At 61.2% G+C, this 461373-nt stretch carries 369 protein-coding genes, 2 tRNA genes and 15 pseudogenes (2 of these 386 running past the window's edge); 181 read left to right on the forward strand and 205 right to left on the reverse strand.

Annotated elements, in window-relative coordinates; genetic code table 11:
* The 7 genes from A0257_08835 to A0257_08865 form a co-directional block, all read right to left on the reverse strand.
* Nucleotides 1-200, reverse strand: the 5' portion of a protein-coding gene (locus tag A0257_08835; GenBank protein AMR27192.1) for a hypothetical protein. 97 nt of this gene lie to the left of the window's left edge; 200 of the gene's 297 nt are visible here — the first part of the coding sequence; its start codon is at nucleotides 198-200; its stop codon lies off the left edge, out of view.
* A gap of 152 nt (nucleotides 201-352) precedes the next feature.
* Nucleotides 353-1810, reverse strand: a complete 1458-nt coding sequence (locus tag A0257_08840) for a methylmalonate-semialdehyde dehydrogenase (acylating) (GenBank protein ID AMR29690.1) — start codon at nucleotides 1808-1810, stop codon at nucleotides 353-355.
* A gap of 220 nt (nucleotides 1811-2030) precedes the next feature.
* Entirely contained in the window at nucleotides 2031-2579 is a 549-nt protein-coding gene (locus A0257_08845; GenBank protein ID AMR27193.1) for a hypothetical protein, read from the reverse strand.
* A gap of 104 nt (nucleotides 2580-2683) precedes the next feature.
* Complete coding sequence (locus tag A0257_08850) at nucleotides 2684-2965, reverse strand: hypothetical protein (GenBank protein ID AMR27194.1); 282 nt, start codon at nucleotides 2963-2965, stop codon at nucleotides 2684-2686.
* Complete coding sequence (locus tag A0257_08855) at nucleotides 2965-3603, reverse strand: acyl-phosphate glycerol 3-phosphate acyltransferase (GenBank protein ID AMR27195.1); 639 nt, start codon at nucleotides 3601-3603, stop codon at nucleotides 2965-2967. The genes A0257_08850 and A0257_08855 overlap by 1 nt, the downstream gene beginning before the upstream one ends.
* 44 nt (nucleotides 3604-3647) lie before the next feature.
* Nucleotides 3648-9272, reverse strand: coding sequence for a hypothetical protein (locus A0257_08860; GenBank protein AMR27196.1), 5625 nt, complete (start codon nucleotides 9270-9272; stop codon nucleotides 3648-3650).
* Between the two features lie 58 nt (nucleotides 9273-9330).
* Entirely contained in the window at nucleotides 9331-10161 is an 831-nt protein-coding gene (locus A0257_08865) for a ribosomal protein L11 methyltransferase (GenBank protein ID AMR27197.1), read from the reverse strand.
* Nucleotides 10162-10350: 189 nt separating this feature from the next.
* Here A0257_08865 and A0257_08870 point away from each other — a divergent pair, with 189 nt between their 5' ends.
* Nucleotides 10351-10950: a hypothetical protein gene (locus A0257_08870; protein ID AMR27198.1), complete on the forward strand. Its 600-nt coding sequence runs from the start codon at nucleotides 10351-10353 to the stop codon at nucleotides 10948-10950.
* A 41-nt stretch (nucleotides 10951-10991) separates the two neighbouring features.
* Nucleotides 10992-11393: a hypothetical protein gene (locus A0257_08875; GenBank protein ID AMR27199.1), complete on the forward strand. Its 402-nt coding sequence runs from the start codon at nucleotides 10992-10994 to the stop codon at nucleotides 11391-11393.
* Nucleotides 11394-11484: 91 nt separating this feature from the next.
* Here A0257_08875 and A0257_08880 read toward each other — a convergent pair whose 3' ends face one another.
* From A0257_08880 to A0257_08900, 5 genes are all read right to left on the reverse strand, one after another.
* Nucleotides 11485-11829 (reverse strand): hypothetical protein, encoded by a 345-nt coding sequence (locus A0257_08880; protein AMR29691.1) that lies wholly within the window; start codon nucleotides 11827-11829, stop codon nucleotides 11485-11487.
* Nucleotides 11830-11962: 133 nt separating this feature from the next.
* Nucleotides 11963-12727, reverse strand: a complete 765-nt coding sequence (locus A0257_08885) for a triose-phosphate isomerase (protein AMR27200.1) — start codon at nucleotides 12725-12727, stop codon at nucleotides 11963-11965.
* A gap of 84 nt (nucleotides 12728-12811) precedes the next feature.
* Nucleotides 12812-13618: a hypothetical protein gene (locus A0257_08890; GenBank protein AMR27201.1), complete on the reverse strand. Its 807-nt coding sequence runs from the start codon at nucleotides 13616-13618 to the stop codon at nucleotides 12812-12814.
* 111 nt (nucleotides 13619-13729) lie between these two features.
* A complete protein-coding gene (locus tag A0257_08895; protein AMR27202.1) occupies nucleotides 13730-14656 on the reverse strand; it encodes a cysteine synthase A in 927 nt (308 codons plus the stop codon).
* An 84-nt stretch (nucleotides 14657-14740) separates the two neighbouring features.
* Entirely contained in the window at nucleotides 14741-15583 is an 843-nt protein-coding gene (locus A0257_08900) for a serine acetyltransferase (GenBank protein AMR27203.1), read from the reverse strand.
* A gap of 244 nt (nucleotides 15584-15827) precedes the next feature.
* Here A0257_08900 and A0257_08905 point away from each other — a divergent pair, with 244 nt between their 5' ends.
* Nucleotides 15828-16127: a cupin gene (locus A0257_08905; protein ID AMR27204.1), complete on the forward strand. Its 300-nt coding sequence runs from the start codon at nucleotides 15828-15830 to the stop codon at nucleotides 16125-16127.
* A gap of 63 nt (nucleotides 16128-16190) precedes the next feature.
* Here the strand turns inward: A0257_08905 and A0257_08910 are convergent, their stop codons facing one another.
* Complete coding sequence (locus A0257_08910; GenBank protein ID AMR27205.1) at nucleotides 16191-17174, reverse strand: alpha/beta hydrolase; 984 nt, start codon at nucleotides 17172-17174, stop codon at nucleotides 16191-16193.
* Nucleotides 17175-17420: 246 nt separating this feature from the next.
* On the opposite strand from A0257_08910, the gene A0257_08915 reads away from it, so the two are divergent.
* Nucleotides 17421-17672, forward strand: a complete 252-nt coding sequence (locus A0257_08915) for a 30S ribosomal protein S20 (protein ID AMR27206.1) — start codon at nucleotides 17421-17423, stop codon at nucleotides 17670-17672.
* Nucleotides 17673-18287: 615 nt separating this feature from the next.
* Here the strand turns inward: A0257_08915 and A0257_08920 are convergent.
* The 3 genes from A0257_08920 to A0257_08930 form a co-directional block, all read right to left on the reverse strand.
* Nucleotides 18288-18620 (reverse strand): hypothetical protein, encoded by a 333-nt coding sequence (locus A0257_08920; protein AMR27207.1) that lies wholly within the window; start codon nucleotides 18618-18620, stop codon nucleotides 18288-18290.
* Nucleotides 18621-18819: 199 nt separating this feature from the next.
* Nucleotides 18820-20265, reverse strand: coding sequence for a pyruvate kinase (locus A0257_08925; protein AMR27208.1), 1446 nt, complete (start codon nucleotides 20263-20265; stop codon nucleotides 18820-18822).
* Nucleotides 20266-20403: 138 nt separating this feature from the next.
* Entirely contained in the window at nucleotides 20404-20832 is a 429-nt protein-coding gene (locus A0257_08930) for a hypothetical protein (protein AMR27209.1), read from the reverse strand.
* A gap of 163 nt (nucleotides 20833-20995) precedes the next feature.
* Here A0257_08930 and A0257_08935 point away from each other — a divergent pair, with 163 nt between their 5' ends.
* From A0257_08935 to A0257_08955, 5 genes are all read left to right on the forward strand, one after another.
* Entirely contained in the window at nucleotides 20996-21232 is a 237-nt protein-coding gene (locus A0257_08935) for an acyl carrier protein (protein AMR27210.1), read from the forward strand.
* 215 nt (nucleotides 21233-21447) lie between these two features.
* Entirely contained in the window at nucleotides 21448-22698 is a 1251-nt protein-coding gene (locus A0257_08940) for a beta-ketoacyl-[acyl-carrier-protein] synthase II (protein AMR27211.1), read from the forward strand.
* Between the two features lie 291 nt (nucleotides 22699-22989).
* Complete coding sequence (locus A0257_08945; GenBank protein ID AMR27212.1) at nucleotides 22990-23724, forward strand: ribonuclease III; 735 nt, start codon at nucleotides 22990-22992, stop codon at nucleotides 23722-23724.
* 153 nt (nucleotides 23725-23877) lie between these two features.
* Nucleotides 23878-24312 (forward strand): hypothetical protein, encoded by a 435-nt coding sequence (locus A0257_08950; protein AMR27213.1) that lies wholly within the window; start codon nucleotides 23878-23880, stop codon nucleotides 24310-24312.
* Between the two features lie 3 nt (nucleotides 24313-24315).
* A complete protein-coding gene (locus A0257_08955; GenBank protein AMR27214.1) occupies nucleotides 24316-26304 on the forward strand; it encodes an NAD+ synthetase in 1989 nt (662 codons plus the stop codon).
* 116 nt (nucleotides 26305-26420) lie between these two features.
* Here A0257_08955 and A0257_08960 read toward each other — a convergent pair whose 3' ends face one another.
* From A0257_08960 to A0257_08980, 5 genes are all read right to left on the reverse strand, one after another.
* Entirely contained in the window at nucleotides 26421-26963 is a 543-nt protein-coding gene (locus tag A0257_08960) for a hypothetical protein (protein ID AMR27215.1), read from the reverse strand.
* A 37-nt stretch (nucleotides 26964-27000) separates the two neighbouring features.
* A complete protein-coding gene (locus tag A0257_08965) occupies nucleotides 27001-27723 on the reverse strand; it encodes a hypothetical protein (protein ID AMR27216.1) in 723 nt (240 codons plus the stop codon).
* A 150-nt stretch (nucleotides 27724-27873) separates the two neighbouring features.
* The gene (locus tag A0257_08970; protein AMR27217.1) at nucleotides 27874-28545 is read right to left on the reverse strand and encodes a hypothetical protein; all 672 of its coding nucleotides are present in this window, start codon (nucleotides 28543-28545) and stop codon (nucleotides 27874-27876) included.
* 98 nt (nucleotides 28546-28643) lie between these two features.
* Complete coding sequence (locus A0257_08975; GenBank protein ID AMR27218.1) at nucleotides 28644-31055, reverse strand: hypothetical protein; 2412 nt, start codon at nucleotides 31053-31055, stop codon at nucleotides 28644-28646.
* 110 nt (nucleotides 31056-31165) lie between these two features.
* A complete protein-coding gene (locus tag A0257_08980) occupies nucleotides 31166-31525 on the reverse strand; it encodes a hypothetical protein (protein AMR27219.1) in 360 nt (119 codons plus the stop codon).
* A 369-nt stretch (nucleotides 31526-31894) separates the two neighbouring features.
* On the opposite strand from A0257_08980, the gene A0257_08985 reads away from it, so the two are divergent.
* The 6 genes and pseudogenes from A0257_08985 to A0257_09010 all read left to right on the forward strand — a co-directional run bounded on the left by A0257_08985 (nucleotide 31895) and on the right by A0257_09010 (nucleotide 35429).
* Nucleotides 31895-32290: a hypothetical protein gene (locus tag A0257_08985; protein ID AMR27220.1), complete on the forward strand. Its 396-nt coding sequence runs from the start codon at nucleotides 31895-31897 to the stop codon at nucleotides 32288-32290.
* Nucleotides 32272-32589, forward strand: coding sequence for a hypothetical protein (locus A0257_08990; GenBank protein AMR27221.1), 318 nt, complete (start codon nucleotides 32272-32274; stop codon nucleotides 32587-32589). Before A0257_08985 ends, A0257_08990 begins: the two co-directional genes overlap by 19 nt.
* The gene (locus tag A0257_08995) at nucleotides 32567-32968 is read left to right on the forward strand and encodes a hypothetical protein (GenBank protein AMR27222.1); all 402 of its coding nucleotides are present in this window, start codon (nucleotides 32567-32569) and stop codon (nucleotides 32966-32968) included. The genes A0257_08990 and A0257_08995 overlap by 23 nt, the downstream gene beginning before the upstream one ends.
* A gap of 552 nt (nucleotides 32969-33520) precedes the next feature.
* Nucleotides 33521-34075, forward strand: coding sequence for an RNA polymerase subunit sigma-70 (locus A0257_09000; GenBank protein AMR29692.1), 555 nt, complete (start codon nucleotides 33521-33523; stop codon nucleotides 34073-34075).
* A complete protein-coding gene (locus A0257_09005; GenBank protein ID AMR27223.1) occupies nucleotides 34068-34418 on the forward strand; it encodes a hypothetical protein in 351 nt (116 codons plus the stop codon). The genes A0257_09000 and A0257_09005 overlap by 8 nt, the downstream gene beginning before the upstream one ends.
* A 78-nt stretch (nucleotides 34419-34496) precedes the next feature.
* Nucleotides 34497-35429 (forward strand): annotated as a pseudogene (locus A0257_09010) (hypothetical protein).
* Nucleotides 35430-35701: 272 nt separating this feature from the next.
* On the opposite strand, the gene A0257_09015 reads toward A0257_09010, so the two are convergent.
* Nucleotides 35702-36634 carry a hypothetical protein gene (locus A0257_09015; GenBank protein ID AMR27224.1) on the reverse strand — a complete coding sequence of 311 codons (933 nt, stop codon included), beginning with the start codon at nucleotides 36632-36634 and terminating at the stop codon, nucleotides 35702-35704.
* A gap of 50 nt (nucleotides 36635-36684) precedes the next feature.
* Nucleotides 36685-36897, reverse strand: coding sequence for a membrane protein insertion efficiency factor YidD (locus A0257_09020; GenBank protein ID AMR27225.1), 213 nt, complete (start codon nucleotides 36895-36897; stop codon nucleotides 36685-36687).
* Nucleotides 36898-37053: 156 nt separating this feature from the next.
* Here A0257_09020 and A0257_09025 point away from each other — a divergent pair, with 156 nt between their 5' ends.
* Nucleotides 37054-37944, forward strand: coding sequence for a hypothetical protein (locus A0257_09025; GenBank protein ID AMR27226.1), 891 nt, complete (start codon nucleotides 37054-37056; stop codon nucleotides 37942-37944).
* Nucleotides 37945-38056: 112 nt separating this feature from the next.
* On the forward strand, nucleotides 38057-40174 hold the full coding sequence (locus tag A0257_09030; protein ID AMR27227.1) for a hypothetical protein: 2118 nt from the start codon (nucleotides 38057-38059) through the stop codon (nucleotides 40172-40174).
* A 2993-nt stretch (nucleotides 40175-43167) separates the two neighbouring features.
* On the opposite strand, the gene A0257_09035 is transcribed toward A0257_09030, so the two are convergent.
* The 4 genes and pseudogenes from A0257_09035 to A0257_09050 all read right to left on the reverse strand — a co-directional run bounded on the left by A0257_09035 (nucleotide 43168) and on the right by A0257_09050 (nucleotide 50928).
* Entirely contained in the window at nucleotides 43168-45120 is a 1953-nt protein-coding gene (locus tag A0257_09035; GenBank protein AMR27228.1) for a hypothetical protein, read from the reverse strand.
* A gap of 248 nt (nucleotides 45121-45368) precedes the next feature.
* Nucleotides 45369-47456: a hypothetical protein gene (locus A0257_09040; protein ID AMR27229.1), complete on the reverse strand. Its 2088-nt coding sequence runs from the start codon at nucleotides 47454-47456 to the stop codon at nucleotides 45369-45371.
* A 40-nt stretch (nucleotides 47457-47496) separates the two neighbouring features.
* Nucleotides 47497-49530, reverse strand: a complete 2034-nt coding sequence (locus A0257_09045; protein AMR27230.1) for a hypothetical protein — start codon at nucleotides 49528-49530, stop codon at nucleotides 47497-47499.
* A 246-nt stretch (nucleotides 49531-49776) separates the two neighbouring features.
* Nucleotides 49777-50928: pseudogene (locus tag A0257_09050) on the reverse strand (MFS transporter).
* Nucleotides 50929-51381: 453 nt separating this feature from the next.
* Between A0257_09050 and A0257_09055 the strand changes: the two are divergent.
* The 5 genes from A0257_09055 to A0257_09075 all read left to right on the forward strand — a co-directional run bounded on the left by A0257_09055 (nucleotide 51382) and on the right by A0257_09075 (nucleotide 59081).
* The gene (locus tag A0257_09055) at nucleotides 51382-52113 is read left to right on the forward strand and encodes a hypothetical protein (protein AMR27231.1); all 732 of its coding nucleotides are present in this window, start codon (nucleotides 51382-51384) and stop codon (nucleotides 52111-52113) included.
* A gap of 161 nt (nucleotides 52114-52274) precedes the next feature.
* Nucleotides 52275-53300, forward strand: coding sequence for a hypothetical protein (locus A0257_09060; protein AMR27232.1), 1026 nt, complete (start codon nucleotides 52275-52277; stop codon nucleotides 53298-53300).
* A complete protein-coding gene (locus A0257_09065; protein AMR27233.1) occupies nucleotides 53300-54298 on the forward strand; it encodes a hypothetical protein in 999 nt (332 codons plus the stop codon). The genes A0257_09060 and A0257_09065 overlap by 1 nt, the downstream gene beginning before the upstream one ends.
* A 1663-nt stretch (nucleotides 54299-55961) precedes the next feature.
* Nucleotides 55962-57821 carry an ABC transporter ATP-binding protein gene (locus A0257_09070; protein ID AMR29693.1) on the forward strand — a complete coding sequence of 620 codons (1860 nt, stop codon included), beginning with the start codon at nucleotides 55962-55964 and terminating at the stop codon, nucleotides 57819-57821.
* 99 nt (nucleotides 57822-57920) lie between these two features.
* The gene (locus A0257_09075) at nucleotides 57921-59081 is read left to right on the forward strand and encodes a 2-polyprenyl-6-methoxyphenol hydroxylase (GenBank protein AMR27234.1); all 1161 of its coding nucleotides are present in this window, start codon (nucleotides 57921-57923) and stop codon (nucleotides 59079-59081) included.
* A 1252-nt stretch (nucleotides 59082-60333) separates the two neighbouring features.
* Here the strand turns inward: A0257_09075 and A0257_09080 are convergent.
* Both A0257_09080 and A0257_09085 read right to left on the reverse strand, forming a co-directional pair.
* Nucleotides 60334-60837, reverse strand: a complete 504-nt coding sequence (locus A0257_09080) for a hypothetical protein (protein AMR27235.1) — start codon at nucleotides 60835-60837, stop codon at nucleotides 60334-60336.
* A 100-nt stretch (nucleotides 60838-60937) separates the two neighbouring features.
* The gene (locus tag A0257_09085; protein AMR27236.1) at nucleotides 60938-61303 is read right to left on the reverse strand and encodes a hypothetical protein; all 366 of its coding nucleotides are present in this window, start codon (nucleotides 61301-61303) and stop codon (nucleotides 60938-60940) included.
* Between the two features lie 388 nt (nucleotides 61304-61691).
* On the opposite strand from A0257_09085, the gene A0257_09090 reads away from it, so the two are divergent.
* Nucleotides 61692-62123, forward strand: a complete 432-nt coding sequence (locus A0257_09090; protein ID AMR27237.1) for a hypothetical protein — start codon at nucleotides 61692-61694, stop codon at nucleotides 62121-62123.
* Here A0257_09090 and A0257_09095 read toward each other — a convergent pair whose 3' ends face one another.
* From A0257_09095 to A0257_09125, 7 genes and pseudogenes are all read right to left on the reverse strand, one after another.
* A complete protein-coding gene (locus tag A0257_09095) occupies nucleotides 62124-62465 on the reverse strand; it encodes a hypothetical protein (GenBank protein AMR27238.1) in 342 nt (113 codons plus the stop codon).
* A gap of 136 nt (nucleotides 62466-62601) precedes the next feature.
* Nucleotides 62602-63672: a 3-deoxy-7-phosphoheptulonate synthase gene (locus tag A0257_09100; GenBank protein ID AMR29694.1), complete on the reverse strand. Its 1071-nt coding sequence runs from the start codon at nucleotides 63670-63672 to the stop codon at nucleotides 62602-62604.
* Nucleotides 63673-63835: 163 nt separating this feature from the next.
* Nucleotides 63836-64684, reverse strand: a complete 849-nt coding sequence (locus A0257_09105; protein AMR27239.1) for a prephenate dehydrogenase — start codon at nucleotides 64682-64684, stop codon at nucleotides 63836-63838.
* A gap of 71 nt (nucleotides 64685-64755) precedes the next feature.
* Nucleotides 64756-65985, reverse strand: coding sequence for an aminotransferase (locus A0257_09110; protein ID AMR27240.1), 1230 nt, complete (start codon nucleotides 65983-65985; stop codon nucleotides 64756-64758).
* Nucleotides 65986-66156: 171 nt separating this feature from the next.
* Nucleotides 66157-66972, reverse strand: a pseudogene (locus A0257_09115) (hypothetical protein).
* A 293-nt stretch (nucleotides 66973-67265) separates the two neighbouring features.
* On the reverse strand, nucleotides 67266-68429 hold the full coding sequence (locus A0257_09120) for a hypothetical protein (GenBank protein AMR29695.1): 1164 nt from the start codon (nucleotides 68427-68429) through the stop codon (nucleotides 67266-67268).
* A gap of 528 nt (nucleotides 68430-68957) precedes the next feature.
* Nucleotides 68958-69374 carry an HxlR family transcriptional regulator gene (locus tag A0257_09125; protein AMR27241.1) on the reverse strand — a complete coding sequence of 139 codons (417 nt, stop codon included), beginning with the start codon at nucleotides 69372-69374 and terminating at the stop codon, nucleotides 68958-68960.
* 169 nt (nucleotides 69375-69543) lie between these two features.
* Between A0257_09125 and A0257_09130 the strand changes: the two genes are divergently transcribed.
* The gene (locus A0257_09130) at nucleotides 69544-69987 is read left to right on the forward strand and encodes a hypothetical protein (GenBank protein ID AMR27242.1); all 444 of its coding nucleotides are present in this window, start codon (nucleotides 69544-69546) and stop codon (nucleotides 69985-69987) included.
* Between the two features lie 313 nt (nucleotides 69988-70300).
* Here the strand turns inward: A0257_09130 and A0257_09135 are convergent, their stop codons facing one another.
* The gene (locus A0257_09135; protein AMR27243.1) at nucleotides 70301-71665 is read right to left on the reverse strand and encodes a dehydrogenase; all 1365 of its coding nucleotides are present in this window, start codon (nucleotides 71663-71665) and stop codon (nucleotides 70301-70303) included.
* A gap of 227 nt (nucleotides 71666-71892) precedes the next feature.
* On the opposite strand from A0257_09135, the gene A0257_09140 reads away from it, so the two are divergent.
* Nucleotides 71893-72966 (forward strand): oxidoreductase, encoded by a 1074-nt coding sequence (locus A0257_09140; GenBank protein ID AMR27244.1) that lies wholly within the window; start codon nucleotides 71893-71895, stop codon nucleotides 72964-72966.
* Between the two features lie 101 nt (nucleotides 72967-73067).
* Complete coding sequence (locus tag A0257_09145) at nucleotides 73068-74525, forward strand: oxidoreductase (GenBank protein ID AMR27245.1); 1458 nt, start codon at nucleotides 73068-73070, stop codon at nucleotides 74523-74525.
* A gap of 61 nt (nucleotides 74526-74586) precedes the next feature.
* On the opposite strand, the gene A0257_09150 is transcribed toward A0257_09145, so the two are convergent.
* Both A0257_09150 and A0257_09155 read right to left on the reverse strand, forming a co-directional pair.
* Nucleotides 74587-75099 (reverse strand): metal-dependent hydrolase, encoded by a 513-nt coding sequence (locus A0257_09150; GenBank protein AMR27246.1) that lies wholly within the window; start codon nucleotides 75097-75099, stop codon nucleotides 74587-74589.
* Between the two features lie 50 nt (nucleotides 75100-75149).
* Complete coding sequence (locus tag A0257_09155; protein ID AMR27247.1) at nucleotides 75150-75713, reverse strand: hypothetical protein; 564 nt, start codon at nucleotides 75711-75713, stop codon at nucleotides 75150-75152.
* A gap of 143 nt (nucleotides 75714-75856) precedes the next feature.
* Here A0257_09155 and A0257_09160 point away from each other — a divergent pair, with 143 nt between their 5' ends.
* Nucleotides 75857-77068: a diaminopimelate decarboxylase gene (locus A0257_09160; protein ID AMR27248.1), complete on the forward strand. Its 1212-nt coding sequence runs from the start codon at nucleotides 75857-75859 to the stop codon at nucleotides 77066-77068.
* A 54-nt stretch (nucleotides 77069-77122) separates the two neighbouring features.
* On the opposite strand, the gene A0257_09165 is transcribed toward A0257_09160, so the two are convergent.
* Complete coding sequence (locus tag A0257_09165) at nucleotides 77123-77539, reverse strand: hypothetical protein (GenBank protein ID AMR27249.1); 417 nt, start codon at nucleotides 77537-77539, stop codon at nucleotides 77123-77125.
* 131 nt (nucleotides 77540-77670) lie between these two features.
* On the opposite strand from A0257_09165, the gene A0257_09170 reads away from it, so the two are divergent.
* The 5 genes from A0257_09170 (at nucleotide 77671) to A0257_09190 (ending at nucleotide 81531) form a co-directional block, all read left to right on the forward strand.
* Nucleotides 77671-78276: a hypothetical protein gene (locus A0257_09170; GenBank protein AMR27250.1), complete on the forward strand. Its 606-nt coding sequence runs from the start codon at nucleotides 77671-77673 to the stop codon at nucleotides 78274-78276.
* 196 nt (nucleotides 78277-78472) lie between these two features.
* On the forward strand, nucleotides 78473-78847 hold the full coding sequence (locus A0257_09175) for a cupin (protein ID AMR27251.1): 375 nt from the start codon (nucleotides 78473-78475) through the stop codon (nucleotides 78845-78847).
* 107 nt (nucleotides 78848-78954) lie between these two features.
* A complete protein-coding gene (locus A0257_09180) occupies nucleotides 78955-79746 on the forward strand; it encodes a hypothetical protein (GenBank protein ID AMR27252.1) in 792 nt (263 codons plus the stop codon).
* A 92-nt stretch (nucleotides 79747-79838) separates the two neighbouring features.
* Nucleotides 79839-80366, forward strand: a complete 528-nt coding sequence (locus A0257_09185; protein ID AMR27253.1) for an NADPH-dependent FMN reductase — start codon at nucleotides 79839-79841, stop codon at nucleotides 80364-80366.
* 34 nt (nucleotides 80367-80400) lie between these two features.
* Entirely contained in the window at nucleotides 80401-81531 is a 1131-nt protein-coding gene (locus A0257_09190) for a hypothetical protein (protein AMR27254.1), read from the forward strand.
* A 15-nt stretch (nucleotides 81532-81546) separates the two neighbouring features.
* Here the strand turns inward: A0257_09190 and A0257_09195 are convergent, their stop codons facing one another.
* From A0257_09195 to A0257_09215, 5 genes are all read right to left on the reverse strand, one after another.
* Complete coding sequence (locus tag A0257_09195) at nucleotides 81547-83175, reverse strand: hypothetical protein (protein AMR27255.1); 1629 nt, start codon at nucleotides 83173-83175, stop codon at nucleotides 81547-81549.
* A gap of 24 nt (nucleotides 83176-83199) precedes the next feature.
* Nucleotides 83200-85527, reverse strand: coding sequence for a hypothetical protein (locus A0257_09200; GenBank protein ID AMR27256.1), 2328 nt, complete (start codon nucleotides 85525-85527; stop codon nucleotides 83200-83202).
* 58 nt (nucleotides 85528-85585) lie between these two features.
* On the reverse strand, nucleotides 85586-86425 hold the full coding sequence (locus A0257_09205; protein AMR27257.1) for a hypothetical protein: 840 nt from the start codon (nucleotides 86423-86425) through the stop codon (nucleotides 85586-85588).
* Nucleotides 86426-86538: 113 nt separating this feature from the next.
* The gene (locus A0257_09210; GenBank protein AMR27258.1) at nucleotides 86539-88932 is read right to left on the reverse strand and encodes a hypothetical protein; all 2394 of its coding nucleotides are present in this window, start codon (nucleotides 88930-88932) and stop codon (nucleotides 86539-86541) included.
* A gap of 128 nt (nucleotides 88933-89060) precedes the next feature.
* Nucleotides 89061-89432 carry a hypothetical protein gene (locus tag A0257_09215; GenBank protein ID AMR27259.1) on the reverse strand — a complete coding sequence of 124 codons (372 nt, stop codon included), beginning with the start codon at nucleotides 89430-89432 and terminating at the stop codon, nucleotides 89061-89063.
* A 105-nt stretch (nucleotides 89433-89537) separates the two neighbouring features.
* On the opposite strand from A0257_09215, the gene A0257_09220 reads away from it, so the two are divergent.
* The 4 genes from A0257_09220 (at nucleotide 89538) to A0257_09235 (ending at nucleotide 93152) form a co-directional block, all read left to right on the forward strand.
* Nucleotides 89538-89921: a hypothetical protein gene (locus tag A0257_09220; GenBank protein ID AMR27260.1), complete on the forward strand. Its 384-nt coding sequence runs from the start codon at nucleotides 89538-89540 to the stop codon at nucleotides 89919-89921.
* 135 nt (nucleotides 89922-90056) lie between these two features.
* Nucleotides 90057-90842: a hypothetical protein gene (locus A0257_09225; protein ID AMR27261.1), complete on the forward strand. Its 786-nt coding sequence runs from the start codon at nucleotides 90057-90059 to the stop codon at nucleotides 90840-90842.
* Nucleotides 90843-90854: 12 nt separating this feature from the next.
* On the forward strand, nucleotides 90855-91931 hold the full coding sequence (locus tag A0257_09230; GenBank protein AMR27262.1) for a hypothetical protein: 1077 nt from the start codon (nucleotides 90855-90857) through the stop codon (nucleotides 91929-91931).
* Nucleotides 91932-92021: 90 nt separating this feature from the next.
* On the forward strand, nucleotides 92022-93152 hold the full coding sequence (locus tag A0257_09235; protein AMR27263.1) for a hypothetical protein: 1131 nt from the start codon (nucleotides 92022-92024) through the stop codon (nucleotides 93150-93152).
* A 157-nt stretch (nucleotides 93153-93309) separates the two neighbouring features.
* On the opposite strand, the gene A0257_09240 is transcribed toward A0257_09235, so the two are convergent.
* The 13 genes and pseudogenes from A0257_09240 to A0257_09300 all read right to left on the reverse strand — a co-directional run bounded on the left by A0257_09240 (nucleotide 93310) and on the right by A0257_09300 (nucleotide 110541).
* Entirely contained in the window at nucleotides 93310-94827 is a 1518-nt protein-coding gene (locus tag A0257_09240) for a cell division protein FtsZ (protein AMR27264.1), read from the reverse strand.
* A gap of 97 nt (nucleotides 94828-94924) precedes the next feature.
* On the reverse strand, nucleotides 94925-96331 hold the full coding sequence (locus A0257_09245) for a cell division protein FtsA (protein AMR27265.1): 1407 nt from the start codon (nucleotides 96329-96331) through the stop codon (nucleotides 94925-94927).
* 85 nt (nucleotides 96332-96416) lie between these two features.
* Complete coding sequence (locus tag A0257_09250) at nucleotides 96417-97175, reverse strand: hypothetical protein (protein AMR27266.1); 759 nt, start codon at nucleotides 97173-97175, stop codon at nucleotides 96417-96419.
* A 130-nt stretch (nucleotides 97176-97305) separates the two neighbouring features.
* Complete coding sequence (locus A0257_09255; protein ID AMR27267.1) at nucleotides 97306-98691, reverse strand: UDP-N-acetylmuramate--L-alanine ligase; 1386 nt, start codon at nucleotides 98689-98691, stop codon at nucleotides 97306-97308.
* Nucleotides 98692-98848: 157 nt separating this feature from the next.
* Nucleotides 98849-99937, reverse strand: coding sequence for a UDP-N-acetylglucosamine--N-acetylmuramyl-(pentapeptide) pyrophosphoryl-undecaprenol N-acetylglucosamine transferase (locus tag A0257_09260; GenBank protein AMR27268.1), 1089 nt, complete (start codon nucleotides 99935-99937; stop codon nucleotides 98849-98851).
* Between the two features lie 108 nt (nucleotides 99938-100045).
* Complete coding sequence (locus tag A0257_09265; GenBank protein ID AMR27269.1) at nucleotides 100046-101245, reverse strand: cell division protein FtsW; 1200 nt, start codon at nucleotides 101243-101245, stop codon at nucleotides 100046-100048.
* A 20-nt stretch (nucleotides 101246-101265) separates the two neighbouring features.
* On the reverse strand, nucleotides 101266-102645 hold the full coding sequence (locus A0257_09270) for a UDP-N-acetylmuramoylalanine--D-glutamate ligase (protein AMR27270.1): 1380 nt from the start codon (nucleotides 102643-102645) through the stop codon (nucleotides 101266-101268).
* A 75-nt stretch (nucleotides 102646-102720) separates the two neighbouring features.
* On the reverse strand, nucleotides 102721-103941 hold the full coding sequence (locus A0257_09275; GenBank protein AMR27271.1) for a phospho-N-acetylmuramoyl-pentapeptide-transferase: 1221 nt from the start codon (nucleotides 103939-103941) through the stop codon (nucleotides 102721-102723).
* A 124-nt stretch (nucleotides 103942-104065) separates the two neighbouring features.
* Nucleotides 104066-105538: a UDP-N-acetylmuramoyl-L-alanyl-D-glutamate--2,6-diaminopimelate ligase gene (locus A0257_09280; GenBank protein ID AMR27272.1), complete on the reverse strand. Its 1473-nt coding sequence runs from the start codon at nucleotides 105536-105538 to the stop codon at nucleotides 104066-104068.
* Between the two features lie 362 nt (nucleotides 105539-105900).
* Nucleotides 105901-108027, reverse strand: a pseudogene (locus A0257_09285) (cell division protein).
* 401 nt (nucleotides 108028-108428) lie between these two features.
* Nucleotides 108429-108734 (reverse strand): annotated as a pseudogene (locus tag A0257_09290) (hypothetical protein).
* 262 nt (nucleotides 108735-108996) lie between these two features.
* Complete coding sequence (locus A0257_09295; protein AMR27273.1) at nucleotides 108997-109938, reverse strand: 16S rRNA (cytosine(1402)-N(4))-methyltransferase; 942 nt, start codon at nucleotides 109936-109938, stop codon at nucleotides 108997-108999.
* A gap of 138 nt (nucleotides 109939-110076) precedes the next feature.
* Nucleotides 110077-110541, reverse strand: coding sequence for a division/cell wall cluster transcriptional repressor MraZ (locus A0257_09300; GenBank protein ID AMR27274.1), 465 nt, complete (start codon nucleotides 110539-110541; stop codon nucleotides 110077-110079).
* Nucleotides 110542-110994: 453 nt separating this feature from the next.
* Here A0257_09300 and A0257_09305 point away from each other — a divergent pair, with 453 nt between their 5' ends.
* The 22 genes from A0257_09305 to A0257_09410 all read left to right on the forward strand — a co-directional run bounded on the left by A0257_09305 (nucleotide 110995) and on the right by A0257_09410 (nucleotide 141861).
* On the forward strand, nucleotides 110995-111585 hold the full coding sequence (locus tag A0257_09305) for a hypothetical protein (protein AMR27275.1): 591 nt from the start codon (nucleotides 110995-110997) through the stop codon (nucleotides 111583-111585).
* Between the two features lie 55 nt (nucleotides 111586-111640).
* A complete protein-coding gene (locus tag A0257_09310) occupies nucleotides 111641-112942 on the forward strand; it encodes a hypothetical protein (GenBank protein ID AMR27276.1) in 1302 nt (433 codons plus the stop codon).
* A 218-nt stretch (nucleotides 112943-113160) separates the two neighbouring features.
* Nucleotides 113161-114162 carry a hypothetical protein gene (locus A0257_09315; GenBank protein AMR27277.1) on the forward strand — a complete coding sequence of 334 codons (1002 nt, stop codon included), beginning with the start codon at nucleotides 113161-113163 and terminating at the stop codon, nucleotides 114160-114162.
* 28 nt (nucleotides 114163-114190) lie between these two features.
* The gene (locus tag A0257_09320) at nucleotides 114191-117628 is read left to right on the forward strand and encodes a hypothetical protein (GenBank protein ID AMR27278.1); all 3438 of its coding nucleotides are present in this window, start codon (nucleotides 114191-114193) and stop codon (nucleotides 117626-117628) included.
* Between the two features lie 23 nt (nucleotides 117629-117651).
* Nucleotides 117652-119133 (forward strand): glycan metabolism protein, encoded by a 1482-nt coding sequence (locus tag A0257_09325; protein AMR27279.1) that lies wholly within the window; start codon nucleotides 117652-117654, stop codon nucleotides 119131-119133.
* Between the two features lie 108 nt (nucleotides 119134-119241).
* Nucleotides 119242-120645 (forward strand): glucosylceramidase, encoded by a 1404-nt coding sequence (locus A0257_09330; GenBank protein AMR27280.1) that lies wholly within the window; start codon nucleotides 119242-119244, stop codon nucleotides 120643-120645.
* A 285-nt stretch (nucleotides 120646-120930) separates the two neighbouring features.
* A complete protein-coding gene (locus A0257_09335) occupies nucleotides 120931-122421 on the forward strand; it encodes a glucosylceramidase (GenBank protein ID AMR27281.1) in 1491 nt (496 codons plus the stop codon).
* A 117-nt stretch (nucleotides 122422-122538) separates the two neighbouring features.
* Nucleotides 122539-123987: a glycosyl hydrolase gene (locus A0257_09340; GenBank protein ID AMR27282.1), complete on the forward strand. Its 1449-nt coding sequence runs from the start codon at nucleotides 122539-122541 to the stop codon at nucleotides 123985-123987.
* 234 nt (nucleotides 123988-124221) lie between these two features.
* Nucleotides 124222-125514: a hypothetical protein gene (locus tag A0257_09345; GenBank protein AMR27283.1), complete on the forward strand. Its 1293-nt coding sequence runs from the start codon at nucleotides 124222-124224 to the stop codon at nucleotides 125512-125514.
* A gap of 75 nt (nucleotides 125515-125589) precedes the next feature.
* Nucleotides 125590-126507 carry a hypothetical protein gene (locus A0257_09350; GenBank protein AMR27284.1) on the forward strand — a complete coding sequence of 306 codons (918 nt, stop codon included), beginning with the start codon at nucleotides 125590-125592 and terminating at the stop codon, nucleotides 126505-126507.
* A 244-nt stretch (nucleotides 126508-126751) separates the two neighbouring features.
* Nucleotides 126752-127999, forward strand: a complete 1248-nt coding sequence (locus A0257_09355; GenBank protein AMR27285.1) for an RND transporter — start codon at nucleotides 126752-126754, stop codon at nucleotides 127997-127999.
* A gap of 114 nt (nucleotides 128000-128113) precedes the next feature.
* Nucleotides 128114-129655: a hypothetical protein gene (locus tag A0257_09360; protein ID AMR27286.1), complete on the forward strand. Its 1542-nt coding sequence runs from the start codon at nucleotides 128114-128116 to the stop codon at nucleotides 129653-129655.
* Between the two features lie 123 nt (nucleotides 129656-129778).
* Nucleotides 129779-130471, forward strand: coding sequence for a macrolide ABC transporter ATP-binding protein (locus tag A0257_09365; GenBank protein AMR27287.1), 693 nt, complete (start codon nucleotides 129779-129781; stop codon nucleotides 130469-130471).
* Nucleotides 130472-130597: 126 nt separating this feature from the next.
* The gene (locus A0257_09370) at nucleotides 130598-131872 is read left to right on the forward strand and encodes a hypothetical protein (protein AMR27288.1); all 1275 of its coding nucleotides are present in this window, start codon (nucleotides 130598-130600) and stop codon (nucleotides 131870-131872) included.
* Nucleotides 131869-133071, forward strand: a complete 1203-nt coding sequence (locus A0257_09375; GenBank protein AMR27289.1) for a hypothetical protein — start codon at nucleotides 131869-131871, stop codon at nucleotides 133069-133071. Before A0257_09370 ends, A0257_09375 begins: the two co-directional genes overlap by 4 nt.
* 207 nt (nucleotides 133072-133278) lie before the next feature.
* Nucleotides 133279-133977, forward strand: a complete 699-nt coding sequence (locus A0257_09380; GenBank protein ID AMR27290.1) for a hypothetical protein — start codon at nucleotides 133279-133281, stop codon at nucleotides 133975-133977.
* 232 nt (nucleotides 133978-134209) lie between these two features.
* The gene (locus tag A0257_09385) at nucleotides 134210-135580 is read left to right on the forward strand and encodes a sigma-54-dependent Fis family transcriptional regulator (GenBank protein AMR29696.1); all 1371 of its coding nucleotides are present in this window, start codon (nucleotides 134210-134212) and stop codon (nucleotides 135578-135580) included.
* 219 nt (nucleotides 135581-135799) lie between these two features.
* Nucleotides 135800-137104 (forward strand): histidine kinase, encoded by a 1305-nt coding sequence (locus A0257_09390; protein ID AMR27291.1) that lies wholly within the window; start codon nucleotides 135800-135802, stop codon nucleotides 137102-137104.
* Between the two features lie 220 nt (nucleotides 137105-137324).
* Nucleotides 137325-137792 carry a hypothetical protein gene (locus A0257_09395; GenBank protein AMR27292.1) on the forward strand — a complete coding sequence of 156 codons (468 nt, stop codon included), beginning with the start codon at nucleotides 137325-137327 and terminating at the stop codon, nucleotides 137790-137792.
* Nucleotides 137793-137870: 78 nt separating this feature from the next.
* On the forward strand, nucleotides 137871-140210 hold the full coding sequence (locus A0257_09400; protein AMR27293.1) for a hypothetical protein: 2340 nt from the start codon (nucleotides 137871-137873) through the stop codon (nucleotides 140208-140210).
* Between the two features lie 214 nt (nucleotides 140211-140424).
* Nucleotides 140425-140742, forward strand: a complete 318-nt coding sequence (locus tag A0257_09405; protein ID AMR29697.1) for a hypothetical protein — start codon at nucleotides 140425-140427, stop codon at nucleotides 140740-140742.
* A gap of 135 nt (nucleotides 140743-140877) precedes the next feature.
* A complete protein-coding gene (locus tag A0257_09410; GenBank protein AMR27294.1) occupies nucleotides 140878-141861 on the forward strand; it encodes a 23S rRNA (adenine(1618)-N(6))-methyltransferase in 984 nt (327 codons plus the stop codon).
* Between the two features lie 60 nt (nucleotides 141862-141921).
* Here the strand turns inward: A0257_09410 and A0257_09415 are convergent, their stop codons facing one another.
* A complete protein-coding gene (locus A0257_09415; protein ID AMR29698.1) occupies nucleotides 141922-142563 on the reverse strand; it encodes a fatty acid desaturase in 642 nt (213 codons plus the stop codon).
* A gap of 245 nt (nucleotides 142564-142808) precedes the next feature.
* On the opposite strand from A0257_09415, the gene A0257_09420 reads away from it, so the two are divergent.
* On the forward strand, nucleotides 142809-144665 hold the full coding sequence (locus A0257_09420) for a beta-glucuronidase (GenBank protein AMR29699.1): 1857 nt from the start codon (nucleotides 142809-142811) through the stop codon (nucleotides 144663-144665).
* 117 nt (nucleotides 144666-144782) lie between these two features.
* Here A0257_09420 and A0257_09425 read toward each other — a convergent pair whose 3' ends face one another.
* The 10 genes from A0257_09425 to A0257_09470 all read right to left on the reverse strand — a co-directional run bounded on the left by A0257_09425 (nucleotide 144783) and on the right by A0257_09470 (nucleotide 155893).
* Nucleotides 144783-145625, reverse strand: coding sequence for a 4-hydroxy-3-methylbut-2-enyl diphosphate reductase (locus A0257_09425; GenBank protein ID AMR29700.1), 843 nt, complete (start codon nucleotides 145623-145625; stop codon nucleotides 144783-144785).
* Nucleotides 145626-145709: 84 nt separating this feature from the next.
* Nucleotides 145710-146177 (reverse strand): hypothetical protein, encoded by a 468-nt coding sequence (locus A0257_09430; protein AMR27295.1) that lies wholly within the window; start codon nucleotides 146175-146177, stop codon nucleotides 145710-145712.
* 168 nt (nucleotides 146178-146345) lie between these two features.
* Nucleotides 146346-147188: a phytoene synthase gene (locus A0257_09435; GenBank protein AMR27296.1), complete on the reverse strand. Its 843-nt coding sequence runs from the start codon at nucleotides 147186-147188 to the stop codon at nucleotides 146346-146348.
* Nucleotides 147189-147337: 149 nt separating this feature from the next.
* Nucleotides 147338-148810: a phytoene dehydrogenase gene (locus A0257_09440; protein AMR29701.1), complete on the reverse strand. Its 1473-nt coding sequence runs from the start codon at nucleotides 148808-148810 to the stop codon at nucleotides 147338-147340.
* A gap of 648 nt (nucleotides 148811-149458) precedes the next feature.
* A complete protein-coding gene (locus tag A0257_09445) occupies nucleotides 149459-150013 on the reverse strand; it encodes an RNA polymerase subunit sigma (GenBank protein AMR27297.1) in 555 nt (184 codons plus the stop codon).
* 165 nt (nucleotides 150014-150178) lie between these two features.
* Entirely contained in the window at nucleotides 150179-151057 is an 879-nt protein-coding gene (locus A0257_09450; protein ID AMR27298.1) for a hypothetical protein, read from the reverse strand.
* 777 nt (nucleotides 151058-151834) lie between these two features.
* Nucleotides 151835-152032, reverse strand: a complete 198-nt coding sequence (locus tag A0257_09455) for a hypothetical protein (GenBank protein ID AMR27299.1) — start codon at nucleotides 152030-152032, stop codon at nucleotides 151835-151837.
* Nucleotides 152033-152135: 103 nt separating this feature from the next.
* Nucleotides 152136-152612 (reverse strand): fatty acid hydroxylase, encoded by a 477-nt coding sequence (locus tag A0257_09460; protein ID AMR27300.1) that lies wholly within the window; start codon nucleotides 152610-152612, stop codon nucleotides 152136-152138.
* A 48-nt stretch (nucleotides 152613-152660) separates the two neighbouring features.
* Nucleotides 152661-153464 (reverse strand): methylglutaconyl-CoA hydratase, encoded by an 804-nt coding sequence (locus A0257_09465; GenBank protein AMR27301.1) that lies wholly within the window; start codon nucleotides 153462-153464, stop codon nucleotides 152661-152663.
* A 122-nt stretch (nucleotides 153465-153586) separates the two neighbouring features.
* On the reverse strand, nucleotides 153587-155893 hold the full coding sequence (locus tag A0257_09470; GenBank protein ID AMR27302.1) for a hypothetical protein: 2307 nt from the start codon (nucleotides 155891-155893) through the stop codon (nucleotides 153587-153589).
* A gap of 153 nt (nucleotides 155894-156046) precedes the next feature.
* Here A0257_09470 and A0257_09475 point away from each other — a divergent pair, with 153 nt between their 5' ends.
* Nucleotides 156047-156649: a hypothetical protein gene (locus A0257_09475; protein ID AMR27303.1), complete on the forward strand. Its 603-nt coding sequence runs from the start codon at nucleotides 156047-156049 to the stop codon at nucleotides 156647-156649.
* Nucleotides 156650-156659: 10 nt separating this feature from the next.
* Here the strand turns inward: A0257_09475 and A0257_09480 are convergent, their stop codons facing one another.
* A complete protein-coding gene (locus tag A0257_09480) occupies nucleotides 156660-157094 on the reverse strand; it encodes a GNAT family acetyltransferase (protein AMR27304.1) in 435 nt (144 codons plus the stop codon).
* Nucleotides 157095-157193: 99 nt separating this feature from the next.
* On the opposite strand from A0257_09480, the gene A0257_09485 reads away from it, so the two are divergent.
* The 4 genes from A0257_09485 (at nucleotide 157194) to A0257_09500 (ending at nucleotide 159185) form a co-directional block, all read left to right on the forward strand.
* Nucleotides 157194-158108 carry a hypothetical protein gene (locus tag A0257_09485; GenBank protein ID AMR27305.1) on the forward strand — a complete coding sequence of 305 codons (915 nt, stop codon included), beginning with the start codon at nucleotides 157194-157196 and terminating at the stop codon, nucleotides 158106-158108.
* Nucleotides 158109-158243: 135 nt separating this feature from the next.
* A complete protein-coding gene (locus A0257_09490; GenBank protein AMR27306.1) occupies nucleotides 158244-158633 on the forward strand; it encodes a hypothetical protein in 390 nt (129 codons plus the stop codon).
* Nucleotides 158618-158866: a hypothetical protein gene (locus A0257_09495; protein AMR27307.1), complete on the forward strand. Its 249-nt coding sequence runs from the start codon at nucleotides 158618-158620 to the stop codon at nucleotides 158864-158866. Before A0257_09490 ends, A0257_09495 begins: the two co-directional genes overlap by 16 nt.
* A 1-nt stretch (nucleotide 158867) precedes the next feature.
* Nucleotides 158868-159185 (forward strand): hypothetical protein, encoded by a 318-nt coding sequence (locus A0257_09500; protein AMR27308.1) that lies wholly within the window; start codon nucleotides 158868-158870, stop codon nucleotides 159183-159185.
* A gap of 227 nt (nucleotides 159186-159412) precedes the next feature.
* Here the strand turns inward: A0257_09500 and A0257_09505 are convergent.
* Nucleotides 159413-160351: pseudogene (locus A0257_09505) on the reverse strand (phosphate starvation-inducible protein PhoH).
* Between the two features lie 206 nt (nucleotides 160352-160557).
* On the opposite strand from A0257_09505, the gene A0257_09510 reads away from it, so the two are divergent.
* From A0257_09510 to A0257_09525, 4 genes are all read left to right on the forward strand, one after another.
* Nucleotides 160558-161376, forward strand: a complete 819-nt coding sequence (locus tag A0257_09510; protein AMR29702.1) for a hypothetical protein — start codon at nucleotides 160558-160560, stop codon at nucleotides 161374-161376.
* 32 nt (nucleotides 161377-161408) lie between these two features.
* Nucleotides 161409-161696: an antibiotic biosynthesis monooxygenase gene (locus A0257_09515; protein AMR27309.1), complete on the forward strand. Its 288-nt coding sequence runs from the start codon at nucleotides 161409-161411 to the stop codon at nucleotides 161694-161696.
* 127 nt (nucleotides 161697-161823) lie between these two features.
* The gene (locus A0257_09520; GenBank protein AMR27310.1) at nucleotides 161824-162360 is read left to right on the forward strand and encodes a co-chaperone Hsc20; all 537 of its coding nucleotides are present in this window, start codon (nucleotides 161824-161826) and stop codon (nucleotides 162358-162360) included.
* A 25-nt stretch (nucleotides 162361-162385) separates the two neighbouring features.
* Nucleotides 162386-162470 (forward strand) — tRNA-Leu (locus tag A0257_09525).
* Nucleotides 162471-162813: 343 nt separating this feature from the next.
* Here the strand turns inward: A0257_09525 and A0257_09530 are convergent.
* From A0257_09530 to A0257_09580, 11 genes and pseudogenes are all read right to left on the reverse strand, one after another.
* Nucleotides 162814-163497 carry an MBL fold metallo-hydrolase gene (locus A0257_09530; GenBank protein ID AMR27311.1) on the reverse strand — a complete coding sequence of 228 codons (684 nt, stop codon included), beginning with the start codon at nucleotides 163495-163497 and terminating at the stop codon, nucleotides 162814-162816.
* 38 nt (nucleotides 163498-163535) lie between these two features.
* Nucleotides 163536-163757 (reverse strand): hypothetical protein, encoded by a 222-nt coding sequence (locus A0257_09535; GenBank protein AMR27312.1) that lies wholly within the window; start codon nucleotides 163755-163757, stop codon nucleotides 163536-163538.
* Nucleotides 163758-163935: 178 nt separating this feature from the next.
* Complete coding sequence (locus A0257_09540) at nucleotides 163936-164409, reverse strand: hypothetical protein (protein AMR27313.1); 474 nt, start codon at nucleotides 164407-164409, stop codon at nucleotides 163936-163938.
* A gap of 368 nt (nucleotides 164410-164777) precedes the next feature.
* Nucleotides 164778-167741: a hypothetical protein gene (locus A0257_09545; GenBank protein ID AMR27314.1), complete on the reverse strand. Its 2964-nt coding sequence runs from the start codon at nucleotides 167739-167741 to the stop codon at nucleotides 164778-164780.
* Between the two features lie 105 nt (nucleotides 167742-167846).
* Nucleotides 167847-168530: a hypothetical protein gene (locus A0257_09550; protein AMR27315.1), complete on the reverse strand. Its 684-nt coding sequence runs from the start codon at nucleotides 168528-168530 to the stop codon at nucleotides 167847-167849.
* A 26-nt stretch (nucleotides 168531-168556) separates the two neighbouring features.
* Nucleotides 168557-169243, reverse strand: a complete 687-nt coding sequence (locus tag A0257_09555) for a hypothetical protein (GenBank protein AMR27316.1) — start codon at nucleotides 169241-169243, stop codon at nucleotides 168557-168559.
* Between the two features lie 178 nt (nucleotides 169244-169421).
* On the reverse strand, nucleotides 169422-170057 hold the full coding sequence (locus tag A0257_09560) for a hypothetical protein (protein AMR27317.1): 636 nt from the start codon (nucleotides 170055-170057) through the stop codon (nucleotides 169422-169424).
* 470 nt (nucleotides 170058-170527) lie between these two features.
* Nucleotides 170528-170947 (reverse strand): hypothetical protein, encoded by a 420-nt coding sequence (locus A0257_09565; protein ID AMR27318.1) that lies wholly within the window; start codon nucleotides 170945-170947, stop codon nucleotides 170528-170530.
* Nucleotides 170948-171210: 263 nt separating this feature from the next.
* Nucleotides 171211-173223 (reverse strand): hypothetical protein, encoded by a 2013-nt coding sequence (locus A0257_09570; GenBank protein ID AMR27319.1) that lies wholly within the window; start codon nucleotides 173221-173223, stop codon nucleotides 171211-171213.
* Nucleotides 173224-173489: 266 nt separating this feature from the next.
* Nucleotides 173490-174824 (reverse strand): amidohydrolase, encoded by a 1335-nt coding sequence (locus A0257_09575; protein ID AMR27320.1) that lies wholly within the window; start codon nucleotides 174822-174824, stop codon nucleotides 173490-173492.
* Nucleotides 174825-174871: 47 nt separating this feature from the next.
* Nucleotides 174872-177969, reverse strand: a pseudogene (locus tag A0257_09580) (amidohydrolase).
* 197 nt (nucleotides 177970-178166) lie between these two features.
* On the opposite strand from A0257_09580, the gene A0257_09585 reads away from it, so the two are divergent.
* Both A0257_09585 and A0257_09590 read left to right on the forward strand, forming a co-directional pair.
* Entirely contained in the window at nucleotides 178167-178376 is a 210-nt protein-coding gene (locus tag A0257_09585) for a hypothetical protein (GenBank protein ID AMR27321.1), read from the forward strand.
* Between the two features lie 72 nt (nucleotides 178377-178448).
* Nucleotides 178449-178889 carry a hypothetical protein gene (locus A0257_09590; protein ID AMR27322.1) on the forward strand — a complete coding sequence of 147 codons (441 nt, stop codon included), beginning with the start codon at nucleotides 178449-178451 and terminating at the stop codon, nucleotides 178887-178889.
* Nucleotides 178890-178984: 95 nt separating this feature from the next.
* On the opposite strand, the gene A0257_09595 is transcribed toward A0257_09590, so the two are convergent.
* Nucleotides 178985-180565: an amino acid permease gene (locus A0257_09595; protein ID AMR27323.1), complete on the reverse strand. Its 1581-nt coding sequence runs from the start codon at nucleotides 180563-180565 to the stop codon at nucleotides 178985-178987.
* A 234-nt stretch (nucleotides 180566-180799) separates the two neighbouring features.
* On the opposite strand from A0257_09595, the gene A0257_09600 reads away from it, so the two are divergent.
* From A0257_09600 to A0257_09625, 6 genes and pseudogenes are all read left to right on the forward strand, one after another.
* Nucleotides 180800-181189, forward strand: a complete 390-nt coding sequence (locus tag A0257_09600; protein ID AMR27324.1) for a hypothetical protein — start codon at nucleotides 180800-180802, stop codon at nucleotides 181187-181189.
* 201 nt (nucleotides 181190-181390) lie between these two features.
* Entirely contained in the window at nucleotides 181391-181822 is a 432-nt protein-coding gene (locus A0257_09605) for a hypothetical protein (GenBank protein AMR27325.1), read from the forward strand.
* A gap of 213 nt (nucleotides 181823-182035) precedes the next feature.
* The gene (locus tag A0257_09610) at nucleotides 182036-183379 is read left to right on the forward strand and encodes a sulfurtransferase (protein AMR29703.1); all 1344 of its coding nucleotides are present in this window, start codon (nucleotides 182036-182038) and stop codon (nucleotides 183377-183379) included.
* Between the two features lie 190 nt (nucleotides 183380-183569).
* Nucleotides 183570-183794: a hypothetical protein gene (locus A0257_09615; GenBank protein ID AMR27326.1), complete on the forward strand. Its 225-nt coding sequence runs from the start codon at nucleotides 183570-183572 to the stop codon at nucleotides 183792-183794.
* Nucleotides 183791-184061, forward strand: a pseudogene (locus A0257_09620) (toxin YoeB). Before A0257_09615 ends, A0257_09620 begins: the two are co-directional and overlap by 4 nt.
* A 476-nt stretch (nucleotides 184062-184537) precedes the next feature.
* Nucleotides 184538-184957: a hypothetical protein gene (locus A0257_09625; protein AMR27327.1), complete on the forward strand. Its 420-nt coding sequence runs from the start codon at nucleotides 184538-184540 to the stop codon at nucleotides 184955-184957.
* A gap of 417 nt (nucleotides 184958-185374) precedes the next feature.
* Here the strand turns inward: A0257_09625 and A0257_09630 are convergent, their stop codons facing one another.
* From A0257_09630 to A0257_09650, 5 genes are all read right to left on the reverse strand, one after another.
* Complete coding sequence (locus tag A0257_09630; GenBank protein ID AMR27328.1) at nucleotides 185375-186349, reverse strand: hypothetical protein; 975 nt, start codon at nucleotides 186347-186349, stop codon at nucleotides 185375-185377.
* Between the two features lie 227 nt (nucleotides 186350-186576).
* Complete coding sequence (locus A0257_09635) at nucleotides 186577-191448, reverse strand: hypothetical protein (GenBank protein ID AMR27329.1); 4872 nt, start codon at nucleotides 191446-191448, stop codon at nucleotides 186577-186579.
* 338 nt (nucleotides 191449-191786) lie between these two features.
* The gene (locus tag A0257_09640; GenBank protein ID AMR27330.1) at nucleotides 191787-192722 is read right to left on the reverse strand and encodes a hypothetical protein; all 936 of its coding nucleotides are present in this window, start codon (nucleotides 192720-192722) and stop codon (nucleotides 191787-191789) included.
* Nucleotides 192723-193635: 913 nt separating this feature from the next.
* Nucleotides 193636-194391 (reverse strand): 2-phosphosulfolactate phosphatase, encoded by a 756-nt coding sequence (locus tag A0257_09645; GenBank protein ID AMR27331.1) that lies wholly within the window; start codon nucleotides 194389-194391, stop codon nucleotides 193636-193638.
* Between the two features lie 110 nt (nucleotides 194392-194501).
* Nucleotides 194502-195614, reverse strand: a complete 1113-nt coding sequence (locus tag A0257_09650) for a glycine cleavage system protein T (GenBank protein ID AMR27332.1) — start codon at nucleotides 195612-195614, stop codon at nucleotides 194502-194504.
* A 102-nt stretch (nucleotides 195615-195716) separates the two neighbouring features.
* Between A0257_09650 and A0257_09655 the strand changes: the two genes are divergently transcribed.
* From A0257_09655 to A0257_09665, 3 genes and pseudogenes are all read left to right on the forward strand, one after another.
* Nucleotides 195717-196088 (forward strand): hypothetical protein, encoded by a 372-nt coding sequence (locus A0257_09655; protein AMR27333.1) that lies wholly within the window; start codon nucleotides 195717-195719, stop codon nucleotides 196086-196088.
* A gap of 17 nt (nucleotides 196089-196105) precedes the next feature.
* Nucleotides 196106-197590, forward strand: a pseudogene (locus tag A0257_09660) (hypothetical protein).
* Nucleotides 197591-197746: 156 nt separating this feature from the next.
* Complete coding sequence (locus A0257_09665; GenBank protein AMR27334.1) at nucleotides 197747-198199, forward strand: two-component response regulator; 453 nt, start codon at nucleotides 197747-197749, stop codon at nucleotides 198197-198199.
* Nucleotides 198200-198337: 138 nt separating this feature from the next.
* On the opposite strand, the gene A0257_09670 is transcribed toward A0257_09665, so the two are convergent.
* Together A0257_09670 and A0257_09675 are read right to left on the reverse strand one after the other, a co-directional pair.
* The gene (locus A0257_09670) at nucleotides 198338-198946 is read right to left on the reverse strand and encodes a ribonuclease HII (GenBank protein ID AMR29704.1); all 609 of its coding nucleotides are present in this window, start codon (nucleotides 198944-198946) and stop codon (nucleotides 198338-198340) included.
* Between the two features lie 53 nt (nucleotides 198947-198999).
* A complete protein-coding gene (locus A0257_09675) occupies nucleotides 199000-200607 on the reverse strand; it encodes a hypothetical protein (protein ID AMR27335.1) in 1608 nt (535 codons plus the stop codon).
* A 250-nt stretch (nucleotides 200608-200857) separates the two neighbouring features.
* Here A0257_09675 and A0257_09680 point away from each other — a divergent pair, with 250 nt between their 5' ends.
* On the forward strand, nucleotides 200858-201745 hold the full coding sequence (locus tag A0257_09680; GenBank protein ID AMR27336.1) for a multidrug ABC transporter ATP-binding protein: 888 nt from the start codon (nucleotides 200858-200860) through the stop codon (nucleotides 201743-201745).
* Between the two features lie 155 nt (nucleotides 201746-201900).
* Nucleotides 201901-205551, forward strand: coding sequence for a hypothetical protein (locus tag A0257_09685; GenBank protein ID AMR27337.1), 3651 nt, complete (start codon nucleotides 201901-201903; stop codon nucleotides 205549-205551).
* Between the two features lie 19 nt (nucleotides 205552-205570).
* Here A0257_09685 and A0257_09690 read toward each other — a convergent pair whose 3' ends face one another.
* The 4 genes from A0257_09690 to A0257_09705 all read right to left on the reverse strand — a co-directional run bounded on the left by A0257_09690 (nucleotide 205571) and on the right by A0257_09705 (nucleotide 209178).
* A complete protein-coding gene (locus A0257_09690) occupies nucleotides 205571-205981 on the reverse strand; it encodes a ubiquinol-cytochrome C reductase (protein AMR27338.1) in 411 nt (136 codons plus the stop codon).
* Between the two features lie 81 nt (nucleotides 205982-206062).
* The gene (locus A0257_09695; GenBank protein AMR27339.1) at nucleotides 206063-207100 is read right to left on the reverse strand and encodes a hypothetical protein; all 1038 of its coding nucleotides are present in this window, start codon (nucleotides 207098-207100) and stop codon (nucleotides 206063-206065) included.
* A 128-nt stretch (nucleotides 207101-207228) separates the two neighbouring features.
* Nucleotides 207229-208452, reverse strand: a complete 1224-nt coding sequence (locus A0257_09700; protein ID AMR27340.1) for a hypothetical protein — start codon at nucleotides 208450-208452, stop codon at nucleotides 207229-207231.
* A 192-nt stretch (nucleotides 208453-208644) separates the two neighbouring features.
* Complete coding sequence (locus A0257_09705; protein ID AMR27341.1) at nucleotides 208645-209178, reverse strand: hypothetical protein; 534 nt, start codon at nucleotides 209176-209178, stop codon at nucleotides 208645-208647.
* A gap of 484 nt (nucleotides 209179-209662) precedes the next feature.
* Between A0257_09705 and A0257_09710 the strand changes: the two genes are divergently transcribed.
* The 10 genes and pseudogenes from A0257_09710 (at nucleotide 209663) to A0257_09755 (ending at nucleotide 222833) form a co-directional block, all read left to right on the forward strand.
* The gene (locus A0257_09710) at nucleotides 209663-210370 is read left to right on the forward strand and encodes a polysaccharide transporter (protein ID AMR29705.1); all 708 of its coding nucleotides are present in this window, start codon (nucleotides 209663-209665) and stop codon (nucleotides 210368-210370) included.
* A gap of 47 nt (nucleotides 210371-210417) precedes the next feature.
* Nucleotides 210418-212808: a hypothetical protein gene (locus A0257_09715; GenBank protein ID AMR27342.1), complete on the forward strand. Its 2391-nt coding sequence runs from the start codon at nucleotides 210418-210420 to the stop codon at nucleotides 212806-212808.
* Between the two features lie 186 nt (nucleotides 212809-212994).
* Nucleotides 212995-214575, forward strand: coding sequence for a hypothetical protein (locus A0257_09720; protein AMR27343.1), 1581 nt, complete (start codon nucleotides 212995-212997; stop codon nucleotides 214573-214575).
* 20 nt (nucleotides 214576-214595) lie between these two features.
* A complete protein-coding gene (locus A0257_09725; GenBank protein ID AMR27344.1) occupies nucleotides 214596-215798 on the forward strand; it encodes a hypothetical protein in 1203 nt (400 codons plus the stop codon).
* Between the two features lie 28 nt (nucleotides 215799-215826).
* Nucleotides 215827-217131, forward strand: a complete 1305-nt coding sequence (locus A0257_09730; GenBank protein AMR27345.1) for a hypothetical protein — start codon at nucleotides 215827-215829, stop codon at nucleotides 217129-217131.
* Between the two features lie 44 nt (nucleotides 217132-217175).
* The gene (locus A0257_09735) at nucleotides 217176-218399 is read left to right on the forward strand and encodes a hypothetical protein (GenBank protein ID AMR27346.1); all 1224 of its coding nucleotides are present in this window, start codon (nucleotides 217176-217178) and stop codon (nucleotides 218397-218399) included.
* Between the two features lie 37 nt (nucleotides 218400-218436).
* Nucleotides 218437-219378, forward strand: a pseudogene (locus A0257_09740) (hypothetical protein).
* A gap of 86 nt (nucleotides 219379-219464) precedes the next feature.
* Complete coding sequence (locus tag A0257_09745) at nucleotides 219465-220763, forward strand: hypothetical protein (GenBank protein ID AMR27347.1); 1299 nt, start codon at nucleotides 219465-219467, stop codon at nucleotides 220761-220763.
* A gap of 39 nt (nucleotides 220764-220802) precedes the next feature.
* Nucleotides 220803-221642: a family 2 glycosyl transferase gene (locus A0257_09750; protein AMR27348.1), complete on the forward strand. Its 840-nt coding sequence runs from the start codon at nucleotides 220803-220805 to the stop codon at nucleotides 221640-221642.
* Nucleotides 221643-222833 carry a hypothetical protein gene (locus A0257_09755; GenBank protein ID AMR27349.1) on the forward strand — a complete coding sequence of 397 codons (1191 nt, stop codon included), beginning with the start codon at nucleotides 221643-221645 and terminating at the stop codon, nucleotides 222831-222833.
* A gap of 1 nt (nucleotide 222834) precedes the next feature.
* On the opposite strand, the gene A0257_09760 is transcribed toward A0257_09755, so the two are convergent.
* From A0257_09760 to A0257_09770, 3 genes are all read right to left on the reverse strand, one after another.
* Nucleotides 222835-224502 (reverse strand): hypothetical protein, encoded by a 1668-nt coding sequence (locus A0257_09760; GenBank protein AMR27350.1) that lies wholly within the window; start codon nucleotides 224500-224502, stop codon nucleotides 222835-222837.
* Nucleotides 224499-225362 (reverse strand): hypothetical protein, encoded by an 864-nt coding sequence (locus A0257_09765; protein ID AMR27351.1) that lies wholly within the window; start codon nucleotides 225360-225362, stop codon nucleotides 224499-224501. The genes A0257_09760 and A0257_09765 overlap by 4 nt, the downstream gene beginning before the upstream one ends.
* Before the next feature lie 214 nt (nucleotides 225363-225576).
* Nucleotides 225577-226551 (reverse strand): hypothetical protein, encoded by a 975-nt coding sequence (locus A0257_09770; protein ID AMR27352.1) that lies wholly within the window; start codon nucleotides 226549-226551, stop codon nucleotides 225577-225579.
* A gap of 455 nt (nucleotides 226552-227006) precedes the next feature.
* On the opposite strand from A0257_09770, the gene A0257_09775 reads away from it, so the two are divergent.
* Entirely contained in the window at nucleotides 227007-230168 is a 3162-nt protein-coding gene (locus A0257_09775; protein ID AMR27353.1) for a hypothetical protein, read from the forward strand.
* Between the two features lie 221 nt (nucleotides 230169-230389).
* Here A0257_09775 and A0257_09780 read toward each other — a convergent pair whose 3' ends face one another.
* The 3 genes from A0257_09780 to A0257_09790 all read right to left on the reverse strand — a co-directional run bounded on the left by A0257_09780 (nucleotide 230390) and on the right by A0257_09790 (nucleotide 233488).
* On the reverse strand, nucleotides 230390-231136 hold the full coding sequence (locus tag A0257_09780; protein ID AMR27354.1) for a glycosyl transferase: 747 nt from the start codon (nucleotides 231134-231136) through the stop codon (nucleotides 230390-230392).
* 35 nt (nucleotides 231137-231171) lie between these two features.
* Nucleotides 231172-232506: a hypothetical protein gene (locus A0257_09785; GenBank protein ID AMR27355.1), complete on the reverse strand. Its 1335-nt coding sequence runs from the start codon at nucleotides 232504-232506 to the stop codon at nucleotides 231172-231174.
* A gap of 565 nt (nucleotides 232507-233071) precedes the next feature.
* On the reverse strand, nucleotides 233072-233488 hold the full coding sequence (locus tag A0257_09790; GenBank protein ID AMR27356.1) for a hypothetical protein: 417 nt from the start codon (nucleotides 233486-233488) through the stop codon (nucleotides 233072-233074).
* A gap of 156 nt (nucleotides 233489-233644) precedes the next feature.
* Here A0257_09790 and A0257_09795 point away from each other — a divergent pair, with 156 nt between their 5' ends.
* Complete coding sequence (locus A0257_09795) at nucleotides 233645-235366, forward strand: DNA polymerase IV (GenBank protein AMR27357.1); 1722 nt, start codon at nucleotides 233645-233647, stop codon at nucleotides 235364-235366.
* Nucleotides 235367-235476: 110 nt separating this feature from the next.
* The gene (locus tag A0257_09800) at nucleotides 235477-236472 is read left to right on the forward strand and encodes a glycosyl transferase (GenBank protein AMR27358.1); all 996 of its coding nucleotides are present in this window, start codon (nucleotides 235477-235479) and stop codon (nucleotides 236470-236472) included.
* A 239-nt stretch (nucleotides 236473-236711) separates the two neighbouring features.
* On the opposite strand, the gene A0257_09805 is transcribed toward A0257_09800, so the two are convergent.
* Nucleotides 236712-238790: a hypothetical protein gene (locus tag A0257_09805; GenBank protein AMR27359.1), complete on the reverse strand. Its 2079-nt coding sequence runs from the start codon at nucleotides 238788-238790 to the stop codon at nucleotides 236712-236714.
* Nucleotides 238791-239024: 234 nt separating this feature from the next.
* On the opposite strand from A0257_09805, the gene A0257_09810 reads away from it, so the two are divergent.
* The 3 genes from A0257_09810 (at nucleotide 239025) to A0257_09820 (ending at nucleotide 244292) form a co-directional block, all read left to right on the forward strand.
* Complete coding sequence (locus A0257_09810; protein AMR27360.1) at nucleotides 239025-241532, forward strand: endopeptidase La; 2508 nt, start codon at nucleotides 239025-239027, stop codon at nucleotides 241530-241532.
* A gap of 123 nt (nucleotides 241533-241655) precedes the next feature.
* On the forward strand, nucleotides 241656-242687 hold the full coding sequence (locus tag A0257_09815; GenBank protein AMR27361.1) for a hypothetical protein: 1032 nt from the start codon (nucleotides 241656-241658) through the stop codon (nucleotides 242685-242687).
* Between the two features lie 171 nt (nucleotides 242688-242858).
* Nucleotides 242859-244292, forward strand: a complete 1434-nt coding sequence (locus tag A0257_09820) for an ATP-dependent protease ATP-binding subunit HslU (protein ID AMR27362.1) — start codon at nucleotides 242859-242861, stop codon at nucleotides 244290-244292.
* A gap of 73 nt (nucleotides 244293-244365) precedes the next feature.
* Here the strand turns inward: A0257_09820 and A0257_09825 are convergent, their stop codons facing one another.
* From A0257_09825 to A0257_09845, 5 genes are all read right to left on the reverse strand, one after another.
* Nucleotides 244366-245721 carry a hypothetical protein gene (locus tag A0257_09825; protein ID AMR27363.1) on the reverse strand — a complete coding sequence of 452 codons (1356 nt, stop codon included), beginning with the start codon at nucleotides 245719-245721 and terminating at the stop codon, nucleotides 244366-244368.
* A 21-nt stretch (nucleotides 245722-245742) separates the two neighbouring features.
* Entirely contained in the window at nucleotides 245743-248733 is a 2991-nt protein-coding gene (locus A0257_09830) for a hypothetical protein (protein ID AMR27364.1), read from the reverse strand.
* 466 nt (nucleotides 248734-249199) lie between these two features.
* Complete coding sequence (locus tag A0257_09835; protein AMR27365.1) at nucleotides 249200-249577, reverse strand: hypothetical protein; 378 nt, start codon at nucleotides 249575-249577, stop codon at nucleotides 249200-249202.
* A gap of 463 nt (nucleotides 249578-250040) precedes the next feature.
* Nucleotides 250041-251474, reverse strand: coding sequence for a hypothetical protein (locus tag A0257_09840; GenBank protein AMR27366.1), 1434 nt, complete (start codon nucleotides 251472-251474; stop codon nucleotides 250041-250043).
* Nucleotides 251475-251494: 20 nt separating this feature from the next.
* On the reverse strand, nucleotides 251495-254542 hold the full coding sequence (locus A0257_09845) for a hypothetical protein (protein ID AMR27367.1): 3048 nt from the start codon (nucleotides 254540-254542) through the stop codon (nucleotides 251495-251497).
* Nucleotides 254543-254940: 398 nt separating this feature from the next.
* On the opposite strand from A0257_09845, the pseudogene A0257_09850 reads away from it, so the two are divergent.
* Both A0257_09850 and A0257_09855 read left to right on the forward strand, forming a co-directional pair.
* Nucleotides 254941-255898 (forward strand): annotated as a pseudogene (locus tag A0257_09850) (hypothetical protein).
* A gap of 704 nt (nucleotides 255899-256602) precedes the next feature.
* Nucleotides 256603-257907, forward strand: a complete 1305-nt coding sequence (locus A0257_09855; protein AMR27368.1) for a hypothetical protein — start codon at nucleotides 256603-256605, stop codon at nucleotides 257905-257907.
* A gap of 239 nt (nucleotides 257908-258146) precedes the next feature.
* Here the strand turns inward: A0257_09855 and A0257_09860 are convergent, their stop codons facing one another.
* On the reverse strand, nucleotides 258147-259796 hold the full coding sequence (locus A0257_09860; GenBank protein AMR27369.1) for a hypothetical protein: 1650 nt from the start codon (nucleotides 259794-259796) through the stop codon (nucleotides 258147-258149).
* Nucleotides 259797-259816: 20 nt separating this feature from the next.
* Nucleotides 259817-262954: a hypothetical protein gene (locus tag A0257_09865; GenBank protein AMR27370.1), complete on the reverse strand. Its 3138-nt coding sequence runs from the start codon at nucleotides 262952-262954 to the stop codon at nucleotides 259817-259819.
* Between the two features lie 1637 nt (nucleotides 262955-264591).
* On the opposite strand from A0257_09865, the gene A0257_09870 reads away from it, so the two are divergent.
* Together A0257_09870 and A0257_09875 are read left to right on the forward strand one after the other, a co-directional pair.
* The gene (locus A0257_09870; GenBank protein ID AMR27371.1) at nucleotides 264592-266820 is read left to right on the forward strand and encodes a hypothetical protein; all 2229 of its coding nucleotides are present in this window, start codon (nucleotides 264592-264594) and stop codon (nucleotides 266818-266820) included.
* Between the two features lie 60 nt (nucleotides 266821-266880).
* On the forward strand, nucleotides 266881-268239 hold the full coding sequence (locus tag A0257_09875) for a hypothetical protein (protein ID AMR27372.1): 1359 nt from the start codon (nucleotides 266881-266883) through the stop codon (nucleotides 268237-268239).
* 78 nt (nucleotides 268240-268317) lie between these two features.
* On the opposite strand, the gene A0257_09880 is transcribed toward A0257_09875, so the two are convergent.
* The 8 genes from A0257_09880 to A0257_09915 all read right to left on the reverse strand — a co-directional run bounded on the left by A0257_09880 (nucleotide 268318) and on the right by A0257_09915 (nucleotide 277046).
* Nucleotides 268318-269286: a peptide chain release factor 2 gene (locus tag A0257_09880; protein ID AMR27373.1), complete on the reverse strand. Its 969-nt coding sequence runs from the start codon at nucleotides 269284-269286 to the stop codon at nucleotides 268318-268320.
* A gap of 271 nt (nucleotides 269287-269557) precedes the next feature.
* On the reverse strand, nucleotides 269558-270625 hold the full coding sequence (locus A0257_09885; protein AMR27374.1) for a branched chain amino acid aminotransferase: 1068 nt from the start codon (nucleotides 270623-270625) through the stop codon (nucleotides 269558-269560).
* 133 nt (nucleotides 270626-270758) lie between these two features.
* Complete coding sequence (locus A0257_09890) at nucleotides 270759-271310, reverse strand: cob(I)yrinic acid a c-diamide adenosyltransferase (protein AMR27375.1); 552 nt, start codon at nucleotides 271308-271310, stop codon at nucleotides 270759-270761.
* Nucleotides 271311-271398: 88 nt separating this feature from the next.
* Nucleotides 271399-272133 carry a macrolide ABC transporter ATP-binding protein gene (locus tag A0257_09895; protein AMR27376.1) on the reverse strand — a complete coding sequence of 245 codons (735 nt, stop codon included), beginning with the start codon at nucleotides 272131-272133 and terminating at the stop codon, nucleotides 271399-271401.
* A 17-nt stretch (nucleotides 272134-272150) separates the two neighbouring features.
* A complete protein-coding gene (locus A0257_09900) occupies nucleotides 272151-274907 on the reverse strand; it encodes a hypothetical protein (protein ID AMR27377.1) in 2757 nt (918 codons plus the stop codon).
* A gap of 195 nt (nucleotides 274908-275102) precedes the next feature.
* Complete coding sequence (locus tag A0257_09905; protein AMR27378.1) at nucleotides 275103-275384, reverse strand: glutamyl-tRNA amidotransferase; 282 nt, start codon at nucleotides 275382-275384, stop codon at nucleotides 275103-275105.
* Nucleotides 275385-275531: 147 nt separating this feature from the next.
* Complete coding sequence (locus A0257_09910; protein AMR27379.1) at nucleotides 275532-276359, reverse strand: hypothetical protein; 828 nt, start codon at nucleotides 276357-276359, stop codon at nucleotides 275532-275534.
* A gap of 87 nt (nucleotides 276360-276446) precedes the next feature.
* Nucleotides 276447-277046, reverse strand: a complete 600-nt coding sequence (locus A0257_09915) for a DNA mismatch repair protein MutT (protein AMR27380.1) — start codon at nucleotides 277044-277046, stop codon at nucleotides 276447-276449.
* A 135-nt stretch (nucleotides 277047-277181) separates the two neighbouring features.
* Between A0257_09915 and A0257_09920 the strand changes: the two genes are divergently transcribed.
* The 7 genes from A0257_09920 to A0257_09950 all read left to right on the forward strand — a co-directional run bounded on the left by A0257_09920 (nucleotide 277182) and on the right by A0257_09950 (nucleotide 283114).
* Nucleotides 277182-277418 carry a hypothetical protein gene (locus tag A0257_09920; protein AMR27381.1) on the forward strand — a complete coding sequence of 79 codons (237 nt, stop codon included), beginning with the start codon at nucleotides 277182-277184 and terminating at the stop codon, nucleotides 277416-277418.
* 10 nt (nucleotides 277419-277428) lie between these two features.
* On the forward strand, nucleotides 277429-278040 hold the full coding sequence (locus A0257_09925; protein ID AMR27382.1) for a hypothetical protein: 612 nt from the start codon (nucleotides 277429-277431) through the stop codon (nucleotides 278038-278040).
* Between the two features lie 106 nt (nucleotides 278041-278146).
* A complete protein-coding gene (locus A0257_09930; GenBank protein AMR27383.1) occupies nucleotides 278147-278650 on the forward strand; it encodes a hypothetical protein in 504 nt (167 codons plus the stop codon).
* 258 nt (nucleotides 278651-278908) lie between these two features.
* On the forward strand, nucleotides 278909-279628 hold the full coding sequence (locus A0257_09935) for a hypothetical protein (GenBank protein AMR27384.1): 720 nt from the start codon (nucleotides 278909-278911) through the stop codon (nucleotides 279626-279628).
* 283 nt (nucleotides 279629-279911) lie between these two features.
* Entirely contained in the window at nucleotides 279912-280928 is a 1017-nt protein-coding gene (locus A0257_09940) for a ferredoxin--NADP(+) reductase (protein AMR27385.1), read from the forward strand.
* A gap of 90 nt (nucleotides 280929-281018) precedes the next feature.
* Complete coding sequence (locus tag A0257_09945) at nucleotides 281019-281339, forward strand: ferredoxin (GenBank protein AMR27386.1); 321 nt, start codon at nucleotides 281019-281021, stop codon at nucleotides 281337-281339.
* Between the two features lie 311 nt (nucleotides 281340-281650).
* Entirely contained in the window at nucleotides 281651-283114 is a 1464-nt protein-coding gene (locus A0257_09950) for a hypothetical protein (protein ID AMR27387.1), read from the forward strand.
* Nucleotides 283115-283271: 157 nt separating this feature from the next.
* On the opposite strand, the gene A0257_09955 is transcribed toward A0257_09950, so the two are convergent.
* From A0257_09955 to A0257_10010, 12 genes are all read right to left on the reverse strand, one after another.
* The gene (locus A0257_09955; protein AMR29706.1) at nucleotides 283272-284771 is read right to left on the reverse strand and encodes a deoxyribonuclease HsdR; all 1500 of its coding nucleotides are present in this window, start codon (nucleotides 284769-284771) and stop codon (nucleotides 283272-283274) included.
* 279 nt (nucleotides 284772-285050) lie between these two features.
* Nucleotides 285051-285485 carry a hypothetical protein gene (locus A0257_09960; GenBank protein ID AMR27388.1) on the reverse strand — a complete coding sequence of 145 codons (435 nt, stop codon included), beginning with the start codon at nucleotides 285483-285485 and terminating at the stop codon, nucleotides 285051-285053.
* 212 nt (nucleotides 285486-285697) lie between these two features.
* On the reverse strand, nucleotides 285698-286468 hold the full coding sequence (locus A0257_09965; GenBank protein ID AMR27389.1) for a hypothetical protein: 771 nt from the start codon (nucleotides 286466-286468) through the stop codon (nucleotides 285698-285700).
* Nucleotides 286469-286568: 100 nt separating this feature from the next.
* Nucleotides 286569-287759: an N-acyl-L-amino acid amidohydrolase gene (locus A0257_09970; protein ID AMR29707.1), complete on the reverse strand. Its 1191-nt coding sequence runs from the start codon at nucleotides 287757-287759 to the stop codon at nucleotides 286569-286571.
* Nucleotides 287760-287945: 186 nt separating this feature from the next.
* Nucleotides 287946-288515, reverse strand: a complete 570-nt coding sequence (locus A0257_09975; GenBank protein AMR27390.1) for a hypothetical protein — start codon at nucleotides 288513-288515, stop codon at nucleotides 287946-287948.
* A complete protein-coding gene (locus A0257_09980; GenBank protein ID AMR27391.1) occupies nucleotides 288496-289161 on the reverse strand; it encodes a 2-deoxyribose-5-phosphate aldolase in 666 nt (221 codons plus the stop codon). Before A0257_09980 ends, A0257_09975 begins: the two co-directional genes overlap by 20 nt.
* 148 nt (nucleotides 289162-289309) lie before the next feature.
* Nucleotides 289310-292735: a preprotein translocase subunit SecA gene (secA, locus tag A0257_09985; protein AMR27392.1), complete on the reverse strand. Its 3426-nt coding sequence runs from the start codon at nucleotides 292733-292735 to the stop codon at nucleotides 289310-289312.
* Nucleotides 292736-292941: 206 nt separating this feature from the next.
* A complete protein-coding gene (locus tag A0257_09990) occupies nucleotides 292942-294120 on the reverse strand; it encodes a UDP-galactopyranose mutase (protein ID AMR27393.1) in 1179 nt (392 codons plus the stop codon).
* A gap of 59 nt (nucleotides 294121-294179) precedes the next feature.
* Complete coding sequence (locus A0257_09995) at nucleotides 294180-295421, reverse strand: glycosyl transferase (GenBank protein AMR27394.1); 1242 nt, start codon at nucleotides 295419-295421, stop codon at nucleotides 294180-294182.
* Between the two features lie 124 nt (nucleotides 295422-295545).
* Complete coding sequence (locus A0257_10000) at nucleotides 295546-296097, reverse strand: acetyltransferase (GenBank protein ID AMR27395.1); 552 nt, start codon at nucleotides 296095-296097, stop codon at nucleotides 295546-295548.
* 92 nt (nucleotides 296098-296189) lie between these two features.
* On the reverse strand, nucleotides 296190-296987 hold the full coding sequence (locus A0257_10005; protein ID AMR27396.1) for a diaminopimelate epimerase: 798 nt from the start codon (nucleotides 296985-296987) through the stop codon (nucleotides 296190-296192).
* 231 nt (nucleotides 296988-297218) lie between these two features.
* The gene (locus tag A0257_10010; protein AMR27397.1) at nucleotides 297219-299069 is read right to left on the reverse strand and encodes a hypothetical protein; all 1851 of its coding nucleotides are present in this window, start codon (nucleotides 299067-299069) and stop codon (nucleotides 297219-297221) included.
* A gap of 208 nt (nucleotides 299070-299277) precedes the next feature.
* Between A0257_10010 and A0257_10015 the strand changes: the two genes are divergently transcribed.
* Together A0257_10015 and A0257_10020 are read left to right on the forward strand one after the other, a co-directional pair.
* Nucleotides 299278-301722, forward strand: a complete 2445-nt coding sequence (locus A0257_10015; GenBank protein ID AMR27398.1) for a beta-galactosidase — start codon at nucleotides 299278-299280, stop codon at nucleotides 301720-301722.
* 548 nt (nucleotides 301723-302270) lie between these two features.
* Nucleotides 302271-303275 carry an NAD(P)-dependent oxidoreductase gene (locus A0257_10020; protein ID AMR27399.1) on the forward strand — a complete coding sequence of 335 codons (1005 nt, stop codon included), beginning with the start codon at nucleotides 302271-302273 and terminating at the stop codon, nucleotides 303273-303275.
* A gap of 87 nt (nucleotides 303276-303362) precedes the next feature.
* Here A0257_10020 and A0257_10025 read toward each other — a convergent pair whose 3' ends face one another.
* Nucleotides 303363-303872 carry a DNA starvation/stationary phase protection protein gene (locus A0257_10025; protein ID AMR27400.1) on the reverse strand — a complete coding sequence of 170 codons (510 nt, stop codon included), beginning with the start codon at nucleotides 303870-303872 and terminating at the stop codon, nucleotides 303363-303365.
* A 188-nt stretch (nucleotides 303873-304060) separates the two neighbouring features.
* On the opposite strand from A0257_10025, the gene A0257_10030 reads away from it, so the two are divergent.
* Both A0257_10030 and A0257_10035 read left to right on the forward strand, forming a co-directional pair.
* On the forward strand, nucleotides 304061-304945 hold the full coding sequence (locus tag A0257_10030) for an oxidoreductase (GenBank protein ID AMR27401.1): 885 nt from the start codon (nucleotides 304061-304063) through the stop codon (nucleotides 304943-304945).
* Between the two features lie 129 nt (nucleotides 304946-305074).
* Nucleotides 305075-306025, forward strand: a complete 951-nt coding sequence (locus tag A0257_10035; protein ID AMR27402.1) for a hypothetical protein — start codon at nucleotides 305075-305077, stop codon at nucleotides 306023-306025.
* Nucleotides 306026-306133: 108 nt separating this feature from the next.
* On the opposite strand, the gene A0257_10040 is transcribed toward A0257_10035, so the two are convergent.
* From A0257_10040 to A0257_10065, 6 genes are all read right to left on the reverse strand, one after another.
* Nucleotides 306134-307594, reverse strand: coding sequence for a hypothetical protein (locus A0257_10040; GenBank protein ID AMR27403.1), 1461 nt, complete (start codon nucleotides 307592-307594; stop codon nucleotides 306134-306136).
* Nucleotides 307595-307647: 53 nt separating this feature from the next.
* Nucleotides 307648-308109, reverse strand: a complete 462-nt coding sequence (locus A0257_10045) for a hypothetical protein (protein ID AMR27404.1) — start codon at nucleotides 308107-308109, stop codon at nucleotides 307648-307650.
* A gap of 20 nt (nucleotides 308110-308129) precedes the next feature.
* A complete protein-coding gene (locus tag A0257_10050) occupies nucleotides 308130-308540 on the reverse strand; it encodes a transcriptional regulator (GenBank protein AMR27405.1) in 411 nt (136 codons plus the stop codon).
* A 17-nt stretch (nucleotides 308541-308557) separates the two neighbouring features.
* Nucleotides 308558-309760: a hypothetical protein gene (locus A0257_10055; protein AMR27406.1), complete on the reverse strand. Its 1203-nt coding sequence runs from the start codon at nucleotides 309758-309760 to the stop codon at nucleotides 308558-308560.
* A gap of 205 nt (nucleotides 309761-309965) precedes the next feature.
* A complete protein-coding gene (locus A0257_10060) occupies nucleotides 309966-310205 on the reverse strand; it encodes a hypothetical protein (protein AMR27407.1) in 240 nt (79 codons plus the stop codon).
* A complete protein-coding gene (locus A0257_10065) occupies nucleotides 310157-311083 on the reverse strand; it encodes a hypothetical protein (GenBank protein AMR27408.1) in 927 nt (308 codons plus the stop codon). The genes A0257_10060 and A0257_10065 overlap by 49 nt, the downstream gene beginning before the upstream one ends.
* A 540-nt stretch (nucleotides 311084-311623) precedes the next feature.
* On the opposite strand from A0257_10065, the gene A0257_10070 reads away from it, so the two are divergent.
* On the forward strand, nucleotides 311624-312685 hold the full coding sequence (locus A0257_10070) for a malate dehydrogenase (protein ID AMR27409.1): 1062 nt from the start codon (nucleotides 311624-311626) through the stop codon (nucleotides 312683-312685).
* A gap of 160 nt (nucleotides 312686-312845) precedes the next feature.
* On the opposite strand, the gene A0257_10075 is transcribed toward A0257_10070, so the two are convergent.
* Nucleotides 312846-313169 carry a hypothetical protein gene (locus A0257_10075; protein ID AMR27410.1) on the reverse strand — a complete coding sequence of 108 codons (324 nt, stop codon included), beginning with the start codon at nucleotides 313167-313169 and terminating at the stop codon, nucleotides 312846-312848.
* Between the two features lie 144 nt (nucleotides 313170-313313).
* Here A0257_10075 and A0257_10080 point away from each other — a divergent pair, with 144 nt between their 5' ends.
* The 5 genes from A0257_10080 (at nucleotide 313314) to A0257_10100 (ending at nucleotide 317339) form a co-directional block, all read left to right on the forward strand.
* Nucleotides 313314-314189 (forward strand): hypothetical protein, encoded by an 876-nt coding sequence (locus A0257_10080; GenBank protein ID AMR27411.1) that lies wholly within the window; start codon nucleotides 313314-313316, stop codon nucleotides 314187-314189.
* A gap of 51 nt (nucleotides 314190-314240) precedes the next feature.
* Nucleotides 314241-314765, forward strand: coding sequence for a hypothetical protein (locus tag A0257_10085; GenBank protein AMR27412.1), 525 nt, complete (start codon nucleotides 314241-314243; stop codon nucleotides 314763-314765).
* A gap of 219 nt (nucleotides 314766-314984) precedes the next feature.
* Nucleotides 314985-316325 carry a hypothetical protein gene (locus A0257_10090; protein ID AMR27413.1) on the forward strand — a complete coding sequence of 447 codons (1341 nt, stop codon included), beginning with the start codon at nucleotides 314985-314987 and terminating at the stop codon, nucleotides 316323-316325.
* A 216-nt stretch (nucleotides 316326-316541) separates the two neighbouring features.
* On the forward strand, nucleotides 316542-316871 hold the full coding sequence (locus tag A0257_10095; GenBank protein AMR27414.1) for a hypothetical protein: 330 nt from the start codon (nucleotides 316542-316544) through the stop codon (nucleotides 316869-316871).
* A 15-nt stretch (nucleotides 316872-316886) separates the two neighbouring features.
* Nucleotides 316887-317339 (forward strand): hypothetical protein, encoded by a 453-nt coding sequence (locus A0257_10100; protein AMR27415.1) that lies wholly within the window; start codon nucleotides 316887-316889, stop codon nucleotides 317337-317339.
* Between the two features lie 43 nt (nucleotides 317340-317382).
* On the opposite strand, the gene A0257_10105 is transcribed toward A0257_10100, so the two are convergent.
* From A0257_10105 to A0257_10115, 3 genes are all read right to left on the reverse strand, one after another.
* Complete coding sequence (locus tag A0257_10105; protein ID AMR29708.1) at nucleotides 317383-319254, reverse strand: peptidase M1; 1872 nt, start codon at nucleotides 319252-319254, stop codon at nucleotides 317383-317385.
* A 526-nt stretch (nucleotides 319255-319780) separates the two neighbouring features.
* Nucleotides 319781-320122: an ethyl tert-butyl ether degradation protein EthD gene (locus A0257_10110; GenBank protein ID AMR29709.1), complete on the reverse strand. Its 342-nt coding sequence runs from the start codon at nucleotides 320120-320122 to the stop codon at nucleotides 319781-319783.
* 81 nt (nucleotides 320123-320203) lie between these two features.
* Nucleotides 320204-320782: a Crp/Fnr family transcriptional regulator gene (locus A0257_10115; GenBank protein ID AMR27416.1), complete on the reverse strand. Its 579-nt coding sequence runs from the start codon at nucleotides 320780-320782 to the stop codon at nucleotides 320204-320206.
* 132 nt (nucleotides 320783-320914) lie between these two features.
* On the opposite strand from A0257_10115, the gene A0257_10120 reads away from it, so the two are divergent.
* Together A0257_10120 and A0257_10125 are read left to right on the forward strand one after the other, a co-directional pair.
* Nucleotides 320915-321328 carry a hypothetical protein gene (locus A0257_10120; GenBank protein ID AMR27417.1) on the forward strand — a complete coding sequence of 138 codons (414 nt, stop codon included), beginning with the start codon at nucleotides 320915-320917 and terminating at the stop codon, nucleotides 321326-321328.
* Nucleotides 321325-322275 (forward strand): hypothetical protein, encoded by a 951-nt coding sequence (locus A0257_10125; protein ID AMR27418.1) that lies wholly within the window; start codon nucleotides 321325-321327, stop codon nucleotides 322273-322275. Before A0257_10120 ends, A0257_10125 begins: the two co-directional genes overlap by 4 nt.
* 1 nt (nucleotide 322276) lies before the next feature.
* Here A0257_10125 and A0257_10130 read toward each other — a convergent pair whose 3' ends face one another.
* The 3 genes from A0257_10130 to A0257_10140 form a co-directional block, all read right to left on the reverse strand.
* Complete coding sequence (locus tag A0257_10130) at nucleotides 322277-322846, reverse strand: hydrolase (GenBank protein AMR27419.1); 570 nt, start codon at nucleotides 322844-322846, stop codon at nucleotides 322277-322279.
* A gap of 97 nt (nucleotides 322847-322943) precedes the next feature.
* Complete coding sequence (locus tag A0257_10135) at nucleotides 322944-324200, reverse strand: MFS transporter (protein ID AMR27420.1); 1257 nt, start codon at nucleotides 324198-324200, stop codon at nucleotides 322944-322946.
* Between the two features lie 7 nt (nucleotides 324201-324207).
* Nucleotides 324208-324648, reverse strand: a complete 441-nt coding sequence (locus A0257_10140) for a hypothetical protein (protein AMR27421.1) — start codon at nucleotides 324646-324648, stop codon at nucleotides 324208-324210.
* A 185-nt stretch (nucleotides 324649-324833) separates the two neighbouring features.
* Here A0257_10140 and A0257_10145 point away from each other — a divergent pair, with 185 nt between their 5' ends.
* Both A0257_10145 and A0257_10150 read left to right on the forward strand, forming a co-directional pair.
* Nucleotides 324834-325793 carry an alcohol dehydrogenase gene (locus A0257_10145; protein AMR27422.1) on the forward strand — a complete coding sequence of 320 codons (960 nt, stop codon included), beginning with the start codon at nucleotides 324834-324836 and terminating at the stop codon, nucleotides 325791-325793.
* A 117-nt stretch (nucleotides 325794-325910) separates the two neighbouring features.
* On the forward strand, nucleotides 325911-326942 hold the full coding sequence (locus A0257_10150; protein ID AMR27423.1) for an NADP-dependent oxidoreductase: 1032 nt from the start codon (nucleotides 325911-325913) through the stop codon (nucleotides 326940-326942).
* A gap of 51 nt (nucleotides 326943-326993) precedes the next feature.
* On the opposite strand, the gene A0257_10155 is transcribed toward A0257_10150, so the two are convergent.
* From A0257_10155 to A0257_10170, 4 genes are all read right to left on the reverse strand, one after another.
* Complete coding sequence (locus A0257_10155; protein ID AMR27424.1) at nucleotides 326994-327527, reverse strand: hypothetical protein; 534 nt, start codon at nucleotides 327525-327527, stop codon at nucleotides 326994-326996.
* A gap of 74 nt (nucleotides 327528-327601) precedes the next feature.
* Nucleotides 327602-328426, reverse strand: coding sequence for a hypothetical protein (locus A0257_10160; protein ID AMR29710.1), 825 nt, complete (start codon nucleotides 328424-328426; stop codon nucleotides 327602-327604).
* A gap of 283 nt (nucleotides 328427-328709) precedes the next feature.
* Complete coding sequence (locus A0257_10165) at nucleotides 328710-330101, reverse strand: hypothetical protein (protein ID AMR27425.1); 1392 nt, start codon at nucleotides 330099-330101, stop codon at nucleotides 328710-328712.
* Nucleotides 330102-330776: a DNA-binding response regulator gene (locus A0257_10170; protein AMR27426.1), complete on the reverse strand. Its 675-nt coding sequence runs from the start codon at nucleotides 330774-330776 to the stop codon at nucleotides 330102-330104.
* A gap of 279 nt (nucleotides 330777-331055) precedes the next feature.
* Here A0257_10170 and A0257_10175 point away from each other — a divergent pair, with 279 nt between their 5' ends.
* A complete protein-coding gene (locus A0257_10175; GenBank protein AMR29711.1) occupies nucleotides 331056-331733 on the forward strand; it encodes a DNA starvation/stationary phase protection protein in 678 nt (225 codons plus the stop codon).
* Between the two features lie 531 nt (nucleotides 331734-332264).
* Here A0257_10175 and A0257_10180 read toward each other — a convergent pair.
* Nucleotides 332265-333248 (reverse strand): annotated as a pseudogene (locus tag A0257_10180) (hypothetical protein).
* A 199-nt stretch (nucleotides 333249-333447) separates the two neighbouring features.
* Between A0257_10180 and A0257_10185 the strand changes: the two are divergent.
* Nucleotides 333448-334350, forward strand: a complete 903-nt coding sequence (locus A0257_10185; GenBank protein ID AMR27427.1) for a hypothetical protein — start codon at nucleotides 333448-333450, stop codon at nucleotides 334348-334350.
* Nucleotides 334351-334409: 59 nt separating this feature from the next.
* On the opposite strand, the gene A0257_10190 is transcribed toward A0257_10185, so the two are convergent.
* Nucleotides 334410-334631, reverse strand: coding sequence for a hypothetical protein (locus tag A0257_10190; protein AMR27428.1), 222 nt, complete (start codon nucleotides 334629-334631; stop codon nucleotides 334410-334412).
* A gap of 263 nt (nucleotides 334632-334894) precedes the next feature.
* On the reverse strand, nucleotides 334895-335806 hold the full coding sequence (locus tag A0257_10195) for a hypothetical protein (protein AMR27429.1): 912 nt from the start codon (nucleotides 335804-335806) through the stop codon (nucleotides 334895-334897).
* 33 nt (nucleotides 335807-335839) lie between these two features.
* Between A0257_10195 and A0257_10200 the strand changes: the two genes are divergently transcribed.
* The 3 genes from A0257_10200 to A0257_10210 all read left to right on the forward strand — a co-directional run bounded on the left by A0257_10200 (nucleotide 335840) and on the right by A0257_10210 (nucleotide 339322).
* Nucleotides 335840-337741 (forward strand): 3-phosphoglycerate dehydrogenase, encoded by a 1902-nt coding sequence (locus tag A0257_10200; protein AMR29712.1) that lies wholly within the window; start codon nucleotides 335840-335842, stop codon nucleotides 337739-337741.
* Between the two features lie 46 nt (nucleotides 337742-337787).
* Nucleotides 337788-338063 (forward strand): hypothetical protein, encoded by a 276-nt coding sequence (locus tag A0257_10205; protein ID AMR27430.1) that lies wholly within the window; start codon nucleotides 337788-337790, stop codon nucleotides 338061-338063.
* 1034 nt (nucleotides 338064-339097) lie between these two features.
* Nucleotides 339098-339322 carry a hypothetical protein gene (locus A0257_10210; protein ID AMR27431.1) on the forward strand — a complete coding sequence of 75 codons (225 nt, stop codon included), beginning with the start codon at nucleotides 339098-339100 and terminating at the stop codon, nucleotides 339320-339322.
* Here A0257_10210 and A0257_10215 read toward each other — a convergent pair whose 3' ends face one another.
* Together A0257_10215 and A0257_10220 are read right to left on the reverse strand one after the other, a co-directional pair.
* Nucleotides 339323-339670, reverse strand: a complete 348-nt coding sequence (locus A0257_10215) for a hypothetical protein (protein AMR27432.1) — start codon at nucleotides 339668-339670, stop codon at nucleotides 339323-339325.
* A 97-nt stretch (nucleotides 339671-339767) separates the two neighbouring features.
* The gene (locus tag A0257_10220) at nucleotides 339768-341195 is read right to left on the reverse strand and encodes a hypothetical protein (GenBank protein AMR27433.1); all 1428 of its coding nucleotides are present in this window, start codon (nucleotides 341193-341195) and stop codon (nucleotides 339768-339770) included.
* Nucleotides 341196-341353: 158 nt separating this feature from the next.
* Between A0257_10220 and A0257_10225 the strand changes: the two genes are divergently transcribed.
* Nucleotides 341354-342319, forward strand: coding sequence for a hypothetical protein (locus tag A0257_10225; protein ID AMR27434.1), 966 nt, complete (start codon nucleotides 341354-341356; stop codon nucleotides 342317-342319).
* A gap of 27 nt (nucleotides 342320-342346) precedes the next feature.
* Here the strand turns inward: A0257_10225 and A0257_10230 are convergent, their stop codons facing one another.
* Entirely contained in the window at nucleotides 342347-343891 is a 1545-nt protein-coding gene (locus A0257_10230; protein ID AMR27435.1) for a hypothetical protein, read from the reverse strand.
* Between the two features lie 167 nt (nucleotides 343892-344058).
* On the opposite strand from A0257_10230, the gene A0257_10235 reads away from it, so the two are divergent.
* The 8 genes from A0257_10235 to A0257_10270 all read left to right on the forward strand — a co-directional run bounded on the left by A0257_10235 (nucleotide 344059) and on the right by A0257_10270 (nucleotide 354434).
* The gene (locus A0257_10235; GenBank protein AMR27436.1) at nucleotides 344059-345225 is read left to right on the forward strand and encodes a 2-isopropylmalate synthase; all 1167 of its coding nucleotides are present in this window, start codon (nucleotides 344059-344061) and stop codon (nucleotides 345223-345225) included.
* Between the two features lie 347 nt (nucleotides 345226-345572).
* On the forward strand, nucleotides 345573-346964 hold the full coding sequence (locus A0257_10240) for an isopropylmalate isomerase (GenBank protein AMR27437.1): 1392 nt from the start codon (nucleotides 345573-345575) through the stop codon (nucleotides 346962-346964).
* Nucleotides 346965-347099: 135 nt separating this feature from the next.
* On the forward strand, nucleotides 347100-347696 hold the full coding sequence (locus A0257_10245; GenBank protein ID AMR27438.1) for a 3-isopropylmalate dehydratase: 597 nt from the start codon (nucleotides 347100-347102) through the stop codon (nucleotides 347694-347696).
* Nucleotides 347684-348805: a 3-isopropylmalate dehydrogenase gene (locus tag A0257_10250; GenBank protein AMR27439.1), complete on the forward strand. Its 1122-nt coding sequence runs from the start codon at nucleotides 347684-347686 to the stop codon at nucleotides 348803-348805. Before A0257_10245 ends, A0257_10250 begins: the two co-directional genes overlap by 13 nt.
* 299 nt (nucleotides 348806-349104) lie before the next feature.
* Nucleotides 349105-350826, forward strand: coding sequence for a dihydroxy-acid dehydratase (locus A0257_10255; protein AMR27440.1), 1722 nt, complete (start codon nucleotides 349105-349107; stop codon nucleotides 350824-350826).
* Nucleotides 350801-352537, forward strand: coding sequence for an acetolactate synthase catalytic subunit (locus A0257_10260; GenBank protein ID AMR29713.1), 1737 nt, complete (start codon nucleotides 350801-350803; stop codon nucleotides 352535-352537). The genes A0257_10255 and A0257_10260 overlap by 26 nt, the downstream gene beginning before the upstream one ends.
* Nucleotides 352538-352632: 95 nt before the next feature.
* Nucleotides 352633-353277: an acetolactate synthase small subunit gene (locus A0257_10265; GenBank protein AMR27441.1), complete on the forward strand. Its 645-nt coding sequence runs from the start codon at nucleotides 352633-352635 to the stop codon at nucleotides 353275-353277.
* A gap of 95 nt (nucleotides 353278-353372) precedes the next feature.
* Entirely contained in the window at nucleotides 353373-354434 is a 1062-nt protein-coding gene (locus A0257_10270) for a ketol-acid reductoisomerase (protein AMR27442.1), read from the forward strand.
* A 771-nt stretch (nucleotides 354435-355205) separates the two neighbouring features.
* Here the strand turns inward: A0257_10270 and A0257_10275 are convergent.
* Together A0257_10275 and A0257_10280 are read right to left on the reverse strand one after the other, a co-directional pair.
* A complete protein-coding gene (locus A0257_10275) occupies nucleotides 355206-357224 on the reverse strand; it encodes a hypothetical protein (GenBank protein ID AMR27443.1) in 2019 nt (672 codons plus the stop codon).
* 219 nt (nucleotides 357225-357443) lie between these two features.
* Nucleotides 357444-359267: a hypothetical protein gene (locus A0257_10280; protein AMR27444.1), complete on the reverse strand. Its 1824-nt coding sequence runs from the start codon at nucleotides 359265-359267 to the stop codon at nucleotides 357444-357446.
* A 213-nt stretch (nucleotides 359268-359480) separates the two neighbouring features.
* Between A0257_10280 and A0257_10285 the strand changes: the two genes are divergently transcribed.
* The 3 genes from A0257_10285 to A0257_10295 all read left to right on the forward strand — a co-directional run bounded on the left by A0257_10285 (nucleotide 359481) and on the right by A0257_10295 (nucleotide 363686).
* Nucleotides 359481-361130 (forward strand): CTP synthetase, encoded by a 1650-nt coding sequence (locus A0257_10285; GenBank protein ID AMR27445.1) that lies wholly within the window; start codon nucleotides 359481-359483, stop codon nucleotides 361128-361130.
* A gap of 180 nt (nucleotides 361131-361310) precedes the next feature.
* Complete coding sequence (locus A0257_10290) at nucleotides 361311-363092, forward strand: hypothetical protein (protein AMR27446.1); 1782 nt, start codon at nucleotides 361311-361313, stop codon at nucleotides 363090-363092.
* A 117-nt stretch (nucleotides 363093-363209) separates the two neighbouring features.
* Complete coding sequence (locus tag A0257_10295; GenBank protein ID AMR27447.1) at nucleotides 363210-363686, forward strand: hypothetical protein; 477 nt, start codon at nucleotides 363210-363212, stop codon at nucleotides 363684-363686.
* On the opposite strand, the gene A0257_10300 is transcribed toward A0257_10295, so the two are convergent.
* Nucleotides 363687-365375 carry an ABC transporter substrate-binding protein gene (locus tag A0257_10300; protein ID AMR27448.1) on the reverse strand — a complete coding sequence of 563 codons (1689 nt, stop codon included), beginning with the start codon at nucleotides 365373-365375 and terminating at the stop codon, nucleotides 363687-363689.
* Between the two features lie 71 nt (nucleotides 365376-365446).
* Here A0257_10300 and A0257_10305 point away from each other — a divergent pair, with 71 nt between their 5' ends.
* From A0257_10305 to A0257_10340, 8 genes are all read left to right on the forward strand, one after another.
* Nucleotides 365447-366127: a hydrolase gene (locus tag A0257_10305; protein ID AMR27449.1), complete on the forward strand. Its 681-nt coding sequence runs from the start codon at nucleotides 365447-365449 to the stop codon at nucleotides 366125-366127.
* Between the two features lie 253 nt (nucleotides 366128-366380).
* Entirely contained in the window at nucleotides 366381-367190 is an 810-nt protein-coding gene (locus tag A0257_10310; GenBank protein AMR27450.1) for a chromosome partitioning protein ParA, read from the forward strand.
* A gap of 648 nt (nucleotides 367191-367838) precedes the next feature.
* Nucleotides 367839-368060: a hypothetical protein gene (locus A0257_10315; GenBank protein AMR27451.1), complete on the forward strand. Its 222-nt coding sequence runs from the start codon at nucleotides 367839-367841 to the stop codon at nucleotides 368058-368060.
* Nucleotides 368061-368203: 143 nt separating this feature from the next.
* Complete coding sequence (locus A0257_10320; GenBank protein ID AMR29714.1) at nucleotides 368204-369121, forward strand: chromosome partitioning protein ParB; 918 nt, start codon at nucleotides 368204-368206, stop codon at nucleotides 369119-369121.
* Between the two features lie 43 nt (nucleotides 369122-369164).
* Nucleotides 369165-369908: a hypothetical protein gene (locus A0257_10325; protein ID AMR27452.1), complete on the forward strand. Its 744-nt coding sequence runs from the start codon at nucleotides 369165-369167 to the stop codon at nucleotides 369906-369908.
* Nucleotides 369909-370316: 408 nt separating this feature from the next.
* On the forward strand, nucleotides 370317-371039 hold the full coding sequence (locus A0257_10330) for a 4-hydroxy-tetrahydrodipicolinate reductase (protein AMR27453.1): 723 nt from the start codon (nucleotides 370317-370319) through the stop codon (nucleotides 371037-371039).
* A 101-nt stretch (nucleotides 371040-371140) separates the two neighbouring features.
* Complete coding sequence (locus tag A0257_10335) at nucleotides 371141-372295, forward strand: S26 family signal peptidase (GenBank protein AMR27454.1); 1155 nt, start codon at nucleotides 371141-371143, stop codon at nucleotides 372293-372295.
* Nucleotides 372296-372408: 113 nt separating this feature from the next.
* Nucleotides 372409-372903 (forward strand): HNH endonuclease, encoded by a 495-nt coding sequence (locus A0257_10340; protein AMR27455.1) that lies wholly within the window; start codon nucleotides 372409-372411, stop codon nucleotides 372901-372903.
* Between the two features lie 271 nt (nucleotides 372904-373174).
* Here A0257_10340 and A0257_10345 read toward each other — a convergent pair.
* Nucleotides 373175-374020 (reverse strand): annotated as a pseudogene (locus A0257_10345) (arylesterase).
* Between the two features lie 214 nt (nucleotides 374021-374234).
* On the opposite strand from A0257_10345, the gene A0257_10350 reads away from it, so the two are divergent.
* The 3 genes from A0257_10350 (at nucleotide 374235) to A0257_10360 (ending at nucleotide 377783) form a co-directional block, all read left to right on the forward strand.
* Nucleotides 374235-375464, forward strand: a complete 1230-nt coding sequence (locus tag A0257_10350; GenBank protein AMR27456.1) for a hypothetical protein — start codon at nucleotides 374235-374237, stop codon at nucleotides 375462-375464.
* A 155-nt stretch (nucleotides 375465-375619) separates the two neighbouring features.
* Nucleotides 375620-376192 (forward strand): hypothetical protein, encoded by a 573-nt coding sequence (locus tag A0257_10355; GenBank protein ID AMR27457.1) that lies wholly within the window; start codon nucleotides 375620-375622, stop codon nucleotides 376190-376192.
* A 133-nt stretch (nucleotides 376193-376325) separates the two neighbouring features.
* The gene (locus A0257_10360) at nucleotides 376326-377783 is read left to right on the forward strand and encodes a hypothetical protein (protein ID AMR27458.1); all 1458 of its coding nucleotides are present in this window, start codon (nucleotides 376326-376328) and stop codon (nucleotides 377781-377783) included.
* Here A0257_10360 and A0257_10365 read toward each other — a convergent pair.
* The 4 genes from A0257_10365 to A0257_10380 all read right to left on the reverse strand — a co-directional run bounded on the left by A0257_10365 (nucleotide 377745) and on the right by A0257_10380 (nucleotide 380405).
* Nucleotides 377745-378842, reverse strand: a complete 1098-nt coding sequence (locus A0257_10365; GenBank protein ID AMR27459.1) for a hypothetical protein — start codon at nucleotides 378840-378842, stop codon at nucleotides 377745-377747. The two genes, A0257_10360 and A0257_10365, sit on opposite strands and share 39 nt — an antisense overlap.
* A gap of 190 nt (nucleotides 378843-379032) precedes the next feature.
* Nucleotides 379033-379755 (reverse strand): hypothetical protein, encoded by a 723-nt coding sequence (locus A0257_10370; protein ID AMR27460.1) that lies wholly within the window; start codon nucleotides 379753-379755, stop codon nucleotides 379033-379035.
* Nucleotides 379756-379821: 66 nt separating this feature from the next.
* Nucleotides 379822-380151 (reverse strand): transcriptional regulator, encoded by a 330-nt coding sequence (locus A0257_10375; protein ID AMR27461.1) that lies wholly within the window; start codon nucleotides 380149-380151, stop codon nucleotides 379822-379824.
* Nucleotides 380145-380405, reverse strand: a complete 261-nt coding sequence (locus tag A0257_10380) for a hypothetical protein (GenBank protein ID AMR27462.1) — start codon at nucleotides 380403-380405, stop codon at nucleotides 380145-380147. Before A0257_10380 ends, A0257_10375 begins: the two co-directional genes overlap by 7 nt.
* Before the next feature lie 804 nt (nucleotides 380406-381209).
* Here A0257_10380 and A0257_10385 point away from each other — a divergent pair.
* Both A0257_10385 and A0257_10390 read left to right on the forward strand, forming a co-directional pair.
* Nucleotides 381210-383102 carry a 30S ribosomal protein S1 gene (locus A0257_10385; GenBank protein AMR27463.1) on the forward strand — a complete coding sequence of 631 codons (1893 nt, stop codon included), beginning with the start codon at nucleotides 381210-381212 and terminating at the stop codon, nucleotides 383100-383102.
* Between the two features lie 109 nt (nucleotides 383103-383211).
* Nucleotides 383212-383285, forward strand: a tRNA-Cys gene (locus A0257_10390).
* A 61-nt stretch (nucleotides 383286-383346) separates the two neighbouring features.
* Here the strand turns inward: A0257_10390 and A0257_10395 are convergent.
* Entirely contained in the window at nucleotides 383347-383673 is a 327-nt protein-coding gene (locus A0257_10395) for a hypothetical protein (GenBank protein AMR27464.1), read from the reverse strand.
* Nucleotides 383674-384091: 418 nt separating this feature from the next.
* On the opposite strand from A0257_10395, the gene A0257_10400 reads away from it, so the two are divergent.
* Together A0257_10400 and A0257_10405 are read left to right on the forward strand one after the other, a co-directional pair.
* Complete coding sequence (locus A0257_10400) at nucleotides 384092-386728, forward strand: cyanophycin synthetase (GenBank protein AMR29715.1); 2637 nt, start codon at nucleotides 384092-384094, stop codon at nucleotides 386726-386728.
* A gap of 172 nt (nucleotides 386729-386900) precedes the next feature.
* Nucleotides 386901-388715: pseudogene (locus A0257_10405) on the forward strand (hypothetical protein).
* 123 nt (nucleotides 388716-388838) lie between these two features.
* Here the strand turns inward: A0257_10405 and A0257_10410 are convergent.
* The 3 genes from A0257_10410 to A0257_10420 form a co-directional block, all read right to left on the reverse strand.
* Nucleotides 388839-389786 carry a hypothetical protein gene (locus A0257_10410; protein AMR27465.1) on the reverse strand — a complete coding sequence of 316 codons (948 nt, stop codon included), beginning with the start codon at nucleotides 389784-389786 and terminating at the stop codon, nucleotides 388839-388841.
* A 497-nt stretch (nucleotides 389787-390283) separates the two neighbouring features.
* Nucleotides 390284-391918 (reverse strand): sugar dehydrogenase, encoded by a 1635-nt coding sequence (locus tag A0257_10415; protein AMR27466.1) that lies wholly within the window; start codon nucleotides 391916-391918, stop codon nucleotides 390284-390286.
* Nucleotides 391919-391984: 66 nt separating this feature from the next.
* Complete coding sequence (locus tag A0257_10420) at nucleotides 391985-392872, reverse strand: gluconolactonase (GenBank protein ID AMR29716.1); 888 nt, start codon at nucleotides 392870-392872, stop codon at nucleotides 391985-391987.
* 519 nt (nucleotides 392873-393391) lie between these two features.
* On the opposite strand from A0257_10420, the gene A0257_10425 reads away from it, so the two are divergent.
* From A0257_10425 to A0257_10440, 4 genes are all read left to right on the forward strand, one after another.
* Nucleotides 393392-393811, forward strand: coding sequence for a hypothetical protein (locus A0257_10425; GenBank protein AMR27467.1), 420 nt, complete (start codon nucleotides 393392-393394; stop codon nucleotides 393809-393811).
* A 140-nt stretch (nucleotides 393812-393951) separates the two neighbouring features.
* Nucleotides 393952-394356, forward strand: coding sequence for a hypothetical protein (locus A0257_10430; GenBank protein ID AMR27468.1), 405 nt, complete (start codon nucleotides 393952-393954; stop codon nucleotides 394354-394356).
* Nucleotides 394357-394416: 60 nt separating this feature from the next.
* On the forward strand, nucleotides 394417-395802 hold the full coding sequence (locus A0257_10435) for a hypothetical protein (GenBank protein AMR27469.1): 1386 nt from the start codon (nucleotides 394417-394419) through the stop codon (nucleotides 395800-395802).
* A 5-nt stretch (nucleotides 395803-395807) separates the two neighbouring features.
* A complete protein-coding gene (locus A0257_10440; GenBank protein AMR27470.1) occupies nucleotides 395808-396083 on the forward strand; it encodes a hypothetical protein in 276 nt (91 codons plus the stop codon).
* Between the two features lie 115 nt (nucleotides 396084-396198).
* Here A0257_10440 and A0257_10445 read toward each other — a convergent pair whose 3' ends face one another.
* On the reverse strand, nucleotides 396199-397875 hold the full coding sequence (locus A0257_10445; GenBank protein AMR27471.1) for a hypothetical protein: 1677 nt from the start codon (nucleotides 397873-397875) through the stop codon (nucleotides 396199-396201).
* Between the two features lie 315 nt (nucleotides 397876-398190).
* Here A0257_10445 and A0257_10450 point away from each other — a divergent pair, with 315 nt between their 5' ends.
* On the forward strand, nucleotides 398191-398823 hold the full coding sequence (locus A0257_10450; GenBank protein ID AMR27472.1) for a flavin oxidoreductase: 633 nt from the start codon (nucleotides 398191-398193) through the stop codon (nucleotides 398821-398823).
* 70 nt (nucleotides 398824-398893) lie between these two features.
* On the opposite strand, the gene A0257_10455 is transcribed toward A0257_10450, so the two are convergent.
* The gene (locus A0257_10455) at nucleotides 398894-399265 is read right to left on the reverse strand and encodes a hypothetical protein (GenBank protein AMR27473.1); all 372 of its coding nucleotides are present in this window, start codon (nucleotides 399263-399265) and stop codon (nucleotides 398894-398896) included.
* Between the two features lie 383 nt (nucleotides 399266-399648).
* Here A0257_10455 and A0257_10460 point away from each other — a divergent pair, with 383 nt between their 5' ends.
* Nucleotides 399649-400788 (forward strand): hypothetical protein, encoded by a 1140-nt coding sequence (locus A0257_10460; GenBank protein AMR27474.1) that lies wholly within the window; start codon nucleotides 399649-399651, stop codon nucleotides 400786-400788.
* A gap of 62 nt (nucleotides 400789-400850) precedes the next feature.
* Nucleotides 400851-402533: a hypothetical protein gene (locus A0257_10465; GenBank protein AMR27475.1), complete on the forward strand. Its 1683-nt coding sequence runs from the start codon at nucleotides 400851-400853 to the stop codon at nucleotides 402531-402533.
* Nucleotides 402534-402558: 25 nt separating this feature from the next.
* Here A0257_10465 and A0257_10470 read toward each other — a convergent pair whose 3' ends face one another.
* The 3 genes from A0257_10470 to A0257_10480 all read right to left on the reverse strand — a co-directional run bounded on the left by A0257_10470 (nucleotide 402559) and on the right by A0257_10480 (nucleotide 407370).
* Nucleotides 402559-404379 carry a hypothetical protein gene (locus tag A0257_10470; GenBank protein ID AMR27476.1) on the reverse strand — a complete coding sequence of 607 codons (1821 nt, stop codon included), beginning with the start codon at nucleotides 404377-404379 and terminating at the stop codon, nucleotides 402559-402561.
* A 164-nt stretch (nucleotides 404380-404543) separates the two neighbouring features.
* The gene (locus A0257_10475) at nucleotides 404544-405818 is read right to left on the reverse strand and encodes a peptidase (protein AMR29717.1); all 1275 of its coding nucleotides are present in this window, start codon (nucleotides 405816-405818) and stop codon (nucleotides 404544-404546) included.
* Between the two features lie 310 nt (nucleotides 405819-406128).
* Nucleotides 406129-407370: a hypothetical protein gene (locus tag A0257_10480; GenBank protein ID AMR27477.1), complete on the reverse strand. Its 1242-nt coding sequence runs from the start codon at nucleotides 407368-407370 to the stop codon at nucleotides 406129-406131.
* Nucleotides 407371-407690: 320 nt separating this feature from the next.
* Between A0257_10480 and A0257_10485 the strand changes: the two genes are divergently transcribed.
* Entirely contained in the window at nucleotides 407691-408755 is a 1065-nt protein-coding gene (locus tag A0257_10485) for a fatty acid desaturase (protein ID AMR27478.1), read from the forward strand.
* A 93-nt stretch (nucleotides 408756-408848) separates the two neighbouring features.
* Here A0257_10485 and A0257_10490 read toward each other — a convergent pair whose 3' ends face one another.
* Nucleotides 408849-410288 (reverse strand): hypothetical protein, encoded by a 1440-nt coding sequence (locus tag A0257_10490; protein ID AMR27479.1) that lies wholly within the window; start codon nucleotides 410286-410288, stop codon nucleotides 408849-408851.
* Nucleotides 410289-410391: 103 nt separating this feature from the next.
* Here A0257_10490 and A0257_10495 point away from each other — a divergent pair, with 103 nt between their 5' ends.
* Nucleotides 410392-411723 (forward strand): hypothetical protein, encoded by a 1332-nt coding sequence (locus A0257_10495; GenBank protein ID AMR27480.1) that lies wholly within the window; start codon nucleotides 410392-410394, stop codon nucleotides 411721-411723.
* Between the two features lie 35 nt (nucleotides 411724-411758).
* Here A0257_10495 and A0257_10500 read toward each other — a convergent pair whose 3' ends face one another.
* From A0257_10500 to A0257_10510, 3 genes are all read right to left on the reverse strand, one after another.
* The gene (locus tag A0257_10500) at nucleotides 411759-413891 is read right to left on the reverse strand and encodes a hypothetical protein (GenBank protein ID AMR27481.1); all 2133 of its coding nucleotides are present in this window, start codon (nucleotides 413889-413891) and stop codon (nucleotides 411759-411761) included.
* A 355-nt stretch (nucleotides 413892-414246) separates the two neighbouring features.
* Nucleotides 414247-415032 (reverse strand): ethanolamine ammonia-lyase, encoded by a 786-nt coding sequence (locus A0257_10505; protein ID AMR27482.1) that lies wholly within the window; start codon nucleotides 415030-415032, stop codon nucleotides 414247-414249.
* A 164-nt stretch (nucleotides 415033-415196) separates the two neighbouring features.
* The gene (locus tag A0257_10510; protein ID AMR27483.1) at nucleotides 415197-416570 is read right to left on the reverse strand and encodes an ethanolamine ammonia-lyase; all 1374 of its coding nucleotides are present in this window, start codon (nucleotides 416568-416570) and stop codon (nucleotides 415197-415199) included.
* A gap of 312 nt (nucleotides 416571-416882) precedes the next feature.
* Here A0257_10510 and A0257_10515 point away from each other — a divergent pair, with 312 nt between their 5' ends.
* The gene (locus tag A0257_10515; GenBank protein ID AMR27484.1) at nucleotides 416883-417362 is read left to right on the forward strand and encodes a hypothetical protein; all 480 of its coding nucleotides are present in this window, start codon (nucleotides 416883-416885) and stop codon (nucleotides 417360-417362) included.
* Nucleotides 417363-417787: 425 nt separating this feature from the next.
* Here the strand turns inward: A0257_10515 and A0257_10520 are convergent, their stop codons facing one another.
* Together A0257_10520 and A0257_10525 are read right to left on the reverse strand one after the other, a co-directional pair.
* Complete coding sequence (locus tag A0257_10520; GenBank protein ID AMR27485.1) at nucleotides 417788-418354, reverse strand: hypothetical protein; 567 nt, start codon at nucleotides 418352-418354, stop codon at nucleotides 417788-417790.
* A gap of 18 nt (nucleotides 418355-418372) precedes the next feature.
* On the reverse strand, nucleotides 418373-418651 hold the full coding sequence (locus A0257_10525; GenBank protein ID AMR27486.1) for a hypothetical protein: 279 nt from the start codon (nucleotides 418649-418651) through the stop codon (nucleotides 418373-418375).
* 195 nt (nucleotides 418652-418846) lie between these two features.
* On the opposite strand from A0257_10525, the gene A0257_10530 reads away from it, so the two are divergent.
* A complete protein-coding gene (locus A0257_10530; GenBank protein ID AMR27487.1) occupies nucleotides 418847-420331 on the forward strand; it encodes a hypothetical protein in 1485 nt (494 codons plus the stop codon).
* A gap of 176 nt (nucleotides 420332-420507) precedes the next feature.
* Here the strand turns inward: A0257_10530 and A0257_10535 are convergent, their stop codons facing one another.
* Nucleotides 420508-422586, reverse strand: a complete 2079-nt coding sequence (locus A0257_10535; GenBank protein AMR27488.1) for a hypothetical protein — start codon at nucleotides 422584-422586, stop codon at nucleotides 420508-420510.
* A gap of 261 nt (nucleotides 422587-422847) precedes the next feature.
* Here A0257_10535 and A0257_10540 point away from each other — a divergent pair, with 261 nt between their 5' ends.
* Entirely contained in the window at nucleotides 422848-423573 is a 726-nt protein-coding gene (locus A0257_10540) for a glycosyl transferase (GenBank protein ID AMR27489.1), read from the forward strand.
* A gap of 284 nt (nucleotides 423574-423857) precedes the next feature.
* Here A0257_10540 and A0257_10545 read toward each other — a convergent pair whose 3' ends face one another.
* The 7 genes from A0257_10545 to A0257_10575 all read right to left on the reverse strand — a co-directional run bounded on the left by A0257_10545 (nucleotide 423858) and on the right by A0257_10575 (nucleotide 428257).
* On the reverse strand, nucleotides 423858-424142 hold the full coding sequence (locus A0257_10545) for a hypothetical protein (GenBank protein ID AMR27490.1): 285 nt from the start codon (nucleotides 424140-424142) through the stop codon (nucleotides 423858-423860).
* Between the two features lie 136 nt (nucleotides 424143-424278).
* Complete coding sequence (locus A0257_10550; GenBank protein AMR27491.1) at nucleotides 424279-425178, reverse strand: hypothetical protein; 900 nt, start codon at nucleotides 425176-425178, stop codon at nucleotides 424279-424281.
* Between the two features lie 1399 nt (nucleotides 425179-426577).
* On the reverse strand, nucleotides 426578-426778 hold the full coding sequence (locus A0257_10555) for a hypothetical protein (GenBank protein ID AMR27492.1): 201 nt from the start codon (nucleotides 426776-426778) through the stop codon (nucleotides 426578-426580).
* Nucleotides 426775-427020, reverse strand: a complete 246-nt coding sequence (locus tag A0257_10560) for a hypothetical protein (GenBank protein ID AMR27493.1) — start codon at nucleotides 427018-427020, stop codon at nucleotides 426775-426777. The genes A0257_10555 and A0257_10560 overlap by 4 nt, the downstream gene beginning before the upstream one ends.
* Nucleotides 427021-427264: 244 nt before the next feature.
* Nucleotides 427265-427558, reverse strand: a complete 294-nt coding sequence (locus A0257_10565; protein AMR27494.1) for a hypothetical protein — start codon at nucleotides 427556-427558, stop codon at nucleotides 427265-427267.
* 145 nt (nucleotides 427559-427703) lie between these two features.
* Complete coding sequence (locus tag A0257_10570) at nucleotides 427704-427922, reverse strand: hypothetical protein (GenBank protein AMR27495.1); 219 nt, start codon at nucleotides 427920-427922, stop codon at nucleotides 427704-427706.
* Nucleotides 427922-428257 carry a hypothetical protein gene (locus A0257_10575; GenBank protein ID AMR27496.1) on the reverse strand — a complete coding sequence of 112 codons (336 nt, stop codon included), beginning with the start codon at nucleotides 428255-428257 and terminating at the stop codon, nucleotides 427922-427924. The genes A0257_10570 and A0257_10575 overlap by 1 nt, the downstream gene beginning before the upstream one ends.
* 146 nt (nucleotides 428258-428403) lie before the next feature.
* Here A0257_10575 and A0257_10580 point away from each other — a divergent pair, with 146 nt between their 5' ends.
* The 3 genes and pseudogenes from A0257_10580 (at nucleotide 428404) to A0257_10590 (ending at nucleotide 429341) form a co-directional block, all read left to right on the forward strand.
* Entirely contained in the window at nucleotides 428404-428628 is a 225-nt protein-coding gene (locus A0257_10580; GenBank protein AMR27497.1) for a hypothetical protein, read from the forward strand.
* A 112-nt stretch (nucleotides 428629-428740) separates the two neighbouring features.
* A pseudogene (locus tag A0257_10585) lies at nucleotides 428741-428935 on the forward strand (hypothetical protein).
* A 55-nt stretch (nucleotides 428936-428990) separates the two neighbouring features.
* A complete protein-coding gene (locus A0257_10590) occupies nucleotides 428991-429341 on the forward strand; it encodes a hypothetical protein (protein AMR27498.1) in 351 nt (116 codons plus the stop codon).
* Nucleotides 429342-429715: 374 nt separating this feature from the next.
* Here A0257_10590 and A0257_10595 read toward each other — a convergent pair whose 3' ends face one another.
* From A0257_10595 to A0257_10615, 5 genes are all read right to left on the reverse strand, one after another.
* Nucleotides 429716-430525: a hypothetical protein gene (locus A0257_10595; protein AMR27499.1), complete on the reverse strand. Its 810-nt coding sequence runs from the start codon at nucleotides 430523-430525 to the stop codon at nucleotides 429716-429718.
* 1345 nt (nucleotides 430526-431870) lie between these two features.
* Nucleotides 431871-432188: a hypothetical protein gene (locus A0257_10600; protein ID AMR27500.1), complete on the reverse strand. Its 318-nt coding sequence runs from the start codon at nucleotides 432186-432188 to the stop codon at nucleotides 431871-431873.
* 92 nt (nucleotides 432189-432280) lie between these two features.
* Nucleotides 432281-434665: a ribonucleoside-diphosphate reductase gene (locus A0257_10605; protein AMR27501.1), complete on the reverse strand. Its 2385-nt coding sequence runs from the start codon at nucleotides 434663-434665 to the stop codon at nucleotides 432281-432283.
* Between the two features lie 229 nt (nucleotides 434666-434894).
* Nucleotides 434895-435113, reverse strand: coding sequence for a hypothetical protein (locus A0257_10610; GenBank protein ID AMR27502.1), 219 nt, complete (start codon nucleotides 435111-435113; stop codon nucleotides 434895-434897).
* A gap of 122 nt (nucleotides 435114-435235) precedes the next feature.
* Nucleotides 435236-436207: a ribonucleoside-diphosphate reductase gene (locus A0257_10615; protein ID AMR27503.1), complete on the reverse strand. Its 972-nt coding sequence runs from the start codon at nucleotides 436205-436207 to the stop codon at nucleotides 435236-435238.
* A gap of 423 nt (nucleotides 436208-436630) precedes the next feature.
* On the opposite strand from A0257_10615, the gene A0257_10620 reads away from it, so the two are divergent.
* Both A0257_10620 and A0257_10625 read left to right on the forward strand, forming a co-directional pair.
* Complete coding sequence (locus A0257_10620) at nucleotides 436631-436936, forward strand: 50S ribosomal protein L21 (protein ID AMR27504.1); 306 nt, start codon at nucleotides 436631-436633, stop codon at nucleotides 436934-436936.
* A gap of 102 nt (nucleotides 436937-437038) precedes the next feature.
* Entirely contained in the window at nucleotides 437039-437314 is a 276-nt protein-coding gene (locus tag A0257_10625; GenBank protein AMR27505.1) for a 50S ribosomal protein L27, read from the forward strand.
* 73 nt (nucleotides 437315-437387) lie between these two features.
* Here the strand turns inward: A0257_10625 and A0257_10630 are convergent, their stop codons facing one another.
* From A0257_10630 to A0257_10645, 4 genes are all read right to left on the reverse strand, one after another.
* The gene (locus A0257_10630) at nucleotides 437388-438059 is read right to left on the reverse strand and encodes a hypothetical protein (protein AMR27506.1); all 672 of its coding nucleotides are present in this window, start codon (nucleotides 438057-438059) and stop codon (nucleotides 437388-437390) included.
* A gap of 69 nt (nucleotides 438060-438128) precedes the next feature.
* Complete coding sequence (locus A0257_10635) at nucleotides 438129-438788, reverse strand: hypothetical protein (protein ID AMR27507.1); 660 nt, start codon at nucleotides 438786-438788, stop codon at nucleotides 438129-438131.
* Nucleotides 438785-439201, reverse strand: a complete 417-nt coding sequence (locus tag A0257_10640; GenBank protein ID AMR27508.1) for a hypothetical protein — start codon at nucleotides 439199-439201, stop codon at nucleotides 438785-438787. Before A0257_10640 ends, A0257_10635 begins: the two co-directional genes overlap by 4 nt.
* A gap of 65 nt (nucleotides 439202-439266) precedes the next feature.
* Nucleotides 439267-440421 (reverse strand): coproporphyrinogen III oxidase, encoded by a 1155-nt coding sequence (locus tag A0257_10645; GenBank protein ID AMR27509.1) that lies wholly within the window; start codon nucleotides 440419-440421, stop codon nucleotides 439267-439269.
* Between the two features lie 309 nt (nucleotides 440422-440730).
* Between A0257_10645 and A0257_10650 the strand changes: the two genes are divergently transcribed.
* Complete coding sequence (locus tag A0257_10650) at nucleotides 440731-442620, forward strand: hypothetical protein (protein ID AMR27510.1); 1890 nt, start codon at nucleotides 440731-440733, stop codon at nucleotides 442618-442620.
* A 393-nt stretch (nucleotides 442621-443013) separates the two neighbouring features.
* On the forward strand, nucleotides 443014-443352 hold the full coding sequence (locus tag A0257_10655) for a hypothetical protein (protein AMR27511.1): 339 nt from the start codon (nucleotides 443014-443016) through the stop codon (nucleotides 443350-443352).
* A gap of 145 nt (nucleotides 443353-443497) precedes the next feature.
* Here the strand turns inward: A0257_10655 and A0257_10660 are convergent, their stop codons facing one another.
* The 3 genes from A0257_10660 to A0257_10670 all read right to left on the reverse strand — a co-directional run bounded on the left by A0257_10660 (nucleotide 443498) and on the right by A0257_10670 (nucleotide 444857).
* The gene (locus tag A0257_10660) at nucleotides 443498-444064 is read right to left on the reverse strand and encodes a hypothetical protein (protein AMR27512.1); all 567 of its coding nucleotides are present in this window, start codon (nucleotides 444062-444064) and stop codon (nucleotides 443498-443500) included.
* A gap of 59 nt (nucleotides 444065-444123) precedes the next feature.
* Nucleotides 444124-444447: a hypothetical protein gene (locus A0257_10665; GenBank protein AMR27513.1), complete on the reverse strand. Its 324-nt coding sequence runs from the start codon at nucleotides 444445-444447 to the stop codon at nucleotides 444124-444126.
* 149 nt (nucleotides 444448-444596) lie between these two features.
* A complete protein-coding gene (locus A0257_10670; protein ID AMR27514.1) occupies nucleotides 444597-444857 on the reverse strand; it encodes a hypothetical protein in 261 nt (86 codons plus the stop codon).
* A gap of 121 nt (nucleotides 444858-444978) precedes the next feature.
* Here A0257_10670 and A0257_10675 point away from each other — a divergent pair, with 121 nt between their 5' ends.
* The gene (locus A0257_10675) at nucleotides 444979-445905 is read left to right on the forward strand and encodes a hypothetical protein (GenBank protein ID AMR27515.1); all 927 of its coding nucleotides are present in this window, start codon (nucleotides 444979-444981) and stop codon (nucleotides 445903-445905) included.
* 9 nt (nucleotides 445906-445914) lie between these two features.
* Here the strand turns inward: A0257_10675 and A0257_10680 are convergent, their stop codons facing one another.
* Nucleotides 445915-446151 (reverse strand): hypothetical protein, encoded by a 237-nt coding sequence (locus tag A0257_10680; protein ID AMR27516.1) that lies wholly within the window; start codon nucleotides 446149-446151, stop codon nucleotides 445915-445917.
* Between the two features lie 101 nt (nucleotides 446152-446252).
* Between A0257_10680 and A0257_10685 the strand changes: the two genes are divergently transcribed.
* The gene (locus tag A0257_10685; GenBank protein ID AMR27517.1) at nucleotides 446253-446663 is read left to right on the forward strand and encodes a hypothetical protein; all 411 of its coding nucleotides are present in this window, start codon (nucleotides 446253-446255) and stop codon (nucleotides 446661-446663) included.
* 68 nt (nucleotides 446664-446731) lie between these two features.
* Nucleotides 446732-446929 carry a hypothetical protein gene (locus A0257_10690; GenBank protein ID AMR27518.1) on the forward strand — a complete coding sequence of 66 codons (198 nt, stop codon included), beginning with the start codon at nucleotides 446732-446734 and terminating at the stop codon, nucleotides 446927-446929.
* Here the strand turns inward: A0257_10690 and A0257_10695 are convergent.
* Nucleotides 446926-447489, reverse strand: coding sequence for a hypothetical protein (locus A0257_10695; GenBank protein AMR27519.1), 564 nt, complete (start codon nucleotides 447487-447489; stop codon nucleotides 446926-446928). The two genes, A0257_10690 and A0257_10695, sit on opposite strands and share 4 nt — an antisense overlap.
* A gap of 377 nt (nucleotides 447490-447866) precedes the next feature.
* On the opposite strand from A0257_10695, the gene A0257_10700 reads away from it, so the two are divergent.
* Together A0257_10700 and A0257_10705 are read left to right on the forward strand one after the other, a co-directional pair.
* Nucleotides 447867-448808 carry a molecular chaperone DnaJ gene (locus A0257_10700; GenBank protein AMR27520.1) on the forward strand — a complete coding sequence of 314 codons (942 nt, stop codon included), beginning with the start codon at nucleotides 447867-447869 and terminating at the stop codon, nucleotides 448806-448808.
* A 102-nt stretch (nucleotides 448809-448910) separates the two neighbouring features.
* Entirely contained in the window at nucleotides 448911-449237 is a 327-nt protein-coding gene (locus A0257_10705) for a hypothetical protein (protein ID AMR27521.1), read from the forward strand.
* Nucleotides 449238-449456: 219 nt separating this feature from the next.
* On the opposite strand, the gene A0257_10710 is transcribed toward A0257_10705, so the two are convergent.
* The 5 genes from A0257_10710 to A0257_10730 form a co-directional block, all read right to left on the reverse strand.
* Nucleotides 449457-450194 (reverse strand): zinc/iron permease, encoded by a 738-nt coding sequence (locus tag A0257_10710; GenBank protein ID AMR27522.1) that lies wholly within the window; start codon nucleotides 450192-450194, stop codon nucleotides 449457-449459.
* An 89-nt stretch (nucleotides 450195-450283) separates the two neighbouring features.
* Nucleotides 450284-450640 (reverse strand): hypothetical protein, encoded by a 357-nt coding sequence (locus A0257_10715; protein AMR27523.1) that lies wholly within the window; start codon nucleotides 450638-450640, stop codon nucleotides 450284-450286.
* A gap of 71 nt (nucleotides 450641-450711) precedes the next feature.
* Entirely contained in the window at nucleotides 450712-451332 is a 621-nt protein-coding gene (locus A0257_10720) for a hypothetical protein (GenBank protein ID AMR27524.1), read from the reverse strand.
* Nucleotides 451333-451578: 246 nt separating this feature from the next.
* Entirely contained in the window at nucleotides 451579-452436 is an 858-nt protein-coding gene (locus tag A0257_10725) for a nicotinate-nucleotide diphosphorylase (carboxylating) (protein ID AMR29718.1), read from the reverse strand.
* 81 nt (nucleotides 452437-452517) lie between these two features.
* On the reverse strand, nucleotides 452518-452922 hold the full coding sequence (locus A0257_10730; protein AMR27525.1) for a hypothetical protein: 405 nt from the start codon (nucleotides 452920-452922) through the stop codon (nucleotides 452518-452520).
* 159 nt (nucleotides 452923-453081) lie between these two features.
* Here A0257_10730 and A0257_10735 point away from each other — a divergent pair, with 159 nt between their 5' ends.
* Together A0257_10735 and A0257_10740 are read left to right on the forward strand one after the other, a co-directional pair.
* Nucleotides 453082-454623: a 2,3-bisphosphoglycerate-independent phosphoglycerate mutase gene (locus A0257_10735; protein AMR27526.1), complete on the forward strand. Its 1542-nt coding sequence runs from the start codon at nucleotides 453082-453084 to the stop codon at nucleotides 454621-454623.
* A 185-nt stretch (nucleotides 454624-454808) separates the two neighbouring features.
* Nucleotides 454809-455375: a hypothetical protein gene (locus A0257_10740; GenBank protein ID AMR27527.1), complete on the forward strand. Its 567-nt coding sequence runs from the start codon at nucleotides 454809-454811 to the stop codon at nucleotides 455373-455375.
* Nucleotides 455376-455476: 101 nt separating this feature from the next.
* On the opposite strand, the gene A0257_10745 is transcribed toward A0257_10740, so the two are convergent.
* From A0257_10745 to A0257_10755, 3 genes are all read right to left on the reverse strand, one after another.
* Nucleotides 455477-455899 (reverse strand): hypothetical protein, encoded by a 423-nt coding sequence (locus A0257_10745; protein AMR27528.1) that lies wholly within the window; start codon nucleotides 455897-455899, stop codon nucleotides 455477-455479.
* Between the two features lie 70 nt (nucleotides 455900-455969).
* Nucleotides 455970-457451, reverse strand: coding sequence for a hypothetical protein (locus tag A0257_10750; GenBank protein AMR27529.1), 1482 nt, complete (start codon nucleotides 457449-457451; stop codon nucleotides 455970-455972).
* Nucleotides 457452-457695: 244 nt separating this feature from the next.
* Entirely contained in the window at nucleotides 457696-458766 is a 1071-nt protein-coding gene (locus tag A0257_10755; GenBank protein AMR27530.1) for a peptide chain release factor 1, read from the reverse strand.
* Between the two features lie 200 nt (nucleotides 458767-458966).
* On the opposite strand from A0257_10755, the gene A0257_10760 reads away from it, so the two are divergent.
* Nucleotides 458967-461373 carry the 5' portion of a bifunctional aspartokinase I/homoserine dehydrogenase I gene (locus tag A0257_10760; GenBank protein AMR29719.1) on the forward strand. Its footprint extends 44 nt past the window's final position, so the window shows 2407 of its 2451 coding nt (coding positions 1-2407); it begins with the start codon at nucleotides 458967-458969; its stop codon lies off the right edge, out of view.

The raw sequence follows: 461373 nt of genomic DNA on the forward strand, positions 1-461373 counted from the left end.
TTTTCTCTGGCAATAGCTTGAATAGCATCGGGGCTTAGCTCAAAATAAACCAGCAGATTACATTGGTAGCGACCCGTGAATTTCCCAGCCTCGCCCAAGCCTTGACCGTGCTCATATAATCGCCGCTCCAAATTATTGGTAACGCCGGTGTACAGCACTGTTTGGGCCGGATTAGTCAGGATGTAGATGTAAAAACTCATAAGCTATTTACAGAAAAACGGCAAGGAAAAGGCGGTCATGTCGAGCTTGCCGAGACATCTCGCGTGGTTCGTTGAACGATTGGGTTAGTTGAGCACGCGAGATGTCTCGGCAAGCTCGACATGACGTTCTTTTTGGCGCGATACCGCGCTGACTAGCTCATCCAGTTCACCCGCGACTCGGGGTTCCACTTGGTAGTCGTCTTTTTCAGCTGCGTCCAGAACTCAATCGAGCTTTTCCCGGTGATATCACACGCGCCGAACTTGGATTCGTTCCAGCCGCCGAACGAGAAGGGCTCGCGGGGCACGGGCACGCCGATGTTCACGCCAATCATGCCGGCGCTGGCGTGGTCCATCACGTAGCGGGCATGGCTGCCGCTCTGCGTGAAAACGGCGGCGGCGTTGCCATAGGGGTTGGCATTTTCAATGACCAGAGCCTCATCGAGGCTCTTGGTGCGCATAATGGCCAGCACCGGGCCGAAGACTTCTTCTTTGGCGATGGCCATGTCGGGCGTCACGAAATCGACCACCGTGGGGCCGACGTAGTAGCCGTCTTCGTGGCCGGGCACTACGGCGCCACGCCCGTCAAGAAGCACTTTGGCCCCGGCGGCTTCGGCCTCGGTGATGTAGCGCTCGATGCGCTCCTTGGCCTCGCGGCTGATGACGGAGCCCAGGTTCTGGCCGGGAATAATCTTCTTAGCTTCTTCCACTAACTTACTTACAATGTGGTCGATGCCGCCTACCCCCACCATCGTGGAGCCGGCCATGCAGCGCTGGCCCGCGCAGCCCGACATGCTGGCCGCCACGTTGGAGGCCGTCATCTCGGGGTGAGCGTCGGGTAACACGATGAGGTGGTTTTTGGCCCCGCCCAGCGCCACGCAGCGCTTGAGGTTACTGGTGGCCCGGATGTAAACCGTCTTAGCGATGGGCGTCGAGCCCACGAACGACACGGCCTGAATATCGGGGTGGTCGCAGATGGCTTCCACAATGGTGCGGTCGCCGTTCACCACGTTGAGCACGCCGTCGGGCAGGCCGGCTTCTTTCAGTAATTCGGCGATTTTTACGGCGCTCAGCGGCACTTTCTCCGAGGGCTTCAGAATCATGCAATTGCCAAGCACCAGCGCGTTCGGGATGGTCCAGTGCGGCACCATGTTGGGGAAATTGAACGGGGCAATGCTGGCCACCACGCCCAGCGGCTTGCGCTCGGCGCGGGCCTCCACGCCCTTGCTCACTTCCAGAAACTCACCCTGCACTAGCTGCGGCAGCGAGCAGGCAAACTCGGTCAGCTCCACGGCCTTTTCGACTTCGGCGCGGGCCTCGTCGAAGGTCTTGCCGTTTTCCTCGCGCACGAGGTCGGCCAGGGCTTTCATGTCGCGCTCCAGCAGCGTTTTATAGCGGTAAAATATCTGCACCCGCTCTTTAATCGGAGTAGCCGACCAGGCCGGAAACGCGGCCTGCGCGGCCCGCACCGCCGCCTCCAAATCGGCCGCGCTACTCAGCGGCATCGCCGAGATAACGGCCCCGCTCAACGGACTGAACACGTCGAGCAGGGCCGCCGCCGGCGTGTCGAGGGGCTGGCCGGCTACGTAGTTGCGGATGGCGGGGTACTTCAACGCTTGCGTCTCCATGAATTACCGGAAGGTTTAGGGGATGCAAGCTACTGGTTTTTCTGGAATTGCAACTTATTCAGACACTTTTTACTGACTGATATCACGCAGCTGCTTCGTTGAAGTGGCTGCCGGGGGTAGCGCGATTTTTGTAAATCGCGTCCCTGCACCCTCAAAGCCAACCTATATGGCGCGGGGACGCGATTTACAAAAATCGCGCTACGGCCTACTGCGTTACATCACTACCCAAGATTTCGCGCAGCAGCGCGGCTTCGTGCTCCAGGCCGGCGAGGCGGGCTTCGAGCAGGCGCTGCGGGCCGGCTCCGCAGGTGAAGAGCAGCGCCTCCTCGGCCTCGCTCGCGAACAAAGCCAGCCAGTTTTCTTCGTGCGCGGGCCGCGCGCCGGAGCCGGTTCCGGCCCGCAAGGCGGGTAGGGCGGCCAGGCGGGCTTCGTAAGGAGCCGCGCGGTCGCGCAGCGCGGCTAGCTCGCGGCGCAGGCGGCGGGCGTGGTGCTGGCAGTAATCGAAGCGCGGCGCGAGGAGCGAGGGCTCGATGGGCGGCACCGGCAGCGGCGGCGCAGGAACGCTCCCCCCTGCCCCATCGGGCACCCGGCCCAGGCGCGCCCAATCGAGCCGGATACTTTGCTGGATAGCCGCTAAAGGCAGGCCGCGCCGGCCGCTTTCTAGGTGCGCCAGCTGGGTGCGGTCTATGCCTAGCCAGGAGGCCAGCCGCTCCTGCGTCAGGCCAAAATAGTCGCGGGTACTTACATCACGCATAGGTTAAAGTGAGTGGGTAGGGATTCTTTATTTGTCACAGTTTCAGTTGTAACAAATCTACTTGTGACAACTGAAATTGTGACAACCGGACGGTCAAAAGGCGGTCACTTAGTGAATTCCTCTTTAATAATTTTGCCGGTTTTAGGGTCAAGCGTGCAGCAAAAGCAGTCCCAGGTAGCTGCTTTCAGTGAATGACCATCACCCACAAAACTGGTATAAAAATCACCTGGCCGCCGCGCTTCTGCTATCCATAGCATACCACCTTCCGCATCATAAGCGTAAAGATTACGAGCGGGGCCGGCAAAAGGAAATTTCATCCAGTCGTAAATAACCAGCAGCTTGCCTTCAAAATACAGCGTTTCAACCACCCGAAATTCCATCGCCATTACCGCTTGCCCCACAGCGGCACGCGGCTTTCGGTGCCGGCGCGCAGGCGGCCAATGTTGGCCCGGTGCGTATAAATGAGCATGGCGGCCAGCAAAAAGCCAAACCAGACTTGCAGCGGGTTGGCGGGCCGGAAGGGGGGTAGGAGTTGCAAAAACGCGAAGGCCACGCCGGCCGTCATGCTGCTCAGAGATACGTAGCGCGTGGTGCCCAGCACCGCCAGAAACACCAGCAGCGCCCCGCCCACCGTGGCCGGCGCGATGGCCAGCATCATGCCCAGGATAGTGGCCACGCCCTTACCCCCCCGAAACTGCGCGAATACCGGAAATATGTGCCCCACCACCGCCAGCACGCCGCAGGCGAGGCGGTAGTAAAACGGGTTTTCGGGGGCGATGAGACCCTGGCTCAGCAGAAGATTAGGCAGAAAATACGCCGCCGCGAAGCCCTTAAAGGCATCAAACAGCAGCACGAAGGTGCCGGCTTTTTTGCCCAGCACCCGGAAGGTGTTGGTGGCGCCCGCGTTGCCGGAGCCGTGCTCCCGGATGTCGGCCAGGTTGAAAAACGCGCGGCCCACCCACAGCGCCGTGGGGATGGAACCAAGCAGATAGGCCGCGAGCAGCGCCGGAAAGATTAGTAGCATAGGCGCAAAAGTAAGCCGCCCCGGAGGTCGTCCGGGGCGGCAGGCTACGAGTCGCCGAAGGGGTCTTCTGCGGCGTTTTTCTTCTTCTTTTTCTTGGACTTCTTGTCCGGCTCCGCGCCGGGCTCGGCGTTGGGGTCGGCGGCGGGCTCGGCCGCTTTAGCTTTCTCCTTCTTCACCTTTTTATCGGGTTCGGGAGCGGCGGCCGGGTCGGCGGGCTGGGCCTTGTCCTTCTTGGGCTTGCTGGTAGAGTCGGGGGACGGGTCGGGGGTAGGCTTGGCGGCGGGCGCTTTGTCCTTACCCTTCCTGGCCGGCTCCACGGGGGGCGACTCCACAGCACCGTCGCCGAAAGGGTCATTGTCCTTTTTCTTTTTCTTGCGGCTGGTTTCCACGGGCGGCTCGCCGAGGCCGGCGTCGGGGGCGGCATCGTCTGCGGCCGTTTCGTCGGGCTTCTTGCGGCGGTTTTTCTTGGCTTCGAGGGCGGCCAGGGCAGCTTCCTCGGCGGCGGCTTTTTCCTGGGCAATCTGCTCCTCGGCGGCGGCCGTGGCCTTGCGGCGGGCCAGGGCCTCCTCGGCCGACTCGCCCAGATACGTCTTGCGGAAGCGCGTGCGGAAAGCTTCTACCTCGTCGAGGTCGCCCACGAACACGCCGTACTCAGTGGCCGTGTTCTGGTCGTATTTGGCTTTGGAGCTGATGGTGTAGTTATACTTCTCATCCAACGACTGCGTAATGAGCACATTCTTGTCGTAGCGGAAGTAGTAGAACGAGCCAGGCGAGGGCTCCAGGTAGAGCTCCACGTAGTCCTGCCCCTCCACGCGCTTGATTTCGAGCAGGCCGTTCATCAGCGCGTTGAGGGGCTGCTTGCCCACGCCGCCTACCCCCAGCTGGCCCACCGAGTACCAGGCCTGCTGCTTAGCGTTCCAGCGCAGGTCAACGCGGTTCAGCACCAGTGTGCGCAGGAACTTGGGCGAGAGCTTTTGGAGCGCGTCGGGGAGCGCGCCCATCTTGTGGTCGGCAAAGTTGCGGGCGGCCTGGTTGCCGCCAATCTGCGCCACGTTGTATAAGTCATCGGGCGAGCCGCCAATGGCATCGCCCGACGACTTAGTGAGCTTGGTCAGGTTGGCGGCCAGCATTTCCACGCTCTTGGCCGGCATAGTGGCATCGAAGGTCAGCAGCGTGCGCACCCGGTAGGCCCCCGAGTCGGGCGCGGCCACGCCCACCCCGGCCCCGGTCAGCGTAAAGTTCTTGTTGGGAGTCGTGAAGGTCATCGGGCCGCGCCAAGTCAGGTGGTCGGTCATCTCGTTGTAGGTCAGGGCCGCGCCCTCATACTGGTCGGGGTCGGCCAGGTCCTGGCGAGCCAGCGAATAAATGCCCGCCTTGGTGTCGTAGTGCAGCATTCCATCCACCTTGAAGAGCGGCAGGTCGTTCGGCGTAGTGGGCCGGCCAAAGTACAGGGGGTAGAGGCCGGGGCGCTCATCACCCCAGAACAGGCCCGCCAGCAGCGGCTCGCCGTCCTCGCCCTTGGCTTCCTTCAGGTTGATGTTGATGTTCTTGGGGTTAACCGTGTCGCGCATGGCCACCCACTCCGAGGCTGCCTTGTTCTTGCTGAAATTCAGCCGCACGTCGCCCTCAAACGCCAGGCCGCGCCGCTGCGAGTTCAGCGTCACCTCGCCCCGGTAGCCGAGGCGCGGGGCCAGGTTGAAGTGGTCGTCGGCCGCCACTTTGGCGGCCCCGGTCAGGCTCACGCTGGGGGTAGAGGTGGGCTCGTTGGCGGGCTTGCGGCTGGCCAGCGCCAGCAGGCCGCGCTTGCGGCCGGCGGTAGCCGCGGGGTGAAAGGCCGCCGAATCGGGCCGAAAGTCGCTGAAGGTGATAGAGGTAGAATCGCCGTTGGCGTACTTAAACGTGTACTTGGCCCGGCCCGTGAATTCGAGCCGCGACTTCAGCACGAGCTTGCCCAGGTAGAGCTGGTGAAATTTCGACACCGAATCCATGAGGATGCGCGCCCGCTCGATTTCCTGGAACCGCCCACCGGGCAGCACCGCTATCCGGCCCGAATCGGGCAGCACCCACGAGTCGGCAATGGCCACGTAGGGCACGCCCCGCGCTTGCAGCTTGTACTTGGCCAGGTCGTAGGTTGCGGCCGTGGCCTTGAATTTGAGCCCCAGCTGCTCGGGCATGGTGGAGGTGAAATACGAGCGCGCCGAGTCGGCCCCGGCGGCCCGTAGCTGCACGCGCTTGCGCTTAAAGTCCCAGCGGCCCTCGCTGAGCGAGCTGCGAAAAGCGCTGTACGGCAAGTCAATATCGGCCTTGCTACCATCTTCGCGCTTGAATTCGGCGAAGCCCTGCTTCAGGTCATAGGTAAAGCCCACGTCGTTGGCAACCAGCGCGGGCTTGCCCGCCTGGGCCGATTTAACACTGAGCAGCGCGTTGCGGCCGGAGTACGAATCGTTCTTAAAGACCAGCTCCTCGGAGCGCACGTAGCTCTGCGGGCCATCGAGGCGGCCCGCGCCGCCCACCAGGGCGGGCGTCACCAGCAGCGAGCCTTTAAACGTGTGGTCGGCGTAGAGTTTAGCCACGGCCCCATCGGGCGGCGTGCGCAGGTGCAGGGAGTCAGTGCGCACGCCCCAGTTGATGAGGTAGCCGGGGGGTAGGCTCACCTTGGGGGAGGTCAGACTGGCCACGATGGACCCCGTTTTGCCCACGCCGGTCAGCGAATCATTGTACATCACGAAGCGGTCACTTTCCAGCTTGGCGGTGAGGTACGTAACGGTGCCATTCGCCTGCAGGCCCTCCGCGTTCAGCTCCACCTTGGCCCCGGCCGAGAGGTGGCCCTTGCCGCCGTAGAGGGGGTAGCCCCCGGCCGGCACAACATGCTTGAAGCCCATCGAACCGTCGGCCTGGGTGGTGAGCGCCGTTTTAATGGGTGGCAGGGCCGGGCTATGAAACGTGCCGATAAAGCGCCCCGTGGAGCGCCCCGTACCCATCGAGTCGAAGCTGAAGGGCGGCACGTCGAAGTAGGTAGTCGAGTCGTAAACGCCGCCCAGCACGTCGGGCTTGTTGAAGTACACGAAGGCCCCCGAAGAGGAGGTGAACGACGGGTATTTGGGCAGCTTCTTGCGGCCCGAGCGGTTGGTGGGCTCGTTCAGATACAGCCGACCGGTTTGAAATTTATTTTTATTGGTGAGCGTAAACTTAGCCGTCATCGCTATCCCATCGCTGACCGTCGAGTTGCGGGCCTTCTTATTGTTGCGCCGCCGGATGGTGAGCGAGTCAATCTGCGGCATATCAATGTAGTAGCCATCGTAGTCGAAGTGAAAATCCCGGCCTTTGAAGCCATAAATCGTCGTCTTAACCCGCCCGCCAAAACTCAGGTCGCGATTATGCAGCAGCCGCACTACCCCGCTGTCGGGCTGCACCACCACCGATGATGAATCGTCGGAAAAGCTGAACTGCTTCACCCCCCGCAGCTGAAGCTGGTTGGAGTTCAAATCGAGGGTAGCGCTGCGGCCCGAGCCAGTCAGCGACTTGATATCGATATGGTCGAAATCTTTTTTATCGCGCGCCGCGCCCACGTAGTGACGGCCCTTACGCAGTAAAATAACTTCGCCGGTCTGCTGGTTGATATCCACGTAGCCCTCACGGGCCAGGCCCTCCATCGCCGAGCGCAGGTTCGCTTCCGAGGTGTGGGTAGCCTCTGCCACGTCGTGCACGTTCAGCACGTCGCCGTGGCCGTGGGCGATGCTGTAGCCCAGCAGCATTTGCAGCGGGTGCAGGCGGTTGATAGTCTTGAGCTGCTGGTAGCGGGTGTTGGAGAAGAAATTCTTACTCTCGAAATCAGCCGAAACCTGGGTGGGGGTCGTGATGATGCTAAAGTCCATCTTGGGCTCGCGCAGGTTCCAGACCAGCATTTGCGCCCGGATATCAACCTGGTGGTAGGAGTCCGAATACGGCGCGCCGCGGTACAGGCCTTTCTCGTAGAGTAGCTTGAGCTGCTCCTTGCCTTTCAGGTATTTCAGCTCCACGCCGGGGTGGGTAATCGAATCGCCGGTGCTGGTGTAGAGCGCCACCGCCGCCCGGCTGGCCGTGATAACTGAGTCGCCGAGCACGAAATTGCGCGAAGCCGAGCGAAAGCGCAGCTTGTTGTCCTGCCGCACCGTAAAGTGGGCCAGTGAGCCATCGAGCGCCGTCGAGAGCACCTGCCCGCCCGCAATCGACACGCCGCCCTGGTAGCTGATGCCGGCGCCCACGTCCTTGAGGCGCGCGTCGTTGGTGAGTGAGATGAAGCGGGGGTAGCTGCTCTCGGTGGCACCCGGCTTGCGGCGCACGCTTTTGTAGCTGAGGGCACCCTTTATCGGGGCTTCGAGCAGCGCCGGGTAGGTCAGCGTCACGGGCTGAGCCGTGAACTCGGGCTTGCTCAAATCGAAGTCGAAGCCCGATAGCTCGGCCGTCACGGGGTTGCCCTTGATAGTCCAGGCCACCTGGCCGCCCGTGGCCACGAGGCGGCTGCTGCCCGGCGCTATCGTGCCGCTCACCTTGCGCAGCACGATGGAGTCGCCGTTGGTGCGCATCACCAAGTCAGCGTCTTTAATTTCGATAACCGGCCCGCTCACGGGCGGGGGGTAGTAGGCATCATAAGCCGCCGCGGCCGAGGGCACAAACGGCTGGCTGGCCTGGTCGAAGTCGTTGGTGCCGGGCGCGGGGGTAGCGACTGGTTTGGCAGCTACGGGTTTGGGCGCGGCTTTAGCCGGAGTTTTAGCCAGGACTTTGGCGGGCGCTTTTTTCTTGACCGGCGTGCCCCAGCCGTCGTTGGCAACTTTTTTCTTGGGGCTGCTCACGGGCGCGCCCCAGCCATCATCGGCAGTGTTCTTGGCGGCCTTGCTGCCGCCGCTCCACATGTCGGCGGTGTCCCAGCCATCGCTGGCGCGCTTTTTCTTGGCTACCGGCTTAGCTGACGCTGACCTTTGGTTAGGTTTGGGCGCGGGCCTGGCAGCGGCCTTAGCAACCGGCTTGGCCGCGGCGGCGGGGGGTAGGGCGGCCGGCTTGGGCGCGGCGGGCGCGTCAAACGTGGCGTTGGGGTCGGGCGCGGCGGCCACTTTGTAGGCAAACGACAGCTGCCCGCCCGTGGCCCGCAGCGCATTGAAGCCCGAGCGGTACACGTAGCCGCCGCCAAACACCCGCGCGGTAGCCATCAAATATTTTTCGACCTCGGTGGCCGGGTCTTTTTCCAGTGACTGCCCCAGCGCGTCGAGATACTGGTCCAGCTGCTTATCGCTGAGGCCGGCTTTGGTTTTGCCATTCACCAGGGCGCTATAAAAAGCCGTGAGGTGCGGAATGGGCCGCAGCTTTTTGTCCAGCATTTTCTGCGACAGCGCGGCGATGGTCGTCTGCTGGCTGGTCGTGAGCTGGTTGCTACCCCAGAGCTGCCGCAGCTGGTCGCCCAGGTTTTTAGCCCCGGCGTTATTGGTGGCCAGCATCATCGTGCGCACGTCGATAATGAACTGCGCCGGGTCGGGCGAGAGATGGCCCGTGTAGCGGGCCACCGCCGTTTGGGCGGCGCGCGCGTCGCCCGCCGCCCGCCCATTAGGTGGGGGAGCAGCAGGTTTTGTAGTTTGAGCCCAAGCAGGCAGCAGCGGTAACGATAAAAAGAAAAATATCCTAGTTAAACACTTCATATAATAGGACTAAAACCAGATTAAACCGGCGTAAAAGCCCCAGGCGAAGCTAAGGCGGCTACAATTTCGTGAAAATTGCTGAAATCCAGCTACGCAGGCTCCGATGGCGCTCATATCGCAGGCCCTGGCGGGTGGCTTCGGCCGTTATTTTGGGCAAATCTTCCTCGTAAAACCCACTAAATAAAATTGGGTTCCCGCTGGGTAGCAGCCGGGCGTAGGCCGCCATGTCTTCGAGCAAAACATTGCGGTTGATATTGGCCAGAATGAGGTCGAAGGGCGCTTCATCGGCCAGGATTTCGGCCCCGCCCAGCCGGCACTCGATGGTGCGGCAGTGGTTTTCGGCGGCGTTGTCGCGGGCGTTTTCCACGGTCCAGGGCTCCACGTCCACGGCCAGCACCTGGCGCGCGCCCAATTTCTCAGCCATAATGGCCAAGATGCCGGTGCCGCAGCCCATGTCCAGCACGCGCTTGCCGTGGTGGTCGAGGTCGAGCTGATTCTCAATCATGAGGGCCGTGGTTTCGTGGTGGCCGGTGCCAAACGACATGCGCGGCATTATTTCGATGTCATATTCCACACCTTCGGGCCGGGGGTGAAACGGCGCCCGCACCGACACGCGGCCGGCAATGATGAGGGGCTGAAAATTCTTTTCCCACTCGCTGTTCCAGTTCTGGCGCGTGATGATGCGGTCCGAAAACGCCAGCTCGCCGAGGCCTTCGTAGCGGCTCATAATTTCGGCCACCGCATCGCGGTCAAATACTTCCTCGGTGGTGTAGGCGCAAAAGCCGGCGTCGTTGTCTTCGAAGGTGTCGAAGCCGACTTCGCCCAGCTCGGCCACCAGAATGTCGGCCAGCTCGGGCGGGGCCTGCACGGTCAGTTCAATAAAATCCATTGTAATGCGGGTGTAATGGGGGGGTAGGGCGGGCGATAAAAAAGCAGAATGCCCGCGAAGTTCGCCGGAAACCGGCCGGCGCGCCGCGCCGGCTCCTCAAGTCCTCTCACGCAGAAACTAGTGCCCGTGCGTTAACCCCTTTATTTGCAAGCGGAAACTTCCCCTCACTGTTCTTCTTTTCTCACAATGATGACATCTCGCCTACCCCTGCTGGCCGCGCTGCTGCTGACTGGTGGCCTCAGCGCCTGTGGCAATAAGGACAAAGCCGCTGAGCAAACCGCGGCCGCCACTGAGCAAATTCCGGCCACCGTGCCCGCCGCCGGCAGCGGCACCCCTACCCCCGAGCCCGCCGCCGGGGTGGCCGCTACCACGCCGCCCGCCACGTTTGACCTGAGCTCGGTGCCGGTTTCGGCGGCCAACATGGGTAGCTTTCCCTACCTCAGCAAGCTGCCTGGCTACCACCTGAACGTGCCTTCCGACAGCGTGGACTATGAGTTCGACCGCCTCTACGTATATGATGGCAAGCAGATGCTGCCGGTGGAAGGGCACGTGCTGCGGCGTGCTTATGTAGCGGTTAATGACCAAAAGGAAACCTCGGAGCTGATGATGGAGCGCAACTACGACAACCTGATAAAGAGCCTGGGCGGGGTCAAGGTCTGGTCGGGCGACATTCCCAGCGAAGCGAAGGACAAAGTCGGCGACGACTACGGCAAGTACCACGGCCTGGATGCCGGCAAGTCGGCGGACACCTATCTCATTCGGCAGAAGGATAAGCAGGTGTGGGTGTAGCTGGCCCCCAACAACTACAGCTACACCCTCAACGTGGTGGAGTGGGCCGCCATGCCCCAGAAGCTAACGGTGACGCCCGCCGCCGAGCTAAAAAAAAACTAGCGGCGGAGGGCCACGTGGCCCTTTACCTGAATTTTGACCCGGATAAAGCCACCCTGCGGCCCGCTGCCCAGCCGGTGCTGGCCGAGGTGCGGACGCTGCTCACCCAGAGCCCCGAGCTGCGCCTGGCCGTGCAGGGCCACACCGACAACACGAGCACGCCCGCCCACAACCAGCAGCTGAGCGAGGCCCGCGCCCAGGCCGTAGTGGCCGCCCTCACCGCGCAGGGCATCGCCGCCAGCCGCCTGAGCGCCAGCGGCTTCGGCCAAACCAAGCCGCTGGCCGACAACGCCACCGAAGCCGGCCGCGCCCAAAACCGCCGCGTAGAGCTGGTGAGGCAGTAGCGCCTACCCCCAAACGCAACAATCGCCGCCGCCCGAAACCTCCACGATTTCGGACGACGGCGATTGCTTTTAAGAAGCAAAGGCAAGAAAACTAATTTTGCTTGCAGCCCGCAAAGGAACGGACCTTGGTGTAGTGAATGGCAAAGTCGGCCCGGCTGCGGTCGGTGGTCACGTAGAGCACGTAGTCGGCGAATTCGCGGTTTTCGGTTGGGCACCACAGGCCGGCCTGGTCGGCGAAGAGTTTGTTGGTTTCGTTGAAAACCAGCACGTCGGCAAAAGCCTGCTCGGGTTCGACGTACACCACGGCGAAGCACGAATTGGCCCGGCGCGGGTCCATTTCGAGGTACACCGAGCCGTAGATTTTACACGGCTCGACCGAGCCCGCCGGGTGCGCCGCCGGCCCTACCCCCCCCGAAACGGGCGAAGTGACGAGCAGCAAAAAAGTGAGTAAAAGCGAGAGCATGGCCGGGGCTGCGAAGAAAAAGTGAGGCAGATTTTTACGGGTTTAACGCATCAAAGGCAAGAATTCTGCCCAAAGTGCAAACCCTTCCCCCGGCAGTGCCAGGGCGCTAGAAGGACTTTACAATCTCGGCAAAATCGCGCGATTTCAGTGATGCGCCCCCGATGAGGCCGCCATCGACGTCGGGTTGAGAGAAGAGTTCGCGGGCGTTCTGCGCGTTGCACGAGCCACCGTATAAAATGGTGGTATCGGCCGCCGTGGCCGCGTCGTAGGCCGCCGCCACCTGCGCCCGAATGAAGGCGTGGACTTCCTGCGCTTGCTGGGTGCTGGCCGTGCGCCCCGTGCCAATGGCCCAAATGGGCTCGTAGGCAATCACTACCCCCCTAAATTCTTCCTTAGTGAGGTGAAAAAGGCCGGCGGCCAATTGCTGGCCCAGGAAGTCGAAAGTTTCGTCGGCCTCGCGGGTTTCGAGGCTTTCGCCCACGCAAAAAATCGGCTTCAGGCCGGCTTTCAGGGCGGTTTTCAGCTTTTCGGCCAGCAGGCCATCGTCTTCGCGGAAGTGCTGGCGGCGCTCGGAGTGGCCCAGAATCACGTAGTCGCAGCCCACCGATTGCAACTGCTTGGCCGAGACCTCGCCGGTGTAGGCCCCGCTTTCTTTTTGGTGAAAATTCTGCGCGCCGAGGGCGGGGTTGCCGCCGTCGCCCAGCAGCTGGCCCACGGCCATCAGCAGGGGGTAGGGCGGGCAAATGACCACTTGCGGACGCTCGGCGGGCAGCTCGGTATTCAGCAGCTGCACGAGTTCGGTGGTCAGGGCCTGCGCTTCGGGCAGGGTGAGGTTCATTTTCCAGTTGCCGGCAACGAAATTCTGGCGCATCAGAGAAAGGCTAAAAAGTAAGAAACAACCGCGAGGGCTCGGGGCAAAAGTACGGCACCGGGGCAGCCCCGCCCTACCCCCCACCTACCGGGCCAACGCCACCCGGCCGGGCGCGCGGCGGCGCTGCCAGCTCGCCAGCGCGGCCCCCACCAGCAGCGCCCCGGCCGCCCCCAGCGCCGTGAGCGCCAGGCTGGGTTCGGCGGCGCGCTGGGCCTGCCAGGTGCCCACCAGGCCCCAGGCAATGGGCAGCGGCAGCAGCGCATCGCGAAAGTGCCAGGCCAGCGCCCCACCCAGCCCAGCCGCCACCACCAGCAAGGCGTAGCAACCCACCAGGCTGGCCTGGGCCGACCACACCAACCCGTGCGCGCCAAAGCCATCGCGCAAACCAAAAATAAAATTGAGCACCGCGGCCAGCATTATCCAGCCCAGGTACAGGCTCAGAAACCACACCGGCCAGCCGGGCGCGGCATCGGCCAGCACCAGCCGCCGCGCCCGGCCGTAGGTCTGGGCCAGCAGCAGCAGGATAAATAGCATCACCGTGAGGCTGGCCCCAATGAGGCCGTAGCTGAATACCAGCGTCCAGGCCGTAGTCATCACCACGGCGCGGGTCAGCAGCGAATTAAGTTGGCGGGGTAGGGCGGCCGCTCGCTGCGCGGGCAGCAGCTGCCACCCGGTGTACATCACCAAGCCCGTAAAAATGACACTCCAGATGCTGAACGCGTAGCCCGCCGGCGTGAGCAGCGTGGGGTGCCGCGCCGACATGGCCCCGTTGCTGATGGCCCCGTCCGGCGGGTTGGCATTGTATAAGTAGTTGACGTACAGGCAGCCAACTACGGCTACTGGCAGCAGCCAGCGCCAAAAGCGGTCGGCGGGGGTTTCGGTCTTTTCCAAAGGAATTAAAAATTAAAAATGATGAATTAAAAATTACTCCTGCGAATGCTAACGGCTCCCGCCCGGCGAATTTCAGAGGTAATTTTTAATTCATCATTTTTAATTTTTAATTCAAACGAACAGGCCCTCAACCGAGAGGTAGCGCTCGCCAGTGTCGTAGCAGAACGTGAGCACTTTGCCACCCTGGGGCACATCGGCCAGCTTTTTGGCCACGGCGGCCAGCGAAGCGCCCGACGAGATGCCGCACAAAATGCCTTCTTCCCTGGCCGCGCGGCGCGTCATTTCGAAGGCCTCATCGCGGGTTACCAGAATGACGCCATCGAGAATATCGGTGTGCAGGTTTTCGGGAATGAAGCCCGCGCCGATGCCCTGAATGGGGTGCGGCCCCGGCGCGCCGCCGCTGATAACGGGCGAGGCTTCCGGCTCCACGGCGAAGGTTTTCATGTGGGGGAAGTGCGGCTTCAGCGCCTCGGTCACGCCCGTGATGTGGCCGCCCGTGCCCACACCCGTGATGTGCATGTCGAAGCCGCCCGCGGGCGCATCGGCCAGAATTTCCTGGGCCGTGGTGTCGATGTGCGCCTGAATGTTGGCGGGGTTCGAGAACTGCATCGGCATCCAGGCGCCGGGCGTGTTGGCTACCATTTCCTGGGCCTTGGCGATGGCCGCCTTCATGCCGCCTTCGCGGGGCGTCAGCTCCAGGTTGGCGCCGTAGGCTGCCATCAGGCGGCGGCGCTCGATGCTCATGCTCTCGGGCATTACCAGCGTGATTTTGTAGCCTTTCACGGCGGCCACCAGCGCCAGCCCTACCCCCGTGTTGCCCGAGGTAGGCTCAATAATAACGCTGTCTTTGGTGAGAATGCCGTCTTTTTCGGCCTGCTCAATCATACTGAGCGCGATGCGGTCCTTGATGGAGCCGCCGGGGTTCTGGCGCTCCAGCTTCATCCACACCTCCACGTCGGGGCGCTCGGCGGCGAAAAGCTTGTTGAGTTTGACCAGCGGCGTGTGGCCGATAACGTCGAGAATGGAATTAGCTTTCATGGGCAGTGGGTGAATGAGTGGATGGGTGAATGGGTGGGTTGGCGCGGGAGAGAGGGTATTTCATTCACCCATTCACTCATTGAATCAAATCGAAAACATCAGCTCGGCGGCGGGGTCGTCCTGGCGGGCCATGTGCAGCTGGGCGCGGTGATAGACCCGCGAGTGCGAGGGCACGCTCTCGGTCAGCCACACGTTGCCGCCGATGATGCTGCGCGTGCCAATGACCGTGCTACCCCCCAGAATAGTGGCGTTGGCGTAAATAACCACGTGGTCCTCAATAGTGGGGTGGCGCTTGAGGCCCTGCAAGGCTTTGGCCACGCTGAGCGCACCCAACGTAACACCTTGATAGAGTTGCACATGCGCACCAATCTCAGCCGTTTCGCCAATGACGATGCCCGTGCCGTGGTCGATGCAGAACGCCGGCCCGATGCGCGCGCCGGGGTGAATGTCGATGCCGGTGCGCTGGTGGGCGTACTCGCTCAGCAGGCGGGGTAGGCGCGGCACGCCACGCTGGTGCAGGGCATGGGCCAGTCGGTGCAGGGCCGTGGCATAAAACCCTGGATACGTGTTCAGTATCTCCGCTATACTTTGCGCAGCGGGGTCGGCGGCCAGGGTGGCGTCGGCGTCGCGCAGCAGCGCGGCGCGCAGGTTGGGCAGGCCGTTGGAGAGGTCGGCAGCGAGAGTGGCGGGAGGGGTAGGGAGGCCAGGCACCTGGGCCAGTAGCTCAGCCAACTCTGATTGCAGGTGGTAGAGCGTGGCGGCCACGGCATCGGTGCCGGCCAGCGGCTTGGTGGCCCGCTCGGGAAAGAGCACGGCCAGCACCTGCTCGGCTAGCGCGCAAAAAGCGGGGCCGGGCAGGGCAGTGGGCACGGCCGCATGTGCCCGTGCCAATTGCTCAGCAAACGTTTCGAGGGCGGCGGCAGACACGGCAGAATCATACTAATAAGCGAAAAACCGGCCCGGCGCTACGCGGCGGCCGAGCGGCTTGGGTTTCTTAACCGGCGGGGTTGGCCGAAGGTTTTGGGCCGGCCGCGGCACAACCGCCGGCCCCGCCCCGCCGTTAGCAAGGGCAGCTGCGAGGCGGAGTGGCACTCCGTTTTCAGCTTTTTGCTACCCCCTTCTCATCTGCCTAAGGCGAAGTGTCACTTCGTTTTACACATTCCTACCCCACATGTCTACTTCCAACACTAACGCCAGCGCCGACGGTGCCAAGCACCTGGCTGCCGGCCACCACGTATCGCTCCGCCTCTGGGAAAACGAGCAGCCCGGCGAGCCTAAGCCCCTCAGCACCAAGCCCTACGAAACGGTCGGTTACGTCCTCAAGGGCCGCGCCGAGCTGCACCTAGAAGGCAAAGTAACCCCCCTGGAAACCGGCGCTTCGTACCTGGTGCCCCAGGGTGCCTCGCACACCTACAAAATTCTGGAGACTTTCTCAGCCATTGAGGCCACCTCGCCCCCACAGAAGGGCTAGTGAAATGGTGAGTGATTTCATCTATAAAAAATCACTCACCATTTCACTAACCCACCATTTCACCTACCCCGGTTCGGGGCGGGTGAAGAAATCGATGGCCCGGCGCTCGGAGTAATATGAGCCTGCCGGGCCATTGTCGTTGAAGCCCACGTGGCCGCCCCCGGTCGGCATTTCGAGGTAGAACCAGGAGCTGGCCGTGGCCGCCTCGCGCGGGTAGCAGCTGGGGGGTAGGAAAGGGTCGTTCAGGGCGTTAACGAGCAGCGTGGGCACCCGGATGCCCGCCAGGTAGCGCCCCGACGCGGACTGGTCGTAGTAGTCATCGGCCGAGGCAAAGCCGTGCATCGGGGCCGTGTAGTGCTCATCAAACTGCGGAAAATCGCGTAGCTGATTCAACTCGGTGAGGTCGAGCTGACCGGGCAGGTGGGCCGCCTTTACCCGGATTTTCTCGCGCAACGAATTCATAAAGCGCCGCAAATAAACCCGGTTTTGCCAGCGGCTGATGTGCATAGAGCTGGCCTTGAGGTCGGTAGGCACCGAAAAAACGGCCGCCCGCCGCACTTGTGCCAGCACCCGCGCCGCCTGTTCGCCCAAGTACTTGAGCGTGACGTTGCCGCCCGCCGAGAAGCCCGTCAAAAAAATCGCCGGGTATTCTTTGGCCTCGATAGCGTGGCGAATTACCTCGGCCAGGTCGTCAGTATCGCCGAGGTGATAGGCGCGCAGCAAGCGGTTGGTTTCGCCGCCGCAGCCGCGGTAGTTCCAGGCCAGCGCATCGAAGCCCGCCTGGTTGAGCGCCCGCACCATGCCGCGCACGTAGGGACGGCTGCTGTCGCCCTCCAGCCCGTGCGAGATAATGCACAGCCGCGCCGCTGGCCGCGAGCCAGCTAAAGACCAGTCGAGGTCCACGAAGTCGCCATCGGGCAGCTCCAGGCGCTCGCGCTGGTAGCGCACTTCCGGCACGCGCCGCAGCACGCTGGCCGCGATGGTTTGCAGGTGGCCATTGGCCAGCAAAGCGGCCGGACGATAGGCAGAGGTAGGGAGCAGCGGCATAAGAGCTTAGCGAACAAGGCGTACTTTCGAGGGGGTAAAGAAATACCGCACCAGGTATAGTATTGCCAGCAATATCTGCAACAAAAACGCCTTACTTCTCCCAAAAACACGGCGTGGTCCCGGTGCTCGGCTCAGAATTTTATCGGCCGGGCTTTGGGAATTATCAGATTTAATTTCTACCTTTGCCCTCCCAAACGCGAAATACACAGCCGCCTGGCTGTCTTGTTATAGAATTTCTTTTTTGTCATGGCAAATCATAAGTCGGCTATTAAGCGCATCCGCAGCAACGAAGCGAAGCGTGTACTAAACCGCTACCAGCACAAGTCTACCCGTACGGCTATCAAGAAGCTGCGCGACACCACCGATAAGACAGCCGCTCAGGCGTTGCTGAAAAAGGTAACGTCGATGCTCGACCGTTTGGCCAAGAAGAACATCATTCACAAAAACAAAGCTGCTAACAACAAAAGCAAGCTGACAAAACTCGTTAACGCGCTTTAGCGCGAGACGAGTTCTAGCGGGGCCGGACTCTGCCGCCCCACCGTTCGGTCCCGCGCTCATCACCAGAAAGCCCCGCCCTCCCCGGCGGGGCTTTCTGCGCTGTAGCCACGCAAGCCCCATTATTGGCACTACCATTGCCCGCTAGCTCTAAAATAACGTATCGCCTCCGCTTTTCCCTACTGCTGTTCCTCCCGGCATTACTACTACCTGGCTCACAGGCCAAGGCTACGATGTGCAGCAAGCTGCCAGTTGCTTGGGCTATGACGCAGTGTACCGCTTTTTGGAACTGTTTGGCGCAGTTAACACCGGACTATACCTGCCGGGCCTAGTCTGTCTAGCGTTTAATATATGTAATTTCCCAATGACATAGCAAGCATTTTCAGCTTTATCGATTGGGGCGAGAGTCGGCGGTGGTATTAACGCCGAGGTAGGTGCGGCTACTGGCCCCGGCCCCTACCCTATCACTTGGAAGCTGAAGCTACTTAAGCCGTAGGCCGCTAGGAGTGCAGAATAAGCACAGAGGATACTACCAGGCTCAAGGGGGCCATTGGCGAAGTCTTACTTAGAAGTACGGAAGATACGTAGGCTGTGGGGCAAGCTACCGGACAGGTGAGTTCAGCGGGCCGAAACACGCTTTACTTCCATCAGGTTGGGCGTTTCGCGCACGATGCGCAGGGCGCTGCCGTGCAGGGCTACGCGCAGCGCCTGCCGTCGCGTTAGGCGGCCACGCACCGGCTGCACGGGCACGTTCACCAGGGATTTGTCAGTGTAGCGGATGAAGCAGCCCGTGGCGTGGGCGATGGCATGGGCAGTTTCGTCAAAGCGCTGAGCAGGCAGGTTGTACACTACCTGCTGGTCGCACTTGCCCAGCTGGATGAGGGCCTTAACCGGCTGCTGTTTGGCTGGGCGCTGGGCGCAAGCAAGGCTGTAAGTGACCAGCGCGCACATAAAAACCAACAGGCAGGAAGCAATTCGAATAGAAGTCATGGATGAAAGTACTAATTCGTTCGGGTTTTGTGCTGGTGCGACTGTTTCACTCTGCTCGCAATGACAACCTTTTTTGCAGCAAAAAGGCCACTCGTTGGAGTAGCCTTTTTGCATGCGAACGACTTTAAATTACTGCTTACAAGCTCCGTAGAAACCGGGCTTATGCCACGCTTACTTTCACCATGTTGGCCCGGCCGCGCTCGGCAATGGGCATGGTACCGGTGTTGATAAATACGTCGCCAGGTTTAAGGTGGCCGGTGGTGAGGAGCACGTTGCGAATATCGGCAATGGTGCTGTCGGTGCTGTTCAGCCGGTCGTAGTAGAAGGAGCGCACGCCCCACACCAGGCTCAGAGCCGTGAGCAAAGGGCGGTTGTCGGTGAAGATGAAGATGTTGGCTTGAGGGCGGTATTTCGCCAGCTGGAAGGCCGTGTAGCCTTCGTGCGTCACGCCCGTGAGGGCCTTGGCTCCCGTGTTTTTGGCCAGGTGGCACGAGGCCGACAGGATGCTATCGACCATAAAGGAAGGCGCGGCTGCGTCAACGGGCCACCACTTGTTGAACATTTTGGGGCTGCGGGTTTCCACGCTCAAAATGGTGCCCACCATCGAGCGGATAACTTCGGCGGGGTAGGCGCCCACGGCGGTTTCGGCCGAGAGCATCACGGCGTCGGCCCCGTCGAGCACGGCGTTGGCCACGTCGCTGGTTTCGGCACGGGTAGGGCGCGGGGCGGTTATCATGCTCTCCATCATCTGGGTAGCCACGATTACGGGCTTGCCGGCGCGGTTGCACTTCTCAATAATCATCTTCTGGGCCATCGGCACCTCCTCCATCTTCACCTCCACGCCGAGGTCGCCGCGGGCCACCATCACGGCGTCGGTAATGGCAATAATTTCGTCGATATTGCGCAGGCCGTCGGGCGTCTCAATTTTGGCCACCACGCGGGTCGTTTTGCCGGCCTCCGCAATCAGGTTTTTGATAAAGCGGATGTCATCGGCTTTGCGGGCAAAGCTCAGGGCAATCCAGTCCACATCGTTGGCCAGGCCAAATTGCAGGTCCTCAATGTCCTTCTCGGTCATGCTCGGGGCCGACACTTCCGAATCGGGCAGGTTGATGCCCTTGCGGGGCTTCACGAGGCCGCCGTACACCACTTCCACGTCCACTTCGTGGTCGCGGTCGGTGGCGAGCACCCGCAGCTCAATCTTGCCGTCGTCAATCAGAATCTGGTCGCCGGGCTTCACGTCGCGGGCCAGACCCAGGTAAATCGTGCAGAGGCGGGTAGCGGTGCTGATTTCTTTTTCGCCGCACACCAGCTTTATTTTATCACCAGCCTTGATTTCAACGCCGCCGCCTTCTACGTCGCCCAGACGGATTTTCGGTCCCTGCAAGTCTTGCAGCAGGCCCACGTTGGTGCGCATGTCCTTGTTGAGGCGGCGCACCGTGTTGATAACGGCCAGATGCTCTTCGTGCGCCCCATGCGAGAAGTTGAGGCGAAACACATCGACGCCCTCCCGGATGAGCATCCCGAGGCGCTCGTAGGTGTTAGACGCGGGCCCCACGGTGGCCACAATCTTGGTCTTGTTGAACGCAGCGGCAGTAGTTGGTTGCATGGATTTTCAAAATCATTCGGCGGAAGCCGCGCGTAAACGGGAGGTCCCTACCCCCCATCTCGGGCGCAACGCCGAAAAGGTATAAAAGTGAAACGAGCTGCCGCGAACGAGGAGCGCTCTTCGCCAGCAGGAGGAAGATTAAAAAATCAGATTGTCTTTGTATTTCAGTTCGTTGGGGTCAAACTCGCTGGCATACTGAATGATGGGTAGGGCCGTGAGGCGGTCGAGCAGCTCGGTGCCCGCCAGCTCGTCGGTGCCGCCCTGCACGTGCAGCAGGTAGTCATATTCGCGAATGTCGGGGGCCAGGTAAGGCTTGGCCAGCACCGAGGGCAGGGCCGCCCGATTGCGCAGCAGGCGCAAGGTAAGCACTTCGGTGGCGCAGAGGTAGTAGCTAAACGCCAGGGCACCCTGCTGCACCAGATTCAGCACAAAGTCAGGCTGGCGCACCAGGCGCAGGCGCAGGTAGCGGTTGAGGCTCCAGGCCAGGGTGTAGTCGCGCGTGCTGGAAACCAGGCCATACAGCGCGAAGTCACAGTCGTACTCAGCCTCCAGGGTTAGGGTTTTCATGTGGCAGCAGCGAACTGCAAAGCTACGGCTTTTGTGAGGGCGCTGGCAGTGCTCGTAGGGGGGTAGGCCAAAATATTGTACGCCCCTTGTGAAGGCAATTCGTGGGGCAGTTGCGAAAAGGTGCGTTACTTTGCAGGCAAGTTTCCCCTTAACCACGACTGCAATGTCTGAAATCGCCGAAAAAGTAAAAGCCATTATTATCGATAAGCTGGGCGTTGAAGCCTCGGAAGTAACTCCGGAAGCCAGCTTCACCAACGACCTGGGTGCCGATTCGCTCGACACCGTGGAGCTGATTATGGAATTCGAAAAGGAATTCAACGTCAGCATCCCCGATGACCAGGCCGAGAACATCCAGACCGTGGGCCAGGCAGTAAGCTACCTCGAAGAGCACGCCAAATAGACCGCAGATTCGACGGATTTAACGGATTTCGTGGATACACCGCTGCGCGGTTGGCTGCGTTTTTTGTGGTTCGTTCGTTTGCTGTTCAAGCTTTCCCCTAGAACCGGCCGGCCCACTGCCGGCCGGTTTTGCGGTTTCAGCCCGTTTCGTCATCACTTACGGGCAGTCGCGTAGTCAGCCGCGAAATCCGTTAAATCCGTTAAATCTGCGATTTTATGTCGTCAATTCGTCGCGTTGTCGTAACTGGTATCGGAGCCATCACTCCCCTGGGTAGCACCGTCCCCGCTTACTGGGAAGGGCTCAAAAACGGCGTGAGTGGGGCCGCGCCCATCACCCGCTTCGACGCTACCAAATTTAAAACCCGCTTTGCCTGCGAGGTTAAAAACTATACCCCCACCGATTACTTCGAACGCAAGCAAGCGCCTAAGATGGACTTGTTTACGCAGTTTGCCGTCATCGCTTCCGACGAGGCCATCGCCGACGCGGGCCTGCTGACGGACCATGTGGACAAGGACCGGGTGGGCGTTATCTGGGGCTCGGGCATTGGCGGGCTGCGGTCGCTGCAGGAAGAATGCTTCCAGTTTGAGCGCGGCGACGGCACGCCCCGCTACTCGCCCTTCTTCATTCCGCGCATGATTGCCGACTCCTCGTCGGGCAATATTTCCATTAAAAACGGCTTCCGCGGCCCCAATTTCGTCACTACGTCGGCCTGCGCTTCATCAAACGACGCGCTGATTGCGGCTTTCAACAACATTCGCCTCGGGCTGGCCGATGCCATCGTGACCGGCGGCTCCGAAGCAGCCATCACTGAGTCGGGGGTAGGCGGCTTCAACGCGCTCAAGGCCATGAGTGAGCGCAACGACGACCCGGCTTCGGCCTCGCGCCCTTACGACAAGGACCGCGACGGCTTCGTGCTGGGCGAAGGCGCGGGCGCGGTGGTGCTCGAAGAATATGAGCACGCCCAGGCGCGCGGTGCCAAAATCTACTGCGAAATCATTGGCGGCGGCATGTCGTCGGACGCGTATCACATCACGGCCCCCGACCCCAGCGGCTCGGGCGTGGTGCTGGTCATGCGCAACGCGCTGCGCGACGCGGGTATTAAACCCGAGGAAGTGGACTACATCAACACCCACGGCACGAGCACGCCGCTCGGCGACGGGGCGGAGATTAAGGCTATCGAAACGGTTTTTGGCGACCATGCGATCAAGCTCAACATCTCTTCGACCAAGAGTATGACTGGCCATTTGCTGGGCGGCGCGGGCGGCATTGAGGCAGTGGCCAGCATTTTGGCTATCAAGTACGGCATTGTGCCGCCGACTATTAACCTGCACACGCCCGACCCGGAAATCAACCAGAACCTGAACTTTACGGCCAACGTGGCGCAGCAGCGCGAGGTAAACGTGGCGCTCAGCAACACGTTTGGCTTTGGCGGGCACAACACATCGGTCCTGTTTCGCAAACTCTAATCGCAGATTAAACTGATTTCGCGGATACGCCGCTGCGCGGCTGACCAAGCGGGAGTGGCTGGTGTTGGCACTTCACTTGTATTTGTACTGGTGCTGGCATTAGCACTGGTTTTTTGCCTGGCGCATTGGGTAAGAGTTATTCACCGCGCCGTGACTTACTTGTTTAACTCACCTATTTTGTTGCTCAATAGATTATTCCTGCGGCATTCCAGTGGCAATTTACTTACTGCCTATCAGCAAGTTAGCCAGCCGCGCAGCGGCGTAGCCGCGAAATCCGTTTAATCTGCGGTCATGCCCCTACCCCTCTTTGGCTTGTTTAGCCGGCTGCTGGGCAGCGACCGGACCTTTCGGCAGGCCGTGGCCACCGTTATTGGCCAGGACCCGCACAACGCCCGGCTCTACCAGCTAGCTTTTACGCACTCGTCGTTGGTGCGGGCCGAGCCCGGCGCGGGCCGGCACCAAAGCAACGAGCGACTGGAGTTTCTGGGCGACGCGGTGCTGGGCACGGTCGTGGCCGAGTATTTATTCAAGAAATATCCCTACGAGCAGGAAGGCTTTTTGACCGAGACGCGCTCGCGCATCGTCAACCGCGAGAGCCTCAATGCTATTGCCCTCAAAATGGGCCTCGACAAGCTGGTGCAGCTCGATTCGACGCAGACGCGCGTGGCCCGCTCGCGCTCCGTGAATGGCAACGCCTTGGAAGCGCTGGTGGGGGCCGTGTACCTGGATTTGGGCTACAAGGCGGCCCGCAAGTTCATCCTCAAAGGATTGATAAAGCCATTCGTGGACGTTAATAAGCTGACTACCACCACTTCCAACTACAAGAGCAAGCTCATCGAATGGGCGCAGCGCCACGGCAAAGACGTGCGCTACGAGCTGAGCGGCGAGCCCCGGCCGGGCGGCGTGATGGAGTTTACGGCCACCGTGCTGCTGAGCAACGAAGTGATTGCTACCGGCATGGGCCTCAATAAAAAGCAGGCCGAGCAGCTGGCCGCCGAGCGGGCGCTGGTCGCGCTGGGCGTGTAAAGAGGCTCTCTTAAATCTATGCCGAAGTGGTTAGCACTAACTTGTTTCTACTTGAGCGTACTGGCCTTTGTTCAGGGCCTTCTGTGGCTGAATAATACTTTTTTTGCTCCGAGATGGCAACGTAACCTGCCTAAGCGAAAACCATTTAGCGAATTGATTAGCCTTGGTTTTTATGTTCCAACTACGTTGTGTCATCACGAGTCTGACGGCCCGGCAACAGTGATTGGCTTGGTTGGGGAACTCCAAGGATATGCCGTTGAGATATCCTCCAACTATCTCAACGGCTGGTTTAAATCTCCATTTTTTATCATCCGGGTCTTTTTCAATACGGATAGCCTTACTACCAATGAGTTGCTTGTCCGTCGTGAAAAAAACCTAGCGCAAAGCGAGCATATCCGGTGGAGCAATGAAATTAAATTATTTACTACCCACATAGAGGAAAAACTAACAATCAGTAGAAACGGGCCTTACAGCCTTAAGCTTATACTTGGTATCGCGGAAGACCTGATAGCAGAAAGCAAAAAACTAGGTTTGCATCCCGTCAGCTATAATGAAGGAGTAAACCAATGGAGAATTAATCAAGACTAACCCATGCGTATCGCCGGAGCCGCCCTCAACCAGATTCCTTTCGACTGGGCTCATAATATTCAGAATATCAGCACGGCTATTGCCCAGGCCAAGGCCGAAGGCGTGGAGCTGCTGTGCCTGCCCGAATTATGCCTGACGGGCTATAACTGCGAGGACCTGTTTCTGAGCGACTGGCTGCCGGCGTCGGCGCTGGCGCATCTGCAAAAAATCCGGCCGCTGACGGCGGGCATTTGCGTGGTAGTAGGTCTGCCGGTGCGGCTGCATCAGCGCACATATAACACGGCCGCCGTGCTGCGCGACGGGCAGATTCTGGGCTTCGCGGCCAAGCAGTTTCTGGCCAATGATGGGGTGCATTACGAAATGCGATTTTTTGTGCCGTGGCCCGCGGGCGAGACGACAACCGTGGATTTTGAGGGCGAAAGCTGGCCGCTGGGCGACCTCACGTTTGAGCATTTGGGCGTGCGGTTTGGGTTCGAAATCTGCGAGGATGCCTGGCGGGCCGATGATGTGCGGCCTGCGTGCCGCCTGCGCGGCAAGGTGGAGTTGATTATCAACCCGTCGGCCAGCCACTTTGCGATGAGCAAAACGGACCTGCGCTATAAGCTGGTGCTCAACGCTTCGCGCAATTTTAGCTGCACGTATCTCTACGCCAATTTGCTGGGCAATGAGGCCGGGCGCATTATTTATGACGGCGAAATTCTGATTGCCCGCAACGGCCACCTGCTAAAGCGCAATCAGCTGCTGAGCTTCAAGGCGGTGGACATGGAATGGGCCGACGTGGACTTTGCTACCCCCCTCGCCGCAGCTGAAGTCATCGTGCCGCTGCCCGAGCCCGACGAGTACCGCGAGCTGAACCAGGCCATGAGCCTGGGCCTGTTTGACTACCTGCGCAAGGCGCGCAGCCGGGGCTTCGTGCTGAGCCTGAGCGGCGGGGCCGACTCGTGCTTCTGCGCCGTGGGCGTGGCCGAAATGGTGCGCCTGGGCGTGGAAGAATTGGGCGTAGAAGAATTTAAGCGCCGCAGTGGGGCTTTTGATGAGGCCAAAAAAGACGTGGTGCAAACCGGCGCGGGCGGCCCAGCCGAGCAAGTAGTAGTTGAGAGCGAAAAGTTGAGAGTTGAGAGTGAAGAGTTAAGAGTTAGAGAGTTAGCGGTAGTAGATAGCGCCGACGAGCAACAACTCTCAACTCTTAACTCTCAACTCTTAACTCCCTTAGTTAACCACCTGCTGACCTGCGCCTACCAGGGCACCGTCAATTCTTCGGATGATACGTTCAACTCGGCTAAGGACCTGGCGGACAGCATTGGGGCGCGTTTTTTCAATTGGACAATTGACGATGAAGTGAGTGGTTACGTGGGCAAGATTGAGGGGGCGCTGGGCCGCGAGCTGACCTGGCGAACCGACGATTTGGCGCTGCAAAATATTCAGGCGCGGGTGCGCGCGCCGGGCATCTGGCTGCTGGCCAACGTGCAGAACTGCCTGCTGCTCACCACAAGTAACCGCTCGGAGGCTAGTGTGGGCTACTGCACGATGGACGGCGACACGGCGGGCAGCATCTCGCCCATCGCGGGCGTCGATAAGGCGTTTGTGAAGCAGTGGCTGCGCTGGGCCGAAACGGAGCTGGGCTACGCGGCGCTGCGCCACGTGAACGCCCTGCAACCCACCGCCGAGCTGCGCCCGCTGGCCGACAAGCAGACCGACGAGCGAGACCTCATGCCCTACCCCCTGCTCAACCGCATCGAGCGCCTGGCCTTCTACGACCGCCTACCCCCCGCCGGCGTGCTGGCCCAGCTCGTGGCCGAAGACCCGCACGCCGACGCCGAGCAGTTGCGCACCTACGTGCGGCGCTTTTATACTCTCTGGAGCCGCAACCAGTGGAAGCGTGAGCGCTACGCGCCCTCGTTTCACCTCGACGACTACAACGTGGACCCGCGCTCCTGGCTGCGCTTTCCCATCCTCAGCGGCGGGTTTGCGGAAGAGCTGGCGGCGCTGTAAGCTCAGCTTGAGCTTACGCAAAAGCCGTTGGTCATTGCGAGCGAAGCGCTCGTAACGACCAACGGCTTTTGCGTAAATCATACGTGTATTTTGCGCCGGGAGGAACCGCCGGGCGGCTACTTTTTGGCCGCTGCGAGCAGGTTTTTGTGTTCGGCCATCATGTTGGCGTGGTCTTCCACCAGCTGCTTGTGTTCCTGCTGAATCTGCTGGTCCTCGGCTTTCATCTGGTCATGGTCCTGCGTCATCTGGGCATCCGACACCTTGCCGCTGCTGTGGTTAGCTTCCAGCTCGGCGTGGCGCTTGATGACGGCGTCGTGGCGCTTTATCACGTCCTGGTGCTGCTGAATAAGAGCGTCGTGACGCTTTTCCAGCGCCTTGAAGGCCGGCGTATTTTCAATGCCGGCCTGCTTGGCCGCCGCCAGCGCCTGGCGGTGGTCCACCTCCATCACCGAGTCGGCGGTTTGCATAATGCGGTGGTCGGCTTCCATCTTCTGGTGGTCGGCCACCAGCTCGGCATGGGTGATAACCGGCGCGGCGGCGGCCGCGTCCGTCGTGGTGGCGGCGGTTTTGTCGGCGGCCGGCTGGCAGCCGGTCAGCGCCAGTCCGAAGCCCAGCAGGGCCACGGCGAGGGTAGTTTTGGGGGCGAAAGAACGGTTCATCAGGAAAGAGGGGGGTAGGGGATGAAAAATCCGGGGCTTATTTCCCGAAATTGAAAGCCAGCCCCAGCGACGTATTAAAGGCCGAAACGGGCTGCTTGGTCTGCAAGCGGCCGGAGTTGTTCGTGCGGTTGGCGTTGTCAATGGTGAAGGCGCTGGCCCCCATAAAGTCGCCGCGCAGCACCAGACCCACGCGCTCAGCCAGGGCGTAGTGCAGGCCCAGGCCCGCCTGGTAGCCAAATACAGTGCTCGTGGAGCTGTACTGCGTCAGCAGCGTCTGGGTATTGTCTTCGAGCTGCACGGTGAGGGTAGGCGTGCTGAGACTGTGCACGATGCCCGCCAGGCCGCGCGCTTCCAGCCGCAGCTTACCGCCGAGCGGAAACATGAACGACGGTCCCACCATCGCCGTGATGCGGCGGAAGCGCTTGCTGCTGCGAATGGTACTCTCGTCCACCCCGAAGCCATCGGTGAAGCCGGCTCCGATTTGGTTTAAATCATTGGTTTTCAATCGGCCATTGTCGCTATACGCCACCTGGCCGGCCAGGCCCACGATGCCGCCGCCGAAGTAGTGCGCGCCGTCGAGGGCCAGGTGCAGGCCCGTTTTGGCGAAGCCCGCCTGATTGTTAAAGTAGTCGGACTTGCCAAAGTCGCCCAGGGCGAACGAGGCCCCGACGTTCAGGCCCACGTAGCCGGGATTAGGAGTAGTCTGCGCGGCGGCGGCCAGGGGCAAGGCGGCGGCCAGCAGGAGGGGTAGGAATTTCATGGAAAATTTTGGTTTTGAAGATTGACTTAGAACCTCTCGTCATGGCGAGCCTGCGAGGCAATCGCACCCGAACGACACCCGCGCTGCTCATTCTGGCATCGTTTGGGTACGATTACTTCGTCCTTGCTCGCCATGACAAATGATTATTAGCTACTTAATGCTCACATTAAAGCCCACGTCCAAATCCGTGGAGCCGGGGGCGTAGGTGCCGTCCTTCACGTTGGGCTGGTGGCGCAGCACCACCCGCAGGTAGCCCGTACTAGCGGCTCCGGTCTTAAAAATGGTTTTCAACCCCAGCGGCAGCGGCGGGGTGTTCGTATCTACGTCGGTCGTGGTCACCGTCAGGTTCAGGGGCGGGCCGGCGGGCAGTGGCGTCGGGATGGGGGCAGGGTACGTATCGGTGCCCGTGGGGGCCGGAATGACGTAGGTACTCGTCGTGGGCAGCGGCTGGTAGAAAAAGTGGTGATAGGTAGTGCGCGAATCGGCGATTTCCTTGCCCACGTCGAACGTCGGCGACTGGCTCTTATCGAGTACTCCCAGCTGGCCGGTGTAATTGGCGTTGGCCATCAGGTTCAGGTTAGCCTTGCTCACGTCGGGCGTCAGCGGCTGGCCCTTGCTGTCGAGCAGCTGTTCCCATTGAGCCGTCACCACGTCAGACGGGTTAGCGGTATTGGTCAGCGTTAGGATGGTTGTTGTGAGGGCCTCGTTGGCAATGGTTGGGGCCACTACTTGCTCATCTTTGCTGCATCCGGCCAGGGCGGCCAGCAGGCCGGCCATTGCCGCCACGCGGACTTTGGGGGTAGATTTCAGGGTTAAAAACATGGGGTTGAAAAGGGGAAAATGGTTGAGTGATAATTAGTGATTGTTAATCGTTTGTCATGGCTTCGCAGGCTCGCCATGACAAACTGCGCTGTTTCAGCCTAAAACGGCACGCGCACGCGGAGCTGAATATTCTGGCCCACGTCGGCGGTGTAGTAGCGGAAGCGGTTGAGGTAGTCGCGGTATTCGCGGTTGAACAAGTTGTTGGCTGTCAGACTGATGTCGAACAACTGGTGGCCGGCGTGGAGCAGGGTGCCGGCCTCGGCTCCCCACAGGTCGTAGGCGGCCGGGGCGGGGGCGTAGTCGCCGCTGGCCGGGGTGCGGCCCTGGTGCGCCACAAATAAGTTATTGAGGCCCACGTAGCTTTGGCGCAGCTGCCCGGCATCACCCAGGCTGAGGCGCACGCCGTTTTGCCAGCGGTTGGGGGGCGCGTAGATGAGGTAGTCGTGGGCGCTCTCGTTGTAGGCCCACAGCAGCGAGGCCGATGAGGTGAGGGTCACGCGCGGCACCGGCCGGTAGCTCACCCGCGCGTCGATGCCCTTGAAAAGCGCGTCGGTCTGCGTGTAGTCGAAGGCCGGGTAGGCCCCGCGCACGGTGCGGATATAGCGCCCCGCCGGGGCCAGATACAGGTAGTTGCGGATGTAGTTGACGTAGCCGCCGACCTCGCCCTCCACCTGCGACCCGCTGTATAAGAGGCTGCCGCTGGCGTTGTAAGCCTGCTCTTTGGTCAGGTTGGGGTCACCGATTTCGTAGGTGGCGGCGCTCTGATGCACGCCGGATGCGTACAACTCATTCACGGTGGGCGGCCGCCAGGCGGTGGCCAGGTTGGCGCTCAGCGTGAGGCCGTGGCCCAGGGCAAGCAGGCCGCCCGCCATGCCCGTCACGGCTTGGTAGATGGTGGTGGGCTGCGTGATGTGGCCGGTGCTCACGTCCGTGAAATAGGCCCGCAGCCAGCGATAATCGTAGCGCAGGCCGCCTTCCAGGGTCAGGCGCTCGCCGCGGTGCTTGCCCAGCACGTAGGCCCCCGCCCCGTAGTTGCGGAAGTTCGGAATCAAGAACTGATATTCCCGAATGTTGGCCTGCGTCACGCCACTCAGGCCCGTCGTGGCCGACCACGGCCCGGTGCTCGGCGTGAGGTAGGCCACGTCCAGGGTGTGCGAGGTCAGGCTCAGGAACAGGTCGGGCACGTCGCCCAGCACCGGGTTGTAGGGCAGCTGGTCGCCGTATTCCGAGCGGGCGTCGGTCTGGCGGGCGAAAGTGGCCTGCACCTGGCCGCCGCCCGGCAGTGCCGCCGTGGCTTTGGCCTTGAAGAGCTGATGTATCACTGCCTGGTAGGGCCGGCTGATAGTGTGGGTAAACTTGTCCGCCGTCAGCGGCCGGTCGCGGTCAATGGCGCTCAGCAAGTCCGTCACCGAGCCCGTTTCGGAGCCCGAGAAAATACCCAGCTTGGTATCGAAGCGACTGAAAAACAACTCGGTGCGAATAATGCCCCGGTGGTAGTTCAGCGCCAGCGAGTAGTTCTGCTCCTGCAGGCCGGTATTCGTGATGTAGTAGTTCGCCGAGCGCGCCGTGCCGGCCCGCCGCAGCGTGCCCTGCACCCGGTAGCTGAGGCCGTGCAGCAGCCCCAGCCCGCGCCCGCCGCCCCCGGCCGAATCAGTCGGAATGGCCCCCTGCACGAAGGCCGAAGCCGCGCCCAACCGGCCGTTGGTCATGCCCACCAGGTTCACTTCGCCGCTTACCCCCGCCGTGTCGGGCAAAGCGGCCGGCTCCACCAGCACCACGCCGCCGATGGCATCGGCCCCGTAGCGGATGCTGGCCGCGCCCTTAATCACGGTGAGACGAGTGGCGGTGAAGGGGTCAATCTCGGGCGCGTGGTCGTTGGCCCACTGCTGGCCCTCCTGCCGCACGCCGTTGTTCAAAATCAATACCCGGTTGCCGTACAGGCCGTGAATCACCGGCTTGGCAATCGTGGGACCGGTCTGAATGCTGTAAACTCCCGTAATCCCCTGCAAAGCGGCCGCCAGGTTCAGGCCCCGCGTTTGCTGCAAGGCTCGCCCGGTCAGCGTGGTCTGGCTCTGGCTGATGAGCGGCCGGGTTTCCTTGGCCCCTTCCACCCGTACCTCGCCCAACTGCCCGGCGGCGGCTTTCAGCTTGATATCGAGGGTAGTAACGCTGCCGCGCACCGTCACGGTCAGCACCTGTTCGGCGTAGCCCACGAAGGTGGCGTGCAGGTGGTACTGCCCCGCGCACAGCTGGTGAAAGTGGTAGTGGCCATCGGCATCGGCGGCTTCGGCGGCGCTGGTTTCGGCCAGGCGCAGCACGGTGCCCGGCAGCGGTTCGCCGGTGCGCTGGTCCGTGACGCGCCCCGCCAGGTTCAGCGCGCAGGGCGCGCCGCCAGCCGAAGCCTGGCTGGTCTGCGCGTGGGCGCTCAGCAGCGCGCCACCCAGCAGCCCAGCCAGCAGCCACAGCCCCCGCCCGGCCGCCCAGCGGCCTTTTGCAAGAGATATTCCCAAGATAGTGAGGAGATTGCGCCGCCCGCAAGCGGCTAGCGTACGGCCGCGGCCGGCCCGCCTGCGGCGGTCCCGGCACCCTACGGCGGCCCAGACTTAAACCAAACGGAAGCCTACCCCAGCGGGGGGCCGCGCAGCGCCGTGCGCCGCAGCTCGGTGGCCGAGCAGGCCAGCGTGAAAGGCACCGCCAGCGGCTGGTAGCTCAGCAGCACGCGGGACTGCGGCACCACCACCGGTGAGGAAGCCGCGAAGGGCACGTTATAAAACGTGTCTTCGTGGCAGTGCGTGTGCTTGGGCGTGAATAGGGCCTTGCCCGCCACGGCGTGGCTGTGGTCCCTACCCACCTCAAAAGCCAGCTCCTCCGTGGTGTGCGCGTGGCCGTGCAGCGCCAGCATCCACGCCTCCGGCAGCAGCGTCCGCGTGAGGCAGAGCAGCAGGAAGAAGGCGAAGTAGGAGCGGAACGGTAAACGCAACACAGTGACGAGGAATGAGCCTAAAAACGCAAGGCCTGGCCAATGGTTGCATCGGCGTTGCAAAGATAGCTGCGCGCCGTCGGTGCGTCTATTGTTCACTTATTTTTTCGCCTCAGATAGAAGTCGCCTACCCCCCCCCCAGCCGGGCTGGTAGTGGAAAAGGGTGTGGTGTTGCCAGCCCACGATTGTCAACCCTTCTTACCGGATATACCCGTGCCGCGCCTGATTACCTACTCTACCGCCTACGCTGGGGCATCCGCATCAAATTCCAGGTTTTTTTGGAGTATTTACTGGCGACAGCCACTAGCGTGGGTGCCTTGGAAAGGTGCATTAAACTCGTACATTCGCGCCCTATTGCTACTTATACCTATGTCTGACGCGCTTCAGGAACTATATGCCAGCCAAGCCGCTTATCGGCTGCCGCTGTACACGGTGCAGCAAACCGCGCATTTGACGGGGCTCCCGCTGCAAACTACGGCCCGTTGGGCAGCCGCCGGAACGGGCCTGCTGGTGCGGCAGCCAGGCAAAGCCGGCTTGTCTTTTCTGAATCTGGTGGAGCTGCACGTTTTGGCTGCCATTCGGCGTTTGCATCGCATTCCGTTGAGCAAAGTCCGCCAGGCGGTGCAGTTCGTGCGCAGAAACGCGGGCACCGACTACCCATTGGCCGAGCAGCAAGTTGAAACTGACGGCGTTGATTTATTCATTCGCGAATTAGACGTGCTCAGCAATGCCTCGCGACATGGCAGGTGGCCATTCGGGAGTTAGTAGCTGCTTATTTACAGCGGATTGAGCGCGACGCGGCGGGCTTTCCCCGGCGGCTTTACCCTCTCTACCGGGCCGATGCGGAAACGGCGGCGGAAGTCAGCCAATCGCCCATGCTGATAGCGGTTGACCCTGCGATTTCGTTTGGGCGGCCGGTGTTGGCTGCTTCCGGCATCGCGGTCGATATTATCGTGTCGCGCTACCGGGCCGGCGATTCCATCCGCGATTTAACAGTTGACTATAACCTGACGGAAGCGGCTGTTGAGGAAGCTTTGCGCTATGAGCTTGGAGTGGCCGCCTGATTTCACGCTTTTCCTGGACCGAGGTGCCTCGGTAAATCTACTGATGACCGCGCTCCGCGAGCTGGGCGTTGATTTTATCCGGCACGACGCTGTTTTTCCGCAAGCCACGCTGGATACGGAGTGGCTGGCTCACGCCGGGCGAGCGGGTTGGCTGGTGCTGACGCTGGACCAGAATAGCAGCTACAACAACCTGGAGAAAGCAGCCCTTCTAAGTAGCGGGGTAGGTAGCTTCGTGCTGGTGGCCAAGAAGTTAAACGGCCAGCGAATAGCTGATTGCATCACGAAAGCACTACCCGCGATGCGCGACTTTGCTCAGGCTACCCCCGGCCCTTCATCGCCAAAATTTACGCTGACAGCCGGGTACTGGCCCAACTTGTAGAGGACAAGCCCTAGCTAAGCGAATATATTTTTGCGTCCATGACTGCCCCGCTTGCCTACCTCGCCGAAGCGTGAACTCTGCGAGTCCTCACTTCTTAGTCTTGACAAAGCTTTTCATCACTGGCAGGCCGCGTAGTGGCCTAAACCTGCCAGTTCCAAAATAAAATAGCTTACTACCCAACACTTTATCACTTAATAACCTAAAGCCGCGCAAGTATTCCGGCCGGCTGGCTCCTAAGTAGTCAGTCAAAAGTAATGGTATCAAAAGAACGTCATTCCGAGCTTGCCGAGGAATCTCGCTCGCATCATTCGGGCCTCGCTCCACGACGCACGCGAGATTCCTCGGCAAGCTCGGAATGACGTTCTTTTTATACCTGTTTACTTCTGCACGAGTACTTAAGCCTGCGTAATGTTAGCCCCCCGAACGGCTGGCGTTGCGCACTCTTTTAACCGGACTTGCCGCTTTGGTTTTATGGCGCTTAGCCTTTCGCTGCTCCCTACCCCCGCCCCGCCATACTGTGCCAGTGGCCGCGCCGCCACGGCCGATGCCGAGCTGGTAGCGCAGCTCCGGCAGGGCAGCGAGGCCGCGTTTCGCACCCTCGTGGCGCGCTACCAGGACCGTATTTACAGCACGGCCTTTTCGCTGCTGCGGTCGGCGGAGGAGGCGGAAGACGTGGCGCAGGAGGTTTTTGTGGAGGTGTATCAAACGGTGGCGCGGTTTCGGGGCGAGGCGGCGTTGAGCACCTGGCTCTACCGGCTGGCCACGTCGCGGGCCTTGCAGCACCGCCGCCGCCTGCAGGCCAAGAAGCGTTTTGCCTATTTCACCAGCTTGCTGGGCTTTGACAACCAGGTGCTGCACGAGCCGCCCGACCACGCGCACCCGCTGGCGCTGCTGGAAGGCCAGCAGCAGCTGGCTTTGCTGCTGCATCACATTGGCCGCCTGCCCGGCCCGCAGCAGGTGGCTTTTACCCTGCGCCACGAGCAGGAGCTAAGCTACGAAGCGATTGCCGCCGTGCTCGATACCACGGTTTCGGCGGTCGAATCCTTGCTGTTTCGGGCGCGGCAGACGCTGCGCCGACACCTTCACTCCCGCTCTAGCCATGTCTAATCCAGCCGTTCGCCCTGGCTCCGAGGAGGAGTGGGACGCGTTGATGCGCCAGCTGCGGGCGCAAGCCAACGTCCAGCCCCGACCGTTTTTTTACGCCCGCGTACATAGCCGGCTCACTTCTGGGCTTACTGCGGCGGGCGGCTGGCTGCCGGCCTGGGCGCGTCGCCCCGCTTACCTGGCTCTGCTGGCCGCCCTGATGCTGGCCGTGAGCGGCGACGGCGCGGCCCTACCCCCGGCCGCCAACCCGGCCCATAGCTACCGGCCCGGCCGGCCGCCCCTACCCCCCTGCTTTGCGGCGGTGCTGGCCAGGCGCGGCTTACCCGGCTTCAATCCCAACTGCTGAACCAACCGCCACGGCGCTCAAAAAACGACAAGCCCGAGGTAAGAAGTACCTTTGAACCCTCTTTCTCTTCTGCTACCCATGACCGGACCACTCGCTTACATTACCTGGACTGCCGACCCCATTATTGTCCACCTGGGGCCGCTGCTGCTGCGCTGGTACGGCGTGCTGTTTGCCTCGGGTTTCGTCATTAGCTCGTTTGTCATTACCGATATGTTCAAAAAAGAGGACGTGCGGCCCTATTGGGTCGATGTTCTCACGTTTTACATGGTGGTGGCCACGGTGCTGGGCGCACGGCTGGGCCACGTTTTTTTCTACGACTGGCCTTCGTACCGCGAGCATCCGTGGGAAATTCTGAAAATCTGGCACGGCGGGCTGGCTTCGCACGGGGCCACGATTGGCATTTTGCTGGCCGTGTTCATTTTTAGCGTGCGCAATAAGTTCGATTACCTCTGGGTGCTCGACCGCATCGTGATTGTGGTGGCGATTGGGGGCGCGTGCATTCGGCTGGGCAATCTGATGAACTCCGAAATCGTGGGCAAGCCTACCAATGTGCCCTGGGCCTTCGTGTTTCCGCGCGATACGGAGCACCTGCAAACGCCCGTGACGCCCCTACCCCCCGGCGCGGTGCTGGTGCAGCGCAGCCACCTGCCCAACGGCGAGGAGCACACCAAAGTGCTGCCCGCCGGCACCGCGCCCGCGATGGGCATGGAAATGGCCGTCCCGCGCCATCCCACCCAGATTTACGAGTCGCTGTTCTGCGTGTTTCTGTTCGTCATTCTCTACGGCTTGTGGAATAAATACAAGGAGCGCACACCGCGCGGGCTGCTCTTCGGGCTGTTTGTGGTGCTGCTCTTCACCTTCCGCCTCTTGGTGGAATATCTAAAAGAAAACCAGGTGTCGCAGGAAACGGGCATCATCGCGCAGTACCACCTCAACATTGGGCAACTGCTCAGTATTCCATTCATCCTCATTGGCTTATGGGTGCTGCTGCGCGCCGGCAAAGACCCCAAGAACCCCTACGGCTACGCCCCGCGCGGCCTGGCCGAGGAGGAAGCCGCCGCCCGCGCGGCTGCGCCTGCTACTAAATCATAATTAAGCAAGCAGCTTACCAATAAGCAGTTAATCGGCAGTAATCGAGGAATGAGAACGTCATTCCGAGCTTGCCGAGGAATCGCGCTCGCCTCGTTCGGATGTCGTTCCACGAGGCGAGCGAGATTCCTCGGCAAACTCGGAATGACGTTCTTTTTATACTTTTTGCCTGCTTATTAATCCCTACCTCCCTGTTACAGCGGCAGCTCGTACACGTCGCCCTGCTCGGTGGTGATGAGCAGGGTTTTGGGGTCTTTAAAGGCGGCGCCTTCGGTCTGGCCGGCGCCTTCGAGGCTGATGTGGCGCGGCGTCGCTTTTAGAATAGCATCCCAGGAATTACCGTCCAGAATGAACAGTTCTTGCCGGGCCAGCAGCACGAGGCGGTGGCCGTCGGGCGAGAGGGTCGCATCGGTCACTTCGCCCGGAATAACGAGCTTGGCGATGAGCTTGGCAGTGTAATTACCGGGCTGGTCGGGCACGGTGTAAACCTTGCAGGTGCTTTGCTGGCCGCGGTCTTTGGTGAACAGATAGATTTGGCCATCGTGCCAGAGGTTGGCCTCACAGTCAAAATTGCGGTTCTTTTTGCTGGGCGGAAACTCAGTCTGGTCGGGGTAGTTGAAGTTGATTTTGCTGACCTGGCTGGGCGCGGCGGGCCGAAAGCGCAGGATGGCCAGGTTCTGGCGGTCGGAATTATTGTTGCCGCAGTCGCCCATGTAGTAGTTGCCGCTGGGGTCGCGGCTCAGGCTTTCCCAGTCGTGGTTGGGCGCGCCCAGCGTAAACTCGCCCACCTGCTGGCCGGTGGCATCCACCCGGAACACGGTGGGCGGGTTGCCATCGTCGCCGAAGGTGAAATACGTGCCCGCCTCGGGCGCGGCGCACAGCCCCGAGCTTTCCCGGATGCCATCGGTGAGGCGGCCCACGCGGCGCAGGCCGCTGGGCAAGTTTCCAGTTTCGTCCACTTGGTGCTTTTTATGGCCTTTTTTGCCCTTTTTGCCGGGGTGGGTCTGGGCCGTGCTTTGCGGCTGGCCGGCGTCGTTGGCAACGTGCTCACCCTCGGCCGACGAGCAGGAAGAAGTAAGAAGCAAAACCCCCAGCAGCGGGCGGATAAAGAGCGGGATATACAGCATACGACCCGCTTGTACGGCAAAGCCCGCCCCAGTGGCTAAGTGCCACCGCCCTACAGCACCGGGTCGTAGCCCGCGCCGCCCCACGGGTGGCAGCGCCCGATGCGCCGCAGCGCCAGCCTACCCCCCCGCCACGCCCCATACTTACCGATGGCCTCGGCTGCGTAGGCCGAGCAGGTGGGCGAGTAGCGGCAGCTCGGCGGCGTGAGCGGCGAAATAAACAGCTGGTAGAAGCGCACCAGCAGCAGCAGCAAGCGGCGAAACATAGCGCAATAAGCAACGGCAAGGGAGCAAAGTTCGGCGGGGCCAACGCCGTGGTTGCTCAGTACATACCCGGCCCGAAAATAAAGCGCAGCTTCTGCCCATAAATATTCACCAAATCGCCATCTTGCCAGTACATTTCGGCTTTTATCTGCTACTTAGTGTTTGTGCTGAGACATTTATACTTTTTCCTTTTATTCTTATTTACCGTTCCCCTACCCCTGCTGGCGCAGGGCAACGGCCCGGCCGGGCACGGCGGCCGCGCGCAGGCGCTGGGCAACGCCTCGGCCCCGCTGGGCGGCGAGGTGTGGGCGGTAGCCAACAACGCGGCCGGCCTGGGCAGCCTCACGCGGCCCACGGCGGGCGCGTATTTTGAGAATCGCTACCTCATTCCAGGCCTCAACGTGGCGGCAGTGGCCCTGGCGCTGCCGCTGGGCGTGGTGGAGCCGGCGGCGGGCGGCCTGCCCGCCCGCGCCAGCCGGGGCGTGGTGGGGGTTGAAGCCCAGCGGTTTGGCGGCATTTTATACAACGAAACGCGGGTGGGCGCGGCCTACGGCTACGGGCTGGGGGTGGTGCGCGTGGGCGGGCGGCTCGACGCGCTGCAGGTGAGCTTGCAGGACCTGGGCAGCCGCCGCGCGCTGGCCGCGTCGCTGGGCGGGCAGGCCGATATTCTGCCTCAGCGCCTCACGCTGGGCGTGTACCTCTACAACATCACGCAGGCTAAACTAGCTGATTACCAAGATGAGCGCGTGCCCACCGTGCTGCGCGCCGGCCTGGCCTACCGCCCCGGCAAGCAGGTGCTGCTGCTGGGCGAAGCCGAAAAAGACGTGGAGCGCGCAGTGGGTTTCAAGGCCGGCATCGAGTACCTCCCTACCCCCGCCGTGGCCGTGCGCCTGGGCTACGCCAGCCTGAGCCAGCAGAGCACGGCCGGCGTGGGCCTGCGCGCCGGCGACTGGCAGCTCGACTACGCGGCCGGCTGGCACAACGAGCTGGGCCTCAGCCAGTATTTCAGCGTGAGCTGGCAGTGGGGGAAGGAGGCCATTAAAAATTAAAATTATGAATTATGAATTAAAAAAGAATGGTCATGCTGAGCTTGTCGAAGCATGACCATTCTTTAACATAAGTTAATTAGCAACGGGTACTTACACTATCCAAAAAGCTTCCATGAACAAACTCCTACCCGGATTTTTAATTTCTATTTTATCATTTTTAATTATTCCCCTCGCGGCGGCGCAGGAGTTTCCGCGGCGCGCGCCCGAGCTGGACCGGATAGCGCAGGAACTGTTTGCCGAAATTCAATCGGACCAGATTCCCTACGAGGACCTGTACGGTACGCTGCTGAATTTTTACCAGTCGCCGCTCAACCTCAACACCGCCGGCCCCGAGGAATTGCGCGCCCTACCCCTGCTCAGCGAGGCGCAGGTGGCAGCGCTGCTGCTGCACCGCCGCCGCACCGGCCCGCTGCTGAGCGTGTATGAGCTGCAGGCCGTGCCGGGCTGGACCGTGCGCACCATCGAGCGGGTCGCGCCCTTCGTCACGGTGGCCGGCACCAACCCCAACGCGGGGCGCGGCCCGCTGGGGCAACGCATTAAAAAGGAGGAGAATAACGCCGTTATGCTGCGCTACGAGCGCGTGTTGCAGCAGCGCAAGGGCTACTCGGCCGTCGATACCTTCCAGGGGCGGCCCACGCTACGCTACCTGGGCTCGCCCGATGCCGTAGCCCTGCGCTACCGCGTGAGCCACGCCCACGATTTCAGCCTGGGTTTCACGGCCGAAAAAGACGCGGGCGAGCCGCTGACCTGGCGGCCGGCGCGGAACCAGTTCGGCCCCGATTTTTTGTCGGCGCACGTCGTGCTCTACGAGCAGGGCCGGCTGAAGACGCTGGCCCTGGGCGACTACCAGCTGCAATTTGGGCAGGGCTTATTACTGTCGTCGGGGCTGGCGCTGGGCAAGGGCGGCGAAACCGTGACCTCGCTGCGCCGGGCGTCGCTGGGCGTGCGGCCCTACGCGGCGCTGCTCGAAAACACGTTTTTTCGGGGCGCGGCGGCTACGTATCAGCTCGCGCCGCGCTGGGAGGCCACGGCCTTCGCTTCGCGCAAAAACATTGACGCCAACGCCCGCCAGACCACCGACTCGCTGGCGCAGTTTGACGAATTCAGCACCAGCCTGCTGCTGACGGGCCTGCACCGCACGGCCACCGAAATTGCCAACCGCCAGCGCCTGGCCGAAACCGTGGGCGGCGGCCACCTCGGCTACCGCGGCCCCGGCGGCAACCTCAGCTTCGGCCTCACGGCGGTGGGCACGCACTACGGCACGGCGTATCAAAAGCGGCCTGAACCTTATAACCGCTATGAATTTCAGGGAAAGAACAACCTGGCCATTGGCGCACACTACAGCTACGGCTGGCGCAACCTGCTGCTCTTTGGCGAGGGCGGGCGCAGCAGCGGCGGCGGCCTGGGCACCGTGAATGGCGTGCTCGCCAGCCTGGGGCCTGATGTGGATGCCTCGCTGCTGGTGCGGCACTACGACGCTGATTTTCACACCTTCTACGGCAATGCGCTGAGCGAAAACACCCGCAACATCAACGAGAGCGGCCTCTATATTGGCTTGAAAGTGAGGCCCCTACCCCACTGGGAAGTGTCGGCGTACTTCGACCAGTTTCGGTTTCCGTGGCTGCGCTACCGGGTGAGCGCGCCCAGCCACGGCCAGGACGCGCTGCTGCGGGTGGCCTTCACGCCCAGCAAAACCGGCCTGCTCTACGTGCAGTACCGCGCCCGCCTCAAGCCCCTCGACCTGCCCAGCAACCTGGGCCGGCCAGTGCCGCTGCCCGGCCAGCAGCTGCGCCACTCGCTGCTGTTCTACGCCGACGTGCAGCCTACCCCCCGCCTGGGCCTGCGCACCCGCCTGCAAGCCAGCTATTTGCGCGCCGACGACAACCTGCCCTGGCGCAGCGGCTTCGTGCTGAGCCAGGACGCCACCGTGCAGCTGGCCCGCCGCGTGAGCCTGGCCGCCCGCTACGCCGTGTTCGACACCGACGACTACGACACGCGGCAGTACATGTTTGAGCAGGATGTGCTATACGCCATCTCCGCGCCCGCGCTCTACGGCCAGGGCACGCGGGCCTACGCGCTGCTGCAAGCCACTTTAAATAAGCACTTTACCATCTGGCTGCGCTACGCCGACACGCGCTACCGCCACCAGACTATTATCAGCTCGGGGCTGGAAGAGATAAAGGGCAACGCCCGCTCGGAGGTGACGGCGCAGGTGCGGTATCGGCTGTGAGGATTATTGTTGGGTTGAGGGCCAGTTGTGAGTATTTCAGGGTCAAATTTAAATTCTACTTACTTCTCTACTGAAAAAATCCCTTTACATAACACGTATTCCCGGACAAACCTTAGAATCGTTTAGCTACCATTAGTTCATAAGGTGAACGGCAAATTTGGTATTTTTCAAGTAATATTTTTTACCAAGTCACCTTCTGTTCTGTATAAACAAGAATTTAGTAGTCTTTTCTCAAGCAGCTTGAACGCTAAATACAAAAATTTATAGTACATTGCTCGTGAAAACACCCTCTTCTCCTTTTCCATATGCGACTATCCTCTACCTACTTACGGCTCGTGTTAGCGGGCCTACTGTTCTCTTACCTATTCTCCTGCTCCCGGCATTCGGCGGACTTACCAGTCCCCACCGCCACCGTACAAGTGCCGGAGCTTACCATTAGCGAGGTTCAGACGTGGTACCAGCAGCACTACGCCGCTACGTTCAGCACGTCACCTGCCACGTTGAGCAACGGCTCTAGCAGCCGTACAGCTGCGGGCGGTTCGACTCCTTTGCGCCATACCCACTTGATATGGCCCCGTGCCCTAACCGTTGGGCATGGTGCTCAGACCCTTGTCCTCGTTCCCTTAGCCGGTGACCAGGCCCAGGCCCTGTTTGCGGGTCACTGGCAAGGAACACGCTACCTGGTTGTCACTAAAAAGGAGGACCAAGCCTTGGACGGCAATCTGCTGGAGTTGTTGTTACGTCGCACGAACACGCCCGTTGACACGCTGGCGCTCTTCACCAGTCTCTACCGCAGTTACCACGCGGGACAGGTAGCCGCGCCAACCCAGGGCGAGGGGTACCTCATTGCGTACACATTAGACTACGTTTATATATCTGGGAAACACTTTCTAAACGGACAGCTGCTAACCGGAAATGTGCGCTTAAAGTTTTTTCCTTCTGGCAGCTCCAGTCATCTTAAGGGGGGCTCTGCTACGTCCCCGCAAGTAATTAACGGCAGTGGTACTTTGCCAACTAGTCCAATTGCAAACTCTTCGAATGGAGGTTGTGGGGCGTATTACAACTCTGGTAATGGAGACGATGAATACATAGACACCATAGATTGCGGCAACTACGTCTATGATGGAAACCCCGACTTCTCTGCGCAGGGCGGGGGAGGATATTCTGGCCCTGGTGACTATGGTGGAACAGGAGACAGTGGTGGTGGCGGCGGTAATAGTACCGATGGCACTACTAGTATGCAAGCCAATGCTGCTTATCTAGTAGATAATCCACTGGCTCTGTTCGGTCCTTGTCCTGGACTGCATGATGGGTGGAAAAAACAAATTACCTTCAAGCCATCGGCCCAAATTATGCAAAAAATATCTGGTTTGAATTTCGGTAATGGAATGAATCTGGGCGGAGTACCTGTGAACTGGGCATATTATGTTCAGAGTATTGGAGATGCAAGCGGAGCTGTGATAAATTTAGATTATCACTCTATATACTTTAACTCATTGCCGGTAATCGATGGGCAGCAAACAACGTTAAACAGCTTTGCTGACTATTTGCGACTAAATTTGGGTAGTCTGACGGGTACACCATTTACACCTTCAACTCATACTGGTGTTGATGAATCTTACCTGTGGACGCATTCCGTGGTAGGAACTGTACTTGAAATAGGCATTCCCGGTGACCCTGGCGCGGTAATTTGCAGTGAATACACCCAGGCAAGCAATCAGGTAAGTTGGGTATTTACTACCATTCATGACCCCTATGTTGGCGACCATCCCGTATCTGGAACGCGTTTTTTCGGTTTACAGGATATAGGTTCAGGGTATATCTTTTACACGCAAGGAGCTGATAGGTTGACAGGAAATGCTGACGCGTTTGTTGCTTGGCTCACAGGACTAGGCAATACTGCAAATGGTATTCAGTATACTTCAGCAGATGCGTTATGGGAGAAGGCAATGAGAAACGCAGGGCTGTTACTCGACCCTAACAACAATCCTTATTCAGTGGGTACGCCTACAGAGAATCGACCGAAATTTGCAGACATACTATCTGCAATACAAAATGGTCGTCCGCTTTCAACTGTTCCATGTAACTGAACTCAGTATGAAAGGAGCAATAAAAATTTCATTCTCCCTCTTTATATCATTAGGTATTGTTGCAGCATTGCTTGCTAGTGCAGCGGAATCGCCTTTCTACCAAAGCTTTATTTATGGTTGGTTTATAATAACCTGCTACGGATGGATTTTATATTCCCCATTTGCATACATAATTTCCATTGTAGCCAACGCTATAAAGTCAAAATCTATGCCGTTACTGTTTGCAGTTGGGGCTTTACTAGCGTCTTTTATATCTGCATGTCTGTTAGCAAGTCCATTTGCTGTTACATTCAGTAAGCATAAAATAATCGATGTTATTTGCTTTGCAGTAGGAGGTGGCATTTACAGTGTTTTGTATAAAGAATGGGTTATGCGTTATCAGGTAGCTAAGGGAAAATAGACTACAATAGAGTATTGATAAAATACTGACTATTTTCCTCATAGTTTTAAAAGCCTGCTTCACCACAGCAGGCTTTTTTGTGCTCTGTATAGAAACAGAGGTAGCGCGAGAGTAGGAACAGAAATTCCCGCTAGGCTTTTTACAATGTCAGAGTTCAGCATTTAAGAGCCCCTTTTGTCTCATGAAATCATCTATTGTGGTCAGTAAGGAACACTGATTGATGAGACAACCAAATGAGATGCTTTCACAGGGCGGAGGACACTCGGCATCCAAAACTGCCTTAAATACCTTAAAACGGACATTTTTTGAGTCATCAGCCATGTTCAAACTCCCCTAACGGGAATTTCTGTTCCTACTCGCGCGCTACCCTTACTACCTGCTGGTGGGCGTGTAGGGTCTGCTGGATGCAGCTGCGACAAAGCAGCAACTCGTTAGCCGCTGAACAGTCCTCCAAAAATTGTAGCTCGTCGGGCGTCATGCAGTTGCGAGATTATCAATCCTACCTACGCATCGGTCTTCACCAGCACCACCTGGGCGTGGTCGGCCTGGTTGACTTTGCGGCGAAAGTTCTGGTACTCCGGGTAGTTGGCGGGGGGTAGGGACGTGCCTCCGGCGGGGCGGCGGGTTTCGAGCTGGCGCACGTATTGCAGCGTGCCGTCGGGCAGAGTGGTGCAGGCGCTGGAATAGGTGCCGTAGGGCGAGGTTAGCTGCGTGGGCTGGGGCAGGTTTTCGGCGCGGAAGCCGGCCGGCAGGTGCAGGCGTACGGTATCCTGGTAGATTTTGGCGGGGGGTAAGGACAACGGCGCGGTGCGCGGCCCCACCTGAGTGGGCAGCGCGGCCAGGCGGCCCAGGATGTTGGGCTCTAGCAGCAGGCGGCGGCCGGCGGCGGTGCCCACGCTCGGCAGCTCCAGGCCCAGCGTTTCGACTACGCCCGGCAGGGGCGCGGGGCCGGTGGTGGGGGCCGCCGCCATGCGCAGGCTGGTGATGTTAAAATGACTCAGGGGCAAGTGGTTGGCCACGTACTTCTTCTGGTCTTCGGGGCCTACCTCGTGCAGCAGCTGGGCATAAATATCCTGCGCCAGGCCCAGGCGGCGGGTGCGCACCGTGGCCTTGGCCGCGCCGGTGGCGTCGAGCCAGAGGTCGGTGCGGCGCTGCTGGCGGTTGGCTTGGGCGCCGTAGCGGGGGGTAGCGACCAGGCGGCCACCTTCAGGCGTGAGCAGCAGCGCGTGGCGGTTGCCGGTGAAGGAGCCCATGTAGCCGAACGCCTCGGTCTGGCTCGTGCATTCCAGCCACACCGTGTCGGCGGGCGCGCTGCCGTGAGCGGCCAGCGGCATGCACAAAATCACGTGGTTGAACTGGCGGCTGGGAAAATCGGCCCGCACGTCGGGCTCGTTGGGGCCGGCTTTCACCAGGGCTACGTAGGCGGGCAGGCCGGCCGCCTTTAGCAGCGCGCGGGTGTAGTTGCTCAGGGCTTTGCAGTCGCCATAGCCGCCGGCCACTACGCTGCTGGCGGGCGCGGTTTGCCAGCCGCCCAGGCCCAGCTGCACCGAGATGTAGCGCGTCGAGCCCTGCAAAAACTCATACACCTTACGGGCCCGCTCGCGGGCATCGGGGGCAGTCACCATTAGCTGGGCCATCTTCGCAGTGAGGGCGGGGGGTAGCACGTCGCGGCCTTCGCCCAGCTGGTAGCTCCACAGGCCCAGGCTTTGCCACGAGGCCATCGACCCCGCGTGGCCCTGCACTTCGAACGTGGCCGGGGCCAGGTGCACGGCCGGCAGCAGCTCATCCAGCGAGGGCGACAGCGGCTCTTCCTCCACGGCGGGCGCGGCGGGCAGCTGCCAGCGGTAGGTAGTCTGGCTGCCCGCCACCACGGGCGCGCTGGCGGTGCCGGCCGGCAACAGCTGCTCCTGGTAGCGCAGGGGCAGGGCGGTGGGCGTAGTTACTTGCAGCGTAGCTCCTTCCAGCGACACATTTTCGGCGCTCTGGGGCTGCCAGTCGGGGTAGAACAGCGTATTATCCGACACCACCTCGTAGTCAAACTCCACGGTGTAGGGCGTGGCGGGCTGGCGCAGGTCGGCATAGCGCACGCGCACGTCGGTCATCAGGTCGCCGCCGCTGCTGCCCAGGCCCTGGTCATGCACCTCAGCCGGCCGCAGCTGGTGCAGCAGCAGCCCCTGGGCATCATATACTGCCCCGTGCAGGTAGCTGATGCGGTTGAGCGCATCGTAGCCAACCACCAGTTGGCCATACTCTTCGCTCCCGGCCTCACTGAGCACCGTCACTACCTGATGCACAGTCTTGACGAGCTGGCTGGCCGACTTCACCACCACTTTCTCGTCATAAGCGCGCACCACGACGTGAGCGTTTTCGCGCAGGGCCGGCGCAATGGCATCAGCCGGATACTTGGGGGTAGGCGCGCCCAGCAGCACCAGCGAGGAGAAAACAGGGAGGAACATAGGGGAATTAATGACTAATGACTACTAATCTGTCGTTTACAACTGTTCTTATTAGTCATCTATCATGGCAAGCGAAGCAATGACAAATAGCCTTCAACTAAGAACCAGGTGAAGTAACCTTTTAAATTAGCCTACGGGGAGCCGTTTGCTTCCGCGTCTTCTGCGCAAACCTCTGCGTCTTCTGCGGGCTAAAAACGCCTGAAGCTGTATGCCAATTTAATTTGTCAATTCAACCAGAAACTCAAAAACTACGAACCCTTTTTAATCACCAGCGCCTCGGCCTGCTTGGCCAGCATCTGGCGGTATAGCTCACGCAGGGCCTGGTATTCGTCGGCGCTATACACGGGCTTGTCGAGGGTGAGGCGGCTCATGAGCTGCACCGTGCCGGGCGTGGGGCTGCTGGCCACGTACACGTAGCGGCCGCCCTGGTTGGGCAGCACCAGCGTGGCGGCCTTGGGCAGCTCGGCCACGTAGCCGGGGGGTAGGGTCAGCGTTAGATTGATAACCTCCTGCTGCATCATGCCCACATCGACGGGATACGTGCGCTCGGGGTGGCGAAACGGATTTTGCCGCTCCCCAAACGGCTCCAAAGGGTTTATATAAAGCTCTTTGGCTACAGCGGCCGTGCTGGCCAGCTGCCGCAATTCGTAGCGCAGCGCCAGCGCCGAGCCCACCTCGCCTTGCCCGCCAAACGCGTAGCTGGGCAGCTCCCAGCCGGGATGCTGGCCCGCCAGCTCGGCCACGAATTTCTTCTCGCCCAGCTGCTGTAATTTTTCGCGGGCTTCCAGCCCGGCGTAGCCCCCGTGCTCTTCGCGCACCTGCCCGCTCAGGTTGCCCTGGGCATCAAGGGCCAGCTTTATTTCCTGGTAATGGTTGTATCGCTGGGCGGGCACCAGGCTCACCCAGCGGCCGTCTCCCTGCTCGGGCACCACGCGGCCCAGTTGGTTGAGGCAGGGCCGGGGCAGCAGGCCGGCGGGCAGCAGCGGCTCGGTGGCATCGAGCAGCAGCTCCTTCTTATCGGCCAGCGTCACCAGCGCCACCACGTAGTTGAACTGCTCCAGCAGCGGATATTCCTCGCTCACGCGGCCGTGGACGCGGGTGCTCAGCAGCACCGGCTGCGTCGCAAGGCCCGCCTCGCGCAGGGCCGCGATGAGCAGCAGGTTCACGTCGGCGGCCGTGCCGCGGTGCAGCTCGTAGCTGCGCTTGAGGGGGGTAGTGGCGTGGTAGCGCGCCGTGCCGTCGCACTTCACGCTCCGGAGCACCAGCTCGCGCACGGCCGCCGCGCGGGCCGCCGGGTCGGGATACTGCGCCACCAGCGGCTGCACCACGGCCGCCAGAAAGCCGCCGTGCTCCAGCGCCTGCCCAAAAAACTCGTCTTCCAGCAGCAGCTTGTTTTTCTTGGTCCAGCTGTCGGTCAGGTCGCGGTATTCCTGGTCGGGCCACTGCTCGCCGGCCAGCTCAAACGTCATGCGCGGCAGGTAGTCGTTGGCCGTCGTCATGTAGGGCTCGGCGCGAAACGCCGGCGCATCGCGCAGCACCCAGCGATGCTGCTCGGTGCTCATGCTAATGCTGTTGTTACCCACGTCCGTACCGGTCAGCGGGCCGCTTTGCACCCGGTCGGTCAGCAGCAGGCTCACCGAGCCTTTGCTTACTTCATTGACACTCAGTGGAGAGTACCCCTGATACAGCACCTTATAATGAAATACCTGCGGAATGCTGGTGCGGTATTCGCTCCAGCGCGTCGGAATTTCGCGCTGGAAAGTCCAGTCCTGGTAGTTACTGAAAAACGTGGACGTAACGACGTAGCTATACTCAATCACCGCGCCTTCCTGCACGCCCGGCAGCGTAAACTTGCGCACGGTGAGGTGGTCGCTGCGCTTCTCTTCGAAAGAATTACCGGCTTCCAGCTTAGTTTTGAGGAGCTTGTCATCGGCCCCGCGCACGTAGGTGAAGCCGCGCAGGTTGTTGAGCTTCTCCGCGCTGCCACCGTTATGGTACAGCGGCACTTCCACGGTGGCGTAGTCGTAGCCGGCTTTCTTAAGAATCTTAATCCGCGTGGTCCGCTCGTAGATGATACTCAGCTCGCCGGCCGTGCTGCCAAAGCGCGCCGTGCCATAGTCGCACAGCACCACGGCCACGGCCCCACTATCACCCACAAAGTTCCGGGCCTCAAAGTCTTTGGCCTCGGGCTGGCCAAAGCGTAGCGGCAGCGGGGCGGGGGTAGGCGGTGCCGCCGTTTGGGCCACCGCGGCCCACGGCCCCACGGCCAGCAGCCAGCCCGCTGCCATCACGGCCGGCCAATAATTTTTCCAGCCAATAAGCGGTTCGTTAAACATAGAAGCTAAATAAGTGCGTTCGTCCTTGAACTGCGCTTAGTCAGTTCTTTTTCAGTACCAGCGCTTCAGCCTGCTTGGCCAGAGCCAGGCGGTAGAATTCGCGCAGCGACGCATACTCTTCAGCCCCATACACGGGCTTGGTGAGCGTGAGGCGGCTGAGGAGCTGCACCGTGCCCGGCGCGGTAGTGCTGGCCGAGTACATGTAGCGGCCGCCCTTGTCGGGCAGCTCTATCACGGCAGGCTTGGGCAGCTCGGCCGCGTAGCCGGGGGGTAGGGTCAGCGTGACCAGAATAACATCCTGGGTCGGCGCGCCAAAATCGACGGGGTAGGTGCGGTCGGGGTGCCGGAAGGGATTCTCGCCGTCACCAAACGAGGCCAACGGGCTCACGTACAGCTCCTGGGCCGCGCCGGGCGTGCTGGCCGGCTGGCGCATCTCATAGTTCAGGGCCAGCGGCCTACCCACCTCGCTCACCTCGCTGAACTTGTAGCTCGGCATTTCCCAACCGGGGTGCTGGCTGGCCAGCTCGGTCACGTATTTCTTCTCGCCCAGCTGCTGCAAGCGCTCGCGGGCCGACGCCCCCGAGTAGCCGCCGTGCTCCTCGTGCACCTGGCCGGTCAGGTTGCCCTGCTCATCTATTTTCAGCTGCACTTGCTGGAAGTGGTTGCGGCTCTGGGTCGGCGTGAGGCTCACCCAGCGGCCTTCGCCTTCCTTGTTGGCCACGAGGCGGCCAATTTGGTTGAGGCAGCGCGTGGGCAGCACGCCGCAGGGCAGCAGCGGCTCGGTGGCATCGAGCAGCAGCTCCTTGCCATCGGCCAGCGGCAGCATGCCAATCACGTAGTTGAATTGCTGAAGCAGCGGAAAATTCTGGTCCACGCGGCCGTGGCTGCGGGTGCTCAGCAGCACGGCCTCGGCGGGCAGCCCGGCCTGGCGCAGCGCCGCGATGAGCAGCAGGTTTATGTCGGCGGCCGTGCCGCGGTGCAGCTCGTAGCTCTTCCTGAGCGAGCCGCTGGCCACAAAGCCGGTCGTGCCGTCATACTTCATCCCTTTTATCACCAGCTCGCGCACGGCGGCGGCGCGGGCGGCCGGGTCAGGATACTGCGCTATCAGCGGTTTCAGGGCCGCATCCAGAAAGCCCAACCGGCCCAGCTGACCGCCAAAGTTTTCTTCGTTTTGCAGCTCCGCGTTGATTTTCGTCCAGGTGCCCAGCACGTTCTGGTAAGCCCCGCCGGGCATCCGCTCGCCGGCCAGCTCAAAGTTGATGCGCGCCACGTAGTCGCGCATGGTGGTCATGTAGGGCTCGTCGCGCAGGGCGGGCACGTTCTGCATGGCCCAGTGGTAGTTAGTGGCCTGCGCCGTAATGGCATCCGAGTGCGAGGCCGTGTGGCTCCCTTGCCCGTTGAGGCCGCCCCCACCGTCGCCCACCTCCACGCGCTCGGTGGCCAGGTACTGGGTAGCGGTTTGCTCCTTGGTTTGCAGCGCCAGCGGCTCGTAGCCCTGCATCAGCATTTTATAGTCGAAATACTCCGGAATGCTGGCCCGAAACTCGCTCCACCGGGTCGGAATTTCGCGCTGAAAGGTCCAGTCCTGAAACTGCGACAGAAAATCCGAAGTCACGGTGTACGAATACTCAATCACGGCGCCCTCGCGCACGTTGGGCAGCGTAAACTTGCGCACCCGCGTATTCTTGGTGCGCTCCTCGGTGAAAGCCTTGCTCGTTTCGAGCTTCACCTTCTCAATCTTACCACCTACTTCGTTGTAGGTGAAGCCTCTCAGGTTCACGATTTTTTCCTCGTCCTGGTCCTTGTGGTAGAGGGGCACCTCCACGGTCGCCACGTCGTAGCCCGATTTTTTGAGAATCTTAATCCGCGTCGTGCGCTCCGATTCCAATTGAAAGCTCAGGCCATTGAGCCGGAAGCGGGTATTGCCGTAGTCGTAGAGCACCACGGCCCCGGCGGCGCTGTCGCCCACGAAGTTTTTAGCCTCAAAATCAGCGGGCTCGGGCTTGCCGAATTTTATTTCGACCGGCTTCACCGGGGCTTGCTGCGCGCGGCCGGCGGCCGGGCATAACAGCAAAAGAAGCGCCGCTGCGGAGCAGGGCGCAAGCGCACGTAGCGTTTGCTTCATAAACCAGAAAAAAGGGAGAATCAGAAAGGCGAGGCTATAAAGCCCACGCCGGCCGGGTAAAAGTACGTGGTGGCAAATACTTTACCAACTTTCCCGCCGCAGTTTCTACACCACTTCTTCGGGGGAAGCCACGGCTTCGGCCTGGGCAGCCAGGGCGGCCTCGGCGACGCTGGCCGAATGGGCGGGGGTAGGGCGCACCACCAGCAGCAAATAGGCGATGGCCAGCAGCACGCTGGCCAGGCTCAGGGCATGCACGTAGGGTAGGCGGCCGGGTTGGTTATCAAAAATCCAGCCCGCCAGCACGGCCCCCAGCCCGATGCCCACTTCCAGGGCAATATACATGGTGGCCACGCCCCTACCCCTCCGCTCCGGGTCGCTCAGGTCAATGGTCCAGGCGTAGAGCGTGGGCGAGTTCAGCCCCGTGCCGAGGCCAAATATTACCGCTCCCAGCAAAAAAACCGGCACCGACGGCGACCACACCAGCACCGCCAGCCCCCCGGCCAGGATGCCCGCCGACCAGCGCAGCACCGGCACCCGCCCGTGGGTGTCGCTGGCCTTGCCCAGCCCCAGCCGCACCGCCAGCGAGGCCACCGTGTAGCAGATGTAAAACAGCCCTTTAGTGGAGCCCGTGAGGCCCAGCAGCCGGCTCTGGTCGGGTATCACGGTGAGCACCGCGCCAAAGGGAAACAGGCACAGCAGCGTCACCAGCGCCGGGCTCAGCACCCGCGGCTCCAGAATTTCATCCAGCTTGAGCTTTAATAAGGAGAAGCTGAACTTGCGCCGCTGGGCGGGGGGTAGGGTTTCGGTGAGCGTGCCCTGCACCAGCACCGAGAGCAGCGCCGCCGCGCTCGACAGGTAAAACATGGTGTTCAGGGAGAACGCCGTGGCCACCCACGAGCCCAGGGCCGGGCCGGCGGCCATGCCCAGGCTGCCCGTCACGCCGAGCAGGCCCATCGCCTCGCCGCGCTTCGCCATCGGCACGATGTCGGCCACGAACGCCGCCGTGGCCGTGGGCTTGAAGCCGGTGCTGAAGCCGTGCAGCAGCCGCAGCAGCAAAAACCCGCTCACCGTGAGCGCCCAGGGGTAGAAAAACCCGCAGATGAAGCACACCAGCGAGCCAAACACCATCACCGGGATGCGCCCCACCGTGTCGGCGAGCTTGCCCGAAAATGGCCGCGAAATAGCCGCCGTGAGCGTAAACAGCGCGATAATGAAGCCCTTGTACTCGCCCCCGCCCAAGTCGGCCAGGTGCTGCGGCAACTCAGGCAGCAGCAGATTAAAGGACAAAAAAAACAAGAACGACGACAGGCACATCAGCCAGAAGCCGCGGGAGTAGGAACCCAGCATAAGTGGGCGCAAAGGTCGGGCAAAAGCTGGAGGATTTACCCGTAGTAGCGTAGTTGCCGCCAGAAGCAGGGTAGCAGGTGTCAGACGGACAGCTCTTTCAGTCGTTCGCCTGACTTTTCGAGCCATGCATACGACTTTTTAAGTCATGCGCGTCACTCTTTGAGTCAATTTTATCCTATTTCATCTAATTCACATCCTAATGCAAATTGTTTGCCTGCCTGTTCAACTCGTTCGCAGACCTGTTCATTTAGTTCGCGTTCTGGTTTGGATTGGTTTCATCCTAGTCCAGGCGTCCGTTGCCGGTCATAGTAGTAGCAAAACAGCTTTTCCGCCAGTCAGGGGGCTTTTTCATGAAAATCAAGCCACTAAATGAAGAACTGGTGTGGTAATTTCCCCGCCGGGTATGCATCTTTGCGAATTGCTTTTCTGCTCCATTTTACTACTTACCCGCCCATGAACCGCAGCCAGAACGCCCGCCTCAAACGCCACCAGAAATACAATCAGGTCCTCCTGGAAGCCACCGCCGAAATCGCCACCGTGCCCGCCTTCGCCGACCTCGTAGCCACCTACCAGCAGGAGTTGGCCCGGCTGCTGCCCGCCTTGGGCAGCCAGCAGCGCCAAACCTCCGCCGGAGCCACCGAAATCAAAGACGACCTAAGTGCCGCCCTCATCCCCGGCGTAGTGCGTTGCGCCAGCGCCCTGCTGCTGCTGTTCAAAAAAGAAGGCGACCTCGAAGCCGCCCGGAGCCTGCACATTCACCGCTCCGATTACAGCCGCCTCAGCGGCCCGGCCCTCGCCGCCGAAGCCGCCGACGTGCTCCGGCTCGCCCGCCAGCGCCTCCCCGACCTCCAGCCCTACGCCATCACCGCCGCGGACCTAACCACGCTGGAAACCGCCGCCGCCGCGTTTGCCGCCGCCCTACCCGCCCCCAAGCTCAGCATCGAGCAGCGCAAAATCAGCGGCCTCACCTTCCGCAACGCCCTCAAAGCCACCGACGACTTCCTCACCGAAGAGCTGCAAGCCGGCACCGAGCTGCTGGCCGACGCCCACCCCCTGCTCTACGCCCGCCTCAAAGAAGCCCGCCGCATCGACGATGCCAGCTATGGCAAGAGCGCGGCCGCCAAGCTGCGGCGCGAGGAAAAGCAAGCGTTGGGTAAGGACGGGGCCGCGCCGACGGGGGGGTAGGCGGTAAGTAGGTTATAATGGAAGCAGCTCCGGCCGCTAGTGCGGCTGGGGCTGCTTTTATGGTCAGAATATATTATGAATTTTGAAGGTACTAGCACTAGCTTTGCGAAGCACCACTTAAAATTGCTTCTCTCTTCCTAAGCACTTTTTAACACTCTTTTATGAAGCGGCAACCCACCACGCAACAAGTAAGCTGGTTTCTAGACTTAGATAGAAATAAGCAGCTAGATTTGAACCCGCCCTACCAACGGAAAAGCGTGTGGACTCCTAAGGATAAGAAGTTTTTTATTGATACCGTCCTAAAAAACTATCCCGCACCACCCGTTTTTATTCATAGGACGATTGACGACAATGGTATTCCCACCTACCACGTTGTTGACGGAAAACAGCGATTGGAAGCAATATTAGCATTTGCTAAAAATAAGCTAGCCTTGGCAAAGGATTTTGGCGATACCAATGTCGATGGTAAAAAGTTTAACGATATTGATATTGTTTATAAAAGAAAATTTTGGGACTATATTCTAGTAGTAGATTTCCTAGAAGAGGTAGACGGTACTAGCATTGACCAAGTGTTTGATAGAGTTAATAGAAATTCTAGAAATCTTCAACAGCAAGAATTAAGGCATGCGCGCTATAATGGCTGGTTTATTAGTGAAGCAGAAAGATTTAGCGAGGATAAGTTTTGGTATGACATAAGAGTGAGTACCAAAGCTAAAGAGAAGCGTATGAAAAGTACGCAACTTATCAGTGAGTTGATGTCTGTTGTAATTGATAAGAAATATGTAGGCTTTAATCAGGATTACTTGGATGAAATTTACGCCACGTATGATGACTTGGAGGAAACGTCACCAGATTTTGATGAAGAGGAGTACAATGATAAACGGGATACTATTGTAGCTAACCTGAAAGCAATGGAGGCTGCGAACGGATGTGTAAGCACCTATTCTAGAACGGCTAATAACCTATACACATTATGGTCTGTTCTAGCGCTGACACCCAATCTGCCTGATGCAGTAGAATTAGCTACAAGATACCAAAATTTTATGGAGAAAGTGCAGCAGTACCAAGAAGGAGACTCTAATGCAGAGAAATCCGTGGAAATATATGCGCAGGAATCCAAAGGCGCAAGCACGGATTATCAGCATCGGCATGAGCGTTTCACAGCCCTTCAAGGCGTGCTGTTATGATGAAAATAATGAAATCTGTTTCCGACTTATACGAGGAGCAATATCCGCTCCTCCAGCAGTTAAGGAAACAGGTAGATTCGATATTTCTTGCTAAGAAGCATGATACTTGGCATTACTTCAGCCGAATCAAAGAGAAAGAAAGCTTTGCTCTTAAATTAGAAACTGGTAGAGTACCTATAGCTAATGCCTTAGAAGATTTCTTTGCATGCACATTGGTAGTTGAAAATTCATCAAAATTCACTGAGGCTAGAACATTAATTGAGCAGTATTTTGACATACAATATCAACGGCCTAAAAAAGATTATTTTACTCACAAGGCACCGGATGCCTTTCCGTTTGACGATATTCGATTGTATGTGAGCTTTAAACAGGTACCATATACGCCCGAAACCCCAGTGGACACTACTGTATTCGAGGTGCAAGTAAAGTCTTTTTTGCAGCACGCTTGGTCTATTGCCACGCACGACTTGATTTACAAGTCGGATGCCATTAGTTGGTCAAGAGAGCGAGTAGCATTTCAAGTAAAAGCTATGCTAGAGCAGGCGGAAGTAGCTATTAGCTCTGCTGAGCATTTAGCTACTATGCCAGAACTGAATAAAACCAATCAGGATTTCGATGACCTGCGTAAGGTTTTGACTTTTATTACTTCAGTTTTTAGTAAGGACGACCTACCCCGCAACACATTGTTACTGGCTAGAAATACCAATGAATTACTTAAAAGTTTGAAACTAACAGTTGAAGATTTGCAGCAGATGTTAGAAGCAGAAAATGCTACTGGTAATGGTACACAGACGCGCAATCTATCTCCATATACTATCCTTATTCAATCTCTTATTAATCAATCATCATCGAAACTGCAAGATTATCTAACGGGTAAAGGATGGGGGAAATTTAAAGTATTCATTCCTCAGGAGGTGGATTTAAAAGGCTGGAAAAGTGTACAGGGCAGAGCAGTAATATTCAAATTGCAGAAGTTCACTAATGACGTTCAGCAATAACACCAGATAGTATTGCAAAAAGGCCCCTACTAGAGCTAGCAGGGGCCTTTTACTTGCTTAAAATCTGTTGTCAAACAGTGATGGGCCACCAGGGTATAGCCTGAATGGAACTGACAGTAAGATGCCGGCAACAAATACGTGCGTTGAGCCACTGATTTGTTGCCGGGTATCGTAAGCACGCCAGTAGAGTTTCACACTCAGCTAAGGTGCCGTTATTAGGAGTAAGCACTAGAAGATGATTCTCCACCGCCACTTGCTCAAGCTGCTCTTGATGAGTTGTGATGATGGTGCCTATAGCTCGTTCCAAATCTCTTGCTCGTGAATTGCGACGAACTACTACGAAAGGTGGAGTAAACGTAACGCCTAAAAACTGCCGTCGAGATTGGCCAGCTACTAGGGTCGCCCAAGGCTTCACATTGTGTACATCTAAGTAAGGATAATCCTGGCCTTCCTTTGGGTCTCGGTGTGGTACTACCCGGCCAACACTAACTTGAAAGAGATTGCCAATTGTTTTGGTTATTTCAGCAGGGGGCGTATTATCAACCCACATGACTGGCTGTTCAAGTAGGTGTCCGCCTGCGGTCAGTGTTAGCCTAAATACATCCACCTTCGTGTTATCGTCGAACTGACCAAGGAGTTCAATAGCTTCTATAGATGCTAAATGCTGGATGTGTCGGCGCCACTTGGCGTAGTTGGACCCCGAACGTAGCACATCGGGCAGAATGGCCCGGATAATACTGGTAGGTTCTGCCTCTGTAAGGCACTTACTTACGAAAAGAGCTGCTTGCGAAGTTTTGCTGGTGGCCCACTTGCACCACCTTGGTGCCGGTTCGCGGTTAAATGGTGGATTGAGAAGATAGAATCCAACTTTAGGCCAGTTTACTTGCAAACTATTCGCTACAACAATATAAGGAAAGGATTTTTCTAGTTTCGGGGCTTGGCAGTTGAAAAATTCTGGTTTAGCTTCGGTTAAGCCGCGCAAGGTAGCCAGTAGCATCAGGCGGGCGCGGGTAGCCCGCACAAACTCAGCGTGGATGTCCATACCGTACAACCGCTCACTCCAGTCGGCAATTGTTTCGATAAGTGTAGGAGCTAGGAGAAAGCGACGGGCAGTAGCAAGCAGTAAATTACCGCCCCCACATGAGGGGTCGAAGACAGTGATAGTAGCTAAAGAATCGGCGGGAATGGAGGCTACCAGCTCATTAGACATATCCTCGCCCGTAAAGAAAGCACCTGCCTCTTGTAGGTCTGATGGCTTTACGAGTTCGCGCAGAGTCTTGGATAGTTCCCCGTTGAGCGCGTGGGTAACCTCAAGGGTGTATCTAGCAATCTGCTGAACAACGGGAAGTTGTACAGCTAGGCTTTCTAAGCGCGCAATATAGGGCTCAATAATCTGCATAATAGCAAGTAATATTTACTGCTAACGGAGTAGAAACATAAAAGGCAGTAACAGGTCAGCTTAGTAGTGCAAAGCTAACGCCTCATAGGCAGGAATACTAGGCAAATTAGCCCAGTGAGTTGTAGCGCTCGTGTTATCACAGTGACGCAAGGCTACCGCTCCAATTTTATTCACCAAACTGCCAAAAAGTCCCCTACCCCCACCCCGGCCCCAAATGTGCCCTGAGCCGGGCCTATGAGTTTCCTATCTGATTTATTTCAAAGCATTTCCGCGAAGAACCCCCGCGGTGGGCACGGCCCCGAAAAGCCCGCCGTGAGCGTGCGCGAGCGGGTGTCGGCGCTGCGCAACCTGCCGGCTTTTTTGCGGCTGATTTGGCAGACTTCGCCGGCTCTCACGATGGGCAACATCGGGCTGCGGCTAATCCGGGCGGCCCTACCCCTGGCCATGCTCTACGTGGGCCGGCTCATCATTGATGATATCGTGCAGCTGACCAAATTGCCGGCCGCTGCCCGCGCCCTACCCCCCGTGTTTGGGCTGGTGGCGCTGGAATTCGGCCTCGTGCTGCTGGCCGACGCGCTGGGCCGCGCCGTGGCCCTGCTCGATTCGCTGCTCGGCGATTTGTTTGCCAATGCTTCGTCGGTGCGCCTCATGCGCCACGCCGCCGAATTGGACTTGGACCAGTTTGAGGACAGTAACTTTTACGACAAGCTGGAGCGCGCCCGCCGCCAGACGCTTTCGCGCTCGGTGCTCATGAGCCAGGTGCTGGCGCAGGGCCAGGATGCCGTGACGCTGGTGCTGCTGGCCGCCGGGCTGGTGGCGTTTCAGCCGTGGCTGCTGGGGCTGCTGCTGCTGGCCGTGGTGCCCGCCTTCCTGGGCGAAAGCCATTTCAACGAGCGCAGCTACTCGCTCTCGCACTCCTGGACGCCCGAGCGCCGCGAGCTGGACTACCTGCGCCAGACCGGGGCCAGCGACGAAACAGCGAAAGAGGTCAAAATCTTCGGCTTATCCGATTTTCTGATTGACCGCTTCGCTACCCTCTCCGATACCTTTTACGCGCAGAATAAGTCGTTATCATTGCGTCGCGCCGGCTGGGGCACCGTGTTTGCGGCGGTGGGCGCGGCGGGCTACTACGGGGCCTACCTCTACATTATTCAGCAGGCCGTGGCGGGGGCCATTTCCATTGGGCAGCTCACGTTTCTGGCCGGCTCGTTTGCCCGGCTGCGGGGCTTGCTCGAAGGCATCCTGAGCCGCTTCAGCCAGGTGGCCGACGGGGCGCTGTACTTGCAGGATTTCTTTGATTTTTTCCAGATTCAGCCGCGTATCGTGCGGCCGGCCCTGGGTCAGGCGGTGCGGCCGTTCCCGCGGCCCATCCGGCAGGGCTTCACATTTGAGGACGTGGGCTTTAAGTACAAGAATGCCGAGAAGTGGGCGCTGCGCCACCTGAGCTTCGAGCTACAAGCCGGCGAAAAGCTGGCGCTGGTGGGCGAAAACGGGGCCGGCAAAACCACGCTCGTCAAGCTGCTGGCCCGCCTCTACGACCCCAGCGAGGGCCGCATTCTGCTCGACGGCCACGACCTGCGCGAGTACGACCCGGCCGAGCTGCGCCAGGAAATCGGGGTTATTTTCCAGGATTTCGTGCGCTTCCAGCTGCCGGCCGGCCAGAACCTGGCCGTGGGCCGCATTGAGGAGCGCCAGAACCAGTCCCGCATCGAGCAGGCCGCCGGCCAGAGCCTGGCCGATACCGTCATTACCAAGCTGCCCCTGGGCTACGACCAAATGATTGGCCGCCGCTTCAACGGCGGCGTGGACCTGAGCGGCGGCGAGTGGCAGAAAATCGCCCTGGGCCGCGCCTACATGCGCGAGGCGCAGCTGCTCATCCTCGACGAGCCCACCGCCGCCCTCGACGCCCGCGCCGAGTACGAAGTCTTCCAGCGCTTCAAGGAGCTGACGCAGGGCAAAACCGCCGTGCTCATCTCCCACCGCTTCAGCACCGTGCGCATGGCCGACCGCATCCTGGTGGTCGAGAACGGCCGCGTGCAGGAAATCGGCTCCCACGAGGAGCTGCTGGCCAAGGACGGGCGCTACGCGGAGCTATTCGCGTTGCAGGCGGCGGGGTATCGGTAGGGGCTTGCATAAATCAAGGCAGACCTTATCTTGTGAATGCTAAACCAACAGTAACCGGCTTGCGGTGAATGAGCAGCTTTTTAAAAAAATAGACAAATTATGTTGTTACAAGACAAAGAAGTAGCCGTTGTTGGTGGCGGTCCTGGTGGCCTGATGCTGGCCCGGTTGCTACAGCTGGCGGGGGTAAGGGTGCGGGTATACGAGCGGGATTTAACTAAAAATGCCCGCCTGATAGGTTCCCCGCTCGATATGCACCGCGATTCTGGCCTGGCAGCTTTGCGGAAGGCAGACTTACTGGAAGTCTTTAAGAAGAAGTATCGTCCCGATGCCGATAAATCGCGCATCGTGAATGACCAGGGCGAGGTGCTTTTCAGCGACCACCACGCGGCGCAAACGGAAGATTTTGACAGCGAAGCTTTTCGCCCTGAAATAGACCGTGCTCCCCTGCGAGATATGTTGTTGGCTTCTTTGCAGCCCGAAACGGTTTGCTGGGACAGCCAGTTTATCGCAATGGAACCGCAAGGCGCGGGCTGGTCAATGCATTTCAAAAATAAGCCGGCCGTTTATGCCGATGTTGTAATTGCCGCCGACGGGGCTAATTCTAAAATTCGGCCCTACCTCACGGATGTAAAAGCCTTTTACACCGGCATTACCATGCTGGAGGGTACGGTGCCTGATGCCAAACACGCCGCTCCCACCATTCATACGTTGATAAATGGTGGGAAAATAATGGCTTTTGGCAAGGAAAAGAATTTGCTGATGGGTATGAAAGGCAACGGTGATTTAACGTATTATGCCAGCTTTAAAACGAGCGAGACGTGGGCGACAACCAGTGGCCTTGATTATGCTGATAAAGCGCAGCTAGTAGCTTGGTTTAAAAATCAGTATTTCGATTGGAATCCTGTCTGGCATGAATTAATTGAAAACACCGCGGGACCTTTTATTCCGCGGCCTATTTATTGTATGCCCCTCCACCAAACCTGGGAAGCGTTGCCTAACCTAACCATGTTGGGTGATGCCGCCCACGTGATGCCGCCCTTTGCTGGGGAAGGGGCAAATATGGCGCTGCTGGATGCGTTGGAATTGAGCGAATGCTTAACGTCGCCTACCTACCCGACACTGCCAGATGCTATTGCCAGCTACGAGCTGGCCATGCGCGCAAGAGCCGCTACGGCAGCTCAGGATTCGCTCGAAAATGGCGAACGGATGCACTCGGAAGATGCCTTGAGTACCATGCTGAATTTCTTTAGTGGGCATTAGCGTATGGCTGACATTGAGAAATAATTATTTCAACCATAATACCTAAATTTGAATGTTGTTTACTGCCATTATCTAACTGCGAACGTTTTCCCAGTTTATTTCAAACTCGCGCTAAGGCAAAATTATGGAACTCATTAGAGAACCAAGGAACATTGACTTCTCCACCAAGTCAGAACCGTGGACGGAGGAAGAGCTTGCAGACTTTCGGCAGCTTAAGTAGTTGTCGGCAAATAATCGACACAAATTTAAGTAAAATGTATTTTGTATTTGGAACCTAAATTATCAAAAATTTCGTCTAGGGCATCATTTAAAGATTGCCAATTAGCGAAATAATGTGGTTTCAACCATTCATATTTAATTTTTCGCCAAAGTGTTTCTATTAAGTTTAAGTGGGGGCTATACTTTGGCAAAAACCAGATATACAGGTCTTTTTCCTGCCATTCTTTCATTTTGCCAGTAATAAAATTAGCATGATGAAAAGGCGCATTATCCATTATAATAACTGTTTTTTGAGTTATTTTAGTGACGAAATCATCAATACAAGTCGCTAAAAGTTCTGCATTCATGGTGCCAAAGGTTTCGTACCCTTCAAATTTGTTGTCCCGAGAAAGAAGACCAAACACATTCCGCCTTTGACTTTTTTGCGCTACAATAGCCGTGTGTTGTCCGACTGGTTGTCAGCCGTAAGGCACGGATGGCGTCAGGCAAAAACCGCTCTCATCACTGAAATAGGCCTGAAGATACTGCTGACTTTCAAGCTTTAAGAGCTCTTTGAGTTCGGTGGCAAGACGCGCATATTCTGCCTCGTCTTGCTTTGGCTTGAGCCATTTACGCAGGCGATGCCAGGTATACTTCAGTTTTTTTTAACTAATTCTTAAGCGCTAATTTGGTCATCGGGAATCCAAATTTTTCACTTAAAAGAGTAGCTAAGTACTCGGCAGTAAATAGTTTATGTTACGTTGATTAGTTTTGCACCATGTCAAGAGTCAACACCCCCTTATTGAGTGAATCCGCTAAATCAGTATTGGAACAAGGCGCAAGAACGGGAAAAACACCCTGTTTTCGAACCAGATGCGAAGTAATTTTGCTAAAAGCGATGGGCCTTACTTCGGAGGAAGTAGGTAAATTTACGGCGATGACTTATGTGAGTGTGAATGCATGGACAAAACGTTATAAAGAGGCAGGTATTGACGGGCTGAAAACAAAGCCTGGACGCGGGCGCAAAGCCCTCTTATAGCGAATTCGCAAACGCTTAAACCGCTTTTTGGGCAGGTTTGGTGTGGTAGCCACAATGGTCAAACCAGTTTTGGGCGTCCTGACTACTAATCCAGTCGATGGCCTCACGTACGGCTTCTTTTAGGGCCTCGTAGGAACGGGCGGCGCAGGTGCGCAGCTTGGTTTTGAGCTTGCTCCAGGCCTGCTCGATGGGGGAAAAATCGGGGGAGTACGGGGGCAGAAAGACCACGTCCACGCCCCGCTTGGCCAGCCACTCGCGCAGGCCCGCGAGGTGGTGCACGGGCAGGTTGTCGAGCACTAGCACATCGCCCCGGCGCAGGGTGGGGGCCAGGCACCGGCCTACGTAGAGGGCGAAACTGTGCTTGTTGAGGGGCTGATGGAGCAATTGCAGGGCTCCAAGCCCGCGCACGGACAGCGTACCAATAAGGGTGTAGGAGCGGCCCCGACGCAGCGGCACGGCCCCCCGGACGCGTTGCCCACCCACCGCCCGGCCGTGGGTGCGGGCGTAATCCAGCCGCAAGCCCGTCTCATCCAGAAAATGGAACCGGGCAACATCGGGGCGGGTGCAGACCTGTTCGACATGGTCCTGACGGGCCTGGCGTACGCGCTCGGTGTCGCGTTCAGCCGCGTGGGGGCTTTTTTTTTCGCCGCAGCTCGTGTTCGTCCAGCACTTGCCAGAGGCAGGTTTGGCCCACGGGGCGGCCCCCGCTGGCCTGCCAGGCCTGGTTTAGCTCGGCCAGCGTAGCATCGGGGTGTTGCGCCACGTAGGCCACGAGCCAGGCTTGGGCGGCGGCATCGAGGTAGCGGGCCCGGCCGCCACTGGCCGGTTTGGGGGCCAGTGAGCCGGTTTGTTGCTGCTGGCGAACCAGGCTTTTGACAAAGGAGCGGCTCACATCGAAGCGCCGGGCAACGGCGGCTTTTTTGGCCCCCGGCTCCTGGCAGGCCGCCGCCACCCGGGTACGTAAATCAAGCGAGTACGGGTTCATAAACGCTAATACGACAAGTAACTGATAGTGGCTTAACTGTTTGCGAATCCGCTATATCTGTTGAGACAGATAAAGAATCTATTTTAGAAGCTATTAAAGCAAACAGACAACGTACCCAAACGGCCAAAGCGGAATGGGAACAGGAAACGAACAAGTCGGTTAGTCTACGCACATTCAAAGCTTTTTTAAAAGTCTTGGCGGACGATATAAACGCATAAGGAAACGGTGCAAAGGGGAACCCTGCCCGGAGATATACGCGCTAAAAAAAGAGCAACTGGCTGAACTAGAGAATCTTTACGAGCAAGGTTTTGTGGACTTATTGTACGGAGATGAAAGTCATGTTTGTAGTACGGGTTATGTTCCTTACGGCTGGCAATTTCCGGGAGAAGTGGTTTCAACAGGTGTTGAGAAGGGCTATAAAATAAATATCTGGGGACTCATCAACCGACGCAATGAAACGCATTGGGTAATGACCGAAAAGAATATTAACGCACAGTTCATATTTACGCAATTAGAAGAGATATCCTTTCAACTTAAAAAGCCAACGTTCATTGTATTGGATAATGCAAGTATGCACAAAGCCCAGCTTATCCAACAGCAACTACCCTTTTGGGAAGAACGAGGCTTGTACCTATTTTACTTACCTACGTATTCACCGCACTTGAATCTGGCGGAAACGCTTTGGCGCAAATTAAAAAAAGAACAGCTTGACCCAGCTGATTATCATACGAAAGATACCCTGTTCTATGCAGTTAATCGTTGCTTAGCACAAGTAGGAAATTTATGGAAGGTAAATTTCTCCAAATTTAACATAATCTAATTAGCGCCGGCTACTTACTTCCCGCAAACTTTGCGGATTTAGCTTTATTTGTTCTTTGAGGTCGTCGACTTGCTCCGGCATTAAATCTTTTAACGGTGCTTTTAACCCGCGACCCGCTTTTATTTTTAACCCGAGAAAACCCTCCTGCTCGTAGCGGTGTAGCCAGTCGTAAATTATTCGTGTCCGTGTTTTGTAAATTAAGGCCAATTCTTTTACCTCAAAACCGGCTGAACTGAGTAAAATACATTGACAGCGTTCTCGGAAATACAATTTCTTGCCGTTTTGTTTGCCTGCTTCGATTGTCTTTTTTTCTTCCTCGGGAAGATTTAATATGTATAGCATAAAGCAAAGGTAAACAACTATTGAAAAAATGACGATTATTTGCCGACAACCACTTAATCCAACGGTTAGGAAAGATTGCCGCGCTCCACTTCGCCCTTGCTTGATGCGCAACATGCTCGCAATGACAACTGGTGCCCTACCCCTTCATCACCCGCTCCTGGCGCATAACCGATTCCAGGTGAACGGCTTCCATGTAGCGCTCCACAAAATCTTCGGTGAGGCCCACTTGCGCACCCTGGCGCTTGCTGCGCTCCAGAATCTCGGTGAGGCGGGCGGTTTGCAGGATGGTGATGTCGTTTTCCTTCTTGTATTGGCCGATTTTTTCGGCCACGGCCATGCGGCGGCCCAGCAGTTGCATCACCTCGGCATCAAGGTTGTTGATTTGCTCGCGCAGGCCGGCCAGGGCGGTCAGGTATTCGGCTTTGTCGGTGGTTTCGTGGCGCCACACTAGGCCCTGAATGAGCTGGCCCAGCGCCTCGGGCGTAATCTGCTGCTTGGCATCGCTCCAGGCATTATCGGGGTCGATGTGGCTCTCAATCATCGTCCCGTCGAAGTCCAAATCCAGCGCCTGCTGCGCCACGCCGAACAGCGTATCGCGCCGGCCGCAGATGTGGCTGGGGTCATTGAGGATGGGCATGTCGGGCAGCCGGCGCTTCATTTCGATGGGCAGGTGCCACATGGGCGCGTTGCGAAAATCGGTGTTGCCGTAGCTCGAAAAGCCGCGGTGAATCATGCCCACCTGCTTCAAACCGGCTTTTTGCAGGCGCTCGATGGCCCCCACCCACAGCTCCAGCTCGGGATGAATGGGGTTTTTGACCAGCACCGGAATGTCCACGCCGCGCAGGGCATTGGCGATTTCCTGCACCGAAAACGGGTTGCCGGTGGTGCGCGCGCCCACCCACACCAGGTCCACGCCAAAGGCCAGGCAGTCTTCGACGTGCTTAGCGGTAGCTACTTCCACGGCCACCGGCAGGCCGGTAAGCTCACTGGCTCGCTTGAGCCAGGGTAGGCCTTTAGCCCCTACCCCCTCGAAGCCGCCGGGTTTGGTGCGGGGCTTCCAAATGCCAGCGCGCAGGGCCTGCACCTTGCCAGTGGCGGCCAGCCGCTGGCAGGTTTCGAGCACCTGGGCTTCGGTCTCGGCCGAGCACGGGCCGGAGATGAGGAAGGGCTTATCCTCGGGTTTGCGGTTGAAGAGGTCGTTGAACATGGGGGTAGGGAAGTAGCGCGAAGTTTCCACTTCATGCACGAGCGCAGCGAGTATCATCGTCTGCGTGCGTGCCAGGGGTTGAAAATGAAGGTATTGAGTAGAATGAGCAGGCGATGATACTCGCTACGCTCGTGCGCAGACTCGCAGAGTCCGCGCTACATTTTTAGGGAATGATTTTTCGGATTTCGTTGGCGTGTTCAAGCTGGGTGGTCAGCCCGGCGTAGTCCTCCTGCACCAGCAGCTCACGCAGCTTATGGAGCTGCACCAGGTGCTCGTCGAGCACGTCGAGCAGGTTGTGGCGGTTTTGGCGGAAAATGGGTATCCAGGTGGCCGGCGCGCTCTTGGCCAGCCGCACGGTGCTGGCAAAGCCGCCGCCCGCCAAGTCAAAAATGCGCTGTTCGCCGCGCCGCTCCTTTTCCAACACCGTGAGCGCCAGCGCAAACGAGGTAAGGTGCGAGATGTGCGACACGTAGGCCGTGTGCAGGTCGTGGTCGGCCGCGCCGAGGTGCATCACGCGCATGGGCAAGGCTTGAAACAGCGCCTCTACGGTAGCCACGGCGTCGGGGTCGCTGGCGGCCGCGTCGCACACAACCAGCGTTTTGCCTTCAAACAAGCCGCGCACGGCCGCGTCGGGGCCCGAGTATTCGGTGCCGGCCATCGGGTGCACGGCCACGAAGCGGCCCCGGCGCGGGTGCCCGGCCACGGCCGCCAGCAGGTTGCCTTTGGTCGAGCCCACGTCGATAACCAACTGCTGGTCAGTTAGCAGGTCCAGCACCTGCGGCAGCACGGCCAGCATCGCATCCATCGGCACGGCCACGATGACGAGGCCGGCCGGGGCCACGGCGCTGGCCAGGTCGGGGTCAATCTCATCGACCAGGCCCAGCTCCAGCGCCCGCTGGGCGTAGGGGGGGTAGGCCTCCACGCCAATGAGGCGGTCGGCCAGGCCGTGCTGCCGCAGGCTGAGCGCTAGCGAGCCGCCGATGAGGCCCAGGCCGATAATGGTGATGGTCATTTGATTAAAAATTAAAAAAGGCCGTCATGCTTCATCTGGCGTCCGCTTGTCGAAGCATCTCTACCGCGTAACTACTTAATGCCATTGCAACGAAGCGGTAGAGATGCTTCGGCAGGCTCAGCATGACCGTTCTTTTTAGCTCCTATCTCCAACACCCTCCCTAGCGCCTCGCGCAGCACGCTCTCCGGCTGGCAGAGGCTGGCGCGCACGTAGCCATTTCCGTTGCTGCCGAAGATGCCGCCGGGCGTCAGAAACACGCGGGCTTCGGCCAGCACGGCGTCGCTCAGGGCGTAGCCGTCGGCATAAGGCGGCGGCACGGCGGCCCAGATGAACAGACCCACCTGGCCGGGCGCGGGCGCGCAACCCAGGGCGCGCAGCAGCGCCACCACCAGCTCGCGCCGGGCGCGGTAGGTGGCGTTTAGCTCCGCAAACCAGTCGGGGCCGAGCGCCAGCGCCGCCACGGCCGCCTGCTGCGTGCCCAGAAACATGCCTGAATCCATGTTGCTCTTGAAACGCAGCACCTCGGTCAGCCAGTCGGCGCGGCCCACCAGCATCCCTACCCGCCAACCGGCCAGGTTATGGCTTTTGCTCAAGGAGTTAAGCTCTAACGCTACCTCTCGCGCCCCCGGAATGCTGAGCAGGCTCGTCGGCGGCGTCTCGTTCAGCACGAAGCCGTAAGGGTTGTCGTGCACCAGCATAATGCCGTGAGCCGTGGCAAATTCGACCAGCTTTTGCAGAAATTCGGGGCTGGCCGGCGTGCCGGTGGGCATGTGCGGGTAGTTAACCAGCATCATTTTCACCCGGCTTAAATCACTCTGAGCCAGCGCGTCCAGGTCGGGCAGCCAGCCAGTGGCGGCGGTCAGGTCATACGCGCGCACCTCGGCCCCGCAGATTTCGGCCACCGCCCGGTAGGTGGGGTAGCCGGGGTTTGGGATTAGCACCGCGTCGCCGGCCTCCAGAAAGGTCATGCCAATGTGCATCAGGCCCTCTTTGGAGCCGGCCAGCGGCAGCACTTCGGTGGCCGGGTCGAGGGCCACGCCGTAGCTTCTCTGGTAAAAACCGGCCATTGCCTGGCGCAGCGCCGGGGTGCCCTGGTAGCTTTGGTAACCGTGCGCGCCGGGCTGCTCAGCGGTAGCCGCCAGGGCCGCCACCACGCTCGGGTGCGGCGGCAAATCGGGGCTGCCGATGCCCAGGCTGATAATATTGGCCCCGGCCGCGTTGAGGGCGGCCAGCTCGCGCAACTTGCGCGAGAAGTAGTATTCGCCGGTGTGGGCCAGGCGGCGGGCAGTGAGGATAGTCATTCTATTACAAACTAAAAACGAATGTCATGCTGAACGAAGTGAAGCATCTCTACAACCTCGTTTTGCCATCATTTACCGATTGGTTTACTGCTGCACGCGAGATGCTTCACTGCGTTCAGCATGACGTTCTTTCAGGTCCATTTCGGCAACCACTTCCTGCCCAAACTCCATGCTGCCGCGCTGGTACGCGCCCAGCACCCGCAGCTCTTCGGTCACGGCGGGCAGCTCGGCCAGCAGGTCCGCCAGCTGGGTAGGCGCGTCAAACTCCACGTCGGCGTGGAAGCCGTAGTGCCAGGGCTGGCTGGGGCGCGGGCACGACTGCAACTTGCTCAGATTCAGGCCGTGGCTAGCCACCAGCGTGAGCACCCGCGCCAGCGTCCCCGGCGCGTGGGAGGTGTAGAAATAAAGGGAAGCCTTGTCGGGGTGGGCCACCGGCCGGGCCTCGGCGGCGCGCGCCAGCACCAGGAAACGGGTGTAATTATGGGGGTCGTCGTTGATGGCCGGGGCCAGGATTTCCAGCCCGAACGCCTCGGCCGCCTGGGTACCGGCCACCACGGCCACGCCGGGCGGGCGGCTTTCGGCCAGGCGCTGGGCGCTGAGGCCGGTATCCTCGGTTTCGACGAGCTGCCAGGTGGAGTGCTGGCTCAAAAAATCGCCGCATTGGCGCAGGGCCATCGGGTGCGAATGCACGGCCCGCACATCGGCCAGCGTGGTGCCGGGCAGCGCCAGCAGGTGCTGGTGAATGGGCAAATACACCTCGCCGGTGATGGTGAGGGCGTTGCGTTCCAAGAGCAGATAATTAGGTAAGATGCTGCCGGCCAGCGAGTTTTCCATTGCCATCAGGGCCGCCCCGGCGCGGCCGTCGGCCACCTGGGCCACCACCTCGCCAAAGGTGGCGCAGAAATTCAGCGTCGGGGCCGCCCCGAAATACTGGCGGGCGGCTACTTCGTGAAAACTGCCTTGAAACCCTTGGATGGCGACTTTCATGTTAATTATGAGTTGTGAATTATGAATTGTTGCGGATGGGTGCGGTGCCATTTTTTTGGGCCGGCACCAGCGCTTCGGCAAAACATAAAAAAAGCGCCACTCGGAGAACGAGTGGCGCGGCTAATTTTTTGGGGCTTAGCTACAGGACGACTCGTTCTACGCGGGCGGCGTAAAATAATAGAAGCCAAAAAAGTAGCGGTTGCTGAGCATGATAGGTGCTGAATCGGGTAGCAAGGTAGATAGAATTTTGGGAAATGCAAGTAGCGCGCACTCGCCAAGACCGCGCCACGGCGCTACCGCACAAAAAAAGGCACGTTGCCGGTAGCCACATTGCCGTGCCCATCGTGGGCATAAATAAATAAGCGGTAGGCCCCCGGCTGGCTGGGCGCGGTGAGGGTGGTTTGGCCGGTTGCCCCGGCCGGCAGAGCCCCCGCCAGGGGGGTAGGGCGGTTTTCGCGGTCGCCGCCCTGCCCGAGGTCGGTGCTTTCGGGCAGCAGCTCCCACTGGTAGGTCAGCGCGTCGTGGTCGGGGTCCGTCACGGCGGCCTGCGCGGGGTAGGGCTGGCCGGGCTTGAGATATATGCCAGCCGTAGCTACCTTACCATCAAGGGTTAAGGAGCTAATGTGGGGGGCGCGGTTTTTCGGGTAGTGGCCACTCCACTCATATTCCAGCACGTCCATCACCTCCGTCTCCTCGCCAGCTTCGGTGAAGAGGCCGTACCAGGTGGGCGTGCGCTCCTGCTTCTGGCCCCACAAAAACACGTAGGAGCCCAGGCAGTGCGCCCGGTCCTGCACCACCGAAGCCTCGTAGCGGCTCTTGTACACGGCGGCTTTCTGGCTGCTGGTTTCCTCCACCGAGGCTTTCCAGGGGGTTTGGGGGCCTTCCCAGTGGCCGGTGGGTCCCCACTCGGTCACGAGGTAGGGGCCGGCCCAGCCGGCTTCGCGGATTTGCTGCGGCAGCGTGGCCAGCCCCGCGTAAGTGTTGACGCTCAGGATATCGACGGCCGGGCAGCGGGCCTTTATGTACGCCACTTCCTTCGGCCCTACCCCCGCCAGCACGGTCGAGGTCGGGTGGTTGGGGTCCGTTTCGTGAATCATCCGGGCGATGTCGTTCACGGCATCCCATACCTTGGGATTAGTATAGTCGAGGTTCAACTCATTGCCAATGCCCCAGAGCAGCACGGCCGGGTCATCTTTGTATTTAAGCACCTCGCCCTTAATCTTTTGCAGCTGCGCGGCCACGGCCGCCGCGTCGTTGTAGTCGAAGCCGTGGCGCTCGCGGGCCACGTCGAGGCCGAGCATCACGGTGAGGTGGTTTTTGTTGGCCTCAGCCAGCACCTTCGGCGCGTCGCCGGTGCCCCAGGTGCGGATGGAATTGCCACCGTAGGCCGCGATGCGCTCGGGGTACTGGCTGCCGCCCGCGCCTTTCACGAAGTAAGGCTGGCCGCCTCGCAGCAACTCATACTTCCCATTGACCTGACGGACAACTACTTTGACAGGCTTGGCGGGCGGGCCGGCGAGAGTAGGCTGAACAACGAAAGCCAGCGCGGCAACGGCCAAGCTGAGGGGTAGGAAAAAGTAGCGCATAGCGGGAAGAAGCTGAGCGGCAAAAGTAGCCGGAATAGTGGCCTTGGTTGAAAGTTTGGTCCAAATGCTGATTGTTGAACTTGTCAGCAATCCCGCCGCGCTAACATTGACAAGGTACTCTAACCTGAAAGACAATAACTTATAGTTGTCAAGCAACCGTTTTTAGAGCCAGAACACAACCTTTCCGTCGCGTCTGTAAAGTTATCTGTACGTTGATTGCTGAAGTTATCCGTACCAAATCAGCCTGTTTTTCGCTCCCATTGTCTGCTACTAGGTAGTCAGCTTAGTTGCACAGTTAAACGGACGTTTGATTGTGCAACTAAGCTGACAGCATCTAAGCGCGTAATTTTATATCTAAATAGTTTTTAGTTGTGTTCATTGGAACAAACCCAGCAGCCATTAGTCAGCATTCCGGGCCTGCACAAGCTGCTGGTATTTCTGGATGGTGGCCTCCTTATCGGCTGCCAGTTCCCGGAGCAAGGTGGCCTCGCCCCCAGCCGGGCTGTACTTGGCTCCCCAAAGGGTGATTTCCAAGAGGAGCGGCAGTAAGTCTACGCCTTTTTCAGTAAGACGGTAGGTGAACTTCGAGCGCTTATCGGCCGCTACTTCTTTGGTGATGATGCCCTGCGCTTCGAGCGTGGCCAGCCGGTTGGCGAGGATGTTGGTCGCCATTTTTTCTGCCGATTGCAGGAATTCGCCATAGGTCGATTTGCGCGCGAACACCATGTCGCGCAGAATCAGGAGCGCCCACTTATCGCCCAGCACATCCAGGGCAAAGCTGATGGGGCAGTCGGAACGAGGCATTAGCTGCTTCATAAAACACGCGCTTAAATTCCACTTGCAAATCAAAAGCAAATGAGCCTACCTTTACACTTGCCAGGTGCAAGTAAATGCCCGTCGGGCTAGTTCCCCTTTTATTACCAAGTAGAAAAGCATCTTCAGTAGCCTTTCAATACTACCATTACTCAACTTACGCATCTCCTGCATGGACTCTTCCTCTGCTAACGGCTTGCAAAGCCTCAGTTTTCACAATCTGGCCTTCACCGTATCGGATATCGAAAAAACTATCCATTGGTACGAAGCCACGCTTGGCTTTAAAGTGCTGAGTAGAACCGCCATTCCGGCCATCGGTGCGCAAGTCGTCTTTCTACAGTTAGCTGATATTCAGCTGGAAGTGTTACAGGCGAGCAACGGCTTTCGCCTCGATGAACTGTTTGCCGATGCGCCGAATCACTTGTTGCCCATCGGCAACAAATCGCTGGTACTACAGGTGAACGACCTGCACCGGGCGACCGTGGAGCTTGAAGAAAAAGGCGTAACCTTCGCCTGGAAAGAAGTGGACCTCTCGGGCGAAGGCCACTTGTCAACGATGATACGGGACAATGACGGCAATTTTATCAACATCTTCCAGAGAGAATCGCCTGAGTAAGCAGCAGCCGTGAGCGCCGGCGTTTTGCGCCTCGCCCAGAAGAATGTGGCAGCGGCCTTCTCTGTGTCAAGCACTACCGCAAGCCCTTGCAAGCGCACCTAGTAGAATGGCTATCAAGAAGGGCTTAAAGCAATTTTACTTCTCCGAGGTTGTAGCAAGGACACGATTGGCAGCCATTCGCTTAATTCATGCACCAAGCTTTTAACCGAGGCTAATAGGGAGGAATTTGGAAGAAAGAAGGAGGAATGTAGAACCGACCCAAGCCTTTTGCATTTCAGGCTAAGTTCCGCCTTTTTTCTTCCAAATTCCGCCTTTAGCTTTTCTCCTCCGTGGGCGGCGTGCCGCGGAAGGCATCCGTTTTCCCTACCCCCACCGTCAGCTTCACCGGGCGGTTCTCCTTGGCCGACTGGTAGATAGCTTCCATGATGCGCTGGTCCTGCAAGCCTTCTTCGCCGGGCGTGTAGGGCGTTTTGTTGTCGCGCACGCACTCGGCCAGGTGGTCCATTTCGAGGGCAAATTGCTGCTTGTCAGGGTTGCTTGGCATTTCGGTTACCTGCTGGCCGCCGGGGGCGTGTACCAATTCTTGCTTCAGCCCTTTGTAGGGAAAAGCGGGGTCCATTTTAATGGTGCCGGTTTCGGCGTGCACGGCGTAGCTTTTGGCATTAAAAGAGCCGTAGCCGCTCATGCACTGCGAGATGGCCCCGCTGGGAAAGCGCAGCGTGAAGGCCACGTTCTCCTCGATTTCCTTAAATCGGTCGTCGCCGGGCGTGCTGTAAATCTGGGCCGAAACCTCCGTGGGCTCCTCCCCTAGCAAGAAGCGCGTGGTGTTGAGGCAATACAAGCCTACATCGGGCAGCGACCCGCCGCCGGCCAGGGCTTTTTTGTGGCGCCACTGCTGGTCGTGGGCCTGGTTCTGGCAGTTCATCATCTGGATAAGCTTGGTCTGGCCATAGGTTTTGGCGCGTACCAGCTGCATGGCGGCGCGGTTAAGCGGCTCGTACTGAATACGGTAGGCAATCATAAGCTTTTTGCCAGCCTTGTCGCAAGCCGCAATCATCTCCTCGCACTCCTTCACGGAATCGGCCATCGGCTTTTCGCAGAGAATATGCTTGCCCGCTTTGGCCCCCCGAATGGTGTATTCGTGGTGCATCGAGTTGGGCAGCACGATGTAAATGACCTGCACCTCGGGGTTGTCCCTGAGCTTGTCGTAGGTTTGGTACGAGTAGCAGCTGCTAGGCTTAATCCCGTACTGCTTAGCCACTTTAGCCATCTTGTCGGCATCGCCGCTCACCAGGGCTACCGGCTTGGCGTGCTTGCACTGGCCAAAGGCGGGCAGGATTTCGGCCAGCGTGAGGTGGCCCAGGCCCACGATGGCGTAGCCCACGCGCTGGTCGGGCGCGTCGGGGTTGAGGAAAGGGCCGGCTTTGGGGTCGGTGGGCGCTTCGAGGGGGGGTAGGGTAATGTCGAGCGGGCCGGTGGGCGGTGAGGTGGTGCCGAAGCCACTGAGGTCGGCGGCCTCGGCGGCGGCCAGCGGCAGGGCCGACGCCAGGCCGGCGGCCAGCAGCCCGCGCCCGGCGTGGTTGATAAACTGGCGGCGCGAGGCGTCGCAGGCCGTATCGGTAGTAGTTTCGAGCGCGATGCGGTCGAGGGTATCGGCAGTGGAAATCTCGTGGAACATGGTAGAAATAGCGCGTGAAAAACCAGGGGAAGCTGGCTTTACGTGCCGGAGGGGGCCTAGCGTTGCCAGCCAGCCGGGTAAGCTCGGCGGTGATAACCTCTCCCGGACTGGCCGGTTTAGCAGGGGTCAATTATTAGCTATCACTGCTTTATTTTTCAACTTAAATACTTGACAAATAATCGGTAGGTGACAATTTATTTCTTCGTCCGACGCTTATTCCCGTTCGCATGTCCGCACTTTTCGAGCCGCTTACCCTGCGTGGCCTCACGCTCAAAAATCGCATTGTTGTGTCGCCCATGTGCCAATACAGCGCCCAGGATGGCTTCGCCAACGACTGGCACCTAGTGCATCTGGGCAGCCGCGCCGTGGGCGGGGCCAGCCTACTCATTCAGGAAGCCACGGCGGTGTCGGCCGAGGGCCGCATCACGCCCGAAGACCTGGGCATCTGGCGCGATGAGCACATTGATTTTCAGCGGCGTATCAACCAGTTTGTCGAAGCCCAGGGCAGCGTGCCGGGCGTGCAGCTGGCCCATGCCGGCCGCAAGGCCAGCACTTATACCAGCTGGCTCGGAAAAGGCCACGGCGCGGTGCCCGAGGCCGAAGGCGGCTGGCCGGTGGTGGCGCCCAGCGCAATTAAATTTTCCGACGCCTACCCCCTGCCGGTGGCCCTGGACGCGGCGGGCATCAAAAAAGTCATTGCTGATTTCCGCGGCGCTACCGAGCGTTCGCTGGCCGCTGGCTTTAAGGTAATTGAGATTCACGCGGCCCACGGTTATTTGCTGCACGAGTTTTTGTCGCCGCTCAGCAACCAGCGCACCGACACCTACGGCGGCTCTTTCGAAAACCGCATTCGGCTGCTGCGGGAAGTGGTGGCGGCCGTGCGCCAGGCCCTACCCCCCGCTTTTCCGCTGTTCGTGCGCATCTCGGCCACCGACTGGGCCGAAGGCGGCTGGACGGCCGACGAGTCGGTGCGGCTCAGCACCTGGCTGCGCGAGGCCGGCGTGGACCTCGTGGACTGCTCCAGCGGCGGCAACGTGGCGACGGCTAAAATCCCGGTCGGCCCCGGCTATCAGGTCGGGTTTGCCGAGCGCATCCGGCGCGAAGCCGGTATTGCCACCGGCGCGGTGGGCCTCATCACTACCCCCGCCGAGGCCGAGGAAGTCGTGGCCAGCGGCCAGGCCGACCTCGTGCTGCTGGCCCGCGAGGAGCTGCGCGACCCGTACTTCCCGCTGCGCGCGGCGCACGCGCTGGGTGCCGACGTGGCCTGGCCCGTGCAGTACGAGCGCGCCAAGCCCCGGTAGCACGTAGCGAGTAGCGGGGGGGTAGGGCGGGAAAAGATGAGTTGAATAAGCTGCGTTTTTGCGTACCTTTTGCCCACCTTTTCCCATCCAATTTTCTTCGCATGAGCCAGCTTCCCGAAAACCCCTCCCGGCGCTCGTTTCTCAAACACGGCACGGCCGCCACGGCCGGCATTCTCATCGTGCCGCGCTTCGTGCTCGGCGGCAAGGGCTACACCGCCCCGAGCGACCAACTGGTGATTGCCGGCGTGGGCGTGGGCGGCAAGGGCGAGAGCGACATCGCCATGTTTGCCAAAACCGGCAAGGCCCGCATCGCCTACCTCTGCGACGTGGACGACCGCCGGGCGGCCCGCACGCGCCAGGCGTTCCCGAAGGCGGCGTATTACAAAGATTGGCGCAAGCTGTTCGACCAGGAGCACAAGCACTTTGATGCGGTGTCGGTCTCGACGCCCGACCACAACCACGCCATCATCACGCTGGCGGCCATGCAGCTGGGCAAAAACGTGTACGTGCAAAAGCCTTTGACCCATGACATTTATGAGGCTCGCATGCTCACCGACGCGGCCCGGCGCTACCCGAAGCTGGTGACGCAGATGGGCAACCAGGGTGCCTCCAACGACGGCGTGCGGCAGCTGCGGGAGTGGTACGACGCGGGCACCATCGGCGACGTGCACACCGTGTATTGCTGGACCGACCGCCCGGTGTGGCCCCAGGGCATTGCCTGGCCCACCACCAAAGCCCCCGTGCCGCCTGAGCTGGACTGGGACCTGTGGCTGGGCACGGCACCCCAGCGCGACTACGTGGATAAGCTGGTGCCCTTCAACTGGCGCGGGTGGTGGGACTACGGCACCGGCGCGCTCGGCGACATGGGCTGCCACCTGCTCGAAGCGCCTTTCCGGGTGCTCGACCTGACCTACGCTAACTCGGTGCAGGCCAGCGTGGGCAGCGTGTATGTGGATGAGTTTAAGCGCGGGTATTTCCCCGACGGCTGCCCGCCGTCGAGCCACGTCACGCTCACGTTTCCCAAAACCGCCAAAACCCAGCACGACATCACGGTGCACTGGATGGACGGCGGCATTCAGCCCGAGCGCCCCGACGAGCTGGGGCCCAACGAGCTGTTTGGCGACGGCGGCAACGGCATCCTGTTCATCGGCGACAAAGGCAAGATGATGGCCAGCACCTACGCGGACAACCCGCGCCTGCTACCCCTCTCCCGCAACCAGGAAGTGCACGTGCCCCAGACCCTGGCCCGCGTGCCCGGCCAGGCCAACGGCCACTACGGCCAGTGGGTAGAAGCCTGCCTGGCTGGCCCCGGCAAAATGCCGGTCAGCTCGCCCTTTGAGCTGGCCGGCCCCCTCACCGAGGCCCTGCTGATGGCCAACCTCGCCGTTCGCGGCTATGATATTCAGCGCCCGCGCGCCACCGGCCCCGGCGGCAGCTTCGACTACCCCGGCCGCGGCGTGAAATTGCTCTGGGACAACCAGCAGATGCGCATCACCAACCTCGACGACGTGAACCGCTTCGTGAAACGCGACTACCGCCAGGGCTGGAAGCTGGGATAGAGAGTAATGGGTAATGGGTAAGTCCTGGACCAATAAGAACGTCATTAGTCATTAGCCCAGCTTACGCGGCCCGCACCACGCGGGCCGTCACCAGCAGCTGGCCCACGTGGCGGGTGGTGTGCTCGGCGGCGTGCATTAGCAGGCCGATTACGGTGCTGGGCAGCTGGGCGCGCCCTACCCCCCGCCACTCGGGCAACGTGGCTTCGGCGGTGTTTTGCAGCTGCATCAGGGCTTTATCTACTTGTTGATGAAAGGCTTGCACCAGCTTGGGCGCGGCGGCGGCGGGCGTGGGCGGCTGGCTCTCGGCGGCCAGGTAATCCAACTGGGTTTTGCTGAGGACCTCGCCGCGGGCATAGGTAAACGTGCGGTCGAGCACGCCCGTGAGGTGGCGCAGGTGGAAGCCCACCGAGGCCAGGCCCAGCGGCCGGGTCGCCAGGCGGTCGGCCGGAAAGCTGGCCATGAGCGCCGCTACTTCTTCGCGGGCTTGCAGCAGGGCGTGGGCCACCGGCTGAAGCAGCGGCGGCACGGCGGGCAGCGGGCCGCGCAGCCACACTTCGGGTAAGTTCTCAGCCATCGTAATAGTAAGCGGCTTGGGAAAGATTCAACGCCCTACCAGGCAGCTACTTATTTATCTCGCGGCGACAGGTCGGTTTCAGGCCGGCGGGGCGAGGTAAAGTAATAGCTGCGCGCCGGCCCGCCGTCGTCGGTCGCGTTGCGGATGGTGAGGCTTAAGTAGTCGCCGCGTACCCATTCCGACGCCCGAAACGGGTGGTTGAAGGCGCGACCATTGCGCTCGCTGTACTCATACAGCCGCAGGCGCACCAGCTGGTGCTGCTGATACAGCTCGGAGAGCAGCAGCTTGCCGCTGATATTATAGTAAAAAACCTTCGTTACGTCGGCCGTGTGGGTTTTGTGCTTGGTTATCTCTTTCTTCACAATCCGATAGTCGGAGGGCTTAGCTGACACCGTGCTTTGATGCCGGGGGGCGAGGCTTTTGGTGCGGCGGCTAATGCCGTGCAGGGCCAGAAACGAGCTGTGCGACCGCGCAATGCGCGAATCAACGAGCGTGCGCACTTGCTCGGCCCGCTGCCACAGCAGGTCATGCTCGGTTTGGTAGTCGGTGGGAGGCGCATCTTGGGCGTGGGTCGCCAAGGGGCTCGCCAGCAACCAACTCAGCAGCAGCAACAAACAATTTTTCATTAAACAGGAAGGGGGAAGAAAGCCCACCAACAGGCGGGCAAATATATGGGTGGCGACTTCGCTGCGGCTACCCCCAAAGCGCCCGTACCTTTGCGGGCGCGGCCCGGCCGCTGCTCTTTTGCTGCTTCGTAATGTCTGCTTCACTCCCTACCCCCGCCCTGCTGGCCGCCGCCGCGCAGTTTGGCACGCCCCTCTACGTGTACCAGGCCGATAGTATTCGGGCCCAGTACCACAAGCTCACGACGGCCTTTAGCGGCCATCCCACGCGGTTTTTTTATGCCTGCAAAGCGCTTACCAACGTGGCCGTGCTGAAAATTATGCTGGCCGAGGGCGCGGGCCTCGACTGCGTGAGCCTCAACGAGGTGCGGCTGGGAATGCACGCCGGCTTTCAGCCCGAGAATATTCTATTTACCCCCAACAGCGTGGCGTTCAGCGAATTGGTGGAAGCCAAGGAGTTGGGCGTGAACCTGAACATCGACAACCTGGCCATTTTGGAGCAGTTCGGGGCCACGTTTGGCGGCTCCTACCCGGTGTGCGTGCGCCTGAACCCGCACATCGAGGCGGGCGGCAACTACAAGATTTCGACCGGCCACATCGACAGCAAGTTTGGCATCAGCATTCACCAGCTGCGGCATTTGGAGCGGGTAGTAAAAGGCACCGGCCTGCACGTGCGCGGCCTGCACATGCACACGGGCTCCGAAATTAAGGACGTGGGCGTGTTCTTGCGGGCGCTGGAAATCCTGTTCGACGCCGCCCGGCGCTTCCCCGATTTGGAGTTTCTGGACCTGGGCTCGGGCTTCAAAGTGCCCTACAAGCCCGGCGACCCCGAAACCGACGTGGCCGGCCTGGGCCAGCAGGTGGCGGCGGCCTTCCGGGAATTTGAAACCGAATATGGCCGGCCGCTCGAAGCCTGGTTTGAGCCCGGCAAGTACCTGGTGAGCGAGGCGGGCTTTCTGCTGGTGGAGGTTTCGACGGTGAAGCACACCACGGCTACCGTGTTTGCGGGCGTCAATTCGGGCTTCAACCACCTCATCCGGCCCATGATGTACGACGCCTACCACTACATCTCGAACCTGTCGCATCCTCGCGGCCCCGAACGGCTCTACACGGTGGTGGGCAACATTTGCGAAACCGACACCTTTGCCTGGGACCGCCTGCTGCCCGAAGTGCGCGAGGGCGACGTGCTGGCCTTCCACAACGCCGGGGCCTACGGCTTCGAGATGAGCAGCTCGTTCAACTCGCGTCTGCGCCCCGCCGAGGTGCTGCTCGACGCCGACGCCGCCCCGCGCCTCATCCGCCGCCGCCAAACGTTCGAGGATTTGTTGGCCGGGCAGGAGGGGTAGGATAAGCTTTAGCTTGTCCGGCGTTGAACGACCAGGCACTGGACAAGCTAAAGCTTATCCTACACTAATCAGCCAGTCGATGGCTTCTTTTTCGTGCTCGAAATTGCGGTAGGTGTGGCCCAGCCCGCGGCTGGTCATCACCAGATTTGACATGGCCAGGCGGGCAAACACGTCGCGCGCCACAATGACGACTCCGTGGCGGTAGCCGGCTTCGCGCACGGTTTGGGGCAGCCACTCGTTCACTATCCAGGTTTCTTCGGCGGGCATAAACGGGCTCATCTGCTGCTGGTTGATGAGCAGGCTGTGCCAGCCGTGGCGCTGCAAAGCCTGGCGCACGTGCGTGAGCAGAGCCCTGAACTGGGCTTCCTCCCGCGCGCCGGGGTAGTACTCCAGGCGCAGGTAGTTTTCGGGTTCTTCCCAAACGCAGCCGGCGCTGTTTTTGAAATAGATAGTGCGGGTGAGGGCGGGCATAGCGCGCGGGTTTGGTTGCCCGGCGCGGGGCCGGCCGCAGGGGCGCGGGCCAGGCCTGGTGCCTGGGCATCGAGCCTTAAACCGCGAAGCGCGCCGAGAGGTTAGCCCGCCCGCCGCTTTACTTTGGCGGCATGAAACCTCGCCGCAAGCCCACTACCCTGCGCCTACCCACCTATTTTCCGGCCGAAAACGTGCTCACCGGCCTCGACGCGCCGCGCCTGCTGGCGCTGGGCCGCGAGCTGGAGAACTACCATTTTATAGGCTGCGACCTGAGCGAAGCCAACCTGGCGGGCCTGCGCTTCGAAGATTGCCGCTTCGAGCGCTGCAACCTGACCACGGCCAAGCTCGGCGGCGCGGCCCTGCAAAACGTGGCCTTTGCCGATTGCAAGCTGCTGGGCGTGGCCTTCGGCGCGTGCCAGGACATGCTGTTCGGGGTGCATTTCGACTATTGCCAGCTGCGCTACGCCTCGTTTGGGGGCAAGAAGCTGGCCGGCACGCGCTTCGCCCACTGCTCTCTGGCCGAAACCGACTTCACCAACGCCGACCTCAGCGGGGCCGCTTTTGCTGACTGCGACCTCACGGGCACCGTCTTCCACGATACCCGGCTGGTAGGCACCGATTTCACCACCGCCACCGGCTTCAGCCTCGACCCCGAGGCTAATGTGTTGACCAGTGCCCGCTTCGCGCTGGCCGGCCTGCCGGGTTTGCTCGACAAGTACGGGCTGGTGGTGGAATGATGATGGATAGTAGGTAATGGGGTAATGGGTAATGGGATAATGATAAAGAACGGTCATGCTGAGCTGGCGTCCGCTTGTCGAAGCATCTCTACCGCTTCGTTGAACGGCGCGGATGAAGCGGTAGAGATGCTTCGACAAGCGGACGCCAGCTCAGCATGACCGTTCTTTGTCATTACCCATCACCTACCCCCCCACCATGACCCCGATACCGCCCGCCACCCACTACCGCTGGGACGACATGCCCAAGGATGAACTGTCCGACACCATTTCGCGCCGCCTCATCACCGGCGACCAGATGATGCTGGCCCACGTGTACCTCAAGAAAGGGGCCATCGTGCCGAAGCATTCGCATCATAATGAGCAGATTACCTACATCCTGGAAGGCGCGTTGCGCTTTCACCTCGGTGACGACGGCAGCCAGGAAGTTGTCGTGCGCGCCGGCGAAGTGCTGACTATTCCCTCGTGGCTGCCCCACACCGCCGAGGCCCTTGAAGACACCCTCGACGTGGACGTGTTCAGCCCGCCCCGCCAGGACTGGCTCGACGGCAGCGACAGCTACCTGCGGAAGTGAATGGGTGAGTGAGTGAATGGGTGAATGACCCGTTTGCCCATTCGCCCACTCACTCACTCACTCACTCACTCACCCACTCACCCATTCACTCATTCACCCATTCACCAATGGACCTCGGAATAACCGGAAAAGTGGCCCTCGTGGCGGCTGCCAGCAAGGGGCTGGGGCGCGCCGTGGCCGAAGAGCTGGCCGCCGAAGGCGCGCACTTGGTGCTGTGCGCCCGCACCGACGCCACCTTGCAGCAAACCTGCGCCACTATCCGCGAAGCCACCGGCGCGCGGGTGCTGGGCGTGGCCGCCGACGTGAGCCAGCCCGCCGACGTGGCCCGGCTGGTGCAGGCCGCGCGGGCCGAGTTTGGGCAAATTGATGTGCTGGTGACGAACGCCGGCGGGCCGCCGGCCGGCACCTTTGCGCAGCACGGTGCCGCCGCCTGGGACGCCGCTACCCGCCTGCTGCTCACCAGTGTAGTGGAGCTGACCCGCGCCGTGCTGCCGGGGATGCAGGCCCGCGGCTGGGGTAGGATTCTGAACATTACGTCCATCGCCGTGAAGCAGCCCATCGCCGGGCTGCTACTTTCCAACAGCCTGCGGGCGGCCGTGACGGGGATGGCCCGCACGCTGGCCACTGAGGTGGCCGCCAGCGGCGTTACGGTCAACTGCATCCTGCCCGGCTACACCCGCACCGACCGCGTGGAGCACCTGGCCCAGGCCGCCGCCACCCGCGAGGGTATCAGCGAGGAGCAGGCTACCGAGCGCTGGACCAGCGAGATACCCATGCGCCGCCTGGGCGAGCCCCGCGAGTTCGCGGCGCTCGCTGCGTTTCTGTGCTCCGAGCGGGCCAGCTACATCACCGGCACCTCCACGGCCGTGGACGGCGGCTGGCTGCGGGGACTTTTTTAGGAGTTGCTGGTTAGTAGTTGAAGAGTTTGTCATTGCTGCGCGTTGCTCGCAATGACAAACTCTTTCGACTTATACTCATAATTATCAATCAATTGATTACCCTCCTCGTTGGCACCAACCGCCCGCAATCCCGCGCCCGCATCGTGGCCGATTTCTACGCTACCCTGCTCACGGAGCTGGGGGCGGCGTATCAGTTTATGGATTTGACGGCGCTGCCGGAAGATTTTCTCAACGTGGCGCTCTACCACAACGCCGGGCGGCACGACGATTTCAACGCCTTTATCGCTCCGCTCAACCAATCGGACAAGCTCGTCATTATCGCGCCGGAGTACAATTGCTCCATTCCCGGCGCGCTCAAGTCGTTTATCGATGCCCTACCCTACCCCGGCGGCATCAGAGGGAAAAAAGCGGCCCTCATCAGCCTGAGCAGCGGCAGCATGGGCGGCGCGCTGGCCCTAAGCCACCTCACCGATATTCTGTTTTATCTGGGCACCAGCGTGTTGCCGCAGCGCGTGCGCCTGCCCGGCATCAGCCAGCATTTATCGGCTGAGGGCAAGCTGAGCAGTCCGCTGTTTGAGCAATTGCTGCGCGAGCAGGCGGAGGCGCTGCTGGCCTGGTAGCAGGGCGCGCTGCCAAGCCAGCTTGTCCCTAGCTTTGCGCTTTATGCCTATTACGAGCCCGGCAACCCGTACCTACCAGCCCGAACTACTGGGTCTGCGCACCGTGGCCGTGGGCCTGGTTATACTACACCATTGGACGCTGACCGCCTTACCCCTTGGCGACTTGGGTCTGATGCTGTTTCTCGTGCTCAGTGGCTACCTTATCTCGGGTTTGCTGTGGAAAAACAATATTTATTGGGGAGCAACCGGCCCCGGCCGCTGGCAGCGGCGAATGGGCGTTTTTTACCTGCGCCGGGCCCTGCGTATCGTGCCGCCCTACTACGTAGCCCTCGGCTTAGCCGCCCTGCTGCCGCTGGCCACGCTGCGGCAGCATCCGCTGTGGTTTCTACTGCCCACCGCCAATATGCTGTGCTACCGGCTGCAAGCCTGGCCTGAGGGCCTGGGTCACTACTGGACGCTGGCGCTGGAAGAGCAGTTTTATTTACTCTGGCCCTTACTGCTCACGCTTTTTCGGTGGCTGCCAACTACTAGCCGGGGCTTATGGGGCGTAGTATGGTTTGCCCTGATTTTTCGGATAATCTGGATATGGACGGCGGGGCCGAGCTTCGTATTAGTGCTGCTGCCTTCTTGTCTCGACTTGTTCGCAGCCGGGGCGTTGCTGCGGCTTCAGGCCCCGCGCCTGCGGGCGGGCGAAGGCTGGTTGCTACCGGGCTGGCTGGTGGCAGTGGGCTGGCTAAGCTTGGTGACCAGTTGGTGGCTAATACGGGTGAGCCCCGTTCCTAAAGCAGTCTGGGAAGTATGCTCGCCCACCGTATGGGCGCTGGTGGGCTACTGCACCCTGCGCTGGTTACTGGCTGGGCCACCCGCCGCCCGGTGGCTGCGCCACCCGCTGATGCAATGGCTGGGCCAGCGCAGCTACGGCCTCTATCTCTATCACTTGCTGCTGCCGATATTCTACCAGCGTCTGGTGTTTCGGCTGCTGCCGGCCAGCCTGCCCGAGGCCGAGCACCTGCGGCAGCTCTGGCTGGGACCCATTCCGACCGTGCTGGTGCTTACTCCCGTGCTGGTCGGGCTGAGCGCGGCTTCCTGGCGCTGGCTCGAAGCGCCGCTTGATAAGTTCCGGCGGCAGTTTGCCTACGCGCCGCCCGCCCCGATAGCCAAGTAAACGCCTACCCCCCTCCTACCGCCGCGTCTTCAGCAGCAGCGCGAAGCCGTAGAGCGTGATGGCCAGCACGCCCAGCGCCGAGAGCATGGCCACCGCGTCGCGAATGTTTTTGCCGGCCCAGTCCATCAAAAAGAACTTGTGCAGCACCGCGAAGGACAGCCCCTCGCGCCGGTCGCCATCAGTGACGAGGGCGGCAAGGCGGCCGGTGGCGGGCTCCACGTACAGAGCCGGGTGGCCGGGGCCGGCGTAGCTGAGCTTCATTACCGGCAGGCGCTTGTTTACGAAGCCATACTCGCCGGCAAACTTGGTCACCAGCTCGGGGCTGCCCAGGCTGGCCAGGGGCGGCGCGGGGCCGCCTACCCCCGCCGCCGCGGCGGGCGCGCCGATGGCGGCCGGGGCTTCGGCTTCCGGCGTGGGCGGGGCGCAGCAGTCGGGCAAGGCGCCGTCTTCGGCCGCGCCGGTGGCGCTGGTGGTGGCCGGGTGGCCATTCAGCGCCAGCATGAACTCCTGGCCCAGCTCGGCGGCGTAGCGCATTTCGCCGGCGGGCAGCAACGCACCATCGCGGGTGCTGCGGTACTGCACAGTCGGCTTACCCTCAGCGCCTTTGCTCACGAGTCGGTAGTAGGGCTGGCCGCCTACCCGCGCCAGCGATACCCGCGTGACGGGCGCGGCACCGGGTAGGGCCGCGGTCAGCGGCCAGGTCAATTCGCTGGCGGCGAAGGCGCTGACCCGCGCCACTTCCTCGCGGCGGTCGGGGGTGAATTTTTGGATGAGATGGTAAGACGCGCTCAGGGCAAACGTGAACGTGACGAAGGCCACCCACAGCCCCAGCGTGCGGTGGCAGCGGCGCAGCCAGCCCACCTGGTCGTGGGCCGAGCGCGGCTGCCGCAATTTCTTCCGCACGAAGCCGTAAATCACCAGTCCACTCAGAGCCGAAAGCCAGATAACAGTCGTGAAAACCAGCATAATGCCCAAGTGCAAAGACCGGGGTAGGGCATCGAGAAAATCCCAGTTGTGCAGCATCCCGAACACCCACAGGAAGCGGGCGCGGGCGTGGTTGTTGAACGTGCCCATCCGGCTCTGCCCGGTTTCCACGAAAATAGCCATGCCATCGGGCCGGGCAAAAGTAATTTTCCAGACCGGCAGCAGGCGGTTAATAAACTTATAATCACCCGTGTAGTGCGTCAGTCGCTCGGCGCGGGCCACGGCCGAAGTCGAGTCGGCCAGCAGGTAGCGGGCCACGTCTTCGGCGTAGGCGCGGTCGCCGCTCGGCAGTTCCTGCCCAGTGGCGGCGCTGAAATAGCGCAGCCGTCCCTGGTAGTCAGTTATTTGATAATAAGGCTGCTGCTGAAACTGCACCACCCGCAGGTTTTGGATAGCCGCCAGGTGATTCTGGCTCAGCACCTGCGCCACGGACACGGCCAGCGCATCGGGCCGCAGCGGGGGGGTAGGTACGGTTTCGTGCGCAATGGCCGGCCGCAACCAGTTGGACATCAGCGGGTGCGACAGCCCGCTGAGCGTCCACAAAATAACGGGCAGCAGCGTAACCAGGCCCAGCGTGCGGTGCCAGCGGTACAGGTGGCGGCCCACGAAGCGCCGCACGGGCGAGGCCGCCGCACGGGGCGGAGTGGAAGTGGTTTGCATAGGTTTGGTTGTTAACTGATTAAGCTACTCGCGCGCCCTGGCGGCAAACGTGTAGCCGACTCCCAGCGTGACGGTGCGGGGCGCGGCGGCCGTGTAGGTAGAACCGTATTGGTTGGCTGTTACCAGCGTGGCGTACAGCGCGTTACTTAGGTTGATAACATTGGCCCACACTTCCAGGCCGCGCCCGGCGTGGGGCAGGCGGTAGCCCAGGCGCAGGTTCAGCAGGTTGTAGCCGGCGTAGGTTTTGGTGTTGGCCGTGTTGGTGAAGTAGGAGCTAATGCGCTGATACTCCAGCCCAATCCGCGCGCCCGGCGCGAAGCGCGGCTTGTAGTACACTTCCGCGTTGGCAATCCAGCTGGGCGCGTTCACCATACGATTGCCCGAGTAGTCGCGGTTCTTACCCTGCACTACCTCGCTGTATTCCAGGTAAGTATGGCGGGCGTTGGTGCCGCTGAGGCGGAAATTCACCTCTGAAACGGGCGCGTAGGTCAGCGTGTATTCAACCCCCTGGTGCCGGGTCGCGCCCACGTTCTGGCTCTGGGTCGAGTTGTCGGGCTGCAACAGGCTCACGATTTCGTTGCGGCCCTCCAGCTGGTACACGCTCAAATCCACGTACACCTTGCGCTCAAACAGCGCCACCCAGCCGCCGGCCTCGTAGTTCTTGAAATTGGCTTCCTTCAGCTCAATTGTCTGGCGTGAGCTGTACAAGCTGCTGGTTTCGGGCGGCTGAAAACCAGTGCTGAAGTTGGCGTACACGCCCCGGTTCGCGCCCAGCGCGTAGGTCAGCCCCAGCTTGGGCGCTACGATGTTGTACACGTTGTTCTGGGCCGCCTTTTTGGTGGTTTGCGCGCCGCTCAGATAGTTCACAAAATTGTACTGAACCCGGTCGTAGCGCAGGCCGCCCACGATGCGCAACGCCTCAGTGGCCTGCACCTCGTACTGGGCATAGGCCGCCGCGTTGTAGAGGTCGGTTTTATAGTTGTCAATGTAGCGGCCGGTGTCGGTGTAGCCGGAATAGAAGTTATTGGCCACGTCCTTCTGAATGGTCAGGTAGCGGGCGTAGTAGGTGCTCGGACTATAGTCAAAATATCCCCCCACGATGAGCCGCGAGTTCAGAAAGCCCAGGTCGGCGCGGTGCTGCACCAACGCCCCGTAGCTATGAAACGATTGATTATTTACCTGTCCGTTAGAGCTTTGATAAGCTCCGTTTACGCGCACGTCGGAAATATAATAGCTAGGCAGCTGCCCGGTGGAGTTGTAGCGGGTGTAGGCCGTGAGGGCCGTTTGCTGGCTCGGGCTCCAGTCGTGCTCCAGGCGCAGGCTGGCACGCACGGCCGTCACCACGCGGTTGGTGAAGCGGTTGTTGCTGGCGTAGCTGCGGCTGTAGAAGTGGGCGCTGTCGAGGGTGCCCGGCGTTTGGGTATTGAGGTAGTTATACGTGCCCATCCCAATAAGCCGCGTTTTAGCACTAAACGAATAGTCGCCCCGCAGCGTCCACGACTCTTTGTCGAAGTCGGTGTAGTCCTGCCAGCCGTTGCGCTGCTGGGCCGCGTAGCCGCCCGCGTACAGCCCGAGCCGGCCCACCGTGCCGCTGGCGCTGGCATCCACGCGCCGGTAGCCGTAGTTGTCGCCCTGCACCGACACCCCGGCCGTGGGCAGGGGGGTAGGGCGCTGCGTCAAAAAGTTGATGGCCCCGCCAATGGCGTTGGAGCCGTAGAGCGACGAGGCCGGCCCTTTCACCACCTCAATGCTGCGCACGCCGGCTTGGTTTATCTCATACAGCGCGTTGTGGTTGAAGATGCCGATGGGCCGGATGGGCAGGCCATCTTCCAGATACAAATACACCGCGTTGGTGCTAATGGGCTGGCGGATAGCCATCATGTGCTGCTCATTGCCCAGGTTCACCATGTACACGCCGGCCACCTTGTTCAGCAGCTGGTAGGGCGCGGTGGCCTTGGAATCGGCAATGAGCTGCGGCGAGACCTGGCTGATGGCCACCGGCTCCTGGGTGCGGCGCTCCTGCTCGCGGCTCGCCGACACCACTACCCCCTGCAAATTGACCGGGGCCGCTTCGAGGCGCACCGTGAGCGGCTGGCCGCCGGCCGGCACCCGCACGTCCTGCGTGTTGTAGCCAATAAAGGAGATGACCACCTCGCGACCTCCGGCCAGGGTGAAGCGGCCGCTGGCATCGGTGGTGGTGCCGGCCTGGGTGCCGGGCGCTACCACCGTCACGCCCGGCAGGGGCTGCTGCGACTGCGCGTCGAGCACGGTGCCGCGCAGCGGAGCCTGCTGCGCGCAGGCCAGGTTCAGGCTGGCAACGGCCAGCCCGGCAGTTATAACTAGTGATTTCATATGGCTTAAATCGTATTTTAGCTTATCAGCCAAGTAGTTACCAAAAATGATAGTGCGCTTATCTCTTCACGTACTGCGCGGGGTGACGGCGGAAATTCCCGCGGCAGTTGGCCGAGCAGAAGTGGTAGGTGATGCCCTGGTAAGCCAGCGTTGGCCCGTCTTTGCTCGGCACGGGCATCTGGCACACGGGGTCGCGGGCCACGTGGGCGGCCAGGGGAGCCGGCGGCCGAATGCCCGACTTGCCCAGCACCACGCCCTGGCCCGGCTGCCACTTATCGTACTGCATGAGGCGCGTGACCGCCACGGCCTCGTCGTGGCCGCGCAGCTCCTCCACCACCCGCAGCGCCCCGTCGATGCCGGCCGATACGCCGGCCGTGGTCAGCAGCCGGCCGTCTTCCACGAAGCGCTTGTTTTTGAGCACGGTTGCCTGCGGGTCGAAGCGCTGGAGCGAATCCACGACGGACCAGTGGCTGGTGATGCTTTTGTGGTGCGTGAGGCCCGCCCGGCTCAGAATGAACGCGCCCGTGCACACCGACATGGTGAGCTGCGTGTGCTGGTCAACTTTTTTAATCCAGGCCACCACGGCCGGGTTGCGGTACACGCCGGCCACCACTTCATCCGGCCCGCCCGGCACCACCAGAATGTCGGGCCGCGGGGCGTTGGCCAGGGTATAGTCGGCGGTCAGATGCACGAGATTTCCCTTGGTAGCCAGGCTTTTAGCGCCCGTCGAAACCAGATACACCCGCACGTCGCGCGCGTTGCTGAACACCTCGGCCGGCCCCGAAAAATCGAGCAGCTCCATGCCGGGGTACACCAGGATGGCCACTTTTACCGGTTTGGTCATCGCCATTTTCATCGCCTGGCTGCGGGCGGGTAGGGACCCGGCCATGATGCTCATTCCTGCTGTCAGCAGCCCTAGCAAGCTGCGCAATGCGTTGTTTCTCATGTTATTAGTTGATTGATAATCAGCTTTATTGGTAATGCTCATCTTCAAAAACTCAAAACGGCAGCCTAAAACCTGGCCGTGAGCGTGGTGCCCAGCAGGCGCGGCAGGCTCTGCATGTAGGTGGGCGACTGGGGGCTGAGCGAGCCGTAGGTGATGTACTTGCGCTCGAACACGTTGCGCACCCAAAAGGCCAGCTCCAGGTGCCGCACGCTCACCCCGGCGCGGGCGTTGAGGAGGCCGTAGGCACCCTGCCCGTCCTGGTTGTAGTAGTCGAAATAGTAATGGCCCAAGTAGCGCCACTCGCCCCGCACGAACAGGGCCGGCTGCCGCGGGCCCTGGCCCAGCTTATAGGTATATTGCGCGGCCAGCATCGAAGTCACCACGGGCGTGTTAATCGGCTGGTTGCCGGCGTAGCTCTGGGTGCGATTCTCCGTGTAATTGTAGAGGGGTAGGGCGGCGTAACGGGCGTGGTTGTAGGCGACGTTCCAGCTCACTTCCAGCCCTTTAACGAGCACGGCCGCCGCTTCCAGCTCCACGCCGAAGTTGTTCATCTGGCCCACGTTCAGGATGACGGAGTTCAGCCCGTTGGTGCTGCTGGCTATCTGCTGGTGGCGCTGCTGCAAGTAGAACGCGGCCAGGTTGAAGCGGGCGCGCTGGTGGGGCAGCGTCGTTTTCAGGCCCAGCTCGTAGTTATCGCTCGTTTCGGGCTGGTAGGGAATCTGCGCCCGCGTGGGGGCGGTCGTGTTCAGGCCCCCGGCCCGGAAGCCGCGGGCGTAGCTGACGTAGGCCAGCACGTTTTCAGTGGCTTGGTAGCTAAGAATCGCCTTCGGCGACCAGGCCCGGTAGGTTGCGCTGAAAGTGGTGTCGGCCGCCGTCAGGATGACCGGCCCGCCGCCTTGCTCGTAGGCAGAGCCATTGACCAACTCGCGCCGCTCGTAGTCATAGCGCAGCCCACCGGTCAAACTCAGCGCCTCGGTCAGCTTATAAGTTGCCTGCCCGAAGCCGGCCAGACCGCGGTTAAGGGCGCTGCCGGTGGTAAGAAAGCCTTGTTCGCTGGAAGTGGGCGGCGTCTGAAGCGAATCGGGCCGGAGGTAGAAGATGCTGCGAATACCGGGCAGGGTGGCCTGCCGGAAGCCGAACGCCCCCACCGTCCAGCTCAGCCGCCGCTCGCTGCTGGGGTCCGAGGTCAGGCGCAGCTCCTGAGTAAAGTTGCGCTGGGGCGTGCTACCCGTGCCGCTAATCAGGTCGCGGGCCGTGAAGTCAAAGTCGTAGCGGTCGGGGTAATCAATGGTGAACCGCTGAAAACCCGTGACCGAAGTCAGCGTCACACCCGGCAGGCGGTAGCTGGCTTTGAGCGACGTGTTGAAGTTGCGTCGGCGCTCGGTGTTGGGGTAGTTGCTATATATCTGCCAGGGCTGAGTTGAAATCTGTTGGCGGGTGGGCACCCAGGGGTAGGAGCCCCGGTCGTCGTTGCGCTCGTTGTAAGCGCTCAGCGCGAAGCTCAGTCGGTCAGTCGCCAGGTAGCGCAGCGTGCCATTGAAAAGCCAGGAATTTTGCTCGTCGAAGTCGCTGTTGGTCACCAGGTTCTGGAAAATACTGCCCCGGTGCCCGTGCTGCCCGCCCAGGCTCAAAAACAGCTTATCCTTCACCAGCGGCGCTTGCATGGCCAGCGAATAGCGCTGCTGGCCGTAGTCGCCCACGCTCACTTCGGCGTAGCCACTCGGCGTATTGGTCGGCTGCTTGGTCACGATATTTACTACCCCACCCAGCGCGTTGCGGCCGTAGAGGGTGCCCTGTGGCCCGCGCAACACCTCGATGCGCGCCACGTTCAGCAGTTGCGTGGGGGCCGAAAAATAGTCGAATTGATACACCCCGTCCACGTAAGTAGCCACGGCCTGCTCGTTGCTGAAGCCCATCACGCCCCGGATATTGAGGAAGTTGCCGCCCGTGCTGTTGGCGTGCTCTATCACGAAGAGGTTCGGGGCCAGGGCCGTCAGGTCCTTAAAATCCCAGACCCGGTACTCGCGCAATTGCTTGGTGCCCAGCGCCGAAATGGCCAGCGGCGTTTTCTCCAGGGTCGTTTCGTCCTTTTGGGCCGTCACTACCACCTCATCCAGGCCCGCCGTGCTCGGCGTAAGCGTCAGGGTCAGCGGCGCGGTCTGGCCGGCCGCCACCTCCACCGGTTGGGTGCGCGTGGCATAGCCCACGCTGCTGACCACCACCGTCTGGCGGCCGGCCGGCACGTTGGCAATGGAAAAGTGGCCGCTCTGGTCGGCCGTCGTCCCGAGTGCGGAGTTAAGCACGGCCACCGTGGCAAAGGGCACGGGCTGGTGGGCGGCGGTCGTGATGGTGCCGCGCAGGGCACCCGCGCCGGTTTGGGCACCGGCAGCAAAGCTGCTGAGCAGCAGCAAGACGCAGGCAGCCACGAGCCGCCCGGTCAGGGAGAAAAAATTACCCACGAAAAAATACTAGCTAGCGGGCCCGGCCCTGGGCCGGCCCTGATAAGACCTTACTGGTACGCCGTTATCCGCCGGCCCGCGCGTTGGCGCGGCCGTAGGCCCGTGGCGTTCCCGGTTTCAGAAGCTAGCTAGCCGCGCGGGGGCTGGTCAATGGCTCCGCCCGGCCCGTGGGGCACGGCCGCCGCAGTGGCCGCCGGGTAGCACGTCGGCACGGCCCAGGCCACAGCCAGCCGCGGCTGCCAGCCGCCGAAGGCAACGGGCAGCATATCGAGCCGCTCCTTGAGCGGGCCGGCCGACTTGCTCTGGCGCTCCTCCTGCTTTTTGAGCTGCTTGGCGAAGTAGCATTTGCCGTCGCAATGCAGCTGGGGCCGGCTTTTATTCACGCAAAACTGCTGCGTAATGGCCGCCCGGTTGAGCATGAAATCCGCCACCAGCAGCTCGCGGCTGAAGGTTTGCAGCAGCACGAGGCCGGCGAGCAAGTAGGCGAAAATGGATTTCAAGGGCAGAAAATAAACTAACCGGCGACAAAAGTAGTGCCCGCCAACGAATATTCACCCCTTTGCCACCCACCCCCTATTATCTTTGGTAGCTATCCTTTCGCTGCCATGATGCGCCCGCTGGCTTTCTTTCTCACCGCGCTGGTTCTGCTCCAATCGCTTGGACGCGAGCTGCTGGTGCTGAATTTTGCCGTCAACCGGGCCGCCATTGCCACAAAATATTGCGTGAACAAGACGCGCCCTCGTCTGCACTGCGCTGGCAAATGCTACCTGACCCGGCAGCTGCACCGCGCCGAAAATGGCCCCGCCAAAGCCCCGGCCGGCCTGCTGGCCAAGGTCAAGTTTGAGGGGGTAGCGCCCGCGCCGTTTCGGCTGGCGCTGCCCGCGTGGGCGGGCTTGGTGGCAGCCCCGCACTTCGCGCCGGCAGTGGCCCACGCCTACGCGGCAGGACCATCAAGAGGCATTTTTCGGCCGCCGGGGGAACGCGGCTGAACTATTCGAACGCGGCGCGTGTGGGGCAAGATGCTCCCCGACGCGCTGGTTATCAAGTAGCTAGCCTTCTGTAAAGCAGGGGGTAGCGCCTGGCAGCAGGCACCCGTTAGCTTTCACTTATTCAGTCTTTTATCGATGAATACTCGTCGTCTTTTCGCGGTTTCCGCGCTGCTTCTTTCCCTTTCGGCCGGCCTGCTCAATGGCTGCAAAAAAGACGGCTCCGATAGCAGCCAGCCCACCGTGGGCACCGTTTCGCTGGCCCTGAACAACGTGGCGGGGAGCAAGGCCGTGGCGCTCGACGGCACTACCTACACCACGGCCAGCGGCGAAACCTTCAGCATCAGCACGTTGGAATATTACATCTCCAACGTGGTTTTCACCAAAGCCGATGGCAGCACCTACGCCGCGCCGGGCGTGTACCACCTGGTGAACGTGGCCAAGCCCAGCACCACCTCGTTTGCGATTGACAACGTGCCGACGGGCGACTATTCGGGCGTGAAGTTCACGGTGGGCGTCGATTCGACCAGGACCAAAGCCGACCCGCTCTCGCTGACCGGCGACCTCAACCCGGCCAATAATATGTACTGGGTGTGGAGCACGGGCCACATTTTTATGAAGCTCGAAGGCAACGTGACTTCGGCCGGCAACAAGGCCCTGGTCTGCCACGTGGGCGGCTATCGCGCGCCATACAGCGCCATCGTCACGGCCGCGCCGTCGTTTAACGGCACTACCCTGCCCGTGCGCGCCGACCACGCCGCCACGGTTAACCTCACGGCCGACGTGCTCAAGCTGTTTGACGGCACCACGCACTTCGCGCTCAGCACGTTCCCAACCACGATGGAGCCCAGCGCCTCGTCGGTGCAGGTAACTCAGAACTACGCGGCCGGCATGTTCACGGTCAAGAGCATCAACGCCAACTAGGGGGGTAGGGCCATGCGGGCGCTCGGGCAATTTTCGGCACGGAGCCGGCTACTGGCGCGGGGCGGGCTGGTGGCCGGCTTGGCGCTGGGCGTGGTGGCGGCCGGGCTGGTATCGGTGGCTACCCCCGCCCCGCCGCCCGGTGCCGGGCAGCCAGCTAATTTTCCGGCGATGGTGTATGAGCTGGCTCGGAACCAGCCCGACCAGGCCACGTTTGAGCTGGGCCGGCGGCTGTTTTACGACCCCCGGCTGTCGCGCAGCGGCACGGTGGCCTGCGCCTCGTGCCACCAGCAAAGCCGGGCCTTCACCGATGGCCGGGCCCTGGCCGTGGGGGTAGGCGGCCGCCTCAGCCCGCGCAACGCCCCGGCCCTGCAAAACCTGCGCTGGCGCCACGGCTTCATGGCCGACGGCGGCGTGCTGGGCCTGGAGCTGCAAGCCCTGGCCCCGCTCACCAGCAAGGCCGAGATGGACACGCCCCTGGCCGACGCCCTGGCCCGCCTCAACGCCGACCCCGCGTACCGGCAGCGTTTCGCGGCTATTTATGGGCCGGGCCAGATTGATACGCCGCAGCTGCTGCGGGCGCTGGCGCAGTTTACGGCAGCGCTTACCTCGGGCCAGTCGCGCTACGATAAGCACGTGCGGCACGAAGCGGGCGGCACCTTCAGCGCGCCGGAGCAGCGCGGCAGTATTCTATTCGTGGCCAAGTGCGGCGGCTGCCACGCCACCGATTTATTCACCGACGAGAGCTTTCGCAACAACGGCCTCGACCGGACTTTTGCGCGCGATTCGGGCCGGGCGCACATCACGGCCCGGCCCACCGACCGGGGCCGCTTCAAGGTGCCGAGCCTGCGCAACGTGGCCCGCACCGCGCCCTACATGCACGATGGCCGCTTTGCTACCCTGCCCGAAGTGCTGGCTCACTATGCCCACGGCGTGCAGCCCTCCCCTACCCTCGACCCGCTGCTGCGCCAGCCCAACGGCCGGCTGGGCATCCCCCTTTCCGATGCGCAACAAGCTGATTTACTGACCTTTCTGAATACACTTACGGACCAGGAATTCTTAACGGACCAGCGCCTGGCCCCGCCCCGCTAGCCCCGCCAGCACCAGGCCTCGGAAACCAAGCTGCCCGGTTTCGTCGTTACCGCCGCAACGCTGCTTATTTTCGCTTTTTCAACCTGCCCAATGGCCTTTCGCACTACTACCCTTTCGTACGTCGGCGTGCTACTGAGCGCCCTGGCGCTGGGCATTGCCAGCTGTAGCAAAGGCGGAGGCGGCAGCAACGAACCGCCCACGCCGGCCGCGCCCACGCCCTACGCGCTCACGGTGCCGGCGGGCTTTCCTACCCCCGTCATTCCGGCCGATAACCCGCTCACCAACGAGGGAATAGCGCTGGGCCGGCGGCTGTTTTACGAAAAGGCGCTGTCGAGCACCGGCACCATGAGCTGTGGCTCGTGTCACCAGCAGAGAAAGGCTTTCACCGATGGCCTGCCGCTGGCCGTGGGCGTCGATGGCGTGGCCAACCCGCGCGGCACCATGTCCTTGGCCAACGTGGGCTGGAGCACCCAGCTCACCTGGGACGGCGCTTTCACCACCCTCGAAACCCAGGCCCTCAAGCCGCTCGAAAACATCATTGAGCTGCATCAGCCGCTCACGGTGGGGGTAGGGAAGTTGCAGGCCAGCAGCGCCTACCCCTCCTTGTTTCTGGCGGCCTTCGGCACCAGCACTATTACCAATGCCCTGGTGCTCAAAGCCCTGGCGCAGTTCGAGCGCACGCTTATCTCGGGCAATACGCGCTACGACACCTACATGGCCACCCGCCTGGGCCTCACGACCGATGAGGTGGCGGGCCTCAAGCTCTATACCACGCACATTGCACCGGGCTCGGTGCGCGGGGCCGAGTGCTTCCACTGCCACACCCAGCCGCTGATGTCGTCGGGCTACGAGGGCAAGTTTTTCAACAACGGCCTCGATATGACGTTCCCTGACCCCGGCCGTGGCGGCCTCACTAAGCTGGCCGTGGACCAAGGCAAGTTCATCGCGCCGACCCTGCGCAACATCGCGCTCACCGCGCCCTACATGCACGACGGCCGCTTCAAAACCCTGGAGGAAGTGCTCGACCACTACTCCGACCACGTGCAGATGAACAGCCCCAATCTCGACCCCAACCTGGCCGCGCCCGCCGGCATCAACGACCCGCCCTTCGGCACCCACATGGACCTCACGGCCACCGAGAAAAAGCAGGTTATCGCTTTTTTGAAAACGTTGACCGACTCGACGTTCATTAGCGATAAGCGGTTCAGCAATCCCAACTAAGTTTGAACCACGGATTCGACGGATTTTTCGGATTAGTCGGATTTTGTGGACGTGAAAAAGGCCGCCTAACGGGCGGCCTTTTTTAATTTCTGGCAGATTGGCTTGCGTTCACAAAATCCGACTAATCCGAAAAATCCGTCGAATCCGTGGTTCAGATTTAGTCAACGTTATCGTGCAAAAACCGATTATCGCCCAGCAGCTCGTTGTCATCGCTCAGGTTGAAGCGCGAGATATTCTGGGCGCTGCTCGGCGTCACGGGTTCCAGCTTCTGGCCGCGGCGCAGGTAGGCGGGCGTGTCGAGGTGGGTCGTGGCTTCGGGCGAAAGGCCCTGGCTTTGGCTGAGCTGCTGCAAGCGGCGGCGGCGCTCCTCGGCCTGGGCCTCCAGCATGGCCGGGCGGGGGCGCGGCGCGGTGGGCTGCGGCCCTACCCCCTGCCCCTGCCCCTGGCCTGATAGCAGCACCGGGTCGCCGGGCGCGGTAATGGGCGCGCCGGCCAGGCCGGTTTGGGCGTTAGGGGTAACGGGGCCGTTGAGCTCGTAGGTGACGCGGGCCGGCTCGGGCGCGGCGGGCGTAGTGAAAGTGGGCACTTTCGGAGCCACCTGGCCCGCCTGAACCGGCTCGGGCACGCCGGCCTGGGGCTCCGGTGTGGGGGTAGCGGCTACCGGCTCGGACGCGGCCTCGGGCCGGCCGCCGGTCGAGATGGTGTGCGCCTCGCGGGCAAAGCCGGTGGCAATAACCGTCACCCGGATGCTCTGGCCCAGGGTGTCGTCGGTGCCGTGGCCAAAAATCATTTCGGCGTCTTCACCGGCCTTGCCCTGGATGTATTCGGTGATTTCCGATAACTCGTCCATCTCCAATTCGGCCTGGTCGCCCGACATGATGCTGAGCAGAATTTTCTGTGCGCCCTGAATGTCGGTGTTGTTGAGCAGCGGCGAGTTCAGGGCTTCCTCAGCGGCGCGCAGGGCGCGGTTCTCGCCCTCCGTCACGGAACTGCCCATCACGGCCGCACCCGAGTCCTTCATCACCGTTTTCACGTCTTCGAAGTCCACGTTCACGTCGGCCGTCACGGTAATGATTTCCGCAATCGACTTGGCAGCCGTGGTCAGCACCGTGTCGGCCTTGGCAAACGCCTGGCCCATCGTGAGGTTGCCGTAGAGCTGGCGCAGCTTATCGTTGAGAATCACCAGCACCGTGTCGCAGTGCTCGCTCAGCTCCTTGATGCCCTGCTCAGCCTGGTCGCGCTTTTTCTTACCCTCGAAAAGGAATGGTGCCGTCACGATGCCCACCGTCAGAATATTCAGCTCCTGCGCGACTTGCGCGATAACCGGGGCCGCGCCCGTGCCCGTGCCGCCGCCCATGCCCGCCGTGATAAACAGCATCTTGGTGCCGTTGCTCAGCAGCTCGCGGATTTGCTCGCGGCTCTCCAGCGCGGCCTGGCGGCCGCGCTCGGGCTTGGCACCCGCGCCGAGGCCCTCGGTCAGGTCCACCCCAATCTGGAGCTTATTGGGCACCGTGGAGCTTTCCAGCGCCTGCCGGTCGGTGTTGCAAATAATAAACTCCACGTCCTTGATGCCCTGCTTGTGCATGTGCTTCACGGCGTTGGAGCCCCCGCCCCCTACCCCAATCACCTTAATGATGGAACGGCTCTGGCTCGGAATGTCGAAGGTAAAATTCATAGGTTCAATGAGTGAGTGAGTGATTGAGTGAATGGGTGAATGAGCAGGCAGCCAAGCCATTCACTCATTCACCCATTCACCCATTCACCCATTGATTTTAATATTGTTTGTCGTCAAAATCGTCAATCAGAATGCTTTTCAGCTTGCGGGTCATGTCACCCAAAAACTTGAGGCCCTTCTGCTCCTTCGGCGGCTTGGGCGCTTCGGGGGGGGTAGGCGCGGCAGACTGCGCGGCGGCCGGCGGCGCGGGCGCGAAGCTGGGCACCACCGGCGCGGCCACTGGGGCAGCAGCCTGGTAGCTATAAGGAGCGGCTTCTTCCTCCCCGTAGCCGGGGCGGGCAACGCGCTCGTCCTGAGCCTGGTAGCCAGCCAGCACGAGACCCACGCCGGTGGCGTGCATCGGCGACTTCACGGCTTCAATCTTGCCCTTGCCCAAGTGTTGGTTGGGGTAGCCGATGCGCGTGTCGAGGCCGGTGAGATATTCGGTCAGCTGCTCCAGGTTCTGGAGCTGCGCGCCGCCGCCGGTCAGCACGATGCCGGCCGAGAGCTGCTCGTGCAGGCCCATGCGGTAGATTTCGGCATACACCAGCTCGACAATCTCCGACATGCGGGCCTCGATGATATACGCCAGGTTCTTGAGCGACACCTCCTTAGGCGGGCGATTGGGCAGGCCCGGAATGCTCACGATTTCGTAATCGCTGGCTTCCTCGGCAATGGCTTTGCCAAATTTCACCTTCAGCTGCTCGGCCTGGTTGGGTGTCACGTTGCAGCCCTGCTTGATGTCCTGGGTAATGATATTGCCCCCGAACGGCAGCACCGCCGCGTGGCGAATAATGCCATCCTTGAACACGGCCAAATCGGTGGTGCCGCCGCCAATGTCAATCAGCGCCACGCCGGCTTCCTTCTCCTCGTCGCTCAGCACCGATACGCTCGACGCCAGCGGCTCCAGAATGAGGTCGGCAATGGCCAGCCCGGCCTTGGTCACGCACTTATTAATGTTATTAATAGCCGCGCTCTGCGCCGTGATAATGTGGAAATTGCCTTCCAGCCGCACGCCGGCCATGCCGATGGGGTCAAGCACGCCGCCCTCAAAATCAACCTTGTAGTCCTGCGGCATCACGTGAATAATCTGCGAGCCGGGCGGCGTCACTAGGCGGTACATGTCGGCCGTGAGGCGGTTCACGTCATCCTGCGTAATCTCGGTGTCGCCGCTGGGCCGCGTGATGGAGCCATTGTGTTGCAGCGACTTGATGTGCTGCCCCGCAATGCCCACGTTCACGACCCCAATGTCGATGCCCGACTGCTCCTCCGCTTGCCGAATGGCCCGCTTAATAGCATCCACGGTTTTGTCAATATTAAGCACGATGCCGCGCTGCACCCCATCGGATACGGCCTTGCCCATGCCCAGAATTTCGAGTTTGCCGTACTCATTTTTACGGCCCACTAAGGCGCAGATTTTCGTGGTGCCAATGTCGAGACCGACGACTATTTTATCTTGTTGCATAGGGAAGCAGTGGGCAGTGAAAGAGCAGTGACTAAATTAGTTAGCAAACTAGCTAAAAAATAGATTTTTGATTAACAGGCGGTTACTACTCGCAGATTATTTGGTTTTGGTATTCCACGTTCACGCGATGGTAGGTGTCCCAGCCTAAAACTGACGGAATTTGACGGTAAAATACCATCAATTTCGCGAATTTTCCTGAAATATCTTCCGGCACCCCAAATTCTATGCGTTGGTCGCCGACCTGTTGCGTGAAGCTGAGCTTGCCGCCCGGCTCCACAAACACTTCGGCCACTTGGGCGCGCCAGAAGGGATGTTCATCGACGTAGCGCAGAAAATCGAGGTAGCCGCGGCTGGTGCTGTCCTGGAAAAAAGTGGGGGGTAGGGTGCCGCCGCCCGCCCGGCTCACCGTCGCCACCCGTGCCGTGTAGAGCGGCGAGAGGGGTAGGCGGTGGCCGTTGGCATCGACGTAGGTATCGAGGCGGTCGTCGGGGTGTACGAGCCGGGCAATGGGACGGTTCTGGTGAATATCGGCGTGCAGGTTGCCGGCCAGGTCGCGGTACACCTGCGCATCGCGCACGAATGGGTGCGCCTTGAGGCGGTTTTCCAGCTCGCGCAGGCGCGGCCCCTCAGGCACGGTGCCGATTATCGGCTCCTTACCGCCATTAGTCAGCAGCGCCGTCACGCCGCGCTCACTGATAAAATAATTATCAAACTCGTTGGCCACGTTCACCACAATACTCTGCACCGGCCGGTGGGCCTGGCGCAGCGCCGCAAACGCGGCCATGCTTCCCAAACCCAGCAGGCAGGCCAGCGCGACGAGCAGATTGCGAACGGTCTTATCCATAAATCGCGGATTAACGCTGATTGAGCTGATTTCGCAGATTCAAGCGGCGCTTATTTTGGGGTAATTAATTGGGAAGTGAACGGCTGTTTTTTGGAAATAAAAAGCCGAATTAGCTGCTATTAAAAGCTCGTTAACTCAGGATATTTTTCAGCTGCGGCACTAGGGTATCGATGTCGCCGGCACCCACGGTGGCCAGGATGTCAAAAGTAGGATTATTTTTCACATTTTCCAACACTTGTGCTTTGGTTTGCAATGATTTAGCTTCGGAAGTGATGGCAGCCAGCAGCATCTCCGCCGTGATGCCGGGTAGGGGCAGTTCGCGGGCCGGATAAATGTCCAGCAAAACCACTTCGTCGGCCAGGCTCAGGCTCTGCGAAAATCCCTCGGCAAAATCGCGGGTGCGGGTAAATAAATGGGGCTGAAAAATGACGCGTATTTTCTTGTTCGGATACAGCGCCTTCAGCGACCGCAGAAAAGCCTCAATCTCGCGCGGGTGGTGCGCGTAGTCATCTACGTACACTTTGTCGGGGCCGGTTACGATAAATTCGAAGCGTCTTTTCACGCCCCGGTAGGCGGCCACGGCGGCCGGTAATTGCGATGTAGTGACACCAAATAGTTGTGCTGCCGCCGCCGCCGCCAGCATATTTTCTACGTTGTGAAAACCCGGTACGGCAAGTTTAAGTCCATTTACTACCCCCTGCGGCCCGTGGTAATCGAAGTGAAATTCGTGGCCTTCGACCATAATATTCCCCGCAAATAAATCGGCACCTTGCGCGGCCGTGAGGCCGTAGCGCAGCACCCGCGTGCCGGGCGGCCCGGCGGCGGCCACCCGCGCATCGGCGGTGTGGTTGAGCAGCAGCGTGCCACCGGGCTTTATCTGGCTCACGAACTGGCAGAAAGAATCAATCAGCGCGCTTTGCTCGCCGTAAATATCGAGGTGGTCGGCATCGGTGCTGGTCACGATGGCCACGTCGGGATGCAGCGTCAAAAAGCTACGGTCGTACTCGTCGGCCTCCACCACCACGGGCGCGTCGGGGCGCTGGGGCAGCAATAAATTCGAGCCCAGATTCACCGCGATTCCGCCCAAAAAAGCGCCCGCGTCGAGGCCCGCGTGGTGCAGCAAATGCGCCACCATGCTGCTGGTCGTGGTTTTGCCGTGGGTGCCGGCCACCGCGATAGTGGGCCGGCCTTCGGTGAGCACGCCCAGCACCTGGCTGCGCTTGCGAATGTCGTAGCCCTGCGCGCGCAGCCACGCCCACTCGACGCTATCGGCCGGAATAGCGGGCGTGAGCACCACCAGCGTTTGGGCTTTACCCTCCCGAATTTCCCGCGGAATATTTTCCACCGCGTCGGCGTAGTGCACGGCAATTCCTTCGGCCTGCAAAGCTTGCGTGAGCGGCGTTTCGGTTTTATCGTAGCCGCTCACCTGATGGCCGTTGGCCTGAAACCAGCGCGCCAGCGCCGACATGCCAATGCCGCCAATGCCGAGAAAAAATATGTAGGGAAATTGCTGCATTATTTGGAATTACTGGCTAAAACGAGCGTCATGCTGAGCGCAACGAAGTGGAGCCGAAGCATCTCGCGTGGGTTGGTAATCTAATCGTTCAACGATGCGAGCGAGATGCTTCGGCTCCACTTCGTTGCGCTCAGCATGACGGTCTGTTTTATTGCTTTTACTTTTCGAGTAGCTTAAATAATTCGTCCACAATCGCCGTCGTCGCATTGGGGTTAGCTAATTCCAGCACGCGCTCGCTGAGCTGCTGCTGGCGCGCGTGGTCATTAAGCAGGCGCAGGGCTTCGTCGTAGAGGCGTTCGGCGGCGTGGGCATCGGTGACAAGGACGGCCGCGCCTTTGCTGACCAGCGACAGGGCATTTTTGGTCTGGTGGTCCTCGGCCACGTTGGGCGAAGGCACCAGCACGCTGGCTTTGCCCGTGAGGCAAAGCTCTGATACAGAGAGCGCCCCGGCCCGACTAATTACTACGTCAGCAGCGGCGTAGGCCAGGTCCATGCGCCGGATAAATTCCATCGCCTGCAGGTGGTCGGCGGCGTAGGGCGCGGCCTGCTGCTGGGCCTCGGGATAGTAGAGCTTGCCGGTTTGCCAGAGCAATTGCACGCCCGCCTCGCGCAGGCGGGGTAGGGCGGCGGCGGCGGCCAGGTTGAGGGTGCGCGCGCCGAGGCTGCCGCCCACCACGAGCAAAGTTTTCTTGCTGGGGTCGAGGTTGAAAAACTGCTGGGCTTCAGCACGGCTACCGTGGGCAATTTCGGTGCGCACGGGGTTGCCGGTTAGCACGATTTTATCGGCCGGAAAGAATTTTTCCATACCATCATAGGCCACGCATATTTTACTCACGCGGCGGCCCAATAACTTATTGACCAAGCCGGCGTACGAATTCTGCTCCTGAATTAAGCTCGGAATACCGCGCGAGGTAGCCGCCAATAATACCGGAGCCGAAGCGTAGCCGCCTACCCCCACCACGGCGTCGGGCCGAAATTCCTGAATTAATTTCCCGGCTTTGCGCACCGACCGGAATACCCGCACCGGGAACATAATATTCTGCGGCGTGAGGCGGCGCTGCAAACCCGTAATATCCAAGCCCACAATAGTATAGCCAGCCTCGGGCACGCGCGTCATCTCCATGCGGCCGTTAGCGCCCACGAATAAAATATCGGCGTCGGGCTGCCGCCGCCGAATTTCATTCGCAATTGCCACCGCCGGGAAAATATGCCCGCCCGTGCCGCCGCCGGAGATGATGAATTTCATGGGTAATTAGTCTTTATGTAATTCGGGCCTCGTTCAACAATGCGGGCGAGATTCCTCGGCAAGCTCGGAATGACGTTCTATAAAAATCAGAACAGGTTTATGAAAGAATCAGGCATACTGCGCGCGCTTGCTGGGGATGCGCATGGTGTCGGCGGGCTCGCCGGTCATGGGACGGGTTTCGCGCTCGCCGCGGCTCACGGCCAGAATAATTCCGACGCTCAAGCCGGTGAAAATCAGAGAGGTGCCGCCCATACTCAGCATGGGCAGGGGTAGGCCCGTGACGGGGCCCAGGCCCACGGCTACCCCCATATTTACCATCGCCTGCAGGACCAGACTGAAACTCAATCCTGCCGAAAGCAGGCCGCCAAACGCACCCTGGCTATTCATCACGGTTTTCAATCCTCGATATAAAAAAGCGAGGTAGAGAAACAGCACGAGCAGCCCGCCAATCATGCCGTATTCTTCAATAATAATGGCGTAGATAAAGTCGGAATACGGGTGCGGCATGATGTTGCGCTCGGTGCTTTTGCCGGGGCCTTTGCCGGTGAGGCCGCCCGTGGCAATGGCAATAAACGAGTGCTCCAGCTGAAACTGCGGTTTTTTGGTGTGGTCGGTGAAGTTGGTAATGCGCGACACGACCGTGCCCAAGCGCTGCCCGGCGGCCAGGCCAGCCCCACCCAGCACCACGCCAATGACTACCATTACCAGCATTTGGCGCATCGGCACACGGCCAATAAACATGAGCAGCAGGCAGGTTAGAAATAGCAGTAGCGCCGTAGAGGCGTTGGAGAGCACAATCAATCCGCAGATAACTCCTACCCAAAGCATTACCGGCAGCAGCGTGTTTTTGAAGTCGTGCAAATGCTGTTGGCGGCGGCTGAGCATGCTGGCCAGGTGCGAGATAAGCGCCAGCTTGGCCAGGTCGGAGGGCTGAAACGTCTGATTAATTACCGGAATAGTGAGCCAGCGCGAGGCCCCATTGGTTTCGCCGCCCATGAGGTAGGTAAAGAGCAGCAGCGGCACCGACAGCAGCAGCGCGTACAGGGACAGCCGCGAGTAGTGGCGGTAGTCAATGCGGTGCGCCAGCCACATCAAACCCAACCCCATGAAAATCAGGCTAGTGTGCTTGAGCACAATCAGCTCGACCGAGCCGGTGCGGCCGTGCAGCTCGTTGCGATACGCCAGCGTGCCGGTGGCCGAATACACGACGGCGATGCTGATGAGCGAAAACAGAATAACGATGGCCCACAAAATGGGGTCGCCCTTGAGGTTGCGTTGCAGCCAGGTGTGGGGGGTAGGGGTTTCCATAAATCGCAGATTTTCGCAGATTAAATTGATTTCGCGGATTCGGAGGGGGGTAGGGCCTGCACGGCGGCCGTGAATTGGCGGCCGCGGTCTTCGTAGTTTTTGAACAGGTCGAAGCTGGCGCAGCAGGGCGAAAGCAGCACTACGTCGCCGGGGGAGGCCAGGGCGGCGGCGCGGCGCACGGCGTCGGCCATGCTTTGGGTTTCTTCGAGGTGCGGCACCTGGGTTTCGAACGCGGCGCGCAGCTTGGCATTGTCCACGCCCAGGCACACGAGGGCTTTCACTTTTTGCGCGGCCAGGGGCTGCAAGGAAGCGTAGTCGTTGCCTTTGTCGGTGCCGCCGGCAATCCAGACGATGGGCCGCTTCATGCCGTCGAGAGCGTACCAGGCAGCCTCCACATTGGTGGCCTTGCTGTCGTTGATGTACTCCACGCCGTTGATTTTGGCCACGAGCTGCAGGCGGTGGTCAGCGTTGTGGAAGCTGGCGAGGGCCTGCTCAATGGTATCTTTTTCCACGCCGGCTACCCGCGCTACCAGAATGGCCGCCAGCACGTTCTGGCGGTTGTGCTCGCCGATAAGCGGCGAGCGGGCGGTGCTGATAAGCTCGGTGGGGCTGTAGTAGCCGGGCAGCAGGTCGAGGCAAATTTCCGCTTGCCCGGTGTAATAGCCGGCGAGCTGAAAATCGGTGCGGTGGTGCAGGCTAAACGGCATCTGGCGCATCGGCCGCAGGGCTGCTTTAAAATAGCGCTGAATATTTTCGTCGTCGGCGTTGTAAATGAACGTGTCGTCGCTGTCCTGATTGCGCACGATGTTGAGCTTGGCGCGGGCATAGGCTTCGAGCGAGTAATCGTAGCGGTCGAGGTGGTCGGGGGTGATGTTGAGCAGCACCGCAATCCAGGGCTGAAAGCGGTCGATATCATCGAGCTGGAAGCTGCTTAATTCCAGCACGTAGTACTCAAATTTATCCTCGACTACCTGCTCGGCCAGCGAGTAGCCCACGTTGCCGGCCAGGCCCACATTCAGGCCAGCTTCCTTCACTAAATGGTAGGTGAGCAGCGTGGTCGTGGTCTTGCCGTTGGTGCCCGTGATGGCAATAAAGCGTGCTTTGGTGTAGCGGCTGGCAAACTCAATCTCCGATATAATCGGAATATTCTGCTCACGCAGGGCCTTGACAACGGCCGCTTTTTCGGGGATGCCGGGGCTTTTTATCACCTCGTCGGCTTGCAGGATGCGGTCGAGCGAGTGCTGGTTTTCCTCGAACTCGATGCCGGCTTTGGTCAGCTTATCCTTGTAGTCGGCCTGAATAGCGTTGCGGTCCGACACGAACACAGCGTGGCCTTTGGCCTGTGCTAATAGCGCGGCTCCTACTCCACTTTCGGCAGCTCCGAGGATGATGATGTTCATGGGTATTCGTTCGAGGTAGCTTTCCCGCAGAGGGCGCAGAGGTTTTCGCGGAGGTTCGCTGAGACGAGAAAGCTATTAACGCAATTTTAAGGTAACCAACGTAATGACGGCCAGCATAATACCTACAATCCAAAAGCGCGAAACGATTTTGGACTCGTGGTAGCCAAGCTTTTGATAATGATGGTGCAAGGGCGACATGCGTAGCAGGCGGCGACCCTCGCCATATTTGCGCCGAGTGTACTTAAACCAGCTTACCTGCACGATAACCGACAGATTTTCAATCAGAAACACGCCGCACAGCACCGGAATCAAGAGTTCTTTGCGGACAATGAGGGCCAGCACCGCGATGATGCCGCCCAGCGCCAGCGAGCCCGTGTCACCCATAAACACCTGGGCAGGGTAGGAATTATACCATAGAAAGCCAATGCACGCCCCCACGAAGGCCGTGCAGAAAATAACCAGCTCGCCTGAATCGGGAATAAACATAACATCCAGGTAGTCAGCCAACAAAGCGTTACCACTCACGAAGGCGAAGATGGCCAGCGTGATGCCGATGATGGCCGAGGTGCCGGCCGCCAGCCCATCAAGGCCGTCGGTGATGTTGGCGCCGTTGCTCACGGCCGTGATGATGATAATTACCAGCGGAATGTAGAGCAGCCCGTAGAAATCTTTGAACACCATCTGGGCATTAGAGAAGAAGTCGCTGTAGTTCAGCTCGTTGTTCTTCAAAAACGGCACCGTGGTAAGGGTCAGGTGCACGTCTTTCCACACTTTGGTGGCGTCGATAGCCGAGTACTGGCCGTTGGGCAGCAGGTATTCGCGCACCGTTACCTCGTTGCTATAATATAAAACCCAGCCTACCGTGAGTCCTAAGCCAATCTGGCCCAGCACTTTAAAGCGCCCGCTCAGGCCCTCTTTATTCTTGCGAAAAACCTTGATGTAGTCATCCAGAAACCCAATTAAGCCCAGCCAGACCGTGCTGAGCAGCATCAGGATAATGTAGATATTGCGCAGCCGGGCAAACAGCAGCACCGGCACCAGAATGGCCAGCAGAATAATGAGGCCGCCCATCGTGGGCGTGCCCTTTTTCTCGTTCTGCCCCTGCAAGCCGAGGTCGCGGATGGTTTCGCCCACTTGCTTTTTTTGCAGCACGCGGATGAGCCGCGCCCCGAAAAACTGGGCGATGAGCAGCGACACGATAACCGAAAGCGCCGCCCGAAAGGTCGTATACTGAAACACGCCTGCGCCGGGCAGGTGGTAGTGTTCGTGCAGGTAGCGAAAGAGGTAGTAAAGCATCTTGTTGAATTATGAGCCGTTTGTCATTGCGAGCCTGCGAAGCAATCGCACTGGAACGAGTCGTTCGGGTATCGTGCGGGTGCGATTGCTTCGTAGGCTCGCAATGACAAACGGCTCATAATTTTTAATTTTTAATTTCAAGCAAAGCCGCGCGCAATTCTTCCCGGTCGTCAAAATGATTTCTTACCCCCTTGATTTCCTGGTAAGTCTCGTGGCCTTTGCCGGCTACCAGCACCAAATCGGTGGGGCGGGCCAGGGCCACGGCGGCCCGGATGGCGGCGCGGCGGTCAGCAATGGTTTGGGTATGGGCGTCGGTGGGGGGTAGGAGGCCGGCCTCCATCTGGGCCAGAATGTCGAGCGGGTCCTCGTCGCGCGGGTTGTCGGAGGTCAGAATTACCTCATCCGAAAGCTGGGCGGCGAGCCGGGCCATGATGGGGCGCTTGGTGGCATCACGGTTGCCGCCGCAGCCCACCACTGTGATGATGCGCTGCTCAGGCCGGCGCGTCTGGTGCAGGGTTTGGAGCACGTTTTCGAGCGCGTCGGGCGTGTGGGCGTAGTCCACGAGGCCGCTGATGGACTGGCCCGGCACGGTCACGGGCTCAAAGCGGCCGGGCGCGGTGGTCAGGCCCGAGAGAATAGTGAGCACTTCGGTCGGGTCCTCGCCGAGCAGCACGGCCGCGCCGTACACGGCCAGCAGATTGTAGGCGTTGAAGACGCCGATGAGGCGAAAATGCACCTCACGGTCGTCTGTTTCGAGCAGCAGGCCGTGCATCTCATTGGCTACCAGCCGGGCGCGAAAGTCGGCCGCCGAGCGTAGCGAGTAGGTGGCGCGGCGGGCGGCCGTGTTTTGCAGCATCACCAGGCCGCGCTTGTCGTCGGCGTTGGTGAGGGCGAAGGCCGTGCGGGGCAGCCCGTCGAAGAATGCTTTTTTGGCCTTCAAATAATTATCAAAGGTGCCGTGGTAGTCGAGGTGGTCGTGGGTGAGGTTGGTAAACACGCCACCCGCGAAGCGCAGGCCGCCTACCCGATGCTGAGCCACGGCGTGGCTGCTCACCTCCATGCAGGCGTGGGTGCAGCCGGCGGCCACCATCTTGGCCAGCAGCGCATTGAGCCGAATGGCATCGGGCGTGGTGTGGGTGCTGGCAATGACGGTTTCGTCAATCTGGTTCTGCACCGTGCTCAGCAGGCCAGCGTGGTAGCCCAGCTCGCGCAGCAGCTTGTGGAGCAGGGTGGCGCAGGTGGTTTTACCGTTGGTGCCGGTGATGCCCACCAGCACCAGCTGGCGCGAGGGGTGGCCATAGAACGCGCTGGCAATGGGGCCGAGCGCGGCGGCGCTGTCGGCCACCTGCACGTAGGTCGTGGCCGGGTTCAATTCGGCGGGCAGCTTTTCGCAAATCACGACCCCTACCCCCTGCTGCACGGCCTGCCCGATGAACTTATGCCCATCGGTGGCAGTGCCGCGCAGGGCGCAGAAAAGCATCCCCGGCCCGGCCTGCCGCGAGTCGAGGGTGAGGCCGGCCACGGGCACGTCGGGATTGCCGTGTTGGGCGAGCACTTCCACGTCGGTGAGGAGGGCGAAAAGGGGTAGGGTACTCATGCGGCTTTCTTGGTTTTGGCAGGTGAAGCGGCCATTTTCGTTTTGGCTTTCGTTCTGCTGTCGGTTCCCGCAGAGGGCGCAGAGGGAGACGCAGAGGTTCGCTGAGTCGTGCGGATTTCGTCCTTGCGGGTGGTTGTTTTTTTAGGCTTGGCTTCGGGTTTGGAAGGGAGGGTAGGCGACGTCGCTTTTTCTTTGGCGGCCGGTTTAAGAGCCGATTTGGCTTTGGCTGAGCTGGGCCTGGTCGTTGCCTTCGCCGCTTTGCTGGGGCGGCTAACCTCGGCCGGAATGAGCAGCGTATTCTCCTCAATCTCGGTGTGCACGGGCGCGGGCAGCGCCAGCGGCGCGGCGGTGGGCGCGGCGGTGGGCGTCAGCACGAGGCCCACGACCAGGCCGCGCCGGGCCGGGTCGCCGGGCGCCACCGACTGCGCCCGCACGCGCCCGCTGCCGCTGGCCTGCACCTGCATGCCCCGGTTTTCGAGCAGGAACAGCGCGTCGCGCAGGGTGAGGCCGCGCACGTCGGGCATGCGGCCGGGATGAGCCACGCTGGCGTCGGGGCGCAGGGCCACGGTGCGGGCCACGAAAGCCGTGTCGGCGGCGCGGGTGGCCCGCACCCATTCTTCGCCGCCGGTGGCGTGCGTCTGGCCGGGCAGGCCGATGCGGTCGCACACCAGCGCGATTTCTTGCTGCAAGCCGGCCCGCACCAGCGGCACCGGCGAGCGCCGGGCGGGCACCCGCGCCAGCATCGGCCGCTGGCTGGCCTGGTCGCGGGCCATGCACCGGTCGGCCAGGTCGCGGAAGACCGGCGCGGCCACGTCGCCGCCGTAGATGCGGCCCTTGCTCGGCGAGTCAATTACCACAATGCAGCTATATTTTGGCTTATCGGCCGGAAAAAAGCCGCAGAAGCTGGTCGAGTATGTCCTGGTGTACTGCCCATTTTTGAACTTCCAGGCCGTGCCCGTCTTGCCCGCGATGCTGTAATCCTTGGGCCGAATGGCTTTGGCGGTGCCTTGCAGCACTACCCCCTCCATCATGGCGTGCAGCTTGCGCAGTGTGGCATCGGAACAGATTTTGGGGTTCAGTACCTGCGTGTCGAAGTGCTCCACCACTTGGTCGGCCTGCTTGATTTCCTTCACAATCATGGGCGCCACCTTCACGCCGCCGTTGGCCACGGCGTTGTAGAAAGCCAGCGTTTGCAGCGGGGCCAGCTTCAATTCGTAGCCAATGGCCATCGTCGAAAGCGAAGTCCGGCTCCAACTGGGGTCCTTGGGGTCTTTCACGTAGGGTAGGGCCTCGCCGCTCATCTGAAAGCCCAGCGGCTTGTCGAGCCCGAAGCGCTTGAGGTAGTCGGTGTACCGGCTGGGGTTGCTGGCAAAGTGCTCCTGCACCAGCCGCGCCACCCCGATGTTGCTCGACTTCTCAAACACCTGCTGCACCGTGATGCGGCCGTTGGCGTGCGAGTCCGTCTTCACGGCCCCGCCAATGAGCATGCGGCCGGGACCAGTATCCACCATGTCGTCAATCTGCAAGCTGGGGTCGGCTTCAAACACGGCCATCATCGAGGCCAGCTTAAAGGTCGAGCCCGGCTCGGTGCGGCCCTGGTCGGCAAAAGCGTAGTTGTAGTCTTCCTTATAAGTGCCGTCGGCAGTCTTGCCGAGGTTGGCTACGGCCTTAATTTCGCCGGTCTGCACCTCCATCAATATCACGCAGCCGTATTTGGCATCGTTGGCGACCAGCGCCTTATAGAGCGCGTCTTCGGCCCCATCCTGCAGGTTGATGTCAAGGGTCGTCTTCACGTCGTAGCCTGGCTGAGGCTTGATTTCGGTGCCGTCGTACACTGGTTTCAGGCCGCCCGGCACGCGCTCAAACAGCGCCTCACCGGCCCTACCCGCCAGTTTTTGCTGGAAGGTGAATTCCAGGCCCGCGCCGTTCTTGTCCTCGTTCACGAAGCCCACCGTGCGCTGGGCCAGCCCGCCGAAAGGCCGGAAACGCTTGTCCACTTTCTCAAAAATGGCCCCGCCCCGGCGCTTGGCCCGGAAGATGGGCCAGCTCGCCAACTCCTTCTTCTCCTGGAAGTTAATCTGCCGCGAGTTCAGCCGGATATAGCGCACGTCGTGGTCGCGGTGCGCCTCCATCAGCTTGCGCCGGTACTCCTGCACGCTGCGGTCCTGGAAGAAATGCGCCAGGTGCCAGGCCAGCGAATCGACGTTGGCGTTGAACGCGGCATCATCGACCACGCCGGGGTCCCAGGCCACCCGGTAAAAGGGCAGCGAGGTGGCCATAATGCTTTCGTTATCGGAATAGATGTTGCCGCGCGTGGCCGCCACCGGCTGGTAGCTGATGCGGCGCTCCTGCTCCAGGGCGCGCCACTTGGCACCCTCCTGGTACTGGATGCGCGAGATTTTCCAGGCCACGGCGCATGAGAACAGCGCCACCCCCAGAAACGCGAGCCGCACCCGCGTAACAATGGATTTCTTAACGCTGCCTTTCATAGGTTGGGTTGCTGATTCCTGCTCTCTGGTTTTGGATGGCCGGCGGGCTTTTTAGCGGAAGCTGTGGCCGGCACTACTTGAGCTTTTTTAGACTTTTTTGTACTAATTTCTTTCGACCTAGGCGATGCTTCCGGTTGGCTATGCCTGGCTTTCAACTTGTCAATCAATGCCTTACTCGCGTCGGTCGGCGGTGCGCCTTCGGGGTCCAGGCCGGGTGGCGGTGCGCCCAGCTCCAGCGATTCATCGTCAGTAGATAAGCCCAGCTGCTGGCGGCGCGCCCGGCCCTGAATGGAATCGGCCCGCACCGAGGCCACCGAGTCGCGGGCGGCGCGGGCGGCCAGAGTGTCGGCGGTGAGCACAGGCATGGTTTCCAGTTCGGCCTCGTCGAGGCGGCCGGCCGGCACGGTGATGCGGAAGGGCGGCGACGAGCTTTCGACCAGCCCGATGGCCGCCACCTTGCGGGCCACCTCGCTCTGCTTGCTGGCCTCCATGTAGTCCGATTTCAGCGTCGTATAATCGGCCCGCAAATCCTCCGTTTCCTGCTTGAGCCGCTGAATGTTGCGGTTCATGCGGTTGCCGTAGTGCGTGTTGCCGATGTAGAGCAGCGTGAGCAGCATCACGAAGAGCAGCTTGGGCAGGAAGCGCACCGGCAAGCCCTCGCGAAACAGCCCGTCGAAGCCCGTGAAGCGGTCGAGCAGCGAAAACAGGCTCCAGCCGGTGGCCGTGCGGCCCTCGTGGGGCTCCCAGGCGGGCGCGGTAAACTCAGGCTCCGGCGCGGCGGGCTTGCGGGCTTTGGGGGGGGTAGGCGCGGGTTGGGGGGCCGGCGGGGGGGTAGGCGCGGCCACGGGCGGCGCGGCGGCTACGGCAACCGGTGCCTCGTTCACGGGCTCGGGCACGCGGGGGGCACGCACGGTATTGGCGCGGGGCGGGCCAGCCGCAACAGGACGTATCGTATTACCGGCCATGAGCTTACGCGGGAATGAGGGTTCGGACGCCAATGCGCAGCTTGGCACTGCGGGCGCGGCTGTTTTCGGCTGTTTCGTCGGCCGAAGCCTCCATCGGCTTGCGCGTGAGCGCCTCAAAAGGCAGGCGCACGCGGCCATACAAATCCTTCTCAGCCTGGCCGAAAAACTTGCCCTGACTCAGAAAATTCTTCACCAGCCGGTCTTCCAGCGAATGGTAGCTCATCACCACCAGGCGGCCGCCGGGGCGCAGCACCTCGGCGGTCTGGGTCAGCATTTCCTGCAAGGCCGTCAATTCATCATTCACCTCAATGCGCAGAGCCTGAAATACTTGCGCCAGGTATTTATTCTCCTTGCCGCGCGCCACCACCGGCTGAATGGCGTGCTTGAGCTCCTGAATAGTGCGCAGCGGGCGCTGGCGGCGGGCCTGCACCACGGTCGCGGCCAGGGTGCGGGCGTTGGTGACCTCGCCGTACATACCAAAAATGCGGTGCAGCGCGGCCTCGTCATAGTCGTTGAGCACGTCGGCGGCGGTGGCTATGCTGCCATCCTGCGGGTCCATGCGCATGTCAAGCGGCCCGTCGAAGCGGGTGCTGAAGCCGCGCTCAGCCGTGTCGAACTGGTGCGACGACACGCCCAAATCAGCCAGCAGGCCATCCACGGGCAGGGCGTCGCGCTGGGCCAACTCGGCCGCGAGGTACCGAAAATTAGCCCGGATAAACGTGAATTGCGGCCGGGCCAGCTCGGCCGCCTGGCGCTCGGCGGCTTCGTCCTGGTCGAAGCTATATAAGTGGCCCTCACTTATTTGCTCCAGCATACGGGCCGAGTGCCCGCCGCCGCCAAACGTGACGTCCACGTACCGGCCACCGGGCACCAGGTCGAGGCCAGCCAGGCATTCGGCCAGCATCACCGGGCGGTGGTATGCGGTATCGTTGGGGCGGGTGCTCATTGGGATGGGAAGCGCAGGGAGGGGTAGCGAATGTGCGGTAAGCTTCAGCTTGCCGGAAGAGTGTAGGGTAAGCTTTAGCTTGTCGAAGAAGAAAAATGTTATTCTATTAAATTTCAGCTGATTACAGCAAGCTAAAGCCTACCCTACATTTTCGGGCGTGTCCGATAAGAACTTCTGGGCCAGCTTGGAAAATGCCTGCTGGTCCTTGATTAAATACTCGTCGTAGCGGGCGGGGTCCCACACTTCGCAGCGGTTGCCGAGGCCCACAATCACCGCCTCTTTTTCGAGGCCGGCGTAGCGGCGCATGGAGCCCGGCAGGCCAAAGCGCCCGATGCTATCGAGCTCCACCTCCGTCATGCCCCGGAAGAAGTTGCGCTGGAACTGCCGGTATTCTTCGTTGAACTCATCCAGGGCCATCACCTTGGCGTGAATCAGCTCCCAGGCCGAGCGCGGGTAGAGCACCAGGCAGGGCTCGAAGCCGCGCACCAGCACCAGCTGGTTGGCGTAGGCATCGGGCAGCGCCGCTTTCACCTTGGCGGGCAGCACCAGCCGACCTTTGGGGTCGAGCTTGCAGTCGTATTCGCCGGAGAGAAGCTGGTGCATGGATGGGACAAGTCGGGCTGGACCGCGGCGCCAGCGAGGAAGACAAAAGTACGAGTGGTTTCAAAAAACTAACCACTTTCTACCACTTTCTACCACGCCCCCAAAATGCCCTGAACACGTCGAAATCGCAGATTTGACATATTATGAAACTATGTTGCATTTAATTAAGCCGCATTCAACATGCCTTTTCGGGCAAAATCGCAACCTGCCTGAACGGGACAAAAATTTTATTTTAAAGCGAAACAATGTTGCAAACAACATCTATCCGGTTACGCTTCGCGCGGAAATGAGGGTAAGGCCGTCAATAGCTAGCTCCCTGCTAACCAGCTGCCCAGCCTAGCTAAGGTCGGGCTAGTGTTGCGTGCGCCGGCCGGGCCGGTCGCTACCGGCAGGGCCCGGCGGACGAGGTCCGTAATTTTTTTGTAATTTCGGCGTAATCTCAACCCCCAGCCTTTGCCCGCCCCGTCCGCTTTTCCAGAACCGGAATACCTTCGCCGCCTCAAGCAGGACGACGAGCGGGCCTTTGACGCGCTTTTTCGGCACTATAGCACGTTAGTGTACCGCTTCGCTTACGGCTACTTGAAGTCGCGCCCGGCGGCTGAGGAAATTGTGCAGGAGTGCTTTATCAAAATCTGGGAAAAGCGCGAGCAGCTGCGCGAAGACGTGCCGCTGAAGGGCTACCTGTTTACGACGGCTCACCACGCGGTGCTTAATGAGCTGCGGCGCGACCAGCACCACTTGCGCCTGCACGGCCAAGTGGCAGCCGCCGGCCCCGCCAGCGTAGCCAACGAGGTCGAGTACCAGGAAATGGAAGCGCTCTACCTGGCCGCCCTCGACCGCCTACCCCCCAAGCAGCGCGAGGTGTTTGTGCTGAGCCGGCAGCAGGGCCTCTCCTACCCCGAAATTGCCGAGCGCCAGGGCGTGTCGGTGAAAACGGTGGAGGCGCACATCGTGCAGGCTCTCAAGACGCTGCGCAAGTATTTTAAGCTGCACGGCGGCGGTATTTTGGGGCTGCTGCTGGCGCTGGCGGTGCATAAGAGCTAGCGGGATGCCCGGCGCGGGGCGAGCCTCCCTACCATCCACTCACCTCCTCCTTTCCATGCTGAAAAAACTGTTGCTCCTGAGCCTGAGCGCCGTGAGCGCGGGCTTCGTGCTGATGGCCCCTACCCCCCCGGCCCGCGCCGAAGTGCGTGGCCGGCCCCAACCGACGCCCCCGGCCGCGCTCAACGAGTTGAAAATCGTCTTCTTCGGCTCGTCGGTGCCGTTTGGGCAGGGCGCCACGGGCAAGTATGGCTACGCCAGCCGCTACGCCACGCTGCTGGCGCGGCGCGCGGCGGCCGGCCAGGGAGCGGCCTGGACAACCAGCAACATCTCGGTGCCGGGCGACAACACGGTGAAGGTGCTGGCGCGCTGGGACCGCGACCTGCTGCCGCAGCAAGGGCGCTACGTGGTGTATGCGCTGGCCCTCGGCAACGAGGGTATTCACGAGCGCGGGCAGCCAATGTTTGACCAGTTTGTGGCCAATATGCAGGTGCTTATTGAGCAGGCGCGGACGCAGGGCATGGTGCCGGTGGTCACGAACAGCTACACCCGCAACGACTACACGGCGCAGGACTACGCCTACATCCGGCGGCTGAATCTGCTGCTGCAAGGCTGGGCTGTGCCCACTGTGAACCTGCTCGGGGCCGTGGACGACGGCGCCGGCCACTGGGCCGCCGGCTACTGGGACGATGCCCTGCACCCCAACAACGAGGGCCACGCCGAGCTGATGCACGCCTGGGTGCCCTCGCTATTTGATGCGCTGCGGGCGGGCAAGCCCCTACCCCAGCGCACGCCCACTGCGGGCGTGCGCCTGGGCCGGGCCGGGGCGCTGCGCTTCGTGCCCGAGGCGCTGGTGCATCCCTTCACGCAGGTGTTCAGCTTCCGTACCACGGGCTGCGGCACCCTGCTGACGCTGCAAGACAGCACCCGCGCGGGCAGCCTGCGCATTGGGCGCGGCGGCCGGCTCACCTACGCTTCGGCCCTGGGCGGCCAGCTCACTACCCCCGCCAGCGTGGCCGACGGGCAGTGGCACCAAGTGATGCTGACGCACTTCTTCGCGCGGGGCGAAACGATTTTGTACCTCGATGGCAACCCGGTAGGCAGCCGGCCCGAGCGCCTGCACACGCGCAGGCTCTCGCTGGGGGGTAGGGCGGCGCCCAGGGGTGGGCAGTTTCGCAGCTGGCTCTTCTACCGCGCCGGCATGAACGCCGACGAGGCCCGCGCGCTGGCCGCCGATTCGCTGCTGCGCTCCAGCCTGGAGCTATACGCGCCGCTCGACGGCCGCCGGGCCGACCGCGACTCGCTGGCCAACCTGGCCCAGAGCACCAACGTGCTGACGCACGCTGCCGGCACCCGGTAGGCCCAGCCCTGGTGGCGCACCGGCTGGGCAGGCAGCCATTTTTGTTATTTTTTAGCACTGTCAACCAGTGAATTAATACGATTTTATCTTTTTTTGGGCAGCTGGCTAAGGGGGGTGGGGTAGGGGATGTGTACTACTGCAAACGACTGAAAACGGTGGAGTGATTACTCAATTACCCGGCCCGACCGGGGTTCGCCGCTCACTTTCGACAGCTCTCTATGATGCCAGACATTACTCAGGAAGTAGTTGCTGCTTACGTGCTTGGCACGGCCACTGCCCCGGAGGCGGCGGCCGTGCGCGCCTGGCTGGCCCAGCCCGCCAACCAACTGCTGGCCCAGCATTGGCTGCAGCTTCACTGGGAAGCGCTGGCCGCCGCCCCGCCCCTACCCCTGGCTAGCGAGCCCGACTACGAAGACTTGCTGCGGCGCACCCGCCTCCAGCTGGTCCCGGCCGCGCCGCGCTACCGGGCCACGCCCACGTGGCGGCGCTGGGCCGCGGCGGCCGCGCTGGCCGGCACTGTGGCTGGCGGCGGCTGGCTCTATTATGGCACCCACCGGCCGGCGGCCCCGCTGGCCGTAGCCACGCCGTATGGCCAGACGCGCACGCTGACGCTACCCGATAGCTCGCAGGTGACCCTCAATGGCCACTCGACGCTGCGCTATGCTGCCGCCTGGCAGCCCGATAAGCCCCGCGAGGTGTGGCTCGATGGGGAGGGGTTCTTTTCGGTGCGGCATATGCCGAACAACCAGCGCTTTCTGGTGCACACTACGGCGGGGCTGCAAGTGGAGGTGCTGGGCACCAAGTTCGTGGTGGCCCGCCGGCGCGGCCAGACGCGGGTGGTGCTGCTCTCGGGCAAGGTGCGGGTGGAGTTTGACGACGACCAGCAGCCTGACGTGATTCTGCGTCCCGGCGAGCTGGTGGAAACCCAAGACGACCAGCCGGCCCTCGTGACGCACACCAGGGTGCATACCGCCCCCTACGCCGCCTGGAAAGATGCCCAGTTGGTGCTCGACGAAACCACGATGGCCGAGCTGGCTACCCGCCTGCATGACACCTACGGCCTCGACGTGACCGTGGCTACCCCCGAGCTGAACCGCCGCCGCATGACGGGCACCGTGCCCGTGAGCGACCTCCCTACCCTGCTGCAGGCCCTCGAAGAAACCTTTCACCTCCAAGTCTCGCGCCAGGGCAATCAACTAACCCTGGCTGAAAAAAAGTAGTTTTTCTTTTCCTTCCCCCCACCTCATTATGCCTACACTTCTTACCCCCCTGGGCAAGCACTACGGCCGCCCGGCCTGCCTGGCCGCCAGCGTACTGCTGCTCCAAACAATGGGTATGCCGGCCTCGGCGCAGCTGCTGGCCGCCAACGTGGCCGTGCAAAGCGCGCCGGCTCCCGTCCGCGCCAGCTCGGTATCGCTCAAAACGCTGCTTACGCAGTGGGAAAGCGAGTATCACGCCACCATTTTCTACGAAAGCGAGCTGGTGGACAACAAGCGCGTGCTGGTGCCCACCGAAACGCCGGCCGCCACGCTGGCCGAGCGCCTGGCCACGGTGCTGCCCGCCGCGCACCTTCAGTTTAAGGAGCTGCGGCCCAACTACTTTGTGGTGACCGGCCAGCCGGTGGCCACCACGGCCGCGGGAGCCGCCATAGCGCCGCAGGACATCCCCGTGACGGGCCGCGTGACCGACTCTAGGGGCGAGCCGCTGCCCGGCGTGACGGTGCTGGTGAAGGGCACCACGAACGGGGCCTCGACCGATGCCGACGGCCGCTTTTCGATAACCGTGCCGGAGGGCAGCACCCTGGTATTCAGCTCGGTGGGTTTTGTGCGCCAGGAGTTTCCGGTGGGCACGACCCGCACGTTTGAGATTCGCCTCAAGGAAGACCAGCAGAGCCTGAATGAAGTGGTGGTGGTGGGCTACGGCACCCAAAAGCGCCAGGAGCTGACCACGGCCGTGACCTCGGTGAGCGCGGCGGCCATTGAGCGCCAGCCGGTGGCGGGCTTCGACCAGGCCTTGCAGGGCCAGGCCCCCGGCGTGCAGGTGACGGCCCCTTCGGGCGCGCCGGGCGCGGGCATCAACGTGCGGGTGCGGGGCAATGCTACCCTCAACCTCAACGCCTCGCCGCTGTATGTGGTGGACGGCGTGCCGATTATCCCGGAATACCAGCAGGAGTTAAGTGTGAACAGCCAGCGCCTGAACCCGCTCAACACCATCAACCCCAACGATATCGAGAGCATCGACGTGCTCAAGGACGGGGCTGCCGCCGCCATCTACGGCGTGCGGGCCGCCAACGGGGTAGTGGTTATCACGACCAAGCACGGCAAGGTGGGCCAGGCCCAGGTGGGCCTGAACGTGTACTACGGCCGCCAGTACCTGCGCAAGAAGCTGGCCGTGCTCGACGCCCAGCAGTTTGCCCAGGAATTCAACGCCATTCAGGCGGGCGCGGGGCTGGCCCCCGGCTTTGCGGACCCCACCAATCCCGGCCCTTACAACACTGATTGGCAAGATGCCGTGTATCGCCCCGGCTACCAGAAGAACTACCAGCTCAGCGTGAGCGGCGGCACCGAGAAGACGCGCTACTATGTGAGCGGCGGCTATTTCGACCAGCAGGGCATCAGCCAGAACTCGGGCTTCAACCGCTACAACTTCAAGCTTAACCTGACCGAGGAGCTGAGCACCCGCTTCCGCATCGGCACCAACCTCAACATGAGCCGCACCTACACCAACGGTAGCGTGCGCTCGGAGGCGGCCCTCGGCAACGGGGGCACGGTGCTGGGCGCGCTCTCCCAGATTCCTACCATTCCCATCCTGAACCCGAACGGCACCTACGGCGTGAACCCGTTCAACCAGTCGGACAACCCGGTGGGCAACCTGCTCGAAAGCAGCAACCTGGCCACCGTGTACCAGGTGGTGGGCAACCTGTTTGGCGAGTTTGACGTGCTGAAAAACCTGAAGGCGCGCAGCTCGGTAGGCATCGACTTCCGCACTCAGAACGAAACGCAGTTCACCAGCACCAACTACCCCGGCACCTCCAACGCCGACCCCTCGACCCGCGGCTCGGCCTCTACGGCCTCGAACCAGCAGACCATCTGGCTGCTCGAAAACACGCTGACCTACAACCCGAACCTGGGCGACCGCCAGCACCTGACGCTGCTGGCCGGCCAGTCGATGCAGGCTTCGGACCGCTACACGTCGGGGGCCTCCACCAAGGGCTTCGCCTCCAACGCGGTGCCCTACCTGGGCGGCGGCTCCACCGTCAATGGCATCCCGTATAGCTACGCTGACCAGTGGAGCCTGCTCAGCTTCTTTGCCCGCGCCACCTACGACTACGACGGGCGCTACCTGGCCCAGGTGAGCCTGCGCGCCGACGGCACCAGCCGCTTCGCCACCCAAAACCGCTTTGGCTACTTCCCGGCCGTGAGCCTGGGTTGGAACGTGGCCAAGGAGTCGTTCTTCCCGCAGAACACGGTGGTGTCGAACCTGAAGCTGCGCGCCAGCTTCGGGGCCAACGGCAACCAGGAGATTTATACCTACCAGCGCTTCCCTACCTACGGCACCGGCTCAAACTACCAGGGTAGTGGCTCGGCCATTCTGGGCGGCATCACGCAGAGCAACATCGGCAACGACGCGCTGAAGTGGGAAACCACCCGCCAGTATAACGCCGGCCTGGACCTGGGCGCGTTCAACAACCGCCTTACCTTCACCTTCGACGTCTATGACAAGCGCACCAGCAACCTGCTGCTGAACGTGCCGATTCCAGTGAGCACGGGCGCGGCCTCGCTGAGCGTGCTGCAAAACGTGGGTAGCGTGGAAAACAAGGGCATCGAGCTTGGCTTGGTTACGACCAACGTGCAGTCGAAAGACAACGGCTTCGGCTGGACGACCAACTTCAACATCAGCGGCAACCGCAACAAGATTCTGGACTTGGGCCAGCAAGTGAGCGACGCTGGCGTGAGTTCCAACCGCACTATTTTGAGCACCGGCTACAGCATTTCGCAAGTGGGTAGCCCGCTGGGAGCCTTCTACGGCTACCGGACGGCCGGCATCATTCAGACCGCCGCGGAGGGCCAAGCAGCGCCCACCCAGAACGGCAACCGTCCCCAACCCGGCGACCTGCGCTTCGTGGACGTGAACGGCGACGGCGTAATTGACGCCAAGGACCAGACCGTTATCGGCAACCCCAACCCCAAGGCGTTTGGTGGGGTAACCAACAACTTCTCCTACAAAGGCCTGGAGTTGAGCGTATTCTTCCAGGGCAGCTTCGGTAACGAAATCTACAACCAGACCCGCCAGCTGCTGGAATCGCAGTCGGACCCGCTGAACCAGACCCCGCGCGTGCTGGACCACTGGGCGCCCGGCAACACCAACACCGACGTGCCGCGCCCGGTGCGCAACGACCCCAACGGCAACAACCGCTTCTCGAACCGCTGGGTTGAGGACGGCTCCTACGTGCGCCTCAAGAACCTGACCCTGGCCTACAACGTGCCCACGGCCTTCTCGAAGCGGGCGGCCGTCAAAACCCTGCGCGTGTACGTGACCGCCCAGAACCTGGTGACCTGGACCAAATACACGGGCTACGACCCGGAGGTGAGCGCCGACCCGTTCTCCACTACCGGCTTTGGCCGCGACTACGGCGTGTACCCGCAGGCGCGCACCTACACCGTGGGCCTGAATGCCAATTTTTAAGCTATTAGCCGGTTAGAATTCTCATGAAAAAGCTCTCTATTTTATTGCCCGTCTGCGCGCTCGGCCTGCTGGCCGGCTGTAATTTTCTCGACAAGGCCCCGCTGACGACCATCGCGCCCGGTAACTTCTTTAAAAGTTCGAGCGACGCGGAGGCCAGCCTCACGGCTACTTACGACGCGCTGCAAGGCACGGGGGCCTACGGCCAGGACCTGAACGTGATGGGCGAAATGCCCTCCGACAACTGCACCAGCACCAATGGGGACGTGAACGCGATGGATAAAATCATCTGGGTATCCACGACCAGCCAGGTGTATAACGTGTATCAGCAGGGCTACCTGGGCATCAACCGGGCCAACGTGGTGCTCAAATATGTGCCCACCGTGACGATGGACACCGTGCGCCGCCGCCAGATTTTGGGCGAGGCGCGCTTCATGCGGGCGCTCAACTACTTCAACCTGGTGCGGGCCTACGGCGGGGTGCCGCTGCGCCTGTTGCCCACTGAAAGCGGCGCGCCCGCCGACGTGAACCTGGCCCGCGCCACCAGCGACCAGATATATGCCCAGGTGGTGGCCGACCTGACCGCCGCTGCCGCCCAGATGCCGCTCAGCAACCCCAACCGCGCCACCCAGAACTCGGCCAACGCCCTGCTGGCGCGCGTGCAGCTCACCCAGCGCAACTGGACCGCCGCCCAGGCCGCGGCCCAGAAGGTAATTGGCGGCGGCGCATCGCTCAGCTCCTCGTTCAACGCGCTCTACCCGGCCGAGAACAAGAGTGCCGAGTCGCTCTTCGAGATTCAGTACGCGGGCAACGCCGACGGCGGCAACATCCTGCCCGACCTGATGCTACCCTCGCCGCTGGCAACGTACTCGTTTCCGAAGTTTAACATTCCGACCACCGAGCTTATCAGCTATGCCGACACCGTGAACGACCTGCGCTGGGCCTTCGCCGGCAACGTGACGGCCGCCAGCGGCGCGCAGGTGGGCCGCAGCCACGTAAGCTACATCGATGGCAAGCCCGGCCGCAATGGCAACAACAACGACGTCGGGCCTTTCGTGTTCAAGTGGCGCAGCCTGGGCAACGGCTTCAACTCGACGGATAACACCTACGTGCTGCGCTACGCGGAAGTATTGCTCAACTATGCCGAAGCCAGCAACGAGCAGAGCGGCCCCAGCGGCGACGCCCTGGCCAAGCTCAACCAGGTGCGCCAGCGCGCCGGCCTGGCGGCCCTCACCGCCGCCTCGCCCCAGGCCCTGACCAAGCAGGCCCTGCGCGATGAAATTGACCGCCAACGCCGCCTCGAAATGGCGTTTGAAGGCGAGCGCTGGTTCGACTTGCTGCGCTACGCCCGCCAGACCATCGCCGACGGCACCGCCCAGCACGCCGTCACGGCCCTGGACATTATTCAGCAGATGCGCAAAACGCGCGACGTGAACTACCTGCTGTTTCCCTTGCCCCAGGCCGAGCTGAATACCAACCCGCTCATCACGCAGAATCCGGGCTTTTAGGGGGTAGGGTGCGGGGCTTGCCCCCGCCCATCGTTGCACGATTCGCGTTTATTTTGTTCAACGACGGGCGGGGACAAGCCCCGCACCCTACCCTACCCTACCCTACCCATGAAAAGCGTCTTGCCCTACCTGCTGGCTACGTGCTCGGCTTTTATGCTGCTGCCGGCCCACGCCCAGCGCGCCGGCCGGGTGAGCGCCTGGGTCACCACCCCCGACCAGACGCAGCTGCTGCGCCCGCAGCCGGGCAGCCTGAAATTTGACCCTACCCCCCCCGCCGGGGCCGTTATCGAGGTGGATGATAGCCAGACCTTCCAGACGATGGAGGGCTTTGGCTACTGCCTCACCGGGGGCAGCGCCGAGCTGCTGGCCGCCATGAGCGCGCCGGCGCGGGCCAGGCTGCTGCGCGAGCTGTTTGGCACCGGCCCCAACGACATTGGCGTGAGCTATTTGCGCATCAGCATCGGGGCTTCGGACCTCGATGCGCAGGTGTTTAGCTACGATGACATGCCGGCGGGCCAGACTGACCCCACGCTGGCGCACTTTAGCTTGGTGCCGGATGAAAAGTACCTGATTCCGGTGCTGAAGGAGATTCTGGCCATTAGCCCGGCCCTCAAAATCCTGGGTTCGCCCTGGAGCCCGCCCGTGTGGATGAAGACCAACGAGGCCAGCAAGGGGGGTAGCCTTAAGCCAGAGTACTACGGCGCGTATGCCCAATATTTTGTAAAATACCTGCAAGGGATGCGCGCAGCCGGCATCGCGCTGGATGCCGTGACGCCACAAAACGAGCCGCTGCACCCCGGCAACAACCCCAGCCTGCTGCTGCCCGCCGAGCAGGAGGCCGAGTTTATTGGCCAAAACCTGGGGCCGGCGCTGCGGGCGGCGGGGCTGAAAACCAAGATTATTTGCTACGACCACAACGCCGACAAGCCCGAATATCCGCTCACGGTGCTGGGCAACGCGGCGGCTAATCCGTACGTGGACGGCTCGGCTTTTCACCTCTACGCCGGGTCCATTGAGGCGCTGAGCAAGGTGCATGATGCTTTTCCGCAGAAAAATATCTACTTCACGGAGGAGTGGGTGGGCTCGCGCAGCAAGTTTGCCGACAACCTCGACTGGCACCAGAAAAACCTGTTTATCGGCGCGCCGCGCAACTGGGCCAAGGTGGTGCTGGAGTGGAACCTGGCCGCCGACCCGCAGCAAAACCCGCACACGCCGGGCGGCTGCGACCAGTGCTTGGGCGCTATTACGCTGGCTCCCGGCGACCAGGTGACGCGCAACGTGGCTTACTACGCGGTGGCCCAGAGCAGCAAATGGGTGCGCCCAGGGTCGGTGCGCATCGGCTCGACCAGCCCGGCCGGGCTGCCCAACGTGGCCTACCGCACGCCCACCGGCGGCCACGTGCTGCTGGTGCTCAACGACCAGAAAACGCCCCAAACCTTCGGCCTGCGCTACCAGGGCCGGGCGGTGGCGGCCACGCTGCCCGCCGGGGCCGTGGGCACCTACGCGTGGTAGTTTTTTGAGCAGTTAGCTACCATTTGAGCTATCAACTCTACTTTGGCAAATTATAAACTGCTGCTTGCAACAGCTTCCAGTACAGGTATTTTCACCGCAGAAGACGCAGAGGGCTTCGCGGAAGAGTCGCAGAAGAACGACCTCTGCGACTCTTCCGCGAAGCCCGCTGCGTCTTCTGCGGTGAAAATACGTTAACCTGCCAAAATAAAGCTAATTAGGACTTACGCAAAACCGTCTGTCCTTGCGTAGGTCATTAGTAGTTAGTCACTCGTCATTATTCCTCCCATGTCCTACCCCCCTCCTTTCAGTTGGCTTTCGCTTGCCTGCCTGCCAATGCTGGCTCTGCTGGCCGGCGGCTGCAAAAGCACCGACTCGCCTACCCCGACGCCCACCCCCCCGCCGGTTATGCCGCCCCCACCGGTGACCCCGCCCGCCGCGGGCTCGCAAGTGGCGGTGTGGCTGACGATGCCCGATAAGTCGGCGCTGTTTTATCGCCAGAAGGTGAACCTGCAATTCGTCGCCAACACCAACTCGGACCCCATCATCGCGGTCGATACGACTCAGACTTTCCAGACGATGGATGGCTTTGGCTACGCCCTCACCGGGGGCAGCGCCCAGGTAATGAGCAGCATGGACGCCGCCAGCCGCGCCGCGCTCATCAAGGAGCTGTTTGCTACTGATAGCACGTCGCTGGGCGTGAGCTATTTGCGGATAAGCATCGGGTCGTCGGACCTCGATAGCCAGGTATTTACCTACGACGACTCAACCCAGCCCGACCCCACGCTGGCTAACTTCAGCCTGGCCCCCGACCAGACCAGCCTGATTCCGGTGCTGAAGGAGATTCTGGCGGTGAACCCGGCCATTAAAATCCTGGGTTCGCCCTGGACGCCGCCTTCGTGGATGAAAACCAACAACAACAGCGTGGGCGGCTCGCTGCTGCCGCAATACTACGCGGCCTACGCCCAATATTTCGTGAAATACATCCAGGGCATGAAGGCGGCCGGCATTACGATTGACGCGGTGACGCTGCAAAACGAGCCGCTCAACCCGAATAATAACCCCAGCCTGATGATGACGGCCCAGGAGCAGGCCAACTTTATTAAGAACAACGTGGGGCCGGCCTTTAAAGCGGCGGGGCTCACGACTAAGATTATCTGCTACGACCACAACCCCGACCGGCCCGACTACCCGCTGGCCGTGCTCGGCGACGCCGGGGCCTACCCCTACGTGGACGGCTCGGCCTTCCACTTCTACGGCGGGCCGATTACGGCGCTGAGCCAGGTACACGACGCTTTTCCGCAGAAGAATATCTACTTCACCGAGTTCTGGACTCAGGCTCCCACCAATGGTCACCAGGTAGATTTTGGGGGCGAGCTGGCCTACCACGTGGGCAACCTGGAGATTGGGGCGGTGCGCAACTGGTCCAAGAACGTGCTGGAGTGGAACCTGGCCAGCGACCAGAACTACGGCCCCCACACGCCCGGCGGCTGCGATGCGTGCCTGGGCGCGGTCACCATCAGCGGCAACACGGTGACCCGCAACCCGGCCTACTACAACGTGGCCCACAGCAGCAAGTTCGTGCGCCCCGGCTCGGTGCGCGTGGCCACCAACCAGCCCGGCAACCTGCTCAACGTGGCCTACAAAACGCCCAACGGCAAGCGCTGCCTGGTGGTGCTGAACAACGGCGGCACGCTGCAAAACTTTAATATTCAGTACAAGGGCAAAGTGGTGAGCACCTCGCTCTACGGCGGCGCGGTGGCTACGTACATTTGGTAAGTTGGTCGTTCTGGCGTGCGCCTCACGAGACCCCTTTGGGGCCGGCTCCAAAGAGGTCTCGTGAGGCGCACGCCAGAACGATACATTTAACCCTTCTAATTTCCCACACTTCTTTTAATGACCAGCAACTCCTTTCTTTTCCTCGCCGCGCTCGGCCTGCCGGGCCTGGCCGCCGCCCAAACTCAACCCTACTCAGCGGCCGGCAAAACGGCCCAGGTATTCACCACTGCCCAGGGCACCGACCAGCGCCTGGCGGCCGGCGCGGCCCTCAGCTTCAAGGAAGTGGGCCAGCCGGTGGAAACGCAAGTGTGCGTATTCGTGGACCCCACCAAGCAGTTTCAGACGCTAGTGGGTATCGGCGGGGCGCTGACCGACGCCGTGGCCGAAACCTATTACAAGCTGCCCAAAGACCAGCAGCAGGAGCTGCTGCGGGCGTACTACAGCCCTACGGACGGCATCGGCTACACCTTGGCGCGCACCAGCATCGGGAGCTGCGACTTTTCGAGCGGCAGCTATAATTACATCAAGGAGGGCGACGTGAGTTTGAAGAGCTTCAGCGTGAAGCACGATGAGAAGTACCGCATCCCGTTTATCAAGGAAGCCACGGCGGCGGCGGGGGGTAAGCTCACTATGTTCGTGAGCCCCTGGACCCCGCCAGCCTTTATGAAAACCAACCACGAGCTGCTGCACGGCGGCCACCTGCTGCCCGAATTCCGGCAGCCCTGGGCCGAGTATTACGTCAAGTTTATCCAAGCCTACGAGAAGCAGGGCATCCCCATTTGGGGCCTCACGGTGCAGAACGAGCCGATGGCCGTACAGAAGTGGGAGTCTTGCGTGTACACCGCTGATGAAGAGCGCGATTTCATCAAGGGCTTCCTGGGGCCGACGCTGGAAAAGAACGGCATGGGTGATAAAAAGCTCATCGCCTGGGACCACAACCGCGACCTGATGTACCAGCGCGCCAGCACCATTCTCGAAGACCCCGAAGCCGCCAAGTACGTGTGGGGCATCGGCTACCACTGGTACGAAACCTGGACCGGCAGCTCGATGCTCTTCGCCAACGAGCGCCGGGTGCAGACCGCCTTTCCGAATATCCATTTGATGTTTACGGAGGGCTGCGTCGAGAATTTCAAGTTTGCCCAGGTGAACGAGTGGCGGCTGGGCGAGCGCTACGGGCTCTCGATGATAAACGATTTCAACGCCGGCACCGTGGGCTGGACCGACTGGAACATCCTGCTCGACCAGACCGGCGGCCCCAACCACGTGGGCAACTTCTGCTTCGCGCCCATCATCGCCGATTTGCCCAATAAGAAGCTCATTTATACCAACGCCTACTACTACATCGGGCACTTCTCGAAGTTCGTGCATCCGGGCGCGAAGCGCGTGGCCGTGACCACCAACCGCGACTGGCTGCAAGCCACCGCCTTCGAGAACCCCGACGGCAAAGTGGCCGTGGTGGTGATGAACAGCGGCGACAAGCCCCAGGAATTCCAGCTCTGGATAAAGGGCCAGGCGGCCGCGACTACCAGCTTGCCGCATTCGATAGCGACGTATGTGATTAATTGATTTTAAGCACTCTAGTGTAAGTAGCGGCGCAGTCGGCGCGACCAGTCCGCCTCACCCCCCTACCCCCCTCTCCGAAAAGGAGAGGGGGAGCCAGACGATTTCCAACGTCCGCGCAAGGCCAGTGCCCCCTCTCCTTTTTCGGAGAGGGGGTCAGGGGGTGAGGCGACCGGCCGCGCCGACTGCGCCGTTACCTATGATAAAGCAATTCTCAAAATCCTCCCTTTTCCTACCCCCGTGAAATTCCTACCCCTCCTTTTCCTCGCTACCACCGCCTTCGCCCAAACCGCCCCTGCCCCCCTGCTGCGCGCCGAAGGCCCCAAAATCGTGGATGCCCAGCACCAGGCGGTGCTGCTGCGCGGCATGAACCTGGGCGGCTGGCTTTTGCAGGAAGGCTACATGATGAAGCCGGGCCATGACGGCACCCAGGGCTCGGTGAAAAAAGGGCTGTACGCGGCCGGGCTGAGCGACGCGGCGGTGGAGAAATTCTACCAGCAGTGGCGCGATAACTTTATTACGAAGGCCGATATTGACTTTATTGCTAAGCAGGGTTTTAACTGTATTCGCCTACCCCTGCACTACGACCTGTTCCTGACGCCGGCGCAGCGGGCGGTGCGCAACGGCGTGATTCGGGGCACCGTGCCCTACGCCGACTACGTGGCCAAGCTGCGCGAGTGGCAGCAAAAGGGCGAGTTGTTTCAGGAGCCGCAAAAGCTGGAAGCCATCCGTTTGATTGATAAAACCCTGGCCTGGTGCGCGGCCAATAAGCTGTACGTGGTGCTGGATTTGCACGCCGCGCCCGGCGCGCAGGGTACCGACCGGAACATCGCCGACATCCTGCAACCCAACGATTTTTGGCAGGAACCCGTGTTTCAGGACGTGGCGAATGGCCTGTGGGCCACGCTGGCGAAGCGGTATAAAGATGATGGGCGCATTGCGATGTATGATTTGCTGAACGAGCCGAATAACGTGCCGGGCGGCAACCCGCCCATCCACGCGGCGCTGGAGCGGCTCATCAACACGGTGCGCGCCCAGGGCGACCAGCATTTGCTGCTGCTGGAAGGCAACGGCTACGGCAATAACTACAACGACCTGCTGCCCGCCAGCTTCACGCATCGCGAAAACCTGGTCTATAACTCCCACCGGTACAGCATCATGCCCAAATACCCGCTCAGCAACGCGCTGGATGCCAGCAACCCCGACGCCAATCAGCTCGGGGCCATCGGCAACTTGCTGCGCTTTCGCGAAGCGCAAAACGTGCCGGTGTGGGTGGGCGAAACCGGCGAAAATTCGCCGCAGTGGATGGGCGAGGCCGCCCACAACCTCAACAGCGTGGGCATCGGCTGGTGCAACTGGACCTACAAGCGCTTCAGCGACCAGCCCATCGCGGCGCTGCTGCGCATCAAGCCGCCCTACCTGGTGGATGTGAAATCGGCGGCCGAGCTGCCGGTTATTCTGGAGGATATCAGGTTCAAGAACTGCGTGCCGAACCCGGAGGTGATTGCCGCGCTGAAGGCGGAGCTGAAGTAGTAGCGGGGGGTAGGGATTTGCCGAAGAATAGCTCGTTCTTTTGTCTACCACAACCTCCACCTCACTTTTTTCGGTATGCGTTTGCTCCTCGTCCCGGCGCTGTTGCTGGTCGCCCCTACCCCCCCGGCCGCGGCCCAGGCGGCTATCAAGCCCACGGTTATTCTCTTCGTGGGCAACAGCTTTTTTCACGGGGCTTTTGAGCCGGTGCTGAGCTACAATACGGTGGCCGTGACCGACGAAAACTTCAAGCCCACCGGGCCGCGCAGCGCCCGCGAGCACGCGGATGGGCCGTGGGGCGGCATTCCGGGCATTTTCAAGAAGCTGACCGACGAGGCGGGATTCGATTACGAAGTGCATCTGGAAGCCATCAGCGGGCAGACCTTGCAGTTTCACTACGACAGCGCGCTGGCCGTTATTAAGCAGCCTAAGTGGAATACGGTGGTGATGCACGATTACAGCACCGGGCCGGTACCCACGCGCCACGGCGGCCAGCCGGCGCGGTTTTTCACCTACGCCACCAAGCTGGAAGCCGCCGTGCACCAAGCCAACCCACAGGCGAAAGTGTACCTCTACGAAACCTGGCCGCGGGCCGACCTCACCTACCCCGCCGGCCAAAACTACTCGGGCCTACCCCTCGACTCGATGGGCACTGACCTGCACCGCGCGTATTACCAGGCCGCGGCGCAGGACCACGGTTTCGCGGGCGTGGCCCCGGCCGGCGATGCCTGGCAGCGCGCCATGCGCCAGGGCTTGGCCGACCCCAACCCCTACGACGCCGCCGAGCCCGGCAAAGTAGACCTCTGGGGCCGCGACCACTACCACCCCAGCATTTACGGCTCTTACCTCAACGCCTGCGTGGTACTGGCCGAAGTGACGGGCTACGACCCGCGCCGGCTGGGCAAAAAAGAGGCGGCCGCCGCCGCGCTCGGCATCGCGCCCGCAGTGGCCGGGCGGCTGCAAAAAATTGCCTGGGAGCAGGTGCGGGCGAAGTAGGGTGCGGGGCTTGCCCCCGCCCGGCGTTGAACGACTAGCGCCGGGTCCGTTCAACGCCGGGCGGGGGCCAGCCCCGCACCCTACTTCGCCTGGTGTCCGCTAGCGGACAGTCCACTCGAAAATGGACACTTTCCGAGCAAGTCGGTTTTCATTAATCAAATACAAGCAATTGATTTAAAGCATTTTGCTGAAATGGCACGGCACTTGGCTTTGGTAGGAGCAACCCCTACCCCCTTGCCCGCTCATGGACAGAGTACTTGCCCCTGCTACCCAGCGCCGCCGCCGGCGGCGCGCCTGGCTCCTCGGCCTGGGGGTAGGGGGCGGGCTGCTGGCGGCCGGGCTGGGGCTGCGCGCCGTGGTGCAGCCGAGTTTGCGGCGGGTAGATATCCTGACGGCGACCGTAGAGACCGGCGACGTGGACGCGACGCTCACTGCTGCCGGCACGCTTATTCCGGCGCGGGAGGTGGTCATTACCAGCCCCATTTCGAGCACGGTGCGGCGGGTGGCGCTGGCGGTGGGCGCGCGGGTACGGCCGGGCCAACTCATTCTGGAATTAGATAAAAACCTGGCCGCCTCAGCGCTGGCGAAGCTCGACGATGAGCAGTTGCGCAACCAGAACAAGAACTCGCAATTGCAATTGACGCTGGACCGCAGCCTTACCGACCTGCAAGCCCAGCAGCAAAGCCAGGACCTGAAGGTGAGCAGCCTGGAATCGGCGCTGCGCGACGAGCAGCATTTGCTGGCCATCGGGGGCGGCACCTCCGAGGCCGTGCGCCAGGCCGAGCTGAACCTGCGCACCGCCCGCCTCGAAGCCCAGCGCCTGCGCCGGCAGCTGGCCAACCAGCGCCAGTCCAGCCAGGCCGACCGCCGCGAGCTGGGCTACACGGTATCCATGCAGCGGCGCAGCATTGCGGAGCAGGCCGCCAAGCTGCGGCAGGCCGACATCAGCAGCCAGCTGCCCGGCGTGCTGACCTGGGTGAACGACAACCTGGGCAGCACTGTGCAGGCCGGCGAGGCCCTGGCGCGGGTGGCCGACCTGAGCCGCTACCGCGTGCGCGCCACCCTTTCCGACAGCTACGCCGACCAGCTGCACCCCGGCGATGCCGTGCTGGTGCGCCTCGGCCCCGGCACCGACCTGCCCGGCACCGTGGCCAGCATCAGCCCTGCCGTGGACAAGGGGGTAGTAACCTTCTACGCTACCCTCGCCAACGACCACCACCCCGGTCTGCGCGCCAACCTGCGCGCCGACGTGTTCGTGGTCACCCGCGCCCACCGCAGCGTGCTGCGCCTCAAGAACGGCCCCTTTTACCAGGGCGGGCAGGAGCAGCCGGTGTTCGTGCTGGCGGGGGGTAGGGCCGTGCGGCGGGTAGTGCGCTTTGGGGATAGTAATACGGATTACGTGCAGGTGCTGAGCGGCTTGCGGGTGGAGGAAGAAGTGATTGTGTCGGATACCAAGGGGTTCGTGGATACACCAGAATTGCGAGTGGAGTGAGTTGGGGTCGCCCTCCGCGGCTTACCTCACGGGACCCCTTTGGGGCCGGCCCCCTCTCCTGCGGAGAGGGGGAGCCAGACGATTCTTTATTCAAAATTCATAAGAATTATACCCGTGTTTTTTACCTGTAAAAAATCGTCGCGCCATCAGCAATCGTCCGGCTCCCCCTCTCCGCAGGAGAGGGGGCCGGGGGGTGAGGTAAGCCGGGCAGGGCGACTCCTACTGCTGCTGTTACTTTCCCTAAAAGCCCCCGCCCAAACCCTCACCCTACCCCTGCTCATCCAGCAAACCCTGACCACGGCCGCCCCCGGCCGCCAGGCCCGCGCCGCCCGCGAGGGCGGCTACTGGGCCTACCGCGCCTACCAGGCCAGCTACCGGCCGCAGCTGGCGCTGCAAGGCGTGGTGCCGAGCTTCAACCGGGCCATCATCCCGGTGGTGCAGCCCGATGGCACGACTTCCTTTCAATCAGTGCGTTATAATAACTCGCTGCTGGCGGTGAACCTGACCCAGAACATCGGCCTCACCGGCGCGCAGGTGGTGGTGGGCTCGCAGGTGCAGCGGTTCGATGATTTTATTCGGACCGAGAAACGCTACAACAACCAGCCCTTTACCCTGGGCCTGACCCAGCCGCTGGGCTATTTCAACGCCCTGAAGTGGGCGCGCCGCATCGAGCCGCTGCTGTATCAGGAAAGCCAGCGCCAGTACCTGGAAGACCGCGAGGCCATCGCGCAGCACGTTACGGAGCTGTATTTCGACGTGCTTTTGCAGCAGGTGACCGCCGCCGTGGCCGGCCAGAATGCCCAGGCCACCGCCGAGCTGCTGCGGGTGGGTAGGGAGAAATACCAGCTCGGCCGCCTCTCCCAAAGCGACTTGCTTCAGCTCGAATTGAACCTCCTAAACGCCCAGCAGGCCCAGGCCCAGGCGCTGCTCGATGCCGAAACCGCCACCGTGGGCCTGCGCACCTACTGCGCCCTCCCTACCCCCGACATCACCGCCGCCGCCGCCGGGGCCGCGCCGCTGGCCGTGCCGCCCCCCGCACCCGCCCTGGCCGTGCAGCCGGCCGAGGCGCTAGCCCAGGCCCGGCAGCACCGGGTGGCGGTGCTGGCCCTGCAACGGCGGCAGCTGCAAGCCGCCCGCGACGTGGCCCAGGCCCGCGGCAGCACCGGTCTGCTGGCTACCCTCACCGCCAACCTCGGCTACGTGAACCAGGCCCCCGCCCTGCTCGACAGCTACCGTGCCCTGCAAAACCAGCAGCAGGTGGCGCTGGCCTTCTCCCTACCCCTCGTGGACTGGGGCAAGCGCCGCGCCACCGTCCGCACCGCCGAGCTAACCCAGGACCAAACCGCCGCCGCCGTGAGCCAGGACCAGCGCAGCTTCGAGCAAACCGTGCTCACCCAGGCGGCCCAGGTGCCCGCCCTGGCCCGCCAAACCCGCCTCGCCGCCCGCGCCGACACCCTGGCCCAGCGCCGCTACGCCATCACCCGCGCCACCTACGAGGCCGGCCGCCTCAGCCTCACCGACCTCACCCTGGCCTCGGCCGCCAAGGACCTGGCCCGGCGCGGCTACATTCTGGCCCTGCGGGCGGGCTGGGTGGGGTATTATCGGCTGCGCGGCTTGACGTTATTTGATTTTGAAACCCAACAGCCGCTGGAGTAGGGTGCGGGGCTTGCCCCCGCCCTGGCGTCCGGCTATTATCAGCCACCGCTCCTAAATTATATACTTTTTTCATCTCCCCAAGAGGCCCTGGCGGCCGGGCGGGGGCAAGCCCCGCACCCTACCATGCTACATCCTACCCCCCCGCCCGTCATCCAGCTCACCGGCATTGAGAAAGTGTACCAGACCAGCACCATTGAAACCGTGGCGCTGAGCAACGTCAATATCAGCATCCAGCGCGGCGAGTTCGTGTCGGTGATGGGGCCGAGCGGCTGCGGCAAGTCCACGCTGCTCAGCCTGATGGGGCTGCTCGACGAGCCCAGCGCCGGCACCATTGCCATTGACGGCCGGCCGGTTACCTCGTTTTCGGATAAGGAGCTGGCGGGGCTGCGCAACCACAAAATCGGCTTCGTTTTCCAGAGCTACCACTTAATCAACGACCTCTCGGTGCGCGACAACGTGGAGCTGCCCCTGCTCTACCGGCCGGGGGTAGGCGGCACCGAGCGCCGCCGCCGCGCCCTCGCCGCCCTCGATAAGGTGGGGCTCAATGCCCGCACTGGCCACTTCCCGGCGCAGCTCAGCGGCGGGCAGCGGCAGCGGGTGGCCATTGCCCGCGCCCTGGCCGGCGAGCCCGAAATTATCCTGGCCGACGAGCCCACCGGCAACCTCGACTCGGTGATGGGCGAAGAAATCCTAGACCTGCTGCTGGGGCTGAACCGCGAGCAGGGCACCACCCTCGTCATGGTTACCCACGACGAGCAGCAGGCCCTGAAAACGCAGCGGTTGATTCGGTTTTTTGATGGCCGGCAAGTGGCGTAATTCTGCCCTCTTGTCATTACGAGCGAAGCGCGGCAATCGCACCCAAACGAAACCAGAACGAGCTAGCAGAACGACCGGCGCGGGTGTCGTTCGGGTGCGATTGCTTCGCTGCGCTCGCAATGACAAATGGCTTTTAAACTTAATAATTCCATGCTTCTCTCCTACCTCAAAATTGCCTGGAAGGTCCTGCTCCGGCGCAAGTTTTTCACGGCCATCAGCCTGTTTGGCATCAGCTTCACGCTGATGATGCTGGTGGTGGTGTACGCCCTGTTTGACCACGCGGTGGGCGCGCGCCGGCCCGAGCTGCATACGGACAGACTGCTATTTATCAACCGTATGATACTGCAAGGGCCGGAGGCACAGGGTTCTTCCAGCCTGGGCTACAATTTCTTGCAGCGCTACGTGCAGACGTTGCGCGGCCCCGAAGCTATTTCCATTAGCCATGCCTACCCAACCAACATTGCGCTGTACGTGGGCCAGCAGGTGGTGAAGGCTGACCGTCGCTACACCGATGCCACTTTCTGGCAGGTGCTGAACTTTGATTTCGTGGCCGGCCGGCCATACAACGCGGCCGAGGTACGCGACGCGGCCCACGTACTGGTGCTCAATGAAACGGTGGCCCGTCGCTGCTTCGGCACCGCGACCGCCGCCGTGGGCCAGAGCCTACAGCTCGAAGGCCGCCCCTACCGGGTGGTGGGCGTGGTGGCCGACGTGTCCACTTCGCGCGAGTTGACCTACGCCGAGTGCTGGCTGCCCACTACCACTACCACGGCCGACCTGCGCGACCCCAACTACCAGGGCGAGTTTCAGGCCATCGTGTTGGCGCGGCGGGCTGCCGATGTGCCGGCCATCCAGGACGAATACCAGCGGGTGCTGCGCCGGGTGCCCGTGCCCGACCCGCAGCAATACAAGGAAATTCACTCCTACGCCCGCACGCTGCTAGCTCACTACATGACTAGCAACAGCAATGAGGCCGACCAGGGCGGCAACGCCGGGGCTTTCTGGCGGCGCTGGCTGGGGCTGGGGCTGCTATTTATCCTGCTACCCGCCCTTAACCTGGTCAATATCAACGTGAGTCGCACCCTAGAACGGTCCTCCGAAATTGGGGTGCGCAAGGCTTTCGGGGCCACGGCCGGGCGGCTGGTGGGGCAGTTTTTGGTTGAGAACGTGCTGCTGACGCTGGTGGGCGGGGTGCTGGGCCTGGGCCTGGCGGCGGGAGTGCTGCACCTACTCAATACCAGCCACTTGATTCCTTACGCCCACTTGGGACTGAACGGGCGCGTGTTTGGAGTGGGGCTGGCGCTGGCGCTGGTGTTCGGGCTGCTATCGGGGGCTTACCCGGCTTACAAGATGTCAAAACTACCAGCCAATCAGGCTCTTAAAGGAGAAATTACCGTATGATACGCCACGTAATTACCCTGATGTGGAACCGCCGCCGGGCCAATGCCCTGCTGGTACTGGAGATTTTTCTGGCCTTCGTGGTGCTGTTTGCGGTGGGCACGCTGGGCACCAGCCTATGGCAGAACTACCGCCAGCCGCTGGGCTTCCGCTACGACAACGTGTGGCAGGTAAATATCACCTCCGGCACCCAGTCCAAGGCCGAGGGCCTAGCCACCCTACAACTGGTGCTGGCCAACCTGCGGGCCACCCCCGGCGTGGAAAGCGTGGCCGTGACGGCCTCTAATACTCCCTTTTCCTTTAATAATAGCCTTACTTCGCTCGACTTCATCAACCCGCACACGGGCACCAAGCTAGCCGTTAATAACGTTAACCAATACCCGGTGGGGCCGGAGCTGCGTGAGCTGCTGGGGCTGCGCGTGGTAGCGGGCCGCTGGTTCGACCCAGCCACCGACGCGCTACTAGGTCCCCACCCGGCTGTGGTGATTGACGAACGGCTGCAACGCGCCCTATTGCCGGGGGGCGAATCGGCGCTGGGCCAATTGCTGACTATGAACGAGCAGCAGATGCGGGTGGTGGGCCTGGTGCAGGCCTACCGCACTGACGGCGAGCTGGCCGAGCCGCTGCCCGCTATATTCGGGCCGATAATGCCCCGCGATACGCTGTTTCTACCCACGACGATGCTAGTGCGGGTGCGGGCCGGCAGCGGTGCGACGCTCGAAAAGCGCCTATCCGACGACATCCGCCGCATCGGGCCGGGCTGGTCAAGCACCATTCGCACGCTGTCCGAAATGCACGAGAGCCAGATGAAGCAATTACTGACGAAGCCCCTACTATTGGGCGTGATGAGTGTGTTTTTGCTGCTCAACGTGGCACTGGGACTGTTTGGAGTACTGTGGCTGGCTATCAGTGCTCGCCGCTCCGAGTTGGGCGTGCGCCGGGCTTTGGGAGCACCGGCCGGGGCCATTGCGCGCCTGATAGTAGGCGAAACGCTGGTTTTGACCACCTTCGGGCTGGCGCTGGGGCTGCTGGTGGCGGTGCAGTTTCCGCTGCTGGGCGCGTTCGACGCGCCGGCCGGCGTGTACCTCACGGCGATGGCGCTGGCCGCCGGCGGCCTCTACCTGCTGGCGGCGGCCTGCGCGCTCTACCCCAGCCGGCTGGCGGCGGGCATTCAGCCGGCCGTGGCCTTGCGGGAGGAATGAGGGGGTAGGGCGGGCGTTGGGGTAAGGTTTGGGCGGGTTGGGATAATCTTTTTCTTGAGGCAACTTGCTGCCCGCACCTTTGCGACAACTGGTAGGTGTAGGATATTAATAACCGCCAATTTTTTTCCTACCCTCGTAACGAACGCCTAACTGCCCCGGTACCCGCCCCAAACCCTCAACTCATTAAACCATTCCCTCATCCACCGCATGAAAAATCTCCTGCTCACCGCCCTGCTCAGCGCCGCCGCGCTGGTGCCCGCTTTCGCCCAAAACACGCAGGTGCGCCCCTTGGCCGCCTTCCACGCCATCAAGGTGGGCAGCGGCATTTCGCTCGAACTCACGGCCGGCCATAGTCAGCGGGTGGAGGTGAGCGCCTCCTCGACCGAGGACCGCGACCGCATCACGACCACCGTGAGCAACGGCACGCTCGTCATCAGCTACGACCGGGCGGGTTTGTCGGGGATGTTCCATTCCAGCCGGCAGCTGCGGGTGGCCGTCACCGCCGACCAGCTCACGGCCCTGGCGGCGGGCAGCGGCTCGTCGGTGGAGAGCAGCGGCAACATCGCCGCGGCCGGGAGCTTTGAGCTGGCCGTCTCGTCGGGCGCGTCGCTGCGGGCCGAGCTGGGCACCGCCGCCCTCACCGTGCGCGAGAGCAGCGGCAGCACCGTGGCCCTGAGCGGCCACGCCGCCAGCCTCGACCTGCAAGTGGGCAGCGGGGCCACTTTCAACGGCAAAAACCTGCAAACCGACCGCTGCCGCGCCCAGGCCAGCAGCGGCAGCTCGGTGCGCGTGGCCGTGAAAGACGACCTCGTGGCCGACGCCAGCAGCGGGGCCAGCGTCAGCTACAGCGGCTCGCCGCAGGTAACCAAGCACGTGAGCAGCGGCGGCAGCGTGAGCGGCCACTAATTATCTGAACCACGGATTCGGGCGGATTTTTCGGATTAGTCGGATTTTGTGGACGAGTGCTTAGGCCGCGCCTGAACTACGCCTGGGCCACTTTTACCTTCTGGGGCCTGGGCGGCTTCGCTCGAAAAGGAGCGCGGCTCATCTACAAAATCCGTCAAATCCGTGGTTCAACCTAAAGCGCCGTCCACAAAATCCGACTAATCCGAAAAATCCGCCCGAATCCGTGGTTCAGATAGTAATCGTTGACGACGACCTCGCCATCCGCACTTCGCTGCGGCTGCTGCTCAAGCAGGCCGGCTACGCCCCCGCGGCCGTGGCCGGCCCCGCCGAAGCGCTGGCCGCCGTGCGGGCGGCGGTGCCCGCTTTGGTGCTGCTGGATATGAATTTTTCGGCCGAGACGAGCGGGGCCGACGGGCTGGCGCTGCTGGCGGAGCTGAAAAAACTGGCTCCCACGCTGCCGATTATTTTGCTCACGGGCTGGGGTAGTATTGGGCTGGCGGTGGCGGGCATGAAGGCGGGCGCGGCCGAGTTCGTCACCAAGCCCTGGCAAAACGAGGCGCTGCTCCAGACCATTGCCACCACTTTGCAGCTGGCCGCGCCGGCTGGCCCTACCCCCCCGCCCGGCCGGCAAGCGCTGGACCGGCAGTTTGATTTCAAAAACATTATTGGCGAAGATGCGCAGCTGCTGGCCGTGCTGCGGCAGGTGGGCCAGGTGGCCGCCACCGATGCCTCGGTCTTAATTGAGGGCGAAAGCGGCACCGGCAAGGAGCTGATTGCCGAGGCCCTGCACCAGAACAGCCACCGGCGCGGCGGCCCCTTCGTGAAGGTGAACCTGGGCGGCATCTCGTCGTCGTTGTTTGAGAGCGAGTTGTTTGGGCACCGGCGCGGGGCTTTCACCGATGCCCGCGCCGACCGGGTGGGCCGCTTCGAACTGGCCAACGGCGGCACTATTTTTCTGGATGAAATCGGGGAGCTGGAGCTGGCCAGCCAAGTCAAGTTGCTGCGCGTGCTGCAAGACCGCACCTACGAGATGCTCGGCGACTCGCGCCCGCGCCGCCTGGACCTGCGCGTGGTGGCCGCCACCAATAAAAACCTGGCCGAGCTGGTAGCGCAGGGCCGCTTCCGGGAGGATTTATTCTACCGCCTCAACCTCATCACCCTGCGCCTACCCCCCCTGCGCGAGCGGGCCACCGATATTCCGGCCCTGGCCCGGCACTTCGGGCGGCAGCTGCAAAATACCTACCAGCGCCCCGGCCTGCGCCTGAGTCCGGCCGCCGCCCACTGGCTGCAAGCGCAGCCGCTGCCCGGCAACATCCGCGAACTGAAAAACCTGGTGGAGCGCGCCGCCCTCACCACCCCCCACGACGAGCTAACGCCCGCCGATTTTCAGGCCCAGCCGCTTCCTTCACCCATTCACCTACTCGCTCATTCACCTCTGCCCGCCCCCGGCTCCATGACGCTGGAGGCGCTGGAGGAGGAGATGATACGCCAGAGCGTGGCGCATTATCAGGGCAATTTGAGTAAGGTGGCGCGGGCGCTGGGGCTGAGCCGGGGGGCGCTTTACCGAAGGCTGGATAAGTTCGGGATTCCTTATAATGAGTAGAATAGGTCGCCCTCCACGGGTCACCTCACCCCCCGGCCCCCTCTCCCGTGGAGAGGGGGAGACACGGAGTCAATTAAAATTTGAGAGTTAAAACTCAACCCCATCTCTTAACTCTTCTCTTTTAACTCAATCGTCAGGCTCCCCCTCTCCACGGGAGAGGGGGCCGGGGGGTGAGGTAACCCGCGGAGGGCGACTGCCCGAACTTTACTACCTCACAAAATGCGCCTGCGCCTAGCGCTTTTCCTCCTACCCCTCTACGCCGTGCTGGTGGCGCTGGCGGCGCAGGTGCGCCTAACCAACCCGACCTTATTCATTACCTGTGAGGCTACTATCCTCATCAGCGCCGTCCTGACGTGGCGGCTCTACCAGGACCTGGCCCGACCGACGCGGCTTATCGAGGCGGGCACGGCGGCGCTGGCGGCGCAGGATTTCAACCTGAAATTCATCCCCGTGGGCCAGCCCGAGCTGGACCGGCTCATTGGGGTTTATAACCAGATGCTCGACGCGCTGCGGCAGGAGCGCATTGGCCAGCACGAGCAGAGCGTGCTGCTGGAACGGCTTATCGGGGCCTCGCCGGCGGGCGTGCTGCTGTTCGATTTCGACGGGAATATCACCAGCGCCAACGCGGCGGCGGCGCGGGCGCTGGGCCAGCCCGCTGCCGCGCTGGCCGGGCAAGCCGTGGCGGCCCTACCCCCACCCTGGGGCGCGGTGCTGGCCGGGCTGCCGGCCGGCGAGCCCGCCACGCTACGCCTGCCTACCGGCCACACCTACCGGGCGGCGGCGGCGCACTTCCTCGACCGGGGCTTTCAGCGGCGCTTCGTGGTGCTGGAAGAGCTGACGCAGGAAATATTAGCCGAGGAAAAGCAGGCTTACGAGCGCCTTATCCGGCTGATGGCCCACGAGGTCAACAACTCCATCGGGGCGGTGAACTCGCTGCTAGGCAGCTTCCGGCACTACGCGCCGCAGCTGGCGGCGGCCGACCAAGCCGACTTCACGCAGGCCCTCGACGTGAGCATCGCCCGCAATACGCAGCTCGCCGACTTCGTGGCCGGCTACGCGCGGCTGGTGCGCCTGCCCGCTCCCGCCCCGCACCCCCTCGACCTGCACCAGCTGCTGCGCGACCTCGGCCACTTGCTGGCCGCTCAGAGCGCCGCCCAGGGCGTGGCCTGGCACTGGGAGCTGGCCCACGCCGGCCCCCTACCCCTCGTGGCCGACTCGCAGCTACTGACCCAGGCCCTGCTCAACGTGGCCAAGAACGCGCTCGAAGCCATCGGGCCGGGCGGCGGCCACGTGTGGGTGCGCACCACGGCCGCGCCCCCTACTCTCACTCTGGAGAACGACGGCGCGCCGCTCACGCCCGAAGTGAACCAGCGGCTGTTCACGCCCTTTTTCAGCACCAAGCGCGACGGGCAGGGCATCGGCCTACTGCTGGTACGCGATATTCTGCGGGCGCACGGCTTCGCCTTCCGGCTCGAAACGGGGGCGAACGGCCGCACGGCTTTTAGCATGCGGCTGGCGGGATAGGGCGGCTGTTGGGAAGGCGTCGGGGAGGCGTTGGGGCGGGCTGCTGGCTTTTTTGCCGGCTGTCCGCTCGTCGTAAGAACAAACGGCGCGCACGACGAGCGGACAGCCGGCGAAAAAGCCGGCAGCCCGCCCCGGCACCGCCCAAGGCCCGAATTCTATACTTCCGAAACTGGTAGTCTGCACCCCTACCCTACCCGGCCAGTCGTATCTTTACCCGGCCATGTCGCGCCGCCCCTACCCTACCCCTCACCGTTTGCTCAGCGCCTTGTTGGCGCTGCTGGTGCTGGCTACGTCGGTGGGCCTCACGGCCGAGCGGCATCGCTGCCGCATCAGCGGGCGCAGCACGGTGGCGCTGTCGCTGCCGGGGCTGGCGCAACCGCAGTCGGATGCGCCCACCAAGCGGGGCCAGGCTTGCGGCAAGCGCCGCGCCGACGGCTGCTGCGACGTGAGCCACTCGCAGCACAAGCTCAATGCCCAGAGCGCGGACGCCGGCCTGGCCAAGTGGCTGCCTGCTGCGTCGCCGGCCCTACCCCCGGCTTTGCTGCCAATCCCTTTGTGGACGGGCAAGCTCGTCGCCGCGCCGCTGGCGGTGGGTGTGGCCGTGGGCACGGCGGCCAACTCGTCGCCGCCCGGTGCGGCGCGGGCGGGGCGCGTGCTACTGGCGCGTCACTGCACGCTTATCGTCTAGCTTTTTCTGACAACTACCGACTTGGCTTGGGGCCAGGCGGGTTTTTTGTGTTTCAGAAACAGCTAACTACCAGACGATATGAACCGTGCGAGCGGCTATAGTCCGCGCCTTTTTTTATTCTTACTGAGCCTGGGCCTGCCGCTGTTGAGCCGCGCCCAAAGTGGCGCGGCCGTGCGCGGCGAGGTGCACGAAACCAGCGGCGTGGCCCCGCTGCCCGGCGCGGTGGTGCGCTGGCTGCTGCCGGCCGGGGCCAGCGGCCCCACCACCGCCACCGACGCGGCCGGCGCGTTCGTGCTGCCGTTTCCGGCGCAGGCCAGCCACCGCGTTATCGTGAGCGCGCTGGGCTACGCCGCCGACACGGTGGCCGTGCCCACCACCACTACTACCCCTTATTTGCGCATCAACCTGCGTGGCGGCGCGGCGCTCGGCGACGTGACCGTGACGGCGCGGGCGCTGGCCTACTCGGCCAAGTCGGTGAGCAGCATGCAGACTATCAGCGCCCACGACCTCACCAAATCGGCCTGCTGCAACCTGGCCGAGAGCTTCGAAACCAACGCCGCCGTGGAGGTGAGCACTTCCGATGCCGTGAGCGGGGCCAAGCAGATTCAGCTGCTGGGCCTCGACGGGGCGTATTCGCTGCTGACCATTGACAACCAGCCGGCCCTGCGCGGGCTGTCGGCTCCCTACCGGCTGGGCTACCTGGCGGGGCCGTGGATTGGCAGCATCGACATCATTAAAGGCATGGGTTCGGTGGTGAATGGCTACGAGGGCATCTCGGGCCAGGTCAATATTCAGCTCAAAGAGCCCGACCTCACCGACCAGCTTTTGCTGAATGCCTACGTGAATGACCTGGGCAAATTTGACCTGAACGCGGTGGCTTCGCAGCGCTTCAATAAGAAGTGGAGCAACGTGCTGCTGCTGCACAACGATTACCTGGGCAACCGCGTGGACCGCAACGGCGACGGTTTTCTGGACCTGCCGCTGACCAACCAGCTCAACGCCTACGACAAGGTGAAGTATAAGTCGGGCACCGGCCTGGTGGCCGAGCTGGGGGTAGGGGCCATTCGGGAAACGCGGCAGGGCGGGCAGGTGGGCTTTCGGGAGGGCGGGGCCGACGCCTACCGCGCGGCCTACGGCACCAGCCAGACCACCCACCGCTACACGGCCCAGGCGCGCACCTCATATACCTGGCCGGGCCGGCCGTTTCAGAGCCTGGGCCTGCTGGTGAACGGCACGAGTCATGATTTTACCTCAACGTATTCATACCGGCAGGACACCGGGCCGCGCCAGTACGACGGCCACCAGAACACCGGCCAGGCTACCCTGCTGTTTCAGAGCGTGCTAGGCGACACGCGCCACACCTACCGCACGGGCCTGAGCTTTTTGTACGATGACTACCGCGAGCACCTCGGCGACGGCCGCTCGTACCTCACCGACACGCCCGCCATCGTGGATGCGCGCGAAAACCGCCGCCGCACCGAGCGCGTGCCCGGTGCCTTTGCCGAATACACCTACAACAACGCCCACAACCTGACCGCCGCGCTGGGCCTGCGCACCGACTACCACAACCTCTACGGCTGGCAGGTGACGCCGCGCTTCAACCTGAAATATGACGTGGCGCCGGCCACCGCGCTGCGCGTGTCGGCGGGCAAGGGCTTCCGGGTGCCCAACCCGATTGCCGACAACGCGGCCATGCTGGCCAGCGCCCGCGAGTTCTACATCGGCCCCAACCTGCGCCCCGAAACGGCCTGGAACCTAGGCGGTTCGCTCACGCACTACGTCCAGGTGCTGGGCCGGCCGGCCACGCTGGTGCTTGACTATTACGACACGGTATTCAAGAACCAGCTGGTGGCTGACATGTACACCAGCCCGCAGTTTATCATTCTCGAAAACCTGGAGCCCGGCGCGCGCTCCTTTGCCCGCAGCGCGCAGGCCGAGGTGCAGGCCGAGCCGCTCAAGGGCCTGCAGGTGAAGGCCGCCTACAAGTGGCTCGACGTGCGCAGCACCTACGCCGGCCAGCTCCTGCCCAAGCCCCTGACGCCCCAAAACCGCGCCTTCCTGAACCTGGGCTACGCCTCGGCCTTCGATAAGTGGCGCGCCGACCTCACGGTGCAGTGGTACGGCACCCGCCCGCTGGCCCACCTGCCCGCCGATGGCACGGGCGGCGGCCATATGCACGGCACCGGCACCGCCGGCCTGGCCTATGCCCCGCGCTATGCCGTGGTCAACACCCAGATTACCCGCGCCTTCAAGCGCCTGGAGGTGTATGCGGGCGTCGAAAACCTCACCAATTTCCGCCAGCCTGACCCCATCCAAAATGCCGCTACCCCCTTCAGCAGCGGCTTCGACGCGGCAATGGTGTGGGGACCGGTGTACGGCCGCCTGACCTACGCCGGCCTGCGCTACCGCATCGAGTAGCGCGAACTTTCCAGTTCGTGCGCGAGCGCCAGCGAGCATCCCGCGCAAGTAGGCGTTCGCGCTAAGTGGCGCGGGATGCTCGCTGGCGCTCGCGCACGAACTGGAAAGTTCGCGCTACTTCTCTCGCAACTTATTTCTTCTTTATTTTCTTTTTGATTTCATGAAAGCTCTCGCATTTTCCCTGCTCACGCTGCTGGGCACCGGCACCGCCGCCCTGGCCCAAACCGCCCCCGTGGCCGCCACAACCGCTAAAAAAGGCACCGAGATGGTGCAGTTCAAGACCTCAGCCGTGTGCGATATGTGCAAGGCGCGCCTCGAAAAAAGCCTGGCCTACGAAAAAGGCGTGCAGGCCGCCAACCTCGACGTGCCCAGCAAAGTACTGACCGTCACCTACAACCCGGCCAAAACCACGCCCGACGCCCTGCGCGCCGCCGTGCAGAAAACCGGCTACGACGCCGACCAGCTCACCGCCGACGCCCGCGCCTACGACCGCCTGCCCGACTGCTGCAAGAAAACAACCGCTACCCACTAAATCACGGATTACGCGGATTTTAAACGGATTTCACGGATTTTGTGGACGATTAATACTCGCAGAGCCTACGTAAATCGTCCACAAAATCCGTGAAATCCGTTTAAAATCCGTGTAATCCGTGGTCTTTTTTGAATGATGAAAAACCCGCCTACCCCCCTGCCCGCCGGCAAAGACCAGCTGCACCCGCGCAGCCGCCACCGCGACCGCTACGATTTTGCTCAGCTTGTGCGCAGCAGCCCCACGCTGGCCGCCTTTGTGCGGGATAATGAGTTTGGGGAAGCCTCCATCGACTTTGCCGCCCCGGCCGCCGTGAAGGCGCTGAACCAAGCGCTGCTGCGGCACTTTTATGGCGTGGCGCACTGGGATATTCCGGCCGACTACCTGTGCCCGCCCATTCCGGGCCGGGCCGATTACGTGCATTATCTAGCTGATTTACTGGCTACTAGCAACCTCGGGATTATTCCGGGGGGTAGGGCGGTGCGGCTGCTCGATATTGGCGTGGGTGCCAACTGCATTTACCCCATCATCGGGCACCGTGAATACGGCTGGCGCTTCGTGGGGACCGATACCGACGCCGTGGCCCTGCGCGCCGCCAAAAATATCGTGGCCGCCAATCCCGAGCTGGCCGGTACCATCGACTGCCGCTTGCAACCCGACCCGGCGCACGTGCTGAAAGGCATTATCAACCCCGGCGAGGTGTTCGACGCCACCATCTGCAACCCGCCCTTCCACGCCTCAGCGGCCGAGGCGGCGGCCAGCACCCAGCGCAAAGTGGCTAACCTGGGCCACGCCCGGCGCGCTGCCCCCGTGCGCAACTTTGGGGGCCAGGCCAATGAGCTATGGTCGCCCGGCGGCGAGGAAGAATTCGTGCGCCGGCTCGTGGCCGAAAGCCGGCAGTTCGCCCGCAGCTGCTACTGGTTTACTACCCTCATCTCCAAAAAAACGACGCTGCTCAGCATACAGTACTTCCTCAAGCAAGCCGAAGCGGTGGAGGTGCGCACCATTGAAATGGCGCAAGGCCAGAAGAAAAGTCGCTTCGTAGCCTGGACTTTTCTAACCGAAGAGGAGCAGGCGACCTGGCGCGCCACGCGCTGGGAATCAGTTAAGAGTTTAAAGTGAAGAGTTAAAATACAGTCTGAACTGATTTTAGCTCTTCACTTTTAACTCTTAACTCTCAACTCACTTAGTCCGCCACAGGCGCCACCAGGGTAGGTAGGGCTGGTCGTGGTGCTCGTAGTGGTAGCCGAAAAAGTAGCAGCTCGCGAAGGCCCAGACGTGGTGCCGCAGCTGGCTGCGCGACTTGTGCTTGTTGTCTGCTTCGTGTTCGCCGCGGTGCGGCAGGTAGGTGCCGAAAAAGAATAATTGCAGCGTGGCCAGGATGGCCGGCACCATCCAGAAGGCGATGACATTGGCCTGCGGAAACCAGATTTTCAGCACGTTATACGTGGCGGCCATCGCCAGCACCTGCCACCAGGTCACGTAGTTCCAGGCGAAGCGTAGCAGCCAGGGCAGGAAGCCGGGGTGGTCAGTGGGGTGAAAATCGGGGTCGGCCTCGGTGCCCACGTGGCGGTGGTGGTCGTGGTGCTTGGGCAGCTGGTTTGGAAACCAGTTGTAGGCAAACAGCAGCGCGCACACCGTACCGATGGCATTATTCAGGCGCTTATTGGGGCTCACCACGCCGTGCATGGCATCGTGCGCCGTGATGTAAATACCAGTGTATAAGTGCGTTTGCACCAGCGCCAGCAGGTAGGGCGCGGGCGAGTGCCAATCGGGCCGGTAGCCGGCCAGCAGAAACGCCAGCAGCCCGGCCCAGCTCAGCATAATGAGCGCCGCCGACACTACCCCCTTGCCGGCCAGTGGCGCGGGCGCCACGCGGGCGGGCAGCGGGGCAATAAGTTGGGCGGACTGGCTGAGCATGGGCAACGGGGCACCCCAGGTGGGGACTAGGCAAATAACACTTCACAAACTAATTTGTCGGCTGAAAGATGCAGAAGTTTGCTCGAAATCTTGCCGCTTCCCGCCTGGCTACTACGTTTGCCCCGCGCTTGTCCTTTTCCCACCTGCCCATGTCCCTACCCCCCCCGGCCCGCTTGCTCTCGGTGCTGCTCTTTGCTTTTGGCCTGCTGGCTGGCCCCGCCCGTGCCCAGTCGGGGCTGATTCAAAACGCCGCCGCGCGCCGCGTGCTCAGCCTCAACGGCAGCTGGAACTACATCATCGACCCCTACGAAAACGGCTTCTACAACTACCGGCGAGAGCCCTTCGACGAGTCAAAATCAGGCAAGGGTGGCTATTATGACAACCAGAAAGCCAGCAGCGCGCAGGAGTCGGAATTGATTGAGTATAACTTCGATAAGTCGGCCACGCTGCAAGTGCCGGCCGATTGGAACTCGCAGGATGACAAGCTTTTGTATTACGAAGGCACCATTTGGTACAAGAAGAATTTTACGCTGAAACCCCAGCCGGGCAAGCGGTATTTTCTGTATTTTGGGGCCGTGAACTACGAGGCGCACGTGTACCTCAACGGCAAAAAGCTGGGCATGCACCGCGGCGGCTTCACGCCCATTCAGTATGAAATTACCGACCGACTGAGCGCCAGCGGCGATAATTTCGTGGTGGTGAAGGCCGACAACACCCGCCACGCCGACGCCGTGCCCACCCTCAACACCGATTGGTGGAACTACGGCGGCCTCACCCGCGACGTGTACGTGGCCGAAACGCCCGGCACCTTCATCAAAGACTACGAGGTGCAACTGGCCAAAGACGCGCCAACCACGCTGGCCGGCTACGTGCAGCTGAGCGGGGGGGGTAGGGCCGGCCAAACCGTGACGCTGAGCATCGCGGAAGCCGGCATCCGGCAGACGCTGACGACCGATACCGCCGGCCGCGCCACCTTCCGGTTTTCGGCCAAGAAGCTGCAACTGTGGTCGCCGCAAAGCCCTAAGCGCTACGCTGTAAGCCTGAGCAGCGGCGGCGACGTAGTGCAGGATAAAATTGGTTTCCGCACTATTCAGACGCGGGGCCAGGACATTTTGCTGAACGGCAAATCGACGTTTTTGCGCGGCATTTCCATTCATGATGAAAACCCGCTGATACCGGGCCGGGCGCGCAGCGAGGGCGACCTGCGCATGTTGCTCACCTGGGCTAAAGAGCTGGGCTGCAATTACGTGCGCCTGGCTCACTACCCCCACAACGAGCTGATGCTGCGCCTGGCCGACGAGATGGGCCTGCTCGTGTGGGCCGAGGTGCCGGTGTACTGGACCATTGCCTGGGAAAACCCCGCCACCTATCAAAACGCCGAAACCCAGCTCACGGACCTCATCAGCATCGGAAAAAACCGCGCCAGCATCATCATCTGGTCGGTGGGCAACGAGACGCCGCTGAGCGAGCCGCGCCTGAAATTCATGACCAGCCTGGTCAAAAAAGCGCGCTCCCTGGACGATACCCGCCTGCTGGCCGCCGCCCTGGAACTGCATCAGGAGGGCACCGTGCTGCGCGTGGACGACCCGCTGGGCGAATACCTCGACCTAACGAGCTTCAACGAGTACGCCGGCTGGTACATGGGTTCGCTCGATGATATTACGAAGTTTCGCTTTGATATCAAATACCATAAGCCCGTCATCATCAGCGAGATGGGGGGTAGCGCGCTGGGCGGCTACCACGGCGACGCCCACACCCGCTGGACCGAGGAATACCAGGCCGCCCTCTACCAAAACCAGTTCCAGATGCTGAGCGGCATTTCGGGCCTGCGCGGCATGACGCCCTGGATACTGGCCGACTTCCGCGCCACCCGCCGCCAGCACCCGGTGTACCAGAACGGCTTCAACCGCAAGGGCTTGATTTCCAACACCGGCCAGAAGAAAAAAGCCTTTTTCGTGTTGCAGGAATACTACCGCCAGCAGGCCGCCAAATACGAAAGCAAGTAAGTAGCCACTTAACCTTTTATCGGGAGCCGTTCGCTTCTGCGTCTTTTGCGCAAACTTCCGCGTCCTCCGCGGGCTAAAAACGCCTGGGCTGGGTTAAGGTACCACCGTCCTACCCCCTCAAAACCGCTCCAACGCGTCGCGTACCTGCTCCATCAGCCACATGGGCGTGCTGGTGGCCCCGCAGATGCCCACCGACTGGCCGGGCGCAAACCACGAGGGGCACAGCTGCTCGGTATTGGACACGAAATGCGTGCGCTCATTGGTGTCCTTGCACACTTGGTAGAGCACCTTGCCATTGGAGCTTTTGGTGCCCGACACGAACACCACCTGGTCGAACTGCGCCGCGAAGCGCCGCAGGGCCTCGTCGCGGTTGCTCACCTGCCGGCAGATAGTATCGTTGGCGTTGATATTATAGCCGCGCGCAATCAGCTCATTCTTAATACGATAGAAGGAATCCGTGCTCTTGGTCGTCTGGCTGTAAAGCGTGATGTTTGCGGGCAGCTCGTGGCGCAGCAGCTCATCGAGGCTTTCAAATACCACGGCTTCGCCGCCCGTCTGGCCCAGCAGGCCGAGCACTTCGGCGTGGCCGTGCTTGCCGTAGATGTAGATTTTTTCGCGGCGGTCGAAGCTGGTTTTAATGCGGTTCTGGAGCTTGAGCACCACCGGGCAGCTGGCATCGATGAGGGTCAGGTTGTTTTCCATCGCCCGCTGGTAGGTGCTGGGCGGCTCGCCGTGCGCCCGAATAAGCACCGCCTCGTCGCGCAGACCGTGAAATTGCTCGTGGTCGATGATGCGTAAGCCCTTGTGTTCCAGGCGCTGCACTTCCTCATCGTTATGCACGATATCGCCCAGGCAGTACAAATACCCCTGCTCTTCGAGCAAGTCTTCGGCCATCTGAATGGCGTAGATTACGCCAAAGCAGAAGCCGGAGTTAGGGTCAATACGAACGCTGAGGCGCAAACCAGACTGCATATCGCGAATCTAACCCGGAACCAAGCGAAAGGTTGTGCTTTCCGGTCCAAATTCTGCACTCTGCTTATCTGCCTACCCTTTCACGTGAGCCAAACGCTGGGCCTCGTCGTCGCTCACGTGCCCCCGGCCCACCAAAAAGCCGCGCACCGTTTCAAAGGCCTCGGCATCCATGCCCGATTCGGGGTGCTGCAAGGCGGCATTCAGCAAGAAAGCTTTGTCCTCATCTACGTGCTTACTCAGACCCAGGAAAGGGGGTAGGTTGCTCTCGACGGAGAAGCGCAGGAAGCGGATTTCGGCGTTGTCGCCGTCGAGGCCCACGGCCTGGTCGAAGGTGCGAGCCGCCTGCTGCACGTAGGTAAGCTTGTTGAGCATCGACGCATCGCGGGCCTTAATAGCCTCAGAAGCAGCCTTATAACCCAGCACCAGGGCATCCTGACCGGCATAGTCTTGCAGCAGGCTGTAGAATTTTTCGCCGGCCTGCTTGTCGGCGGCGGCTTGCTCGTAGTGGCGGCGCAGGGCGGCCGGCTGGTAGGGCGACATAGTGGAAATGCGAAGTGGAGGGCGGCCCGCCGCCCCAGAAGCCGCAGGCAGCGCGCTCAGCAGGGCAAAAACAAGCAGTCTTTTCATAGGCACAAAGCTAGGGGCAGCGTCGGTTGCCGCGCTGCCCACCCCAACGCCGGGCTGGCCCGCTTGGTGCCCTACCCCCCCCTATACCGCCCGTAGCCGGTAACGCAGCCACGAGCCAGCCAGCAGCAGCAGCTTGGTGTTGTCGGGCAGGCGCACGCGCTCGGCCAGCACCTGCCGGGCCGGTGCCTGCCGCAGCTTGTGAAACAGCTTGAGGTAATAGATATAAGCCAGATACACGCCCAGCCGCGCCGCCCGCGGCAGCTGCCGGATGCCCTCGTAGGCGGCCTCAAAATCGGCCCGAATGTCGGCTTCCACCGCCTGCTTGGCCGCGTCGTCAAACTGCTCGTAGCGCAGGCCGGGAAAATAAACCCTACCCCGCTCCTCGTAGTCGGAGCGAATATCGCGCAGGAAATTTACCTTTTGGAAAGCCGCGCCCAGCCGCCGGGCCGGCGCTTTCAGGCGCTCAAACTCCGCCGGCTGGCCCTGGCAAAACACGCGCAAGCACATCAGCCCTACCACTTCGGCCGAGCCATAGATGTACTGCTCGTACAGCTCCTGGCGGTAATTTTTATCCTCCAAATCCATTTCCATGCTCCGCAAAAAAGCATCAATAAATTCGTGGTCAATTTGATACGTATTCACTGCCCATTGGAAGGCGTGCAGCACCGGGTTCAGACTAAAGCCCGCCGCGATGGCCGCGTAAGTATCGCGCTCAAACTCGGCCAGCAGCGCCGCTTTGTCTTGGCTGTGAAAGGTATCCACGATTTCATCGGCCCAGCGCACGAAGCCATACACCGCATAAATGGCCCGGTGCAACGCCTTATCCAGCGTGCGGATGCCCAGCGAAAACGACGTGCTGTAGCGCCGCGTGATGAGCTGCGCGCACGCCAGGCTGGTGTCGGTAAAAAGGGCTATTTGGTCCATTTAGTCAGTAGAATCGGCTGTCATTGCGAGCGCAACGCAGTGGAGCGCGGCAATCTTTCCTTCACGCGAGGGTTACTAATCCAATGATACGGACGGCAAGGAAAGATTGCCGCGCTCCACTGCGTTGCGCTCGCAAGGACAACTGGCACTTACTTTTTAATTTCCTTCAAAACTTCGCCCGCCACTACCTGGCCCGAGATGAGCGAGGGCGGCACGCCTGGCCCCGGCACGGTAAGCTGACCCGTAAAATACAAATTATCAACCTTTTTACTCTTTAACGCAGGTTTGAGAATGGCGGTCTGTTTAAGGGTATTCGCCAGGCCGTAGGCGTTGCCTTTGAAAGAGTGATAGTCGACCACGAAATCGCGGTGGGCATAGCTGCGCTTATAAATAACGTGCTCCCGAATGGAATGGCCGCAATGCTTTTCAAGCCGGTTCATTAATAGGTTGTAATACTTTTCGCGAGTGGCCTCGGGGTCGTCGAGGTCGGGGGCGACGGGCACGAGCAAAAACAGGTTTTCCTGGCCTTCGGGGGCCACTGTGGGGTCAGTTTTGCTGGGAACCGAGGCGTAGAATAGCGGCCGGCTGGGCCACTGCGGCGCTTCGTAAATCTCGTGCGCGTGCTGGCTGAAATCCTCGTCAAAAAACAGGTTGTGGTGCCGTAGCCGGTCCAGCTTGCGGTTCACACCCAGGTAGAACAGCAGCGACGACGGGGCCATCGTGCGCGAGTCCCAATAGGCGGGCGAATAGTGCCGATACTCCGGTGCAAGCACTTGCTGCTCAATGTGATGGTAGTCGGCTCCGGCCACTACGGCATCAGCAGGCCAGAAGCCGGTGGCGGTGCGCACGCCGGTGGCGTGGCCGTTCTCGACCACGATTTCGCGCACTTCCTGGTCATATTCTATCCCTACTCCCTGCTCCTGGGCCAGGGCGACCATGCCGCGCACTATCTGGTGCATGCCACCCTTGGGATACCAGGTGCCGAGGGCCAGGTCGGCGTAGTTCATGAGCGAGTAGAGGGCAGGCGTGTTCTCCGGGGTAGCGCCCAGAAACAACACCGGAAACTCGATGAGCTTCAGCAGCTTGGGATGGCTGAAAAACTTACGGGCGTGCTTGGCCATGCTTTGCAGCAGGTCGAGGCGCACGGCTCCGCTGATGATTTCCCAATCGATAAACTCGGTAACTGAGCGGCTGGGCAAATGCACGAATTTGTTGATGCCAACCTCGTACTTGTACTTGGCCTGCGCCAGAAAGGCATCGAGCCGCCCCGCGCTGCCGGGCTCCAGGCCTTCGAACAGCTGCCGCAGCTCGGCCATGCTGGCTGGAATATCCACCGCGTCATCGCCCTCGAAGATGACCTGGTAGGAAGGGTCGAGGCGCACCAATTCGTAGTAATCGGCCACTTTTTTGCCGAATTTTTCGAAGTATTGCTCAAACACCCCCGGCATCCAGTACCAACTCGGGCCCATGTCGAAGGTAAAGCCCTGGGCCTCAAACACCCGCGCCCGGCCGCCGGGGCCGCTGTTCTTTTCCAGCAACGTTACGTGCCAGCCGGCCTGGGCCAGCGTGGTAGCGGCCGAGAGGCCAGCGAAGCCGGCACCAATAACAACGGCGGTAGGAATGCGGGGAGGAGAAGCCAACGGACGAAGCAAACTGAATAACGGGCCGCAAGCTACAATCCGACGCCGCACTTTGTTTTGGCTGCCGGCCCGCGCCGGGCGTCATTTTCGCCAGGCCAGGGGGTAGGGAAACAGATTTTCTAAACTCCTTTTTTATTCGTGCAATTTATTGATAATCAGTTTTTTATTTACAAAAATTAAAATTGATTGAAGTCCCACAAAGGGAAAAGTAAGGTTGCCGCAGCTCGGGGCAAGGCCGCACCTTTGGCGTAGTCGTGGGGGGTAGGCCATTAGGCCGCTCCCTACGCTACCACCCGCCCTTTTCTGAGTTATGAACCGACGAATATTCTTGTGGCGCGCGACGCTGGGCACGGGCCTGGCCTCGCCCCTACCCCCGCCGCGCTGGCCCGCTGGACAGAACCGCTGGCCTACGCCCGCTGGTCGCCGTCGCGGCGAGGGCGTTAGCGAGTTGATGCGTGACTACTTGCTGGCCCAGGGCATCCGGCCGGTGCACGGCGCGAACGACGATGCTCGCTGCGCTCGCACACGAACTGGAAAGTTGGCGCTACCTCCTACGACGTAATACGAAAAACGCCCGCCGCTTCCAATTATGGAAACGACGGGCGTTTAAGTTGTTACGAGGTGAAAAGCCTATTCCTCAACCACTTCTAATTCAGTGCTGACGCGCTCCGGCCCGGCAGGCGCGTACACTTTCAGGGCGGCCTTGAGGTCTTTGCGGGCGATGTGAATGCGATTTTTCACGGTGCCAATCGGGATTTGCAGCTTCTCGGCGATTTCGAGGTATTTGTAGCCGATATAGTACATCATGAAGGGCGTGCGGTAGTCGGTGCCCAGGCTGGCAATAGCCTCGTTGATGTCGCGCACCACGAAATCGGTGGTCGCGCCGTTGTGCGTGATGTAGTTCTCGTCGGTGTTGAAATACTGAAAATACTCCGTCGAATCGATGTTGGAACTACGTTTGGTTATCTTGTTATAGTTGTTGATGAAGGTGTTGCGCATGATGGTGTACAACCACGCCTTCAAGTTGGTACCCGCTTTAAACTTGTCCTTGTTGAGCAGCGCCTTCAGCAGCGTTTCCTGCACCAGGTCCTTCGCGTCATCCGCGTCGCGGGTGAGGTTCATGGCTACCGGGCGGAGCGCGGAAGATATTTTCTGCACTTGGGAGGTGAATTCCAGAGAAGTCATATTGTAGAAGGGTTCGTAGCAGAATCTTAAACAAAGATAATCCACAAGTGGGAAATTATAGTACCCGGCCGGCTATTTTTTCAACTATTTCGAGTACCTACATTAGTTGGCCAGACGGGCGCTCCTACTTACGCAAATGCTTTTTTTAGAGACGCATTTTCTACCTTATTTCTCTGCTACTTCTTCCCCAACATGCTGATTCACAAACGGAATCAAATCACGAAATTCGTGCAGGCACGCCAGTGGCAGGCAGCCTTCGGGCAGCCCGGCGGTTTGCACGGCCAGCGTTCCAAACAGCATAATGCTGGCCTCGGGGCACTGAGCGCGCAGCTCGGCGGCGTAGCTCTTCACTTGGCTGCGGGCCGGGGCAGTGGTGAGCACCGTGGCCAGCGCGGCGGGCCGAAACGTGCGCGCGGCGGCCACCACATCCACCAGCGGCAGGTTGGGCCCCAGGTACAGCACCTGGCAGCCGCGCGCCCGCAGGGCGTAGTTCATAAACAGCAGCGCCAGCTCGTGCCACTCGCCCTCGGGCAGGAACAGCAGCCAGCGCGGCGCATCGGCCTGGGCCAGCGGAATGAGGGGTAGGGCGTCGGCCGAGGCCATTAGCTCCTGGCGCAGCAGCTGGGCCACGAGGCGCTCCTGCGCCACGCTGAGCGAGCCCGCCTTCCACGACACGCTCAGGCGCTGGAGCAGGGGGTAGCCCAGGCGCAGGAGCGTTTCCTCGGTGCCCAGCTCGCCAATGGCCTCGTCGAAGTGCCGATGCAGGGCGGGCTCGTCGAGGTCGAGGGCCGCCGTGAGCAGCGCGTTGAGGCGCGGGCCGTCGGTGGGCTGCACCTCGTTGCACAGGGCCAGGGCGGCGGCCTGGCACTCTGCTTCGCTCAGGCGCACCACCTGCGAGATGCGCTGGCCGCGGCCGCACAGCGTGGCCACGTTGAGCAGGCGCCGCAGGTCCGCTTCCCCGTAGGTGCGGATGTTGGTGGCAGTTCTACTGGGTTTCAGCAAGTTGTAGCGCTGCTCCCAGATGCGAATGGTATGGGCCTTCACACCGGAGAGCTGTTCTAAATCGCTGATAGAATAATGCGCCACAAGTTTATTTTTTGGAAGAATAGCTGAAATTCCCGCCCCGGCCAGGGGCCAGCGGCGGGAAGCATATACTGGAATAAGTTATAACCTGCTCAGTATCAGCGCTGCGTTCGCTGGTGAGTTAATTCAAAAACCCTTCAAATAGTTTGCCAGGCGCTTCTGGTTCTTAATTCTTGATTCCTGGTTCGTAGTTCCTGGTTGTCTTTCAAATCAGGAACTAGGGCGTGAGGACAATAACGCCGGTTAATATATCTTTGTTGTTAATTTCTGATTTATGCGCCGTCACGAAGTTTCCGATGCCACTTGGGCCTTGGTCGCCCCTCACCTTTCCGGCAAAGCCACCGATTGTGGCGTGACGGCTACAGATAATCGCTTGTTTTTCAACGCTGTACTCTGGATTGCGCGTACCGGCTGTCCGTGGGCCGACTTGCCTGAACGCTTTGGCAAGACCAATTCCGTTTGCAAACGCTTTCGCCGATTAGCCCAAAAAGGGGTCTGGCTCCGCTTATTTGAGGCCGTCAAAACGCCGGATTTGGACTGGGTCATGCTCGATTCGACAGTCGTGCGGGCCCACCAGCATTCGGCTGGCCAAAAAAAAGCGACCCCGTTACCGAGTGCCTGGGCCGCAGCCGGGGCGGCATCGGCACCAAAATCCACGGCTGCGTCGACGCCTTAGGCAACGCCGTGCGCCTGATAGCCACTGAAGGCCAGGCCGGTGATAGCCCGCAGGCCCTGCCACTACTGGCGGACTTGGCACCGGGTAAAGTACTGGCTGACACGGCTTATGATAGCGATGAAACCCGCGCTTATTGCGCCCAACAGGGCATCGAGGCGGTCATTCCGAACCGTCCCAACCGACTGGAGCCAGCCTCGATAGACGAAGAAACCTACCGCGACCGCAACAAAATAGAGCGGTTTTTCGGTCGCCTCAAGCAATACCGACGACTGGCAACGCGCTATGAAAAAACCGTTGTTTCGTTTCTGGCTTTTTGGCATATGGCAGCAGCCATAGATTGGCTTCGATAATTGTCCTCACGCTCTAGGAACCTTTGCGGACGGCTTGCTGGCGGGCCAGCCGCAGGTATTTGGGCGACACCCAGAGCAGGCCAAATTCCTGCGAGTGGTCGCGGCCCTGGGTTTTGTGGTGCATTTTGTGGGCCATGTTGAGGGCGCGCAGATACACGCTATCGGTCTTTTTCCAGAATGGCAGGCGACCGTGAATGAGGCCGTCGTGCACGAAAAAATACACCGTGCCGTAGGCGGCAATCCCTACCCCCACCCAGAACCACCACCGCTGCCCATCGTCGCCGGTGACGAACAACACTGCCGAAATAGCCCCATAAATCACAAAGAACCAGTCGTTTCGCTCAAACGGGCGAGGGCTGGGCCGCACGTGGTGCGAGCGGTGCAGCACCCACAGCGGCCCATGCTGCACAAATTTGTGCATGAACCACGCCCAAAATTCCATGAAGGCGAAGGTGGCGAGGGTGACAGAAATGGCGGTAATAGGATTCATAGCAAGAAAACAACTGTCATTGCACTCGCAATGACAGTATTTGAAGGATTACCAATCCAGCTTTTCTTTGTTCAAAAACGCGGCAATGCCGCGGCGGCAGTCGTCGGAGGCGCGGGCGGCGGCGTTGCGCTCGGCGGCATAGCGCAGGCCGTCTTCGAGGGCCAGCTCGGGCAGGCGCGCCAGGATTTCTTTGGTGATTTCGATGCTGTGGCCCGAGTTTTCGCGGGCCAGGCGTAGGGCGTAGTCGCGCACGGTGTCGGCCAGTTGGTCGGGCTCAGCAATAAACGTAATGAGCCCATAGTCAAGAGCTTGCTGAGCCGTGATGGTGTCGCCGCTCAGCAGCAGCTGCTTGGTGCGGGCCTCGCCGATGCGGCGCACCAGGAACACGCTGACCACGGCGGGCAGGAAGCCAATCTTGACTTCAGTGTAGCCAAATTTGGCCTCGGGCACGGCAAAGGTGATGTCGCAGAGCGTGGCCAGGCCGCAGCCGCCGGCCAGCGCGTGGCCCTGCACCTGCCCAATTACCAGCTTTTTAAGCGTATAAATCTGGTGAAAGAGCTGCATGAGGTGCGTGCTGTCGGCCAGGTTTTCCTGGTACGTATTGTCTTGCAGCTCTTGCAGATACTTGAGGTCGGCCCCGGCGCAGAACACCTCGCCGGCAGCGCGCAGGATGATAACTTTTACCTTATCGTCGGTTTCAGCCTGCTCGAAGGACTGCTTCAATTCCGTTACTACATTGGCACTAAGCGCGTTGCGCTTAGCGGGGCGATTGAGCGTGATATAGGCGAGGCGGTCCTGCACTTCGTATTGCAGAAAGCGCAGCGTATCGAGTTCGGGCGAGAGGTCAGTCATAATAGATAAGCTACGCTAAAAACGGCGGCGGGGGTTGAACGGCACAAGTTAGCGGAATATTCTATAGACTCGCTGAAGAGGGATGGGAGGTTGCTTTGACGAGAATTTATCATTCTTAATTTTTAATTCCCGTCGGGCAACTCATAAGTAAACGCGCCTTGCTCGTTCACGTCCCAGGTACGGAAGCCGGCGGCGCGCAGGGCCGAATCCTGGCGGGCCACGTACCAGCGCTTGCAAGACGAGTCGAACACGACCCGCGCCTGACGGCCGAAATGCGCGGCCAGCGCGTCGGGGTAGAGGTGCGGGTTGCGGCGCAGGATTATTACATCGGCCGGCAGCGGGGGGGTAGGGGCGGCGGCCAGCCGGCGCAGGCTGCCGCTCACGAAAGCCACGCGCAGGCCGCGCCACTGGGCCAGCACCAGCGGCGCGGGCGGGTAGCGGTGGGTGCGCTCGGCGCTATCGGGGGCGGCCACGAGGCGGGCGGGCACGGTGGCTCCAAGCCAGCCCACGCGGTAGCGCGGCTGGCGGACGCGCCGCAGTATCAGGCTGGGTTTGAGGCGATAGGTGCGCTCGGTTTCGGAGAGGGGTAGGGAATCGGCGGTGACGAACTCGGGCGCGGCCCCTTGCCAGAAACCCACCACCGAGCGGCGCGGAATGCTGTACACCACAAACTCGCGGCGCGGGTCCCCGGCCCGCGCCTCGGCCACCCGGCTGCCGCCGTAGAGAGCCAGCAGCGCCACGCACCAGCCTGCCCAGGCCAGCCGCCGCGACGCCAGAAACACGCACCCCGCGCCGATAATCAGGAAAACCAGCAGCGTCTGGCCCTGGCTCAAATGCACGCCGCCCACCACCGCACCCGGCAGCGTGCGGCCAATCAGAAAAATATATTCATTGAAGAGCCAAATCAGCTTCTCAAACACCCAGCCGATACCGCGCGGCAGCCAATCGAGCACCGCCCCGGCCGCGGGGGGTAGGACCAGCGTCGGCAGCGCCACCAGCCCTTTGGCCAGCAGCAGCCCTACCCCCACGTACACGGCCAGGCTTGAAATGGGCACCGCGATGAGATTGGACAGCAGGAAGTTGAGCGGAAATTGATGAAAATAATACAGCCCCAGCGGAAACGTGGCCACCTGCGCGGCCAGCGAGAGGGCCGTGAGCTGCCAGGCGGTGTCGGCGAAGCTGGCCAGGGCGCGGTAGCCGCGCTGCACCAGCGGCGGCTGCCAGCCGCGCAGGCGGTCGAGCACGGCATTGCGCGGGTCGAGCCAGCGGCTGATGCGCGGCTGCAAATACACGATGCTCAGCACGGCCAGGAAGGAGAGCTGAAAGCCCACGTCGCAGAGCAGGTAGGGATTCCAAAGTAACAAGCAAAAAGCCGCCGCACTCAGGGTGTTGATGAGGCTGCTTTGCCGCTCCCAGGCTTGGCCGATTATTACGAAGGTGAACATGACCGTGGCCCGCAGCACCGAGGCCGAGAGGCCCGTCAGGAAGGCGTAGCTCCAGATGAGGGCCAGCCCCAGCGCAGCCGTGAGCAAGCGCCGCCGCCCTACCCCCCGGCCCAGCGGCAGCCGCGCCAACAGCCACCGCAGGGCCGCAAACAGCAGTCCCACCTGCAACCCGCTCACGGCCATAATATGCGTGGTGCCGGTGTTGGCGTAAGCCTGCTTGGTTTCCTGGTCAATATCGTCTCGGAAGCCCAGCACCAGCGCCGTGCCCAGCGCGTACTCGCGCAGGCTGGGCACGTAGCGGCGCAGCACGCCGTCGAGCACCGCCGCTGCCCGCTGGCTGATAGCCATTGGCAAGCTCAAAGGGGAGTAGCCCAGCACTTTATATTGGTCCTGGTGTACGAACTGCGAGTGGTAAACCTGGTGCGTCTGCAAGTAGCGCCGGTAGTCGAATTCGCCCAGGTTGGCGGGGCCTTTGCTGAGTTCGGGGCGGCCCTGCACCAGCCACACTTCCCCGTAGCGCGGAGCCGGCACCGAGTCAGCAGTTTCGTGGCGGGGTAGGCTGATACGGATGCCGCCGCTGGCGGCGCGCCAGCGCCCGGCCACCCGCACGGCCTGCACCCGCAAAGTCGTGGCGAAGGTGCTGGCTCGCACCACGGGGGCCTCGTCCACGGTGGCGCGGTAAAACTCAATACGCGCGGCCAGCGGGCCGATGTGGTCGGGTCGGCGGCTTTCGGTGGCGGCCTGGCCGCGGGCAAAGCCTACCCCCGCTACCGCCACCAAGCCCAGAATGCCCAGCGCGTCGGTGGCCGCCGGGTTGCTTTCGCGCCGGCTGATAAACCAGCCCACCACGTAAGCCAGCACCAGCCCGGCCGCCCAGGGCGCGGCGCTCCCCGCCCACTCCTGGCCCAGATAGAGGTAGCCCACCACGCCCGCGATGAAGGCCAGCGCCACGCGCAGCAGGGGGGCGGAGGACCAGGCGAGCATAATTTAAATAGCCGAATTTTTCTGCATATTACAACCCGTTCCGGTTGCTTCCCTAACTTCTTTTCATCTTTGTGAGGCAGTTCCGGCACCACTTCTTCCAGCTATATATTCTGGTAATAAAGTCCGATTTTTACTTTTTAGCCTCGTCCAACTATGGCTTATACCGATTTCACCCCGGCCGAACTAACCCAGCGGTTTGACCTCGACTTTCGGGCGGCCCGGCTGTTTCCCGACTGCCCGCCGCAGGTCCCCTCTTCCTGGCTTCTCGAAACCTTGCAGCGGGCGCAGCGCATCGGTTACGTGAGTGAAAAGGCCCGCTCCGAGCGCCTGGTTTCGCCGGTGCTTACGGAGCTAAATGAGTTGAATGAGCAGCATTTCACCTTCCACTCTGGCGTAAACCTCGACGTAGATGCCGCCGCCGGCCTGCGCGGTGAGTGCGATTTCGTGCTGTCGCTCAGCCCCATCCGCGACTTCATCGTGGCCCCCATTTTCTGCATCACCGAGGCCAAAAAGCAGGACCTCGAAGCGGGCACCATCCAGTGCGCCGCCCAACTGGTCGGTGCCCAGCGCCTCAACGAGCTGGCCCACCGCCCGGTGCCCGTGCTCTACGGCTGCTCCACCACCGGCGTAGATTGGCGCTTTCTGACGCTGGTCGGGCAAGTCCTCACGCTGGATAACGACGTGTACAGCATCCGCGACTTGCCGCAACTGCTGGGGACGATGCAGCATATTGTGCAGCAGGCCACGGCGGCATAAAACTCCGCCCCTACCCCCGCACCATCCGGTAATGCTGAATATCGCACTCCTCAAACATCTCCCCCACTTTGTGAAAGCCCGTGCGCTCGTAGAGCGGGATGGCGCGCAATTGCGCGTGCAGGTACACCTGGGCCGCGTCGGGGGCTTGGGTTTGTACGTCGGCCAGCACTTGGTGAACCAGGGCTTCACCCACGCCTTGGTTGCGGAAGGCGGGTAGCACGGCGAAGCGCTCCAGCTTCACGCCGTTTTCGGTGGGCCGCCAGCGGGCGGCCCCGGCGGGCTGGCCATCTACCTGGGCCAGGTAGTGGCGGGTGGTAGCGGCGCGGTCGTGGGCATCGTACTCGGCCTCGGCGGGCACGTTTTGCTCGCCCACGAATACTTTTTCGCGGATGGTAAAGGCGGCGTCGAGGTCGCGCAGGTCGGTGATTTGGTGAACGGTCAGCATGGTGGGCGGGGGTAGGCGGCGGTATCGAAGCGCGAATATCCGACTTAACGCCGCGCACTGGCGCGGGAAGTTAATTCGGGTGGTGCTAGCTTTAACGGCATGGCCCCTACCCCGCCCGTGGCGCTGCACGCGCCGCAGTCGTATTTTCCGCAGTATTTTGAGCCCGCGCCCGCGCTGTTGCACCGACTGGGCGCGCAGCCCGAGCAATTTTTTATCCTGCGCGTGGAGGAGATGTACCGGCACGTGCGCGGGCCGGTGCCGGCCGTGCGCTCGGCGGCGCACACGGCCCTGTTTATTACCTCGGGTGAGGCGCGCATGGCCGTGGGCTACGACCACTACGCGGCCCGCGCCGACGAGCTGCTGCTGGTGCCGGCCGGGCAAGTACACTCCTTCGGGCCAGATGACGTGAACACGGGCTACCTCTGCCACTTTCACCCCGACCTGCTGCGGCGGGCCAGCGTGGCCGAGCCGGAATTCCTGACCAGCTGGGGCCACCCGCATATAGGCTTCGCACCCGACGCGGCCGCATTCGTCCGGGCGCTGCTGGCCCGGATGCTGGCCGTGTACGAGGCCCATCAGCTGGCGGCGCTGCCGCTGCTGCTACCCCACCTGGCCGCCCTGCTGGCCGAGGCCGACCATGCCTACCAGCCCGCGCCCGGCCCCGCGCCCTCAGCGGCGGCCACGCTCAGCCTGGCGTTTAAGCGGCTGCTGAGCCAGCGCATTCGGGCCGAGCATCGGGTGGCAATCTATGCCGAGTGGCTGCACGTAACCCCTAATCACCTTAATAAAGCAGTAAAAGCCGTTTCCGGCCAGTCGCCTACCCACTGGATTGACGAGGCCCTGGTGCTCGAAGCCAAAGCCTTGCTCTTCCAAACCACGCTGCCCGTGGCTGAGGTGGCGGCCCTAGTGGGCGTAGCCGATGCCTCGTATTTCAGCCGCCTAATCAAAAAAATAACCGGCCAGCGCCCCGGCGAGCTGCGGCGGGCGGCCTCCCTGCCTGCTGAAACGAAATGATTGAAACGTCCGGTTATCGGCCGGCATCATCCTAGCCGGCGGGGGGTAGGGCGGCGGACCTTTGCTTCCGCAAATTCAACCCGCCTTTTCGTGTATCGTTTCGTTCTCACCCTACACTCCTGGAACCGCTGGGCGGTGCTGCTGGCCCTGCTGGCGGCCCTCACGCTGGCCTACCGGGGCTGGCTGGGCCGCCGCCCCTACCGGCCCGCCGACCGCCGCCTGGGCGCGGTGCTCACCGGCCTGTTGCACCTGCAACTGCTGCTGGGCCTCACGCTGTACTTCGGCCTCAGTCCCTGGGTGAGGCTGGCCGCCGCCGACCGCCGCGCCGCCTGGCACGACCCTACCTTACGCTTCTGGTCCGTCACCCACATCAGCCTGATGCTCACGGCTATTATAGTAGCCCAAATCGGGCAGAGCATCGCCAAGCGTGCCGCCACCGACGCCGCCCGGCACCGCTGGTCAGCCCTAAGCTATACGCTGGCGCTCACCCTCATTTTACTCGGCATCCCGTGGTTTCGCCTGTAAGTAGCCGGCCGCGCTGCTTCCTGGTTTGCTACCGGCTACGGCTGGCCGAGCTGCGCGGCGGGCGGGTAGCGCGCCGCTTTTGCGCGGTGGCGGGCCGCTGCTTTGCCACCGATGAGCTGAACATCATCCTGGCCGATATTTACGCCGAAGTCGGCCCGGCCCCGAATTTGCTGGGCATTGAGATTCTGCACGTGCGCCGTTTATCCTTCGCAACTCCTCATTTAGCTGATTAATATGTTCGATTTTTTGTTAAGTTCCCTGGCCCGGTTGCGGGCAATCAGTATTCTGGAAGGCGTGTCGCTGCTGCTATTATTGGGCGTAGCCATGCCGCTCAAATACCTGGCGCACGAGCCGGCGGCAGTGCGTATTGTCGGGCTTATCCACGGGGTACTGTTTATTTCCTACGTGCTGCTGCTGCTCCAAAACACCATCGAGCGGCGCTGGTCGGCGGGCAAGTTCGGGCTGGGTTTGGTGCTATCGGTGCTACCCTTCGGGGCGTTTTATGCTGAGCGACGGCTGTTTCAGCCCGACTCGGCACCGGTAACGGAGTAGGGTGCGGGGCTTGCCCCCGCCCGGCGTTGAACGATTCGTAATGGGTCCGTTCGACGCCGGGCGGGGACAAGCCCCGCACCCTACAACGCCTGCTCGTGATTCACGGGTAGCTCCTCCATTTCCTCCGCTTCGGGGGTGCGGCGGCGGTCGTGGCCGTTGGAGTGGTCGTTGCCCTCGCGGCGGCGCTGCTTGAAGTCGGCCTCGCGGCGCTGCTCGGCCACGTCGAATTTGTCGTAGGCTTGCACGATGTCTTTGACCAGGCGGTGGCGCACGATGTCTTCGGCGGTCATCTCCACATAGCCGATGCCGGGAATATCGCGCAGAATATCAAGGGCTTGCATCAGGCCCGATTTCTGGCGGGTAGGCAGGTCAATCTGGCTGCGGTCGCCGTTTACCATCACCTTCGCTGACGGCCCCATGCGGGTCAGGAACATCTTAATCTGCGAGGGCGTGGTGTTCTGCGCCTCGTCCAAGAGCACGAAGGCGTTGTTCAGCGTGCGGCCGCGCATGTAGGCGAGCGGGGCAATTTCGATAATCTTGTTTTCCTGGTAAAATTTCAGCTTTTCGGCCGGAATCATATCTTCCAGGGCATCGTAAATCGGGCGCAGGTAGGGGTCCACCTTTTCCTTCATGTCGCCGGGCAGAAAGCCCAGGCTTTCGCCGGCCTCCACCACGGGGCGCGAGATGATAATTTTCTTAACTTCCTTATTCTTAAGCGCCCGCACGGCCAGGGCCACCGAAATATAGGTTTTGCCGGTGCCGGCGGGGCCCAGCGTGAAGGTGAGGTCGTGCTTCATCACGGCGTCCACCAGCTTTTGCTGGTTGGGCGTTTTGGCCTTGATGACGCCGCCTTTGGCCCCAAACAGGATAACGTCGGGCGAGGCGGCCAGCACGCGGCCCTCGGCCTCCTCGGAGGTGGCGGAGAGGTACTGGTTCACGTCGCGGTCCGTGATGGCGCCGTATTGGTGATAATGCTCCAGCAGGGAGCTGAGGATGTCGTTGACCCGCGCGATGACTTCGGTGGGGCCTTGAATCTTGATTTCGTTGCCCCGGGACACAATTTTACTGCCCGGAAAAGCAGCCGAAATACGACGAATATTTTGATTATCGGCCCCCAGGAAGTCAACCAGGGACACATTTTCGAGGGTGATGACTTTTTCGACCAAACTGGAAAAGCGGAGGAAAGGGAGAGAAAAAAGAACCGTAAGCGTAACTACCGGCAGCACTGCGCGGCTGGTTGGCACTACTTATGCAACAAGCCAATGGGCAAAAAACTCCCGGCCGACTACCAAAAACCGGGCTACTTTTGCACCCGCGCCGGCCGGCTGGCCGGCTACTCAACAATACTACGAAGAACCTGGCAACTGCGGGCATGGGCGTACTGACACTGCTTACGGATTTTGGCTACCGCGACCACTACGTGGCCGCGCTCAAGGCCCGTTTGCTGCATTTGGCCCCTACCCTGCCGGTGCTGGACATTACCCACGGCGTGGAGCCTTATAACATCGCGCACGCCGTGCACGTGCTGCGGGCCGTGTTTCGGGATTTTCCCAAGGGCACTACCCACCTCATTGCGGTGAGCGACTACGGAGCCAGCGCCGTCGGCGCGGTGGCCACGCCTGCCTGGCACGCCGCCGAGCACGAGGGCCACTACTTCGTGGCCGCCGACAACGGCCTGCTACCCCTGCTCTGCGACGGCGTGCCCGCCCAACTGGTGCGGCTGGATGCGCTGGCCCCGGCCCTACCCCCCCTGCCGGCCGCCGGCCACTCGCTCAACCCCACGCGCGATGTGCTGGCACCCGCCGCCGTGCGCCTGGCCCTGGGCCAGCCCCTGAGCAGCCTGGGGCCGGCCGCCACCGACCCCTACGTGCTCACCAACCGCCAGGTGCGCCTGCAAGACAACCGCATCACGGGCCACGTGGTGCACGTGGACCACTTCGGCAACCTGATTACCAACATCTCGCGCGAGGCGGTGGAGGTGGTGGGCCGGGGCCGGCCGGCGGCCGTGCATTTTGGCCGCGAGGTGGTGCGCGAGCTGCGCCCGCACTTCGCCGCCGCCCCGCCCGGCGAAATCGTGTGCACCTTCAACCCCCAGGGCTGCCTGTGCGTGGCCATCAATCAGGGCCACGCCAGTGAGCTGCTGGGTCTGTATTTCGACTCGCAGGTCGATGTGCGCTTCACGGGCGAATGAGCCGATTTCGCGCCCCCTACCCCTCTCTGCCTATGCTGCTTCGCATCGTTCGCCTACCCCTGCTGCCCGAGCAGGTGCCCGATTTTTTGATGCTCTTTCGCCAGTCCGAAGCCCGCATCCGGCAGCAGCCGGGCTGCCAGCACCTGGAGCTGTGGCAGGATGCCGACCAGCCGCATATTTACTGCACTTATAGCCACTGGGCCGATGCCGAGGCCCTGAACGCCTACCGCCGCTCGGCGCTTTTTGGCGAGGTGTGGCCCGCCACCAAGCGGCTGCTGGCGGCCCCGGCGCAGGCCTTCTCGGTGGTTCGGGCGGGGTAGAGAATGTGGGGTAAGCTTCCGCTTGCCGAAAAAGCGTAGGGTAGGCTTTAGCCTGCCGTTTGGCGGTGGAAAGTGTCGGGGCGACGTTTTTTTACGTTACGACAAGCTGAAGCTTATCACACCCCTTATGAACTACTTCACTTTTTACGGCCTGCCCGAAGGCTTTTTGCTCGATGAGGCCACCCTCAAAACCAAATACTACCAACTCAGCCGCGAGCTGCACCCTGACTTCCACGCCCAGGAAACTCCCGCCGCCCAGGCCGAAGCCCTGCATCTAAGCACTTTAAATACCGACGCCTACCGCACCCTCGCCGACCCCGACCGGCGCATGGCTTACCTACTCGGCCAGCACGGTTTATTGGAAGAAGGCAGTGCGCAAAATCAGCTTCCCGCCGATTTCCTGATGGAAGTAATGGACTTGAATGAGCAGCTTATGGAGCTGGAAATGGAGCCCGACCCCACCGCCACGGCCACGCTGGAAACCGAAGTAACGGCCCTGGCCGACACCCTCGACGCAGGCATTCAGCCGGTGCTGGCCGGGTACGCCGCCCTACCCCCCGACCACCGCCCGGCGGCCCTGGCCCAGGTGAAGACCTATTACTTAAAGAAGCGCTACCTCTTGCGGCTTCGCCAGCAATTGGCTACCTTTGCGGCCCGCCCGTGACTACCGGCCGAGCGGAATCGTTCTTGCCCGGATGGCGGAACCGGTAGACGCGATGGTCTCAAACACCATTACCGCAAGGTGTGCCGGTTCGACTCCGGCTCCGGGTACCAGGAAGCGTTAAGTGCTCCTCCTAAAGCAAGCCTCAAAAACTGTAAATCTGTTCGCAGATGCAGTTTTTGAGGCTTTTTTGCGTTTGGCCCGGTCGGGGTTTGCCCAGACTTATGGAAGCGGTTACGCCAGCTTTTCTTTTACTAGTCCTCCTGAGGAGAATGATGCTACACTCGTCACGAAGTAGGTGTGGCGTTGGTTAAAAGTTTGGGCCAAAAGTCGCATTTGGGAGAGTAGCCGCAGTTGCTTAGCCTTCAGCCGCCTCCCATGCAACCCCTTGTCCTAAGGCAAACCCAGGCCGGGGCACCAGCCGGCGCGCCGAGCGCCGCGCCGGCCCCGGTTCAGCTACGCAAATTTCGCCCGTAGCTGCTGGTTGGCCTGCCCGTGCAGCGGCCTACCGTGCCCAAATACGGCCGTGTCGAACGACAAGGCGGCGGCTTTCTGAATGCTTTGCTGACCCAGCGCCCGGTCTTCGTAGAGGGTGCTGTAGGCCAGGCCCAGGACGTGCGCGCACAGGTCGGCGGCAATCAACACGCCCTCGCTTGGGAGCAGCAGCGCCACGTGGCCAGCGCTGTGGCCGGGCGTATGCACGACCTGGATGCCACCCAGCAGCGGAATCACGTCGCCGTCGCTCAGCTTTTCTTCCACGGCCACGGGCGGCACGGCGTTGCCCGCGCTTTTGATAAACATCTGGTAGATAAACCGATTCGTGATGCCTGGCGTGAGGGTCATGGGCCGGCCGCTCACGCCTTTTTCCAGCAGCTGGGCATCGGCGCGGTGGGCATATACGCGGGCGTTGGTCTGCCGCTTGATGTCGGCGGCGTTGCCGGTATGGTCGGTGTGCAGGTGGGTGAGAATGATGCGCTTAATGTTGGCCGGGTCCTTCCCTTCCTTGCGTAGGGCGGCGAAGATTTTAGGGGTGCTGCCCGGCAGGCCGGTATCGACCAGCGTCAGGCCATCGTCTTCGATAACGAAGGCATTGACGGCCCCCAGGCTGATTTGGTACAGCCGGTTAGTGATTTTCTCCATGTTGAGGATGGGGTAGAAAAGTATACTGAGCAATGGGACTAGCCTGGCGGCGCTGCTGGCGGGGCCGGCCGGGGGAGCCGACTTTGGCGGCGCTGGGCCCGATGCACCACCGCCACCACCACCACCAGCGAAAAGAACGGCAGGCCACAGCCGACCAGGAACCAACGCCAAAAGGAGCGCCCGTGGCTATAGGCATAGTACCCGGTCAGGGTGGGCAGGAACAGCAGCGGGGCCGTTAGCACCAGCAGGGCCTCTAGCACGCGGGAAAGTCGGCTGCGGCATGGCCAGCAGCCCGCGCCACTAGCCTGTTTTTTGCGTCGGAATCGGCTACGCCTGGCAGCCGGCAGGCATGTGGTTGACTAAGCACCCCGCAAAAGTGGGGGGTTGCCCGCACCGGCGACGATAACAATTGTTAAAAACCACCGCTGGGCCGGCCGCTTATTTGCGGTTGCGGATGCGGCTGAGCGAGACGCCCGTGATACCCAGGTAGGAGGCAATGTAGTGCTGCGGCACCCGCTGGAGCAGGTGCGGGCGGTTGTTCACCAGGTTCTGGTAGCGCTCCTGTGGGGTGTCGCGGATGTAGGCCAGCAGGTGATGCACGTAGCCGATGAGCCGGCGGGTGGTGAGCTGCTGAAACCACTCCCGAAAGTCGGGCCGCTCGGCCATCAGGCGGTCAAACTCGGCCTTCGATAATACGTCGAGCGTGCACGCTTCGACAGTTTCCAGAGTAAATTCGCTGGGCTCCCCAGTCAGGAAGCTTTCCAGCGAAGCCACGGCTTCGCCCTCCACGAAAAACTGCGCGGTCAGGTCTTTGCCCCGGTGATTGAGCCAGATGCGTACGCAGCCCTGGCGCACGACGTAGAGGTGCGTGGCCACCTGGCCTTCCGCTAGCAGCACGGTCCGGGCCTTCACTTCGAGAGTGGGTAATCCTACGTCAGCAAGTAGATTCATGAAACTGGCCAGAAAAAACGCAGCAAAGAAGCGCGGCTAGCCAGCTGGCAGAACGATATCGGTTGCTCAGCTAACGTCGGTGGCCGCTTACCGAGCAGCAGTCAAAGGTAAAGCAACGCAAAAGTCAACTGCGATTTTTGGCCCAAACTTTTAAGCAAGGCCAAGTATAGGACTTACGTAAAATGGTTAACGCCCCGCTGGGGCTGAAAAAATAGCTCTTTGCGTAAGCCCTAAAGTAGTTGCGAATGAGGAAGTGTTGACTTGATTTCGCTCGACTACTCAGCGGGGGGTAGGGACGTTAGCGCTGGCGGGGGGGGGTAGGAACGGCCCTACCCCGGCAGGCGCACCGTGAAGGTAGAGCCCGCGCCCGGCTGGCTGCGCACCGTGATGCTACCGCCCGCGTTCTCCACTATTTTCTTCACCATGTAAAGCCCCACGCCCGAGCCCTCGACGTGGCTGTGCAGGCGCTGAAACATAATAAAAAGCTGGCGCTGCTGGGCTTCGGTGAGGCCCAGGCCATTGTCCTGCACTTCGAGCACGACCGCGCCCGCGGTGCGCGCGGCGCGCAGTCGCACCACCGGCAGCCGCGCGGGGTCGGCGTATTTGATGGCGTTGCTGAGCAGGTTGTAGAGGATGCTGCGCAGGTTTTTGGGCGCGAAGGAGAGGGTAGGGCAATGGGCCACGTCTATTTCCAGGCGGGTGCCAGATACTGCCAGCGCGGGAGCCAGGTCGAGGCGAATATCCTCGACCAACGCGGCCAGGTCCACGGCCTCGGGAGGCGGCGCGTGGGCTTGCTGCAGCTTGGAGATATCGGTGAGGTGGCCGATGGTTTTCTGGAAGCGCTCGATGGCGTCGTGCATCATGCGCAGCAGCGGCCGCACCAGCGCGTCGCGCTGCACGGCCGGCGGCAGCTGCTCCTGCAAGGCCGCCAGCAGGCCCTCGATATTGGTAATGGGTGCCTTGAGGTCGTGCGAAGCGGTGTAGATAAAGTTGTCGAGGTCGGCGTTGGTGCGCGTGAGCTGCTGGTTGGCCGCTTGCAGCTCTTCGTTGGCCAGGGCCACCTGCTGGCGGGCGGCCACCTGCTGGCTCACATCGGTGGCCACGACGGCCACCGCCGACTCGCTGCCCTCGGCCCGGCGAATGGGCTGGTACACGAAGTTGAAGTACATTTTCTCGGGCCGCCCGTGCCGGTTCAGCACAATGGGCAGCTCGTGGGCCACGAAGGGCGTGCCCGTGCGCCGCACCCCATCGAGCAGTTCCCGCACCCCCTGGTCAGCCGCTTCCGGCAGCGCCTCAAATAGTGGCTGGCCCAGCACCTGCGCCGGGTCGCGGCCCCACAGCGCGCAAATGCTGGCATTAGCCACCCGCACCACGTAATCAGTACCTTGCAAAATACCAATCGCCACCGGTGCCTGCTCAAACAACGCCTTAAGCTGCGCCTGCGCGGCGGCCTGCTGCCGGCGGCTCAGCACCTGCTCGGTCACGTCGTAAGCAAACGCGGAGAGGCCACTGGTATGGCCATTTTCCTGGTAAGGCTGGTAGGTGAAGTTGAAATACGAGGTCCGGGCTGGCGAGCCGTCGGCAGACTCGATGTTGATTGCCAGCTCACTACCCACAAACGTTTCGCCCGACTGGTACACCTTATCAAGCAGCGCCACGAAGCCCTGGGCCTCGGCTTCGGGCTGCATCTCGGCCACGGTGCGGCCCTGCATTATCCGGCCCGGAAACAGCCGCTGGTAGGTCGGGTTGAAGTAAACCAGGCGGTGCTCGGGGCCGCGCAAAAAGGCTATGGCGGCGGGCGTTTGCTCAAACACCTGGTAAAACGCCTCCCGCTCCTGGACCTGGTGCCGGGCGGTGGCCAGCACCTCCGCCTGAAGGGCGGCCGACTCCTGGCGCGTGCGCGTTTGGTCCGTGATGTCGAGCGCAAACACCACAATGCCGTCGATGCGCCCCTGCTCGTCGTAGCGCGCCTGCTGAATGTAGTGGAAGTAGAAATCTTCGAGCGGGCCGCCCTCGTGCCGGGCCACCGGAATCCTCATTTCCAGCTCCTCGTGCGTCTGGCCGGTTTCATACACCCGGCGCAGGCTGTGCCACACGGGCTGGCCGGCCAGCTCGGGCAGGGCCGCCAGCAGCGGCCGGCCCAGCAGCCGGCGGCCCGGAAACAGCTGCTGGTAGCTGGGGTTCACCAGCTCATGCACCAGCTCGGGACCCGTCAAAATGCCGATGGCGGCCGGCACCTGCTCAAACAGGCGCTCCAGCTGCTGCCGCCGCTGCTCGGCCTCGGCCCGCGCCAACTGCGCGGCCTGGGTGCGCTCGGCCACGCGGGCCTCCAGCCCGTGGTTGAGTTGCTGAAGCTGGAGCTGGGTGTGAGCCAGAGCGGCATTATTCGCTAAAAATTCTTCGTTGGAAGCGGCCAATTCCTCGTTGGTGGCCGCCAGCTCCTCATTCAGCGTCTGCACCTGGCGGCGGGCCAGCACCTGCTCTGTCACGTCGATGGCCATGCCCAGCATTGCCAGCAAGCCTCCTTGCGCATCGTGCAGGGGCTGGTACACAAAGTTAAAGTAGTGCGTTTCGAGGCGGCCATCCGGCTGGAGCAGCTGCGCGGGCGCTTCCTGGCCGCGAAAGGGCACGCCCGTGCGGGCCGCTTCCACCATCAGCTCCGTGAAGCCCTGGCCGCGCAGCTCGGGCACGCCATCGAGCAGGGGCCGGCCCACCACCTGGGCGGGGGGGTAGCCATACATGGCGCACAGCAGGTCGTTGGCCTGATGCACCACGTGGTCATCACCCTGAAATATGCCGATGGCCACGGGGGCCTGGGCCAGCACGGTTTCCAGCAGGTTGCGCTCGCGCTCGGCGGCCTCGCGGGCGGCCTGCTCGCGGGCCTGGCTCTGGCGCAGGGTCTGGTCCAGGGCGGGGCGGTCGTGGTGGTAGGTGCTGTCCAGAATGCTGGCTACCAGCACTTCGCCGCTGCGCCGGGCCGCCACCAGGAAGAAGCTGTCAATTGCGGCGGTCTGGTAGTGAAAGTCGAACTGGCCCGCCTCGCCCGTCTCAAACACGCGGCGGTAGAAGGCCAGCAGGCCGTTGGCTTGGGCGTGCGGAAAGTGCGTGCCCACGCTGCCGCCCGGCCGGGCGGGCAATCCCACCATGCGCTGGCCGGCGGGGTTGAGGTAGTCGAGGCTGAAATCGACCAGCCCGCCCCCCGGCCCGTAGAGCGGCCGCAGCAGGTTGAGGGCCGTCAGCGACGCCTCCAACACGCTTTGGAGCAGGTCGTTGTCGGCAAGCAAGTCGGGCACAGGTACAGCAGGAGTCATAACCAAACGGGCCAGGCCAGGCGCACGGTCGGGCCAAGTGAATGCCGAAGCTACGCCCCAGCCCGCACCTCCGCCTAAACCCCACCCCTACCCCCCCGCCAGCTGCTGAGCCAGGGCCACCAGCGTGGGGGCGGTGTAGGTGGGCGCAGCTGCCAATGGGTACACCGCCTGGCCGGGCCGGGCGATGAAAGCCGCCGCCAGGCCCGCCCGCAACGCGCCGGCCACGTCCCAGCCGTGGGCCGCCACCAGCAGCGCGGCGGCCGGGGCCACGCCCAGGCGCTGGCAGGCCGCGTGGTAAGTGGCCGGGTGCGGCTTGTAGCGCCGCTGCTCGTCAATGCTGAGGGCCTGCTCAAACAGGTCGGCCAGGCCGGCGTAGGCCAGCTGCTTTTGCAAGGTGGGGCCGGGCGAGTTGGTGAGCGTAGCCAGCCGGAAGCCCGCCCAGCGCAGGGCCTCCAGGCCGGGCCGCACGTCGGGGTGGGGCGGCAGCTCGGTGAGCAGCGCCAGCAGCTCGTGCTGGCGCGCGGCCGGGCGCGCGGGCTGGCCCAGCGCCTGCGCCAGCATGGTGAGGGCCGCGCCTCCCAGCTCCTTAAAATCGTGGTAAGAGCCCGTCACGGTTTCGACCAGCGAGTACTGAAGCAGCAGCCCAAACCACTGCGTGAACGCCGATTCGGTGCCAAACTCCTGGTTGATGGCCTGGCGCGGCTTGCTCAGGTCAAGCAAGGTTTCGTTCACGTCGAAGAGCAGCAGCTCAGGGCGGTTGGGGCTGGGCATGGGGGGTAGGGAAAGGAGGGGGTGGGCTACGCAAGAGAATCTGGCTTATGCCGCCGCCGGGTTTTTAATGCTGAGAACACTTCGGCACCTTCCAAATTATCAGCACCAGCGGCTAAAACTACTTCGTACGCATTATCCAGACTTTCCATTTTCCAGCGCACAAGCAAGCCGTCCGAATTTAGATAGGAGTGCTGATACTCAAGCGCAGCTACTTCCGCTTTGCGCAATGCCTCTGTCTCAGAATGGCCTTTGAACAGCACGTAGCGCTCTTCGTATCTCTGTTTCCCTTTATCATAGCCTTCAATCTGAATTGCCACCGTCATTTTCACGCAGTAAAAATTCAGCTTCTTCCTAGGTTTAGCAATGCGTTTTTTCCTGCCGTTGGTTTCCTCTACTTGTATAGATTGAACGGTAGCAAGGGCTGCTACCTCTTGCATATCAGCCACTTTAATCTGGCCCCTTATTCCGTGGTAACGGCCACGCTGCCCGCCGGTTTTAAGGAGTTGCCAATCTGACAACTTATTGATGGCCAGCACCGCATCAATTTCCGTTCGCATTGTATAGGTAATAAGCCCTTTACGCCCCTTCGGTGTCAATGCCAATAACTCTTCAGAAACCTTTGGGTAGGCCACGAAAACCGAAACGCTAGCTACTTGCTCGGTCAATGGCACCGCCGATAAATCCCAGTTTTCGAGCCCAGATATCTTAGTCATTATCTGATGTTTTACTAAAGACGGCTGTTTAGCGTTTCTTGAAACTACCCTTTTCGGGGCTAGCAACCAGGCAAACCCGACCAAGCAGGCGCGCATACGGGTAAGCTTTAACTGGCCGGGCAACGGGATGATGGGTCAGCGGGCGATAATCCGGCAAGCTAAAGCTCACCGCACCTAATCAATTAAAGCTATACGGATAGCCGATTTCCTGCAGGTCGGTGGCCAGCGGCAGCCAGTCTTCGACCTCATCGACCAGGGCCAGCACGGCGGCTTTGGTGGCGGGCTCGTTGCGGTAGAAAGGGGCCACGGCGACGGGCGTCACGGGCTTCTTGTCGGTTTCGTCGGTGTAGTATTCGGTGGCCCACTCGGCGTAGGTGGCGGGCTGGTTGTCAAAGATATAGAGCAGCTCCTCGGAGCTATCGTCGTCGTTTTCGACCACGCCGCGCTGCCAGCCGTGGGCCGGCGTGTACCAGAGGCAAAACGTGGTGCCGACGGACGCGACCGGCTCGCCAAACATAAAATCATCGAACGCCGCGGGCAGGCCGCGCGTCACCTGGGCCTTGGCGGGCTGGTCGTATTCGTGCAGATAGCCGTTGATGACGCAGCCCTCGGGCCGAAACAGCACCAGCATCTGGTCGCCCTCGCCGTCGCGCATTTCGAGCATCTGCTCGCCCTCGCCCCAGCTCGGGTTGTAGGAGTAATAACGATATTCCCAGTCGGGCGAGTTGATGGCGTCGAGCGCGGCCAGGGCCTTGCAGAGGAGCTGGAGGTCGGCGGCGGGGGGTAGGGCGGCGTAGTCGGCGGTTGAAATCATAAGGAAAGGAGGCGCTTCACGGCGCGGAGGGGGGGTAGGGCTCGCGGTTACAACCTGACTGCCCACGACCGGGCCGGGGGCTGGCATGTTGGGAGAAGGGCGGCTCATTGCGTTGGCATGAAAACAATTGCTTGCGACACAAGGACGGGCTGGGCTTTCTCCCCGCAAGTTGCTGGCTGGCCACGCCACCTGCTGGCGCTGCCTGTCATCGCCATTCCCAAAACCATCTTCGCCCGCACCGGGAGCCCGCGCCCCTGAGCTATTTTGCTGGGTGATGAAGAAGCCCTGGTGCCCGGCCGCCGAGAAATTATCAAGAATGCGTGATAAGCAAGTAGCCAGAATCAAGTGACAGGACCGCAGCAGGCTGATAATCAAGCAAAAACGACCAGTCTTACTACGTTTATCTTGCTACCCCCTACTTTTACCTTACTACTCACTAGGGCTTTCGCGCCAACATAATATTCTTAAAATCAAACGTTTACTCCGAGCAGCCAGGCTTCGGCATCCGGAAAATTGTCAAACCGCTTGAAGTGGAAGCCGGCAGGCGACGCGCTCACCACCGACTGGGTGGACAGGCGGTGCAGCGGGTTGGCCCCCTCCACGATGGCGCAGTGCCGGGCCTGGGCCTGGCTCATGGCGCGCGGTATCCAGTTGGATGTAATCCACGCCTGCGCCTCGGCCGACAAGGGCGCGCGCTGGCCGTGCTCGGACAGGATGCGGCGGCAATCGGTGCTGCGCAGCAGCGCCAGGGCCTGCTCATAGTAGGCTTCGATAGTGGCCAGCGGCAGGCGGCCGGGACCCCAAGCCAGGTGCGCATAGCCCGCCGCATGGTAATAAAGCCGGCCGGCCGGGCTTTCAAAATAAAGAGTTTGCTGTAAACGAGGATGCACAAATGGGTATCTAGTAGGAGCCACAAAGCTACTCCGGCCGGGCGCGCATCTGCTAGGCCAAGCCTGGTTTTGTTGCCGGATGCGCGGCAAGAATAGCAGGTAATTTTTCTACCCCCATGCGCCCGGCCGCCACCGTAGCTACCACCCCCACGATGGGCGTACCCGCGGAACGCGCCGCCGCTACGATGGGCACCGGGCACTGAGCAACGCGGCACGGCAGGGGGGAAGGCCGTTTAAGAACAGGATTCCGCCAAAGCCGCCGGCTACTTGGTAATGACCAGCTCGACGCGGCGGTTGAGCTTGCGGGTTTCCTCGCGGTCGTTGCTGAATTTGGGCTTGGCTCCGCCGAAACCGACGGTGGTGATGCGGCGGGCAGTCACGCCTTTATCGACCAAGTAGCGCTTCACGGCCGCCACGCGGTCCTCGCTGAGCTTCACGTTAAGAGCGGGGGTGCCCACGTTGTCGGTGTGGCCTTCGAGGCGGATTTCGAGCTGCGGGTTGTCTTTCAGCGACTCGGCCAGTTTATTGAGGGTAGCGAACGACGAGCCCAGCAGCTTGGCTTGGGCCTGCACGAAGAGCAGGTCGGGCAGGTCGAGGCGCGAGCCCACGGTGGCGGGCGTGAGGCGCGGCTCGTAGCGGCGCGACTCGCCGGCCCGCACCGCGAACGTATCGACGCGGGTGAGCAGGCCGGCGGTAGTCACCACGCGGTAGCGGCCGGGGGCCAGCGACATCTGGAAGCCCACCTGGTCGGCCCGCGCCGTGCTGCGAAAGTCAATCGGCCCGCCAATCATCAGGGCCTGCACCTCGGCCCCGCCCGCGATGGGCTGGCCAGTTCGTCCGTCGAGCACGCGGCCCATGACGAGCGCGCGGGGCTGGCCCAAGGGGTCGGCCGCGGCGGCCGCGAGGGCAGCCGAGTCCACGACCGGCGGCGGGCCGGGCGGCGTGCGAAACAGCTTTTTGGGGTTCGTGTCCTTGGCGCCGGTGCTGGCATAGTAGGCCGTGCCGTCGGGGCCGAGGGCGAAAAACGCGTCGTAGCCCGGCCCGTTGAAGCGCGGCCCCAGGTTCTCGGGCTGGCTCCACTTGGTCCAGGAATCGTCGAGGCGCTGACTCACAAAAATGTCGGCTGAGCCGTAGCCCTGGTGGCCGTAAGAGCTGAAATACAAGGTCTTGCCATCGGCCGCCAGCCACGGCGCAAACTCGTAGCCCGGCGAGTTGACGACCATGCCTAGGCTCTGGGGTGCCGAGTAGCCGCCCGCGCCATCGGCCCGGCTCAGGTACAGGTCGTTGCCGCCCTGCGAGTCGTCGCGCTCCAGGCTCAGCAGCAGAATTTTCTCATCCGGCGTCATAAAAAAACCCGTGCCGGGGCTTAGGCTGCTGAAGTTGCTGATGCGCAGGGGGGTAGGGCCAGCGTTGCCGCCCACCGCCACCCGCGCCGCGCCCTGGTCGCGCAGCGGGCCGGCGTCGTAGGTGCCCAGCAGCAGCAGCGACGGACTGCCGGCCGGCCCCACCACCGCCTGCACGGCGTTATTCTGGGCCGTGTTGAGGCCGGGTGGGCGGTCGGGGCGGGTGGGGGCGGCCCAGGTGCGGCCCGCGTCGGCGCTCTGGCTCAGCCAGATATCGCCGGTTTCGGTCAGGCCCTCGGTGTTGCCGGCAAAGCGCGTGCGGTTGAAATACAGCCCTTTGCCGTCGGGCGTGGGCACGGGCTGCAGCTCACTGCCACCGGCCGAGCTGAGGGCCGGCAGCGCCTCGGGCGCGGCAAAATAGGGCGGCCCGGTGGCCAGCTTCAATTGCAATTGAAACAAGCGCCAGAGCTGGCTGGAGCGCCCTACCCCCCGCGCCGCCACAATGGCGGTGTTGTTGAATTTGTTGTTGGCTGCGAGCGTCGCCACCCGGTCGTCGAGCCGGTTTTGGAGCTGAAACGTGCCGGGCGCGCCGGTGGGCACCAGCCGCCACTGCTGGCCCAGCCCGCCCGTGAACGGCCGCTGCACCAGCGGCGTAGTGGCGTTGGGCTCGGCACCGGGCGCGGCTTCCAGGGTCAGGCACAGGCCGCTGTGTTTGGCTTCGAGGCGGTAATATTCGCCGCCTTCCCGGATGGTAACCAGGTGCCACTGCTGGCTGGGCGCGTGGGTAAATTCCCACTGCACGGCCGGCGCGCCGCTGGTAATGGCGGCCTTGGCCACGTCGAGGCTGCGCCCGCTGGCCCGGTTGATAATGCCGTAGAACGCGCGGCTATCGGGCACGATGGCCGTTTGGGCCACCGCCGAAAATGCCAGCAAACACAGAAAAAGTACTCGAATCATCTCGCAAAGGTGGCGACGGGATGAGTTTCAACGGCTGACTGGTTGTTTGTCATAGCGCCTTTTGTCAGTGCGTCGCCTGTCATTGCGAGCGTAACGAAGTGGAGCGCGGCAATCTTTCCTTGGTCGTTCGCATCGCTGGATTACTAACTCAAGCGTGCAGGAAAGATTGCCGCGCTCCACTTCGCCCTTGCTTGATGCGCAACATGCTCGCAATGACAAACGGGTCGGCGATTCCCTACCCCCTATTCCAACCCATACTTCGCGCGAAACTTGCGGTCGAGGGCAGTTTGCTTGCTCTCAAGCGTCAGGCTGCGGCCGTCGATGTAGGCCTGGGTGAGGGCGTTGGTGCGCATGTCAAGCAGGTCGCCGCGGCTCACGATGAGCGTGGCCGACTTGCCCACTTCGAGGCTGCCGTAGTCTTTGTCGATGCCCATAATCCGGGCCGGACTGAGCGTAATGGCCGTGAGCGCCTGCTCTTTGGTCAGCCCGAAAGCCACGGCCTGGCCCGCCACGAAGGGCAGGTTGCGCGAGCGTGAGGTTTCCTGGTCGCCCTGAAAATCGAGGCAGTAGCGGATGCCGGCGGCTTGCAGCTGGGCGGGCAATTTGTAGGGCTGGTCGTAGTCGTCGCCGTCGCGGCGGGGCAGGGCCTGCACCCGGCTCAGCACCACGGGCACGTCGTTTTGCTTGAGAAAATCGAGCACCATCCAGGCGTCGCGGGCACCTACCAGGGCCACTTTTTGCACGCCCAGGCGCTTGGCCATCCGCACCGACTCAATCAATTCCTTGCCGTAGTCGGCGTGAATATAGAGCGTTTTAGTGCCGTCGAAAAGGCCCGTCATCGCGCTCAGGCGCAGGTTTTCCTTGCGGCCGGCGGGCAGCTGCCGGTAGGCCGCGGCTTCACTCATCAGCTGCTCCAGGTCGCGGAGCTGGGCGGTGCGGGCGTCCTGGCGGCGGGTGAGGGCAGCGGCATCCTCAGCCGGGTTGGCCTTGATAACCATCGCGGGCCAGGTGATATGCAGGCCATCGTCGGCCTTCACCACGGCATCCTGCCAGTTCCAGGCGTCGAGCTGCACCACCGAGCTGGCCCCCGACAGGAAGCCGCCGCGGGGGGTAGGCTGGGCCAGCAGCACGCCGTTGATGCGCACGGTGGGCGTCACATCCGAGTCAGTATTGTAGGCGATGAGCGCGCGCACGTTAGGGTTGAGCGCGCCCACTTCCTCCTCGTCCACCGTAGCTCGCACGGCCTCTACCTCACTCAGCCCCAGCGTAGTATTCGGCAAAATCAGCCCCGGATATACCTGTTGCCCGCTGACGTCGCGCGCCTCATAACCCGTTTGAGTGAAGCCCGCGCGCGGCCCGGCGTACACCAGCCGGCCTTTGTCGAAGGCCACGGCGGCATTCTCAATCACCTGGCCGGTGCCGGTGTGCAACGTGCCGCCCACCAGCACGATAGGCGCGGCCTGCGCTGGCGCGGGGGTAGGCACCTGCGCGGCAGCGGCGAAGGGCGCGAACAATAACCAGTAGGGGCGGGGCTTGCCCCCGCCCAGCGTGCGCGCCAATTGTGATAGTTTAGTCATTTGAGTGGACGATTTTGTTCAACAACGGGTGGGGGCAAGCCCCACCCCTACTTCTCTTGCCCAATAGTATCGCAAGTCCAGTGGCCGGTGGTCTTCTCCCTGGCCGCTTGCGTAGGCGCGCCGGTTTTGCGGGCGGCCAGCATGGCTTGCACCAAGCGCTGGCGCTCCTGGTCGCGCTGCTGGCGCAGCTCCAGGTCTTTTTTCAGGCTGAAATACTCGCGGCCATCGACGAAGGTATTTTCGGCTTTAGCATAGATGCTCAGCGGGTTATCGCTCCACAGCACCACGTCGGCATCCTTACCCTCCTTGATGCTGCCCATGTGCGCGTCGAGGTGCAGCATCCGGGCGGGGTTGATGGTGACGAACTCCAGGCACTCGGTTTCGGGAATGCCGCCGTACTTCACGCTCTTAGCGGCTTCCTGGTTGAGGCGGCGGCTCATCTCGGCGTCGTCCGAGTTGATGGCCACGTTCAGGCCCACGCGGTGCATGATGGCGGCGTTGAATGGAATGGCGTCGCGCACCTCATTTTTATAGGCCCACCAGTCGGAAAACGTGCTGGCATTGATGCCGCGCGCCTTCATCTTGTCGGCCACCTTGTAGCCTTCCAGAATGTGGGTGAACGTGTTGACTTTGAAGCCCATCTGGTCGGCCACGTTCATCAGCATGTTAATCTCGCTCTGCACGTAGCTGTGGCAGGTGATGTGGCGCGTATCGTGCACCACTTCCACCAGCGCATCCAGCTCCAAGTCGCGGCGGGGCTGCTCGGCGGCGGCCTGCTGTTTTTTTGGTAACTTATTGTACATCAACCAGTCTTTCTCGTATTGCTTGGCGCGGGTGAAGGCGTCCACGAACACCTGCTCGGTGCCCATGCGCGTTTGCGGGAAGCGCAGCACGTTCAGCTCGCCCCAATTGCTCTGCTTCACGTTTTCGCCCAGGGCAAACTTGATGAAGCCCGGCGCGTTGGCGATTTTCATCTCCTGGCCCGTCGCGCCCCAGCGCATTTTCACCAGCGCCGACTGCCCGCCGATGGGATTGGCCGAGCCGTGCAGCAGCTGCGCGGCCACTACCCCCCCGCCAGGTCGCGGTAGATGCCCACGTCCTCGGGGTCAATGACATCGCCCACTCGCACCTCGCTGGTAACGGCCTGGGTGCCTTCGTTCACACCTTCGGCAATGGCCAGGTGCGAATGCTCGTCAATGATGCCCGGCGTGAGGTGCTTACCGGTGCCATCCAGGGTGCGCGCGCCGGCCGGGGCGGCCAGGTTCCGGCCGATTTTCTGAATCTTGCCGCCGCTCAGCAGCACGTCGGTATTCTCCAGCCGGCCGGCCTTTTCACTGGTCCAGACGGTGGCGTTTTTGATGAGCACCGGCTGCAGTACCGGCGGGCCGCCCAGGCCGTAGGCCCCGAGCGGGTAGCTCACCTTGCCCAGCACGAGGGGGGGTAGGGATTTGGCCGAGTCGCGGCGGGCCTGGCGGCTGGCCTCGTCGCGGCGGCGGGCGCGCCAGGTCACGGGCGTGCCGTCGGGCAGCTGGCCATCGCCACTAAAGGTCTTGCTCTCAGCCGCGTAGTAGCCGCTGAGGCGAATAGCGCCCGCGTTGGCGGGCGGCGTGCTGTTGTTGGTGGGCTTGGCGGGCTTCTTCTGAATTTTATCGGCGGGGTTGAAGACCAGCGTGGCCAACTCGGTGCTCACGGCGATGGAGCCGCGCACCGTATCGCCGGCCGTGGGTAGTACGCGCAGCTCGGGCGTTTCGGGCTTGCCGCCCTGGATGAGCAGCGACATATCCGCGCCAATGCGAAACTCGTTGTCTTTTACCTTATTAGCCGTCACGATGCTCAGCGCATACACGCCCCGGTAGTCGGTGGGCAGCGTCGAGAGCTGGTAGCGTTCGCCCTGCACCCAGTTGTCGAGCAGCACCGTACTTTCATCGAGCAACGGGCGCGAGCAGATGAGGAAGTTGGCCACGAGGCCAGGGCGCAGGCTACCTACCTCATTCTCGGCGTGCAGCAGGCGGGCCGGCGTGGCCGTGAGGGCCTGCAGAATCTGCTGTTCGGTGAGGCCGTAGCGGGCGGCTTTGCGCACGTTGGGCCAGAATTTGGTCTTGTCCTTGAGGTCGGCCGCCGTGAAGCAGAAGGGCAGGCCGGCCTGGGCCAGCCGGGCGGCGTTGGCCGGGGCCTGCTCCCAGTGCTGCATGTCTTCGAGGGCAATGCGCTGGGCATCGTACACATCGTCAACCTGATACGCCTCCGGGAAATTGACGGGCACCACGAACGTGGCCCCGGTGGTTTTCAGCTCGGGCAGGCGTTGGTACTCGTCGCCGTGGCCTTTGATAATGTACTGCACGCCGGCCTCGTCCCCTACCCTATCGGCGCGCAGCGCCGAGAGCTTGTCGCGCACCTCAAAAATGGCGGGCAGGCTTTTTTGGCGGCTCAGGGCCTGCAAGCTCAGGTTCTGCTCACGGCGCGGGTTGCGCTGGTTCCAGCTGGCGTCGAGGTAGGTCTGGCGCAGCAGCGCGATACTGCCCATCAGCGAGCTAGGGTAGTCCTGGGTCGAAGTGCCTTTATCAAACGACAAGCCGCTGGCGGCCCGGTCGAGCAAAAGCACCTCGTTTTCCTTGAGGTCCGTGTTGAGGCTCACCAACGCCGCCGTGCCGCGCATAATGCCGTCGGGCTGCTGCGTGAGCACCGCCCCGAAGCCCAGCTGCCGGTAGGCTTTGGCCTGCTCGGCGTTGATTTTGAACAGCTCAGCCGCGTTGGCTTCGGGGTGAATGGCTTGGTTCCAGTCGTAGGCCCCCGCCTTTTGCGAGTCGAACTGCGGGCCGCCGCCGCGCCGGCCGCGCCGCTCGGGAGCCTTGGTTTCGGGCACGCCGTAGCTGGTGAAAATATCGACCAGACCAGGGTACACGAACTGCCCGCGCAGGTCGCGCACCACCGCGCCAGCCGGAATTTTAACCGAAGCTGTAGGCCCAACCGCCTCCACTTTTCCCTCCCGAATGACGAGCGTCGCGTCCTTCAGCTGGGTCTGGTAGTCAGTCTGAATGGTGGCGTGCGTGAAAGCGTAGAGGCCCGGCCGCTGGTCGTACACGCCGTTGCGGGGGTAGGTGCCGGGCTGCGCCAGCGCCGGCGCGGCCGCGCCCAGGCCCAGCAAAGCCAGCCCGGCGCGCAGCGAAAAAGAGAGCTTCGGAGTCAAGGTAGAACCAATAAAAAGCAACGGAGTAAAAAGCCGGCATCCACGCGGCCGACCCCTGCGCCAAAAGTAGCAGCGGGCGGGCACCAAGCTGCATCCTATCCCGAATTATTATCGTTTTTTTCAGGTAACTTTCTTTCTTCAACCGCTTCTTTCTCATGCGCAAAGGCACCCAGGTCAGTTGGAAATACGGCACCGGCACGGCCACCGGCAAAATCGAATCCGTCCACAAAGAATCCATCACCCGCAAGCTCAAGGGCAGCGACATCACCCGCCACGGCACGGCCGATAACCCGGCCTTCGTTATCGTGCAGGACAACGGCGACCGGGTTCTTAAGCTCAAAAGCGAAGTAAAACCAATTAGCTGACCGTGATTACCTTTATCCGTTTTTTATAGCTATCTCTTTCCTTATTTCTTTTCCTTATGTCCCTTTTCACTCATGCCCTTTTCTACTGCTGAGTTTTATGCCGTGCGCTACCAGGCCGAGCCGCCGCTGGTGCGGGGGGTAGTGCAACGGCCACTCTCCCCGGCCGAGTTCACGGAAGCCTGTGAGTTGCTGCTGGCAATGGCGCAACGGCACCAGTGCCCGTTTTGGCTGCTCGATGGCCAGGCCGACACTGCCGAGCGCCCAACTGACGTGTACGATTGGCTGGGCGACGAATTTCTGCCCCGCGTGTACAAAACGCTGGGGCTCATTCCGTGCCTGGCCTTCGTGGCGCGGGCCGAGTTTTGGGAGGCGCTGCAAGCCCGCAACTATGCCTCGCCCACCAGCACGCTGTTCGCGACCACGTTTCGGGCCGACTGGTTTACCAGCGAGGCAGCTGCCCTGGCCTGGCTGGGGCAGTTCCGGCCGGCCATTGGCGTGCCGGTGGGGGGGTAGGGCCGCCATTTTTCTGCCAAACAAGAAGCCCCGCCGGCAGCAGCTGGTGGGGCTTCTTGGTGAAGTCAGGTAAAAACCGGGGGGTAGGGCCGGGCCTAGCGGTTGTGCGGGTCGGGCTTGATGAAGGCTTCCTTCTCCATTTCTTCGGGCACCACCACGATGCCTTTTTGCAGCATCGAGTTGCGCTTGCCGTAGAGGAAATACACCACGAAGCCCACCAGCATCCAGCCAAAGGCTACTTTCAGCGTGAACGAGTCGAGGCCGATGATGAGCAGCGTACACACGCCCGCCCCCATAAAAGGCACCAGCGGAAACGACGGGGTAGAGAGCGGCGAACGGAACGGGCGGTGCTGCTCAGGGTCCGACTTGCGCATAATCCACACGCCCAGGCTCACCAGCACGAAAGCCAGCAGGGTGCCGAATGAGGTGAGGTCGCCGGCCAGATTGCCAGGCACTAAGGCCGCGAACAAGCCCACGAATACCATCAAAATCAGGTTCGACTTGTAGGGCGTGTTGAAGCGCGGGTGGATGTCGGAGAAGGCTTTGGGCATCAGCCCGTCTTTGGCCATCGAGAAGAAAACGCGGCTCTGACCCATGAGCATCACGAGCATAACGGACGTGAAACCCAGCAGGATACCGACCGTGACGGCCGTGGCCAGCCAGCCGTAGCCGGTCATGTGCGCCTTAATGGCATAGCTCACCGAAGCCTCGCCGCCAATGGCCGGGTCAGCAAATTCGCGCCAGTTGGCCACGCCCGTCAGCACGTACCCAAACAGGATGTAGAGCACCGTGCAGATGGCCAGCGAGCCCAGGATGCCGATGGGCATGTCGCGCTTGGGGTTGCGGGCTTCCTGCGCGGCCGTGCTCACGGCATCAAAACCAATAAAGGCAAAAAACACGATGCCCGCGCCGCCCAGCACGCCGCCCCAGCCGTGCTTGTTCCAGCCCTCGTAAGTGCGAACGACTTCGCCGGCGGCGTTTTTCACCACCGCGTCGGCCGGAATGAGGTAGGGCGTGTGGTTGGCGGGGTTGATGAACTGCCAGCCCACCCCGATGAACACGATAACGATAAGCACCTTCAGCACCACGATAATGGCGTTGAACATGGCCGACTCTTGGGTGCCTTTTACCAGCAACAAGCTCAGGGCCACGATGATGAGCAGCGCCGGCAGGTTGATAACCCCGTGCTCCGACACGCCATTGATGACGGCGTGCTCGAAAGGTGAGTGGCACAGACTATACGGTATATCCGTACCAAAAGTCTCCAGCAGCTTATTCAGATATTCGCTCCAGGCGATGGACACGGTGGCCGCGCCCAGGGCGTATTCCATGATGAGCGCCCAGCCGATAATCCAGGCCACGAACTCGCCCATCGTGGTGTAGGCGTAGGTGTAGGCCGAGCCGGCGATGGGAATCATGGCCGCGAACTCGGCGTAGCAGAGGCCCGCGAACACGCAGCCGAAGGCCGCCAGCACGAAGGCCGCCGTCACGCCCGGCCCCGACGCCTGCGCGGCGGCGGCGGCGGTCCGCACGAACAGGCCCGCCCCGATGATGGCCCCCACGCCCAGTGCCAGGAGGTTGCCCGCGCCCAGCGTGCGTTGCAGGGTGCCGTGTCCGGTTGAGTTAGCTTCGCCCAGAAGTTGGGCGAGCGGTTTTTTGGCAAAAATACTAGCCATGCAAAAAGAGGTAAAAGAACGAGTGGGGGGAAATAGTAACCGTTTTTTCGCGTTGCGATAAGCCTGGGAAACGACCAGCCGGGCCGAAAATACGCGAAACTTTGCGACTGGCGCACTTCCGGGTTTGGCAAGGGCTTTGCGCACGGGCGCGCCGGGCAGTGCCTACCCCCCGTTAGCCGGGCCATAGGCCCGCTGGGGCTGCCTTTTTAGTTTATTCATTATCAGCGATTGTTTATGAAAAAAACCTCCCTGTTCTTCATCCTGCTCGGCCTGGCCGCCGCCAGTGCCCACGCCCAAACCAGCGCAGGCCCTACCCCCCCCGCCGACCGCAACGCCGTGCAACAGGCCACCACCCAGGCCCAGCGCCTGGCCCAGGAGCTGAGCCTCTCGCCCGACCAGCACGCCCGCCTGCGCCAGGTGCTGCTACTGACCCGCCAGCACATGGACGCCGACCGCGCCACCCACCACGACGACCCCGCCGCCCTGCAAACCGCCATGACCTTCGACCGGGCCAAATCGGACGAGCTGATTCGCGGGGTGCTCACGCCCGCGCAGTACGTGCGCTACCAGCAGCTCAAGGCCGCCCGCATCGGGCAATTGCACACCACGGTGCATACCAATTAGCTGCATAAGCGCCCTGCGCATTCACCTCAACCTACCGCCTTCATCGGCAGAAAAGCCCTCTCCGGCGATGGAAGAGGGCTTTTTCGTGCCCGGCGCGGGCTTTGGCGTGCTCCTTGTATTTCCCCTGGCACCTCGGAGCCAACGCGGCCGCGCCTCCTGCTTTTCTCTCCTTTTTTCTGCTCAAAAATCAGTTGTTGTATTATGAAAAAGTCCCTGCTTCTGCTGGCCGCTATGGCCTTTGCCACCGCCAGCTTTGCCCAGACCATCCCCGCCCCTACCCCTGCCCAAACGGCCCAGACGCACCGCGGCAAACATGCTCACCAGCATAAAACCCCCGAGCAGCGCGCGGACCACCGCACCGCCATGCTCACCAAAAAGCTGAGCCTGACCGCTACCCAGCAGTCTAAGGTGCATCAAATAGTGCTGGCTCAGGCCCAGGAAGGCCAGGCGCTGAAGGCGCAATACCCCGCCCAAGCGCAGCGGCAGGCCCGCCACCAGGCCATGCAGGCCGGCCGCACCAAGTACCAGGCCCAGCTGCACGGCGTGCTCAGCGCCGACCAGTATGGCAAGCTGCAAGCCATGCGCCAGGAGCACAAGGGTGAGCACGGCAGCAAGCGGCCAGTTAAAAGCTAGCCCGCCGTGCCCCTACCCCCCTCCCAAACCCCGGCCCCACGGCCGGGGTTTTTTGGTGCCCGGCGCGCCGGGGCGCGGGGTGCCGGGCCGGGCTATGTTGGGCCGGCTCGTTATATTTGACCTTATCACCTACCCCGGCAGCCCGATAATCAGGCATTTAGCCTCGCGCCGCCAACCTCCCCCATGCCGCTCCCCAGTAGTAGCACCCCCGCGGTGCAGATTCAGCAATTTTATGATAAGGGCCTGGCGCACGCCTCGTACGCCGTGCGCGCCGGCCGCCAGATGGCCGTGATTGACCCCGGCCGCGACCCGCAGCCCTACTACGATTTTGCCGACGAGCACGACGCCGAGATTGTGGCCGTGATTGAGACGCACCCCCACGCCGACTTCGTGAGCAGCCACCTCGAAATAGCCCGCGAAACCAACGCCACTATCTATTGCAGCAAGCTCACCGGCGCGCGCTACCCCCACAAAAACTTCGACGACGGCGACCGCCTCAAGCTGGGCACCGTGGAGCTGCACGCCCTCAACACCCCCGGCCACTCGCCCGATAGCATCAGCGTATTACTGATGGATGAGCTGGCCCAGACCCGCGCCGTGTTCACGGGCGACACGCTGTTTGTGGGCGACGTGGGCCGGCCCGACCTGCGCGAGGACGCCGCCGGCGGCGGCCACACCCGCGAGGCCCTGGCCGCCCAGCTCTACGCCAGCCTGCGCCAAAAGCTGATGGCCCTACCCCCCGCCACGCGCGTGTACCCGGCCCACGGCCCCGGCTCGCTGTGCGGCAAAACCACCAGCCCCGACCTCGACAGCACCATCGCCAAAGAGCTGGCTACCAACTACGCGCTCCAGCCTATGTCGGAGCCCGAGTTTATCGAGGTGCTGCTCGAAGACCAGCCGTTCGTGCCCAAATATTTTGGGCACGACGTGCAGCTCAACAAGCAGGGCGCGCCCAACTTTGAGGACAGCGTGCGGGCCGTGCCGCGCCTGGGCAACCAGGCCGCGCCCGAGCCGGGCGTGCTGCTCATCGACACTCGGCCGGCCGCGCAGTTCCGCGCCGGCCACCTGCCGGGCGCCCTCAACCTGCAGGACGGCGGCAAGTTCGAAACCTGGCTGGGCTCAATAGTCGGCCCCGCCGAGCCGTTCTACCTGCTGGCCGACACCCGGATTCAGCTCGACGCCGTGATTCGCAAAGCCGCCAAAATCGGCTACGAGGCCACCATCAAGAGTGCGTTGCTCTCCCCTACCCCCCTGCCCGCCACCAGCCCCGAGGTGGACGCGGCAGCCGTGCGCGCCCACCCCGAGCAGTTCACCATCGTGGACGTGCGCAACCGCACCGAAGCAGCTAAACCCTTATTCGACAACGCCTTGCTTATTCCGCTGCCCGAGCTACGCGAGCGCGTGGGCGAAATCCCGACCGACCGGCCCGTGCTGGTGCACTGCGCCGGCGGCTACCGCTCGGCGGCCGGGGCCAGCATCATTGCAGCTGGCTTGCCAGGAGTAGCGGTGTATGATTTGGGCGAGGCGGTGGGGAAGTTTTTGGGGGAGTCGTCTTAATTACTGCTGTTACGTAGCGGGGAGTAGCGCGAACTTTGTAGTTCGCGTCCCCGCGCCGTTAAAGCCATTGCAACGGCGCGGGGACGCGAACTACAAAGTTCGCGCTACTCCCCGTTGCCATCTCGAACAAGGGAGTGCGTAACAGCAGTTAATTAGGGCTTAGCAATACCTAACTCGTACCTTTACTTATATGAAAATCACGCTCGAAATCCCTGACAACCGCGCTGACTTCTTGCTGGAATTGTTGCGCAGCTTACCCTTTGTTAAGCTGCGGGTTCAGGCCGCCAAAGCCGCCCCTTCGGACGAAACCGCTCACCTACTGTCCTCGCCCACCAACGCCGCCCGGCTCTACGACGCCCTGGACCGCGACCGCCGGGGCCAGCGGGAAACCCACGAGCTGCCGGCCACGCTGTGACGTTGAGCTGGGACAGCGCCGCCTGGGAGGATTTTCAGTACTGGCTCGACACCGACAAGGCGATGGCCCGCAAGATTCGGGGGCTGCTCAAGGAGTGCCTGCGCACGCCCACCACGGGCACGGGCAAGCCCGAACCCCGAACCCCTTAAACATGACTTCGCCGGCTATTGGTCGCGCCGCATCAGCGGGGAGCACCGGCTGATTTACCGCTTTGAAACCGGCTTAGTGCATGTTTTGCAATGCCGCTTCCATTACGCCGCAAAGTAGCAAAAGCGGCATTGGCAGGGCGCTTCCTAATCGCGCCAGTTTTTGCCCTTGTTATTCTACTAGCTAGTTTTTGATTATTTTCAGATTACAGTCAATTTAGTTCCTTCATATTATTTTGCGCCCTTAATCATTGACCACAGCAAGGCATTTGCTGCTTAATCTGTAATAAGTACTATATGATTCAGAAACCCATTTGCTGTCTTGTACTGCTTCTTAGCCTTTCATTTTCCGTTTCGCTGCAAGCGTAGCAACGTATTCCCCTGGAGGTATTGCCCAGCGGACATATCGTCGTAAAGGCAACCGTTAATGGCGTAGAAGGACGATTTATCTTCGATACCGGTGGCGGAATAAATCTACTCACCCAGAAATTCGCACAACGCGTGAAGGGGTTGTAGAAACAGGATGGGCGTTTGACTGCCTTCCGGGCCATTGGCGACCGATTAAACCTGGAACTATATACAGCCAAGTCCATTACAGTGGGAACCTTTGTTGCCAACAGCACCACCCTAACCGTTTATGAGGGGGAACTAGGGGGCCTAGATGGCCTACTTACTCTAACGGCCTTCCAACGCCAACCCTTTACCCTTGATTTGCGCAACAAGCAACTCGTCTTGGAAACGCCTACCTCCTTGGCCAAGCGCCGCAAATCAGGCAACGCTATCCCCCTGCAAGTGGGCAGTGCCCACGGCCAAACACTTGATATATCCGCCTACTTTCGCGTCAATGATAAGCTGACCCTCTTGTTTCCGCTTGATAGTGGTGCTGGCAAGGGTGTATACCGCATTAATTCGGCCTTTGCCTCGCAACTCGGGATTGACACCGCTGCACTGGCACCCGCTAATCGCATCGTACGAGCCAGCGAGTTCTCCCCGAATAACCGTAATATCATCTATTGAGCGACCCTAGACAAGCTTACACCACAAGCAATTCCTAGCCTCCAGCTAACGAAAGCTCCCATCCAGTTGGTCAATGGCCTAATTTACGACGGCATTATCCCATTAGACTGGTTAGGCGAACAGCTGACGATTGATATCCCTCATCAGGAACTACTAATTAACTAGTATTAAGCTCAAGTTATTGAGTTGATAAATACTTTGCTGCCATGTTAGGGTGATTTAAGCAAGATTTAAACCCTTTTGCAATAGCTAGACGGTAGCCTCTGAAAAGAGGAAACCCCGACCGTTGGCGCGGCCGGGGTTTCGATGCGGGGTTTTCTGACAACCCAACATCATACTCACATGACAAGGGAAAACGCGACTAAACTGCTACGGGCCTAGAGCAAATGGAGCAGGAAGCGCGTCCGAAGGCCAGCCCTACCAGAACTTATTGATACACACCTCCTGGTTTTTCTTCTTCAGCCGCAGGCCAATCAGGATTTCGTGGCTGCCGCCGTTGTATCCGGCCAGCTGCGAGGTGCCGGAATCGTAGGAATAGCCTATCGTGTACTGCTCGTAGCTGAGGCCCACCATGCCAATCACCGAGTCGAAGGCGCGCCACGACGCGCCGAACCACAGCAGGTCCTTGTACTTGAGCTTGGCGTTGAGGTCCACCGAGAGCGGGCCGGGGCTCACAATCTTGACCAGCGCCGAGGGCACCACCGACCAGTCTTCGGAGAGCGGCAGCCGCACCCCACCCGTGAGGAAATAGTGCCGCTGCAGCGAGTTGCCAGGCGCGCCCGCATCGAGCTGGTTGGGGCCGTAGGAAAAGTTGAGCTTATTGCCAAAAAGCTGCGCGCCGGCTACCCCCACGTAGAAATTGGGGCTATAGACCCACAGGCCGGCCGAGCCATCAATGACCCGCGAGGCGGCGCTGGCCGCCACGGTGGTCGGGTCGTAGAAGTGCAGCAATTGCCCATCGACGGCAAACTGCTGCATGCCCATCGACACGCCCAGGGCCGCGCGGATGTCGCGCGTCAGCCGCAGGTTGTAGGCGTAGGAGCCGTAGAGGCTGGTGCGGCTCGTGGGGCCGGTCACGTCGTTATATATCAGGCCGCCGATGGCATGAAACGGCCGCTGGCGGTCGCGCAGCGGGTGCTTGCCGTTGGTGCCGCGCCACGGGGCCAGCGACGAGCTGCCGCTGAGATAAAAGGTGCGGGGCGCGCCCTCCAGGCCCACCCACTGGGTGCGGTAGCTGGCCTTGAGGTCAATATAATCCTCCACGCCGGTCGCGCCGGGGTTCAGGATATAATTGTTGTTCATGTACTGGCTGTACTGCGCCTGCTGCTGGGCCAGGGCCGGCACGGCGGCCAGCAGCAGCAGGGTAAACAGCAGAGATAGAGTTTTTTTCATAACCGTAAGTACCTGGAAATTTATTTCAAGAAATTGCTTGATAAGTAAGCAGCTGAATTAATGCCGACGCTATTCTGAAAATCTCTAGAACGTCATTCCGAGCTCGCCGAGGAATCTCGCCCGCGTCGCCGAACGACACCCGGACGACTGCGGGCGAGATTCCTCGGCAAGCTCGGAATGACGTTCTAGAGACTTCGCTTGCTTCCTGAATAGCTTCAATTAACAACTTAATACAGAATGGTAATCGACCCGGCGTAGGACCTACCCAACGGGCCTTTTGTGACGACGACGTAATAATAAGTGCCCACCGGGGCGGGCTGGCCGTTGATGTCGCCGCGCCACTCGTTGGCGCGGCTGTAGTTTTCGGTCGAGAAAATCTTGCTACCCCAGCGGTTGAACACGGTCACGGTGTTGTCGGGATATTGGTCGATAAACTCAATCTGCCAGGTGTCGTCGCGGCCGTCGCCGTTGGGCGTGAAGACGTTGGGAATACGGATGGCCGGGTGCACGGTCACCGTCACCTGGCTGGAAGAGGCGCAGCCCCCTACCCCCGCCGAAAGCGTGTAGGTGGTCGTGACCAGGGGCGCGGCCAGGGGTTGCAGCGGGTTGTTGCCTGGAAAGGTGAGGCCCAGCGCCGGCGTCCACATCACGGGGTAGGTGCCATCGGCGGTGCCTTCCAGCAGCACCGACGAGCCGGCCAGAATATCCTTATCGGGGCCGGCATTCACCACCACCGGCGGCAGAATGCGCACCACCACGCCGTTGGACACGAGCGTCACGGCCTGGCCGCAGGCGTCGGCGGTGCTCAGGCGCAGCGTCACGGTCTGGCCCGCGCGCAGCGTAGTGCTGGTGAAAACCGGCGTGGTGGCCCCGGCCACGTCGTTGCCGTTCACTTGCCACTGGTAGGCGGGGGTAGGGCCGGCGTTGGTCACGCTGGCGATGCTGAACGTGAGCGGCGAGCCCAGGCACACCGGCGCATCAGGCTGCACGGCAATGGCCAGCGTGGGCTGCGGCGTGGGCGTGCGCGTGACCGTGACGGTGGCCGTGGCCCCGCCCGTGGCGCACAGCCCCACCGTGGGCGTTACCTGCACCCGCACCTGGTCGCCGGTGGCCAGCGTGCTGCTGGTGAACGTAGGCCCGCTGGCCACGGCCGCGCCGTTGACAAACCACTGGAAGGTGGGCGCGGCCCCCGCGTTCGTGACCACGGCCGCGAAGGTGAGGGCCGTGCCGGCGCACTGCACGGGCGGGGCCGCCAGGGTCACGGTGGGCGTCACCAAGGGCTGCACGGTAATCGTAACCACGTTGGAAATGCCCGTGGAGCAAGTGCCGGTGCCCGACGTGACGCGGCGGCGGAAGTAAGTAGTAGCCGTGAGCGGGCCGGGCGCATAAGTCGAGGCGGTAGCGCCCGCGATGGCATTCCAGGTAGAATTATCCGCCGAAGATTCCCACTGATAAGCAAACGTGCCGATGCCGCCGCCGGCATCCCCGGTGCTGGTGAGGGGGGTAGGCGTGTTGCCGGCGCAAATGGTTTGGTCGGCGGCAATGGTGCCGGCCGTGAGCGCCGGCAATACGGTGATGGCCACGGAGGCCGAATACACGGGGCCGCACGGCCCCGACGTTACCTGCCGCCGGAAGTAAGTAGTGGCCGTGAGCGGGCCGGGCGCGTAGGTTTCGGCCGTCGCGCCGCCAATGGCGGTCCAGGTGGCATTATCCGGCGACGATTCCCACTGATAAGCAAACGTGCCGGTGCCGCCGCCAGCACTGGCCAGGCTGGTGAGGGCGGCGGGGGTAGCGCCGGGGCACACCGCCTGGGCGGTGCCGATGCTGCCCGCCGCCAGGGCCGGAGTTATGGTAATAGTAACGACATTGGACACGGCCGGGGCGCAGGTGCCCGCGTTCACCCGGCGGCGGAAATAGGTCGTGGCGCTTAGGGTGCCGGGCGCGTAGGTTTCGGCCGTCGCGCCGCCAATGGCCGCCCAGGTGACATTATCCGGCGACGATTCCCACTGATAGGCAAACGTGCCCGCGCCGCCGCTGGCCGGGGCGCTGCTCGTGAGCGGCGCGGAAGCAGTGCCGACGCAGAGCGCCTGGTCGCTGCCAATGGTGCCGGCCAGCAGCGCCGGCAGCACGGTAATGGTCACGACGGGCGAATACGCCGGCCCACAATTCCCTGACATCACCCGCCGCCGATAATACGTCGTGGCTGTAACCGGGCCGGGCGCGTAAGTGGAGGCCGTAGCGCCCGCGATGGCATTCCAGTTCGAATTATCCGGCGAAGCCTCCCACTGATAGGCAAACGTGCCGGTGCCGCCGCCAGCGTCACCCGTGCTGGTGAGGGGGGTAGGTGTGTCGCCGGCGCACACCGTTTGGTCGGCGGCAATGGTGCCGGCCGTGAGCGTTGGCAATACGGTGATGGCTATGGGGGCCGCATACACGGGGCCGCACGGCCCCGACGTTACCTGGCGCCGGAAGTAGGTGGTAACCGTGAGCGGGCCGGGCGCATAGGTCTCGGCCGTCGCGCCGGCGATGATAGTCCAGGTAACATTATCCGGCGACGACTCCCATTGATAAGCAAACGTGCCGGTGCCGCCGCTAACCCCTGCCAGGCTGTTGAGGATGGCGGGGGTAGCGCCGGGGCACAGCGTTTGGGCGGTGCCGATGGTGCCGGCCGCCAGGGCCGGGGTTATGGTAATAGTGACCACATTGGACAAGACCGGCGCACAAGCGCTGCCCGCACTGGCCTGGCGGCGGAAGTACGTGGTAGCATTCAGGGCACCCGGCGCATACGTCGGCCCGGTGGCCCCGCCAATGGCCGTCCAGGTAGTATTATCTACCGAAGACTGCCACTGGTACGTGATGGTGCCCGTGCCGCCGCCGGCATCAGCGGCGCTGGTGAGGGGGGTAGGCGTGGCACCGGCGCAGAGGGCCTGGTCGGCCGCGATGGTGCCGGCCACCAGGGCGGGCGTCACGGTGATGGTGACGACGTTGGTCGGGGCGGTGGTGCAGGTGCCGGAGAGCACCTGCCGGCGAAAATACGTGGTGGTGGCCAGCGGGCCGGGCGCAAAGGTTTCGGCCGTGGCTCCGTTGATAGTCACCCAGGCAATATTATCCAGCGACGCCTCCCACTGATAGGCAAACGTGCCGGTGCCGCCCGTGGCCGGGGCCAGGCTCGTGAGCGGCGCGGGGGCGCTGCCGGCACACACCGTCTGGTCGGCGGCGATGCTGCCGGCCACCAGGGCCGGCAGCACGGTGATGGCGATGGAGGCCGTGGGCGTGCGCGGCGCGCAAAAGCCCGAGGTAACCAGCCGCCGGAAGTAGGTCGTGACGGTCAGCACGGCCGGCGCGTAGGCTGGAGCATTTGCTCCCGGAATATCGGTCCAGGTAGCATTATCCGGCGACGACTGCCACTGGTAGCTGAACTGTCCGGTGCCGGCTCCGGCCGGGGCCGCGCTGGTCAGCGGGGCCGGCGCGGAGCCGGCGCACACCGTTTGGGCCGCCGCGATGCTGCCCGGCGTGGGCGCGCCCGGCACCGGCACCTGGCTCTGAATCTGCCGGCAAAAGCAGTTGGTCGAGATGAGGAGCGTTACCACGTAGCTCTTCGCGCTGGGGAAGGTGTGGACCGGATTGGCTAGCGTCGATTTAGGACTGCCATCGCCAAAATCCCAGGAGTAGGTCGGCGAGTCAAAATCGATGGGCGGGCTCGTAAACGTGATTTCCAGGCAAGCCGTGGATTGCGCCCCGAAGCCGAATTGCAGCAACGAGCTTTGGTTGAAGTTGACCAGGCCCAAGCTGCTCAGGCGGCCGCCCAGTTTCAGGCTGTCATCGACGTAGCGGGCCTTGGGTCCCAGCGAGTCGGGGTGGGCGATGAAGCCCAGCGCGGGCTGGTTGTTGCGGGCCACGTAAATCTTGCCATCGGGAGCGGCCTGCAGGGAGCCCAGGTCGGCGGGGGTCTTTTGCTTGAGCGGAATATCCTGCTCAGTAACCGCCGGGCCGTTGCCACTGATGTCGAATTGCAGCAGCCTGGGCGGGTTCATCACCGTGGCGTAGAGGTAGCTGCCGGGCGAAAACCCAACCCCGTAGTATTTCCCCTTGCCTTTATCAACAATATAAGGAATCTTAGGATTAGCGCTCACTATACCCGTGCCGGTATCAAACGCAAACAGCTCGACGGTGCTGCTGCTGTCGCCCAGCGCTTCGCTGTAGCGGGCCAGGGCCAGCCGCTGGCCGTCGGGCGTTACCCTCATCTGGCCTTTGTAGCCCACGGGCGACACGCTCGGCGCGTGCAGGCTGCCGACGGCCGAGATAATGGGGGTAGTATCCACGCCGGTCGTCAGCCGCACGCGGTAGGCCAGAAAGGCATCGCCGCGGTTGTCGTTGCCGGCTTTGGCAGCGCCCCAGCCGTGCGCGATAACCCAGATGTCGCAGCCGTTTTTGTGAAAAACGCCCGTTAGCTTCTCCGCCGTGCCGCGGGCCAGGGGCGTGTTTTTGGTAGCCGCGATGACGGTGCCCGGCCCGCCACCCCCCGGAATGTCTATTTCCGAGTAGTTCAGGCCCGCGGTGCTGTCCAGGGTGAAGAGCAGGTAGCGCGTCGGCTGGCCCGGCATAACCACGCCCGGCATCCTGATGGGTAGGGGGCCGTCGGTGCTGAAGCGGCTGCCCGCCAGCCCCGTGCCGTTGGTCATCACGGTGCCGTCGCCGTTCCACACGGTTTCGCCGTTGCTGTAGAAGAGGATTTTGCCGTTGGCATCCGACATCACCCCCGAGCCGGCGGGGGCATCCATCGCCCCATTGGTAAGCACCGTCGGCGGGATGGAGTCGGTGGCCTGGTTGAAATCGAGCCCCGCCTTGAAGCCGAAGTACCAGGTATTGGCGAATTTCGTATCGGCCGCGCACTCGGGGGGCGGCGTGCCCTGGGCGCGGGCGGTGGTGGCCGCGCCGCTCAGCAGCAGGAGCAGCAGCGCCAGCAGCCAGCCGCCCGCTGGCCGCGGACGCCCCGCTGGCGGCGGGCGGCGCTGGCCGGCTGGCCGGCCGGGGGTAGCAGCCGGCGGGCAAGAACTATAAATATCAGACAGGGCAGGATGCGGTAGCTCTGCGGGCATAGTGGAGCAGGTAAGTGGGCAAGCAGGTAAGCGAGTACTCCAGAAAAAAAGTGCCACCCGCCGCCCCTAAAGGAGAGCCTGATAGCCAGCCAGCGCTAAAAAAAGCACTTCCGGCCACTTTCAGTAAAGCTACGCACGGCCAGCCAGGTTTGTACAAAGCCGTGCCCGAATAGTGCTAAAGGGTACTACTCACCGCCAATTTTGGCTTGGCCCAGCCCCTACCCCCCGCCCGTCGCTAACCTCGCCGTAGTTGTGGCCACCGCCCGCCCGCCCGACGACCAGTGCGCAAACCGGCGTCCCTGCTTTCAGCCGCCCAATGCGGCTGAAAGCAGCCCGCGCTACTTTGCCATAAACTGCTCCAGCACAGTGCGGTAGGTGTCGGGCTCTTCAAACCAGGGGAAGTGGCCGCTCTTTTCAAAAAACACGATTTGCGCGCCCGGAATGGCCTGCTTCAGGCGCCAGGCGGTGAGGGGTGCCACGTTCATATCGTAGCGGCCGGTCAGCACCAGGGTCGGAAACGTGAAGCCCGCCAGCTGGGGCGTAAAATCCTGGGTCGCCGCATCGGCCGATACGGCGGCCGACACGGCCGGCTCCAGGCCCAGCGTGCTGGCGGGCCCGAGCTTCTGGAAGTAGCGGTCGCGCTGGGCCAGCGAGTAGAAGAGCAGGTTGAAGTGGTCGCGCAGCGATGCCTCGGCGGCCGCCTGCGGCGAAGCTCCGGCCTGAGCCGCCTGCTTGTCCCGGTCCGGCGCATCGGGAAAAACATCGTCGAACAGATGCACAATCGTGCGCAGGTTGCTGCTGGCCGCATCCGAGAGCACCAGCTTGGCAATGTGTTCGGGGTGGGCGCTGGCGTAGGCGATGGCCAGCAGGCCGCCGTAGGAGTCGCCCAGCAGAATAATTTTAGCGAGCCCCAGGCCCTGGCGAAGGGCTTCGAGGTCGGCCACCTGGGCGGCCAGGGTTTGGGGCGCGCCCGCCTGCACCGGCTGGGAGGCCCCGGTGCCCCGCTGGTCATAGAAAATAACCCGGCGCTGGCGGGCCAGCTGCTGCCACACGTCGGCTGGCAGCAGGTAGGCGTGCGACAGCCCCGGCCCGCCATTGACGACCAGCAGCGGCAGCGCGGTCGCGTTGCTGCCAAATAGTTCGTAGCCCAGGTCCACCTGCGGCGTGTGGATTTTGCCCACCCGGTGGGGCAGCGCCTGGCCGTAGGAGCTAGCCGGCAGGGCCAGCCAAGCCAACACATAAAATAGCGGACGGACGGCGCGGAATAGTTTCATGGGGAGCAGGGAAGCTGGTCGAAGCCAAAGAAAAGCGCTGGAAATCGCCGAAAGCTACCCGCCCTTCCTTCCGAGCTGACAACTGTCTGAATAACCTCAAAAATAGGCTAATGGCCCGCGTTAATTTCCCTACCCCCCTGCTCGCTGCCAACCCCGCCGCAATGGCGGCCGGCCCCTGAGCAAACGACCCTTATGGACGCGCGCAACTGCCCCAATACCGCTAAACGCGCGCTGATACACTGCGCCGACGCCGGCCGCAGCTATTTCCTTAAAAAGGGGCCGCTTTTACTCTTCTATTTCTACCAAGTCAATGGTATTTTCCCCATTAATCTGCTACTGCCTGAAAGCGAATAGCAAGCGCCGCTGCAAGTAAAGTGGCTGCGGTTGGTGCTGCTCAAACCGTTGGACCGCAGCATCTTCCCGACGTTTGCTGTAGCGTTTCCAATTCACTATACCTTGTACCGCATGCGCGGTATAAATACCCATCACGGACAAGCTGAGCACTTGCCGAGCAGTAGAAATCCCCGGACTGGCCAGCTCATCTAGCCCGAATCCTATCACTAGCCCCGACGACAAAGTCATCCCTCGGGTGAGGCGGCGAGTATGTCGAAATACCTGACGCAGCGTGGCCACGCTATCTGCATGCGTGGCTAGTGGCTTGGGAGGTGAGAACTTTTGGGCTCGCCCTGGGAAGGTGACTAACCCGAGAAACAGGATAAGCAGTGGTCTCATAAAGACCAATTTATTAGCCAGTTATGAGTTTCATGTGAACATATTTGCTTAATAAAATACCCGTTAATAGCGGGTGAAATAGTACACCAGTTTGAGAACTGCTCTAAGAGGATGACTAGTTGAAAGAATCAGGTCTTATTTCATCTCTTAAGCAGTCGTTTAAGAAACGCAACCATTTTCCCTACCCCCGCACCAGCTTGCCGCCGTCCCAGAGGGGTAGCACGTCGGGGTAGATGTCGATTTTGGTGCAGAACACGAAGTCGTCGTTGGCCTCCAGGGCGCGTAGGCGGCGCACGGCGGCCGATTGCAGCAGGTAGCCGGGCAGGTCGGCGCGGGCGTTTTGCCAGAGTTGGTAGGCGGCCAGCGCGGCATCCGACTGCGTGATGTCGAGGCCGTGGGGCAGCAGGCGCTCGGCCAGCGCGCCGCCCAACAGCGTGTCTTCGAGGCAAAACTGGCCCTTCCAGCCGGCGGCCACTACCAGGATATCGCGCTGCCGGGCCAGGCAAAAATCGGCCACGGCGGCCAGGTTCAGGAACGCGCCGCACACCACGGCCTCGGCGGCCAGCGACTGGCGCAGGGCCTTGGTGCCGTTGGTGGTGCTGATGGCCAGGGCGCGGCCCCGCACCGGAAAATCCTCGTGCAGCAGTTCGAAGGGCGAGTTGCCCAGGTCGAAGCCCTCGGCGGGCACGCCGTCGCGCTCGGCGGCCGTGATGCAGCCGTGCGCGCGGCCCAGGGCGGCGCACTCTTCCAGGGTGCTCGCGGGGTACACTGCGGTCATGCCCGACGCCAGGGCCGTGGCAATGGTGCTGGTGGCGCGCAACACGTCCACGATGACGGCCACTTGGCCGCGCAGGTCGTAGAGCGGCAGCAGCTCGGGCGAGTAGCAGATATCGAGTTTCAAGTTGTTTGTTTTTAAATAGTTGCGAAAGAACGTCATGCTGAGCTTGCCGAAGCATCTCGCTCGCATCATTGGAGGGCTTAGCCAACGATGCGAGCGAGATGCTTCGGCAAGCTCAGCATGACGTTCTCTACTCAAAAAAGAATTCCCTACCCCTCCTCCGTGCCCGGAACCAGCGGCAGCTTGCTTACGGTGGCGGGCAGATTCTTGCCGCGCACCTGCACGAAAATGGGCGTGCCGGGCGCGGCAAACTCCGCTTGCACGTAGCCCAGGCCAATGCCTCGGCTGAGGCTCGGCGACTGTCCGCCGCTGGTGACTTCGCCGATGGGCGCGCCTTGCGCGTCCACGAGGGGGTAGTGGCTGCGGGGCAAGCCGCCGGGGCCGTCCATGACGAAGCCCACCAGCTTGCGCGGGACGCCGGCCGCTTTCTGGGCTTTTAGCGCCTCGCTGTTGGTGAAGTCTTTGGTGAACTTGGTAATCCAGCCCAGGCCGGCTTCGAGGGGTGAAGTGGTGTCGGTGATGTCGTTGCCGTAGAGGCAGTAGCCCATTTCGAGGCGCAGCGTGTCGCGCGCGCCCAGCCCGATGGGCTTGATACCGAAGGGCTTGCCGGCTTCCATCACCTTGTCCCACACGGCGGCGGCGTGCTCGTTGGGCACGTACAGCTCGAAGCCGCCCGCCCCGGTGTAGCCCGTGGCCGAAATAATGACGCCCGGCGCATCGGCAAAAGTGCCCTGCACAAAGCTATAATACGGAATGGCCGCCAGGTCCACGCTGGTGAGCGCGCGCAGGGCGGCGGCGGCCTTCGGCCCCTGCACGGCGAAGAGGCTGAGCTGGTCGGAGAGGTTTTCCATCGCTACCCCCTCGGTGTTGTGCTGTTGCAGCCAATTCCAATCCTTGTCGATGTTGGAAGCATTGACTACCAGGAAGTAATCCTCCTCGGCCAGCATGTACACGAGCAGGTCGTCCACGATGCCGCCGTTGGCGTTGGGCAGGCACGAGTACTGCGCCTTGCCGGGCGCGAGCTTGCTGGCGTCGTTGCTGGTGGTGCGCTGGATGAGGTCGAGGGCGCGCGGGCCGCGCAGCCGAAATTCGCCCATGTGCGACACGTCGAATATCCCTACCCCCCGCCGCACGGTGTGGTGCTCTTCGAGGTCGGAAGAGTAGCGCACGGGCATGGCGTAGCCGGCAAACGGGACGATTTTGGCCCCCAGCTGCTGGTGGGTGGCGTGCAGGGCAACGGTTTTGAGCGGGGTGGCTTCCATGAAAAAGAGGGGGTAGGCAGGATATGGGCCGGCTGAGGCGGGCCGGGGCAAAGCTACTTCGCGCCCGCGCAACGCGCCCGGCCGGCCGCCTACCTTTACGCCATGACCCCCGAAGCCATCAAGCAGGACTTTGAGTCCGCCCTCGTCAAGCATTTTTCCTTTAAAGCCCGGCTTCGGTCCTTCCTGCATGGCAACGGCAACGAGGAAGGCCCCCTGCGCGACCCCGACCAGTGCAGCCTGGGGCACTGGATAACCGAGCGCCGCCAGGGTACCTACCACCACCTGCCCGAGATGGGCGAGCTCGACCGGCAGCACCGCCTTATTCATCAGCAGGCCAGTCGGCTCATGGACCTGCACCTGGCCGGCCACCGCGAAGAGGCCCAGGCGGGCTTTAGCGAAGTGCAGGCCATAGCCGACCACATGGTGGTGCTGTTTCAAACTATAGAAGCCAAGCTGCGTACTGCGCAGGGCTGAGAGCGCAGCCGGCCGTTATGAAAGTAAACCTTACTACTAAAATCTTTGCCGGCTTTTTACTGCTGCTGGGCTTATTTGCGGCGGTAGTAATTGTGAATTATCGCCTGGCCGACCAGGTGCTGCGCAACTCGCAGGGGGTAGAAACCTCGCAGCGCACTTCGGCCGACGGCACCACGCTGCTGCGGAGCATTATTGACATGGAAACCGGCTTCCGGGGCTACCTGCTGCTGGGCAATGAGCAAATGCTGGAGCCGTATTACGTGGGTGAGCGCGACCTGCTGCGCCGCTTCTCGACCCTGCGTGAAGAGCTGGCCAATGAGCCGGCGCAGCGCCAGCGCCTCGACACCACGCAGCACCTGTTTCAGCAATGGTCGGCCTACACGCAGCTACTGGTGAGCGAGAAGCGCGCCGCTCACCAGCGCGACCCCAAGCTGGATGGCCTGAATGGCATGCCCCACGCCCAGCTGGCCTCGGGCATGGCGGGTAAACAAATAATGGATGCCATTCGCTTTCAGATGGGCAACTTCGACGTGACGGAGGATAGCAACCGCCAGCTGCAGCGCCAGCGCCTGGCCGACAGCATCTCGCGCGCCCAGAAGCTTTCGGGGTTGATAACGGGCCTGGCGCTCATATTTGGACTACTGTGGGCCGTGTATATCGTGCGGCTGCTGGCCCGGCGCCTGCGCGGCATGGTCTTGCTGGCCCGCCGCCTGGCCGAGGGCGACTACAAGTCGCAGCTCGTGGACCACGAGAACGACGAGGTGAGTGAGTTAACCACTACGCTCAACACGATGGCGCGCACCATCGACCAGAATATCAGCCAATTGGAAGGCCGCAACCAGGAGCTAGACCAGTTTGCCTACGTAGTATCGCACGACCTGAAGGCACCCCTGCGGGGCATCGAGAGCGCCTCGCGCTGGATTGAGGAAGACATGGGCAAGGACTCGCTGCCGCCCCACATCCGCGAGTTTCTGGCCCTGATGCGGCAGCGCGTGCACCGCATGGAAAACCTGATTACCGGCATTCTGGCCCTGGCCCGCGTGGGCCGGGTGGTCGAAGCCGACGAGGCCGTATTCGTGCGCCAGCTGCTGCGCGAAATTGCCGACACCATCGGCCTGCCCGACGGCATGCAGCTGGAGCTGCCGTTCTTCCTTCCTACCCTGCCCACCAACCGCACCCAGCTTGAGCAGGTATTCAGCAACCTGATTTCCAACGCCATAAAGTACCACGACCATCCCGGCACGGGCATCCTTCGCATTGGCTGCGAAGACCTGGACGATAACTTCTACCGCTTCTCGGTGCAGGATGATGGCCCCGGCATCGCGCCGGAGTATCATGAGCGAATCTTCATCATTTTTCAAACCCTCGTGGAGCGCGATGCGCTCGAAAGCACGGGGGTAGGGCTGGCCATCGTGAAGAAGATAGTGGAGCGCCAGGGCGGCCGCATCTGGGTCGAATCGACTGAGGGGCAAGGCGCTACGTTCTTTTTTACTTGGCCTAAGAAGCCGGTGGCGAAGGCCGCCACGGCGGCGGCCCAGGCCGTGCCGGCAGCCCAGCTCGCTGCGGCGGTCAGGTAAGCGTGCCGTATCCTTTCCAACTGCCTCTGCGTTAGCATAGCCCAGCCTATTTCGGTGCTGACCTGCCTTTACTCCTACTCTATGTCCCCCTTTTCCTCGCCTGCTACGCCCACTATTCTCCTCGTTGAAGACGACCAGATGGACGTTATGAACGTGCAGCGGGAGCTTCGAAAGCAGAATATCAATGTGCCGCTGACCCACGCCCGCAACGGCCGCGAAGCCCTGAATATGCTGCGCGGCGAAAACGGCGAAACCAAGATACCCCGCCCCAGCCTGGTGATGCTCGACCTGAACATGCCTCGCCTCAACGGCCTGGAGCTGCTCAAAATCCTGCGCGAAGACCCCGAATTCAGTGACCTCAACGTGTTCATTATGACCACCTCCGACCTCGACGTGGACCGCTCGGGCGCCAGCAGCCTGGGCGTGAGCGGCTACATCATCAAGCCCCTCACCTTCGACTCGTTTGGCGGCGAAGGCGGCGGCACCGTCGATGGCTTCAGCCTGTTTCTGGATTTGCTGAAGCTGAAACGGTAGATGGGTAATGGGTAATGGGTAATAAAAGAACGTCATTCCGAGCTTGCCGAGGAATCTCGCTCGCGCCGTTCGGGTGTCGGTCAGCGATGCGAGCGAGATTCCTCGGCAGGCTCGGAATGACGTTCTTTTATTACCCATTCACAGCAGCCGGAAGCTCATGCGGTGGTGGGGGGTAGGGCCGTGCGCGCGCAGCGCGGCGCGGTGGGCGGCCGTGGGATAACCCGCGTTCTGCGCCCAGCCGTAGGCCGGAAACTCGGCGGCCAGCGTGCGCATGCGCTCATCGCGGAAGGTTTTGGCCAGGATGGAGGCTGCCGCGATGTGCCGAAACCGGCCGTCGCCGCCCACGGCGCAGGTGTGCGCCAGGCCGGGGTAGGGCCGGAAGCGGTTGCCATCGACCAGCAGGTGGGCGGCGGGCACGGCCAGCGCGGCCACAGCCCGGTGCATGGCCAGGTAGCTGGCCTGCGCAATGTTAATCTCCTCAATCTCAGCCACGCTGGCCTCGCCCACGGCCCAGGCAATGGCCTCGGCGCAAATGGTGGCGCGCAGGGCCTCGCGGCGGCGGGCCGTGAGCTGCTTGGAATCGTTGAGGAACGGCGGGTCGAAATCGGGGGGTAGGATGAGGGCGGCGGCAAAAACCGGCCCGGCCAGGCAGCCGCGCCCGGCTTCGTCGAGGCCGGCCTCGTGGGGGTGGCCGGTGTGGGTAGCGAGCAGGCCCGCCACCGGGTTTTCAGCAAAAGGTAGCAGCATGGGGAGCGGGCCCGCCGCAGTGGCCGGCATCCGCAAAGGTCGGCCTACCTGCCTCAGAACTTCAGCACTTGCAGGAAGAACACCTGGCGCTCGTCGCCGTGGCTGGGCCGCAGGCGCTGGAAGCCGCTGGCTATGTACTGGCCGTTGGCCCAGGGCAGCAGGTCGGGCTGGCGCACGTCGAGCACTTTGTCGGGCTTATCAGCTGCGGAAGTGAACAGCTCCACCTTGGTATCGTTGGGGCTGGAGTCGCTTTGGCTGATGCGCTTGTAGTGCAGCTCATTGTCGAGCAGGTAGGCCAGCATGAGGCGGCCATCGGCCAGCTGCAGCGGCTGCACGGCCTCTTCCAGCTCGGTGCGCACCACGCCGGGGCCCACCACGAAGTTATTGTCCCAGAGTAAATTACCCCGCTTATCGAAACTACACACCAGCACGTGCGTGGTATGGAAGCCCACGAAGGTGCGGTTGGAGCCGCCGTAGCTGTTGCCATAGCCGTTGCCCAGGCCACTATAGCGCCCGGTGAGGGGGTAGGGGCTCATCAGCATCATGGGGCTGCCGTAGCTGGAGTAGCTATACTGGGGCGTGTAAACCTCGGCCACCAGCGTGTAGCCGCCGTCGGGCTGGCGCAGCAGCTCGTGCAGCAGCAGGTGGTAGTGCCAGCGCTGGGGGCTGGCGGCGCGGGCCTCGCGGCGGGCGGCGCGGTCGTGCACGCGGGCCTGGCGGTCGGGGCCCATGTAATCGAAAAAGTGCCGGAAGCGCTTGAAATCATAGAAGCGCAGGGCCGGCTTGGCGCTGGCCGTGTTGTTGGTGCGCGTGGTGAGGTCGGTGGCAAAGAGGCCCTGGGCGTAGCGCAAATCGCGCAGGCCGTAGGTGCCGGCCAGCAGGCGGGTAGTGGTGTCTTCGGGCGAGCTGAGCTGGGCCGTGAGCAGGCTGCGCTCGCTCTCGGTTTGCACCAATTCAGAATTCAGCAGCTCGCCGTGGGTCGCCGAGAGGCGCTTGAGCAGCAGGCGCTGCTTGCGGCCATTGCTTTGGCTGAGCACAAACTCGGCCCGGCCGGCCGGGCGGTCGGCCACGCTGGTCAGCTCGGTATTCAGCGGCTCGTAGAGGGCCGGCAGGAACTGAAACTGCCCGGTGGCCACGTCAAGCAGCAGCACGGTCTGGTGCTGCTGGTCCGAAAGGGTCACGTTCACCAGCAGGCGGCCATCCATCGCCTTCAGGCCCACCACGTCGCGGCACAGCTTGGTATCGAACTGCTGGAGGCGCACCTGGCCGCCGCGCACGTCGTAGGCCACGGCCAGCAGGCGGCCCGGCGTTTCGGGGGCCAGCAGCAGGGCATACACAATGCCCGGCTCGGCACACACGCGCTTCATCTCAAACTCGGGGCCGATTTCTACGCTTACTTCATTGCGCAGATGCAGGTTGGCCCCGTAGTGCTGAAATATATAGCGCGGCTTGCGCGTGCCCGGCGGCTGGTGCCGGATAAAGAGCACCACGGCCGTATCGGCGGGCAGGGCCTGCACCTGCACATCGTCGTTGGCCGGGTCGAGCAACAGCTCGGCGCGGGCCACCTGCACGGGGGCATCGGGCGGCGGCGGGGGGGTAGGGCGCTGCGCCAATACCAGCAGCGGTAGCCAGCTTACCAGAAGAGCGAAGAAGTATTTCATAGCAAACTCCGCAACACGATGCCAACGCGAATAGTTGGCCGGGCCTTTACGAAGATAGCCATTTGTTTCGGCTTTCGCAACAGCCCGGCGCAGAGGTCGATGGCCGCTGGCCGCGCTACTTCCGGGAGCCGCTGGTAATGCCCGCGCGCCAGCCACGATTTACGTGCTAGCTTGCCCCGGAATGGGTGCATTGCCCGTTTCTTTCGCTGCTTATCAACCCCTTACTTTCTTTTCTTCCCTACCCCCGGCTATGTCGCTCACGATTACCAACCTCTCCAAAACCTACCCCAACGGCACGCGCGCGCTGCGGGGCGTCAACCTCACGATTCCGACCGGCATGTTTGGCCTGCTCGGGCCGAACGGCGCGGGCAAAAGCTCGCTGATGCGCACCATTGCCACCTTGCAGGATGCCGACACGGGCAGCATTCAGCTCGACGATATGGACGTGCTGCGCGACAAGGAGGCCGTGCGCCGGGTGCTGGGCTACCTGCCCCAGGAGTTTGGGGTGTACCCCAAGGTGAGCGCCGAGGAACTGCTCGACCATTTCGCGACCCTCAAGGGCATTGCCAGCAGCAAAGAGCGGAAGGAAACGGTGGCGGCGCTGCTGCACCAGACCAACCTCTACGACGTGCGCAAGAAGCACGTGGGCGGCTATTCGGGTGGCATGAAGCAGCGCTTTGGCATTGCGCAGGCGCTGCTGGGCAACCCGCGCCTCATCATTGTGGACGAGCCGACGGCCGGCCTCGACCCGGCCGAGCGCAACCGCTTCCACAACCTGCTGAGCGAGATTGGGGAGAACATCATCGTTATTCTTAGTACTCACATTGTCAGCGATGTAAGTGACCTGTGCCGCCAAATGGCCATCATCAATCAGGGCGAAGTATTGCTCACCGGCGACCCGCTGCGGGTGATGGAGGCGCTGCGCGGCCGGGTCTGGAAAAAGCTGATTGAGAAGGCCGAGCTGCCCGCCTTGCAAGCCAGCGAGCGCGTTATCAGCTCGCGCCTGTTCGCGGGCAAAACGGTAGTCCACGTACTGGCCGATTCAGCGCCGGACGCGGGCTTTGAGGCGGTAAACCCGGATTTGGAGGACGTGTATTTTTCGGAAATTAACAACGGAGCGATGGCGAACAGCCATTGAGAATCAACTCAAAAAGAACGTCATGCTCATCTGGCGTCCCGAAGGAAGCATCTCTACCGCATCGGTGAACGACACCCGAATGGCGCGGTATAGATGCTTCGGCAAGCGGACGCCAGATGAACATGATAATATCCATTGTTAATTGCTCCTCCAAAATGTTCCTACCCATCTTTCTTTTTGAGCTGAAATACCGGCTGCGGCGGCCGGCCACCTGGATTTACTTTCTGCTGCTGGCGCTGCTCGCGGGCCTGCTGGTAACGGCGGCCGGCGGCGGCTTTGGCACCGGCGTGGGCGTGAGCCTGGGCGGCGACGGGCAGGCCGTGAAAGTCAACGCGCCGTTTTCCGTGACCATCACGCTGGGGGTGCTCAGCACGCTGGGCGTCATTGTGTCCTCGGCCCTGATGGCCAACTCGGTGTACCGCGATTTTGAGTACCGCACCTACCCGCTCTTTTTTACTACCCCCATCACCAAAGCCGGCTATTTGGGCGGGCGCTTTCTGGGGTCCTACGTGGTGGCAGCGCTGGTATTCAGCGGGTTGGGAATAGGGGCGGCGCTGGCGGGCATGATGCCCTGGGTCGAGGCCGACCGCTTTCTGGCGCACACGCCGGCCGGCACCTATTTGTGGCCTTACTTGATTTTCATTTTGCCCAACCTGTTCTTCAGCGGGGCCATTTTCTTCACCACGGCCACGCTCACGCGCAATATTCTGAGCACTTACATTGGCTCGGTGGTGCTGCTGGTGGGCTACCTCATTGCCTCGGCCTACCTCTCTGACCTGAAAAACGAGCACCTGGCGGCCACGCTCGACGCCTTTGGCCTGGGCTCCATTGAGCTGACGACCCGCTACTGGACGGCGGCCGACAAAAATACGCGCTTGCTGCCGCTCAGCTCCTTCGTGCTGCTCAATCGGGCCTTATGGCTGGCGGTGGGGGTAGGGCTGCTCGTGCTGTGCTACGTGCGGTTCCGGTTCTCGGCCTTCGCCTCGGACAAAGCGCCCAAGAAGCGCAAGGCGGCCGCCACGCTGGCCGATGACGCGCTGGCCGCGCCCGTCGCCGGCGCGTTGCGCCTGCCGCGCGTGGCGCAGCTCTTCACGCCAGCCATGCATTTGCAGCAGTGGTGGAGCCTCACGAAGCTGGAGTTTCGGGGCATCGTGCGGAATGTGTATTTCGCGGCCATCGTGGGGGCGGGCGTGATTTTTCTGCTCGCTAACGCCTCGCAGATTGGCAAAACCTTCGATGCCACTACCTACCCCGTTACGGGCCAGGTGATTACGGTGCTCAGCGGCACGTTCTTTCTGTTTTTGCTAATCGTCATCATTTATTACAGCGGCGAGCTAGTGTGGCGCGAGCGCGAAGCCGGCGTGGCCCAGATTACCGACGCCGTGCCGGTACCTACCTGGGTGCCGTTTATGAGCAAGCTGGCCGCGCTGGGCCTGGTGCAGGTGGTGCTGCTGACGGTGCTGCTGCTGTGCGGGCTGCTGGTGCAAACGGTGAAAGGGTATTTTCACTACGAAATCGGGCTGTATATCAAAGCTTTATACGGCCTGGAGCTGCCCTACCTGCTGCTGCTGTGCGTGCTGGCCATGCTGGTGCAGGTACTCGTGAACAACAAGTACCTGGGCTTTTTCGTGATGATACTGTATTACGTGGCCAATATATTTCGGAGCCAGCTGGGGTTCACGCACCGGCTGCTGGCCTACGGCGGCGCGTCGGGCGCGCCGCACTCCGACATGAACGGCTACGGCAGCTTTATGCCGGCTTTTTGGTGGACGAAGCTGTACTGGGTCGGCTGGGCCATCGTGCTGGTGCTGCTGGCTAATCTGCTGTGGGTGCGCGGCACCGACACGGGCGGCCGCCTGGCCGAAGCGCGCCGCCGCTGGGGCGCGGGCAGCACGCTGGCCGCGCTGGCGGGGGTAATAGTTGCCATTGGCGCGGGCAGCTTTATTTTCTACAATACCAACATCCTCAACCAGTACCAGACGCCCAAGCAGGGCGAAAAGCGGCAAGCGCAATACGAGAAGCAGTACCGCCGCCTGCGCGATGTGGCCCAGCCGCGCATCGTGGCCGTGGACCTGAACACCGACATATACCCCGATACGCGGCGGGTGCATTTCCAGGGGCAGTTTATGCTGGTGAACAAGCACGCGCGGCACCTGGACACGGTTATCGTGAGTCTGCCCGTGGAGCAGCACCCACGGGTGCGGCAGCTGGCGGTAGGCGGGCCGGGCGCGGCCACGCTGGTGCTGAACGACAGCACCTTCGGCACGCGCCTCTACCGGCTGGCCCGCCCGCTGGCCCCCGGCGATTCCCTACCCCTCACCATGAGCCTGGACTACCGCGAGCTGGGCTTCCCCAACGGCAGCCCCAACACCGATATCGTGGGCAACGGCAGCTTCATCAGCTCTAACTACCTGCCCAGCCTGGGCTATCGCGAGGGCGCGGAGCTGAGCAGCGACCAGACCCGCAAAAACTACGGCCTGAAACCCAAGCCCCGCATGGCCCCGGTGAACGACCTGAAGGCGCGGCAGAACACCTACATCAGCCAGGATGCGGACTGGATTCGCTTCCGTACCACCGTGAGCACCGCCGCCGACCAGACGGCCATCGCCCCCGGCTACCTGCAAAAAGAGTGGACCAAGGACGGCCGCCGCTACTTCACCTACGTGATGGACCGGCCGATGCTCAACTTCTACACTTTTTTGTCGGCCAGGTACTTGACTTATAAGGAACAGTGGGTGGACTCCGTGGGCCGGCGCAGCGTGCCCATCACCATCTACTACCAACCGGGCCACACCTACAACCTGGCCAGCATGGCGGCCGGGGCCAAGGCCGCGCTGGCGTATTGCTCGCGCAATTTCTCACCCTACCAGCACCAGCAGGTTCGGATTCTGGAATTCCCTAATTACCAGTCGTTTGCCCAGAGCTTTGCGAATACTATTCCGTATTCCGAGAGCATCGGCTTCATTGTGAAGGTGGACCCCAAGGACCCCGACGACCTGAACATTCCCTTCTACGTGACGGCCCACGAGGTGGCGCATCAGTGGTGGGCGCACCAGGTCATCGGGGGCAACGTGCAGGGTAGCACGCTCATGGCGGAGGCAATGGCCGAGTATTCGGCCCTGATGGTGGTGAAGCACCGCTACGGTTACTTCGCGATGGAGAAATTCCTGAAGCTCGACCAGCGGCGCTACCTGCAAGGGCGGGCCTTTGAGCAGAAAAAGGAAGTGCCGCTGGCTCTGGTCGAAAACCAACCTTACATTCACTACGGCAAGGGCTCGGTGGTGATGTACGCCTTGCAGGACTACATGGGCGAGCAAAAGCTGAACGCGGCCCTGCACGATTACGTGAAAGCGGTGGCCTTCCAGGGGCCGCCCTACACCAACTCGACCGAGTTTATTGGCTACCTGCGGCGGGCCGCGCCCGACTCGCTCCAGCAGTTTATCACCGATAATTTCAACCGCATCACGCTCTACGAAAACCGGGTGAGCGACGCGGCGGCCAAAAAGCTGCCCGATGGCCGCTACCAGGTCAATTTCACCGTGCGCAGCCAGAAATTCTACGCCGACAGCACCGGCAACCAGCGCCCGGCCCCCGAGGGTGACTACGTGCCCGTGGCCATTTTCCCGGCTCCCGGCCCCAACAACCAGCCCCTACCCCCCCTGCTGCTCACCAAGCGCCGCCTCGTGGCCGGCGACAACAAGCTGCAATTCGTGGTGGCTAAAAAGCCGGCCTCCGTGGCCGTAGACCCTTACCACGAGCTAATGGACCGCAATTTAGACGACAACGCGAAAGACGTGAAGCTGTAATCTCACTGCTCAAAGCGCCCTACCCCTCCCCCAAAGCCAGCACTACGTCGAACTCGTCGGCCGTAACGGGCGTCACTGAGAGGCGCGACTGCCGGATGAGGCCCAGCGCGGCCAGCCGGGGCTCGGCCTTGAGGGCGGCCAGCGGCACGGGGCGGGCCAGCGGCGCGTGAGGCCGCAGGTGCACGGCCACCCAGGGGCTGCCGGCTTCGGCGGTGGCATCGGGGGCGGCAGTGGCGTGCACGAGGGCCACGCCCACTACAGCTTTCTCGCTTACGCTGTGGTAAAAAAGGGCGAGGTCGCCGGGCTGCATGGCTTGCAGGTTGTTGCGGGCCTGGTAGTTGCGCACGCCGGTCCAGTCGGTGCCGCCGTCGCGTACGAAGTCGGTCCAGGAATAGGTTTCGGGTTCAGATTTGACGAGCCAATGCTTCACAATGGGGTGAATGGATGAGTGGGTGAATGAATAGGCAAAGTTCGCTCATTCATTTACCCACTCGCCCATTCGCCCATTCACTCATTGCCCATATTCCAGTACCCGGAAGGTGCCGGGCACGATGCTGGGGCGCGGGCGCGGATGCTCCGTCGTGGCGGGGGGGGTAGGGCCGTAGTCGGCGGTGCAGGTGAAGATGTGGTGCGACTTGGGGTCGATGGCGATGGTGCGCGCGCCGCGCTCAGTGGGTATATTGGCCACCACGGTGTACTTGGTGGGCGAATCCTGGTGGATGACCGTGAACGTGCCCGAGCCGTTGGAGGTCACCACGTTATTGGTGCTGGGGTCGAATACGGCCCCATCGACGCCGGCACCGATGGGCAGCACGGCAATCTGCTTACCAGTTTTGCTGTCGGTCACTACCAGCTTTTCGTTGTGGCAGGCGCTGAAGAGGCGGTTGGTTTTGGGGTCGTAACCCAGGCCGGTGGGCTCTTCGCCGGGGGCCAGCTTGTGGCGCTGGAGCACGGCCAGGGTTTTGGCATCGAACTCGATGACCTCGCTCTTGTCCTCCACGTTGGCGAAGATGTGGCCCTTGCCGTCGGTGGCCGGGGCTTCGATGTCGCCGGCCAGCTCGGCGGTGCCTTCTATGGCACCGGTGGCGGCATTCAGCACCGTGCTTTTGCCGCCGTCGTTGCTGAATAAGAACACACGCTTCGAGAAAGCGTCGTAGAGCAGCGCATCAGGCTTGGGGCCGGTGGGGATGGGCGCGCCGATGGGCTGGAGCGTTTTCAAATCAAACACCACGCAGGTGTTGTTGCGGCCGCAGGTGATGTAGCCCCGGCTGGCGCTGGGTACCACCTCAATGCCGTGCACGCCCGGCGTGTTCGGGATGGTGCCGATGACCTTGCGGGTCTTCAAATCCACCACCTCTACCTGGGTGCTGTGCGAGAGGTAAAGGCGCTCGCCGGCGGGGTCCACGCTGAGGTAGTCCCAGCCGCCCTCGCCGCCGATGGTGATGGTGTGGAGCAGGTGGTAGGGCGCGGCGGCCGGGGCCGTTTGGGCCAGGGCCGCGCCGCTCGCCAGGGCCAGCGAGGCCGCTACGACCAATGTCAGTTTTTTCATGCGAACAAAATCGGTTAGAAGCAGATGGCGCAAGGTGCGTCCCGATTCTGTGGCGAAGCTGTGGGTAGGATTAGCCTTGGGTGAAGCCGAAAGCCAGCAAAGCCCTGCCGCCGGCAACGCAGCGCTAACTACTTCTGCGTGACCTGCATGCTCACCCGGCGATTAACGGAGCGGCCTTCCTCCGTGTCGTTGGTGGCAATGTTGTCGAGGGTGCCGAAACCTACGGCCGTGAGGCGCTCGGCGGGCACGCCCATGCTCACGAGGGCATCTTTGGTGGCGGCCGCGCGCGCGCGGCTCAGGCGCAGGTTGCTGAGGGGGTTGCCCGAGCTGTCGGTGTAGCCGCCGATTTTGATATCAGCCTGCGGGAAGCGCTTGAGAATACTGGCCACGTTGGACAGCTGCCACAGCGACTCATTGGTGAGCGTGGCTTTGCTGGACTCAAAATAGATGCGGTCGAAGCCAATCCAGTCCTTGGTGGGGTCCACGAGGTCCACTTCCTTGGTGGGGTCAATCAGAAACTGGTAGAGCTTGCTTTCGGTGGAGGCCGCGCCGATAACCTGCCGCAGGCCGTTTTTAAGCTTCAGCACCACCGGCACCGCAGCCGTGCCACGGGCGGCGTCGGCCCCGGTGCCCGTGCGGCTCACCACCGGCAGAGCCGTATATTGGCGGCCACTGGGGGGGGTAGGGGCCGGGCTGTCGGTGGGCGTGGGCAGCGCGGCGGTGTCTGCCGGCACTGCCTCAGCACCGCTGGTATGCGTGCCCACGATGTAGCCGAACTCCCCTAACGCAAGCAGGCTCACGGCCAGCAGCAGCACATTGGAGCGCGTGGCCAGCCACGAAGCCGCGCCGCCGCCGGCGGCCAGCACGGGCGCGGGCGCGGCCACCACCGCCGGCGGAGCCGCCGCACCCACTACCTGATAGGGCCGCAGCCACCGGTTCAACTCCTGAGCCGACCAGCCGTTTTCGGCCACCAAGCGGCCCATGATGGCCAGGGCCGCCGCGGCCGCCACCTCCAGCAGGCGGCCTACGGTGGCGGTTTGCACCTGCGTTTCTTTCACCACGCCGTGCACGGTGCCGTGGTAGCGGTCGTCGAGCACGTTGCGCACCAGGTCGGCCCCCTGCTGGCCGGCGTCTGGGGCGGTGCCCGCCTCGCTGGCCAGGTTCCACACCACGTCGTGGCTGCCGGGCTGGCCGGCGGTTTCGGCAAAGGCGCTCAGCACTACCCCACTCAGGCGCGCCAGGGCCGTGTGCGTGGCCGTCGGGTCTTCGCCAGTCACGCCATTGGCTTGCAATAGGTTATGGTCGCGAACGAAATTCTGAATTTCGTTCGGCATATCTTTTAGCGTTATCATGGCAGAAACGGGCGAAGAGTGAGTAGTGCTACTTTTTATTGTTTTATTACAACGCAATGTACGGCGCAAGGCAGCTCCCAGATTAGTAGAATCCTGGAAATGACGCGGCGCACGGGAAATAAATCCGGGGGTAGGGAACGCAGCCGGCCCGGCCAGTCCCAGTCAGCCGAATTAGCTGACAACTAACGCTTTTTAAAGCTCCTCGACCTTGCCGGTGGGATACACCACGAAGGTGCCGCTGTCGAGCACCACCGCGCCCGTCTTGTTTTTGAAACGGTAGTGATGCACCAGCTCGGTGCCCAGGCGCGTGGTGTCGGTGACGCCGATAAAGCTGTTGGCGATGACCAGCAGCGAATCGTTGTGCTTGTTGGCCTTGCCATATACGGCCTTGATGGCCTCGTTGCGGGCGGGCGGGTCGTGGCGGGCCAGCGACGCCTTGTAGTTGGCCAGGGCCTGGTTGCGCGGCACCAGCGCGTCGTCAAACGCCTTCATGGCCACTACCCCCTTAATGGCTGCCTCACTCTGGCGGGTGTAGATGGTGGGCCGGCCCCAACTCACTGGCTCATAGCCCGGAAACTCGGTGCTATTGGTGTGTATGAAGGCCACCACGGCGCGCTGCAGCGAGTCGGCGGCGGTGGTGCCTTCTTTGGCCGGGCTGGTGGGGGCAGCCGCCGTTTGGGGGGCCGAAGGACTGGTGCAGCCCGCGGCGGCGAGTAAAAAGAGCAAGGGCAAAGATTTTTTCATAGGGGGAGACTTAGGCCCGGTGGGCACGGGCAGACTTGCAAGTACGAAAAGGCATTCGTTATGCTGTAAATTCGACTAATTATCAGTTAATTAGCAGCTTTTAAGGTAGCGTATAGATGCCCGCCAGAGCGGCGACGGCGCTGAGCGGCTTGCCGCGACCGCCTACCCGGTTGGCAATTGCTCAGGTCTTGTCGTATTTATACTTCAACTACTTGCTAACCTCTTGGGGCGGCAAGCGTACTGCCGCAGATAATGTACTGAAAATAGCCTGATTCGGTTTTAGAATTAAATCTTTTGCAGTTTTCGCAAACCGATAGTATGATTTTATCGCTAAATAGTTGCCCTCACTCTCTTTCACCAGCGGCCGCTGCCAACTTCTGAACTTATGATTTCAACTTTCCAACTGCGCTTACTATTTTTTGGCTGGCTGTTGCTCGGGCTCGGGGGCTGCGTGGTGCAGAACAAGCTGCCCTATCTGCAAGGTGGCCGCTACTCGACTACTACTCCCACGCAGGTGGACAACGCGCGGCCCGTGTACCTGCTGCAGGCTGGCGATGTGCTGAGCATCAAGGTACAGAGCGTGCAGCCGGCGCTGAGCGACATTTTTAACATTCAAGGGCCGCAGACCATTGCCACCGGCGACCCCGGCGTACTGTACCTGACTGGCTACGCGGTAGATGATACCGGCAATATTACCCTACCCACCATTGGCCAGGTGAAGTTGCAGGGCCTGAGCGTGGAGCAGGCCCAGACGCTGGTGCGCCAAAAGGTGTCGGCCTACGTGCGCGATGCCAACGTGCTGATGAAGCTGCTGAGCTTTAAGGTGACGGTGCTGGGCGAGGTGCGCCAGCCGGGGCGCTACTTTATTTACAACCCGCAGGCCACCGTGCTCGAAGCTCTGGGCCTGGCTGGTGACCTCACGGAGTTCGGCAACCGCCAGAATATCAAGCTTATCCGCCAAACGCCAAAGGGCTCGGAAGTGGTGCTGCTGGACCTCACGGACCCTAACATCCTGAAATCGCCCTACTACTACCTGCTGCCCAACGACGCGCTGTACATAGAGCCGCAAAAGGCGCGCACGGCCCGCGGCAATGCCAATAACCTGGGCATCGTGTTCGCGGGCATTTCTGCCATTGTTTTGCTTATCAGTTACTTAACTACCAATCATAATTAGGTTGCCGCTGGGGTGGCCGCTCGTTACTCAACCTTCTCTTTTCTGCTATGGAAATTCGCCCTGCGCCCTTTGCGGCCGAAATAGACCTGCATGAGCTTTTTTTTAAGCTGCGGCGGCGCTGGCCCCTGTTTGTGGGTTCGCTGCTGCTGGCTGGTGCCCTGGCCTGGGTATATCTCCAGGTGAAGTCGCCGGTGTACGATTTTCAATCGACGCTGCTCATCGGCGACCAGTCTACGGGCTCGAAGCAGGCCCAGGAGCTGCTGCAACTGCTTGACAGCAAGCCCAAGGGCCTCAAGCTGGAAGACGAGGTAGGGCTGCTCACGTCGGCGGGCATGATGCGGCGCACCCTGGCCCAGCTGCCCTTCGCGGTGAGCTACTATATGGAGCCCAGCTCGTGGCTGAACCTGGTGCGGCCCTTGCAGGTGCGCGAGCGGGCATCCGGCGACATGCCTTTTTGGGTGGTGGCCGTGCCGGGCCGGCCGCAGCTCACGGGAGTGCCCATCTACGTGGAGACGCTGGAAGGTGGCAAGTTTCGCGTGCATGCCGATGCCAAGCGCGGCGAGCTGCGCCAGCTGGCCACCGGCGACCTGGTGCGCGAGGTGCTGGGCGTGAAGTTTGACCAGACCGTGGCGGCCGGCGACACGCTGCGCAGCCCGCTGCTGACGGTGGTGCTGCGGCCCGAGCCCGACCAGCTAGGCGGCGAGGCCAGCGGCAAGTATTTCTTCAAGCTTAATGACCTGAGCAGCCTGGTAACCGACTACCAGAGCCGCCTCAAGGTGAAGCCCACCGACCACGAGTCGCGCATTCTGGAGCTGAGCGTGCAGGGCACGGTGCCAGCCAAGGAGCAGCAGTTTCTGAACACGCTGATGAACACCTATGTGCAGGATGACCTGACCCAGAAAAACGTGATTGGCGGCAAGACGGTGTCCTTTCTGGACAATGAAATCAATAAGCTGGCCGAGTCGAAGTCGCGGGCTGCGCAGAGCCTCAGCTCGTTTCGCTCGGCCAACAGCGTGGTCGATGCGGGCGCGCAGTCGGGGGTAGGGATTCAGCAGCAAACCGAGCTGAACACGAACCGCAACCGCCTGGCTACCAGCCGCCGCTACTACCAGAACATGCTCGACTACCTGAAGGCCCACCGCGGCCCCGGCAGCGTGGCGGCCCTGAGCAGCGCCGGCATCGACGACCCGGCCTCGACGGGTCTCATCCAGCAGCTGTCGGACCTGAATGGCCAGCGAGCCTCGCTGATTGTGAACGGCACCGAAATCAACCCGCTGGTGGTGGTGCTGGACGAGAAAATCAGCACGACCAAGGAGCTGCTCATTCAGACCCTGACCGGCCTGGTGAACAGCTCGGGCAATGCCCTGCGCGACGTGGACCAGCAGCTCGGCAGCGTGCGTGGCCAGCTGACCAAGATGCCCGAGACTGAGCGTCAGATGAGCAACTTGCAGAGCACCAGTAACTTCAACGAGAAGAACTATAGCTTCTTGGTGGAAAAGCGTAACGAGGCGGCCATCGCCTTAGCCACCAACGTGACGGACAAGAAGGTGGTGGACCCGGCCAAGCAGGTGGGCCTGGGCCCCTCGGCCCCCAAGCCGCTGCTGGTGGCGCTGCTGGCCGTGCTGGCCGGCCTGCTGCTGCCCGCCGGCCTGGTGCTGATGCAGGACAAAACCAACCGCCGCGTGCAGAGCAAAGAAGACCTAGCCCGCCTCACCAATATTCCGCTGCTGGGCGTGATTCCGCACGGCACCCCGGAGGACAAGCAATCCATGCTGCACGACCCGCGCAGCCCCATCGCGGAGGCTTTTCGGGCAGTGCGGGTAAATATGCAGTACCTGGCCGCCGGCCTCGATAAGCGCGTGATTGGCGTCACATCGTCGGTGCCCGGCGAGGGCAAAAGCTTCTGCACCGTGAACCTGGCCGCCGAGCTGGCCCAGAGCGGCCGCCGCGTGGCCGTGCTGGAGTGCGACATGCGCCGCCCTACCCTGGCCAGCTACTTCGGCATCGACCCGCGCGCGCGCCACGGCCTGAGCACCTACTTGGCCGACGAAAGCACGCTGGACGAGGCGCGCAGCAGCACTAGCATTGAGGGCCTCGATGTGCTGTGCTGCGGCCCCCTACCCCAGAACCCGACCCGCCTCATTGAAAGCCCCAGGCTGGCCGAGCTGATTCAGCAGTTGCGCGACGAGTACGATTACCTGCTGGTCGATATTCCGCCACTGGGCTACGTGTCCGAATTCCTGGTGCTGCTGCAATACCTGGATGCCAAGATTTACGTGGTGCGCCAGAACTACACCGACCGCGCCCTGGTAGGCCAGATAACTGAGATGCACCGCGACCACAAGGTGAAGCAGCTCTACATGGTTATCAATGACGTGCATTTTGGCAGCACTTACGAGTATCGCCACAAGGCGAATGCGTATAAGTACGGCGTTTGATTATGAGCTAGTTAAGCTAGTTAGAACGTCGTCAGACCGTCATTCCGAGCTTGCCGAGGAATCTCGCTCGCCTAACGGCGCGAAACCCGAATGGCGCGAGCAAGATTCCTCGGCAAGCTCGGAATGACGGTCTGACGGCTTTTGCTACTTCCTAATCAGTTTCAATAGCTGGCAACTCAAATTAAAATGGCAGTAACCACCCAAAATCTTACTTCCACCGCCGTGCGCGGCGTGCAGTGGACAACGGCGGCCACGGTGCTGACGGCGGTGCTCCAGATTGGCTACACCGCCGTGATGGCGCGCCTACTGGACCCCGCCGCCTTCGGCCTGGTGGCAATGGCGGGGGTAGTGTTGCGCTTCGGCAGCTACTTTGCCGAGATGGGCCTGGGCCACGCCCTGGTGCAGCGCCTGGAGATTGACGACGACGACGTGCGGGCCACTTTCACGGCCTCTTTGGGCCTGGGGCTGGCGGTGGCGGGCGTGGCCTGGCTGGCCGCGCCGCTGGCGGTTTTCTTCCTGAAAAACGACGCCGTGGTGCCACTGGTGCGGGTGCAGGCGCTGGGCTTTATTTTGGTGGGCGTGGGGGCCACGGCTACCAGCATGCTGCGCCGCGAGATGCGCTTTGAGGCTCTGGCCAAGGTGGAGGTAGTGGCCTACGTGCTCGGCTACGGGGGGGTAGGCGTAACGCTGGGCTTGCTGGGCGCGGGCGTGTGGAGCCTGATAGCGGCTAGCCTGGCGCAGCAGCTGTTCACGGCGCTGTTCAGCTACGGCGTGGTGCGGCACTCGCTGCGGTTCATCTTTCAAAAGGCGCCCTACGCCCGGCTGCTGGGCTACGGCGGGCGGGTGTCGGTGGTAGGCTTTCTGGAATTCGTGAACGGCAACCTCGACACGCTGCTCATCGGGCGGCTGCTGGGCTCGGTGCTGCTGGGCATCTACAACCGGGCCTACATGCTGCTGTACCTGCCCACGTATTTTTTGACCAACAGCCTGGCGCGGGTAGCCTTTCCGGCGTTCAGCAAGATTCAGGATGACCTGCCGCGCTTGCGAACACTGTACCTCACCAGCACCACGCTCATTGCCACGGTGGTGCTGCCCGTGTGCGCCGGCGTGGCCGTGGCCGCCCCCGAGCTGGTGGCGGTGCTGCTGGGTCCGCGCTGGTCAGCCTCAGTGCCGATTTTGCGCGTTCTGTGCTTTTCCATTCCGCTCACTATGAGCACCTTGCTAGCGGGGGTAGTAGCCGATGCCCGCGCCAATCTGAGCCAGAAAATCATTCTCAACCTGACATATATGGTGCTGCTGGCCAGCTTATTCTGGTCGCTGAAAGGCTACGGCCTGGCGGGCATCGCGGTAGGCATTGGCACGGGCGAGTTTGTGCGCACGCTGCTCTACATGCGCGTGACGCACAACGATATCGGCATTCCCTACCCCCAGTTATTATCCGTGTACCGGCCGGGCTTGCTCAATGCGGCAGCGGTGGGCCTGGGCCTGTTGGTCGTGAGCACCCTGGTGCGCCCGCTGCACCCGCCCGCCCTGCTCACGCTGCTGGCCCTGATGGCGACGGGCGCCGTGGCCCTGCTGGTGGTGGTGCTGCGCTGGCCTTCGGCCGAGCTGCGGCCCATGCTGGCCCAGGCGCTCGGCCGGCTGCGGGGCCTGCAAGCCTTGCCCGACTCGGCCCAGCAGCGGCTGACCCGCTACACAACCTTTTTAGAAAGTCGGCCTGGCATGTTGCCAACGCCCGACACATTTGATAACTCCCTCGTGCTATGAATATTTTATTGACCTCCTTGATGGTACCGGGAGCCCCTTCGGGCGTACGGGTACACTACGAGCGACTGGCAACGCTGCTGCGCGCACAGGGCCATCAAGTGACGGTAGTGACCCTGGACAGCCAGCGGCCGTGGGTGCGCAAGTCCCTTGGGGTGGTGCGAAGGGCGCTGGCGCTGCTGCCGGGCCGTTGGGGCAAGCTTATCGGGATAGAGTTGAGCACCGTGGCTGAAATCTTTTGCGCCATTGACCGCCGGCAGCCCTACGACGTAGTAAATGCCCAAGATGTGAGCAGCGGCTGGGCCGCCCGCCTAGCCCTGCGCGACCGGGTACCAGTCGTTGTGACTGGCCACTTCAACGACCATCCCGGTGAGGAAGTTGTGAAGCAACTGCGCCTGAAGCCCACTGGTTGGGCCGCCCGGTTTGAGATGCGCTGGTACAACTTCTTGCTGCGGCGTACCCGATTTTTTCTCACTACCTCCGAATACGCGCTGCGCCCCACAAAGCCCTTGCTGCCGGCCGGGGCGCTCACCGCCGTAGTGCACAACGGGGCCGATACAGTGGCCTTTGCGCCGCCGCAGCCCTACGCGCCTCCCGCCACTGGCCCCGACCTGCGGGCGCTATTTCCCAACCGGGCTATTATCTTGAATATTGGCCAGTTAGAGCCCCGCAAAAACCAACAATACCTCGTGGAAGTGGCCGCCGCGCTGCGGCCATTATACTCAAATTTTGTGGTAGTGTTAGTGGGCAAAGGGGAAGACGAAGCCCAGCTCCGGGACCTCATCGCGCAACATGGCCTTCAGCGCGAAGTGGTACTGCTGGGCTACCACTCCGACGTGGCGCCCCTGATGCACGCCGCGGACCTCTATATGCACACCGCCACCCGAGAGAATTGCCCCTACGTGCTCGTCGAGGCGCTGGCCAGCCGCTGCCCGGCTCTGGCCCTGGCCGCCGGGGGCAGCCCCGAACTGTTAGCTACTACGCCCGAGGCCACTATCTCACAAAGCACGCCACCCGCCGTCCTGGCCGAGCAGCTTGCCAAGCTACTTAGCGACCCCGCCGCCCGCCACGACTTGCAGCAGCGCCAGTATGCCTACGCGCATCAGCGTTTCGACGTGGCGGCCATGCTGCGCGGCACACTGGCGTTTTATCAGCAGGCGATAGACCTGCCGCCCACAGGTGCGGTCACCGAGCCGATGCCACAGCCGGTCACGCAATTTTCGTAGCGGTGCTTTGCCTTAGCTTTTCTGCGCGATGAAAATCAACCTGCATTTTCTCTTAACCCTGCCGCTACTGGCCGTGCTGGCCACGAACGCAGCATTTTGGGAGTTTATCTACGGGCCCCAGCTCGACCAGGAGCCGGATGGCGTCAAGCTCTACACGTACGTACTGTTCGCGGCGGCGTTCGGCACCATCGTGTTCTACGGCCGCTACATGGAGCCCCTAATTCGGTGGTGGATGTGGGTAATATTTGCCGCCATTGGTGGGCTGATGCTGGAGTCGTATGCCAACCACGGCTCCTGGATGGTCTATCCACACGTGTTCAGCAAGCTGTTCATGCTGGTACTGATGCTCGGTATCTACGTTTTTCACCGGCGCTTTGGCCTGCCGCGGCTAGGACAGCTCGTAGGAGTTCTGACGCTGGTGCTCCTGGCCGACCTGCTGGTGTTTCACCGTGACTCACTTAGTCTCACGGCCTTTGCTGAAAACGAGCGCGGGTTTGCCTCATCGTCGGCCTACTTATTCGTACCCGTGGCCCTGTACTGCCTCAACCGCTACATTACCCACGGCGGCTGGCTGGTGCTATTCGGGTTCTTTTTCTGCCTCCCGCTCATCATTTTTCTCCAGCACCGCTCGGTGTGGATTGCCACCATCGTGGCCATTCCGCTCGATTTACTATTGTTGCGCCGCACGCCGGGGGCCCGGTTTTCGTGGGCCAAGATGATTATGCTGGTGGCGCTGCCCGGTATATTAGGCTCGCTGGGCGTCACGGCGCTGGTGCTCAACAGCCCCGAAGTGGTGACCCGCATGCAAACCAACGTGGAGGATATGGCCAACGCCGACAAGCAGGGCACCGGCAGCTGGCGCCTGAAGCAGCTCGAATCGTATATGCCGCTGGTGCAGGAGCGTCCCATCGCCGGCTGGCGGCTGGAAGGCTTCGAGGTGCCCATGCAATTCTACGACCCCAGCAACGACCAGCCGATGTGGGCCGACCGCACCGGCCACCACTTTCACGATTTCTACCTCGACCGGGCCTTTTATTTCGGTATTCTCGGCATCCTGCTGGTGCTGCTGGTGCCCATAATTCGCATCGTTCAGCGCTTGCTGCAGCCGGGTCCCATGCGTCCCGACACGGCCCTGCTGATTGCCTACTTCGGCTGTCTACTCGTGTTCTCGGCCTCGTATGACTGGTCGACTTACCACTTCGGCTTGCTGGGATTGCTGCTGGCTGCCCTGAGCGAGCCGGAACCACGGCCGGTGCCCCAGATTCCGATTGCGGTCGTTGACGACGACGAAGTCGAGGCGATGGACCCCTGGGAAAAGCAATTAACTGTTTGATACTAAAAGCGCTTCGTTGCGAACGCGCTATTTTGGGCTTGTAAATGAAGAATGTGATGAAAGTACTTTGGCTAGCCCCTTACCCGCACCCGCTCGAACCGGCGGCCCACCCGGTGCCGTGGGTAGGCACGCTGGCGAATTTGCTGAAGCAGGAGCCCGGCGTGGAACTGACGATTCTGAACTGGACGCACCGCATTGCCGAGCCCGTCGATGAGTTCGACCGCGACGGCATGCACTTTATCTACCTGAAAACGCCGACCGTCCGCCACGACATCCTCACGCTCTACCAGCGACGCATCGCCATCGTACGCCGCTACCTGCGGGCTCACGCCCACGAGTATGACCTGCTGCACCTGCACGGGTCGGAGCTGCAACTGCCCGCCATGACGGCTGGCCTCAGCGTGCCGCAAATCTTGTCGGTGCAGGGCATCGTGTCAGAATACGCGCGCAAAGTGCCCAGCCCGTTTTCGATGCTGAAGTTTTTGTGGACGCTGGCCGGCTACTACGAGGTGAAGTACCTGCCCACCGTGCATCACTTCGTGTGCCGCACCCACTGGGACAAGGCCCTAACGGCGCGCCTTAGCCCAGGCTGCACCATCTATCACAACTGGGAAACCATTCGGCCAGACTTTTTTACGGCCGCCGCGCAGCCGGCCCCGCCCCCCACGGCGCGTCCCCAGGCCCTATTTGTGGGCGGCAATCAGGTGATGAAAGGCTTTCAGGAATTGCTGATAGGCTTCGACCGCATCCGGCAGGAGGTGGACATGAAGCTTGTCATTGTGGGGCGGCTTTCGCCCGCCGACGTGGTGGCCGTGGCCCGGCACCACGGCCTGCGCCACGTCGGCCCCGAGCATGTGGAGTGCCGCCCGTTTCAGGACGGGGCGGGGCTGGCCGTGCTCTACCGCGAGTCGTTTTGCCTGCTCCACCCGTCGTACATCGACAATAGCCCCAACAGCGTATGCGAGGCCCAGCTGATGGGCCTGCCCGTGGTGGCGTCCGACGTGGGGGGCGTAGCTTCGCTCATCACCGACGGCGAAACCGGCTTGCTTTGCACCCTCGACCCCGCTACCCTGGCCCGCCAGACGCTGCGGCTCTTTGCCGACCCCGCCCTGCACGCCCGCATCGCCGCCCAGGGCCGCGCCCTCGCCTTGGTGCGCCACGACCCCACTACCATTGTGCAGCGCACCCTCGACGCCTACCGTGCTGTGAGCGCCCCCAATGAGCTTACCCGCCGCGCCGGGGGGCTGGTTGCAGCAACCGGCGCGTAGCTGCTCGTTATACTTTGTTTTAAGCCGTGCTACTCCCATGACCGATGCTACTGCTTCCGTGCCCGCACCGCCTTTGGCCACGCCGGTACTATTGCTGATTTTCAGTCGGCCCGACACTACCCGGCAGGTATTCGAAACCATCCGGCAAGCGCGCCCTACCCGGCTCTACGTGGCCGCCGATGGGCCCCGCCCCGGCCACCCCACCGATGCCGTGCGTTGCGCCGAAACCCGCGCCGTGGTGCAAGCTGTGGACTGGCCCTGCGAGGTATTCACGCTGTTTCAGGAAGAAAACCTGAACTGCGGCCTGGCCCCGATCACGGCCATGAACTGGTTTTTCGCGCATGAGCCAGAGGGCATCATTCTGGAGGACGACTGCGTGCCGGCTCCAAGCTTCTTTCCGTTTTGCGCCGAGCTGCTGGCCCGCTACCGCGACGATGCGCGGGTGATGCACATCGGTGGCAACAACTTCGGCTCCGAAGCCCAGGAGCCCCTGGGCCCCGCCGCGTCATCATACCATTTCTCGACGCAGCGCAACAGCTGGGGCTGGGCCACGTGGCGCCGTGCCTGGCAGCTTTATGACTACCACCTCACTGATTTTGAGGGGGTAGCAAAGTCGGGCGAGCTCAACGACAGCTTTACGGGGCCGCTCGAAAAGCGCTACCGGCTGGGTAAGATGGCCGGCGTACTGGCCCTACCCCAGCCGCCCGACGTGTGGGACTACCAGTGGGAGTACACCATTGCCCGCCACCACGGCCTCTACATTGTGCCAGCCGTGAACCTGGTGGGTAACATTGGCTTCGGCAACGACTCGACGCACACCCACGACGGCGGCGACGCGATGGGGACCCTGCCCGCCCGCAACCTCCCGTTTCCGCTGCGCCACCCCGCCCAGGTGGCCCAGGACCGCCGCCGCGACAACCGTCGCTTCAACGAATTTTTTCTGAGCCGATTATCAGCCGTGGTGCGGCGCGTGTTTGCGGGCCAAAAGCCGGTGGCCGCCGGCCTGCAAAGCCCCAAGCAGGCCCCCAAGCCACCCAATCCCCAACCCGCCAACGCCCGCTAGCCATGAAGATTCTGCTTTCGGCCTACGCCTGCGACCCCCGCCGCGGCAGCGAGGAGGGCTCGGGCTTCAGCTGGCTCTGGCAAGCCGCGGCCCTGGGCCACGAGGTGTGGTGCCTCACTACCCCGCGCGGCCAGGCCAACCTGGACGCACTGCTGGCCGAGCGCGCCGCCGACCCGGTGGTGGCCCGCATCCACCCCGTCTATATCACCGTGCCGCAGGCCGTGGAGTACGCCTACCGCTGGCAGCCCGGCGTGTACCTGCACTACTTGGTGTGGCAGTATAGGGCCTGGCGCGTGGCCCAGGCCCTCGACGCCCAGGTAGATTTTGGGGCTGTGCACCACGTCACCTACAACAGCTTGCAGATGGCCTCGTGGCTGTGGCGCCTGAAAAAACCGCTGCTGCTAGGCCCCCTGGGCGGGGGCATGACGGCCCCCACCGCGCTACGCCGCTACCTGCCCGACTGGTTCAAAACCGAAACGGTGCGCAACGTCATCAGCCGCCTGCTCGTCGCCTTCGACCCCAACGTGCGGCAGTCGCTACGGCACGCGGCGTTGGTGCTGGCGGCCAACAGCGACACCGCTGACCTGGCCCGCCAGCTGGGGGCTGCCAGAGTGGAGCTGGCCATGAGCGCCGCGCTGCCGGCCAGCTACTTCCCCGCTGCCTACGCGCCCCGACCGCCGCTGGCTGGCCGGCCGCTGCGCATCCTGTGGCTGGCCCGGCTGTTTCCACGCAAGGGACTGGCCTTGGTGCTCGATGCGCTGGGCAAGGTTGACGCGCGGGTGAATTTCCACCTCGACGTGATGGGCGACGGGCCCGTGGGGCCCCTGGTGCCCGGCTGGATTGCCGCCGCCGGCTTACAAAACCGCGTGACCTGGCACGGCAGCGTACCCTACGAAGCCACCCGCGCCGCCTACCTCAGCCACGACGTATTTATGCTGTGCAGCCTGCGCGATACCTACGCCAACCAGTACCTCGAAGCTATGGCTTTGGGCTTGCCCATCCTGACGCTCGACCACCACGGTGCCGCCGATTTCATCCCTGCCGCGGCTGGCCTCAAGGTATCGGTGCAATCGGCCGACGCCACCGTGGCCGCCCTGGCGCGGGCCGTGGAGCACCTCTACGACCACCCAGCCGAATTGGAGCAGATGGGCCGGGCCGGGTTTGCCTATGCTGCTCAATTCGCCCTGCCCGCCTTGGTGGCCGACTTATACCAGCGCGCGGCGGCGGCGGCCCCGGCACTAGCGGGGCTGGCCTCCCAATCTGCCAGTGCTGGGGCCCGAAAACCAGTCGCTGCTGACTGAAACCACTTTTTCGCGGGCCTCACCACCGAATGTACTCTTATGCTTTACATTGTTATCCCTGTTTTTAACCGTTGGCGCTACACCCGCGAGTGCTTGGTAGCCTTGCGAAAGCAAACCAGCCAAGCGTTCCGCACAGTGGTAGTTGACGACGGCTCGACCGACGAGACGGCCGCTGCCCTGGCCCAGGAGTTTCCCGAAGTGGAAGTGGTGACCGGCGACGGCAACCTGTTTTGGACGGCCGGCGTGAACGCGGGCATCCGCCGGGCTCTGGCGCTGGGCGCTACCCGCGTGATAACCATGAACAACGACGTGGTGGCCGCTCCCGATTTTGTGGCTCAGATGCTGGTCGCCGCCGATGCCTACCCTACCGCCGTGCTGGGGGCCTTGGAGTTTGACGCCGCCACCGGCGTGGCCATCTACGGCGGCGAACGGCTGGATTTCCGCACCAACACCCGCCACGACTTATTGGAGGAAATCCCCGCCGGCCAGCGCACCGGCCTGCACCCGGTAACCTACCTGCCTGGACGCGGACTGCTCATTCCGAAGGCCGTGATTGATAAAATCGGGCTCTTCGACGAGCGGCGCCTGCCCCACTACCTCGCCGATTTCGATTACACCAGCGTGGCCCGCCGCGCCGGCTTCCCGGTGTTCTGCAATTACGCCGCCCAACTCAGCACCTACCCCGAGGAAAGCGGCCAAACGCTGACGCGCAAGCACCGCAGCGTGAAAAGCTACTACCAGCATTTATTTGGCATCCGGGGCGGGGGCAATCTGGTGAATTTCACGCATTTTGCTTTAAAAAACTGCCCCAAGCCTTACCTGCCTTACTTCTTGCTGAACGGCTACGCGCGCCGCTTGGTGGGCTACTTCCTGCACTAAATGACGACAAGCACCCTGCACTCCCCGTTTTACTGGCTTTGGCTGGCCCTATCCTGGGGCCCTGGCCTTGGGGCTTGCACCAGCCACCATATCACCGGCGAGGCTACGTTGGTCATAACCAAGGGCGGGACGTACACGGGCGCTTACCGCAGCGAGGCCTCGGGCACGGCGTGCGTGCGGGTGAATACGAGCGAGGCGGTGGTGCTCGAGGGCTGCGTGCTCACGGGTCCCGGCAACCTGATTGAAGCCGGCGAAGGGGCCGACCTGACCGTGCGCAACTGCCGCGGCCAGGGCCTGGCCCCCACCGTGGACGGCCAGGCCCCCGGCCACTTCCTCGACGTGTACCGGCCGCAGCATCTGGTGGTGGAACACAACTACCTGGCCCAAACCGGTGGCCTCGTCATCAACCGCTGGAGCGGCCAGCCGGGCCAGGCCCTGATGGTGCGCTACAACCAGGCGCGCAACCTGGACGGCCGCTGGCGCAACGGCGGCAGCACCCACTGCAGCTTCTTGATTTTGAACACGGTGCAGCACGTAGCCGGGGTGGAAATCGCCTACAACGAGGTCCTTAACACCCCTGACCAGAGCCTGGTCGAGGACAACATCAACCTCTTCAATTCGTCGGGCACGCCCGCCAGCCCGTTGCACGTGCACGACAACTTCGTGCGCGGCGCCTATCCATTTCCGGCTACGGCCGACCACTTCACGGGCAGCGGCATGACTACCGACGGCGACGCCAAAACGGTCGCCGGCGCGGCCAGCTACATCGAGGCCGACCACAACCAGTTTGTGAGCACCGGCAACGCGGCCATGAACATCGCCGCCGGCCACGATGTGTACTACCACGACAACCGCATCGTGACGGCCGGCCAATTACCCGACGGCCGGCGGTTCAGGGCGGGGTTTGTGGGCATGGGCGTGTTCAACTTTTACAAGCAACCTGATGGCGTATTTGGTAACAACCGGGTGGCGAACAATACGGTGGGCTTCGTGCGCTGGGGCGGCCACGACCCCTACCCCGACCGCCAGGACGAGGCCCCCGACGCCTGCGCCCCCTGCGCCGGCACCGTGCATCTGCCCAACCCCGTGACGCTCGCCACCGAAGACAACGAATGGCTGCTCTGGCAACAAAAACTTAAAAAAGCCGGCGTAGCCGTGGGCACCGTACCCGTCCGGGGTCCCAAAAAGTAGGCTAGGCTTTCGCTTTCAAATAGTCGGCCAGCCGCAGAGCGTGCGCTACCAGCGTGAGCGTGGGGTTGGCGTGGCCCCCGGTGGGGAAAATGGACGAGCCGGCCACGTACAGGTTGCGCACGCCGTGCACTTGGGCATTGCGGTCCACCACGCCAGTAGCCGGGTCGTCCGACATGCGAGTGGTGCCGATGTGGTGCGAGGCTGAATTATAGGCCACCACACGCTTGCGTAGGTAGCGGCGCAGGCCGTCCTCGTCGTAGTCGATATCGCCTAGGTTTTGGGCCCGGAACCGTTCAACGAACAGCGTGTGGGCCCGCACAACGGATTCAAAGTCAACATCCAGGAACGCCAGTTTCACTTCGGCCCGTGGCATGCCGAATGCGTCTTTCTCAGTGGCCGACAGGCTAATGCGGCTTGCGCGGTTGGGGGCCTGCTCGGCCTGGAAGTACAGACCCCAGTAGGTACTTTGCTTCGAGGGCATCAAAAACGGCAGCCGGCGCTTGGCCATGCGCTTCAGACTCAGCCGCACGAGGTTAGGAATTTCGCTCAGGCCGTTTTTGATGATGTTGCCTGCGTGCTGGCGCAGAGCGGGCAGTTGCTGCCGAGCTTGGTGCACGGCCTTGCTCACCGACCGCTGGCTGAGCACTGACAGCACCGACTTAACCACGAACCGCGAGGAAAACAGTACGTCGCGGTGCCCGTTGTCGGTGTTCGCGTGGTAGAGAAAGAAGATGGTGTTCAGCAAGTGGTTGGCGGCCTGCGCCGGCTCAGGAAACCACCAGCGCCGGCGGCAGTACACACCACCAGGGTCGCGCTCGAAGTCGGCCCGCAGCGCGGCCTTGTCGCGCAGCTTCACGTCGGCGTAGGTGCCGCTCAGATGCACCATGTAATACCGGCCCACGTTGTCGTGCTGGTTGCCCAGCCCGGTGGGAAACCGGTCGGAAGTAGAAGCCAGCAGCAGCCGGGCGTTTTCGATGCCGCCCGTGGCCAGCACAAAGTCGCGGGCCTGCACCACCAGCGGGGCCCCGTGCAGCGACACGTCGGCGTAGCCCACGGCATCGGCAGCGTCGGCGGCCGGGCGCAACGCCAGCACATGCGCGTCGAGCAGCACCTGGATATTAGCGCTGGCTTCCAGGGCCTCGCGGTAGGTTTTGCCAAAGTGCACCGGGGGGCTCCAGCGCTCCAGCGGGTACGATACCAACGTTTCGGAGTCGAACCCAGATAAGATTTCGGGGCGGCTGCCCGGAAACGCTTGCTGCGCGTCGAACTCAAAATCGCCAATCTGGCATAGTTCGGCGGCCTTGTGGTAGTAGGGTAGCAGGTCGTCGTAGGTAAACGGCCAGCCGCTGCCAGGCACCCAGGACCGGTCTTTGAAGTCAAGTGGCTCGAACGGAATGCAGCGGCCGCCCCAAGCGGCCGAAGTACCGCCGAACTGGCGGCGGCGGTTTTCTTCCAGCGGCTCGTGCGAGCCGGCCGGCCACACGCTGCCCCGGTACAGGTCTTGGCTGGCGACGGTTTCGGTCCAGCCACCGCCAGCCAGCATAACCACTTTCAGCGGCGAGCCGTCGAGGCGCAACGCTAGCGAAATGGCAGCCGGGCCGCTGCCCACAATGCAAATATCGGCCGTCAGTGTTTGCCCGGCCGAAAAGATATTTTTGGAGACAATCATGCGAGCAATTGGTTGAGAGCCGGCAGGCCCTGCGCCACGGCATCGACGTAGCGCAGGGCCCCAATGTTGTGCGCCAGGTGCGCCGGGTTGCCCGTGCCGAACAGTACGGTGTCGGCTTGGCGTCCGGCCAGCACGGCGGCAATCAGCAGTTGTGGGAGCGACACATCAGCTAGTCCCGGCAGCCGGTGAATAGCGGCCGCGTGCTGTGCAAACGCGGGTTGCAGGTGCGGGTAGGGCTGAAGCACTTGGTTGGCAATCAGGGGAATGCCGTGGGTATGGCACAGCGCAGCAATTGGACTGGCGGAGCCCCAGGCCACGGGCGTTTGTACCAACTGCACCTGGCCGCGGCGGATGCCTTCCTCAACTACCCGGTAGTCGTCGGTTGACACGCCCGTGTAGCGGGCCAAGCCCCGCTGCCGAATCTGGGCCAGGCCGTCCCAGGCATCGGTGCCAGCCAGGTCGTCCCAGCGGGGCTCATGCAGCAGCAGCGCGTCGGCGGTGGCCACGCCCAGGCGCTGATTACTTTTTTGCACGCTGCCCACCAGGTAGGCGGCCGAATAGTTGTTTTGGGCCCCCGCGCGCTGCATTATTTTTTTGGCCACCTGGTTCAGCGGCGACAGCCAGGCTGGGGCGTGCACGCGCGGCAGCCCGGCCTTGGTCACGACAAAAAACGGGTAGCCGGTTTTTTTGAGACTTCGACCAATCAGCCGTTCGGCGTCACCGGAACCGTAAAAATCAGATGTGTCGATTAAGTTAACGCCTTGCTCGGCACCTATTTTTAGCAATCCGGCAAACGCCGCCGGGTCCATGCGGCTGCCCAGCGACGCCGCCCGGCTGGTTCCGATGCCTACCCGCGACAATTGTTCTAATGAAATCATGCAAAAGGGCCAATGCGTGTAGCACCGCAATTAGGGATGATTAAAGTGCTAAACGCATTCATAAATAAAATTAATTTTATAATTTAGACATTTGAGTGTTGTGTTCGGCTTGCTACCGGACGGGTGTGGAGGGGCTCGAGTTCGTTATGGGCCGAAGATAAGAAGCCGGCGAGACCGGTCTGCAGTGGCGCCAGCACTATGCGCGTTGTGCGCGCCGCAGCCACTGCCGCAGGTGGAAATCGGTGCGGAACAGCGCGCACTGCCGCGCCACATCTTCGTTGCCCCAGAGCAAGAATCGATTGATTTGCAGCAAATTGGTACCATGAAGAGCAAAGGGCAGATAGTTTTTGCCGGCGTGCACGGTGGTGCCCAGACGCAGCCCCGCTTGCGCGGCCGCGGCGACCACAGCCACCGATACGTTGCCGTTAGGGTAGGCAACCGCCGCGGGGGCTTCGCCGGTAAGGGCCTCCAGGGCGTGCTGGCACGCCGCCAACTCGTCGAACGCCTCTGACGGCGAGTAGTTGGTAAGCACCGCGTGGTGAGCCGTGTGGTTACCCAGTACCACTTCGGGGGCACGGGCGAAATCCTGCAATTCAGCCGGGGTGAAAGGCCGGTCGAGGTCGCCCACCGGCCGCAGGGCTCCAGGGCCGAAGTGGGCCAGCAAGTACGCATCTACCTCGTGGTGACGCAACTGCTTAAGGTGCGCATACTCGGCTTGCTGCGCCGCAGGTGGCAATGGCTGTCGCTGCCGCCCGCGGTACACCACGTCCCACCAAAAAGCCTGGCCCGACAGCACATGGTGCGAAGAAATGAAAAACGTGGCCGGCACCCCGTAGCGCTGCAAAATTGGCAAGGCCAAGTGATTGTTGTAATACCCGTCGTCGAAGGTAATGAGGGCATGCTTCCGAGCGGGATTGAGGCCGCTCAGCACCTCAGCCGGCGTCACAAACGTGTAGCCGTGCGCCAAGAAGTTGGCCACGAATTGGTCGAAAATAAGGGTAGTAATGCGTTGCTGCGGGTCCACTTCGTTCCTGGCAATGGCAGCCGCGCTTTCGAACAGCACGTGGAACATAAACACCAGCAGGGCCGGCCGCTCGGGCACCACGGCCGAGTGGGCCAGGGCCAGTTGCTCGTCGAGGCGGCGAAAGGCGCGTTTCCAAATCGCAATCATGCTGGGCGGCTGCGAAACAAGGCGTAACGAGAAGGTTCGGCAGCCAGCAGTAAAAGTAGGTTGGGCGCGGTGAAGTTGGGTTTGAACCCCTATCTGGACTCAGTCAGAACGAACGAAGTGCGCCTCTTGGAAAGCAAATATTAGCAACGCCATTATTTGAATTTTATCATCTTTTCTTTCATGGACCAAATTAGGGTGAATTATCATTTATTGTCTGTATATGCTCAAAATACAGGTGTTTACGAGTAATAAAAGTGTGTACCTTTGCCATTGGCTTTTTACGATTTATAACTTTTTTAATTAACCAAGACAATTACACTCCCACTGTTTTTATGTTAAAAACTGACCGCAGGCCTAACCTTACCCGCTTAAAGCGGGCGTTTGTAACCAGCACACGAACCTGCTTGGCACTTGCAGCAGCCGGCCTTCAATTCGGGGTAGCCCAAGCCCAAACTGTGAATTATGCTGCCCCCATTGTGATAACCAAGGGCGGGACGTACACGGGCGCTTACCGCAGCGAGGCCTCGGGCACGGCGTGCGTGCGGGTCAACACGAGCGAGGCGGTGGTGCTCGAGGGCTGCACCCTCACGGGCCCCGGCAACCTGATTGAAGCCGGCGAAGGAGCTGACCTGACCGTGCGCAACTGCCGCGGCCAGGGCTTGGCCCCCACCGTGGACAACCAGGCCCCCGGCCACTTCCTCGACGTGTACCGGCCGCAGCATCTGGTGGTGGAACACAACTACCTGGCCCAAACCGGTGGCCTCGTCATCAACCGCTGGAGCGGCCAGCCGGGCCAGGCCCTGATGGTGCGCTACAACCAGGCGCGCAACCTGGACGGCCGCTGGCGCAACGGCGGCGGCACCCACTGCAGCTTCTTGATTTTGAACACGGTCCAGCACGTAGCCGGGGTGGAAATTGCCTACAACGAGGTCCTTAACACCCCTGACCAGAGCCTGGTCGAGGACAACATCAACCTCTTCAATTCGTCGGGCACGCCCGCCAGCCCGCTGCACGTGCACGACAACTTCGTGCGCGGCGCCTATCCGATACCCGCCGTTGCGGGCGGTTTTACGGGCAGCGGCATGACCACCGACGGTGACGCCACGACGCCCAACGAGGCCACGGCCTACGTGGAGGCCGACCACAACCAGTTTGTGAGCACCGGCAACGCGGCCATGAACATCGCCGCCGGCCACGATGTGTACTACCACGACAACCGCATCGTGAGCAGCGGCTACCTGGCCGACGGCCGGCAGTTTTACGGCGGCTACGTAGGCATGGGCGTGTTCAACTTTTACAAGCAACCTGATGGCGTATTTGGCAACAACCGGGTGGCGAACAATACGGTGGGCTTTGTGCGCTGGGGCGGCCACGACCCCTACCCCGACCGCCAGGACGAGGCCCCCGACGCCTGCGCCCCCTGCGCCGGCACCGTGCACCTGCCAAACCCCGTGACGCTCGCCACCGAAGACAACGAATGGCTACTCTGGCAACAAAAACTTCAGCAGAATGGCCTCGCCGTAGGCCCGGCCGGGGCTCCGGCCCCCACGCCAGTGGCACCAGCCATACCCTCAGCTCCGGTGGTGGCCCTGGGCGCGATAGCCAACCCCGGTTTTGAAGCTGACGGCGCAGAAACCGGGACGCCCGCGGGCTGGCAGAAAACGCTAGGCTCCGGCACCAACGACCACGCCAGCTACACCGAAGCTTACGGTGGGCCCCACTCGGGCACGTACCACGGTACGCACTACCGCCCCGAAGCTTATGAGGTGTATACCTACCAGGTGGTGACGGGCCTGGCCAACGGCACCTACGCCCTCAGCGCCTGGGTGAAGAGCAGCGGCGGCCAGAACACGACGCAACTTCAGGCCCAAAACTACGGCGGCGCAGCGCTCGCCTCGGCCATTGGTGCTTCGCCCGGCACGTGGGTGCAGGTAGCTATTCAGAACATCAGCGTCACCAACGGCCAGTGCGAAATCGGCGTTTATTCGAAAGCCAACGCGAGCAACTGGCTGTATTTTGATGACTTTACGCTGGTGCCAACGGCGGCTAATGCGCCGCCGACCGTGAGCCTAACGGCCTCGCCAACGACCCTTACCCTGGGCCAGGCCGCGACCCTGAGCGCCACGGCCGCCGATGCTGACGGCACGGTAGCCAAGGTGGAGTTTTTCAACGGCACTACCAAGCTGGGCGAAGCTACCACTACCCCCTTCCAGCTGAGCTGGACGCCTACGGCCACCGGTGTCTATGCCCTCACGGCCGTGGCCACCGACAACGCCGGGGCCAGCACCACCTCGGCCGCCACGAGCCTGACGGTGAGTGCCGTGCCAGCTGCCTCCACCGCGCTGGTGGCGACGGGTAGTAACCTGGTTGTGAACCCCGGCTTTGAGGCCGATGGCGCGCCCACCACTACCCCGGCCGCCTGGCAAACCGTGGCCGGACCGGGTGCATCAGACCACGCCAGCTACACCGAAACGTACGCGGGCGCCCACTCGGGCACGTACCACGGCACGCACTACCAGCCCACGGACTACGAGGTCTATACTTACCAGACTATCAACAACATCCCCAACGGCACCTACCGCCTGCGGGCCTGGGTGCGCAGCAGCGGCGGACAGCTTACGGCCCAGATGCAGGTCAAAAACTACGGGGGCGCGCAGCTGGTTACAACCATCGGTGCCACTGGCAGCGCCTGGGTGCAGGTCGAGATTGCCAACATCAGCGTGACGAGCGGCACGGCCGAAATCGGCTTTTACTCCCAGGCCTATGCTGGCCAGTGGATTTACTTTGACGACGTGGAGCTGGTGGCCCAACCCGCTGCGGCGGCCGTTGTCGTCAGCACCAGCACCAATACGGTGCTGAACGCCAGCTTCGACGACGACCAAGCCGCCGTGCAAAAGCCCAGCCAGTGGACTACCCAAACCTGGGGCAGCACCCAAGCCTACGCCAGCTACACCGAAAGCTACGGGGGTGCCCACTCGGGCACGTACCACGGCACGCACTACCGCCCCGAAGCTTATGAGGTGTATACCTACCAGGTGGTGACGGGCCTGGCCAACGGTACCTACACCCTCAGCGCCTGGGTCAGGAGTAGCGGCGGCCAGAACACGGCCCGTATGCAAGCCCAGAACTACGGCGGCAGCCTGCGCACTCTTGATGCCCCCGCCACTCCCGACGGCCAATGGGTGCAGGTGACTATCCCCAACATTGCCGTGACCAATGGCCAGTGCGAAATTGGCTTTTACTCCAATGCTTCTGGTGGGCAGTGGCTGTATTACGATGATGTGGCGCTGACGCAGCAGCTTACCGCCACGGCGGCTGGCGCGCTCAGCGCGCTGGTTGACCCGGCTGCTCTGGCAGCGGCCATCCCTACCCCCTCGCTGTTCCCCAACCCCGCCGATACGCAGGTGACCGTGGGCCTTGCTTTGCCAAGCAGCCAATCCGTGACCTTCACGCTACTCGACATGCAGGGCACGCAGCTGGCTCAGTATCAGCGCGACGCCGCGGCCGGCGACAATCAGTTAAGCCTCGACACCAGCACTGTTCCAAGCGGCCTCTACAACCTGCGGGTAACCAGCAATCAGCCTACCCTGCTGCTGCACCTCGAAGTGCGGCACTAAGCAACGGCCCCGATTCGCATACCAAAACAGCCGCCCGGAGCATTGCTTCGGGCGGCTGTTTTGGTAGTACTACGTCCTGCTGTTACGCCAGGGGGAGTAGCGCGAACTTTGTAGTTCGCGTCCCCGCGCCGTTAAAGCCAGTAGAACGGCGCGGGGACGCGAACTACAAAGTTCGCGCTACTCCCCGTTACTATATCGAACAAGATAGGGCGTAACAGCAGTTACGTCCGTGCCAGCGTCTGGCGGAGCATCAGGTAAAGAAACCGCGAATTGGTGAGCAGGTAGCGCCGCCACAGGCGGCGCGGCTCCAGGTAGAGGCGGTAGGCCCACTCCAGCCACAGCCGGCGCGCCCACACCGGCAGGCGCTGCTCCAGGCCCGCGTAGGTCAAAAATGCCTGCCCTACCCCTAGCATACAGGCTTTTATTTGCCCCCGGTGCGCGGCCATCCACTTTTCCTGCCGCGGGCAGCCCAGGGCCACGAACAGCAGGTCGGGGTCGGCGGCGTTGATGGCCGCCATGTGTTCGGCCTCTTCGGCGGGGGTAAGGGGCCGGAAGGGCGGCGCGCAGGTGCCCCCAATGCGCAGGGCCGGCAGTTCGCGCCGCGCCCGGTCCACTATGGCCCGCAGCACGTCGTCGGTGGTGCCGTAGAAATAAACCGATTGCCCGCGCTTGGCTGCTTCGGCAAGCAGCGCGGGCAGCAGGTCCATGCCGGGCACGCGCTCTTGACGACGGCCACTGCGCCAGCCCGCGATGCTGGCCACGGGGCCGCCGTCGGGGGTTACGAGGTTGGCCTCGGCCAGCACCTGCCGGAAGCTGGCGTCGCGGTGAGCTTCGACCAGCATGTGCACATTGGCGCAGCACACGTAGGCCGAGGAGCGCGCCGCACCGAGCTGTAAAATGGTATCTACAAACTCGTTGAACGGGCCAATGGTAATCGGTGAATCAAGAACCAGCTGCTTCGACAACATAGGCAATAAGGGCTAGCGGTGGCAGGCACCACAAGTCAATACGCATTCTTTTCGCCCCCAATCATGTTTTTCACCGTCTTGATGATGATTTGCACGTCGAGGAGCAGGGACCAGTTTTCCACGTATTTCAGGTCATATTCCACGCGCTTTTCCATCGCGCCCGAGGCCCTGGTTTCGCCCCTGAAGCCGTTGACCTGCGCGTAGCCCGTGATGCCGGGCGTCACGGTGTGGCGGTGCGCGTAGGTGTTCATGCGCTTGGAATATTCTTCCAGCTGCGACAGCATATTGGGCCGCGGCCCTACCACCGACATCTGGCCCATCCAGACGTTGAAAAACTGCGGCAGCTCATCGAGGCTGGAGGCCCGCAAAAAGCGGCCAACGCGCGTCACGCGGGCATCGCCTTTAGTGGCTTGCAGCTCGGTGCCGCCCAGGTCGGTGCGCATGGTGCGCAGCTTGTAGCACGGAAACAGCTTGTTGTGCTTGCCGGGCCGCATCTGCTTGAAAAACACCGGCCCCGGCGAGTCGAGCTTGATAATCAGCGCCAGTATCGGCATGATAAGGGGGAAGATTCCGACGATGACCAGGCCCGAGAAAGCCAGGTCGAATGCCCGCTTCGAAAGCTGGTTGGCCCGCGACCCCAGCGGGTGGCGGCGCACCGTTAGGATGGGGCCGTAGTCGTGATACTGAATATTGACGTTTTTGCGCAGCGTGCCTTCGAAATCGGGCACGATGCGAAACGTGATAAAATTATCGTCCGCGAAGCTGGACATTTCCTGAATCAGCTCGCTCTGGTTGAACGGCAGGGCGAAGTAAATCTCATCTACCTGGTTGTTTTTACAAAACTCCCGCAGGTCGGCGAGGCCGCCCAGCACCATATTCCGCACTTCATTCGGGGCCGGTTCGTCGGTGAAAAATCCCAGGCACACGTTATTTATCGAGTCGTGCACCGACAGGAACCGGTAGAGGTCAACGCCGCTGCGGCTGGCCCCCACTATTACGAGCTGGTTGGACGGGTGCGCCCAGCGATAGCGGTAGGTGCGATGCAAAAAAGCTAGCACCAGGCGTCCGCCCACCACGCCTACCCCCGCCATGCCATAGAGCAGGCCCAGGTAGCGCATCGGCATCAGATGCACCTGCAAGAGCACGATGCCGGCCGTGAGCGCCACGGCGTGCAGCACGAACGTCCGTACCAGCGCCCAGAATTTCTCCACGTAGGTGTTCAGGCGCTCGCCGGGTTCAGGATTGGCAAACTGCCCGGCCAAAATCCACCACAGCAACGCAAAAATGGCAAAGAAAACGGGGTAGTTACCCCCAAATTGCCAATCATCCCGCTGGTAATAGCATACCAGCCTGAAAGCTCCCAAAATCATCAGAATATCTACTATCAATAGCACAAACTGATTGAGATAGACCCGTTGTTTGTAAAGTACCATATTGATAGTAGATTAACGCCTTTCCTGCTACCGACTCTCAGCTTGTCAGCGAGGTAGCTTTTGCTTAAAATCGACTTAAGATACGATTACTACTAAGGCCGTGGACTTATGAACTTGGGTTAATTTGCTATTTAATTGAAATATCATAAGAAATCAGTGACTAACGGCCTAAAAACACCGAATAATCAAATTTTTTGCGAATGGCAAAAGCTCAGGCCTGCTTAAGAATCTATCCAGAAGCTGCCTTTTGCTCATTTTTATTGAATAACCAGCTAACAGTGAGCATACTGCGGCAGATTATTACGCCTGTTTTATGGCACGTGGGTGTCAATCAAGGACTTTTTCGAAGCCTCTATTAATTAATAGTTAAATCTAACTTTTAGGCATTGAATTCTGGCCTCTACCTAGTAATAGGTAGGGCCTTTTGCTCTCTTACGGCTGAGCTTATCTTACTAGATAACGTCGGCGGGATATTACTATTTTTTCGCGCAGCATTCAGAAGCTATAAAGAAGTTTGGCGCAGCTTCAACGTTCCCTCTTGGTGGGCCAGCAATTGCAGCTCGTAGTCGGGCTCGGCGGGCTCTATTTCGGGCAGGTGAATGCGCAGGCGGCCGGTGCCGGTTTCGGTCCAGGTGCCTTCCTGGGCCAGCAGGCCGCCGCCGGGGGCCACGTCGTAGCGCACAAAGCGGCCGGCCGGCCCCAGCCGGAAACCCGGCCGCCCACCCGGCCGGTATTGAAAGCGGTAGGTGTTGCGGCGGTAGGTGAGCGTGTCGGCGCGGCTGGCCTCGGGCACCAGCAGCCAGGTGCCGCGCAGGGCGGCCAGCTGACCCTTGGGCAGCTCGGCCACGTGGGGGTCGGAGTGGCAGGCGGCGAGCAGCAGGCACGGACCAAGCAGCCGCAGGGCAGGAAGAGAAGTCATAGCGAGAGCTAGTACGCGAAAATACCGGCGACTGCCCACCGGGCGGGCGTACTTTTGGGTTACTATCTAGTAAGTTCCTGGTTTCTGGTTCCTAGTTTCCAGTTGACGTTCGAACCAAGAACCAGGAACTTGAAACCAGGAACTAGAAACAAAGAAATGGACAATCGCGCCCTCATCAAAGCCTTTAAGCTCACGGCCCAGCTGCTGGAGCTGCACGACGAAAATGCCTTCAAAATCAGGGCCTACGAGGGCACCGCTACGGCCCTGGAGCAACTGGAGTTTCCGGTGGCTGAGGTGGAGCGCCCCGGCCTGCCCGACCGCACCGGCCTGAGCAAAACCCAGGCCGCCAAAGTAGCCGAGCTGCTCGATACCGGCACCTTTGAGGAGCTGCAGCGGCTGCTCGACGCTACCCCCCCCGGCGTGGTCGAGCTACTGAAAATCAAGGGCATCGGCCCCAAAAAGGTGCGGGCCCTGTGGCGCGACGCGGGCATTGAAGACCCCGAGCAGCTGCGCGAAGCTGCCGAGGCCGGCACCGTGGCCAAGCTCAAGGGTTTCGGGGCCAAAACCCAGGAAAGCATTCTGGCCGCGCTGGCCTTCACGGACCAGAGCGCGGGCAAGCTGCTGTTTTCACAGGCCGAGCAGCTGGCGAATGACCTGACGGCACGCTTGCGCCAGGTGCCGGGGGTAGGCGCGGTGGCCGCCGCCGGCGAGGTGCGCCGCGCCCTCGAAATCGTGGAAACGGTCGAAATTCTGGTGGCCGCCGCCGACCCCGCGCCCCTGCACGCGCTGCTCAATGCCGCGCCCGGCCTGCGCGCCGATGCCCGCCGCTCCGGGCCCTGGGCCTGGCGCGGCACGGCCGCCGACTCGGGGGTAGGCGTGGCGGTGCGGGTAGTGGCCGCGGAAGATTTTGTGAATCAGCTCTTTGTGGCCACGGGCAACGAGGCGCACCTCGGCGCGGCGCTGCCCCAGGCCGGCCCCAGCCAGCCCGCTACCCTGCGCCAGTGGGCCAAGCGCGAGCTATTCGCCAGCGAAGAGGCATTATATGAGAAGGCCGGCCTGCAATACGTGGTGCCCGAGCTGCGCGAGGGCCTCGGCGAAATCGAGCTGGCCGCCGAGCGCAAAATTCCGCGCCTGCTGAAAGATATCGACCTGCGCGGCTCGCTGCACAACCACAGCACTTACTCCGACGGCAGCCACTCGTTGCGCCAGATGGCTACGTTTCTGCGCGACGCGGGCTACGAGTATCTCGGCATCTGCGACCACTCGCAGGCGGCGCACTACGCCCAGGGCCTCAGCCCCGAGCGCGTGCGCCAGCAGCAGCGCGAGATTGACGAGCTGAACGCTGAACTGGCTCCGTTCCGCATTTTTAAGGGCATTGAGGCGGATATTCTGGGCGATGGCAGTCTGGATTATGACGCGGAGCTGCGCGATACGTTCGACTTTATCGTGGCAAGCATCCACTCCAATTTGAAGATGGACGAGCAGCGCGCCACCGAGCGCCTGCTGGCCGCCATTGCCAACCCGCACTGCACCATGCTGGGCCACCCCACCGGCCGCCTGCTGCTGCGCCGCGCCGGCTACCCCATTGATTTCAAGGCGGTTATTGATGCCTGCGCCGAGCACCAGGTGATTATTGAAATCAACGCCAACCCCTGGCGGCTCGACCTCGACTGGCGCTGGGTGCGCTACGCCCTAGCCCAGGGCGTGCGGCTCAGCATCAACCCCGACGCCCACCATACCGCCGGCTACGCCGACATGCGCTACGGCGTGCTGGCCGGTCGCAAGGGCATGCTAACCAAGGAGATGACGTTTAATACGAAGTCGGTGGAGGAAGCGGCGGCGTATTTTGAGGCGCGGAAAGCGAAGTTCAAAAAGTAACGTCTGTCATTGCGAGCGCAGCGCGGCAATCGCCCCGGAATGATACCCGTACGACTCGTTCCGGGGCGATTGCCGCGCTGCGCTCGCAATGACAGACGGTTTCCTATGCTATGAAAATCCTCGTCCTCCGCTTTTCCTCCATCGGCGACATCGTGCTGACGACGCCGGTGGTGCGGCAGCTCAAAACCCAGCTGCCGGGCGCGCAGGTGCATTTCGCCACCAAGCTTGCCTTTGCCCAGCTCTTCGAGGCCAGCCCGTACGTGGATAAGCTGCACCTGCTGGGCGGCAGCCTGGGCGAGCTGGTGCGCGAGCTGCGCGCCGAGCGGTTCGATTTCATCGTGGATTTACATAATAACCTGCGCACCAGGCTCATCCGGCTGCAACTGCCGGGCGTGCCGGGCCGGGCTTTTGACAAGCTCAACTGGCAGAAATACCTGCTGGTGCGCTTCAAAATAGACCGCCTACCCCCCCTTCACATCGTGGACCGCTACCGGGCGGCCGCTGCGCCGCTGGGCATCCGCGACGATGGCGCGGGCCTGGATTACTTCATTCCGCCCGCGCAGGAAGTGGACGTGGCGGCGGCCCTACCCCCCGGTTTTCGGCCGGGGCACTACGTGGCGGTGGCCATCGGCGCGCAGCACGCCACCAAGCGCCTACCCCCCGACAAGCTCATCGAGTTGGTACGCAACCTGGCCCCGCGCCTGGTAGTGCTGCTCGGCGGCCCGGAAGATGAGAGCACCGGCCGCCTTATCGAACAAGAAATCCAACATTTCCCCATTCACTCATTCACTCATTCACTCATTCACAACGGCTGTGGCCAGTTTTCGCTGCACCAATCGGCCTCGCTGCTGCGGCAGGCGCAGTTTGTGGTGAGCCACGACACGGGGCTGATGCACATCGCGGCGGCGTTTAAGAAGCAGATTTTCAGCGTGTGGGGCAATACGGTGCCGCAGTTTGGCATGTACCCCTATCGCACGCCGTTTGAGGCGCTGGAGGTGCTGGGCCTACCCTGCCGGCCGTGCTCCAAGATTGGCTTTGCGCAGTGCCCGCAGGGGCATTTCAAGTGCATGAGGGAGCAGGACTTGGCGCGGGACTGGCCAACTTAACCGGGGTATTTATTTGGTTAGTGTTAACTTAAAAACGCGTCGCAAGCATACTATAGCGGGAATCAAAACAATAATTCCTAAGATAAAATAGCTGCCAAAATCAAGATTTTTGAAATGGGGATGATTTATCTTGTCAATTAATGCCCATACGTAACCGAAGCTTAATAGTAAGAAGAGTAGAGTCGCCATATAAAGGCCTAAGTGGCGAAAAGGCGAGATAAGCTTCATATAGTCAAGAGTTACTTCCAGTCGGCCCCGCCGCTCTTCTCGCCTTCGGGCTTAATCAAGCGGAACTCGACGCGGCGGTTGATGCGGGCGTCGGCCTCGGTTACCTCGTCTTTGATGGGCTTGCTGGAGCCGTAGCCGAAGCTCTCGATGCGGTTGGGCTGGAGCTTGCCTTTGCGCTCAATGTAGCGGCGAATTTCCTCGGCGCGGTCCTGCGAGAGCTTCTCGTTCACGTCGGGGTCGCCGCGGCCGTCGGTGTAGCCCGCGATGCTGAGCCGGAACGTGGGGTGGTCCACCAGAAACAGCGTGATGCGGTCCAAGGTGGTGTGCATGCTGGGCAGAATACCCGACTTAGTGGCCTCAAATTCAATGTTTCGGAAGATGAGCGGCAGCTTGTAATCGATACTGTTGGTGAGCAGGCTCATTACGGTATCGCCCTTCAGCTCAAACTTTTTCTCGACCGTGAAGGCGTCGGGACTTTGGATGAGCATGGCGTAGTGCGAGCCGTCCATGAGCTCAAAATCGAAGGAGCCGTCGGGCCGCAAGTACTTGCTGGCCACCTCAATACCATTATCCAGGTCGATGATGCTGACGATGCCTTTGAGCGGCTTGCTGCTCACCGAGTCGAGCAGCGTGCCGGCTACCTGGGTGGTGGCCAGCGGCTGGGCCTCCATCGGCAGCGGGAAGGAATAGAGGTCCAGGTTCTGTATGTCCTGGGCTTCGGAGCGGGCGTAGTAGAGGTTTTTGCTCTGGCTATCGATGGTGAAATAATATTCGGAGCCCTTGCCGTTTACGAGCGGGCCAATGTTGCGCGGTTCCTGCCAGTGGCCGCTTACCCGGTACGTTTTGTAGATGTCGAAATCACCAAAATTGAGTAATTGGCCGCGCGAGCTGAAGTACAAAACCTGGTAGAGGGGGTGGAAAAACGGGCTCACCTCGCTCTCGCGGGTGTTCACGGTGGGTCCCAAGTTCATCGCCCTATCCCACTGCCCGTTCTTGCCTTTCACGGTGTAATAAATGTCGCTGAGGCCGAAGCCGCCGAGGCGGTCGGAGGCGAAATACAGCGTATCTTCTTTAGGCGAGAGCGTGGGCTGCGAGTCCCAGGCGGGCGAATTCACGAGCGGGCCGAGGCTTTTGGGGTTGCTCCACTGGCCGTCTTTGCCGAGCGTGGCGGTGAAGAGGTCGCAGTTGCCGTGGCAGGTGGGGCACTCGCAGCGGGCGAAAAATATCGTGCGCCCATCATGAGAGAAGCAGGCCGAGCCTTCGTTGTATTGCGAGTTGATGGGCTTGGGCAGCGGCTGGGCCTGCGACCACACATTGGGCGCTTCGAGGTGCGACACGTAGAGATTTTCGTCCGCCTTGGCACGCACTCCCTTACCCATCTGGCGCTTCGAGCTAAACAGCAGCACCGTATCGGCGGCGCCCAGCGCGGGGCCGTAGTCCGGAAACTTGGAGTTGATGGCGTCGCCCATGTTGGTGTACACGTTTTTGGGTGGGTGAAAGGTGTTGAGGCTCTTGCGATACTCCACCACCTCATAATATACTTTGAGGGGCACGTAGAGGTCGGCGGTTTTTTCCTCCAGCGAGTCGTAATAGAGCTGCACGCGCCGGATGTCGGTGCGGTGGTGCTTGAGGGCCAGCCGGAAATACGCCTTGGCCAATTCCTGCGACCGCGCGCTGGCGCTGTCGCGCTGCAAGAGCTGGCCCAGGTGCCAGAGCATGTCGGTATTACGGTAAAAATTCTCAATTCCAAACTGACCCACGTAGTTGGTCAGCAGCACTTTGGCCTCGGCGTAATGGTGGCGGCGCTCGGCTTTCTGGATGGCTTTGAGGGCCTTTTTATCTTCGAAAAACGCAATGCGGTTGACGTTCGGGAAGCTGGGGGTACCGTCGGGGTGCACGCGCAGGCGGCGCGTCACACGGCCCGTGAGAGCACGTTGGCGGTAAGGCGGGGGGGTAGGGCGGGCGGGCGCGGCGGCGGGCGGGGGCGGGGCCTTGGTGGGGCGCGGGGCTCGCTGCGCAGCGACTGGCCGGCGGCCGCCGGCCAGCACCAGCCAGCCCACCAGAATACAAAAGAGCAGTGAGCGAAACATAGCGCGTAATAAGTGGAAAATAATAAGAACGTGCAAGTTCTAACCAAACCGCCAATAGGAGCAAGTTACTATGCCCGTGCGCGCGGCAAACCGCCGGATTGGCGGCCGGCCCAGGGCTGGCACGGGCCTTGCCGCCCTACCCCGCTGCCCCGGCTGTATCTTAGCCCAGCGGTAGCCGGCTGCCAGAGTGGCAGCCCCAGGCTGGCTTTGGCCAACCTTTTTTCTGCTTTGCCCATGCCCTTTGATTTGCTCCGCTCCGGCCACGCGCTGGCTGGCGGCCCCGATTCGCCTTCCGATGCCATTGCCATTATGGCCGCCGACCCCGACCACCTGCTTTCCGCCGCCGATGCGCCCGATGTGTTGGCCATTTTGCCCGTGCGCAACACGGTGCTTTTTCCGGGGGTAGTGTTGCCCGTGACGGTGACGCGTAAAAAAAGCATCCGGCTGGTGCGCAAGCTGGCCGCTAAAAACGAGAAGCTCATCGGTGTGGTGGCCCAGCGCCAGCCCGACGCCGACGAGCCCACCGCCGAGGACCTGTACCCAGTGGGCACGCTGGCCCGCATTCTTAAAGTCATCGACCAGCCCGACGACACGGTTACCATCATCATTCAGGGTCAGGTGCGGTTTGCGGTGGGCGAGCAGCTCACGCACACGCCGCAACTCACGGTGCGGGCCACGTATTTTGACGAAAAGGCGCTGGATGCGGCCATCGACGGCGAGCTGGTGCTGCTGCAAAGCCTGCGCGAGGCTGCCGGCAAAGTGCTGGAATTGACGCCCGAAATCCCGATGGAGGCGCGCAATATGCTGGAGGGCATTCAGTCGCCGGCTTTTCTAATTCACTTTCTCTCCTCCAACGTGCAGCTGGAACTGCCCGCCAAGCAGAAGCTGCTGGAGCTGGCCGAGCCCGAGGCCCAGGCCCGCCAGCTACTCGAAGCGCTGCTGCGCCAGATTGAACTGTTGGAGATTAAAAACGACATTCGCACCAAAGTGCACACCGGCATTGACGCCGAGCAGCGCGAGTATTTCCTGCGCAAGCAGCTCAAAACTTTGCAGGATGAGCTGGGCCAGGGCGAAGGCAGCCCCGAAGGCGACCTGGCTATGCTGCGCGAGCGGGCGCTCACTAAAAAGTGGCCCGAGGCCACGGCCAAGCACTTCGAAAAGGAGCTGCAAAAGCTGACGCGCCTCAACCAGATGTCGCCCGACTACCCGGTGACGCTCAACTACGTAGAGTTTTTGCTGGACCTGCCCTGGGGCGAAACGACCAAGGACAAATTCAACCTCAAAACGAGCAAGAAAATCCTCGACGCCGACCATTTCGGCCTCGAAAAAGTGAAGGAGCGCATCCTCGAATACTTGGCCGTGCTGAAGCTGAAGCAGGATTTGAAAGCGCCGATTTTATGCCTCTATGGGCCGCCCGGCGTGGGCAAGACTTCGCTGGGGCGCAGCATCGCGCAGGCGCTGGGCCGCAAATACGTGCGCCTGAGCCTGGGCGGCGTGCGCGACGAGGCCGAGATTCGGGGCCACCGCAAAACTTACGTGGGGGCCATGCCCGGCCGCATTATCTCGCAGATAAAGAAGGCCGGCGTGAGTAATCCGGTTATTATTCTGGATGAGATTGACAAGGTGAGCAGCGACTTCCGGGGCGACCCGTCGTCGGCGCTGCTGGAAGTGCTGGACCCTGAGCAGAACTCGACTTTCACCGATAATTACCTGGAAGTAGAGTACGATTTGAGTCGGGTGCTGTTCATCGCCACGGCCAACTCCTTGGAAACCATTCAGCCCGCCCTGCGCGACCGGATGGAGATTATCGACCTCACCGGCTATACCCAGGAGGAGAAGGTGCAGATTGCCAAGAAGCATCTCTGGCCCAAGCAATTGCGCGAGCACGGCCTGGGCGAAGCAGAAGTCAAAATAGCTGATGCCGCCCTGCACCGCGTGGCCGATGACTACACCCGCGAGAGCGGCGTGCGCAGCCTGGAGCGCCAGCTCGCGGCCCTCACCCGCAACCTGGCCCGCCGCAAGGCCAGCAAGGAATCCCTACCCCCTCAGATTGAGCCAAGCGACGTGCTTAAGATTCTGGGCGCGCCGCGCTTCGAGCGCGACAAGGACCAGGACCACGACACGGCCGGCGTAGTTACGGGCCTGGCCTGGACCAGTGTGGGCGGCGATATCTTGTTCGTAGAGAGCCTCTTGAGCCGCGGCCGGGGCAAGCTCACGCTGAGCGGGCAGCTGGGCGACGTGATGAAGGAATCGGCGATTACGGCGCTGTCGTACCTGCGCTCGCGGGGCGATGAGCTAGGCATCGACCACCGCTTGTTTGAGCAGTACGACCTGCACATTCACTTTCCCGAGGGCGGCATTCCGAAGGATGGGCCGAGCGCGGGCATCGCCATTTTCACGAGCATCGCCTCGGCCTACACCCAGCGCAAAATTCGGCCGAAGATGGCCATGACCGGCGAAATCACGCTGCGCGGCCGGGTGCTGCCGGTGGGTGGCATCAAGGAAAAGCTGCTGGCCGCGCGCCGGGCGGGCATCGATATGATTATCCTCTCGCCCAAAAACCGCAAGGACGTGGAGGAAATCCCGGCCGAGTACCTCAAGGGCGTGCGCATTCACTACGCTGAGCGCGTGGACGATGTGCTGGCCGTGGCCCTGCTGCCCGAGCTGGTGGCCCGCCCCCAAAAGCTACCCGTGCGCGACGAGGCCCCTACCCCCCTCGGCCCGAGCGTAGAGGTGCAGTAGCAAGGAAAGTGAGCTGCAAAACTCCTAAAAAAGAACGTCATTCCTCGGCAAGCTCGGAATGACGTTCTTTTTTTGCCACCCTACTACCCACTATTTCGCGCGCACGCTCGTTACCTTGTCCGTATGAAGCAACTGCTACCGTTTCTCCTTTTTTTGCCTTTCGCGGCCCAGGCGCAGCTGGGGGGCCGCGCGGCGTTTCCGTTTCTTTCCCTACCCCCCTCGGCGCAGCTGGCCGCACTGGGCGGCATGACGGCCTCGGCCCGCAGCACCGACCCCACGCAGTTTTTTGCTAACCCGGCGCTGCTCTACGCCGCCAACGACCACGCGGTGGCGGCCAACTACGTGGCCTACATCACCGATATCAGGCAGAGCACCCTGGCTTACTCCTTCAATACCGAAAAGCGCGGGCGCTTTGGGCTGGGAATGACGTATTTGAACTACGGCAGCCTGGAGAGCTACGATGCGGCGGGCAACTCGCTGGGCACTTTTTCGGTGAATGAATACGCACTGGCGGCGGCCGACTCCTATACGTGGGGTAAGTTTACGGTGGGCGTCACGGGCAAGCTGGCCGTGTCGGGCATCGCGGGCAACCGCGCCGTGGGCCTGGCCGGCGACGCGGGCGTGCTCTACAAACCCCACGATGACCAGGAATTTACAGTGGGCCTGGTGGTAAAAAACGCGGGCTACATGCTCAAGCCCTACACCGCCTCCGCCCGCGAGCCCCTACCCCTCGATGTGCAGCTGGGCACCACTATCAAGCCCGAGCACATGCCGCTGCGCTTCACCTTCACGGCCCACCACTTGCAGCAGTGGGATATTCAGTATCTCGACCCCAACACGACCACCACCAACGCGGCCGGCGACACGGTGCGGGCCCGCAAGAACTTCGGCGACAACCTGGCCCGGCACTTCACGGTGGGCGCCGAACTGCTGCTGGGCAAGGGTCTGAGCCTGCGCCTGGGCTACAACCACCTGCAAGCCCGCGAGTTGCGCCTCGACAACGTGGGCGGCGGCGCGGGCTTCAGCTTCGGGGCAATGGTGCGGATTTCGCAGTTTCAGCTCGATTATACGTATGCCACCTTGCAGGCTGCCGGCAGTAGTAATTACTTCACGCTGAGCCGCAGCCTGGATAGCTTGTTTAAGAAGAATGAGTAAGTATAAACCGTTTACTAAAAACTTTGTGTTAAAAAGAACGTCATGCTGAGCTTGTCGAAGCATCTCGCTCGCACTGCTGGGTTACTAACCCAACGATTCGAGCGAGATGCTTCGACAAGCTCAGCATGACGTTCTTATTTAATCCTTTCGTCCCCCCGATTTCTACACCGAATGCTAGACGACACCTTCCTGACCCCGGCCCAAATTGTGGCCGAACTCGACAAGTACATCATTGGCCAGCACGAGGCCAAGCGCCACGTGGCCATTGCGTTGCGCAACCGCTGGCGCCGCCTGCACGCCCCGGCCGACATGCAGAAGGAGATTGTGCCCAATAATATTCTCATGATTGGGGCCACCGGCGTGGGCAAGACCGAGATTGCCCGCCGCCTCGCTATCCTGGCCGACGCGCCCTTCGTGAAGGTCGAAGCCAGCAAGTTTACCGAAGTCGGCTACGTGGGGCGCGACGTGGAAAGCATGGTGCGCGACCTGGCCGAGCAGGCCGTGAGCCGCCTGCGCCAGCGCCGCCAGGAGGAAGTGAAAGCCCAGGCCGCCCAGGCCGTGGAGGACATTATTCTCGACGCGCTCATCCCGCCGCTCAAGGCCCCGGCCAAGGAGGGGGGTAGCAATTCCAGCCTGGGCTTTGGCATTGGCATCAGCGGCGAGCGCATTGCCGGCGATGCCGTGCCCGACTCGGACCAGGAGCTGAACGAGCGCACCCGCGAACGCTTTCGCCAGAAAATCCGCAACGGCGAGCTGGAAGACCGCCGCATCGAAATCAACGTGGCGCAGGGCGCGCCAAGCGTGGGCATCATGGGCGCGCCGGGCATGATGGACGAGGCCACCATGTCGGGCCTGCAGGACATGCTGGGCTCGATGATGCCCAAGAAGTCGCGCAAGCGCAAAGTAACCGTGGCCGAAGCGCGCAAAGTCTTGCTGGATGAGGAAGCCGCCAAGCTCGTGGACATGGACGAAATCAAGGAAGAGGCCATCCGGCAGACCGAGAACGCGGGCATTATCTTTATTGACGAGATTGACAAAGTAGCCACCGCCAGCGGCAGCAAGGGCGGCGGCGGCCCCGACGTGAGCCGCCAGGGCGTGCAGCGCGACCTCCTACCCATCGTGGAAGGCTCGGCCGTGAACACCAAGTACGGCATTGTCAACACCGACCACATCCTGTTCATTGCCGCCGGCGCCTTCCACGTCAGCAAGCCCTCGGACCTCATTCCCGAGCTGCAAGGCCGCTTCCCCATCCGCGTCGAGCTGCAAAGCCTGACCAAGGACGATTTCTACCGCATCCTCAAAGACCCCAAAAACGCGCTCACCAAGCAGTACCAGGCCCTGCTGGCTTCCGAAGACGTGCAGCTGACTTTCGAAGACGAAGCCCTGCTCAAGCTGGCCGACATCGCCGCCGAGGTCAACAGCGAGGTCGAAAACATCGGTGCCCGCCGCCTGCACACCGTAATGAGTCGCCTGCTCAACGACCTGCTTTTCGACGTACCCGACAAAATCGAGGCTGGTGCGCAGCTCACCATCACGCCCCAGCTAGTGGAAGAGCGCCTGCGCGACATGGTGAAAAACCGCGACATGAGTCAGTACATCCTCTGAGTTTTTTGAGGGAGTAGGGCGCATAAAAAACCCCCGGCCGAGTTGGCCGGGGGTTTTTTAATAAATAACGGGTTTAGAAGCCCGTATTCTGCGCGATTACACCACCCGAGATATTCACTTCCCGCGTGGGAATGGGAAACAGGTTACGGAAAGTTTGGACGTAGGTCGGCAGCACCGTCTGAATGGTATTCGTACGGCGCAGGTCAATCCAGTACTTTCCTTCGTAGGCTAGTTCCAGGCGGCGCTGGAGGAGAATATCGGTAACCAGCGCGGCCGCGGTCGTAGCGGTGCTGGGTGCCAGGCCGGCTCGATTGCGGATGATATTGAGTTGCGCGGCGGCAGTTATCAGGTCGCCGGTTTGGGCGGCGGCCTCGGCAATAGTCAACACCACTTCGGCGTAGCGCACGCAGTTGAAGTAGTCATCACGGGTAGCCGTGTGGGTGTACTTCAACGTGGTACCTTTCGGCGAAACCGCGTTATTGATGGGCAGGCGCAAATCACCAGCCGGGTGGGCGGCAATCAGTGCGGGACCGGGGTCAAACTCGTTGCGGCCACCGGGCGCGGGGTACCAGTAAAAGGCATACAGGTTCTGGTCGACATTAGAGAAATATAGCTGCCAGATGGCGTCGGGGGTAGTAGTTGCAGCCAGCGGCATAGAAGCAAAGCCCGCAACGGCCGGCACCTTCTGGGCATATTTCAGCGCGTCGGGATAATTACGCAGCCATAGCTCAAGCCGGGCCCGCAGCGCCAGCGCCGCGTTTTGGGTGCAGCGCACCGAGCTGCCACCTACGGGCAGGTTGGCAATGGCAAAATCCAGGTCGGCCCGGATGGCCGCCACGACATCGGCCTCCGAAGAGCGCGCGATAGGGGTAGCGTCCGTCGTGCTGGCCACGGGCGTTAGGCGCAGGGGCACCCCTACCCCACCGGCGTAGCCAAAGCCCTGCGGCGTGCCACCCCAATAACCCAGCAAATTCATGTAGTTGTAAGCGCGCAGGCAGCGGGCTTCGGCCTGGGTAGTCAGCTTCGGGAAGGCTGGGTCAGTGATATTATCGCTCTGCTGCAGCAAGTAGTTAACGCGGTTTATACCGTCGTAAATAACCTGCCACGTGTTCTGAATCTGCACGTTGTCTCCGGCGAGCAGGTTTTGCCCCACGTAGCCGTAGGTAGTGTTATACGTCCCTACCTCGAGAATATTACCCGAAATCAGCTCCCCCAGGGAAGAGTAAGCCACCCCTTGATAGTCGTTGGCCTGCAACGCGTCGTAGCAGCCAATCAGGCCGGCGGCCGCGTCCTCTTTGGTGGTGTAGCCAACGGAGGAGTTAATAGCCGCCTGCGGCTGCACGTCAAGCGCTTTCTGACAGCCCCCTAGCCCCAAAGTCAGGGTAAAGGTAGCACTGGCAAGCAGCCAGTGAAGAGAATTAAGTTTCATAGTATGAACTGACGAATAAAATTAAAAGCCGAGGTTTATCCCACCCGTGATGGTCCGGGCCTGCGGGTACGTGAAGAAGTCCGTGCCCAAACCAGTGTTGGAGCCGGCGAGCGTGCTCAGCTCCGGGTCAAGGCCCGTGTACTTGGTAAACGTAACCAGGTTTTGGGCCTGCACGTAGAGTCGCACCGTGCGCAGGTGCACCCGCGACAGCAGGTCGGTCGGCAGGTTGTAGCCCAGCGTCACCGTCTTGAAACGACCATAGGAGCCATTCTCTAGAAAGCGGTCCGACGTGCGGGTATTGCCATTCGGGTCGCCATACACGGCGCGCGGCACGTCGGTGTTGGTGTTGGTCGGCGTCCAGCGGTTCAGCACAGCCACGTCCTGGCCATATACCGAGCTCATGCCTTGGTTGTAGGCCCGCGGGTTGTTGTAAATCTGGTTGCCTACGTTGAACTGGAAGAACACATTTAAGTCGATGCCCTTGTAGCGGAAGGTGTTGGTGAGGCCCCCAAAGTACTTAGGCTGGGCGTTACCGATGATTTCCTGGTCAGCGGCCGTGACTACGCCGTCGCCATTAAGGTCCTTGAACTTGATATCACCGGGACGAGTGGCCGCCGTCTGGTACGCCCCCGTGGGTGATTTCGCGTTCAGGGTATTAATCTCATCCTGCGTCTGGAAGATGTGGTCTACGCGATAGCCATAGAAGGCCCCGAGCGGCTCGCCCACTTTCAGGCGGCTGGCAAAGCCTTGGGCTATACCCGTGGGGCTGGGGTCCGACACGGCCGTTACCATGTTGCGGTTGAACGAGATGTTGAAATTGGTAGTCCAGCCGAAGCTACCCCCATCGCCGGCCATGTTTATCGTCGTCAGGGCCAGTTCCAAGCCCTTGTTTTGCAGACTACCTATGTTGGCATTGTAGCTCGGATAGCCCGTATCGAGGGCCAAAGGGGCCGCCAGCAGCAGGTCGTTGGTGATGCGCTTGTAGATATCAGCCGACAGGTAAACCCGGTTTTGCAGGGTTCCGATATCCAGACCGATGTTATAATTAGTTGTGCTTTCCCACTTAAGCGCCGGGTTAGCCAGCTGGTTAGGCGCCAAGCCACCTTGACCCTGGTAGTTGTAGCCCACGCCGATGAGGCCGATGGCCGGAAAATCGGCATTGGCAATGCTGCCGAAGTTATTATTACCAGTCTGGCCGTAGCTAGCACGCAGCTTCAGTTCCGACAGGGCGGTCTGGTCTTTCAGGAACGACTCGTCAATTACGCGCCAGCCCGCCGACACGGCCGAAAAATACCCTACCCGTTTGTCCGAGCCGAAGTTCGACGAATTGTCGCGCCGCACCGAGCCGCCTAGCAGGTACTTGCCTTTGTAGGCATAATTAAGCTTGAGCAGCTGGCTAAACAAGGTGCTGCTGGTCGCAAAAGACGTAGCAGCCGTTTTGTTAGCTCCCGCCGCCAGCAATTGAATGGAATTGCTGGGGAAGCCAGTGGCCTCCGCAAAAATGCTGCTGTAGTTGGTACGCTGGTATTCTACTACGCCCAGCGCGGTTATCGAGTGGTCGGTAGCAAACGTGTGCGAATAGTTAACGGAGCTGATGTGGTTGAAGCGCGGCTGCTCTACTGAGCCAGCCGATGCATCGCCGTTAACCGACGCCCCAGGGTTGGTGATAGTAGAATAAAAGCGGTCGTCGCGCTCGTACAGATAGTCGAGGCTGAACGTGGCCCGGTAGCGCAGGTCTTTGATAAACTCAAATTCCGTGTACTGCGTAGCCAGCAGGCGGTTATCTACCGACTTGATAATCGGAACGTTGGCCGCCACGATGGGATTTTCGAGCGAGCCGTTTTTGAAGTATGTCCCGTTCGGGTTAAACACGGGCAGGTCAGAAGCATACAAACGAGCGGTAGTGAGCACCCCGTAAATGCTGTTGTCGTTGTTGACGCGATTATTTGCGGCCGAGCTCAAGCCGATTGATAGCCCCATGCGGATTTTATCCGACAGGTTATTATCCAGCGAAAGGCGGGCACTGGCCCGGTTATAACTCGAGCCTACCAAAGTACCCTGCTGGTCGAAGTCATTCACCGACAAGCGATAGCGCGACTTGTCCGAACCACCGGAGAAGGTTACCGCGTAGTTGCTAATAGGCGCCGTACGCAGCACGGGGCTTACCCAGTCGGTGGTAGGAGCCGTGGATGGGTCTTGAAACTGGCTTAGCGGACGATAGAAGTTATTAGCGGGCTGCGCATACGTAGATATCCCGTTGGTCGTCGCGCGCCCCCCCGGCCCAAAGTAATAAGCAGTCAGGTCGGCATTACTGCGCCATTTAAAGCCAAGCGCGTTAACAGTGCCGTCCGCGTTCGCCGGATAATAGTTGCTGATTTCATCCAGAAACACCTGCGTTTGCTGCGGACCGTTTATTACCTGGGGCCGCTTCCATACCGTCGAGGCACCCGTGTAATATTCCAGGTTTACCTGCGTCTTACCGGACTGGCCGCGCTTGGTAGTAATGATAACGACCCCGTTGGAGCCCCGCGAACCATAAACGGCAGCAGCGGCGGCATCTTTCAGCACCTCAATCGTAGCGATGTCATTGGGGTTCAGGTCACTCAGGCCATTAGTAGTCTGGTTACCCGTGCCCAGCTGCGACGTGTTGCCTGTGTTAATCGGCAGGCCATCTACTACGTACAGCGGCTCGCTGCTGGCCAGAATGGAGGCCGCACCCCGCACGCGCACCGAAATACCTCCGCCCGGTGCCCCAGAGTTTTGCGATACCTGCACGCCAGCCGCGCGGCCTTGCAGGGCCTGGTCAACGCCAGTGACGGGCTGGTCCTTGTATTGGCTTGAGTTGACAGTGGCTATTGAGCCTGTCAGTTCGCGGCGGCTCACCTGCTCCCCGTAGCCGAGCACGACTACTTCGCTCAGCTGTTTGCTATCGGGACCCAAGGCAATATCCAGGTTGTTGCGGTCGCCGAGCAGTACCTCCTGGGTGGCCATGCCCACTGAGCTAATCACCAATGTGCCTCCTATTCCGGGTACGCTCAGGCTGAAGCGACCGTCGGCATTAGTTGACACCCCAGTGGTGGTGCCTTTCAGGAGTACTGTGGTCCCTGGCAAACCTTCGCCAGTCTTTTGGTCTATTACTCGTCCTGCTACTGTCCGTGTTTGGGCTAGCGCAGCTTGGAACAAAGTAAGCATGAGCACGATGCTCATCAGTAAACTTCTTTTCATGCAGTGTGGTATTATGAAAAAATGATGAAATGGTAAACGGAAAGTGAATGCCCGAAAGTAGCAGTTAAAAGCTGAACATGCACCACTAACACCCCAATTATTGCCATTTATTGGCAAAAAAACCCAAAAAAATCTCCGGCTAACTTGGCCGGAGTATTCGAAAAATACTAAATAACTCCTATTTTATCTAATAGCTGGGATTCTGTTGCTGAGCCAGCACAGTGTTCTTTTGCATTTCCGTGCTGGGAATAGGTTATAGAGACAGCGGGCTGCTATAGACAAGCGTAGATTTCGGCGTCTGGCCAGTGGCCCCGTTCACTGTGGGATTGTCAACTGAGTTATTTTCGATGGAGAAAATGTTTTCGACCGTTACGGACGTGCTCCCTGGGAAAGCAGCCTGCTGAGTGGGCATCAAGGCGTGGCTGTTAAAGAGGCTGGTAAAGGTGGTCGTCCCCGTTATGAGCTTGTTGCCTTCCGTGATGGCAGCAGCCCAGTTGCCTTGATACAAGCGAATGCGCTGCTTCAAGGCACTAGCCGCCCCTTTGCTGGCCCGAGTTGCCGAGCCGTACAAGCCTACCCCTGTGCGAAGAGCCGGTAAGTTGGCTTCGGCAAAGTTCAAATCGGCTAGCATGGTTGGTGTAGTCATCCGAAACCGTACCCCGCCCCCGTGCGGCGCTCAGCGGCCTCGGGCCAACTTAACTCCGTAGTATCCTCGACTAGCAGGAAGGTGCCGGAAGTCGCTACCCCACGTGCTGACGGTGAGGGACTTACAGCACATTTGAGAGAGGAGCTGCGCGTGCCCCAGCAACCGGCAGGTAGCCTTGTGGGCGTAGGCCTATCCCTGCCTCAGGCCAGCGGGTGACACTGGCCCCAGGCTGCCGCGCCTAGCCTGGGGCCAGCGTCACTACCCGCCGGCTGCGGCGCACGTCGCCCAGCCGCACCGCGCCAAAATGCGTCGAAATAGACCTGTCCGCAAGCTACCATTAATGCCCAAAAAAAGCGCCGACCTCCCGGCCGGCGCTTTTCAAGATTCAGGTAAGAACAAGCCGGGTTGGCTGGTTTTTTTATAAGCTTAGCTTAATCAGGTCCGCAGGTTAATACCCAGGGTTTTGTACCAGGTTAGGGTTTTGCTGAATGTCAACCAACGGAATGGGGAAAACAGCTTTCGGGTCACCGTATTTTATCCGGCTGGAATTACGCTTGTAGCGCATCAGGTCGTAGTAGCGATGGCCTTCGAAAGCAAGCTCCAAGCGGCGCTCAAATAGAACGGCATCAATCAGCGCCTGCTTGCTGGCAAAGCTGGCAGCCGTGTAAGCTGGGTAGGCCGCAATGGCTGGTACTGAGCGACTACGCACCTGGTTGAGCAACGTAATGGCCTCAGTGTTAACAGTAGCACTAGTTTGGGCCAAACCTTCAGCACGGTTCAGCAACACTTCCGAGTAGCGGGCAATTGGCACGTTGTTGAAAGGGCCATCAGGATACTTTGTTGAGAAGACGTTGACCGCAGTAGTTGCCGGGTAAGCAGTCGGGGTAAGCAGCAGCGTGCGCCGACGGTCTTTGCTGCGGAACTGCGTGCTGTCGATGCGAGCATAGGGCGTTACGATGATATCAGCTCGCTTAGTGCTTCCATAATGCTGGCCCAGAGCGTTGTTGGTATTCGGGTTATCAGCCGAGCTCATGTTAACCGAGAAAATGTTTTCGGTCGTCTGAGCAGCCAGCACGAAGGGTCCGGTTGGGAGCGCGGTCAGGGCGTGGCGCCCGCCCGAGATAACGGTGCCGGCCATTGTCGCCGCTTCAGTATACTGCCCTTTGTATAAATATACCCGCGAAAGCAGCGAACGTGCCGCATCCTTGGTAGCCCGGCCGCTGCGCTCGAAACCGGTGGAATAGGTTTCGGGCAGCGCCGCGATAGCGTCGTTCAGGTCTTTCTCAATCTGCGCGTACACGTCGCGTACCGAAGCACGCGGCAGGTTCTGGTCACTGCTGAAGGCAGTAACACCGTCGGGAGCCGTTAGTTGGATGGGCACTCCGAGGTGCGAAGCATCAGCCGTGAAATTATAAGGCTGAGCAAAAAGATTTACCAGGTTGAAGTAAACCAGCGCCCGGATGTACTTGGCTTCTCCAACATACTGCGTTGCCAGCGCTGCCGTGGTGTTATCAGGGTATTTGGCGAGCTGCTGTTGAAAGTAATTAACTCCATACAGCGTGCGATAGCCGCCAGTCCACGAATTCGACGCAAATCCATCGTTGGGCTGCTGGTTAAACGCTGGCACGTTGCCAAAGTAACCTGCCGAATTAGTGTCATCGCTCCGAATGTCACCGTAGATAAGTACCCGCCCACCCAGAAATTCCAGGTTCTGGAGCTGGTCATACATCCCCACTGCCGATTTGGCAATCCGGTCAGGAGTAGCATACGCTTCGGCGTCGGAAAGGGCAGCGGGCGGAACCTGAGTGAGAACGTCGCAGCCGGCTAGCGGAGCTAGCAACAGCGCAAAGGCGGCGTACCGCAATTTAAATTTACGAGTCATACAACTATAGAAGCAGGAAATTAAAGCCCTAGGTTTAAGCCAAACGTGAAGCTGCGCGGCACCGGCAATGAGCGGCCATCTACACCGTGAGCGATGTTGTTTTGCAGGTTGGAGTTAACCTCGGGGTCCAGACCCTTATAGCCAGTGAAATTGTAAACGTTCTGCACCAATACATATACCCGCAGGTTGGTCAGGCGCAACGAATTGAGCACCCCTTGCTGGAAGTTATACCCCAGGCTGAGCTGACGCACTCGCAGAAAATCACCTTTTTCCAGCCAGCGGGTCGAAGCCTGCCCCGATATCACATCACGCAAGACAAGCTTTTGAATATCAGTTTCCTGGCCTGGCGTAGTCCAGCGGCCTTTGATGTCCTCAATGTTGTTTTGCAGGCTGGTACTGAGCATGGCAGCGCGGTAGCCGTCGTAAATCGTATTGCCACCGCTATACTGCAGGAAGATGCCTAGCTCAAGCCCTTTGAAGGAGAAGGTGTTGTCGAAGCCACCATAGAACACCGGGTAACCGGTTTTGTCCGTGTACTTGTAGTCGGCCGTCGTGATAGCCGTCGTTACGTCACCATTAGCGTTCAGCCAGCGGCCTGGGTTAGAGGTACCATTGCTGCTGTAAGCGGCATCAAATTGCTTGATGTTGTCATTGGCGTCGAGGAACATCGCGTTACCGTTAGCCGGGTTCACCCCAGCCCAGCGCGGCAGGAAGTACACCCCTAGCTGGTTGTTAATCTGCGCCCGCTGGCTACCTGCGATGATGTCGTTTGGCGTAGCCAGCGACGTGATGCGGTTGCGAGTAATCGTACCGTTGAAGTTAGTGCTCCACACGAAACCGCTTTGCGTGCGTACGTTCGTCGTGTTGATGGCTAACTCTACCCCGCGGTTAAACATCGAACCGATGTTGCGGGTAATGGACGCCCCCGGAATGCCCGTCGTGCGTAGCACCGGCGCAGCCAGGGCCAGCCCATCAATATTGGTGTTGTAGTAGTCGAAGGTAACATTCAGGCGGTTGTTTAGGAAGGCAGCGTCCAACCCGATGTCCAACTTTTTCGACGTTTCCCACTGCAGCGAGGGGTTACCCACCTGCGTGGGGGTAAAACCGTTAAGGTCAGCATACTGACCGCCGCCAATAAGCGTACGGGCAGCATAAGAGCCCAAGCCGTTGGAGTTACCTACCAGGCCATAGCTGCCACGCAACTTCAGGTCATTGAGGAACGTGACGTTTTTCAGGAAGCTCTCCTGCGAAATACGCCAGCCCACTGAGCCGCTTGGGAAATATCCCCGCTGGTTATCAGCGCCATATACCGACGAAGCATCACTCCGAACAACGAACGAAGCGTAGTATCTGTCGGCGAAGTTGTAGTTGGCGCGGGCAAAGTACGACTGGAAGCCGACGTTAAACTCCTGGCCACCGCCCGTTTGGGTACCCGAGTACAGGCCGTCCAGGATAGACTGGAAGCGCGGGTCAGCGAAGTCATTGGCTACGCTGTAGATACGCTTCGTGCGGGTTTCCTGATACTCTGCCCCAGCCGTAAGCGACACGTTATGCTTCCCGGCAAAAGTCCGGTCATAGTTAACGTAGTTCTGCCAGTTGAACTGCGTGCGCGTGGTATTATAATCCTGCACTAGGCCTTGGCCAAGCTGACGACCGAGGCCGCCCAGGATGGGGCTGTTGTACTGGTCTTCAAAGTTGGTATTGTAGTCGATGCCGTATTTAGTAGTCAGGCTCAACCCTTGCACCGGAATGATAGTCAGATAAGCGTTGCCCAGGGTACGCTCCGAGGTATTATCGTTTCGGTTTTCGCGCAGCGTGCCCACAATGTGATAGTAAGCATTCGGAGCGTAGGTGCCTGGAACGGAATTGTTACCGTTGCCCAGGTTGCCCAGGTTGTTCAGGTAATAGGTACCGTCCGGATTAAACTCGGGCACGTTCGGGGGAGCCGTGTAGCCTGATATCGTGGCACCGGCCAGCGCACCTTCGCCGTTGATACCTTGATTATAGGTCTTGGCGTAGCTGAGGGTAGTACCAGCTTTCAGCCATTTCTTGGGCGTCAGGTCCACGCTTAGGCGGGCCGAACCGCGGCGCAGGCGGTTTTGGATGATAATACCCTGCTGGTCGTTCCAGTCGGCCGAGCCATAGTAGGTGGCAAATTCATTACCCCCCGACAGAGCCGCCTGGTAGTTCTGCTGCCGGCCGGTGCGGAAAAGTTCTTTTATCCAGTCCGTGCGGTCCGGAATTCCATCGCCGTTGACGTCAATATTAGCCGCAACACCACCTGCCGGGATAGTTGGGTTGCCGATGTTACCGGGAGCCCCTACACTACCAGCGCGGGCGTTGGCAGCTTTCTCATTGCTGATGGCGATGAAGTCATCCCCGTTCAGCACGTGGGGTGTGCGCACGGCCTGCTGCAGACCATAGTAGCTATTGACCGTTACCCGATTCTGGCCCGACTTACCACGCTTGGTCGTAATAACCAGTACGCCGTTGGCAGCCCGCGAACCGTAGATGGCGCTAGCCGAGGCATCTTTCAACACTTCAACCGACGCGATATCGTTGGGGTTGATGTCAGCCAGCGGGTTGTAGCGCGAGCCGAGCACGTTGCCCTGGTCGGTGGTATTCAATGGCACGCCGTCCAGGACAACCAGTGGCTGCGAACTATTGGAGAGCGAGTTGGCACCCCGGATGCGGATAGCCGATACGTCGCCCAGCGCCCCGCCGGTCGTGTTCACGTTTACGCCGGCCATGCGACCTTGCAGGGCTTGGTCCACGCTTACTACGGGCTGGAGCAGCAGCTTTTCGGCTTTCACCGTCGCAATCGAACCAGTAATGTCCTTTACATCCTGCGAACCGCCGTAGCCGGTTACGACTACCTCGCTCAACTGCTTGTTATCGGTAGCCAGGGAAACATCTACGGTAGTCCGCTTACCCAGGGCAATTTCCTGGGGCAGCATTCCTATCGAGCTAAACACCAGCGTGCCGCCGGTTTCGGGCACATCCAGGGAATAGCGCCCGTCAGCATTTGTGGATATACCCGTAGTGGTGCCTTTTAGCAGCACAGTCACGCCAGGGAGTCCCTCACCTGACTTTTGGTCTATTACTCGTCCTGCTACTGTCCGCGTTTGAGCCAGTGCAACTTGAAACAAAGTAAGCATGAGCACGATGCCCATCAGTAAACTTTTTTTCATGCAGTGTGGTGTTATGAAAAAGTGAGAAATAGTGAACAAAAAATGAAGTGACGAAATTAGTGTTGAAAAGATGAACTTTTCACATAAAATGCCTAAATACTGATAATTTTTGCTAAAAAAACCCAAAAAAAATCCTCCGGCCAATTTGGCCGGAGGATTCAAGATAATACTAAATAATTTCTATTTACCTAGTAGTCCGGGTTCTGCTGCTGGGCTAGGTGTATAGTCCCAGAGAATGATGGAACGGTTTTATATCGTACCTTTCAGGCAGATTTATGGGAAAAATACTACACGGCAGCGCCACGACCACGCCGGCAACCCGGCGCTATATCTAGCAAAGTACGGAAAGCCTACAAAAAATAGCCAAGCACCTAGGCATCAACGTGAAAACGGTGACTAAGTGGCGCGCGCGCACCAGCACCGAGGGGCCGTGCGCGGCCCCAAGGCCGCCTCCACCGTGCTTACCCCCGCCGAAGAAGCAGCCATCGTGCTCTTTCGCCAGCAGACCTTGTTGCCGCTCGATGATTGCCTCTATAGTCTCCAAGAGGCCATTCCCCACTTGCGCCGCTCCTCCCTGCACCGCTGCCTGGAGCGCCACGGCATTAGCCGCTTGCCCGAGGCGGAGGGAACCGGGACTGAAAAGGCGAAGTTCAAAGCATATCCCATTGGCTATCTGCACGTGGATTTTGCCGAAGTACGCACCGAAGAAGGTAAGCAGTACCGCCCAAATGCTTGTGACGCATTTTTGTGGCCATTGACCGCACCAGCAAGCTGGCCTTTGCCCACCTCTACGACCAGGCCACGGCCGTGGCCTTTCTGGAATGGGTGCTGCCCCAGTTTCCCTATAAAATTCATAAACTGCTGACGGACAATGGCAGCCAGTTTCGGTTCTTGCCGCATCAGACCAAGGCGGGCCGCCACCCGGTCGGCCAGCTCTGCGACCAGTGGGGCATTGAGCAGCGCTTTACCAAGCCCCTGCATCCCTGGACGAACGGGCAGGTAGAACGGATGAACCGCACGCTCAAGGAAGCGACGATTAAGCGGTTTCACTACGAAACGACGCAGGAGCTTAACGCACACTTGCAGACCTTTTTAATGGCCTATGTCTACACCAAACGGTTCAAACGCTTGCGGGGCCTGACCCCAAATGAATTTGTGTGCGCGGAATGGCGGAAAAATCCTGGTACCTTCATGTGTGACCCTACCCACCATACTCCGGGACCATACAGCTAGCGTAGGGTTGGTTTGTGTTTTATTGCTGGTAATAGGCTACAAAAACAGCGGGTTAGGGAGGGCAGAGTTGTGACCTCCCCCTGCCCCACACCTGCTCGCTTACTGTAACTATCCTATTTAATTAGCCATACTCAGAAAAATGTTCCTTTTTGAGTGGGGCGCAGAATCGGCAATAGAATCATGAAAAAGGAAAGGGAATTCAATTCTATGTTTGTACAAATCCAATAAATATTATGCTTTTTATGATACATAATTAACCGAATTGAATGTCACAAATTTAAGAGAAGTTTCCTTTTTACAATTACACCATTCGATTAATTTTGTTAAAGCCGTTTTATAACTATAGCACGTTGTACGCAGCCACTTTTTCTTTCCTCCTTTTTCACACTATCATGACCCCCTTCTTACAATCACGGTTGGCCTCCGGTACTCAATGGCCTAGTAAAAGCGCATTGGCGCTACTTTTGACAATCGGTGTGCTGGGCTGCACCAAAAAAGATGACCCTCTTGCCCTGCAGGCTCCAGTTCCTGCTACCAGTCGCTCGGCTGACGCTATTGCTACCTATACTTTCCCGTGGTCTACTAATGACCTAGTTCCAAGCTCTCCAAACTTTGCCTCGCTACTATTACCTTGGGCTACAGGGGGCACAGCTAAATTCAGCGAGGACATCAGCCGTGATTTTCAAACTGACGCTGGATGGGAGATGCTCTACAATACATTCGAGCCAACGAAAGACCCACAGTCTGGTACAGGGTACTTTATTCTCTACAATAAGTATCGCGGAGTTATGCGCCTGTATTATCACGTATCAGATAGGCAAAGCTATGTGGCGAGCAATGACCTATTTCACACCATCCACTTGCATGGTTCGTATGCAAGCAGTTCACCTTTCCTCAATTTTTCTGGTCCTCAGATTATTGATATCAATCAGAAATTGCAGAATTCATACATAGTAGTCGAGAAAGGTCGGGCCATTGCGAGCAATACGTGGTATGCTTGCGAAGTAGAATTAGCTTATGACCCGAATATGGCGGCACAAAATTTTAATAGCGTCTGGTTTGACTGGGAATTGAATGGGATTCAAGTCTCGCAGCTTAAGGCCAAGGGAACTGTGATGGGCAACATCACGGGTAATATCTCAATGCCTTCCTCCAGCTTTAGCTATACGGGCGGCGCGGTTACTACTTCCAATATTGAGACACTACTCAATATCGATGGGAAAACTGATGTAAATGGCCCAAGCGGCGGTGGTGGCGGCTTGTTTTCAACACTAACCAAGGCGGCAGGAGATGGGTTGACGAGCGCAATCACAAGCGGCGTTTCTGGCTTAGCTACTAACCTGTTTAGCTCCATATTTGGCGGCGATAGCAACCAGCCTAATACAAATCTCAAGCTACAGGCCGACATTAGCATGACTGGGACGTTGCTCTCAACCGGCGCTGTAACAGACCTTCAATTAGTTCCGTCTGGAATTGACCAGTCGCAGACAAAAGGCTATGTACCAGCCTACACTAAGGCCCTTGGTGTATTCTATATAAGCTCAGGCCTACGCTTTACTCGGGAACACCACATCGTCCAGCACGCCAACCAGCCCTCCACAGATACGTATTTTGTTCAGCCGGATTACAATCCCAATATTGGCCGCCTTGTTATCAATCCCGAGGTGACAAACTTGGCTACTGTAGACAATTATTCGGAGGAACTTGTGAGTATTGAGAACGGTGGAGCAAACGCGGATATTTCAGGCCACTTAGAGGTTATTGGAGATAGGCCGACTGTTGACGCTAGCGGCAATGACGTTGGCGCGACGCCTATTACCTATCGAATCGGCACGTTTTTGCAATCTGACAACATCTACCCGGGCATCGTTGGCATCCGCATTGGTTTTGACGTAACGCCCAAAGATGGTAAGAGCCCAAAGGTGCGTATTACCAAGACTTTTACGGCAACGCTCGTGGATAGCGGCGAAACGATTGTGACTGACCCCCCAGGACAAGACCCCTACTAATAAGGAAATTAGTCCGCCGAGATTTTACAGTCTGTGCAAAATTTCCCTATACGAAAACAGCCCGGAGCCCTGCGTTTCCGGGCTGTTTTTATATACCGTTAGCAGTCCGAACACTTCTGCGACGGTTACGTGCATAGACTACCTAAATACTGATAATTTTTGCTAAAAAAACCCAAGAAAAATCCTCCGGCCAATTTGGCCGGAGGATTTAAAATAATACTAAATAATTCCTATTTTTCCTAGTAGCCGGGGTTTTGCTGGGCGGCTAGGGTAGGATTAATCTGCGTCTCAAGGGCAGGAATCGGCCATAAGAAAAACTGAGTGTTATACGGAATAGCTCCTACTATTGGTGGCGGGGTTGTTAGCAACGACTGGTTGCCGCAACCATAGCGGGTCAACGCAATTTGGCTAGCCCCCAGATTACCATAGAACTTGGCGGGGATACCGCCTCCTTGGATGGGAGCATAATCAGCATCAACTGCCAAACGGGAAAGGTCACCCCAGCGCTTGCCTTCGCCGACAAATTCGATTCGCCGCTCATTCAGAATAGCTTGCACCAACGCTTTACCAGTTAGCGCACCCGCCGAGTAGCGGTCAGCAGCTGCTACCGAACGGTTGCGAATAGCATTTAACAGGCTTAACGCCAGCGCATCGTTTGTCCCCGTGCGGGCAACTGCTTCTGCCTGATTCAATATCACCTCCGCGTAGCGGATGATAGAGTTAAAGTCAGTTTGGTTGGCAGCATCGGTGTACTTGGTAATAACATAAGTACGACCCGAAGTCTGCATGGAAGCGCGACGCAAGTCGTTGCAGGTAAAGAAGGGCGCGTTATATAGGATGGGGCTAACACCCAGAAGTGCTCGGCCACCGATAGCCGTAGCTCCGAATACCTTCGGCAACGAGCCATTTTGTCCGGGGTTGTCGGTTGAGTTGTTTTCAACTGAGAAAATATTTTCAGCCGTTGTCGCGGCACCACCCGGAAAAGCTGCCTTTTGCGTTGGCATCAGCGAGTAGGCACCAATAGGGCTGGTGAACGTAGCCGTGCCCTGTATCAGCTTGTTACCCTCAGTAATAGCAGCCGCCCAGTTAGCCTGATGCAAGCGAACACGCTGCTTTAGCGCAATAGCAGCTCCCTTCGTAGCTCGCGTTACCGACGCAAACTGCGACAGCGTGGCGTCACGGGTGGCAGGCAGGTTAGCTTCCGCGAAGTCTAAGTCGGCTAGTATTTTAGTATAGTCGTCAGCAACTTTGCCACGGTCCTGCACTTTGGCCTGGGCAATACCTTGTGTGGTATTAACAGGAAAATCACGGTACGGCACCCCTAAGTTCGACCCATTGCCATCAGCATATGGCTTGGAGAAGTTTATTACCAGCTCGTGATGAGCGAACGCCCGCAAAAAGCGCAACTCGCCTTCGTAAATATTAGCGGCGGCGGTAGTAATAACCCCGGCCTTAGCAGCACTCTGCACGCCCACGATGGTAACGTTGGCCTGGTTGATAAGGGCGTATGAGTTGGACCACATGTTCACAGCGTTTGGAGTCGCGGTGGTAATCAAGTTCTGATATACAAGACCAAAGAAGCCCAGCATATCGGTCACATCTTCCCCGCGGGCATCTCCGAGGGCCGCGGAAGCGGCCCCAAAGGGATAGCCGCGCACGGCCAACGCACTACCGTTCAAGGGGTCGTAGAAGCCCGATTGAGCCGCGTTATACACCCCTGTTACCGCCAAGGAAATGCGAGCGGGGTTGGTATAAATCGCTGCCTCTGGCAATTCATCCTTTGGCTGAAGGTCAGTCACCTGGCAGGCAGGCAGCCCTAAGGCAGCCACCAGCGTGAGCGCTAAAACCCGCTGGCGGTGGATGGCAAAAGTATGAAGTAAATTTTTCATAAAAATAGTAAAATCAAAGGTTAGAAAGCTACGTTAACGCCACCCGTGAACACTCGCTGCTGCGGGTTGCTATTGTAATCCACCCCGGTTTGCGTGTTAGAGGTAACGTTCGTATTTACCTCCGGGTCTGCGCCCGAATACTTCGTAAGGGTAGCAATATTCTGGGCCTGCACATATACCCGCACCCGGCTCAGCCGCAGCGCTTCTACATAGCGGCTCGGCAGCGTGTAGCCCAACGAAATATTTTGCAGGCGCACGAAGCTACCGTTCTCCACGAAGCGCGAAGAGGCTGCGTTATCTTGGTTAACGAACGAGCTGGTACCGGCCGCAATGCGGGGCACGTTCGTTTGGTCACCGGGGTTTTGCCAGCGGTTTAAAATCTCAGTTCCGTTGTTGAGGAAGTCCGAGCGTAGTAACTGCTGACGAGTGTAGTTCATAATTTGGTTACCAAAATTGTAACGCAGGAACACATCCAGGTCAAAACCCTTATAGGTAAAGGAGTTGTCAAAGCCACCATAGAACTTGGGATTAGTCTGCCCTAGAATAATTTTGTCGGCAGTCGTTAGGTTGCTTGCATTGCCAGCCACGTTTGTCGCTGGGTTAACAAAGACTGCCCCAGGGTTGGTCGGGTCATATGTATAATAGCGGCCCGCAAAAGCGCCCGAAGCAGTCGTGCTGGCTTGCACCAATGAGCCATCTGCCCGCTTATAAATGGGGCTGCCATTAGCCGAGTTTACGCCCTGATAGTCGTAGCCATAAAGCGCGCTCACGGTTTGTCCTACCCGCACGATGTTGAACGTGTTGATAATATCCTCACCGTTGGAGAGGGCGGTAACGCGGTTCTTATTAGTCGAAAAGTTAAAGCCAGTAGACCAGGTAAAACTTTCGTTACGAATGTTCTGCGTATTCAGTGTAAACTCCAAACCTTGGTTATACATGGAACCTACGTTGGCTGAGTAGCTGTTGTTCGGTACGCCAAGCGAAAGTGGTGTCCGTACGTTCAGGATAAGACCGTCCACGTCGTTACGATAATAATCTGCAATCACGTTGATACGACCATCAAAAAAGCCTAGGTCAATACCGTAGTCTTGTTTCTTCGAAGTTTCCCACTTCAGTTGGTCGTTGCCAAACTGCCCGTAACCTATGCCAGCCTGTGAGGCATATTGAGCCGGAGTATATACCCCTACGTAAGGAAAGTAACCAATATCAACGTTACCAACCTGCGCGTAAGACCCGCGTAGCTTGATAGTGTTTAAAACTTTAGCCAAGCTCGTATTTTTGTAGAAGTCTTCTTCCGACAAGCGCCAGCCTAGTGACCCACCAGGGAACAGACCCCGGCGATTAGCTATTGGCAATGAAGACAACGCATCTGAACGTAATGTAAAGCTCAGCAGATAACGGTCCTTAAACGAGTAGTTCAAACGCCCAAAGTAAGATTGCAGACCGTTTTCAGCGTAGTCGCCGAAAATGCTGGGCGTAGTGAGAGTACTAGTAATAATGCCGTTTTGGCCTAACACCCGGTCTGAAATACCAGTACCTTGCGCCTGATAATAGGAGGTAGTCGTTTTCTGATACTCTACCCCGACTACTGCGTTAATCTTATGGTCTTCGGCGATGACGTTATTATAGGTAGCCGTATTAGCGAAGTTCCAACGAATGTTCGGGCTGAACGACTGGAAGACATAGCCGTTAGGGCGACCGTCGCCAAAGCGGGGGTCGAGGTAGTTGAAGTCGTCTTGAAGCTGGGTATCCGTGCTGAGTTGTGAGCGCAGCCGAAGGTTTTTCAGCGGCTCCGCTTCCAAATAGCCATTGCCTAGAATCCGGTAGCTAGTGGCACGGTAAATATTATTTTCAAGTGGGAAGATGATGTTGGGGTAGGCGAAGGAGATGCCCTGCGAGTTATTCCCATGACCCAAGCCAAAATCCGTAGGGTCGGAGTAGGGGGTGCCATCCGGGTTGCGGGCTGGCACGTTAGGTAGCAGCAACAAGGCGTTAGCTACGTTACCCGACAAGCTATTAATGCCCGTGTTCAGGCCCAGCGTTTGGGTACGGGTCAGGCCCAAGTTCATACCCACGCGCAGCCAGGATTTCACCTCGCTATCGATGTTAGCCCGGAAGCTGAAGCGCTGGAGCGAGTTAGACTTAATAACCCCTTTCTGGTCAGTATAGCCTGCCGAGAAATAGTAGTTTGTTTTATCGGTAGCTCCCGATACTGATAGTATGTGATTTTGTTGAAAACCAGTGCGGAAGATTTCGTTTTGCCAATCAGTACTTATCGGATTACCGTTAGAATCATTGAAAGGTTGAGCAATAGTGCCCGTGCCGCCCGCATTACGGTCTTTTTCGTTAGAAATAGTAACGAAGTCTGCTCCATCAAGCACTTTATAGCGCTTCAACGTTTGGGCTACCCCCATGTACGTATCGTAGGTAACAGTAGCCTTTCCTTTGCGGCCGTGCTTTGTAGTAATGAGAATTACGCCGTTAGCAGCCCGCGAACCATAGATAGCGGTTGCAGAGCCGTCTTTCAGTACTTCATATGATTCGATATCGTTAGGGTTGATATCAGCTAAGGGGTTAGAACCATTAGCGAAAGCGCTGGTATTACCCGTGAAAATAGGTTGGCCATCTACTACTACTAGTGGGTAAGTACCCGAGCTGATAGAGTTAGTACCTCGAATCTGGATGCGGGGCTGCTGGCCTAGCAGGCCGGTAGGGGTCTGTACGTTTACACCCGCTGCGCGGCCGCCTAGTTGCTGGGCAAAGCTAGGCGTAGCCAGGTTCGCCACTGCCTCACCCTGCACGGTAGCAATAGAACCCGTCAGGTCGCGGCGCTCCTGCGTACCGTAGCCGGTCACGACTACTTCGCTCAGAACCTTAGTATCGGCAGCTAGGCCGACGTTGAGTTGCGAGTCGGCACCCAGCGCGCGCTGCTGCGTCACGTAGTTTACCGAACTAAAGACCAACGCGCCGCCCGTAGCGGGTACGTTCAGGCTGAATGCGCCATCAGCATTGGTCGATACGCCATTGGATGTACCTTTTAACAAGACGGTTACGCCGGGTAGGCCCTCGCCCGTCTTCTGGTCCGTTACCCGTCCCGATACTGTCCGCGTCTGGGCCAGCACCACTTGGAATAGGGTCAGCATGAGCACAAGGCTCATGAGTATGGTTCTTTTCATTGAGAAAAAGGAAGGTGGAAAAAGATAAATTACTGCCAAATGCAATTGGCACATACTAATTGGTGCCGCAATATAACTGGTACTGGCTAGACAAGGAGTAGTTCTGCTGAACTCACAGGCTGTGCATAGTCCATTCCTAAGGCTGTAAAACTGATAACAATTTGATTAATAACCCTAAAATAATGCACCTGCACGTCCTTAACAATTAACTTTTATGTCTTGTAAATTTTTGATAATTATTCACAAATTCTTCATAAATAGACGAAATAGTATTCTGACCGCCCAAGCCTCTTTTGATAATATACATTATAAAAACAAATTTTTATAAACACTTTATTTTTATAATACCTAATAATTATTTCGTTTTCTACCCCAGTGTTTAGTTTTTGAGATTATTAAACACTTTTAATATTATTTTTTAAAATATATTCCTCAACTTTATCGCCCTCAATAGCACTCGTAGCAGTTGCAGAATTAGCATTGGGGTTAATCGAACTCCACTACTTTTCCACCCTACCTTAGCATTCGTGTCCGTTTGCACCCAACTACGCTAGGTTAGGCGAGATAAGCTGTCGCGGCCGCATTGTAGTCAACAGCCGGGGTAGTAGTACTAAGCCCCAGTAGATGATAGAAGCAGTTAAGGCCTTAACCAAGCCGGCCACTAGTGCGAGAACTCGGGTTACCATAATCTGCTCAAACATTAATTTGCCGAATTAAAAAGTTCACCATTTATACATTTTTCAAGATTTAATAATAATGTGATAACTTGGCAGCGGATTTATCGCATTTCTTTTGTGTGAAGCTCCTTTTCTTCCATTAACCCCATTTTTAGTATGAAGCATTTTTCCCTATTGTTAGTATTCCTACTCAGTTGCTTGTGGTACCAAGCAGCCGCACAAGACCGAACTATTTCCGGCCGCGTGACGGACCGTTCTACGGGGCAAGGTTTGCCAGGTGTAACAGTTCTTGCCAAGGGTACCACCGTTGGAACCTCTACGAATGCTGATGGAGCATTCACCTTAGGTGTTCCGGCATCTGCTACCCGCCTTTCTTTTAGCTTCATCGGCTATGTAAGTCAAGAGCGGGCTATCGACAATGCCGCAACCATCAACGTTGAGCTGGCTACCGATGTAAAACAGCTGGACGAAGTAGTTGTCAATGGCTTGGCTTCGACTGTCAAGCGCTCTAACTTGGCTAATGCGGTGTCCACTGTTTCAGCTCAGGAGTTGTATGGTAGCACCCGCCCGGTAACAGTGGATGCTGCCTTGAACGGCAAAGTGGTTGGTGCTAATATTAGTGCTACCAGCGGTGCTCCGGGTGGGGGCATCTCAGTGCAACTACGTGGTATTTCCAGCATTACTGGTGCCTCACAGCCCCTATATATTATAGATGGAGTATATGCTATTAGCCAGGAAATTGGCAATGGTGCCGGCGCTGCCTCGTTTACGGGCGCTTCCTCAGGAACAGGCCGTACCACACAAGACAACGGCACTAACCGTCTATCTGACTTAAACCCAGCTGATATTGAGTCAGTTGAGATTCTAAAGGGGCCGAGCGCCGCCGCTATTTACGGTACGCGGGCAAACGCAGGGGTTGTTATTATCAAAACCAAGCGTGGTTTGGCCGGACAGACCCGCGTCAACTTCAGTCAGGACTTAGGTTTTCAGAAGATTCGCCATTACATCGGCCACTCCGATTTTGACCTAGCTAAGCTACATTCAGTATACGGCACCGGCCTGGATGCGCTATTCAATGCCGCCGGCGGCAAAACGTACGATTATGAGAAGGAAGTGTACGGCAATACCGGCTCCCTGCGCAATACTAACCTTAGTCTGTCGGGCGGCACAGACCGTACTAAGTTTTACGTAGCTGGTTCGACTTCCCGCGAAAATGGCATCGTCCAAAATACGTATTATCAGCGTAACTCTATCCGGGCTAACGTTGACCAGAAGATTGGTTCACGTATCGATGTCTCCCTCAATTCGGGATTTTCTAATTCGACCAACAACCGCAGTTTCTTTGGCAACGACAACAACGGGGTATCTGTGGGCTACAACCTGCTGTCTATCCCGAGTTTTGTTGACCTCCACCCTGACCCTGTTACGGGCATTTACCCCAACTCACCAGTAACAGGCGACAACCCGCTAGCCATCGTGGCCCGCGGAGTAAACACGGAAACCACAAACCGTGTAACGGAAGCTAGCACCGGTGTGCTGCGTATCATCGACAAGGAGAACTCCTCGCTGCGCCTCACGGCCCAGGGTGGTATTGACTTTGCGGGCTCGAATGCGCTGCTGGCGCTACCGGCCGACCTGCAATCGCAGCAAAGCTCACCCCTGCCAGGGGTAGTGCGGGTAGCTAAAAACTACTTCTTCAACTATAATTTACAGAGCTTCCTGATTTACGATTGGAAACTGGGTCCATTAGCCCTCAACTCGCAGGTAGGTGCCGTGCGCCTGGGCCTGAACACGCAGTTGCAGTATAGCCAAGGCCAGAACCTGGCTCCGGGGCCGCTGCAACCCGACCGTGGTACAGTTGTGACCCAGCAGACCAGCATTGATGATGAGACTGACGTAGGCTACATAGCCCAGCAGGAAGTCAACTACCAAGACCGAATAATCGCGACGGGTGGTGTTCGCTTTGACAAATCTAGCCGCAATGGCGACTCTAAAAAGCTGTATGCCTTCCCTAAAGCTTCATTAGCCGTCAACTTAGCTAAGTTTGATTTCTTCTCTATCAACAACGTAAACCTCGTAAAGCTGCGTGCTGCTTATGGGGAAACTGGCGGCCCCGCTTTCTTTGGTGGGATATATTCGCCGCTTAGTGCTATCAGCACGGGGGGCCGGGTAGGCCAGTTGCCTTCAACCGTAGTAGGTTACCGGCCCGTAACGGGGGCTGACCCAGCAACGCTCGCACCAGAGCACGCTACCGAATTTGAAACGGGTGTTGACCTCGGCTTTTTTAACAGCCGCATCACGTTGGAAGCTACCTTCTATAATAAAAGCGTTCGTAACCTCATCAATACCTACCAAACCGCTCCCGGCACCGGCGTGCAGTCCATCCGCGCCTACCCAGTTGGTGACCTACGCAACCGTGGGGTAGAATTATCGCTTGGTTTGGTACCGGTGCAATCACCCAACTTCAAATGGACATCTACTACGCTGTTTTGGTTTAACCGTTCACTCGTGACGCGGTTGGCCCCTGGGGTACCAGCCTTCGATGAGGCTCCTGGCTTTGGTGCTAGCTATGGCACCACGTTCTTTGCGCTGGGTGAATCGCCGACCCGCTGGTATGGCACACCTAAGCTAGCAACTGGTGGCAACCCGAACACAGGTAACTATACTCGCTACGGCGATGCCCAGCCCACCTTCCAGATGTCGTACCTAAACAGCTTCACTATCTTCAAAAACTTCGACCTCTCGTTTTTGCTGCATTGGAAAAAGGACAGTTACACCAGCAACCTGACGGTGACTAACCAGGACGGTTTTGGTACAAGTCCTGATTATAGCAACACCTATACTAAGCCCGATGGCACGACCACGCAGCTGGGCGTAGCTCGCCAAAGCTTTGATGCCAGCTACTATATCCAAAACAGTGGCTACGTACGCCTGCGGGAAGTATCGCTCTACTATACTATTCCGACCGGCGTGCGCTCCACGTTGTTCAAAGACTACGTGAAGAGCATCCGCATCGGGGCTTCGGGCAATAACCTGCTTACCTGGACGAATTACAAGGGCTACGACCCAGAAGTATCCAACTTCGGCTCAACCAACACTCAGGCGCAGGTCGATGTAGTAAGCTACCCCTCGACCCGGCGGGTATTCTTCCACCTCTCCGCCACATTTTAATTCGGCCTTCTTCTCTTAACCACCATGCAATTATTAACTAAATCTAAATCTCGTCCTTGGATGATGGTTGGGATGATGGCAGCACTGCTAAGCGCACCTAGCTGTAATCCAACTACTATCGACCCCGTCTCTGACCCCAATAACCCTAGCATTGATAGCGTACTCAGCAACGCGTCACAAATTCAAATCAGCGCGCTGGGTACTGGGGTAGAAGCCTCTTTTCGCCTTGGACATACCAACAATGCTCCCTATTACCAAATCACGGGTACGCTGGGCCGTGAAATCATTATTCTGGCTAGCAACGAGCCCCGTTGGTACACCGAAATTCTGGGAACCCGTGGACCGCTGAATAACAACTCATTCTACTCAGTAGGTTCATATAACGCCTTCGCCCGGACTATTCGCGCGGCCAACGTATTTCGCCAGTCGGCATTAGCTACCAACTCGATTACTGCTAGTCAGCAACAAGCAGTACTAGGCTTTTCGGACACCTACGAGGCGCTGGCAAAACTGCATTTGCTCAACCTGATGGGCGAAAACGGCATCCGCATCGACGTAGCTGACTTTCTGAATCCCGGCAAGTTCACGGCTGGTTCGGCCCCAGCGCTAGTCAACATTCGGCAATTGCTTGACCAAGGAGCTACTGAGCTAGCTAAGGCTTCTACCTTCCCGTTTGTGCTGTCTACGGGCTACGCAGGCTTTGATACCCCTGCTACCTTTCTGTTATTCAACCGGGCATTGGCAGCCAGAGTAGCCCTGTACCAGAAAGATTATCCGGGGGCCCTAATCGCTCTGAAGGCATCATTCTACAGCCCTACCACTAGCTTGGCGATTGGCCCAAAATTGACCTTTAATCCTAGCATCGCCAACGACCAAGGCAATGCTTACTATCAGGCAGTGGGTGCCATGCCGTCTACTCTGACGATAGTGCCTGACAATTTCGTTGCGGAGGCTGAAAAAGGTGATTTACGTCTAAGCAAAGTCGCTAACGTACCGGGTATTCGGTCAAACGGCGGCATCACTGGTAACTGGGTGCCCACCATCTACACCAACCAACTCCAGCCTCTTGATATCATCCGTAACGAAGAGCTGGTGCTTATCTCGGCTGAGGTGAAAGCTAACACTGGTGACATTACTGGGGCAGTGGCTGATATTAACGTCATTCGGAGTAAGTCAGGGGGTTTAGCTGCCTACAGCGGCGCGATGGATGTGGCTAGCCTGACCAACGAAATTTTACGGCAACGGCGGTACTCTCTCTTCTACGAAGGTCAGTTCTGGGTAGACTTGCGGCGTCTGGGCAAACTTAATCCTACCCCTACCCCGCAAATTACATTGCCCTATAGCACTGCTCCTTTCCAGCTTTTTGACCGGTTAGCTATTCCACAAGCCGAAATTGCCTGGGACCAAGCTCACCCATAACCTACTACTTACGAAGCAATCGAGAAGGCCACCTGGTACGTCCAGGTGGCCTTTTTAATTAACGCCGAATAATACTACTCAGTTCTGCATCAAAAACCCTTTGATATACTCATCCAGGTCGCCATCGAGCACGTTTTGCACGTCGGTGCGCTCGATGCCGGTGCGCAGGTCTTTAATGAGCTTGTAGGGATGTAGCACGTAGTTGCGAATCTGCGAGCCGAAGTCGATGCGCTTTTTGGTGGCTTCTACCTTGTCGCGCTCCAGGTTGCGCTTGTCCATTTCCTGCTGATAGAGGCGCGACTTGAGCATGCGCAGAGCGTGCTCCTTGTTCATGAGCTGCGAGCGCTCAATCTGCACGGCGATGATGATGCCGCTGGGCGCGTGAGTGAGGCGCACGGCGGTTTCGACCTTGTTCACGTTCTGGCCGCCCGCGCCGCCCGCCCGGAAGGTATCCCAGGAAATATCGGCCGGGTTGATGTCGATGACAATAGTATCATCCACAACGGGGTAGGCGAAGACGGAAGCAAACGAGGTGTGCCGCCGGCCGCTGCTGTCGAAGGGCGACATGCGCACCAATCGGTGCACGCCGATTTCGCTCTTAAGGTAGCCGTAGGCAAAGGGCCCGTCAATCTCCAGCGAGGCCGACTTGATGCCCGCGCCTTCGCCGGGCTGGTAGCTCAACTGCTTCACGGTGAAGCCTTTGCTTTCGCCCCACATGATGTACATGCGCATGAGCATCTCGGCCCAGTCCTGGCTTTCGGTGCCGCCGGCACCAGGGTTGATGTCGATGATGGCGGGTAGCTGGTCCTCCTCATCAGAGAGCATGCGCTTGAATTCCAGGGCTTCGACCTTGTTCTGGGTAGCGTCGTACTCAGCCTGCACTTCGGCTTCGGTGGCGTCGCCTTCCTTGTAGAAATCGTAGAGCACGTCGGTATCGGCCACGGCTTGCTGCACGGCCTCGTAATCGTCGGTCCAGGTCTTGATACTCTTGATTTCCCGGAGCTTAGCCTCGGCTGCTTTGGAATCGTCCCAGAAATCGGGGGCCAGCGTTTCGGCCTCGGCCGTGGTTACTTGTTCTTTGCGGGCATCGTAGTCAAAGATACCTCCTCAGAGCCTCGGCGCGGCCCCTCAAGTCCTTTATATGGTCTTGGGTCATGTGGTGAATGGGGAAATGAGTGATTGAGTGAATTACTCCATCAAGGGCAAAGGTCGGCATAAAAAGTAGGGTGCGGGGCTTGTCCCCGCCCGGCGTTGAATGATTGGCGTGCGAATCGTTCAACGCCGGGCGGGGACAAGCCCCGCACCCTACGCCGATTGCCTAATTCACCTTCTCCATCCAGCCGTGCGAATCGGGCGCGTGGCCGGTGCGAATGGCATCCAGGGCCGCCCCTACCCGGCGCGCGAAGGCTGAGTCGGTGAGGGCGGGCAGGTCGTAGTCGTGGCCATCGTGGCCGATAGTGGCGATGGGCGCTACCGTGGCGGCCGTGCCCACGCCGAAGGCTTCGGTGAGGCGGCCTTCCTGAATGGCGGCCACGATTTCGCGGCTCGCCACGCGGCGCTCTTCTACAGGCATGCCCCAGTCGCGGGCCAGCTCCAGCACCGAGCGGCGCGTGATGCCATCGAGGATGGACGTGGAGAGCGCGGGCGTAATCAGCGTGCCGTTGATGACAAACATTACGTTCATGGCCCCCGACTCTTCTACGTACTGATGCTCCGAGGCATCAGTCCAGATGAGCTGGTGGTAGCCTTCCTGCTGGGCCAGCTTGCTGGGCAACATGGCGGCACCGTAGTTGCCAGCATTTTTGGCGTAGCCGGCCCCGCCGGGAGCGGCGCGCACGTAGTGCTGCTCGAAGCGCACCCGTACCGGCTTGGTGAAAAACGATGCCACCGGGCAGGTAATGATGCCAAAGTGATACGTACTGGAAGGCCGCACGCCCAAAAAGCCATCGGTGGCGAACATGAACGGCCGGATGTAGAGCGAGCTGCCTGCCGCGCCGGGCACCCAGGCCGCGTCGAGCTTCACCAGTTCGCGCAGACCCTGCATAAATATTTCTTCCGGCAGAGTGGGCATGGCCATGCGCTCGGCCGAGGCATTGAGGCGACGCCAGTTGTCGAGGGGCCGGAACAGCCCTACCCCCCCATCGGCCTGCCGATAAGCCTTCATGCCCTCAAAAATAGCCTGGCCATAGTGCAGAGCCGAATTGGCGGGGCTCACGGCCAGCGGGCCGTAGGGCACGATGCGCGGCTGCTGCCATTCGCCGTTGACAAACTCCACGGACAGCATGTGGTCGGCGAAGAATTTACCAAATTCCAGGTTGGTCAGGTCGAGCTCGGCGAGGCGGGACGTGGCGGCGCGGCGCACGTCAATAGTCAGGGTATCAAGCATAGGAAGTCGAAATAAATAAGCGACTGTAAAAGCGCCCAGTGGGCACCAGAGTGGGTGGGAAGAGATGGGGTAGGGACGGGTTAATCGGCTAAAGGTTGCCGGCTGGCACTAAGCGACTGGCTAACGGGCGAATTTATACGCGCGGCTTCCAGGTGACTTCGGCTACCCCCAGGTCGTGAGCCATCGCGCGGCTGAGCACGAAGAGGTAGTCGGAGAGCCGGTTAAGGTACATCACCACCAGGTCTTCGACCGGCGACTCTTCGCGCAGCTGAATGACCAGGCGCTCGGCGCGGCGGCACACGCAGCGCGCCACGTGCCCAAACGACACCGCCGGGTGCCCGCCGGGCAGAATGAACGCCCGCAGCGGCTCCAACTCCTTATCCATCTGGTCCATTTCGTTTTCCAGCAGCGCCACGTCTTCGGGGTGCAGGTCGGGCAGGGGCTGGCGGGCTTCTTTGCCGGGGTCGGTGGCCAGGTGCGAGCCGATGGTGAATAGCCGGTCCTGAATTTCCTTCAGCAAATCGCGGCGCGGGGCGTTCACGTCCTGGTCGCGCAGCAGGCCAATGTAGGAGTTCAACTCATCCACGGTGCCGTAGCAGTCGATGCGCAGGCTCGACTTGGGCACCCGCGCGCCGCCAATGAGTGAGGTCAGACCCTGGTCGCCGGTTTTGGTGTAGATTTTCATGACCGCAGATTCAAACTGATTTAACGGATTACGCAGATACGCCGCTGGCTATTTGGGGGGGTAGGGAGCCGTTTTGCAAACCTTGCTACTAGTGGCTTAGTACGGCCGGCCGGGCAATCTCGTGGTTGACTTCATCGGTTTCGATGAGGCCGTCGCGCAGGCGCACGATGCGGTGGGCGTAGCGCGCGATGTCTTCCTCGTGGGTCACCATGATGATGGTGTTGCCCTTGGCGTAGAGCGCCTCGAACAAACCCATGATTTCGTAGCTCGTTTTGGAGTCGAGGGCACCGGTGGGTTCGTCGGCGAGCAGCACGCTGGGGGTGTTCACGAGGGCGCGGGCGATGGCCACGCGCTGGCGCTGGCCGCCGCTGAGCTCGTTGGGGCGGTGGCCGGCGCGGTCGGCCAGTCCCACCGAGCGCAGGGCTTCGAGGGCGCGCTCGCTGCGCTCGCGCTTGCCCAAGCCGGCGTAGATGAGGGGTAGGGCCACATTTTCGAGCGAAGTAGAGCGCGGCAACAGGTTGAAAGTTTGAAAAACGAACCCGATTTCCTTGTTGCGCACCTCAGCCAGCTGGTTGTCGCTCATGCGGCTCACGTCCTGACCATTAAGGATATACTGGCCCTGCGTGGGCGTGTCGAGGCAGCCGATAATGTTCATGAGCGTACTCTTGCCCGAGCCCGAAGGCCCCATAAACGCCACGTACTCCCCGCGCTTAATGTCGATGCTCACCGAGCGCAGGGCATGGATGTGCTCCGTGCCCATCACGTATTCCTTGGCGATGTCAGTAGTCTTGATAACGTAGGGGGTAGGGCTGGCAGCGAGCATAAGAGGAGCAGGAAAAATCAGCGAGCGGGAAGCGGTACCTGGTCGAAAGCTGCGGCGGCGGCCGCGTTGGCGGCCCGGTGCGCCGCGAATTGCATCAGCAAGTTAGTGTACTCGGCGGGGCTGAGGCGCGGGCGCAGCTGCTCCAGGGCCGACTGGCCGAGCTCGGCCAGGCCGGCATCGGCGGCAGCCAGCGCGTAGGCTTGCAACAACGGCCGCGAAGCAGGGTTTTCGGTCAGGCCCTGGTTGAGGGCATCGTAAGCGTCCGTAGTGGCTTTTTGCTGCGCGAAAAAGCGGCCGGCCGCCAGCACCGCCGCCTCGTTGAAGGGCGCGAGCTTCACCAGCGCCTGGTAGCGGCGGGTGGCTTCGGGCAGGTTGTGCGCCGCTTCGGCTTGTTGCGCGGCGGCCAGCTCTGGGCCGCCAATAAGGCCCGTCCGCGCCTGGCCCCGCAGCAAGCCGGGCGTACGCAGCGCCAGTCCCAGCCGGGCCACGCCCTGCGCCTGCGCCGTGTCGGCCGCCAGCCGGCGGTACGCCGCCTGGGCCGAATCGAGCTGCCCGGCTAGCGCCAGCGCCCAGGCGTGGGGTAGGCGCGCATCGCGCACCCCGTGCGCCGCCGCCAAAGCCAGTTGACTAGCGGCCGTGGCGTACTGCTGCTGCTGCAACTGCCATAAGCCCAGCACGTACTGGTAGTAGCCGCTGGTGGCTGAGGTGCCGGCCGTGAGCGGTGCCAGCGTTTGGCGGGCGGCCAATTCCTGGCCCGCTGCGTGTCGCAATAAGGCTTGCAGAAAGAGCAGCTGCTCGTAATACGGCTCGTTGGCGGGGCGCTCGGCCAGCTTGGCTAGTTCGGTGTCGGCGCGGCGGCAGGCGGCGGGCTGGGCGGCCCGCGCCGTCAGCATCGCCGCGTGGTACACCTGGGCGAAGGTGGCTGCGTCGAGGTCGTGGCGGGCGGGGGGGGTAGGGCTGGTTATTGCGCGCGAATCCAGCAGTGCCAACAGCTCTTTATTAGCCACTAAGCCGGGCTCCTGGGCGGTGGCCGGCCAGGGCGCGGCCAGCTTTTGAGCCGCGGGCACCAGACCTTGGCTCAGCAAAAAACCCAGCTGGTTGGTGCGGCCCACGTAGCTGCCGGGCTGTAGGCGCTCGGCTTGGCCTAAGTAAAAAACTACCGAATCGGTAAGGGACGAGCGGGTAAATAATTGGGCCGCATCGGAGGCGAGGGCGAAGCTGCGGGGCGCGGCGCGGCGGGCCTGGCGCAGCACTTCCAGGTCATCCAGAAAATCGCCGGGCGCGGTGAGTAAGGAATTTAACTGGAGGCTGACTTTGGCATCGGGCTGGCGCAGCAGGGCGCGGCGCAGGGCGTTGATTTCGTTCTGGCGCTGGTCGCGGAAGCTATACAGCGCTGCCCTACCCAGCTGCGCCGAGCGGTTGAAGCGGGCGAGCACGTCGCCGCTTTCGGCGTAGTAGCGCTCGGCCAGCAGGGCCAGGGGCAGGTCGTCGGGCCGGGTTTCGCTCTGCTGGCGGGCTAGGTCGCCGAGCTGGTTATACTGCCCGGCCTGCACCTGGGCGGACAGCGGCCAGCCGTTGCGCAGCTCAAACAGCAGCAGCGCGACCACACCCATTATATACACGGTATAGAAGGGCAGCCGGCGCGGCTCAAACACCACCCGATACACCCGCAGCCGCTGCTGGATGAGCGAGCCAAAATTGACCAGCACATACAGCAAAAACGCCGCGCCCAGCAGCAGCAGCGCCCGCACGCTAAAGGCGCGGGCCGCCGCCAGCAGGGGCGTATTAGCCGTGGCCAGGGCATAGCCCAGCGCGGCGGCCGCCGCCGCCAGCAGCAGCCAGTACAGGGGCCGGGCCGCCACGAAGGGCAGCCAGCCCGCGTAGCTAGGTGCCCGCTGCCGCAGGCCCAGCCCAGCCGTGAGCGCCGCCGGCAGCAGCAGCACCAGCGGGTCGAGGTGCAGGCCGCCGCCCAGGTTCAGCTCGTCGCCATTGTACCAATACAAGAACAACGCGCCCAGATAAAGCAGGCTCGACAAGATGAACGGGAGGCGGCCGAAACGGCCCGCGGGGCTTTCGGCCTGGGTGTTGAACCAGAGCAGCGCCCGCACGTTCTCTACCCCTACCCACAGCACCAACGCCGCCACCAGGCCCGCCCCGGCCGGCGTGGCGTAGGCGGCCAGGTGCAGGGCCGTTTCGGCCGGCGGCAGCTGCGACCTGGTGAGCAGTAGCGCCACCAGCCCGCCCAGCAGCGCGCCAAACAGCACCACGCGCCGCCCTACCCCCACCCGCTCGCCGAACGCCTGCAAGCCCAGCGCCGCCGCGCCCAGCACGCTCAGGCTCAGGTACAAAAAATATTGCCGGGTAGGGCTGAAAATGCCCAGGCCATCGGCGTTGAGCGCGGCCAGCAGAAACACCACCGGCACCGTGCCCGCCAAGAAAGCCGGCCGCCGCAGCATGCTCACCACCGCCAGCCAGCCGGCCAGCGCCAAGCCCAACACGCCCAGCCACAGCCCGGCCGCCAGCGGCTGGGTGTAAGGCCCGCCCGCGTCATGCGTAAGCGTCGTGATAAAGCCGCTCACCAGCAGCGGCAGCCGCGCGGGGCCGGCGGCTACCGAGTCGAGGGTGAGGGACACCGGGGCCAGGTGCGGCACCAGTTGCAGGGGTAGGGTCGCGCTTTCGCCCGCGAAGTAGCAGTACCCGGCTCCCGCCACGGCCAGCAGGGCCAGCAGCGCGGGCAGCCCCGGCAAGCGGCGCAAAACGGTAGAATCAGGCAATTGCGGTGGGATAGGTTTGAATAGTATAAAAGAACGTCATTCCGAGCTTGCCGAGGAATCTCGCCCGCGTCGTTTGGGCGTCGTTCCGCGATGCGGGCGAGATTCCTCGGCAAGCTCGGAATGACGTTTTAACAGCTTTTTTTATCTTCTAAATAACCTCGTGCTCTTTATATAGACACAAGTAACGCGCCTACCCTAATCCAGCACCTTGGGCACGCGGAAATAGTCCGAGTCTTTGCGCGGGGCATTGCGCAGGCCATCCTGGTGGCTAATGGTATTTTGAGCCTTATCATCGCGCAACACATTGATTTCGTGCGATAGATGCACCAATGGCTCTACCCCGTCAGTATCTACTTTCGAGAGCTGGTCCACCCAATCCAGAATCTTGTTGAGGTCGGTGAGCATCTGTTCCTCGTGGGCGGGGTCAAATTCGAGGCGGGCCAGATGAGCCAGGCCGCGGAGGGTTTCGGTGTTCATAAAATGAAATGGTGAAGTGGCGAAATAGTGAGTTAGTGAAATGGTGAGTTAGTAATTTAGAGAATGGAAGATTGAGCAGGAAGTACTTTTGTTGATAATTCACTAACTCACTAATTTGCCATTTCACTAACTCACCATTTCACCACCTCACCGCCAGGTGCTGGCCGCCGGAATGCCGCGGCCTTCGGGCACGAAGTCGTCGGCAATCTGAGCCATGACTTTGGCCTTGAGGTCGGGAATATCGGCCTCGGTGAGGCCGGTGGTTTCGATGGCTTCGTGAAACACGACGCGCAGCCGGGCGTGGCGCACGCGGAGGCCCTCGACTGAGGGCATAAATTTGTGGTTCAGGGGCATACTCACCGGCACGATGGGCACGCCCATATTAATAGCCAGCTGGAAAGCGCCATCCATGAAGGGCTGCAGCTCTTCGCCGGGCTTGGGGCCGATGGTGCCCTCCGGGAACAGCGCCAGCGGGCGGCCTTCGCGCAGGCTTTGGCGCGCCTGGGCAAAGGCCCTCCCCCGGCTCACCACGCTGCGGCGGTTAACGGGAATATACGTTTTGCCAAAGAGCGGCCCCCACAGCGGAAACTTCACCAGCGTGTCTTTGCCCATCATGTTGAGAAAGCCGGGAATGGTGTGAAACAGCACCATAATGTCGATGTAGGAGCCGTGATTGGCCACGTAGATGCAGGGCTGCGGCACGGGCCGGGTGTTTTCACGAATCACTTCGAGCGGCACGCCCCACATCAGCATGGAAAACCTGGACCACTGCCGGTTGAACTCGTGCAGGTGGGGGCGCCACTCGGGCCGGCGCACCCACACCCGTTGCAGGGGGTAGGTGGCGAAAAACGGCAGCACAAACCAGAACGTGGCCCAGGTAGTGTACAGCCGGTGGCCGAGATAACGCAAAAAAGCAGGCATAGCGGCAAATTTACGGCGGGCAGTGGGGTAATAGGGTAAGGGGTAGTCTGTCATTGCGAGCAAAGCGAAGCAATCGTACCAGAACGGGGTCGTTCGGGTGTCGTGCGGGTGCGATTGCTTCGCTTTGCTCGCAATGACAGACTACCCCTTACCCATTACCCATGACCTTCCCGCCAGCAGCTTTTCAACTTTAAGCAGGCCGGCCACGCTGAGCGCGTCGGTGATGCGGTCGTCCATGACCAGCTCGATGGCCTGGGCCAGGGGCAGTTTCCAGAGGCGCAGGTCTTCGGTTTCTTCCGGTTCCCACGCGCTTTGGGTGAGGTCTTCAGCCAGAAAAACGAAGCCTTCCTCGTCGGTGACGGAGTTGGAGGTGTGCATGCGGGCGATGCGCGTCCAGCGGGCGGCGAGCAGGCCGGTTTCCTCGCGCAGTTCGCGCTGGGCCGCCTCTTGCGGGTCGATGCCGATGACACCACCGCCCATCGGCACCTCCCAGCTATACTCGTTGAGGGTGTAGCGGTACTGGCCCACGAGCCAGGTATTGCCCTCACTATCAACGGGAATGATGGCAATGGCTTTGTTTTGCATCGACACCACGCCGTAGATACCGGCCCCGCCTTTGGGGTTCAGCACCTGGTCTTCGCGCACCCGAATCCAGGGATTCTGGTATTTGGGGGCCGAGCTGAGCGTTTGCCAGGGATTGTGGTGGGGGTCGAAATCGGTGGGGGGCTGAGTATGAGGCATAAGGTTGCGGAAGCGGCTGAATCGACGCAAAAGTAGCCCCGCCCGGCCCGCTCGCCTACCCCAACCCGCGCTCCGCAAGCGCGTATGACTTAGCAAGCTGGCCGCCGCTTACTTTCCGGGGGCTCCGCTTTTGATATGGCTGACAAACCCCAGGACCCCACCGAAGACTCCTTGCTCAATCTCAAGTTTGCCCAGGCCGAAGCTGACCTGGCCCAGAAAAACGGCGGCCTCGGCCCCGTTAGCAACCAGTATGTCACGACCGAAGAAAACGCCGAAATCACGCAAGGCGAAGGCCCGGTAGATAGTCAGGGGCACCGCCGCGGCGAACCCGATAACCTGGTCAAGGGCGACTCGGCCGGCGCGCACAGCTAGCCCTACCCCCATGCGTTTTCTCAACACCAGCCCTGCCAGTCACCGCCCGCTGGGCATCCGCGTTGCCTTGCCGCTAGTGGCCTTTGCCATTGCCCTGGCGCTGCTGAGTGGCTGCCGGACTAGTGGCGGCGGGCCCGGCACGCCGGCGCGCACCGTGGCGGCTTTCTTTGCCAAATACCGCGACCGGCCGGGTTTTCGCACCACCGAGTGGTCGGCCGATTTCTTGCAGCGCCTGGCGCTGGTGCGGGTAGGTAAGTTGCTGGGTGGCAACGACCTGACCAACGCCATTACCGGCATCCGCACGGCCCGCGTGATGACCTTTCTGCCCACCACCGGCAGCGCCCAAGGCTTAGTGCGCGAAGGTCTCAACAGCGAGGCCAGCGGGCTGCTGCAAGCCGAGCGCTACACCTCGCTGGCCAGCTCGGCCACTGGGGCGTCACCCTACCAATATGTGGTGAAGGCCAATGGCGACCAAGTGAGCGAGTTGGTAGCCACCGGCACCATGTCCGATGCCTTAGGCTCCTTTGTGCTGGTGCAGGTGCAGGGCAATTTTACCCGCGCCCAAGCCGAGGCGTTGAGCACGGTGCTGCCCGAAGTGGTGCGGCAAACGGCAGGCAAGTAAAAATAAGTGGCAGTGTTTTAGTGACGAATGGGATGGCAGTATATTGCCATCCCATTTTTTAATACCTATGCATCTAACTCTACCACCTTTACTGCTTGTGGCTACAATGGCTTTAGCCGCTTGCCACAAGGCTGATAACAGCCCAACCATTGATTTCGGACCCGGTGACGGCATTACGCATCGCGCAGCTGATGGAACGCTAAACGGTTCCTTAGACTCCACTGATTGGTCTTCCGATGCTGCCTGGAATGAGCAGGAACTCGCCCTCTTTTCTGACCTCAAATTTGATATAAATGGTCCGCCGCAGCAGCCACAATGGATACAGAGGACCTATCTGTACCCTAACCCGGCAGGCCAGGCCCGCTGGGATGTACAGTATGCGACAGCAGCACCCGCGTCACCAAACTTTAGTATTGCCCTTGCCCTGGTAAATCAACATTATCAGCTGCTAACCAGGCCAGTACCTAATTCATTTTTTCATTATACTATTTTTTTCGACTTCACTAAGTTGAACATAAATCGCGGTGAAAAATATAGGCTTTATTACGTTTTTTACAACAATAGCGGCCTGGTCTATAAAGGCCACGGTGATATTCACTATTTGGACTAATTCAGGGCCTACGCAAAGGACCCTTTTTTATACGACTATGAAAAGGCTCCTCACGCCTAGCGTGGGGAGCCTTTTTTACTTTTGGCGGTAGGCCAGCCCTACCCCCACTACCGCGTGGGAGGTAGCCACAAGCCCAAATTTCGGGCTTTTAACCTGGGCCATACACTTTTTATTCTCGTGTTGTCACTCAGGCCTGCTACGACTGAATGCCTGGGTTTGCTGTTACCTTTATTCTGCTACCGCTGCCCTTGATTTTATATGGAAAACTCCTTTCCACTGCTCATTCCCCTGGCCGAAGAGCTGCGGCTGCAAGCGTTGCGGCCCTACCAGCTCTTCAACACCATGCGCGACGAGACCTTTACGGAGCTCGTGCGGCTGGCTGCCAAGCTCTTCAACGTGCCCATCGGCATCATTGCGTTTGTGGAGGATGAGGAGGTGCGCTTCGGCCTGAATTATGGCCTCGACCCCGCGATAGACCGCGTAAATCGTTGGGAAACCCTGTGCTCGGTGGCCATGCTGCACGAAGAAACCAGCGTGTTTGAAAACCTGCAAGCGCAGCCCTGCGACCTCATCAACCCCGGCCTGGTGCAGCGCCTCAACCTGGGCTTTTATGCCGGCAGCGCCCTGCGCACCCCGGAAGGCTACTCCGTGGGCGTGCTCTGCGTGATTGACCACAAACCCCGCACTTTCAGCCCCGCCGAGGCCGACTTGCTGGAACGCCTGGCCGCCGTGGTGATGAGCCTGCTCGACCTGCGCCTGCAGCTGCTGCAAGAGCCCACCTGGAACCAGCAGCTTTGGGCCAGTATCTACACCCGCATCGAGTCATCGGTGACGCGCCTCGAAACTCTGGCCAGCCTGGCAAGCTGGGAAGAAGCCGCCGACAGCGAAGCGGCCGTGGCCTACAGCCAATCAACGCACGAGGAAATTTTGCGCGTTATCACCGTGCTCACCGAGCAGATTCAGGCGCTGCGCGCGTAGCCCTACCCCCTGGTTTTGAGCCTGTGCGCAAGCCCCCTGGCCAGGCTGGTTGGGGGGCTGCGCGTTTTCTAAGCCGAAGCCATTACCCTTCAGATAGAAAATGGAAAAAAGGTGAAGGAGGCGGCTATAAATATTTTCGCTGTCAGAATCTAACCCGTTCCCGAACTGTTACCACTGCGTTGGCTAACGACTTGCGGGCCGGCGGGGTCATTTGTAAGCATCCCCTACCCCAACGGGCTGCCGTATCTTTGTACTCATTCTAAAATAACAAGCTGTTCGCTGAATGTCTGCTGTAATTTCCACTGATATCTGCATCATCGGGGCTGGCCCGGTGGGGCTATTCGCTGTTTTTGAAGCCGGCTTGCTCAAGCTGCGCTGCCATGTGGTCGATGCCCTGCCCCAGCCGGGCGGGCAATTGTCCGAGATTTATCCGAAGAAGCCGATTTACGACATCCCCGGCTACCCCGAGATTTTGGCCGGCGACCTCATCGATAACCTGATGAAGCAAATCGAGCCCTTCCACCCCACCTTCACGCTGGGCGAACGGGTCGAGCGCTTTGCCAAGCTCGACGACGGCTCGTTTCAGCTCTACACCACCGATGGCACCGAGGTGCAGTGCAAGGCCGTGGCCATTGCGGGCGGCCTGGGCTCGTTTGAGCCGCGCAAGCCGGCCGTCGAGAACCTGGAGCGCTTTGAGGGGGGTAAGGGCGTGCACTACATGGTGCGCGACCCCGAGCACTTCCGCGACAAGAAAATCGTGATTGCCGGCGGCGGCGACTCGGCCCTCGACTGGACCAACTTCCTGGCCAACGTGGCCTCGGAGGTGACGCTCGTGCACCGCGGCACCACCTTTCGCGGCGCCGCCGACTCGGCCGAGAAGGTCAAAAACCTGCACGAAGCCGGCAAAATCAAGCTCGTGCTCAGCTCCAACGTCACGCACCTGCACGGCAACGGCCACTTGCAGCAAGTGACCATCACGGGCAATAACGGCGAGGCCGAAACCGTGCCGCTCGATGCCTTCGTGCCGCTTTTTGGTCTCACGCCCAAGCTCGGCCCCATCGGCGACTGGAACCTCGACCTCACCGACGATGCCATCGTGGTGAACACCGAGGACTACAGCACCTCGCTGCCCGGCGTGTACGCCATCGGCGACATCAACACGTATCCGGGCAAGCTCAAGCTCATCCTCTGCGGCTTCCACGAGGCCGCGCTCATGTGCCAGGGCGCGTTCAAATACATCTACCCCGACAAAAAATACACCCTCAAGTACACCACCGTTAACGGGGCACCTTCTTTTTAAGGGAGTTAAGAGTTAAAAGTTAAGAGTTAATAGCAGGCGTATCAGGTCGTTTTTAACTCTTAACTTTTAATTCTTAATTCTTAACTATTTATGACTGATATCCGCATCTACGTGGAAGAAGCGCCCGGCCAGCGGCGCGAAATCGAAGGCCCGACCGACATGGGCCTGAGCCTGATGGAGCTGCTCAAGGCCAGCGACTACCCCATTCAGGCTACCTGCGGCGGCATGGCGCTGTGCGCCACCTGCCACGTGGAGGTGCTGGCTGGCCCGCCCCTGCCCGAACCCAGCGAAGACGAGTGGGCCATGCTCGACACGCTGCCCGTGCTGCACGAAACCAGCCGCCTGAGCTGCCAGATTCGCCTCGCCCCCAACCTCGATGGCTTGGTGGTGCGCATCGCCGACCCGGCGTAGCAGGGTGTAAATTAAGAACGTCATGCTCATCTGGCGTCCGCCTGTCGAAGCATCTCGCCCGCATCGTTGTGGTAGTAACCAAAAGGTGCGGGCGAGATGCTTCGACAGGCGGACGCCAGATGAGCATGACGTTCATTTTTTGTGTCTAATGCCAGCATGGCCACTCAACCGCTTAGCTGACAAGAACAGCCAGCCGCAAAAGCGCTGTCATAGTCCGCAATCGTTGCCAGTAGAATGGCCCAGCAATTGTACCGCGCTTAGCCGCTGACATTGTTGCTTTTGCTGGATTTTTTATGAAATTACTCCCTCTGTTGCTGCTGGCCGCCGCGCCGGCCCTGGCCCAGACGCCGGCCCACGACGTGGCCTGGTACACCCAACACGCGCCGTTTGCCATGCCGGCCGTGCCCGACCCAGTGATTCCGGCCCACTCGGTTTCGTTGAAGGACTTTGGGGGGGTAGGCAACGGCAAGACGCTGAATACAGCGGCCTTTGCCCAAGCCATCGCGGCGTGCGCGGCGGCGGGCGGCGGCCACGTGGTAGTGCCGGCCGGCCAGTGGCTGACGGGTCCGATTGAGTTAAAAAGCAATATCGACCTGCACACCGAGGCCGGCGCGCTCATTACTTTCACTCCCGACCATAGCCAGTATCCGTTGCAAGCGGCCGGCAAGGGCCAGTATGAGGTGACGCCGCCGCTGTGGGGCAACAAGCTGCACGACGTGGCCATCACCGGGCCGGGCATATTTGACGGCTCGGGCGAGACGTGGCGGCCCCTGAAGAAGTCGAAAGTATCGGCCGCCGAGTGGGAACGTGTGGTGCGCTCGGGCGGCGCGCTGAGCACCGACGGCAAAATCTGGTGGCCCAGCCGCGAAGCGTTGGGCGGCGAAAACCTGCTCAAAAAGCTCAAGAACAAGCCCGACGCCACCGAGGCCGACTACCTGCCCGCCCGCGATTACCTGCGGCCCAAGCTGGTCGTCATCACCAATACCAAAAACCTGCTGCTCGACGGGCCGACGTTCCGCAACTCGCCCATGTTCATGGTAAATCCCAAGGGAATTACGAACCTGATTATTCGTAACGTGCAGGTGCACAACGATTACTCGGCCCAGAATGGCGACGGCATCGACATCAGCGCCAGCCACAACGTGGTTATTTACCACTGCACCGTGAGCGCCGGCGACGATGGCATCTGCATGAAATCGAGCGGCGACCGCGCGCCTGATGACCCAGCCCTGACCAACGTGCTCATCGCCGACTGCACCGTGCTGCAAGGCCACGGCGGCTTCGTCATCGGCAGCAACACCGACGGCGGCATGCGCGACATCTGGGTCACCGACTGCCGCTTCCTGGGCACCGACATTGGCGTGCGCGTGAAGAGCAACGCCGGCCGCGGTGGCCTGGTGCGCAACATCTACGTCGATAACATCGCCATGAGCAATATTCTGCACGAGGCCGTGCTCTTCGACACGTCCTACGAAGACGTGCCCGCCGGCAAGGCGAAGGGCAGCGGCCTGCCCACGGCCGCCACCAAAGTACCCGATTTTCAGCAGTTCTACTTCAAAAACATCACTTGCCAAGGTGCCGAAACGGCTATGTATTTCCAGGGCCTGCCCGAGCAGCCGGTGCACGATATTCACTTTGACAACGTAACGATAACCGCCACTAGGGGGGTAGTAGCTAGCAACATTCGCAACATCGAGTTCAAGAACGTGCGGCTGAATACGCAACAGCAGCCCGCCATCCCGGCGGCAGCCGCCAAGGATATCAAGGTGCTGTAGGCACGCGCCCTACTTCTCTTATCCTAAATTTTCCATATATTTACGGGCATAATAGCTTCAACAAAAAAGCGCTGACCTGCCGGCCAGCGCTTTTTGAGTTTTGGGTAAACACAAGCCGCCAAGATGAAAGGGCTTTCGCATAGCCCACAAGGAACGCTTATTCGCGGCCGATGGGGTAGTAAGCCTTGCGGCCATCGGGGTAAACACCTTCTACCAAAGCACCTGAGTTGTCCTTGGCCTGGTCAAGATAGGCTTGCACGTCGGCCGGCTTGCGCACCACGTTCTTGTCGATGCGGGTGATGATGAAGCCGTCGGCCATGCCGGTTTCCTTGAAATTGCTGCCTTTGATGCCCGAAATCTGGGCCCCGCCTTCGATGCCGAGCGCGTTTTGCAGGCGGGCCGCTACCGGAGACACCTTGGCACCTTCGTAGCTGATGCCAGCGTCGGCGGGCAGCTCCTTCACCACGGCCGTGGTGTTAGAGGCATTGAAGAGAGTAGCGTTGGTATTCTCCTTGCTGCCATTGCGCAGGTAGCCCACCTTAATCTTGTCGCCGGGGCGGAAGCGCGATACCTGCTCCTGCAATTGCGAAGCGGTATTCACCGATACACCGTTGATGTCGGTGATGATATCGCCGATTTTGAGACCAGCGGCGGCGGCAGCGCTTTTTTCACCCAAGCCCTGCACATACACACCATTCAGGGTATTAAGCTTCTTTTCCGAAGCCAGTTTGGCATCTACTTCCTGGATGCGCACGCCCAACAGGGCACGCTGCACTACTTTATACTTGAGCAGGTCGTCCACCACTTTGCTCACGATGGCGCTGGGCACGGCGAAAGCGTAGCCCTCAAAAGAGCCCGTGTGCGAGGAGATAGCCGAGTTGATGCCAATGAGGTCGCCACTGGTGTTCACCAGCGCGCCGCCCGAGTTGCCGGGGTTCACCACGGCATCGGTCTGGAGATACGACTCGACACCGGCAGCCTGGTCGCGGCTCAGAATACCAATGCTGCGGCCCTTAGCCGAGATAATACCGGCCGTCACGGTCGAGTTCAGGTTGAAGGGGTTACCCACGGCGAGCACCCACTGGCCCACCTTCACATCATCCGAGTTGCCATATTTCACGAAGGGCAGGTTATCGGCCTTCACCTTCAGCACGGCCAGGTCGGTGCTGGGGTCGGCACCCACCAGCTCGGCGTCAAACTTGCGCTTGTCGTCCATCACTACCGTGATTTTCGACGCTTTATCAATCACGTGGTTGTTGGTCACAATGTAGCCGTTGGCCGCGATAATCACGCCCGAGCCCGAGCCTTCGCCACCACCTTGCGGCTCGCGCTGGCCACGCGATTGCCCGTCAAACTGGTCGCCGAAAAACTGACGCAGGAAGGGGTCCATCTGCATGCGGCTTTGAGCCTGCTGCGGCTCGGCCTTATATTCAGTCATTACGTGCACTACGGCGGGCGTCACGGCCGCGGCAGCCGCCACGAAGTTGAGGCCTTCGGGCGCGGCGTAAGCAGTGCTGCGCATGGCCGAGGTGTAACGAACTTGAGGGTCAGAAGCAACTGTCGTGAGAGCCACGTTGCCCGGCTCAGATTCTAGCAGCTTATATCCCCCCACGGCCACGCCCCCGCCTAGCACGGCAGAGGTAAACAGGCCGAGCATCATGTTTTTAGCTTGCATCGGGGTTTATTTAAAAAGGTAGGGAGAAGAAAAGCGAAATAACGACGGGAAGCCAGAAAAATCAACTACCCCCGCTTAAAACTGATAAGATAACTCTGGCACTGCGGCTGAGTTTTACGCTCTTACTAATAACGCCAGTAAGAGCCGCTTTCGTGCCCAAAGGTTGCCGAAAAGCGGCATTTTTTTGGTGCTGCCCACATCGTAGCAGCCCGGAATAACCAAACAGAGGCACCTATATGGGTGCCTCTGTTTTAGGAGAGCTTAGCGCACTTCAATGTGCTGTTTAGTCACCTTTTCGGTGTCGAAAGGCAGCGTTACGCGCAACAGGCCCTCCGTCAGCTCCGCGCTGATGGCTTTCGCGTTCACCGTTTCGGGCAGGCGGAAGGCCCGGCGAAACTCACCAAAGCGGGTTTCGACGCGGCGCAACTGGGGCACGTTTTCGCCCTCGGTGGCCGGCGCGGGGCGGCTGCCGGTTACTACGAGCTGGCCTTCCTGAAAGTCGATGGTTACGGCGTCTTTGGCCACGCCGGGCAGCGCCAGGTGCAACTCGTAGCCAGCGGCCGTTTCAAAAATGTCGGCGGCGGGTACGAACGAAGTAGAGGGGGTAGGCGCGGCAGGTTGGGCATCACGCAACAGCTCGTTCAGCAGCGAGCTGAACGCACGGGCCGGGCGAACGGCCGGCCGGGAATTATACAATAAAGCAGACATGTAGCAGAAAGGTAAGTAAGGTTAAAAGCGAGCCGCTACCAACGGCAACGCTACTTTCTATCCTATCCTTAAACTTTATACCATTTCTCTATTACAGACAAAATGACTGACCTTTACAATACGTTCATTTCTTAGTCGGAAAATCTGTCTTGAAAGCACCCATTAGGATTTATAACACCTCCAAAATGACATTAAACCTATTAATGCTGAGTTGGCAGTTGTATCCGATTCGCCTTGCCACCAACGGGCAGTAAGGTGAAGCGCACGTCGAGCCCCACGGTGGGATATACGGCGTTAATCTTACCACCCGATACTGGAATTGTTCCGGTAACATCCGTAAATACCAAATTCTGCTGATAAGAAGTCTGGTACGCGAACCAGGGTGTGAAATCGAAGCGCGGTGACAGCCGCACGCCCAGTTCAGCACGCAGACTGGTGTATTGAATGGTCCGTTCGTTGAGGTCGTTGGTAGCTTTTTGGAAGCGCAGGTGCGTGCTGGCTTCGTAGCTCAGGCGCGGGCGCAGGGCCAGGCCATTGGCGTCGCTGCCGAGGGGTAGGAGCTTTTCCAGGTCCACGCGCAGGCGGGTCCAGGTCTGGCCATCAGGCCCCGAGCCCAGCGGCGCGGCCCCATTATTGGTGAAGTTATGTTCTAAGCTCAAGCGCTGGCCAAAGGTGATATTACCAAATATAGGTGAGCGGTGCCGCGCCAGTATTTCGGGGATGACAGCCGCGCCCCGGCCATCGCCTACCAGCTGCACCGTGGCACCGTAGCTCCAGGCAGCACTGCCAAAATGCTCGTAGGCCACGCGAGCGCGGCGCGTATCAAACCCCAGGCGGCGGCCCGCAAAGTCGCCGCTGGAGGCCGCGCGTTCGCCACGCAACGACAGCAGCAGGTAGTCCCCATTATGTAATACCAGCTCGCCTTGCAGCTCGGGCCAGAACTGAAGCGTTTGTACTGAGCGGTGGGCCACGTTGGGGTCGTAGGGGGGGGTAGGAGCTTGCGCACAAGCAGCTAAGGAACCGCCCAAAAGAAACGAAGCAAGTAACAGGATACGCATAAATAACTAATAATTAAGCAGTAGCAGGCCCGGCCAGCTCCTGCAACGTGAGCCAGGCCATGAGCCCCGCGCCCACGCTGAGCGCCTGCTCGTCGATATCAAAAATGGGGGTGTGCACCGAGGCGGCAAAGCGCCCGTCGGTGGCCCGCGTGCCGAGGCGGTAGAAGCAGGCCGGCGCGGCCTGCGAAAAGTAGGCAAAGTCCTCGGCCGCCAGCCACTGGTCCAGCTCAATCACGTTTTCCGCGCCCAGGTAGGCTTCGGCGGCGGCGCGCACGCGGGCCGTCACGGCGGGGTTGTTGTCGAGGCAGGGGTAGCCGCGCCGGATTTCCAGCTCGCACACCGCGCCCATGCTGGCCGCCAAGCCTTCACACAGCTGCCGCAGGTGCACGTGGGCCTCGTCGCGCCACGTCTCATCGAGCGTGCGAAAAGTGCCTTCGATGTACACCTCGTCGGGAATGACGTTGGTAGCGCCGTTGGCGATAACCTTGCCGAAGCTTAGCACCGAGGGCATTTTGGGGTTGGCGCGGCGGCTAACTACCTGTTGCGCCGCCACAATGAGGTGGGCCGCCACCAGCACGGGGTCGAGGTTAAGCTCGGGCATGGCGCCGTGGCCGCCTTTCCCCTTGATTTTCAAATACAATTCGTCGGTGCTGGCCATGTAGCGGCCCGGCCGCACGCCAATCTGCCCCACTGGCAGGCGCGGAAACACGTGCTGACCCAGGATTTCGGAGGGGGTAGGGCTTTCAAGCACGCCGTCTTTTATCATCAGGGATGCGCCGCCGGGCAATACTTCTTCGCCGGGCTGAAAAATCAGCTTCACGGTGCCCCGGAAATTAGCGCGCTGCTCGGTCAGCAGGCGCGCCGCGCCGAGCAGGCAGGTCGTATGCACGTCGTGGCCACAGGCGTGCATCACGCCGGGCCGGGTCGATTTATACGGAATATCGCTCAGCTCCTGAATGGGCAGCGCGTCCATGTCGGCGCGCAGGGCCACCACCGGGCCGCCTGGCTGCCCCTCAATGAGAGCCACTACCCCCGTGCCCGCCACCGAATACGGCACCAGCCCCATCGCCCGCAGCTGCTCGGTCACGAACGCGGCGGTTTCAATTTCGCGAAAAGAAAGCTCCGGGTTGGCGTGCAGGTGGCGGCGCAGGGCCGATAGCTCGGGGGCCAGGGCGGCAGCACGTGCTTTTAGTATCTGAACCACGGATTCGACGGATTTTTCGGATTCCACAGATTTTGTGGACGGCTTAGTATCTACCTCACTCATAGCTGCACGCATTTTTATTTCTTAAAAATATACTTATTAAAACCTTGTGTCAAAGCCAACGAGCCATCCACAAAATCCGATTAATCCGAAAAATCCGCATGAATCCGTGGTTCAGATAACAGGCTACGGCGTCTTATCCAGCAGCACTTGCATGGGCTCCAGCTCGGCGCGGGGCACAAACTGCCGCACCCGCGCCAGCCCGCGCGCGGCGTCGAGCTTGTTGATATAGTCGCCGATGTAGAGTCGGTACACGGGCTGCTTGAAGGTGATGTAATCCGTTTCGTCGGGGTAGCGCGAGATTATTTGGCGGCGAATGCTCATCACCTGGTCGCGCTCTAGCCCCAGGTAGGCGCGCACGCGGAAGCCGCTGGCGTACTTCACGTTCTGGTTGGTGAAGGCCTGGTCGCGCAGGCGCTGCTCCACCTGGGCATTGACCTGGTTGGTAGGGGCGGGCGCGGTGGGGCGGGCCGGCGGCGTGGGCTTGGCCGCCGTGGGGGGGGTAGGGCTGCCCGCCGTCGCCGCTGGCGCGAAGACCGGCCGGTACTTAGTTAAGTCGTCGGCAGTGGCAGTGGCCACGGACTTCCGGGTGGTGTCGGCGGGCGTTTGGGCGCGGGTGGCGGGGGCCGAGGCGGCGCAGGCGGCCAGCAGCGGCAGGCTTAGCAGCAGCACGGCGTTACGAAAGCGGAGATTCATCTTCTTGCAAGATAGCCAGACTATTAGACGTACCTAGGCGGTCGGCCCCGGCCGCGAGCATGGCCAGGGCCTGCGCCCGCGTGCGAATGCCACCGCTGGCCTTGATGCGCACGTGGGGGGGTAGCACCCGGCGCAGCAGCTCCACATCGGCCACCGATGCGCCCCGGCTGGCAAAGCCGGTGCTGGTTTTCACGAAGTGCGCGCCGGCCTCGGCGCAGAGCCGGGCAGCGGTTTCCATCTCCTCCTCCGTCAATAAGGCGGTTTCGATAATGACTTTAAGCAGCGCGTCGCGTACTTCGGCCAGGTCGGTAAGGTCTTCGATTTCGGCCCGCACCGCATCAAGCTGGCCCGACTTGAGCAGCGACACGTTCAGCACCATATCCAGCTCGGTAGCGCCTTCGGCCAGCGCAATCTCCGCTTCGCGGAACTTCACCCGCGAGCTGCTGTAGCCCAGCGGAAAGCCAATAACGGTGCAGACCGCCACGCCCGAACCGCTCAGCTCGCGGGCGGCCACCGGCACGTAGCACGGCGGCACGCAGGCGCTGGCGAAGCCGTGAATGCGCGCCTCCTGGCAGAGCTGCACTATCTGGGCTTCGGTGCAGTCGGGGCGCAGCAGGGTGTGGTCGAGAGTGGCAGCGAGATTCATGTTTGGTTTTATGAACGATAAACAGCCGAACGTCATGCTGAGCTTGCCGAAGCATCTCTACCGCGTAAGTAAACCTAACGACAGGAGTTAGTTATGCGGTAGAGATGCTTCGGCAAGCTCAGCATGACGTTCAGTTACTTCTTAACCCTTATGCCTCTTCTACCAGCACGCAGCGCTGGGCGGCGAGGTCTTCTTCCACGGTTTTGTATTTCACGTCGCGCACCACGCGGCCGTCCATGTACTGCACCGTCACCTTGTCGTTGCGGTTGGCCACTTTCTGCGAACGGGCGGGCTCCTGGCGGGGCGGCGGGGCCACAGCAATGCCTAGCGCGGCGGCCTGGTCCAGGTCTTCCTGGCCCGCGCCGAGACTTACGTCCGAGATGGCCTTTTCGGCTTTGAGCTTGGGCAGCGGCTCAGATATATCATCTTCGTAGAATAAATCGGGCTCGGCAAAGCCGGCCTCGGTGGCTACTGGCACGTCGGCTTTGAAGAGGAAGCTGCCTGTGCCGTGATTCACCTTGGTCAGCATGCGCTTAAACAACTCGAAGGCCTCGAATTTATAGACCAGGAGCGGGTCTTTTTGCTCATACACCGCGTTTTGCACCACCTGCTTGAGGTCGTCCATCTGGCGCAGGTGCTGGGTCCAGGCTTCGTCAATGGTCGAGAGGACCGCGCCTTTTTCCATCTGGCGCACGATATCCAACCCGTTGCTGGCCTGAGCCTTGCGCAGGTTGGCTACCACCTGGGTATGCTTGTGGCCATCGGTGAAGGGGATGGCGATGTTCTCGTAGGGCGTATTCTGGCGCAGCAGGTCATTTATCATCGGCAGGGCGTTCTGGCCGATGTGCTCGTTCTTGCTTTCGTAGTAGCCAGTAGCCTCGTCGTAGAGCTTCTGGGTGAGGCGCTCAGGTGATAAGGCACTGAATTCCGCGGCCGTGATGTGCGTGTCGTAACCGAAATCCCGGATAACCGACAGCTTGAAATCCTCGAAGTCGTTGGTGATTTTGTGACCGGCCGCCACGTCCTCGCTCACGTCGTAAATCAGGTTGAGAATATCCAGCTCCAGGCGCTCACCGAAGAGGGCGTTGCGGCGGCGGCGATACACCACCTCGCGCTGGGCGTTCATCACGTCGTCGTACTCCAGCAGGCGCTTGCGGGTGCCGAAGTTGTTTTCTTCCACCTTCTTCTGAGCGCGCTCAATCGAGGAGGTAATCATCGAGTGCTGAATCACTTCGCCTTCTTCCATACCCATGCGGTCCATGAGCTTGGCAATGCGCTCCGAGCCAAACAAGCGCATCAGGTTGTCTTCCAGGCTCACGAAAAACTGCGAGGAGCCGGGGTCGCCCTGGCGGCCGGCCCTACCCCGCAGCTGGCGGTCAACGCGGCGGCTTTCGTGGCGCTCGGTGCCGATGATGGCCAGGCCGCCCGAGTCTTTCGAGGTTTCGCGCAGCTTAATGTCGGTGCCCCTGCCCGCCATGTTGGTGGCGATGGTCACGGTGCCGGGGTAGCCGGCACCGGCCACAATTTCGGCCTCGCGCTGGTTCTGCTTGGCGTTCAGTACCTGGTGCTTGATGCCGCGCAGCTTCAACATCCTGCTTACTAACTCGCTGATTTCTACAGAGGTAGTACCCACCAGCACCGGCCGACCGGCCGTTACGAGGGCTTGGATTTCCTCGGCCACGGCGTTGTACTTCTCGCGCACCGTGCGGTACACTTTGTCGTGGTCGTCCTTGCGCGAAATCACGCGGTTGGTCGGAATCACTACCACGTCCAGCTTATAGATTTCCCACAGCTCGCCAGCTTCGGTTTCGGCGGTGCCGGTCATGCCGGCCAGCTTGTGATACATGCGGAAGAAGTTCTGCAACGTCACCGTGGCGTAGGTCTGCGTCGCATCTTCGATGCGCACGCCCTCCTTGGCCTCAATGGCCTGGTGCAGGCCGTCGGAGTAGCGGCGGCCTTCCATTACGCGGCCGGTTTGCTCGTCCACAATCATCACCTTGCCTTCCTGGCTCAGAATGTACTGGTCGTCTTTCTCAAACAGCGTGTAGGCTTTCAGGAGCTGGTTAACAGTATGAACACGCTCGGATTTCTCCTGGTAGTCGCTCATCAGCTGCTCTTTCTGCTGAAGCTTTTCCTCCGCAGTCAAAGCCTCGGCCTTCTCGATGTTAGCAATCTCTACCCCAATGTCGGGCATGATGAACAGGTGCGGGTCCTCGCCCTGCGCCGTTATCAGGTCAATGCCTTTCTCGGTTAGCTCAATCTGATTGTTTTTCTCATCAATGGTGAAAAACAGCGGCTTATCCGCCTCCGGCATCTGCCGTGAGTTGTCCTGCAGGTAGTGGTTCTCAGTCTGCTGCAAAATCACGCGCATCCCCGACTCGCTCAGGAACTTGATGAGCGGCTTGCTCTTGGGTAGGCCGCGGGCGGCGCGGAACAGCGCGAGGCCGCCGTCGCCGTTCTTGCCGCCTTCCTCGGGGCCGGTTTTGCCCTCGGCAATGGCCTTACGGGCATATACCAGGTAAGACTGCACCAATTTTTTCTGCTCGTCTACCAGCCGCTGAATGCGCGGCTTGAGCTGCAAAAACTCGTGCACGTCGCCCCTGGGCACCGGGCCCGAGATGATGAGCGGCGTGCGCGCATCGTCAATCAGCACGGAGTCCACTTCGTCCACCATCGCATAGTGGTGCTTGCGCTGCACCAGCTCCGAGGGGTCGCGGGCCATGTTATCACGCAGGTAATCAAAGCCAAATTCGTTGTTGGTGCCGTAGGTCACGTCGGCCAGGTAGGCGTTGCGGCGGGCGTCGGTGTTGGGCTGGTGCCGGTCGATGCAATCCACGGTGAGGCCGTGAAACTCAAACAGTGGCGCGTTCCACTCCGAGTCGCGCTTGGCCAGGTAGTCGTTCACCGTTACGAGGTGCACGCCCCTACCCCCCAGCGCGTTGAGGAAGGCCGGCAGCGTCGAAACCAACGTCTTGCCTTCGCCGGTGGCCATCTCGGCAATTTTGCCCTGGTGCAGCACCACGCCGCCAATCAGTTGCACGTCATAATGCACCATGTCCCAGGTGATTTCGGCGCCGGCGGCCAGCCATTTATTGCTCCAGATAGCCTGGTCGCCCACAATGGTCACGTTTTGCTTGGTGCGGGCAATGTCGCGGTCCATGTCGGTGGCCGTCACCGTCAGCTGGCCATTCTGGGCATAGCGGCGGGCGGTTTCCTTCACAATGGCAAAGGTCTGGGGCAGCACCTCGGTGAGGGCCACTTCCAGGTCCTTGTTGCGCTGCTTTTCGAGGGTGTCAAGCTGCTCAAAAATCTGCTCCTTTTTGCTGACGTCGAGCTGCGGTTGGTCGTCAATCTGCGCGTGCAGGCCCGCAATCCGCGCGTCCAGGTCTGCGAGCTTGCCGTCGAGCTGCTGGCGCACTTCCTGGGTGCGGTGGCGCAGCTGGTCGTCGGTCAGGTCAGCCAGTTTGGCATATTCCGCATTGATGAGGGCCACGTAAGGCACCACGTCCTTGAGGTCCTTTTCTGCTTTGGAGCCAAACAGTTTGGCGACGGTTTTGCCGAGGAAATCTAACATTGGGTAAACAAATTGACTAAAAAGGACAGCGCGAGTTAGGCAAATTTAGGGCGTACTTACCGAACCGGGCCGCGCAATGTAAACTATAAAACCCCGCACGCTCAAAAAGAGTGCGGGGTTTTGCCAAGCGGAAATAATGGCAGAAAGATAGGTTCCTAGTTTCTGTTTTCTAGTTATCAGTTGAACTCTCAACCAGGAACCAGGAATTATTCCTTAGACGGCGAGCGGCTAACCAGCTTCTCGACCAGCGCCGTGCTGCCCGAAATGGCGGGACGGACGGGCTTGGCAGCTTCCTCCTTCTCGGTCAGGCGCTTATAGAGCGTCAGGGCCTGGGCCACTACCTGGTCCATGTTGTAATATTTGTAAGTAGCCAAGCGACCCACGAAATGCACGTTGGGCGTTTCGTCGGCTATCTTCTTGTACTTAGCATACAACTCGGCGTTTTCCGGCATCGGAATGGGGTAGTACGGGTCGCCCTCAGCCTGCGGGTACTCATATACAATGGCCGTTTTGGGGTGCGACTGGCCGGTGAGGGCCTTAAACTCCGTAATGCGGGTGTAGGGGTGCTCGTTGGGGAAGTTTACGACCGGCGCGGCCAGGTGCTTTTCCTCGCTCAGCGTGTCGTGCTTGAACTCCAGCGAACGGTAGGGCAGCTTGCCAAACTTGAAGTCGAAATACTCATCTACCGGACCCGTGAAAATCATTTCCTTGAAGGGAATGAAATCCATAATCTCGTGGTAGTCAGTGTTGAGCATGATTTTGATGTTCGGGTGGTCGAGCATCTTCTCAAACATGCGGGTGTAGCCGTGCAGCGGCATGGCCTGGTAGGTATCGGTGAAATACCGGTCGTCGCGGTTGGTGCGGGTAGGCACGCGGCTCGTCACCGACTTGTCCAGCTGCGAGGGGTCGAGGCCCCACTGCTTATTGGTGTAGTTCTTGAAAAACTTGTTGTACAGTTCCCTACCCACCTTGCTCACCACCACGTCTTCCGACGTTTTAATTACCGACACTTCCTCAGCCACCGACGCGAAGAATTCCTCTACCTGGAAGCTGGTCAGGTTCAGGCCGTAGAGCTTATTAATCGTGTCGAGGTTGATGGGCATCGGCACCAGCTGGCCATCCACGGAGGCGAGCACGCGGTGCTCGTAGGGGCGCCAATCAGTGAAGTTGCCCAGATAGTCGAATACGTCCTTCGAGTTGGTGTGGAAAATGTGCGGACCGTACTTGTGAATCAGGATACCATCCTCATTATAATGGTCATAGGCATTACCCCCGATGTGGCTGCGCTTATCAATGATGAGCACTTTTTTGTTGCTGCGGGTGGCTAGCCGCTCGGCCAGCACGCTGCCAGCAAAGCCGGCCCCGACGATGAGGTAGTCAAACATGAGAGTAAAAATTTAGAGAGACGTGGAAATTGGAAACGCAGGGGGTAGGGCAGAAAAGGCTAGCGTTGGGTAGCAGCAGGAGGAGTAGGGTGCTTGGCAGCGAGGCGCTCCTGCATCAGGTTCACCATATTTTGCCAGGTCAGGTCCCAGGAAATAGTAGCTAAATAGTCGTCGGTGCGGGTGCGCCAGTCGGCGTCTTGGCCCTGCACTAGGGCGCGGGCAATGGCCTGGCCAAAGTCCTGAGGGTCATCAGCAATCTGCACCAGATTGAGGTCGCCGTAGGGGCGCACCACATCACGAATACTGGTGCTCACTACCGGCCGGCCGGCGGCCAGGTATTCGGGCGTTTTGGTGGGTGAAATAAACTCGGTGCTCTCGTTGCGGGCAAAAAGCAGGGTAGCCACGTCCCAGCCGCGCAGATAGGCCGGAAGCTCCTGATAGCTCTTACCACCTAAATAATGAATATTGGGATTGTGAGGCAGCGTGGCAGGGTCAATCTTTACCACTGGTCCGATAATAACGAACTGCCACTCGGGATGGTTCGTGGCCAGGGCACCCAGCAAATTAATATCGAGGCGCTCGTCTATTACCCCAAAAAAACCGATGCGCGGGTGGGCAATGCTAGCTTGGTCGGCGGGCTCGGCCAGCTCAGGATTGTGGGCCTGGCCAAAGTGCTCTTTATCAATGCTGCTCGGGAAAGGGTGCGCATCGTCGTGCTGCTCACGCTTGGCCTCATAAATGCGCTGCCCGCCGGTGAATACCAGGTCCGCTTTTTTGAACAATTCCTGCTCGCGCTGGCGCAGTTCGGGCGGAGCAAATTTGAACTGAGCCAGTTCATCCATGCAATCGTACACGGTGAGAGCCGGCGAAAAGAGCCGCGACTTGCCAAGCGCCATCGGCGTGTAATACCACGCTACAAAGTGAGTAACCGAATTATCAGCAAAAAACCGGCTTAGCACGGCAAACTGGGCCTGTTCGGCGGCGGCTTCGTCGGCGTGCAGGTGGTGGGGCAGGTGCGCCACCAATACTTTCACGCCATTCTGCCGCTCTTTTACTTCGATGTGCGGCTCAACTAGGTCGTCGGCGTGGTAGAAGGCGTCCTCGACATAAAATACGCGGCCCTGCTGGGCAAAGCGCGCCAGCAGGTGCTGGGGCCGCTGCCACACAAAATCCCAATGCAGGTGCGCGAAGCAAACCAGGTCGGGCAGCGAATACGGAAGTTTTTTAGTGGCGGCTTGGTCCGCAGCCGGGGCGGTGGAGGTGGCACGCGCGGGTGTCACCGCCGAAGTAGAAAGCGGCATGAAAAGAAGACAGGAAGAAGCTTGGGGGTAGCAACCGCCGGGTAAAAAACGTCCGGGATGCTGTCCTTGTGAGCTTCTACGAAAGACCCCGCTCAAAAGATATGGCTGAGCTTAAAATGGGTAGCTAGTGGGGAAGGCAGTGCCAATTTTGGAGTAATAGCTGCATTTCCACGGCATTTTTCCACCCAGCGGGGGTATTTTCACGTAGCCAGTCGTGCCGCACGCCAACGCGCCGAAAACCAGTATTTTTGAATAAGCTGATACTGGACCGATTATCGGCCGCTACCGTGCAGTATAGCTGATGCAGGCGCAGGGCCTGCCGCGCATAGGGCAGCAGTTGGGCCAGCGCGGCCTGGGCGCAGCCCTGCCGCCGCGCCCGGCGCAGCACCGTAATCCCTACCCCCGCCCGCTGGTGCAGCGCCGAGTAGTCGAACAAGTCGAGGGTGCCCACGGCCGTCCCATCTGCCAGGCTGATAACCAGGCGCATCTGCCCCGCTTCGGCCAGGCTGGCGGCGGCGTGGCGCAGGTATTCGCGCAGGGCATGGCGCGACACCGGGGCCGGCAGCACGTCAGACGCTGCCCAGAGGTCGGGGTCATTTTCGAGCTGAAATAAAAATTCCAAGTCGTCGGGTTCGAGCGCGCGCAGCGTGACGGTAGCCGGGGGAAATGTTTTCACCGCAGAAGACGCAGAGGGTTGCGCAGAAGGGGCGCAGAAGAACGTCCTCTGCGTCCCTTCTGCGCAACCCTCTGCGTCTTCTGCGGTGAAATTTACAACTCGCCGCCAAACACGCGCACGGCTGGCCCGCTCAGCCACACGTTTTCGAAGCTGCCGTCGGGGCGCTGGTCGAAGGCCACTTCGAGCAAGCCGCCAGCCGCTTGCAGCGTTACGGGCGAGGTAGCGCCGCGCGCTGAGGCGGCCAGCGCCACGGCCGTGACGCCGGTGCCGCAGCTCAGGGTTTCGTCCTCCACGCCGCGTTCGTAGGTGCGCACGGGCCAGGGGTGGGCGGGGTCGGCGGGCACCTCCACGAAGTTGACATTGACGCCGGCCGGGTCGTAGGCCTGGTCGTAGCGAATGTCGTGGCCGTGGCCGTACACGTCGAACTCGGCCAGCGAGTGGTGCTCCTCGGCATCGAGAAAATGAATGTGATGGGGCGAGCCGGTGTGCAGAAAAATATCGTGCTCCCCTACCCCCCCCGGCTGGGCCGGCGCCACGTCAATCATCTTCAGGCGCACGGTGCCATCGGGCGCCACGCGGGCGTCGTGGGAGCCATCTACGGCCAGGAAATGCGCTTTATCCGCGATGATGCCCAAACGCTTGGCGAACGCCACCAGGCAGCGACCGCCGTTGCCGCACATGCTGCTAGGGTAGCCGTCGGCGTTGAAGTACACCATCTCGAAATCGTAGCCCTGCTTGTTGCGCAGCAGCATCAGCCCATCGGCCCCGATGCCGAAGCGGCGGTTGCAAAGCTGCGCGATGCGCAGGTGGTCGGTTTCGTCAAACTGCCGGGCGCGGTCGTCGAGGATAACGAAGTCGTTGCCGGTGCCCTGGTATTTATGGAAGGTCATGGTTTTCTGGTTCTTTCAGTTTCCTGGTTCCTGATCAGGGAGTTTTGCAAAAATCAAACAACAAACTTAGAGCCGTTTCGGAGTTGGTGTACGGGGCGGGCTGCCGGCTTTTCGCCGGCTGTCCGCTCTTCGGAAGAACGAGCGGCGCGAACGACAAGCGGACAGCCGGCGAAAAGCCGGCAGCCCGCCCCGTCCAAGATATACACTAACCAGGAACTTGAAAGCCCCAACCTAATGCCCCTGGCTGGCCAGGTCGCCGCAGCGCAGCCAGTATTCCCAGCGCTTGCGCTTGGGCGCGATGTGACCCTTCAGATATTTCTCCATGATGAGCGCGGCGCAGGGCGCGGCCGAGAGGCCGCCGAAGCCGGAATTTTCGATGTACACGGCCACCACGATGCGCGGCCGGGTGGCGGGCGCGAAGCCAGCGAAAGTGGCGTGGTCGTCGCCCTCATCGTTTTGCACGGTGCCGGTTTTGCCTGCCACCGTGATGCCGACATCGGCCAGGCTGGCCAGCTCGGCGGTGCCGCCGTGCTGCATGGCGGCCACCATGCCGGGCACCAGCGCGGCCAGGTTGGTGCTGTCCACCAGGGGGTAGTGCTTTTCTAAAAAGCGCGGCAGGGGCCGGCCCGAGGTGCCAATGGCCCGCACGAAATGCGGCGTGATGAACCAGCCCCTGTTGGCGATGGCCGCCAGCACGTTGGCCGTTTGCAGGCCGGTCAGGTTGATTTCGCCCTGCCCGATGCTGAGCGAATAAATGGACCGAAAGGTCCAGTTTCTGGTGCGGCGGGCTCGGTCGTAATAAGCGGGGGTAGGGAGAAAGCCGGGCTGCTCGCGGGCTACATCGACGCCCAGCAGCGTGTCGAGCCCAAACGACTTGACGTAGCGCCGCCAGGCCGCCAGGTGCGCGTGGCGCGCCGCCGTGCTGTCGGCCAGCGTGGCGGCCGAGTCGGGCCGGGGCTCCACCACCGCCCGCAGCACCTGGTAGAAATACGGGTTGCAGCTGTACTTGAGAGCCATCGTGAGGTTGCGGGCGCGCGGATGCGGATGCACGCAAGTGATGAGCGACTGGTCGCAGGCAAACGACGTGTCGGCCCTTATTGCCCCCAGCTGCAAGGCCACGGCGGCATTCACGAGCTTGAAGACCGAGCCGGGCGGGTTGGCCAGCACGGCGGGGCGGTTGAGCAGCGGCTGGTCGGGGTTGCGCAGCAGAGCGCGGCGCTCGGGGTTGCGGCCGGGGTCGGTGAGCACGGCGGGGTCGTAGGTGGGGGCCGACACGTAGCACAGGATTTCGCCGGTGGCCGGCTCCAGCGCCACGATGTAGCCGCGCCGCTCGCCCAGCAGGCGCTCGGCGTAGGCTTGCAGGCCCAGGTCGAGGCTGAGGCGCAGGTCCTGGCCGGGCTGGTAAGCGGTGTCGGCGGCCCAGGTGCCATGCACGCGGCCGTGGCCATCGGTGAGGGGGTGGTAGGCCCCGCGCCGGCCGTCGAGCAGGGCGTTGTAATATCCTTCTACCCCACTGTTGTGCAGGCGGTAGAAGCGGCCCCGCTCCAGCCGCTGGGCCAGGTACAGAAACTGCTGGGCCGCGGCCGGCTGGTAGCCTAGCACGGGCGCGGCCACGATGGTGCGGTAGGCGCGCGCGCGGCGGTGGCGCACCGCCAGGCCCGGATAGTCGCGGGCGTGGCGGCGCAGGCTGTCGGCCTCGGGCCGGGTGAGGGCCAGCTCCACGGGCCAGCGCTGGGGCCGGGGCGGGGCGGGCAGCAGCGGCGGGGCCACGCCGGTCGAGTCGGGCACCGGGGCGGGGGGTAGGGGGCCGGCGGGTGGGCGGGCCCCCGCCACCCGCGCCTGCAACGCGCCGGCCGGCCAGCCCAGCAGGTCATTGAACGCGGCGGTGTCAAATGCCGCGCCTTTGGGCAGGCTGAGGGTGTAGCCTACCTCGTTGGTCACCAGCAACGTACCGTGGCGGTCGTAGAGCCGGCCGCGCACGGGCCGGTACACCTCGCGGCAGCGCAGATAGGCTTCGGCCGGGGGCGCGGGCGCGCGGGGCGACGAGCACGCCGCGGCCCCTACCCCCCCGAAAGCGAGCAATAAGAGGTAGCACGCATATTTTATTCGCCAAAAACCAAGCATCATGTAAAGCTAGGGGTTTGCGGCCCGGCTCCGAAGCGCCGGCCGGCCAACTACCCGCCAGGCCAGTCAAACCATAGCGGCCGCGCGACGAAGCCCGGCCGCTCCTCGTCGGCGTACCTTGCTTTTCTTATTGAGCACTGATTTTTACGCCCCTCCTACCCTTCCCATGTCTTTTGCTAAACCCCTGGCCGCCGCGCTGCTGCTGGCCGCCAGCCTGCCCGCCGCCGCCCAAAGCCGCCAGGAAACCCTGCTCAAGACCAACTGGAAATTTACCCGAGGCGAGCAGCCCAACGGTACCAGGCCCGAGCTGAACGACGCCCAGTGGCAGACCGTGCGCATTCCGCACGACTGGGCCATCACGGGGCCGTTTAGTGGCCAAAACGATGCTCAGGTAGTGAAAATCGAGCAAAACGGCGAGCAGACGGCTACCCTCAAATCGGGCCGCACGGGTGGGCTGCCCTTCGTGGGCGTGGGCTGGTACCGGCGCGCGCTGGCGGTGCCCAAGCTAGGAAAAAATGGCCAAGCCGTGCTGCTGTTTGATGGCGCGATGAGCAACGCGCGGGTTTATATCAACGGCAAGGAAGCCATGTTCTGGCCTTACGGCTACAACTCGTTCTCGGTCGATATCACGCCCTACCTGCGCGCCAGCGGCCCCAACACGCTGGCCGTGCGCCTCGAAAACCAACCCGAAGCCTCGCGCTGGTACCCAGGAGCGGGCCTGTATCGCAACGTGCACTTAATCACCACGCAAGGCGCGCACGTGCCGGTTTGGGGCACCTATATTACTACCCCCACCATCACGGCCGAAGCCGCCACGGTGCGGCTGCGCACCAAAGTAGAAGCGCCCGTCGGCACCACCGGCCTGACGCTGCGAACCGAGCTGCGCGACGCCAGCGGCCGCGTGGTGGCCACCGCCACTACCCCCGTCACGGGGGCCGAAGTGGAGCAGAATTTCGAGGTGAAAGCGCCCAGGCTGTGGTCGCCCGAAACGCCGGTGCTCTACCGGGCCGAGTCGCAGCTGCTGGCCGGCACGACGGTGCAGGACACCTATAAAACGCCGTTCGGCATTCGCTCTTTCAAGTTTGAGAAGGGCACCGGTTTTTCGCTCAATGGGCAGCCGCGCAAGTTTAAGGGCGTGTGCAACCACCACGACCTGGGGCCGCTGGGCACGGCCGTGAACGTGGCCGCGCTACGCCACCAACTGCTGCTGCTCAAGGACCTGGGCTGCGATGCCATTCGGACTACGCACAACATGCCCGCGCCCGAACTGATGACGCTCTGCGACGAGTTGGGTTTTATGGTGATGGTGGAGTCATTTGACGAGTGGAAGGTGCCCAAGGTGAAGAACGGCTACAGCCAGTATTTTGACCAGTGGGTGGAAAAGGACCTCACCAACATGGTGCACCGCGACCGCAACCACCCGTCGGCCATTATGTGGAGCATCGGCAACGAGGTGCCCGACCAGAGCACGCCCGAAGGCCCGGCCATTGCCCGGCGACTGCAAGACATCGTGCACCGCGAAGACTCTACCCGCCCCGTAACGGCCGGCATGGACCGCTTCGACGATGATTTTAAGTATGGCTTCGCGGCGGTGCTCGACGTGCCGGGCTTCAACTACAAGCCCGCGCGCTATCCCGAGGCCATTGCCAAGCTGCCGCAGGGCTTTTTGCTGGGCACCGAAACGGCCTCCACTGTCAGCTCGCGGGGCGTGTATAAGTTTCCGGTGGTGGCGGCCAAGGACAAGCAATATCCTGATAACCAGTGCTCTTCCTACGACCTGGAGGCTTGCCGCTGGTCGCAGATTCCCGACGTCGAGTTCGCGGCCCAGGACGACTACCCCTACGTGGCCGGCGAGTTTGTGTGGACCGGCTTCGACTACCTCGGCGAGCCGACGCCCTATGATGAGAAGTGGCCTTCGCACACCTCCTATTTCGGCCTGCTGGACCTGGCCAGCCAGCCCAAGGACCGCTACTACCTCTACCGCGCCCGCTGGAACCCCACGCAGCCCACGCTGCACCTGCTGCCGCACTGGACCTGGCCCGGCCGCGAGGGCCAGGTCACGCCCGTGTTCTGCTACACCAACGCGCCTTCGGCTGAACTGTTCGTGAACGGCAAAAGCCAGGGCCGCCAGGCCAAAGCCACCACCGCTGACCCCCAAACCCGCTACCGCCTGGAGTGGCCCGATGTGGTGTACCAACCCGGCGCTATCAAGGTGGTGGCCTATGACGCGCAGGGCAAGGAAGTCGGCACCGAGGAAGTGCGCACGGCCGGCGCGCCCGACCACATTCGCCTCGTGGCCGACCACACCCGGCTGGCCGCCGATGGCGAAGACCTCGCCTACCTCACGGCCCGCGTGGAAGACGCGCGGGGCAACCTCTGCCCCGAGGCTACCCAGCAGCTGCACTTCGCGGTGAGCGGCGCGGGCCGGTTCCGCGCCATCGGCAACGGCGACGCCACGTGCCTGGAGCCGTTCCAGCTGCCCCAGATGCACGCTTTTCGGGGGCAGCTCGTGGCCATCGTGCAGGCCGGCGAAACGGCGGGCACTGTGCAGGTGAAGGCCACGGCCGCCGGCCTGAAGGAGGGAATTTTGCAGCTGACTACGGCCAGGTAAGCAGCGCCCTACCCCCTCTGGAACCCCTGGCTTCCCGGTTTACCCCGAGGGGCCAGGGGTTTTGGTTTTGAGGCCGTTGGCTGAGGTAAAGACGCCAGCTTGCTACGCAGAAAGCCTTCAAACGGAACCCAGGCGCAACAAACAAACCCCGCGCGGGCAAGCTCCACTGTAGCAACCGTGCATTTCGGGGCAGCGTATCAACGCTTGTTCACCTCGGGCGAAGTGCCTGACTTGCAAACGCGAATGGGGGGTAGGACGGCGACGACAAACCGTTTTAAGCAGTAAGACAAAAGCAATAGTTCTTACCTTTTCTACTTGATTATCAGCCTACTATGGTCTTATTATTTAATTCTGACTACTTACTGCTGTTACGCCACGGGGAGTAGCGCGAACTTGGTAGTTCGCGTCCCCGCGCCACTAAAGCCAGTATAACGGCGCGGGGACGCGAACTACCAAGTTCGCGCTCCTCCCCGTTACCATCTCGAATAAAATAGGGCGTAACAGCAGTTACTTATACTCTCGGAACCTCTTCAAAAATAAACCTCCTAATGGATAAAGAACACAACCTCAGCCGACGCCAGATACTGGGTGGCCTGGGCGCCAGCCTGGCGGCCGCGGCCGTGTCGCCGGTGCTGGCCGCCACGGGCGACGCCGCGCCTACCCCCCCGGCCGTGCCGCTCGTTGACCCCACTACCAAATACCCCCGGCCGCCGTTTCCGGGGCAGTCGCAGCCCTTTCCGGGCCTGGCCAGCCAGATGACGCCCCGCCCCGACCACGGCGAAACCAGCTACAAGGGCTCGGGACGCCTGGCCGGGCGCAAGGCGCTCATTACCGGGGGCGACTCGGGCATGGGCCGCGCCGCCGCCATCGCCTACGCCCGCGAAGGTGCCGACGTGGCCATCAATTACCTGCCGGCCGAGGAGGCGGACGCCAAAGAGGTGATTGCGCTCATCAAGGCCGCAGGCCGCAAGGCCGTGGCCATTCCCGGCGATTTGCGCGAGGAGGCCTTTTGCCAAAAGCTGGTGGCGGAGGCCGTGCGCCAGCTCGGCGGGCTCGATATCGTGGTCAGCAACGCGGGCCGGCAGCAGCAGCACGCCTCGATTCTGGACCTCTCGACCGAGGATTTTGACGCCACGATGAAAACCAACATCTACGCGCCGTTCTGGATTATTAAGGCTGCCCTACCCCACTTGCCGCCCGGCTCGGCCATCATCGGCACCACCTCGGAACAGGCTTACGACCCTTCGCCAAACCTGTATGACTATGCCCAGACCAAGGCCGCGACCATGAACTACGTGAAGTCGCTGGCCAAGCAGCTCGCTCCCAAAGGCATCCGGGTGAACGGCGTGGCGCCGGGCCCCATCTGGACGCCTTTGCAGGTTAGCGGGGGCTCTACCCAGGAAAACCTCAAGAATTTTGGTGGCAAAACGCCGATGGGCCGACCGGGCCAGCCGGCCGAGCTTGCTTCCATTTACGTGCAACTGGCCGCCAGCGACGCCAGCTATGCTACTGGGCAGGTATATGGCTCGGCTGGCGGCGGCGGCCAGCCGTAAAGCATATTACAACTCACGCAAAAAAGGTGGGCTGGTCGGTAATTACCGACCAGCCCACCTTTTTTTACAACGCTGATTAATAGCAGCTTAGTTGACGTCGCGGGTGGCTTCGAACAGGAACCAGGCGCGGCGCTCGGCCTCATCGATATATACTTCCAGCAAGCTGGCGGTGGCCACGTCCTTGATGTTGTCAGCGATTTCGTGCGTGTCACGCATGTTCTTGGCCAGCGTGCGGTTCTCGTTCAGCAGGTCAACGAGCATGTCCTTGGGGTCTTCATACACATCGTCGTTGTCCTTCACGCGCTGCTTGCGGCCGATTTCGCCAATCGAGTGCACGGTGGGGTAGCCCAGCTTGCGCACGCGCTCGGCAGTGGGGTCAATGATGGCAAAAATCTGGTCGGCCTGCTCGTCCAGCAGCAGGTGGTAGTCACGGAAGTGACGGCCATTCATGTGCCAGTGGTAGTTTTTGGTCTTCACATAGAGCGCGAACAGGTCCGAAACGAGCACGTTCAGGCTGTCGCTGAGTTTGGCGCGGCCTTGTTCATCAAGGTCCGACGGCGTATGCAACAAAGCTGGTTTGGCGAGGGTAGTAGCCATAAAATGAATTTTGAATTAATTTTTTGGGAATCAGCTGCTTATCCAATAAGGCAAGCGCATACCAATGTTTACGCAATCGCGCCGGGGTAGTTTAAAAAAATTCGGGCATCCGGCGATTTCCGGCCCCGCGCCCGACCTTTACGAGTCCCGGCCGGGGTAGCCCGCCCCATAAATCCGCTTTTTAACTCGTGTACGATTTTCTCACTACCTCGCCCTGGCCCGACTACGAGCTGCTCGACAGCGGCCATTTTCAGAAGCTGGAACGCTTTGGCCAGTACGTGCTGGCGCGCCCCGAGCCCCAGGCCATCTGGGACCAGGCCCTACCCCCCGCCGAGTGGCACCAGGCCGACGCCACCTTTGCCCGCGCCCCCGGCAGCACCGAAAAAGGCCAGTGGAGCCTCCAAAAAGGCATGCCCGAGCAGTGGGTCATTGCCTACGAGCGTCCCGGCGGCCTCCAGCTACGCTTCCGGCTGGGCTTGTCGTCGTTCAAGCACGTGGGGCTGTTTCCGGAGCAGGACCCGAACTGGCAATTCATTTATAACCAGACCCTTGCGCGCCGCGCCGCGCTGCCGCGCGTGCTCAACCTGTTTGCCTACACCGGCGCGGCCACTCTGGCCGCCCGCGCCGCTGGCGCCGACGTCACGCACCTCGACTCGGTGAAGCAGGTCAATTTCTGGGCCCGCGACAACATGGAGGCCAGCCAGCTCGACGGCGTGCGCTGGCTGGTCGAAGACGCCATGAAATACGTGCGCCGCGAGGTGAAGCGCGGCAGCAAGTACCAGGGCCTCATCCTGGACCCGCCCGCCTACGGCCGCGGCCCCAACGGCGAAAAGTGGCAGCTCGAAGACGAGCTCAACGAGCTGCTCAAACTCAGCCAGCAGCTGCTCGACCCAGCCGACCATTTCTTTGTCGTAAATCTCTATTCCTTAGGGTTTTCGGCGCTTATTTTAGACAACCTCACGCAGGCCATTTTTCCCGGCCCCAAGGCCGTGCGTGAGCTGGGCGAGATATACTTGCACGACGCCAGCCAGCGCAAGCTGCCGCTGGGCACGTTTTGCCGGTTTGCCATTTAAACCACACCTGTCATTGCGAGCAAAGCGAAGCAATCGCACCAGCACGAAATCGTTCGGGAATCGTGCTGGTACGATTGCTTCGCTTTGCTCGCAATGACAGACACTTTATAGTATCGCACTTGACAGCTTATGCACGCACTATCTAATCACCGTCGCCTGGCCCTTATCGACATCGGTACCAACACCTTCCACCTCTTGATAGTGGAAGACCGGCCCGGCCAGCCGCCCCACGTATTGCTGCGCACCAAGGTGGGCGTGCGCCTGGGCGAGGGCGGCATCAGCCAGGGCGAAATACTGCCCGCGCCCTACGACCGCGCCCTGCAAACGCTGCGCGGCTTCAAGGAAGAAATTGAGCTGCACCAGGCCACGGAGGTGCGCGCCACGGCCACCAGCGCCATGCGCGTATCGCGCAACGGCCCCGATTTGGTGCGCGACATTCTGGAAACCACTGGCATTCAGGTCGAAGTAATTAGCGGCGAGCGTGAGGCCGAGCTCATTGCCAAGGGCATCCGGCAGGCCGTGCCGCTGGGCCAGGCCAACCACTTGCTAATGGACATCGGCGGCGGCTCGGTTGAGTTTATCATTGCCAACGAGGACACGATTTTCTGGAAGCACAGCTTCGAAATCGGCGCGCAGCGGCTGCTGGACCAGTTTTTTCCGGACCCCAGCGGCGTGTTTCCGCGCGCGCAGATGCAGGCCGAATTAGAATATGTGGCCGACAAGCTGGCCCCGCTCACGGCGGCCGTGGCCGAGTTTGGGCCGCTGGCCGGCCTGGTGGGCAGCTCCGGCAGCTTCGATACGCTGGCCGACCTGCGCGAGGGCCACATTCGCCGCGAGGCCGACCTGCCGCCCAGCACCGAGCTGCCCGTGGCCGATTTTGAGCGCCACTTCGCCCAGCTCCTCACCCTCGACCACGATGGCCGCGTGGCCCTGCCCGGCATGTTTCCCATGCGCGCCGATATGCTGGTGGTAGCCAGCGTCATCGTCAAATATGTGTTGACTACCTACGGTTTAACCAAGATTACCACGTCAGCTTCTGCCCTCAAAGAGGGCTTGTTGGCCGAGCTGCTAGGCCAGTAGCGCGAACTTTCCAGTTCGTGCGCGAGCAAAGCGAGCATCGTCGTTCGTGCGGCCCGGTTCCGCCTGCTCGTTGCGCTCGCGCACGAAGTGAAACTGTGCGGTAACAGCTTACGGCTTTTCTTTGAAGGTAATCGGCACCGTGAAGCTCACGGCCACGGCCTTGCCACTTTGCATACCCGGCACAAAGCGCGGCAGCTTCTGAATGGCGGCCAGCACGGCGTCATCATAAGCCGCGCTAAGGCCCTTCACAATTTTGGTATCGGTCACGCTGCCATCGGCCTGCACGGTGAAGCTGGCGAATACGCGGCCCTCTTGCTGCGGCCCGCCGGGGTGCACGAAGTTGTCCCGAATCTGCTGCACAATGGCACCCATGCCGTTGGCGGTAGGCAGACGCGGCATCTGGTCAACGTAGGTATAGACTTTATCCGCGTCGGCTCCACCAGCGGCTGATTGCGGCGTCGTAGTGAGCCTGGGCAGTGTCGGCGCATCACCCCGATGTATAATCGTCACGTTTCCATCTTTGTCGACCTGTATCATACGAGTCTCGTCCTTCCAGCCTTTGCCTCCGTTGTGTAGTGAATCCTGACGGATTGCCTCTTTAAAATTGGCGATTAGCATAGCCTTGCGGGCTTCTTTATCCACCACGGGTTTTACAACGTCGGCGTTTGTAGTGCGGCAAGCGGCCAGAAACAGCCCACCCAGCACGGGCAGGATAAGCCACTGCTTCCAGCGGCGCACGGGAATTTGATTTTGCAACATGGCAATTCGGGTTAAGGTAAAGGAAAAAATAAACGGCTGGAGCAAAGCAGCATAGCCGCTGCCCGCCACCCCACGCAGTGCCAGCCGGGCCAGCAAAGCGGGGTAGGGCGTGGCGGCTTCGGCCGGCGCAAGGGGGGTAGGCGACTGGGCGGCGGCTTGGTCGGCCAGCAGCTCGTGGGTGAGGCGCAGGGCCGGCAGCAGCAGGTGCGCGAAGGGATTGGGCCAGAGCATGGCCCGCCAGACTTCCAGCCAGAGCACGTCGTAGCTGTGGCCCTGGCGCACGTGGGCCAGCTCGTGGGCCAGCACCGGGGCCGCCTCAGCGGGCGTGAGGCCGGCCGTGTCATCCCAGAAAATGGTGCGGCCGAAAGAACTGGTGGGCAGCCGCCCGCCGGTGCGGGCCAGCACGTAGCCGGCCCGCTTCTCGCGCGGCAGGTGCCGCGTGGCGCGGTGCAGCCGCCAGCCCTGGTAGGCCAGCCGCCCCAGCAGCAGCCCTACCCCCCCCGCATACACCCAAGCCAGCCAGCCCCAACCGAAACCGCCGCCCGCCGCCACTGGGGCCACGGTGGGCAGCAGCAGCCCCGGCAAGGGGGGTAGGGCCGCGCTGGGCGCGCCGCTGCTCACCAGCCAGGCGGGCAGGGCCGGAAGCGGCAGCAGCGGCAGCACCGCCGCCACCAGCGGGGCCAGTAGCAGCAGCGCCCGGTTGTAGCCGAAGCAGCGCTCGCGGCGCAGCGCCAGCCGGTACACCAGCCACAGCGCGCCCAGCGGCAGCAGCGTGCTGCTCAGCCAGGTCAGGAGAGAGGAAGCGTTCATGTACGTTTGTTTTTCAGGTTGGCTTAGTAGTCGGGCCGATAGCTGTTCTCAGGCTAGTTATCAGCTACTTTTCGCTTGTCAGTCAGGTATTTAGTGGTCGTGCGCAAGCCCATATTATATACCTGCACGCTGTCGAGGGCACCGGCCGGCGAGTAGAATTGCCACTCGCCCAGCCAGTAGAAATGCGCGCCGTGGGGCTCATCCACGGTGCGCGCCCGGCCGCGGCGGGCCACTTGGCCGCTGGGATAGTAGTAGGCAATGTCGCTGAAGCCCTGGCGGCGGTAGCGCTCCTGGCGTTGCAGCTCGCCGGCCTGGCCATAGTAGCGCCAGCGGCCCACCGGGCGGCCGTGCCGGTAGCGTCCTTGGGTAAAAAGCTGGGTGCGCGCCTCGTCGTAGTAGGTGCGGTTGCGGCCTTGGCGCTGGCCGTGGCGGTCGAGGCGCTCGGCGGCGGTCCGGGGGCTGGCGCAGGCCGTGGCCAGGGCGCTGAGCAAAGCAAAAAGCAGAAACGAGCGCATGATGATAAAGATTTGATTAACTACGCTTTGTCTTCTTCCGCGTCCTCGTCCGCCGGGGCCGCGTCGGTGGCTTTGGCCTGGCGCAGCAGCGCATCGAGCTGGGCGGCATCCAGATTTTCGTCCTGCGCAAAAAAAGAAACCAGCTGCCCAAACGAGCCGCCGAAATAGCCCCGCAACAGCTTGCGCAGCGAAAAGCGCCGGTAGTCGTCCTGCGCCACCAGGGCGTGGTAGCGGTAGCCGCGTCCCACTGGCTCGTAGCCCACGAAGCCCTTCTGCTCCAGAATCCGCACGATGGTGCTCACGGTCGTGAGCGCGGGCAGCGGCGCGGGCAGCGCCGCCCGCAGGTCCTTGACCAGGCTGGGGCCGCGCTGCCACAGCAGCTGCATCAGCTGCTCCTCGGCGCGGGTGAGTTCGGGAAAGGGCGGTTGCATAAGGGAGGGGTAGGAAATTAATGCACAGTCAGAACTTGTTGCCAGCACCGGCGACCGGGTGCGTCGCGCACTTCAGCCACGTAGGTACCGGGTAGCAGGTTCAGGCTAACTATCCGTTCGCTGAGGCGCAGGCAATGCACGGCCACGGGTACGGCCCCGCGCTGGGTCTGCTTTTCGCGCTGCTCATATACCAGCAGCACTTGGGGCTGAGGCCGTAAGCTATCGGCCGGAATAAGGCAGCGGGTTAGCCGGGCGGCCCGGTCGCCAAAGCCGGTGCCGGTGCTGGCCAAACTCAGGCGATTAAGCACGTAGAGGTCGCAGGTGAGCGCCCGGTTGGGCAAGCTGGCCGCGGGCACCAGATAGGCCCCCGGTGGCAGCCGCGACCAACTGGCCGAACTGACCTGGGCAGCCTGCGTTTGCTCAATCGTGAGCGGGTCAACGCCCGACAGCTTCCGCACCCAGGTGGCCATTGATTGCGTAGAACCAGCTTCGTTGATGTGGCCGTGGCCAGCCAGCACTACTACCCGCGCTTTGGGATGAGGCCCCAGGCTAGCAGCCAGCAAGTTGCGCGCTTCGTCCTGCTCGCGGTCCTCGCTTATCGCATCATAGGCTACCAGCCGAAACCCGAGTTGCCGCGCCCGCCGGATAAGGTTGCCAAAATGGGGCTCGTTTGTGTAGAAGCCCGTGCTGGCTACCGGGTAGCCGCGCTGCCGTAGGCCCGCTGAATCGGCGGCCTCCAGCGCTTCCAGGGCCAGGTAGCGAAATCCTTGCTTGTAGAGCGCTGGTAGCAAGCTACCTACCAGCCAGCGCCCGCGCGGCTGGGTATGCTCTTCGTTGAACATCACTATTTGCCGCTGGCTGGTTTGGGCCAGAATGGCCGCCGCCGCTGGTAACGGTGCCTTAGCGGCCACCGCTAGCGACTGGCCATAGCCTGGCTGCTGGTGCCAGTAGTACGCCGCACTATCTGCCTCATCCGCCATAGCTGCGTAGGTAGCCAGGGCTTGCCAATAAAAGCCCGCTTGCTCAGCAGCTGGCCCGCGCACATAGACTGGTCGTAGCTGGCGCAACTCCAGCAGCGGCAGCAGGTAGTTGACCGAGCCGGCCGGCCCCATCCGAGCGGCTTTGCTCGCCAGCACGAACGGATTCTCCGGCGCGGGGTCCACCCAGGCGGTCCCTAGCAACCCTATGCCGAGCAGCCAGCTGGTTAAGCAGAACTTCATAAATATTTACCTAACGCTTACGAAAAGGGGATTTTGCGCAATGTATCGAAGGGTTAAATTACAGATTTTTAAAGAGTTATGATGTTTGCACACTGCGAAACCCTGCGCTTTAATCCTGCGAAACACTGCGCAAAATATATTTCCGCATATCGTGCGTAAAGTCTACTTATTTTGGAAAAAGATACTAAAATACCCCTGGCAGTCCTCATTTTATAAACCTGGCGAGCGCGGCTGCTAGCTCGTCGCCGCGCAGGTTACTAGCCACGATTTTACCGCTGGGGTCGATGAGAAAATTTTGCGGGATGGCCTTAACGCCGTACTGCTGGGCCGTGGGGCTGTCAAATCCGCGCAGGTCCGATATCTGCGTCCAGGGCATGTGGTCGTCGGCAATGGCTTTCACCCACTTGTCGCGGGTCCTTTCCTCATCCAGCGACACGCCCAGCACCTCAAAATTGCGGCCCTTAAAGGCTTCGTAGGCTTGGAGCACGGCGCCGCCCGGCAGGGTGCGCACCAGCTGGCCCAGAAATCCACCAGCACGTACTTGCCCCGGTAGTCGGCGAGCGACACCGGCTTGCCGCCGGGGGTGGGCTGGGTAAAGGCGGGGGCCTGCGCGCCGATGGCCGTGGCTTTGAGGCCGGCCAGTAGCTCGCCATATTGCTGGCCGGGGGGGCTCGCGCGCTGGGTGGGGGTAAGGGCGGCGTAGAGGGGCGCTACCTCAGCGTACTGCGGGAGAGCTATCATGCGCGCCTGCTCCAATGTCTCCAGGCTGACCCAGGAGGTGGGGTGGGCCTTCACGAACGCTAACCGGGCCTGGGCGTACTCCTGGTTGATGGCCTCGAATTGGGCCGGCGACTTGACCGTTTTAAATTTTGCCCCTACGGGCTCGACGGCCTCCGTCAGGCGCTGGTAGTCGGCCGTCAGCGCGCCGCCAGCCAAGCGGGCCGTGCGCAGAGAGTCAGCGCTGGTAACTACCACCGGGCCGGGCTCCAGAAACAAGCGGAGGCGGTCGGGCGACTCTATGAATACCCGGCGCATTTTACCTCCCAGCATTTTTTGCTGCCAGCCCGATTGCAACCGGCCCCGGCGCTCCAGCACCAGCGTAGCCGACTGGGGGTAGGGGGTAGTACCCTTCAGCTCAAACTGGCCCTGCCGGACCGTAGCCGAGTCAATGGTCTGCAAGCCGGTTAGCAGGTACACTTTGGCCGGCGCGCCAAGCTGCCCAATCTTGCCTTTTATCAGGTAAGGATAGGTGGCCGGCACTTGCGTTTGGGCCAGGGCTAAGCCGGGAGCGAGCAGCAGAAAGCCGATTAGGTAGTTCTTCATAAAGGGGTGGGGGAGGAGTAGGGTACAGCCCACGAAGAACTTGGCGCGAAAACGCCATCCTGCTGGGTGAAGTATCTAAAAGTTAATTAGTTGTTGGATAAGCTAATCAGTTAGGCATTCTGCCAGCCGCGCCGGCGGTCGGGGCGGCTAAGTACTGGTCTTGGGCGAAGGAAACGCGCAAGTCGGGCGGCCTCGTTTTCAGCTCCCTAATTTGCCAGTAGGGAAGTGTATGAATCAGAGAGGCGAAGTACGGAAGTTTTCAACGTAAATTTTAGTTTAAAACTAATTTATACGTTGAATTTTCATAAATTATTGACTATCAACACTAAATATTTCATTGCGCTGCGTGCTGGCTGGCCGGAGCGCGCAACCGCTACGTGGGCAAGCGGGCCAGGCGGTCGGAACCGCGACGCTTGGCCCTGGGTAGTGGCTTTTCCCTCGCCACGAGCTGCTTACTACGCGCCCGCCCGGAGCAATAGCGCGCCACTCCTCCTCAGCCCGCAGTAGGTTTGCGGTCGTTAACGCATTCTTTTCTGCCCCATGACCCTCCCCTACCAACAACTTTTCACCTTCGCCGAGCAAGTGTTCCTAGCGATGGGCTGCCCGCCCGAGGATGCCACGCTGGCTACCGAAACCCTGCTTTCGGCCGATTTACGGGGGGTGGACTCGCACGGCGTGGCGCGCCTCAGCGGCTACGTGCGCCTCTGGGGGGCGGGCCGCATCAACGCCCGGCCGCGGGTGGGCGTCACCTACGAAACGCCCAGCACGGCCGTGGTCGATGGCGACGGCGGCCTGGGCCTGGTGGTGGGCCCGCGCGCCATGCGCGTGGCCCTGCAAAAAGCCGCGCAGGTGGGCACCGGCTGGGTATCAGTCAAGAATTCCAACCACTTCGGCATTGCGGGCTATCATGCCATGCTGGCCCTGGCCCAGGATATGATTGGCATCGCCATGACCAACGCCTCGCCGCTGGTCGCGCCCACGCATTCATTGGATAGACTGCTGGGTACCAACCCCATCGCCGTGGCCGTGCCGGCCGGCGAGCAACCCGATTTCGTGCTCGACATGGCCACCACCACGGCCGCCAACGGCAAGCTCGAAATCGCCCAGCGTAAGGGCCTACCCATCCCCGAAGGCTGGGCCCAGGACGCGGCCGGCCACGCCAGCACCGACGCCAACGCCGTGAGGAATGGCGGCGCGCTGCTGCCGCTGGGCGGGGCCACCGGCTCGCACAAGGGCTACGGTTTGGGCGCGGTGGTGGATATTTTTTCGGCCGTGCTGAGCGGGGCCAACTACGGGCCGTGGGTGCCGCCGTTCGTGGCGTTTTTGCAGCCGCCGGCCGACCCGGTGGGCCAGGGCATCGGGCACTTTTTCGGGGCCATGCGGGTGGATGCGTTTCGGCCCGCCGCCGAGTTTAAGGCCCACATGGACAACTGGATAACGACCTTCCGCCAGGCCCGCGCCACGGAGGGCCAGCACGTGCTCATCCCCGGCGACCCCGAGCGCGAAACCGCCGCCCACCGTTTAGTGAATGGCCTACCCCTGCTTGATGCCGTGGTGCGGGATTTGGAGGGGGTAGGGGCGAAGTTCGGGGTGAAACTGTAGTCTTGATTTCAAGCAAAAAAGAACGTCATGCTGGGTTTATCGAAGCATCCCTACCGCATCGTTGGGTTACTAACCCTTTCGGCGTGGTAGAGATGCTTCGATAAACTCAGCATGACGTTCTTTATTCGCTAGCTATTGCAATAGCCAGTAACTAAAACAACTAGCCTTTCAGCTGGCTGGCGGCCGAGCTGAGGGCCTGGCCAAGCTGCGTGAGCTTCTCCTTGCTCTCAGCCGTGGCCGATGAGGCGGCCTTGGTGGTGTGCTCGCCTAGCGTTTTCAGGCTGCTGGCGATGGTGTGGCTGTCGCCGCTCGAAATAGCAGTATTTAGCTTCTCCAACTCCGAGCTGATGCCCGAAAGCTGCGCGTTGCCGTGCAGGGTCTTAATCCAGCCCTGAATGTTGGGGCCGGCCGCGCCGGCGGCGCTGGAGAGACCGCCTTTCAGGGCGTTAATGGTGGCGTCGAGTTGGCTGGTGGAATCTGCCATTGTGGTAAAGGAAAAAATGAGGTGAAAATGTAGCGTATCAACCTGCGGCCGGGGGCGTTGTTGGCCGAACAGCGTGCAACATTCCGGCTTTATCTAAAAAAACATTTTTTAATTGCTCAGTTTATCCGCAAAGCCGTTCCCAACGTGGGGCTGAGCGTAAGTTGCGGCATGATTTGTCGCGCTGCCCTGCTGCTGGCCGGCTCCCTGCTGCTGGGAGCCTGCGCCCCCACCGACCTGGCCACCCCGCCCGACGTGGCGATTCCGGCCGCCTGCCGGCCGCCCGCACCGTTCACCGTGCAGCACCCGGCCTGGGCCACCAACGCCAGCCTCTACCAGGTAAATGTGCGCCAGTACACGCCCGAGGGCACGTTTCGGGCTTTTGAGAAGCACCTGCCGCGCCTGCAAAAGATGGGGGTAGGGATTCTGTGGCTGATGCCGGTGCAGCCCATTGGGCAAGAAAACCGCAAGGGCACGCTCGGCAGCCAGTATTCGCTGCGAGACTACCGCACGGTGAACCCCGAGTTTGGCTCACTGGCTGATTTGCAGCATCTTATTGCCGAAGCGCACCGCCTGAAAATGCACGTTATCCTCGACTGGGTGGCCAACCACACCAGCTGGGACAGTGAGCTGAGCCAGCAGCACCCCGACTGGTTTACGAAGGATGCCAAGGGTAATTTTCAGCCGCCCGTGGCCGACTGGCAGGACGTGATTGACCTCGACTACTCGAAGCCCGACCTGCGCCAGTACATGACCCAAAGCATGGCGTATTGGGTAAAAGACGTGGGTTTCGACGGCTTCCGCTGCGACGTGGCCGGCCTGGTGCCCACCGATTTTTGGAACGCCACGCGGACCGAACTGGAAAAAATAAAGCCCGTGTTCATGCTGGCCGAGTGGGACGAATTGCACCATCCACCCTTCCTCAAAAAAGGCGAATTCACCCCCAACACGCACCTGCTCGAACGGGCGTTTGACGCTACCTACGCGCTCCGGCTGCACTACCTGATTGACAGCATCGCATAGGGCAAGCGGCCGGTGACGGCCCTACCCCCCTACTTTGCCGCCGAGCGCCGGATGTACCCGGCCGGCGTGTATTTGATGAACTTCACGTCGTCGCACGACGTGAACAGCTGGGACGACCCGGAAGGTATTCGCCTGGGAGCCAATGCGCAAGCATTCGCCGTGCTCACGACGCTGCTACCCGGCATTCCGCTGGTGTACAGCGGTCAGGAAGCAGCTTCGACCAAGAAGCTGCGCTTTTTCGACAAGGATACTATTCAGTGGAATGGCTACCCGCTGAACGCGTTTTACGCCGTGCTGCTGCACCTCAAGCAGCGCAGCGCGGCCCTGCGCAACGGCGATGCCTGCGCCAAATTCACGATTGGGCCCGCGCCGGCCGAGTGCTTTGCCTTCGAGCGGGCCAGCGGCGACGGAAAGGCGCGGGTGTGGACGGTCATTAACCTGGGCGCGCAGCCGCAGACCCTACCCCGCCCGGCCGGGCTGGTAACCGACGCCTTTGCTGACGTGGGCTCGCCGCTCGAAGGCCCTACCCTCGCGGTGCCGGCCCACGGCTGGCGCGTGCTCACGACCCGGCCGTAAAGAGTTAAGAGTTAAGAATTGAGAGTTAAAACACGACCCTACCTTTTAACTCTTAACTCATAGGACTTACGCAAAAGTCGGTTGTCCTTGCGAGCAAAGCGAAGCAATCGCACCCGAACGATACTCGCGCCAGTCGTTCTGGGGCGATTGCCGCGCTTCGCTCGCAAGGACAACCGACTTTTGCGTAACTCTTAACTCTTAACTCCTAACTCCTAACCTATGCCCGATGCCTCCCGCTTTGTGGTGCGCCACCCCGAGTGGGCCGCCAACGCCACTATTTACGAAGTCAATGTGCGCAACTACACGCCCGAGGGCACGTTTCGGGCCTTTGAGGCGCACCTGCCCCGGCTCGCCAAAATGGGCGTCGTTATCGTGTGGCTGATGCCCATTCACCCCATTGGTGAAACCGGGCGCAAGGGCTCACTGGGCTCGCCTTATGCCGTGCGCGACTACCTGGGGGTGAACTCCGAATTTGGCACATTGGAGGATTTGCGGCACCTCGTGCAAACGGCGCACGATCTGGGCCTCAAGGTTATCCTCGATTGGGTGGCCAACCACACCAGCCGCGACAACGCGCTCATCGACCAGCACCCCGACTGGTACCAGCACGACGCTCAGGGCCAGCTGGTGCCGCCCGTGGCCGACTGGACCGACGTGGTAGCCCTCGACTACACCAACCAGGAAATGCGTGCCTACATGGTGGACGCCCTGGCTTATTGGGTGCGCGAGGCCGCTATCGACGGCTACCGCTGCGACGTGGCCGGCCTGGTGCCCACCGACTTCTGGGACGAGGCCCGGCCGGCGCTGGAAGCCCTCAAGCCCGTGTTTATGCTGGCCGAATGGGACGAGTTATACCCTTCGGGCGGGCTGACCTGGGAGGAATTTAACGCCGATACCGAGCTGCTGGAACGAGCCTTTGACATGAGCTTCGGCCTGCGCCTGCACTACCTCCTCGACCAGATTGCCGAAGGCAAGACCGCGCTGGCCGATATCGATACCTACCTGGCCGCCGAACGGGCCAAATACCCGTCCTCGGTGTACCTGATGAATTTTACCAGCAACCACGACGTGAACAGCTGGGACGGCACCGAGTACGAGCGCCTGGGGCCGCTGGCGCTGCCCTTTGCCGTGCTCACGGCGCTGCTGCCGGGCATGCCCATGCTGTATAGCGGCCAGGAAGCGGGGCTGAACCGCCGGCTGGCTTTCTTCGACCGCGATACGATTGAGTGGGGCGCCTACCCCCTCCAGGATTTTTATACCCGGCTTTTGCAGCTCAAAAAGCGCCACCCGGCCCTGCGCAACGGCGATGCGGCCAGCCACTTCCAGCGCCTCAGCGGGCCGGCCGGCCTCTACGGCTTCGTGCGCGAAAAGGGCGGCGCGGCCGTGGTAGTGCTGGTAAACGCCACCGCCGAGCCGCTGGTACTGCCGGGCCAGAAGATGCTGGTGCCGGCCCAAAAGGGCCTGTTCGACGTGTTTAGCGGAGCGCAATGCACCCTGGCGCAACCATCGGCGCGCACGGTGCCGGCCCACGGCTGGCGGGTTTTCCGCACCCGCGACTAGGCGCGGTTTCAGAGTAAGCGCCCTAACAGAACGTCGTTCCGAGGCTAAAAGAACGTCATTCCGAGCTTGCCGAGGAATCTCGCGCGCGCCGTTCGAGTGTCGTTCTACGATGCGGGCAAGATTCCTCGGCAAGCTCGGAATGACGTTCTTTTAAGGCGCTTCTTATTACGCTTACTCCGGCGAGTTCGCTCCGCGCCAGCCCTACCCCCCCTTGCTATGCCCTACGTCTTTCTATTCCTCGCCATTCTCAGCGAAGTCATTGGCACCACCGCGCTCAACGCATCCAACCAATTTACCCGCCTGTGGCCCAGCTTATTGACTATAGCCGGCTATGGTCTGGGATTTTATTTTTTTAGCTTTGCGCTCAAGGCCATTCCCCTGGGCGTGGCGTACGCCATTTGGGGAGGGGTAGGGATTGTGCTGGTCACGCTCATCGGCTTCTTGCTTTTCAAGCAGCGGCTCGACCTGCCGGCCCTGGCGGGCATCGCGCTCATCGTCAGCGGCGTGCTGGTGATGCAACTCTTTTCCAAAACTATTTCGCACTAATCCTTGCTCTGCACTATGCGATGGACCATCTTATCCTACGCTCCCCAGCATACCGGACCCCTACGGCAGCTTTACCTGGAAGCCCGGCAGACCGCCTTTACCTGGCAAGACCCAAATCGGTTTGGACTGCCGGACTTTGACCGCGTTATCGAAGGGGAGAAGCTCCTGGTAGCCACGCACCAGGAAATGCCCATCGGGTTTATTGCCTGGTGGCCGCCCGATAACTTCGTGCATTCACTTTTCATTGCGCCATCCTGGCAAAGACAAGGCGTTGGGCGGGCGCTGCTACAAGCGGGACTAGCCCGGATGGCCCGGCCCGCTGCGCTCAAGTGCCTTCAGGCAAACCAGCCCGCCCTACGCTTTTACCTCGCTCAAGGCTGGACAATAACCGGTGCCGACGAAGACCCCGATGGTGTCTACTACTTGCTTTCATTCACCGAAGAATCCCTACCAGGCAGCAAGCGATAAGCCTACTGCCTGATTGGGATTCTATGGTTAGAGCGTACCGGAATTACTCGGGCAGCTTCAGCGCCCGCCAGGTGTTGTTGTAGCGGTTCACGTCGGGCAGAATGTTGGTCGGGTTGAGCACCACCTGCGTGAGGGGGGTAGTAGTGTTGACGCGGAACGTCCAGGTGCCGCCGCGCTGCCAGATTTCGACGGGCAGGCGTACGGTGGTCTTCTTGCCGCCGGTTTCCATGATTTCGGCGGTGACGGGCATGGCGGCCTGACCCTTGTTTTCGATGGTGATGAGCGCGCCCTTAGCGGGGTCCTGGTTCACGTAGGCCACGCTCTGCACGGCCTGGTCGAGCAGCCAATTCTCAAAAAACCACTCGTGGTAAAACCACGACAAGTCTTCGCCGGCCACCTCATTCATGGTGCGAAAAAAGTCGCGCGGCTGCGGGTGCTTGAAGGCCCAGCGCCGGATGTAGCTGCGAAACGCGTAGTCGAACCGCTCGGGACCCAGAATTTCCTGGCGCAGTAAATACAGGCCGTAGCCGGTTTTGGAATACGCCGCGAAGCCCAGGTTGCGGGCCTGCGTCACGTCGGGCACGGTGTAAGGCGGGTCCATGCCGGGCTGCTGCATCTGGTACGTCACGCCGGGCGCGAGGCGGGCCGGCACGTCGCCCTGCTCCTTGTATTCCCCATTATTGAAGTTCTGACTGGCCAGGATGTTGATAAACGTGTTAAAGCCCTCGTCCATCCACGGATATTTGCGCTCGTTCGAGCCCACAATCATCGGAAACCAGTTGTGGCCAAACTCGTGGTCGGTCACGCCCCAAAGGCTGCCCTTGGTGGCCTTCGCGCCGCAAAACACGATGCCCGGATATTCCATGCCGCCCACCACGCCGGCCACGTTGGTCGCCACCGGGTAGGTGAATTCGTACCACTGCTTGGAGTTGTACTCGATGCTCTTCTTCACGTATTCCGTCGAGCGGTTCCAGGCCGTATCCTGGGCCGCCTCCACGGGGTAGAGCGACATGGCCAGCGACTTGCGGCCGCTGGGCAGGTTCATCTTAGCGGCATCCCACACGAAAGCCGACGACGCGGCCCAGGCCACGTCGCGCGCCTGCTGGCACCGGAAGTGCCACGTCAGGCGGCCGTTTTTGCCGGCCGGGCGCGAGCCAGGCTGCGTCACCTCGGCGGGCGTGCGCACCAGCACCGTTTTGTCGGAGCGGGCGGCCTCGGCCAGGCGCTTTATCTGGCTGGCCGTCAGCACTTCGGCAGGGTTCACCAGCTCGCCCGAGCCGCCCACCAGGTAGTTGGCCGGCACGTTGAGGGTGTAGTCGAAGTTGCCGTAGTCGAGGTAAAACTCGGCCGACATATACGGCAGCGTGTTCCAGCCCGAAATATCGTCGTAAACCTCCATGCGCGGGTACCACTGCGCCACCTCAAATATTTCGCCGTTCGGCGTCTTCAGGCGGCCCAGGCGGTCGGCCCCGTACTCCGGGATGTTGAAGCCGTAGGCGATGTTGATTTTGAGCTTGTCGCCCTTGGGCCGCATCGGCTCGGGCAGAATAATCTGCATCCGCGTGTCGCTGACGCGGTAGTTGGCCTGCATCTTCTTGCCGTGCAGCTCAATCTGGACCGTGCGCAGCGAGTCGCCGCCCTGGAAGCCGCGCGCCGCGTTGCCGAAGCGCCCGCCGGCCGGCGGCGTGGCCGCCGCCCCGCGCGAGTCGGCCCGAAACAGGTTCTGGTCCACTTGCAGCCACACGAAGGGCAGCTCGTCGGGGCTGTTGTTGGTGTAGGTGATGTTGACGGTGGCCGTCACGCGGGCCGCCTTTTCGTCGAGGCTGGCGGCAATCTGGTAGTCGGCCGCATTTTGCCAGTAGGTAGCGCCGGGCTTGCCGCCGCCGGTGCGGGTCGCGGGCGCGGTCTGGTCCAGAAAGTCGGGCTGAAACAGCGCCCGCGCATCGTAGGGCGGCAGGTTGGCGGGGGGCGAGGGTAGGGGCGCGGGCCGCTGCGCCTGGGCCGTGGCCGCGTCGAGCAGCAGCGCCGCCCCAGCCAGCAGCCTGGTAAATGAATTTTTTTTCATGAAAAAGGATAAGGCAAAGACCTTTGCGCCAAAAGTAGCGACCCCAGCGAAAGACCAGGCACCCGAAGCGCCGCTTTTTTGCCAGAGTTGCTTTTAGCCGCGCTAAAGACTCCCTACCCTCCCCAAAGCTGCTTTAATAACTGCTGTTATGCCACGGGGAGTAGCGCGAACTTTGTAGTTCGCGCTACTCCCCGTGGCCATCTCGAATAAGATAGGGCGTAACAGCAGGTAGTAAGACAAAAGTGCTAAGTAATAAGAGTAGTATTTTTTACTTAAACATTAGTATACTTAGTTATTTTTACTTATTTATTTACTCACTACTGCTACGCAGTCGGGGTCGCCCTCCGCGTGACCCCGACTGCGTAATATCAGTTACTTAATGCACCACGTTTTCGGCCAGCACCAGGAAGCCGCAGCCCGCCAGGTCCAGAAACCTGGCTTCGTCGGGCCGGATAATTTCCAGGTAGCGCGGAGCTTCGAACACCTTGCCGATGTCCTCCACCATGTCGAACCACAGCTCGGTGGTGCCGTCGTAGGCGGGCGGCGGCAGGCCCGGCAGGTGCAGCGGCACGGTGTGGCCCTGCATGTAGCGGCGCACGTACTGCCGCACCTCGGGCAGCGCCATAAACAGGGGCGCGTGCTGGGTTTTGTGATAAGCCACAAACGCTTCGTGGCTCATATCCGGGCGCTTGCGCAGCAGAATGGTGAATTTTATCATGGTCATTTGGGGGTAAAAAGAACGGGGCAAAGGTCCGCCCCTACCCCCCTCCTATTCGTTGACTTCGGTTAAGAAAGCGCCCTACCCCCGCCGGCTCAGCCGCCGCCTAATCCGGCTCAGCGACTCGGGCTGAATGCCCAGGTACGAGGCCAGGTGAAACTGCGACACCTGGCCCAGCAGGGCCGGCTGGGTGGCCCGCACGTGGGCGTAGCGCTGGGCGGGCGTCAGAAATTGCAACAGCTCCGTGCGCTCACTGGCCTGCTGGTACACGTGCTCGGCCATGAGGCGGCCAAACCGCTCCCACACCGCCGACTCGCGGTAGAGCCGCTGCACGTCGGCATAAGCAAAGGCCAGTAAATCACTGGCTTGCAGCGCCTGCCAGGCATAGCGCGAGGGCCGCTGCGTGAGGAAGCCCTGAAAATCGGTGAGAAAGCCGGGGGCCGCCGCGAAGCGGGCGTTGACTTCCCGGCCTTCCGCATCGACATAATACAGGCGCAGCAGGCCGGCGCGCGCAAAAAATACGTGCCCGCACACCTCGCCGGGCCGCAGCAGGTAGTCGCCCTTGGCCACCGCGCGCCCGGTAGCCAGGGGTAGCAACAGGTCAAAATCGGCCGCCGACATGGGCAGCAGCGTGGTGACAAAGGCTCGGAGCGCGTCCATTAACAAGGGAGGGGTAGGGCGGGATATATTGTCATGAAGTTAGTTGTGAAAGTCGGAGCGGTTTTCAAGTCGCTGCCTAGCCCGCAAAGGCAATTACCGGGAAACTGCGCCGAAACGCCCGTTACTTTGCGCATGGCTTCTCCTCCCAACTCATTGCGCCTGCTGGGTGTGCATCACATTGCCATCATCTGCGCCGACTATGCCGTTTCGAAGCGGTTTTATACCGAAGTGCTGGGGTTGGAAATTATCCGCGAAGTGCACCGCGCCGCCCGCGCTTCCTACAAGCTGGATTTGGCTTTGAACGGGCAGTACGTCATCGAGCTGTTTTCTTTCCCTACCCCCCCGCCGCGCCCCAGCCGCCCCGAGGCCACGGGCCTGCGCCACCTGGCCTTCGCGGTGGCCGACGTGGCGGCCGCCGCCCGGCACCTGGTGGCGCACGGCGTGGCCTGCGAGCCCGTGCGGACGGATGAGCTGACGGGCCGGCGCTTCACCTTTTTCCAGGACCCCGACGGGCTGCCGCTGGAGCTTTACGAAGCTGACTTATGAAAAAAAGCTACTTCCTGCTGCTCTTGCTGGCACTGGCTGGCTGCGCCGGCACCCGCCCGCCTACCCACCCCCTGGCCGCCGATAATTACTGCGAGCCGCCGCTGCTCTACCACTACGACCCGGCCCTGGCCCCGCAAACCGACCTGGCCGTGGCCCTTACCCCGGCGCTGCTGGCCCGCTACCCCCGCCGCACCCTGCTCACGGCCAACGCCCTGGGTTTGCTGCCCGGCCTGCGCCAGCTGCTGGCCCTGCAAGCCGCCGCCCGCCAGCAGCCCGGCCCGGCCGCCGCGCTGGCCGTGGCCGAGCAGCGCCAGCGCCTGCTGGCCCAGGTGGTGCTGGCCGGCACCACCATCGGCAGCGTGGCCGCCGAGCTGGATTGCGAAGGCGAGCGCGCCGACCAGCTTTCTACCTACCTGGCCAAGCTGGATAGCCGCCGCGTGCAGCGCTACAACACGTTTTCGCTGCTGGCGGGGGCTGGCAGCGGCATCGGGGCCACGGTGGCCAGCGCCCAGGGCGGGCAGTACGGCTTCGCCATCGGGGGCGGCGTGCTCACGGCGGTTCTGGGGCTACTGGCCCTCAAGCCACCCAAATACACGGCCGATTTTCAGCACCCGCGCAACTTGCTGACCGCCGTGTGGACTGAGCAGGCCGACTCGGCCCGGTGGCCGCCCAGCCTGTGGTATCTGCTCACGAACCCGGCGTTCAGCAACTACGGCCGGGCCAGCATCGCCCACAACACGCGCCTGCGCTGGCAGCACTACGGCCCGCTGGCCCACCCCGACTCGAAGGCCAGCCAGCAGCTGGCGGCCCTGCTCTTCGGCTCCGGCGGCCAATATTCGGGCGACCAGCTCGCCGTGCGGGCCGACCTGCTCAACGAGCTGCAAGCCGCCGTGCGCCTCTTCGACCAGGAGCGGCAAAGCTTATTGCTGACGCTGAACGAGGAGTGAGCTACTCCCTACCCCCCTCCAACACCCGGATGATGTTGGCGGTCGTGTCCACTTCCCCGATGCGGGGAAAAATAACCCGCAGGCTGTTTTCCTGGGCGCTGGCTACCATATCCGTCATGGCGTCCTGGGCGAAGGTCAGGTTGTAGCCGCGCTCATTGGCGGCGCGGGCGGTGCTCTCGACCCCGATGCTGGTGGACACGCCCGCCAGCACGATGCCCGTTACGCCGCGCTGCCGCAGCGCCTCCTCTAGCCCCGTGTTATAAAAAGCGCCCCAGCTGTGCTTGGTAATTCGGATATCATCGGGCGCGGGCGCGATTTCGGGAGTCAGTGCGAGCGCTTCGGGTGGAAAAACGGTGCGCGCGGGCCGCTGGGCGTCGTTGCGCAGGTCGGGCCGGTTGGCAGGGTCCACGGTGACGAGCACCACGGGCTGGCCCGCCCGCCGAAACGCGGCCAGCAGTTGGCTGGCATTGGCCAGCACGCCACCAATGGGGTCCACGACGGGCATTTGGACTATCGCCTGCTGCAAGTCAATCAGCACGAGGGCGGTGTTTTTATCGAGGGCAGTTACCATGAGAAAAGGGAAGGTGATTAAAAATTAAAAATGATAAATTAAAAATCTGATTGTCTGATTGCTGTTTCGGTGCAAAAGAGCCTTACGCCCGCACGGCCTAGGCAGCCTGGGCGACCGGCAGGGGGGTAGGGGCCGCCGGCGCGGCGGCGCGGGTCTGGCGCAGGTTGCGCAAATACAGCAGCCCGATGAGCAGCGCTAACCCGCCCTCGGCCAGCACGGTGGCGCGCACGCCCACCCGCTGCGACACCGCCCCCACCGCCAGGCTGCCCAGCGGCAGCGCGCCCGTGTACATCAGCACGTAGAGGCTGATGACGCGCCCGCGCATGGCCGGCTGCACGGTAGTTTGCAGTAGCGTCACGTTGAGCGTATTCTGCACCATCATCCCGAACGAGCTTCCCACCAGGAAAGCCAGCGCCAGCCAGTACCAGGGCGTGTAGGCAAACAGTAGCAGCCCTACCCCCAGCACGAAGGCACCAATGGTCATCACCCGGTTGAGGTCGGTGCCGGGGGGTAGGGACGTGAGGTAGAGTGCCGCCGCGAAGCCGCCCAGCCCCATAGCGCCGTCGAGCAGGCCGAAGGTGGCGGCCGTGCCGTGAAAAACATCCTTCGCAAACACCGGCATGAGCGTGGCGAAGGGCAGCACCAGCAAGGCCATCAGCCCGATAGAGAGCAGAATAAACCGAATGGCCGGCGTGTCGCGCACGTAGCGCAGGCCGTCGGCCAGCTCGTCGCGCAGGGCCTGCGGGCGCGGCTTGGGCACGAAGGCCGGCAGCCGCAGCGCCAGCAGCGACCCAATGACGGCCACGAAGCTGAGCGCGTTCAGCCCGAAGCAGGCCGCCGCCCCCAGCCGCTCGATGGCGAAGCCCGCCACGGCCGGCCCCAGCAGCTTGCTCAGGTTCACCATCGTCGAGTTGAGAGCCACCGCGTTGGGCAAATCCTGCTTGTCGGCCACCAGCTCATACACCAGCGACTGCCGGGCGGGCACGTCGAAGGCGTTGATAATGCCCAGCACCGCGCTCAGGCCAATGATTTCCCACACCGCATCCTGCTTATCAAAAAACACGGCCAGCGCCAGCAACGCGGCCTGCGCCAGCGAGAGCACCTGCGTGGCCAGCAGCACCCGGTAGCGGGCGTAGCGGTCGGTCACCACGCCCCCGAGCAGCGAAAACAGCGCCGACGGAAAGAGCGTGGCAAACACGCTCACGCCCAGCATCAGCTTGGAATGCGTCTGGGCGTATACCACCCAGCTTACCGCCGTTTTTTGCATCCAGGTGCCCAGCAAGGACAAGGATTGCCCGGCAAAAAACAGGCGAAAGTTGCGGTTGCGCAGCGCGCGAAAGGCTTCGGATTTCATGCGGTAGTCAGTCAATTTCTACTAGCCGGGCCAGCACTCGCACGGCCTCTTCCAGGGTAGCCAGCTCCGGGGCCGAGCAGGTAGCTTGCAGCGCCCGACCCAGCCAGTCGCTGACTTCCCGGCGCACGGCCGGGATGAGAGCCTGCCCGGCGGCCGTGAGGCCGATACGCACCTTGCGCCGGTCGGTAGCTTCGGGCTGCCGCGTGAGGTAGCCTAGCGCATCGAGGTGGCTCAGTATCTGCGACATGGATTGGGTGGTGACCTTTTCGCGGGCAGCCAATTCGCTGGGCAGCAGCGACCCATGCTGGGCCAGCTGCTTGATAACTGCCCGCTCGGTGAGCGAGAGCCGGCCGGCCGTAGGCGAGTGCGTGCGCAGCTTTTTGGCCAGCCGCGACACGACCGTTTGCAGCTCGGCGGCCAGGTGCTGCGGGTCGGGTAGGTTGGGCATACTTGCAAGTAAACTTGTTAGTTTACTTAACAAATGTACGACACTTTTTTATAAAGCCGTGCAGACTGGCCGCCCGCCACGGGGTAGGCCCCGCGCCCTACCCCCCGCCAACCCAATGCCCGGTCGCGGGTTATAATCCTGGCCGCGCTCGCGGACCAGCTCCTTCTTCCTTTTTCCTTGATATAATGGCAACTCATCGTGAACTCGGCCACTCCGGCCTGCAACTTGCCCCGCTCGTGCTGGGCGGCAACGTCTTTGGCTGGACGGCCGACGAGCAAACTTCCTTCGCCGTGCTCGATGCCTTCGTGGCGGGCGGCGGCAACGCGATTGACACGGCCGACGTGTACTCGGCCTGGGTGCCCGGCCACGAAGGCGGCGGGCAGTCTGAAACCGTCATCGGCAAGTGGCTGAAGCAGCGCGGCCGGCGCGACGACGTGCTCCTCTTCACCAAAGTGGGCATGGACCTCGGCGATGGCAAAAATGGCCTGGCGAAAGACTACATCAAACGCGCCGTAGAAGCCTCGCTCCAGCGCCTGCAAACCGATTATATTGACCTCTACCAGAGCCACCAAGACGACGAGAGCCTACCCGTGACCGAGCCCCTCGAAGCCTACGCCGAGTTGCTGAAGGAAGGGAAAATCCGCGCCATCGGGGCCAGCAACTTCTCGCCCCAGCGCCTGCAAGCCGCTCTGGATGCGGGGGGTAAGAACGGCCTGCCGCGCTACGAAAGCATCCAACCCGAGTACAACCTCTACGAGCACGAGACTTTTGAAAAGGACGACTTGCCGCTGGTGCAGGCCAGCGGCATCGGCGTGATTCCGTATTTTGGGCTGGCTTCGGGCTTCCTCACCGGCAAGTATCGGAGCGAAGCCGACTTGCAGAAAAGCCCGCGCGGCGCGGGCATCGGCAAAAAGTATTTGAACGACAAAGGCTTCCGCATTCTAAAAGCGCTGGACGCGGTGGCCGCCCGCCACGGCATCAGCCAGGCGCAGGTGGCGCTGGCCTGGCTCATGCAGGCTCCCGGCATCACGGCCCCCATCGCCAGCGCCACCAAAGTGGCGCAGGTGCAGGAGCTGCTAAAGGCGATGGACGTGCGCCTGACGCCCCAGGACGCGCAGGAGTTGCAAGCCGGCCCTGCATACTAACTCCATAATTAGTCACTCGTCATTAATCCAGGACTTACGCAAAAGACGTTTGTCATTGCGAGCGAAGCGCGGCAATCGCAAACGTCTTTCGCGTAAGTCCTATAATCACTAAAAACCATGTCTTACTCCAACACCCAGGTCAAGCTGGCTTCGCGGCCCACAGGCGAGCCTACCCCCGCCAATTTCACCATCGAAGCCACCGAGGTGCCCGCCGTGCGGCCGGGCCAGGTGCTGGTCAAAAACCAGCTGCTCTCGCTCGACCCGGCCATGCGCGGCTGGATGAACGCGGGCAAAAGCTACCTGCCGCCGATTGGTATCGGGGAGGTTTTTCGGGCGCTGGGCGCGGGCCAGGTGGTCGAAAGCCAGCATCCGGCCTTTGCGGTGGGCGACTACGTGGCTGGCGGCGTCATGGCGCAGCAGTACCTGCTGAGCGACGGCGCGGCGGCCGCTGACCCGGCCAGTCCCGCCTTTTTGCAGAAAATAGACATCCAGCAGGCTCCCCTCGAAACCTACCTCTCCACCCTCGGGATGCCGGGCATGACCGCCTACTTCGGCCTGCTGAACACCGGCCAGCCTAAGGCCGGCGAAACCGTGGTGGTCAGCGCCGCGTCCGGGGCGGTGGGTAGCGTGGTGGGCCAAATCGCCAAAATCAAGGGCTGCCGCGTGGTGGGCATCGCCGGCGAGCCGGAAAAGTGCGCCTACTGCGTGCAGGAGCTGGGTTTCGACGCCTGCGTGAACTATAAGTCGGCCGACTTTGCCCAGGAGTTGAAGGCCGCCTGCCCCGAGGGTATTGACGTGTATTTTGATAACGTGGGCGGCGACATTCTGGACCTGGCCCTGAGTATGCTGCGGCTGCACGCCCGCGTGGTCGTCTGCGGGGCCATCTCGCAATACAATAACACGACGCCCATCAAAGGCCCCGCCAACTACCTCTCGTTGCTTATGAACCGCGCCCGCATGGAAGGCCTCGTGGTGTTTGACAACGCTGCCCACTACGCCGAGGCCGCCCACGAAATGGCCGGCTGGCTGCGCGCCGGCCAGCTTCAAGCCCCCAAAGTGCAGACCGAGCACGGCCTCGAAAACTTCCTGCCCGCGCTGCTCAAGCTGTTTTCGGGCGAGAATTTCGGTAAGCTCGTGCTGGCAGTGTAAGGGTAGGGCAGCCGTTTGCACATCGCGTAAGTGCTGGCAGAAGTGCAGAGCCTAGTGCTGGTCGGCTACGTTGGCGGGGCTGTTAGCCACTGGGTTGTTGCGCTGAGCACTGGCCCGCACCACGGTATTTTGGCCGGCCGCAAGCAGCCAGTGGCCCTGGCGTTTCACCAGCACCAGCGTGAGCAGGTCGTCGTCGTCGCCTTCCTGGTTGGTGCCGTGGTTGATGCCGTCGGGCGGGTAGAACGTGCCCACGTGGCAGTACATATTTACTACCGCCACGCCCGGCGCGATGGTGCGCACCGTGGGCGCACCGGGCCGAAATTTGACGCCTTTGAAGATGGTATCGAAAATCTGCTGGTGGGCCTGCTGCACCTGGGCACGGCCGCGCCACCACATGCCCACGATGTTGACCCAGCTCACGTCGGGCGTGGTGTAGGCGGCCATGTCGGCAAAGTGATGGTTGGTGTAGTTGGCCGTCATGCGCGCCACCGCCTGGCGGATGGCGGCCTCATCGGCGGCGGGGGTTTGGGCCGAAGCGCGGCCGGCCAGCAGCAGCAGGCCCAGGCTCAACAAGCAGGTTTTCATGGGGGTAGGGAAGTTAATGATAGCGCAAAGTTCCTACCCCCTCCCCCACTCGTGGTAGTAAAAAACCGACATTCTCAGCCGGCCAGCGCCAGGCGGGTGTGCCGGGCATCGGCGGCCAGCAGTTGCGGCGGCGTGACGCCGGCAAAGGCCTTGAAATCGCGCACCAAATGGCGGTAGTCGTAGTAGCCCGTTTGCACGGCCACGGTCAGCCAGTCGAGGTCGGGCTGCCGCTCCTTCAGCCGGAAAGCCTGGTCGAAGCGCACGATGCGGGCGTGCAGCTTAGGCCCCATGCCCACCCGCTCGATGAAGCTGCGCTCGAACTGCCGGGGGCTGAGGCACACCTCATGCGCCAGCTGCTCAATGGGTTGCGCGGCCCAGGAGCCCAGCAGCTGCGGCAGCAGCGCATCGAGGGGCCGGGCGGGGGGTAGGGCTCGCCGGGCGGCGCGCAGCAGGTAGCTTTCGACGGTGGCCACCATCTGGTCGTAGTCGGTGAGTTCGGCCAGGCGGTCGGCCACGTCGTCCACAGCGGGGCCGAGGATGGCCCGGCTATCAAGCGCAAAATCAAACAGCTCCTTCACCGGCACGCGCAGCAGGCGGTGCAGCCCGCCGGGCCGAAACGCCACGCACACCACCAGGTGGTCGGCGGCGAAGCCCAAATCGACCCGCGACACCTGCGGCCCCACCACAATGCTGCGCGGCGACCGCAGCTCACGCGCCTGCCCGTAGTGGAAGTTACGCACCTCATCGCGCGGGTAAAAGAACAGAAACTGGTTGGGCGTGGGCGGCTGGGGCTTGGGGGCGGGCACGGGCAGGCCGTCGGCGGTGCGCACGTGGGCCACCAAATAGTGCTGCACAAACGAGTGCAGCGGCGCGGCCGGCGGATAGAGGCGGAAAAACATGGCGGCCAAACGGATGATGAACCGTAAGATAACGCTCAGTAAGTTAAATAGCTGATAGCCAGATAACCCTACCGCACCCGCCCCTACCTCCGTTCTAATGTTTGTCGCCCTCCGCGTACGCCTCACCCCCCAGCCCCCCCTCCGAAAAGGAGAGGGGGAGCTAGTTATAGGTCTAATTTCTAGCTTTTTCAGGACTAAAAACTAGTTCCCCTTCTCCTTTTCGGAGAAGGGGCCAGGGGATGAGGCGTACGTGGAGGGCGAACACCACCACAACCTAACAGCCCTACCCCCCCGCCTCCGCCGGGAAGTGCAGCGTAAACGTGCTGCCCCGGCCCAGCTCGCTGGCCACGGCCAGCTCGATGCCCAGCTGCTGGCAGGCCTTGGCCACGATGGACAGGCCCAGGCCGGTGCCACCGATATGCTTGTGGCCAAGGGCATCGGAGCGGTAGAGCGGGTCGAAAATGCGGTCCAGGTCGTCGGGCTGGATGCCGATGCCCTCGTCGGTGATGGTGCAGCGCAGGCGCGCGCCCTCGTGCGCCAGGCTCACGGTGATGGCCGAGCCGGCCGGCGAATACTTGATGGCGTTAGAGAGCAGGTTATCCAGAATTAAATCGACCAGGTAAGGGTCCGACACGATGGGCGGGGCGGCGCCGTCGCGCACATCGACGCGGATGTGCTTGGCGCTGAGGTCGGCGCGGCGGCGGTACAGCACGTCGTGTACGCAGCTCAGCACCGACAACTCCTGGCGGTTGAGGTTTTTGGCATGGTTCCCGAAGCGAGCCAGCAGCAGCAGCTGGTCCACGAGCTGCGAGAGGCGGTCGATTTCCCCAATGCCGAGGGTGATGTTGGCCACGTATTCCGCGGGCTGCCGGGGCTTGCGCACCAGCACTTCGAGCGTGCCCCGGAGCACGGCCAGGGGCGTGCGCAGCTCGTGCGAGGCATCGGCGGTGAACTGCTTTTCGCGCTCCACAGCCTGCTCGATGCGCTGGAGCAGGCCGTTGATGGCGCTGGCCAGCGTGTGCAATTCGTCGGGGCGGGGGGGTAGGGCCACGCGCTCCGAAAGGTTGTTGCGGGTGATGCGGTTGGTGGCGGCCGTAATCTGAGCCACGGGCGCGATGCTGCGCCCTGCCAGCACCCGCGCGCTGCCAAACAGCCCCAGTAGCACCACCGGAAACGACCCCAGCAGCACCAGCGCCAGGCTATCGAGCACGCGCCGCGCCGCCTCCGACGAGATGGCTGCCAGCAGGTAGCCCACCAGGACGCCGCCCTGCTGCACCGGCACCTGCACCTGCCGCAGCGCCTTGCCGCGCAGCGCCGAGTTGCGCGGCGCGCGCCAGCCCGCCGTGGTGTCGAAGGCCAGCTGGTCGGCCTTGAGGTTGGGCGAGCGGTCGGTGAGGTGGCCGCGCAGGTCATTCACCTGAATGAAAACCGGGTCCACCTGCACCTCCAGGTGCTCGCGCTCTTCCCACTCGCGGCGGTTGCCGAAGCGCAGGGTGCCGCCCATCACGCGCAACTCGCCGATGTGCTTGGCGGCCTCGTAGCGCAGGTTGCGGTCGAGGTCGGTGTACACGCGGTCGCGCACCACCCCAAACACCACCAGGTAGGCGGCGGCCACCAGCGCGGCCGTGGCCAGCACGTAGTGCAGGGCAATGCGGCTCTTAAACGTCAGGCTCATCTAGTCGCGGGCGACATAGCCAATGCCGCGAATGGTCTGCAAGTAGTCATCGTCTTTGCTGAGGCTCAGCTTTTTGCGCAGCGCGTTCATGTACACGTCCAGCACGCCGGTGTTGTATTCGAAGTGGATATCCCACACGTTTTCAATAATGCTCTGGCGGCGGCACACCTTGCCTTTGTGGCGCAGCAAGTATTCGAGCAGCGCGAATTCTTTCTGGGTCAGCGGTATTTCTTTGTCGTCTTTATGCACCTGGTGAGTAGCCACGTCGAGCACGATGGGCCCCACCGTGAACCGCTCGGCGGGGCCGCCCGCCGGCCCCGCCACCCGCAGCTGCACCCGAATGCGTTCCAGCAGTTCTTCGAAGTGAAAGGGCTTTTTGATGTAGTCGTTGGCGCCCGCCTGCAAGCCGGTGATGGTGTCGGGCACGGTGTCTTTGGCGGTGAGAAAAATGACGGGCGCGCCTACCCCCCGCGCCCGCAGCTGCCGGCACACCTCCAGGCCCGTGAGGCCGGGCAGCATCCAGTCGAGCAGCAGCAGGTCGTAGGGCTGGGCCAGGGCGCGGGCCAGGCCGTCAGGGCCGTTGTCGGCCACGTCCACGGCGTAGCCTTCCTCCTCCAGGCCCTGCTTCACAAACCGGGCAATGCCCGGCTCATCTTCCAATAATAATACGTGCATCAACACAATCGAATAGGTAAGTAAGGGAGAAGTAGTTGCGCGGCCCAACTGCCGAGGATGCCAGTCTTAACTAAGGTGCCCTACCCCGTCCGGTTAACCGCTAACGGCTAGGCGCACAGATAGATGTGCGAGACCCGAAGCCAGGCGGCTTTTTAAGTAAAGCTTAATTTTTTCCTAAGAAAGTTCTAAGAGTAACCCCCGTTAAAGGACCATATCTCAAAAATACCGGCTGGCCGCTACCCGGTGCCCGGCTGCCTGTTTATTCCCTCCTTTTTCTTTATGAAAGTTTACCTGTTAGCGGCTGCGGCCGCGCTCTTTTCGCTCACGGCCACGCACGAAGCGGCGGCCCAGAACCGCCGCACTAACAACACAAATACCTCTAACACCGGTACTGTGCCGGTGCCGCCCGCTACCCCCGCCACGCGCCCCGACAACACCCCCAACCCCCCGGCCGACGCCAACGGCAAGCTCGACTACCGCAACCCCGCCGCCGACCCGCTCATTCCGGTGGAAGCCGATAAGCGCCAGCCCGTTACCGACGACCTGCAGGCTACCGTGGTGGAGCTGCTCCAGCTGTATCACGACTCGAAACAGAGCCACTGGAACCTGCGCGGCCCCCTCTACCTGTCGCTGCACGAGCAGTTGCAGGAAAACGCCAATACCTACCTCAAGTACGGCGACATATTGGCTGAGCGAATCCTGCAAGTGGGTAATCCCGTGGATGGCCGCACGAGCGTAGTGGCTGCCACCGCCAACCTCGGCAATTACCCCGGCGGCTACTTGTCTGACAAGCAAGTACTCATCCTGATGACCGAGCGCATCAACACCGTGGCCAAGCGCGTGCGTGAGCGCATAGCCCACATGAGCAAGGTAGATGAGGTGACATCCAACCAGTTGCAGGACCTGAGCTACCAGCTCGACAAGCAGGTGTGGAAGTTCCGCGTGATGCAGCAATAGGTTTTTGAGCCAGTAGCGCGAACTTTCCAATTCGTGCGCGAGCACAGCGAGCAGGCAGCACCACCCGGCGCGCCCGGCGATGCTCGCTGCGCTCGCGCACGAACTGGAAAGTTCGCGCTACTGCCCCTCTACCAGCGCGTTGGCCCGCTTTTGGGTAACAGCGATGAGGTCGGCGAGACTCAACTCGTTCATTTCCTGGGTGCTGATGAAGGGCGTGAGCCGCCCGGCCGCGTCGGCGCTAAAGGCCACGGGGAGGGCTTGGCCAGCCAGGGCGGGGTAGGCCGCCCGAAACTCGTCGCGGTGCAGAAACTCGGCAGGCAGCGGCAGGCCGGCCACAGCCTGCTTCCACTCGGGCCGCATTCCGCTGAAAGCAAAGGTTTTAGCGCACAGCGCGCACTCGTAGCTACTGGGCGCGATGGCCTTGTGCAGCAAGTCTTTGAAACCGTTGAGCGCTCCACCGTCGGCATTGTACACGAAAAGCAGCTTGGCAGCCTTGCCCCGCGCCGGGCTCACCGCGCCGGTCACTTTATCCTCATCTTCAAACAAATACGTGTGCGCCACCTCCAGCGGCTGCCCATCGGCCTCGGCATACGGGTACACGAAGTAGTTGAGCGGCGCGCCGGCCTGCTGGGGCTTGAGGGTAAGGTCACGGCCACGCGTGAACTCCACGCGATTTTCGTCGTGCGCGCCGAAAAAGTAGGCGCGCTTGTCGGGGTTTTTGGCGGCTTCGGAGGCATCGACGGGCACCCAGCCGGTTTGCTTGGTGAAGAATTCGGCCCAGCAGTGGTAGCCTTTTATCTCGCCCCGGCCGCGCTCGGCGGGCAGCGGCAGCCCGATGCTGAAACGCGCCGGAATGCCCAGCGCCCGGCAGTAGCCAATCACAATGGCGTGAAAATCAGTACAGTTACCGCGCCGCGCGTCGCAGGCGTAGTAGATGTCGCCGCGGCCCCAGCCCTGGCCGGTTTTGTCATACGTCACGGTGCTCACCACGTGTTCGTAAATGGCGCGGGCTTTTTGCAGGTCGGTTTTGGCCCCGGCCTGGTCCACCACGTTCTGGGCCTGGGCCCGGATTTTGAAATCGAGCGGCACGAGGCGGTCGGGCGCCAGCCAGCGGCTGAGGTTGGGGTCCTGGACTTCGGTTTCGGCGGGGGCGTGGTCGTCGGTGGCGCGCAGGTTGAGGTGTTCGCGCCGCGTCACGCGGGCCGTGAGCGTGACTATGAGCGGCGCGGTGGGCACGGCGGCCGGCCGCAGGTGCAGCATCTGGTTGCCGTATTGGTCGGTGGCAATGGTGTAGGGCGCACCGGCTTCAATGTGGAGGTCGCGCACGTCCTGGTTCTTATCCGAGTGCGGCACGGACATCCACAGCTCCAGGGTCTTGGTGTCAGCGGCCGGCACGGGCACCGTAGCGCGGCACGTGAGCTGAAAGGTGCGGCTATGCACGGCCGCCGGGGGGGTAGGGGCCGGCGCGGCGGCCGTGAGCAGCAGCGCGGCCACGGCGAGCAGCAAGGGTTTCATAAACGTGGAACTGGTAAGGAACCGCAAATTTACGCCCTACCCCCCTACCTGGCCCAACGTCAGGCAACTGGTTCCGGCTACCAGCTTAGCCAGCATATTACCCAAAAAACGCACGGCGGCGAAGGCCGGCCGGCCGTAGTAGGCCCAGCCTCTACCGGGCGGCGGCCAGCCGGCCGGCCTTTTCCACTACCCTTTTTTTATGAAATCTCCTCAGCAAAAAACCGCTAGGCGCGTGCTCGTGACCGGCGGCACCGGCAAGCTCGGCAAAGTGTGCGTGCAAGACCTGCAAGCCCACGGCTACGACGTGTTCGTGGTCGATACCGTAGCGCCCGAGAAAGGCATCCCGCACCTCATCGCCGACTTGTCGGACTTTGGCCAGACGCTCGATGCGCTGTCTTCGACCGGCAAGGAAATCCACGCCGGGGTAGGGCCGCAGGCCTTCGATGCCATCGTGCACCTGGCGGCCTTCCCTACCCCTCGCCAATATCCTGACGCCCACTTGTTTCAGAATAATATCATGGGCACCTACAACGTGTTTGAGGCAGGGCGGCGGCTGGGTATTCATAACATCATCTGGGCCAGCAGCGAAACCACGCTGGGCGAGCCATTTGATGGCGCTGAGCCCTACGCGCCCGTGGACGAGGACTACCCGCTACGCGCCAAAAGCGCCTACGCCCTGGCCAAAGTGCTGATGGAGGACATGGCCCGCCAGTTCTGCCTCCAAACGCCCGCTATGAAGCTCATCGGCCTGCGCTTCAGCAACGTGATGGAGCCCCAGGACTACGCCAAATTCCCGGCCTACGACGACGACCCCGAGGAGCGCAAGTGGAACATGTGGGCCTACATTGATGCCCGCGACGGCGCCCAGGCCATCCGCAAAGCCATCGAGTGGGAGGCCACCGGCATGCACCCCTTCATCATCGCCAACGCCGACACGGTGATGTCGAAATCCTCGGCCGAGCTGATGCAGAATTTCCTACCCCAGGTGCCGGTGCGCAAGGCGCTGGCTGAGCACGAAACGCTGCTTTCCATTGAGAAAGCGCGGCGGGTGCTGGGCTATGAGCCCGAGTTTAGCTGGCGCGATAGAAAGAACTGGCAGTAAAAGCACTTGCATACGCTGGCGCGAGTTGTGTTGCGCTAAACTAGCGCCAGCGTATGATTTTATTTGCCGCTAGTTTTATTTAAAAATTTATTACGGTAAACAGAATAAATTATTGCATCTTTCGCGGAGTTAAAAGAGCAAAATAAAGAATAAGAAAATATGAATACAAACCCGGATATGAAAAACTTATTTTGAAAGAATTTTTCGTCAAATTCTTCTACAAAGTAAGAACTCACTACAAAGCCAATTATTGAATAGAAAAGGCCAATAAAAAGCATCATTAGCGTATATCGAAAAATTATGAGTAGTTTATCATATCCACCATTTTCGTTAAAAAAATTAACAAAATCATCACTCGGTGCAGCTATAATCACTGCTAATGAAGCAAAATATACCGAAAAGACTATTGATAAAACAGAAACTCCAAGTCCGTAAAATTGAATGGAAAATTTATCAGAAATTAGCCAAGGAAGCAAATAAAAAGCAGTTGCAGCTAGAAGAAAGGCTACAGTAAAATCCCACGACCAAAAAATTGATTTAATACTCATTGCTTTCTTATTCTGTCTATAATCCTTTTCATAGCAGGAAATACTAACTGCATTACAGTTTGAACAGGTATATCGTGGTCTGGTCCTTGCACATTTTGTGGGTTGTCTGACGTCTTATAAACTACGTTTTCGTTATTTTGATTCTTTCCAGTAGCGGCAGTAACGCCATAGCCATCCTCAGACATTGCTATTCGCTCTTCTATTGTTTTATCTACCTGGATAGACGGGCCATCTTTTTTAGCATCATACTGCTCAGTATACTTCGCAACCATTTCAGCTTTTAAGCGGTCATCCAACTCTTTCCAAATCTTATCGGAGTTTGGATTAGAGGGATGGAGTACAATCCGAATACTCTGAATTTTGAGCATTTTTGCTATTCTCTCAGCAAAATTGCCTCTATCTTCAATAGAGTCTATTCGGGCTTCTACAAAAAAACCGTTGTGAACTTTATCAAATATACTTGAAAATCTATTTTCAAAGGATTTGCGGGTAATGCGACTTCCTTGCACTGTATATGCAATCAAGCCTGTTTTGGAGTCCAAAATAAATCTTCCTCGACCTATAATTTCATCTGATACACTGACCTTCTCCGGCTCACCCCTTTCATTAACTACTTCGTGCTCTTCACTTGAGCGGTATTTTAATAAAAAGGCCGTAAAATAATAGTTATTCTCATACGAAAATTTCTCAACTCCTGAAAATATATATTTATATCCCTTCTCTTCAACAAAGGCATTAGCTCGAAGGGTTTTGTCTATAAAATCTTCCTTTTCTGAGTAGTTAGAGTAGTTAGCGCTCAAATTAAACCTGCCTAAAAAGTACTTTTTCATAGCCTTAACTTTACCTAACTTTTTTTTGAAGTGAGTAGTCTTCTGGTTTCTCAGAAGGAATAGTTGCCAAGAGTGCATGTGCAAGATACTAGCCGCCCCATCTTTGCGCCCATGCCCGACGCTGCCCCGCTTCTCCCCTACCTCGTTTTCGACTTCGACTCCACGTTCACGCAGGTCGAAGGACTGGATGAGTTGGCCGCCATTGCCCTGCAAGGCCAGCCCGACCAGGCGGCGCGAGTGGCCCAAATCAAGGCCTTCACCGACCAGGGCATGGCCGGCGAAATCGGCTTTCAGGAATCGCTGAGCCGGCGGCTGGCGCTGCTGGGGGCGCACCGGCGGCACCTGGCCCCGCTGGTGGCGCACCTGCAAACCAAGGTGAGCGCGAGCATCCGGCGCAACGGCGACTTCTTCCGGCAGCACGCCGACCGCATCTACGTGGTGAGCAGCGGGTTCCGGGAGTTTATCGAGCCGGTGGTGGCCGAGTTCGGCATTGTGCCCGGCCACGTGCTGGCCAACACCTTCACCTTTGATGAGGGAGGTAGCATCACGGGCTGCGACCCCGGCAACGTGCTGAGCCGCGACGGTGGTAAGATTCAGCAGCTAAAGGACTTGCACCTCGACGGACCGGTGTACGTGCTCGGCGATGGCTACACCGACTACCAGATTCGGGAGGCTGGCCTGGCCCACCGCTTTTATGCCTATACTGAGAACGTGAGCCGCCCCAGCGTGGTGGCCCACGCCGACGAGGTGCTGCCCACTTTTGACGAGTTTTTATACCAACTGAAACTACCGATGACCCTGAGCTACCCCAAAAACCGCATCAAGGTGCTGCTGCTCGAAAACCCCGACGCCCGCGCCGCCGAGCTTTTCCGCCAGGAAGGTTACCAGGTGGAAGAAGTGAAGGGCGCGCTGGACGAAGACGAGCTGGTGGCCCGCATCGAGGGCGTGAGCATTCTGGGCCTGCGGTCGAAAACGCACGTGACCCAGCGCGTGCTCGACGCGGCCAACCGCCTCATCGGCATCGGCGCGTTCTGCATCGGCACCAACCAGATTGACCTGTCTTCGGCCATGAAGAGGGGGGTAGCCGTGTTCAACGCGCCTTTCAGCAACACCCGCTCGGTGGTGGAGCTGACGCTGGCCGAGCTGATTGTGCTGGCCCGCCGCATCCCGGAGAAAAACCCCCGGATGCACGCCGGCGAGTGGGACAAATCATCGAACGGCTCGTTCGAGATTCGGGGCAAAACGCTGGGTATCATCGGCTACGGCAACATCGGGGCGCAGCTGTCGGTAGTGGCCGAGGCCGTGGGGCTGAAGGTGATTTACTACGACATGGCCGAAAAGCTCCAGCTCGGCAACGCCGTAAAATTCAAGACGCTGGAGGAAATGCTACCCCTGGCCGACATCGTGACGCTACACATCGACGGCCGGCCCGAAAACCAGGACTTCTTCGGGGCCAAAGAATTTGCCCTGATGAAGCCGGGCGCGCTGTTCATTAACAACGCCCGCGGCCACGTCGTGGACGTGCCCGCCCTGGCCGCCGCCCTGCGCGGCGGCCACCTCGGCGGCGCGGCCATCGACGTGTTTCCCCACGAGCCCAAAACCAACGCCGAGAGCTTCGAGAGCGAGCTGCGCGGCCTGCCCAACGTGCTCCTTACCCCCCACATCGGCGGCAGCACGGCCGAGGCCCAGCGCAACATCGCCGAGTTCGTGCCCGAGCGCATCATGGAGTACATCAACACCGGCAACACCCAGCAGAGCGTCAATTTCCCCAATATTCAACTGCCGGTGCAGCCCGGACATCGCCTCATTCACATCCACGCCAACGTGCCCGGCGTGCTGGCCCGCATCAACAACGTGCTGGCCCAGCACCACGTCAACATCCTGGGTCAGTATCTCAAAACCAACGAGCACATCGGCTACGTGATAACTGACATCAACCGCGAGTACGACCAAGACGTGATTCAGGCCCTGCGCGCCGTGGAGCACACCATCAAGTTCCGGGTGCTGTACTAAACTCCCGCGCCGCGCTGGTCGTTATCTTACCCAAAACCCCTTCGCCATGTCTCAGCTCACCATCACCCTCGACGACGACCTGCTGCAAGCCGCGCAGGCTTATGCCCGCCAGCACGGCCAGGAATTGGACAAGCTCGTGGCCGAGCTGCTGCAAGCCGCCGTGCAGCCAAGGATTCAGCCCGAAACCAGCCCAGCAGCATTGCCCGTGCGCCCTTTATCGCCTATCATCCAAGAACTGTACGGCTCTGTCAAGCTACCAGATAATTTCGACTATAAGACTGCCATTGAGGAAGCTATACTCGAAAAATACAACCGCTTGTGAAAAGTTTTTGGCGGTGGTGTAAGTCGTGGTGAGCTAGTATCTTTGTTTATGATTTCAACTATTCTGACGTGTGCCAACTGTGCGAGCCAACGGCTGCAAAAAAACGGGTCGAGTCGCGGCAAAGCCAAGTATCGCTGCTATGATTGCGGCCATCAAGCCGTTTTCGCCCCGGCCGCGCCGCAGCGGGCTGCCCAATACGCGCAGGTAATGAAGCTGTTAGTAGAACGCAACTCGCAACGCAGCATCGAGCGGGTTACGGGCGTTGCCCGGATGACGATTGCGCGGTGGCTAAAAAAAAGTCGCCCCGAAAGCAGTTGAGCCAGAAGCGATTGAGCCAGAAGCGATTGAGCCAGAAGCGATTGAGCCAGAAGTGATTGAGTCAGAAGTAGTTGAGCCAGAAGTAGTTGAGCCAGCAAGTATGGTATTGGAACTAGCTGAAATGTGGACCTTTGTCGGGAAACGGAAGCGCAAAGTATGGCTCTGGCTGGCCGTCGAACGGGCTTCGCGGCGCATCATAGCCTGGGTGCTGGGCTGTCGGGGAGCCGCCACGGGGCGGCGGCTTTTTCAAGCGTTACCCGCTCGTTATCCGGTCAATACTACGTACTATACCGATGCCTGGGAAGCCTACGCCACCGTCTTGCCCGCCCGCGCCCACCGGCCCAGCGCCAAAGGCAGCGGGCAAACCAGCAGCGTGGAAGCCCTCCATTGTTCGCTCCGCCACCGGTGCGGGGTCCTGGTGCGCAAATCCTGTTCGTTTAGGAAGTCACTGACTATGCATCACGCTAGAATAAAAATGTGTATTGATAATCATAATCAGCGAATCACCACGATTTAGACCACCGCCAAGTTTTTTTGTTGATATCAATGTCCTACTTGACTTGCTGGGACAGCGGGAGCCATTCGGGGCTGACGCGGCTCAGCTGCTGGAAGCAGCGGTGCGGAAAGAAGTTGTTCTGTATGTATCTGGACTGTCATTCAGCCATATCGACTATGTGCTCCGAAAAACTATGCCGGCAGCAGAGCGGCTTTACAAGATGACGCGGCTCGCCAGCATAATCGAAATTATTCCGCTTGACCGGCCAGTTATCGAAGCCACTTTCGAACTTGGCTTCGCCGACTTTGAGGACGGCCTGCAATACTGCGCCGCCCGCGCCGTGCCCGCCATCGAAGCCATCGTGACCCGCGACCCCAAAGGCTTCACGGCCGGAAGCTTACTTGTACTCACGCCGCCCGCCGCGCTGGTCGCGCTACTCTCTTAGCTAAACCGTCGGCAGTTGCTGGCTCGCCAGGAGGCCGCGGGGTAGGGCAAGTGCTTGTTGGTAGGGCACTTGCCGCAGCTCGGCCACGGGAATGCTTGTTTTCAGCTCAACCATTAGCCCGCCCAGCAACTCCACAGTCTGCGCGGCCGGGCACCGAAACTTGCGCATTACGTAGCCGGTGGCTAAGCCCACCCATTGGTCAATGCCTTGCTGAATCTGGAGCAGGTCGGTATCCGGAGCGTCGCGCAGCTGCGGCTGCCGAGCCAGCCGGTCGTCTTCTTCCAGGTGCAGCCGGATAGCATTCATAGCCAGCGTAAAAAGCGTTTTATCGCGGCGCAGCTGACGCATGCGGGGAGTAGTCATAGTAGCTCAGGTAGATAAGCAGGAAAGAGCCGCAAAGGTAGAAGCCGCCGCGCAGCGGAGCCTCGTAGCCCTACCCCCCTTGCTAGAGCCGCGCTCTCACCTCACTCAGTAGCCACTGCATGGCGTTGCGGGTGCGCTGGTCGTCGCCGGGAATACCGTTGTTGAAGAACGTGACGGCCACCAGCCGGCCGCTGCGGCAGCGCACGTAGCCGGCCAGGTTGCAGGTGTGCGTCAGCGTGCCGGTTTTGCCCCAAAACCACGTCACCTTGGGCGGGCCGGGCTCGAAGTAGCGCTTGCGCAGCGTGCCCTGGCCGCCGCCGGCCGCCAGCAGGCTCAGCAACCGGGCCTCGGGCATCTGCTGGTGCAGCCGCACCAGCACGGCCGTGAGGGTGCGCGGCGTGAGCAAGTTGAGGCGCGACAGGCCCGAGCCATCGACCCAATCGGGCCGGTCGGGCAGGCCTTTGAGTTGATTTTTAAGTAGATATCGGATAGCGCGGTCGCTGCTCAGTGAGTCGCGGTAGCCCACCTGCGTGCTGGCCATAAGCAGCAACTGCTCGGCCAGGAAATTGTCGCTCACGCGCAGCATGCGGCGGTAGAGCGAGTCGGCGCGCAGGCCGCGCAATGTGGCCACGCCGTCCTGGCCCAGGCGCGGGCGCCACGGCACGCCCACGATGGCCCGGCGCAGCGTGTCGCCGAGCAGGCGCAGCAGCAGCGTGCGGCTGGTGCGGTAGGGCACCTCATCGACCCATTTGTGGGGGGTAGGGACGTAGGTAAAGCGGTTTTCGAGCGGCGCGCGATACACGTGCTCCTCGTCGTCCTGGTCGGGCGAGAGGCGAAAGTCTTCGCCCGCCCGCGCGGTCAGCGGCGCGAAGCTGCGCGGCACCACCCGCACGTGCTGCGGCAGCACCCGCACCGCCGCGCCCGGCCGGGCACGCACTACCTGCGACACGGCCCCATAAAAGCGCACCGTGTTGCCATACATCGGAAACGCCGTGCGCTCGGGCTGAAAGTAATACCCAAAATCGTCCCAGGCCCAACTCGGGCCGTAGGCCGGCACGCAGGCTATATCGCAGTAGGCCAGCACCTTTTCGGGTCGATTAGCCAGAAACGCATAGGCCCGCCGCGAGGGCACGTCGCCGTGCAAAAAGGTGGGGTCGCCGGTGCCCTGAAAAAATAGCGTGTCGCCCCGCGAGAAGTAGCGCAGGCTGGGCAGCGAGTCGCCGAGCAGCGCCAGGCCGCCGGCCAGGCTCAGCAGCTTCATGGTGCTGGCGGGCGTGAAATAGCGCGCCTCATTGTAGCCAAACAGCGGCTCGCCGGTGGTAGCGTCGGCCAGGGCCACGCCCATCTGGTGGCGGCGCAGCGCGGCGCTGCTATCCAGGCGCTGGCGCAGCCAGGGCATGTCAAAGCGGCCGGTGGCCGAATCGGTGACCAAGGCGGGGGGTAGGGGCGGCGCGGTAGGCGTGGTTTGCCCGCAGGCAGCAGTAAAAACGAGGCTCAGCAGCGCCAGCAAACTGGCGTAGCGCCGCGCCGCGCGAATGGCAGAAACAGGGGGTAGCATAGGCACGGGCGCAACTTAAGCACGAACGCGGCAGTCATTGGTGCCAATCGACCAACCACCGCGTTTTTTTCACTGTGACCTTGCGCATCCTGCTACTCCTACTTCTGCTATTGAGCTTCGCGGCCCCGGCCCGCGCCCAGCTCAAAACGCCCGCTGACTTTGGTTACCGCCATCTCACTATGCGCTACAAGGGCGAACAGGTGGACATTCTGGTCTTGTCAAAAAAAGGCGAAGAAATGAAGCGAAAGCCGCTGTTCTTCTTTGCCCAGGGGTCGTTGCCGCGCCCGGTCATCCTGTACGACGAAAAAGGTCCTTACCGCGTGATTCCCATCCAGATGGATTTGCTCCTGGCCCGCTGTCATTTTATAGTGGTCAGCAAACCGGGTATTCCGCTCACGGGTGATGTGCGGCAGCTTGGCCCCGGCGCTACGTACATCGACCCCAAAACCGGCTTGCCGCCGGTGACCTTCTGCCAGCGTAACTACCTCGAATACTATGTGCGCCGCAACGCGGCCTTGCTGCGCTACCTAGCCCGTCAGCCCTGGGCCGACGCGCACGACATCACGGCAATGGGCCATTCCGAGGGCGCTCCCATCGTGGCCCGTATGGCCCGCTACCCGACGCCTCTCAAGCGCGTTATTTACTTAAACGGCAGCTCCTTGGGCCGAATGCTCACGATGGTCACCGCCGAAAACAGTGGCGATACCACGGGCAGCGCCGCAACTTTCCGACGTTGGCAAACCATCGTGGCCGCGCCCCTAGCCTATGACTGCATGCAGCCTGGTGACTCGCCGCTCACCACCGCCTCATTTTCCGAGCGGCAAACGCCCATCGAGGACTTTCGGCACTGTCGCATTCCGGTTTTTGTGGGCTACGGCACCCTCGACCCAGCCGCTGTTTCCAACGAGTACCTGCATCTGGAAATGATACGCGCGGGCAAAACCAACTTTACTTTTCGCGCCTACCCCGCCGTCGAACATAATTTCTTCGGCTTCACCAACGGCCAAGTAGATTACGACAAAGGCAAATGGGACGAAGTAGCGCATGATTTCCTGGCATGGATGCAAATGCAGTAGCGCGAGGTCTCCGCTTCGCACTACCAGCTACTTCAGCGTCAGAAACTTCTGCTGCATCACGTCCTGCACCGAGCGGCCCGAAATCTTGCTTTCGAGCCACGAAATGATGTCGAAATAGAGAAATGGCCGGCGGTCGAAGGGCCGAGAGGCGATGTCTTCCAGCTTGGCTTTCAGACTGATAAACTCCTCGCGCAGCTGGTTGGGGGCCACGCGCCCTACCCGCCGCAAAAACCGGAACACCTCGACCTGCATGGGCTGCTGGTCGTTCATCTTACCCAGAAACTGGTACACCGAGCGCACCTGGTATTCGAGCTCGGCATCCTGGCCAACTTCGAAATGCGCCACCAGGTTGAGGATGCGGGCAAAGCATTGCAAGTCTTCGCGCAGGCTCAGGTCTTTGTGGTCAATAATCAGGTTTAAGTACTTGATAGCCTGTTTATACTGCCCGCTCCCGAAGTACAGACAGGCAATTTTATAGTAGAAAACCAGCGTGCGGTGCAGGTCGAGCTGGCCCTTATACTGCTCCAGCTGCTCCAGTAATTCGGGAATAATCTCTACCCCCTCCGTGAAGCGCGCCTCCAGAAAACAGGCGTTGATGCGGTTGGTCCAGATGTATTGAAATAGCAGAATTTCGGTGTTGGGCGTGGCCCGGCGCGTCTGGTTGGCCCCAAAGTCTTCCAGCACCTGCAACACCTCCCGAAACCGACTATAATACATCATGTTAAACAAGGAAGCCAGCACGTTGTGCAGGCCCTTAATATAAAGCATCGTCTGGCTTTCCTTGAGGTGCGGCAGCTGCTCAAACAGGTCCACCCATTTCTGCGCGTAGCGGTAGCAGGCTTTAAAATTCTGGTTGATAGTATGATACCAAACGTGCGCCTGATAGAAGTACAGCTTCTCCCAAAAGCCGCTGCCGTGTGCCAGCTGCGCCGGCAAGTGCTCCCGAAAATACGCCGTAAACTGCTCGTGGTCAGCCTGGTTGCGGGCGTGACCAGCTTGCAGATACAGCCCGTACAGCCGCAGCGACGCGTTGGATAAGGCGTGCTGCTGGGCGAGGTGCGCGGCCGTGGCCGTGGCCTCGGCCGCCAAAGATTCGGCCCTACCCTGCAAGCTGCGCGTGATGTACTGCGACTCGATAATCTTCTCAAAATCAATGGCTAGCAGCGCCACGTGCGGCAGCTCGGCCTGCTGGGCGGCCACCTTTACTTTGGCCAGCATCCGTAGGCTTTGCTGGTAAAAGCCCTTATTATAAAGTACGCGGGCGTAGTCAAGCTGCTCATGCAGCTGAATATCAAGGTTCTGGCCGGCGTGGTAGAGGCGCAGGCTGGCCAGCAGCTGCTTATATAGGTTAGCCTTGAGATTGGCGAGCTGGGCGCGCTTGAGCGTTGGCACCTGGGTCAGCACGCGCTCTTCATCGGGCTGCTCCTGGGCATCTAAGGCGTCGAAGAGCTGCAGAAACTTGAGGCCCTCCGTCGAGCCCTGGCGGTTGGTGAACAGCCGGAAATGGCGCTTTTCCGACTGCGTCAGGGATTTTATCAGCTGAAAAACGGGGTCGCTGCTCTTGTTAGGCATTGTATAATATTAATCGCTAAAATACTTATTTACAGAATGTTACTTAAAAAAGTAGCCAACTTGGAAATAATAGAAACCCCGGAAAAATGTTTTTGCTACTTTGAAAAGTACTGGTACTTGCAGTGCATTAACAAAGCTGGCCCCGTCCCGGCGGGTTTTTATCTCTCATGGCACCGCAAAAAATTCAGATTTTCGACACTACCCTCCGCGATGGCGAACAGGTGCCGGGCTGCAAGCTAAACCAGCAGGAGAAGCTCGTTATTGCCCGGCAGCTGGAGGCGCTGGGCGTCGATGTCATCGAGGCCGGTTTCCCGGTGTCGAGTCCCGGCGACTTTGCCGCCGTGGCCGCCATCGCCGCCCAAACCCAGGAAGCCACCGTGTGCGGCCTCACCCGCGCCGTCGAAAACGACATCCGGGTGGCCGCCGAGGCCCTGCGCGGGGCGCGCCGGCCGCGCATTCACACCGGCATCGGCACCTCCGACCTGCACGTGCAGCAGAAGCTGCGCACCACCCGCGCCGACGTGCTGCAACGCGCCGTGGCCGCCGTGAAGCTCGCCAAGAGCTTTGTGGAGGACGTGGAGTTTTACGCCGAGGATGCCGGCCGCACCGACAACGAGTTTCTGGCCCGCGTGTGCGAGGCGGCCATCGCGGCCGGTGCCACCGTCCTCAACATCCCCGACACCACCGGCTACTGCCTACCCCAGGAATACGGCGCCAAGATTAAGTACCTGTACGAGAACGTAAAAGGCATCGACAAGGCGGTTCTTTCGACGCACTGCCACAACGACCTGGGCCTGGCCACGGCCAATTCCATCGCGGGCGTCAGCAACGGCGCGCGGCAGATTGAGTGCACCATCAACGGCGTGGGCGAACGCGCTGGCAACACGGCCCTGGAGGAAGTGGTAATGATTTTGCGCCAGCATCCCTACCTCAACCTCACTACTAACGTGCAAACCAAGCTATTGGCCGAAACCTCAGCGCTGGTGTCGCACCTCATGAGCATGCCCGTGCAGGCCAACAAGGCCATCGTGGGGGCCAATGCTTTTGCGCACAGCAGCGGCATCCACCAGGATGGCGTAATCAAATGCCGCGCAACCTACGAAATCATTGACCCCAAGGAAGTTGGCGTCGCCGATTCAAGCATCGTGCTCACAGCCCGCTCAGGCCGCGCCGCCCTCGCCTACCGCCTCCAAAAGCTAGGCTACGACCTGGAGCGCCCGGCCCTGAACATGGCCTACGCCAGCTTTTTGCAACTAGCTGACCGCCAGCGCGAAGTATTCGACAACGACTTACACAACCTCATCGAACAAGAAAAATTAGTAGCCATTGGCTAACAAGACTAAGGAAACGGGGTGGCAGGCGCTGCCAGTGGGTGGGAGCAGGGAAATCAGGGGGTCGGGTTAAAACCCCATAAACGCCACTCTTTCACACCCTTAACACGACCAAAATTTCCCCCTGTTGCTTCGTTTCCTTAGCCTTTTGGTCGATTACTACTTAGCTGATTGCTACTTAATTGAACTACTTAAAAAATCAAACAAGAACGTCATGCTGAGCTTGCCGAAGCATCTCGCGTGCAGTACTAAATCAATCGTTCAACGATGCGAGCGAGATGCTTCGATAAGCTCAGCATGACGTTCTCTATTTAAGTATAATATTCTAAGAATTACGCTGTCCCTACCCCATGTCCCGCACGCTATTCGATAAAATCTGGGATGCCCACGTCGTTCGCTCCATCGAGGAGTTGGATGTGGTGTACATCGACCGGCACCTGATTCACGAAGTTACTAGTCCCCAGGCGTTTGACGAGCTGGCGGCGCGCAACCTGCCGCTGTTTCGCCCCAGCCAGATTCTGGCCACGGCTGACCACAACGTGCCCACGCTGCACCAGGACCAACCCATCCGGGAGCCGCTTTCGCGCTTGCAGGTGGAGAAGCTGACGGAAAACTGCGAGAAATACGGCATCGAGCTATATGGTCTGGGCCATGCGCGCCAGGGCATTGTGCACGTTATCGGGCCGGAACTGGGCCTGACCCAGCCGGGCCTGACCATCGTGTGCGGCGACAGCCACACTAGCACCCACGGCGCGTTTGGCGCGGTGGCCTTCGGCATTGGCACCAGCCAGGTGGCGCAGGTGATGGCCTCGCAGTGCCTGCTGCTGAGCCGGCCGAAGCGCATGCGCATCTCCGTAGAAGGCGAGCTGCGGCCAGGCGTTACGGCTAAGGACCTGATTCTCTACGTTATCGCGCAGCTTGGCACAGGCGGGGCCACCGGCCACTTCGTGGAATACGCGGGCAGCGCCATCCGTGCCCTCAGCATGGAAGGCCGCATGACGGTCTGCAACATGAGCATCGAGATGGGCGCGCGCGGCGGCCTTATTGCCCCCGATGCCACCACGTTTGCCTACGTGGCGGGCCGGCCTTTTGCCCCACAAGGCGCGGCTTGGAACGACGCCGTGACCTACTGGCAAACGCTGTATTCGGACGACGATGCCACGTTTGAAACTGAGTACACTTACCAGGCGGCCGACATCACCCCGATGATTACCTACGGCACCAACCCCGGCATGGGCATTCCGCTCACCGGCCACGTGCCCCGCGAAGTGCCGGCCAGCGAAGCCGAGAGCTTCGACAAGTCGCTGAAATACATGGGATTTGAGCGCGGCGAGTCGCTGCTCGGCAAGCAGATTGACTACGTGTTCATCGGCAGCTGCACCAATTCGCGCATTGAAGACCTGCGCGCCGTGGCCGCCTACGTGCGCGGCAAGCAGAAGGCTGAGCACGTGGAAGCCATCATCGTCCCTGGCTCCAAACAGATTGAGCAGCAAGCGATTGCAGAGGGAATCGATAAGATTTTCGCTGCCGCCGGTTTTGAGCTGCGCGAGCCCGGTTGCAGCGCCTGCCTTGCCATGAACGAGGACAAGATTCCGGCCGGCGCTTACTGCGTGGCTACTTCCAACCGCAACTTCGAAGGCCGGCAGGGTCCCGGCTCACGCACGCTGCTGGCCTCGCCGCTGGTGGCGGCCATCACGGCCGTGCAGGGCCGCATCGTGGACATTACGAAGTATTTAAACTAGCATGTAATAAGCACAAAAGAACGTCATGCTGAGCTTGTCGAAGCATCTCTACCGCTTCGTTGAACGGCTCGGGTGAAGCGGTAGAGATGCTTCGACAAGCTCAGCATGACGTTCTTTTTTCCGGTACACTAAATAATGGAACGCTTCCAAACCCTGCACACCACCGGCCGGCCGCTGCCGCTGGAAAACATTGATACCGACCAGATTATCCCGGCCCGGTTTCTAAAGGCGACCACCCGCGAGGGTTTCGGCGAAAACCTGTTTTGCGACTGGCGCTACAACGCCGACGGTTCGCCCAAGCCGGATTTCGTGCTGAATGCCCCGCGCTACACCGGCTCCATCCTGGTGGCCGGCAAAAACTTTGGTTGCGGCAGCAGCCGCGAGCACGCCGCCTGGGCCTTATATGACGCCGGGTTTCGGGCCGTAATTTCTAGCTACTTCGCCGATATTTTTCGGGGTAACGCGCTGAATACCGGCCTCCTACCCCTGCAAGTGAGCGACGACGTGCTGCGCCGTCTGCTGGCCGCCATCGAGGCCGACCCGGCGCTGGAATTAGCCGTCGATTTGCCTTCACAAACGCTGGCGGTGCCGGCCTGGGGCGAAACGTTCAGCTTTGCCATCGACGGCTACAAAAAGGAATGCCTGCTTAACGGCTACGACGATATCGACTTTTTAGTGAATCAAAAACCGGCCATTGAGGCCTTTGAAAAACAACGCGCATGGACTTGGTAATCAAGAAAATAGCTTTACTGCCGGGTGATGGCATCGGGCCGGAAGTCTGTCGGCAGGCCGTGAAAGTGCTCGACGCCGTAGCCGAGCGCTTTGGCCACCGCTTTGAATTCACCTCGCACCTCGTGGGGGCCTGCGCCATCGACGCCACCGGCGACCCCCTACCCCCCGAAACGCTGGCTGCCTGCCGCGCCGCCGATGCGGTGCTGTTCGGGGCCATCGGCGACCCGAAATACGACAACGACCCCACCGCCAAGGTGCGCCCCGAGCAAGGCCTGCTGCGCATGCGCAAGGAGCTGGGTCTGTTTGCCAACATCCGGCCCGTGACGGCCTACGAAGCCCTGCTGAAGCATTCGCCGCTGAAAGCTGACCGCATCGAGGGCACGGATTTGGTAATTTTTCGGGAGCTGACGGGCGGCATCTACTTCGGCGAAAAAGGCCGCACGGCGGAAGGCGCGGCCTACGACACCTGCACCTACTCGCGCCCCGAGATTGAGCGCATCGCGCACCTGGCGTTTCAGTCGGCCGCCGGCCGCCGCCAGCACCTCACGCTCGTTGACAAAGCTAACGTACTGGAAACCTCGCGCTTGTGGCGCGAAGTAGTGCGCGAAATCGCCCCGCAATACCCGGAAGTAAGAGTTGATTACCTGTTCGTGGACAACGCCGCGATGCAGATTATCACCAACCCCCGGCAGTTCGACGTGGTGCTGACCGAGAACATGTTCGGCGACATTATCTCGGACGAAGCCTCGGTCATTGCCGGGTCGATGGGCCTGCTGCCCTCGGCCTCGGTGGGGGCGGCGGTGGCGGTGTTCGAGCCCATCCACGGCTCCTACCCCCAGGCCAAGGGCAAGGGCATCGCCAATCCGCTGGCGGCCATCTTGTCGGCCGCCATGCTGCTCGACCACCTGGGCCTCACGGCCGAGGCCAAGCTGGTGCGCGAGGCAGTGGATGAAGCGCTGACTAATAACATTTTGACGCCCGAATTGAATTCCACCGCGCCTTACACCACCGAGCAGGTGGGCAGCTACGTGGCGTTTTGGATTGCCGATTCGAACGAGCAGCAGTGGAACGCGCACAACATCGTGGTGGGCGTGAGCACAATTATTTAAGCAACGGTGCGCCTCACCCCCTAGCCCCCTCTCCGAAAAGGAGAGGGGGAACTAGCCTCTAATTTTAGAATAGTCTTACGCCGACGTGGCTCCCCCTTTCCTTTTCGGAGAGGGGGCCGGGGGGTGAGGCGCTCACTTACCCAGCATTCCCCATGACCCTCCTACCCGTCATTTCCGTGGTCATTATTCCTACCCTCGCGGGCTAGCAGGTACTTCTTACCCCAAAGAAAACCTTCCTGGCTCGCGGCTCAGGAAGGTTTTTTTAGGGCCAAACTGAATTTCTTTGCCGAATTAACTCCATGATACTCAACAAATTCAGTCGCATCTATACCCAGGACGACAGCTTGCCCGCCTCGCAGGCCATGCTCATCGGCGCGGGGCTGTCGGATGCGGATTTGCGCAAGCCGTTCGTTGGCATCTGCTCCACAGGCTTCGAGGGCAACACCTGCAACATGCACCTCAACGGGCTGGCCGATGAGGTGAAGCGCGGCGTGGCCGCCCAGGGCCTGGTGGGGCTGCGCTTCAACACCATCGGCGTGAGCGACGGCATCACGAATGGCAACGCGGGCATGCGCTACTCGCTGGTTTCGAGGGAGATAATTGCCGATTCGATTGAGGCGATGGCGGGCGCGCACTATTACGACGCGCTGGCCACGGTGGTGGGCTGCGACAAGAACATGCCCGGCGCGCTCATTGCGATGGCGCGCCTGAATCGGCCGTCGCTGATGGTGTATGGCGGCACCATTCGGGGCGGCGAGTTTAAGGGGCAGCAGCTCAACATTGTGTCGTGCTTTGAGGCTTACGGTAAGAAAGTTAACGGCACTATTTCGGAGGAAGACTACCAGGGTATCATTCACCATGCCTGCCCCGGCCCCGGCGCGTGCGGCGGCATGTACACGGCCAACACGATGGCGGCGGCCATCGAAACGCTGGGCATGAGCGTGCCCGCGTCGTCGTCGCTGCCGGCCGAGAGCGCCGCCAAAGTGCAGGAGTGCCTGGATGCGGGCTCCCACCTGCGGCGCTTGCTGGAGCTGGACCTCAAGCCGCGCGATATCCTTACCCGTGAGGCGTTTGAGAATGCGATGGTAATGATAACCGTGCTCGGCGGCTCCACCAATGCCGTGCTGCACCTCATTGCCATTGCCCACGCGGCCGGCGTGCGGCTGACGATGGCCGACTTCCAGGCCGTGAGCAACCGCGTGCCGGTGCTGGCCGACCTCAAGCCCAGCGGCCGCTATTTGATGGAAGATTTGTCGAAAATCGGCGGCGTGCCCGCCGTGCAGCGCACGTTGCTCGACTATGGCTTATTGAATGGCGACCTGCTGACCGTGACCGGCCGCACGCTGGCCGAGAACCTGGCCGACGTGCGGCCCTTGGGCGCGGAGCAGGATTTGCTGCGCCCGCTCAGCCACCCCATCAAGGCCGATGGGCACATCCAGATGCTGTATGGCAACCTGGCTGCCAAGGGGGGGGTAGCAAAAATTACCGGCAAGGAAGGGCTACGGTTTGAAGGGCCGGCCATCGTGTTCAACTCGGAAGAGGAACTGAACCAGGGCATTATCGACCACAAAATCGAGGCTGGGCAGGTGGTGGTGATTCGCTACGTGGGGCCGAAAGGCGGGCCGGGCATGCCCGAAATGCTCAAGCCGACCTCGGCCATCATGGGCGCGGGGCTGGGCGACAAGGTGGCGCTGATAACGGACGGCCGCTTTTCGGGCGGCACGCACGGCTTCGTCATCGGCCACATCTGCCCCGAGGCCTACGACGGCGGCGGCCTGGCTTTGGTCGAAGATGGCGACTGGATTATCCTCGACGCCAGCGCCAACACCATTGATGTGCGGCTGACTGACGAGGAGCTGGCCGCCCGCCGCGCCGCCTGGCGGCGGCCGCCATTGCCGGTGCGCCAGGGCGTGCTGCTCAAGTACATCCGCACCGTGAGCGACGCCAGCCTTGGCTGCATAACTGACTTATTGGAAGAAGATTATGTCTGCGAACCTGCTCTCAGCCCCCAGCCCCGCTAGCCCGGCCGCGCTCCCTACCCCCACCCCCGTCAGTGGTGCGGTGGCCACGCTGCAAGCGCTGGTGGCCGAGGGCGTGGACACGATTTTTGGCTACCCCGGCGGGGCTATCATCCCGATTTACGACGCGCTTTACGACTTCAAAGCGCAGCTCAACCACGTGCTGGTGCGCCACGAGCAGGGCGGCATTCACGCGGCGCAGGGCTATGCGCGCAGCTCGGGCCGGGTGGGCGTGGCGCTGGCCACGAGCGGGCCGGGCGCCACCAACCTCGTGACCGGGCTGGCCGACGCGCTGATTGACAGCACACCGGTGGTGTGCATCACGGGGCAGGTGTTCGCGCATTTGTTGGGTACCGATGCCTTTCAGGAAACGGATATTATCAACATTACTACCCCCGTTACCAAGTGGAACTACCAGGTAACCAGGGCCGAAGAAATTCCCGAGGCACTAGCCAAGGCTTTCTACATCGCGCGCAGCGGCCGGCCGGGGCCGGTGCTGGTGGACATTACCAAGAACGCGCAGATGCAGCTTTTTGACGCGCCGGAGTACCAGCCCTGCACGCACATTCGCAGCTACCGGCCCGCGCCGGTGGTGCGCCGCAAGTACGTGGAGCAGGCGGCGGCGCTGATAAATAGCGCCCGGCGGCCGTTTATTCTCTGGGGCCAGGGCGTGGTGCTGGGCGGGGCGGAGGCCGAATTCAGGGAATTCGTGGAGAAATCGGGCATCCCGGCGGCCTGGACTATTCTGGGCACGGGTGCCCTACCCACCGGCCACCCGCTGAACGTGGGGATGCTGGGCATGCACGGCAACTACGGCCCCAACGTGCTCACCAACGAGTGCGACGTGCTGATTGCCATTGGGATGCGCTTTGACGACCGCGTGACGGGCCGCTTGGATAAGTACGCCCGGCAGGCCCAAATTATCCATCTCGATATCGACCCCACTGAAATCGGCAAGAACGTGCCCACCGCCGTGCCGGTGTGGGGCGACTGCAAGGAAACCCTACCCCTGCTCACGGCGCTCATTGAGCCCAAGCAACATACAGCCTGGCTCGCGCGCTTCAACGACCACCTGGCGCAGGAAGTGGCCGCCGTGATTCGGGAAGAGCTGTTCCCGACTTCGGAGGAATTGACGATGGGCGAGGTGATGCAGCAGCTCAATGAAATTACTCAGGGTGAGGCCGTTATTGTGTCCGACGTGGGGCAGCACCAGATGGTGGCCTGCCGCTATGCGCGGCAAAACCAGTCGCGCAGCCACGTGACGAGCGGCGGGCTGGGCACGATGGGCTTTGCGCTGCCCGCTGCCATCGGGGCCAAGTTTGGCGCGCCCCACCGGCCGGTAGTGGCCGTGATTGGCGACGGTGGCTTCCAGATGACGATTCAGGAGCTGGGCACCATCATGCAGACGGGCGTGGACGTGAAAATTATCATCCTCAACAACCAGTTTCTGGGCATGGTGCGGCAGTGGCAGGAGCTGTTTCACCAGCGCCGCTACTCGTTCGTGGACATCCAAAGCCCTGATTTTGTGGCCGTGGCGGCCGGCTACCGCATTGCCGGCCAGCGCGTGGACGCCCGCGCCGAGCTGCGCCCGGCCCTGGAGAAGATGCTGGCGCATCCGGGGTCGTTTTTGCTGGAAGTGCTGGTAACCAAGGAAAATAACATTTTCCCGATGGTGCCGCAGGGGTGCAGCGTGGCGGAAATCAGGCTGCGTTGATTAGTTGCCCGCCCTACCCCATCCGTCATTGCGAGCAACGCGAAGCAATCGCACTCGAACGATACCCGCGCCGGTCGTTCAACTAGCTCGTTCTGATGCGATTGCTTCGCGTTGCTCGCAATGACAAACGATTTCAGTCAGCCAAAATTATGGACCGCCAGGAATACAACATCACCGCATATACCGAAAACCAGGTGGGCCTGCTCAACCGCATTGCCATCATCTTTTCGCGCCGCAAAATCAATATCGAGAGCCTCAACGTATCACCTTCGGAAATTGAGGGAATCCACCGCTTCAACATTGTGATTGTGGAAACGGAGGAGGTGGTGGAAAAGCTCGCCAAGCAGATTGAGAAGCAAGTTGAAGTATTGAAAGTATACTACAACACCAACGCTGATGTGATTTGGCAGGAGATGGCGCTGTATAAAGTGCCCACTGACGTGATTGCCGAAAAAGTGCTCGTGGAGCGCCTGCTGCGCGAAAACGGGGCCCGCGCCGTGGTCATTCGCAAGGACTACACGGTGTTTGAAACCACTGGCCACCGCGAGGAAACCGACAACCTGCTCAAGGCTTTGCAGCCTTATGGACTCATCGAATTTGTGCGCTCGGCGCGCATTGCCATCATCAAGGCCAGCGACGGCTTTCACCACAAGCTCCAGGAGTTTGAGCGCCGCGAACCGGGCGAGGAAGTGGCGGAAAACGAGTTTTTGAACGACCGCGACGCGGTGTTTACGATGTGAGTAGCGCGGACTCTGCGAGTCCGCGCGTTTGAGCGAAACCTTTTTTCACCCCACGCGCGGATTCGCAGAGTCCGCGCTACTAACACCCCAACCCAATGGCTACCATCCACTTCGGCGGCGTACCCGAAACGGTCATTACCCGCGACGAATTTCCGCTCGCCAAGGCGCTCGACTTTCTGAAAGACGAGACCATTGCCGTTATCGGCTACGGCGTGCAGGGCCCCGGCCAGGCGCTGAACATGCGCGACAACGGCTTTCACGTCATCGTGGGCCAGCGCGAGGGCACGCCCTCGTGGGAGCGCGCCCTCAAGGATGGCTGGGTGCCGGGCAAGTCGCTGTTTTCGATTGAGGAAGCCGCCGACAAGGGCACCATCCTGTGCAATTTGCTGTCGGACGCGGGCCAGATTGCGCTGTGGCCTACCCTCAAAAAGCGCCTTACCCCCGGCAAAACGCTGTACTTCTCGCACGGCTTCGGCATCACGTTTAAGGACCAGACCAACATCATTCCGCCCGCTGACGTGGACGTGATTCTGGTGGCACCCAAGGGCAGCGGCACCAGTTTGCGGCGGCTGTTCGTGGCCGGCGGCGGGCTGAACTCGTCGTTTGCGGTGTACCAGGATGCCAGCGGCAAGGCCTGGGAAAAGGCCGTGGCAATGGGCATCGGCGTGGGTTCGGGCTACCTGTTCGAGACTGATTTTAAGAAGGAAGTGTACTCCGACCTCACCGGCGAGCGCGGCGTGCTGATGGGCGCGTTGGCCGGCATCATCGAGGCCCAGTATCAGGTGCTGCGGCAGCGCGGGCACTCGCCTTCGGAGGCCTTCAACGAAACGGTGGAAGAATTGACCCAAAGCCTGGTGCCGCTGGTGGGCGAAAACGGCATGGACTGGATGTTTGCCAACTGCTCGGTGACGGCCCAGCGCGGCGCGCTCGACTGGAAAGGCAAGTTCCGCGACGCGACCCTACCCGTGCTCAATGAGCTGTATGACAGCGTGGCCAGCGGCGAAGAAGCCCGCCGCACCATCGAGCGCGGCAGCACGCCTAACTACCGCGCCGAGCTGGAAGCGGAGCTGAAGGAAGTGCGCGAATCGGAGCTGTGGGCCACCGGCGCGACCGTGCGCGAGCTGCGCTCGCGCAGCGGCGCGAGCGTGGAGGCGTGAGTTTTTTGTGTTCGGTGCGGACTGCTGCTGGTGCGTTGCTGGCGCGAGGCTGGCCCTGCTCCTTGTTGCTGGCGCGAGTTTAGCGCAGCGTAACTCGTGCCTAGAGCAGTTTCCAAGTCGGTGTACAGGGCGGGCTGCCGGCTTTTCGCCGGCTGTCCGCTCTTCGCCAGAACGAACGGCGCGAACGAAGAGCGGACAGCCGGCGAAAAGCCGGCAGCCCGCACCGGTCAATCTGTACACTGACCTGGAGACTGCTCTAACGTGTTGTGGAGGCCGCGCCAGCGGCAAGCGGCGGTCGGGTCGTTCAACGAGTCGTTCTGACGCGAGGCACAGCCTCGCCCGAAGGGCCGGCACGAGTTACGCTGCGCTAAACTCGCGCCAGCACTGGGCCAGCACTGGGGATTTTCTGAGTCTGCTAGTGTAGAACGCAACGCAGTTTTGGGGCCGGCCGCAGACGCCAAAGGAACTCTTTTTTGGACTACGGCCGGGGCAGGAATGCCAAAAGGAGTTCTTTTTAAGGGACGGGCCGGGACCTGAATGGCAAAAAATGCTCTTTTTAGTATTCTGGCCGGGACCAGAATACCAAAAAGAGCATTTTTTGAGAGACGGGCCGGGACGGGGGGAGCTAAAGGAACTCCTTTTGGCATTCCGGCTCCGGCCCGCCTTGAAAAAGGAATATTTTTGGTATTCCGGCCCCTCCCGCGGTTAGTAACGAGAAAAGCAGGGGGTAGGGCAACTCCCGCCCGTTGGTGCCGGACCCGCTTATTTCACCTACTCCTTGGTCACCTTGAAGGACTGCGTAAAATCCGCGCCCGTCAGCCTTATCACATAGAGCCCGCTACCCAGCCCCGACGTGTCGAGCGTGTTCTGCGCGCCAACGTTGCCGTAGCTGCGCGTGAGCACGGTGCGGCCGGTGGCATCGCTAACGATGAGCGTGTGGGCCTTGGTGGAGGGGGGTAGGGAATAGGTGAGGCTGCCGACCACCGGGTTGGGGTAGGCGTTCATTACCTGGCTGCCGGTGCTGGTCGTGGCCAGCGGCCCGGCATACACGAGGCCGTGGTTGAATGCCTCCCAGGTGGAGATGGCGGCGCGGTTGCAGTTCATGGGTTGCGTGCCGTTTTCGCTCGATACGTACTGGCCGTTGGAGCCGCGCAGCGAGTAGGTGCCATCGGGGTTGACCAGGATGTCGAACATTTCGGTGGCCGTGATGGCGGTGCGGGTGCAGGTCATGGCCTGGGTGCCGTTTTCACTCGACACATACTTGCCCAGGGCTCGCAGCGCCAGCTTGCCACCGCCGCCGTCCACCACCGTAAACTGCTCACTGGTGCCAATGGCGTCGTGAGTGCAGGTCATGGCCTGGAGGCCACTTTCGGACGATACGTACTTGCCGTTGTTGCCGCGCAGCCAGATATTCTGGCCGATAACCGGGGCCACGGCGGGGCTGCCCAGCAGGTTGGGCGACACGGCGGCCACCGTGCCGGGGTTGACCACGCAGTTGGCAAACTTGATGTTTTCCAGCACCTGGGGCAGGCCGGCGGGGCCGTCCACCTCGTAGGGCGGCACAATGTGCATCAGGGCCGCGTTGGGGCCGGTGTCGAAGCGCTTATAGGTCCAGTTCGCCCAGCCGATGCCCACGATGCCCAGGGCGTGGGCGGCCTCGTTCATCCAGGCGGCGGTGTTTTCGCCGGTTTCGCCCACCCAGATGGGCACATTGTTGGCGGTGCGAAAGCGCGTCAGGTTGCCGATGAGGCCGAGCTGGTTGGCGCTGCCGCCGGTGGCGTTCACGTCGTTGGGCAGGGGGTAGGCGGGCGCGTCGTAGCGGTGCGAGTTATACACCAGGTTGGCCTGGTTGGTGAAGGTGCGCTTCTCCATGTAGTCGTAATTATTACCATAGCCATTGCCTTCGAGCAGGATGAGGTGGTTGTCGCCCTGCGCCCGAATGGTGTTGATGAAGCGGTCCAGCACGTCGTGGATGCGCTGGTTGCCGTTCTGCGTCGCGGTGTTGGGCACGTTGTTGGGCTCGTTCAGCACGTCGTACATGGCCACGCGGGCGTCGTTTTTGTAGCGCTTGGCCAGCATGGTCCACAGCTGAGTGGCCACGTCCTGGTTGGTCGGGTTGTTCCAGAAGTCGTTGGGCCGCAGCGCGTCCGAGATGTTGGTATCGCTACCCTGCGCGCCGGGTGCGGCGTGCAGGTCGAGCACCACATACATGTTATTGGCGGCGCACCAGCTCAGCGTGTTCTCAATCATCCGAATGGCTTCCATCTGGCTGGGGTCCTGGAAGAGCTGTCCGCCGTCGGCCCAGGTTTTGAGCTGCGCCTCGTAGCTGTCGTAGGTCACGGTGCCGCGAATCACGCTATTGCGCACCGCCCGCTGCGCCGGGGTCAGAAACAGGTCGTAGTGCATCGGCAGCCGGATGCAGTTGAAGCCCAGCGAGGCAATGTAGTCGATGTCGGGCTTGGTAATAAAATTGTCGCGCCAGCCCTGGTAAAACGTCTCCACCGCCGCGTCGCTCATGCCCGCGTCGTAGAGAATTTTCTTTATCGAGCCCTGGGTGCCCCCAAAGCCGGGCTTCATCATGTAGCCCTCCTGCAGCATCCAGTCGCCCAGGTTCATGCCTTTGAGGATAACCTCTTGGCCGCTGGCGTTCACGATTTTGGTGCTGCTGGCCTGCAGCATACTCTGGGCTGCGGCCCCTTGCCAGCTGAGGCAGGCGAGCACGAGGGCGATGAAGGCCAACGCGCGCCGCGCCAGGCGGCGCGGGGTAGCGCGAGGAATAGAAGTGAGCATTGGCGGGTGGAAACAACTGGTGGAAACAGAACTTAAAAATACTACAAATGCCCGCTATTGCTTCGCCGCGCCCGCAAGGGCAACCACCTCTTGCATAAGTCATACCCTACTAAACCCCGAACGGATGAAGCCAAAAAATCCGCGCCGGGCAGGCGGCGCAGCAGGCCCTACCCGGCGGGCCGGCGAACAGCGCACCCCCGCCTGGACCTGGAAGCCCTACTAATAGGTAGAATAGAGCTTGGGATGCTTGGTCTTGATGACGCCGGCCCCCAGGCGCAGCCTACCCCGGCCCACGGTCGTAACCTCGGCCAGGGGGTCGCGAAAAAAGTAGGCCCCGTCTTCTACTATCAATTGGCCCGCGATGGTCACTTTAGTATTGCGCAGCACTTCCAGCGAAGCGCCTTTTTTCACGATGAAGCGCGAGGTGGGGCCAATGTAGAGCTCAGCCTGCTTGCCAGTTGGCGCGTTTAGCACCAAGGCATTATCGGCCGCCAACATCACCAGGGCCGAATCGCGGGTGTGCGCCGGGTTGCGCCCGATATCAAAATTGCCGGCCAGCAGGTAGTAAGAGTTGGGGGCCAGCAACCGGAGGCTGCCCGGCGCGCGAAGGACCGTCGAAACCTGCGCGTCGTTATCCCCGAGAAAAAAATCGGTGCGGTGCGGGCTGGTGCGGTGCGGGCCATTTTGAAAGACCGAGTTGCCGCTGAAAACCGAGCCCATAATCTTGTCATAAGACCCCTGCGGCGGCTGCGCATAATCGAGCAGGAATGCGCAGTCGCGAAAGTGAAAGGAGCTGGCCGTATCCTTCAGCTGCGGAATAGCGTGGATGAGGTAGCTGCGCGTGCCGATGAAGCGGCAGTTGGTGAAGCTCATGCGCCGGGCGTAGCTATCGGAGTGCATCTCAAACACGCCGTAGGCGGGCTGCCCCCGGTACGGACGGTCTTCAAACGTGCAGCCCACGAAGCGGGTGGCTTCGGCGGCATTGTCGGCCCGGCAGCCATGCACGAAAGCCCCGTAAATGCGGCAGTCCTGAAACAAAAATCCTGGCTGCGTAACCCAGGCCGACCAGTTGGTGGTGCCCCAAATCAGGCTGTTATTCACCACAATATTTTGGGTGGTGTGGCTGTTGCCGGGCCGGTCCGCCACGAGGCCCTGCCCCGCGTTATCTACCATCCGGCAGTTATCGAAGCGCACATTTTGCACAAAGCCCCCTTCCGGCTCCAGGTCCACCCCCGCGCCGGGGTTCGAAAACAGCGCCTTTCCCAGCGCTGGAATAAGCACGCGCCCCGTGTGGCTAAAACTGCAATTGACGGCCCGCAGGCCATTGACGCCCGTCACGGACAGGCCCTGGCGGCCGTTATAGGTGCAGGTCAGGTTTTCCAGCCTGATAGTCTCGACCAGAGGGTCACCCAGCTCTTTGGCCAGGTGGTTGAGCACCTGAATGCCATCGCGGCCGAAGTGATGCAGCGCCAGCCCCCGCAACGTGATGCGACGCGATTCACCAATAAAAATGCCGTCGTAGTTGAGTTGAATGCCCGTGTCGCCCCAGTGCCCGCCCACCACCGAATGCGGGCTGTTTCCATCCAGGTTAAGACCGCTAACTTCTACGTTTTCACACTTTTGCAAACTAATGCAAACTCCTACCTTGGCTCCCCAGGCCCAGTCGGTGAAGAAGGCTTTGGGTGACTCGTAGGGCTGGCGCGTGGCCGGGTCAAAGGCTCCGTAGCGCAGGCCATCGGCGTAACGGATGAAGGTGCGGGTGCTGTCCTGGCCCTCGATGCGCAGGTTGCGGCAGCCCGTGAGGGCCAGCACGTCGGCCCCGTTGCCGGCCGCATCCTGGCGGCCCACCAGATACACGCCCTTCGGAATGGCGAGCACGGCGGGGGCGGTGCCGGCGGGCGTGAGGGCACGCTTATTAAAAAAATCGGCGGCTTTCTCAAACGCTGCCTGGTCGTTGGTGCGGCCGTCGCCCACGGCCCCGAAGTCTTTTTTCAGGTCCTTGCGCAGCGCGGCCGTGGTGGCCTGGGCGTGCCCTACCCCCATCCTAAGCAGCAACAAAGCGGTCAGCAGCAGGAACCAGGCTGGGGCGCGGCGACCAGGATTTTTTTTTCGAAGATGCGTCATGCGTAGCTAATCTATACTGGGCCGGTAGCGCGAATAGTGCGGCCGGAGGCAAAATTAGCGACTCCCTACCCGGCCCGGCCGGCGCGCGTTGGGCAGCTAGCGGCTGGCCACGCCGTAACTTTGACCCCCGTCATGCCCGAACGCTCCACCTCCCCCAGCGCGTCGGCCACGAAGTACATCTTCGTTACCGGCGGCGTCACCTCTTCACTCGGCAAAGGAATTATTTCCGCCTCGCTGGCCAAGCTTTTGCAGGCCAGAGGGTTCCGAGTCACGATTCAAAAATTTGACCCGTATATAAATATCGACCCCGGCACGCTCAATCCCTATGAGCACGGCGAATGCTACGTGACCGACGACGGGGCCGAAACCGACCTCGACCTGGGCCACTACGAGCGCTTTCTGAACGCGCCCACCTCGCAGGCCAACAACGTGACCACCGGCCGCATCTACGACACCGTAATCCGGCGCGAGCGCGAAGGCGCTTTCCTGGGCAAAACGGTGCAGGTGGTGCCCCACATCACGGACGAGATTAAGCGCCGGATGCTGCTGCTGGGTCAAAAGGGCGAGTTTGACGTGGTAATTACCGAGATTGGCGGCTGCATTGGCGACATCGAATCGCTGCCTTTTGTGGAGGCCGTGCGCCAGCTGCGCTGGGAGCTGCCGCCCCACGACTCGCTCGTGATTCACCTCACGCTGCTCCCCTACCTGGCGGCGGCCGGCGAGCTCAAGACCAAGCCTACTCAGCACTCGGTCAGGGACTTGCGCGAGGCGGGCTTGCAGCCCGACATCCTGGTGTGCCGCTCCGAGCACCCAATTCCGGCCGAGATGCGGAGCAAAATCGCGCTGTTTTGCAACGTCAAAATCAACTCCGTTATCGAGAGCCTCGACGCCGACAGCATCTACTCGGTGCCACTGCTCATGCTGAAAGAGGAGCTGGACGTGCGCGTGATTGCCAAGCTGCGCCTCAACGGCGGCCACGCGCCCGACCTGGAGGAGTGGAAGGAGTTTTTGGGTCGCCTCAAGAACCCGACCGAGGAAGTGACCATCGCGCTGGTGGGCAAATACGTGGAACTGCCCGATGCCTACAAGTCTATTATTGAGGCGTTTATTCATGCCGGTGCCACCAACGAGTGCAAGGTAAAAGTGCGCACTATCCAGAGCGAATTTTTGACGCCTGAAAACGCCGTGCAGCAGCTCGAAGGCGTGGATGGCGTGCTGGTAGCACCGGGCTTTGGCGAGCGCGGCTTTGAAGGCAAGGTGGCGGCCGTGCGCTACGTGCGGGAGAATAATATTCCGTTTTTCGGCATTTGCCTGGGCATGCAGGTGGCCGTGGTGGAGTATGCCCGGCACGTGCTGGGCCTACCCCAGGCCAGCTCGACCGAGATGGACCCGCTCACGCCCGACCCGGTTATCGCCCTCATGGCCGACCAGAAAGACATTACCCAGAAGGGCGGCACCATGCGCCTCGGGGCCTACGCCTGCGAGCTCAAGCGCGGCTCGCGCGCCGCCAAAGCCTACGGCCGCAACACCATCAGCGAGCGCCACCGCCACCGCTATGAGTTTAATAATGAATACCTGGCCCGCTTTGAGGAGGCGGGCATGTCGGCCTCGGGCGTCAACCCGGCCACGGGCCTGGTGGAGGTGATTGAGCTGCCCAAAACGGTGCACCCGTGGTTCGTGGCCGGGCAATTTCATCCCGAGCTGAAAAGCACCGTGGAAAACCCGCATCCGCTGTTCGTGCGGTTCGTGCGGGCCGCTATTCAGCGCAAGAAGGGGCTGTAAACTCGTTTGTCATTGCGAGCGCAACGGAGTGGAGCGCGGCAATCTTTCCTAATCGTAGGGGTAGTAACCCTAACGTGAAGGAAAGATTGCCGCGCTCCACTCCGTTGCGCTCGCAATGACAAATACCCAAGCACCACTCACCATCCCGTACCTTTGCCTTTCGTATTTTTTTTACTATAAATGGACCGCAACCAAGCGACTGGCCTTTTCTTAATTTCGGCCTTGCTCCTGGTGTACTTGTTTTTCTTCTCGCCCAAAAAGGAGCCGGAACAAAATAAGACCCAAGCTACTACTACGGCCGCCGCGCCCATCGCGGCAGCCCCTACCCCCGCCCTGGCCCCCGAAATCCGGCTGGACTCGGCCGCTGGCCCGGCGCGCAGCATCGAGGTGAAAAACCCCGAGCTGACGCTCACCTTCTCGACCCAGGGTGGCCGCGTGGCCGCCGTGCGTCTCAACGGCTACAAGACGTTTTTCGGCAAGCCGCTCAATTTAATTGATGCCCAGAGCGCGCGCTACAGCACTAGGCTGCGCACGCTGGATGGCAAAATGGTGGATTTTAATACGCTGAATTTTCAGACCAGCGGCCCTACCCCTACTGCCGACGGCGGGCAGCAGCTGGCCTTCGCGGCACCCGTGGGCGGCGGCACCGTGACGCAGACCTACACCCTGCCCAAGACCGGCTTCGAGGTGAAGTACAACCTGAAGCTGACCGGCGTGCCGGTGGCGCAGGAGCCGCTCACGTTCTCGTTCGTGGACAACGTGCGCCAGACCGAGCAGGACCTCAAGCAGAACCGCAACCACACCACCATCAACCACTACCTGGCCAGCGACGACCCCGGCTCTTTGGCCGAAACCAGCGAGAAGCCGGAGGAAATGAAAATCGCTACCCCCATCAAGTGGGCGGCTGATAAGCACGACTTTTTCGTGGCGGGCTTCATTGCCGATTCGCAGCCCTTCGCCAGCGGCGCGTTCAATTCGACGGTGGACCTGGCCGACACCACGTTTATCAAGACGCTGAGCACCACGCTGGCCCTGCCGGTGGCCGACGTGACGAGCGCGGCCGGCGGCCAGTACCGCTTCTTTTTCGGGCCGAATCAGTTCAATTTACTCAAGAGCACCGCGCCCAGCTTCGACCGCAACGTGTACCTGGGCTGGGGCGTTTTTCGGTGGGTCAACCGCTTCGTGATTATCCCGGTGTTCAACTTTCTGGAGCAGTACATCAGCAGCTACGGGATTATCATCCTGATACTAGTAGTACTTATTAAGCTGGTAACGTGGCCGTTGACGTATAAGTCCTACGAGAGTCAGGCCCGCATGAAAGTGCTCAAGCCCGAGATTGATGAGATTAAGGCCAAGCATCCCGACGACCAGGTGAAGACCCAGCAGGAAACGATGAAGCTGTATAACCAGTTTGGGGTGTCGCCGCTCAGCGGCTGCGTGCCCCAGCTGCTCACGCTGCCGATTCTGTTCGCGATGTTCCAGTTTTTCCCTAACGCGATTGAGCTGCGCCAGCAGCCCTTCCTGTGGGCCACCGACCTAAGCACCTTCGACAGCCCGATTCACCTGCCGTTTACGCTGCCGTATCTGGGCAGCCACATCAGCCTGTTCACGGTGCTGATGACGATTTCGACGCTCTTCATGACTTATCAGAGCAACCAGATGAACGCGACCGCCATGCAGGGCCCGATGAAGTTCTACAGCTACCTCATGCCGCTGGTGTTCTTCTTCGTGCTCAATAGCTTTGCCGCCGGCCTCACCTGGTACTACCTGGTTTCCAACGTCGTAACGCTGGGCCAGCAGGCGCTGACCCGCTCGTTCGTGAACGATGACAAAATCCGGGCGCAGCTCGATGCCAACAAAGTCAAGAACAAAGACAAGAAGCCCGGCGGCTTCCAGGCGCGTATAGCCGAAGCCATGCGCAGCGCCCAGGAGCGCGAGGCTCAGGCGAAAAAGAAGGGGTAGGCGTTAGCTTGCCAAAAGAGTGTGGGGTAAGCTTTAGCTTGCCGTGGGTAGTGACCAACTATCTTACGGCAAGCTAAAGCTTACCCCACGCTCTTTTTTATGCGTTCTTACCTCTGGTTGCTCGTTTTTGCGCTCGCGGTGCCCGCCTGCGCCCACAAAAAAATGCCTCAGCAAAGTATTTCCGCCGTCACGGCCCCTACCCCCCCGGTGCAGGCCGGGCCGGTGCTGGTATTTCAGCGCACGCCGTGCTACGGCACCTGCCCGGCCTACACGGCCACTGTCTTTGCCGATGGGCGGGTTGAGTATGAGGGCCAGCGCTTTGTGCCGGTGCTGGGCAAGCACACGCTGCGCCTACCCCCCTCCGTGGTAGCGAACATGCTGGCCGAAGCCCAGCGCATCCGGTTCAGCCAGTTGGAGGAGCGGTACTCGCGCAACACTTCCGACCTGCCGGCCACGCTTATCACGGTGCACCCAGCCGGGCAGCCCGCCAAGTCAGTTTTTGCGGAGGAAGGAATTCCGGATAACCTGAAAAGCTACATCAGCTACTTGCAGGCGCGGCTCGACCCGCTGGCGGGCATTGGGATGGACAAGTAGCTATTCTTTACGCACTTGCTCCAGCAGCAGCTGGTTCATGGGGTTGGGGGCGAGGCCGCGCACGTTGCGCTGGGTGAGGCGGATTAGCTCGTCGTAATAGAGCGAGATAACCGGCTGGTCGCGCACCACCAGGCGGTCCATCGCCTGGTAGAGGGCCGTGCGCCGGGCCGCGTCCTGCTCCCGGATGGCCTGCTGGTAAAGCTGGTCGTATTCGACTGACTTATAGTGCGTTTTGTCGGGACCGGCGGGGCTGAAATTGGGCGAGTAGAACAGCGCCAGGTAGTTCTCGGCGTCGGGGTAGTCGCCGAGCCAGCTTTTGGTGAAGAACGAGGTGCGGCCATTGTCCACCAGCTCCTGCTGCGCGGCCGACTGGTTGATATCAATCTGAACCCGCACGCCCACGTCGGCCCAGTTTTTTTGTAGGTATTCGGCCACGGCCTTGCGCTCGGCCACGGTGCTGAGGCGCAATTGCAGCGGGTGCTGGGGGCCGTAGCCGGCCGCCGCCAGCAGCGCCCGCGCCCGGTTGGGCTGGAAGGTGTAGCCGGGCACCTTGGCCGCCGAAAAGGAGGGTAGGGCCGCCGGCACGAAGCCCGACGTGCCCGCCCGCCCCATGTGGTTGAGCACGTAGGCCAGCATTTCGGGCCGGTTGATGGCGTAGCTCAAGGCCTGGCGCACGCGGCGGTCGCGCAGGGCCCGGCCCTGCACCGCCTGCTCGCCGGTGAGGTGGGTGCTATCGAGCTGAAAGCCCAGGTATTCGGTGTTGAGGTAGGGTGCTTTCTGGAGGTTGAAGCGGCCTCGGAAATCCGCCCGCACCGAGCCGTCGGGGTTCAGAATCAGGTCACGCGAGCCTTCGCGGATGCCGCTCAGAAAGTCCAGCTTGCCCTGCAAAAAGGTCAGAAACTCCGTCTTGCGGTCGGCGATGAAGCTGATGGCCACAGCATCGAGGTAGGGTAGCGGGCGGCCCTGCTTGTCTTTGCGCCAGTAGGTGGGGTTGCGGTGGAAAAGCAGCACGTTGCCTTCATCCCAGACCTTGAACTGGAACGGCCCGGTGCCCACCGGGTGCTCGCGAAAGTCCTTGCCGTATTTTTCTATCGCCTCATGCGGCACCACGTAGGCGTAGGGCATGGTGAGCAGGCTAAGAAACGGAATGAACGGCGCTTTGAGGTGAATGCGCAGCGTCGAGTCGTTCACGGCCACGAAGCAGGTGTCGCTGATTTCACTCTTACTGTTTTCCAGTACTTTACCCCGAAATATCCAGCCGCCGGGCGAAGCCGTTTTGGCATCGAACAAGCGCCGGAACGAATACACGAAATCAGGGGCCACCACTGCCCGGCCCCTACCCCCCCCAAACGCCGCGTTGTCGTGGAAGCGCACGCCGCGCCGCAGCCAGAACGTGTACGTCAATCCATCGGGTGAAATCTGGTAGCGGCGAGCCAGCGCGGGCGCGGGTTGCAGGGTCGAATCCAGCGCCAGCAGGCCGTTGTAGAGCTGCGCCACGGCCCAGCCGTTGGCCTGGTTGCGGGCAAAGGCGGGGTCGAGCGAGGTGAGTGCCTCGGGCTGGTTGTAGCGAAATACCCGGCGCTCGTCGGCCGCCGACAGGCTGGGGCTGCCGCAACCAGCCAGCAGCGCCGGGCCAGCGGCCACGGCCAGCCGGGCGGACCAACGAAAACGCAATTCGTGTAGAAACATCTGTTTGGGGTGTCGGTTGCAAAGGTAGGGGCCGCGTTGGCCCGCTTTTCGACTTATCCCTACCCCCTTTTATGCAGCTTACTTATTTCGGCCACGCCTCGTTCCTAGCCACTATTGGCGGCCTCCGCGTGCTGTTCGACCCGTTCATCAGCCCCAATCCGCTGGCCAAAGACATTAATGTGGATGCCATTGAGGCCGACTACATCCTGGTTTCGCACGGCCACGGCGACCACATTGCCGACGTGGAGAGCATTGCCAAGCGCACCGGCGCTAAAGTGCTGGCCATCGCCGAGATAGCCGGCTACTTCGGTGCCAAGGGCCTCGACGTGATTGGCACCAACCTGGGCGGCAAAGTGGCCCTGCCCTTCGGCACGGTGCACTGCGTGGCGGCGGCGCACAGCAGCTCGTTCCCCGATGGCTCGTATGCCGGCGTGGCGATGGGCTTCGTTATCAAAACCACTGAAGGCCAGACGTTTTACTTCGCCGGCGACACGGCCCTGACCTACGACCTCAAGCTCATCAAAGACCGCCATAAAGTAGATGTGGCCCTGTTGCCCATCGGCGACAACTACACGATGGGCATCACCGACGCGCTGGTGGCCGCCGACTGGGTAGGCACCACCGAGATTATCGGCATGCACTACGACACCTTCCCGGTTATCGCCATCGACCACGCGGCCGCGCTGGCCGAGGCTAAAGCCGCTGGCAAAAACCTGCGCCTGCTGCGCATCGGCGAGTCGGTGGAACTGTAAAACCGTCTGTCATTGCGAGCGCAACGAAGTGAGGCGCGGCAATCTTTCCTGCACGTTTAGGTTACTACCCTGACGATTAGGAAAGATTGCCGCGCTTCACTTCGTTGCGCTCGCAATGACAGGCTTGTGCAATTATGACCGCACGCTTGGCTAATCCAGTTTTTTTAGCCTTATTTTGTAGATTGAACGATGCCGGTCCCGACTGGCTTTATTCCTTCGCGCAGCGCGTTTTCTAGTTATACAGTTTGTTGTTATGGGCAAAATTATCGCGGTAGCCAACCAAAAGGGCGGCGTCGGCAAAACCACCTCGGCCATTAACCTGGCAGCCTCCCTGGCGGCGCTGGACTACCGGACGCTGCTCGTCGATGCCGACCCGCAGGCCAATGCCACTTCGGGCGTGGGCTTCGACCCTAAAGACATCGAAAACAGCGTGTATGAGTGTATGGTCGATGGCATCGACCCGCAGGATATTATTCTGCAAACCAACATCCTACCCCACCTCGACCTCATGCCCTCGCACATCGACCTGGTGGGCGCCGAGGTGGAGATGATAAACCTGCCCAACCGCGAGGAAAAGATGAAGGAGGCCCTGCGCCCGTTGGCCGACCTCTACGACTTCATCATCATCGACTGCTCGCCCTCGCTGGGCCTCATCACGGTGAACGCCCTCACGGCGGCGCACTCGGTCATCATCCCGGTGCAGTGCGAGTACTTCGCCCTCGAAGGCTTGGGTAAGCTTCTGAATACCATTAAGATAATTCAGAGCCGCCTCAATACCAACCTCGAAATCGAAGGCATCCTGCTCACGATGTACGACGTGCGCCTGCGCCTCAGCAACCAGGTGGTGGAGGAAGTGCAACTGCACTTTCAGCAGCTCGTGTTCGACACCATCATCCCGCGCAACGTGAAGCTAAGCGAGTCGCCGAGCTTCGGCATCCCGGTCATCCTGCACGACGCCGAAAGTAAAGGCGCCGTGAGCTACCTCAACCTGGCCCGCGAGATTGTAGAAAAGAACAGCGTGGAGGCCCGCCCCGAGGAGGCTGCGGAGGACGAGCTGGCGTAGTAGCGCAAATTTTGTAGTTCGCGTGTCCGCGCCATTACGATTTAGCCTAAGCTAGACCTGTATGCTTGCCTCAATTGCTCATCCACTCATCGGCATTGACCCTGAAATTCGATTTGGGCGGCCTTGCATAGCTGGTACACGCATCAGCGTACATGATGTATTGGGCTGGCTAAAACATGGCATGAGCGAGGCTGAAATCCAGCTAGATTTTCCAGAAGTAACTGCTGAACTCATCCGCGCCTGTCAATTATACACTGCTGATTGCCTAGAGCCTTACACTGAAGTAACTGGTCGGGAAGCTGATTTTCGCGTTACTTATCGCTTATTTACAACTGAAGAAGGCGGCCGTAGAACACCTGCTTATCAGCACGTCCGTTGGGATTTTCGCTACGAAGGGGCAGCAGAAACATGGATGATTTGGCCAGAATTTCTAGACCCGGATGGTCAAAGAATTCCCAATGGCCCATTCTCACCAGTTGGCCAAGCCGATATGTTTATCGTCAATCCTAAAAGACGGGATTTTCACCGCCAGCATATCAGGACAGGAGTACGAGGATATTTTCTGGAAGGAAAGCCGATTGGGGTGTGCGAAGTGATAAAAGTATTAGCGCTAAGTTAAAAGAAATTTATATAAAATTAATTGACGCTATGCCCACCCATCCCCGTAATCCCCTCATCAGCTCCGACCCGACCGTGCGCGGGGGGCGGCCCTACCTCACCGGCACTCGCATCGGCGTGGCGGATATACTTGAATGGCTTGGCAGCGGGATGACGGAAGCGGCTTTGCTGCGCGATTTTCCGGAGCTGACGCCCGAAATGATTCGCGCCTGCCTGCGCCATTCATCGGACCGCGGGCACTGGTCGTATTGAATTACGGCCCGGCTTGCCCTTCGCCCGCTACGGCGTAATTTTGACCTTCGGCCGCGGCTTGCCTTTTGGGCCGCGCCGATGTTAGTATGTCAGTAGAGAAGAACGAAGAGAAAATTCAGGCGGCCCTCAACGCCAATCCCGGCGTGGCCGGCGTGGCCAAGCGCAAGGTTGGCGGCCTGGGCCGGGGCCTCAACGCGCTGATTGAGGGGAGCTACGAGCACAAAGGCGACCGCGAGCAGCGCCTGGTGCCCCACCCCGTGAACTCGGTCGGCCAGATTGCGGTGGGCTACATTGAGGCTAATCCCTACCAGCCGCGCACGCACTTCGACCAGGAGGCGCTGGCCGAACTGGCCGACAGCATCAAGATTCAGGGCATTATTCAGCCCGTAACGGTGCGCCAGCTGGGCACCAACTCGTTCCAGCTCATCTCGGGCGAGCGCCGCCTGCAAGCCAGCAAGCTGGCCGGCCTGGACACCATTCCGGCCTACATCCGCAAGGCCGACGACCAGCAGATGCTGGAAATGGCGCTGATTGAGAACATTCAGCGCGAAAACCTGAATGCGATTGAGATTGCCCTCAGCTATCAGCGCTTGCTCAGCGAGTGCCAGCTACGCCAGGAAGACCTGGGTGAGCGCGTGGGCAAAAACCGCTCGACCGTGACCAACTACCTGCGCCTGCTCAAGCTGCCACCCAGCATTCAGATTGGCCTGCGCGACTCAGTGATTGGCATGGGCCACGCCCGCGCCCTCATCACTATTGAGGACGCGCAGCAGCAGGTCGATTTGTACAAGCGCATCGTGGCCGAAGACCTGTCGGTGCGCCGCGTGGAGGAAATCGTGCGCGGCGGCTTCGGCCGGCCCACGGGGGGTAGCAGCCCCAAGCCGCAGCCCACGCCGGTGGTGCCCGTGGCCGAGCTGCGCCGCACCGAGCGCCAGCTCACCGACCATTTTGGCTCGAAGGTGCAGCTGCGGCCGGGTGCGCAGGGCCGCGGCGAAATCAAGATTTCCTTCGATTCGGTGGAGGATATGCAACGTATTCTGCACATTCTGCAACCTGCATAGGTGCCGCACTACGTGAGTGCCGGTGGGCGTTAGCGGCTTGCTTATGAAAAATTCTTCGCGTTCCCTACCCCCCCTTCGTGGCCTGGGCTGGCTGCTAGGCTTGCTGCTGCTGCTGGCTGGCCCGCACGCGGCCCAGGCGCAGTATCCCACTACCACGCCCAACCCGCTGGGCACGGGCACCGGCCTGAACAAGCCCACCGTGGTGCGGCCCGACACGGCCACGGTGCGCAAAATCAGCAAGAAGGAGAAGCGCGCCCTGGCCGCCGCCGACTCGGCCAAGCGCACCGAGCGGCTGTTTGGCCTGCACCTCACGCGGCCCGAAAAGGCGGGTTATCTGGCCCTGCTGCCCGGCGCGGGGCAGATTTACAACCATAAATACTGGAAGCTGCCCATCGTGTATGGCATGCTGGGTACCCTGGGCGTGGTGGAAGTCTTCTACCAACAGCACTATAGTGAATACTCCAAGGCCTACGCGATTACTGCTTTGCAACCTTCGGTGCTGCCCTCCGTGCTTTTAAATACCAGCGATTATCCAAATGCGAGCAAGGAAACGTCGGCTACCAATATCCAGACGGGCATCATCTTTTATCGCCGCTACCGCGACTTGTTCATTATAGTTGGAGCGCTGGGCTACGGCCTGCAAATTCTGGATGCGGTGGTGGATGCGCACCTCTACGGCTTCGACGTGAGCGATAATCTTTCGCTGAACTGGCAGCCCGTGCTGTTGCCGGTGCCGGGGCAACTGGGGCTCGCGGCCGGCTTGTCCCTGACGCTACGGGCCAGGTAGGCCACTGGCCTGCCGATGCGCATTTAGCCCGCTTCGCCCTCTTTTTAAGCCTATCTTTGCCCAAGCGTGGAGATTGGTCTCCCGCCTCCACGGTGCCTTGAAAAAGGCGAAGCCCGTGGTTGGTGCCACGGGCTTCGAGGGGGTTTTCGAACTCCATAAACCGCAAGTCCAATGGAGAACAAGCCACGTTCGGAAGGTGATTACGTTGTAATCATCCTCCGGTTACCGGTCAAGCTGCTCGTGCGGCTTACCCGGTGGTTGGTAGTAGTAGGCGCAAGTTACTTGCTTCTGCACCGCTAACCTAAGAAGGGGTAGGGGGGCCGCGAGGTCCCCCTACTTTTTTCTAAGTCAAAGATACGGGAAAAGCGCGGCATAGTTCAGGGGCGGCTCAGCCTAAAATATCAGAAAATGAACATCCTTTTAATCGGCTACGGCAAAATGGGGCAGACGATAGCCGGCCTGGCTACCAGCCGGGGCCACGAAATCGTGGGCATCGTGGACCACCAGACTTCCAGCCAGCGCATCGAGGACTTCACGCCGGCGCAGGTCGAGGTGGCCATCGAGTTCACCCACCCCGAGGCGGCCTACGCCAACGTGGCGGCCTGCCTGCGCCAGGGCCTGCCCGTGGTGTGCGGCTCGACGGGCTGGCTGCACCACTTCGACGAGGCCAAGGCCTTGGTCGAAGCGACCAACGGTGCGCTCTTCTACGCCTCCAACTACAGCGTGGGCGTGAACCTGTTTTTTCACTTCAACGAGTACATCGCGGCCAAGATGAACCAGTTCGCGGCCGGCTACGACGTGCAGGTGACGGAGATTCACCACGTGCATAAAGTGGACCAGCCCAGCGGCACCGCCCTCACGGCGGCCGAAGGCATCCTGGCCCACTTCCCGGCCAAAACCACCTGGCGCAACGCGCCGGCCCAGGCTCCGCATGAGCTGGCCGTGCTCAGCGAGCGGCTGGGCGAGGTGGTGGGCACCCATGAGGTGCGCTACGTGTCGAGCGCCGACACCATTGAGCTGCGCCACGAGGCCCACTCGCGCGAGGGTTTCGCGCTGGGCGCGTTGCTGGCGGCCGAGTGGCTGCCCGGCCGCCACGGTGTGTTTGGCATGAAGGAGCTGCTGGGGCTGTAAAATTCGCCGGCCATTGCGAGGAAGACCGACGAAGCAATGACTGGCGGCGTTGTTTATTTGCTAAATATTCTACTGGTAGCCTAAAGCCTACCCCCCGTTTCATGCTCGTTCGCAAAACTGACCCTACTGCCCCGCCCCGGCCGCCCAAAACCAAGAGCCGCGAGTGGGTCGATTCCCTGCTGTTTGCGGTCATCGCGGCCACGCTCATTCGCTGGGCCACGTTTGAGGCCTACGTCATTCCGTCGCCGAGCATGGAGCACTCGCTGCTGGTGGGCGACTACCTGTTCGTGAGCAAGTTGCACTATGGCCCGCTTACGCCCCAAACGCCCTTGCAGGTGCCGCTCACGCACCAGACGGTGCCGGTTTTTGGCTTCAAGAGCTACTCCGACCTCATTCAATTGCCCACGTACCGCTTTCCGGGTTTCAGTTCGATTAAGCGCAACGACGTGGTGGTGTTCCATGTGCCGCACGAGCAGCAGTTTCCGGCCGACCTGCGCACCAACTACATCAAGCGTTGCATTGCCATCGCGGGCGACACGTTGGAGATTCGCAACGGCGTGATTTTCCTGAATGGCCAGCCCGGCACCATCGCGGGCTCGCCCCAAACCACGTATTTCATGGCCGTGGAAACGCCCAACGACGAAGTGCGCCAGGCGCTACACGACCAGGGGGTAGTGGACTACGACCAGCCCGACGGCATTCCGGGGGCTGGCACCAACCCCGAAACCGGCCAGCTGGGCTACGTCATCAGCTGCCCGGCGGCCGTGGCTGAGTACTTCAAAAAGCAGCCCTACGTGAAGTCGCTGACCGTGACGGCGCCCGCCGTGCAGCTCTTCCCCGACGTGGCCGATTTCCACGGCTCAGGAGCCATGAGCGCGGTGCAGCGCCGGTGGCAGCTCGACAACTACGGCCCGCTGCCCATTCCCAAAAAAGGCCAGACGATAGCGCTCTCGCCCGGCAACGCCGCGATTTATTACAAAATCGTGAGCCAGTACGAGCATAATAAAAACATTACCTGGGGCCCCGACGGCATGATTTTGCAGGATGGCAAGCCGCTCACCAGCTACACCATCAAGCAGAATTACTACTGGATGATGGGCGACAACCGCCACAACTCGGAAGATTCGCGCTTCTGGGGCTTCGTGCCCGAAGACCACGTGGTGGGTAAGGCCGTACTCATCTGGCTCTCGCTCGACCCCTTCGGCGACGCCGCCCACAAGGTGCGCTGGAGCCGGCTGTTCCACACTATTAAGTAGCCCTACCCCCTTGGTAGAATCCAAGGGCCCGCGGCGGAATCATTCCGCCGCGGGCCTTTGTTCTTATGCGGATTAGCTAGTAGCTTGCAGCCTCTAGTTTTCGCCTACCGTATATGGACCAGAAAGTGCTCGTACTCAATGGCGATTACACCGCCATTACCTTATGCAGCGTGCAGAAGGCTTTTGTATTATTATTCCTGGACAAGGCTGAAATGGTGGCCAAGTCGGAGCATGGCACCATGCGCACCGTTTCGCAGGCCTACCCCAAGCCCAGCATCATCCGGTTGGCGCGCTACGTGCGCGTGCCCTACAAAGGCATCGCGCTCAGCCGCCACAATATTTTCAAGCGCGACCAGTACGAGTGCCAGTACTGCGGCTCGACCAAAACGCTGACCCTCGACCACGTGCTGCCCCGCTCGCGCGGCGGCGACTCGGGCTGGACTAACCTCATCACGGCCTGCTCGCGCTGCAACCACGCCAAAGGCCAGCGCACGCCGTCGGAGGCCAACATGCCCCTGCGCACGCAGCCCAAAAAGCCCACGCTCGCCGGCTTTCTCAAGCTCTCGGCTGGCACCCTCGACCAGAACTGGCACGCCTACCTGGGGTAGGGAATTAGCTTAACCAGACAGTTGAAAGTACTGGACTAAATAGAACGTCATCCCGAGCTTGCCGAGGAATCTCGCTCGCATCGTGGAACGAGGCTCCAACGACTGCGGGCGAGATTCCTCGGCAAGCTCGGGATGACGTTCTTTTTCTACCTACTTACTCTTGACCAACTACTTAGTAAGTGGCCGGCGCGGGAGCATTACCGGCGAGCGCGGCGTTGTTTTGGTTGCGGCGGGGCATGTTGCCCGACATTTCCTCCTGGTCGTAGTACGATTGCACTGGCTGGCCATTTACGAAGGTGAGCAGGTCGCGGTTGAGGCGGTCTTTGGCGGTAATGAGCAGGCCGTGGGGCTCGCCGTCGTAGGCCACGAGCTGCGCGCCGGGCACCATCGGCGCGGCGGCCTCGGCACCCGTGGCCGGGGGCACAATGTCGTCGGAAGTACCGTAGATGAACAGCGCGGGCACGTGAATCGCCTGCATATCCTGGCGGAAGTCGGTTTCGCCGAAAGCCTTCACGCACTGCGAAGTGGCGCGGGGCGACGCCGGAAAAGCCAGGCTGGCCGACCAGTCGAGCACACCCTGGCTCACGGGGTGCGAGAGCACGCCCTGGCCGTAGAACTTCTTGCCAAAGTCGGACAGGAAGCCGAAACGGTCCTTGCCCAGGTTCTCCATCATGTCATCAAAAACCGCCTTATCAACGCCCGAGGGGTTGCTGTCCGTTTTCAGCATGAAGGGCGTCACGGAACTCACGAAAACCACCTTGCTCACGCGGGCCCCGTGGTGGCGGCTCATGTAGCGGGCCACTTCGCCGCCGCCCATCGAGAACCCTACCAGGGTCACGTTCTGGAGGTTGAGGGCATCGAGCACGGCCTTGAGGTCGTCGGCCAGCGTGTCATAATTATAGCCATCCCAGGGCTTCGACGACTGGCCGAAACCGCGGCGGTCGTAGGCAATCACGCGCACATCGTGCAGCGGCAGCTCGGCCAGCTGGTATTCCCAGGAAGCCGCGCTCAGGGGCCAGCCGTGGATGAGTACAATCGGGTTGCCCTGGCCGTAGTCGTAATAATTGAGGTTGATGTCTTTGCCTTGGGCATCCTGGCCGACTTTGAGGAGATTCATGGGGGTAGGGAAAAGTGGAAAAGGAAGGAGTTTTTTGGATTTACGCAAAGCCCAAGGGCAAGGATTAGCCTGGGCGTTATTTTATGGTGAACCACGCTGATTTATTGTTAGCTACGCCAGTTAATCAGTCATGAGGTAGAAAAATAAACCTGTTTTTACTCCTCGAAAGCGCGGGCGTCGACCACAATCACGCGCTGCACCCGTCTTTTGAGGTATGAAACGCTTTTTCTGTGCCTTGGCGGGGCTGGTGAGTCTGGCGGGCTGCAACACTCAAACCACCTCAACTACTACCCCTACCCAAACTACCGAAGCCCGGCCGGCTGCTGCGCCGGCCAACTCGGCCGGCACTGACTATCAGGTATATCGCACCCGGCTGCCCGGCCAAGCCGACAGCCTGACGCTGCACCTCGTCACGGCCCCGCGCGGCTTTGATGCCACCGGCACGGCGGGCCGCTTCGGCAGCTACTACGGCTCCAATGGCCGTCCCTACACGCTGCAAGGCCAACCCAGCGCGGCCCCCGATAGCGTAGTATTATTCGAAATCAGCCCCGAAAAAGCCATCGACCCCAATGGCAGCAGCCTGTACTGGCGCCTGCGCCGGCAGCCGGGCGGCAACCTGGCCGGCACGGTGGGGCAGGCACCGGTGCGGCTGCGGCTGGTACGGCTGGCGGCCGGGGCGCTCACCTTCGTGGTGCGCTACTTCGCCGACTCGCTGGCGGCCTTTCCGCGCGAGGCCAGGTCGCCCAAGGCCCACCTGAGCGTGCAGGCCCTGGTGCCCGTGGGCCTACCCGAGGCAGTACGCCAAGCCCTGACAACCAGTATGCTACGCGGCCTGCGCGGCGACACTATCGACGGTATTCCCAGCGTCAGCCTGGCCGCGCTGTATAAGCAGCAGCGGCGGGACTATTTTAAGAGCTACCGCGAAGATGCCGCCGACAGCCGCCCTACCCCCGCCGACACGGCCGGCATTGGGGCCTATGCCCCCGGCCTCACTTACGAAAACCAGACGGCCGCCCATGTGCTCTACCAGCAAGGCAACTTGCTGAGCCTGGGCTTTCTCAGCTACGATTACAGCGGCGGGGCGCACGGCAGCTACGGCACCATCGGTGCCAGCTACGACCTGCGCACCGGCCGCCGCCTGCGCTACGCCGATATTTTTCAGCTGGCGGCGGCCCAGCAGCTACCTGCGTTGCTGGCCCGCGCCGTGCGCCCGCTGGTGGGTTTGCAAGCCGATGAGCCGCTCGATAAGCAACTGCTGGTGAATAAGATGCCTCTCACGCACAACGTGTTTTTGACCGAAGGCGGCGCGGTATTCATCTACCAGCCCTACGAAATCGCCTCTTATGCCCAGGGCGAAATCCGGGTTTTCCTACTCCTGTCGGAGCTGCGGCCGCTGCTGCGCGAGGGCCTGCCGCTGCCCGGCAGCGGGGTAGCCGCACGTTGAGGGGCCGCGCTCAGCGGGTTACTCGGCTCAGCGACCGCTGGCCGTGGGCGCGCTGCTGGCGGCGCGCCTGTTGCGCCGGCCCGAGTAAGGCGCGTCCAACGTTTTAATTGCTCATCACTCACTATTCCTTGCCAACTACTTCCCACCTGCTCATCATGGCGCGCCACCCGGTGCTGGGCCAGGGCAAAACGCGGCTGGCCAGCACCATCGGCCCCGCCGCCGCGCTGACCGTGTACCACGAGTTGCTGGCCCACACCCGCGCCGCCACGGCCGGCGTCTCTGCCACCAAAACGGTGTGGCTGGCCGGTGCCCCTACCCCCGACGCGCCCGACTACTGGCCCGGCTATGCCCAGCACCCGCAGCCGGCCGGCGACCTGGGCCAGCGGATGCACACGGCCTTCGCCACGGCTTTCGCGGCCGGTGCCACTAAGGCCGTCATCATCGGCACCGACTGCCCCGAGCTTACTACGGAGCTGCTCGACCAGGCTTTCGCGCAGCTCGACGCGCAAGACGTAGTGCTGGGTCCCGCGCTCGATGGCGGCTACTACTTACTGGGAATGAAGGGATTAATTTCTGATTTTTGCCTCGAAAAAGAATGGAGCACCGCCAGCGTGTGCCCCGCCACGCTGGCCGATGCAGCGCGCCTGGGCCTGCGCGTGGCCCTCCTATCTCCCCTCGCCGACGTGGACACGGCCGACGACCTGGCTGCCTGGCGCGCCCGCTCGTAAAGCAGTAGCGCGAAGTTTCCACTTCATGCGCGAGCAGAGCGAACATCGTCGTTCGCGCCGTGCGGCCCCGCCATGCTCGCTGCGCTCACGCACGAAGTGGAAACTTCGCGCTACTAAAGTCCCTACCCCTATCATGGCCAACGAAGCGGTTGATTTTGAGCTCATTGTGCTGGGCGCGGGCTCGGCAGGTCTTGGTCTGGCCTTGTTTATGGCAAAGACTGGGCTCAGCGTGTTGCTGATTGACAAAACAGCGCAGGACGTGGGCGGCGACTGCCTCAACCACGGCTGCGTGCCCAGCAAGGCACTCCTTCACGCGGCGCGGCAGGTGCACCAGGCCCGGCAAGCGGCGCGCTTTGGCGTGCAGGTGAGCGGCCCCGCTGACCTGGGCCGGGTGATGGACTACGTGCAAGAGCGCCAGGCCATTATCCGCCGCCACGAAAACCCCGACTCTTTGCGCGAGCAAGGCGTTACGGTCGAAATTGGCGAGCCGCGCTTCGCGGGGCCGCACGAAATTGAGCTGAACGGGCGCACGCACCGCGGCCGGCGCATCGTGATTGCCACCGGCTCGCGGCCCCGCCAGCTCGCGGTGCCCGGCGCCGAGCTGGTGGCGCACTACGACAACCAGCGCGTGTGGGACCTGCGCCAGCTGCCCGCCCGCCTGCTGGTGGTGGGCGGCGGCCCCAACGGCGTGGAGCTGGCCCAGGCCATGCAGCGCCTCGGAGCGCTGGTCACAGTGGTGCATTCGGCCAAACAGATTTTAGAAAAAGAAGACCCCGGCATCAGCGCCGTGCTACTAGAGCGGCTACGCGGCGAAGGAATTGATTTTCAGCTGGAAGCCGAAATAACCGCCTTCCCGAACGCCAACACGGTGCAGCTTCGGCACGCCGACGGCCGCGAAACCAGCATCGAATTTGACGCGGTGTACGTGGCCATTGGGCGCGAGGTGGGCTTCGATGGCTTGCAGCTCGAAAAGGGGGGGGTAGGGCTGAATACGCACGGTCACTTGGTGCTCGATGAGCATTTGCAAACCACCAACCCCGCCGTTTTCGCAGCCGGCGACGCGGCCAACTCGCTCAAATTCAGCCACGGGGCCGAGCTGCACATGCGGCTGCTGCTGTTCAATTTCTTCTCGCCCATCAAGAAAAAGCTCGACTACGACCACTTTTCCTGGGTCACGTTCACCGACCCCGAGGTGGCGCATTTTGGCCTCGATGCTGCCGAGCTCGATCGGCGCGGCACTGCCTACGAGCGCTGGGAAACCGACTTCGCCGCCGACGACCGCGCTGTGGTGGACGACTATCAGTATGGTCGCCTGCTGCTCTTCGTCGAAAAAAACCTGCTGCCCGGCACCAAGCGCCGCCTGCTGGGCGGGGCGATGGTGGCCCCCGGCGCGGGCGAGCTCGTGCAGGAACTGATTTTGGCCAACAGCAGCGGCCTCGGCGTGGACGCGCTCTTCGACAAAATATATCCCTACCCCACCGCCGCGCGCATAAACCAGCAATTGGTAGTGCGCCAGCGCGACATTTCGCCGCTGGCCCGGCTGGCGTTCAGACTAAACGCATTTGGCAATCTGGGCCAAGAGGGCCTCTAAATGGGTATCACTCCAGCCCAAGCGCTTGCGCTTGACTTTCAGACTGCCGGACGAGGGATCGGCGCGCAGCAGATTTAGGGCCATTTTGCGCACCAGGGCCAGATTTTCGGCGGCTCGCTCGTCGCGTAGGCGGTGGGCGTCCTGGCGCAGGGTCACATCCAAGTGCCAGTGCAGTTGGTTTTCTACGGCCCAGTGTCCCCGCACGGCCGTCAGGGCCTGGGCCGCCGTTAGCTCAGGCTGGCTGCTGAGGTAGTAGCGCGGGGGCTGGGCCTGGGGCGGGCTACCGGCCGGATAGCGCACCGTTTCCACCCGCACCAGGGCCGCCAGCTGCGGCCAGCGCCCATCCTCGTTGACCCAGCGCAGGTCGGTCTGCACGGCCACTTGCCAGTGCACGGGTGTGTTGTGGCTGGCCCAGCCAGTGGCCTCAGCCTGGGGCCGAACGCCGGCCAACGCTCGCTCGGCCTCGGCGCACAGAGTGGGCTGGTTCTGCTTGAGGGCCAGCAGGTAATGGCCACCCTGGTTGCCAAGCTGGGCGGCGATGGCGGGCTGGCAGCCCAGCGCATCGAGGCTGACGAGCGCCCCGCCCGACAAGTCCAGCAGGGCCAGCACGTCGGGAATAGCGGCCAATTCCTGCCCCTTGCCCCTGGTCGCCACCTGCGCCAGGCAGAGGCCCTCGGCGCGGGCCAGGGCCGAGACTACGTGCAGCGCCTGCGGGCCGCTGCCGCGCAACGTCTGCCCGTCCACGCAGACCTGGGCGGCAACCGGGGCGGGCAGCAACTGGCGTACCCAGTTCAAAAAGGCGGCGTTGAAAGCCGCCGCGTCCAGGTGCTGAAAGACGCGGCGGAACGTGTCGGCGGCGGGCACGCCGTGGGGCAGGGCCAGGTGGCGGGCTAGGGGAACCTGTTTTTGCTGGCCGAAGTCGGCTATATCTTCGAAATCGTCGGCCCCGCACAAGACGGCTAATACACTGATAACGAGAATGGAAAGCAGTGGGTGACGAAAATTGCGGCCAGGCTGGCGAAAATCGGGTACCTCGGCCAAGTGCGTGAGCAGGGACATGCCCGCAAAGGTCTGCTGATAGCACGCTAGCCAAATGCGTTTAGTCTGGGCTGGCGTTAGATTTTGCCTATAAGCTGTAAAGAAAAGTGTAGGATAAGCTTTAGCTTGCCGTCTTTGGAAAAGGCACCGATTTACGAACGTGCTGGCAATCAGTCAACAAGCTAAAGCTTACCACCTATTTTCCGGCGAGCTAAAGTTTGCCTTGTCGCACCAGCGCCCGATACACGCGCAGCAGCCGCGCCTGCGGCACGCCCGCTTTATAAAGCAGCACGATGAGCGCGAAAATGCCTTGCAGCCGGAACACGCCGTTGGCCAAATACTTACGCGCCGACGTGACTATCACCCGCGGCAGCAGCCGAAACGGGGCCGCTCGCCGCAGCCGCGCCACAATTTCCTGGTCCTCCATCACCAACAGGTCCTCGCGGTAGCCACCTACGCGCTCAAACAGCTCTTTTTCAACGAATAAGCTCTGGTCGCCAAACCGAAAAACCGTCAGCGGCAGGCGCGTCATCCAGGCATTGAGCCGCAAAAACCAGTGCGGATGGTCGAAAGCCAGGCGGTAGCACCCCGCGCCCGCGCCCGCCGCCACCGCCCGCCGAATGTCGGCCAGGAAGCCCGGCGGGGGGTAGGAATCGGCGTGCAGAAAGTACAGAATGGCCCCGCCGGCGTGCGCCGCGCCGTGGTTGAGCTGCGCGGCGCGGCCCTTGCGGGGGCTGCGCAGCACGCGCGCGCCGGCTTCGGCCGCCAGCCGGGGGGTAGGGTCGGTGCTGCCGCCGTCCACCACCAGCAGCTCGGTGGCGCGGTCCAGCTCGGGACGTAAATAGGCCAGCAGCGCGACAATAGTGGCCGCCTCATTAAACGTGGGGATGATGAGGCTGATGACGGGCGCGGTGGGGGGGTAGGCGTCCGGCATGGGGAAGTTGGGTTTCTGCAAAGCAACGGCTTCCTACCCCCTGGGTTGGCGCGGCCGGCGACCTTCTTAGTAGTGAAACAACTCTACAAGCCGGGCGCAAACTGCCTGCGCCGTAACCGCTTCCAAAGCCCCCAGCTTGCGCACCAGACGCGTTTTATCCACCGACCGGATGTGGTCGAGCGCTACCTGCCCGGCTTTGCCCTGAAACTTGCAATCGACCCGCGACGGGTAAGCGCGCTGGCTACTCGTGAGCGCCGTAATGGTAACGGTGCGCAGGTGGCGGTTCAGCTCATCGGGCGAAATGACTACGCACGGCCGCGTTTTGTTGATTTCGCTGCCTTGCGTGGGGTCGAGGTTCACCAGCCATACCTCGAAGCGCTGGGGCGCGGCTACCATTGCCACTCGGTTTCCTCAAAATCGGCATCCGAGAAGCCTTCCAGCAATTCGCCTTCCGGCTCCTGGCCGACGGCTAGGGCGGCTTGCATCTGGGCCTCCCAGTTTACTCTGGCTGAGCGCATTACCGGAGCAATGAGCAATCCATCGGGGGTAGGGCGCAGGTCAACTTCGCCGCTTAGGTGGTACTGTTGCAGCAGTTTCTTGGGCAACACAATACCTTGCGAGTTGCCGACGCGGATAATACGGGTGTGCATAGCACGAATGTACGCACAAAGTAATTACTAAAAAGACTACTCCCTATGCAGAAGTTTGTGCTCCTCTTGCTAGGTGCTTTAGGCATGCTTGCTTCATGCTCACAGTCAAAGCTAGCTGAACAACGTGTGTATCTGGCTAAAGGTAATATATCGTTCGCCCTGCCCGATAGCCCCCTCACATACAGTAAACCAATACTTTGGCCTGGCGACTATGAGCTGAGCGATTATGGCGAAGCCGGCAGTTTTTACCATAATCAGGATTCCTCTATCATCGTCTCGGTTTATGCCAAGGCATATCCTGACCCAGAACAAAGAACAGTATCATGGCGAATGCATGCTGATGAGAATCGTCAGCGAGCAGACTTGGCTGCTAGAAATATGGGCTTGACTGTAATCGAGCGCTTTGCAGCAAACAGCATTGAGCGTACAGTCACTATAGATTATCATATGCCTAAACGGCCCGAAAAAGGCTGGCGGGGACAGGCAAGCTACGAAAAGACCTTAACATTTTATGGCCCTCAACGAACTGTAAAATTCTGGTTTCTTGCACCGGATAACGCGGCCAATCGGCAAGCTATTGCAACGGCTTGCGCAAGCGTACGCGTTAATGCAACCTATTTGCAGGCAAGTGCTAATTCATATCCATCAAGAGAGTATCGGGACTAGCAAAACCCACTGAAAATCCGTACCTTTGCGGCCCTGTCAAGGCGGCAGGTCGGGGGCTTACCCCCTCGGAACCAACCCAAAATGCGCTTCGCCCTGGGTTCCGGCGGTGGCGTTCAGTAGTTTAGGAACCCGCATCACATGGCAGAATTGGTTGACGATTTCGACTGGGACAATGTCGGACAAGGCGGCTTTGGCGGTAATTACAACGCCGAGCAGCGCGCCGAGCTGGAAAAGCTCTACAGCGACACCCTCACCACCGTTCAGGAGGAAGAGGTAATTAAAGGCACCGTGGTGGGCATGACCGACCGCGATGTTATTCTGAACATCGGCTTCAAATCGGATGGCCTCGTGCCGCTGAGCGAATTTCGCGACCTGCCCGACCTGAAAATCGGCGACGAGGTTGACGTGTTCATTGAAGACCAGGAAGATGCCAACGGCCAGCTTATCCTGAGCCGCAAAAAGGCGAAAATCAAGCAGGCCTGGAACGCGATTTACGCGGCTTTGGAGAATGATACCGTGCTGGAAGGCGTGGTGAAGCGCCGCACCAAAGGCGGCCTCATCATGGAGATGGATGGCGTAGAAGCTTTCCTCCCCGGCTCGCAAATCGACGTGAAACCCATCCGCGACTTCGACATCTATGTGGGTCGCCGCATGGAAGTGAAGGTGGTGAAAATCAACGCCGCTTTCGACAACGTGGTGGTGTCGCACAAAGTCCTCATCGAAAAGGACCTGGAGCAGCAGCGCGAAGCCATCCTGAACAACCTCGAAAAAGGTCAGATTCTGGAAGGCAACATCAAGAACATGACCAACTTCGGCGTGTTCATCGACTTGGGCGGGGTCGATGGTCTGCTGCACATCACGGACATTTCGTGGGGCCGCATCGCTCACCCGAGCGAGGCATTGCAGCTCGACCAGAAACTCAACGTGGTTGTGTTGGACTTCGACGAGGCCAAGAAGCGTATCTCGCTGGGCTTGAAGCAGCTGACGCCGCACCCGTGGGATTCGCTGCCGGCCGACCTCGGTCCCGGCTCGCGCGTGCAGGGCCGCATCGTGAACGTGGCCGACTACGGCGCATTCATGGAAGTGGTGCCGGGCGTCGAAGGCCTCATCCACGTTTCGGAAATGAGCTGGAGCCAGCACCTGCGCAACCCGCAGGACTTCATCAAGCAGGGCGACATCGTGGAGGCAGTAGTGCTGACCCTCGACCGTGAAGACCGCAAGATGAGCCTGGGTATCAAGCAGCTGACCGAAGACCCGTGGACTCGCGGCGACTTCGCCAACAAGTTTGCCGTGGGTACCAAGCACAGTGGCCAGGTTCGCAACCTCACCAACTTCGGCCTCTTCGTGGAGCTGGAAGAAGGCGTGGACGGCCTCGTGCACGTGTCGGACCTGTCGTGGACCAAGAAAGTGAAGCACCCTTCGGAAGTGGTAAAAGTTGGCGACAAGCTCGACGTAGTAGTACTAGAGCTGGATATGTCGGCCCGCCGCCTCGCCCTGGGCGTGAAGCAGCTGGAGGAAAACCCCTGGGATACCTTCCAGACGGTGTTCACCCCCGGCTCGGTCCACAAGGCTACCATCACCGAGAAGTCGGACCGTGGCGCGGTGCTCGAATTGCCTTACGGCATCGAAGGCTTCGCCTACCCCAAGGGCTTGGTAAAGGAAGATGGCTCGAACGCCGAAAACGGCGAGCAGCTGGACTTCCGCGTAACGGAGTTCTCGAAGGATGACCGCCGCATCGTGCTCTCGCACACCGCGGTGTACAACAAAGAGGATGAAAGCAACCGCGGCACCTCCAACTCGAAGTTCACGAAGAAAACCCCCGCCGGCGGCCAGGCCCAGGGCGAAGGCAAACTGAGTGACCTCAAGAAGCCCGCTGACAAGAACACCCTCGGCGACCTCGACGCCCTCAGCGCCTTGCGCGACCAGCTGGCCACCACCGAGCGCCAGACCGCCGAGGACCGCCTGAAGGCCCGTGTCGATGCCGATGTGCCCCTGGCTGGCCCGTCGCCCGACAACGCGGACATCGCCTAAGGCGATTGACGCAGGGTAAAACAAGGAGCCCCGGCCGCGAGGTCGGGGCTTTTTTGTGGCCGGCGGTTTGGCAATGCAGGGTTTTTTCGTACCTTTGTGCCCCCAAGCCGGTAACGTGACCGAGCGGCTAGGTAGAGGTCTGCAAAACCTCCTACGGCGGTTCGAATCCGCCCGTTACCTCAACAAAAAATCCCCACCCGGCAGCTGCCGGGTGGGGATTTTTTGTTGAGTTGGTATCGAAATGCTAGCTGCTGGTCATCTTGCGGCCTTTGAGGTTCTGCTTGGCACCGTCGAGCTGCAGCTGCAGCGCCTTCAGTTTCTGCTTTTCGGCATCAACCAGCTTTTTCTGGGTATCAACCTGGTCTTTTAGGGTCTGGGCCTTCTGGGCCTGCTGCGCGATGTAGGGGTCACTGGAATTCACGCCACTGATACCACGTGAGCAGCTAACCAGCCCTATGCTCAGAGCGGTAGCGATAAGAATTGTTTTGATAGGCACAATCATAGGGAGTTCAGGCTTAGGAATGAAGTAGATGCGCGGCCGGCTGGCCGTCAAGGTGCTAAAGCAGCACATGGTAGGTATCAAGCAGTTACTACCTCCACCCTTTACGAAGGCGTAGCATAATTTGTTGATTATTTACTGATATTACGCCCTATCTTATTCGAGATGGCAAGGGGGAGTAGCGCGAACTTGGTAGTTCGTGTTCCCGCACCGTTAATACTGGCTTTAATGGCGCGGGGACGCGAACTACAAAGTTCGCGCTACTCCCCGTGGCGTAACAGCAGTTAGTTAGCGTTTTATTTTCGCTGAAAGCGGCGCTCTTTGAATTCACAGCCACTTCCTCATGCTGAAGGGGGGTAGGGCCGCCAGCGCGGCGCGCTTGGGCTGCTTTGCTGGCTACGATGGGGCTATGGGCACCCGAATAAGCCCCGCCGTGCCTACATTGCTAAGCCGCTGGCTGAGCCCGGCGGCTTACTCTTGCCCTGGCTATATGAAGATTATTGACCTGCGCACCATGCGCGGCCCGAGCTACTGGTCGGTGAAGCACTACCGACTCATTGTATGTAAAGTCGATTTACAAAAATTTGCCGGCGAGTGGAGCAATACCCTGGCGGGTTTTGCCGACCGCCTGACGGCCTTGCTGCCCGAGATTGGGCAGCCACACGAGCTAAGCCAGCACTCCAGCAAGCAGCTGGCCAAGCACCCGCCCCTCACGCGGGAGCAGCTGGCCGACGGCGAGCCGCTGGGCCACGTTATGCAACACGTGGCGCTGGAGCTGCAGCGCCGGGCCGGCATGCCGGTGTTCTGGGGCAAGAGCTACCCGGCCCGCGAAGAGGGGGTAGAGTACGTAGTATTTGCCTACCAGGAGGAGCGCGCCGGCCGCTATGCCGCCCAGGCCGCCGTGGAGCTGGTGGAGGCGCTGGCCAACGGCGAAGAATTTGACCTCAAGCCCGTTATCGACGAGCTGCACGACATTCGGGAGGAAGAGTTTTTTGGCCCCAGCACCTGGAGCATCGTGGCGGAGGCCGCCTCGCGCAACATTCCGTATATCCAGCTGAAAAACAGCAACATCATTCAGCTGGGCTACGGTGTGAACCAGCGCCGCATCTGGGCCACTACTACCAACCTCACCTCGCACGCGGGCGTGGAGGTGGCCGGCAATAAGAACCGCACCAAGGCCATGCTGGAAGACGGCGGCGTGCCGGTGCCGCGCGGCACCACGGTGTATTCGGAAGATGGCCTGCGCGACGCCATTGAGGAGCTGGGCTTTCCGCTCGTGACCAAGCCGCTCGACGGCAACCACGGCAAGGGTGCCACCATCCGCATCATGAACTGGGAAGATGCCGTGGCGGGCCTGAAAGCCGCCAAGGAGTACTCGCGGGCCGTGATTGTGGAGCAGTTCGTGGAGGGCGACGACCACCGCCTGCTGGTGGTGAACGGCAAGCTCATCGCGGCCGCCCGGCGCACGCCGGCCGCCGTGACCGGCGACGGGCAGCTCACCATTCAGCAGCTCATTGACCAGGTGAATACGGACCCGCGGCGGGGGGTAGGGCACGAGAAGGTGCTCACCGCTATCAAGGCCGACCAGCACACGCTCGATATTCTGAAGGGCCGCGACCTGAGCCTCGACTCGGTGCTGCCGGCCGGCGAAACGCTATACCTCAAGAGCACCGCCAACATCAGCACCGGCGGCACGGCTACCGACGTAACCGACCTCGTGGACCCCTACAACGTGCTGCTGGCCGAGCGCGTGGCCGGCATCGTGGGCCTCGACATTTGTGGCATCGACATGCTGACCAGCAACATCGCCATTCCCCTGAACCAGACGCGCGGCGCGGTGATTGAGGTAAATGCCGCGCCCGGTTTTCGGATGCACATCGCGCCTACCGAGGGCCTGCCGCGCAACGTGGCCGCGCCGGTCGTGGACATGCTGTTCCCGCCCGGCAGCATGGCCCGCATTCCCATTATTGCCGTCACGGGCACCAATGGCAAGACCACGACCACGCGCCTCATCGCGCATCTGGTGGCCAGCATAGGCTATAAAGTGGGTTTCACGACTACCGACGGCATTTACATTCAGGGCGTGCAGCTGCAAAAAGGCGACTGCACGGGCGGCCAAAGCGCCGAGTTCGTGCTGCGCGACCCCACCGTGAACTACGCCGTGCTCGAAACGGCGCGCGGCGGCATGCTGCGCTCGGGCCTGGGCTTTCACACCTGCGACATCGCGGTGGTGACCAACGTGGCCGCCGACCACCTGGGCCTGCGCGACATCCATACCGTGGAGGAAATGGCGGCCGTGAAGGGCGTGCTGCCCCGCACGGTGCGCAAAAACGGCTGGGCCGTGCTCAACGCCGACGACGACTTGGTGTATGAGATGGGCCGCAATCTGGAGTGCCGGGTGGCCTATTTCTCCATGAATGAGCATAATCCGCGCATTCAGGAGCACGTGGAGGCCGGCGGCGTGGCGGCCGTGTACGAAGAGGGCTACCTCACTATTTACAAAAACTCCTACAAGCTGCGCATCGACCGGGCGGCCGAGTTCCCGGTCACGCTGGGGGGTAGGGCCACGTTTAACATCGAAAACGCGCTGGCCGCCGCGCTGGCAGGCTACCTGGCGGGCTTCGACAAGGATGCGATTAAAACCGCCTTCCGCACCTTTATCCCTTCGGCCACCAAAACGCCGGGTCGCATGAACGTGTACAAGTTTCCGCGCTTTGAGGTGATTGTGGACTACGCCCACAACACGGCCGGCATCACGCGCTTCGCCGAGTTTATGGACGCCACCACGGCGACCCGCAAGATTGGGGTAGTATCGGGCCTGGGCGACCGGCGCGACGAAGACACGCTGGGCTTTGCCCGCATCGCGGGCCGCATCTTCGACGAAGTAATTCTGCGGCAGGACCGCGACCTGCGCGGCAAAACCGCCGAGCAATTGCGCGAGATTATGACCCGCGGCCTACGCCTCGACAAGCCTGACTTGCCGATTACTTACATCGAAAACGAGCTGGCCGCCATTGACCACGTGCTAGCTACCGCGCCCGACGGCGCGGTGGTGGTGCTGCTGACGGAGGATATCGCCAGCGTGCTGCGCAAGCTCGATGCGTTTGAGGCGGAATCGGGCTCCTGATTTCGGGGTCCTGGCTAAGACGTTTGTCATTGCGAGCAAAGCGAAGCAATCGCACCTGAACGATGGACGCACGACTGGCGTGAGTGTCGTTCAGGTGCGATTGCTTCGCTTTGCTCGCAATGACAAACCATTAATGACAGCCGATTAACAATCAACAACCAACTTCCCACCCATGAACTACCTCGCGCAAGTTGCCCTGGCGGCCGTTGCCTTAGGGCTGGCGGCCTCCTGCCAGTCGTCTTGAACCTCCTCCGAAAAGGCTGCGGCCGACACCGCCGCCAGCGGCCCCAATAAGGACCTGAATGGCCTGTTCGGGCAATACTGGGACAAGCAGTCGCGGCTGGACCCGCTGGCCGCGACGGGGCAGGGCGACAGCCGCTACAACGATATTTTGCCCAACGACCAGACCCAGGCGTGGCGCGACACGCTCGGCGCGTTCTATAAGAACTACTTGGGGCGGCTGGAGAAATACGACCGCAACGCGCTGGACGACAACGATAAAATCAGCTACGACATCTTCCAGTACGAGATGCAGCAGCGGCTGGCGGGGCTCAAGCTGAACACCTGGATGCTGCCGTTTCAGCAGTTTTGGGGCCTACCCCTCACGCTGGGGCAATACGGCTCGGGGCAGGGCAATCAGCCGTTTAAAACGGTGAAGGATTACGACAACTGGCTGGGGCGCATCCACGGCTACACGCTGTGGGCCGACTCGGCCATTGGCAATTTTCGGCGCGGGATGCGGGCGGGGGTAGTGCTGCCCCGAGCGCTGGTGGTGAAGATGATTCCGCAGATGCGCGGCAAGGACATTGTGGTGACGGACCCCAGCAAGTCGCTCTTTTATGGGCCGATTAAAATGCTGCCCAAGGACTTTTCGGACGCCGATAAGCAGCGCATTACGGCGGCGTATAAAAAGGCGATTATGACCGAGCTAGTGCCGACTTACCAGAAGCTGGGTAATTTTCTGGAGAAGGAATACCTGCCCAAATCGCGGGCCACGAGCGGCATTGCGGCCGTGCCGGGCGGTCCGGCCATGTACACCTACGACGTGGCGTACTGGACCACGACCAGCCGAACGCCCGCCGAAATCTACCAGACCGGCCTCTCGGAAGTGGCCCGCATTAAGGGCGAGATGGAGAAGGTGAAGGCGCAGGTCGGCTTCAAGGGCGACTTGCCGGCGTTCTTCACCTACCTCAAAACGGACAAGAAATTCATGCCCTACAAGTCGCCGAAGGAGGTGCTGGACGCCTTCCGCAAGATTCAGGCGACCATTGACCCGAATTTGAAGAAGATGTTTGGGCACACACCCAAGACGCCGTTCGAGATTCGGCAGACCGAGAAATTCCGCGAAGCTTCGGCCTCGGCCGAATACAACCCCGGCTCGCCGGACGGCACGCGGCCGGGCATCTTCTACGTGCCGATTGCCGACGCCACGAAGTTCAACACCACTTCGGGCATGGAATCGCTGTTTTTGCACGAGGCCATTCCGGGCCACCACTACCAGATTTCGTTGCAGCAGGAAAACCAGGAGCTGCCCAAGTTCCGGCAGTTTGCCTGGTACGGCGCGATGGGCGAGGGCTGGGCGCTCTACTCCGAAAGCCTGGGTAAGGAGCTGGGCCTCTACACCGACCCTTATCAGTACATGGGCGCGCTGGGCGACGAGATGCACCGCGCCGTGCGCCTGGTGGTGGACACCGGCCTGCACTCGCGCAACATGACCCGCGAGCAGGCCATCAAGTACATGATGGACAACGAGCCCATCAGCGAGGACGGGGCCACGGCCGAGATTGAGCGCTACATGGCCATTCCGGGCCAGGCGCTGAGCTACAAAACCGGCCAGCTCAAAATCCGCGAGCTGCGCACCCGCTACGAAAAGGCGCTGGGCAGCAAGTTCAAGCTCAGCGACTTCCACGATGAGCTGCTGAAAGACGGCGTGATGCCGCTGGCCGTGCTCGAAAAGAAGATGGACGCCTGGGCGGCGAAGCAGTAGGGTGCGGGGCTTGCCCCCGCCCGTCGTTGAACGAAACCGGGTCCATCGCTGAACGACTCGCGCCGGTTTCGTTCAACGATGGACCCGAACTGTTCAACGACGGGCGGGGGCAAGCCCCGCACCCTACTTTTTCCGCAGCAGCGCCACCAAACCCACCACCGCGCCGGCCACGGCCAGCGCTTTGAGCCAGGGGCTCACCAGCGGCGGCGGCACCGAGCGCACGCCGCTGGCATCGGCTACAGCGGGCTCGTGGGCGTAGCGACCGATTTTGGGCCGGGCTTCGGTGTCGAAGTGGGTCGCCAGGTCGGCCAGCTGCTGGCGCAGCGCCTCGCCGTGCATGGCGAGGCCGTGGCCGGTGGCGGCCACCTCGGGCGCGAGGGCGAGCAGGGCGGCTACGGAGCGGCGGGCGGCGTCCCAGTCGGGCGTGAAGTAGGCGGGCGGGCCGTGGACCTGCTGCTTTTGGGTGAGGGTGGCGAGGGCCGACTCGCCGACGACCGTCGTGAAGGCATCGCCGGCCACGAGCACTTTATCCGCGTCGCGGAAGAACGAAACGTGGCCCGGCGTGTGGCCGGGGGTAGGGAGCCAGCGCCAGCCGGGCAGGCCGGGCACGGTGTGGTCGGCGGGCAGCGGCCGCACCCGCGCGCCGAAATCGTAGGGCTGCCGGGGGTAGAGAAACGAGCTCCAGGCCATGAGGCCGCCGCCCACCGTGGGGTCGGCCGGGGGGTAGGCCGAGCGGCCGGTGAGGTAGGGCAGCTCCAGCGGGTGGGCATATACGGGCACGTTGGGCCAGGCCTCCAGCAGCCCCGCAAGGCCCCCGGCGTGGTCGAAATGGCCGTGCGTCAGCAGAATGGCCGCCGGGGGGGTAGGGCCGAAAGCTTCGGCGGCGTGCTGCCGGATTTTGTCGGCTGAGCCGGCCAGGCCGGTATCAACCAAAACCCAGTCGCCACCGGGCTGGGCCGGGTCGGCGGCGGCGTAGTAGAGGTTCACGAACACGTCGCGCAGCGCGTGCAGGCCAGGCGCAACGGCCATGAAAGCGGGCGTGCTGGCCCGCGAAGCGTGGTTGGAAATCATAAGCAATGGGGCATAAGCTTTAGCTTGTGCGGGTTAAGTGGTGGAAAAGTTGCTATACGGCAATTGACAGGGGGTAGCGGCGCGCCCCGCACCCTGACTGGAAAATCGCGCTCAACAGGCAATCCGCACCCCGCCATCACCGCCCAGGCCGGCTACCCTAGCTGACTGCCCAAAAAGGGGAGTGAGTTGGGGTCCGACCCCAACTCACTCCCCTTTTTGGGCAGTCGGGCTCTCTTTTTGGGCACCCAGGCTCCCTTTTTGGGCACTCGGGCTCCCTTTTTAGGGAGTTGGCTTCTCTTTTTAGGCAACTGACCTCCTAAAAAGGGGAGTGAGTTGGGGTCGGACCCCAACTCACTCCCCTTTTTAGGCAGTGGGGTGCGGGGCTGGCCCCCGCTCGTCGTTGCACGAGTCCCGCCCGAGATGTGCAACGACGGGCGGGGGCAAGCCCCGCACCCTACCGCATTACCTCCGCAAATCGCGCTGAATAGTTTGCCCCCTCACTCCCGCGTGAGCCGCAGCACCTGGCTCACGCCCGCGCCCTGCACCCGCACCAGGTACGAGCCGCCGCCTACCCCCCCTAGTTCGGCCCGCGTGCCGCCGGCCTGCTGGCTGGTCCGCACCACGCGGCCCAGCAGGTCGAACACCGTGATGGCGTACGCGCCGGGGGGTAGGGCGGTGAGGTCGAGGGTGGCCGGGCCGCTGCCGCCGGGGTTGGGGTAAAGCTGGGCGCTGGCCGCCGCCTTCGCGGGGCTGGTGGCCAGGGGCGCGGCGGGCGCGGTGAGCTGGTAGATGGTGCCGCTCTGGTCATCGGAAATAAAGAGTCGGCCCTGCGGGTCCACGGCCGTATCGACGGGGCGGCCCCAGGCGCTGCCGAGGCTGAGGTCGGTGAAGCCGGCCACCAGGTCGGCTTGCGCGCCGGGCGTTTGGGTGGCGGCGTTCCAGGGAAAATACACGACCTTGTAGCCGGCCGGCGTGGTGCGGTTCCAGGAGCCGTGCAGGGCAATGACGGCCCCGTTGCTATACGCCGCCGGGAACTTGGTGCCCTGCAAAAACGTGAGGCCCAGCGCCGCCGAGTGCGCCGGAATGCCCTTGCTGATGCGCGTCATGGTAGCCACGGCCACGTGGCCGTCGCGGTTCCAGTCGTAGTCGCGGTCAAAGGGCATGTTGTCTGGGCCGGTGCTCGTGTCGGGGTTGGGGTTGAAAAACGGCCAGCCGTAGTTGGCCCCGTCGTTCACCTGCGTAAACTCGTCGGGCGGGTGGTTGTCCACATACTCAGGAATAACCTGGCCGTACTTCCCCGAGCCGTCATCGAAGGGGTAGGGCGTGTTGTCGCGGTTGTTCACGGCCACCCACAGCGTGTTGGTGCCCGGCACGAAGGCCAGCCCTTCGGCATTGCGCAGGCCGCGGGCGAAGAGCCGGCGGCCGGTGCCATCGGCGTCATACTGATAAATGGCCCCGCGCACGGGGTCACTTTGCGTGTCGGAGAGGCAAGCGTTGCAGGTCGAGGCAATGCTCACGTAGAGCTTGTGGTTGGCGTCGAGGGCCAGGTTTTTGAGCGCGTGGGCGTAGCTGCCCATCAGCTCGGGCGTGCTGGCATCGGGCAGGCCCGTGATGATGACTTCGCGGTTTTGGCCCGTGAGGTCGCCGGCGTGCCACACGTAGCGGTTTATCTGGTTGCTCTCGCTGAGATACAAATACGTGGTGCTGCCAATGGTGTGAAACACCATATCGTGCGGGTTGCGCAGGCCCGCCACGAAATCTGTGACCACCGGCAGCCCGCCCGCGCTGCCCGGCCGCACCAGGCTCACCTTGCCCGCGCCGGGCTGCGACACCAGCACCCCCCCATCGGGCGTAATGGCCATAAACCGCGCGCCCGGCACCCGCCCATACACCGCGATGGCGAAGCCGGCCGGCACTTGCAGCGTGCGCGGGGTATTGAAAGGCGCGCTGGCCAGCGCCGCCGGCACCGTGAGCGCCACGCTGGCCGGCGCGGGCAGCTGGGCGCGGGCGGGGCCAGCCAGCGCTAGGCCGAGGCCGAGGCCGATTGCCAGCAGGAAACAGGGGTAGGGAATGGTTTTCATGGGTAGGGTGCGGGGCTTGCCCCCGCCCGTCGTTGCACAGTTCATGCTCATTATGAAATAGTATTGACTAACTCGTGCCTGGTTCGTTCAACGATGGGCGGGGGCAAGCCCCGCACCCTACCGCACGCCCCGCACGCGCATGGGCACCGTGAACACGGCCTCCGAAGCGGTGATGAACAGCGTGCGCATGTCGGCACCGCCGAAGCAGAGGTTGGCCGTCCAGGCAGCGGGCACGGCGAGGTGGGCCAGGCGCTGGCCGGCGGGGCTATAAATGGTCACGCCCTGGCCGGTGAGGTACACGTTGCCGCGCGCGTCGAGCGTCATCCCATCGGAGCCCTGCTCCACAAACAGGTGCTTGTCAAACAGCTCGCCCTGCGGCCCCAGGCGGTAGCGGTAGGTTTTGCCGGCCCCGATGTCGGCCACGTACAGCAGCTTGCCATCGGGCGAGCCGATAATTCCGTTGGGCTTTTGCAGGGTTTTTTCCACCGCCACCGGCTGCGCGGCACCGGGCGCCAGGTAGTACACGTACTGCGCGGCGGGGCCGGCGTGGTCGGCGGGCCAGTAGTCGCGCTGGTAGTAGGGGTCGGTAAAATAGAGGCCGCCGTGGGGGCTGACCCACACGTCGTTGGGGCCGTTGAGGCGCTGGCCGTTCACCTTATCAACCAGCACTTTTTCCTGGCCGCCGGGGCTGATAGACCAGAGCTGATTGTCCGCATCGGCGCAGGCGATGAGGTTGCCTTTCTTATCAAAATACAGGCCGTTGGACCGCCCGGCCGGACTCAGAAACACGCTCAGCTTGCCAGCCAGGTCATATTTCCAGATTTTATCGTTGGGCTGGTCGGTGAAGTAGATATTACCCTGCCGGTCCACGGCCGGCCCCTCGGTGAAGCTGAACTGCTTAGCCACCAAATGGGGGGTAGGCGCGCCCGCGAACAGCGCCCGACCGGCCGCCGACAGCGGCGCTTCGGCCGCGACGGGGGGGGTAGGGGCCTGGGCGTAGGCCATGCCCGGCAGCAGGCCGGCAAACACGCAAAACGCGGCCAGCAAAGGGCGAATTTTCAGAAACATACAAAGCATGAATAAGGACTGATAACGGCTGACAGGTGGCAATTGAGCAGTCAGTCAAAAGTACAGGTATAAAAAGAACGTCATTCCTCGGCAAACTCGGAAGGACGTTCTTTTTATACCTGTTTACTTCTGCCCGAGTAATTACCGCGCGGCAGCCGAACCATCTGGCCGCGAATGGCGAATATTACGCAACTTATACACTGCTGTTACGCACGGCTTATCGCCCTCCGCGTCAACCTCACCCCCTAACCCCCTCTCCTGCGGAGAGGGGGAACTAGCTCTAGCCTAGTTTTAAATTGTAAATCAATTACTTAAACTAGAATTAGAGCTAAAAACTAGTCCCCCCTCTCCGCAGGAGAGGGGGTTAGGGGGTGAGGTTGACGCGGAAGGCGATAAGCCGTGCGTAACAGCAGTTATACACCCTCGCCGCCGCAAAGATGCGGCCCGCCTTTGCTTATGAAACTCAACAACTTCGAGCTGGCCTTCGTGCTGGGCCGCCTGCTGCTCGGCCTCAACTTTTTGATGCACGGACTGGTGCGCATCCCCAAGCTGGCCGTTTTCAGCGCTGGCATCGAGAAGGAGTTTGCCGCCGCGCCGCTGCTGCCCGTCCTGGTCAGCGCCTTCGCCCACGCCCTCCCCTTCGCCGAAGGCAGCATCGGCCTGCTGCTGCTGCTGGGCCTGTGGACGCGCCCGGCGCTGGTGGCGGCCATGCTGGTCATTATGAGCCTAGTATTTGGCAGCAGCCTGCTCGAGAAGTGGAGCCTCGTGGGCGACCAGCTGCTCTACGGCCTCTACATCATCACGCTGGTGCTGCACTTGCAGCGCAACCGCCTGTGCCTCGACCCGGTGGCGGCCCCGGAGGCCAGCAATCGCTAGCTCCGGGACTCACGCCCCGCGGGCAAACGGCGTTTGGCCGGCAGTTAACCACCTTAGCACAAGCAGCCAGGGGCTGGCCCGGCTCAACAACGCCTATCTTTAAGGCCGTTGCCAACGCCCGGCTTCTACCTGCCTTTCTCATGCGTAGTCACTCCCTGCTGCTCGCTGCCTGCCTCAGCCTCCCCCTGGCCGCCTTCGCCCAACGCCAGCCAGGGCCAGCCTACTTTTTGCGCCACCCCACCCAGGAGCCGCGACCGGGCCTGGTGCTATTGCCGGGCGGCCCGGTGCCGGCCCTGCCGGCAGCCCCCCTGCCCACGGTGCGGGCCGCGGCGGCCCTGGTGCCCCCGCTGGCTGCCGCCGGCCCGCCTACCCCCCCGGTGCCCGCCGACGAGCCGCGCCCTCGTCACGACCTCACCGGCGTGTGGGCCTACCCCCCTTATAACTCGTATCAAAACCTGCCCGAAGCCTACCGCAAGCACCCGCTACCCGACGCGTGGGCCGAGCCGTTGTTTCTGCAATTGCTGCGGGGCGCGCTGGGCCGGTAGGCCGGGGCCGCGCCGCGCGCTATAGCGGCCGCACATTACTGGCTCCTTGCTCTTTGCCTATTGAAACCCCCGCCTACCCCTCCCCCACCGGCCGAAGCCGCGCGCTTTCCGCGCGCGGTGCCCTTTATTATCGGCAACGAGGTGGCCGAGCGCTTCAGCTACTACGGGATGCGGGCCATTCTGCCCACGTTTCTGGTGGCGCAGTTTTTCAATCCCACGCACAGCGCGGCGCTCACGGCGGCGGCCGAGGCGCGGGCCAATGACTTCGTGCATTCGTTCGCGGCGCTGGGCTACGCGCTGCCGGTGGTGGGCGCGCTGCTGGCCGACTGGGTGCTGGGCAAATACCGCGTTATTCTGTGGCTGTCCATCTTCTACTGCCTGGGGCACGCGCTGCTGGCGGCCTACACCGAGGACTTGGCGGGCTTTCAGGCGGGACTTATCGTGATTGCCATCGGCATGGGCGGCATCAAGTCGAGCGTGACGGCCAACCTCGGCGACCAGTTCGACCAGCGCAACGCCCACCTGCTGCCCAAGGCCTACGGCTGGTTTCAGCTGGCCATCGACGCGGGCGCGGCGGTGTCCACGGCGCTCATTCCGGAGCTGTACGCCCGCGCCGGGGCGGCCTGGGCCTTCGGCGTGCCGGGGCTGCTGATGGGCGCGGCGGCATTCACGTTCTGGCGGGGGCGGCGGCACTACGTGCGGGTGCCGCCCACTGGCCTGCGCGCCGGCCTGCGCCACGCGCTGGGGCCGGGCGAGAGCCGCGCCGCGCTGCGCCGGGTACTTGTCATTTTCCTGTTTATTCCGGTGCTGTGGGCGCTTTATAACCAGAGCGAGTCGGAGTGGGTGCTGCAAGCGGCGCACCTCGACCGCCACCTGTGGCCCGGCTACGCGCCCCTGCCCGAGCAGCTGCAGATTCTGGGCATCGTGTTCGGCATCGGGCTCAACCCGCTGCTGACCTACCGCATTTACCCGGCGCTGGCGCGGCGCGGCATTCGGGCCACGCCGCTGCGGCGCATGGGCGTCGGCATGGTGCTGGTGGCGCTGGCCATGTGCCTCATCGCGGGCGTGCAGCACGGCCTCGACGGGGGGGGTAGCCCCTCGGTGTGGTGGCAGGTGCTGGCATATTTCGTGGTGGCCGCCGGCACGCTGATGGTGGCCGTCACTGGCCTCGAATTCGCCTACACGCACGCCCCACCAACCCTCAAGAGCCTAACGACTTCGCTGTGGCTGCTCACCATCGCGGGCGGCAATTACTTTCTGGCCATTATGAACGCCAGCATTGCGCGGGGCGGCTTCTTCGCCCGGTTTCAGGGCGCGAATTACTACTGGTTTTTCGTGGGGCTGATGGCCGTGAACTTTACGTTATTTATCCTGGTGGCGGCGCGGCTCACTCAGCAGACGTACGTGGGCTCCCTACCCCCCGCGCTGGAGCCATTGGCGGAATAACATTGATGGACACGAGCATGATGCTGCATATCGCCCCCGATTTGGTGCAGCCCTTAGCCGAAGCTGGTTCCGGTGCCGCCAAGCGGTTTCGGGTGCAGGCGCTGTGCGAGTGGGCCTGGGCGGAGCGCAACTGGAGCCAGGTAACCGCCGACACGGGGGCGGGCAACCTAGCGGCGGCCACCGCTGCGAAAGGCGCGTCTTTTTTGTGCGCTGTAGCTGAGCAACTGGGTCGGTTTCTGGTGGAGCTGGCGGCGGCTGACTCGGGGGATATGTACGAGTAGTAAGGATGTTCTCGAAAACCGGAAAATGCAGCCCGCTAAAGGCGGGGAATCGGTTTTTGAGAACACAGTTTTACGAGTTACAGATGGTTGTCTGTAACCCGTAAAACTGTGTGCTCTATTTGTTAGTTAGAAAGTTGATAACCCGCTGGTTGAATTCCGCAGGTATTTCCCACGGCGCGTTGTGCGTCGCGCTGGGGAAGATAATGCAGGTTGCGTGTGGCAGATGCGCGGCGATGGCTCTGGTGTGCGCGTCGAGCACCAAATCGTGCTCCCCGGCCAGCACCAGCACCGGAGCCTCGATGCGCGCCAGGTCGGCAAAAGTTAGCTGCGGCTCCGTGAGCAACAGCTGGTGCAGGCGGGCCTGCGTGCGGGAAGCGGGGTCGGTTTGCGCTCGCAGCAACACCAGTTGCTGCCGCAACAGGGTCAGCAGGGCCGGGTCCAGGGCTTGGTCGGTGGGGAAAAGATTGGCCCCCATAATGGCCAGGCGGCTGACGTAGGTGGGGTAGCGCAGGGCCATTTCCAGGGCCGTATTGCCCCCGTCGCTCCAGCCCAGGATGGCGACTTGCCGCAGGTGCAGCGAGTCGAGCAGTTGGCGCATATCTTCGGCAAAAAGGCGGTACGACAAGGGGCCAGTAGTGGCATCCTGGCTCTTGCCTTGGGCGCGGGTGTCCACCGCAATAACGTGGAAGTGCTGGCTCAGACTGCCAATCTGCGGACTGAAATCCTTGATGGACTGACCATTGCCGTGCAGCAGCAAGAGCGGCGGCCCCTGACCATACTGTTCGCAGTAGAGCCGGGTGCCCGCTACCAACACGTAGCGCCCCACCGCCGCGCTGTCGCCGTAGTGGTGCGATGAGCGGGGCAGCCCGCTATTGCCCGTGCCCATTACCCGGTCAATGGCTTGCTGGGAGAGGCTATCGCTGGCCGTCTCGGCAGCCGGTGGCCGCTGAACGACCCCCGCTTTTTTAGAAACCTGGTACGAGTCAGCCGTGAGGTACAGGCTGAGGTTGCCGGGCTTGACGGCGCGCCAGGCGGCTTGGCTTTTATCCCGAAACAGGATGCTATGGCCCGGCATGGGCACCGCCGCGATACCAAAGGCTTTCTGGCTGCCTTCCTGGGCCTCGCTGCGCACCCACTGCAACGTAACGGCGACTTCCTCCAGGCCGCGCAACACGATAGAGTCCGCTTGCAGGTCCACGCGCACCCAGCCCCGCGGCTGCGTAACATCAACGAAAATATTGCGCCGCAATATGGGCCGGTCGGGCAGCCCCTGACGAACGCTGTAGAGCTGCAAGCGGAACTTGACGGACCGGAATCGGTTGAAGGCTACGAAAAAATTAACATCCCGCAGCACGCAATAGGGGTCCACGGAAATGATGGTGCCCTGCTCTTTAGCTAGCTCGTCACTGACCAAATCGGGCTCGGTGTACATGCGGGCGACCATGAAGGTGGATGCTCCGGTGCGCCCGAAGGTCTTGGTCCTGACCTTTCCGCCGCGCACGGCTACCTCGCCAAGCGCCACGGCGGCGGGGTGCAGGCGGATGGTTTGCGGGCCGGCGGGCCAAGTGGCCAGCGGCACGGTTGCCCCCTCATAGCCGACGCTGCTGACGACGACAGCCGCCGGGCTGGCCGCCGCCGGCAGCACGAGCCGAAAGGCCCCGGCCTCGTTGGCGGCCGTGCCGAGTGGTTGTTGCGGCACGCCAATGGTGGCGAACGGAACGGGCCGCTGGGTAAGCTGGTCGAGGACTACCCCTTCCAGCACCCGGTTTTGCGCCCAGCTGGGGGTGGCCAAGACCCAGAGTATGCCTGCCAATAGTCCTACTAGTCGATTCATCATGCTACCGCAATGGCTAAAGTAGCCCGCTCAAAGGGAGGGGGCGAGTAGCTGGCAGATGCGGAGCAGGCAAAAAGAGTTGTCTGGCTAAGAGAGAAAAAGGGAATTTTCCAACGAACAGAGAGAATCAATCCTCTTTTCGTTATTACTTCGGAAACCCAATTTCGGCCGCCAGTTCAACTTTGCTCAACGTACTAGGTTTGCTGTACTCTGGAAAGATTAACTAACGCGCCGCCACGCTAGCGAATAACCACGCAGCAGCCCCTACCCCCCATGCGCCACCTGACCGCCGCCGACATCGCGGCTTTTGAAAAAATCTACCGCCTCAACTTCGTGAATGGCCTGCCGGGCTACAAGCCGGCCAACCTGGTGGGCACGGCCGCGCCCGATGGGCGCACTAACCTGGCCATTTTCAGCTCGGTACTGCACCTGGGCTCCGACCCGGCCACGCTGGGCATGGTGACGCGCCCCACCACCGTGCCGCGCCATACCTACCAGAATATCAAGGACAACGGCGGCTGCTACACTTTGAACCACGTGCCGCTGGCGCTGGCCGCGCCGGCGCACTACACTTCGGCCAATTTTGAGGACGAGTCGGAGTTTGCGGCCTGCGGCTTCACGGCCGAGTTTCGGGATGGTTTTCCGGCGCCCTACGTGGCGGAGAGTGCGCTCAGCATCGGGCTGCGGCTGCGCGAGGAGCACGCCATTTTCAATGGCACGGTGCTGCTGGTGGGCCTGGTGGAGCACGTGTATTTGCGGCCCGAGGCCCTGCGGCCCGACGGCACCCTGGACCTGGCCGCCACCGACACGGCCGCCATCTCGGGCCTCGATGGCTACCACCGGGTGCTGCCGCCCGTGCGCTACGGCTACGCGCGGCCAGGGCAGTTTCCGGAGCCGCTGGCGTAGCGGGCCGCTTTCAACGCGCGAAGCCCGCTACCGGGAGGGGCAGCGGGCTTCGAGGGGCCGGATTCAGCTTTTACATAGCGCTGCTTTTTTTCGACGTTGGCGTTTTGGGCGGCTTCATGTTTTGGTCGATTGTGCCCATCTGGCCGCTGGCGGTTTGGGGCGAGGTGGTATTGTTGCCGGCGGGGGCCGAGTTCAGCTTGTCGTTGACGCTGCCCTTTTTGATAGCCGTGGCTGAGCCTTCGCCGGTAGGCTTGGTCACGGTTTCTTTGTTGTTGATGCTGTCGCGGTTGATGTCGGCGTTGGTGTAGCCTTTGGGGTTGCTGAAGCCTGGCATAAACTGCTTGTCGATGCCAGGGCTATACTCGTAGCTACAGGCGGTGAGCAAAGTGGCGGCGCTGCCAAACAGCAACACGGCCACGACGGGGCGAAGGGGGAATTTCATACTAAATGCGGAGGATTAACTGGTGCAAAGATGCGACCCGGCCGCCAAACCTGTTGGACGCACCAACCAGATTTTAGTTGCCTGCGTTGGAGGAAAAGGCGGGCGGGCCCTGCAATGCGGGCCAAATGGTTTTTAGCCCGCAGAAGACGCAGAAGATTACGCAGAAGACGCGGAAGCAAACGGTCCTCCATAAAATTCCCATTAGTCACTGCTGTTACGCCACGGGGAGTAGCGCGAACTTTGTAGTTCGCGTCCCCGCGCCGTTAAAGCCAATAGAACGGCGCGGGGACGCGAACTATAACGTTCGCGCTACTCCCCGTTACCATCTCGAATAAGATAGGGCGTAACAGAAGTTAGTCATTCGTCATCATTCCCTACCCCCTATGCTGCGCCGCACGCTCACTACCCTGGCCCGCACGGCGCTGCTGCCCGTGCGCGGGGCCACGCTGCTGTACCAGGCGGGGCGGGCGCACCAGCATTTTTTTCAGCCGGTGCTCAATGGCGCGCTCGGCGACCAGTTGGCCGCCCGCCACGACCCGCGCGCCATTGCCATGAGCTTTCGGCGGGGCGGCCACGATGTGCCGGTGGCCGAGCTGGGCCTGAGCGAGGCGCGCCAGAAAACGGTGGTGTTCGTGCACGGCCTCATGGGCGACGAGCTTATCTGGCAAACCGGCTTTCAGGACGAGGCCGGCGGGCCGCTGCGCTACGGCCCGCGCCTGGCCGCCGAACTCGGCTGCCGCCCGCTCTACGTGCGCTTCAACTCGGGCCTGCACCTCTCCGAAAACGGCCACGCCCTGAACCAGCTACTAACCGAACTGGTCGAGGCCTACCCCCTGGCCGTGGGCGAGCTGGTGCTGGTGGGCCACAGCATGGGCGGGCTTGTTATTCGCTCGGCGGGGTATTATGGCAGTGAATTAAAAATTAAAAATGACAAATTAAAAATGCGGAAAGGGCGAAAGCCTGCTGTAATGCTTACTAAAAGCGATGAATTTTTAATTTTTAATTCTCAATTTTTAATTAATAAAGCGCCCTGGCTGGCGCACGTGCGGTCGGTGTTTTTGCTGGGCGTGCCGCACGAGGGCTCGTACCTGGAGCAGAACGGGCTGCTGGTGGAGCGCCTGCTGCGGCGCATTAACCTGTTTCCGACGCGCTTTCTGAGCCAGGCCATTGCGCGGCGCTCGAATGGCATCAAGGACCTGGGCCAGGCGCTGCTGGTGGATGAAGACTGGCAGCAGCCCGACGACCCCGCCCTACCCCGCCCCCGCACGGTGGTGCCGCTGCTGCCCGGCGTGCGCTACCACGTGCTGGTGGGCGAGTGGCTGCGCGCCAGCCTGCCCCAGGCCGTGCGCGAGTATTTTGGCGATGGCCTGGTGGGAGCGGCCAGCGGCCGGGGCCAGCTTTTTGACGATGAAACGGCCCTGCCGCCCGGCACGGCGGTGCGCACCGCCCGCTTTGGGCAGCAGCACCACGGCGGCCTGCTGCATCACTCCGAGGTGTATCAATACCTGAAGCAGTGGGTGTGAGCCGCGCGGCCGCCCCCTGCCCCACCGAACATCGCACGCCCTGACTGGCTTATACCTCCTGCATGACCCCCACGCTCCCTACCCCTGCTGAAACGCGGCCCGGCCTGCGCACGCCGTTCATTTACCCGCTTTTCCGGGCCATCTGGATTGCCTCGCTCGTGAGCAACGTGGGCACCTGGATGCAGAACGTGGCCGGCGTGTGGCTCGTGACGACCCTCACCACCTCGGCCCTGCTGGTGGCGCTCATGCAAACGGCCACCAGCCTGCCCGCCTTTTTGCTGAGCATGCCGGCCGGGGCCGTCGGCGACCTCATCGACCGGCGCAAGCTGCTGCTGTTTACGCAGGGCTTTATGGCGCTGGTGGCGCTGGCGCTGGGCGCGTTCACGCTGGTGGGGCCGCACACGTTTATTGGGCCTATTCGGGCGATTGACGTGTTGGGCTTCACGTTTTTGCTGGGTATGGGCTCGGCGCTGAACGGCCCCATCTGGCAAACGGTGACGACTGAGCTGGTGCCGCGGCCGGTGCTGACTTTCGCCATCACACTCAATGGCGTGAGCAACAACATTGCCCGCGCCATTGGGCCGGCGCTGGGCGGGATTATTATTGCCTACTACTCGCCGGGCTGGGTGTTTGTGCTGAACGGCGTGTCGTTTGTGGGCACCTGGCTGGTGGTGTACCGCTGGCGGCGCGAGGCGCAGGACGAGGGCGGGCCGGCCGAAAACTTTTCGGGGGCGCTGCGGGCGGGCATTCGCTACGTGCAATATTCGCCGCCGCTGGTGGCGGTGCTGGTGCGCACGTTTGCCTTCGCCTTTGGGGGTAGCACCTTGTGGGCGCTGCTGAGCGTGGTGGTGGCGCGGCGGCTGCACCTGCAATCGGGCTCTTACGCCGTGATGCTGTCGTGGCTGGGAGCCGGAGCCGTCACGGGCGCGCTGCTCATCGGGCGCATCGGCTACCGCTTCAACCTGAACCGGCGGGTGCTGCTGGGCTCGTTCATCTTCGTGGGCACTAACCTGAGCCTGGCGCTGATTACCAACGAGTACTGGCTGTTTCCGGTGATGTTTCTGACGGGCATGGCCTGGCTCATCGTCATGACCAGCTTCAGCACCAGCGTGCAACTGCACGTGCCTAAGTGGGTGCAGGCGCGGGCCGTGAGCATCTACATGCTCGTGTTTCAGGCGGGCATGACGCTGGGCAGCATCGCGTGGGGCGAGCTGGCCGACCGCACCAGCCTCACGCTGACGCTGCTCATCGCGGCGGGCTGGCTGCTGCTCAGCCTGGCGCTGGCGCTGCCCTTCCCCATGCACGAGCCCGAGGGCCTCGACTTCAGCCCCGGCGAATCGTGGAGCGACCGCCTACCCCCCGCCGAAGAGGCCATCGAGGCCGAAGACGGTCCTGTGGTGGTGATGATAGACTACGACGTGGACCCGGCCGACCACCCGGCTTTTCAGGCAGCGGCCCGGCAGCTCACCCGCCTGCGCCTGCGCGACGGTGCCCTGCGGGCCGGCGTGTTCACGGACGTGAGCCAGCCGCGCCGGCTCACCGAGTTTTTTTACGTGGCGACCTGGGCCGAGCACGAGCGCCAGCACCACCGCTTCACCCGCGACGACCAGCAGGTGGAGGCCGAGGTGCGGCGCTTTCACCAGGGCGACGAGCCGCCGCGCGTGACGCACTTTCTGGCCTTCCCGCGCACCTCCAACGTGGAAGTGGCCGTGACGCCGCTGCAAGTGGCGGGCAGCGCGCAGTAGGCCGGGCAGCAGTAGGCGCTGGTTTTCAGCGCACTACTTCGACCCAGCCCGTGTACACGCGGCCCGAAGGATGCCGCAAGTGGTAGTAATACAGGCCGGCGGCCAGGCCCGCCGCGCCCCAGTCTTGCCGGTAGCTATTGGTAGCGAATACTTCGCGGCCCCAGCGCGAATAGACCGTGAGCGCCCATTGGTTGTCGGTTAGCCCGCTGATAAGCAGGCGGTCGTTGAGGCCATCGCCGTTGGGCGTCAGGATGTTGGGCACCGATATTTCGGTTTCGGGGCTGGGCGCGGGGGTAGGGGCCGGCGCGAGAGTTGGCGTGGGCGCGGGAGTGGGTGCCGGCGGGGGGGTAGGAGTCGGTGTCGGCGCGGGAGTTGGAGTTGGAACAGGCACGGGCGGGGGGGTAGGCGCGGGCGTTGGCGCAGGAGTAGGCGCGGGCGGCGGTGCCACCGACGAACAGGAGAACCCATCGGGAGTAGAAGGCACGGCCAAGTCTCCCACGTTAGCCAGAAAAGCCCCGCCCGCCGCTGAGTCGAACACGGTGGACACAAAGCTGGCCACGCCCGAAAACGAGCCAGTGATGTAGATTTCGTGCTGCGCGTTTATGGCGATACCGGCGCTGTACGTGCCCCCGCAAGCGCCCTCGCGCTGGGCGGCCAGCACCTGCCCCTGCGCGTTATACTTGATAATGAAGGCGTTTTTACCGCCCACGTGGGCCAGCGTGGTGGTTTCCCAGCGGGTGGGGTTTGAGGCAAAAATGCCGGTCGTGTACACGTTGCCCTCCGCGTCCAGCGTCACATTGGTGCCGTAGTCGGTGTCGGTGCCGGCCACTTGCCGCAGCCACTGCACGTTCCCGTCGCGGTCGTGCTTTACCACGTAGCCATCCTGCCCGCCCGCCGAGGTCAGCTTGAGCGTGCCAACCACGACGCCCTCGGTTGAGCCGGTTAAGTAGCTGTTGCCCTGCGCATCAACGGCCAGCCTGGGGTAGCTGCTCGAATTGCCCCCGGCGTAGGCCACGCCCCACGTAAACTGGCCCGCAGCATCGCATTTGGCCAGCATAAAGCCCACCGGGCCAGGATTGCTAAGCATACTGGTGCCCACCACCGCCGAGCCGCTGAAGCTGCCGCTCAGGTACACGTTGCCGGCGGCATCCAGGGCCACATCGTAGCCGCGGCTGCGGCTGTCTTTGCCGCCGGTCTGCTGCGCCCAGCGCGGCACCCCTTGCGGACTGAAGCTGGCCACGTACATATTTTGTCCCGATTCGCTCGTGAGCGCGCCGCCGCCCCAGCTCACCGCGCCACTCAGCGTGCCCACCACGTACGCGTTGCCCGCGCCGTCGAGCACTACGGCCGCGCCCGTGAGGCTGCCGCCCGGCTGGCTGCCCCCTTGGCGGCTCCACAGCACCTGGCCTTGCGGGTCGTACTTCACCAGCAGCAGGTCGGTAGTGCCTAAGCTGTTGATTAGCTGGCCGTTCAGCAGGTCGCTGCCGCTGAGCGTGCCTACGGCGTAGGCATTGCCAGCCGCATCGGTGGCCACTTCCGCATACTCCAGGTTGCCGCCGGTTTGCCGAACCCACTGCACCGTTCCGCGCGCGTCGTATTTGGCCAAGAAGCTGTTGCGGTTTCCGACGCTGGTAAGGGAAACGTTGCCAAAGCTGGCAGCGCCCCGAAAAAAACCGACCACGTAGGCGTTGCTGGCCGCGTCGAGCGCCAGGGCCGTTGCGCCGCCACCCGGCCCGCCGCTCTGGCGCGACCACAGCGCCTGCGCCCTGGCCAGGCCCGCGGACAGCAGCAATGTAATCAGCAAAAATAATTTTGTACTTTTTTTATCAATTGTAAAATTAATCATAGTCCAAGCACTTGAATCAATCTAAGTAGTGATAATCAAAATGAATTTTTTCAATTTTCGTGCCGTGCTGTTTTTCGTTTTCCCTACCCCCCTTTATACCAGCACAGCCGCCCGAAACCGGGCGGCTGTGCTGTTCTTCTGCCAGATTCCGGCGCGGGGGCCGGCTAGTGGCCTCCCAGGTTCTCGGCCTTCCAGCGCATGGCCGACCGCACCCGCGTGCGCCCACTGGGATGGTCAAAGAAGATGAATTCTTCGAGGGGGGTAGGCTCCAGCTTGCGGTATTCGGAGAGCTTGATGGCGATGGTGGCGAAGCCGTCGGGCTGGCGCGCGGCGTTCAGGCCAAACATGTCGGCCTCCTGCTCATTGGTGCGAATGATGGTGTTGGTGAAGGGCGTGGCCAGCAGGCCGACCACCGAGAACAGCGCCACCAGCAGGGGTAGGCCGCCCACGTCGGCCAGCCCCGCGATGCCCCACCGCGGCCCGTAGCGCGCCACCAGCCGCCGGAAGGCCCAGTCCACAAGCTTGAATCCGATGCCCAGCAGCCCGATAAAGAAGACCAGCATTTTCACGATGTGGTTGAGCACGTAGTGGCCCAGCTCGTGGCCCATCACAGCCTGAATTTCGGCCGGCGTGCTGCGGTTCAGCAGGTTATCGTTTAAGGACACGCGGATGGTGCTGCCCAGGCCGCTCACGTTGGCGCTGATGCGCTTGCTCTGCTTGGAGGCGTCGAAATAATACACGTTGTCGGCCGGCACGCCGTTGGCGCGGGCCATGCGCAGGATGCCGTCGCGCACCGGGCCGGGGGGTAGGGCGGTGTATTTATTGAATAATGGGGCAATGAACACCGGCCCCAAAGCCACGCTGATTACCAGAAACACGCCCATCAGGGCCGTGCCCCAGGCCCACCAGCTGGCCCCGGCGCGCCGAATGGCCGCGTACAGCGCCAGAATAACGAGGCTGCCAAACACCACCGACAGCGCCAGGCTCGTGAGCGTTTCGCCCGCCCAGGCCCCGAAAGTCAGGTTAGAAAGCCCGTATTGGTGCTCGCGCACGAAGCCTTCGTAAATCGTGAGCGGCAGGGTGAGCACGAACGACGCCAGCAGGTAGAGCGCGGCGTAGGCCAGGGTGCGCAGCCAGCGCCGGGGCAGGCGCTCGGCTAGGGCCCGCAGCCGGCGCGACAGCCCCAGGCCCAGAAACACGCCCGCCACGGCCAGCGCGTACACCACGTCCCAGAGTTGCAGCCAGTAGCCGCCCTCAAAGTAGGCATCGGACTTAGCTTTTTGGGCCGGGGTGAGCATGTCGAGGTAGTGCCGGGTGGCAACCTCCACATTGAAGGCCGCGACGGGGGTAGGGGCCGCGCCGGCCGGCGCAGGCTGGGCGGCCGGCGCGGCCAACGTGCTGAGGAGCAAGACCAGTACGAGTAGTAGCTTGTGTCGCATCGCAAAAAAGGCAGAGGTGAAGCCGGCCACCGGGCCGCGCGCCGCAAGCTACCAGTTTTTCAGGTAGTTTACCCATTTCGCCCACCAGTTGCGCTACGCAAAAACAGCCGCCCGAAACCGGGCGGCTGTTTTCTGACTGTTATTAGAGCGGTTACCAAGTCTATATAAAGCTTGGCTGGTGCGGGCTGTCGGCTTTTCGCCGACTGTCCGCTCGTCGTGCGCGCCGCTCGTTCTGGCAAAGAGCGGACAGCCGGCAAAAAAGCTGGCAGCCCGTCCCATACACCGCCCTAATTGCTACGCGCGGGGATATTTACCACGAGCCGCTGTTGTCGTCGGTGCTGTCGAAGCCGCCGCCGCCCGTGTCGCCCGATGAAGTGTCATCGTACGACGAATTATCGGAGGAAAAATAGTCGCCCGAATTGCTCGACTCGTTGCCCGAGAAGTAGTCGGGAGCATTATCGTTGCTGCTGCTGACGTTGCCGCCGCGGCCCGCGAAGTAGTCGCCGGCCGCGCCTGTGCCGGCCGCTGCCGCGCCGGTGCCCAGGCCACCGCTGTTGTTAGTGTTGTTGCCAAACTGCTGCGGGGCGCTGCTGCCCGAGTCGTGGCTGCCGCCCAGCCGGTTGCCAAGAAAAGCGCCGGCCGCCGCCGCCGCGCCCGTGGCCAGGATGCCGCCCATGCCGCTGCCGCCGCTGTTGTTGCCGCCCTGGTTGGGGTTGTTGCCGGGCGTCGGGCCATTTTGGTTGGGGTAGAAGTTAGGCTGATTGGGCTGGGCGTTCGCGTTGGAGTTGGGGTAGAAGTTAGGCGTGCCACCGTTGTTCGAAGCCGGGCTTTTGCTCCTAAACATCCGAATAATAAAAAACAGAATGCCGCCAATAACCAGCGCCCCGATGAGCAGCGCGCCCATGCCAATGCCCGGCGAGGCGGGTGTCGGCGCGGTTTCGGACTGCATGGCCCCGGCCGGCTCGGTGAGGGTAGAGGCGGCCTGGTCGTCGGCCAGGGCGCGGGGGGTAGCGTTGGGGGCCGTCACGGCCGCCGCCGCCGAGGTCGCGCCAGTCGTTTCCTTGCCCGGTGCCGAGCCAGGGTTGGCCGTCACCATCAGGCGGTTGAGGCCGGTGCGCAGGCCGGCAAAGTAGTTGCCCTGCTTGAACTCGGGCGTCATTTCGCCGATTACGCGGCTGGTTACGGCGGGCGTAATCACGCTGGCCAGGCCCGCGCCGGGCTGAATGGACACCTTGTGGTCCTGGGCGCTGAGCAGCACCACCACGCCGTTGTTCTTATCGCGCTGCCCTACCCCCCAGGCGGTGCCCAGGGCGCGGGCGTAGTCGGCGGCCGAGCGGCCGCCCAGGCTGGGCACCGTCACGACGACCACCTGGGTGCCGGTTTTTTCGGCGTAGGCGCGCAGGCCGCCGTCGAGTTTTTTGGCGTCGCCGGCGCTCAGCAGGCTGCCCTGGTCAGTGACGAAGGTGAAGGGCACCGGGCGGGCGGGCAACGCGCTGTTCGACTGGGCCAACACCGGCCGGCCCACGCTAACCCCGACAAACAGCAGGGCCATTAAAAGAAAGCGATACATGGCAGAGGGAAAAGGGTTAAAAGGAAAACCTGCGCCTTTTACGGCGGCGGCGGGCCGGTGGCTGCCCGCCCCGCCACGGCGGCCGGCTGCCCGCCCCGCCAGATGCCCGGAAGCTGCACTTATCCGCCTTGGCCGGGGTTGTACTTTTGCGGGGGGGTAGGAGCTGGTGCAAAGCAAGTTCCTACCCCCCGCGTTTGGCTTGTGCAGTGTGCAGAAGCTTGCTGTAGCTGCCCGCCGGGCAGTGCGGCCCCGTTCCGGCGGCCCGCTTCGCGGCGGCTAACCAGCTGGATTTCTTCCCCTTTATGCTCCTGCCAAGATTTGCGCCCCCGCGCTCGTTCCACGCCGAACTCAAGCGCCGCACGGCCGACTATTTTACCACTACGGGCAAGGCTCAGACCGGCAACGGCGCGCTGCTGGGCAAGGCGCTGCTGCTGCTGGGCAGCCTGCTGGCGCTGTATGTGCACCTGGTTTTTTTCACGCCCCCGCGTCCCTGGGCGCTGGCCGAATGCGTGCTCATGGGCACCGTGCTGGCCCTCATCGGCTTCAACGTGATGCACGACGGCGCGCACGGCAGCTTTAGCCGCTACGGCTGGCTGAACAAGTCGGCGGCCTTCACCCTCAACGTGTTGGGGGGCAGCAGCTACATGTGGGATGCCAAGCACAACACCGTGCATCACATGTACACCAACATCGACGGCGTGGATGACGACCTCGACATTCGGCCCTGGATGCGCCTCACGCCTGACCAGCCGCGCCACCGCGCCCACCGCTTTCAGCACCTGTATTTTGGCTTTTTCTACTGCCTGCTCTTCATCTCCTGGGTGCTGTTTACGGATTACCAGAAGTACTTCAGCCGCAAGATTGGTAGCGTGGCCCTCAAGCCGATGAGCACCAACGACCACCTCATTTTCTGGGGCTTTAAGATGCTGAACCTGGGGCTATACGTGGCGCTGCCCATCTACACGGTGGGCTGGGCCGGCTGGCTGGCGGGCTTCCTACTCACGGGCGCGGTGGCGGGCTTTGTGCTCAGCATCGTGTTCCAATTGGCGCACACCGTGGAGCAAACGGCTTTCCCGGTGCCGCACGCCACCACCCGCAAGCTGGAGGACGAGTGGGCCATTCACCAATTGCGCACCACCGCCAATTTTGCCACCGACAACCGCCTGATTAGCTGGCTGGTAGGTGGGCTTAATTTTCAGGTCGAGCACCATTTATTTCCTAAAATCTCGCACGTGCATTACCCCAAGCTGAGCAAAATCATTCGGGAAACGTGCGCCGAGTTTGGCCTACCCTACCAGGAATACCCCAAGATGCGCTCGGCCGTGGCCTCGCACGTAGCCTTTTTGCGCCAGATGGGCCGGGCGTAGGGTGCGGGGCTTGCCCCCGCCCGTCATTGAACGGCAATCGTCAGACTAATTCTGAATAATCGTTCAACGACGGGCGGGGGCAAGCCCCGCACCCTACTCGTTCTTAATCGCGGCCAGCATCTTACCCAGCTCGGCGTGCGAATAGACCTTGCCGCGCGATACTACGTCCACGATTTTTCGGGTGTTGTAAATATCGGCTAATGGGTTGGCGCTCAGCAGCACCAGGTCGGCGTCTTTGCCCACGGCGATGCTGCCGCTGCGGTCGGCCACGCCCATAAACGTGGCCCCGCTGAGGGTGGCGGCGCGCAGGGCCTGGGCGGGCGTGAGGCCGGCCTGCACCAGCAGCGCCAGCTCGTCTTGCAGCGACGCGCCGGGGTAGGTGAAGGAGTTGAACGCCCCGCTGTCGGAGCCGGCCAGCACCGTGACGCCGGCCGCCTGCATCAGCGGCACCAGGCTCATAAACTTGGTTTCGAGCTTTTCGGAGAAGGCGCGGGCGGCGGGGGTTTGCGTGCGGGCGCTCGTCAGGCGCTTGGTATAGGTGCGCTGGATTTTAGGGTCGATGTAGGCCAGCAGCGTATCGTGGGCGTGGTTGGTGGGGGTTAATTCGGCCAGCGTTTTGCCGATGGCCAGCGTGGGCACCGCCACCGTGTGGTGGCTGGCCATGAGCTGAAAAATGCGCTGCGCGGCGGCCGGACTATACGTATCGTACACGGCGGGCAGCATCGCAAACAGGCCCAGCGGCTTGCTGGTAGTGAGGCTGTTGCGCACCAGCGCCGTGAGGCTGTCCTCCTTGCCGGAGCAGGCTTTGAAGACGTAGTACAAATGCTCGGTGCCGTCGAGGCCGCGGTTTATGGCCTCGCCCAGCGTCACCGAATACGGCATGTGGCCGGTGGTTTTCATACCCCGCTTTTCGGCCTGGCTGATAGTTTCGAGGTAGGCCTCGCCCGAGATTTTGCTGTCGTAAATCTTCACAAAATCTACCTTCATCTTTTGCAGCGAGTCGAGGGCGCGGCTTACATCGGCGGGCGTCACCACTTCGAGCGAGCCGGGCCAGGTGGCGCCGGGGCCGTCGATTTTGGGGCCCGAGGTGAAGATGCGCGGGCCAGCCAGCGTGCCAGCCGCTTCTTCCTTACGCCACTTAAAAATGGTGGGCGTGAGGTCGCCGCCGCATTCGCGCACCGTGGTAATGCCGTGGGCCAAGTACAGCGTGAGGCTCTTCTTATTAGCCGCCGCCAGGCTGTCGCCGCCCCGGAAATGCACGTGCATATCCCAGAGGCCGGGCAGGAGGAAGCGGCCGGTGCCGTCCAGCGTTTGGCGGGCCTGGTAGCGCGCCTGGCTTTCGGGGCCGACGCGCACGATTTTACCATCCGCCACAGCCACCACCTGGTTGGGCAGCAGGCGGCCGGCGGCCACGTCCACCACGCTCACGTGCCTGATAACCAGGTCGTAGGTCAGCCGGGGGGTAGGGCGGTGGCCAAAGCCCAGCAGCAGCGCGGCCACGGGCAGGCCCAGCAAAAGGCGCGAAAATTTCATATCGAAAAGGGAAGAAGTCAGATGGTGCCTAAAGGTAGGTGGGGCCGCTCGCCCTACCCCCCCACAATACAACCCCCGGCCAAGCACAGCAGTAAGGCAGGGCATGAATAAACTCCGCATGCTCTGGCGCGACCTCAATGCCAGCCTCTGGTTCGTGCCCACGCTGATGGTAATAGTGGCGCTGTTGCTGGCCTACGGCCTCGTTATCCTCGACCTGCGCATCGGGGACAAATGGGTGAGCGACTACCCCCTGCTGGTTGGCGCGGGGGCCGATGGCGCGCGCGGCGTGCTCACGGCCATCGCGGGCTCCATGATGACGGTGGCGGCCCTTATTTTCTCGCTCACACTGAGCACGTTGGCCCAGGTATCGAGCCAGTACACGTCGCGGGTGCTGCGCAACTTTATGAGCAGCCGCATCAACCAGGTGGTGCTGGGGTTCTTCGTCAGCATTTTCGTGTATTGCCTGTTTGTGCTGCGCACGATTCGGGGCAGCAACGAGGGAAATTTTATTCCGTCGCTGGCCGTGACGGGCGGCCTGGTGCTGGCGCTGGTGAGCATTGGGGTGCTGGTGCTTTTTATTCACCACATGGCCTCGTCGATTCAGGCGGCCAACATCGTGCGCAACGCCACGCAGGAAACGGAGGCGGCCATCGCACGGCTTTTTCCTAAAAACCTGGGCGATGCCGCCTTGCCCGACGAGCGCACGCACCTCTTCGTGCAGGCCAACGACCTGACCTGGGTGCCCGTGCCAGCGCGCAAAAACGGCTACGTGCAAAGCATCGACAGCGATGGCCTGCTGGACCTGGCCGGCGACCTCCAGGGCGTGGTGCGCATGGAACACAGCGTGGGCAGCTTCGTGGCGCGCGGCGCGGCCCTGGTGTCGGTGGCGCGCTACGAAGGCCGCTCCCTAGCTCTCACCGATGGGCTGATTAAGGACCTGAACGGGCATTTCAGCCTGGGCAGCCAGCGCTCGCTGGAGCAGGACGTGGGTTTTGGGCTGCGCCAGATTGTGGACATCGCCCTCAAAGCGCTCTCGCCGGGCATCAATGACACCACCACGTCGGTCATTTGCATCGACTACCTGGGCACGCTGCTGGCCCAGCTGGCGGCCAGTCCGTTTGCTACCCCCCTGCGCACCGACGACGAGGGCCAAGTGCGGGTGGTAGTCCTTCAGCCCTCTTTTTCTTCCTACGTAAGCACGGCCCTCGACCAGATTCGGGTGTCGGGCGAGGCCAACGTGGCCGTGTATCTGCGCCTGCTGACGGCCATTGGCACGGCGGCCGCGCGCACCCGCGAGCCCGACCGCCACCTCACCCTGAGGCTGCAAGTCGATTACATCCGCGAGGCCGCCGACCGCACCCTCAACACCGACTACGAGCGCAGCCAGGTGCGCGTGCGCGCCACGGAGGTTGGAGGGCTGCTGGGCCGTGAGTAGCAGCGCCAACGCGGCAGCTTCGCGCTGCGGGCGGGCTAGTTTTTGCCTTCGCTGAGCTTTTGGGCCAGGGGCTGGGGCAGGCCGGCGCTGTTGAGCAGGCCACTCACCAGCGCCTGCCGCCACAGCACAAACACGGCGGCGTGCAGGTCGCGGTTGGTACGCAGGCTGCCGGAGGCCAGCCGGCCGTTGGCGCGCGGGTTGTTGTTGCGAATAAACAGGGTGTTGGTCAGGCCCGATTCAATTTTGGTCAACAGGTTCTTTCTCAGCTTATCACCTTTGCTTTTTAGTACTTGCAGATGCAAATCTGAGTACTCGGCCCACATGGTGCCGGTGGCCCGCTGCTGGTCGGCGTGCAGGTCGAAGCGCATGGAATGCAGCTGGCCGCCGCTGAACTCAAACAGCCGCGTGGGGCCAATCATGGGGTTGAGAATGGCAAACGGCGCGGCCCCGAAGGTGCCCGTGACCTGGTGCCGGCCCAGCGGGTCGAGCAGCGGAATGCGCAGCCGCAAGGCCAGGCGGCAGCGGTTTTGCAGCAGGGCGGTGGCCTCGCCAGTGAGGGGGTAGGCGGCCGTCATCCGGCGCGGGTCGTTGCTGAGGTTGCGCAGCGTGCCGCTCAGGTTATTAAGGGTAATCTGGCCGACTAGCGGGCTGCGCGGACTGCGGTAGGGCAGGCTCACATTGGCCGAATTTACCCGCACCTCGCCCACGCTCACCAGCAGGGGTAAGCGCCGCACGGCCAGCGGCGTAAAGATGGACGGCTGCCGGGGCAGCGGCGCGCGGCCGTCGCTGGCAATCTCCACCCAGGGCCGCTCGGCGGTGAGGGTGCGCGCCACCAGCTCGCGCTGCCGGGCCAGCCGGCCAAAATCGAGCCCCGCCAGCCGCAACGCCGGCAGCCGCAGCACCAGGTGCACCGACTGCTCACCCTTGCGCCGGTCCTGCTCGGCAGCCGAAAAGTTGGGCTGAATGGCCAGGCCCAGCAAGGCCAGCGTTTGCCGCCGGGTATCGAGGCGCAGCCCCGCCGCCGCCAGCCGGAAAAACGGGCCGTCGTACCGGGCCGTGATGCGCCCGGTGCTGGCCCGCCAGGCGCGGGCGTAAGCCACGCGGTGCGGGTCGCGGGCCGCGGCGGCGTCAATCCGTATAGCGCTGGCTTGCAGATTAATAGCGCGCACGGTAGGCGCCGGCTCACCGCTCGTGGTGCTGATTTCGCCGGCCCGTACGCGCAGGCTGGCCAGGTCAGCGCGGCGCAGGTAGGGCATCAGCAGCTCGTGCAGGGGCTGGGCTGGCGCGCTGGGCAGCGGCCCCTGCACCAGCGGCCGCTCCAGCGTCAGGGAGTCGGCCCGGAAGCGTCGCTCGTGCTGCACGGCCGCCGCGCGCCAGCCCGTGAGGCGCAGCTGCGGCAGCCACAAGCAGGTAGGCACCGCGCCGCTGCCGAGCAGCCGCAGCGAGTCGATAACCAGCTTATTGGTATCGAATTGTAGCCCGGCCAGCTTCCCTACCCCACCGGGCAGGCGCAGGGCCGCGCCGCGCAGCCGGGCCGCCAGGCTGGCGGCGTAGGCGGTGCGCTGGGTGTCGGCCGCGCCGGCGGCGCTCAGCAGCACGTCGTGGGCGGCCAGGTCGGCGCGGGCCACGTCGGCCAGCGTGTCGGGGCCGGCGGCATAGCGGCCGCGCCCCTGGCGCAGGGCCAGCAGCCCCAGTCGCAGGCCCGCGATGCGCCGGGGCAGCCGCTGGTAGAGCGCCGGGCCCTTCGCGAAGAAATGCGGGGGTAGGCCCGCCGGCACATTTACGCTTAACTCTCTCAGCACCAAGCTATCTACGGGCACCACGCCACCGCGCAGCGCGGCCAGCACGCCCACGCCGCTGAGCCGCGCCGCGCCCAGCGTGAAGCTGAGCCGGGGCAGCGCGGCCGGCCACGCGCCGCGCCGGTGCGGGTTGGGCAGCAGGTAGAGCTGCTCCATTTCCAGGCTGCGGCTCCACAGGTGCGTGCGCAGCGACCCCAGGCGCAACTGGTACGCGCCGTGACTTTGGCGGCTCACCTGCTGCTCCAATTCGCGGCGCAGCCAGGGGTCGAGCCGCGCCAGGGCCACGTTTAGTATCACCGCCAGCAGCAGCCCTACCCCCGCCACCCAGGGCCACCACGGCCGGCCCCGGCGGGCGGTAGCAGGCGGCATATCGAGGGGCGGCGAAGAGGGTAAAGGCATAGTTGGTGCTGCGTAAACCCGTTACGACGAAGCCAGAATTTACGCCAAACCAACAGCTAAAAAAAGATTTCGGCCGCTGAAAACCAATCTATTACACTCCTAGTACTTACGCAAAAGACGGTTGTCATTGCGAGCATGTTGCGCATCAAGCAAGGTCGCGGCAATCGCACTCGAACGATGCCCGAACGATTTCGTTCTGGTGCGATTGCCGCGACCTTGCTTGATGCGCAACATGCTGGCAATGACAAACGGCTTTTGCGTAAGTCCTAACATTCCATAAAAATCAGCCTGCGAGCTTGTGGCAGCGACGCAGCTCCACACCTGGCTACGCCAGCTCCCTACCCCCTCCTTTGGCCGGCAAGCCCGACTCGTCCTTCAGCCCTACCCCCGAAAGCTGCCGCCGCAACGCCGCACTCAGTAGGTAAAAGAGCTTGTCGGCCGCCGCCTCGTAGCCCAGGCCGGCGGGCCGGATGTTGGACACGCAGTTGCGGGCCTCGTCGGTGAGGCCGAGCCGGGGGCCGTGGGTGAAATACGCGCCCAGGCTGTCGGGCGCGCTCAGGCCGGGCCGCTCGCCAATTAGCACCAGCACCAGCCGGGCGCGCAGGAGGTGGCCCACCTCGTCGCCGAGCGCCACGCGCGCCTGCCCGGCCAGCACCAGCGGCCCCAGCCGGAAGCCGGCTCCTTGCAGCGCGGGCACCAGCTGGCGTAGCAGGGGTAGGGCGTGCGTGTTGGTGGCGGTGGCCGAGAGGCCGTCGGCCAGCACCACCACTACCTCCCATTCGCCGGCGGCCGCGCCGGCCAGGTGGGCGCGGCTGGCTTTATCGAGCTGCCGGCCCTGGTCGGGCCGCCGCAGGTAGTCGGGGCGGGTGGCGGCCTGGCTATGCACGGCCAGCACCGGCAGGCCCAGCTCCTCCAACTCCTTCATCAACTGGTTTTTATCCAGCTCCGAATACACCGCGTCGCGGGCATGCGCGTGAGCCAGCCGAAACGCCAGCGCCTCGCGCAGCGGCACGCTGGTGCCCACGCGGCCCAGCCCGATGCGGGCCGCCGTGAAGGCGCGCAGGCCCGCCCAGGGGTCGGGCTCCGAGGAGGGGGTAGGGAGGGCGGGCATGAGGATAATGACTAATGATTAATTATTTTAGAATTTACGCAAAAGCCGTTCGTCATTGCGAGCGCAACGCGGCAATCGTACCCGAACGATGGACGAACGACTAGCGTGGATGTCGTGCTGGTGCGATTGCCGCGCTGCGTTCGCAATGACGAACGATTACCACACTACCCTAGCTTCCATTCCAACCGGGCAGCGCTGGCTGGCAGCTGCCGCCCGCGCTCGTCAAAAATGCCCTGCCGCACCAGCCAGGCGGCAAATTCGGGCGCGGGGCGCAGGCCCAGCGCCTGGCGCAGATACAAGGCATCGTGGAAGGAAGTGGACTGGTAGCCGAGCATAATATCATCGGCCCCCGGCACGCCCATGATGAAGTTGCAGCCCGCCACGCCCAGCAGCGTGAGCAGGGTGTCCATGTCGTCCTGGTCGGCCTCGGCGTGGTTGGTGTAGCACACGTCCACGCCCATCGGCAGGCCCAGCAGCTTAGCGCAAAAGTGGTCCTCCAGCGCGGCCCGAATGATTTGCTTGCCGTCGTAGAGATATTCGGGGCCGATGAAGCCGACCACCGAATTAACGAGCAGCGGCCGGAAGTGCCGAGCCACGGCGTAGGCCCGCGCCTCGCAGGTTTGCTGGTCGAGGCCGTGGTGGGCATTGGCCGAAAGCGCGCTGCCCTGGCCAGTTTCGAAGTATAGCACGTTGTCGCCCAGCGTGCCGCGGCCCAGCGCCAGCGTGGCCGCGTGGGCTTCCCGCAACAGGCTCAGGCTGATGCCGAAGCTCCGGTTGGCCGCCTCGGTGCCGGCAATGGATTGAAACGCAAGGTCCACCGGCGCGCCTTGCTTTATCAATTCGAGCGTAGTCGTGACGTGGCAGAGCACGCAGGTTTGGGTCGGAATCTCGTACTGCTGGCGCACGCCGTCGAGCATCCGCAGCAGCTCGCCCACCTGCCGGGGGTTGTCGGTGGCGGGGTTGATGCCGATAACCGCGTCGCCGCTGCCATAGAGCAGGCCATCGACGAGGCTGGCCGCGATGCCGCGCGGGTCGTCGGTGGGGTGGTTGGGCTGGAGGCGCGTGGCCAGGTGCCCGCGCAGCCCCAGCGTGTTGCGAAACCGCGTGACGACCTCCACGCGTCGGGCCACGGCAATCAGCTCCTGGTTGCGCAGCAGCTTGCTCACGGCCGCCACCATTTCGGGCGTGAGGCCGGGGGCCAGCGCCGCCAGCGTAGCCGCATCGGCCGCGTCCGACACCAGCCAGTCGCGCAGCTCGCCCACCGTGAAGTGGCCGATGGGCGCGAACGCCGCCGCGTCGTGGGTGTCGATGATAAGGCGCGTCACCTCGTCGTGCTCGTAGGGCACCAACGCCTCGTGCAAAAAAGTGCGCAGCGGCACGTCGGCCAGGGCATACTGCGCGGCCACGCGCTCCTCGTAGGTGGTGGCGGCCACGCCGGCCAGCTCGTCGCCGGCGCGCGGGGGGGTAGCGCGCGCCAGTAGCGTTTTCAGGTCGGCAAAGACGTAGGCGCGGATGCCGATGGTGTGGCGGTAGGGCATAAGCGCGGGGAAGGTCGGGCCAGGGAGCAAGATACCGCCGGGCCGGGGCAAAGCGGGCCACGCGGAGCCAGCTGGTGGCAATTGAAAAGTCGGCCCAGCTCAAAAAAACTCCTACCCCCCGCATTGGCGGCAGCCTTCAGCACTTGGCATTATTTTACTGTTGATTAAGCCCTAATTACCGTTCACCTTACCGGCGACGCGGCTTCTCATTGGCTGGCCAGCGGCGCGAAAAGCGGCGGCTCGGCGTGAACCCGGCTCTCTCCACTTCGTACTACCCGGCACACACTCATTCCTTTCATTTCCTTTACCACAATGGCAGACGAACAATTGAAACCCCTGGTGCAGCAGGGCCTGGCCGCGATGAAATCCGGCAGCAAAGTGGCGGCCGAGGCTACCGACGATATCGAGGGCGACGCGACCCACGAGCAGCTCAAAGCGGCCCTCAAGCAGGGCAACGAAACCTCCAAGCAGTGGGCAGCGCGCATTGACCGGGCGCTGAAGGAAGCCGGCGGGGCCGACGAGCACGACAACCCCGTGATGGAGGCTCACTTCGAAGTCAGCAAGCGCATTCGCAATAAAGCCAAGAGCGACTACGCCCGCGACCTCGGCATCATCGCCGCCGGCCAGCTGGCGCTGCACTATTGGATTGCCTCCTTTGGCATCATGCATGCCTACGCCAAGCGGGCCGGCTTTAGCCAGGCCGCCCAGGACATGGAAACCTGCGTGAACGAGGCCAAGCAAGCCGACGAGCAGCACACCCAGCTGGCCATCCAGATTATGGAGAACTCCTAGCCTGATAAGCTGCTAAGGAGTAGGGTGCGGGGCTTGTCCCCGCCCGTCGTTGAACAATCCCGGCGCGCATCGGGCAACGACGGGCGGGGACAAGCCCCGCACCTACTTCGCAAGGAGTATAAGCCAGTTTCAAAGCGCATGGGCAGCATTTTCAGGTCAGCGAATTGCCCTACCCCCGCTCTTTACGTACAACGCCCAACAATCCTTTTCCCAACCCCCATTCTCATGGCTACTACCGTCAAAACCCCCAGCCACACCGACCCCGAAACCAAGAAGAAGGAAGACAAGAACCAGACCACTATCAAAGACAAGCCCTCGGGCAAAAGCGTGAAAACCCAGAAGAAATAACTGGCTGCCCCGGCAACCAAGAGCCCGACTACCACTGGTAGCCGGGCTTTTTCGTGTTCATTTTTTGGGTGAGATGCTTACGCGGGCGCTTGCAGCGCCGAGTCGGGGGTAGGCTCCACGGCGCGTTCGAAGCGCAGGCGGCCGTCTAGGTCGGTACCGCTAGAGACGAAGCCGTTGGCCAGCAGCACGCGCTGCGAAATCAGGTTTTCGGGCGGCGCGTGGGCCATCACCCGGCGCACCGCACCGGTGGCGGCGGCCTGCTGCACCAGCCCGGCCACCAGCTCGGTGCCTAGGCCCTGGCCGCGCCAGTCGGCCGCGATGCTATAGCCGATTTCGACCAGCCCCGCCTCGTCGGGCGGGCCCGTGAAGCCGCCCGAGCCCACCAGCGTGCGGGGCACGTCGCCTTCAGCCTTGCGCAGGGCATACCAGTTATACCAGCCCGCCGCGTCGCGGCCGCCGGCCGTGAGCTTTTCCAGAAAATATTCCATTGCCTCGCGGTCGTAGTCGCCGGGCGGCCAGTCGGCGGGCAGGGAGGCACCCAGCAAGGTCGGAAAATACTGCGGCTTGTGCAGCTCAGCGGTGAGCAGCGCCCGGCTGGCGGCCAGAATAAGCAAGCGGGGCGTGTGAGTAATCAGCGGAATCATAGCCTGATTATACGCAACTTAGCCGGCCTCCGGCGCGGGCATGGCAAACGTATGGAGCAACCCACTGATAATCATGTACTGCCCGGCCAGGTAAATCATGTCCACCACGCCTTTTTCGCCGAAGGTGGCCAGCGCCTGCTTGTGGAGCGCGGCATCAATCTGGTGCGTGGTGCGGAGGCGGCAGAGTTGATGGGTAAACTCGTGGGCTACCCCCTCCTCAGCCCACAAGCCGGCCGGCTTTTCGCCCGCCACCAGGGCCTGAATAGCAGCCTCGCCCAAGCCCGCCGGCCGGCCCACGGCCGTGTGGGGGCGGCCATCTGCTGCCCATGCGCCTCTCCCGGCCTGTTTCTTGCGGGGCCGCGCCCTGCCAGCCAGCGCGGCCCCTACCCCCTGCCTCCAGCCCGACGCGCGATTAAGAAGTTGCGTCGGAACTTTGACGGCGGGCGGCCCGGTGCCGCAGTAGCCACCACGCGTTGTTTTGCCCGTTTGCTTATGAAATCCTCCGTTCCCTTTTCTCGCACGCTGCTGGACTCGCCCTGGCTGCTGCCGGGCGGCATTGCCGTGGCCCTGGCCGCTGGCTGGCTGGCCGGCCGGCTTGGCACATCGGTGCCGGGAATGCTGCTGGTGGGACCCGGACTATTTTTCCTCACGATTCTGATATTCCGCTCGCCGCGGGTGGGCATCCTCACTTACGTGGTGTATTGTTTCGTGATGGGCATCATCAGTCGCAATCTCGACACGGGCCTTCAACTGGGCACGGGCATGGATGCGATACTAGCCCTGACGTGGGTAGCCGTCATTTTTCAGCAGCCCGGCCGGCTCGACTGGAGCCGCATCAATAATGCCTTTTGCTGGCTAGCCCTGGCCTGGTTTGGGCTCACGGTGCTCGAAATTGCCAACCCCGCCGGGGCCAGCCTCATGGGTTGGGTGTATGAGACGCGCTCCACGGCCCTGTACCTGGCGATGGCCGTGCCGCTGGGCTGCCTGCTGCTCTACCGCATGCAGGACCTGCGCCTGTTTCTGAAGATTATCATCGGGTTTTCGGTCTTCGGAGCCCTCTACGGTATCAAGCAGAAGTTTATCGGCCTCAACGCTATGGAGCAGGAATGGCTCGATACGGTCGGCGCGGTCACGCACCTCATTTTTGGCAAGCTGCGCATCTTTTCCTACTATAGCGAGGCGGCCCAGTTTGGGGCATCGCAGGCGCACGTGGGGCTCATCTGCCTCATTCTGGCGCTGGGGCCATTCGCCATCTGGAAGCGCGCACTTTTGGGAATATCAGCGCTGCTGTGCTTCTACGGCATGCTTATTTCCGGCACGCGGGGGGCGCTTTTCGTGCTGGTGGGCGGCATGTTTCTCTACCTGGTGCTGAGCAAAAAAATCCGGCCCCTGCTGGTGGGCATCGTGCTGGCCGTGGGGGCCATCGTTTTTCTCAAATACACGAGCCTGGGCAGCGGCAATGCCGATATCGTGCGCTTTCGCACCGCCCTCGACCCCAACGACCCCTCGCTCCAGCTGCGCCTCACGAATCAGGCCAAGCTCAGCACTTACCTGGCCGATTATCCGCTGGGCGGGGGGGTAGGAGTCATCGGTGTCTGGGGCAAGAAATACAACCCGGACAAATACCTCTCGACGGTAGCGCCCGACAGCTACTTTGTTAAAATCTGGGCTGAATACGGCATCGTAGGCTTTATTCTCTGGTTCGGGATGGTACTCTTTATCCTGGGCATGAGCGGCGCCATCGTCTGGCGGCTGCGCAACCCTCAGCTCAGGCAAATGCTGCTGGCTCTCACGGCCGGCTACGGCGGCATCCTGCTCAGCAGCTACGGCAACGAGGTAATCAACCAGATACCCTCCTCCATGCTCATCTACCTCTCCTGGGCCTTCATCATTCAGGGTCCGGCCCTGGATGAGCAGCTGGAAGGCACCGAGCCGCAGCTAATAGTAGTGCCCCCACCGCGCCTGGGCGCTTTCTAGCCCAGGGCCTGTTCTCAATAAGAGGACTAACTCGTCTTTATAGGCCGTTTTTTGAGAATTTAGAAACTTAGAGAAGCAATGAGCCGACAGAAAATAGCTTTTTTATCGGATAAGTTAAACTTATCTTAGTAAAAAGTTTAACTTATCTAATCGAGAATAGACCCTAGGGTGCTGCCTTATCGGGCGCGGGCCGGCACGGCCGGCACCACGAAAATGGGCGTTTCCGTCACCGTGAGCGGCAGCGCGCCGGCTTTGCTTAGCACGGTTTGCCTGGCCATCGTGTCGTGGCCGGTTTGGGGGGTGTACACGCTGTAGGCCTGGTCGGGGCCCGCCGCGCCCACCCGCAAGGAGTAGCTGGCGGTTTTGCCCTCCTCGGTTGGCATCACCAGCATGTACATAGGCTGCCCTTTGTATTCGTACTTATCCACTATCGGACTGGTGCTCAGGGTGCCTTTATACACGTAGTTGCCCAGCAGGTGCTGCACCTGGTAGAGGTAGTCGGCGGCGGGCTTGCGCTGGTGCGTCACGCCGTTGAGCAGACCGGAGGAAGCGAACTGCTCGCCGCTTTCGAGCCGCAAATCGTTGGTCTGGTACAGAAACAGCCGGTCGATGCCGTGGCGGGCGTAGAAGAGCGCCGTGCGCAAAATCCAGTCGGCCTGCACCTGCTCGGGGGTTTTGGGGCCAATGGCCGGCGCGTGCAGCGGGCTGCCCTGGTTCACGTCGTAGCCCGCCTCCGTTACCCAGACTTCCTTATTATACTCGCGCCCCAGCGCCGCAAACGCATCGGCATAGGTGCCGATGGCCGATACCTCGGGGGCCGCGCCGCGCGCTGATTCCGTGCTCTGCGATGCGCCCGAGGCGTTGGCGTAGCAGTGATAGTTTATCACGTCGAAGCACAGGTCCACCTTGCCATCGGCTTTGTAGCCCCGGTACTGCCGGCACCAGTCAATGATGCCGCGCACGTAGTCGGTTTGGGGCGCGGCGGTGCCGCCCATCACTACGAGCATGGTTGGGTCGGCGTTTTTCACGCCTACCCCCGGCCCCATCGTGTTTTTATTGCCGTCGTAAAAAGCCGATAAGTTGGCGGCGTACTCGCGGGCGGTTTGGTAGGCCTTGCGGCCTTTCCACCACTTATCGCGCTCATTCTCACACTCCATGTACCTGATGTAGCCCAGCCCGACTTCGCGCGTGCGCGTGCCCGCCTCCGGCGCCGTGGGGTAGATGGGACCGGTCATCACGCCTTGCAGCAGGGCCGGGCTCACGGCCTTGTTGCGGCCGTAGCGCGCCGCGAACTGAAAAGCCAGCTTGGCCTCCAGGATGTAGGAAGCCGGGTTGAGCAGGTCAGCACCGGCGGCGGCCGGCACGTTTTCCGAGTTGCGCTGGTCGGCGGGGTAGCTGCGCTCCAAAAACCAGTTGGGCAGGGTTTTCAGGCAGGGTAGCACTTCCTTGCCTTCCTGCTTGAGGCGCTTGTAGAGCACATCGTAGTTCCAGCCCCCCGACATGGTGGGATTAAAAGAATATTTTCCTGGCTCCGGCTCTATCTTTTCCCAGTCCACGTAGTCGCGGTACTGCGTAAAGGCCTGCATCAGAGCCATGCTGGGCTCATACACCTGGTCGCGGATGTTGGGGTCCACGTCGTTTTGCAGAAATTCCCACACGAAGGAGTTGATACCAAACTCGTTGCCCAGCTGAATCGGTTTTTTGGGAGCCAGCGCCACGGGCGGGCTTTTTTTGTAGGTGCCATACAGCTCCAGCTCGGTCGGGAAGCCCCACCAGGTATTCAGCACCAGGAACTGCGCTTTGACGGGGGTAGGGAGCGTCACATCCACCCACTTGCCGTACGATTCGCCGGTGAACACCGTCAGCAGCCGCGGTTCCGCCGCCGCCGAAGCCTTCGCGTAGAGCTTAAACGGCTTGTCGGCAAAGGAATTTTCCCCGTCATAGAGCCTAATCTTGGTGATATATACATCCGTCAGGCCCTTAAAATCATAGTACGAGTCGTAGTTGGGCAGCAGCTTGCCCCAGCCCATAAACACCTCCTTGTCCAGCACCCCATCGGTTAGCTGCTGCAAGCCCGTGCCGGGCGTCACCTTGTCGCCCACGTTGTTGAGCTGGTACCAATTGGCCCCGCGCATCGGGATTTTTTGAGTGCCTGGTGCCTCCTGGCTTGGTGCCTGCTGACTACACGAAGCCGAGCTGCCAAGCATGCCTATGAGAAACAGCCAGACGGCCAGCTTGGGCAAGCACATTTTCATACCAGGAAATTATTTTTCGGTTAGCAGGCCGCGGATTGCAGCCCCAGAGTGGCGAAAGTTAAGCCCCCCGCCGCGTAGCCGCTGCTGCCCAACGGCCTGGCTACGCCCCAGGTCCGGCCACGGGCCGCCCACTTTCCTGGCGAGCGTGGCAGCTGAAAGGCTTACCCGCCGGCGTTCAAGCCGTTTTAGCGGCTATTCCCGAAGCACAAGTCGTTATACAATTGATGCGTAGTTTTATCGCGCTCTAACACTTGCCCGATTTTGGTAAAATTCGACACGCTCTCCATCATCATCCCCGTCTATAATGAGGCCCGCACCATTCACCAGATTCTGGACCTGCTGCGCGAGCTGGAATTGGTTAATGGCATTCGGAAGGAAATTATTCTGGTCAACGACTGCTCGACCGATGCTTCGGCCGACACCATTCGGGCCTACGCCGCCCGCTACCCCGCCCTGGGCCTGCGCCTGCTGGAGCACCGGGTGAACCAGGGTAAGGGCGCGGCCCTGCACACGGGCATCCGCGAGGCTACCGGCGACTACGTTATCATTCAGGATGCCGACCTCGAATATGACCCCGAAGAATATAACTTGCTGGTAAAGCCCGTGTTGCGAGGCTTTGCCGATGTGGTGTTCGGCTCGCGCTTTATGGGCGGCAACCCGCACCGCATCCTGTTTTTTTGGCACAGCATCGGCAATAGTATCCTCACGTTCCTGTCCAACATGTGCACCGACCTGAACCTGACCGACATGGAGACGTGCTACAAGCTCTTCCGGCGCGACATCATTCAGGGCCTGAACCTAGTCGAAAACCGCTTCGGCTTCGAGCCCGAAGTGACGGCCAAAATGGCGCGCGTGCCCAACATCCGGGTCTATGAGGTGGGCATCAGCTACTACGGCCGCACCTACGCCGAAGGCAAGAAAATCGGCTGGCGCGACGGCTTCCGCGCCATCTACTGCATCCTTAAATATGGCTTGCTGAACGGCTAGCCCGCCCCAGCGCCTACCCCCTCCCCCAGGCCCAATGACTGGCGAGGGGGTAGGCGCTGGGTGCTGACCCCGCACTGCCCCTACCCCCTTCTAAAACCCGCCCGCCGCTACCAGGGGCGGCAGCAGCAGAAGGATACTATGATATTTGCTTTAGTGCGGTACCAGGCGGCACTTTACCAGTCTTCAGTAGGAAAGCCAGGAACTGCTCCCGCGTGAGGGGGCCACTTACGTGCCGACGCTCTGCTTCTTCCACCAGCTCGCCCCGGCTGGTATAGTCAGCGGGCCTAAGCGGCGAGGAATTGGTTAATAACGACTTCTCGGATTCGGCCATAGCTGGGCAGGTTTACGGATTCAACTACTACGGTGTGGTCGGTTAACGTGAAGGTAACCGTTACGAACTTATGCAGCTTCGTGTAGCCGGTGATTTCATACTCGCCCCCTTCGCTTATACACAGCCAAGCCTGGGCTGATAATTCCAATAGCTCGTTCAACTCTTCTAACTCGATGCGGACGCTGTGCGCCCAACTGAGGTTGACTTTGCCGAAGTCCGCTTCGTAGCTTTCAAACATACCGTAAAGCTAATGCTGCGCGGGCGGGCCGCCGAAAGGGGAATTGCCATGCGGCTAAGCTACCAACCCTACCCCCCGCTAGCCCCGCAAACCCAGCAGCCGCTGCCGAGGCGACAGCGGCTGGAGATACAATTGCTTACTGCCAGAAAGCTTCTTGCTGCCACCCAACTGGAAAACCCATTACCTGAGTTGGAACAGTCGGATTCTGCTTTAGCAGGTCTTTCACTGACTCCTTAAATCTGCGGCCTGCCTCCTCGCTCATGGCCGATTGCAGATAGGCCGCTATTACTAGCACGATATACACCCGGTCATCGGCCGGTGCATTGGCTCGTAGCCACTGATTGACCGTGCGACGCGGTAGCGTGGGCCTAACGGTGAGCGTGCGGTTCCACAAGCGGCTGTGATGGGCACATACGTTGCGCACGTAGCTGAGCATTCGCATCCAACTGCGCAACACAATCTCATCAACGCCAAAAAAGCGGCCCATTTCCTTCGTAGCAGCTGATGAGCGCAGATTGTTGAACAGCTTGGAAGTCAGGCCAAACGACGCTACCTCCAGCACCATCCAGTTGGGCGGTCTTGCCGGCGTGGTGTACGTGGCCCGGTAATGGTCCAGGAAAGTCTCGTGCGCTCTGTTTAGCTCCTTGTCCAGCTCTACCAGATTATTCTGAAAACGCCCGGCATTAATGCAGGCGGCTTGATTTTCATACCAGTGTGGCCCCAGCAGCAACAAATTGTGATAGGCTAATTGGGCGCGCAAGGCCACTTCAATGACGCCCGTGGCCCGAAACACCAAGAAGCGTAACACCTCATCAAACTCGTACAGCCGCACGGTTTGGGCAAACGTAGTACCCGCCCGAAAACGATGGGTAGGGTCGTTAGGAGTTTGAAAAGCCAGGAAATAAGCCGCCAGGCGGTAATAGCTCAAACGGGCTAAATCCCGCTCCGCCTGCCCCACATTCTCCACTATTAATCCCCGGCTTTGTAACAGCGCTATCTGCTGCGGCAATGGTAAAGCAGGCTTGGTATAGCGCATGGGGCAGGGCAACAAAAAACCCGCCCTGGTGCGCGTAGGTCCGAAGACTCAGAGGCGTGGCGGGTGTTGTTGTTGCAAAGGTAAAACGAACTTGCTCCTAAACAAGTTTCGCGGTTATTTACTGCGCGGAGGGCCGCCGAAAGGAGAGTTGCCCGGCGGCTCAGCTACCAACCTTACCCCCCCGCTAGCCCCGCAAACCCAGCCGCGGCTACCGGGGGCGGCAGCGGCTGGCGAAAGCATCCTTATCGGTGCGTAACCAGCAGTGTCCGCGAAAGCTCCACGTATGAATGATGCGTAAGCAGCCTCGTCAACTGCGGCAGAAACTGCCGGAATAACTCTAATAAGTCGGCTGTGCTGATGTTACCAGTAGAAATCAGTAGTAGCTTGTAGGGCCGGCCATGCAGCAAAAAGCTATTGACGAAATCCGCGTCTTTAGTAGACTTGTTGCGAGGTACAAGGTGACGTAAATTTGTGAGAAATATATTTCCGCTTAGGTTATGCAACTTTCCACTTCGACCCTTACTACCGAACGTAAATGGCGAGCAGCAACTGGCTTGACACAAGCTCGATTTGAGAAATTACTGACTCATTTTAAGCAAGCTTATTCGCGCTCATTTGATTTACAAATAGCTGACCGTGATGCTTTTGCCATTCATGAGTCCATTATTAAAACGGAAGAAGAACTGCTGCTATTTACCCTATTTAGCTTTAAAGCCAGTTTAACTTACGATTTACTTGGTTTTGTAAGTGGGATGGATACCGCGAATGCTAAACGTTATCAAGACCGAGGAATTATGGTGCTTCAAGAAGCTTTAACACTGTCTGGTCATTTGCCTAAACGAGCGTTTGCTAGCGTAGACGAATTTGAAGCTTATTTTAGCCAGCACGAAACGTTGTTACTAGACGGAACGGAACAACGGATACAACGACCGCAAGATTATACTACTCAGAAAGACTCGTATAGTGGTAAAAAAAAGCGAATACCTTAAAAGAAATAGTCATTGCTACTACCACTAGGTGGATTGGGTTTTTAAGTCATTTTCAACCGGGAAAACAGCATGATTATGGGTTACTTAAACAACTCTTTCCTGTTGATAAACAGTGGTTTAGAAAATTTACTGTTCGCCTGGATTTAGGATTTCTGGGGTTTGGTAAGGATTATAAGTGTCCTACCTATTTTCTACCAATTAAAAAACCTAAGGGAAAAGAATTGACCCTGGAGCAGCGAGCCCTAAATAAAGAACAGGCGAGTAAACGTATTATAGTGGAACATGCTATCGGTGGCTGGAAACGTTATCGGATTTTGAGTGACCGTCTACGAATGCACGATTGGAAATGCTACGACAACGTGTTAGGAGTTTGTGCAGGGTTGTGGAATTTTTATCTATGTCCTTGACTTTCAAATCACAACAAGTCTAGTAATTAGTACGCGCTTTTCCTCCATCGACAACCGGGTGATGCTACCATCCTGGGTGCGGTTAGCGGCCGGTAGGTCCAGGGTATGTAGGCTATCGTAGCCCGCGTGAAAGGCCAGAAATCGCGCTAACTGCTTAGGTAGCTGGGCATCAACGATTACGTGCAGCGGCGTGGGCTGGCTCACGAAGCCAGCCGGTAGATGGACCGTACCTGCACAATGTCAGCTGCATACGCCTGGCAGGCGCGCAAGTCTTCCGCTTCCAGGTCTTCATAATCGGCTAGGATTTCGGCCTCGCTCATACCCGAGGCCAGGTATTCGAGCACGTTTTGCACCGGGTAGCGCAGGCCACGCACCGTGGACTGGCCGTGGCAAATGTGGGGGTCGATGGTGATACGCGGGTGGGCCGCCGAAACCGGTGCTTCCATGCGGCTAAGATACAAGCCCTACCCCCCCGCTAGCCCCGCAGACACCGCCGCCGCTACCGGGGACGGCAGCGGCTAGCTGGCTTCTCTAAAAATCTGGCGGCCGAACTACGAAGCCTGTTTATACTCCGCATTTGCGGGCAATTTGCCAATCTTCTTTAGATAAGCAAATAGCTCTTTATCGCTCAGCGGACCGCTGAGGCGGCCTTTTTCCCATTCCGCCTGGGTGCGGCCATTCATCGAGAAATCAGTTAGTTTCTTCGAGGAACTGTTTGATGACAGCGATTCTAATGGCTCCATAATCAGCAAGGTTTACGTCGTCAATGACGAGGGTGTGGTCGTTCAACGTGAAAAGCACCGCGATAAATTTCCGGTAGCTGTTGGTATAACCCACGCGCTCAAACTGCTGGGCTGGTCGAATATACGTCGAAGCCTGCCCTACCTGATGCAGTAACTCCTGAATCTCAGCCAACTCAATCCGCACGCTGTGCATCCAGTTTAGATTGAGCTTGCCAAAATCAATTTCGTAGTTTTCAAACATGCGGTAAAGCTACTGCGCGGGTGAGCCGCCGAAAGGGGATTTGCCAGGCGGCTAAGCTACCAACCCTACCCCCCGCTAGCCCCGCAGACCCAGCCGCCGCTACCAGGGGCGGCAGCGGCTGGGAGAATATAGAATCAGGTTCCAGCTAGGCCGCCTGCCGCCAAGGCTGCGCGATGGCGGCTACTTCGGCCGCGGGCAGCGTCAAAACAGCTTGCGTGTGCCCATCAAGCCCAATAAACTCTACTTCGTAGGCTTCGCCCTGCGCGTGTACCAACACGACGGTACCTAATGCGCCAGCAGCTAGGCCGCACTCAGCATGAGCTTTTTGCAGCTGCACGGTATCTAGCTCAGCGAAGGGTTTCATCAGCGGTCAAGTAAGTGGGCGGTGATTAGCAAAACGAGGATGCCGGGCGATTGTTCCAGCCACACGGTTCGGAGGGGATACGCCCGGCCGTTGGGGGCTAGCAGCGGCCCATCTACCACAAACTTAACGCCGTAGGGCGACGCTTTTTCCTCCGTCACGGTGCCGCAGTGGCCGTGCTGCACCAAGTCAGCTACCAACTGCTCGTAGTGCTGCCGCGAATAGCCAATGCCCAGGAAGAACCGCGCCTTAGCCCCGCCTACCGGGTGGTCGGGATTGAGCAGATAATCCTGCACCTTGTTGGGTGCCACAAACAGCGGCTTATCGGGAAGCGTCATGCAGTAAAGCTACTGGGCGGGTGGGCCGCCGAAACTGGTGCTTCCATGCGGCTAATATATCATCCCTACCCCCCCGCTAGCCCCGCAGACACCGCCGCCGCTACCGGGGATGGCTGCGGCTGGGGCACCGTGATTACTTTAGCAGAATGGAAGCGTTTACATCTCGCATTACTACTAACCCGCGCCAGTGCGGCGGCCGGCCCTGCATCCGGGGAATGCGTATCCGCGTGGCCGATGTGCTGCAACTTTTTGCGGCCGGCCTTTCGGCGGAGCAGATTCTGGCTGAAATGCCCGACCTCGAAGCCGCTGACTTGCAGGCCGCGTTGCAGTACGCCGCCCGCCAGATTGACTACCCCCGCCTGGCTGCATGACCAAATAAGTAGCTGCCATCTACATCTAGTTACCTTTACCAGCCTCCGCGAGGCCCCGCAAACCAAATGCCTTTGCAGCGCGTTTTAAACGCAATCCCTTGCTGTACATTTTATGTTTAAGCGTCTCAGAAGCCGGACAGATTTTCTCTTTGCCCAAACAGGCCTACTGATTGGGGCAGGGAGTGTGTTCAACCTTGGCGGCAATTACTTTTCGTTTGGCTCTTCCGCCTCTGGGTTAGAAGCTGACGCAAAGGCTATTGCATCTGATTGGAGCATGGTGGGGGTAGACTTAGAGCAGGCATTACAGGCTTACGATGCTCAGCTTCAGGGTGAACAATCCAAACAGCTAGCCTTTGACTTCGATGGCCGATAAGACCGACAAAAAGCCCAAAGACATAGCCCGTCCCGCGGCCAATGAATCCGTTACTAATCCCGTTCCTCCGGTAGATGCGCTACCCCCCGAGGTACGGGATTTTGTTTTGTCACTACCGCCTGACAAGAGGCAGCAGGCTACGCGGGTACTTATTCAAATAACCCGCACTACGTCGCATATTGGCCCCATTCCTTCGGCCGAGGCTTTGGCTCAATACGGCATAGTGCTGGAAAGCGCGCCTGACCGCATCTTGCGCATGGCCGAAAAGCAGTCTGACCACCGCATAGAGTTGGAGAAGTCTACCATCAAACGCCAGTTAAACCAAAGTGGTATTGGTTAAATCTTTGCCTTCCTGGTTTCGCTAGGGTGCATCGGTGCTTCCAGTTGGCTAGCCATTGAAGGCCACGATGCGGTGGCTGGCGTTATTGGCGGCACCACAGTTGTGGGCTTGGTATCCGTCTTTATCTACGGCAAAGTAGCTCAGCAGAAAGACCTGAAAGAGAAGGCCAAGTAAACATGGGAGCGGGGTAGCGCAAGCCCCGCACCACTAGCTGGCCGTGGCAGATGTCGCAATCGCGGGTAATGCGCGGGTGGGCCGCCGAAAGGGGAGTTGCCATGCGGCTAAGCTACCACCCCTACCCCCCCGTTAGCCCCGAAGACACCGCCGCCGCTACCGGGGGCGGCAGCGGCTGGGGAAGCCTGAAATACTGATACCTAAAACAGTGTAAATCCATCAATGCAACCGCTCCGTATCCGCACCTTGCCAACGTTTATTATAGTATACTTTCCATCTCCTATAGGTAAACCTGACAGCCAGAACACTTTATCTGAAACTTTAGGATTCATACCTACTCCTTGGCAGTCCGCAATAATCTGCTCCCCTGTCGAAAGCTTGTATCGCTGAGGCCAGAAAATGCTTTTAATTACCCCATTTTCGACATTAGTTCCCCCATCCTTCTTAAAGACATATCGGCCATCAGAAGCAGCGTTTCCATCAGTATAAACCGCATCCCCAACAGAAATACTATTATCTTCTACGGTGAAAAATATGATAGAACTCCCATCCTCAAGTTCCATAACAGTTTGACAAAGTTGTTGAGTGGCATTCAGTTTTAAGTTGCCATTCGCTTGAATAGTTTTCCTAGCATCTAAATCTTCCAAATACTTTTCAACATTCAGGTCAGGAATTAACTGCCGGTTAGCCAATATGAACTTACTTTCAGGCTTTCCATCTCGCGCTAGAACTAATAGGGCATTGGTAAAAAAGAAATGATTAAGAAGTAGTTTATCTGCGCCTCTATCAATCAGCAAGCTTTGTGCAGGAGCAATGTAGTCCCAAGCGCCTATCTGTACCTGCCCATCGAGCGACATTAATAATTCACCACTGCGCCGGAAGATATATGTTTGCTGCTGCTTATCCTCGTCGATTAATACCCACGGCTTATCTACAAACAATTCTGTTTGGTCAAGCGACTGACTGAATTGGCGCAGTCGTGGCATTAGGTTCTGAATAAATGTAAGCATGATAATTATTAAACTAAATAATTCGTGCTGGACATGACTCTAACAGGCAATAATTGCCGCGTCTACACCACTAGTCTAAGAACTGCTTACCGCTAATAGGGGCGGCTTCGGTATGGAAGCTATATTTACTCAACTGCTAGGTTTTAACAAATGGCTTATTGCCGGTTTTCCAGCAGAGTGACCTTCCTGCCAAACTAGCATATTGCCAGCATCCGTTTCCTTGACTTCGTAGCATTCTAGGAAGGGGTCTGCTACTACTTGTTTACCAGACTTGTATATTTTTTCCACAAGTGCATTTCTTATTTGCAAATGATTATCAACCGTTTCTGATGTCAATGCTAGGTTGAGCCCCAATCCTTCTGTCTGTACGCTAGGATACAAAATGCCTTTGCACCCACGACTAAACATAAGAGATGCTACGCAAGCTGAAACTTTATATGGTGAACCGGGGTCGCCAAATACGTTAGAGAAGAAGTTTTGAAAAAACACTCCTTTCTCCTTATCAGTCATATTACCTTCTTGTGAAGCTTCGGCAAACTCTCTCCTCATTTCAACTACCAATTCATGATTGTTACCTAATTTCTCATCATGAGAAAAAGCAATAACATCGAAAGGCTCTGTTACTGTCCAAATCCCCGTAGTAGTGTATTCTGTGCCTTCTGTATCAGGCTCTAACACTCTTATTTTTGAAACTTCAGAAAGACATGTTATTCTATCCTCAATTTTAAATTTATCTCGTGTAGTCAGCAACACACCATAAAAAGCAGCTTCTCCGTCAAGGTTACATCTACCTCTTTTTATATTTTGCAAGTCTCTCCTATAGGATAACTGACTTTCATATAAAATCTGGTTTGGACCAACAAAATCTAACTCTGTACGCGCACGAATTATTGTAGCACCCTGTGCTATTTGTGCCGTAAAAATATGTGCAGCTCCAAACTGCTCTAAAATAGTTATTACTTCAGCGTCCAGGGAATTAGCGTTATCAAGAGAGCGGAGCTTTAATGCCCATTCCTGTAGTGTATTTGTATTTTCCATAATATCAGTTCGCAAGAATTATTGATAATAAAAAAGCCCCTTACTACTAAGGGTAAAGGGCTTTCTATTTCCTTCTACGATCCGCACGCCTCGCAATCCTCTGGGTTATCCAGCGAGCAGCTCATGTCGCTTTGGTTCTTGGCTACCTCGGCGTAGAGCGGCTCCAGGGTTTCGGCAGCTTGCTCTTCGACCAGATTACGAAGCCTGCTTATACTTGGCATCGGGGGGCAGCTTACCCATTTTTTTCAGGTAAGCAAATAACTCTTGTTTCGTAAGCGGCCCACTGATACGGGTGGCTTCCCACTGTTCAGGAGTCTTCCCATTCATCGAAAGATTCGCCGGATTCTGCGGCGAGCCGGCGGAGGATAACGTCTTGGATTGTTTCATAACGGGGCAGGCTTACGTCCTCAATAACGAGCTTCGGCCCGCTAAACATAAAGGTAACGGATATGAACTTACGCCGGTTCGTGTAGCCCACAATCTCCGTGCGGCCGTGTTCGTGCAGGTAGGTATGGGCGCGTTCCGACACTTCTATCAGGTCGGCTATCTCATCCAGTTCAATGCACACACTGTGCAGCCAGTTCAGGTTAAGTTTGCCAAAGTCGATGTCCTCGTTTTGAAACATAAGCAAATGAGAGGTTAGCAAAAAGCCACTCCGCAGGGGAGTGGCTTTTCGGTGATACCAACTTAAGGATTATCAAATAAAATTGTTACCCCCTACGACCCGCAGGCCTCGCACGCGTCCGGGTTGTCCAGCGAGCAGCTCATGTCGCTTTGGTTCTTGGCTACCTCGGCGTAGAGGGGCTCCAGGGTTTCGGCGGCTTGCTTTTCGACCGTGAACTTGATGGCGTCGGCGGCGGCTTTGGTGCGCAGGTAGTACATGCCGGTTTTGAGGCCGCGCTTCCAGCTGTGGAAGTGCATACTGGTGAGCTTGCCGAAGTTCACGTTCTGCACGTGCAGGTTCAGGCTCTGGCTCTGGCAGATGTAGGCCCCGCGGTCGGCGGCCATGTCGATGATGGTGCGCTGCGAGATTTCCCACACCGTCTTGTAGAGGTCCTTAATGTGCTGCGGCACCCGCGCGATGCCCTGCACCGAGCCGTTGGCCGCGATGATGTCCTGCTTCATCTGCTCGTTCCAGAGGCCCAGCTTCACCAGGTCTTTCAGCAGGTGCTTGTTCACCACCATAAACTCGCCGCTGAGCACGCGGCGCACGTAAATGTTGCTGGTGTAGGGCTCAAACGACTCGTTGTTGCCCAGAATCTGGGCGGTGCTGGCGGTGGGCATGGGGGCCACCAGCAGCGAGTTGCGCACGCCGTGCTGCACCACGTTGGCGCGCAGGGCCTCCCAGTCCCAGCGGCCCGACTGCGGCGTAACGCCCCAGAGGTCGAACTGAAACTTGCCCTCGCTGAGCGGCGAGCCGGGGAAGGTTTCGTACGCGCCGTCCTGCTTGGCCAGGTCCATCGAGGCCGTCATGGCGGCGAAGTAAATCGTCTCGAAAATGTCGATATTCAGGCCCTTGGCCTCGTCGCTCTCGAAGGGCATCCGCAGGGCGATAAACGTGTCGGCCAAGCCCTGCACGCCCAGCCCGATGGGCCGGTGGCGGAAGTTGGAGCGCTCGGTTTCGGGCACCGGGTAGTAGTTCACGTCAATCACCTTATTCAGGTTGAGCGTGGCCTGGTAGGTGACTTCGTAGAGCTTGTCGTGGTCGAAGCGCACGTTGCCGCGCTCGTCCTCTGCCAAATAGCGGGGTAGGGCCAGCGAGGCGAGGTTGCACACCGCAATCTCGTCTTTATCCGTGTATTCTAAAATTTCTGTGCATAAATTAGAAGACTTAATCGTGCCCAGGTTTTGCTGGTTGCTCTTGCCGTTGGCGGCGTCCTTGAAGAGCATGTAGGGCGTGCCGGTTTCGGTCTGGCTTTCCAGGATGTGGAACCACAGCTCCTGCGCCTTGATGGTTTTGCGGCCCCTACCCTCCCGCTCGTACTTGGTGTAGAGCTTCTCAAATTCGGGTCCCCAGGTGGTGTCGAGGCCGGGGCATTCGTGGGGGCACATCAGCGTCCAGTCGCCGTTGTCCTCCACGCGCTTCATAAACAAATCGGGCGTCCAGAGGGCGTAAAACAAGTCGCGGGCGCGCATTTCCTCCTTGCCGTGGTTCTTCTTCAGGTCCAGAAACTCGAATATATCGGCGTGCCAGGGCTCCAGGTAAATGGCGAACGCGCCCTTGCGCTTGCCGCCGCCCTGGTCCACGTAGCGGGCCGTATCGTTGAACACCTTCAGCATCGGCACCAGGCCGTTGGAGTTGCCATTGGTGCCTTTGATGTAGGAGCCCGTGGCGCGCACGTTATGCACCGCCAGCCCGATGCCGCCCGCCGATTGCGAAATCAGTGCGCAGTCCTTCAGCGTCTCGTAAATGCCCTCGATGGAGTCGTCCTTCACCGTCAGCAGGAAGCACGACGACATCTGCGGCTTGGGCGTGCCAGCGTTGAAAAGCGTGGGGGTAGCGTGGGTAAACCAGCGCTCCGACATCAGATTATAGGTCTTGATGGCCGACTCAATATCCTCCTTGTGGATGCCTACCGCCACGCGCATCAGCATGTGCTGGGGGCGCTCCACCACCTTGCCTTCCAGCCGCAGCAAGTAGCTGCGCTCCAGCGTTTTAAAGCCGAAGAAATCGTAATTATAATCCCGGTCGTAGATGATGGCCGAGTCCAGGGTGTGGGCGTGCTTGTGGATGACTTCCCACACGTCCTTAGCCAGCAACGAGGCATTGTCGCCGTTTTTGGGGTCCTCGTAGGTGTAGAGGCGCTTCATGGTGCTCGAAAACGACTTCGAGGTGACCTTGTGCAGGTTGCTCACCGCGATGCGGGCCGCCAGGATGGCGTAGTCCGGGTGGCGGGTGGTGAGCGAGGCGGCGGTTTCGGCCGCCAGGTTGTCCAGCTCGATGGTTGTCACGCCATCGTAGATGCCATCAATGACCTTCTTGGCCACCTCGATGGGCGAGACGAAATTCTGATTCAGCCCGTAGCACAGCTTTTCGATGCGGGCGGTTACTTTGTCGAATTTGACCGACTCGCGGCGGCCATCGCGTTTGATTACGAGCATGTTGTCTGGAGTGCTAAGGTGAGCAACGAATACTAACGGCGGCTGCCAATGAGCTTGGCAACGGGCTTTCAAAGTCGGAAATTAGTTCCTAAGTTTTGGGCGACAAAGGGAAAAATTTAGAATTTTTCCACATACCCTGAAAATGAGGCCGCCCGACCGGTTTTCAAAAAACCAGCCGAGCGGCAGAGGGGGTTGTTCAACTTTTAGTTTGTATATCCAGCTAGCCCTATCAGGCGCTTTTGCGGCTGGCCCACCAGGCACCGACCAGCACCAGCGCTGCCCCCAGGGCCAGCGCGCCCACCGTCACGGGCGGCCCGAATGCTTTGCACGAGCAGGTCTGGAATACCGGCTTTCCATTCACCCGCAGCCGACGGCGGCAGAAAGCGCAGGGCGTGAGGTTGGGGTCAACCTGGCCGGGTAGGGGCCAGCTTTCAGAGGCAGTAGTCATGGCAGAAAGGGGGGTAGGGAAGTTTGACCTGAATACGTCTGACCCTGCCGACGTAACCCACCAAAAAGCCCTGACTGCCAGCTAGCAGTCAGGGCTTTTGTTTTCAGCCAGCTTTCAGCACGCTAAAAATCTTCATCCAGCGAGAACATGTTATCCGCCCGCTCGGTCATCACGCCGGCCTTCTGATACTCGGCAACACGCTTCTCAAAAAAGTTAGTTTTGCCCTGCACCGAAATCATCTCCATGAAATCGAAGGGGTTAGTCGAGTTGTACACCTTGCCGCAGCCCAGCGACACCAGCAGGCGGTCGGCCACGAACTCGATGTACTGGCTCATGGTGCGGGCGTTCATGCCAATGAGGCTGACGGGTAGGGCCTCCGTCACAAACTCCTGCTCAATCGTCACCGCGTCGCGGATGATTGCCTGCACGCGCGCCTCGGGCAGCTTGTTTTCGAGGTAGCTATAGAGCAGGCAGGCGAAGTCGCAGTGCAGCCCCTCATCGCGCGAAATCAGCTCGTTAGAGAACGTGAGGCCCGGCATCAGGCCGCGCTTTTTGAGCCAGAAAATGGAGCAGAACGAGCCCGAGAAGAAAATGCCTTCCACGGCCGCGAAGGCGATGAGGCGCTCGGCAAAATTCTCCGAGTTAATCCAGGTCAGCGCCCACTGGCCCTTGCGCTGCACGGCGGGCACCGTTTCGAGCGCGTTGAAAAGATAATCCTTCTCCTTAGGGTCCTTGATATACGTGTCAATCAGCAGCGAATACGTCTCGCTGTGAATGTTTTCCATCATAATCTGGAAGCCGTAGAAGCAGCGCGCCTCGGGCATCTGCACCTCCTGCATGAAGTTGATGGCCAGGTTTTCGTTTACGATGCCATCAGAGGCCGCAAAAAAGGCCAGCACGTGCTTAATGAAGTGCCGCTCGTTGTCGTTCAGGTTGTTCCAGTCTTTTTGGTCCTGCGAAAGGTCGATTTCCTCGGCCGTCCAGAACGAGGCTTCCGCCTTTTTGTAGAACTCCCACACCTGGGGGTTTTGGATGGGAAAAAGGACGAAGCGGTTGGGGTTTTCGGCGAGTAGGGGCTCCATAGGGCGCGACAAATTTCTGGGTTGACGAAGTTGCTAATGGCTGGGCTAACCACCACCGGTAGGCGGTTGTTCGGCACAAGACCGGCTGGTTTCCAAAGATAGCCCGCAACCTCGCGCTGCCAATCTCGTTTAGCACTACCGAATTTTCAGAAAACGTCCAGCTTGCCCTGAGTAGTACATGAAGCAGGGCTGGTAAAACGTCCGATTTAGAGCAACTTATCCACATCTTGGCTGTGGATAACGTCGGTTGTCCACAAAACCGGGCGGTTACTACCCACAGTCTTGCGCTCAGCCACTTAGCTACGAGCACCAAAAACCTGCTTTAATCACGGGCACTTTGGGCGAACAAATGACGATTAGTGACTTAGGTTTGGTTTTACCAGAAAGCTACCGTACTTTTGCGTTCCCTTTTGAGAAACCACCAGCGGAAATAAGATGTACGCCATTGTCAATATCGCCGGCCAACAGACTAAGGTTGAGGCTAATAAATTTGTTTACGCCCAGCGTCTGGCCGGCAATGTCGGTGACTCGGTAGAGTTGGGCAAAGCCTTGCTAACCGACGATAACGGCACGCTCAGCATCGGTGCTCCCGAGCTGGATGTGCTGATTAAGGGCACTATTATGGCCCACGTTCAGGGCGATAAAGTTCTGGTCTTCAAGAAGAAGCGCCGCAAGGGCTACAAGAAGCTGAACGGCCACCGTCAGCAGTTCACCAAAGTAATGATTAACAGCATCGGCTAAGGATAGTTAAGAGTTAGAAGTTAAGAGTTAAGAGTTGGTTTCGGCCAGGCTTGCTCCAACTTTAAGACTCTTAACTTTTAACTCTTAACTCTTAACTTTAAAATGGCACACAAAAAAGGCGTCGGCTCGTCAAACAACGGCCGTGAATCGCATTCGAAGCGCCTCGGCGTGAAAATCTTCGGTGGTCAGTCGCTCATCGCTGGCAACATCATCGTGCGTCAGCGCGGCACCAAGCACCACCCCGGCACCAACGTCGGCATCGGCAAAGACCACACGCTGTTTGCGCTGGTTGATGGCAAGGTGCTGTTCCGCAAGGGCCGCGACGAGCGTTCGTTCGTGTCGGTAGTACCGGCAACGACCGAAGCTGCTGCTGCTTAATTGCTGCGTAGCTATCCTAAGAGGGCTGCTCCTAGCGGGGCGGCCCTTTTTGCGTGTGGTAATAGTACCTGCGCTACAGGGCGAAGTATAAGCGGATAGTAGCCTGCCCACCCACGTTCCAGTGGCTGGTGGTGGCGGGGCGCTCGTAGTTGTAGTAGGCCGGGGCCAGCAGGCCCGCGCCTGTGTTGATATCATACAGCAAGTGGCTCCGCAGCCGGTGCTGCACGCCCCACAGCGCGTAGATGCCCGGCGTGAGCACGGCGGGCATTGTGCGGCGGCGCCCGCTGCCGCTCACCGACACAAAGCTGGCGTTAGTCAGTTGCTCCCAGTCGGTGCTGCCTTCGAGGGCCAGGTAGCGGCCAAATACCGGCGTGGCGTGGCCCACGCGGCCGTAGTAATAGCGCACGCCCAGGGCCAGCGAGGCAGCCGACAGAGAACCGTTTTGCGCGCCGCGCCGCCGGGCGTTGGTGTAGCTGGTCAGCATATCGGCCTCAAACTGGGTGTAGAGGCTGAGGCGGGGCGCTACCCGGTACTCGACCCCGAGCGAGAGGGGTAGCAAAAACTGCCACGCCTTGCTGTCGTGCGAGTAGCGCAGGTGCGTGAGGCGCAGCCCTAGCTTATAAAGTACCTGGGGCGGCCGGGACACCGAGTCGGCCGCGGTGGGCACCGTTTGCGCGGCGCTGGCCGTGGCCAGCAGCAAGGAGCTAGCTAGCAGCATCCCCTTCAGCAGGTAGAGTTGGGCCATTGCCGTATAATGTAGCGGGTAAAAATTACCCCTAATATACTGACAATAAATCATCAAGCTCCCTACCCCCTACCCAATGGCTGATATCTCAGAAGCAGCCAGCTCGCGCAATACCTGGCTCACCCGCGCCGCGTGGCTGACGATGAGAAAGTGCCCCGCGCCGGGCACTGGGTAGTCGATGCGGGCCGCGCCGGGGGGTAAGAGGCGGTCGCGGGTGCCGTGCAGCCGCACGGCACCCGGCAGCCCCGGCCCGCGCCAGGCCAGCAGCTGCGCCGTGGCCCAACGAGCAAAAATGGGGTCCGTGTCGCGCAGTATCTGGCGTAGCAGGCGGTACTCGGTGCCCCCGCGCGCCCCGAAAAACCACTGCGCCAGTCGCGGCAGTCCTTTCAAGAGGCCGAAGGGCAGCCGCCGATGCAGCCCGGTAGCGCCGGCCAAGCGCAGCAGCGGCGGCAAGTCGCGCGGGCTGCCCAGGCTGGAAATGAGCACTACCCGCGCCAAGGGCCGCAACCGCCCGATTTCCTGCGCCAGCAGCCCACCAAAAGACACGCCTACCAGCCAGCATGGCTCATCAACGGGCACCGCCTCGGCCAAGCGGGCCGCGTAGTGCACGAGGGGCTCGGTGGGCGACTCCGGCTTGAGCCAGCTCAGCACTTGGCTGGGGCCGGGCAGGCGCAGGCGGCTAAAAACCCGCTCATCGGCCCCGAGACCGGGGATGAGGTACCACCTCACGGTGCCAGCCGGGCATAAATACCTTCTAAATAGAAGATATTATGCGGCTGGGGGTCATCGGTTTCGTCGGCGTCGGCGGGGAAGGTGACGGCGAGCTTGAGGGCCACGCCGGGCAGCGGCACGGGCGGGTCGTCGGCGGTGGCGTATTCGAGCAGGCAGGGCCACTGCTCGGTGGTGGCCAGGGCGTCGGCTACTTCTTCGGCCAGAGCCTCGGCACGGTCGCCGGCCACGCGCAGCAGCGTATCGAGGGCCTGAAAGGGCAGGCCGAGGTGAAAAAAGAGGTCGTCGTCGTCGCGGAAAGTGGTGGCCCACACGGTCACGTCGTCGGTAGTGTCGAAGACAATGGCCGTGAGGTGGACCTGCTCCACAAAAAAATCGTCGTTGCTGACCAGGGTGTCACTGAGAAGCTTCACGGCGGCGAGGGGGGGTAGGGTGGCACAAAAAGGAAACCGGCGGCCCGCCCGACCGCCACCGCAAGCTACACCGCGGCGGCCGGCGCGGCGGCAAATAATTCCAGCGTAATGTGGTCGGCCAGCAGCTTGCCGGAGTCAGTGAGCCGCAGCACGTCGCCGGTGAGCGTGGCCATGCCCTGGGCGGTGAGGCTTTGCAAATAATCGGCGCGCTCGGCCAAGATATTGAGGCCCAGCTCGTCGCGCAGGTGCGCCAGGTCGCAGCCGCGGCTGGTGCGCAGAGTCGTGAGCAGGTATTCGTTGGCCTGATCGAGGGGGGTAAGAAGCTCCACGGTGGCGGGCACTTCGCCGCGCTCCAGCACGGCGGCCACGTACTGCGGGTTGTTGGCCACGGCATACTGGCGGCTGCGGCCGTCGAACGAGTGGGCGCTGGGGCCCAGGCCCAGGTAGGGCACGCCGCGCCAGTAGTTGGCATTGTGGCGGCTCTCGCGGCCGGGCCGGCAAAAGTTGCTGATTTCGTACTGCTCGTAGCCCTGAGCGCGCAGCCGCGCCAGCAGCAGCTCAAACTGCCGGGCCACGAACTCCTCAGGCGGTGCCACGAAAGTGCCCTTTTTCAGTCGCCGCCCAAAGGCCGTATCGGGCTCAATAGTAAGCGCGTAGGCCGACACGTGCGGCACGTTCAGTTCCAGCAGGCGGGCCAGGTCGGCTTCCCAGATGTCGTGGCTCGCGGCCGGCACGCCGTAAATCAAATCCACCGAAATATTCTCGAAGCCCGCCGCCTGCGCCTGCCGCACGGCCTGCCACGACTCGGTGGCCGAATGGGCGCGGTTCATGAGGCGCAGGTGCGGCTCGTGAAAGCTTTGCAGCCCGATGCTGAGGCGGTTGACGGGCGAGGCGGCCAGCTCGGCCAGCTTGGCGGCCGTGAGGTCGTCGGGGTTGGCTTCGAGCGTAATCTCGGCCTGCGGCGACACGTCAAAATACGTGTGGATGGCCTCGAAAATCCGGCTTAGCTCCTCGCCCGTGAGCAGCGAGGGCGTGCCGCCGCCGAAGTAGATGGTTTCGAGCGGCGCGGGGGGGGTAGGAAGATAATTTTTCCGCAGAACCATTTCCCGCAGCAATGCATCCACAAATTGCCCTTTCAGCCCCAGCGAAGTGCTGAAGTGGAAGTCGCAGTAGTGGCAGGCCTGCTTGCAGAACGGAATGTGGAGGTAGAGGCCGGGCATGAGATTGGGGAACAGCGCGATTTTTGTAGAAGCTTAGGTTGGGACTGACATTGTTTCGCTGTGTTTGCGATGAAAATGAAGTTATTTCGGAAGTAGGCAAATTCGTTAGAACGTCATTCCGAGCTTGCCGAGGAATCTTGCGTGCTTCATTGTAACGATACCCAAACGATACGAGCGAGATTCCTAGGCAAGCTCGGAATGACGTTCTAACGAATTTCCAAACAGCTTCAATTTTTCTTAGCGCTCCTACCCCCACAAAAATCGGGTATCTGAAATTAAAAACCGCCCGGCGCGTTTGCGTTCCCGACGATGGCCCGACTCGCTACCCTATTTCTTTGGAGCTGCTGGCTGGCGCTGGGCCTGCGCGCCGGCCCCCTGCGCGCCCAAACGCCCGATGCCGGCCCCGGCGTGGCCGTGCCCAACGCGCCCCGGCTGGCCTCGCCGCCCCTACCCCCCCCTACTACTCCCAACGCCGCCGTGCGCCGCCCGGTGCGCCCGCGCGTGCTGCGCATCGTGGCCGAGCCGGCCGGGCAGGCGCTGGTGCGCCGCCTGCACCCGCGCCCCACCGTGCCCGACTCGCTCACGGCGCTGCGCACGGTGCGCGAGCTGGTGCTGGCCTTGCAGGCCGATGCCTACCTCACGGCCTCGGCCGACGACATACACTGGAGCCGCGACACGGTGCGGGTGCATCTATATGTGGGTGAGCAGTTTAGATGGGCGTATTTGCATAATGGCAACCTCGGCGATGGCCTGCTGACCCGCGCCGGCTACCGCGAAAAGTTCTTTCGGCGCACGCCCTGGCACCCCGCCGACTGGGTGACCTTGCAGGAGCGCGTGCTCACGGAAGCCGAAAACCAGGGTTACCCCTTCGCCACGGTCGGGCTCGACTCGCTACGGCTGAGCGGGCACGACATCGCGGGCCGGGTGGTGCTCAAGCGCGGGCCAGTGGTGTATTTCGACTCGCTGCAGCTAGTGGGTAACAGCAAGACCCAGAAGCGCTTCCTGAGTAAATATCTACAAATAATACCCGGCACGCCCTACAACCAGCAGCGCGTGGCCGCCGCCGCCGCCCTGCTGCGCCAGCTGCCCTACGTGCGCCTGCGGGCCGAGCCCGAGGTGCGCTTCGCCCGCGGCCGGGCGCGGATTTATTTGCTGCTCGATGAGCGCTCGGCCAACCAATTCGACGCCATTGTGGGCCTGCTGCCCAACACCACCGGCGGCAGCGGGGTGCAGTTCACGGGCGATGTGACAGTAGCGCTGCGCAATATTCGCGGGGGCGGCAAGCAGCTGGGCTTGCAGTGGCGCAAGGTCGATGCCCTCTCGCAACTTCTGGACCTCAGCTACTTGCACCCCAATATCTTCGGCACGCCGCTCGAAGTCGGCGCTACGTTCAACCTGTATAAGCAAAACAGCACGCAAACCAGTGGCTTCCTGACGCTGCGGCCGCGGGTGCAGGTCACTTACCCCACGGCGCGGGCCGGGCGGCTCACGTTTTTTGCCGAGCAGCGCAGCTCGCGCCTCTTATTCGACAGCATCTCGTATGCCAACCTCACCAGCCTGCCCGACAACGTGGATTCGGAGTACGCCTCCTATGGCCTGGGCTACTCGCGCGCCAACCTCGACGACCTGTTTTTTCCGCACCGGGGCCTGTTTATGAGCGTGCAGGGGGGGGTAGGGACCAAGAATATTCGCCGCAACGCGTCCATCAACGAGAGCTTTTACAATAACGTGGCGCTGCGCACTACGCAATATAGCTTTGGCGGGCGGGCCGAGCGCTACTGGGCGGTGAGCCGGCAAAGCGTGCTGCTGGTGCGCCTGCGCGGCGAGGGCTTGTTCAATCAGGCGCTTTTTCTCAACGACATGTTTCGGCTGGGCGGGCTCAACTCGCTGCGGGGCTTCAGCGAAAACCAGTTCTATACCAATGCCTACGGCGTGGGCACCATCGAGCTGCGGCAATTTACCGGCCCCGAGGGCTACGTGTTCATCTTCGCCGACCAGGCGCTGCTGCAAGCCTACCAAGCTACCGACTTGGCGGTGCGCGCCCTCGATAAGCCCACCGGCCTGGGCGCGGGCCTGAGCTTTCGCACGGCGGCCGGGCTGTTTCAATTCGTGTACTCGGTGGGCCGGTCGGAGTTCCTGAATACCAGCTTCGCGCTCACCAATTCCAAGATTCACTTCGGCCTGACGAGCCGGTTTTAGGGGGGTAGGGATTTTGCGGTCTAAGATGTAAAAAAGGACGTCATTCCGAGCTTGCCGAGGAATCTCGCCCGCGCCGTTCGAGTGTCGTTCCACGATGCGGGCGAGATTCCTCGGCAAGCTCGGAATGACGTCCTTTTTGGCGCTTTGCTTCGCGAAGCAGCCCGCTCTTGACTGCCACTTCTGCCACTTCGGCGGGCTTTCGGCCAGCGTGTCATTGCCGCAAATTGTTTAAACTAAATTCCCAGTCATAACGACTGACTATCAGCTACATTAGTCACTTTTCAAAGGTGGTATGCAGTTTGTAATACTCAGGTCGAAGCCACCTAATAAGGCCCTGTAATCATGAAACTTATCAGCCGCGAATTTATCCGTTCTATTGCTCCGCAACTCGACTTGCTGAATACAATCGGTGGTGGCGTGGCCCAGCCCAAGTTGCGCGTGAACGAGCGCCCGCAGGGCGTTGTGTTGCACGTGGCTATGCCCAGCGTACCCGCCGAAAGTTTCCACGTGGTGTTGAAAGATAGCAGCCTCACCGTGTACGGTGAGTTCCGCCACGAGCCGGAGGCCCAATTGGCCGCCCCGCTCTTCGTGCAAACCCTCGACCTGCCCAAAAACCTGGACCTGACCAGCATTAACGCCACCCACGAGAATGGCGAGTTGCGCGTGGCCATTCCCTTTAAAGACCCGGCGACTACCGAGCCGCGCGAGATTGACATTCAGCCGGGCAGCTAAGGCTGCCCGGCCCGTCGATACGGCCGGGACCGACCGGCCCGCCTACCCCCTCCATAACGCCGGGACCGACCGGCACCCTTGGTTTCACCTGGTTGAGAGCCACTGCGATAAGCAGTGGCTTTATTGTTTTAAAGAGGGGGTAAGGCTAGTCGTAGGACTGGTCGAGAAAGATGTGGGCGACCCGGCCTTGCTGGTCGTATTGAATCTCGTACAGCACATCCAGTACCTGGCCCTTCGCGGTTTTCATATGGCCGAAACTGATGGCATTGTAGTTCAGGTTACGGGACTTACCAGGCTGATAGGCAACGCGAAAGGTGCCGAAGGCAAGCGGCACCTTGGCGGCCGGCGGCATCTTGGGCAGCACCGAGCCTACGTGGAAGCCCGCCGCACCGGGTCGGCCCACAGTAAGGCGTGCGTCATTTAGCTGGACCAAGTCCAGTATATCATGCGTAAAATCGAGCTTGTTGCTACCGTAGTGCAGGACGGTGGCCCAGGCGTTTTCCGTTTCGGCGTAGTAGCGGCTGGTTTTGGTGGGCGGCCCGAGTAGCTGGATAACCCGGCTTTTGCTGTCGCCTAAACTCACTATGCGCTGGCTACTACTGCCGCTCAGCCGCAGCCCGAAGTTGCTGTCGGCTACATCCTGTGCCCGCGCTACCAGCGTAGCACCCAGCAATGCACCAGCCAGGAAAAATGAATGCATCCAGTTAGTCATAACTCGCAAGGTTTTATTCGGCAGCAAGTTAAGCAGAAACTACACCAGTCCCCTACCCCCTAAGAAAACAGCGGAATCAGCAAAATGAACCCGACCAGCAGGCTCACCAGCAGCCAGCCGATGACCTGGCCCCGGTAGCGGCGCGGCAGGCGGTTGCTGAGCACCAGCACCGCGGCGAGCACCAGCGCCAGGTGCAGCACCAGGAAGGTCACCGTCTTCACCCAGTTGCTGACAATGGTGTTATTGGGCTGGTACTGGTTCGATTCGCCCAGGCCGGAGGTGAGGAAACGCAGCAAATAAAAAGCCGCCGTTTCAAAAGCCACGTAGCAGCCCAAGCCGGCCAGCAGCGCCAGAGGTCCCGATTTTTCGCGCAGCTCAGCCATCAAGTAAGTGGGTAAGTGAGTAATACGGTTGTCATTGCGAGCGAAGCGCGGCAATCGCACCCGCACGATACCCGCGCCGGTCGTTCGTCCATCGTTCTGAGGCGATTGCCGCGCTTCGCTCGCAATGACAACCGTATTACTCACTTACCTCATGGCAAAGGCCGGCCCAGCGCCTCGGCGGTGCGCAGGCGCACATATAGGTCTTCGACCTTGGCCCGCGCCCAGGCTGTGCGCCGCAAAAACGTGAGGCTGGATTTGATGCTGGGGTCTGAGGCGAAGCAGTTGAGCTTCAGGCGCGCATCGAGGCCGGCAAAGCCGTAGTGCGCCACGAGGTAGTCGAGGATGGCGGCGAGCGTCACGCCGTGCAGCTCGCGGATGAGGTGGCCGTTGGCGTCGTGGGCGTCGGGCATAAGCAGCTGTCAAAAAGGAACCGGAAGTGAAGGGCTCAGCTTTAAGAGTGCAAGCTACGGCCCCGGTCGGCATACGCAAAGCGGTCTGCCATGCGTTATTTTTGGCTTCTACCCCGTGCCCATGCCTGCCCTACCCCTGCCTATTGCCCCGGCCACCGCGCCGCCCCCGGCCCCGCGCCGGGCCTGGCGGCGCTGGGTACTGGCCGGGCTGCTGCTGGGGCTGCTGGGCGGCGGGGCCTACTACCTGCGCCATGAGCGCCAACTCAACCGCTACGCGCGGCGCACCTGGGCCACGTTCACCACGCGCTACCTCACGGGCCGCGAAAGCACGCCGCTGCTGGCCGGCTACTCGGTGCATGGCATCGACGTTTCGACCTACCAGGGCCGCATCGACTGGCCCGAGGTGGCCCGGCAGCGGGTGCGGTTTGCGTTTATCAAGGCCAGCGAGGGTGCCACGCTGCGCGACGCGCGCTTTGGGCGCAACTGGCGCGAGGCGCGGGCGGCGGGTATTCTCAGCGGGGCTTACCACTATTTTCAACCCAACCGCGACGGCGGCGACCAGGCCCGCTTATTTATCGCCACGGTGCCGCTGCGGCCCGGCGACCTGCCGCCGGTGCTCGACGTGGAGACCCCGCGCTTTCACGACGTGGCCGAGATGCGCCTTGAAATCCACCAGTGGCTTGATGCCGTGGAAGCTCACTACAAGGTGCGGCCCATTCTGTATTCCAACTACACGTTCTACCGCCACTACCTGGCCGGGCACTTCGACGACTACCCCCTCTGGCTGGCCCACTACGAGGTGGAGCGCCCCGCACTGCCCGCCAGCCGTTGGATAATTTGGCAGCACTCCGACGAAGCCTACGTGCCTGGCATCCGGGGCACCGTCGATTTCAACGTTTTTCAGGGTAGCTACGAGGCGTTGTTGGCCCTGCGCGTGGCTCCTCCGCCTGCTCCGCCGCCCGCGGCGCGCCCTACCCCCCAAAAAACCGCCCGGCCCGGCAGCTTTCGCAAGCTGCTGAACCGGGCGGCCCAACTGGTGGAACGCTAAGGCGTGGACCTACATTTTGGTCTTCATCTTCTCGTCGGCCATTTTGCCTTTCTTCATCTTGTGCTCCGACATCTTGCCTTCTTTCATCTTGTCCTTTTTCATCTTGCCGTCCATCATTTTGCCATCAGCCATTTTGCCGTCGGCCATCTTGCCATCCTGCGTGGGAGCGGGGGTAGTCTGGGCATGAGCGGTGAGGAAAAAGCCCGAAAGAGCAAGACCAGCGACGAGTTTCAACGTGTTTTTCATGGGAAGTTGGAAATTAAAAAAGTGGGGTAGGGAATGATTCCGTCAGAAAGATGAGCTTTTATTCTGAGATGGCGCGTGAATATTAAATGAATATCCGAATTATGTACAAATTCTTCTCCAGCGCTTACAGCAAAAGTTTCTTAGTGAGCATCTTATTAGGATTGCTCTCGGCGTGCGGCGGCAGCAAATCTGCGTTCACGCAATCGGGTCAGGGCTCGTACTACGCCGACAAGTTCGCGGGCCGGGCCACTACCAGCGGGGTGCCCTACCGCCCCGGCCAGCTCACGGCGGCCCACAACACGCTGCCCTTCGGCACCCGAATCAAAGTCACCAATATGCGCAACGGCCGCTCGGTGAAAGTAGTCGTCAACGACCGCGGGCCGCACGTGAAGGGCCGCATCGTGGACGTGTCGAAGCGCGCCGCCCGCAAGCTCGGCCTCATCGAGGCCGGCGTGGTGCCCGTGCAGCTCAAAGTGGTGCGGGCCGCGCCGGCCGGCAAAGGCCAGCGCTAGCGCCTACCCCTCCCAAAAAAAACGGCCCCCGCCGCGAGGCAGAGGCCGCTGAGTGCCATCTTCGCGGTATGAACATCCGCAAACGTATTACCTGGAGCCCGCCCGCCGAAGCGGGCAACCGCTTTGCCGCCCTCGATAGCTTCGTGCGCGCCGCCGAAGACGAGGACTGGACCGAGCACGAAATCCAATTCGTCATCACCGAAGTGGTGGAGGCCGAAAACGACGCGGCCGGCCTGGAAGTACTCGCCAGCTACTGCCGAACCTAGCGGCCGGCTTTGGCCTTGGCTTTGGCAGCTTCTTTCTCGGCTTTGGCGCGCTCTTTTTCTACTTTTTCGCGGGCCTTTTCCATTTCCTTACGCTTGCCGGGGTGCTTGAGGTCGTAGGCCACCAGCTTGCGCACGCTGTCGGCTTCTATTATTTCGCGCTTGCTGGTGAGGCGGCCGGTGAGCGATACGTAGTCGCCATCGGCCAGCTGGGAGGTTACGCCTTCTATGTTGGTTACCTGGCCTTTAGTGGTAATGAGCGTGCCATTGAGCAGACGCTTGTCTTGCTCGATGGGCGCGGTCAAGCCCAGCTCGGTCAGCACCACGCGGCCTTTATCCATCGTGAGGCCATCCTTAGCCATCACGCCACTGGTGCGGGCGCGCGTGGGGGCCGCGCCCGTGCGGCGCGGGGCCACCACGCGGCGCGGCGCGAGCACCCGGCGAGCCGCGCCGGGCACAGCAGGCGAAGTAGTAGTTTGGCCCGGTTGGACGGCGGCGGCTGGGGTCTGCGCCCGGCTTTCTTGCGCGAGCAGTACGATGCCCGCCAGCAGCAAGGTGTGCATAACTAGTTTCATCGGCATAAATTAAGAATAGAAAAAAAGTACCCTTACGTAGAATAACTCCTTGAAAATCGTGCCGAATGCTTAACCTTCCGCTTTCATCGCTAACTGCGATTCGGACCACCCGGCTTCTGCTTAGCTACGCCGGCAAATTTCTGGCCATAATGCAAAAATACCCTTAACCCGCTATTTCTCGTAAACTAACGTGTCCTCCGACATTGGCGTTCCACTATTTCTTCATTTTCTCTGCCGTTCCGCACCTGTTGCCGACCACATAGCGCCTCTGCGTCTGCCAGAGCCTAATTTTGGTCTCCTTAGCAGCCACGGCAGTGACAGTGGCATCGCATTCTCTACTTTTCCGCATCCCTACCCCCACTCCAATGGATTATAAGGATTATTATAAAATCCTGGGCGTCGAAAAAAACGCTACTACTGAGCAAATCAAAAAGGCTTACCGTAAGCTTGCTCGCCAGTATCACCCCGACGTGAACCCCAATAACCCCACCGCCGAGCAGAAATTCAAGGAAGCCAATGAGGCCAACGAAGTGCTTTCAGACTCCGAAAAGCGCCAGAAATACGACCAGATGGGTGCCGACTACCAGCGTTACCAGCAGGCCGGCGGCGGGCGCGGGCCAGGCGGGGCGGGTGCCGGGGCGGGCGGCTTCGACTGGAGCCAGTATGGGCAGGGCGGCTCCGGCGGCTTTGGGGGGGGTAGCCAGTTTGGCGGCGGGGGCGAAGACTTCTCCGACTTCTTCAGCTCGCTGTTTGGCGGCGGGGGTGGCGGTGGGCGCGGCAGCCGGCCCGGCGCGGGCTCCGACTACCAGGCCGAGCTGGAGCTGAGTCTGGAAGAAGCCTACGCGGGCGGCCCGCGCACTATCACGGTCAATGGCAAGAACTTACGCATCACTATTCAGCTGGGGGTAGCCGATGGCCAGACCATCCGGCTGCGCGACCAGGGCGGCCCCGGCCGCAACGGCGGCCCGAGCGGCGCGCTGCTCATCACGTTCCGCATCTTGCCCGATGCCCGCTACGCCCGCACCGGCGACGACCTCACCCAGGATGTGCCCGTGTCGCTGTATCGCGCCTTGCTCGGCGGCGAGCAAACCGTGGAAACGCTGGGCGGCCCGGTCAAAATCAAGCTCAAGCCCGAAACGGTCAACGGCAGCCGGCTGCGCCTGCGCGGCAAGGGCTTCCCGGTGTATCGGCAGGAGGGCCAGCACGGCGACCTCTACTTGCGCCTGAACGTGCAGCTGCCCACGGGCCTCAGCGACGAGGAGCGCGACCTCATCGGGCAGCTCGCCAAGCTGCGCGATGAGGAATAGCCTAGCTTCTTACCCCCTATCAGCTGGCTGGTTGGCGGGGGGTAGCACTTAGTAATCCCTTCTTCCTCTATCTCTTATCAACTAGCACTAACCTTCCCACTCATGGAAACGCACGTATTGCTGCTCACCTTTCAGGAATGTGACATCCGCTACGGGCTGGGCCGCGCCGAGCTGCACCAGTTCGTGGAGCTGGGCCTGTTGCGGCCTGCCTCGGCCCCCGAAACCATTGAGGTAGAAGAGCCGGATGAGGTGCTACCCCGCCTGGCGCGCCTGCACCACGGCCTGGGCCTGGCCCCCGAAGCCATCGACCTGGTGCTGCTCATGCGCCAGCGCCTGCTGGGCCTGCAAGCCGCCCTGGCCCGCGAAACTTCCCGCGCCCGCCAGCTCGAAGACTTCCTGCGCGGCACCGGACCGGTGATTAATGACTAATGATTAATGTCATTCTACTGACTGATGTTACGCCACGGGGAGTAGCGCGAACTTTGTAGTTCGCGTCCCCGCGCCGTTAGAATGGTTTTAACGGCGCGGGGACGCGAACTACAAACTTCGCGCTACTCCCCTTCGCCATCTCGAATAAGATAGGGCGTAACAGCAGTTACTGATATGACCGACATTAGTCACTTGTCATTAGTCAATAGTCATCAATCATTACCCCACTGCCAGCCCCAGCAGCAGGCCGCCCAGCGTGGCCCCCAGCTTGGGCCAGTTGAGGCGGTGCTCGGGGCTGGTTTCAAATAGAATAGTGGTGGAAACGTGCAGAAACGTGCCCGCCACGAAGCCCAGCAGCGATGCGTACACGCCGCTGCCCAGCAGCTGCCGCAGCACCACGTAGTTGCTGAATATCAGCCCGGCGGGCGAGGCCAGCGCAAACAGCAGCAGCCACGGCCACACCCGCCCAAACGAGCCCAGCCGCAGCCGCAGCAGCGTAGCCAGCGCCACTGCGGCCGGCACGTGGTGCAGCGCGATACCCAGTACCAAGGCGTAAAAATGCTGGTCAACCGCGCCGCTTCCCGCCCCGCGCACCAGGATGCTGCCTTCTAGCAGCGAATGCACTACCAGCGCCAGCACCAGCAGCAGCGGCACGCGGCCGCGCTCGGTGGGGGTAGGGGCATGCACATGGCCGTGCTCAACACCCTGCGACACCACTTCCAGCAGCAACTGCCCGAAGAAGCCAGCCAGCATCCAGTAGCCAATGTGCTGCGGCGCGGTAGGCAACAGCAACATCGCCTCGGGCAGCAGGTGCGTGAGGGTGAGCGTAAACAGGTATGCCCCGCTAAAAGCCAGCAAAGGCTTGAGCCACTGCGTAGTGCGGCTAGTCGGCACAACGCCTACCAGCCCGCCGGCACCCAGCACCGTGGCCGCCAGCAAAAATATTGCAATCCACATAGAGTAACGAAACAGCGGGCTTGCAGCAATGTTGCAATAAATATTGCAACATTGCTGCAAGCCCGCTCAACGGGTTGCCGCCAGGGTAGTTACTGACGAGCGCCGGCCTGGCCCTTAGCACTGTCGGTGGCCGGCGTGCCTTTCTTGGCTTTGCCATCCTTAATGGCCGTGCCTTCTTGAGTATCAGCCGACATAACGCCGCCCGGCGCGGGCGGGGCATGTTCATCAAGCACCGTAGCCGAATTTACCGGCTCGGAGATTGCGCCGCCTTTGGCTTCGTTGGGAGCACCGGCAGTGCCCTGGTCAAAATTGTCGGTAGGGCGCGTGCCGGGCGCAATCAGGTCTAGCGACACTTTTTTGTCGGGGCGCCAGTCGGAGGGCTCACTGCTGCACGAGGCGAGCAACACCACGGCGGCCGGGGCCAGGTAGGAAAGCAGCTTTTTCATACGAGTTAAAAAATTCTTACGGAAACAAAAAGAGTTGAAATCAACTGCCTGTTGTACGCACGGCACGCGCCTTAGGCGGCCGGCACGTCGGAAGGCAGCAAACCTTTGCGGCGCAGCAGCGCCTCAAACAGCTTGCGGTCGTTGTCATTATTAAACAAGCGCAGGGGCAAATGTAGAAACACCGGCACGTCGAACGTGCTGGCTATCCAGCGGCGCCAGGGTGCCAGCTCGGCGGGCGGCGCGGCGGGCTTCAGGTACAGCAGGTAGGCGTCGGGGTCGCGGCGCACGCGGCCAATCTGGTCCCAGGGCAGCGCCATTGCCTTCTGTTCGCTCTGGCGCATAATGAGTTGGCGCTGGTCGGCCTCGTAGTTCATGCGCTCAAACAGCGGCTTGCTCTGCTCCATCTGCGTCACGCCCGACACCAGCGACGAGCGCACCAGCACAAACAGCAGCGCGAGCACCATCGCCAGCAAAACCCACCACCACGAATGCCAGATAATGGCCGGCAGCAGCCCCACCGCAAACGGAATAAGGGCGTACCACCACTCCTTGCGCCACACTTCGGCCATCGCGATGCGGGTGTAGGTGTTGGGGTCAAACTGGTATTTCTTGGTTTTAATAGTGCCCGGCATGGACTGCTGCACCTGCTGCTGGCGGTAACCGCCGCCACCACGTTGATTGGGATTATTCATAAATCGCGGATTTAACGGATTGCGCGGATTCGGACGGCGCTTGCTTTAGCTGTTTTATACATTATTAGTGCGTCGGTTTTTTGTAGTGCTGGCGAGGGTTTCTTAGCCCTTCTATTTTCATTATCAATAACTTCGTAACAAGGAATCCGCTCTTTTGTCAAAGCCCTCCTGTTTCACCCACCAACTCCCTACCCCCCTCGCGCCGCCTGAATCCGCGAAATCCGCGCTATCTGCTAAATCCGCGATTTAGTAGGCTTTCAGGCTTAAATCCAGGATATTGGCCGAGTGCGTGAGGGCGCCGACCGAGATGAAATCGACGCCCGTGGCGGCTACTTCGGCCAGGGTCTGCTCCGTGATGCCGCCGCTGGCTTCCAGCGGCACGCGGCCGGCCACCAGGGCCACGGCCTCGCGCAGCTGGGCGGGCGGCATGTTGTCGAGCATAATGCGCTGGATGCCGCCGGCATCCAGGGCCTGCTGCACTTCGGCCAACGTACGGGTTTCCAGCACGATGGGCAGCTCGCGGCCCGTGCGGCGCAGGTAGTCGTGGGTGGCCGCGATGGCCGCCCCTACCCCCCCCGCGTAGTCTACATGGTTGTCCTTGAGCATAATCATGTCAAACAGCCCGTAGCGGTGGTTCACGCCGCCGCCGATGAGCACCGCCCACTTCTCGCACAGCCGGAAGTTGGGCGTCGTCTTGCGGGTGTCGAGCAGGCGGGCGCTGGTGCCGGCCAGCAGGCTGCTGAGCTGCGCCGTGTAGGTGGCGATGCCGCTCATGCGCTGCATGCAGTTGAGCACCAGGCGCTCAGCCGTCAGAATGCTGCGCGCCGGACCTTCGACCGTGAAGGCCAGGTCGCCGCGGCGCACGCGGGCCCCGTCTTCAAGTAAAATGTGCAGGGTAAGGGCCGGGTCAACTTCCCGAAAAATAAGCTGGGCCAGCTGCACGCCGGCCAATACGCCCTCGTCCTTCACCAGCAGGTGGGCGCGGTTGCGCGCATCGGCCGGAATGGCAGCCAGTGCCGAATGGTCACCGTCGCCCACGTCTTCGGCCAGGGCCGTGCGAATAAACGTGGTGAGGGCGGCGGGCGTGAGGTAAGGGGCGGTAATGGCTGACACCTTGCAAAGGTACGCCGCCCGGCCGGCGCATAAAAAACCCGGCTGCGGGGAGGCAGCCGGGTTGCAGGGAAGTTATTCTTTTGTAAAGTCCAGCTTGTCTATCGTCGGAGTGCTTTGCTTGGGCTTGAGCTTGATAAACACCTGATAGTTACCGGTTTTTCCAACGTAATGGCCTACTGCATAAGGAATTCCATCATTGCTGGCACCCTGATGCACGATGTCAAAGCTGGTGGGCGGGTTCTTGGTAAAGAAGTCTTTCATCACCAACTCGGTCTGCGTAGCATTGTAACTATGCTGGTCACCATCGAAGCCAACCTCTACCGACGGCCCCAGGTACTGGGCTAAATTTCGCGAAGAGCCACTGGAAATAGCGGAGCGAACGGCGGCCAATTGGTCTGCGCTTTGCGCTTTCGCACTCCCTGCGAAGGCGAGCAGCAGCCACCCGAATAAGAATACTTTAGTAAGAATTATTTTCATAAAAACGAGCTTCGCGAGCAGGTCGGAGGCGCTTAACTAGGCTTAAGCTAAAACTATGCCAGTAGAAGACAATTTGTAGACTTTCTGACGCTCCGGGAAAAGCACCCAACCTACTACGGTTGGCGGGCGCTTTAGGGTACGGGGCGTACTTTTGTCCCCATGAACAAGCAGGTCCTATTAGTTATTCTGGATGGGTGGGGAATTGCCCCAAACGTAGAGGTTTCGGCCGTTGACAAAGCACAGACGCCTTATTTTCACGAGTTATCGCAGCGCTTTCCGCACAGCACGCTCCAGGCCTCGGGCGAGGCGGTAGGGCTGCCCGATGGCCAGATGGGCAATTCGGAAGTGGGCCACATGAACATTGGCGCGGGCCGCGTGGTGGACCAGGAGCTGGTGCGCATCGCCAAAGCCATTCGGGAGCGCAAGCTGGGCCAGGTGCCCGCCCTGAAAGAAGCGCTGGAATACGCCAAGCAGAACACTAAAGCCGTTCATCTCATTGGCTTGCTGTCCGATGGCGGCGTGCATTCGCACATCGACCACGTAAAAGCGCTCTGCACCATCGCCCACGAGGCCGACGTGCGCAACGTATTCGTGCACGCCTTCACCGATGGGCGCGACACCGACCCCAAGAGCGGCGTGCACTTCGTGAACGAGCTGGAGAAATACAACGACCAGGAGCGCACGGGGGCCAAAATCGCCTCCATCGTGGGGCGCTACTACGCGATGGACCGCGACCAGCGCTGGGAGCGCGTCAAAATCGCCTATGACCTGCTGGTGAATGGGGTAGGGACACCCTCGCAGAACTTGATTCAAAGCATTCAGGAGCAATACAAAGATGGCGTTACGGATGAGTTTCTGAAACCCATCGTGAAAGTGGGCGCCGACGGGCAACCGCTGGCTACCATTGAGGAGGGCGACGTGGTGCTGTGCTTCAACTTCCGCACCGACCGGGGCCGCGAAATCACGGAGGCGCTCACGCAGCAGGATTTCCACGCCTACCAGATGCACCGCCTGAACCTGCGCTACCTCACCATGACGATGTATGACGCCACGTTCTTGGGCGTGACGCCGATTTTTGAGAAGGACAACCTCGATAACACCCTGGGCCAGGTGCTGGCGGCGCACGGCAAGACCCAGATTCGGATGGCCGAAACGGAGAAATATCCGCACGTGACCTTCTTCTTTTCGGGGGGTAGGGAAAAGGAATTTGACGGTGAAACGCGGATTATGCGGGCCTCGCCTAAGGTGGCGACCTACGACCTCGCCCCCGAAATGAGCGCCTACGAGCTGCGCGATGCCCTGGTGCCCGAGCTGCAAGCCAAGTCGGCTGATTTTGTGGTCATCAACTTCGCCAACCCCGACATGGTGGGCCACACCGGCGTGTTTGAGGCCGTGATAAAGGCCGTGGAAACCGCCGACGCCTGCGCTCACGACGTGGTAGAAGCCGCCCTGGCGGCCGGCTACGCTACCATCGTCATTGCCGACCACGGCAACGCTGAGTTTATGCGCAACGCCGACGGCTCGCCCAACACCGCGCACACGACCAACCTGGTTCCCTGCATCTTAGCCGACCACGACTACCGCGGCACCCTGGCCGATGGCAAGCTTGGCGACATCGCGCCGACCATCCTCGCGCTGATGGGCGTGCCCCAGCCCGCCGACATGACCGGCCTAAGCCTGCTGCGCCCCAGCGCGGGCTAGGCGGAACAAAACGGCCGTATTGGAACGTCATTCCAAGCTTGCCGAGGAATCTCGCACGGGCCGTTCGGGTCTCGCTCAACAACGCGGGCGAGATTTCTCGGCAAGCCCGGAATGACGTTTTTAGGTGTCCCTCACTGCGTGACAAGTCTAAAATGAGTTGTAGAGCTGGTTTTTATTTTTGGAGTATGGCCGCGCTGGCCCTGCTGGGCGGCTGCACCGACGGCCCTACCCCCGCCGAACCGGCCGCACCCGGCGCGCCCCACCCCAGCGGCCCGTATTTCGATATGCGGGGCCTGCTCGATGCGCAGGTGCGCCAGCTCACGGCCCGCCACCCTGGCGTGGAGAAGCAGGTGAGCCTGCGCGGCGGCCCGCTCGAAACCGTGCGCGTGCCCCAGGTAAAGTGGGCCGACGAGCTCCAGATTTTTTACCAGGCCGACATCAACAAAGCCGCCCTGCACGGAGCCTACGCCGTGGATTCGGTGAACCTGCCGGGCGGCGTGATGCGCCACATCTACCGCCTGCTGCCTGGCCACGACAACGCCCCGGTGCTGCGCCTCGACGTGCTGAGTGTCAATGGCCTACCCCAGCACATTCAGGCCACGCTGCGGCAGGACAATGCCCTGTTTTTTGGCCAGAAAGACCTGCGCCTGCACCTGCAAGATGGCCAGCTGAGCCAGTACAGCGCCAGCGGCGTGCAAAAGCTGGTGCTGTTCGACTCACTGCGCTACCGCTCGGCGGCCCGCGTGCTGTAGCGCGAACTTTCCAGTTCGTGCGCGAGCATAGCGAGCAGGCGGGGCCACGCGGCGCGAACGGCGATGCTCGCGGCGCTCGCGCACGAACTGGAAAGTTCGCGCTACTCGCCTAGTAGCGTGGCTACTACCCAGCGGCGGCCGCCGTGGCGGCGATGCTCACCCAGACACAGGCCCTGCCAGGTGCCCAATAGCAGCCGGCCATCGGCAATGGGCACCGTGACGGAGGTGCCCAGCAGGGCGGCTTTGAGGTGAGCCGTCATATCGTCGGGGCCTTCCAGGGTGTGCTGGAAATACGCGGCATTATCGGGCGCGAGGCGGCGGAAATACTCCTGAAAGTCGCGCCGCACGGTGGGGTCGGCGTTTTCGGTGATAAACAAGCTCGCCGACGTGTGCTGAAGGCAGAAGTTGGCGGTGCCCACGCGCATGGCTTCCAACTCGGGCAATTCGCTCAGCAGCAAGTCAGTGATGAGGTGAAAACCCTCGGCCACGGCCGGCAGGCGCAAGCGTTTTTGAATGAAGCGCATGATGGTGCTTGGGAGTTGGTGCTTGGGAATATTCGAACGGCCCAAGCACTACGCACCAAGCACCAAAAACCTACTTGGTGGTTTCGTAGGCGCCCAGGTCGGGGGTAGCAGCGTTGCGGGGCAGGTTGAGCAGGTCGCGCGGCACGAAGGGGGGTAGGGCCTTGCCAAGAGCGGGCGAGCCGGGTGCCAGGCGGTAGTCGTTGCTGCTGGCCGTGTTGACGCGCACAAACTTGGGGTCCACGTTCAGGATGTTATTCAGGCCCGCCTTGGCCAGGCCGGGCTTGCCAGCGGCGTCGGTGGCGGCTTTGTAGAACTGGGTTTTCAGCAGTGAATTTTGAATAACTACGCCACTACCATAGTCCTTGTAATGCTGCAACAGCAGCTCGTCGTCAATCGAGCCCCACACGATGGAATTAGTTAGCGACAGCGAGAGGGGGTAGGACAGCGTGGAGTCGAGGGCCGACGTGTTGGTGAGCGTCAGCGAGGACGTTTGGCGCACCGCCGACACGGCCGGGTAGTTGGCAATCGTGCAGTAATTCAGCGCGTAGTCGCCGCCGCCATAGCCTAGCAGCGCGTATTCATAGCAATCACTAAACAGCGTGTTTTCGAGCGTCGCCTTGCCCGACAAGCTCAGCACGCCCGCGCCCGGCAGGCCGGTGTTGCTGGCCATGCCGGCGAAGCCTACCCCATTGCCCGAGATGTAGCGAATCACCGAGTTCTGGATGGTCACGTCGGGCCGCGGGCTCAGGTTTTTCAGGTTATAGAGCAGAATACCAAACGTGGAGTTCTGGATGAGGGCGTAGCGAATGACGTTGCCGCGGCTGGCCGCGTCGAGCACGATGCCCGTCCACTGCCCCGGCGCGGTGGCGTATTGCGCCTCGCCGCTGCGGTCGCCGGCAAAGCGCACGATGTTGGCGTTGCCGGCTTTCACCGTATCGGTGGCAGCGGTGCCGGGCGCGTAGGTGCTGTTTACCAACAAAGTACCTTCCACGACGAGTGCGGCCCCGGCGTGGGCGTAGATGCGGGTGCCGGGCTCGATGGTCAGCTTGCAAGTGGCCGGCACCACTACCGTATTATAGAGCACGTGCGGCCGGTCGTTGGTCCACACGGCATTGCAGGGTAGGGTTACGCCATCATGCAGGTAGATATTTTGCCCAAACGAGCGCAATAGCACGTGCTGGCTCTGGCCGTTGGTGCTGAAATTCAGGTTTTCCTGCACCACAAAATCCTTGGCCAGGCCGTTCTGGCCATTATCCTTGAGCTGGGCACGCACCAGGATGAGCAGGCTGTCCTGGCCCCGGATATAGATGCCGGTGGCCGCCTGCTTCAGGTCGCCGTTGATAATCAGCGTGTAGGGCGAAGTGGCCGGATTATCAAGGCTAATGAGGGCCACGTTCACCGCCTTGGGGTTGCGGTTATACACCCACAGGCGTTTCGTGACGGTGCGAATGGTGGTAAAAACCGTGTCAAACTTCACCGTATCGGCCGAAAAGACCAGGCTGCCGGTGGTTTGCAGCTCTTCCTCGCGCGGCTTGCAGCCGGGCAGCGCCACGCTAAGCGCGCCGCTGATGAATAAAAGCAGGGGTAGTAACTGTCTGAACCACGGATTCATGCGGATTTTTCGGATTAGTCGGATTTTGGGGACGTTAGCGGACGCAAGCGTGCGTGCGCAGGCCGCCGCCAGTAAACTTGCTACCCAACGGCAAAAGGCGTAATGACTTATAAAAAGCCGGAAGAATCGTCCCCAAAATCCGACTAATCCGAAAAATCCGCATGAATCCGTGGTTCAGACAAGTTTACGCCACGCCCACTTTCAGGCGCTCGGCGCTTTCGGCCAGGCGCAGCTGCTCCACGAAATCGTCGATGTTGCCGTCCATCACGTTGGGCAGGTTATGCACGGTGTAGCCGATGCGGTGGTCCGTGACGCGGCCCTGCGGGTAGTTGTAGGTGCGGATTTTATCCGAGCGGTCACCGCTGCCAATCATGCCTTTGCGGATGGCGCCTTCGGCCTCGTTTTTCTTGGCCAGCTCGATTTCGAAGATGCGCGAGCGCAACACGGCCAGCGCCTTGTCGAAGTTTTTGAGCTGTGATTTCTGGTCCTGGCACTGAGCCACGATGCCGCTCGGGATGTGCGTAAGGCGCACGGCCGAGTAGGTCGTGTTTACTGACTGCCCGCCGGGGCCGCTCGACATGAACAAGTCCTTGCGGATGTCATTCATATCCAGGTCGATATCGAATTCCTCGGCCTCCGGCATCACCACGATGGAGGCTACGGAAGTGTGGATGCGGCCCTGGGTTTCGGTAGCCGGCACGCGCTGCACGCGGTGCACGCCCGACTCGAATTTGAGCTTGCCATAGACGTCCTCGCCCTTCACGGCCAGCACAATTTCCTTGTAGCCGCCGGCGGTGCCGTCCATCGCGTCCACCAATTCCATTTTCCAGCCCTGCTTTTCGGCAAAGCGCAGGTACATGCGCTGCAAGTCGCCGGCAAAAAGCGAGGCTTCGTCGCCGCCCGCGCCGGCCCGGATTTCCATAATTACGTCCTTCGAGTCGTTGGGGTCCTTCGGAATTAACAATTCCTTGATAGCCACCTCCATGCGGTCGGCTTCGGGCACCAGCTCGTCGAGCTCGGCCTTGGCCATTTCGCGGAAGTCCTCGTCCTTTTCGGTCGATACTACCTGGCGCGCACCTTCTATATTGCTGAGCACCTGTTGGTAAGCCCGGTAGGCCGTCACGATTTTGCCCAGTTCTTTAAATTCTTTATTCAGGCCCTTGAAGCGCTTCATGTCGCTCATCACCTCGGGCTGCATGAGCTCGTGGTTCACGTTATCGTAGCGCTCGCGGATGGCTTCGAGTTTATCCAGCATTTTGTGGTCGAAAAAAATAGTCAGTAGTTTGCAAAGATACGGTTGAGTAACACCGTCCTTTGAGTTCCTGGTTTCCTACCCAAGCAGGAAGCCGCCTGTCATGGCGAGCTTGCGAAGCAATCGCACCAGAACGAGTCGTTCTGGTGCGATTGCTTCGCAAGCTCGCCATGACAATTGCTATTCATCAGCACCTTAGCTACATGCAAGTTTTGAAGTTCGGGGGCACATCGGTGGCCTCCGCCGAAAACATCGGAAAAGTTATTGCCATCGTGACGCGCGCGCTGGCCCAGGGACCAGTGATGCTGGTGGTGTCGGCGCTGGGCGGCACCACCGATGCGCTCATTCAGGCCGGCCGCGCGGCGGCCAGCGGCAACGAGAGCTTCCGCCAAACGTTGCGCCAGCTCGAAGCCCGTCACCTCACCGCCACCGAGGTGCTGCTCCCTACCCCCCCCGCGCAGGCCGATATTCAGCCCTGGCTCACCGCCCAATTCGCGGAGCTGGCCTTGCTGGCCGACGGCATTTTTGCCCTGGGCGAACTGTCGCCGCGCACCCTGGACCGGTTGATGAGCTACGGCGAATTGCTGTCGTCGCGCATCGTGGTAGCCGCGTTTCAGGCGCGGGGCGTGGCCGCCGCCTGGGCCGATAGCCGGCAGCTCATCCGCACCAACTCGCGCTTCGGCATGGCGCAGGTGGACGAGGCCGTAACTGGCGAGCAGGTGCTTGATTTTCAAGGACAAACCGCTGATAATCTGTGGGTAGCGCCCGGCTTCATCGCCGCCGATGCCGAGGGCCACACCACCACGCTGGGCCGGGGCGGCTCCGACTACACGGCGGCCATTCTAGCGGCAGCCTTAAACGCCGAGAAGCTCGAAATCTGGACCGACGTGAGCGGGATGCTCACCGCCGACCCGCGCCTGGTGCGCTCGGCGCGGCCAATTGCGCGCATCAGCTACGAGGAGGCGATGGAGCTGTCGCACTTCGGGGCCAAGGTGCTGTACGCGCCCACGGTGCAGCCGGTGCGCCAGCGCGGCATTCCGATGTGGATTAAAAACACCTTTGCGCCAAGTGATTACGGCACGCTGGTGGAAGTATCGCCGCCGCCCAGCCTGGGGGTAGTGCGCGGCTTATCGAGCATCGGTCACCTGGCGCTGCTCAACCTGGAAGGCAGCGGTATGGTGGGCGTGCCGGGCTTTTCGGCGCGGCTGTTCGCGGCGCTGGCGCGGGCGCGCATCAACGTGGTGCTCATCACCCAAAGCTCTTCCGAACATAGCATTTGCGTGGGCGTGAGCGAGGGCGACGTGCCCACCGCGCAGGGGGTAGTAAATGAGGAGTTTGGGGCCGAGATAACGGCGGGCCGGCTGGAGCCGCTGCGGCCCGAAACCGGGCTGGCGATAGTGGCGCTGGTGGGCGACAACATGCGCAACCATCCCGGCATCAGTGGGCGCTTGTTTAGTGCGCTGGGGCACAATGGGGTGAATATCCGGGCCATCGCGCAGGGTGCGAGCGAACGTAATATCTCCACCGTGATTCGGGCCGACGACGTGCGCAAGGCCATCAACGTGCTGCACGAGGAGTTTTTTGAGGCGACGTATAAACAGGTCAATCTCTTTATTTTAGGTCCCGGCAACGTGGGTGGCAAGCTGCTGGGCCAGTTGGCGCAGCAGCAAGCGTATTTGCGCGAAAAGCTGGGCCTCGACCTGCGCGTGGTGGCCATTGCCAACAGCCGGCACTGCCTGGTGAGCGACGAAGGCGGCCTCGACCTGCGCACCTGGCCCGCCGACCTGGACGCCGCGCCGCGCCTGACGCTGGAAGAGTTTACCGAATTGATTATCAGCAAGAACCTGCGCAATTCCATCTTCGTGGACGTGACGGCCAACCCGGCCGCCGCCGGCCAGTACGCGCCGCTGCTGGCCAAAAGCATCGCCGTGGTGGCGTGTAATAAAGTGGCTGCTTCGGCCGACTACGCCAGCTACCGCCACCTCAAGCAATTGGCCCAGGATTTCAACACGAAATACCTGTTTGAAACCAACGTGGGCGCGGCCCTACCCGTCATCGGCACGCTCGGCGACCTCACGCGCAGCGGCGACGTGGTGCGCCGGATGCAGGCCGTGCTGTCGGGCACGCTCAACTTTGTATTTAACAATTACGACGGCTCGCGACCCTTTGCCGAGGTGGTGCGCCAGGCCCAGGACGAAGGCTATACCGAGCCCGACCCGCGCCTCGACCTCAACGGCTCGGACGTAGCCCGCAAAATCCTCATCCTGGCCCGCGAGGCCGGCCAGGCCCTGGAAATGAGCGACGTAGCCAACGCGAGCTTCCTACCCCCCTCCTGCCTCGACGGCGACGTGGCGGCCTTTTATGAACAGCTGGCGGTACACGAGCCGCACTTCCGCGCCCTCTACGACGCAGCCGCCAGCCAGGGCCAGCGCCTCAAGTTCGTGGCCCAGTACGCCGATAGGAAGGCTTCGGTGGGTTTGCAAGCTATCGCGCCCGGCCACGATTTGTACGAGCTGCGCGGCAAAGACAACGTGGTGCTTTTTTACACCGACCGCTACCCCGAGCAGCCGCTGGTGGTGAAGGGCGCGGGCGCCGGTGCCGAGGTCACGG

This window comes from Hymenobacter psoromatis, assembly GCA_001596155.1.
Taxonomy (GTDB): Bacteria; Bacteroidota; Bacteroidia; order Cytophagales; family Hymenobacteraceae; genus Hymenobacter.

Coding starts and splice junctions, on each gene's coding strand:
- A0257_08845 (AMR27193.1), bottom strand. CDS start 2,579: ATGCGTGATGTAAGTACCCGCGACTATTTTGGCCTGACGCAGGAGCGG.
- A0257_08850 (AMR27194.1), bottom strand. CDS start 2,965: ATGGCGATGGAATTTCGGGTGGTTGAAACGCTGTATTTTGAAGGCAAG.
- A0257_08855 (AMR27195.1), bottom strand. CDS start 3,603: ATGCTACTAATCTTTCCGGCGCTGCTCGCGGCCTATCTGCTTGGTTCC.
- A0257_08860 (AMR27196.1), bottom strand. CDS start 9,272: ATGAAGTGTTTAACTAGGATATTTTTCTTTTTATCGTTACCGCTGCTG.
- A0257_08865 (AMR27197.1), bottom strand. CDS start 10,161: ATGGATTTTATTGAACTGACCGTGCAGGCCCCGCCCGAGCTGGCCGAC.
- A0257_08870 (AMR27198.1), top strand. CDS start 10,351: ATGACATCTCGCCTACCCCTGCTGGCCGCGCTGCTGCTGACTGGTGGC.
- A0257_08885 (AMR27200.1), bottom strand. CDS start 12,727: ATGCGCCAGAATTTCGTTGCCGGCAACTGGAAAATGAACCTCACCCTG.
- A0257_08895 (AMR27202.1), bottom strand. CDS start 14,656: ATGAAAGCTAATTCCATTCTCGACGTTATCGGCCACACGCCGCTGGTC.
- A0257_08905 (AMR27204.1), top strand. CDS start 15,828: ATGTCTACTTCCAACACTAACGCCAGCGCCGACGGTGCCAAGCACCTG.
- A0257_08910 (AMR27205.1), bottom strand. CDS start 17,174: ATGCCGCTGCTCCCTACCTCTGCCTATCGTCCGGCCGCTTTGCTGGCC.
- A0257_08915 (AMR27206.1), top strand. CDS start 17,421: ATGGCAAATCATAAGTCGGCTATTAAGCGCATCCGCAGCAACGAAGCG.
- A0257_08920 (AMR27207.1), bottom strand. CDS start 18,620: ATGTGCGCGCTGGTCACTTACAGCCTTGCTTGCGCCCAGCGCCCAGCC.
- A0257_08925 (AMR27208.1), bottom strand. CDS start 20,265: ATGCAACCAACTACTGCCGCTGCGTTCAACAAGACCAAGATTGTGGCC.
- A0257_08930 (AMR27209.1), bottom strand. CDS start 20,832: ATGAAAACCCTAACCCTGGAGGCTGAGTACGACTGTGACTTCGCGCTG.
- A0257_08935 (AMR27210.1), top strand. CDS start 20,996: ATGTCTGAAATCGCCGAAAAAGTAAAAGCCATTATTATCGATAAGCTG.
- A0257_08940 (AMR27211.1), top strand. CDS start 21,448: ATGTCGTCAATTCGTCGCGTTGTCGTAACTGGTATCGGAGCCATCACT.
- A0257_08945 (AMR27212.1), top strand. CDS start 22,990: ATGCCCCTACCCCTCTTTGGCTTGTTTAGCCGGCTGCTGGGCAGCGAC.
- A0257_08955 (AMR27214.1), top strand. CDS start 24,316: ATGCGTATCGCCGGAGCCGCCCTCAACCAGATTCCTTTCGACTGGGCT.
- A0257_08960 (AMR27215.1), bottom strand. CDS start 26,963: ATGAACCGTTCTTTCGCCCCCAAAACTACCCTCGCCGTGGCCCTGCTG.
- A0257_08965 (AMR27216.1), bottom strand. CDS start 27,723: ATGAAATTCCTACCCCTCCTGCTGGCCGCCGCCTTGCCCCTGGCCGCC.
- A0257_08970 (AMR27217.1), bottom strand. CDS start 28,545: ATGTTTTTAACCCTGAAATCTACCCCCAAAGTCCGCGTGGCGGCAATG.
- A0257_08985 (AMR27220.1), top strand. CDS start 31,895: ATGTCTGACGCGCTTCAGGAACTATATGCCAGCCAAGCCGCTTATCGG.
- A0257_08995 (AMR27222.1), top strand. CDS start 32,567: ATGAGCTTGGAGTGGCCGCCTGATTTCACGCTTTTCCTGGACCGAGGT.
- A0257_09005 (AMR27223.1), top strand. CDS start 34,068: ATGTCTAATCCAGCCGTTCGCCCTGGCTCCGAGGAGGAGTGGGACGCG.
- A0257_09015 (AMR27224.1), bottom strand. CDS start 36,634: ATGCTGTATATCCCGCTCTTTATCCGCCCGCTGCTGGGGGTTTTGCTT.
- A0257_09020 (AMR27225.1), bottom strand. CDS start 36,897: ATGTTTCGCCGCTTGCTGCTGCTGCTGGTGCGCTTCTACCAGCTGTTT.
- A0257_09030 (AMR27227.1), top strand. CDS start 38,057: ATGAACAAACTCCTACCCGGATTTTTAATTTCTATTTTATCATTTTTA.
- A0257_09035 (AMR27228.1), bottom strand. CDS start 45,120: ATGTTCCTCCCTGTTTTCTCCTCGCTGGTGCTGCTGGGCGCGCCTACC.
- A0257_09040 (AMR27229.1), bottom strand. CDS start 47,456: ATGTTTAACGAACCGCTTATTGGCTGGAAAAATTATTGGCCGGCCGTG.
- A0257_09055 (AMR27231.1), top strand. CDS start 51,382: ATGAACCGCAGCCAGAACGCCCGCCTCAAACGCCACCAGAAATACAAT.
- A0257_09060 (AMR27232.1), top strand. CDS start 52,275: ATGAAGCGGCAACCCACCACGCAACAAGTAAGCTGGTTTCTAGACTTA.
- A0257_09065 (AMR27233.1), top strand. CDS start 53,300: ATGAAAATAATGAAATCTGTTTCCGACTTATACGAGGAGCAATATCCG.
- A0257_09075 (AMR27234.1), top strand. CDS start 57,921: ATGTTGTTACAAGACAAAGAAGTAGCCGTTGTTGGTGGCGGTCCTGGT.
- A0257_09085 (AMR27236.1), bottom strand. CDS start 61,303: ATGAACCCGTACTCGCTTGATTTACGTACCCGGGTGGCGGCGGCCTGC.
- A0257_09095 (AMR27238.1), bottom strand. CDS start 62,465: ATGCTATACATATTAAATCTTCCCGAGGAAGAAAAAAAGACAATCGAA.
- A0257_09100 (AMR29694.1), bottom strand. CDS start 63,672: ATGTTCAACGACCTCTTCAACCGCAAACCCGAGGATAAGCCCTTCCTC.
- A0257_09105 (AMR27239.1), bottom strand. CDS start 64,684: ATGACCATCACCATTATCGGCCTGGGCCTCATCGGCGGCTCGCTAGCG.
- A0257_09110 (AMR27240.1), bottom strand. CDS start 65,985: ATGACTATCCTCACTGCCCGCCGCCTGGCCCACACCGGCGAATACTAC.
- A0257_09125 (AMR27241.1), bottom strand. CDS start 69,374: ATGAAGCAGCTAATGCCTCGTTCCGACTGCCCCATCAGCTTTGCCCTG.
- A0257_09130 (AMR27242.1), top strand. CDS start 69,544: ATGGACTCTTCCTCTGCTAACGGCTTGCAAAGCCTCAGTTTTCACAAT.
- A0257_09135 (AMR27243.1), bottom strand. CDS start 71,665: ATGTTCCACGAGATTTCCACTGCCGATACCCTCGACCGCATCGCGCTC.
- A0257_09140 (AMR27244.1), top strand. CDS start 71,893: ATGTCCGCACTTTTCGAGCCGCTTACCCTGCGTGGCCTCACGCTCAAA.
- A0257_09145 (AMR27245.1), top strand. CDS start 73,068: ATGAGCCAGCTTCCCGAAAACCCCTCCCGGCGCTCGTTTCTCAAACAC.
- A0257_09150 (AMR27246.1), bottom strand. CDS start 75,099: ATGGCTGAGAACTTACCCGAAGTGTGGCTGCGCGGCCCGCTGCCCGCC.
- A0257_09160 (AMR27248.1), top strand. CDS start 75,857: ATGTCTGCTTCACTCCCTACCCCCGCCCTGCTGGCCGCCGCCGCGCAG.
- A0257_09165 (AMR27249.1), bottom strand. CDS start 77,539: ATGCCCGCCCTCACCCGCACTATCTATTTCAAAAACAGCGCCGGCTGC.
- A0257_09170 (AMR27250.1), top strand. CDS start 77,671: ATGAAACCTCGCCGCAAGCCCACTACCCTGCGCCTACCCACCTATTTT.
- A0257_09175 (AMR27251.1), top strand. CDS start 78,473: ATGACCCCGATACCGCCCGCCACCCACTACCGCTGGGACGACATGCCC.
- A0257_09180 (AMR27252.1), top strand. CDS start 78,955: ATGGACCTCGGAATAACCGGAAAAGTGGCCCTCGTGGCGGCTGCCAGC.
- A0257_09195 (AMR27255.1), bottom strand. CDS start 83,175: ATGCAAACCACTTCCACTCCGCCCCGTGCGGCGGCCTCGCCCGTGCGG.
- A0257_09200 (AMR27256.1), bottom strand. CDS start 85,527: ATGAAATCACTAGTTATAACTGCCGGGCTGGCCGTTGCCAGCCTGAAC.
- A0257_09205 (AMR27257.1), bottom strand. CDS start 86,425: ATGAGCATCATGGCCGGGTCCCTACCCGCCCGCAGCCAGGCGATGAAA.
- A0257_09220 (AMR27260.1), top strand. CDS start 89,538: ATGATGCGCCCGCTGGCTTTCTTTCTCACCGCGCTGGTTCTGCTCCAA.
- A0257_09225 (AMR27261.1), top strand. CDS start 90,057: ATGAATACTCGTCGTCTTTTCGCGGTTTCCGCGCTGCTTCTTTCCCTT.
- A0257_09230 (AMR27262.1), top strand. CDS start 90,855: ATGCGGGCGCTCGGGCAATTTTCGGCACGGAGCCGGCTACTGGCGCGG.
- A0257_09235 (AMR27263.1), top strand. CDS start 92,022: ATGGCCTTTCGCACTACTACCCTTTCGTACGTCGGCGTGCTACTGAGC.
- A0257_09240 (AMR27264.1), bottom strand. CDS start 94,827: ATGAATTTTACCTTCGACATTCCGAGCCAGAGCCGTTCCATCATTAAG.
- A0257_09245 (AMR27265.1), bottom strand. CDS start 96,331: ATGCAACAAGATAAAATAGTCGTCGGTCTCGACATTGGCACCACGAAA.
- A0257_09250 (AMR27266.1), bottom strand. CDS start 97,175: ATGGATAAGACCGTTCGCAATCTGCTCGTCGCGCTGGCCTGCCTGCTG.
- A0257_09255 (AMR27267.1), bottom strand. CDS start 98,691: ATGCAGCAATTTCCCTACATATTTTTTCTCGGCATTGGCGGCATTGGC.
- A0257_09260 (AMR27268.1), bottom strand. CDS start 99,937: ATGAAATTCATCATCTCCGGCGGCGGCACGGGCGGGCATATTTTCCCG.
- A0257_09265 (AMR27269.1), bottom strand. CDS start 101,245: ATGGAAACCCCTACCCCCCACACCTGGCTGCAACGCAACCTCAAGGGC.
- A0257_09270 (AMR27270.1), bottom strand. CDS start 102,645: ATGAACATCATCATCCTCGGAGCTGCCGAAAGTGGAGTAGGAGCCGCG.
- A0257_09275 (AMR27271.1), bottom strand. CDS start 103,941: ATGCTTTACTACCTCTTTCGCTACCTGCACGAACACTACCACCTGCCC.
- A0257_09280 (AMR27272.1), bottom strand. CDS start 105,538: ATGAGTACCCTACCCCTTTTCGCCCTCCTCACCGACGTGGAAGTGCTC.
- A0257_09295 (AMR27273.1), bottom strand. CDS start 109,938: ATGAGCACCCGCCCCAACGATACCGCATACCACCGCCCGGTGATGCTG.
- A0257_09300 (AMR27274.1), bottom strand. CDS start 110,541: ATGCACCAGCTTCTCTCCGGCGAATACGACTGCAAGCTCGACCCCAAA.
- A0257_09310 (AMR27276.1), top strand. CDS start 111,641: ATGCTGAAAAAACTGTTGCTCCTGAGCCTGAGCGCCGTGAGCGCGGGC.
- A0257_09315 (AMR27277.1), top strand. CDS start 113,161: ATGATGCCAGACATTACTCAGGAAGTAGTTGCTGCTTACGTGCTTGGC.
- A0257_09320 (AMR27278.1), top strand. CDS start 114,191: ATGCCTACACTTCTTACCCCCCTGGGCAAGCACTACGGCCGCCCGGCC.
- A0257_09325 (AMR27279.1), top strand. CDS start 117,652: ATGAAAAAGCTCTCTATTTTATTGCCCGTCTGCGCGCTCGGCCTGCTG.
- A0257_09330 (AMR27280.1), top strand. CDS start 119,242: ATGAAAAGCGTCTTGCCCTACCTGCTGGCTACGTGCTCGGCTTTTATG.
- A0257_09335 (AMR27281.1), top strand. CDS start 120,931: ATGTCCTACCCCCCTCCTTTCAGTTGGCTTTCGCTTGCCTGCCTGCCA.
- A0257_09340 (AMR27282.1), top strand. CDS start 122,539: ATGACCAGCAACTCCTTTCTTTTCCTCGCCGCGCTCGGCCTGCCGGGC.
- A0257_09350 (AMR27284.1), top strand. CDS start 125,590: ATGCGTTTGCTCCTCGTCCCGGCGCTGTTGCTGGTCGCCCCTACCCCC.
- A0257_09355 (AMR27285.1), top strand. CDS start 126,752: ATGGACAGAGTACTTGCCCCTGCTACCCAGCGCCGCCGCCGGCGGCGC.
- A0257_09365 (AMR27287.1), top strand. CDS start 129,779: ATGCTACATCCTACCCCCCCGCCCGTCATCCAGCTCACCGGCATTGAG.
- A0257_09370 (AMR27288.1), top strand. CDS start 130,598: ATGGCTTTTAAACTTAATAATTCCATGCTTCTCTCCTACCTCAAAATT.
- A0257_09375 (AMR27289.1), top strand. CDS start 131,869: ATGATACGCCACGTAATTACCCTGATGTGGAACCGCCGCCGGGCCAAT.
- A0257_09380 (AMR27290.1), top strand. CDS start 133,279: ATGAAAAATCTCCTGCTCACCGCCCTGCTCAGCGCCGCCGCGCTGGTG.
- A0257_09390 (AMR27291.1), top strand. CDS start 135,800: ATGCGCCTGCGCCTAGCGCTTTTCCTCCTACCCCTCTACGCCGTGCTG.
- A0257_09395 (AMR27292.1), top strand. CDS start 137,325: ATGTCGCGCCGCCCCTACCCTACCCCTCACCGTTTGCTCAGCGCCTTG.
- A0257_09400 (AMR27293.1), top strand. CDS start 137,871: ATGAACCGTGCGAGCGGCTATAGTCCGCGCCTTTTTTTATTCTTACTG.
- A0257_09410 (AMR27294.1), top strand. CDS start 140,878: ATGAAAAACCCGCCTACCCCCCTGCCCGCCGGCAAAGACCAGCTGCAC.
- A0257_09415 (AMR29698.1), bottom strand. CDS start 142,563: ATGCTGAGCTGGGCCGGGCTGCTGGCGTTTCTGCTGGCCGGCTACCGG.
- A0257_09420 (AMR29699.1), top strand. CDS start 142,809: ATGTCCCTACCCCCCCCGGCCCGCTTGCTCTCGGTGCTGCTCTTTGCT.
- A0257_09430 (AMR27295.1), bottom strand. CDS start 146,177: ATGTCGCCCTACCAGCCGGCCGCCCTGCGCCGCCACTACGAGCAAGCC.
- A0257_09435 (AMR27296.1), bottom strand. CDS start 147,188: ATGGACCAAATAGCCCTTTTTACCGACACCAGCCTGGCGTGCGCGCAG.
- A0257_09445 (AMR27297.1), bottom strand. CDS start 150,013: ATGACTTCTCTGGAATTCACCTCCCAAGTGCAGAAAATATCTTCCGCG.
- A0257_09460 (AMR27300.1), bottom strand. CDS start 152,612: ATGAATCCTATTACCGCCATTTCTGTCACCCTCGCCACCTTCGCCTTC.
- A0257_09465 (AMR27301.1), bottom strand. CDS start 153,464: ATGACTGACCTCTCGCCCGAACTCGATACGCTGCGCTTTCTGCAATAC.
- A0257_09470 (AMR27302.1), bottom strand. CDS start 155,893: ATGCTCGCCTGGTCCTCCGCCCCCCTGCTGCGCGTGGCGCTGGCCTTC.
- A0257_09475 (AMR27303.1), top strand. CDS start 156,047: ATGGCTTATACCGATTTCACCCCGGCCGAACTAACCCAGCGGTTTGAC.
- A0257_09480 (AMR27304.1), bottom strand. CDS start 157,094: ATGCTGACCGTTCACCAAATCACCGACCTGCGCGACCTCGACGCCGCC.
- A0257_09485 (AMR27305.1), top strand. CDS start 157,194: ATGGCCCCTACCCCGCCCGTGGCGCTGCACGCGCCGCAGTCGTATTTT.
- A0257_09500 (AMR27308.1), top strand. CDS start 158,868: ATGTTCGATTTTTTGTTAAGTTCCCTGGCCCGGTTGCGGGCAATCAGT.
- A0257_09510 (AMR29702.1), top strand. CDS start 160,558: ATGGGCGTACTGACACTGCTTACGGATTTTGGCTACCGCGACCACTAC.
- A0257_09515 (AMR27309.1), top strand. CDS start 161,409: ATGCTGCTTCGCATCGTTCGCCTACCCCTGCTGCCCGAGCAGGTGCCC.
- A0257_09520 (AMR27310.1), top strand. CDS start 161,824: ATGAACTACTTCACTTTTTACGGCCTGCCCGAAGGCTTTTTGCTCGAT.
- A0257_09530 (AMR27311.1), bottom strand. CDS start 163,497: ATGGAGAAAATCACTAACCGGCTGTACCAAATCAGCCTGGGGGCCGTC.
- A0257_09550 (AMR27315.1), bottom strand. CDS start 168,530: ATGCCCAGCCCCAACCGCCCTGAGCTGCTGCTCTTCGACGTGAACGAA.
- A0257_09555 (AMR27316.1), bottom strand. CDS start 169,243: ATGACTAAGATATCTGGGCTCGAAAACTGGGATTTATCGGCGGTGCCA.
- A0257_09560 (AMR27317.1), bottom strand. CDS start 170,057: ATGATTTCAACCGCCGACTACGCCGCCCTACCCCCCGCCGCCGACCTC.
- A0257_09575 (AMR27320.1), bottom strand. CDS start 174,824: ATGACTAAACTATCACAATTGGCGCGCACGCTGGGCGGGGGCAAGCCC.
- A0257_09585 (AMR27321.1), top strand. CDS start 178,167: ATGCGCAAAGGCACCCAGGTCAGTTGGAAATACGGCACCGGCACGGCC.
- A0257_09590 (AMR27322.1), top strand. CDS start 178,449: ATGCCCTTTTCTACTGCTGAGTTTTATGCCGTGCGCTACCAGGCCGAG.
- A0257_09595 (AMR27323.1), bottom strand. CDS start 180,565: ATGGCTAGTATTTTTGCCAAAAAACCGCTCGCCCAACTTCTGGGCGAA.
- A0257_09600 (AMR27324.1), top strand. CDS start 180,800: ATGAAAAAAACCTCCCTGTTCTTCATCCTGCTCGGCCTGGCCGCCGCC.
- A0257_09605 (AMR27325.1), top strand. CDS start 181,391: ATGAAAAAGTCCCTGCTTCTGCTGGCCGCTATGGCCTTTGCCACCGCC.
- A0257_09615 (AMR27326.1), top strand. CDS start 183,570: ATGAAAATCACGCTCGAAATCCCTGACAACCGCGCTGACTTCTTGCTG.
- A0257_09630 (AMR27328.1), bottom strand. CDS start 186,349: ATGAAAAAAACTCTATCTCTGCTGTTTACCCTGCTGCTGCTGGCCGCC.
- A0257_09635 (AMR27329.1), bottom strand. CDS start 191,448: ATGCCCGCAGAGCTACCGCATCCTGCCCTGTCTGATATTTATAGTTCT.
- A0257_09640 (AMR27330.1), bottom strand. CDS start 192,722: ATGAAACTATTCCGCGCCGTCCGTCCGCTATTTTATGTGTTGGCTTGG.
- A0257_09645 (AMR27331.1), bottom strand. CDS start 194,391: ATGACGTTCTTTCGCAACTATTTAAAAACAAACAACTTGAAACTCGAT.
- A0257_09650 (AMR27332.1), bottom strand. CDS start 195,614: ATGGAAGCCACCCCGCTCAAAACCGTTGCCCTGCACGCCACCCACCAG.
- A0257_09655 (AMR27333.1), top strand. CDS start 195,717: ATGACCCCCGAAGCCATCAAGCAGGACTTTGAGTCCGCCCTCGTCAAG.
- A0257_09665 (AMR27334.1), top strand. CDS start 197,747: ATGTCCCCCTTTTCCTCGCCTGCTACGCCCACTATTCTCCTCGTTGAA.
- A0257_09670 (AMR29704.1), bottom strand. CDS start 198,946: ATGCTGCTACCTTTTGCTGAAAACCCGGTGGCGGGCCTGCTCGCTACC.
- A0257_09675 (AMR27335.1), bottom strand. CDS start 200,607: ATGAAATACTTCTTCGCTCTTCTGGTAAGCTGGCTACCGCTGCTGGTA.
- A0257_09680 (AMR27336.1), top strand. CDS start 200,858: ATGTCGCTCACGATTACCAACCTCTCCAAAACCTACCCCAACGGCACG.
- A0257_09685 (AMR27337.1), top strand. CDS start 201,901: ATGTTCCTACCCATCTTTCTTTTTGAGCTGAAATACCGGCTGCGGCGG.
- A0257_09695 (AMR27339.1), bottom strand. CDS start 207,100: ATGAAAAAACTGACATTGGTCGTAGCGGCCTCGCTGGCCCTGGCGAGC.
- A0257_09700 (AMR27340.1), bottom strand. CDS start 208,452: ATGATAACGCTAAAAGATATGCCGAACGAAATTCAGAATTTCGTTCGC.
- A0257_09715 (AMR27342.1), top strand. CDS start 210,418: ATGGAAATTCGCCCTGCGCCCTTTGCGGCCGAAATAGACCTGCATGAG.
- A0257_09720 (AMR27343.1), top strand. CDS start 212,995: ATGGCAGTAACCACCCAAAATCTTACTTCCACCGCCGTGCGCGGCGTG.
- A0257_09725 (AMR27344.1), top strand. CDS start 214,596: ATGGTACCGGGAGCCCCTTCGGGCGTACGGGTACACTACGAGCGACTG.
- A0257_09730 (AMR27345.1), top strand. CDS start 215,827: ATGAAAATCAACCTGCATTTTCTCTTAACCCTGCCGCTACTGGCCGTG.
- A0257_09735 (AMR27346.1), top strand. CDS start 217,176: ATGAAGAATGTGATGAAAGTACTTTGGCTAGCCCCTTACCCGCACCCG.
- A0257_09745 (AMR27347.1), top strand. CDS start 219,465: ATGAAGATTCTGCTTTCGGCCTACGCCTGCGACCCCCGCCGCGGCAGC.
- A0257_09750 (AMR27348.1), top strand. CDS start 220,803: ATGCTTTACATTGTTATCCCTGTTTTTAACCGTTGGCGCTACACCCGC.
- A0257_09755 (AMR27349.1), top strand. CDS start 221,643: ATGACGACAAGCACCCTGCACTCCCCGTTTTACTGGCTTTGGCTGGCC.
- A0257_09760 (AMR27350.1), bottom strand. CDS start 224,502: ATGATTGTCTCCAAAAATATCTTTTCGGCCGGGCAAACACTGACGGCC.
- A0257_09770 (AMR27352.1), bottom strand. CDS start 226,551: ATGATTGCGATTTGGAAACGCGCCTTTCGCCGCCTCGACGAGCAACTG.
- A0257_09780 (AMR27354.1), bottom strand. CDS start 231,136: ATGTTGTCGAAGCAGCTGGTTCTTGATTCACCGATTACCATTGGCCCG.
- A0257_09785 (AMR27355.1), bottom strand. CDS start 232,506: ATGATTTTGGGAGCTTTCAGGCTGGTATGCTATTACCAGCGGGATGAT.
- A0257_09790 (AMR27356.1), bottom strand. CDS start 233,488: ATGACTTCTCTTCCTGCCCTGCGGCTGCTTGGTCCGTGCCTGCTGCTC.
- A0257_09795 (AMR27357.1), top strand. CDS start 233,645: ATGGACAATCGCGCCCTCATCAAAGCCTTTAAGCTCACGGCCCAGCTG.
- A0257_09800 (AMR27358.1), top strand. CDS start 235,477: ATGAAAATCCTCGTCCTCCGCTTTTCCTCCATCGGCGACATCGTGCTG.
- A0257_09805 (AMR27359.1), bottom strand. CDS start 238,790: ATGTTTCGCTCACTGCTCTTTTGTATTCTGGTGGGCTGGCTGGTGCTG.
- A0257_09810 (AMR27360.1), top strand. CDS start 239,025: ATGCCCTTTGATTTGCTCCGCTCCGGCCACGCGCTGGCTGGCGGCCCC.
- A0257_09815 (AMR27361.1), top strand. CDS start 241,656: ATGAAGCAACTGCTACCGTTTCTCCTTTTTTTGCCTTTCGCGGCCCAG.
- A0257_09820 (AMR27362.1), top strand. CDS start 242,859: ATGCTAGACGACACCTTCCTGACCCCGGCCCAAATTGTGGCCGAACTC.
- A0257_09825 (AMR27363.1), bottom strand. CDS start 245,721: ATGAAACTTAATTCTCTTCACTGGCTGCTTGCCAGTGCTACCTTTACC.
- A0257_09835 (AMR27365.1), bottom strand. CDS start 249,577: ATGCTAGCCGATTTGAACTTTGCCGAAGCCAACTTACCGGCTCTTCGC.
- A0257_09840 (AMR27366.1), bottom strand. CDS start 251,474: ATGACTCGTAAATTTAAATTGCGGTACGCCGCCTTTGCGCTGTTGCTA.
- A0257_09855 (AMR27368.1), top strand. CDS start 256,603: ATGCTCTACAATACATTCGAGCCAACGAAAGACCCACAGTCTGGTACA.
- A0257_09860 (AMR27369.1), bottom strand. CDS start 259,796: ATGAAAAATTTACTTCATACTTTTGCCATCCACCGCCAGCGGGTTTTA.
- A0257_09865 (AMR27370.1), bottom strand. CDS start 262,954: ATGAGCCTTGTGCTCATGCTGACCCTATTCCAAGTGGTGCTGGCCCAG.
- A0257_09875 (AMR27372.1), top strand. CDS start 266,881: ATGATGGTTGGGATGATGGCAGCACTGCTAAGCGCACCTAGCTGTAAT.
- A0257_09885 (AMR27374.1), bottom strand. CDS start 270,625: ATGCTTGATACCCTGACTATTGACGTGCGCCGCGCCGCCACGTCCCGC.
- A0257_09890 (AMR27375.1), bottom strand. CDS start 271,310: ATGAAAATCTACACCAAAACCGGCGACCAGGGTCTGACCTCACTCATT.
- A0257_09895 (AMR27376.1), bottom strand. CDS start 272,133: ATGCTCGCTGCCAGCCCTACCCCCTACGTTATCAAGACTACTGACATC.
- A0257_09905 (AMR27378.1), bottom strand. CDS start 275,384: ATGAACACCGAAACCCTCCGCGGCCTGGCTCATCTGGCCCGCCTCGAA.
- A0257_09910 (AMR27379.1), bottom strand. CDS start 276,359: ATGACAGACTACCCCTTACCCTATTACCCCACTGCCCGCCGTAAATTT.
- A0257_09915 (AMR27380.1), bottom strand. CDS start 277,046: ATGCCTCATACTCAGCCCCCCACCGATTTCGACCCCCACCACAATCCC.
- A0257_09920 (AMR27381.1), top strand. CDS start 277,182: ATGGCTGACAAACCCCAGGACCCCACCGAAGACTCCTTGCTCAATCTC.
- A0257_09925 (AMR27382.1), top strand. CDS start 277,429: ATGCGTTTTCTCAACACCAGCCCTGCCAGTCACCGCCCGCTGGGCATC.
- A0257_09930 (AMR27383.1), top strand. CDS start 278,147: ATGGCTTTAGCCGCTTGCCACAAGGCTGATAACAGCCCAACCATTGAT.
- A0257_09935 (AMR27384.1), top strand. CDS start 278,909: ATGGAAAACTCCTTTCCACTGCTCATTCCCCTGGCCGAAGAGCTGCGG.
- A0257_09940 (AMR27385.1), top strand. CDS start 279,912: ATGTCTGCTGTAATTTCCACTGATATCTGCATCATCGGGGCTGGCCCG.
- A0257_09945 (AMR27386.1), top strand. CDS start 281,019: ATGACTGATATCCGCATCTACGTGGAAGAAGCGCCCGGCCAGCGGCGC.
- A0257_09955 (AMR29706.1), bottom strand. CDS start 284,771: ATGCTCGGCCTGTTTACCTCTGCCGTGCTAGGCGGGGGCGTGGCCGTG.
- A0257_09975 (AMR27390.1), bottom strand. CDS start 288,515: ATGAATCTCCGCTTTCGTAACGCCGTGCTGCTGCTAAGCCTGCCGCTG.
- A0257_09980 (AMR27391.1), bottom strand. CDS start 289,161: ATGAATCTCGCTGCCACTCTCGACCACACCCTGCTGCGCCCCGACTGC.
- secA (AMR27392.1), bottom strand. CDS start 292,735: ATGTTAGATTTCCTCGGCAAAACCGTCGCCAAACTGTTTGGCTCCAAA.
- A0257_09990 (AMR27393.1), bottom strand. CDS start 294,120: ATGTTTGACTACCTCATCGTCGGGGCCGGCTTTGCTGGCAGCGTGCTG.
- A0257_09995 (AMR27394.1), bottom strand. CDS start 295,421: ATGCCGCTTTCTACTTCGGCGGTGACACCCGCGCGTGCCACCTCCACC.
- A0257_10005 (AMR27396.1), bottom strand. CDS start 296,987: ATGACCTTCCATAAATACCAGGGCACCGGCAACGACTTCGTTATCCTC.
- A0257_10015 (AMR27398.1), top strand. CDS start 299,278: ATGTCTTTTGCTAAACCCCTGGCCGCCGCGCTGCTGCTGGCCGCCAGC.
- A0257_10020 (AMR27399.1), top strand. CDS start 302,271: ATGGATAAAGAACACAACCTCAGCCGACGCCAGATACTGGGTGGCCTG.
- A0257_10025 (AMR27400.1), bottom strand. CDS start 303,872: ATGGCTACTACCCTCGCCAAACCAGCTTTGTTGCATACGCCGTCGGAC.
- A0257_10035 (AMR27402.1), top strand. CDS start 305,075: ATGCACGCACTATCTAATCACCGTCGCCTGGCCCTTATCGACATCGGT.
- A0257_10040 (AMR27403.1), bottom strand. CDS start 307,594: ATGAACGCTTCCTCTCTCCTGACCTGGCTGAGCAGCACGCTGCTGCCG.
- A0257_10045 (AMR27404.1), bottom strand. CDS start 308,109: ATGCGCTCGTTTCTGCTTTTTGCTTTGCTCAGCGCCCTGGCCACGGCC.
- A0257_10050 (AMR27405.1), bottom strand. CDS start 308,540: ATGCAACCGCCCTTTCCCGAACTCACCCGCGCCGAGGAGCAGCTGATG.
- A0257_10055 (AMR27406.1), bottom strand. CDS start 309,760: ATGAAGTTCTGCTTAACCAGCTGGCTGCTCGGCATAGGGTTGCTAGGG.
- A0257_10065 (AMR27408.1), bottom strand. CDS start 311,083: ATGAAGAACTACCTAATCGGCTTTCTGCTGCTCGCTCCCGGCTTAGCC.
- A0257_10070 (AMR27409.1), top strand. CDS start 311,624: ATGACCCTCCCCTACCAACAACTTTTCACCTTCGCCGAGCAAGTGTTC.
- A0257_10075 (AMR27410.1), bottom strand. CDS start 313,169: ATGGCAGATTCCACCAGCCAACTCGACGCCACCATTAACGCCCTGAAA.
- A0257_10085 (AMR27412.1), top strand. CDS start 314,241: ATGTACCCGGCCGGCGTGTATTTGATGAACTTCACGTCGTCGCACGAC.
- A0257_10090 (AMR27413.1), top strand. CDS start 314,985: ATGCCCGATGCCTCCCGCTTTGTGGTGCGCCACCCCGAGTGGGCCGCC.
- A0257_10095 (AMR27414.1), top strand. CDS start 316,542: ATGCCCTACGTCTTTCTATTCCTCGCCATTCTCAGCGAAGTCATTGGC.
- A0257_10100 (AMR27415.1), top strand. CDS start 316,887: ATGCGATGGACCATCTTATCCTACGCTCCCCAGCATACCGGACCCCTA.
- A0257_10110 (AMR29709.1), bottom strand. CDS start 320,122: ATGATAAAATTCACCATTCTGCTGCGCAAGCGCCCGGATATGAGCCAC.
- A0257_10115 (AMR27416.1), bottom strand. CDS start 320,782: ATGGACGCGCTCCGAGCCTTTGTCACCACGCTGCTGCCCATGTCGGCG.
- A0257_10120 (AMR27417.1), top strand. CDS start 320,915: ATGGCTTCTCCTCCCAACTCATTGCGCCTGCTGGGTGTGCATCACATT.
- A0257_10125 (AMR27418.1), top strand. CDS start 321,325: ATGAAAAAAAGCTACTTCCTGCTGCTCTTGCTGGCACTGGCTGGCTGC.
- A0257_10130 (AMR27419.1), bottom strand. CDS start 322,846: ATGGTAACTGCCCTCGATAAAAACACCGCCCTCGTGCTGATTGACTTG.
- A0257_10135 (AMR27420.1), bottom strand. CDS start 324,200: ATGAAATCCGAAGCCTTTCGCGCGCTGCGCAACCGCAACTTTCGCCTG.
- A0257_10140 (AMR27421.1), bottom strand. CDS start 324,648: ATGCCCAACCTACCCGACCCGCAGCACCTGGCCGCCGAGCTGCAAACG.
- A0257_10145 (AMR27422.1), top strand. CDS start 324,834: ATGGCAACTCATCGTGAACTCGGCCACTCCGGCCTGCAACTTGCCCCG.
- A0257_10150 (AMR27423.1), top strand. CDS start 325,911: ATGTCTTACTCCAACACCCAGGTCAAGCTGGCTTCGCGGCCCACAGGC.
- A0257_10155 (AMR27424.1), bottom strand. CDS start 327,527: ATGAAAACCTGCTTGTTGAGCCTGGGCCTGCTGCTGCTGGCCGGCCGC.
- A0257_10160 (AMR29710.1), bottom strand. CDS start 328,426: ATGTTTTTCCGCCTCTATCCGCCGGCCGCGCCGCTGCACTCGTTTGTG.
- A0257_10165 (AMR27425.1), bottom strand. CDS start 330,101: ATGAGCCTGACGTTTAAGAGCCGCATTGCCCTGCACTACGTGCTGGCC.
- A0257_10170 (AMR27426.1), bottom strand. CDS start 330,776: ATGCACGTATTATTATTGGAAGATGAGCCGGGCATTGCCCGGTTTGTG.
- A0257_10175 (AMR29711.1), top strand. CDS start 331,056: ATGAAAGTTTACCTGTTAGCGGCTGCGGCCGCGCTCTTTTCGCTCACG.
- A0257_10185 (AMR27427.1), top strand. CDS start 333,448: ATGAAATCTCCTCAGCAAAAAACCGCTAGGCGCGTGCTCGTGACCGGC.
- A0257_10190 (AMR27428.1), bottom strand. CDS start 334,631: ATGATGCTTTTTATTGGCCTTTTCTATTCAATAATTGGCTTTGTAGTG.
- A0257_10195 (AMR27429.1), bottom strand. CDS start 335,806: ATGCACTCTTGGCAACTATTCCTTCTGAGAAACCAGAAGACTACTCAC.
- A0257_10200 (AMR29712.1), top strand. CDS start 335,840: ATGCCCGACGCTGCCCCGCTTCTCCCCTACCTCGTTTTCGACTTCGAC.
- A0257_10205 (AMR27430.1), top strand. CDS start 337,788: ATGTCTCAGCTCACCATCACCCTCGACGACGACCTGCTGCAAGCCGCG.
- A0257_10210 (AMR27431.1), top strand. CDS start 339,098: ATGACGCGGCTCGCCAGCATAATCGAAATTATTCCGCTTGACCGGCCA.
- A0257_10215 (AMR27432.1), bottom strand. CDS start 339,670: ATGCGTCAGCTGCGCCGCGATAAAACGCTTTTTACGCTGGCTATGAAT.
- A0257_10230 (AMR27435.1), bottom strand. CDS start 343,891: ATGCCTAACAAGAGCAGCGACCCCGTTTTTCAGCTGATAAAATCCCTG.
- A0257_10235 (AMR27436.1), top strand. CDS start 344,059: ATGGCACCGCAAAAAATTCAGATTTTCGACACTACCCTCCGCGATGGC.
- A0257_10240 (AMR27437.1), top strand. CDS start 345,573: ATGTCCCGCACGCTATTCGATAAAATCTGGGATGCCCACGTCGTTCGC.
- A0257_10245 (AMR27438.1), top strand. CDS start 347,100: ATGGAACGCTTCCAAACCCTGCACACCACCGGCCGGCCGCTGCCGCTG.
- A0257_10250 (AMR27439.1), top strand. CDS start 347,684: ATGGACTTGGTAATCAAGAAAATAGCTTTACTGCCGGGTGATGGCATC.
- A0257_10255 (AMR27440.1), top strand. CDS start 349,105: ATGATACTCAACAAATTCAGTCGCATCTATACCCAGGACGACAGCTTG.
- A0257_10265 (AMR27441.1), top strand. CDS start 352,633: ATGCGATTGCTTCGCGTTGCTCGCAATGACAAACGATTTCAGTCAGCC.
- A0257_10270 (AMR27442.1), top strand. CDS start 353,373: ATGGCTACCATCCACTTCGGCGGCGTACCCGAAACGGTCATTACCCGC.
- A0257_10275 (AMR27443.1), bottom strand. CDS start 357,224: ATGCTCACTTCTATTCCTCGCGCTACCCCGCGCCGCCTGGCGCGGCGC.
- A0257_10280 (AMR27444.1), bottom strand. CDS start 359,267: ATGGGGGTAGGGCACGCCCAGGCCACCACGGCCGCGCTGCGCAAGGAC.
- A0257_10285 (AMR27445.1), top strand. CDS start 359,481: ATGCCCGAACGCTCCACCTCCCCCAGCGCGTCGGCCACGAAGTACATC.
- A0257_10290 (AMR27446.1), top strand. CDS start 361,311: ATGGACCGCAACCAAGCGACTGGCCTTTTCTTAATTTCGGCCTTGCTC.
- A0257_10300 (AMR27448.1), bottom strand. CDS start 365,375: ATGTTTCTACACGAATTGCGTTTTCGTTGGTCCGCCCGGCTGGCCGTG.
- A0257_10305 (AMR27449.1), top strand. CDS start 365,447: ATGCAGCTTACTTATTTCGGCCACGCCTCGTTCCTAGCCACTATTGGC.
- A0257_10310 (AMR27450.1), top strand. CDS start 366,381: ATGGGCAAAATTATCGCGGTAGCCAACCAAAAGGGCGGCGTCGGCAAA.
- A0257_10315 (AMR27451.1), top strand. CDS start 367,839: ATGCCCACCCATCCCCGTAATCCCCTCATCAGCTCCGACCCGACCGTG.
- A0257_10325 (AMR27452.1), top strand. CDS start 369,165: ATGAAAAATTCTTCGCGTTCCCTACCCCCCCTTCGTGGCCTGGGCTGG.
- A0257_10330 (AMR27453.1), top strand. CDS start 370,317: ATGAACATCCTTTTAATCGGCTACGGCAAAATGGGGCAGACGATAGCC.
- A0257_10335 (AMR27454.1), top strand. CDS start 371,141: ATGCTCGTTCGCAAAACTGACCCTACTGCCCCGCCCCGGCCGCCCAAA.
- A0257_10340 (AMR27455.1), top strand. CDS start 372,409: ATGGACCAGAAAGTGCTCGTACTCAATGGCGATTACACCGCCATTACC.
- A0257_10350 (AMR27456.1), top strand. CDS start 374,235: ATGAAACGCTTTTTCTGTGCCTTGGCGGGGCTGGTGAGTCTGGCGGGC.
- A0257_10355 (AMR27457.1), top strand. CDS start 375,620: ATGGCGCGCCACCCGGTGCTGGGCCAGGGCAAAACGCGGCTGGCCAGC.
- A0257_10360 (AMR27458.1), top strand. CDS start 376,326: ATGGCCAACGAAGCGGTTGATTTTGAGCTCATTGTGCTGGGCGCGGGC.
- A0257_10365 (AMR27459.1), bottom strand. CDS start 378,842: ATGTCCCTGCTCACGCACTTGGCCGAGGTACCCGATTTTCGCCAGCCT.
- A0257_10370 (AMR27460.1), bottom strand. CDS start 379,755: ATGCCGGACGCCTACCCCCCCACCGCGCCCGTCATCAGCCTCATCATC.
- A0257_10375 (AMR27461.1), bottom strand. CDS start 380,151: ATGGTAGCCGCGCCCCAGCGCTTCGAGGTATGGCTGGTGAACCTCGAC.
- A0257_10380 (AMR27462.1), bottom strand. CDS start 380,405: ATGCACACCCGTATTATCCGCGTCGGCAACTCGCAAGGTATTGTGTTG.
- A0257_10385 (AMR27463.1), top strand. CDS start 381,210: ATGGCAGAATTGGTTGACGATTTCGACTGGGACAATGTCGGACAAGGC.
- A0257_10395 (AMR27464.1), bottom strand. CDS start 383,673: ATGTGCTGCTTTAGCACCTTGACGGCCAGCCGGCCGCGCATCTACTTC.
- A0257_10400 (AMR29715.1), top strand. CDS start 384,092: ATGAAGATTATTGACCTGCGCACCATGCGCGGCCCGAGCTACTGGTCG.
- A0257_10410 (AMR27465.1), bottom strand. CDS start 389,786: ATGATTTCCAACCACGCTTCGCGGGCCAGCACGCCCGCTTTCATGGCC.
- A0257_10415 (AMR27466.1), bottom strand. CDS start 391,918: ATGAGCATGAACTGTGCAACGACGGGCGGGGGCAAGCCCCGCACCCTA.
- A0257_10420 (AMR29716.1), bottom strand. CDS start 392,872: ATGGCCTACGCCCAGGCCCCTACCCCCCCCGTCGCGGCCGAAGCGCCG.
- A0257_10425 (AMR27467.1), top strand. CDS start 393,392: ATGAAACTCAACAACTTCGAGCTGGCCTTCGTGCTGGGCCGCCTGCTG.
- A0257_10430 (AMR27468.1), top strand. CDS start 393,952: ATGCGTAGTCACTCCCTGCTGCTCGCTGCCTGCCTCAGCCTCCCCCTG.
- A0257_10440 (AMR27470.1), top strand. CDS start 395,808: ATGGACACGAGCATGATGCTGCATATCGCCCCCGATTTGGTGCAGCCC.
- A0257_10450 (AMR27472.1), top strand. CDS start 398,191: ATGCGCCACCTGACCGCCGCCGACATCGCGGCTTTTGAAAAAATCTAC.
- A0257_10455 (AMR27473.1), bottom strand. CDS start 399,265: ATGAAATTCCCCCTTCGCCCCGTCGTGGCCGTGTTGCTGTTTGGCAGC.
- A0257_10460 (AMR27474.1), top strand. CDS start 399,649: ATGCTGCGCCGCACGCTCACTACCCTGGCCCGCACGGCGCTGCTGCCC.
- A0257_10465 (AMR27475.1), top strand. CDS start 400,851: ATGACCCCCACGCTCCCTACCCCTGCTGAAACGCGGCCCGGCCTGCGC.
- A0257_10470 (AMR27476.1), bottom strand. CDS start 404,379: ATGATTAATTTTACAATTGATAAAAAAAGTACAAAATTATTTTTGCTG.
- A0257_10475 (AMR29717.1), bottom strand. CDS start 405,818: ATGCGACACAAGCTACTACTCGTACTGGTCTTGCTCCTCAGCACGTTG.
- A0257_10480 (AMR27477.1), bottom strand. CDS start 407,370: ATGGCCCTGCTGTTTGTCGGGGTTAGCGTGGGCCGGCCGGTGTTGGCC.
- A0257_10485 (AMR27478.1), top strand. CDS start 407,691: ATGCTCCTGCCAAGATTTGCGCCCCCGCGCTCGTTCCACGCCGAACTC.
- A0257_10490 (AMR27479.1), bottom strand. CDS start 410,288: ATGAAATTTTCGCGCCTTTTGCTGGGCCTGCCCGTGGCCGCGCTGCTG.
- A0257_10495 (AMR27480.1), top strand. CDS start 410,392: ATGAATAAACTCCGCATGCTCTGGCGCGACCTCAATGCCAGCCTCTGG.
- A0257_10500 (AMR27481.1), bottom strand. CDS start 413,891: ATGCCGCCTGCTACCGCCCGCCGGGGCCGGCCGTGGTGGCCCTGGGTG.
- A0257_10505 (AMR27482.1), bottom strand. CDS start 415,032: ATGCCCGCCCTCCCTACCCCCTCCTCGGAGCCCGACCCCTGGGCGGGC.
- A0257_10510 (AMR27483.1), bottom strand. CDS start 416,570: ATGCCCTACCGCCACACCATCGGCATCCGCGCCTACGTCTTTGCCGAC.
- A0257_10515 (AMR27484.1), top strand. CDS start 416,883: ATGGCAGACGAACAATTGAAACCCCTGGTGCAGCAGGGCCTGGCCGCG.
- A0257_10520 (AMR27485.1), bottom strand. CDS start 418,354: ATGATTCCGCTGATTACTCACACGCCCCGCTTGCTTATTCTGGCCGCC.
- A0257_10530 (AMR27487.1), top strand. CDS start 418,847: ATGAAATCCTCCGTTCCCTTTTCTCGCACGCTGCTGGACTCGCCCTGG.
- A0257_10535 (AMR27488.1), bottom strand. CDS start 422,586: ATGAAAATGTGCTTGCCCAAGCTGGCCGTCTGGCTGTTTCTCATAGGC.
- A0257_10545 (AMR27490.1), bottom strand. CDS start 424,142: ATGTTTGAAAGCTACGAAGCGGACTTCGGCAAAGTCAACCTCAGTTGG.
- A0257_10550 (AMR27491.1), bottom strand. CDS start 425,178: ATGCGCTATACCAAGCCTGCTTTACCATTGCCGCAGCAGATAGCGCTG.
- A0257_10560 (AMR27493.1), bottom strand. CDS start 427,020: ATGGAAGCACCGGTTTCGGCGGCCCACCCGCGTATCACCATCGACCCC.
- A0257_10565 (AMR27494.1), bottom strand. CDS start 427,558: ATGTTTGAAAACTACGAAATTGATTTTGGCAAGCTCAATCTAAACTGG.
- A0257_10570 (AMR27495.1), bottom strand. CDS start 427,922: ATGAAACCCTTCGCTGAGCTAGATACCGTGCAGCTGCAAAAAGCTCAT.
- A0257_10575 (AMR27496.1), bottom strand. CDS start 428,257: ATGACGCTTCCCGATAAGCCGCTGTTTGTGGCACCCAACAAGGTGCAG.
- A0257_10580 (AMR27497.1), top strand. CDS start 428,404: ATGGAAGCGTTTACATCTCGCATTACTACTAACCCGCGCCAGTGCGGC.
- A0257_10590 (AMR27498.1), top strand. CDS start 428,991: ATGGCCGATAAGACCGACAAAAAGCCCAAAGACATAGCCCGTCCCGCG.
- A0257_10595 (AMR27499.1), bottom strand. CDS start 430,525: ATGCTTACATTTATTCAGAACCTAATGCCACGACTGCGCCAATTCAGT.
- A0257_10600 (AMR27500.1), bottom strand. CDS start 432,188: ATGTTTCAAAACGAGGACATCGACTTTGGCAAACTTAACCTGAACTGG.
- A0257_10605 (AMR27501.1), bottom strand. CDS start 434,665: ATGCTCGTAATCAAACGCGATGGCCGCCGCGAGTCGGTCAAATTCGAC.
- A0257_10610 (AMR27502.1), bottom strand. CDS start 435,113: ATGACTACTGCCTCTGAAAGCTGGCCCCTACCCGGCCAGGTTGACCCC.
- A0257_10620 (AMR27504.1), top strand. CDS start 436,631: ATGTACGCCATTGTCAATATCGCCGGCCAACAGACTAAGGTTGAGGCT.
- A0257_10625 (AMR27505.1), top strand. CDS start 437,039: ATGGCACACAAAAAAGGCGTCGGCTCGTCAAACAACGGCCGTGAATCG.
- A0257_10630 (AMR27506.1), bottom strand. CDS start 438,059: ATGGCCCAACTCTACCTGCTGAAGGGGATGCTGCTAGCTAGCTCCTTG.
- A0257_10645 (AMR27509.1), bottom strand. CDS start 440,421: ATGCCCGGCCTCTACCTCCACATTCCGTTCTGCAAGCAGGCCTGCCAC.
- A0257_10650 (AMR27510.1), top strand. CDS start 440,731: ATGGCCCGACTCGCTACCCTATTTCTTTGGAGCTGCTGGCTGGCGCTG.
- A0257_10660 (AMR27512.1), bottom strand. CDS start 444,064: ATGACTAACTGGATGCATTCATTTTTCCTGGCTGGTGCATTGCTGGGT.
- A0257_10665 (AMR27513.1), bottom strand. CDS start 444,447: ATGGCTGAGCTGCGCGAAAAATCGGGACCTCTGGCGCTGCTGGCCGGC.
- A0257_10670 (AMR27514.1), bottom strand. CDS start 444,857: ATGCCCGACGCCCACGACGCCAACGGCCACCTCATCCGCGAGCTGCAC.
- A0257_10675 (AMR27515.1), top strand. CDS start 444,979: ATGCCTGCCCTACCCCTGCCTATTGCCCCGGCCACCGCGCCGCCCCCG.
- A0257_10680 (AMR27516.1), bottom strand. CDS start 446,151: ATGAAAAACACGTTGAAACTCGTCGCTGGTCTTGCTCTTTCGGGCTTT.
- A0257_10685 (AMR27517.1), top strand. CDS start 446,253: ATGTACAAATTCTTCTCCAGCGCTTACAGCAAAAGTTTCTTAGTGAGC.
- A0257_10690 (AMR27518.1), top strand. CDS start 446,732: ATGAACATCCGCAAACGTATTACCTGGAGCCCGCCCGCCGAAGCGGGC.
- A0257_10695 (AMR27519.1), bottom strand. CDS start 447,489: ATGCACACCTTGCTGCTGGCGGGCATCGTACTGCTCGCGCAAGAAAGC.
- A0257_10700 (AMR27520.1), top strand. CDS start 447,867: ATGGATTATAAGGATTATTATAAAATCCTGGGCGTCGAAAAAAACGCT.
- A0257_10705 (AMR27521.1), top strand. CDS start 448,911: ATGGAAACGCACGTATTGCTGCTCACCTTTCAGGAATGTGACATCCGC.
- A0257_10710 (AMR27522.1), bottom strand. CDS start 450,194: ATGTGGATTGCAATATTTTTGCTGGCGGCCACGGTGCTGGGTGCCGGC.
- A0257_10715 (AMR27523.1), bottom strand. CDS start 450,640: ATGAAAAAGCTGCTTTCCTACCTGGCCCCGGCCGCCGTGGTGTTGCTC.
- A0257_10720 (AMR27524.1), bottom strand. CDS start 451,332: ATGAATAATCCCAATCAACGTGGTGGCGGCGGTTACCGCCAGCAGCAG.
- A0257_10730 (AMR27525.1), bottom strand. CDS start 452,922: ATGAAAATAATTCTTACTAAAGTATTCTTATTCGGGTGGCTGCTGCTC.
- A0257_10735 (AMR27526.1), top strand. CDS start 453,082: ATGAACAAGCAGGTCCTATTAGTTATTCTGGATGGGTGGGGAATTGCC.
- A0257_10740 (AMR27527.1), top strand. CDS start 454,809: ATGGCCGCGCTGGCCCTGCTGGGCGGCTGCACCGACGGCCCTACCCCC.
- A0257_10745 (AMR27528.1), bottom strand. CDS start 455,899: ATGCGCTTCATTCAAAAACGCTTGCGCCTGCCGGCCGTGGCCGAGGGT.
- A0257_10755 (AMR27530.1), bottom strand. CDS start 458,766: ATGCTGGATAAACTCGAAGCCATCCGCGAGCGCTACGATAACGTGAAC.